Source organism: Nocardia sp. N2S4-5, from assembly GCF_044628355.1.
GTDB lineage: Bacteria > Actinomycetota > Actinomycetes > Mycobacteriales > Mycobacteriaceae > Nocardia > Nocardia wallacei_B.
This window is the reverse complement of the sequence record NZ_JBIUPM010000001.1, coordinates 5,406,098-5,862,239: the sequence shown is the minus strand read 5'-3', so window position 1 is coordinate 5,862,239 and position 456,142 is coordinate 5,406,098. Positions and strand designations below refer to the sequence as shown.

At 68.8% G+C, this 456,142-nt stretch carries 430 protein-coding genes, 4 tRNA genes, 3 rRNA genes and 3 pseudogenes (2 of these 440 cut by a window edge); 183 read left to right on the top strand and 257 right to left on the bottom strand.

Annotated elements, in window-relative coordinates; all coding sequences use genetic code 11:
* The 5 genes in view from ACFMRZ_RS26945 to ACFMRZ_RS26925 are tightly spaced (at most 8 nt apart) and all read left to right on the top strand, a layout consistent with a single transcriptional unit that may run on beyond the window.
* A protein-coding gene (locus ACFMRZ_RS26945) for an ATP-binding protein (protein ID WP_400181232.1) crosses the window boundary here: on the top strand, window positions 1–230 show its 3' portion. 3,277 nt of this gene lie to the left of the window's left edge; 230 of the gene's 3,507 nt are visible here — the last part of the coding sequence; the start codon falls outside the window, past its left edge; its stop codon occupies window positions 228–230.
* Complete coding sequence (locus ACFMRZ_RS26940) at window positions 227–631, top strand: roadblock/LC7 domain-containing protein (protein WP_280270627.1); 405 nt, start codon at window positions 227–229, stop codon at window positions 629–631. Before ACFMRZ_RS26945 ends, ACFMRZ_RS26940 begins: the two co-directional genes overlap by 4 nt.
* A gap of 8 nt (window positions 632–639) precedes the next feature.
* On the top strand, window positions 640–1,014 hold the full coding sequence (locus ACFMRZ_RS26935; RefSeq protein ID WP_187685299.1) for a DUF742 domain-containing protein: 375 nt from the start codon (window positions 640–642) through the stop codon (window positions 1,012–1,014).
* On the top strand, window positions 995–1,603 hold the full coding sequence (locus ACFMRZ_RS26930) for a GTP-binding protein (protein WP_400181231.1): 609 nt from the start codon (window positions 995–997) through the stop codon (window positions 1,601–1,603). The genes ACFMRZ_RS26935 and ACFMRZ_RS26930 overlap by 20 nt, the downstream gene beginning before the upstream one ends.
* Before the next feature lie 7 nt (window positions 1,604–1,610).
* Window positions 1,611–2,414, top strand: coding sequence for an MHYT domain-containing protein (locus tag ACFMRZ_RS26925; protein ID WP_400181230.1), 804 nt, complete (start codon window positions 1,611–1,613; stop codon window positions 2,412–2,414).
* Window positions 2,415–2,494: 80 nt separating this feature from the next.
* Here the strand turns inward: ACFMRZ_RS26925 and ACFMRZ_RS26920 are convergent, their stop codons facing one another.
* Entirely contained in the window at window positions 2,495–3,148 is a 654-nt protein-coding gene (locus tag ACFMRZ_RS26920; protein ID WP_400181229.1) for a hypothetical protein, read from the bottom strand.
* A gap of 342 nt (window positions 3,149–3,490) precedes the next feature.
* On the opposite strand from ACFMRZ_RS26920, the gene ACFMRZ_RS26915 reads away from it, so the two are divergent.
* Together ACFMRZ_RS26915 and ACFMRZ_RS26910 are read left to right on the top strand one after the other, a co-directional pair.
* Window positions 3,491–4,480 (top strand): DUF1906 domain-containing protein, encoded by a 990-nt coding sequence (locus ACFMRZ_RS26915; protein WP_400181228.1) that lies wholly within the window; start codon window positions 3,491–3,493, stop codon window positions 4,478–4,480.
* Window positions 4,481–4,866: 386 nt separating this feature from the next.
* Window positions 4,867–5,091: a hypothetical protein gene (locus ACFMRZ_RS26910; protein ID WP_400181227.1), complete on the top strand. Its 225-nt coding sequence runs from the start codon at window positions 4,867–4,869 to the stop codon at window positions 5,089–5,091.
* A gap of 12 nt (window positions 5,092–5,103) precedes the next feature.
* On the opposite strand, the gene rpmF is transcribed toward ACFMRZ_RS26910, so the two are convergent.
* The 3 genes from rpmF to mrf are packed head-to-tail and all read right to left on the bottom strand — an operon-like array spanning window position 5,104 to window position 6,913.
* Window positions 5,104–5,277, bottom strand: a complete 174-nt coding sequence (gene rpmF, locus ACFMRZ_RS26905; protein ID WP_280270632.1) for a 50S ribosomal protein L32 — start codon at window positions 5,275–5,277, stop codon at window positions 5,104–5,106.
* Window positions 5,278–5,280: 3 nt separating this feature from the next.
* Window positions 5,281–5,571: a type B 50S ribosomal protein L31 gene (locus ACFMRZ_RS26900; RefSeq protein WP_400181226.1), complete on the bottom strand. Its 291-nt coding sequence runs from the start codon at window positions 5,569–5,571 to the stop codon at window positions 5,281–5,283.
* A gap of 4 nt (window positions 5,572–5,575) precedes the next feature.
* On the bottom strand, window positions 5,576–6,913 hold the full coding sequence (gene mrf / locus ACFMRZ_RS26895; RefSeq protein WP_400181225.1) for a ribosome hibernation factor-recruiting GTPase MRF: 1,338 nt from the start codon (window positions 6,911–6,913) through the stop codon (window positions 5,576–5,578).
* 145 nt (window positions 6,914–7,058) lie between these two features.
* Here mrf and rpmB point away from each other — a divergent pair, with 145 nt between their 5' ends.
* From rpmB to ACFMRZ_RS26870, 5 genes are all read left to right on the top strand, one after another.
* Window positions 7,059–7,295 (top strand): 50S ribosomal protein L28, encoded by a 237-nt coding sequence (gene rpmB / locus ACFMRZ_RS26890; protein WP_280270635.1) that lies wholly within the window; start codon window positions 7,059–7,061, stop codon window positions 7,293–7,295.
* On the top strand, window positions 7,295–7,459 hold the full coding sequence (rpmG, locus tag ACFMRZ_RS26885) for a 50S ribosomal protein L33 (protein ID WP_195100367.1): 165 nt from the start codon (window positions 7,295–7,297) through the stop codon (window positions 7,457–7,459). The genes rpmB and rpmG (ACFMRZ_RS26885) overlap by 1 nt, the downstream gene beginning before the upstream one ends.
* Window positions 7,460–7,623: 164 nt before the next feature.
* Window positions 7,624–7,929 carry a 30S ribosomal protein S14 gene (gene rpsN / locus ACFMRZ_RS26880; RefSeq protein WP_280270636.1) on the top strand — a complete coding sequence of 102 codons (306 nt, stop codon included), beginning with the start codon at window positions 7,624–7,626 and terminating at the stop codon, window positions 7,927–7,929.
* Between the two features lie 71 nt (window positions 7,930–8,000).
* A complete protein-coding gene (gene rpsR, locus ACFMRZ_RS26875; protein WP_187685309.1) occupies window positions 8,001–8,255 on the top strand; it encodes a 30S ribosomal protein S18 in 255 nt (84 codons plus the stop codon).
* Window positions 8,256–8,339: 84 nt separating this feature from the next.
* Entirely contained in the window at window positions 8,340–8,801 is a 462-nt protein-coding gene (locus tag ACFMRZ_RS26870) for a hypothetical protein (protein ID WP_400181224.1), read from the top strand.
* 295 nt (window positions 8,802–9,096) lie between these two features.
* Here ACFMRZ_RS26870 and purH read toward each other — a convergent pair whose 3' ends face one another.
* The 6 genes from purH to sucC form a co-directional block, all read right to left on the bottom strand.
* Window positions 9,097–10,659 (bottom strand): bifunctional phosphoribosylaminoimidazolecarboxamide formyltransferase/IMP cyclohydrolase, encoded by a 1,563-nt coding sequence (purH, locus tag ACFMRZ_RS26865; RefSeq protein WP_400181223.1) that lies wholly within the window; start codon window positions 10,657–10,659, stop codon window positions 9,097–9,099.
* Window positions 10,656–11,288, bottom strand: a complete 633-nt coding sequence (gene purN / locus ACFMRZ_RS26860) for a phosphoribosylglycinamide formyltransferase (protein ID WP_280270639.1) — start codon at window positions 11,286–11,288, stop codon at window positions 10,656–10,658. The genes purH and purN overlap by 4 nt, the downstream gene beginning before the upstream one ends.
* Before the next feature lie 91 nt (window positions 11,289–11,379).
* Window positions 11,380–12,900: a DUF6350 family protein gene (locus tag ACFMRZ_RS26855; RefSeq protein ID WP_400181222.1), complete on the bottom strand. Its 1,521-nt coding sequence runs from the start codon at window positions 12,898–12,900 to the stop codon at window positions 11,380–11,382.
* Between the two features lie 158 nt (window positions 12,901–13,058).
* Window positions 13,059–14,150, bottom strand: a complete 1,092-nt coding sequence (locus ACFMRZ_RS26850) for a DUF5336 domain-containing protein (protein WP_280275267.1) — start codon at window positions 14,148–14,150, stop codon at window positions 13,059–13,061.
* A gap of 353 nt (window positions 14,151–14,503) precedes the next feature.
* Window positions 14,504–15,418 carry a succinate--CoA ligase subunit alpha gene (gene sucD, locus ACFMRZ_RS26845; protein ID WP_400181221.1) on the bottom strand — a complete coding sequence of 305 codons (915 nt, stop codon included), beginning with the start codon at window positions 15,416–15,418 and terminating at the stop codon, window positions 14,504–14,506.
* A gap of 13 nt (window positions 15,419–15,431) precedes the next feature.
* Entirely contained in the window at window positions 15,432–16,598 is a 1,167-nt protein-coding gene (gene sucC / locus ACFMRZ_RS26840; RefSeq protein ID WP_195100379.1) for an ADP-forming succinate--CoA ligase subunit beta, read from the bottom strand.
* A gap of 581 nt (window positions 16,599–17,179) precedes the next feature.
* On the opposite strand from sucC, the gene ACFMRZ_RS26835 reads away from it, so the two are divergent.
* Window positions 17,180–18,316 (top strand): M23 family metallopeptidase, encoded by a 1,137-nt coding sequence (locus ACFMRZ_RS26835; RefSeq protein ID WP_400181220.1) that lies wholly within the window; start codon window positions 17,180–17,182, stop codon window positions 18,314–18,316.
* 25 nt (window positions 18,317–18,341) lie between these two features.
* On the opposite strand, the gene pcrA is transcribed toward ACFMRZ_RS26835, so the two are convergent.
* Window positions 18,342–20,927: a DNA helicase PcrA gene (pcrA, locus tag ACFMRZ_RS26830; RefSeq protein WP_400181219.1), complete on the bottom strand. Its 2,586-nt coding sequence runs from the start codon at window positions 20,925–20,927 to the stop codon at window positions 18,342–18,344.
* Window positions 20,928–21,232: 305 nt separating this feature from the next.
* Between pcrA and ACFMRZ_RS26825 the strand changes: the two genes are divergently transcribed.
* Window positions 21,233–21,526, top strand: a complete 294-nt coding sequence (locus tag ACFMRZ_RS26825; RefSeq protein ID WP_187685319.1) for a chorismate mutase — start codon at window positions 21,233–21,235, stop codon at window positions 21,524–21,526.
* Between the two features lie 87 nt (window positions 21,527–21,613).
* On the opposite strand, the gene ACFMRZ_RS26820 is transcribed toward ACFMRZ_RS26825, so the two are convergent.
* A complete protein-coding gene (locus tag ACFMRZ_RS26820; RefSeq protein WP_280371672.1) occupies window positions 21,614–23,065 on the bottom strand; it encodes an NAD-dependent succinate-semialdehyde dehydrogenase in 1,452 nt (483 codons plus the stop codon).
* Window positions 23,066–23,141: 76 nt separating this feature from the next.
* Between ACFMRZ_RS26820 and pgi the strand changes: the two genes are divergently transcribed.
* The 3 genes from pgi to ACFMRZ_RS26805 all read left to right on the top strand — a co-directional run bounded on the left by pgi (window position 23,142) and on the right by ACFMRZ_RS26805 (window position 26,211).
* On the top strand, window positions 23,142–24,779 hold the full coding sequence (gene pgi / locus ACFMRZ_RS26815) for a glucose-6-phosphate isomerase (protein ID WP_400182980.1): 1,638 nt from the start codon (window positions 23,142–23,144) through the stop codon (window positions 24,777–24,779).
* Between the two features lie 19 nt (window positions 24,780–24,798).
* Window positions 24,799–25,224, top strand: a complete 426-nt coding sequence (locus ACFMRZ_RS26810) for a hypothetical protein (RefSeq protein ID WP_400181218.1) — start codon at window positions 24,799–24,801, stop codon at window positions 25,222–25,224.
* 141 nt (window positions 25,225–25,365) lie between these two features.
* The gene (locus ACFMRZ_RS26805; protein ID WP_400181217.1) at window positions 25,366–26,211 is read left to right on the top strand and encodes a heme-binding protein; all 846 of its coding nucleotides are present in this window, start codon (window positions 25,366–25,368) and stop codon (window positions 26,209–26,211) included.
* 9 nt (window positions 26,212–26,220) lie between these two features.
* Here ACFMRZ_RS26805 and ACFMRZ_RS26800 read toward each other — a convergent pair whose 3' ends face one another.
* The gene (locus ACFMRZ_RS26800) at window positions 26,221–27,840 is read right to left on the bottom strand and encodes an acyl-CoA dehydrogenase family protein (RefSeq protein ID WP_400181216.1); all 1,620 of its coding nucleotides are present in this window, start codon (window positions 27,838–27,840) and stop codon (window positions 26,221–26,223) included.
* A 9-nt stretch (window positions 27,841–27,849) separates the two neighbouring features.
* Window positions 27,850–28,446: a TetR/AcrR family transcriptional regulator gene (locus ACFMRZ_RS26795; protein ID WP_400181215.1), complete on the bottom strand. Its 597-nt coding sequence runs from the start codon at window positions 28,444–28,446 to the stop codon at window positions 27,850–27,852.
* A gap of 161 nt (window positions 28,447–28,607) precedes the next feature.
* Here ACFMRZ_RS26795 and ACFMRZ_RS26790 point away from each other — a divergent pair, with 161 nt between their 5' ends.
* Together ACFMRZ_RS26790 and ACFMRZ_RS26785 are read left to right on the top strand one after the other, a co-directional pair.
* On the top strand, window positions 28,608–29,375 hold the full coding sequence (locus ACFMRZ_RS26790; RefSeq protein WP_400181214.1) for a crotonase/enoyl-CoA hydratase family protein: 768 nt from the start codon (window positions 28,608–28,610) through the stop codon (window positions 29,373–29,375).
* Between the two features lie 19 nt (window positions 29,376–29,394).
* On the top strand, window positions 29,395–30,639 hold the full coding sequence (locus tag ACFMRZ_RS26785) for a hypothetical protein (protein WP_400181213.1): 1,245 nt from the start codon (window positions 29,395–29,397) through the stop codon (window positions 30,637–30,639).
* A 42-nt stretch (window positions 30,640–30,681) separates the two neighbouring features.
* Here ACFMRZ_RS26785 and ACFMRZ_RS26780 read toward each other — a convergent pair whose 3' ends face one another.
* Entirely contained in the window at window positions 30,682–31,380 is a 699-nt protein-coding gene (locus ACFMRZ_RS26780; RefSeq protein WP_400181212.1) for a pyridoxamine 5'-phosphate oxidase family protein, read from the bottom strand.
* 69 nt (window positions 31,381–31,449) lie between these two features.
* Here ACFMRZ_RS26780 and ACFMRZ_RS26775 point away from each other — a divergent pair, with 69 nt between their 5' ends.
* Window positions 31,450–32,823: a PLP-dependent aminotransferase family protein gene (locus ACFMRZ_RS26775; protein WP_400181211.1), complete on the top strand. Its 1,374-nt coding sequence runs from the start codon at window positions 31,450–31,452 to the stop codon at window positions 32,821–32,823.
* A gap of 9 nt (window positions 32,824–32,832) precedes the next feature.
* Here ACFMRZ_RS26775 and ACFMRZ_RS26770 read toward each other — a convergent pair whose 3' ends face one another.
* Window positions 32,833–33,405 carry a TetR/AcrR family transcriptional regulator gene (locus ACFMRZ_RS26770; protein ID WP_400181210.1) on the bottom strand — a complete coding sequence of 191 codons (573 nt, stop codon included), beginning with the start codon at window positions 33,403–33,405 and terminating at the stop codon, window positions 32,833–32,835.
* A gap of 76 nt (window positions 33,406–33,481) precedes the next feature.
* Between ACFMRZ_RS26770 and ACFMRZ_RS26765 the strand changes: the two genes are divergently transcribed.
* From ACFMRZ_RS26765 to ACFMRZ_RS26755, 3 genes are read left to right on the top strand one after another with little or no spacing between them, the layout of a single operon-like run.
* Window positions 33,482–33,865, top strand: a complete 384-nt coding sequence (locus ACFMRZ_RS26765; RefSeq protein WP_280363841.1) for a nuclear transport factor 2 family protein — start codon at window positions 33,482–33,484, stop codon at window positions 33,863–33,865.
* A gap of 9 nt (window positions 33,866–33,874) precedes the next feature.
* Entirely contained in the window at window positions 33,875–34,120 is a 246-nt protein-coding gene (locus ACFMRZ_RS26760; RefSeq protein WP_280275776.1) for a DUF2630 family protein, read from the top strand.
* Between the two features lie 16 nt (window positions 34,121–34,136).
* A complete protein-coding gene (locus ACFMRZ_RS26755; protein WP_400181209.1) occupies window positions 34,137–35,651 on the top strand; it encodes a carboxylesterase/lipase family protein in 1,515 nt (504 codons plus the stop codon).
* Window positions 35,652–35,654: 3 nt separating this feature from the next.
* On the opposite strand, the gene ACFMRZ_RS26750 is transcribed toward ACFMRZ_RS26755, so the two are convergent.
* Window positions 35,655–36,521, bottom strand: a complete 867-nt coding sequence (locus tag ACFMRZ_RS26750) for an Fpg/Nei family DNA glycosylase (protein WP_280275778.1) — start codon at window positions 36,519–36,521, stop codon at window positions 35,655–35,657.
* A 35-nt stretch (window positions 36,522–36,556) separates the two neighbouring features.
* A complete protein-coding gene (locus ACFMRZ_RS26745; RefSeq protein WP_280275779.1) occupies window positions 36,557–36,925 on the bottom strand; it encodes a VOC family protein in 369 nt (122 codons plus the stop codon).
* 72 nt (window positions 36,926–36,997) lie between these two features.
* Between ACFMRZ_RS26745 and ACFMRZ_RS26740 the strand changes: the two genes are divergently transcribed.
* Complete coding sequence (locus ACFMRZ_RS26740; protein WP_400181208.1) at window positions 36,998–37,450, top strand: MarR family winged helix-turn-helix transcriptional regulator; 453 nt, start codon at window positions 36,998–37,000, stop codon at window positions 37,448–37,450.
* A 6-nt stretch (window positions 37,451–37,456) separates the two neighbouring features.
* Here ACFMRZ_RS26740 and cobF read toward each other — a convergent pair whose 3' ends face one another.
* Entirely contained in the window at window positions 37,457–38,206 is a 750-nt protein-coding gene (gene cobF / locus ACFMRZ_RS26735) for a precorrin-6A synthase (deacetylating) (RefSeq protein WP_400181207.1), read from the bottom strand.
* An 80-nt stretch (window positions 38,207–38,286) separates the two neighbouring features.
* Between cobF and ACFMRZ_RS26730 the strand changes: the two genes are divergently transcribed.
* The 7 genes from ACFMRZ_RS26730 (at window position 38,287) to ACFMRZ_RS26700 (ending at window position 43,181) form a co-directional block, all read left to right on the top strand.
* Window positions 38,287–39,111, top strand: coding sequence for a thymidylate synthase (locus ACFMRZ_RS26730; RefSeq protein ID WP_400181206.1), 825 nt, complete (start codon window positions 38,287–38,289; stop codon window positions 39,109–39,111).
* Window positions 39,108–39,605 carry a dihydrofolate reductase gene (locus tag ACFMRZ_RS26725; RefSeq protein ID WP_400181205.1) on the top strand — a complete coding sequence of 166 codons (498 nt, stop codon included), beginning with the start codon at window positions 39,108–39,110 and terminating at the stop codon, window positions 39,603–39,605. The genes ACFMRZ_RS26730 and ACFMRZ_RS26725 overlap by 4 nt, the downstream gene beginning before the upstream one ends.
* A 277-nt stretch (window positions 39,606–39,882) precedes the next feature.
* Window positions 39,883–40,209 carry a cupin domain-containing protein gene (locus ACFMRZ_RS26720; RefSeq protein WP_280274625.1) on the top strand — a complete coding sequence of 109 codons (327 nt, stop codon included), beginning with the start codon at window positions 39,883–39,885 and terminating at the stop codon, window positions 40,207–40,209.
* 65 nt (window positions 40,210–40,274) lie between these two features.
* Window positions 40,275–41,306, top strand: a complete 1,032-nt coding sequence (locus ACFMRZ_RS26715) for a Dyp-type peroxidase (RefSeq protein WP_400181204.1) — start codon at window positions 40,275–40,277, stop codon at window positions 41,304–41,306.
* A complete protein-coding gene (locus tag ACFMRZ_RS26710) occupies window positions 41,303–42,103 on the top strand; it encodes a family 1 encapsulin nanocompartment shell protein (protein ID WP_400181203.1) in 801 nt (266 codons plus the stop codon). Before ACFMRZ_RS26715 ends, ACFMRZ_RS26710 begins: the two co-directional genes overlap by 4 nt.
* Window positions 42,104–42,160: 57 nt before the next feature.
* On the top strand, window positions 42,161–42,691 hold the full coding sequence (locus ACFMRZ_RS26705; protein ID WP_400181202.1) for a hypothetical protein: 531 nt from the start codon (window positions 42,161–42,163) through the stop codon (window positions 42,689–42,691).
* Between the two features lie 91 nt (window positions 42,692–42,782).
* Window positions 42,783–43,181, top strand: a complete 399-nt coding sequence (locus tag ACFMRZ_RS26700; protein ID WP_280274629.1) for an NUDIX domain-containing protein — start codon at window positions 42,783–42,785, stop codon at window positions 43,179–43,181.
* On the opposite strand, the gene ACFMRZ_RS26695 is transcribed toward ACFMRZ_RS26700, so the two are convergent.
* Window positions 43,168–44,808, bottom strand: a complete 1,641-nt coding sequence (locus ACFMRZ_RS26695) for an MFS transporter (RefSeq protein ID WP_400181201.1) — start codon at window positions 44,806–44,808, stop codon at window positions 43,168–43,170. The genes ACFMRZ_RS26700 and ACFMRZ_RS26695 overlap by 14 nt on opposite strands.
* Window positions 44,809–44,899: 91 nt before the next feature.
* On the bottom strand, window positions 44,900–45,568 hold the full coding sequence (locus ACFMRZ_RS26690; protein ID WP_400181200.1) for a TetR/AcrR family transcriptional regulator: 669 nt from the start codon (window positions 45,566–45,568) through the stop codon (window positions 44,900–44,902).
* A 201-nt stretch (window positions 45,569–45,769) separates the two neighbouring features.
* On the opposite strand from ACFMRZ_RS26690, the gene ACFMRZ_RS26685 reads away from it, so the two are divergent.
* The 5 genes from ACFMRZ_RS26685 (at window position 45,770) to atzF (ending at window position 52,390) form a co-directional block, all read left to right on the top strand.
* Entirely contained in the window at window positions 45,770–47,290 is a 1,521-nt protein-coding gene (locus tag ACFMRZ_RS26685; protein ID WP_400181199.1) for an amino acid permease, read from the top strand.
* Window positions 47,291–47,332: 42 nt separating this feature from the next.
* Window positions 47,333–48,082: a DUF1989 domain-containing protein gene (locus tag ACFMRZ_RS26680; protein WP_400181198.1), complete on the top strand. Its 750-nt coding sequence runs from the start codon at window positions 47,333–47,335 to the stop codon at window positions 48,080–48,082.
* On the top strand, window positions 48,079–48,696 hold the full coding sequence (locus ACFMRZ_RS26675) for an urea amidolyase associated protein UAAP2 (protein ID WP_400181197.1): 618 nt from the start codon (window positions 48,079–48,081) through the stop codon (window positions 48,694–48,696). Before ACFMRZ_RS26680 ends, ACFMRZ_RS26675 begins: the two co-directional genes overlap by 4 nt.
* A 104-nt stretch (window positions 48,697–48,800) precedes the next feature.
* Window positions 48,801–50,768, top strand: a complete 1,968-nt coding sequence (locus tag ACFMRZ_RS26670) for a 5-oxoprolinase/urea amidolyase family protein (protein WP_400182979.1) — start codon at window positions 48,801–48,803, stop codon at window positions 50,766–50,768.
* Entirely contained in the window at window positions 50,765–52,390 is a 1,626-nt protein-coding gene (gene atzF, locus ACFMRZ_RS26665; protein ID WP_400181196.1) for an allophanate hydrolase, read from the top strand. The genes ACFMRZ_RS26670 and atzF overlap by 4 nt, the downstream gene beginning before the upstream one ends.
* Window positions 52,391–52,398: 8 nt before the next feature.
* Here atzF and ACFMRZ_RS26660 read toward each other — a convergent pair whose 3' ends face one another.
* From ACFMRZ_RS26660 to ACFMRZ_RS26590, 15 genes are all read right to left on the bottom strand, one after another.
* Entirely contained in the window at window positions 52,399–53,820 is a 1,422-nt protein-coding gene (locus ACFMRZ_RS26660; RefSeq protein ID WP_400181195.1) for a hypothetical protein, read from the bottom strand.
* A gap of 240 nt (window positions 53,821–54,060) precedes the next feature.
* Entirely contained in the window at window positions 54,061–55,638 is a 1,578-nt protein-coding gene (locus ACFMRZ_RS26655) for a hypothetical protein (protein WP_400181194.1), read from the bottom strand.
* On the bottom strand, window positions 55,623–56,387 hold the full coding sequence (locus tag ACFMRZ_RS26650; protein ID WP_400181193.1) for an ABC transporter ATP-binding protein: 765 nt from the start codon (window positions 56,385–56,387) through the stop codon (window positions 55,623–55,625). The genes ACFMRZ_RS26655 and ACFMRZ_RS26650 overlap by 16 nt, the downstream gene beginning before the upstream one ends.
* Before the next feature lie 390 nt (window positions 56,388–56,777).
* Window positions 56,778–57,371 (bottom strand): Uma2 family endonuclease, encoded by a 594-nt coding sequence (locus tag ACFMRZ_RS26645; protein WP_280274665.1) that lies wholly within the window; start codon window positions 57,369–57,371, stop codon window positions 56,778–56,780.
* 134 nt (window positions 57,372–57,505) lie between these two features.
* Window positions 57,506–109,201, bottom strand: coding sequence for a non-ribosomal peptide synthase/polyketide synthase (locus tag ACFMRZ_RS26640; RefSeq protein ID WP_400181192.1), 51,696 nt, complete (start codon window positions 109,199–109,201; stop codon window positions 57,506–57,508).
* A 361-nt stretch (window positions 109,202–109,562) separates the two neighbouring features.
* A complete protein-coding gene (gene cobM / locus ACFMRZ_RS26635) occupies window positions 109,563–110,348 on the bottom strand; it encodes a precorrin-4 C(11)-methyltransferase (RefSeq protein WP_280274642.1) in 786 nt (261 codons plus the stop codon).
* A 42-nt stretch (window positions 110,349–110,390) separates the two neighbouring features.
* Complete coding sequence (locus tag ACFMRZ_RS26630) at window positions 110,391–110,816, bottom strand: PPOX class F420-dependent oxidoreductase (RefSeq protein ID WP_400181191.1); 426 nt, start codon at window positions 110,814–110,816, stop codon at window positions 110,391–110,393.
* A 49-nt stretch (window positions 110,817–110,865) separates the two neighbouring features.
* Complete coding sequence (locus ACFMRZ_RS26625) at window positions 110,866–111,483, bottom strand: response regulator (RefSeq protein ID WP_400181190.1); 618 nt, start codon at window positions 111,481–111,483, stop codon at window positions 110,866–110,868.
* Window positions 111,480–112,631: a sensor histidine kinase gene (locus ACFMRZ_RS26620; RefSeq protein ID WP_400181189.1), complete on the bottom strand. Its 1,152-nt coding sequence runs from the start codon at window positions 112,629–112,631 to the stop codon at window positions 111,480–111,482. Before ACFMRZ_RS26620 ends, ACFMRZ_RS26625 begins: the two co-directional genes overlap by 4 nt.
* 20 nt (window positions 112,632–112,651) lie before the next feature.
* Window positions 112,652–114,592, bottom strand: a complete 1,941-nt coding sequence (locus ACFMRZ_RS26615; protein ID WP_400181188.1) for an acetoacetate--CoA ligase — start codon at window positions 114,590–114,592, stop codon at window positions 112,652–112,654.
* A gap of 40 nt (window positions 114,593–114,632) precedes the next feature.
* Window positions 114,633–115,457: an HpcH/HpaI aldolase/citrate lyase family protein gene (locus ACFMRZ_RS26610; RefSeq protein WP_400181187.1), complete on the bottom strand. Its 825-nt coding sequence runs from the start codon at window positions 115,455–115,457 to the stop codon at window positions 114,633–114,635.
* Between the two features lie 18 nt (window positions 115,458–115,475).
* Window positions 115,476–115,958 (bottom strand): MaoC family dehydratase, encoded by a 483-nt coding sequence (locus tag ACFMRZ_RS26605; protein WP_400181186.1) that lies wholly within the window; start codon window positions 115,956–115,958, stop codon window positions 115,476–115,478.
* A complete protein-coding gene (locus ACFMRZ_RS26600) occupies window positions 115,955–117,115 on the bottom strand; it encodes an acyl-CoA dehydrogenase family protein (protein ID WP_280364207.1) in 1,161 nt (386 codons plus the stop codon). Before ACFMRZ_RS26600 ends, ACFMRZ_RS26605 begins: the two co-directional genes overlap by 4 nt.
* Window positions 117,112–119,157 (bottom strand): biotin carboxylase N-terminal domain-containing protein, encoded by a 2,046-nt coding sequence (locus ACFMRZ_RS26595; protein WP_400182978.1) that lies wholly within the window; start codon window positions 119,155–119,157, stop codon window positions 117,112–117,114. The genes ACFMRZ_RS26600 and ACFMRZ_RS26595 overlap by 4 nt, the downstream gene beginning before the upstream one ends.
* A gap of 2 nt (window positions 119,158–119,159) precedes the next feature.
* Entirely contained in the window at window positions 119,160–120,749 is a 1,590-nt protein-coding gene (locus ACFMRZ_RS26590; protein WP_400181185.1) for a carboxyl transferase domain-containing protein, read from the bottom strand.
* Between the two features lie 94 nt (window positions 120,750–120,843).
* Here ACFMRZ_RS26590 and ACFMRZ_RS26585 point away from each other — a divergent pair, with 94 nt between their 5' ends.
* Window positions 120,844–121,437: a TetR/AcrR family transcriptional regulator gene (locus ACFMRZ_RS26585; protein ID WP_400181184.1), complete on the top strand. Its 594-nt coding sequence runs from the start codon at window positions 120,844–120,846 to the stop codon at window positions 121,435–121,437.
* A 19-nt stretch (window positions 121,438–121,456) separates the two neighbouring features.
* Here ACFMRZ_RS26585 and ACFMRZ_RS26580 read toward each other — a convergent pair whose 3' ends face one another.
* Both ACFMRZ_RS26580 and ACFMRZ_RS26575 read right to left on the bottom strand, forming a co-directional pair.
* Window positions 121,457–121,897, bottom strand: coding sequence for an SRPBCC family protein (locus tag ACFMRZ_RS26580; RefSeq protein WP_280274652.1), 441 nt, complete (start codon window positions 121,895–121,897; stop codon window positions 121,457–121,459).
* Between the two features lie 257 nt (window positions 121,898–122,154).
* Window positions 122,155–123,048: an oxygenase MpaB family protein gene (locus tag ACFMRZ_RS26575; protein WP_400181183.1), complete on the bottom strand. Its 894-nt coding sequence runs from the start codon at window positions 123,046–123,048 to the stop codon at window positions 122,155–122,157.
* Window positions 123,049–123,316: 268 nt separating this feature from the next.
* Between ACFMRZ_RS26575 and ACFMRZ_RS26570 the strand changes: the two genes are divergently transcribed.
* The 10 genes from ACFMRZ_RS26570 (at window position 123,317) to ACFMRZ_RS26525 (ending at window position 132,528) form a co-directional block, all read left to right on the top strand.
* Entirely contained in the window at window positions 123,317–123,541 is a 225-nt protein-coding gene (locus ACFMRZ_RS26570; RefSeq protein ID WP_280274654.1) for a hypothetical protein, read from the top strand.
* Entirely contained in the window at window positions 123,541–123,729 is a 189-nt protein-coding gene (locus ACFMRZ_RS26565; protein WP_400181182.1) for a hypothetical protein, read from the top strand. Before ACFMRZ_RS26570 ends, ACFMRZ_RS26565 begins: the two co-directional genes overlap by 1 nt.
* 64 nt (window positions 123,730–123,793) lie before the next feature.
* Window positions 123,794–124,645 (top strand): MlaE family ABC transporter permease, encoded by an 852-nt coding sequence (locus tag ACFMRZ_RS26560; protein ID WP_400182977.1) that lies wholly within the window; start codon window positions 123,794–123,796, stop codon window positions 124,643–124,645.
* 1 nt (window position 124,646) lies between these two features.
* Window positions 124,647–125,510 carry an ABC transporter permease gene (locus ACFMRZ_RS26555; protein ID WP_280364200.1) on the top strand — a complete coding sequence of 288 codons (864 nt, stop codon included), beginning with the start codon at window positions 124,647–124,649 and terminating at the stop codon, window positions 125,508–125,510.
* A gap of 9 nt (window positions 125,511–125,519) precedes the next feature.
* Window positions 125,520–126,956, top strand: coding sequence for an MCE family protein (locus ACFMRZ_RS26550; protein WP_400181181.1), 1,437 nt, complete (start codon window positions 125,520–125,522; stop codon window positions 126,954–126,956).
* The gene (locus ACFMRZ_RS26545; protein ID WP_400181180.1) at window positions 126,953–127,975 is read left to right on the top strand and encodes an MlaD family protein; all 1,023 of its coding nucleotides are present in this window, start codon (window positions 126,953–126,955) and stop codon (window positions 127,973–127,975) included. Before ACFMRZ_RS26550 ends, ACFMRZ_RS26545 begins: the two co-directional genes overlap by 4 nt.
* Window positions 127,975–128,994: an MlaD family protein gene (locus ACFMRZ_RS26540; protein ID WP_400181179.1), complete on the top strand. Its 1,020-nt coding sequence runs from the start codon at window positions 127,975–127,977 to the stop codon at window positions 128,992–128,994. The genes ACFMRZ_RS26545 and ACFMRZ_RS26540 overlap by 1 nt, the downstream gene beginning before the upstream one ends.
* Window positions 128,991–130,097, top strand: a complete 1,107-nt coding sequence (locus ACFMRZ_RS26535) for an MCE family protein (RefSeq protein ID WP_400181178.1) — start codon at window positions 128,991–128,993, stop codon at window positions 130,095–130,097. The genes ACFMRZ_RS26540 and ACFMRZ_RS26535 overlap by 4 nt, the downstream gene beginning before the upstream one ends.
* Window positions 130,094–131,338 carry an MCE family protein gene (locus ACFMRZ_RS26530; RefSeq protein ID WP_400181177.1) on the top strand — a complete coding sequence of 415 codons (1,245 nt, stop codon included), beginning with the start codon at window positions 130,094–130,096 and terminating at the stop codon, window positions 131,336–131,338. Before ACFMRZ_RS26535 ends, ACFMRZ_RS26530 begins: the two co-directional genes overlap by 4 nt.
* Window positions 131,335–132,528 carry an MCE family protein gene (locus ACFMRZ_RS26525; RefSeq protein ID WP_280274661.1) on the top strand — a complete coding sequence of 398 codons (1,194 nt, stop codon included), beginning with the start codon at window positions 131,335–131,337 and terminating at the stop codon, window positions 132,526–132,528. The genes ACFMRZ_RS26530 and ACFMRZ_RS26525 overlap by 4 nt, the downstream gene beginning before the upstream one ends.
* Window positions 132,529–132,586: 58 nt before the next feature.
* On the opposite strand, the gene ACFMRZ_RS26520 is transcribed toward ACFMRZ_RS26525, so the two are convergent.
* Window positions 132,587–133,789: an IS110 family transposase gene (locus tag ACFMRZ_RS26520; RefSeq protein WP_400177378.1), complete on the bottom strand. Its 1,203-nt coding sequence runs from the start codon at window positions 133,787–133,789 to the stop codon at window positions 132,587–132,589.
* A 241-nt stretch (window positions 133,790–134,030) separates the two neighbouring features.
* Here ACFMRZ_RS26520 and ACFMRZ_RS26515 point away from each other — a divergent pair, with 241 nt between their 5' ends.
* Complete coding sequence (locus tag ACFMRZ_RS26515; RefSeq protein WP_400181176.1) at window positions 134,031–134,789, top strand: hypothetical protein; 759 nt, start codon at window positions 134,031–134,033, stop codon at window positions 134,787–134,789.
* Window positions 134,790–134,897: 108 nt separating this feature from the next.
* The gene (locus ACFMRZ_RS26510) at window positions 134,898–136,154 is read left to right on the top strand and encodes a TetR/AcrR family transcriptional regulator (protein WP_400182976.1); all 1,257 of its coding nucleotides are present in this window, start codon (window positions 134,898–134,900) and stop codon (window positions 136,152–136,154) included.
* A 6-nt stretch (window positions 136,155–136,160) separates the two neighbouring features.
* Here the strand turns inward: ACFMRZ_RS26510 and ACFMRZ_RS26505 are convergent, their stop codons facing one another.
* The 3 genes from ACFMRZ_RS26505 to mftF form a co-directional block, all read right to left on the bottom strand.
* Entirely contained in the window at window positions 136,161–136,868 is a 708-nt protein-coding gene (locus ACFMRZ_RS26505) for an NUDIX domain-containing protein (protein ID WP_280364195.1), read from the bottom strand.
* 312 nt (window positions 136,869–137,180) lie between these two features.
* Window positions 137,181–138,410 (bottom strand): GAF domain-containing protein, encoded by a 1,230-nt coding sequence (locus tag ACFMRZ_RS26500; protein WP_400181175.1) that lies wholly within the window; start codon window positions 138,408–138,410, stop codon window positions 137,181–137,183.
* Window positions 138,411–138,524: 114 nt separating this feature from the next.
* Window positions 138,525–139,922 (bottom strand): mycofactocin biosynthesis glycosyltransferase MftF, encoded by a 1,398-nt coding sequence (mftF, locus tag ACFMRZ_RS26495; protein WP_280272000.1) that lies wholly within the window; start codon window positions 139,920–139,922, stop codon window positions 138,525–138,527.
* Between the two features lie 397 nt (window positions 139,923–140,319).
* Here mftF and mftR2 point away from each other — a divergent pair, with 397 nt between their 5' ends.
* Both mftR2 and ACFMRZ_RS26485 read left to right on the top strand, forming a co-directional pair.
* Window positions 140,320–140,958, top strand: a complete 639-nt coding sequence (mftR2, locus tag ACFMRZ_RS26490) for a mycofactocin system transcriptional regulator MftR2 (protein ID WP_400181174.1) — start codon at window positions 140,320–140,322, stop codon at window positions 140,956–140,958.
* A gap of 55 nt (window positions 140,959–141,013) precedes the next feature.
* Window positions 141,014–142,069: a ferredoxin--NADP reductase gene (locus ACFMRZ_RS26485; RefSeq protein WP_280272002.1), complete on the top strand. Its 1,056-nt coding sequence runs from the start codon at window positions 141,014–141,016 to the stop codon at window positions 142,067–142,069.
* A 13-nt stretch (window positions 142,070–142,082) separates the two neighbouring features.
* Here ACFMRZ_RS26485 and ACFMRZ_RS26480 read toward each other — a convergent pair whose 3' ends face one another.
* From ACFMRZ_RS26480 to ACFMRZ_RS26470, 3 genes are all read right to left on the bottom strand, one after another.
* A complete protein-coding gene (locus ACFMRZ_RS26480; RefSeq protein ID WP_400181173.1) occupies window positions 142,083–142,826 on the bottom strand; it encodes a DNA alkylation repair protein in 744 nt (247 codons plus the stop codon).
* On the bottom strand, window positions 142,823–143,605 hold the full coding sequence (locus tag ACFMRZ_RS26475; RefSeq protein WP_400181172.1) for a glutamate racemase: 783 nt from the start codon (window positions 143,603–143,605) through the stop codon (window positions 142,823–142,825). Before ACFMRZ_RS26475 ends, ACFMRZ_RS26480 begins: the two co-directional genes overlap by 4 nt.
* Window positions 143,606–143,809: 204 nt before the next feature.
* Entirely contained in the window at window positions 143,810–144,991 is a 1,182-nt protein-coding gene (locus tag ACFMRZ_RS26470; RefSeq protein ID WP_400181171.1) for an NAD(P)/FAD-dependent oxidoreductase, read from the bottom strand.
* 207 nt (window positions 144,992–145,198) lie between these two features.
* On the opposite strand from ACFMRZ_RS26470, the gene ACFMRZ_RS26465 reads away from it, so the two are divergent.
* From ACFMRZ_RS26465 to ACFMRZ_RS26455, 3 genes are all read left to right on the top strand, one after another.
* Window positions 145,199–145,546: an SPW repeat protein gene (locus ACFMRZ_RS26465; protein WP_400181170.1), complete on the top strand. Its 348-nt coding sequence runs from the start codon at window positions 145,199–145,201 to the stop codon at window positions 145,544–145,546.
* Window positions 145,546–146,175, top strand: a complete 630-nt coding sequence (locus ACFMRZ_RS26460) for a TetR/AcrR family transcriptional regulator (RefSeq protein ID WP_280272007.1) — start codon at window positions 145,546–145,548, stop codon at window positions 146,173–146,175. The genes ACFMRZ_RS26465 and ACFMRZ_RS26460 overlap by 1 nt, the downstream gene beginning before the upstream one ends.
* A 198-nt stretch (window positions 146,176–146,373) precedes the next feature.
* The gene (locus ACFMRZ_RS26455) at window positions 146,374–146,742 is read left to right on the top strand and encodes a BlaI/MecI/CopY family transcriptional regulator (protein WP_400181169.1); all 369 of its coding nucleotides are present in this window, start codon (window positions 146,374–146,376) and stop codon (window positions 146,740–146,742) included.
* A gap of 2 nt (window positions 146,743–146,744) precedes the next feature.
* Here the strand turns inward: ACFMRZ_RS26455 and ACFMRZ_RS26450 are convergent, their stop codons facing one another.
* Window positions 146,745–147,743 (bottom strand): M56 family metallopeptidase, encoded by a 999-nt coding sequence (locus ACFMRZ_RS26450; protein ID WP_400181168.1) that lies wholly within the window; start codon window positions 147,741–147,743, stop codon window positions 146,745–146,747.
* 532 nt (window positions 147,744–148,275) lie between these two features.
* Between ACFMRZ_RS26450 and ACFMRZ_RS26445 the strand changes: the two genes are divergently transcribed.
* The 3 genes from ACFMRZ_RS26445 (at window position 148,276) to ACFMRZ_RS26435 (ending at window position 153,414) form a co-directional block, all read left to right on the top strand.
* Window positions 148,276–150,507, top strand: a complete 2,232-nt coding sequence (locus tag ACFMRZ_RS26445; protein WP_400181167.1) for a SulP family inorganic anion transporter — start codon at window positions 148,276–148,278, stop codon at window positions 150,505–150,507.
* Between the two features lie 122 nt (window positions 150,508–150,629).
* Window positions 150,630–151,871, top strand: a complete 1,242-nt coding sequence (locus ACFMRZ_RS26440) for a lipase family protein (protein WP_400181166.1) — start codon at window positions 150,630–150,632, stop codon at window positions 151,869–151,871.
* Between the two features lie 58 nt (window positions 151,872–151,929).
* Window positions 151,930–153,414, top strand: a complete 1,485-nt coding sequence (locus ACFMRZ_RS26435; RefSeq protein WP_400181165.1) for a hypothetical protein — start codon at window positions 151,930–151,932, stop codon at window positions 153,412–153,414.
* A gap of 79 nt (window positions 153,415–153,493) precedes the next feature.
* On the opposite strand, the gene tuf is transcribed toward ACFMRZ_RS26435, so the two are convergent.
* From tuf to hppD, 7 genes are all read right to left on the bottom strand, one after another.
* Complete coding sequence (gene tuf / locus ACFMRZ_RS26430; RefSeq protein ID WP_280270303.1) at window positions 153,494–154,684, bottom strand: elongation factor Tu; 1,191 nt, start codon at window positions 154,682–154,684, stop codon at window positions 153,494–153,496.
* Between the two features lie 96 nt (window positions 154,685–154,780).
* Entirely contained in the window at window positions 154,781–156,883 is a 2,103-nt protein-coding gene (gene fusA, locus ACFMRZ_RS26425; protein WP_400181164.1) for an elongation factor G, read from the bottom strand.
* A gap of 219 nt (window positions 156,884–157,102) precedes the next feature.
* Window positions 157,103–157,573 (bottom strand): 30S ribosomal protein S7, encoded by a 471-nt coding sequence (rpsG, locus tag ACFMRZ_RS26420; protein ID WP_280270305.1) that lies wholly within the window; start codon window positions 157,571–157,573, stop codon window positions 157,103–157,105.
* Between the two features lies 1 nt (window position 157,574).
* On the bottom strand, window positions 157,575–157,949 hold the full coding sequence (gene rpsL, locus ACFMRZ_RS26415) for a 30S ribosomal protein S12 (RefSeq protein WP_014353064.1): 375 nt from the start codon (window positions 157,947–157,949) through the stop codon (window positions 157,575–157,577).
* A gap of 318 nt (window positions 157,950–158,267) precedes the next feature.
* Complete coding sequence (locus ACFMRZ_RS26410) at window positions 158,268–158,819, bottom strand: DUF3558 domain-containing protein (RefSeq protein WP_400181163.1); 552 nt, start codon at window positions 158,817–158,819, stop codon at window positions 158,268–158,270.
* A gap of 8 nt (window positions 158,820–158,827) precedes the next feature.
* On the bottom strand, window positions 158,828–159,355 hold the full coding sequence (locus tag ACFMRZ_RS26405; RefSeq protein ID WP_280270307.1) for a DUF3558 domain-containing protein: 528 nt from the start codon (window positions 159,353–159,355) through the stop codon (window positions 158,828–158,830).
* A 30-nt stretch (window positions 159,356–159,385) separates the two neighbouring features.
* Window positions 159,386–160,573, bottom strand: coding sequence for a 4-hydroxyphenylpyruvate dioxygenase (gene hppD / locus ACFMRZ_RS26400; RefSeq protein WP_400181162.1), 1,188 nt, complete (start codon window positions 160,571–160,573; stop codon window positions 159,386–159,388).
* A gap of 134 nt (window positions 160,574–160,707) precedes the next feature.
* Here hppD and ACFMRZ_RS26395 point away from each other — a divergent pair, with 134 nt between their 5' ends.
* Complete coding sequence (locus ACFMRZ_RS26395; RefSeq protein WP_280270308.1) at window positions 160,708–161,226, top strand: Lrp/AsnC family transcriptional regulator; 519 nt, start codon at window positions 160,708–160,710, stop codon at window positions 161,224–161,226.
* A 12-nt stretch (window positions 161,227–161,238) separates the two neighbouring features.
* On the opposite strand, the gene ACFMRZ_RS26390 is transcribed toward ACFMRZ_RS26395, so the two are convergent.
* The 3 genes from ACFMRZ_RS26390 to ACFMRZ_RS26380 all read right to left on the bottom strand — a co-directional run bounded on the left by ACFMRZ_RS26390 (window position 161,239) and on the right by ACFMRZ_RS26380 (window position 164,519).
* Complete coding sequence (locus tag ACFMRZ_RS26390; RefSeq protein ID WP_400181161.1) at window positions 161,239–162,360, bottom strand: winged helix DNA-binding domain-containing protein; 1,122 nt, start codon at window positions 162,358–162,360, stop codon at window positions 161,239–161,241.
* A 9-nt stretch (window positions 162,361–162,369) separates the two neighbouring features.
* On the bottom strand, window positions 162,370–163,365 hold the full coding sequence (locus ACFMRZ_RS26385; protein WP_400181160.1) for a phosphotransferase enzyme family protein: 996 nt from the start codon (window positions 163,363–163,365) through the stop codon (window positions 162,370–162,372).
* A gap of 179 nt (window positions 163,366–163,544) precedes the next feature.
* The gene (locus ACFMRZ_RS26380; protein ID WP_400181159.1) at window positions 163,545–164,519 is read right to left on the bottom strand and encodes an NADPH:quinone oxidoreductase family protein; all 975 of its coding nucleotides are present in this window, start codon (window positions 164,517–164,519) and stop codon (window positions 163,545–163,547) included.
* 119 nt (window positions 164,520–164,638) lie between these two features.
* Between ACFMRZ_RS26380 and ACFMRZ_RS26375 the strand changes: the two genes are divergently transcribed.
* The 3 genes from ACFMRZ_RS26375 (at window position 164,639) to ACFMRZ_RS26365 (ending at window position 167,065) form a co-directional block, all read left to right on the top strand.
* A complete protein-coding gene (locus ACFMRZ_RS26375; RefSeq protein WP_400181158.1) occupies window positions 164,639–164,959 on the top strand; it encodes a WXG100 family type VII secretion target in 321 nt (106 codons plus the stop codon).
* The gene (locus ACFMRZ_RS26370; protein ID WP_400181157.1) at window positions 164,956–166,140 is read left to right on the top strand and encodes a transglycosylase SLT domain-containing protein; all 1,185 of its coding nucleotides are present in this window, start codon (window positions 164,956–164,958) and stop codon (window positions 166,138–166,140) included. Before ACFMRZ_RS26375 ends, ACFMRZ_RS26370 begins: the two co-directional genes overlap by 4 nt.
* Before the next feature lie 151 nt (window positions 166,141–166,291).
* The gene (locus tag ACFMRZ_RS26365; protein WP_400181156.1) at window positions 166,292–167,065 is read left to right on the top strand and encodes an acyl-[acyl-carrier-protein] thioesterase; all 774 of its coding nucleotides are present in this window, start codon (window positions 166,292–166,294) and stop codon (window positions 167,063–167,065) included.
* A 57-nt stretch (window positions 167,066–167,122) separates the two neighbouring features.
* Here the strand turns inward: ACFMRZ_RS26365 and ACFMRZ_RS26360 are convergent, their stop codons facing one another.
* Window positions 167,123–168,790, bottom strand: a complete 1,668-nt coding sequence (locus ACFMRZ_RS26360; protein ID WP_400181155.1) for an FAD-dependent oxidoreductase — start codon at window positions 168,788–168,790, stop codon at window positions 167,123–167,125.
* Between the two features lie 191 nt (window positions 168,791–168,981).
* On the opposite strand from ACFMRZ_RS26360, the gene ACFMRZ_RS26355 reads away from it, so the two are divergent.
* Window positions 168,982–169,473, top strand: a complete 492-nt coding sequence (locus tag ACFMRZ_RS26355) for a SixA phosphatase family protein (protein WP_400181154.1) — start codon at window positions 168,982–168,984, stop codon at window positions 169,471–169,473.
* A gap of 13 nt (window positions 169,474–169,486) precedes the next feature.
* Here the strand turns inward: ACFMRZ_RS26355 and ACFMRZ_RS26350 are convergent, their stop codons facing one another.
* Window positions 169,487–169,687 carry a hypothetical protein gene (locus ACFMRZ_RS26350; RefSeq protein WP_280275345.1) on the bottom strand — a complete coding sequence of 67 codons (201 nt, stop codon included), beginning with the start codon at window positions 169,685–169,687 and terminating at the stop codon, window positions 169,487–169,489.
* Between the two features lie 59 nt (window positions 169,688–169,746).
* Here ACFMRZ_RS26350 and ACFMRZ_RS26345 point away from each other — a divergent pair, with 59 nt between their 5' ends.
* Together ACFMRZ_RS26345 and ACFMRZ_RS26340 are read left to right on the top strand one after the other, a co-directional pair.
* Window positions 169,747–170,115, top strand: coding sequence for a VOC family protein (locus ACFMRZ_RS26345; protein WP_280362635.1), 369 nt, complete (start codon window positions 169,747–169,749; stop codon window positions 170,113–170,115).
* A gap of 63 nt (window positions 170,116–170,178) precedes the next feature.
* Complete coding sequence (locus ACFMRZ_RS26340) at window positions 170,179–170,604, top strand: MerR family transcriptional regulator (RefSeq protein ID WP_280275347.1); 426 nt, start codon at window positions 170,179–170,181, stop codon at window positions 170,602–170,604.
* A gap of 14 nt (window positions 170,605–170,618) precedes the next feature.
* Here the strand turns inward: ACFMRZ_RS26340 and ribA are convergent, their stop codons facing one another.
* On the bottom strand, window positions 170,619–171,242 hold the full coding sequence (gene ribA / locus ACFMRZ_RS26335; protein ID WP_280275348.1) for a GTP cyclohydrolase II: 624 nt from the start codon (window positions 171,240–171,242) through the stop codon (window positions 170,619–170,621).
* 94 nt (window positions 171,243–171,336) lie between these two features.
* Here ribA and ACFMRZ_RS26330 point away from each other — a divergent pair, with 94 nt between their 5' ends.
* The 3 genes from ACFMRZ_RS26330 to ACFMRZ_RS26320 all read left to right on the top strand — a co-directional run bounded on the left by ACFMRZ_RS26330 (window position 171,337) and on the right by ACFMRZ_RS26320 (window position 173,191).
* Window positions 171,337–171,798, top strand: a complete 462-nt coding sequence (locus tag ACFMRZ_RS26330; RefSeq protein ID WP_400181153.1) for a MarR family winged helix-turn-helix transcriptional regulator — start codon at window positions 171,337–171,339, stop codon at window positions 171,796–171,798.
* Window positions 171,799–171,863: 65 nt separating this feature from the next.
* Window positions 171,864–172,175: a GNAT family N-acetyltransferase gene (locus tag ACFMRZ_RS26325; RefSeq protein ID WP_400181152.1), complete on the top strand. Its 312-nt coding sequence runs from the start codon at window positions 171,864–171,866 to the stop codon at window positions 172,173–172,175.
* Window positions 172,172–173,191, top strand: a complete 1,020-nt coding sequence (locus ACFMRZ_RS26320; RefSeq protein ID WP_400181151.1) for a pirin family protein — start codon at window positions 172,172–172,174, stop codon at window positions 173,189–173,191. Before ACFMRZ_RS26325 ends, ACFMRZ_RS26320 begins: the two co-directional genes overlap by 4 nt.
* A gap of 15 nt (window positions 173,192–173,206) precedes the next feature.
* Here the strand turns inward: ACFMRZ_RS26320 and ACFMRZ_RS26315 are convergent, their stop codons facing one another.
* Entirely contained in the window at window positions 173,207–174,100 is an 894-nt protein-coding gene (locus ACFMRZ_RS26315) for a helix-turn-helix transcriptional regulator (protein WP_400181150.1), read from the bottom strand.
* A gap of 100 nt (window positions 174,101–174,200) precedes the next feature.
* Between ACFMRZ_RS26315 and ACFMRZ_RS26310 the strand changes: the two genes are divergently transcribed.
* Complete coding sequence (locus ACFMRZ_RS26310) at window positions 174,201–175,214, top strand: aldo/keto reductase (RefSeq protein WP_400181149.1); 1,014 nt, start codon at window positions 174,201–174,203, stop codon at window positions 175,212–175,214.
* 98 nt (window positions 175,215–175,312) lie between these two features.
* On the top strand, window positions 175,313–175,957 hold the full coding sequence (locus ACFMRZ_RS26305) for a hypothetical protein (RefSeq protein ID WP_400181148.1): 645 nt from the start codon (window positions 175,313–175,315) through the stop codon (window positions 175,955–175,957).
* Here ACFMRZ_RS26305 and ACFMRZ_RS26300 read toward each other — a convergent pair.
* Window positions 175,929–176,396, bottom strand: a complete 468-nt coding sequence (locus tag ACFMRZ_RS26300; RefSeq protein ID WP_400181147.1) for a PaaI family thioesterase — start codon at window positions 176,394–176,396, stop codon at window positions 175,929–175,931. The genes ACFMRZ_RS26305 and ACFMRZ_RS26300 overlap by 29 nt on opposite strands.
* A gap of 88 nt (window positions 176,397–176,484) precedes the next feature.
* Window positions 176,485–177,192, bottom strand: coding sequence for a TetR/AcrR family transcriptional regulator (locus ACFMRZ_RS26295; RefSeq protein WP_400181146.1), 708 nt, complete (start codon window positions 177,190–177,192; stop codon window positions 176,485–176,487).
* Window positions 177,193–177,259: 67 nt separating this feature from the next.
* On the opposite strand from ACFMRZ_RS26295, the gene ACFMRZ_RS26290 reads away from it, so the two are divergent.
* Complete coding sequence (locus ACFMRZ_RS26290) at window positions 177,260–178,786, top strand: FAD-dependent monooxygenase (protein ID WP_400181145.1); 1,527 nt, start codon at window positions 177,260–177,262, stop codon at window positions 178,784–178,786.
* Between the two features lie 29 nt (window positions 178,787–178,815).
* On the opposite strand, the gene ACFMRZ_RS26285 is transcribed toward ACFMRZ_RS26290, so the two are convergent.
* Complete coding sequence (locus ACFMRZ_RS26285) at window positions 178,816–179,874, bottom strand: glycerophosphodiester phosphodiesterase family protein (protein ID WP_400181144.1); 1,059 nt, start codon at window positions 179,872–179,874, stop codon at window positions 178,816–178,818.
* A gap of 289 nt (window positions 179,875–180,163) precedes the next feature.
* Between ACFMRZ_RS26285 and ACFMRZ_RS26280 the strand changes: the two genes are divergently transcribed.
* Window positions 180,164–181,234: a Fic family protein gene (locus tag ACFMRZ_RS26280; protein ID WP_400181143.1), complete on the top strand. Its 1,071-nt coding sequence runs from the start codon at window positions 180,164–180,166 to the stop codon at window positions 181,232–181,234.
* A gap of 84 nt (window positions 181,235–181,318) precedes the next feature.
* Here ACFMRZ_RS26280 and ACFMRZ_RS26275 read toward each other — a convergent pair whose 3' ends face one another.
* From ACFMRZ_RS26275 to ACFMRZ_RS26155, 25 genes are all read right to left on the bottom strand, one after another.
* On the bottom strand, window positions 181,319–185,272 hold the full coding sequence (locus ACFMRZ_RS26275) for a DNA-directed RNA polymerase subunit beta' (protein ID WP_400181142.1): 3,954 nt from the start codon (window positions 185,270–185,272) through the stop codon (window positions 181,319–181,321).
* A 111-nt stretch (window positions 185,273–185,383) separates the two neighbouring features.
* Entirely contained in the window at window positions 185,384–188,869 is a 3,486-nt protein-coding gene (locus ACFMRZ_RS26270) for a DNA-directed RNA polymerase subunit beta (protein ID WP_400181141.1), read from the bottom strand.
* Between the two features lie 467 nt (window positions 188,870–189,336).
* Entirely contained in the window at window positions 189,337–189,864 is a 528-nt protein-coding gene (locus ACFMRZ_RS26265) for a hypothetical protein (protein WP_280362623.1), read from the bottom strand.
* A gap of 270 nt (window positions 189,865–190,134) precedes the next feature.
* Window positions 190,135–190,842 (bottom strand): hypothetical protein, encoded by a 708-nt coding sequence (locus ACFMRZ_RS26260; protein ID WP_400181140.1) that lies wholly within the window; start codon window positions 190,840–190,842, stop codon window positions 190,135–190,137.
* A gap of 27 nt (window positions 190,843–190,869) precedes the next feature.
* On the bottom strand, window positions 190,870–192,111 hold the full coding sequence (locus ACFMRZ_RS26255; RefSeq protein WP_280362621.1) for an MlaD family protein: 1,242 nt from the start codon (window positions 192,109–192,111) through the stop codon (window positions 190,870–190,872).
* Window positions 192,108–193,331 carry an MCE family protein gene (locus ACFMRZ_RS26250; RefSeq protein ID WP_400181139.1) on the bottom strand — a complete coding sequence of 408 codons (1,224 nt, stop codon included), beginning with the start codon at window positions 193,329–193,331 and terminating at the stop codon, window positions 192,108–192,110. Before ACFMRZ_RS26250 ends, ACFMRZ_RS26255 begins: the two co-directional genes overlap by 4 nt.
* Window positions 193,328–194,539, bottom strand: a complete 1,212-nt coding sequence (locus ACFMRZ_RS26245; protein WP_400182975.1) for an MCE family protein — start codon at window positions 194,537–194,539, stop codon at window positions 193,328–193,330. Before ACFMRZ_RS26245 ends, ACFMRZ_RS26250 begins: the two co-directional genes overlap by 4 nt.
* Window positions 194,540–194,613: 74 nt before the next feature.
* A complete protein-coding gene (locus tag ACFMRZ_RS26240; RefSeq protein WP_280272746.1) occupies window positions 194,614–195,624 on the bottom strand; it encodes an MCE family protein in 1,011 nt (336 codons plus the stop codon).
* On the bottom strand, window positions 195,624–196,712 hold the full coding sequence (locus ACFMRZ_RS26235; protein ID WP_280272745.1) for an MlaD family protein: 1,089 nt from the start codon (window positions 196,710–196,712) through the stop codon (window positions 195,624–195,626). Before ACFMRZ_RS26235 ends, ACFMRZ_RS26240 begins: the two co-directional genes overlap by 1 nt.
* Window positions 196,709–198,058: an MCE family protein gene (locus ACFMRZ_RS26230; RefSeq protein ID WP_400181138.1), complete on the bottom strand. Its 1,350-nt coding sequence runs from the start codon at window positions 198,056–198,058 to the stop codon at window positions 196,709–196,711. The genes ACFMRZ_RS26235 and ACFMRZ_RS26230 overlap by 4 nt, the downstream gene beginning before the upstream one ends.
* On the bottom strand, window positions 198,055–198,882 hold the full coding sequence (locus ACFMRZ_RS26225) for an MlaE family ABC transporter permease (protein WP_400182974.1): 828 nt from the start codon (window positions 198,880–198,882) through the stop codon (window positions 198,055–198,057). The genes ACFMRZ_RS26230 and ACFMRZ_RS26225 overlap by 4 nt, the downstream gene beginning before the upstream one ends.
* A 42-nt stretch (window positions 198,883–198,924) precedes the next feature.
* Window positions 198,925–199,719, bottom strand: coding sequence for an ABC transporter permease (locus ACFMRZ_RS26220; RefSeq protein ID WP_280272742.1), 795 nt, complete (start codon window positions 199,717–199,719; stop codon window positions 198,925–198,927).
* Window positions 199,720–199,730: 11 nt separating this feature from the next.
* On the bottom strand, window positions 199,731–200,807 hold the full coding sequence (locus ACFMRZ_RS26215; protein ID WP_280272741.1) for an ABC transporter ATP-binding protein: 1,077 nt from the start codon (window positions 200,805–200,807) through the stop codon (window positions 199,731–199,733).
* 259 nt (window positions 200,808–201,066) lie between these two features.
* Window positions 201,067–201,453 carry a 50S ribosomal protein L7/L12 gene (rplL, locus tag ACFMRZ_RS26210; RefSeq protein ID WP_280276225.1) on the bottom strand — a complete coding sequence of 129 codons (387 nt, stop codon included), beginning with the start codon at window positions 201,451–201,453 and terminating at the stop codon, window positions 201,067–201,069.
* Window positions 201,454–201,494: 41 nt separating this feature from the next.
* Window positions 201,495–202,046 (bottom strand): 50S ribosomal protein L10, encoded by a 552-nt coding sequence (gene rplJ / locus ACFMRZ_RS26205; RefSeq protein WP_400181137.1) that lies wholly within the window; start codon window positions 202,044–202,046, stop codon window positions 201,495–201,497.
* A gap of 383 nt (window positions 202,047–202,429) precedes the next feature.
* Window positions 202,430–203,143: a 50S ribosomal protein L1 gene (gene rplA / locus ACFMRZ_RS26200; RefSeq protein ID WP_280276223.1), complete on the bottom strand. Its 714-nt coding sequence runs from the start codon at window positions 203,141–203,143 to the stop codon at window positions 202,430–202,432.
* A 66-nt stretch (window positions 203,144–203,209) separates the two neighbouring features.
* The gene (gene rplK, locus ACFMRZ_RS26195) at window positions 203,210–203,644 is read right to left on the bottom strand and encodes a 50S ribosomal protein L11 (protein ID WP_280276222.1); all 435 of its coding nucleotides are present in this window, start codon (window positions 203,642–203,644) and stop codon (window positions 203,210–203,212) included.
* A 70-nt stretch (window positions 203,645–203,714) separates the two neighbouring features.
* Window positions 203,715–204,536 carry a transcription termination/antitermination protein NusG gene (gene nusG, locus ACFMRZ_RS26190; protein ID WP_400181136.1) on the bottom strand — a complete coding sequence of 274 codons (822 nt, stop codon included), beginning with the start codon at window positions 204,534–204,536 and terminating at the stop codon, window positions 203,715–203,717.
* 128 nt (window positions 204,537–204,664) lie between these two features.
* Window positions 204,665–205,069 (bottom strand): preprotein translocase subunit SecE, encoded by a 405-nt coding sequence (gene secE / locus ACFMRZ_RS26185; protein ID WP_280276220.1) that lies wholly within the window; start codon window positions 205,067–205,069, stop codon window positions 204,665–204,667.
* 34 nt (window positions 205,070–205,103) lie between these two features.
* Window positions 205,104–205,176, bottom strand: a tRNA-Trp gene (locus tag ACFMRZ_RS26180).
* A gap of 213 nt (window positions 205,177–205,389) precedes the next feature.
* The gene (locus ACFMRZ_RS26175) at window positions 205,390–206,475 is read right to left on the bottom strand and encodes a fused (3R)-hydroxyacyl-ACP dehydratase subunits HadA/HadB (RefSeq protein WP_400182973.1); all 1,086 of its coding nucleotides are present in this window, start codon (window positions 206,473–206,475) and stop codon (window positions 205,390–205,392) included.
* Between the two features lie 142 nt (window positions 206,476–206,617).
* Entirely contained in the window at window positions 206,618–206,788 is a 171-nt protein-coding gene (gene rpmG, locus ACFMRZ_RS26170; protein ID WP_019049401.1) for a 50S ribosomal protein L33, read from the bottom strand.
* A 45-nt stretch (window positions 206,789–206,833) separates the two neighbouring features.
* Window positions 206,834–206,906, bottom strand: a tRNA-Met gene (locus ACFMRZ_RS26165).
* A gap of 84 nt (window positions 206,907–206,990) precedes the next feature.
* Window positions 206,991–207,063: transfer RNA gene (locus ACFMRZ_RS26160), tRNA-Thr, on the bottom strand.
* A gap of 164 nt (window positions 207,064–207,227) precedes the next feature.
* A tRNA-Tyr gene (locus ACFMRZ_RS26155) sits at window positions 207,228–207,308 on the bottom strand.
* A gap of 163 nt (window positions 207,309–207,471) precedes the next feature.
* Here ACFMRZ_RS26155 and ACFMRZ_RS26150 point away from each other — a divergent pair.
* Window positions 207,472–207,963, top strand: coding sequence for a YajQ family cyclic di-GMP-binding protein (locus ACFMRZ_RS26150; RefSeq protein ID WP_400181135.1), 492 nt, complete (start codon window positions 207,472–207,474; stop codon window positions 207,961–207,963).
* A gap of 3 nt (window positions 207,964–207,966) precedes the next feature.
* Here ACFMRZ_RS26150 and htpX read toward each other — a convergent pair whose 3' ends face one another.
* Window positions 207,967–208,854, bottom strand: coding sequence for a zinc metalloprotease HtpX (gene htpX / locus ACFMRZ_RS26145; protein ID WP_280276218.1), 888 nt, complete (start codon window positions 208,852–208,854; stop codon window positions 207,967–207,969).
* Window positions 208,855–208,940: 86 nt separating this feature from the next.
* A complete protein-coding gene (locus ACFMRZ_RS26140; protein ID WP_280276217.1) occupies window positions 208,941–209,963 on the bottom strand; it encodes a polyprenyl synthetase family protein in 1,023 nt (340 codons plus the stop codon).
* A 162-nt stretch (window positions 209,964–210,125) separates the two neighbouring features.
* Here ACFMRZ_RS26140 and ACFMRZ_RS26135 point away from each other — a divergent pair, with 162 nt between their 5' ends.
* From ACFMRZ_RS26135 to ACFMRZ_RS26125, 3 genes are all read left to right on the top strand, one after another.
* Window positions 210,126–211,391: a geranylgeranyl reductase family protein gene (locus ACFMRZ_RS26135; protein ID WP_400181134.1), complete on the top strand. Its 1,266-nt coding sequence runs from the start codon at window positions 210,126–210,128 to the stop codon at window positions 211,389–211,391.
* A gap of 60 nt (window positions 211,392–211,451) precedes the next feature.
* Window positions 211,452–211,880: a helix-turn-helix transcriptional regulator gene (locus ACFMRZ_RS26130; protein WP_400181133.1), complete on the top strand. Its 429-nt coding sequence runs from the start codon at window positions 211,452–211,454 to the stop codon at window positions 211,878–211,880.
* 185 nt (window positions 211,881–212,065) lie between these two features.
* A complete protein-coding gene (locus ACFMRZ_RS26125; RefSeq protein ID WP_400181132.1) occupies window positions 212,066–212,527 on the top strand; it encodes a VOC family protein in 462 nt (153 codons plus the stop codon).
* 44 nt (window positions 212,528–212,571) lie between these two features.
* Here the strand turns inward: ACFMRZ_RS26125 and ACFMRZ_RS26120 are convergent, their stop codons facing one another.
* Window positions 212,572–213,078 (bottom strand): DUF2505 domain-containing protein, encoded by a 507-nt coding sequence (locus ACFMRZ_RS26120; RefSeq protein WP_400181131.1) that lies wholly within the window; start codon window positions 213,076–213,078, stop codon window positions 212,572–212,574.
* Between the two features lie 94 nt (window positions 213,079–213,172).
* Between ACFMRZ_RS26120 and ACFMRZ_RS26115 the strand changes: the two genes are divergently transcribed.
* The 13 genes from ACFMRZ_RS26115 (at window position 213,173) to ACFMRZ_RS26055 (ending at window position 222,866) form a co-directional block, all read left to right on the top strand.
* Entirely contained in the window at window positions 213,173–213,610 is a 438-nt protein-coding gene (locus ACFMRZ_RS26115) for a DUF3592 domain-containing protein (RefSeq protein WP_400182972.1), read from the top strand.
* Window positions 213,611–213,702: 92 nt separating this feature from the next.
* Window positions 213,703–214,845 carry a glycosyltransferase family 4 protein gene (locus ACFMRZ_RS26110; RefSeq protein ID WP_400181130.1) on the top strand — a complete coding sequence of 381 codons (1,143 nt, stop codon included), beginning with the start codon at window positions 213,703–213,705 and terminating at the stop codon, window positions 214,843–214,845.
* Between the two features lie 278 nt (window positions 214,846–215,123).
* The gene (locus ACFMRZ_RS26105; protein ID WP_400181129.1) at window positions 215,124–215,480 is read left to right on the top strand and encodes an rRNA adenine N-6-methyltransferase family protein; all 357 of its coding nucleotides are present in this window, start codon (window positions 215,124–215,126) and stop codon (window positions 215,478–215,480) included.
* A gap of 105 nt (window positions 215,481–215,585) precedes the next feature.
* On the top strand, window positions 215,586–215,972 hold the full coding sequence (locus tag ACFMRZ_RS26100) for a hypothetical protein (RefSeq protein ID WP_400181128.1): 387 nt from the start codon (window positions 215,586–215,588) through the stop codon (window positions 215,970–215,972).
* A 36-nt stretch (window positions 215,973–216,008) separates the two neighbouring features.
* The gene (locus ACFMRZ_RS26095) at window positions 216,009–216,974 is read left to right on the top strand and encodes a hypothetical protein (RefSeq protein WP_400181127.1); all 966 of its coding nucleotides are present in this window, start codon (window positions 216,009–216,011) and stop codon (window positions 216,972–216,974) included.
* A complete protein-coding gene (locus ACFMRZ_RS26090; RefSeq protein WP_400181126.1) occupies window positions 216,971–218,056 on the top strand; it encodes an alpha/beta hydrolase family protein in 1,086 nt (361 codons plus the stop codon). Before ACFMRZ_RS26095 ends, ACFMRZ_RS26090 begins: the two co-directional genes overlap by 4 nt.
* 64 nt (window positions 218,057–218,120) lie before the next feature.
* Complete coding sequence (locus ACFMRZ_RS26085; protein WP_400181125.1) at window positions 218,121–218,375, top strand: hypothetical protein; 255 nt, start codon at window positions 218,121–218,123, stop codon at window positions 218,373–218,375.
* A complete protein-coding gene (locus tag ACFMRZ_RS26080) occupies window positions 218,372–218,875 on the top strand; it encodes a hypothetical protein (protein WP_400181124.1) in 504 nt (167 codons plus the stop codon). The genes ACFMRZ_RS26085 and ACFMRZ_RS26080 overlap by 4 nt, the downstream gene beginning before the upstream one ends.
* A gap of 55 nt (window positions 218,876–218,930) precedes the next feature.
* Window positions 218,931–219,653, top strand: coding sequence for a site-specific DNA-methyltransferase (locus ACFMRZ_RS26075; protein ID WP_280366137.1), 723 nt, complete (start codon window positions 218,931–218,933; stop codon window positions 219,651–219,653).
* A 112-nt stretch (window positions 219,654–219,765) separates the two neighbouring features.
* A complete protein-coding gene (locus tag ACFMRZ_RS26070; RefSeq protein ID WP_400181123.1) occupies window positions 219,766–220,230 on the top strand; it encodes a hypothetical protein in 465 nt (154 codons plus the stop codon).
* Window positions 220,227–220,751 carry a hypothetical protein gene (locus tag ACFMRZ_RS26065; protein ID WP_280392875.1) on the top strand — a complete coding sequence of 175 codons (525 nt, stop codon included), beginning with the start codon at window positions 220,227–220,229 and terminating at the stop codon, window positions 220,749–220,751. The genes ACFMRZ_RS26070 and ACFMRZ_RS26065 overlap by 4 nt, the downstream gene beginning before the upstream one ends.
* Window positions 220,752–220,762: 11 nt before the next feature.
* Complete coding sequence (locus ACFMRZ_RS26060; RefSeq protein ID WP_400181122.1) at window positions 220,763–222,301, top strand: hypothetical protein; 1,539 nt, start codon at window positions 220,763–220,765, stop codon at window positions 222,299–222,301.
* Window positions 222,302–222,332: 31 nt separating this feature from the next.
* Window positions 222,333–222,866 (top strand): NUMOD4 domain-containing protein, encoded by a 534-nt coding sequence (locus ACFMRZ_RS26055; RefSeq protein ID WP_400181121.1) that lies wholly within the window; start codon window positions 222,333–222,335, stop codon window positions 222,864–222,866.
* 207 nt (window positions 222,867–223,073) lie between these two features.
* Here the strand turns inward: ACFMRZ_RS26055 and ACFMRZ_RS26050 are convergent, their stop codons facing one another.
* The 3 genes from ACFMRZ_RS26050 to ACFMRZ_RS26040 form a co-directional block, all read right to left on the bottom strand.
* Complete coding sequence (locus ACFMRZ_RS26050) at window positions 223,074–223,265, bottom strand: hypothetical protein (protein ID WP_280366147.1); 192 nt, start codon at window positions 223,263–223,265, stop codon at window positions 223,074–223,076.
* 11 nt (window positions 223,266–223,276) lie between these two features.
* Complete coding sequence (locus ACFMRZ_RS26045) at window positions 223,277–223,498, bottom strand: hypothetical protein (protein ID WP_400181120.1); 222 nt, start codon at window positions 223,496–223,498, stop codon at window positions 223,277–223,279.
* Window positions 223,499–223,752: 254 nt separating this feature from the next.
* Entirely contained in the window at window positions 223,753–224,085 is a 333-nt protein-coding gene (locus ACFMRZ_RS26040) for a hypothetical protein (RefSeq protein WP_400181119.1), read from the bottom strand.
* A 324-nt stretch (window positions 224,086–224,409) separates the two neighbouring features.
* Between ACFMRZ_RS26040 and ACFMRZ_RS26035 the strand changes: the two genes are divergently transcribed.
* The 16 genes from ACFMRZ_RS26035 (at window position 224,410) to ACFMRZ_RS25960 (ending at window position 239,336) form a co-directional block, all read left to right on the top strand.
* On the top strand, window positions 224,410–224,706 hold the full coding sequence (locus ACFMRZ_RS26035; protein WP_400181118.1) for a hypothetical protein: 297 nt from the start codon (window positions 224,410–224,412) through the stop codon (window positions 224,704–224,706).
* A 48-nt stretch (window positions 224,707–224,754) separates the two neighbouring features.
* Window positions 224,755–226,587 (top strand): hypothetical protein, encoded by a 1,833-nt coding sequence (locus ACFMRZ_RS26030; protein ID WP_400181117.1) that lies wholly within the window; start codon window positions 224,755–224,757, stop codon window positions 226,585–226,587.
* Entirely contained in the window at window positions 226,584–228,926 is a 2,343-nt protein-coding gene (locus ACFMRZ_RS26025; RefSeq protein ID WP_400181116.1) for a phage minor head protein, read from the top strand. The genes ACFMRZ_RS26030 and ACFMRZ_RS26025 overlap by 4 nt, the downstream gene beginning before the upstream one ends.
* Before the next feature lie 40 nt (window positions 228,927–228,966).
* The gene (locus tag ACFMRZ_RS26020; RefSeq protein ID WP_280366164.1) at window positions 228,967–229,098 is read left to right on the top strand and encodes a hypothetical protein; all 132 of its coding nucleotides are present in this window, start codon (window positions 228,967–228,969) and stop codon (window positions 229,096–229,098) included.
* A complete protein-coding gene (locus ACFMRZ_RS26015) occupies window positions 229,095–229,331 on the top strand; it encodes a hypothetical protein (RefSeq protein ID WP_400181115.1) in 237 nt (78 codons plus the stop codon). The genes ACFMRZ_RS26020 and ACFMRZ_RS26015 overlap by 4 nt, the downstream gene beginning before the upstream one ends.
* A gap of 250 nt (window positions 229,332–229,581) precedes the next feature.
* The gene (locus tag ACFMRZ_RS26010) at window positions 229,582–231,297 is read left to right on the top strand and encodes a major capsid protein (protein ID WP_400181114.1); all 1,716 of its coding nucleotides are present in this window, start codon (window positions 229,582–229,584) and stop codon (window positions 231,295–231,297) included.
* A 76-nt stretch (window positions 231,298–231,373) separates the two neighbouring features.
* Entirely contained in the window at window positions 231,374–232,144 is a 771-nt protein-coding gene (locus ACFMRZ_RS26005; RefSeq protein WP_400181113.1) for a hypothetical protein, read from the top strand.
* Window positions 232,144–232,614 (top strand): hypothetical protein, encoded by a 471-nt coding sequence (locus ACFMRZ_RS26000; protein WP_400181112.1) that lies wholly within the window; start codon window positions 232,144–232,146, stop codon window positions 232,612–232,614. Before ACFMRZ_RS26005 ends, ACFMRZ_RS26000 begins: the two co-directional genes overlap by 1 nt.
* A complete protein-coding gene (locus ACFMRZ_RS25995) occupies window positions 232,611–232,835 on the top strand; it encodes a holin (protein WP_400181111.1) in 225 nt (74 codons plus the stop codon). Before ACFMRZ_RS26000 ends, ACFMRZ_RS25995 begins: the two co-directional genes overlap by 4 nt.
* Before the next feature lie 36 nt (window positions 232,836–232,871).
* Window positions 232,872–233,231 (top strand): hypothetical protein, encoded by a 360-nt coding sequence (locus ACFMRZ_RS25990; protein WP_400181110.1) that lies wholly within the window; start codon window positions 232,872–232,874, stop codon window positions 233,229–233,231.
* 158 nt (window positions 233,232–233,389) lie between these two features.
* Window positions 233,390–234,235: a hypothetical protein gene (locus tag ACFMRZ_RS25985; protein ID WP_400181109.1), complete on the top strand. Its 846-nt coding sequence runs from the start codon at window positions 233,390–233,392 to the stop codon at window positions 234,233–234,235.
* Window positions 234,236–234,371: 136 nt separating this feature from the next.
* On the top strand, window positions 234,372–235,307 hold the full coding sequence (locus ACFMRZ_RS25980) for a glycosyltransferase (RefSeq protein ID WP_400181108.1): 936 nt from the start codon (window positions 234,372–234,374) through the stop codon (window positions 235,305–235,307).
* Window positions 235,308–235,312: 5 nt separating this feature from the next.
* The gene (locus tag ACFMRZ_RS25975) at window positions 235,313–236,050 is read left to right on the top strand and encodes an FkbM family methyltransferase (protein ID WP_400182971.1); all 738 of its coding nucleotides are present in this window, start codon (window positions 235,313–235,315) and stop codon (window positions 236,048–236,050) included.
* Window positions 236,047–237,648: a hypothetical protein gene (locus tag ACFMRZ_RS25970; protein ID WP_400181107.1), complete on the top strand. Its 1,602-nt coding sequence runs from the start codon at window positions 236,047–236,049 to the stop codon at window positions 237,646–237,648. Before ACFMRZ_RS25975 ends, ACFMRZ_RS25970 begins: the two co-directional genes overlap by 4 nt.
* Window positions 237,641–238,693 carry a glycosyltransferase gene (locus ACFMRZ_RS25965; RefSeq protein ID WP_400181106.1) on the top strand — a complete coding sequence of 351 codons (1,053 nt, stop codon included), beginning with the start codon at window positions 237,641–237,643 and terminating at the stop codon, window positions 238,691–238,693. The genes ACFMRZ_RS25970 and ACFMRZ_RS25965 overlap by 8 nt, the downstream gene beginning before the upstream one ends.
* Entirely contained in the window at window positions 238,686–239,336 is a 651-nt protein-coding gene (locus ACFMRZ_RS25960; protein WP_400181105.1) for a hypothetical protein, read from the top strand. The genes ACFMRZ_RS25965 and ACFMRZ_RS25960 overlap by 8 nt, the downstream gene beginning before the upstream one ends.
* Here ACFMRZ_RS25960 and ACFMRZ_RS25955 read toward each other — a convergent pair whose 3' ends face one another.
* From ACFMRZ_RS25955 to ACFMRZ_RS25890, 14 genes and pseudogenes are all read right to left on the bottom strand, one after another.
* Window positions 239,337–239,747, bottom strand: a complete 411-nt coding sequence (locus tag ACFMRZ_RS25955; RefSeq protein ID WP_400181104.1) for a hypothetical protein — start codon at window positions 239,745–239,747, stop codon at window positions 239,337–239,339.
* Window positions 239,740–239,931: a hypothetical protein gene (locus ACFMRZ_RS25950; RefSeq protein WP_400181103.1), complete on the bottom strand. Its 192-nt coding sequence runs from the start codon at window positions 239,929–239,931 to the stop codon at window positions 239,740–239,742. The genes ACFMRZ_RS25955 and ACFMRZ_RS25950 overlap by 8 nt, the downstream gene beginning before the upstream one ends.
* Window positions 239,932–239,935: 4 nt before the next feature.
* Window positions 239,936–240,466, bottom strand: coding sequence for a hypothetical protein (locus ACFMRZ_RS25945; protein WP_400181102.1), 531 nt, complete (start codon window positions 240,464–240,466; stop codon window positions 239,936–239,938).
* Between the two features lie 4 nt (window positions 240,467–240,470).
* The gene (locus tag ACFMRZ_RS25940) at window positions 240,471–241,223 is read right to left on the bottom strand and encodes a hypothetical protein (RefSeq protein WP_400181101.1); all 753 of its coding nucleotides are present in this window, start codon (window positions 241,221–241,223) and stop codon (window positions 240,471–240,473) included.
* 329 nt (window positions 241,224–241,552) lie between these two features.
* Window positions 241,553–242,035, bottom strand: a pseudogene (locus tag ACFMRZ_RS25935) (M15 family metallopeptidase); the annotation flags it as partial.
* A gap of 355 nt (window positions 242,036–242,390) precedes the next feature.
* On the bottom strand, window positions 242,391–243,542 hold the full coding sequence (locus ACFMRZ_RS25930; protein WP_400181100.1) for a hypothetical protein: 1,152 nt from the start codon (window positions 243,540–243,542) through the stop codon (window positions 242,391–242,393).
* Between the two features lie 23 nt (window positions 243,543–243,565).
* Window positions 243,566–243,982 carry a hypothetical protein gene (locus ACFMRZ_RS25925; RefSeq protein ID WP_400181099.1) on the bottom strand — a complete coding sequence of 139 codons (417 nt, stop codon included), beginning with the start codon at window positions 243,980–243,982 and terminating at the stop codon, window positions 243,566–243,568.
* A complete protein-coding gene (locus tag ACFMRZ_RS25920) occupies window positions 243,979–244,758 on the bottom strand; it encodes a hypothetical protein (RefSeq protein ID WP_400181098.1) in 780 nt (259 codons plus the stop codon). The genes ACFMRZ_RS25925 and ACFMRZ_RS25920 overlap by 4 nt, the downstream gene beginning before the upstream one ends.
* A gap of 25 nt (window positions 244,759–244,783) precedes the next feature.
* A complete protein-coding gene (locus ACFMRZ_RS25915) occupies window positions 244,784–244,960 on the bottom strand; it encodes a hypothetical protein (protein WP_400181097.1) in 177 nt (58 codons plus the stop codon).
* Window positions 244,961–245,043: 83 nt separating this feature from the next.
* Window positions 245,044–245,379 carry a hypothetical protein gene (locus tag ACFMRZ_RS25910; RefSeq protein ID WP_400181096.1) on the bottom strand — a complete coding sequence of 112 codons (336 nt, stop codon included), beginning with the start codon at window positions 245,377–245,379 and terminating at the stop codon, window positions 245,044–245,046.
* 242 nt (window positions 245,380–245,621) lie between these two features.
* Complete coding sequence (locus ACFMRZ_RS25905; RefSeq protein ID WP_400181095.1) at window positions 245,622–245,873, bottom strand: hypothetical protein; 252 nt, start codon at window positions 245,871–245,873, stop codon at window positions 245,622–245,624.
* Window positions 245,874–245,910: 37 nt separating this feature from the next.
* Entirely contained in the window at window positions 245,911–246,315 is a 405-nt protein-coding gene (locus tag ACFMRZ_RS25900) for a hypothetical protein (RefSeq protein ID WP_400181094.1), read from the bottom strand.
* Window positions 246,316–246,441: 126 nt separating this feature from the next.
* Window positions 246,442–246,600, bottom strand: a complete 159-nt coding sequence (locus ACFMRZ_RS25895; protein ID WP_280365894.1) for a hypothetical protein — start codon at window positions 246,598–246,600, stop codon at window positions 246,442–246,444.
* 98 nt (window positions 246,601–246,698) lie between these two features.
* Complete coding sequence (locus tag ACFMRZ_RS25890) at window positions 246,699–247,307, bottom strand: hypothetical protein (RefSeq protein WP_400181093.1); 609 nt, start codon at window positions 247,305–247,307, stop codon at window positions 246,699–246,701.
* A gap of 148 nt (window positions 247,308–247,455) precedes the next feature.
* On the opposite strand from ACFMRZ_RS25890, the gene ACFMRZ_RS25885 reads away from it, so the two are divergent.
* Window positions 247,456–247,776 (top strand): hypothetical protein, encoded by a 321-nt coding sequence (locus ACFMRZ_RS25885; RefSeq protein ID WP_400181092.1) that lies wholly within the window; start codon window positions 247,456–247,458, stop codon window positions 247,774–247,776.
* On the opposite strand, the gene ACFMRZ_RS25880 is transcribed toward ACFMRZ_RS25885, so the two are convergent.
* The 15 genes from ACFMRZ_RS25880 to ACFMRZ_RS25810 form a co-directional block, all read right to left on the bottom strand.
* Window positions 247,766–248,365, bottom strand: a complete 600-nt coding sequence (locus ACFMRZ_RS25880; RefSeq protein WP_400181091.1) for a hypothetical protein — start codon at window positions 248,363–248,365, stop codon at window positions 247,766–247,768. The two genes, ACFMRZ_RS25885 and ACFMRZ_RS25880, sit on opposite strands and share 11 nt — an antisense overlap.
* Entirely contained in the window at window positions 248,366–248,956 is a 591-nt protein-coding gene (locus ACFMRZ_RS25875) for a hypothetical protein (protein WP_400181090.1), read from the bottom strand.
* Window positions 248,953–249,564, bottom strand: coding sequence for a hypothetical protein (locus tag ACFMRZ_RS25870; protein WP_280360643.1), 612 nt, complete (start codon window positions 249,562–249,564; stop codon window positions 248,953–248,955). The genes ACFMRZ_RS25875 and ACFMRZ_RS25870 overlap by 4 nt, the downstream gene beginning before the upstream one ends.
* A 3-nt stretch (window positions 249,565–249,567) precedes the next feature.
* Entirely contained in the window at window positions 249,568–250,227 is a 660-nt protein-coding gene (locus ACFMRZ_RS25865) for a hypothetical protein (RefSeq protein ID WP_280392897.1), read from the bottom strand.
* Entirely contained in the window at window positions 250,224–251,267 is a 1,044-nt protein-coding gene (locus ACFMRZ_RS25860; protein WP_400181089.1) for a hypothetical protein, read from the bottom strand. Before ACFMRZ_RS25860 ends, ACFMRZ_RS25865 begins: the two co-directional genes overlap by 4 nt.
* Window positions 251,264–252,505, bottom strand: coding sequence for a sugar transferase (locus ACFMRZ_RS25855; protein ID WP_400181088.1), 1,242 nt, complete (start codon window positions 252,503–252,505; stop codon window positions 251,264–251,266). The genes ACFMRZ_RS25860 and ACFMRZ_RS25855 overlap by 4 nt, the downstream gene beginning before the upstream one ends.
* A gap of 13 nt (window positions 252,506–252,518) precedes the next feature.
* Window positions 252,519–258,722: a hypothetical protein gene (locus ACFMRZ_RS25850; protein WP_400181087.1), complete on the bottom strand. Its 6,204-nt coding sequence runs from the start codon at window positions 258,720–258,722 to the stop codon at window positions 252,519–252,521.
* Window positions 258,719–259,255: an NUMOD4 domain-containing protein gene (locus tag ACFMRZ_RS25845; protein ID WP_400181086.1), complete on the bottom strand. Its 537-nt coding sequence runs from the start codon at window positions 259,253–259,255 to the stop codon at window positions 258,719–258,721. The genes ACFMRZ_RS25850 and ACFMRZ_RS25845 overlap by 4 nt, the downstream gene beginning before the upstream one ends.
* Before the next feature lie 136 nt (window positions 259,256–259,391).
* On the bottom strand, window positions 259,392–259,580 hold the full coding sequence (locus ACFMRZ_RS25840; RefSeq protein WP_400181085.1) for a hypothetical protein: 189 nt from the start codon (window positions 259,578–259,580) through the stop codon (window positions 259,392–259,394).
* 555 nt (window positions 259,581–260,135) lie between these two features.
* Window positions 260,136–260,576, bottom strand: coding sequence for a hypothetical protein (locus ACFMRZ_RS25835; protein ID WP_400181084.1), 441 nt, complete (start codon window positions 260,574–260,576; stop codon window positions 260,136–260,138).
* Window positions 260,573–261,031: a hypothetical protein gene (locus ACFMRZ_RS25830; RefSeq protein WP_400181083.1), complete on the bottom strand. Its 459-nt coding sequence runs from the start codon at window positions 261,029–261,031 to the stop codon at window positions 260,573–260,575. Before ACFMRZ_RS25830 ends, ACFMRZ_RS25835 begins: the two co-directional genes overlap by 4 nt.
* A gap of 31 nt (window positions 261,032–261,062) precedes the next feature.
* On the bottom strand, window positions 261,063–261,368 hold the full coding sequence (locus ACFMRZ_RS25825; RefSeq protein WP_280392910.1) for a hypothetical protein: 306 nt from the start codon (window positions 261,366–261,368) through the stop codon (window positions 261,063–261,065).
* Window positions 261,365–261,634, bottom strand: a complete 270-nt coding sequence (locus tag ACFMRZ_RS25820; RefSeq protein WP_400181082.1) for a hypothetical protein — start codon at window positions 261,632–261,634, stop codon at window positions 261,365–261,367. Before ACFMRZ_RS25820 ends, ACFMRZ_RS25825 begins: the two co-directional genes overlap by 4 nt.
* Before the next feature lie 3 nt (window positions 261,635–261,637).
* Window positions 261,638–261,991, bottom strand: coding sequence for a hypothetical protein (locus tag ACFMRZ_RS25815; RefSeq protein ID WP_400181081.1), 354 nt, complete (start codon window positions 261,989–261,991; stop codon window positions 261,638–261,640).
* Window positions 261,988–262,362, bottom strand: a complete 375-nt coding sequence (locus ACFMRZ_RS25810; protein WP_400181080.1) for a hypothetical protein — start codon at window positions 262,360–262,362, stop codon at window positions 261,988–261,990. The genes ACFMRZ_RS25815 and ACFMRZ_RS25810 overlap by 4 nt, the downstream gene beginning before the upstream one ends.
* Before the next feature lie 236 nt (window positions 262,363–262,598).
* Here ACFMRZ_RS25810 and ACFMRZ_RS25805 point away from each other — a divergent pair, with 236 nt between their 5' ends.
* Both ACFMRZ_RS25805 and ACFMRZ_RS25800 read left to right on the top strand, forming a co-directional pair.
* Entirely contained in the window at window positions 262,599–264,044 is a 1,446-nt protein-coding gene (locus ACFMRZ_RS25805) for a helix-turn-helix domain-containing protein (protein ID WP_400181079.1), read from the top strand.
* 13 nt (window positions 264,045–264,057) lie between these two features.
* Window positions 264,058–264,537 carry a hypothetical protein gene (locus ACFMRZ_RS25800; protein ID WP_400181078.1) on the top strand — a complete coding sequence of 160 codons (480 nt, stop codon included), beginning with the start codon at window positions 264,058–264,060 and terminating at the stop codon, window positions 264,535–264,537.
* A gap of 118 nt (window positions 264,538–264,655) precedes the next feature.
* Here the strand turns inward: ACFMRZ_RS25800 and ACFMRZ_RS25795 are convergent, their stop codons facing one another.
* The 23 genes from ACFMRZ_RS25795 to ACFMRZ_RS25685 form a co-directional block, all read right to left on the bottom strand.
* Window positions 264,656–264,838, bottom strand: a complete 183-nt coding sequence (locus ACFMRZ_RS25795) for a hypothetical protein (RefSeq protein WP_400181077.1) — start codon at window positions 264,836–264,838, stop codon at window positions 264,656–264,658.
* On the bottom strand, window positions 264,835–265,065 hold the full coding sequence (locus ACFMRZ_RS25790; protein WP_400181076.1) for a hypothetical protein: 231 nt from the start codon (window positions 265,063–265,065) through the stop codon (window positions 264,835–264,837). Before ACFMRZ_RS25790 ends, ACFMRZ_RS25795 begins: the two co-directional genes overlap by 4 nt.
* Complete coding sequence (locus ACFMRZ_RS25785; RefSeq protein ID WP_400181075.1) at window positions 265,062–265,601, bottom strand: hypothetical protein; 540 nt, start codon at window positions 265,599–265,601, stop codon at window positions 265,062–265,064. Before ACFMRZ_RS25785 ends, ACFMRZ_RS25790 begins: the two co-directional genes overlap by 4 nt.
* Window positions 265,583–265,714: a hypothetical protein gene (locus ACFMRZ_RS25780; protein WP_400181074.1), complete on the bottom strand. Its 132-nt coding sequence runs from the start codon at window positions 265,712–265,714 to the stop codon at window positions 265,583–265,585. The genes ACFMRZ_RS25785 and ACFMRZ_RS25780 overlap by 19 nt, the downstream gene beginning before the upstream one ends.
* 235 nt (window positions 265,715–265,949) lie before the next feature.
* Complete coding sequence (locus tag ACFMRZ_RS25775) at window positions 265,950–266,681, bottom strand: hypothetical protein (protein ID WP_400181073.1); 732 nt, start codon at window positions 266,679–266,681, stop codon at window positions 265,950–265,952.
* Window positions 266,674–266,862 carry a hypothetical protein gene (locus ACFMRZ_RS25770; RefSeq protein WP_400181072.1) on the bottom strand — a complete coding sequence of 63 codons (189 nt, stop codon included), beginning with the start codon at window positions 266,860–266,862 and terminating at the stop codon, window positions 266,674–266,676. The genes ACFMRZ_RS25775 and ACFMRZ_RS25770 overlap by 8 nt, the downstream gene beginning before the upstream one ends.
* A gap of 300 nt (window positions 266,863–267,162) precedes the next feature.
* A complete protein-coding gene (locus ACFMRZ_RS25765; protein ID WP_400181071.1) occupies window positions 267,163–267,528 on the bottom strand; it encodes a hypothetical protein in 366 nt (121 codons plus the stop codon).
* Window positions 267,529–267,570: 42 nt separating this feature from the next.
* Window positions 267,571–267,756: a DUF6011 domain-containing protein gene (locus tag ACFMRZ_RS25760; RefSeq protein WP_400181070.1), complete on the bottom strand. Its 186-nt coding sequence runs from the start codon at window positions 267,754–267,756 to the stop codon at window positions 267,571–267,573.
* On the bottom strand, window positions 267,753–268,010 hold the full coding sequence (locus ACFMRZ_RS25755; protein WP_400181069.1) for a hypothetical protein: 258 nt from the start codon (window positions 268,008–268,010) through the stop codon (window positions 267,753–267,755). The genes ACFMRZ_RS25760 and ACFMRZ_RS25755 overlap by 4 nt, the downstream gene beginning before the upstream one ends.
* The gene (locus ACFMRZ_RS25750; protein WP_400181068.1) at window positions 268,007–268,372 is read right to left on the bottom strand and encodes a hypothetical protein; all 366 of its coding nucleotides are present in this window, start codon (window positions 268,370–268,372) and stop codon (window positions 268,007–268,009) included. The genes ACFMRZ_RS25755 and ACFMRZ_RS25750 overlap by 4 nt, the downstream gene beginning before the upstream one ends.
* Window positions 268,369–268,584 (bottom strand): hypothetical protein, encoded by a 216-nt coding sequence (locus ACFMRZ_RS25745; RefSeq protein ID WP_280392934.1) that lies wholly within the window; start codon window positions 268,582–268,584, stop codon window positions 268,369–268,371. The genes ACFMRZ_RS25750 and ACFMRZ_RS25745 overlap by 4 nt, the downstream gene beginning before the upstream one ends.
* Complete coding sequence (locus ACFMRZ_RS25740) at window positions 268,581–269,375, bottom strand: recombinase RecT (RefSeq protein WP_400181067.1); 795 nt, start codon at window positions 269,373–269,375, stop codon at window positions 268,581–268,583. The genes ACFMRZ_RS25745 and ACFMRZ_RS25740 overlap by 4 nt, the downstream gene beginning before the upstream one ends.
* Entirely contained in the window at window positions 269,372–270,262 is an 891-nt protein-coding gene (locus ACFMRZ_RS25735; RefSeq protein WP_400181066.1) for a YqaJ viral recombinase family protein, read from the bottom strand. Before ACFMRZ_RS25735 ends, ACFMRZ_RS25740 begins: the two co-directional genes overlap by 4 nt.
* Window positions 270,259–270,828 (bottom strand): WhiB family transcriptional regulator, encoded by a 570-nt coding sequence (locus ACFMRZ_RS25730; RefSeq protein ID WP_400181065.1) that lies wholly within the window; start codon window positions 270,826–270,828, stop codon window positions 270,259–270,261. The genes ACFMRZ_RS25735 and ACFMRZ_RS25730 overlap by 4 nt, the downstream gene beginning before the upstream one ends.
* Complete coding sequence (locus ACFMRZ_RS25725; protein ID WP_400181064.1) at window positions 270,825–271,151, bottom strand: hypothetical protein; 327 nt, start codon at window positions 271,149–271,151, stop codon at window positions 270,825–270,827. Before ACFMRZ_RS25725 ends, ACFMRZ_RS25730 begins: the two co-directional genes overlap by 4 nt.
* Window positions 271,148–271,519: a hypothetical protein gene (locus ACFMRZ_RS25720; protein ID WP_400181063.1), complete on the bottom strand. Its 372-nt coding sequence runs from the start codon at window positions 271,517–271,519 to the stop codon at window positions 271,148–271,150. The genes ACFMRZ_RS25725 and ACFMRZ_RS25720 overlap by 4 nt, the downstream gene beginning before the upstream one ends.
* Complete coding sequence (locus ACFMRZ_RS25715; RefSeq protein WP_400181062.1) at window positions 271,516–271,923, bottom strand: hypothetical protein; 408 nt, start codon at window positions 271,921–271,923, stop codon at window positions 271,516–271,518. The genes ACFMRZ_RS25720 and ACFMRZ_RS25715 overlap by 4 nt, the downstream gene beginning before the upstream one ends.
* Entirely contained in the window at window positions 271,920–272,324 is a 405-nt protein-coding gene (locus tag ACFMRZ_RS25710; RefSeq protein ID WP_400181061.1) for a hypothetical protein, read from the bottom strand. The genes ACFMRZ_RS25715 and ACFMRZ_RS25710 overlap by 4 nt, the downstream gene beginning before the upstream one ends.
* Window positions 272,321–272,794, bottom strand: a complete 474-nt coding sequence (locus ACFMRZ_RS25705) for a hypothetical protein (RefSeq protein ID WP_400181060.1) — start codon at window positions 272,792–272,794, stop codon at window positions 272,321–272,323. Before ACFMRZ_RS25705 ends, ACFMRZ_RS25710 begins: the two co-directional genes overlap by 4 nt.
* Before the next feature lie 280 nt (window positions 272,795–273,074).
* Window positions 273,075–273,284, bottom strand: a complete 210-nt coding sequence (locus tag ACFMRZ_RS25700; protein ID WP_400181059.1) for a hypothetical protein — start codon at window positions 273,282–273,284, stop codon at window positions 273,075–273,077.
* Window positions 273,281–273,751 carry a hypothetical protein gene (locus tag ACFMRZ_RS25695; RefSeq protein ID WP_400181058.1) on the bottom strand — a complete coding sequence of 157 codons (471 nt, stop codon included), beginning with the start codon at window positions 273,749–273,751 and terminating at the stop codon, window positions 273,281–273,283. The genes ACFMRZ_RS25700 and ACFMRZ_RS25695 overlap by 4 nt, the downstream gene beginning before the upstream one ends.
* On the bottom strand, window positions 273,745–274,257 hold the full coding sequence (locus tag ACFMRZ_RS25690) for a hypothetical protein (protein WP_400181057.1): 513 nt from the start codon (window positions 274,255–274,257) through the stop codon (window positions 273,745–273,747). The genes ACFMRZ_RS25695 and ACFMRZ_RS25690 overlap by 7 nt, the downstream gene beginning before the upstream one ends.
* Before the next feature lie 360 nt (window positions 274,258–274,617).
* Window positions 274,618–274,857 (bottom strand): helix-turn-helix transcriptional regulator, encoded by a 240-nt coding sequence (locus tag ACFMRZ_RS25685; RefSeq protein WP_280392955.1) that lies wholly within the window; start codon window positions 274,855–274,857, stop codon window positions 274,618–274,620.
* A 90-nt stretch (window positions 274,858–274,947) separates the two neighbouring features.
* Here ACFMRZ_RS25685 and ACFMRZ_RS25680 point away from each other — a divergent pair, with 90 nt between their 5' ends.
* Window positions 274,948–275,367, top strand: coding sequence for a helix-turn-helix domain-containing protein (locus ACFMRZ_RS25680; protein WP_400181056.1), 420 nt, complete (start codon window positions 274,948–274,950; stop codon window positions 275,365–275,367).
* Window positions 275,368–275,932: 565 nt separating this feature from the next.
* Here the strand turns inward: ACFMRZ_RS25680 and ACFMRZ_RS25675 are convergent.
* Complete coding sequence (locus ACFMRZ_RS25675; protein WP_400181055.1) at window positions 275,933–277,408, bottom strand: recombinase family protein; 1,476 nt, start codon at window positions 277,406–277,408, stop codon at window positions 275,933–275,935.
* Window positions 277,409–277,434: 26 nt separating this feature from the next.
* Here ACFMRZ_RS25675 and ACFMRZ_RS25670 point away from each other — a divergent pair, with 26 nt between their 5' ends.
* From ACFMRZ_RS25670 to ACFMRZ_RS25660, 3 genes are all read left to right on the top strand, one after another.
* Window positions 277,435–277,884 (top strand): rRNA adenine N-6-methyltransferase family protein, encoded by a 450-nt coding sequence (locus ACFMRZ_RS25670; RefSeq protein WP_400182970.1) that lies wholly within the window; start codon window positions 277,435–277,437, stop codon window positions 277,882–277,884.
* A 33-nt stretch (window positions 277,885–277,917) separates the two neighbouring features.
* Complete coding sequence (locus ACFMRZ_RS25665) at window positions 277,918–278,622, top strand: demethylmenaquinone methyltransferase (RefSeq protein ID WP_400181054.1); 705 nt, start codon at window positions 277,918–277,920, stop codon at window positions 278,620–278,622.
* Window positions 278,623–278,800: 178 nt separating this feature from the next.
* Window positions 278,801–282,925, top strand: a complete 4,125-nt coding sequence (locus ACFMRZ_RS25660) for a molybdopterin-dependent oxidoreductase (RefSeq protein ID WP_400181053.1) — start codon at window positions 278,801–278,803, stop codon at window positions 282,923–282,925.
* A gap of 99 nt (window positions 282,926–283,024) precedes the next feature.
* Here ACFMRZ_RS25660 and ACFMRZ_RS25655 read toward each other — a convergent pair whose 3' ends face one another.
* Window positions 283,025–284,059, bottom strand: a complete 1,035-nt coding sequence (locus tag ACFMRZ_RS25655; protein WP_400181052.1) for an aldo/keto reductase — start codon at window positions 284,057–284,059, stop codon at window positions 283,025–283,027.
* Between the two features lie 83 nt (window positions 284,060–284,142).
* Between ACFMRZ_RS25655 and ACFMRZ_RS25650 the strand changes: the two genes are divergently transcribed.
* Window positions 284,143–284,760 carry a TetR/AcrR family transcriptional regulator gene (locus ACFMRZ_RS25650; protein ID WP_280273942.1) on the top strand — a complete coding sequence of 206 codons (618 nt, stop codon included), beginning with the start codon at window positions 284,143–284,145 and terminating at the stop codon, window positions 284,758–284,760.
* Between the two features lie 78 nt (window positions 284,761–284,838).
* Here the strand turns inward: ACFMRZ_RS25650 and ACFMRZ_RS25645 are convergent, their stop codons facing one another.
* The gene (locus tag ACFMRZ_RS25645) at window positions 284,839–285,423 is read right to left on the bottom strand and encodes a TIGR03086 family metal-binding protein (protein WP_400181051.1); all 585 of its coding nucleotides are present in this window, start codon (window positions 285,421–285,423) and stop codon (window positions 284,839–284,841) included.
* A 227-nt stretch (window positions 285,424–285,650) separates the two neighbouring features.
* Here ACFMRZ_RS25645 and ACFMRZ_RS25640 point away from each other — a divergent pair, with 227 nt between their 5' ends.
* Window positions 285,651–285,875, top strand: coding sequence for a hypothetical protein (locus tag ACFMRZ_RS25640; protein WP_280273940.1), 225 nt, complete (start codon window positions 285,651–285,653; stop codon window positions 285,873–285,875).
* A gap of 3 nt (window positions 285,876–285,878) precedes the next feature.
* Here ACFMRZ_RS25640 and menD read toward each other — a convergent pair whose 3' ends face one another.
* Entirely contained in the window at window positions 285,879–287,501 is a 1,623-nt protein-coding gene (menD, locus tag ACFMRZ_RS25635) for a 2-succinyl-5-enolpyruvyl-6-hydroxy-3-cyclohexene-1-carboxylic-acid synthase (RefSeq protein ID WP_400181050.1), read from the bottom strand.
* Between the two features lie 89 nt (window positions 287,502–287,590).
* On the opposite strand from menD, the gene ACFMRZ_RS25630 reads away from it, so the two are divergent.
* Window positions 287,591–288,418, top strand: coding sequence for a siderophore-interacting protein (locus ACFMRZ_RS25630; protein ID WP_400181049.1), 828 nt, complete (start codon window positions 287,591–287,593; stop codon window positions 288,416–288,418).
* A gap of 218 nt (window positions 288,419–288,636) precedes the next feature.
* On the opposite strand, the pseudogene ACFMRZ_RS25625 reads toward ACFMRZ_RS25630, so the two are convergent.
* Together ACFMRZ_RS25625 and ACFMRZ_RS25620 are read right to left on the bottom strand one after the other, a co-directional pair.
* Window positions 288,637–289,084 (bottom strand): annotated as a pseudogene (locus ACFMRZ_RS25625) (DUF6918 family protein).
* Window positions 289,085–289,170: 86 nt separating this feature from the next.
* Window positions 289,171–289,827 (bottom strand): PaaI family thioesterase, encoded by a 657-nt coding sequence (locus ACFMRZ_RS25620; RefSeq protein WP_400181048.1) that lies wholly within the window; start codon window positions 289,825–289,827, stop codon window positions 289,171–289,173.
* 450 nt (window positions 289,828–290,277) lie between these two features.
* Between ACFMRZ_RS25620 and ACFMRZ_RS25615 the strand changes: the two genes are divergently transcribed.
* From ACFMRZ_RS25615 to ACFMRZ_RS25580, 8 genes are all read left to right on the top strand, one after another.
* Entirely contained in the window at window positions 290,278–291,171 is an 894-nt protein-coding gene (locus tag ACFMRZ_RS25615) for a 1,4-dihydroxy-2-naphthoyl-CoA synthase (RefSeq protein ID WP_280273199.1), read from the top strand.
* A gap of 47 nt (window positions 291,172–291,218) precedes the next feature.
* Window positions 291,219–291,620, top strand: coding sequence for a VOC family protein (locus ACFMRZ_RS25610; protein ID WP_400181047.1), 402 nt, complete (start codon window positions 291,219–291,221; stop codon window positions 291,618–291,620).
* A 25-nt stretch (window positions 291,621–291,645) separates the two neighbouring features.
* Window positions 291,646–292,929, top strand: a complete 1,284-nt coding sequence (locus tag ACFMRZ_RS25605) for an anion permease (protein WP_400181046.1) — start codon at window positions 291,646–291,648, stop codon at window positions 292,927–292,929.
* Window positions 292,929–293,219: a hypothetical protein gene (locus ACFMRZ_RS25600; RefSeq protein ID WP_400181045.1), complete on the top strand. Its 291-nt coding sequence runs from the start codon at window positions 292,929–292,931 to the stop codon at window positions 293,217–293,219. The genes ACFMRZ_RS25605 and ACFMRZ_RS25600 overlap by 1 nt, the downstream gene beginning before the upstream one ends.
* Before the next feature lie 18 nt (window positions 293,220–293,237).
* Window positions 293,238–293,594 (top strand): DUF3349 domain-containing protein, encoded by a 357-nt coding sequence (locus ACFMRZ_RS25595; protein WP_280273203.1) that lies wholly within the window; start codon window positions 293,238–293,240, stop codon window positions 293,592–293,594.
* Between the two features lie 75 nt (window positions 293,595–293,669).
* The gene (gene menE / locus ACFMRZ_RS25590; protein ID WP_400181044.1) at window positions 293,670–294,827 is read left to right on the top strand and encodes an o-succinylbenzoate--CoA ligase; all 1,158 of its coding nucleotides are present in this window, start codon (window positions 293,670–293,672) and stop codon (window positions 294,825–294,827) included.
* A gap of 84 nt (window positions 294,828–294,911) precedes the next feature.
* Window positions 294,912–295,916 carry an ATP-binding cassette domain-containing protein gene (locus ACFMRZ_RS25585; protein WP_400181043.1) on the top strand — a complete coding sequence of 335 codons (1,005 nt, stop codon included), beginning with the start codon at window positions 294,912–294,914 and terminating at the stop codon, window positions 295,914–295,916.
* A complete protein-coding gene (locus ACFMRZ_RS25580; RefSeq protein ID WP_400181042.1) occupies window positions 295,913–296,755 on the top strand; it encodes an ABC transporter permease in 843 nt (280 codons plus the stop codon). The genes ACFMRZ_RS25585 and ACFMRZ_RS25580 overlap by 4 nt, the downstream gene beginning before the upstream one ends.
* A gap of 53 nt (window positions 296,756–296,808) precedes the next feature.
* On the opposite strand, the gene ACFMRZ_RS25575 is transcribed toward ACFMRZ_RS25580, so the two are convergent.
* Window positions 296,809–300,252 (bottom strand): AfsR/SARP family transcriptional regulator, encoded by a 3,444-nt coding sequence (locus ACFMRZ_RS25575; protein ID WP_400181041.1) that lies wholly within the window; start codon window positions 300,250–300,252, stop codon window positions 296,809–296,811.
* Between the two features lie 208 nt (window positions 300,253–300,460).
* On the opposite strand from ACFMRZ_RS25575, the gene ACFMRZ_RS25570 reads away from it, so the two are divergent.
* Entirely contained in the window at window positions 300,461–301,330 is an 870-nt protein-coding gene (locus ACFMRZ_RS25570; protein ID WP_400181040.1) for a 1,4-dihydroxy-2-naphthoate polyprenyltransferase, read from the top strand.
* A 14-nt stretch (window positions 301,331–301,344) separates the two neighbouring features.
* Here the strand turns inward: ACFMRZ_RS25570 and ACFMRZ_RS25565 are convergent, their stop codons facing one another.
* The 4 genes from ACFMRZ_RS25565 to ACFMRZ_RS25550 form a co-directional block, all read right to left on the bottom strand.
* Window positions 301,345–301,728, bottom strand: coding sequence for a phage holin family protein (locus ACFMRZ_RS25565; protein ID WP_280276177.1), 384 nt, complete (start codon window positions 301,726–301,728; stop codon window positions 301,345–301,347).
* Window positions 301,729–301,796: 68 nt separating this feature from the next.
* Window positions 301,797–302,408 (bottom strand): Clp protease N-terminal domain-containing protein, encoded by a 612-nt coding sequence (locus ACFMRZ_RS25560; RefSeq protein ID WP_400181039.1) that lies wholly within the window; start codon window positions 302,406–302,408, stop codon window positions 301,797–301,799.
* Window positions 302,408–302,629, bottom strand: coding sequence for a helix-turn-helix domain-containing protein (locus ACFMRZ_RS25555; protein ID WP_280276179.1), 222 nt, complete (start codon window positions 302,627–302,629; stop codon window positions 302,408–302,410). The genes ACFMRZ_RS25560 and ACFMRZ_RS25555 overlap by 1 nt, the downstream gene beginning before the upstream one ends.
* 103 nt (window positions 302,630–302,732) lie before the next feature.
* A complete protein-coding gene (locus ACFMRZ_RS25550) occupies window positions 302,733–303,068 on the bottom strand; it encodes a DUF4229 domain-containing protein (protein WP_400181038.1) in 336 nt (111 codons plus the stop codon).
* Window positions 303,069–303,301: 233 nt separating this feature from the next.
* Between ACFMRZ_RS25550 and ACFMRZ_RS25545 the strand changes: the two genes are divergently transcribed.
* Window positions 303,302–303,535 (top strand): BldC family transcriptional regulator, encoded by a 234-nt coding sequence (locus tag ACFMRZ_RS25545; protein ID WP_280276181.1) that lies wholly within the window; start codon window positions 303,302–303,304, stop codon window positions 303,533–303,535.
* Window positions 303,536–303,605: 70 nt separating this feature from the next.
* Window positions 303,606–303,803: a hypothetical protein gene (locus ACFMRZ_RS25540; protein WP_400181037.1), complete on the top strand. Its 198-nt coding sequence runs from the start codon at window positions 303,606–303,608 to the stop codon at window positions 303,801–303,803.
* Window positions 303,804–303,824: 21 nt separating this feature from the next.
* Here ACFMRZ_RS25540 and dapA read toward each other — a convergent pair whose 3' ends face one another.
* Complete coding sequence (gene dapA, locus ACFMRZ_RS25535; RefSeq protein WP_400181036.1) at window positions 303,825–304,715, bottom strand: 4-hydroxy-tetrahydrodipicolinate synthase; 891 nt, start codon at window positions 304,713–304,715, stop codon at window positions 303,825–303,827.
* A gap of 70 nt (window positions 304,716–304,785) precedes the next feature.
* On the opposite strand from dapA, the gene ACFMRZ_RS25530 reads away from it, so the two are divergent.
* Entirely contained in the window at window positions 304,786–305,676 is an 891-nt protein-coding gene (locus tag ACFMRZ_RS25530) for a LysR substrate-binding domain-containing protein (RefSeq protein ID WP_400181035.1), read from the top strand.
* Window positions 305,677–305,701: 25 nt separating this feature from the next.
* On the opposite strand, the gene ACFMRZ_RS25525 is transcribed toward ACFMRZ_RS25530, so the two are convergent.
* The gene (locus ACFMRZ_RS25525) at window positions 305,702–306,583 is read right to left on the bottom strand and encodes a class I SAM-dependent methyltransferase (protein WP_400181034.1); all 882 of its coding nucleotides are present in this window, start codon (window positions 306,581–306,583) and stop codon (window positions 305,702–305,704) included.
* 136 nt (window positions 306,584–306,719) lie between these two features.
* On the opposite strand from ACFMRZ_RS25525, the gene ACFMRZ_RS25520 reads away from it, so the two are divergent.
* Window positions 306,720–307,646 carry an NADP-dependent oxidoreductase gene (locus tag ACFMRZ_RS25520; protein ID WP_400181033.1) on the top strand — a complete coding sequence of 309 codons (927 nt, stop codon included), beginning with the start codon at window positions 306,720–306,722 and terminating at the stop codon, window positions 307,644–307,646.
* Here ACFMRZ_RS25520 and ACFMRZ_RS25515 read toward each other — a convergent pair.
* A complete protein-coding gene (locus ACFMRZ_RS25515; protein WP_400181032.1) occupies window positions 307,640–308,284 on the bottom strand; it encodes a histone deacetylase in 645 nt (214 codons plus the stop codon). The genes ACFMRZ_RS25520 and ACFMRZ_RS25515 overlap by 7 nt on opposite strands.
* 91 nt (window positions 308,285–308,375) lie before the next feature.
* Between ACFMRZ_RS25515 and ACFMRZ_RS25510 the strand changes: the two genes are divergently transcribed.
* Both ACFMRZ_RS25510 and ACFMRZ_RS25505 read left to right on the top strand, forming a co-directional pair.
* Window positions 308,376–308,990 (top strand): PadR family transcriptional regulator, encoded by a 615-nt coding sequence (locus ACFMRZ_RS25510; protein WP_400181031.1) that lies wholly within the window; start codon window positions 308,376–308,378, stop codon window positions 308,988–308,990.
* Window positions 308,987–309,439, top strand: a complete 453-nt coding sequence (locus tag ACFMRZ_RS25505; protein WP_400181030.1) for a nitroreductase family deazaflavin-dependent oxidoreductase — start codon at window positions 308,987–308,989, stop codon at window positions 309,437–309,439. The genes ACFMRZ_RS25510 and ACFMRZ_RS25505 overlap by 4 nt, the downstream gene beginning before the upstream one ends.
* Window positions 309,440–309,443: 4 nt before the next feature.
* Here ACFMRZ_RS25505 and ACFMRZ_RS25500 read toward each other — a convergent pair whose 3' ends face one another.
* The 9 genes from ACFMRZ_RS25500 to hemL form a co-directional block, all read right to left on the bottom strand.
* A complete protein-coding gene (locus ACFMRZ_RS25500) occupies window positions 309,444–309,866 on the bottom strand; it encodes an HIT family protein (RefSeq protein WP_400181029.1) in 423 nt (140 codons plus the stop codon).
* Between the two features lie 125 nt (window positions 309,867–309,991).
* Window positions 309,992–310,399 (bottom strand): type II toxin-antitoxin system VapC family toxin, encoded by a 408-nt coding sequence (locus ACFMRZ_RS25495; protein WP_400181028.1) that lies wholly within the window; start codon window positions 310,397–310,399, stop codon window positions 309,992–309,994.
* Window positions 310,396–310,605 (bottom strand): hypothetical protein, encoded by a 210-nt coding sequence (locus tag ACFMRZ_RS25490; RefSeq protein ID WP_280276190.1) that lies wholly within the window; start codon window positions 310,603–310,605, stop codon window positions 310,396–310,398. Before ACFMRZ_RS25490 ends, ACFMRZ_RS25495 begins: the two co-directional genes overlap by 4 nt.
* 106 nt (window positions 310,606–310,711) lie before the next feature.
* Window positions 310,712–311,695, bottom strand: coding sequence for a c-type cytochrome biogenesis protein CcsB (gene ccsB / locus ACFMRZ_RS25485; RefSeq protein WP_400181027.1), 984 nt, complete (start codon window positions 311,693–311,695; stop codon window positions 310,712–310,714).
* A gap of 2 nt (window positions 311,696–311,697) precedes the next feature.
* The gene (locus ACFMRZ_RS25480) at window positions 311,698–313,485 is read right to left on the bottom strand and encodes a cytochrome c biogenesis protein ResB (RefSeq protein ID WP_400181026.1); all 1,788 of its coding nucleotides are present in this window, start codon (window positions 313,483–313,485) and stop codon (window positions 311,698–311,700) included.
* Window position 313,486: 1 nt separating this feature from the next.
* Window positions 313,487–314,308 (bottom strand): cytochrome c biogenesis CcdA family protein, encoded by an 822-nt coding sequence (locus ACFMRZ_RS25475; RefSeq protein ID WP_400181025.1) that lies wholly within the window; start codon window positions 314,306–314,308, stop codon window positions 313,487–313,489.
* A 34-nt stretch (window positions 314,309–314,342) separates the two neighbouring features.
* Entirely contained in the window at window positions 314,343–314,954 is a 612-nt protein-coding gene (locus ACFMRZ_RS25470) for a TlpA disulfide reductase family protein (RefSeq protein WP_400181024.1), read from the bottom strand.
* Window positions 314,951–315,556 (bottom strand): histidine phosphatase family protein, encoded by a 606-nt coding sequence (locus tag ACFMRZ_RS25465; protein WP_187689550.1) that lies wholly within the window; start codon window positions 315,554–315,556, stop codon window positions 314,951–314,953. Before ACFMRZ_RS25465 ends, ACFMRZ_RS25470 begins: the two co-directional genes overlap by 4 nt.
* A gap of 125 nt (window positions 315,557–315,681) precedes the next feature.
* Complete coding sequence (gene hemL / locus ACFMRZ_RS25460) at window positions 315,682–317,019, bottom strand: glutamate-1-semialdehyde 2,1-aminomutase (RefSeq protein ID WP_400181023.1); 1,338 nt, start codon at window positions 317,017–317,019, stop codon at window positions 315,682–315,684.
* Between the two features lie 250 nt (window positions 317,020–317,269).
* On the opposite strand from hemL, the gene ACFMRZ_RS25455 reads away from it, so the two are divergent.
* A complete protein-coding gene (locus tag ACFMRZ_RS25455) occupies window positions 317,270–317,653 on the top strand; it encodes a hypothetical protein (protein ID WP_400181022.1) in 384 nt (127 codons plus the stop codon).
* 14 nt (window positions 317,654–317,667) lie between these two features.
* Here ACFMRZ_RS25455 and ACFMRZ_RS25450 read toward each other — a convergent pair whose 3' ends face one another.
* From ACFMRZ_RS25450 to hemB, 5 genes are all read right to left on the bottom strand, one after another.
* Window positions 317,668–317,883, bottom strand: a complete 216-nt coding sequence (locus ACFMRZ_RS25450; RefSeq protein ID WP_280370573.1) for a hypothetical protein — start codon at window positions 317,881–317,883, stop codon at window positions 317,668–317,670.
* Window positions 317,884–317,964: 81 nt separating this feature from the next.
* Window positions 317,965–318,201, bottom strand: a complete 237-nt coding sequence (locus ACFMRZ_RS25445; RefSeq protein WP_280274332.1) for a hypothetical protein — start codon at window positions 318,199–318,201, stop codon at window positions 317,965–317,967.
* A 55-nt stretch (window positions 318,202–318,256) separates the two neighbouring features.
* Window positions 318,257–318,808 carry a hypothetical protein gene (locus ACFMRZ_RS25440; RefSeq protein ID WP_400181021.1) on the bottom strand — a complete coding sequence of 184 codons (552 nt, stop codon included), beginning with the start codon at window positions 318,806–318,808 and terminating at the stop codon, window positions 318,257–318,259.
* A 270-nt stretch (window positions 318,809–319,078) separates the two neighbouring features.
* A complete protein-coding gene (locus ACFMRZ_RS25435; protein WP_400181020.1) occupies window positions 319,079–319,597 on the bottom strand; it encodes a hypothetical protein in 519 nt (172 codons plus the stop codon).
* Window positions 319,594–320,571, bottom strand: a complete 978-nt coding sequence (gene hemB / locus ACFMRZ_RS25430; protein WP_280274335.1) for a porphobilinogen synthase — start codon at window positions 320,569–320,571, stop codon at window positions 319,594–319,596. The genes ACFMRZ_RS25435 and hemB overlap by 4 nt, the downstream gene beginning before the upstream one ends.
* Window positions 320,572–320,762: 191 nt before the next feature.
* Between hemB and ACFMRZ_RS25425 the strand changes: the two genes are divergently transcribed.
* On the top strand, window positions 320,763–321,035 hold the full coding sequence (locus ACFMRZ_RS25425) for a hypothetical protein (protein WP_280274336.1): 273 nt from the start codon (window positions 320,763–320,765) through the stop codon (window positions 321,033–321,035).
* A 152-nt stretch (window positions 321,036–321,187) separates the two neighbouring features.
* Here the strand turns inward: ACFMRZ_RS25425 and ACFMRZ_RS25420 are convergent, their stop codons facing one another.
* From ACFMRZ_RS25420 to ACFMRZ_RS25400, 5 genes are all read right to left on the bottom strand, one after another.
* Window positions 321,188–322,750, bottom strand: a complete 1,563-nt coding sequence (locus ACFMRZ_RS25420; protein ID WP_280274337.1) for a bifunctional uroporphyrinogen-III C-methyltransferase/uroporphyrinogen-III synthase — start codon at window positions 322,748–322,750, stop codon at window positions 321,188–321,190.
* A 73-nt stretch (window positions 322,751–322,823) separates the two neighbouring features.
* The gene (gene hemC, locus ACFMRZ_RS25415; protein ID WP_400181019.1) at window positions 322,824–323,825 is read right to left on the bottom strand and encodes a hydroxymethylbilane synthase; all 1,002 of its coding nucleotides are present in this window, start codon (window positions 323,823–323,825) and stop codon (window positions 322,824–322,826) included.
* A 59-nt stretch (window positions 323,826–323,884) separates the two neighbouring features.
* Entirely contained in the window at window positions 323,885–325,270 is a 1,386-nt protein-coding gene (locus ACFMRZ_RS25410; protein WP_280274338.1) for a glutamyl-tRNA reductase, read from the bottom strand.
* On the bottom strand, window positions 325,267–326,094 hold the full coding sequence (locus tag ACFMRZ_RS25405; RefSeq protein ID WP_280274339.1) for a redox-sensing transcriptional repressor Rex: 828 nt from the start codon (window positions 326,092–326,094) through the stop codon (window positions 325,267–325,269). Before ACFMRZ_RS25405 ends, ACFMRZ_RS25410 begins: the two co-directional genes overlap by 4 nt.
* Window positions 326,095–326,350: 256 nt before the next feature.
* Entirely contained in the window at window positions 326,351–326,611 is a 261-nt protein-coding gene (locus tag ACFMRZ_RS25400; RefSeq protein ID WP_280274340.1) for a glutaredoxin family protein, read from the bottom strand.
* Between the two features lie 202 nt (window positions 326,612–326,813).
* Between ACFMRZ_RS25400 and ACFMRZ_RS25395 the strand changes: the two genes are divergently transcribed.
* Entirely contained in the window at window positions 326,814–327,830 is a 1,017-nt protein-coding gene (locus tag ACFMRZ_RS25395) for an HAD family hydrolase (RefSeq protein ID WP_400181018.1), read from the top strand.
* A 46-nt stretch (window positions 327,831–327,876) separates the two neighbouring features.
* Here the strand turns inward: ACFMRZ_RS25395 and ACFMRZ_RS25390 are convergent, their stop codons facing one another.
* The 9 genes from ACFMRZ_RS25390 to ACFMRZ_RS25350 form a co-directional block, all read right to left on the bottom strand.
* The gene (locus ACFMRZ_RS25390; RefSeq protein WP_280270714.1) at window positions 327,877–328,893 is read right to left on the bottom strand and encodes a lysophospholipid acyltransferase family protein; all 1,017 of its coding nucleotides are present in this window, start codon (window positions 328,891–328,893) and stop codon (window positions 327,877–327,879) included.
* A complete protein-coding gene (locus tag ACFMRZ_RS25385) occupies window positions 328,890–329,990 on the bottom strand; it encodes an NAD-dependent epimerase/dehydratase family protein (protein WP_400181017.1) in 1,101 nt (366 codons plus the stop codon). The genes ACFMRZ_RS25390 and ACFMRZ_RS25385 overlap by 4 nt, the downstream gene beginning before the upstream one ends.
* 126 nt (window positions 329,991–330,116) lie before the next feature.
* On the bottom strand, window positions 330,117–330,218 hold the full coding sequence (locus tag ACFMRZ_RS25380; RefSeq protein ID WP_003402602.1) for a 30S ribosomal protein bS22: 102 nt from the start codon (window positions 330,216–330,218) through the stop codon (window positions 330,117–330,119).
* Between the two features lie 230 nt (window positions 330,219–330,448).
* Entirely contained in the window at window positions 330,449–330,673 is a 225-nt protein-coding gene (locus ACFMRZ_RS25375) for a helix-turn-helix domain-containing protein (protein WP_024801963.1), read from the bottom strand.
* A gap of 136 nt (window positions 330,674–330,809) precedes the next feature.
* Window positions 330,810–331,628: a pyrroline-5-carboxylate reductase gene (gene proC, locus ACFMRZ_RS25370; RefSeq protein WP_280270712.1), complete on the bottom strand. Its 819-nt coding sequence runs from the start codon at window positions 331,626–331,628 to the stop codon at window positions 330,810–330,812.
* 22 nt (window positions 331,629–331,650) lie between these two features.
* Window positions 331,651–332,532, bottom strand: coding sequence for a thioesterase family protein (locus ACFMRZ_RS25365; RefSeq protein WP_280270720.1), 882 nt, complete (start codon window positions 332,530–332,532; stop codon window positions 331,651–331,653).
* Window positions 332,533–332,719: 187 nt separating this feature from the next.
* Window positions 332,720–333,622 carry a sugar phosphate isomerase/epimerase family protein gene (locus tag ACFMRZ_RS25360; protein WP_400181016.1) on the bottom strand — a complete coding sequence of 301 codons (903 nt, stop codon included), beginning with the start codon at window positions 333,620–333,622 and terminating at the stop codon, window positions 332,720–332,722.
* Window positions 333,623–333,635: 13 nt separating this feature from the next.
* The gene (locus ACFMRZ_RS25355; protein WP_400181015.1) at window positions 333,636–335,912 is read right to left on the bottom strand and encodes a hypothetical protein; all 2,277 of its coding nucleotides are present in this window, start codon (window positions 335,910–335,912) and stop codon (window positions 333,636–333,638) included.
* Window positions 335,909–336,904: a hypothetical protein gene (locus ACFMRZ_RS25350; protein WP_400181014.1), complete on the bottom strand. Its 996-nt coding sequence runs from the start codon at window positions 336,902–336,904 to the stop codon at window positions 335,909–335,911. Before ACFMRZ_RS25350 ends, ACFMRZ_RS25355 begins: the two co-directional genes overlap by 4 nt.
* Before the next feature lie 96 nt (window positions 336,905–337,000).
* Between ACFMRZ_RS25350 and ACFMRZ_RS25345 the strand changes: the two genes are divergently transcribed.
* The 3 genes from ACFMRZ_RS25345 to ACFMRZ_RS25335 are packed head-to-tail and all read left to right on the top strand — an operon-like array spanning window position 337,001 to window position 338,867.
* Window positions 337,001–337,858 carry a hypothetical protein gene (locus ACFMRZ_RS25345; protein WP_400181013.1) on the top strand — a complete coding sequence of 286 codons (858 nt, stop codon included), beginning with the start codon at window positions 337,001–337,003 and terminating at the stop codon, window positions 337,856–337,858.
* A gap of 52 nt (window positions 337,859–337,910) precedes the next feature.
* Entirely contained in the window at window positions 337,911–338,495 is a 585-nt protein-coding gene (locus tag ACFMRZ_RS25340) for an NADPH-dependent FMN reductase (protein WP_400181012.1), read from the top strand.
* Window positions 338,496–338,543: 48 nt separating this feature from the next.
* Window positions 338,544–338,867: a hypothetical protein gene (locus ACFMRZ_RS25335; protein ID WP_280362357.1), complete on the top strand. Its 324-nt coding sequence runs from the start codon at window positions 338,544–338,546 to the stop codon at window positions 338,865–338,867.
* Window positions 338,868–338,915: 48 nt separating this feature from the next.
* On the opposite strand, the gene ACFMRZ_RS25330 is transcribed toward ACFMRZ_RS25335, so the two are convergent.
* Together ACFMRZ_RS25330 and ACFMRZ_RS25325 are read right to left on the bottom strand one after the other, a co-directional pair.
* Window positions 338,916–339,605: a response regulator transcription factor gene (locus ACFMRZ_RS25330; protein WP_280270705.1), complete on the bottom strand. Its 690-nt coding sequence runs from the start codon at window positions 339,603–339,605 to the stop codon at window positions 338,916–338,918.
* The gene (locus tag ACFMRZ_RS25325; RefSeq protein WP_400181011.1) at window positions 339,602–340,858 is read right to left on the bottom strand and encodes a sensor histidine kinase; all 1,257 of its coding nucleotides are present in this window, start codon (window positions 340,856–340,858) and stop codon (window positions 339,602–339,604) included. Before ACFMRZ_RS25325 ends, ACFMRZ_RS25330 begins: the two co-directional genes overlap by 4 nt.
* A 357-nt stretch (window positions 340,859–341,215) precedes the next feature.
* Here ACFMRZ_RS25325 and ACFMRZ_RS25320 point away from each other — a divergent pair, with 357 nt between their 5' ends.
* Window positions 341,216–342,031, top strand: a complete 816-nt coding sequence (locus ACFMRZ_RS25320) for a class I SAM-dependent methyltransferase (protein WP_400181010.1) — start codon at window positions 341,216–341,218, stop codon at window positions 342,029–342,031.
* A gap of 27 nt (window positions 342,032–342,058) precedes the next feature.
* Here ACFMRZ_RS25320 and ACFMRZ_RS25315 read toward each other — a convergent pair whose 3' ends face one another.
* The 6 genes from ACFMRZ_RS25315 to ACFMRZ_RS25290 all read right to left on the bottom strand — a co-directional run bounded on the left by ACFMRZ_RS25315 (window position 342,059) and on the right by ACFMRZ_RS25290 (window position 347,581).
* Window positions 342,059–344,101, bottom strand: coding sequence for a CocE/NonD family hydrolase (locus ACFMRZ_RS25315; RefSeq protein WP_400181009.1), 2,043 nt, complete (start codon window positions 344,099–344,101; stop codon window positions 342,059–342,061).
* Between the two features lie 222 nt (window positions 344,102–344,323).
* Window positions 344,324–344,779, bottom strand: coding sequence for a hypothetical protein (locus ACFMRZ_RS25310; RefSeq protein ID WP_400181008.1), 456 nt, complete (start codon window positions 344,777–344,779; stop codon window positions 344,324–344,326).
* A gap of 3 nt (window positions 344,780–344,782) precedes the next feature.
* The gene (locus ACFMRZ_RS25305; protein WP_400181007.1) at window positions 344,783–346,072 is read right to left on the bottom strand and encodes a hypothetical protein; all 1,290 of its coding nucleotides are present in this window, start codon (window positions 346,070–346,072) and stop codon (window positions 344,783–344,785) included.
* A 3-nt stretch (window positions 346,073–346,075) separates the two neighbouring features.
* Window positions 346,076–346,372 (bottom strand): WXG100 family type VII secretion target, encoded by a 297-nt coding sequence (locus tag ACFMRZ_RS25300; RefSeq protein ID WP_280362351.1) that lies wholly within the window; start codon window positions 346,370–346,372, stop codon window positions 346,076–346,078.
* Window positions 346,369–346,704, bottom strand: coding sequence for a WXG100 family type VII secretion target (locus ACFMRZ_RS25295; RefSeq protein ID WP_400181006.1), 336 nt, complete (start codon window positions 346,702–346,704; stop codon window positions 346,369–346,371). The genes ACFMRZ_RS25300 and ACFMRZ_RS25295 overlap by 4 nt, the downstream gene beginning before the upstream one ends.
* A 22-nt stretch (window positions 346,705–346,726) precedes the next feature.
* Entirely contained in the window at window positions 346,727–347,581 is an 855-nt protein-coding gene (locus ACFMRZ_RS25290; protein ID WP_400181005.1) for a TIGR03564 family F420-dependent LLM class oxidoreductase, read from the bottom strand.
* Between the two features lie 71 nt (window positions 347,582–347,652).
* Here ACFMRZ_RS25290 and ACFMRZ_RS25285 point away from each other — a divergent pair, with 71 nt between their 5' ends.
* Complete coding sequence (locus ACFMRZ_RS25285; RefSeq protein WP_400181004.1) at window positions 347,653–348,195, top strand: TetR/AcrR family transcriptional regulator; 543 nt, start codon at window positions 347,653–347,655, stop codon at window positions 348,193–348,195.
* A gap of 104 nt (window positions 348,196–348,299) precedes the next feature.
* Here ACFMRZ_RS25285 and ACFMRZ_RS25280 read toward each other — a convergent pair whose 3' ends face one another.
* The 3 genes from ACFMRZ_RS25280 to ACFMRZ_RS25270 form a co-directional block, all read right to left on the bottom strand.
* Complete coding sequence (locus tag ACFMRZ_RS25280; protein ID WP_400181003.1) at window positions 348,300–350,351, bottom strand: CocE/NonD family hydrolase; 2,052 nt, start codon at window positions 350,349–350,351, stop codon at window positions 348,300–348,302.
* 363 nt (window positions 350,352–350,714) lie between these two features.
* Window positions 350,715–351,452 carry a phosphoglyceromutase gene (locus tag ACFMRZ_RS25275; RefSeq protein WP_280270693.1) on the bottom strand — a complete coding sequence of 246 codons (738 nt, stop codon included), beginning with the start codon at window positions 351,450–351,452 and terminating at the stop codon, window positions 350,715–350,717.
* Between the two features lie 68 nt (window positions 351,453–351,520).
* A complete protein-coding gene (locus ACFMRZ_RS25270; RefSeq protein WP_280270692.1) occupies window positions 351,521–351,697 on the bottom strand; it encodes a hypothetical protein in 177 nt (58 codons plus the stop codon).
* 120 nt (window positions 351,698–351,817) lie between these two features.
* Between ACFMRZ_RS25270 and ACFMRZ_RS25265 the strand changes: the two genes are divergently transcribed.
* The gene (locus ACFMRZ_RS25265) at window positions 351,818–352,033 is read left to right on the top strand and encodes a DUF4287 domain-containing protein (protein ID WP_280270691.1); all 216 of its coding nucleotides are present in this window, start codon (window positions 351,818–351,820) and stop codon (window positions 352,031–352,033) included.
* Window positions 352,034–352,105: 72 nt separating this feature from the next.
* Here the strand turns inward: ACFMRZ_RS25265 and ACFMRZ_RS25260 are convergent, their stop codons facing one another.
* The 4 genes from ACFMRZ_RS25260 to ACFMRZ_RS25245 all read right to left on the bottom strand — a co-directional run bounded on the left by ACFMRZ_RS25260 (window position 352,106) and on the right by ACFMRZ_RS25245 (window position 356,654).
* Window positions 352,106–353,011: an ROK family protein gene (locus ACFMRZ_RS25260; protein ID WP_400181002.1), complete on the bottom strand. Its 906-nt coding sequence runs from the start codon at window positions 353,009–353,011 to the stop codon at window positions 352,106–352,108.
* A gap of 224 nt (window positions 353,012–353,235) precedes the next feature.
* Window positions 353,236–353,742 carry a YbjN domain-containing protein gene (locus tag ACFMRZ_RS25255; protein WP_400181001.1) on the bottom strand — a complete coding sequence of 169 codons (507 nt, stop codon included), beginning with the start codon at window positions 353,740–353,742 and terminating at the stop codon, window positions 353,236–353,238.
* Entirely contained in the window at window positions 353,739–355,106 is a 1,368-nt protein-coding gene (mshA, locus tag ACFMRZ_RS25250) for a D-inositol-3-phosphate glycosyltransferase (RefSeq protein WP_400181000.1), read from the bottom strand. Before mshA ends, ACFMRZ_RS25255 begins: the two co-directional genes overlap by 4 nt.
* Window positions 355,107–355,829: 723 nt before the next feature.
* Entirely contained in the window at window positions 355,830–356,654 is an 825-nt protein-coding gene (locus ACFMRZ_RS25245; protein ID WP_400180999.1) for an alpha/beta fold hydrolase, read from the bottom strand.
* A gap of 83 nt (window positions 356,655–356,737) precedes the next feature.
* Between ACFMRZ_RS25245 and ACFMRZ_RS25240 the strand changes: the two genes are divergently transcribed.
* A complete protein-coding gene (locus ACFMRZ_RS25240; protein WP_400180998.1) occupies window positions 356,738–357,472 on the top strand; it encodes an SDR family NAD(P)-dependent oxidoreductase in 735 nt (244 codons plus the stop codon).
* Window positions 357,473–357,482: 10 nt separating this feature from the next.
* Here ACFMRZ_RS25240 and ACFMRZ_RS25235 read toward each other — a convergent pair whose 3' ends face one another.
* Together ACFMRZ_RS25235 and ACFMRZ_RS25230 are read right to left on the bottom strand one after the other, a co-directional pair.
* Entirely contained in the window at window positions 357,483–358,682 is a 1,200-nt protein-coding gene (locus ACFMRZ_RS25235; RefSeq protein WP_400182969.1) for an Ig-like domain-containing protein, read from the bottom strand.
* A 101-nt stretch (window positions 358,683–358,783) separates the two neighbouring features.
* Window positions 358,784–359,848, bottom strand: coding sequence for a UDP-N-acetylmuramate dehydrogenase (locus ACFMRZ_RS25230; RefSeq protein WP_400182968.1), 1,065 nt, complete (start codon window positions 359,846–359,848; stop codon window positions 358,784–358,786).
* Between the two features lie 68 nt (window positions 359,849–359,916).
* Between ACFMRZ_RS25230 and ACFMRZ_RS25225 the strand changes: the two genes are divergently transcribed.
* The 3 genes from ACFMRZ_RS25225 (at window position 359,917) to ACFMRZ_RS25215 (ending at window position 361,800) form a co-directional block, all read left to right on the top strand.
* Window positions 359,917–360,408, top strand: a complete 492-nt coding sequence (locus ACFMRZ_RS25225; protein WP_280270686.1) for a DUF2505 domain-containing protein — start codon at window positions 359,917–359,919, stop codon at window positions 360,406–360,408.
* A 25-nt stretch (window positions 360,409–360,433) separates the two neighbouring features.
* On the top strand, window positions 360,434–360,952 hold the full coding sequence (locus ACFMRZ_RS25220) for a DUF2505 domain-containing protein (protein ID WP_187685516.1): 519 nt from the start codon (window positions 360,434–360,436) through the stop codon (window positions 360,950–360,952).
* 113 nt (window positions 360,953–361,065) lie between these two features.
* Window positions 361,066–361,800 (top strand): class I SAM-dependent methyltransferase, encoded by a 735-nt coding sequence (locus tag ACFMRZ_RS25215; RefSeq protein WP_400182967.1) that lies wholly within the window; start codon window positions 361,066–361,068, stop codon window positions 361,798–361,800.
* An 8-nt stretch (window positions 361,801–361,808) separates the two neighbouring features.
* On the opposite strand, the gene ACFMRZ_RS25210 is transcribed toward ACFMRZ_RS25215, so the two are convergent.
* Window positions 361,809–362,417 carry a hypothetical protein gene (locus tag ACFMRZ_RS25210; RefSeq protein WP_280362331.1) on the bottom strand — a complete coding sequence of 203 codons (609 nt, stop codon included), beginning with the start codon at window positions 362,415–362,417 and terminating at the stop codon, window positions 361,809–361,811.
* Between the two features lie 116 nt (window positions 362,418–362,533).
* On the opposite strand from ACFMRZ_RS25210, the gene ACFMRZ_RS25205 reads away from it, so the two are divergent.
* Window positions 362,534–363,304: a DUF2993 domain-containing protein gene (locus ACFMRZ_RS25205; RefSeq protein ID WP_400180997.1), complete on the top strand. Its 771-nt coding sequence runs from the start codon at window positions 362,534–362,536 to the stop codon at window positions 363,302–363,304.
* A gap of 1 nt (window position 363,305) precedes the next feature.
* Here ACFMRZ_RS25205 and deoC read toward each other — a convergent pair whose 3' ends face one another.
* Window positions 363,306–363,992 (bottom strand): deoxyribose-phosphate aldolase, encoded by a 687-nt coding sequence (gene deoC, locus ACFMRZ_RS25200; RefSeq protein ID WP_400180996.1) that lies wholly within the window; start codon window positions 363,990–363,992, stop codon window positions 363,306–363,308.
* 90 nt (window positions 363,993–364,082) lie between these two features.
* On the opposite strand from deoC, the gene ACFMRZ_RS25195 reads away from it, so the two are divergent.
* On the top strand, window positions 364,083–364,628 hold the full coding sequence (locus tag ACFMRZ_RS25195; RefSeq protein ID WP_400180995.1) for a GNAT family N-acetyltransferase: 546 nt from the start codon (window positions 364,083–364,085) through the stop codon (window positions 364,626–364,628).
* A 58-nt stretch (window positions 364,629–364,686) separates the two neighbouring features.
* Window positions 364,687–365,574, top strand: a complete 888-nt coding sequence (purU, locus tag ACFMRZ_RS25190; RefSeq protein WP_400180994.1) for a formyltetrahydrofolate deformylase — start codon at window positions 364,687–364,689, stop codon at window positions 365,572–365,574.
* A 9-nt stretch (window positions 365,575–365,583) separates the two neighbouring features.
* Here the strand turns inward: purU and ACFMRZ_RS25185 are convergent, their stop codons facing one another.
* From ACFMRZ_RS25185 to ACFMRZ_RS25160, 6 genes are all read right to left on the bottom strand, one after another.
* On the bottom strand, window positions 365,584–366,600 hold the full coding sequence (locus ACFMRZ_RS25185) for an alpha/beta hydrolase (protein WP_280270680.1): 1,017 nt from the start codon (window positions 366,598–366,600) through the stop codon (window positions 365,584–365,586).
* A 280-nt stretch (window positions 366,601–366,880) separates the two neighbouring features.
* On the bottom strand, window positions 366,881–367,900 hold the full coding sequence (locus ACFMRZ_RS25180; RefSeq protein ID WP_400180993.1) for an alpha/beta fold hydrolase: 1,020 nt from the start codon (window positions 367,898–367,900) through the stop codon (window positions 366,881–366,883).
* A gap of 83 nt (window positions 367,901–367,983) precedes the next feature.
* Complete coding sequence (locus tag ACFMRZ_RS25175) at window positions 367,984–368,280, bottom strand: DUF2516 family protein (protein ID WP_280362364.1); 297 nt, start codon at window positions 368,278–368,280, stop codon at window positions 367,984–367,986.
* A 64-nt stretch (window positions 368,281–368,344) separates the two neighbouring features.
* Window positions 368,345–369,010, bottom strand: coding sequence for a heparin-binding hemagglutinin (locus tag ACFMRZ_RS25170; protein ID WP_400180992.1), 666 nt, complete (start codon window positions 369,008–369,010; stop codon window positions 368,345–368,347).
* Window positions 369,007–369,516, bottom strand: a complete 510-nt coding sequence (locus ACFMRZ_RS25165) for a helix-turn-helix transcriptional regulator (protein ID WP_280270793.1) — start codon at window positions 369,514–369,516, stop codon at window positions 369,007–369,009. The genes ACFMRZ_RS25170 and ACFMRZ_RS25165 overlap by 4 nt, the downstream gene beginning before the upstream one ends.
* An 84-nt stretch (window positions 369,517–369,600) precedes the next feature.
* Window positions 369,601–370,986, bottom strand: a complete 1,386-nt coding sequence (locus tag ACFMRZ_RS25160; protein ID WP_400180990.1) for a DUF445 domain-containing protein — start codon at window positions 370,984–370,986, stop codon at window positions 369,601–369,603.
* Between the two features lie 248 nt (window positions 370,987–371,234).
* Here ACFMRZ_RS25160 and ACFMRZ_RS25155 point away from each other — a divergent pair, with 248 nt between their 5' ends.
* From ACFMRZ_RS25155 to ACFMRZ_RS25115, 9 genes are all read left to right on the top strand, one after another.
* Window positions 371,235–371,903, top strand: coding sequence for a TetR/AcrR family transcriptional regulator (locus ACFMRZ_RS25155; RefSeq protein ID WP_280270794.1), 669 nt, complete (start codon window positions 371,235–371,237; stop codon window positions 371,901–371,903).
* A gap of 127 nt (window positions 371,904–372,030) precedes the next feature.
* Window positions 372,031–373,470 carry an AarF/ABC1/UbiB kinase family protein gene (locus ACFMRZ_RS25150; protein ID WP_280270795.1) on the top strand — a complete coding sequence of 480 codons (1,440 nt, stop codon included), beginning with the start codon at window positions 372,031–372,033 and terminating at the stop codon, window positions 373,468–373,470.
* 16 nt (window positions 373,471–373,486) lie between these two features.
* On the top strand, window positions 373,487–374,728 hold the full coding sequence (locus tag ACFMRZ_RS25145; protein WP_280270796.1) for a trans-acting enoyl reductase family protein: 1,242 nt from the start codon (window positions 373,487–373,489) through the stop codon (window positions 374,726–374,728).
* Window positions 374,729–374,931: 203 nt separating this feature from the next.
* Window positions 374,932–375,321 (top strand): hypothetical protein, encoded by a 390-nt coding sequence (locus tag ACFMRZ_RS25140; protein ID WP_400180989.1) that lies wholly within the window; start codon window positions 374,932–374,934, stop codon window positions 375,319–375,321.
* Window positions 375,318–375,896, top strand: coding sequence for a hypothetical protein (locus ACFMRZ_RS25135; protein WP_400180988.1), 579 nt, complete (start codon window positions 375,318–375,320; stop codon window positions 375,894–375,896). Before ACFMRZ_RS25140 ends, ACFMRZ_RS25135 begins: the two co-directional genes overlap by 4 nt.
* The gene (locus tag ACFMRZ_RS25130; protein WP_400180987.1) at window positions 375,893–376,612 is read left to right on the top strand and encodes an ESX secretion-associated protein EspG; all 720 of its coding nucleotides are present in this window, start codon (window positions 375,893–375,895) and stop codon (window positions 376,610–376,612) included. Before ACFMRZ_RS25135 ends, ACFMRZ_RS25130 begins: the two co-directional genes overlap by 4 nt.
* Before the next feature lie 57 nt (window positions 376,613–376,669).
* Window positions 376,670–377,518, top strand: coding sequence for a PPK2 family polyphosphate kinase (locus tag ACFMRZ_RS25125; RefSeq protein ID WP_400180986.1), 849 nt, complete (start codon window positions 376,670–376,672; stop codon window positions 377,516–377,518).
* A gap of 132 nt (window positions 377,519–377,650) precedes the next feature.
* Window positions 377,651–378,424 carry a thioredoxin domain-containing protein gene (locus ACFMRZ_RS25120; RefSeq protein WP_280270801.1) on the top strand — a complete coding sequence of 258 codons (774 nt, stop codon included), beginning with the start codon at window positions 377,651–377,653 and terminating at the stop codon, window positions 378,422–378,424.
* Window positions 378,421–378,981: a vitamin K epoxide reductase family protein gene (locus tag ACFMRZ_RS25115; protein ID WP_280364290.1), complete on the top strand. Its 561-nt coding sequence runs from the start codon at window positions 378,421–378,423 to the stop codon at window positions 378,979–378,981. Before ACFMRZ_RS25120 ends, ACFMRZ_RS25115 begins: the two co-directional genes overlap by 4 nt.
* Before the next feature lie 25 nt (window positions 378,982–379,006).
* Here ACFMRZ_RS25115 and ACFMRZ_RS25110 read toward each other — a convergent pair whose 3' ends face one another.
* Window positions 379,007–380,158 (bottom strand): S1C family serine protease, encoded by a 1,152-nt coding sequence (locus tag ACFMRZ_RS25110; protein WP_400180985.1) that lies wholly within the window; start codon window positions 380,156–380,158, stop codon window positions 379,007–379,009.
* 155 nt (window positions 380,159–380,313) lie between these two features.
* Window positions 380,314–381,045 (bottom strand): ZIP family metal transporter, encoded by a 732-nt coding sequence (locus ACFMRZ_RS25105; RefSeq protein WP_280270804.1) that lies wholly within the window; start codon window positions 381,043–381,045, stop codon window positions 380,314–380,316.
* A 115-nt stretch (window positions 381,046–381,160) separates the two neighbouring features.
* On the opposite strand from ACFMRZ_RS25105, the gene ACFMRZ_RS25100 reads away from it, so the two are divergent.
* The 4 genes and pseudogenes from ACFMRZ_RS25100 to ACFMRZ_RS25085 all read left to right on the top strand — a co-directional run bounded on the left by ACFMRZ_RS25100 (window position 381,161) and on the right by ACFMRZ_RS25085 (window position 384,213).
* Window positions 381,161–382,216 (top strand): NAD(P)-dependent alcohol dehydrogenase, encoded by a 1,056-nt coding sequence (locus ACFMRZ_RS25100; RefSeq protein ID WP_400180984.1) that lies wholly within the window; start codon window positions 381,161–381,163, stop codon window positions 382,214–382,216.
* 277 nt (window positions 382,217–382,493) lie between these two features.
* Window positions 382,494–383,016 (top strand): annotated as a pseudogene (locus tag ACFMRZ_RS25095) (DUF5753 domain-containing protein).
* Window positions 383,013–383,210 (top strand): DUF397 domain-containing protein, encoded by a 198-nt coding sequence (locus ACFMRZ_RS25090; protein ID WP_400180983.1) that lies wholly within the window; start codon window positions 383,013–383,015, stop codon window positions 383,208–383,210. The pseudogene ACFMRZ_RS25095 and the gene ACFMRZ_RS25090 overlap by 4 nt, the downstream one beginning before the upstream one ends.
* Before the next feature lie 322 nt (window positions 383,211–383,532).
* Entirely contained in the window at window positions 383,533–384,213 is a 681-nt protein-coding gene (locus ACFMRZ_RS25085) for a hypothetical protein (RefSeq protein ID WP_400180982.1), read from the top strand.
* 61 nt (window positions 384,214–384,274) lie between these two features.
* On the opposite strand, the gene ACFMRZ_RS25080 is transcribed toward ACFMRZ_RS25085, so the two are convergent.
* From ACFMRZ_RS25080 to aceA, 5 genes are all read right to left on the bottom strand, one after another.
* On the bottom strand, window positions 384,275–385,189 hold the full coding sequence (locus ACFMRZ_RS25080) for an esterase/lipase family protein (protein WP_400180981.1): 915 nt from the start codon (window positions 385,187–385,189) through the stop codon (window positions 384,275–384,277).
* Window positions 385,190–385,342: 153 nt separating this feature from the next.
* On the bottom strand, window positions 385,343–385,528 hold the full coding sequence (locus tag ACFMRZ_RS25075; RefSeq protein WP_280275381.1) for an antitoxin: 186 nt from the start codon (window positions 385,526–385,528) through the stop codon (window positions 385,343–385,345).
* A gap of 36 nt (window positions 385,529–385,564) precedes the next feature.
* The gene (gene metE, locus ACFMRZ_RS25070) at window positions 385,565–387,862 is read right to left on the bottom strand and encodes a 5-methyltetrahydropteroyltriglutamate--homocysteine S-methyltransferase (RefSeq protein WP_400180980.1); all 2,298 of its coding nucleotides are present in this window, start codon (window positions 387,860–387,862) and stop codon (window positions 385,565–385,567) included.
* Window positions 387,863–388,084: 222 nt separating this feature from the next.
* Entirely contained in the window at window positions 388,085–388,960 is an 876-nt protein-coding gene (locus ACFMRZ_RS25065; RefSeq protein WP_400180979.1) for a 3-hydroxybutyryl-CoA dehydrogenase, read from the bottom strand.
* A 367-nt stretch (window positions 388,961–389,327) separates the two neighbouring features.
* On the bottom strand, window positions 389,328–390,611 hold the full coding sequence (gene aceA / locus ACFMRZ_RS25060) for an isocitrate lyase (RefSeq protein WP_280270790.1): 1,284 nt from the start codon (window positions 390,609–390,611) through the stop codon (window positions 389,328–389,330).
* A 483-nt stretch (window positions 390,612–391,094) separates the two neighbouring features.
* Between aceA and ACFMRZ_RS25055 the strand changes: the two genes are divergently transcribed.
* A complete protein-coding gene (locus ACFMRZ_RS25055) occupies window positions 391,095–392,237 on the top strand; it encodes a lipase family protein (RefSeq protein WP_400180978.1) in 1,143 nt (380 codons plus the stop codon).
* Here the strand turns inward: ACFMRZ_RS25055 and ACFMRZ_RS25050 are convergent.
* From ACFMRZ_RS25050 to ACFMRZ_RS25035, 4 genes are all read right to left on the bottom strand, one after another.
* Window positions 392,193–395,033, bottom strand: coding sequence for a molybdopterin-dependent oxidoreductase (locus ACFMRZ_RS25050; protein WP_400180977.1), 2,841 nt, complete (start codon window positions 395,031–395,033; stop codon window positions 392,193–392,195). The two genes, ACFMRZ_RS25055 and ACFMRZ_RS25050, sit on opposite strands and share 45 nt — an antisense overlap.
* Window positions 395,030–395,851: an FAD binding domain-containing protein gene (locus tag ACFMRZ_RS25045; RefSeq protein ID WP_400180976.1), complete on the bottom strand. Its 822-nt coding sequence runs from the start codon at window positions 395,849–395,851 to the stop codon at window positions 395,030–395,032. Before ACFMRZ_RS25045 ends, ACFMRZ_RS25050 begins: the two co-directional genes overlap by 4 nt.
* A 76-nt stretch (window positions 395,852–395,927) precedes the next feature.
* A complete protein-coding gene (locus tag ACFMRZ_RS25040) occupies window positions 395,928–396,146 on the bottom strand; it encodes a hypothetical protein (RefSeq protein WP_280270786.1) in 219 nt (72 codons plus the stop codon).
* Window positions 396,143–396,526, bottom strand: coding sequence for a hypothetical protein (locus ACFMRZ_RS25035; RefSeq protein ID WP_400180975.1), 384 nt, complete (start codon window positions 396,524–396,526; stop codon window positions 396,143–396,145). Before ACFMRZ_RS25035 ends, ACFMRZ_RS25040 begins: the two co-directional genes overlap by 4 nt.
* 270 nt (window positions 396,527–396,796) lie before the next feature.
* On the opposite strand from ACFMRZ_RS25035, the gene ACFMRZ_RS25030 reads away from it, so the two are divergent.
* The 3 genes from ACFMRZ_RS25030 (at window position 396,797) to ACFMRZ_RS25020 (ending at window position 401,323) form a co-directional block, all read left to right on the top strand.
* A complete protein-coding gene (locus tag ACFMRZ_RS25030) occupies window positions 396,797–399,595 on the top strand; it encodes a tetratricopeptide repeat protein (protein WP_400180974.1) in 2,799 nt (932 codons plus the stop codon).
* A gap of 95 nt (window positions 399,596–399,690) precedes the next feature.
* Window positions 399,691–400,305: an NTP transferase domain-containing protein gene (locus ACFMRZ_RS25025; protein ID WP_400180973.1), complete on the top strand. Its 615-nt coding sequence runs from the start codon at window positions 399,691–399,693 to the stop codon at window positions 400,303–400,305.
* Between the two features lie 13 nt (window positions 400,306–400,318).
* A complete protein-coding gene (locus tag ACFMRZ_RS25020; protein ID WP_280270782.1) occupies window positions 400,319–401,323 on the top strand; it encodes an XdhC family protein in 1,005 nt (334 codons plus the stop codon).
* A 10-nt stretch (window positions 401,324–401,333) separates the two neighbouring features.
* Here the strand turns inward: ACFMRZ_RS25020 and ACFMRZ_RS25015 are convergent, their stop codons facing one another.
* The 10 genes from ACFMRZ_RS25015 to ACFMRZ_RS24970 form a co-directional block, all read right to left on the bottom strand.
* Window positions 401,334–402,419: an ABC transporter substrate-binding protein gene (locus tag ACFMRZ_RS25015; RefSeq protein WP_400180972.1), complete on the bottom strand. Its 1,086-nt coding sequence runs from the start codon at window positions 402,417–402,419 to the stop codon at window positions 401,334–401,336.
* On the bottom strand, window positions 402,420–403,217 hold the full coding sequence (locus ACFMRZ_RS25010) for an ABC transporter permease (protein WP_400180971.1): 798 nt from the start codon (window positions 403,215–403,217) through the stop codon (window positions 402,420–402,422).
* Entirely contained in the window at window positions 403,214–403,969 is a 756-nt protein-coding gene (locus ACFMRZ_RS25005) for an ABC transporter permease (RefSeq protein WP_400180970.1), read from the bottom strand. Before ACFMRZ_RS25005 ends, ACFMRZ_RS25010 begins: the two co-directional genes overlap by 4 nt.
* Entirely contained in the window at window positions 403,966–404,805 is an 840-nt protein-coding gene (locus ACFMRZ_RS25000; RefSeq protein ID WP_400180969.1) for an ABC transporter ATP-binding protein, read from the bottom strand. Before ACFMRZ_RS25000 ends, ACFMRZ_RS25005 begins: the two co-directional genes overlap by 4 nt.
* Before the next feature lie 86 nt (window positions 404,806–404,891).
* Window positions 404,892–405,245, bottom strand: coding sequence for a hypothetical protein (locus tag ACFMRZ_RS24995; protein WP_280273494.1), 354 nt, complete (start codon window positions 405,243–405,245; stop codon window positions 404,892–404,894).
* An 805-nt stretch (window positions 405,246–406,050) separates the two neighbouring features.
* Entirely contained in the window at window positions 406,051–406,875 is an 825-nt protein-coding gene (locus ACFMRZ_RS24990) for a class II fructose-bisphosphate aldolase (RefSeq protein ID WP_400180968.1), read from the bottom strand.
* Window positions 406,872–407,831, bottom strand: coding sequence for a hexose kinase (locus ACFMRZ_RS24985; protein ID WP_400180967.1), 960 nt, complete (start codon window positions 407,829–407,831; stop codon window positions 406,872–406,874). The genes ACFMRZ_RS24990 and ACFMRZ_RS24985 overlap by 4 nt, the downstream gene beginning before the upstream one ends.
* The gene (locus tag ACFMRZ_RS24980) at window positions 407,819–408,979 is read right to left on the bottom strand and encodes an N-acetylglucosamine-6-phosphate deacetylase (RefSeq protein WP_400182966.1); all 1,161 of its coding nucleotides are present in this window, start codon (window positions 408,977–408,979) and stop codon (window positions 407,819–407,821) included. Before ACFMRZ_RS24980 ends, ACFMRZ_RS24985 begins: the two co-directional genes overlap by 13 nt.
* 36 nt (window positions 408,980–409,015) lie before the next feature.
* On the bottom strand, window positions 409,016–409,942 hold the full coding sequence (locus tag ACFMRZ_RS24975; RefSeq protein ID WP_400180966.1) for an ROK family protein: 927 nt from the start codon (window positions 409,940–409,942) through the stop codon (window positions 409,016–409,018).
* A gap of 5 nt (window positions 409,943–409,947) precedes the next feature.
* A complete protein-coding gene (locus ACFMRZ_RS24970; RefSeq protein WP_400180965.1) occupies window positions 409,948–410,859 on the bottom strand; it encodes an SIS domain-containing protein in 912 nt (303 codons plus the stop codon).
* Window positions 410,860–410,979: 120 nt separating this feature from the next.
* Here ACFMRZ_RS24970 and ACFMRZ_RS24965 point away from each other — a divergent pair, with 120 nt between their 5' ends.
* From ACFMRZ_RS24965 to ACFMRZ_RS24945, 5 genes are all read left to right on the top strand, one after another.
* Entirely contained in the window at window positions 410,980–412,224 is a 1,245-nt protein-coding gene (locus ACFMRZ_RS24965; RefSeq protein WP_400180964.1) for an extracellular solute-binding protein, read from the top strand.
* Between the two features lie 11 nt (window positions 412,225–412,235).
* Entirely contained in the window at window positions 412,236–413,132 is an 897-nt protein-coding gene (locus tag ACFMRZ_RS24960; RefSeq protein ID WP_280271858.1) for a sugar ABC transporter permease, read from the top strand.
* Entirely contained in the window at window positions 413,129–413,968 is an 840-nt protein-coding gene (locus ACFMRZ_RS24955) for a carbohydrate ABC transporter permease (RefSeq protein ID WP_400180963.1), read from the top strand. The genes ACFMRZ_RS24960 and ACFMRZ_RS24955 overlap by 4 nt, the downstream gene beginning before the upstream one ends.
* Window positions 413,965–414,753: a DeoR/GlpR family DNA-binding transcription regulator gene (locus ACFMRZ_RS24950; RefSeq protein ID WP_280271856.1), complete on the top strand. Its 789-nt coding sequence runs from the start codon at window positions 413,965–413,967 to the stop codon at window positions 414,751–414,753. The genes ACFMRZ_RS24955 and ACFMRZ_RS24950 overlap by 4 nt, the downstream gene beginning before the upstream one ends.
* A 348-nt stretch (window positions 414,754–415,101) precedes the next feature.
* Window positions 415,102–415,545: a DUF4254 domain-containing protein gene (locus ACFMRZ_RS24945; RefSeq protein ID WP_400180962.1), complete on the top strand. Its 444-nt coding sequence runs from the start codon at window positions 415,102–415,104 to the stop codon at window positions 415,543–415,545.
* 169 nt (window positions 415,546–415,714) lie between these two features.
* Here the strand turns inward: ACFMRZ_RS24945 and ACFMRZ_RS24940 are convergent, their stop codons facing one another.
* Together ACFMRZ_RS24940 and ACFMRZ_RS24935 are read right to left on the bottom strand one after the other, a co-directional pair.
* Window positions 415,715–416,974 (bottom strand): lipase family protein, encoded by a 1,260-nt coding sequence (locus tag ACFMRZ_RS24940; protein WP_400180961.1) that lies wholly within the window; start codon window positions 416,972–416,974, stop codon window positions 415,715–415,717.
* A 284-nt stretch (window positions 416,975–417,258) separates the two neighbouring features.
* Complete coding sequence (locus ACFMRZ_RS24935; protein ID WP_400180960.1) at window positions 417,259–418,854, bottom strand: ATP-dependent DNA ligase; 1,596 nt, start codon at window positions 418,852–418,854, stop codon at window positions 417,259–417,261.
* 94 nt (window positions 418,855–418,948) lie between these two features.
* On the opposite strand from ACFMRZ_RS24935, the gene ramB reads away from it, so the two are divergent.
* From ramB to ACFMRZ_RS24890, 9 genes are all read left to right on the top strand, one after another.
* On the top strand, window positions 418,949–420,358 hold the full coding sequence (gene ramB, locus ACFMRZ_RS24930) for an acetate metabolism transcriptional regulator RamB (protein ID WP_400180959.1): 1,410 nt from the start codon (window positions 418,949–418,951) through the stop codon (window positions 420,356–420,358).
* 216 nt (window positions 420,359–420,574) lie between these two features.
* The gene (urtA, locus tag ACFMRZ_RS24925; RefSeq protein ID WP_400180958.1) at window positions 420,575–421,852 is read left to right on the top strand and encodes an urea ABC transporter substrate-binding protein; all 1,278 of its coding nucleotides are present in this window, start codon (window positions 420,575–420,577) and stop codon (window positions 421,850–421,852) included.
* Between the two features lie 90 nt (window positions 421,853–421,942).
* Window positions 421,943–422,827 (top strand): urea ABC transporter permease subunit UrtB, encoded by an 885-nt coding sequence (gene urtB, locus ACFMRZ_RS24920; RefSeq protein ID WP_400180957.1) that lies wholly within the window; start codon window positions 421,943–421,945, stop codon window positions 422,825–422,827.
* Window positions 422,824–423,945, top strand: coding sequence for an urea ABC transporter permease subunit UrtC (gene urtC, locus ACFMRZ_RS24915; protein ID WP_400180956.1), 1,122 nt, complete (start codon window positions 422,824–422,826; stop codon window positions 423,943–423,945). The genes urtB and urtC overlap by 4 nt, the downstream gene beginning before the upstream one ends.
* Window positions 423,942–424,766, top strand: coding sequence for an urea ABC transporter ATP-binding protein UrtD (gene urtD / locus ACFMRZ_RS24910; RefSeq protein ID WP_400180955.1), 825 nt, complete (start codon window positions 423,942–423,944; stop codon window positions 424,764–424,766). The genes urtC and urtD overlap by 4 nt, the downstream gene beginning before the upstream one ends.
* Window positions 424,750–425,442: an urea ABC transporter ATP-binding subunit UrtE gene (gene urtE, locus ACFMRZ_RS24905; protein WP_280271844.1), complete on the top strand. Its 693-nt coding sequence runs from the start codon at window positions 424,750–424,752 to the stop codon at window positions 425,440–425,442. Before urtD ends, urtE begins: the two co-directional genes overlap by 17 nt.
* Window positions 425,443–425,455: 13 nt before the next feature.
* Window positions 425,456–426,241 (top strand): GntR family transcriptional regulator, encoded by a 786-nt coding sequence (locus tag ACFMRZ_RS24900; RefSeq protein WP_400180954.1) that lies wholly within the window; start codon window positions 425,456–425,458, stop codon window positions 426,239–426,241.
* Window positions 426,242–426,316: 75 nt separating this feature from the next.
* Window positions 426,317–426,856, top strand: coding sequence for a carboxymuconolactone decarboxylase family protein (locus tag ACFMRZ_RS24895; RefSeq protein WP_400180953.1), 540 nt, complete (start codon window positions 426,317–426,319; stop codon window positions 426,854–426,856).
* A 60-nt stretch (window positions 426,857–426,916) separates the two neighbouring features.
* Window positions 426,917–427,807, top strand: coding sequence for an LLM class flavin-dependent oxidoreductase (locus tag ACFMRZ_RS24890; RefSeq protein WP_400180952.1), 891 nt, complete (start codon window positions 426,917–426,919; stop codon window positions 427,805–427,807).
* 100 nt (window positions 427,808–427,907) lie between these two features.
* Here ACFMRZ_RS24890 and ACFMRZ_RS24885 read toward each other — a convergent pair whose 3' ends face one another.
* Window positions 427,908–428,684 (bottom strand): TetR/AcrR family transcriptional regulator, encoded by a 777-nt coding sequence (locus tag ACFMRZ_RS24885; RefSeq protein ID WP_400180951.1) that lies wholly within the window; start codon window positions 428,682–428,684, stop codon window positions 427,908–427,910.
* A gap of 123 nt (window positions 428,685–428,807) precedes the next feature.
* On the opposite strand from ACFMRZ_RS24885, the gene ACFMRZ_RS24880 reads away from it, so the two are divergent.
* Window positions 428,808–429,206 (top strand): VOC family protein, encoded by a 399-nt coding sequence (locus ACFMRZ_RS24880; protein WP_280271839.1) that lies wholly within the window; start codon window positions 428,808–428,810, stop codon window positions 429,204–429,206.
* An 84-nt stretch (window positions 429,207–429,290) separates the two neighbouring features.
* On the opposite strand, the gene ACFMRZ_RS24875 is transcribed toward ACFMRZ_RS24880, so the two are convergent.
* Window positions 429,291–430,145, bottom strand: coding sequence for an SDR family oxidoreductase (locus tag ACFMRZ_RS24875; RefSeq protein WP_400180950.1), 855 nt, complete (start codon window positions 430,143–430,145; stop codon window positions 429,291–429,293).
* 93 nt (window positions 430,146–430,238) lie between these two features.
* Between ACFMRZ_RS24875 and ACFMRZ_RS24870 the strand changes: the two genes are divergently transcribed.
* Entirely contained in the window at window positions 430,239–430,637 is a 399-nt protein-coding gene (locus ACFMRZ_RS24870; RefSeq protein WP_400180949.1) for a winged helix-turn-helix transcriptional regulator, read from the top strand.
* 3 nt (window positions 430,638–430,640) lie between these two features.
* Here the strand turns inward: ACFMRZ_RS24870 and ACFMRZ_RS24865 are convergent, their stop codons facing one another.
* From ACFMRZ_RS24865 to ACFMRZ_RS24855, 3 genes are all read right to left on the bottom strand, one after another.
* A complete protein-coding gene (locus ACFMRZ_RS24865) occupies window positions 430,641–431,165 on the bottom strand; it encodes a Uma2 family endonuclease (RefSeq protein WP_400182965.1) in 525 nt (174 codons plus the stop codon).
* Window positions 431,166–431,465: 300 nt separating this feature from the next.
* Window positions 431,466–432,869, bottom strand: coding sequence for a dihydrolipoyl dehydrogenase (gene lpdA / locus ACFMRZ_RS24860; protein WP_280272100.1), 1,404 nt, complete (start codon window positions 432,867–432,869; stop codon window positions 431,466–431,468).
* Window positions 432,870–433,080: 211 nt separating this feature from the next.
* On the bottom strand, window positions 433,081–434,058 hold the full coding sequence (locus ACFMRZ_RS24855; protein ID WP_400180948.1) for a dipeptidase: 978 nt from the start codon (window positions 434,056–434,058) through the stop codon (window positions 433,081–433,083).
* Between the two features lie 119 nt (window positions 434,059–434,177).
* On the opposite strand from ACFMRZ_RS24855, the gene ACFMRZ_RS24850 reads away from it, so the two are divergent.
* Window positions 434,178–436,238, top strand: a complete 2,061-nt coding sequence (locus ACFMRZ_RS24850) for a prolyl oligopeptidase family protein (RefSeq protein WP_400180947.1) — start codon at window positions 434,178–434,180, stop codon at window positions 436,236–436,238.
* A 15-nt stretch (window positions 436,239–436,253) separates the two neighbouring features.
* Here the strand turns inward: ACFMRZ_RS24850 and ACFMRZ_RS24845 are convergent, their stop codons facing one another.
* From ACFMRZ_RS24845 to ACFMRZ_RS24835, 3 genes are all read right to left on the bottom strand, one after another.
* On the bottom strand, window positions 436,254–437,114 hold the full coding sequence (locus ACFMRZ_RS24845) for an alpha/beta fold hydrolase (protein ID WP_400180946.1): 861 nt from the start codon (window positions 437,112–437,114) through the stop codon (window positions 436,254–436,256).
* A 126-nt stretch (window positions 437,115–437,240) separates the two neighbouring features.
* Window positions 437,241–439,121: an NAD-binding protein gene (locus ACFMRZ_RS24840; RefSeq protein ID WP_400180945.1), complete on the bottom strand. Its 1,881-nt coding sequence runs from the start codon at window positions 439,119–439,121 to the stop codon at window positions 437,241–437,243.
* 74 nt (window positions 439,122–439,195) lie between these two features.
* Window positions 439,196–439,801, bottom strand: coding sequence for a TetR/AcrR family transcriptional regulator (locus ACFMRZ_RS24835; protein ID WP_400180944.1), 606 nt, complete (start codon window positions 439,799–439,801; stop codon window positions 439,196–439,198).
* Between the two features lie 395 nt (window positions 439,802–440,196).
* On the opposite strand from ACFMRZ_RS24835, the gene ACFMRZ_RS24830 reads away from it, so the two are divergent.
* The 3 genes from ACFMRZ_RS24830 (at window position 440,197) to ACFMRZ_RS24820 (ending at window position 441,375) form a co-directional block, all read left to right on the top strand.
* Window positions 440,197–440,535, top strand: coding sequence for a metalloregulator ArsR/SmtB family transcription factor (locus ACFMRZ_RS24830; RefSeq protein ID WP_280272094.1), 339 nt, complete (start codon window positions 440,197–440,199; stop codon window positions 440,533–440,535).
* Window positions 440,536–440,538: 3 nt separating this feature from the next.
* On the top strand, window positions 440,539–440,988 hold the full coding sequence (locus ACFMRZ_RS24825) for an SRPBCC family protein (RefSeq protein ID WP_400180943.1): 450 nt from the start codon (window positions 440,539–440,541) through the stop codon (window positions 440,986–440,988).
* A 93-nt stretch (window positions 440,989–441,081) separates the two neighbouring features.
* Entirely contained in the window at window positions 441,082–441,375 is a 294-nt protein-coding gene (locus ACFMRZ_RS24820; protein ID WP_400180942.1) for a hypothetical protein, read from the top strand.
* A 22-nt stretch (window positions 441,376–441,397) separates the two neighbouring features.
* Here ACFMRZ_RS24820 and ACFMRZ_RS24815 read toward each other — a convergent pair whose 3' ends face one another.
* From ACFMRZ_RS24815 to ACFMRZ_RS24790, 6 genes are all read right to left on the bottom strand, one after another.
* Entirely contained in the window at window positions 441,398–442,372 is a 975-nt protein-coding gene (locus ACFMRZ_RS24815; RefSeq protein WP_400180941.1) for an NAD(P)H-dependent flavin oxidoreductase, read from the bottom strand.
* A gap of 72 nt (window positions 442,373–442,444) precedes the next feature.
* Window positions 442,445–442,561: ribosomal RNA gene (rrf, locus tag ACFMRZ_RS24810) — 5S ribosomal RNA — on the bottom strand.
* A gap of 68 nt (window positions 442,562–442,629) precedes the next feature.
* Window positions 442,630–445,743: ribosomal RNA gene (locus tag ACFMRZ_RS24805) — 23S ribosomal RNA — on the bottom strand.
* A gap of 307 nt (window positions 445,744–446,050) precedes the next feature.
* Window positions 446,051–447,569, bottom strand: a 16S ribosomal RNA gene (locus tag ACFMRZ_RS24800).
* Together the 16S, 23S and 5S rRNA genes form the textbook arrangement of a ribosomal RNA operon.
* Window positions 447,570–448,120: 551 nt before the next feature.
* Window positions 448,121–449,746 (bottom strand): chaperonin GroEL, encoded by a 1,626-nt coding sequence (gene groL / locus ACFMRZ_RS24795; RefSeq protein WP_280271066.1) that lies wholly within the window; start codon window positions 449,744–449,746, stop codon window positions 448,121–448,123.
* Between the two features lie 190 nt (window positions 449,747–449,936).
* A complete protein-coding gene (locus ACFMRZ_RS24790) occupies window positions 449,937–450,230 on the bottom strand; it encodes a hypothetical protein (RefSeq protein ID WP_040751275.1) in 294 nt (97 codons plus the stop codon).
* 94 nt (window positions 450,231–450,324) lie between these two features.
* Between ACFMRZ_RS24790 and ACFMRZ_RS24785 the strand changes: the two genes are divergently transcribed.
* Window positions 450,325–451,089 (top strand): trans-aconitate 2-methyltransferase, encoded by a 765-nt coding sequence (locus ACFMRZ_RS24785; protein WP_400180940.1) that lies wholly within the window; start codon window positions 450,325–450,327, stop codon window positions 451,087–451,089.
* A 31-nt stretch (window positions 451,090–451,120) separates the two neighbouring features.
* Here the strand turns inward: ACFMRZ_RS24785 and ACFMRZ_RS24780 are convergent, their stop codons facing one another.
* From ACFMRZ_RS24780 to ACFMRZ_RS24750, 7 genes are all read right to left on the bottom strand, one after another.
* Window positions 451,121–451,948, bottom strand: coding sequence for a Clp protease N-terminal domain-containing protein (locus ACFMRZ_RS24780; protein WP_400180939.1), 828 nt, complete (start codon window positions 451,946–451,948; stop codon window positions 451,121–451,123).
* 117 nt (window positions 451,949–452,065) lie between these two features.
* Entirely contained in the window at window positions 452,066–453,151 is a 1,086-nt protein-coding gene (locus ACFMRZ_RS24775) for an NAD(P)/FAD-dependent oxidoreductase (protein ID WP_400180938.1), read from the bottom strand.
* A 105-nt stretch (window positions 453,152–453,256) separates the two neighbouring features.
* Window positions 453,257–454,135 (bottom strand): RNA polymerase sigma-70 factor, encoded by an 879-nt coding sequence (locus ACFMRZ_RS24770; RefSeq protein ID WP_400180937.1) that lies wholly within the window; start codon window positions 454,133–454,135, stop codon window positions 453,257–453,259.
* A gap of 90 nt (window positions 454,136–454,225) precedes the next feature.
* Entirely contained in the window at window positions 454,226–454,462 is a 237-nt protein-coding gene (locus tag ACFMRZ_RS24765) for a hypothetical protein (protein WP_280271070.1), read from the bottom strand.
* 99 nt (window positions 454,463–454,561) lie between these two features.
* The gene (locus ACFMRZ_RS24760) at window positions 454,562–454,987 is read right to left on the bottom strand and encodes a hypothetical protein (RefSeq protein ID WP_400180936.1); all 426 of its coding nucleotides are present in this window, start codon (window positions 454,985–454,987) and stop codon (window positions 454,562–454,564) included.
* A gap of 102 nt (window positions 454,988–455,089) precedes the next feature.
* The gene (locus ACFMRZ_RS24755; RefSeq protein ID WP_280271072.1) at window positions 455,090–455,443 is read right to left on the bottom strand and encodes a UBP-type zinc finger domain-containing protein; all 354 of its coding nucleotides are present in this window, start codon (window positions 455,441–455,443) and stop codon (window positions 455,090–455,092) included.
* Window positions 455,443–456,142, bottom strand: the final stretch of a protein-coding gene (locus ACFMRZ_RS24750) for an ATP-binding protein (RefSeq protein WP_280271073.1). The gene runs 782 nt beyond the window's last position; only the last 700 of its 1,482 coding nucleotides appear in the window; its start codon lies off the right edge, out of view; its stop codon occupies window positions 455,443–455,445. Before ACFMRZ_RS24750 ends, ACFMRZ_RS24755 begins: the two co-directional genes overlap by 1 nt.

Below are 456,142 nucleotides of genomic sequence, written 5' to 3'. Positions count from 1 at the left end.
GCTGGGCCGCCGCCGCGGATGCCAGCCAACCGGCCACCATCGACCGGACCAGCGGTGGCCTGCCGATTCGGCGTCCGGGTGCGCAGTTGGTGCCGGGCGGATTGGCACCGGCCGAGGAACCGGGCGCTCCCGATCCCGAGGAGATCCGCAACAACTTGTCGAGGCATCTGAGTGGTGTCCGCAGCGGACGAGCAGATGCCCAGTACAACGATGACGGAGGCCTATCATGACCGACACCGAGCAGACCACCGACGAAAATCTGAACTGGCTGGTCGCCCGCTTCACCCGGGAGGTCCCCGGCGTCTCCCATGCGGTGCTGGTGTCGGCCGACGGGCTGCTGCAGGCCACCAGCCCGAACCTGCCGTCGGACCGGGCCGAGCAGCTGTCGGCGGTCACGGCCGGGCTGGCCAGCCTGTCGTCGGGCGCGGCGCAGTTGTTCAACGGCGGCAAGGTGATGCAGTCCGTGGTCGACATGCAGCGCGGCTACCTGCTGGTGATGAGCGTCGGCAACGGCTCGCATCTCGCCGTGCTGGCCAACAAGCAGCACGATATCGGCCGGATCGGCTACGAGATGGCGCTACTGGTCGATCGGGTCGGATCCGTGGTGCAGGCCAAGGCGAGAGCGGTCTAGCGAGCGCGATGTCCGATCTTTCCGGAGCCGGCCCCGGCCGGCCGACAACTCGCGTCCGCCCTTACGCACTGACCGCCGGGCGCACCCAGCCGGCGGTCGATCTGCCGATGGAGGCGGTCGTCGAAACCCTGCCGTACGCTAACCAATTCGATTGGCCCGTCGGTGATGTGCGCACCGACATCCTGCGGCTCGGCGCCGCCCGCTTGTCCGTCGCCGAGATCGCCGCACACCTGAACAGACCGCTCGGCATGGTCCGGGTGGTTATCGGCGATCTGGTTGTCGCCGGCATGCTGCGGGTGTATACCACGCTGAGCGACAATGCGAGCTTCGACGAGCGCCGATCCCTGATGGAGAGGACCCTGCGTGGACTTCGTGCCCTCTGACGCACTACCCGACCCCCGTACCGCATCCACCAAGATCGTGGTGGCCGGTGGCTTCGGCGCGGGGAAAACCACTTTTGTCGGCGCGGTCTCCGAGATCGTGCCGCTGCGCACCGAGGCGATGGTGACCGGCGTTTCCGACGGCATCGACGACCTGTCGGCCACCCCCGGCAAGGAAACCACCACGGTCGCCATGGATTTCGGCCGCATCAAGCTGCCGGGCGACCTCACCCTGTACCTGTTCGGCACGCCCGGGCAGCGCCGATTCTGGTTCATGTGGGACGACCTGATCCGCGGCGCCATCGGCTCGGTGGTGCTGGTGGATACCCGCCGCCTCGAGGACAGCTTCGCCGTGGTCGATTTCTTCGAGGCGCGCGAACTGCCATTCCTGGTGGCGGTCAACCGATTCCCCGGCGCGCCACAGTTTCCCGCGAGCGAGTTGCGCGAGGCGCTGACCATCCGCGAGGAGGTGCCGGTGGTCGATGTGGACGCCCGCAACGCCAACGAGGTGCGGCACGCCCTCGCGGCGGTGACCGAATACGCCATCAAGCGCCTCACCACGGCACAGCAGCAGACCGTCGGACAGGGCTGAGGGACCGGTGCACTACTTCTCGCTGGGGTACTGGGTGCTGGGCCTGTCGGTGGCCCTGTCGTTCGCGGGGGCCGTGGTGGGCCTGGCGTGCGTGCGGCAGTCGACGCTGTCGGTGACGGCACGCTTCCGCCTGGTGTGGCTGGCCGCGGCGGCCGCCTCGCTCGGCGGCGTGGGCACCTGGCTGGCGGTCTTCGTCACCATGCTCGGCGTCGAGGTACCGGTGGGCGCGATTCGCTACGACGTGGCCCGCATGGTGCTCGCGGCGATCCTCGCCGTCGCGGCGGTGCTGGCCGGGCTGCTCGTGATGGGCCGGGCGGCCGATCCGCTCCGGCTGGCGGGCGGCGGCGTGGCCATGGGACTCGGACTGGGGCTCATGCACTACCTCGGCATGGACGCCATCCGGGTGCAGGGATCGGTGCGGGTGAACATGGCGTCGACCGCCGGTTCGATCGTGCTGGCGGTGGTGATCTCGCTCGGCGTGCTGTGGACCATCTCGCGCTTCCGGTCGATGCCCGTGCTGACCGGGGTGGCGCTGCTGTTCGCGGTGGCGGTCAGCGCGGTGCACTATGTCGGACTGGCCGGGGTGCAGGTCCGGGTGGACTCGGCCGTGCTGCAACCGGTGGGCGAGGATCTTTTCAGCCTGTTCGTCCCGATCTTCGCGGTCGGGACGCTGTCGCTGGCGATCCCGATCACCGCGATCCTGGTCGCACCCGACCGCAGCCGCTCCCCCCGGCCGACGGTGCCGCCCCAGCAGGACAACGCGCCTGTCCGGGCGGTACCGCGCCGCCGCAGCCCGGACCCGGTGGGCTGACACGCGGCACGACGGATACGGCATCGGGCCGGATCGCCACGACGGCGGTCCGGCCCGATTGCGTTGCGGCACAGCCGCGATCAGCCCGCGGGGGGCGTGTTGATCCGGCTGAAGTACTCGACGGCCACGGCGATCCCGGCGACGCCGCCGACGGTTACCAGGCCCGCCGCGGCGCCCAGCGGCGCACCGAGTGCGGCGCCCGTGAGGCAGCCGCCGATCCAGCCCGGGATCACCAGGAACGGCGTCCCGACGAGCGCGCCGAGCAGGCAACCGCCCGCCAGGCCGATGACGGTGCCGACGAGGGTGCCGACGCCGGTGGCGAGGGCGAACTCGGTGCCGGCATTGGACATCGCGTCGTCCATCTCCTCCCGGGAGGCGACGTCGTGCAGCATGGGCGCCGGGTGCGCCGCCGCGGGGTCGACGCTCGGCGTCAGGGTGACCTCGTTGGCGCCGTCGGCCGCCGCCGCGATCGGATATTCCAAGCCGTCCCGCAAATAGGTCAGCGGAAATCCAGCAACCACGTTTCCGCGGTTGTCCCGGACCTGGAGCTGTTTGTTATCGGTGGTCAGCGAACCGGCATCGGTCCGCACCACCACGGACTTGTCCACCACATCGGCGGTGTAGTGGATGTCGGGGTTGTCGACGGCGGCGGGCTGGGCGTAAGACGTCCCGGCACCGACTCCCAGAGCCGCGATGACCAGTGCGGACGTTGCGGCGAACTTCCTGAACTTCATACCCTCGAATACTTTCTGCAGCAGGTGCGCCACCAACCTCCGGCGCGCAGGCTCACTGAGAACCCGTCAGTAGGTTCACTCCACACTATTACGGATTCGTAACAGAATGTATCAACGGATCGATAGGCCGAGCCGCACGTGTTAAGAGACCGCAAATGCCGCCAGCAAACTCCCCGCTAGGGACCCTCAGCGAATGCTCAGCTCTTTCTGCTGTGAGTTGTGTTACTGCGACATCTCCCCGCACCCGCGCCGCGAGGACGACGTTGCCGGCCTTTCCTCCGGACACACCCTGGTTCACCAATGTGTCAGCGGTGATAACCTGCGCGAATTACAGTGGGAGCCATGCGTTTCGGCTTGGACTACGCCGCCGGCAGGCCCGGGGGCCAGGCCATCCGCGCCGCGGGTTTCGACTTCGTGGTCCGCTACCTCTCGCCCGGCGGCCCGACGCTGCCCGGCAAACTCCTGACCCCCGAGGAGGCGGAGGACCTGCGCGCCCACGAGATATCGATCGTCTCGAACTGGGAGACCACCGCCACCCGCATGCTCGACGGTTTCGCGGCGGGGGTCACCGACGCCCGCGCAGCCGTGGCGCAGATACTGCGCTGCGACGGCCGTACCGACCGGCCGGTCTATTTTTCCGTCGACTTCGACGCCACGCCCGCCCAGCAGCTTCCGATCAACGCCTATCTCGACGGCGCGGCCACCGTGCTGGGCCGCGAATGGATCGGGATCTACGGCGGGTACTGGCCGGTGAGCCGGGCTCTGGACGCCGGCGTCGCGCGCTGGGCCTGGCAGACCGATGCCTGGTCGGGCGGCAATGTCGACACCCGCCGGCAGCTGCATCAGACGCGTCGGCAGGTGGTCGTCAACGGGGTGGTCTGCGATGTGAACGAGGCCGAGGCCGTGGACTTCGGGCAATGGGATTTCGATCAGGAGGTAGGAGAGTTGACGCCGGAACAGGACGCGATTCTGCGCGATATCCAGATCCAGCAGCGCGGTCCTGGACTGGCGGGCTGGCCGCAACTGGGCACCGACGCGAACGGCCGTAACCGCACGCTGGTGGACGGTGTGGCAGCGGCCTTGGCGCAGATCGCCGAATTGCGCACCGAGATCGGTGACTTGGAGGCGACGGTCGCGGAGTTGGAGAAGGAGGTCGAGCGGCTGTCCGGGCACCACTGGCCGTGGCCGCTGTCGTTGCTACAGGGCCCGGCCGAACTCGTGGGCGATCAGCTGGCCAGGCTCGAGGCGCTGCTGGCCGATCTCCCGCTACCCGGCCGCGGCGAGGAGGGCCCGCAGAACGGAACCCAACGAGCAACGGGCACAAAGCAATAAAGCGAGAGAAGACGGGAAGCGCGCCGGAGTGGCGATGAGCGGGTTCTCGCGATTTCTCGGGAGAACCCGCCCTCCCGGACGAGCGTACCGGGGCAACGCCACGAAAGCATCACTTCGGCGCGACTTTTTCGTCGCTCAAAAACGAACTACCAGTAGGTAATTCGACGATCAGTTACCGCAAAGCAATCGCAATGTGTACGAGCTTGCAGCTAGTCGCAACGTCGTGATTCCCACCGCGGTTGCGGGATTCGGGCAAATCATTCATGTCGGACAGCACTGTACAGACTGGACGGTCCCGACTCGAATCCACCAATACTCCCCAAAACGAGCACACTTCGAGTTATCGTCTGCTTGCCCGAACCCGACTCGTTCTCAAGGAGATTCCGATGGCCGTCACCGTGTCCCTCGACAAGGTCCTCGACAAGGCATACGAGAACAAGGAACTGAAGGACGTCCTCTCCGCACCACCGTCGGCACTGGCCGGACTCACCGAGAGCCACGACGCCAAACTGCTCGACGCGCTGGGCATCAAGACGGTCGCGGACCTGGCCGGCAACAAGTACTTCCGGCTCGCGGCCGCCCTGGCCGACCTCGCCGCGAAGGAAGGCTGACCGCCCCGGCCGCTACAGCCGCTCCGGGTCGATCACGCCCCGGCGCACGGCGGCCACCAGGCGCCGCGGTACCCGATAGGTGACGCCCCCGACACTGACCGGCACCAGGTCGGGCGGCGTCGCCTTCCAGTTCGCTCGCCGGCTGCGGGTGTTCGCCCGCGACATCCGCCGCTTGGGAACCGCCATCGCCTAGCCCTCCCCTCGTTCGGTCGGAGTGGACGACGATCCGCCGCGTGGCCGCCTGCCGTACTTGCGTTCGAACTTCTCCACCCGGCCCTGGGTGTCCAGTACGCGATTCGCGCCGGTCCAGAACGGGTGCGAGTCGGCGGTGACATCGACGGTGATCAGCGGATAGCTGTTGCCGTCGGTCCACTCCGCGGTCCGGGTTCCGGTCGCGGTCGAGCGGGTGAGGAAGCGCTTGCCGGTGCTCACGTCCTCGAAGATCACCGGATGGTAATCCGGATGGATTCCTGCCTTCATGGCCCTACCTTTCTGTCGTGCGCTGCTCGCCGGTCGGCGAGGCGCTGGATGCCGGGTCGGATTCGGACCCGTCCGCGCACGGGTCCGCATGCCACTCGCCGAACGGGTCCTCCCACTGCGCCACCAGTTCCGGGGCGCTGTGCACCAGCAGCAGTTCGGCGTCGTCGACCAGCGCCCAGTGCAGCGCGCGGCGGATCTCGTCGGCATCGCCGTCACAGGCGAGGATCACCAGCGAGATGTCGCGGTCGCCGAACTGCTCATCCCAGCGCAGCGCCGCCAGCGCCCGCCGATCCGGGTCGGCGGCGGCCAGCTCCCGCGGTGACATCGACGCCAGCCACGGCCCGGCCGAACCGACGCGCAGCCCGCCGCCGGCCGACTCCAGCCACACCACCTCGTCGGGCTGGGTGGCCAGCCAGATCCGGCCGCGGGCGGTGACCACGCCGTCGAACAGCACGTCCAGCGCCTCGTGCAGGCGGACGGGATGGAACGGGCGGTCGGTGGCGAACTCGATCAGCGTCACGCCGTGGTCGGTGTCCAGCGGCGGCTGCCCGCGCAGCAGCGGGGCGTGCGCGTCGAAGAGGCGGCCGCGCCGCGAGTCCGCCGGGATTTCCGCGAGCAACGCCTCGATCCGCTCGGCGCCCAACGCCTCCGGATCGTTCGCCCATACCCGCGGCGCCTGCGGCAGCAGCCGGTCCAGCACCGCGCTCAGCCGGGCCCGGTCCGATTCGAGCGTGCCGTCCGCGCCGAGAACCACTGCGACATCGGCGAATTCGACCTGGCCCACGGCGAGCTGCGCCACCGTCCGATCGTCGTCGGCGTCGGCCTGCCCGCGGTCGGCCAGGGTCTCCTCGCTCAGCGCGTCCGCCAGCCAGCTCCGCGCGTCCAGGCAGGTGACCACGGCCTCGACCCGCACGTCCCGCCCGGCCGGGCCGTCGATCCGGCCCACCACCCCGGCGACGGGAACATTCGCGATCGCATGGCACACCGCCTCCGCTTCGAACGCCGGATCCAGCGCGATCACGATGCGCCGCACCGAATCCCGCGCCGTCAGCCGACACAGCAGCGGCAGCAGATCCGCCCGCAGCGTGCAGGAGACGCACCCGTGCGCCAGCTCGTGCACGGTGCGGTGGCGGATGACCTCGCCCGACGCCTCCCCCAGCGGGAGGTAGGAGACGGTGCGGCGAACGATGCCCTGGTGCAGTTCGGTCAGGTCGTGGCGGATCACGACGGTGCCGGGCGTGTCCCGCAGCATCCGCGCCAGGTGATCCACGCCGGTCGTCGTGAGACCGTCGAAGCCGGCCAGCATCACGACGGGCGTGCGGCGGTCGGGATGAGACAGCACCGGAACCTCTTTCGACAATGATTTTCATTTAACGCAGGCCCACGGTACAGTCTCGAACGACCATTGTCGAAAATGATTGTCATTGCGGTGTGAGCGGCGGGTCCTCGCGGCCCGGGAGCACCGCCATCGGAAACAGGAGGCTCCTATGTCGGCTCACTGCCAGGTGACCGGTCGCAAGCCGGGATTCGGCAAGTCCGTCTCGCACTCGCATCGGCGGACCAATCGCCGCTGGGATCCCAACATCCAGCGCAAGACCTACTTCCTGCCCAGCGAGGGCCGCCGGATCACGCTGACCGTGTCGGCCAAGGGCATCAAGACCATCGACCGCGACGGCATCGAGGCGGTCGTCGCCCGGCTGCGCGCGCGAGGAGAGAAGATCTGATGGCACGCAACGAGATCCGGCCGATCATCAAGCTCCGTTCCACCGCCGGAACCGGTTTCACCTACGTCACCCGCAAGAACCGCCGCAACGACCCCGACCGCATGGTGCTGCGCAAATACGACCCGGTCATCCGCAAGCACGTCGACTTCCGAGAGGAGCGCTGACATGGCCCATACGCCAACCATCGAGTTCGCGGACCCGGGTCGGGTCTGGACTGACGGAGCGGGGGAGCGAAGCGGAGGAGCGGAGGAGGGAAGACCCGGCCCGCAGGGGGCCGCGAACCGCGACGCCGGAGGCGGCGCAATTCAACACAGCGAGGAGCGCTGACATGGCCAAGAAGTCCAAAATCGCGCGCAACGAACAGCGCGCCGTCATCGTGGCCCGGTACGCGGAGCGGCGCGCCGAACTCAAGGAACTGATCCGCAAGCCCACGACTCCCGAGGAACAGCGCGCCGCCGCGCGGGCCGCCCTGCAGCGGCTGCCGCGCGATGCCAGTCCGGTACGATTGCGCAATCGGGACGCCACGGACGGACGCCCACGTGGTCATCTCCGGAAGTTCGGTCTCTCTCGCGTACGCGTGCGCGAGCTGGCCCACCGGGGGGAGCTGCCCGGTGTGCACAAATCGAGCTGGTAGACCACCGCAGATCTCGTGCAGCTTGCGTACCCAGGCCGGGCCCGGAACGCATGCCGAGGAAGGATACTGACATGGCCGTGAAGCGAGCACCGTCGAAGAAGGTCCGTGCCGAGCAGGCGCGCCGCCCGAAGAAGAATCCGCTCATCGCCGCCGGGGTCGAGATCGTCGACTACAAGGACGTGAACCTGCTGCGCACGTTCATCTCCGACCGCGGCAAGATCCGCAGCCGACGCGTCACCGGGCTGACCCCGCAGCAGCAGCGGCAGGTCGCCATCGCGGTGAAGAACGCCCGCGAAATGGCGCTGCTGCCCTTCACCAGCCGCTGATCCCGGCCGAGAAGCAGAGTTCCGCCCGAACCCCCCGGTGTCGACGCGTCGGGGGGTTCGCGCTGCCCACTAGGGTGAACAGCCATGAAACCGATCTCGGGACCGCGTCGCCTCGCCGCTGCGGCCGCGGTGCTGTCGACCCTGGCGGCCGCGGCTTGCGGCGGCTCGGACAACGATGGCGCGCAAGCGAATACGAGCACCACCACCTCCTCGGGCCCGAGCACTCCCACCGAGCAGAACCCGCCCCAGCCCGGCCGGATGTTCACCGCGAACCCGGCGATCACGGGCGCCCGGCCGATCCCGTTCGACTCCTGGAGCCGGGTCGCTCCCGACCGGATCGCGGTCGACTTCCAGATCGGTTCGCCCGAATGCTACGGCGTGGACGCGACTACCACCGAGACCGACAGCACGGTCACCGTCGAACTGCGCGCGGGAACGCTACCGGAGGCCGCCGGTCGAATGTGCACGATGATCGCGGTCTTCGGAACGCTCGAGGTGCCGCTGAAGCAACCGCTCGGTGAGCGAAAGGTGCTCAGCGCCAGGTAAAAACGGCGAAAGCACAAATGCAAGAACAAATGAAGGTTTCGCGGGGAAGTTTCTTTGTGATGTACATCACTTCGCCGAATCATGCTGCATTTATAGCGAAATGATCTGACACAATGGCGGTGTGCCCGGTGATACGTTCCCTGGCACAAGCCACTCGACTCGCTCCCCGCCCCGGCTGGGATAGCGAAACCCGGGTGCCGGGATGAGGAAGGCCCGGTGGCTGGATGAGACGAAGCCCTGCGCGGAACGCTGATTCCGTGCAGGGCTTCGTCTTTCGAGGAGGGTGCCGAACTAGTCAGTGGGCGAAGTGCCGCGCGCCCGTCAGGTACATCGTCACACCGGCCTCGCGGCAGGCGTCGATGGTCAACTGGTCGCGCACCGAACCACCCGGCTGCACAATGGCTTTCACGCCCGCGGCGATGAGCTGCTGCGGTCCGTCCGGGAACGGGAAGTAGGCGTCCGACGCCGCGACCGAACCCTTGGCACGCTCGCCGGCGCGCAGCACGGCCAGATGCACCGCGTCCACCCGGTTCACCTGCCCCATCCCCACACCCACCGAGGCGCCGTCGTGCGCCAGCAGGATCGCGTTGGACTTCACGGCTCGGCATGCGCGCCAAGCGAATTCGAGGTCGGTGCGGGTTGCCGCGTCGGCGGCCTCGCCCGCGACCAGGGTCCAGTTGGCCGGATCGTCGCCTTCGGCGTCGATGATGTCGGATTGCTGCAGCAGCGCACCGCCGCTGATCGGGCGCAGCTCGACGCCGCCGCGCCGCGGTTCGCTCGCGACCAGGATGCGCACATTCTTCTTGCGCTGCAACACTTCTACCGCGCCGTCGGCGTAGGCCGGGGCCACGATCACCTCGGTGAAGATCTCCGCGACCTGCTCGGCCATCGCCACGGTCACCTCGCGGTTGGCCGCGATGACGCCGCCGAACGCGCTCACCGGATCGCAGGCGTGCGCCTTGCGGTGCGCCTCGGCGATGTCGGCGCCGACCGCGATGCCACAGGGGTTGGCGTGCTTGACGATCGCGACCGCGGCGGCGCTGTGGTCCCACGCGGCGCGCCAGGCGGCGTCGGCGTCGGTGTAGTTGTTGTACGACATCTCCTTGCCGTGCAACTGCGTCGCCTGGGCCAGCCCGGTGCGCCCGTCGTTGTTCGCGTACAGCGCGGCGGACTGGTGCGGGTTCTCGCCGTAGCGCAGCACCGCCTCGCGGGTCCAGGTGCCGCCCACCCAGCCCGGAAACTGCTGCGCGGCAGCGGGATCGGCCGTCAGCACGCTCGTCATCCAGCTCGCCACGGCCACGTCGTAGCTCGCGGTGTGCTGGAATGCCTTGGCCGCCAACGTGGTTCGCTCGGCGAGGTCGAAGCCGCCGGACTTCACCGCGGCCAGCACGTCGTCGTAGTCACCGGTGTCGACGACCACGGCCACCGAAGGATGGTTCTTGGCCGCCGCGCGCACCATGGACGGGCCGCCGATATCGATCTGCTCGACGCATTCGTCGGGAGTGGCGCCACTGGCCACCGTCTCGGTGAACGGGTAGAGGTTCACCACCACCAGTTCGAACGCCTCGACGCCGAGTTCGGCCAGCTGGTCGGCGTGCTCCTGCTTGCGCAGGTCGGCCAGGATGCCGGCGTGCACCCGCGGATGCAGCGTCTTCACCCGGCCGTCCAGGGTTTCCGGAAAACCGGTCAGGTCCTCCACCTTGGTCACCGGGATACCGGCGCCGGCGATGCGCGCCGCGGTCGACCCCGTCGACACCAGTTCCACGCCGGCGGCGTGCAACCCGGTGGCGAGTTCGACCAGTCCCGTCTTGTCGTAGACGCTGACCAGCGCCCTGTTGATCGGCTTGCGCTCACTCACCGGAGAACTCGCTCATCTGGGATAACTGCCTTTCGTCCATCGGAGACAATGCCTCGGGTCGCGACGGCGGCCACCACCTCGGCCAGCAACCGTCGCTCCACCACCTTGATCCGCTCGTGCAGGGTCGCCTCGTCGTCGTCCGGTAGCACCGGCACCGCCTCCTGCGCCAGGATCGGTCCCGTGTCGACACCGGCATCGACGAGATGCACGGTGGATCCGGTCACCCGCACCCCGTAGGCGAGCGCGTCACGCACCCCGTGCGCGCCGGGGAAGGACGGCAGCAGCGCGGGATGGGTGTTGAGGGTCCGGCCGCCGAATCGCTCCAGGAACGCCGGGCCGAAGATCTTCATGAAACCGGCCGATACCACCAGGTCGGGTTCGTGCTCCGCGACCGCCGCGGTCAGCGCGACGTCCCAGGCCGCGCGATCGGGATGGTCGGCCACGGCGACCCGGAAATGCGGGATGCCGGCGGCTTCGGCGTGTTCTGTTGCGGCACAGGCACGGTCGACGCCGACGGCGGCCACACGCGCGGGGTAGTCCGGCTGTCCGGTGGCCTCGACGAGCGACCGCAGCAGCGATCCGGTGCCCGAGGCGAGCACGACGACGGTCGCGGGCGCCGTCGGAGGCACCAGGCGGGCGGGCGGGGTCGTCAGCGCTCTACTCCCAGCGTGTCGGGGTCTACCGGAGGGGGCGGCCACGAAAGAACCACCGCGGTAGAGCCTAACGACCGTCGGTTCGGCGACTTTCGGGCAGGTCCGCCTCTACCACCTCGGCGTCCAGAATGTCGGCCGTTTCGTCGGCGAAGCCGGCGCCGGGACCGATCCGGCCGCCGAGCGCGCGCTGCTCCTCGACCAGTTCGCCCTCGACCACCTCGGTATCGCGGCGGTAGTCGGCGTAGTCGGCGTACCGGTCGTCGGCGTAGTCGGCCTCGCGCTCGTCGTAGTCGTAGCTCTCGGCGTAGTTGTCCTCGTCGTCATCCGCGTATTCGTCGTATCCGAACGCCGACGACGGTGCGAGATTCGGCAGGAACCGCCGCGCGTAGACCAGGGCGGCATACCCGGGAATCGCCAGCCACGCGAAAATCAGCACGGTCGCGAGCGGCAGGGCGGGGCCGAGATAACCGAACGACCCCACCGCGCCACCGGCCAGTCCGCCGAAGACGACGGTCAGCAGGGCCGCGAAACCGGCCGACGCCAGCGTCGCCCACGGCGCGCGCACCTCGTCGTACGAGGTTCGGGCACAGTCGATTCCATTCAGTACGCCGATCGCCGCCGGGACGAGCAGCAGCACCGGCCACCATCCGGCGGCGGGCCCGGCCGGGACCGCGGACAGGATCGGCAGGCCCGGCACCGGCGCACCGGAGACCTCGAACACACTCAGCCCGCCGGTACCGATGTGCACCTCGGCGCCGAGCAGCACGGCCGCCGAGCCGAGCACCACATTCGGCAGATACGCCAGGGACAGCACCGTCAGGCCCAGCACACCGACCACGTTGCCCGCGGCGTCATAGGTGTCGCCGATGCGCGACCAGTGCGCGAGGAACGAGATCAGGGTGAGGGCGGTCGCCACCACCAGCAGCCGCCCGGCTGCCCGCAGCGCCGCCCGCGCGCCCGGCGCGACCCACTCGGGCAGGTAGGCAACGGCCAACTCGCGCAAGGGGTTCGGTCGGCTCGCGATACCGGCCACCGCGGCGACCAGATGCAGCCCGAGCACCCAGCCGAACGCCGCGAGGGTCGCCGGCGGCTGCAGCGCCACGACGGCCGACGCGTCCTCGGCGACCGCGAGGCAGACCGCCGTGATCAGCAGCGGCCCGGCCAGTGCCGCGCCGACGATCCAGCCGAGATCGGCGCGCGAGGCGTCGGGCTCCACCGCCCGCGCGCAGTCGCGCGCGACCGACCACAGCATCAGCGCGGTCGGCAGCAACGGCAGCAGTCCCAGCGAGGTCTTGCCGATCACCAGCGGAACCTGGTGCACGCCGAGCCAGCCCGCGGCGATCGCGCCGGACGCACCGGTCATGCCGCTACCGGCCGCCCACAGCGTGATCAATACCAGCGCCACCACGGTGACCATCGTGAAGCTGGCCGTGCGGGCGGCGATGAACAGCAGGATCTTGGCCCGCTCCGGGCTCAGCGAGAGAAAGACGTTGTCCCCCGGTGGCGTCCGGCCGGATCCGCCGCGCCGACCGGTCGGCGCACCCGCCGGCTCCCGGTGACCGTCCCACCGGGCCGGAGACGATCTCATGACACCACCTTGCCGGACACTCGACCTCGGGCGACCGGCCTCGACCGCGCACGACGGTCACCGGACAACTCGCTCACAAGGATTCAGCGTGACAGCTCGATACGCGTCGGCGAGTCAGGCGCGCCGGATAGCGCGGCCTGACTCGCCGATGCGCGTTGTTACTTCTGGTCGTCCTCGGGGCGGAAGGCCTTGGTGGCGTCCGCGGCCGGGTTCGAGGCCTGGCTCTCGCCGAACGGCTGGGCCTGCCCGCTCTGCCCGGCCTGCCCGCTCTGGCCGAAGTTCAGCGAACCGTACTGCTGACCGGGCTGCGCCGAGATGTGCTGGGTGGCGTTCTCGTCACCGGTCGGCTGCTGCGGGCGCTGCGGCTGCGCACCGTAGGGCGACTGCGCCCCCGGCTGCGCGCCGTACTGCTGGCCGCCGCCGTACTGGCCGGGCTGACTCGGCTGACCCTGACCGTAGGAGGGCTGCTGTCCGTACTGCGACTGACCCTGCTGGCCGTAGGACTGCTGCCCGTACTGCCCGTAGGACTGCTGCTGCGCGGGCTGGCCCTGCTGGCCGTAGCTCTGCTGACCGAACTGCCCGTAGGACTGCTGGCCCGGCTGGCCCGGCTGGCCGTAGGCGGCCTGCCCCGACTGGCCCTGACCGTAGGACTGCTGGCCCGGCTGACCGTAGCCGTACCCGCCCGCGGCCGCCGCCGACTTGGGCGCCGGCGCCGACAGGATGCCGGATTCGAACAGCACCGCGACCACCGCGGCCGCCGTCTGCACCAGGCCCAGGAACAGCACCACCCAGGCGCCCCACGCCAGGCTGATCTCGTCGGGCAGGCTGAACGACTGGAACAGCAGGCCCAGGAAACCGGCGGCGCTGGCCGCCGCGGCGGCGCCGACCCAGTTCTGCTTGGGCAGCAGCGACAGGGCCGCCAGCAGACCGCCGAGCAGCAGGAACACCAGCAGCGGCGAGATGCCGACGGCCTTGAAGAAGGTCTCCGACTGGGCCTCGGTCTTCACGCCCATGCCCAGATCCTGGGCCTTCGACGAGGCGAAGGCGGTGAAGCCCAGCAGGAAGTTGATGACGCCCAGCGCCGCGACGCCCACGGTCAAGAAGAACGGCAGCCCCTTGGCGCTCGAGCCGCTCGACTCCGTCGCGCCGGATCCAGCACCGGCACTACTTCCCGTCTGGCCGAAGCTGGGCGCGGAGGAGGGCGTCGGTGCGGGCGCGTTGTACCCGGAGCCCCCGGTCGGGTATGACATGTGGTCGTCTCCTATCGAGTCCTTCATGGTCTACACGGCTGGATGCCCTCACTGACGCTACTGCAATCGCGCCGCCTGGTCACGGGCACCGCATCCAGGCCGATCCTCGCAGATTCCGCCGTGAACCCGCAGCCCGCTCGAATCGTGATGCAAGCGAAGCGAACGGAGGTATCCGGATGGATCTGAACGAGATGTTCTGCATGGTCGTGCGCACGCTCGGCCTGTGCCACTTGCTGCCCGCACCCTGAGCCCCTCCCGTCGTTCCGGCCACGAGCATGCCGGGACGAGGGGCCGAATATCGAAGGCCGCCTTCCCAAGACGGGGGAGGCGGCCTTCGCGCGTAGTGCCGTGGGTCAGGCGGTGACGCTGGCATTCTCCAGGATGGCGCGGGCCAGGGCGGCGGTCTCGGACGGCGTCTTGCCGACCTTCACGCCCGCGGCCTCCAGCGCGTCCTTCTTCGCCGCGGCGGTGCCCGACGAACCGGAGACGATGGCGCCGGCGTGGCCCATGGTCTTGCCCTCGGGGGCGGTGAAACCCGCGACGTAGCCGACGACCGGCTTGGTCACGTTGGCCTTGATGTAGGCCGCGGCCCGCTCCTCGGCGTCGCCGCCGATCTCGCCGATCATGACGATGAGCTTGGTCTCCGGGTCCTTCTCGAACGCCTCGATGGCATCGATGTGGGTGGTGCCGATGACCGGGTCACCGCCGATGCCGATGGAGGTGGAGAAGCCGAAGTCGCGCAGCTCGTACATCATCTGGTAGGTCAGGGTGCCGGACTTGGAGACCAGGCCGATCGGGCCCTTGCCGGTGATGTTGGCCGGGGTGATGCCGACCAGCGCCTCGCCCGGGGTGATGATGCCGGGGCAGTTGGGGCCGATGATGCGGGTCTTGTTGCCCTTCTCCACGTTGTAGGCCCACGCGTAGGCGGTGTCCTGCACCGGGATGCCCTCGGTGATGACCACGAGCAGCGGGATCTCCGCGTCGATGGCCTCGACGATGGCGTCCTTGGCGAACTTCGGCGGCACGAAGGCGATCGAGACGTCGGCCCCGGTCTCCTTGATGGCCTCCGCGACACCGGCGAACACCGGCAGCTCGACGGCGTTGCCGTCCTTGTCGGTGTGCGAGACGGTGGTGCCGGCCTTGCGGGCGTTGACGCCGCCGACGACCTGGGTGCCGGCCTTGAGCATCAGCGCGGTGTGCTTGGTGCCCTCACCGCCGGTGATGCCCTGGACGATGACCTTGGAGTCCTTGTTCAGGAAGATAGACATTTGACCTGTTTCCTTACTTGGCCGCAGCCAGCTCGGCGGCCTTGTCGGCGCCTTCGTCCATTGTCTGCGCCAGCGTCACCAGCGGGTGGTTCGCGTCGGCCAGAATCTTGCGGCCCTCTTCGACGCGGTTGCCGTCGAGCCGGACGACCAGCGGCTTGTTGGCCTCGCCGCCCAGGATCTCCAGGGCCTTCACGATGCCGTTCGCCACGGCGTCACACGCGGTGATGCCGCCGAACACGTTCACGAACACGCTCTTGACCTGCGCGTCGTTCAGGATGACGTCGAGACCGTTGGCCATCACCTCGGCCGAGGCGCCACCACCGATGTCGAGGAAGTTGGCCGGCTTCACGCCGTTGTGGTTCTCGCCGGCGTAGGCGACCACGTCCAGGGTGGACATGACCAGGCCCGCGCCGTTGCCGATGATGCCGACCTCGCCGTCGAGCTTGACGTAGTTGAGGTCGTTCTCCTTGGCCTTCAGCTCCAGCGGATCGGTGGCGTCGCGGTCCGCGAACTCGGCGTGGTCGGCGTGCCGGAAGTCGGCGTTCTCGTCCAGGGTGACCTTGCCGTCCAGCGCCAGGATCTCGTTCTCCGGCGTGCGGACCAGCGGGTTGACCTCGACCAGGGTGGCGTCCTCGTTGACGAACACCTCCCACAGCTTCTGGATGGTGACCGCGGCCGCGTCCAGCACGTCGGCGGGCAGATGGCCCTGCTCGGCGATGGAACGGGCGAACGCCAGGTCCACACCCTTGACCGCGTCGACCGGCACCTTGGCCAGACGGTCGGGCTTGGTGGCGGCGACCTCTTCGATCTCCATACCGCCCTCGACCGAGCACATGGCCAGGTAGGTGCGGTTGGCGCGATCGAGCAGGAAGGAGATGTAGTACTCCTCGGCGATGTCCTTCGCCTCGGCGACCAGGATCTTCTTGGTGACGTGGCCCTTGATGTCCAGGCCCAGGATGTTGGAGGCGTGGGTGAAGGCGTCCTCGGGGGTGGCCGCGTACTTCACGCCGCCGGCCTTGCCACGGCCACCGACCTTGACCTGCGACTTGATCATCACAGGCTTGCCGATTTCGGTCGCGATCGCACGGGCGTCCTCGGCCGAGTCCGTGACCCGGCCTTCCGACGAAGGCACTCCGTGCTTCACGAAGAGCTCCTTCGCCTGATATTCGAAGAGATCCATGTACTCACCGTCTCGTCTGCGTTGTTGTACAACGACTTTGTTGGCGGCCCGTCGTCGGAGGCGGGTCGAATCGGACTCTAATCAGTCACATGGAGGGGAAATCAGCCGCATACAGCCTAAGTGGCGCAGGTCACGGGCCCGCATACCGGGGCGGTAAAAGCGCTGGCCAAGGCTACCGGCGAGTAGGTTGCGGATACCACGGCAGGTCGAGCCGGAGAAGTCCGACCCGGGAGACCGATTACTACGAATCGTCGTCGAGTACGCTCACCTCAATGCCCACTCGATAGTGAGATATTCCCTGGTGTTATCGTGATCAATCTCACATGTCAGGACAGATGGACCGCAGCGCTTGCCGAGCTGCAATCGTTTCGTTACCGTCGATGCGGTCGATGTCACAGCACGGTCACGACGTCGGCGGGAACAATACGTCCCGCGGACGACAACTCGCGTCACCACGGTGAGACTCGGAGACGACACAGGAGGACGGCAGGCTTGTTGCAGCACAGCGCTCCGCAGGTAGAGAGCCGCTCCGCAGGCGACCTGTCCGCCGCATCGCGTCATCCCGAGTCGGGCCCGCGCCGATGACCGCCGATCCGTATCAGCACGGACATCGCGCCCAGTCCGCCCGGCGTTACCGGCAGGACGGCGACCATCCGTTCGGCGGTGTGGAGTTCGGCTCCTACACCGGCGCCGCGGCCGTCCCCGCCCAGCACGGCTGGAGCGCCCCGGCCGCGGCCGAGTGGAACAACGCGCCCGCGGAGAACCCGTGGGGCACACCGCCACCCGATGCCCCCGCCTGGGATTCCTGGGGCACGCCGGAAGACGCCGCCGCCGATCAGGGCGATTACGACTACGACTACCGCGCCGCCGACGACGGGTCCAGCACGCACAGCGGCTGGTCGCACACCGATCCCGGGCTCGCGGCCATCGCCGACGACGCACCCGCCCGCCCGCACCGCATCGCTCCCCGCCGATCCGGCGCGCATCGCATGCCCGTACCGCCCGCCGCGCTCAAGGGCCGCGCGGCCGTCGTCGCGGTGGCCGCGGGCGCGGTCGTGGCCGCCGGGCAGGCGACCATGCAGTCGACGGGCCAGAGCCCCTCCTCGACCACCGACTACCAGGCCGACGGGCAGGTGCACGAGATCGCGGCGCAGGCCGTGAGCGTCGCCGACCCGGCCGCCGCCGGGTCGCAGCAGCAGTCCTCGCAGCTGGTCAGCGTGGCCCCGGTGACCGACCTCAGCCAATTCAGCGACATCTTGCAGCACGGTGAGCAGTTCGCGGCCGACCTGGCCGCCCAGGAAGCCGCCAAGCTCAAGCCGCTGTACACGAAGTTCGCCTACGGCAACTTCACCTCCAGCTTCGGATTCCGCTGGGGCGCACCGCACGAGGGCGTGGACATCGCCGCCCCCATCGGCACCCCCATCTACGCCGTCGAGGACGGCACCGTCATCGACGCCGGGCCGGCCTCCGGTTTCGGCATGTGGGTACGGCTGCGGCACGACGACGGCACGGTCACCGTGTACGGCCACGTCGACACCACCACGGTCAGCGTCGGCCAGCGCGTGATGGCGGGCGATCAGATCGCCACCGTCGGCAACCGCGGCTTCTCCACCGGCCCGCACTGCCACTTCGAGGTCCACCCCCACGGCGGCTCCGCGATCGACCCGCTCCCCTGGCTCGCGTCCCGCGGCATCTCGCTCGGACCCGAGCGAGACTGAGCCGCAGGCAGTTTCCTTTCGTCTACTACAGCTTGACCAGGGTGCGGCTGTACTGGGGGATGAGGCGGATCTTGCCCGCGGTGCCGAAATCTATGGTGACCGTGGCGAGGGCGCCGAAGCCCTCGGCGGCGACCACTCGGCCCAGGCCGTACTTGTCGTCGCTGACGCGGTCGCCGACGGCGAGCACCAGGTCGGTGTTGTTGCGCTTGCCGGAGCCGCCGGGGGCCGGGCGGCGGGGGCCGCGATCGCGCAGGCCGGGGCGCTGATCCCAGCCGTCGCCGCGGGTCCAATCCCGTTCCAGTCCATCATCGTCGCCGCGGCGGCGGAATCCGCGAGTGACCGTGGCGGCGGGCTCGAGGCGCTGCCAGTCGACCAGGTGGCCCGGAATCTCCTGCAGGAAGCGGGATTCCGGGTTCGACACCGGCTGACCCCAGCCCGATCGCACCACCGCGCGGGTGAGATACAGCCGGCGGCGGGCGCGGGTGATGCCGACATAGGCGAGGCGGCGCTCCTCGGCCAATTCGGTCGGGTCGCCCAGGGCCCGCATGTGCGGGAACTGCCCGTCCTCCCAGCCCGTCACGAACACCACCGGGAACTCCAGGCCCTTGGCGGTGTGCAGGGTCATCATCGTCACCACGCCCGAACCCTCGTCGGGAATCTGGTCGGTGTCGGCGACCAGCGACACGCGCTCCAGGAAGGCCGCCAGTGAGCCCGGCTCCGGCTCGCCCTCCGCGGCCTCGGGCACCAGGCCCTCCTCCTGGGCCGCGGCCACGTTGTTGCGTGCCTCGGAGCTGAATTCCCGGGCGACGCTGACCAATTCGTTGAGGTTGTCCAGACGGGCGCCGTCCTGCGGATCGTCGGAGGCCTCCAGTTCGGCGCGGTAGCCGGTGCGTTCCAGGACGGCCTCGACCACATTGCCGACATCGGGGAAGTCCAGATCCTCCTGCGCGCCGGCCGCTCGGATCCCGTCCAGCAGATCCATGAATCCCGCGATGGCGCGCTGCGCCCGCGTGTTCAGCAGCGCGACCTTGCCGTCGGCGGCGTCGCGCAGGGCGGCGGCGAAACCGATGCCGCGCTGCTCGGCGTGCACGACCACGCACGCCTCGGCGCGGTCGCCGATGCCGCGGCGCGGGGTGTTGAGGATGCGGCGCAGGCTCACCGCGTCGTCCGGATTCTCCAGGACGCGCAGGTAGGCGACGATGTCGCGGACCTCTTTGCGCTCGTAGAACCGGACGCCGCCGACCACCTTGTAGGGCAGGCCCATCCGGATGAAGATCTCCTCCAGCGCGCGGGAGTTGTTGTTGGTGCGGTAGAAGACCGCCACGTCGCTGTAGTTGTAGTCACCCTGGTCGACCAGGCGGTCGATCTCGCGGGCCACGAACGAGGCCTCGTCGTGCTCGTTGTCGGCGACGTAGCCGACGATCAGGTCGCCGTCGCCGGAATCGGTCCACAGCTTCTTCTCGCGGCGGCCCTCGTTCTTGGAGATCAGCGAGTTGGCGGCGGACAGGATGTGCTGGGTGGAGCGGTAGTTCTGTTCCAGCAGAATCGTTTCGGCGTCCGGGAAATCGCGCTCGAATTCCTCGATGTTGCGGATGGTGGCGCCGCGGAACGCGTAGATCGACTGGTCGGCGTCACCGACGACGCACAGTTCGCTGGGCGGTACCGCGTCCTCGCGGCGCACCGGGGTGAACTCCGGATCGGCGGCCGACGCCCCGGCATCGGCGTCGTCGACCTCGGCCTCGGCGTGGTGGCCGACCAGTTCCCGGATCAGTACGTACTGCGCGTGATTGGTGTCCTGGTACTCGTCGACCAGCACGTGCCGGAATCGGCGCCGGTAGTACTCGGCCACCTGCGGGTGGTGCTGCAGCAGCGCGACCGTCTCGCCGATCAGGTCGTCGAAGTCCAGCGCGTTCGCCGCGCGCAGCCGCCGCTGGTACTCGGTGTAGACCTGAGCGACGATGCCGGGCAGCTCGCTCTCGTCGGATTCCGCGTCGGCCGAGGCGGTTTCGGGATCGATCAGTTCGTTCTTGAGATTCGAGATGGCGGTGGCCAGCAGGCGCGGCGAGTACTTCTTCGGGTCCAGGTCCTGGTCGCGGATGATCATGGCCAGCAGGCGGCGCGAATCGTCGGCGTCGTAGATGGAGAAGTTGGAGTTGCGGCCCGGCAGCAGCCCGGCCTGGGTGCGCAGGATCCGCACGCAACTGGAATGGAACGTGGACACCCACATGTTGGTGGCGCGCGGGCCGACCAGTCCGCTCACCCGCTCGCGCATCTCCGCGGCGGCCTTGTTGGTGAAGGTGATGGCCAGGATCTGGCCCGGTGTCACGCCGCGGGCCGCCAGCAGGTAGGCGATGCGGCGGGTGAGCACCGCCGTCTTGCCCGACCCCGCGCCCGCGACGATCAGCAGCGGCGAACCCGAATGCACCACCGCCGCCCGCTGCTGCGGATTCAGGCCCTCGAGCAGCCCCTCGGCCCGTTCTCGCGCGCGGTCGGCGGGCTCCGCACCCCCCGCCGGCCGTCGGTTCAGCTCGTCCCCCTCGGTCCGCTCCGGGCGTTCGGAATCTGCCGGTTCCGAAGCAGAGCGCGTCTTGTCAGCCACCGTCGTCTCCATCGTCCATCCACGCTACCGGCGGGCACCGACATCCTGTAGTCCGGTGACGCACTCCGCAGCCGCGAGAACGAAGAACTGTTTGGCTCGCCTCGGGGCCCGTGGCAGACTGGCGGCATGACCAGCGCTCTCGCGTCCACTTCCGCTCGGCTGAGCACAGCCTGTCGTGGTCACCGACCTTGCACCTGAGCGCATGTTTCGACGGGGGACAATGAAAGACCCACCGGGTCTGTTTCACGGTGAAAGAACCGATCGGTAACGGGGTGGGGCCGCGCACCGATCGAAGTTCTGACACGAGGAGAGAAAGTATGAGTACCTCTACGACCGAGACCGGGTCCGATTCCGCGCTGCCCAGCAGCGAGGCGGAGATCGATAAACTCCGCAAGGAGATCGACCGGCTCGACGCCGAGATTCTCGCCGCGGTCAAGCGGCGCACCGAGATCTCGCGGATCATCGGCCGCACCCGGATGGCCAACGGCGGACCGCGCCTGGTCCACTCGCGGGAGATGAAGGTGCTGGAGCGGTTCAGCGAACTCGGCCAGGAGGGCCACACCCTCGCCATGCTGCTGCTGCGCCTCGGCCGCGGCCGGCTCGGCCACTGACCACACGCGGCGCTCCCGAGCGCCGCTGCCCCAGAGACCGCCCCGGTGTTTTCGCCCGGGGCGGTTTTCTTCTGCCCGGATGCCGCGCTACGGCAGCGCGATGTACTTGGTGGACAGATATTCGTCGATGCCCTCGAAACCGCCCTCACGGCCGAAACCGGACGCCTTCACGCCGCCGAAGGGCGCGGCGGGGTCGGAGATGACGCCGCGGTTGATCCCGACCATGCCGGATTCCAGGCCCTCGGCAATGCGCAGGGCGCGGTCCAGATTCCGGGTGTAGGCGTAGGCGACCAGACCGAATTCGGTGTCGTTGGCGGCGGCCAGACCCTGCTCCTCGGTATCGAAGCCGACGATCGGCGCAACTGGGCCGAAGACCTCTTCGCGCAATATGCGGGCCGACTCGGGCACATCGGACAGGATCGTCGCCGGGAAGTAGTAGCCCGGCCCGCCGGGGGCCTTGCCGCCGATGGCGACCTGCGCGCCCTTGGCGACCGCGTCGTCCACCAGTTCGGTGACGGTATCGAGCTGGTTCTGGTTGATCAGGGGACCCAGCGTGGTGGACGGGTCGCTGCCGGGGCCGAGCTTCACCTCGCCCATCGCGGCGACGAACTTCTCGGTGAATTCGGCGCGCACCGAGTTGTGCACGTGGAAGCGGTTGGCCGCGGTGCACGCCTCGCCGCCGTTGCGCAGCTTGGCGAGCATGGCGCCCTGGACGGCGGCGTCCACGTCGGCATCCTCGAACACCACGAACGGGGCGTTGCCGCCCAGCTCCATCGAGGTGCGCAGCAGGCCGTGCGCGGACTTCTCGACCAGCGTCCGGCCGACCTCCGTGGAGCCGGTGAACGTCAGCTTGCGCAGGCGGGAATCGGTGAGCAGCGGTTCGGTGACGGCGCTGGAACGGCTGCTGGTGATCACCGACAGCACGCCCGCGGGCAGACCCGCGTCGGCGCACAGCCGCGCCAGCAGCAGCATGGTGAGCGGGGTGGCGGAGGCCGGTTTGACGATCATCGTGCAGCCCGCCGCGAGGGCCGGGCCGATCTTGCGGGTCCCCATGGCGAGCGGGAAGTTCCACGGCGTGATCGCCAGGCAGGGCCCGACCGGCTGCTTGTGCACCACGATGCGGCCGGTGCCGGTCGGCGCGGTCTGGTAGCGGCCGTGCACGCGGACCGCCTCTTCGCTGAACCAACGGAAGAACTCGGCGCCGTAGCGCACCTCGTTGCGGCTCTCCGGCAGTGCCTTGCCCATCTCCAGGGTCATCAGCAGCGCCAGGTCCTCGGTGCGCTCGACGATTCGGTCGTAGACCGCGCGCAGGATCTCCGCGCGATCGCGGGACGTGGTGGCGGCCCATTCGCCCTGCGCCGCGACCGCGGCGTCCAGGGCGCGGACCGCGTCCGCCGGGGCGGCGTCGGCCACGTGGGTCAGCGGTTCGCCCGTCGCCGGATTCTCGACCGGGAACGTCGCGCCACCGGTGGCATCCACCGGCCCGCCGATCCACAGCTGCGTAGGGACTGAATCGAGGAGTTCGCGTTCGGACACCATGCCCCAAGCCTACGAGCCGACGCGGGCGCCCGCCGGAACCAGCGCGGTACGTATCGGGTGGGTAATGTCGAAGTTTGTGAGCAGCGACATCACCGCGACGGCGGCCTGGCGGAAACTGCGCGATCATCATTCGGCCATTGCCGACCGGCACCTGCGCGAGTTCTTCGCCGAAGATCCGGAACGCGGGCGGGACCTGACCATCGAGGTCGCCGACCTGCACATCGACTACAGCAAGCACCGTGTCACCCGCGAAACCCTCGATCTGCTGGTCGAATTGGCCGAGGCGGCGGGGGTGCCGCGGCGCCGCGACGCGATGTTCGGCGGCGAGCACATCAACACCTCGGAGGATCGCGCGGTCGGGCACGTCGCGCTGCGGCTGCCGCCCGGCGCGTCGATGACCATCGATGGCGCCGACGCCGGCGCCGAGGTGCACGAGGTGCTGCGCCGGATGGGCGAGTTCACCGACGCGCTGCGCTCGGGGCAGTGGCGCGGCGCGAGCGGCGAACGCATCCGCACGGTGGTGAACATCGGCATCGGCGGTTCGGACCTGGGTCCGGTGATGGTGCATCAGGCGCTGCGGCACTATGCCGACGCGGGCATCTCGGCGCGGTTCGTCTCCAACATCGATCCGGCGGACCTGACCGCGAAGCTCGACGGCTTGGACCCCGCGACGACGCTGTTCATCGTTGCGTCCAAGACGTTTTCGACGCTGGAGACGCTGACCAACGCGACCGCCGCGCGCCGCTGGCTGGTCGCCGCGCTGGGCGAGGACGCGGTCGCCAAGCATTTCGTGGCGGTGTCCACCAACGCGGAACGGGTGTCGGCGTTCGGGATCGACACCGCCAACATGTTCGGCTTCTGGGATTGGGTCGGCGGGCGCTATTCGGTGGATTCGGCGATCGGGCTGTCGGTGATGGCGACCGTCGGCAAGGAGCGGTTCGCCGAATTCCTGGCCGGGATGCACAGCGTCGACGAGCACTTCCGCACCGCTCCCCCGGCCGCCAACGCGCCGCTGCTGCTGGGTCTGCTGGGGGTGTGGTACTCGAACTTCTTCGGCGCGGAATCCCGTGCGGTACTGCCGTATTCGAACGATCTGGCCCGCTTCCCGGCCTATCTGCAGCAGCTGACGATGGAGTCCAACGGCAAATCGGTGCGCGCCGACGGGACCCCGGTCACCACATCGACCGGGGAGATCTTCTGGGGCGAGCCCGGCACCAACGGGCAGCACGCCTTCTACCAGTTGCTGCACCAGGGCACGCGGCTGATCCCGGCGGATTTCATCGGCTTCGCCCGGCCCACCGACGACCTGCCGACCCGCGACGGCACCGGCAGCATGCACGACATCCTGATGAGCAACCTGTTCGCCCAGACCAAGGTGCTCGCGTTCGGCAAGACCGCCGCCGAGATCGCCGCCGCGGGCACCGACCCGAAGCTGGTGCCGCACAAGGTGATGCCGGGTAACCGGCCCACCACCGCGATCCTCGCCGAACGGCTCACCCCGGGGGTGGTCGGGCAGCTGATCGCGCTGTACGAGCACCAGGTGTTCGTGGAGGGCGCGATCTGGGGGATCGACAGTTTCGATCAGTGGGGCGTGGAACTGGGCAAGCAGCAGGCCCTCGAACTGGAACCGCTGCTGACCGCCGCCGAGGATCCCGCGCCACAGCCGGATTCGTCGACGGATGCCTTGATCCGGTGGTACCGCGCGCGGCGGTGAGGCAGGTACCGTCACGACCATGACGTCGGTTGCGCGACATGTGCTGTGGTTCCTGCCGATGCTGTGGCTGGGTATGGTGCTGGCGATCTCGTTCCTCGAGGCGCCGCTGAAGTTTCGGGCGCCGGGCATCACGCTCGCCCTGGGCCTCGGTATCGGCCGACTGGTGTTCCGAGCGCTGAATATCGCCGAGGCGGTGCTCGCGGCGCTGCTGGTGGTGGCCGCTCTCGTGGTCGGGCCATCGGGCGCGACGTGGGCGTGGCTGATCGCGGCCGCAGTCGTACTGGCCGTGCAGGTGGTCGTCGTCCGCCCGCCGCTGACCCGCCGCTCCGACCGCGTGCTGGCGGGCGAGGACGGGCCGCGGTCCACCGCGCACTACTGGTACATCGGTTTCGAGGTGCTGAAGGTGATCGCCCTCATCGGGCTGGCGGTCGCGGCGGCGCCCTGATCCCTTCGCGGCCACAACATCCCGCGCCGGAAGCGTGTGCTTTCTCATAGGACCCGAACCCGCACGACCGAATTGGGGGCATGCGCGGAAAGCGGCGCGGCGGTACACCGGTACGCGGGGGAACTCGTCTCGGGAGGGTCCATGTCCACCGTCTTTCGCGCCGCCGCACCGCAGCCCGGCGACGCCGCCGACCTCGGTCCGCTCCAGAACCTGCCCGGAACCTGGATGGGCACCGGATTCAGCCTCGCCGAACTGCCGGACCACGAGGGCGGCGCGCCGTTTCGGTTGCGCCTCAACGCCACTCACGAGACGCTGACCTTCACCGAGATCGGCGCGCCCATCCTGAACCGCGGTAACCTCCAGGACGACATCGTCTTTCGCGGACTGCACTACCTACAGCAGATCTCCGACGCGCAGACCAGCGAATCGCTCCACGTGGAGAACGGCATGTGGCTGTTCGTGCCACCGACCTCCGCGCCGCCGTCGGGGCCGACCGTGGTGCGGATGGGCAACATTCCGCACGGCGACTCCTTCCTGGCCCAGGGCGCACCGATGGCGGATGTCCCCGGGGCGCCGGACATTCCGCCGCTGGACTCCACGCCGCGCGGCTTCATGTTCGGCCAGGGCTACTTCCCGCCGACCGGAACCGAACTGCCGCCGGGCATTCCGGACGAGACCCTGCGCAACCCCGCGGTGCTGCTGCGCCGGGTGCTGAAGGAACAGACGGTGCTGCACACGACCACCCTCGACGTCCGGACGGGCCCGGCCGATATCCGCAATATCGGCTTCGTCACCTCGAACGCGGAGGCCGTCGCGCTGCGGTCCGTGCTGTGGATCGAAACGGTGCAGCGTCCCGACGGCACCGAAACCCTGCAACTCCAGTACAGCCAGCATGCGACCCTACGGTTTCCGGCGGGACCGCAGCCCGACCCCGCCGTGCCGGTCGACTGGCCCCACCTGCAGGTCGCCACGCTGGTGAAGCAGTAGGGCGCGCCGTCAGACGAAGGCGCGCTCGAGGATGGCCCCGGTGTCGACGCCGACCGGCAGCGTCCCGAACGCGATGCCCCAGTCACCGCCGAACCTGGTGGCGCAGAAGGCGTCCGCGACGGCGGCGTGCCCGTGGCGGACCAGCTGCGCGCCCTGCAGCACCAGCGCCATCAACTCGACCACGCGACGGGCGCGGTATTCGATGTCGGTCAGATCGGTGAGTTCCTTGCCGATGCGGTCGATCGCGTCGTCGAGATGGTGGTTGCCGCCGCGCGCCAGGGCGACCTCGTTGAAATAGGCCTCCACCGTTTCGGGCTGGCGGCCCATCGCGCGCAGCGCGTCCAGCGCCGCGACGTTCCCGGAGCCTTCCCAGATCGACATCAGCGGCGCCTCGCGATACAACCGCGGCATCCCGGACTCCTCGACATATCCGTTGCCGCCCAGGCATTCCAGCGCCTCGGCGGCATGCGCAGGGGCACGCTTGCAGACCCAGTACTTCGTGACCGCCAGCGCGATGCGGCGCAGCGCCGCCTCGGCCGGATCGGCGCCGGCGCGGTCGGTGGCCCCGGCCAGGCGCATCATCACCGTGGTCGCCGCGTCGGACTCGATGACCAGATCGGCGAGGACGTTGCGCATCGCGGGCTGGTCGATGAGCTTGGCGCCGAAGGTTTCCCGATGCCGTGCGTGATGCACCGCGTGCACCACGCCGGCCCGCATCCCGGTGGCCGAGCCGATCACACAGTCCAGCCGGGTCATGTTCACCATCTCGATGATGGTCTTGACCCCGGCGCCCTCCGCGCCGACCAGCCAGCCCACCGCGTTCTCGTACTCGATCTCCGAGGAGGCGTTGGACTTGTTGCCGAGTTTGTCCTTGAGCCGTTGCAGCCGAAGCGGATTGCGGCTGCCGTCGGGCAGCACCCGGGGCAGCAGGAAACACGACAACCCGCCGGGGGCCTGGGCGAGGGTGAGGAACATGTCCGACATCGGCGCGGAGGTGAACCACTTGTGCCCGACGATGCGGTACGTGCCGTCGGACTGCGGCGTGGCCGTCGTGGTGTTGGCCCGCACGTCGGAGCCGCCCTGCTTCTCGGTCATCGACATGCCCGCGATCAGGCCGGACTTGGACGAGGGCTCCCGCAACCCGAAATCGTATGTGCGCGAACCCAGCAGCGGCTCGAACCGGGCCGAGAGTTCCGGGTTGTGCCGCAGCGCGGGGACGACCGCGTACGTCATCGAGATCGGGCACATGTGACCGGCGTCGGCCATGCCCCAGGTGTAGAACTTGGCGGCGCGGGCGGTATGCGCGCCGGGACGCTCGTCGAGCCAGGGACTGCCGTGCAGGCCGTGGGCCACGGCCACCCGCATCAGCTCGTGCCAGTACGGGTGGAACTCGACCTCGTCGACGCGGTGGCCGTAGCGGTCGTGGGTGTGGAGCACCGGCGGGTTGTCGTTGGCCAGGCGTCCCCACTCCTGGGCCACGGAACCGCCTGCGAGCGCGCCCAATTCGCGCACCTCGGCCTCGGCCCAGCCCGCGCCCTCCCGGTGCAGCCCCTCGAGTAGCGCGGGATTGCGGGAGAAGTCGAACGGGACGAGGTGGGGAACCTGGTTGAACACTTCGTGGGTGAGCATGCTGGACTCCTATTCGTGCAGGCCCAAGGCCCGCAAGGCGAAAGTGACGAGTTCGGGCACCACCGCTTCGCCGTGTAGCCCGTCGGCCAGCGGACCGACCAGCACCTCGCCGATGGCGCCGACCAGGGCGGCCGCGCTGACCCGCGGATCCTGCGGCGGCAGTTGGCCGTTCGCGACGCCCTCGGCGACCGCCGACTGGAAGGTCTCGGCGAAGGCGCGGCGGAACCGCAGCCGCTCGGTATCGACCGCCGCGTCGACCGGCTCGGCCAGCAGTACGTAGGCCAGTTTCGGGTTCTTCAGCGCGCGGCCCGCGAAGGTCTCCACCGCGGCGGTGACCCGCTCTACGGAGGTGCCCTCGGCGCCGGCCGCCGCCACCGCCGCGACCTCGCGGGTGACCACATCGCGGAAGACCGCCGTCACCAGCTCGGTCTTGCCGCTGAAGTTCTTGTAGACGGTGCCGGTGGCCACGCCCGCCTCGGCCGCGACGGCCGCCATGGACAGACCCGAGAACCCGCGCTCGGACAGCACCCGGGCGGCGGCGTGCACGATCGCGCCCGCCTGCGCGTCGAGGCGGGCCTGCACGGCAGGGGTTCTGCGGTAGGCCATACAAGAAGTGAATCACGGATTCATTTCTTGCCGCAAGGGGGTATGGTCGGGTCGGGAACGGCACGCCGCGCGGGTCGCGGCGGTCGACGACAGCGAGGAGCGGACGTGGCCGCAGACACCTTCGACACAGCGATGCCGCCCGGTGGAACGGCGGTTCGGTCATGAGCGTCCGGATCGAACGCAACAGCCCGGTGTGCACGGTGGTATTGGATCGCCCGGAGGCCCGCAACGCCGTCGACGGACCCACCGCACAGGCGTTGGCCGACGCCTTCCGTGAGTTCGATGCCGACCCGAAGGCCTCGGTGGCGGTGCTCTGGGGCGCGGGTGGCACGTTCTGCGCGGGCGCGGACCTGAAATCCCTTGGTACCGAACGCTCCAACCGAGCGGCCGCCGACGGCGACGGGCCGATGGGTCCGACCCGGATGCGACTGTCCAAGCCGGTGATCGCGGCGGTCTCGGGCTACGCGGTGGCCGGCGGACTGGAGCTGGCGCTGTGGGCGGACCTGCGAGTTGCCGAGCAGGACAGCACCTTCGGGGTGTTCTGCCGGCGCTGGGGCGTGCCGCTCATCGACGGCGGCACGGTGCGGCTCCCCCGCCTGATCGGCGCGGGGCGGGCCATGGACATGATTCTCACCGGCCGCGCCGTCGGCGCCGCCGAGGCGTTGCAGATCGGGCTGGTGAACCATGTCGTGCCGCCGGGCGAATCCCGCACGGCCGCAGAACAACTCGCCGCCGAACTGGCCGCGCTGCCGCAGACCTGTCTGCGCTCGGACCGGACCTCCGCGCTGGAGCAGTGGGGGCTGGACGAGGAGGCCGCGATCGGCAACGAGTTCCGCCACGGCCTGACCGCGCTGTCGGACGCGGAGGGTGCGCTGGCCGGTGCCCAGCGCTTCGCGTCCGGCGCGGGTCGGCACGGGGCTTCGGCGTAGTCGAGCGGAGCGGCCACCGGTGACGAATCGACTCGGTGTCGTCGACGAGATCTTCCTGCGCACGCATCGCGGCCTCGGTACGCCGATCGTCCTGCAAGGGTTGTGGCGCACCGCCGATCGGGTGACACCGGCCGTGCTGGAGCAGGTGCACGCGGCGTTGCGCGTCGGTTCGCTGGGGCGGCGGGTGGTGCGTCCGCGGGTGCCGGGCGCGCGCCCGTCCTGGCGGGCCAACGACTCGGCGCATCCGCTGCGTATCGCCGCCCGACCGCTCCCGGCCGCGGAGCTGCTGGACTGGGCGGATCTGCAGGGGTCGGATCTCGATCCGGAGTTCGGGCCGGGTTGGCGGTTGTCGGCGACACGGCTGGACGACGGCGGGTCGGTGGTGTCGTTGACGTGTTCGCACGCGCTCGCCGACGGGCGTGGCCTGACGATCGCGGTCGACCGGGCGCTGGCCGGGGCGGCCGGGGTGCACGGCGCGGAAATCGCGGCGGCGGAATCGGATTGGGCCGATGCGCGGCGGCAGTGGTCGATCGTGCTGGGCGGTACGGTGCGCGCGCTGCGACGCGGCGTGCCGAGTCGGCCGACCGCACCTGCCGCGCGGGTCACCAGCGCCGGACGGGACGCGACATGCGGTGCCGTGCTGCAAGTTCCGGCGGCGGACTGGGAGCTGGTGAGTGCCGCGCACGGCGGCACCGCGAACAGTCTGTTCGTGTATCTGGTCGCGAAGATGCTGTGGGACAGCGGGTTTCCCGAACCTACCATCGACGCCAGCGTTCCGGTCGACACGCGGGCGGAGCCACGGGTGGACAACGACATGGCGATGACCGAGGTCACGGTCACGCGCGCCGATACGCCCGCGACGTTGCGCGAGAAGTGCCGCGCCGCATACGAACACCGCATGTCCGCTCCGAGCGGGCTGCCCGAGGAACTGCTCCAGGTGCTGCCCGAGCGGCTGGCCTACCGTCTGTCGCGGGGCGCGGGTGAGCGAGATGTGCTGTGCTCCAATATCGGCGCGCTACCGGCGTCGCTCACCCACCTCGGCCCGCACCGCTGCACCGGCGTCGCGGCGCGCGCCATCCATCCCGGACTGTTGCGGTCCCAGCTGCCGCGAACCCGCCTGTCGGCGTACCTCTCCCGCGCCGCACACACCTACACACTCGCGCTTGTTTCGCTGGATCCAAACCACATCGAGAGTGCCGAATCCCTCCGAGCGTTCGCGACAGCCACTCTCGACTCGCTCGACCTGCTGAACACCAGCTGGTGACTCGGCGGTGGCGCACCGCACTGTGCGCCTTGCCCGGATAACTTACGATCGTGCGCGCACCGGTGCCGATGCGGACGAGACCCGGGCACGCACATGCTCCGGGAGGTCGATATCCGACGCGAGATCCGCTGCGGGAACCGGCTTTTCGAAGACCTGGCGGACCGGTAGTACACCTGCCCAGACGTCGGAACCGAGATCTGCGGGGTCATCGCTCGGCCCGGCGGCCCGGGTCTTCACCGATGCCTCGGTGAGGTCGAGCGCGAGAACCATGGTGGCGGCCAGTTCCTTGTTGGTCGGCGGGCGGACGTAATCCCAGGAGCCGGGTGCGGCGTGCTCGACCACGGCGCGCAGGCCGTGCAGGCGCTCCTCCCGATCGGTGAGTTCGACGGCCCGCCCGTGGATCACCGCCGAGCGGTAGTTCATCGAGAAATGCATGGCCGAGCGGGCGTAGACGATGCCGTCGAGGTGTGTGACGGCCACCGACACGGGTTCGGCGAGGGCGGCGCGCAGATTCCCGGCGCCGGTGGAACCATGCAGGTAGAGCGTGTCGCCGTCGCGACCGTAGGTGGTCGGCAGCACCACCGGCGCGCCGTGCAGCAGCACGCCGAGGTGGCAGATCAGACCGTCGTCGAGAACCGCGTCCAGCGCCCCGCGATCGGCGGCGGCGCGGTCCCGATAGCGCGTGAGGGTGCTGCGCGACGTCGGGGAAAGCGGGGTCCGGGCGGCATGTGACTCGGTCATGTCACCAGCATGTTCCCTACAATGGCATCATTGAACGGCCAATTCGACAGAAGAATGAAAGACCACTTCATGAGCGCTGCGGAGGATTTGATCCTCACCGTCGACCGCGGTTCCGCCCGGCCGATGGCCGTTCAGGTCGCCGACGGCCTGCGCGCGGCGGCGGCCGACGGCCGGCTCCGCGGCGGCGACCGGTTGCCGTCCTCGCGCGCGCTCGCCGGCCGGCTGGGAGTCAGCCGCACCGTCGTCACCGCGGCCTACGACCAACTGCACGCCGAGGGCTGGCTGACCGGGCGGCACGGATCCGGCACATTCCTCACGGCCGCTCCCGTTCCGGCGCCGGAGCCTGCCGATCCGGCCTTCGAGGACGAAACCGCCTCGCCGCGATACGATCTGGCGCCCGGCGCACCCTGTGTGGCGGCGATCGACCGGGCCGCCTGGCGCCGCGCGTGGCGTTCGGCCTCCGACCGTATTCCCGTGGCGCGCAAGGACAGACGGGGTGATCCCGACTATCGGACCATGGTGTCGGAGCATCTGCTGCGGCACCGCGGCTTGGCGGCCGGTAGCGACACCGTGGTGCTGGCGACGGCCGGAACCAGCGCCGCCGTCGCCGAACTCGCCGCCACGCTGCTGCGCCCTGAGGCCGTGGTGGCGATGGAGGATCCCGGCTACCAGCGGGCGGTGGGCGCCTTCCGCGCGGCGGGCGTGCGGGTGGCGCCGGTGCCGGTGGATGCCGAGGGGCTGCGGGTCGACCTGATCCCGCCCGGCGTAGCGGCGGTGTATTGCACTCCCGCCCATCAATTTCCGCTCGGCGCCCGCATGCCCGCGGGACGGCGCGTGGAGTTGATCGAATTCGCCCGCCGCACGGAAGCTTTCGTGATCGAGGACGACTACGACGGCGAATTGCGCTACGACACGGCCCCGCTGCCGCTGCTCGCCACGCTGGCCCCGGACGTGGTGGTGCATCTGGGGACCACGTCCAAGATTCTCAGTCCGACATTGGGCGTCGGCTGGCTCGTGGCGGCGCCCGCTGTCGCGAAAGCGGTGACAGCACACCGGAATACCACCGGCACGGGCCCCGCACCGATCGGCCAGCAGGTGCTGGTCGAATTGGCACGGCACGGCGATCTGGCCCGCCACCTGCGGCGGTTACGCCGCAAGATGCCGCCGCGGCGGGCGGCGGTGGTCGACGAGCTGCGCGGTCGCGGCCTGGAGGTCCTCGGTGACGATGCGGGTTCCCATGTGCTGGTGGCGCTTCCGTCGGCCGCGGCGGAACAACGAGCCGTAGCGGCCGCAGGGCGACGCGGCGTCCTCCTCGACCGCCTGGCCCGGCACCACCTCGGCGAGCAGCGGAATTTCGGAGTGCCACTGGGCTATTCGGCGCTGCCGGAGACGGACCTGCACGCCGCCCTGGCGATCGCGGCGGAGTGTCTGGCGACCGCATAGGTCCGCTCGTCAGTCCGGCCCGACCAGCCGCAGCACGCTCACGCGCAGCCGCTCCTCGGCCTCCTCGACGCTCATGCGCCCGGCCTTGACCTCTTCCCCGGCGGCGTGCCCCAGCGCGATGACGGCGGCGGCCAGCCAGCTCGGCGGTTGCGTCCGGTCGAACTCTCCGGCACGTTGACCTCGGCGTATGAGTCGTCGCAGATAATCGTCGACGGGGACATGGCGGTCCCGGTCGCCCTGGGGCGTCGCCTCCACCCGGTGCAGCACCGGATGGCTCTCGAAGGCGCGCCAGCTGATTTCGAGCATGCGCACGAGGGCGTCGGCCGCGGGGCCGCTGTCGGGGTCGGCGGCGTTCATCGCCGCGATCGTCCGCTCGGTCACGATATCCATCACCGCCGCGAGCAGTTCGTCGCGAGAGGCGAAGTGCGCGTAGACGGTTTGGCGTGTCACTCCCGCCTCCGCGGCGATGGCGGCCAGCCCCGCGCCGGGCCGATCGGCGAGGAGCCGAGTCGCGGCCTCCAATATGGCCGCGCGGCTGCGCTCGGCGTCGGCGCGGCGACGCGGTGCACTCGAACTGACCAACTCTTACACCCTTGTCAAATTTACGGCCGAAGCCTAACGTTTACAGCGTTGTCAGAATTCTACGGCTGGAGCGCCCATGGACCACGCAGCACACCTCCCCCCGGAGCAGTTCATCGCCGACTTCTTCACCGGCTTCACCGACGCGGCCCTGAGTGAGGGCGATCCGGGACAGATCGTCGACCGCTTCCACACCCCGGATGTGGTGGAGATCAGTGACGGCATTCGCATCGATCGGGAGCGCCTGGTTGCCCATCTGCGGCCGATCCGCAAGAACCTGCGGGACTACCGGATCGAGGTGCACGAGGCGCTGGCCGAGGGCGGCCGGGTCGCCGCCCGGCTGACCATCCATGCCCACATGCGCAACGAACGCCAGATCACGACCGAGGTGTACCTGTTCGGCGAGTTCACCCCCGACGGGCGAATGCGCCGCTCCCACGGGCTCACCCGCACCGTTCCGTAGCATGGTCCCATGACCGAACAGGACATTCTCTCGCGCATCAAAGACCTGGTGGATCGGGAGCATCAGCTGCGGTCCAAGGCTGAGGGCGGGTCGCTCGATCCGGAGCAGGAGCGCGCCCAGCTGGCCGATCTCGAGGTGATGCTGGACCAGTGCTGGGACTTGCTGCGACAGCGGCGCGCCCGCACCGACCGGGGCGAGAACCCGGACGAGGCCCAGTCCAACTCCGCCAAGCAGGTCGAGGGGTACCTCCAGTAACGGATACCATCGCTGGATGGTGGCAACGACAGATATCACGACCGCCGACGGCATCGTGCGGGGTCGTCGGGGCCGCCGCGTGCTGCGCTGGCGGTCCATCCCCTACGCCGCTCCCCCGGTCGGTGACCTGCGCTTCCGGGCGCCGCAACCGGTCCAGCCCTGGACCGGCGTACGGGACGCGACCGACTTCGGATTCGCGGCCATGCAGCACCGGCGCGGGGCCCTCATCGGCCCGCGCCGCTCCCAGCCGACCGCCGAGGACTGCCTGACCCTGAATGTCACGGCGCCGATCACACCGTCGTCCGCGCCGCGGCCGGTGCTGGTGTTCATCCACGGCGGCGGCTACGTGCTCGGCACGTCGGCGCTGGGCCTCTACTCCGGAGCGCGGCTGGCGTTGCGGGGCGACGTGATCGTGGTGTCGCTCAACTACCGGCTCGGCGCCTTCGGCTACGTCGATTTCAGCGAGTTCTCCACCGCGGAAAGGCCTTTCGAATCGAATCTGGGCCTGCGTGACCAGGTGGCGGCGCTGGGCTGGGTGCAGCGCAATATCGCGGCATTCGGCGGGGACCCCGGCAATGTCACCATCTTCGGGGAGTCGGCGGGCGCGCACGCCGTGGTGAGTCTGCTGGCCACACCCGCGGCGGCGGGCCTGTTCCATCGGGGCATCGCCCAGAGCGCTCCGGCGGACTGGGCGATGACTGCCGAGGAGGCGCGCGACTTCGCCCGCCGCTGTCTGGACAACCTCGGCGTCGCGAGGGAGGACGCCGCCACCGCGCTCACTACCTTGGGCGCCAACGACATTCGCAAGGCGGTCGACCGCGCTGTCGGGCAGGTGCTGTGGGAACAGCCGGGCAGCTTTCCCGCCGCGCCGGTGGTCGACGGCGACTATCTGCCACAGGCGCCCGTCGACGCCTGCGCCGACGGCAGCGCGCACCCGGTTCCGCTGATCATCGGCACCAATCGCGACGAGGGCACGCTGTTCCAGCGTTTCGACCGGACCCTGCCCACCACCGCGGCACAGTTGCACACCGCGCTGTCCCGGTGCGGTGGCGAAGACCTCGAAAAGCGTGTCGTCGCCGCCTATCCCGGGTTTCCGGGCCGTCGCGCGGCGGTGCGGATGGGCGGTGACTTCGTCTTCTGGCGGCCCACGATCGCCCTGCTGGAAGGGCACAGCAAGCATGCGAGCTGTTACGCGTACCGCTACGACTTCGCCCCGCGCGCGGTGCAGTTGGCCGGATTCGGGGCGACGCACGCGCTCGATCTGATCCCGGTGTTCGGCGGCGTCGACACCGCGGTCGGGCGGGCCATGACGGCGGCCGGCGGACAGCGCGGATTCCGCGCCGTGCAGAACGAGTTCCAGGAGAACTGGCTGGCCTTCGCGCGCACCGGGAAACCGCTCGACTCCTGGCCGGAGTACTCCGTGGAGCGGCGCAGCACCCGGATCATCGACCATCCGGCGCGGGTGGAGGTGGACCCGGAGCGCGCGAAACGTCTTGCGTGGGAAGGCGTCCGCGTCCCGGCGCTGGGGTAGGAACTACTTCAGCAGGCGCGACATCCTGCGGTCGGCGAGAATCTTGCCGCCGGTCTGACAGGTCGGGCAGTACTGGAACGACTTGTCGACGTAGGCGACCTCGCGGACCGTGTCGCCGCACACCGGGCACGGCAGGCCGGTGCGGGCGTGCACCTGCATGCCGGAACGCTTCTCGCCCTTCAACCGGGCGGCGTCCTGGCCGACGGAACGGTTCACCGCGTCGGTGAGGATGGCGCGCATGGCCTCGTAGAGCAGCACCGTCTTCTCCGGGGCGAGCGAGCCCGCCGTGGCGAAGGGGGACAGCTTGGCCGCGTGCAGGATCTCGTCGGAGTAGGCGTTGCCGATGCCCGCCAGCAGCGTCTGGTCGGTGAGCGCGGTCTTCAGTCGCTGCGAGGTGCCGCGCAGGATCTCGGCGAACTGCGCCTCGGTGACCGCCAGCGCGTCGGGCCCCAGCCGCGCGATGCCCGGGACCGCCTGCGGATCCTCGACCACCCAGACCGCGAGGCGCTTCTTGGTGCCCGCCTCGGTGAGGTCGAAGGCCGGGGTCGCGCCCTCGGGAGTGAAGAAGTGCACGCGCAGGGCGAGCGGGCCCTTGCCCGGCTTGGGCGGGTTCGGACTCGGCTCGTCGATCCAGCGCAGCCACCCGCCTCGGGACAGATGCGTGATCAGCCACAGGCCCCCGCAGTTCAATCCCAGATGCTTTCCCCAATGCCCCGCCGCGAGGACGTCACGACCGGACAGCGCGGTGATCGGCGGGTCGAATGTCTTCAGCACGCTCAGTGCCGCGACATCCACCCGCCCGACGACCGCGCCCACCGCGTGCTCGGCGAGGAACCGCTCGAGCGCCGCGATTTCGGGTAACTCGGGCACTCTCGCAGACTACCGGCCACCACCGACATCGGCGATCACTCGCCGTCGTGCACGGTGATGACGTAGCCCTCCGGGTCGGCGAAGGCGAAATGCTTACCGAACGGACCGTCGGCGATCGGCCGCACGATCGGGACCCCGGCCGCGGCCAGCTCGTCGTGCAGCGCGGGGGCGTCGTCGGCGTGCAACCACAGCGCCACACCCAGCCCGGGCCGCGGCACGGCGCTCAGGTCGACACCCGGCAGCGGCTCGCGCACCGCGAACGGGACGGGCCGGGTGTCGAAGACGACGGCGCCGGGCGGGGCGGCCGCGGCTCGGCGCAGACCCAGCCGCTCCTCGTAGAACGCGGCGGCGCCTGCCAGATCGCGCACCTGCAAGCCGATGAAATCGAATCCGGTGACCTTCACGATGACCTCCTATGTCAGAACTTTGACATAGGGAACGGTACGTGCGGCCATTCGGTATGTCAAACTTTTGACATGAATCGCACGGAACTCGGCAACCTGGTCGGTTACGAACTCAAACGGGCGCAGGCGGCGCTGCGGGCAACCATGGACGCCCGGCTGCGGCGGCACGACCTCACCGTCCCGCAATACGTCTGCCTGGAACTGCTCGACGGCGACACCGCCCGCTCCAACGCTGACCTCGCCCGCGACGCGTTCGTCACCCGGCAATCCATGAACGTGGTGCTACGCAACCTGGAAGCCGCCGGCCTGGTCACCCGCCCCGACCAAGCCCCGCACGGCCGGGCGCTCCCCGCTCAGCTCACCCTGGCCGGAACCGAGCGCCTCCGCGCCGCGCGAGCCGACATCCTGACGATCGAGCAACGCATGACCGCCGACCTCACCGCCGAGCGCCTGCGGCACCTGCTGTCCGACCTGAAAACCATGGCGAGCGCCCTGGGCGAGCCCGCGCAGGACCACACGACCTGACGCGGGTCAGCGGCGTCGCAGCAGGTAGATGTCCATGATCCAGCCCTTGGCCGCGCGGAGTTCCTCCCGCCGGCGCACGATCGTATCCGCCACCTCGTGCAGGGGGCCTTCGATCAATGTTTCGTCCGGCATGCCCAAGTAGGCGGCCCACCAGATATGTAGATCAGCGCCGGGGACGGTGGTGAAGGAGGTTTCGCCGTCGAGCATGACGAGGGTGGATTCGCCCGGGGCGACGCCTTCTTCGCGTAGCCGGCGACCGGTGGTGATGTGGACAGGCTCGCCGATCTCGTGCAGGACGATGCGATGTCGCGCGGCGAGCGCCTGGGCGCTGGTGATGCCGGGAATCACGGTGTGCTCGAAGCGCAGCACACCGCGGTCGAGCACCCGGCCGATCATGCGCAGGGTGCTGTCGTACAGGGACGGGTCGCCCCACACCAGGATGCCGCCGACACCCTCGGTACCCGCGAACGCGGCCTCCAGCAGGGCGGCCCGGCGCTCGTGCCAATCCTCGACCACGCCACGGTAATTCGCGTCCCCGACGCTGCGCTCGCGGGGCGGGTCGGGAATCTCGACGGTCCGGTAGGGGCGGTCGGTGTGCGCGGTGAGGATGGCGGTGCGCACCGCCACCAGCTCCTGTTTCGCGTCGCCCTTGCCGATGACGAAAAACGTGTCCACCTGGCGCATGGCCTCGATGGCCTGCACCGTTACCTGGGTGGGATCCCCCGCGCCGATCCCGATCACATAGAGCTGCCGCACGCCGCTCAGCTTGCCAGGCGCGCCACGACGCCCGTCACCCCTGCCCGCACCACGCTCGGCCGTGCGTAGACTCGGCCCACATGGACGGCGTCCGAACCCCTCCCGCTCACCGCGACACGCAGTACGAGGACCTGCTGCGGCACGTGCTGGACACCGGAACGCCGAAGGCGGACCGCACGGGCACCGGCACCCGCAGCGTCTTCGGCCACCAATTGCGCTACGACCTCTCGGCGGGCTTCCCCTTGATCACCACGAAGCGGGTGCATCTGAAGTCGATCGTGTACGAGTTGCTGTGGTTCCTGCGCGGCGATTCGAACGTCGGCTGGCTGCGCGAGCACGGCGTCACCATCTGGGACGAATGGGCCGACGCCGCAGGCGAACTGGGCCCCGTCTACGGCGTGCAGTGGCGTTCCTGGCCGACACCCGACGGCGCGCACATCGACCAGATCTCCCAAGTCCTGCACACTCTGCGCACGAATCCGGATTCGCGCCGAATGCTGGTGTCGGCGTGGAATGTCGCCGAGCTGGACAAGATGGCGCTGGCGCCGTGCCACGCGCTGTTCCAGTTCCATGTCGCGGGCGGCCGACTGTCCTGCCAGCTGTATCAGCGCAGCGCGGACCTGTTCCTCGGCGTCCCGTTCAATATCGCCAGCTACGCCCTGCTCACCCACATGGTCGCCCAGCAGGCCGGTCTGGAGCCCGGCGATTTCATCTGGACCGGCGGCGACTGCCACATCTACGACAACCACGTAGAGCAGGTCCGCGAGCAACTGCGCCGCGAGCCGTACCCCTTCCCGCGCCTGCGCCTGCGCCCCGCACCCTCGCTGTTCGACTACACCTTCGAGGACGTGGAGGTCGTCGACTACCAGCATCACCCCGCCATCAAGGCGCCGGTCGCGGTATGAAACCCGGAACGGCACGAGTAGGCCTGATCTGGGCCCAGACCCCCGACGGCGTCATCGGCGCCGACAACACCATCCCGTGGCGAGTCCCCGAGGATATGGCGCACTTCAAAAAAGTGACCTCGGGCCACCCCGTACTCATGGGCCGCCGCACCTGGGATTCCCTCCCCGAACGCGCCCGCCCCCTCCCCGAACGCCGCAATATCGTGATCACCCGCCAGCCCACCTGGTCCGCCGCGGGCGCCGAACGCGCCACCTCCCTGGAAGAGGCCCTGAAACTAGCCGACGCCGACCTCACCTGGGTCATGGGCGGCGGCGAAATCTACCGAGCCGCAATGGCTTACGCCACCGAACTGATAATCACGGAGGTGAACACCAAGGTGAAAGGCGACGCCCACGCCCCCACCATAGGCCCCGACTGGCACATCGACTCCACCACCGACTGGCAACAATCCACCACCGGCCTACAGTTCCGCTGGCGCCGCTACCTGCGATAACAGAGCAAGCAAACTGAGACGTCCGAACACAGTTACCCCGATAACCACCTCCAACCACCCCCCACTCCCGCACAATACGAAAACCGAACCAGTACACCAACCACCCTGGTTTTCGGCGCGTCTCGGTTTTCGGGTGCCGCTGCAAAGCGACGAAGGAGCCAGCAACGGCACCCGAAAACCGAGACCAAGGGCGCCGAAAACCCGCCGCGGCGAAGCCGCGGCCAACAAACACGAAACCCGCCGCGGCGAAGCCGCGGCCAAAAATCCAGAGGGGCAAATGGACAAGAAATCGCTGACGGCGGTGGCCCGGCAGCAACTGAAGCTGGCCGCGACCGCCTCGAGTGGACGCAGTTCGCAGACGCTGTACGGCGGCCACGCCCACAGCCTCCGGCAGACCGTGATCGCCTTGACCGCCGGGCACAGCCTGGCCGAGCACGACACGCCCGGGGAGGCGACGATCCAGGTGCTCACCGGCACGCTGACCGTGCTCAGCGGCGCCAACGAGTGGAAGGGTTCGCCGGGCGATCTGCTGGTGCTCCCGGGCGCCCGGCACAGTGTGAAGGCCATCGACGACGTGGTGTTCCTGCTGACCGTCGCCATGTGACGCGCCGGCGGTAGCCGCGGATCCCACCCGGCCGCCGTTCGGCGGAACCCCGTAATCTGTCGATCATGGGTGAGCCGCAGCCGATTCTCGATCCGCTCACACGGGCCGCGATCTTCCTCGTCGCCACCATCGACGAGGGAGGCGAGCCGGCGGTTCGCGATCTGCTCGCCGACCTGGCCGGGCTGCGGCGGTCGGTCGGTTTCCGGGTTCCCGGGGGCGAGCTGAGCTGCTGCGCCGGCATCGGTTCCGCGGCCTGGGATCGCCTCTATTCCGGCCCGAGACCGGCTGAGCTGCACGAGTTTCCAGGCTACCGCGGCACGTACCACGCGGCTCCGGCCACGCCGGGCGATCTACTCTTCCACCTCCGCGCCGAATCCATGGACGCCTGTTTCGAGCTGGCGATGGTGATCGGCGACCGGCTGCGCGGCGTGGCGACCATCGTCGACGAGACGGTCGGCTTCCGCTATTTCGAGCAGCGCGATCTGCTCGGTTTCGTCGACGGCACCGAGAATCCGGAGGGCCGCGCGGCGGAGGCGACGGCGCTGGTAGGCGCGGAGGATCCGGATTTCGCCGGTGGCAGCTATGTGATCGTGCAGAAGTACACCCACGATCTGGAGGCGTGGAACGCGCTGTCGGTGGAGGAGCAGGAACTCGTCGTCGGCCGCACCAAGCAGCGCGATATCGAGCTGCCGGACGCGGAGAAACCGCTGAATTCGCACGTGGCGGTCAATACCGTGTACGACGAGGACGGCACGCAGCGCCAGATTCTGCGTGCCAATATGCCGTTCGGCAGTGTCCGGGCGGGCGAGTTCGGCACCTACTACATCGCCTACGCCGCCACGCCGAGCGTCACCGAGCGCATGCTGGAGCGCATGTTCCTCGGGAGCGACGAGGCGGCCTACGACCGCATTCTCGATTTCTCCACAGCGGTCACCGGCACCCTGTTCTTCACCCCGACGACCGAATTCTTGGAGGATCCGCCGGACCCGCCGCAGGCGCGGGTCGCGGTGGCCGACGACGACCTCGAGCTGTCCGGCGCCGCGCCCCCCGGGGCCGGCTCTCTCGGTATCGGCACGTTGAAAAGGAGTAAGGCATGAACAACCTGCACCGCGAACTCGCGCCGATCACCGCCGCGGCCTGGTCGGCGATCGAGGAGGAAGCGACGCGCACGTTCAAGCGCCATATCGCCGGCCGGCGGGTGGTGGATCTGTCGGGACCGCACGGCACCGACTACTCCGCGGTCGGGCTGGGCCGCACGACCGCCATCACCGCCCCGGACGAGGGCGTGCTGGCCCGGCAGCGGCTGGTGGCTCCGCTGGTCGAGTTGCGGGTGCCGTTCACGCTGCTGCGCGAGGAACTCGACAATGTCGAGCGCGGCGCCCAGGACATCGATCTGGACGCGGTCAAGGACGCGGCCCGCAAGATCGCCTTCGCCGAGGACCGGGCCATTTTCGAGGGCTACCCGGCGGCGAACATCACCGGCATCCGGGCCGCGGCGTCCAACGAGCCGGTCGCGCTGCCCGCGGATCCGCGGCTGGTACCGGAGGCCATCGCGCAAGCGCTGAGCGAGCTGCGGCTGGCCGGTGTCGACGGCCCGTACTCGGTGCTGCTGTGCGCCGACCTGTACACCCAGGTCAGTGAGACTTCCGACCACGGCCACCCGATCCGCACGCACATCGAGCGTCTCATCCCGGAGGGTGAGATCATCTGGGCCCCGGCCATCGACGGCGCGTTCGTGCTCACCACCCGAGGCGGCGATTTCGACCTGCAACTGGGCCAGGACGTCTCGATCGGCTACCAGTCCCACGACGCCGACGCGGTGGAGCTTTATTTCCAGCAGAGCATGACGTTCCTGGTGTACACGGCCGAAGCCGCGGTCGCCCTGCGGTCCTGATCGCTACCCCGGCCCAGCACCCGACCGGTACGGTGGCTCGCGTAGCTAGGAGGGTCGATGACAGCGGTGCGGGCCGGGGTGGTGCCGGGGCGGCGGGCGCTCGTGTACAGCGTGCTGGGCGTGCTGACCACGGTGTTGATCTGCGCGGGAGTGGTCGGTGTGTTCGGGGTGAATCGGGTTTTCACCGGGCTGGCGGCCGGGGCGGTGGTGGCGATCGCGCTGCTGGTGCGGCTGTTCGGGCGCGATGCCGTGGTGCTGGCCGACCAGGCCATCTATCTGCGGACGCCGCTGCACGAAGCCAGCATCGACTGGGAGCGGGTGGTCGCGGGGCGGTTCACGCTCGACGAGCGGGCCCGCTGGTCGCTGGCGCTGGATCTGACCGGTGGCGACGAACCGCACAGCGAACTGGTGCTGCTGAGCATTCCGCCGGTGGTGCGCCCGGTGTCCAACGCCTATGAGCACCGCAAGCGGGAGCAGGTGGCCGAGATTCGGAAGGTGTTGCGGCACAAGCGAATTCCGGTGACCTTGCTGCCGCAGATCGCGGAGTCGCTGCACGAGCACTGGAAGCTCGCGCCGCCGGCCCGGTGATCCCGGCAACGCATTCCGGACGACGAGGAGAACAGTTCGTAGTGAGGCGGGAATTCGTGGTGAGGCGGAGATTCGTGGTGAGGCGGAGCGCATGATCCGGACGGCGGCGGTGGCGCACGTCCGGGAGCGGCGGCTGCTGCAGGCGCGGTCAACCGGTAAGGACGTCTTCTATATGGCGGGCGGGAAGATCGATCCCGGCGAGACGCCGGTGCAAGCGCTGCATCGCGAGGTGCGCGAGGAACTCGGCGTCGCGGTGGCGGCCTACCGCGAACTGGGCGTGTTCGAATGCGAGGCGTACGGGCACGCGCCCGGCACCGCACTGCACATGACGTGCTTCACCGCCGATTTGACCGGCGAGCCGCAGCCGACCAGCGAGGTCGCCGAGATCCGCTATTTCACCGGCGGCGAATACGCCGCCATGCCGCACGTCGCGCCGGGGTCGATGCTGGTGTTCCGGCGTTTGCACGAGCTGGGCCTCATCGACTGGTGAACGGGCCGAAATCGGTTGACCCAGTGCGCCCGTCGCGCAACGGGATTCGGCTGGAGGCAAGGAGGCCGAGCAACAGCACCAGCGCGGCGACGAGCAGGGTGACACGGGTGGCGTCGGCGAATCCGCGAGCGAGGGCGTCCACGACCACCTGGGTGCCGTCGCGCTCCCGCAGCACCGTGACGGCCCCACCGGCCGATTCCCGCGTCGCCACGGCCACCTCGTCGACGGCCCGGTCCGGCAGTCCCGGCACGTCCGAGAGGCGATCGGGCACTATGCGCGACAACGACACCGCCAGCACCCCGCCGAGCACCGCGGCACCGAGCGCGAAACCGACCTGCCGCACCGTCAGCCAGGCGGCCCACGGCCCGGTGTCCACGGACCGCCCGTCGCCGAGCAGGGCCCCGGTGAGCTGCGCGGCGACCGCTCCCAAGCCGATTCCGTAGCAGGCCAGCAGCACCCCGAGCAGCCATGGCGACACGTCCGGCGACACGCACAGCGCGGTCACCGCCACGGCCACCGTTTGGACGGCCAGTCCGGCCCGCACCATCCACACCGGCGCGAACAGCCGCGCCCGCGACGCGACGACGCCACCGGTCAGCAGTGCGCCCAGCGCCATCGCGGCGAGCACACAACCGCTGCCGAGCGTGGTCAGGTCGAGCACGTTCACCAGATACAGCGGCAGCACGAACAGCAGACCGAATTCGCTCAGGGTCACGGCCAGCACGACCAGGCTCCCCCATCGGAAATCCCGCGCGGTGAACCACGAAAGATCGCACAGCCCAGCACGTTCCCCCTGCGCCCGATGCCGCTCCCACAGCACGAACAGCGCCAATAGCACCACCCCGAGCACCAGCAGAAGCGGAATCGGTGAACTCGCCGCGCGAGTCGACCAGGTCAGTCCGAAGAAGCCGAACTCCCGCAGCGGTTTCCACCAGCCGTAGGTCTGCCCCTCGATCAGCGCGAACACCACGAGCGCGAAACCGGCCGCGCTGAGCAGCAGGCCGTCGATATCCGGTCCGGGCACCGGGCCGCGCGCCTTGCTCTCCGGCACGAACAGCGCAAGCCCCGCGAGCACCACCACGCCGAGGGGCACGTTCACCAGAAATATCCACGGCCAGGTGAAGCTGGTGCTGAGCCAGCCGCCGAGCACGGGACCGACGACGGCCACCGCGGACACGACCACGCCCCACGCGGCGAACGCCAGGACCCGATCACGCTCGCGAATCACCGCCCGCGCCGTCGCCAGCGCGCCCGCCAGCACCGCCGCCCCGCCGATGCCCTGCACGAGACGGCCCCAGATCAGCGTCGACGCGTCGTCCGCCGCGGCGGCGAGCAGGCTACCGGCGACGAACACCACCACACCCGCGGCGAAGACGCGGCGGCGACCGAACCGATCACCCACGCGCCAGGCGGTGATCAGCAGCGCGGCGAACACCAGCGCGTAGACGGCGGTCACCCACTGGGCCTGGGTGAAGCTCAGGCCCAGATCCCGGATGATCGCCGGTAGCGAGACGCCGACCGCGGTGCCGTCGAGGCTCACCATGGCCAGGCCCAGCGCCACCACCGCGAGCGCACGGCCGCGCCGAGGGTCCTGGTGCAGGGGCGAAGCTAGCTCCACGTCCGTCATGCGCAACTCCCGCCGTCGAGTGGGAACGCCGTGAAAGAACCTCGGGTCCCACACAGTCTACGAGCGGTTTGCCCAAAATTCGCCTGCCTGCTCAGGCGGCCGCGACACGCTCCAGCAGCCGCTCGGCGGCGGACCGCACGGCCTCCTGATCCCCCGACCAGCCGAGCAGGTGCAGCGCGGCCTCGGGAATCAGGCGCTCCGCGTACCCGGGCGCGGACCCTTCGTCGGAGCGAATATTGATCGCGCTCTCCACCAGCCGGAAGGGCAGCACCCGCACCCCCGCTACGGGCGACGCGCCGGTCTCGTCCTGCACCTCGCCCGCCAGCTGTTCGTAGTGGCCGCGCAACTCCTCGCGCCGCAGCCGGAACGCCTCGAACCGCTCGGATCGCAGCTCCGGCAGTAGATACAATGCGCCGAGATTCCAACGCGCGGAGCACAATTGACGCACGTCGAACCAGGCCAGCGCATACAGCCGCACCGGCGCCGGGTCGGGCTCTCCGCGCAGCCGAGTCGCCAAAGCCAATGGGCCGGTGACGGTTTCGTCGAGGAGGGCGTCGAGGATGTCGTCCTTGGCGGAGAAGTGGTGATAAAGGGAGGCCTGCCGGATCCCCACCGCATCGGCGATGCCGCGGGTCGAGGTGCTGGCATATCCCTTGGTAGTGAACAGCTCCGCGGCCGCGTCGAGGATCTCGGCGCGCGGCGTGTGCCCTTGGCGCCGCCGCGGTTCGAGACGCGGGCGGCCGGGTCCGAGTTGCGTCACCTCTTCATTCTGGCCTATCGACGCCGCCCGACCTTGCGCACGTCGGCACTCGTGAGATTTCTGTCATCCGACAGAAACGCGGGCAACGCAGAAGTTACCCGAAGGGGCGGGACCGATACATCGGCGTCACCACCGCGGCGGCACGGATTGGAAAACTTTCACTCGATAGATATTGGCCACGACGCCTAAGGACTCCCGCCCATGGCCACCACGCTCGCCCCCGTCGTCCAGTCCGACAGTGCCGACCTCGAAAGGTTCGGCTACCAGCCCGTTCTGCACCGCAAGCTCGGCCGCTACGCCTCGTTCGCGGCCGGGTTCTCCTTCGTCTCCATCCTCACCACCATCTTCCAGTTCTTCGGCTTCGGCTACGGGTTCGGTGGCGGGGCGTTCTTCTGGACCTGGCCGATCGTCTTCGCCGGGCAATTCCTGGTCGCGCTGAACTTCGCCGAGCTGGCGGCCCGCTACCCCATCTCCGGCTGCATCTATCAGTGGTCGCGGCGGCTCGCCGGTGAGGTGGTGGGCTGGTTCGCCGGCTGGATGATGATCATCGCGCAGATCGTCACCGCCGCCGCGGCCGCGATCGCCCTGCAGGTGGTGCTGCCCTCGATCTGGAGCGGCTTCCAGATCATCGGCACCGATACCGCGCTGACCTCCCGATCCGGAGCGATGAACGCGGTGCTGCTGGGCAGCGTGCTGCTGGTGCTGACCACCGTGGTGAACGTGGTCGGCATCGAGCTGATGGCGCGATTGAACACCATCGGCGTCACCGTCGAGATCGTCGGCGTGCTGGCGACGATCGCGCTGTTCTTCTCGCACGCCGAGCGCGGTCCGAACGTCGTGTTCGACAACGCGACCGCGGCGCCGGGCCCGTACTGGGCGGCGTTCCTGGTGTCGGGGTTGATGGCCGCGTACGTGATGGTCGGATTCGATTCCGCCGGTGAGCTTTCCGAGGAGACCAAGAACCCGCGCCGGGTCGCGCCGCGCACCATCCTCACCGCGCTGGCCGTGTCCGCGCTCGGCGGCGGGCTGATGCTGCTCGGCGCGCTGATGGCCGCGCCGAGCCTGACCGACGGGGCCTTGGCGAGCGACGGGCTGGCCTACGTGATCTCGGCGAAGCTGGCCACCCCGGCGGGCAAGGTGCTGCTGGCCTGCGTGGCGGTGGCGATCACGGTGTGCACGCTGGCGATTCAGACCGCGGGCTCGCGGTTGATGTTCTCCATGGCACGGGACGGGAAGCTGCCGTTCGCGCGGCGACTGGCCGCGGTGCATCCCCGGTTCGGCACCCCGGTGCTGCCGTCGGTCCTGATCGGCGCGCTCGGAATCGCGCTGCTGGTGGTCAATCTCGGCAATCCGGCGATCTTCGCGACGCTGGCCAGCGTCTGCATCGTCACGCTCTACCTGGCCTATCTCCTGGTGACGGTGCCGCTGCTGGTGCGCCGGGTGACGGGGTGGACCGACAGCGCCTCGGCGCCGGAGGGCCTGTTCACCCTGGGCCGCTTCGGAATTCCGGTGAACGTGGTCGCGGTCGTCTGGGGCGTCGCCATGGTGGTGAACCTGGCCTGGCCGCGCGCCGAGGTCTACACGCCGGAGGGCGGCGGGTGGTGGATGCTCTGGGCCGCACCGCTTTTCGTCGCCGCCGCGATCGCGGTGGGTGCGATCGTGCACCAGGTGGTCGTCGCGGCTCCGGCCCGCCGCGCCGTTCCGGCCGTCCAGCCCGCCTGAGCCCTGGAACGACTGACACATTCTCCGAGAAAGGAGCCGAGCATGACCACTACGGCATCGACGACCGGGGCGCGGGAGCATGCCCGCGCGCAAGCGGCGGCCGCCGCGGTCGATGGACCCGCACTGCCGCAGGATGTTTCGGCAGACCGCATCATCTTCGCGCAGCGGGTACCGGCCGGTGGATACGCGAATGTGGCGCTGGGGCGTGGGACGCGGGTCCGGCTCGGCGACCCGGGTGGGGCGGCGTGTGCGCACCTGCTGCTGTTGCGCGCCGAATCGCCATGGGAGCGGCTCAATGTCGCAGATACCGTGAAGGTCCCGTGGCAGGCCTATCTGGGCGCGGGTCATCCGCTGCTGTCGGATCAGGGGCGAGTGCTGGCCACCGTCGTCGCCGACTCCTCCGGACATCACGACACACTGTGCGGCCCGAGCGACGCGGCACGGCAGGCACTGCGGCTGGCCGGCGCCAAACACGGCCTGACGCCACGGGATATCGGCCCGACCGTCTCGTTCTTCCGGGGTGTCCGGGTCGACTCCGCGGGTGGCCTGGTGGCCTCGGGTGGGTCGGGCGCGGGGGCCGCCGTGGACCTGCTGGTTCACCTTCCGGTCACGCTGCTGGTCGCCGATGCCGCGCACCCGTTGGACAGCACACCGCCGACCGATCTCGACATCGTCGCCTGGTATGCCCCCGAAGACCTTGCCCAGCAGCACAATTCGGAGCCGGAATACCTGCGCGCCGTCGAGAACACCGAACAGGCCTGGCACGCCGCACGCACCCTGGAGGCACTGTGACCACGCTCGCCCGCACCGTCGTGCTGGATCAAACCGTTCCCGCCCGCGCACCCTGGTCGGCGGTGGTGCGGGCCGGTGACCAACTGGAGATCATCGACCTGCACGGCAATCAGGCCGTGGACTGCCTGCTGTACTCGGCCGCCGACCACGCCGACCGCTACAGCGCGCAGGCCACCGTCGCCGCCCAGCGCAATATCTTCCTGACCACCGGCAGCGTGCTGCGCACCGACGCGGGCACGGCGTTGATGACGGTGGTCGCCGACGAGGTCGGCAACCACGACACCGTCGCGGGCGCGTGCTCGCAGGAGTCGAACACGCTGCGCTACGGCCACCACACCCGCCACCAGCACGCCTGTGTGGAGAATTTCCTCACCGAGGCGCTGAAATGGGGTCTGGGTAAGCGCGATCTGGTGTCGAACATCAACTGGTTCATGAACGTCCCGGTGGAGGCCGACGGCACCCTGGGCATCGTGGACGGGCTGTCGGCGCCGGGAAAGAAGGTCACGCTCCGGGCCGAGATCGACACGCTGGTATTGGTGTCGAACTGTCCGCAGATCAACAACCCGTGCAATGGTTTCGACCCGACGCCGGTGCGCATGGCGGTGACGCGATGAACAGCGCGATCACCGATCGTCCGGAAGCCGAAAGCCGTTCGGCGCCTTCGGTCGACGAGACATCCGGGCACGACGGTCCGTCCCTGGAGGTGATCCGGCCCGGAATGCTGACGACGGTCCAGGACTGGCCGGGCCGGATCGGATACTGGCACGTCGGCGTGCCGCCGTCGGGACCGATGGACGATCTGTCGTTCCGGCTCGGCAACCGCGCCGTCGGCAATCCCGAAGGCGCGCCCGGACTCGAGTGCACACTGGCCGGTCCGGCGCTGCGATTCGCCGAGCCGACGCGGCTGTGCGTGACGGGCGCGCCGGTGACCGTGACCGTCGACGGGGTGCGCGTACCGCAATGGCGGACCGTCGAGGTCCCGGCCGGCGGCGTGCTGGACGTGGGCGCGATGCCGGGCCCCGGCATGCGGTGCTACGTCCTGATCGCGGGCGGGCTGGCGGTGCCCGAATACCTGGGCAGCGCAGCAACTTTCACACTCGGCCACTTCGGTGGCGACACCGGCAATGCCCTGCGGCCCGGTGACATCCTCGCGCTCGGCCGTGCGCACGGCCCGGTCGCCACCGCGATACCCGCCGACGAGCAGCCGGTGTTCGCCCACCGCTGGGATCTCGCCGTCACCGAGGGACCGCACGGCGCGCCGGAGTTCTTCACGCGCAACGACTTCGACACCATCCTCGCCACCGACTACGAGGTGCATTTCAACTCCGACCGCACCGGGGTGCGGCTGATCGGCCCGAAACCGCAGTGGGCGCGCACCGACGGCGGCGAGGCCGGACTGCACCCCTCGAACATCCACGACAACGCGTATTCCGTAGGCGCACTGGACTTCACCGGCGACACCCCGATCCTGCTCGGGCCGGACGGGCCGAGCCTGGGCGGCTTCGTCTGTCCCGTCACGGTCACGGCCGCCGACCGCTGGAAGCTCGGACAGCTCACGCCGGGCGATACGGTGCGCTTCGTCCCGGTGCGCGCCGACCGGGCCGCCGCGCCGAGTGCGCTGGGCCCCGCCCGCCGCGCGGGCTGGCCGTTCGTCCTGTCCACCGGCGGTGACGGCGACGACGGCGTGCTGGCCCGCGGCGAATCCGACGACACCTCGGTCACCTACCGGCGTGCCGGTGACGACGGCGTCCTGGTCGAATACGGTGACATGACACTGGATCTGGGGCTGCGCGCCCGCGTGCACGCCCTGCACCAGCACCTGCTGGAGCGACGCGAGCCGGGCATCACGGAGCTCACCCCGGGCGTGCGGTCGCTGCAGGTGCGCATCGATCCGGACCGGCTGCCGACCGCGACGCTGCTGGCGCTGCTGGCCGAGGCGGAAGCGGCGCTGCCACCGGCCGAGGACCTGGTGGTGCCCAGCCGCACCGTGCACCTGCCGCTGTCGTGGGACGATCCGGCCACCCGGGAGGCCATCACCCGGTACATGCACGGCGTGCGCGCCGACGCGCCGTGGTGCCCGTGGAATATCGAGTTCATCCGCCGGATGAACGGCCTCGCCGACGTGCGGGACGTCTACGACACCGTGTTCGCGGCCGAATATCTCGTGCTGGGACTGGGTGACGTGTACCTCGGCGCGCCCGTCGCCACGCCCACCGACCCGCGGCATCGCCTGGTCACCACCAAATACAATCCGGCCCGCACCTGGACCCCGGAGAACGCGGTCGGCATCGGCGGCGCGTACCTGTGTATCTACGGCATGGAGGGTCCGGGCGGATATCAGTTCGTCGGACGGACCACACAGGTGTGGAACCACCGGTCCTTCGCCGCCGCCCGGTCCGGTCCAGCCCGCGACGAGGATCCGTGGTTGCTCCGGTACTTCGACCGGATCCGCTGGTATCCCGTCTCGGCGGACGAATTGCTGGAGCGCCGTGCCGATTTCGCCGCCGGGCACTGTGAGTTGCAGGTCGAGGAGGGCGAATTCCGGCTGGCCGAGCACCGGCGTTTTCTCGACGACAACGCCGACGCGATCGCCGAGTTCCGCGGCCGCCAAGCCGAGGCATTCGGGGCCGAACGCGACTCCTGGCGGACCGCGGGCGAATTGACCGACGCGAAAGTTGGCCCATGACTGTGTGGATTCATCGGCGGCCGGAAGCCGAAGTCGCGGCCGAGACTGCGGCGGCGCAAGGTCCGCTGGGCGGATTGCGGCTGGCCGTGAAGGACAACGTGGACGTGGCCGGGATGCCGACCACCGCGGGCTGCCCCGAATTCGCGTACCGGCCCGAGCAGGACGCGGCGGCCGTGGCCGCACTGCGGGCGGCCGGTGCGGTCGTGGTCGGGAAGACGAACCTCGATCAGTTCGCCACCGGGCTCGTCGGCACGCGCTCGCCGTACGGGGCGGTGCGCAACGCGCTGCGGCCGGAGTATGTCTCCGGCGGTTCGAGTTCGGGATCGGCGGCGGCCGTGGCGCTCGGCGAGGCGGATATCGCCATCGGCACCGACACCGCCGGTTCCGGCCGGGTGCCCGCCGCGTTCCACGGCATCGTGGGGATCAAACCGACGGTCGGCGTGGTCGATACCGCGGGCGTGGTGCCCGCCTGCCGTTCCTACGACTGCGTGACGATCTTCGCGGCCGATCCGGCGACGGCGAACCGGGCCATGGGAGTCATGTCCGCCGGGGCGCCCGACCGGGCCTGGCCGGCGGATGTCCGACTCGCCGCGCCGCCGAAACCGGTTGTCGCGGTGTTCGATTCGCTCGACGCGCTGGATCCCGTGTGGCAGGCGGCATTCGACCGCACCGTCGCGGGCCTCCGGGAGCGTGGCGTGCGGATCGTGACCGTCGATCCGGAGCCGTTCCTCGCCGCGGCGCGGCTGCTCTACGACGGTGCGCTGGTCGCCGAGAGATACTCGGCCGTAGGGGAATTCGTCGATGCGCACCCCGACGCGGTGGACCCGACCGTGGGCGCGATCATCGGTAACGCCCGGGATATCCCCGCCCACCGGCTGGTCTCCGATCTCGCCGAGTTGCAGCGGCTGCGGGCGCGCGCACTGGACAGCCTGCGCGGCGCCGACGCCCTACTGGCCCCCACGACACCGATCCACCCGACGATCGCCGAGGTCGAGGCCGACCCGATCGGGGTGAACTCGCGGGTCGGCACCTACACGAACTTCTGCAACCTGTTCGACCTGTGCGCGGTCGCGGTGCCGGCCGGAATGGCGGGCGAGGCACAGTTCGGCGTCACCGTCTTCGGCCGCGCCTTCGAGGACGCCGTGGCGCTGGATATCGCGGCGCTGATCGGCAACGGCGACAAGGACTCTCCGCTGCCCGATCCGGCATGGCCGCTGCGGGTGGCGCCGGTGCACGAACTCGTCGTGTTCGGCGCCCACCTGCGCGGGCAACCACTCGAGCACCAGCTCACCGAACTGGGCGCGCGCTGGGACGGAGCCGTCCGCACCGCACCCGCCTACCGGCTGGGCGCCCTGGACACCACGCCACCGAAACCGGCCGTAACCAGGTGCGCCGACGGTGAGACGGGCGTGTCCGTGGCCGGTGAACGCTGGCTGCTCTCCCCCGCCGCACTGGGTCGTTTCCTGACCGGGCTACCGGCTCCCATGCAGCTCGGCGCGGTCGAACTCGACGACGGCAGATGGACCACCGCGTTCGGCTGCGACGCCGCCGCGGCGGCCGCCGCCAAGGACATCAGCGAATACGGCGGCTGGCGCGCGGCCCTCGCCGCCGGGGCGGTCTGATCCCGCCCTCACGGCAGCCGCGGACCCGCCGCCGCGGCCGCCCGCAGTCCGTTCGCCCACAGGTCACCGGCGATGTCCAAGCCCAGCCGCACGCCGCCGATGTTCTGCGACAGGTCCATCCGGCCGTCCGCGTCGACGGCGAAGGCATCGAAACTCCAATGGACGCCGAGGAATACGCGGCTGCGGGCATTCTCCTCGATCATCTGCCACAGCCCGCCCGGGAAGGTGCGTGTGTGCCGAGGGCGGCGGATCCCGTACCGGTCGATGCCGGCGCCGTCGAGTTCGTCGGATACGAAAGCCAGTCCGTCGGTGAGGGAATCGGGGCCATCCGTGCCGATGCCGCAGTGGCGGCGGGTGATCTGCAAGGCGGCCGCACCGAGCGCGGCGTGGCCGGACGGATACGCCGGGAACGGCGGTGTGGCGGAGGGGATGCCGGGCTCGTTGGTGTGAGCCGCGCCCAGGGGCAGCCAGAACGGGTCGCACAACGCGTCCCACCCTTGTGCGGCAAGGCCTTTCGGGCCCATGGACGGATCGTGCTCACGGATTCCCAGCACCGGGCGCCACAGGTTGTGCCGGTACTTGTCGTCCCAGGCCAGGATGGCCGCGTCGGCCATGGCGGCATTGACCAGCGCGAACAACCGCGCGTTCGACGCGATTCCGGACCGCCGGGCGGCGGCGACCGCGCGCACGATCAGGTTGTACAGCCGGGGCGGCGTGCCGATCTTCTTCGCGCCGTCGTAACCCCAGAACGTGCCGATCAGGGTCTCCTCCGGCGTGCGGGGCGACAGGCCCGGCGGCAGCGCGCCGGACAGCTCGGTGGCGATGCCCTTGCCGCGCACCTCCCGCAGCGCCCGCTCGTAGGCGGGGTCGGTCTGCTTGGGCGGGGCGTCGAGGGTGTGCCGGGTGGTCGCCGCGAAGCAGCGCGAGTGGGCGCCGTAGTGCGGCGCGTAGTAGCCCTGGTCCGGATTCGCCGGATCCGCACGGTGTTTCAGCGGTTCGAGGCTCGGGCGGTAACCGACACCATCGAGTCCGGGATCGGCGGCGCGGGCCGACAGCACGGCGTGGCCGACGGCCAGGCCGTGCGCGCTGCCGGTGCCCGTGCCCGGACCGCGCAGCCCGGCCTGCTGCAATGCCGCGTCCAGCCGGGCGGTCTGAGCCGGATACAGCGCGGTGAGGGTGGTGTGGGCGGCGACCGCGACGGCCGCCTCGGCGGAGGCGCCCGGTGGCGCGGTCGGCGGCGTGGTCAGATAGGTGCCGTGCGCCGCGGGCACGATGCCGAAATAGGCGTCGTGCATGGCGAGGTGGGTGATGGACAGCGCACGGGAGCTGCCGACCGTTCCGCGCACACCACGTTCGGCATGATGAACGACGGTGTGCGCCATCCGATCCGACTCCAGCGCCACGTTGTTCCAGTACAGGATCTGATCCACTTGTCTTCCTACTCGGAATATCGTCACGGCGCCGGCCCGCGGGAGCATTGCGACTGGACGAAATTGCCCTCAGGGTCCGAGCATGCCCGCGCGGAACCGGGATCGCCGTAGTAGTCGACTACCCGATTCGGGAACGGCGCGAACGGGACGGCCGAGTAGCGCTGTTGCGCGCATGCGCCGTTCGCGCCCGTGGTACCGCTGGTGGCGCGAAAAACGTAGGCGCACAACGGCTCCGAAATCTCAGCGGGGTTTCACTTCCGCAAGCAACTCCGGCCCATGGGAATCGAGTCGTCGCTCGGTGACGCGGGCCGCCAGCACTGTCGTGCCGACGCCCGACGCCAGCCCCACGGGCAGTGCGCACCACTGGACCACCGGACTGTGCAGGTAGACACCGAATCCCAGGATCGCGAGCACCGGCAGATTCACCAGCAACTGGCCGAAACCGACCGCGAGCTGCACCAATGCCCTTGCGCAGCCGGGATTTCCGCCGCCGCCCGCGAAGGGGTTGCCGCGCTGCGGCGGCAGCGGATACGCCGCGTACACCGACAGGAAGATCGCGGCGCTCACCCCGACGCCCACGAACACCGGCAGTGTCGACACCGCCCATGGATAGAACTCGGCCTGCCCGAGCGCTCCGGGTAGGATCAGGGTGAGCAGCAGCGCGAGCGGACCGACCAGCACCACCCAGGCGATCATCCGACCGCGCACGTCGGCCCGGCTCGCACCGGGGACGACCAGGGTGTGCCACAGCGCGGTGCCGTCGAAGGCGTACATGTTCGCGCTGGCCATCGCCGCCATCCACACCACGAAGGTCCCCGTGAACGGCACCGGGACACCCGTGCCCTGCAGCGACAGCATCACCGGCAGCACGATGCCGAGCAGCAGCAACGGCAGCAGCGCGGCGCGACGGCGGCTGTCGCGCCACCAGGTGCGCAGTTCCTTGGTCACCACTGCGCCCACCGGCGTTGCGGGCGCCAGCCGTGTCAGGATGCCGCGGCCCGTCTGCACCCGAACGGGACCCGCGGGCGCGGCCGTGGTGATGAGCCTGCGACGCAGTAGCACCGCCCAGGCCTGCCACAACAAGGCCGACAGCAGTGCCAGACCCAGCAGGCACAGCGCGGACAGCCACCACTGTCCCCGCCCGGCCGCCTCGACGGCGTAGGGTGCCCAGCCCGAGGGCGGTATCCGCAATGCCAGCGCGACCGGTTGTGCCGCGTGCTCCAATTTCGGTGCGACAGTGGTGATCAGCAGTTGCATCGGGTAGTAGGCCAGGCCCGCCAGCGCGGCGAGCAGCACACCGAGGTCACGGCCGCGCCGGGAGCGCATGGCCGCACCGATCCAGGCCAGCAGCACCCGTGACAGCACCACCACGAAGACCAGTTGCAGCACCGCGCCGAGCACCGCGACCACCGTTGCCGCGACCCCGACCTGGGCGGCCAGCAGGACCAGACCACCGAACGCGATCAGGTTCACCACGGCCGCCGGGCCCGCGAACGCGGCGGCCAGCAATCCCGTCGCCAGCTGCCGGTAACTCAGCGGCAGTAGCCGGAAATGCTCCGGTTGCAAGGTCTCGTCGCTGCTCCCGGCGAGGATCGGGCCGCACAGCCAGCCCAGTGTCCATACCGCGTAGAGCGCGGCGGCGACGTTGATCGCCGAGGGCAGGTCCCACTCGTGCCCGGCCAATGCCGTGAACAAAGCGGTGAATCCGGCGGCGAGCAGACCGAACACCAACCCGATCCAGAAAGCGACCGCGGCCTTGCCGCTGCTGAGCGAACGAACGGTCAGCCGCCATCGCATCCTGATCAGGACGCCAACCACGACAGCCCCTCCTCGCCGCCGACGCGACCGCCGACCAGCCGCACGAACGCCTCCTCCAGCGTGCCCTCGCCGCGCACCTCGGCGACCGTGCCCGTGCTCACGACCCGTCCCCGGTTGATCACCGCGAGACGGTCACACAGGTTCTCCACCAGCGCCATCACGTGACTCGACAGCACCACCGAACCGCCCGCGGTGACGAAGCGCTGCAGGATCGTGCGGATGGTGCCGGCCGACACCGGGTCGACGGCCTCGAAGGGCTCGTCGAGCACCAGCAGTTTCGGCGCGTGCAGCAGCGCCGTCGCCAGCCCGATCTTCTTGCGCATACCCGCGGAATAGTCGACGACCAAGGTGTTCTCGGCGTCGGTGAGTTCCAGGACGGCGAGCAGTTCCGCCGCCCGTTCGGCCACGGTGTGCGCGGGCATCCCCCGCAAAAGTCCTGTGTACGTGAGCAATTCACGTCCGGTGAGCCGCTCGGGCAACGCCAGCCCGTCCGGCAATACCCCCACAATCGTCTTGGCCCGCACCGGATCCGCCCACACATCCGCCCCGAAAATATGCGACTCCCCCGCATCCGGCCGCAACAACCCCACCGCCATCGACAACGTAGTCGTCTTCCCCGCCCCATTAGGCCCGACCAACCCGAAGAACGACCCCGGCGGCACAGTCAACCCCACCCCCTCCACCACCCAAGGCCCCCCAAACCCCTTGTACAAGCCCCTCAACCGCAATGCTGGACTATCCGGCCGCATGACTCCCCTTCCACCGAACGCGCCTCACATCCCTCAATCAGGGATCGTCCCACGCCCAACCCGCGCAACACCGCCCGTCACCCAACACCGTGCCGCCCGCCCGAGATCCCCGACGCGTTCACCAATATGGATCCCTGCATCGACGAGGACGCGACGGTCGTCGGAAACCGACACCGAAAGTCGTGACCCGGCCTGAGCGGACGCAAATCGGCGCGAAGTGGCAAGGATTGCCGTGTGTGCGCGGATTGTGTCCGCACAGGCCGGGCGGTCCGCCTCCGTGGAGCTGGCGGCGGGTGTGTTCGTACCGGGCGCGGACCCGGGTCGAGTAGGTCTGGTAGGTGTCGCCGAGAACGCGGATCGGCGTACGAGTTCCTCGCGGTATCCGTCCGGCTAGCGCAGTAGGGTGGCTGGATCGATGGTGAACTCGAAGGGCGAGTGCAGGGTTGCGGGCTCGCCCGCGGCGATCCGATGGGTCAATTCGTATTCGCCGTTCTCGGCGAGAACATGTGCGAACAGCACCGGAATTGCTTCGCCGGGAAGACGGCCTTTGAACGAGTTGGCCTCGATGCGCCAGTAGTTCGGAATGCCCGCCTCCGCGTAGACGGCGGGCTTCACCAGTCTGTCCTGCAATGTTGTCGAGGCAGAGACGATCTCGACCGCGAGGAGGACGTGCTCGGCTGGAACACCTCGGCTGTCCTTCTCCACGCTGCCTTTACCGGCAACGAGATCCGGAATGGGCTCGTCGTCACCGATCACGACGCCGAGACCTGGCCAGACCCAGTAATCGCTGGGTTTCGCGGCGATCAAGTCGATCAGCAACCAGGTCAGAACTTCTTGGTGACGCGGCTTCGGCGCGGCGTTCACGATGAGCTGGCCATTCAGGACCTCGTACCGGATTCCGTGATCGGGCAGGTTATCGAGGTCGGCCGCGGTCCAACGATCCCCCGCAGGTAGCAAGGCGGACGATCGCTCGGGTACCGGCATCGCCACGTAAGCCACCTCCTACTCGCTGACCTGGGGCGTCGCTTGTCACCGCCCGCCAGTGCAGTCTACCCAGTCGGGACGACATCGGGCCGGTGAAAGATGCTGCGCACATCCTTCACCGGCCCGATCGCGATCTACTCCGCGGTGATGATTCGGATTTCCTCGTCGGCCGAGTCGGTCGGTTCCCCTGGGTTGGTGAACCAGTGGGTGACCTCGCCGTTGGCGAGGTCGGCCTCGACGTCGCCGGTGGGGAGGACCGAGAGGGCGCCTGTGGTGGACCAGGTGAGGAATTCGGCTACTGCGGCGGGGCCGGTGGTGGCGGTGGTGAATGTGGTGGACTCGTAGTCGATTTCGTTCTCCTCGCGGAGGGTGTCGGCGCGGTCGAGGGACTGGTCCTGGGTGAGGGTGGTCCAGGCGCCGTCGGATCGGCGGTAGACGAAGGCCGGGTGGTCCTCGGTGAGGGGGCGGACGCGGTCGGCGTAGGAGACCGGGTGGGTCGGGGCCGCCGACAGTTCCGCCTGCACCTTCGGGTCCGAGGGCACCAGCCAGCGCACCGAGCTGGCCGCCGGTTCCTGGGTGATGCCGAAACCGGCTCCGGCGGAGACGATCTCGCCGAAGGAGAAGCCCTCGGCGAACAGCGCCGCCGCGCCGGCCTTCTGCACCGCCCACACGGCGACCACGGCGTCGACCGAGCGCGGCAGCGTAACCGCGACGATGTCGCCGGGGCCCACACCGCGATTGATCAGCACCCGCGCCAGCTGCGAGGACCGCGTGTCCACCACGTGGTACGGGGTTTCCGTCCCACCGGACAGCAGCGCCGGAGCCTGCGGATCCTCCTCCACGACCTCGCCCAGGATCTTGGCGACCGTGCGCGCGCCGACCCGGGCCGGTTGCGCGGATTCGGTTGCGGTGACGCCGGATTCGGCGAGGAGGCGGGCCCGCTCGGCGGGATCGACGATGTCGATGTCGCCGACCGGCGCCTGCGGATCGCGGGCCAGCGCCGCCAGCACCCAGCGCAGACGGTTCGCCAGGGTCCGCACCTCGTCGGCGGTGAACCGGTTGGTGAGGTACTCCAGGCTGAGGCCGATCGTGGCCTCCTCGGTCACCATGAGGGTCAGCGGGTAGTGCGTGCCGCCCTCGAAACCGACCCCGGTCACCGACACGCCGTCGATGGAGCTGGCGGCCGCGATCGCTTCCTTGTCCACCGGGTACGACTCGAACACGATCAGCGAGTCGAATCCGGCGGCCGCACCGGCCACCCGCTGGATGTCGGTGAGCCCGACGTAGTGGTGGTCGAGCAGCGCGGCCTGATCCCGTTGCAGCCCGGTCAGCAACTCGGCGACGGATCGCCGGCCGTCGGCGCGCACCCGCACCGGCAGCGTGTTGATGAACAGGCCCACCATCGACTCGATACCGGGCAGTTCCGGCGGACGACCCGAGACCGTCGCGCCGAACACCACATCGTCGCGCCCGGTGAGGCGGCCGACGAGCACGCCCCACGCGGCCTGGACCAGCGTGTTCACCGTGATGCCGAGGTCCGCGCAGAACTTGGTGAGCTGCTGGGTCTGCTCGGCGTCGATCGTGGTCGCCAGCTTGGCGATCTCGTAGTTCTCCACCGACCGCGGCTGCGGCGCGAGCTGGGTCGGCTCGTCCACGCCGGACAGCGCGTCCGCCCAGGCCCGCAGTGACGCCTCGCGATCCCGCGTGGACAACCACGCCAGGAAGTCGCGGTAGGAGCCGGGCTCCGGCAGCACCGTGGTGTCGCCGCGCACCGCGTACAGCACCAGCAGATCCCGCATGAGCAGCGGCATCGACCAGCCGTCGAACAGGATGTGGTGCGCGGTGATGGCCAGTCGCCAGTGGTCCTCGGCCGTGCGGAACAGCGCGAATCGCAGCAGCGGCGCGGAGGCCATGTCGAAGCGGGCGGCCCGCTCCGACATCAGCTGCCGCTCCAGCTCGGCCTCGTCGCCGTCCACGAGATCGATAGTGCGCCAAGGCACTTCGACCCCGTCGAGCACGATCTGCACCGGCTGACCGTCCCGGTCGGTGGTGAACGCCACCCGCAGGTTCGCGTACCGGTCCACCATGCCCTGCGCCGCGGTCCGCAGCCGCTCGACGTCCAGGTCACCGGTGAAGTCGATGGCTGCCTGCTGGCTGTACACGTCGACGGTGGACTGCGTCATCAGCGCGTGGAACAGCAGACCCGACTGCAGCGGCGACAGCGGCCACACCTCGGTCATGCCGGGGTAGGTCCGCTCCCACGTCTCGGCGTCGGCCGGATCGACCTGCACCAGCGGGCCGGTCGGCAGTTCCACGTCGTCCGCGTCACCCAGCCGCGCGATCGCCGCCAGTCCGGCGATGGTGCGCTGCTCGAACACCTCGCGGGCGCCGAACCGCACGCCGCGCGCCTTGGCCCGCGACACTAGCTGGATGGACAGGATGCTGTTGCCGCCGACGGCGAAGAAGTCGTCGTCGACACCGATCTCGGTGCGGCCCAGCACATCCGCGAACACCTCGGCCAGCGTCTGCTCCGTCGGGGTGGACGGGGCCCGGTAGGCCGTGGTCTCGAACTCCGGCTCCGGCAGCGCCTTGCGATCCAGCTTGCCGTTGGCGTTCAACGGCAGCGCGTCCAGCACCACGAACGCCGACGGCACCATGTAGGACGGCAGTGCCGAGTTCAGCTCGGACTTGACGCGGTCGATGTCGACGACACCGTCCGGCACCAGGTACGCCAACAGCCGATCGCCCAGCCGCTCATCCGATTTCGCCAGCACCGCGGTCTGCGCGACCTCGGGCAGCGCCAGCAGCGCGGCCTCGATCTCACCCAGCTCGATACGGAAGCCGCGGATCTTCACCTGGAAGTCGGTGCGGCCCAGGTAGTCCAGCTCGCCGGAGGCGTTCCAGGCCACCAGGTCACCCGTGCGGTACATGCGCTCGCCGGCGGCTGCCCCGAACGGGTTGGCCACGAAGCGATCCGCCGTCAGATCCGGTCGGCCGAAGTAGCCGTGTGCCAGCTGCGCACCGGCGAGGTACAGCTCGCCCGGCACGCCGACCGGCACCGGCCGCAACCGGGCGTCGAGCACGTAGACCCGGCTGTTCCACTCCGGCGCACCGATCGACACCGACACCTGATCGGCCTCGCCGACCTCGTGACTGGTGATCGAGACCGCGGCCTCGGTGGGCCCGTACAGGTTGAACAGAGCCGCTGTGTTGTCGCGCCGGAACCGCTGCGCGGTCGCACCCGGCAGCGCCTCACCGATGGCCAGCACCCGCCGCAGCGAATCCGTCAGCGCCCCACCGGATTCGGTCAGCAGCGCATCCAGCATCGACGGCACCACGTGCAGCGTGGTGACCGACTCGCGGCGCATCAGGTCGTTCAGGTATTCCGGATCCTGGTGTCCATCGGCGGTGGCGATGACCAGGCGGCCACCGCACACGGCCGCGGTCCAGAACTCCCAGACCGACAGGTCGAATGTCGCGGCCGTCTTGAGCAGCACCGCGTCGTCCGCGCCCAGGCCGAATTCGGCGGTCTCCCAGAGCAACTGGTTGACGATCGCCGCGTGCGGCACCGCCACGCCCTTCGGACGGCCCGTCGAACCCGACGTGAAGATCACGTACGCGGTATTCGACGGACGCAGCGGCGCAACACGATCCGCGTCGGCGACCGGCTCGCCGGAGATTTTCGACAGTTCGAGTTCATCGATACGGACGACATCCAGTGCGGCAACCTCAGCGGAACCTTCCCGCGCCGCCTCGACATCGAACCCGCTGTCCGCATCGGTCAGCACACACACCGGAGCCGCGGTCTCGAGGATGTAACCCACCCGCTCGCCAGGCTGGTCCGGATCCACCGGCACATACGCACCACCGGCCGCCGACACCGCGTACATCGCCACGACCAAGTCCACCGACCGGCGGAAGGCCAAGGCAACCCGCGACTCCGCCCCGACACCCAGCGAAACCAGATGCCGCGCAAGACGGTTCACCCGCTCGCCGAGTTCGACATAGGTGACGGCGGTCCCGTCCGGACCCACCAGCGCCACGGCGTCCGGCGTCGCGGCGACGGTGCGGTCCAGCAGCGCCGCCAGCGTGAGCGACCGATCCACCTCGTGCTCGGTCGAGTTCCACTCGGTGACCAGCGTCGCCCGCTCGCTGCCACGCAGCAGCTCGAGATCGCCGACCGGCGTCGCCGGGACCGCCACGATCTGGCGCAGCATCCGCACGAAGCGCGCGGCGAAGTCCTCGACGGTGGCCGCGTCGAACAGATCCGTGGCGTAGGTCAGCACGCCGCCGATCCCGGCCGGCGCGCCCGCCTCGTCGTAGCTGTCCGACACGATCAGGTGCAGGTCGAACTGCGAGAGCTGGGTGTCGAAGTCGACGCCCGACAGGCTCAGGCCCGGCAGCTCGAGACTGGTCCGGCCCAGGTTCTGGAACGACAGACCCACCTGGAACAGCGGGTGGTGCGCCGTCGACCGGACCGGGTTGAGCACCTCGACCAACCGCTCGAACGGCACGTCGGCGTGCGCGAACGCCTGCAGATCCGACTCGCGTTGGCGGGCAAGGAGTTCCGCGAACGGCGCGCCCGCGTCCACCCGGGTGCGGAACACCAGGGTGTTGACGAACATGCCGATCAGGTCGTCGAGTTCGCGTTCGCCGCGACCCGCCATCGGCGTACCGATCGCGATGTCGTCGGCGCCCGACAGCCTGGCCAGCAGCACCGCGAAGGCGGTGTGCACGACCATGAACAGCGTCGCGCTCTCGCCGCGCGCCAGCTCCGCCAGCGCCCGGTGCAGCTCGGCGTCGATATCGACCGAGACCTTCGCGCCGGTGTAGGACTGCACCGCGGGACGCGGGCGGTCGGTCGGCAGGTCCAGCCGGTCCGGCAGGTCGGCCAGCGCCGCCTTCCAGTAACCGAGCTGCTTGGCCGCCAACGACTCCGGATCGTCCTCGCTGCCCAGCAGGGCACGCTGCCAGAGCGCGTAATCGGCGTACTGCACGGCCAGCGGGGCCCAGCTCGGGGCCTCACCGGCGGCCCGCGCCGCGTAGGCGGTCATGATGTCGCGGGTCAGCGGCGCCATCGAGGAACCGTCACCGGAGATGTGGTGCACGGTCATCGCCAGCACGTACTCCCGTGCGGTCCCGGCGTTTCCGGTCTCGACCTCGAACACGGCCACCCGCAGCGGCACCTCGGTGGTGACGTCGAAGGAACTCGACACCACCGCGAGCACCGCGGCCTCGACGTCGGCCGGGGTAACGGTACGGAACTCGACCTCCGGAACCGCCTGCGCCACAGGCAGAATCACCTGCACGGGCATGCTGTCCGACTCCGGGTAGACCGTGCGCAGCACCTCGTGCCGCGCCACCACGTCGCCGACCGCGGCCCGCAGGGCTGGCAGATCGAGATCGCCGGTGAGCCGCACCGCCATCGGCACGTTGTAGGCCGCCGACTGCTGATCGAACCGGTTCAGGAACCACATCCGCTGCTGCGCCAGCGACAGCGGAATCCGTTCCGGCCGTTCGATACTGCCGAGCGCCGGGGCGCCCGAATCGCGCGTCTGCGATTCGATCGCCGCCGCGAACCCGGTCACCGTCGACCGCTCGAACAGCGCCCGCACCGGCACCCGGCTGCCCACCGCCGCGCCCACGCGGGCGATGACCTGGGTGGCGATCAGCGAGTTGCCGCCGAGGGCGAAGAAGTCGTCGTCCGCGCCGATCCGCTCGACCCCGAGCACCTCGGCGAACACGCCCGCCACGATCTCCTCGATCGGCGTCGAGGGCGCACGGAACTCCCGCTGCGTGAAGGTCGGCTTGGGCAGGGCCTTGCGGTCCAGCTTGCCGCTCGGGTTGAGCGGGAACTCGGCCAGTTCGATGATCTGCGACGGCACCATGTACGCCGGCAGCTGCCGCATGGCCGCTTCCAGCAGGCGGCCCTGATCGAGCTGCGCGCCGGGCGCGGGCACCGCGTAGACCACCAGCTGGTCACCGAGTTCGGACGACACCACCAGCGCCGCGGCCTGGCTGACCGACGGCTGCGCCAGCAGCACCGATTCGATCTCGCCCAGCTCGATGCGCTGACCGCGGAACTTCACCTGGAAGTCGGCGCGGCCGATGTACTCGAGCACGCCCCTGCCGTCGACCTCGCGCCACACCACCAAGTCGCCGGTGCGGTACATGCGCTCTCTGTCCCCGAAGGGGTTGGCCACGAAGCGATCCGAGGTGAGATCCGGCCGCCGCAGGTAGCCCCGCGCCAGCTGATCACCGGCCAGATACAACTCGCCCACCACACCCGCGGGCACCGGCCGCAGCCGCGAATCCAGCACGTACAGCTGCGAATTCGCCTCCGGGTAACCGATCGGCACGCTCGGGGACTCGGTACCCGTCGCGGTCCAGTGCGCCACGGTGATCGCGGCCTCGGTCGGCCCGTACAGGTTGTGCACGGCCGCGTCGGAGATGGCGTGCACCGCGGTGACGGTCTCCGGCGGCAGCGCCTCACCGGCCGCGAACACGGTCCGCAGCGTGGGCAGGGCGCCCGCCGCGGTGTGCGTGGCGAGCACGGTCAGCATGGACGGCACGAAGTCGGTGAACGTGACGCCCTGCGCGGCAATGGTTTCCGCCAGGTACAGCGGATCCCGGTGCCCGTCCGGCGTCGCCACGACCAGCTTCGCCCCGGCCCGCAGGGTCATGAAGTAACCCCACAGCGAGACGTCGAAGGTAGTCGGCGTCTTCTGCAGATACACGTCCTCGGGGGTCATCGGGTAGGCCGACAGCATGACGGTGATCTGGTTGTTGATCGCCGCGTGCGAGACCGCCACACCCTTCGGGCGGCCGGTCGAACCCGAAGTGAACAGCACGTAGGCCGGGTTCTCCGGGAGCACCGGGCGCATCAGCTCGTCGGGCTCCAGCGGCGTGCCGTCGAAACCGTCCACGTCCACGGTGTCGAGGTTCAGCACCTCGACGCCCTCGGGCACCGGCACCTGGTCCGCGGTCCGGGTGAGCACGCACACCGGCTGCGCGGTCTCCAGCACGTGCGCGATGCGCTCGGCCGGATGATCCGGATCCAGCGGCACGTACGCGCCGCCCGCGGTCACGATCGCGTACATGCCGACCACCAGGTCCAGCGAACGTCGGATCGCCAGGCCGACCAGCGATTCTGCCTCGACGCCCTGGTAGATGAGCCGCCGCGCCAGGATGTTGACGCGCTCGTCGAACTCCCGGTAGGTCAGCTCCTCGCCCTCGTAGGACACCGCGACCCGATCCGGGTGCGCGGCCACCGCGCGACGGTAGCCGTCGAGCAGCAGCTCGGGCGCCACCGCTTCGCGAACGTCGTTCCACTCCAGCAGGATTCGGTCCCGCTCGGCGGCGTCGAGGACCTCGATGTCGCGGACCCGGCGACTGGTGCCGGCGAGCAGTTCGTCCACGATCCGCAGCAGCCGCGTGGACAGCGTCTCCGCCTCGGCGGTGCTGAACCGGCTCAGCAGGTGCTCGAGCACGATCTCGATCGTCTGCTCGGCCTTGACCAGCAGCGTCAGCGGATAGTGGGTGCCACCGCTGATGCCCGCGCCGGCCACCGACACGCCGTCGATCGCGGAGGCCGCGGTGATGGCGTCCTTGTCGACGGGGTAGGACTCGAACACCAGCAGCGAATCGAACTGCGCGCCGATTCCGGCGACCCGCATGATGTCGGTCAGGCCGACGTAGTGGTGCTCCAGCAGATCCGCCTGCTCGCCCTGCAACCGCACCAGCAGCTCGCCGACGGTCGCGCGGTCGTCGACCCGCACCCGCACCGGCAGCGTGTTGATGAACAGACCCACCATCGACTCGATGCCGGGCAGCTCCGCCGGACGCCCGGACACCGTCGCGCCGAACACCACGTCCTCGCGGCCGGTGATGCGGCCGACCAGCACACCCCAGGCCGCCTGGATCAGCGTGTTCACGGTGATGCCGAGGTCGGCGCAGAACTGCGCGACGCGGCGGGTGTAGTCGGCGTCGAGGTGCACGACCTGCTTGCCGAGCGCGTAGGTCTCGTCCGGCTTCGGTTGCGGCGCAAGCTGAGTCGGCTCGTCGACCCCGGCCAGCGCATGCTGCCAGGCCCGCAGCGAGGCGTCCCGGTCGCGCCCGGCCAGCCAGGCCAGGAAGTTCCGGTACGACGGCACCCGCGGCAGCGAGGCGGCGTCGCCGCGCAATGCGTACAGCACCAGCAGATCCCGCATGAGCAGCGGCATCGACCAGCCGTCGAACAGCACGTGGTGCGCCGTGATCGACAGGTGCCAGGCCGTCTCGCCGGTGCGATACACCGCGAAGCGCAGCAGCGGCGGGGTGGTCATGTCGAAGTGGGTCAGGCGGTCGGTCTCGAGCCGCTGCGCCAGTTGCTCGGCCCGGTGCTCCGGCGGCAGTTCGGTGAGATCCACGACCTCCCAAGGCACTTCGACACGGTCGAGCACGAGCTGCACCGGCTCGCCGTTCGAGTCGGCGACGAAGATCGCCCGCAGGTTCGGGTACCGCTCCAGCATGGCCTGCGCCGCGACGCGCAGCCGCTCGACGTCGAGGGTGCCCTCGAAGTCGACGACCGCCTGCTGGGTGTACACGTCCACCGTGGACGCGCTCATCATGGCGTGGAACAGCAGGCCAGACTGCAGCGCGGACAGCGGCCACACGTCGGTGAGCGCCGGGTACCTGCGCTCCCACACCTCGATGTCGGACTGCGTGGTACGGACCAGCGGCAGGTCCGACGGGGTGCGGCCGCCGGACTCCGGGCGGGTGGCGTGCTCGGCGAGCGCGGTGAGCGCCGCGACCCACAGGTCGGCGAACTCCTGTACCTGCTCGCGGGTCAGCAGCCCGGCCGGGAAGGCGAACGACGCGCCCAGCTGCGGGCCCTCGTCGCCGTCGGTGACGATCGCGTTGATGTCGAGCACGGCGTTGGCGGGCATGTCGGCGTCCATCACCGCGGACAGCTCGCCCAGGTCGTCCACCGGCACCCAGCCCAGTTCGGCGAACTGCGCGGGCACGTCGGCGACGGAGACGCGGCCCAGGTAGTTGAAGCTGATCTGCCCGGTGTCGCCCAGCAGGGCGGCCGTCTCCGGGTTCAGGTGCCGCAGCAGACCGTAGCCGAGCCCCTTGCCGGGCACCGACAGCACCTGCTCCTTGACCGATTTCACGATGCGCGCCAACGCTTCTCCGCCCGCGAAGGCGTCGGTCAGGTTGGCCTTGCCCAGGTCCAGGCGGACCGGGTAGACGCTGGTGAACCAGCCGACCGTGCGCGACAGGTCCGCGCCCGGCACCGCCTCTTCCTCGCGGCCGTGACCCTCCAGCCGGACCAGCACCGCGGACTGCTCACCGCGCCAACGGGTGACGGCCATCGCCAGCGCCGACAGCAGGCCGTCGTTCACGCCGCCGTGGTACAGGCCCGGGATCGCGGTGAGCACCGCGTCGGTGACCGACGCGGGCACGCTGACCCGCACCGACTCGACCGTCGCGTTGGTGTCCACGGCGGGATCGAAGGCGCGCGAGCCGAGCAGCGGATCCGGTGTCGCCGAAACCTGCTGCCAGAACGGCAGTTCCGTGGTCCGCTCGGCGGCCTGCTCCACCAGCGCGTGGGCCCAGCGGCGCATCGAGGTGCCGTTGGCGGGCAGCGAAACCTGCTGCCCCGCAGCGAGTTGCGACCAGGCGACCGCGAAGTCCGGGATCAGGATGCGCCAGGAGACACCGTCGACTACGAAGTGGTGCGCGGCGATCAGCAGCACGCCCGGCCGGTCCGCCGATCCGGTGGCGGCGGAATCCTCTGCGGCGCTTGCCGATTCCGCGCCAGCCGCACCGAAATCGAACCACACGAACTGCACCATGGCCGCGTTCGCCGGATCCAGACGACCAAGCGCCGCATCGTATTCCGCGTTGGCGACCCGGGACAGCTCCGCATCGGAGACGTCACCCGGCAGGTCGACCCGCCGAATCAGCGCGTCGACATCCACCGCGCCCCGGTCCAAAGCCTCGAAGGCCCAACCGTTCTCGGCGTCCCCGCGCAACCGCGTGCGCAGCACGTCGTGGTGCTCGAACACCGCGCCGATCGTCGCGACCAGCGTCGCACGGTCGATGCCCACGGGCAGCCGCAGCGTCATCGACTGCGAGAACCGCTGGTAGGAGGACACATCCGACTTCGCCAGCACCGCGGCCATGAACGGCAGTACCGGAATGTCGCCGACTCCGCCGCCGGGCAGTTCGGCCAGCCGCTCCCGCTCGGCGTCCGCGCCGGTGGTGGCCACCTCGGCCAGACCGGCGACGGTGCGCCGCTCGAACACGTCGCGCGGCGAGAACACCACGCCCCGCGCCTTGGCCCGCGACACCAGCTGGATCGACAGGATGCTGTCGCCGCCGAGGGCGAAGAACGAATCGTCCACGCCGACCCGCTCCAGGCTCAGCACCTCGGCCACCACCTCGGCGATGGTCGCCTCGATCTCGCTGGTGGGCGCGCGGAATTCCTGCGACGCCAGCTGCGGATCGGGCAGTGCCGCCCGGTCCAGCTTGCCGACCGCGGTCACCGGGATCTTGTCCAGCACCATGATCGCCGTCGGCACCATGTACTCCGGCAGGCGGCCGGACAGATACGTGGTCACCTCGGGCACGTCGACGGCGCGGTCCGCCGCCGCGTGCACGTAGGACACCAGGATGTCGGTGCCCGCCTCGGTCTTGCGGCCGAGGGTGACGGCGAAGTCGATGTCCGGGTGCGAGGTGAGGGCGTTGTCGATCTCGCCCAGTTCGATGCGGTAGCCGCGGACCTTCACCTGGAAGTCGGTGCGGCCCACGTACTCCAGCGCACCCTGGCCGTCGATCTCGCGCCACACCACCAGGTCGCCGGTGCGGTACATGCGCTCGCCCGTGCCGAACGGGTTGGCCACGAAGCGATCCGCGGTCAGGTCCGGCCGCGCCGCGTAGCCGCGCGCCAGCTGCACACCGGCCAGATACAGCTCACCGGCCACGCCCTCCGGCACCGGACGCAGCAGCGAATCCAGCACGTAGAGGCGAGTGTTCCACTGCGGCAGGCCGATCGGGACGGTACGGCGCTCGCCGCCGCTCACCGGCCAGTGCGTGACGGTGACCGCGGCCTCGGTCGGGCCGTAGACGTTGTGCACCGCGGCGTCCGAGGAGGCGTGCAGCGCGGCGACAGTCTCCGGCGGCAGCGCCTCACCGGCCGCGAACACCGTCCGCAGCGTCGGCACACTGCCGGGGGTCAGCTCCGCGGCGAACACGGCGAGCAGCGACGGCACGAAGTCGGTGAACGTGACGCCCTGCGCGGCAATGGTTTCCGCCAGGTACGCCGGATCGCGATGCCCGTCCGGAGTCGCCACCACCAGCTTGGCGCCGACGCGCAGCGGCATGAAGTAGCCCCACAGCGACACGTCGAACACCGTGGCGGTCTTCTCCAGGTACACATCGTCGATGCCGAGCCCGTACTCGCCCAGCATCCAGGAGATCTGGTTCTGGATCGCGGCGTGCGAGACCGTCACGCCCTTGGGGCGGCCCGTGGAACCGGAGGTGAAGATGACGTACGCCGGGTTGTCCGCGAGGACCGGCCGCAGCAGTTCCTCCGGTCGCACCGGGGTCGCGTCGACCTCGCTCAGGTCCAAGGCGTCGACGTCGAGCACCGAAATGCCCTCGGGCACCGGCACTTCGTCCACCGTCCGCGACAGCACGCAGACCGGCTGCGCCGTCTCCAGCACATACGCGATGCGCTCGGCCGGATGGTCGGGGTCCAGCGGCACGTACGCGCCACCGGCGGTCAGCACGGCGTACATGCCGACCACCAGATCCAACGACCTACGGATGCCCAGGGCGACAAGCGATTCCGCGCCGACGCCCCGCGAGATCAGGTGCCGCGCCAGGCGATTCACGCGCTCGTCGAACTCGCGATAGGTCAGCTCGGCGCCCTCGTACACCACCGCCACGCGGTCCGGGTGCGCGGCGGCCGTGCGCCGGTAGCCGTCCAGCAGCAGTTCCGGTGCGACCTCGTGGCGAGTGTCGTTCCACTCCACCAGGATTCGATCGCGCTCGGCATTGCCGAAGACGTCGATGTCGGCGACCCGGCCCTTCGGATCGGCGACGAACTCGTCCACGATCCGCAGCAGCCGGGCGGAGATCGCCGCGACCTCGTCGGGGGTGATCCGGCTCAGCAGATGCTTGAGGGTCAGCACGATGGTCGACTCGGCGGTCACCATCACCGTGATCGGGTAGTGCGTGTCGTCGTTGATGCCCGCGTCGGTGACCGACATGCCGTCGATGGAGCTGGTCGCGGCGATCGCGTCCTTGTCCACCGGGTACGACTCGAACACCACCAGCGAATCGAATTGGGCGCCGATGCCCGCGACCCGCTGGATATCGGTCAGGCCCACGTAGTGGTGGTCCAGCAGATCCGCCTGCTCGCCCTGCAAGCGGGTCAGCAGTTCGGCGACGGTGGCGCGCGCGTCCACGAACACCCGCACCGGCAGCGTGTTGATGAACAGGCCCACCATCGACTCGATGCCCGGCAACTCGGGCGGGCGGCCGGAGACGGTGGCGCCGAACACCACGTCGTCGCGACCGGTCATCCGGCCCACGAGCACCCCCCACGCGGCCTGCACCAGCGTGTTCACGGTGATGCCCAGCTCGGCGCACAGGCGCTTGACCCGCTCGGTGCGGTCGGCGTCGATCTCGACGACCCGCTTGCCGATCTCGTAGGTCTCGTCCAGCGTGGTCTGCGGCGCGAGCTGAGTGGGCTCGTCCACTCCGGCGAGCGCGCGCCGCCAGGTGTCCAGGGACTCCTGCTTGTCGCGCGCGGCCAGCCAGCCGAGGTAGTTGCGGTAGGAGGCCGGGCGCGGCAGCGCGGAGGTGTCGCCGCGGACCGCGTACAGCACCAGCAGATCCCGCATGAGCAGCGGCATCGACCAGCCGTCGAGCAGGATGTGGTGGGTCGTGATGACCAGCTGCCACGCGGTGCCCGCGGTGCGGTACACCGTGAACCGCAGCAGCGGCGGCGCGGACAGGTCGAAGTGCCTCGCACGGTCCTGTGCCACCAGGCGTTTCAGTTCCGCGTCGCGCTCGTCGGCGGGCAGGCCGGTGAGGTCGACCTCGTGCCACGGCACGTCGACGTGGTCGAGCACCACCTGCACGGAGTTGCCCTCGACATCGGCGACGAACGCCGTCCGCAGGTTCGGGTACCGCTCCAGCACGGCCTGCGCGGCCACCCGCAGCCGGCCGGTGTCGAGCGTGCCGCCCAGGTTGACCACGGCCTGGATGGTGTACACGTCGAACGTCGCCTGAGTCAGCAGCGCGTGGAACAGCAGACCGGATTGCAGCGTCGACAGCGGCCAGACCTCGACCAGCTGCGGGTACTGCCGCTCCCAGCCCTCGACATCGGACTGCGTGGCGCGTACCAGCGGCAGGTCCGACGGGGTGTGTCCACCGGCGTCGGGGCGGCGGGCGTGCGTGGCGAGCGCGGTGAGGGCCGCGATCCACAGGTCCGCGAACTCCCGCACCGTCGCGTCGTCCAGCAGCCCGGTCGGGTAGGCGAAGGTCGCGCCCAGCTGCGGGCCGTTGTCGCCGTCGGTGACGATCGCGTTGATGTCGATCGTCGCGTTGGCGGGCATGTCGGCGTCCATCAGCGCGTCCAGCTCGCCGAGATCGGCGACCGGCACCCAGCCCAGTTCGGCCATGCCCTCGGGGACGTCTCCGGCGGAAACGCGTCCGAGGTAGTTGAAGCTGACCTGGCCGACGGTGTTCAGGTCCGCACCGGTCGCCGGGTTCAGATAGCGCAGCAGACCGTAGCCGAGACCCTTGTCCGGCACCCCGAGCAACTGCTCCTTGACCGATTTGACGATGCGGCCCACCGACTTTCCGCCTTCGAAGGCGTCGGTCAGGTCCGTGCCCGCCAGGTCCAGGCGGACCGGGTAGACGCTGGTGAACCAGCCCACCGTGCGGGACAGGTCGGCGCCCGGGACCACGGTCTCCTCGCGGCCGTGGCCCTCGAGGCGGATCAGCGCGGCCGACCCGGTCTGCTCACCGCGCAGCTTGGCGATGGCCATGGCCAGCGCGGACAGCAGGCCGTCGTTGACGCCGCCGTGGTAGAGGCTCGGGATGGCGGTCAGCACGGCGTCGGTGACGTCGGCCGGGAGGGTGACCTGCACCCGTTCCACGGTCGCGTTGGTGTCGATCGCCGGATCGAAGGCGCGCGAGCCGAGCAGCGGATCCGGCGTGGCCGAAACCTCCTGCCAGAACGGCAGTTCCGCGACGCGGCCGGACGCCGTGGACTCCTCGACCAGGGCGTGAGCCCAGCGGCGCATGGAGGTGCCGTTGGCGGGCAACGTCACCGGCTGGTTCGCCACCAGCTGCGACCATGCCATGGCGAAGTCCGGGATCAGGATGCGCCACGACACGCCGTCGACCACGAAGTGGTGTCCGGCGATCAACAGCACATCGCGGCGATCGTCGAAGGCGAACCACACGAACTGCACCATGGCCGCGTTCGTCGGATCGAGACGGCCCAGTGCCGCATCGTATTCCGCGCTCGCGAGCCGGGTCAGCTCCTCGTCGGAGAGACCGGCGGGCACGTCCACCCGGCGCACCAGGGCGTCGACGTCCACCGCGCCCTGGTCGAGAGCCTCGAATTCCCAACCGGTTTCGAGGTCGCCGAGCAGTCGGGTGCGCAGGACGTCGTGGTGGTCGAAGACCGCGCCGATCGTCGCGACCAGCGTCGCGCGGTCGATGCCGTCGGGCAGCCGCAGCGTCATCGACTGCGAGAACCGCTGGTACGTCGAGCCACTGGCGAGGAACTGCGACATGACCGGCAGCAGCGGGATATCGCCCACGCCGCCGCCGGGCAGCTCGGCCAGACGCTGCCGTTCGGCGGTCGCCCCCGAGGCCGCGACCTCGGCCAGACCGGCCACCGACCGCTGCTCGAACACATCGCGCGGGCTGAACACCACGCCGCGTTCCTTGGCCCGCGAGACCAGCTGGATCGACAGGATGCTGTCGCCGCCGAGGGCGAAGAACGAATCGTCCAGGCCGACCTGCTCCAGGCCGAGCACATCGGCGAACACCGCGGCGATGATCGCCTCGGTTTCGCTTGCGGGAGCGCGGTATTCGCGCGCGGTGAAGACCGGCTCCGGCAGGGCGCGGCGATCCAGCTTGCCGACCGGGGTCAGCGGGATCTCGTCGAGCACCATGATCGACGTCGGCACCATGTACTCCGGCAGCGTGCCGCCGACGTAGTCGCGCAGTTCCGCCACGTCGACCGAGCGGCCCGCGACCGGGCGCACGTAGGAGACCAGGATGGTCGAGCCCACCTCGGTCTTGTGGCCCAGGGTGACCGCGAAGTCGACGGTCTCGTGGGAGGTGAGCGCGGTGTCGATCTCGCCCAGTTCGATGCGGAAACCGCGCACCTTGACCTGGAAGTCGGAGCGGCCGACGTACTCGACCTCGCCGGACTCGGTCCAGCGCACCACGTCGCCGGTGCGGTACATCCGCTCGCCCACCATGTACGGGTTGGCCACGAACCGTTCCGCAGTGAGGCCCGCGCGGGCGTGGTAGCCGCGGGTCAGCTGGATACCCGACAGGTACAGCTCACCCGCCACGCCGACCGGCACCGGCCGCAGCCGCGAGTCCAGGATCAGCGACCGCATACCGCGGATCGGGCCGCCGATGGTGACGGTGTCGCCCGGCGCCAGCGCGTCGCTGATGTTGGTCATGATGGTGGTCTCGGTCGGCCCGTACCCGTTGTGCACCGACCGCAGCGGGGCACCCTCGCCGAGCGGGACCGCCCACTTCGTGATCAGATCCGCCGGGACGGCCTCGCCACCGGCGACCAGCACGCGCAGGCTGTCGAGACCGGTCGGGTCGATGGTCGCGAGCGCGGACGGCGTGATGAAGGCGTGCGTGACACCCTCGCCGCGGATCAGCTCGGACAGCTCCTCGCCGCCGTACACGCCGGTCGGCACGACCACCAGCGCGCCGCCCGATCCGACCGCGAGCAAGAACTCGAGGATCGAGGCGTCGAAGCTCGGCGACGCGAAATGCAGTGCGCGCGAATCGGAGTCGAGCGCGTATCGCTCGGCCTGCTCGGCGCTGAAGTTGGCCAGCCCGGCGTGGGTGACCACGACGCCCTTGGGCAGACCGGTCGAGCCCGAGGTGTAGATGACGTACGCCGGATGCGCCGGACGCAGCGGCCGCACCCGATCGTCCGCGGTCACGGCCGCGGCGTCGTAGGCCTCCAGGTCCAGTTCGTCCAGGACCAGCCACTCCACCGATTCCGGCAGTTCGTCGCGCACGGCGGCGGTGGTGAGACCGATCGGCGAACCGGAGTCGGTGACCATGTGCGCGATGCGGTCGGACGGGTAGGCCGGGTCGATCGGCACGAACGCCGCACCCGACTTGGTCACCGCCCACTCGGCGAAGTAGGAGTCCGCCGATCGCGGCACCGCGATCGCCACCAGATCCTCGGCGCCGATGCCGCGCTCGATCAGCAAGCGCGCCAAGCGGTTCGACCGCTCGTCCAGCTCGCCATAGGACAGCCGGGTGTCCTGGAACACGACCGCGAGCGCCCGCGGATCCCGCGCGACGGCCTCGGCCAGCAGGTCCGGCAGGCTGCGCGGCGGCACCGCCGGGGCACCCGTGCGCGCCACCAGTTCGGCCCGCTCGGCCGCCTCGAGGATCTCCAGATCGCCGACCGGGGTCTCCGGCCGCGTCGCGATCTCGGCGAGCAGCCGCAGGAACCGCTGGGTGAACCGCTCCACCGTGGCCTCGTCGAAAAGGTCACGGGCGAAGGAGAATTCGGCGAGCATCTCGGACCGGTCGGCCGCCTCGCGGACGGTCAGCGACAGGTCGAACTTCTCGATTCCGGCCTCGAAATCGACCGCGCCGACGCTGAGTTCGGGCAGTTCGAAGGCCGTCTCGGGCAGATTCTCGAACGACAGCGCCACCTGGAACAGCGGGTGCCGCGCGGTGGACCGCTCCGGCTGCAGCAGTTCCACCAGTCGCTCGAACGGGATGTCGGCGTGCGCGAAGGCCTGCAGATCGGTGTCGCGGGCCTGGGCCAGCAGTTCGAGGAACGACCGCTGGCCGCGCACCTCGGTGCGCAGCACCACGGTGTTGACGAACATGCCGATCATGTCGTCGAGTTCGGCCTCGCCGCGGCCCGCGATCGGGCTGCCGACGGCGATGTCCTCGGTGCCCGACAGGCGCGCCAGGAAGATCGCGAGCGCGGTGTGGACCACCATGAACAGCGTCGTGTTCTGCTCGGCGGCGATCATCCGCAGCGCGGTGCGCAGCTCCACGTCGATCGGGAAGACCACGCGCCCACCGCGATACGACGGCACGTTCGGGCGCGGCCGGTCGGCGGGCAGGTTCAGCTCGTCGGGCAGGTCGGCCAGCGCGGTGCGCCAGTAGTCGGCCTGCGCGGCGACGAGGCTCTGCGGGTCGTCCTCCGCGCCCAGCACCCGGCGCTGCCAGACGCTGAAGTCCGCGTACTGCACCGGCAGCGGCGCCCAGTCGGGAGCCTCGCCGGCGGAGCGGGCGGTGTAGGCGATCATCACGTCGCGGGTCAGCGGGCCCATCGACCAGCCGTCGGCGGCGATGTGGTGGGCCACGAAAACCAGGACGTGCTCGGCGGTTTCGACAGTCGCGGCGGCGCCCGCCGAATCCGAGCCCGTGGTCATGTCGACCACACGCAGGAGCCGCGCCCGCAAGGGAACCTCGGCGGTGACGTCGAAGCCAGCGGAGACCAGCTCGGTGATGGTGTCGCGCAACGCTTCCGGCGACACCGCGACCGGTGTGAGATCCGGGACGGCCCGGTCGGCGGGCAACACGATCTGGTGCGGTACGCCGTCGGCCTCGGGGTAGACGGTGCGCAGGATCTCGTGGCGTTCCACCAGATCGCGCACCGCGGCCTGCAGCGCGTCGACGTCCAGCGCACCGGACAGGCGCACCGCGACCGGCACGTGGTACGCGGCGGACTGCTGGTCGAAGCGGTTGAGGAACCACATCCGCTGCTGTGCCAGCGACAGCGGCACCCGTTCCGGGCGCTCCCCCGCCACCAGCGCGGGCCGCCCACCCGAGCCCGCGTGCTGCGCGACCCGGGCGGCCAGACCGGCCACCGTGGAGTACTCGAACAGGTCACGCACCGGAACCCGCGCATCCAGCGCCGCGCTCAACCGCGCGACCACCTGGGTGGCGATCAGCGAGTTGCCGCCGAGCGCGAAGAAGTCGTCGTCGGCGCCGACCCGCTCGACACCGAGCACGTCGGCGAACACACCGGCCACGATCTCCTCGACCGGAGTCGACGGCGCACGGAACTCGCGCTGCGCGAAGGTCGGGTGCGGCAACGCCTTCCGGTCCAGCTTGCCGCTGGTGTTCAGCGGCAGCTCGGCCAGCTCGACGATCGCGCCGGGCAGCATGTAGGCGGGCAGCGTCCGAGCCGCCGCCGCCAGCAACTCGGCCTGATCGACGGTGGCGCCCGGCGCGGGCACCACATACGCCACCAACTGGTCCCCCAGATCGGACGGCAGCACCAGCGCCACAGCCTGGCTCACCGCCGACTCCGCCAGCAACGCCGACTCGATCTCACCGAGCTCGATCCGCTGCCCCCGGAACTTCACCTGGAAATCGGTACGCCCGATGTACTCCAGCACCCCCTGCGCATTCCACCGCACCAGGTCACCCGTGCGGTACATGCGCTCGCCGTCCCCGAACGGGTTGGCCACGAAGCGATCCGAGGTCAGGTCCGGCCGCGCCACATACCCGCGCGCCAGCTGATCGCCCGCGAGGTACAGCTCACCCGCGACACCCGCGGGCACCGGGCGCAGGCGGGAGTCCAGGACGTAGACGCGGGAGTTCCACTGCGGCAAGCCGATCGGCACACCCGACCGCTCGGCGCCCGTGGCGGGCCAGTAGGTGATCGAGACCGCGGCCTCGGTCGGCCCGTACAGGTTGTGCACGGCCGCGTCGGAGACCGACCGCAGCGCGGCAACGGTTTCCGGCGGCAGCGCCTCACCGATGACGAACACGTCGCGCAGCGTCGGCACCGACCCGGCCGGGGTCTGGGTGGCGAACACGGTGAGCATCGACGGCACGAAGTCGGTGACCGTGACCCGCTGCGCGGCAATGGTTTCCGCGATGTACCGCGGGTCGCGATGGCCGTCGTGGGTGGCGACGACCAGCTTCGCCCCGGCGCGCAGCGGCATGAAGTAGCCCCACAGCGACACGTCGAAGGTGGTGGCCGTCTTCTGGAAGTAGACGTCGTCGGCACCCATCGGGTACTCGGCGAGCATCCAGCCGGTCTGGTTGTGGATCGCCGCGTGCGAGACCGCCACACCCTTCGGGCGGCCGGTCGAACCGGACGTGAAGATCACGTACGCCGGATGCTCCGGCAGCACCGGGGCCAGCAGTTCGTCCGGCTCCACCGGGGTGCCCTCGAAGCCGTCGAGGTCCACGGTGTCCATGTGCAGCACCGGGATGTCGTCCGGCACGGGCACGGCGTCGGCGGTCGTGCTGAGCACGCACACCGGCTGCGCGGTCGCCAGCACGTGCGCGATGCGCTCGGCCGGATGATCCGGGTCCAGCGGCACGTAGGCGCCGCCCGCGGTGATGATCGCGTACATGCCGACCACCAGATCCAGCGAGCGCCGGATGGCGAGGCCGACCAGCGCTTCCGGCCCGACATCCTGATAGATCAGGCGCCGCGCGAGCACGTTGACCCGCTCGTCGAATTCGCGGTAGGTCAGCTCCGCGCCCTCGAAGGACACCGCGATCCGATCCGGATGCGCGGCGACCGCGCGACGGTAGCCGTCCAGCAGCAGTTCCGGCGCGACCTCGTGACGAGTGTCGTTCCACGCCACCAGGATTCGCTCGCGCTCACCGCCGTCCAGCAGCTCGAGATCGCCCACGGGCGCCTGCGGCGCGGCGACGATCTCGCCGAGCAGGCGCAGGAAACGGTCCACGAAGCCCTGCACGGTGGCCGCGTCGAACAGATCGCCGGCATAAGTCAGGAAGCCGCCGATCCCGGCCGGCACACCCGACTCGTCGTAGCGATCCGACACGATCAGATGCAGGTCGAACTGCGACTGCTGGGTGTCCAGTTCGAGCGCGGCGACGGTCAGGCCCGGTAGCTCGAGCGTCGACAGCGCCAGGTTCTGGAACGACAGACCCACCTGGAACAGCGGGTGCCGCGCGGTCGAGCGTGCCGGATTCAGCACCTCGACCAGCCGCTCGAACGGCACGTCGGCGTTCGCGAACGCCTGGAGGTCGGTCTCGCGCTGACGGGCCAGCAGGTCCGTGAACGCCTCGCCCGCGTCCACCCGGGTACGGAAGACCAGGGTGTTCATGAACATGCCGATGAGGTCGTCGAGCGCGGCCTCGCCGCGGCCCGCCATCGGGGTGCCGATCGCGATGTCGTCGGTGCCCGACAACCGTGCCAGCAGCAGCGCCAGCGCGCTGTGCACGACCATGAACAGCGTCGCGCCCTCGGCGCGGGCCAGTTCGGCCAGCGCGCGGTGCGTGTCGGGATCGATCGCGACCTCGACCCGGCCACCGGCGAACGACTGCACCGCGGGGCGCGGCCGGTCCGACGGCAGGTCGAGCTGTTCGGGCAGGTCCGCCAGCTGCGACCGCCAGTACGAAAGCTGTTCGGCCGCCAGCGATTCCGGATCGCGCTCGCTGCCCAGCAGTTCGCGCTGCCAGATGCTGTAGTCCGCGTACTGCACGGCCAGCGGGGCCCAGCTCGGGGCCTCGCCCGCGGCGCGCGCCGCATAGGCGGTCATCAGGTCGCGGGTCAGCGGGCCCATCGAGGATCCGTCGCCGGAGATGTGGTGGACCACCACGGCCAGCACGTAGTCGCCCGTGTCGGCGACCCGGTACGCCCGCACGCGCAGCGGCACCTCGGCCGTCACGTCGAACGGCGTCGAGAAGAACTCGATCACGGCGGATTCGATTGCCGCCGAGTCGATCTCGTACACGGTGAGGTCCGGCGTCGCCTGTGCCGGGGACAGGATCACCTGCACCGGCTGCGGCGTGTCGGGAGCGTCGGGCGCGGTGGTCTCGGGGTAGACCGTCCGCAGCACCTCGTGGCGGGTGACCAGGTCACCGATCGCCGCTCGCAGCGCGTCGACATCCAGCTCACCGGACAGGCGCACCGCCACCGGCACGTTGTAGGCCGCCGACTGCTGATCGAACCGGTTCAGGAACCACATCCGCTGCTGCGCCAGCGACAGCGGAATCCGTTCCGGCCGTTCGACCGCCACCAGGGCCGGCCGTCCGCCCGCACCGGCGTGCTGCTCCACCTTCGCGGCCAGACCCGCGACGGTCGACGCCTCGAACACCGTGCGCACCGGCACCTGCGCGTCGAGCGCCGCGCCGATCCGGGCCGCCACCTGAGTGGCGATCAGCGAGTTGCCGCCGAGGGCGAAGAAGTCGTCGTCCAGGCCGACCAGGTCCTGACCCAGCACCTCGGCGAAGACGCCGGCCACGATCTGCTCGATCGGGGTCGAGGGCGCGCGGAAGGCCGCGGCCTCGAACTCGGGATCCGGCAGGGCCTTGCGGTCCAGCTTGCCGTTCACGTTGAGCGGCAGGGCCTCCAGCACCACGAATGCCGAGGGCACCATGTAGGACGGCAGCGCCGCGCCGAGCGCGGACTGCACCCGCGCCACATCGATTCCGGCGTCCGCGGAGACCGGCACCAGGTACGCCACCAGCCGATCACCCAGGCGCGCATCCGACTTCGCCAGCACCGCGGTCTGCGCGACCTCGGGCAGCGCCAGCAGCGCGGCCTCGATCTCACCCAGCTCGATACGGAAGCCGCGGATCTTCACCTGGAAGTCCGTGCGGCCCCGGTAATCCAGTTCGCCGTCGGCGTTCCAGGCCACCAGGTCACCGGTGCGGTACATCCGGCCGCCCGCGCGGAACGGGTCGGCCACGAAGCGGTCCGCGGTCAGGTCGGGGCGGCCGAAGTAGCCGCGCGCCAGTTGCGCGCCCGCCAGATACAGCTCACCCGCGACACCGTCCGGCACCGGATGCAGGCGCGCGTCGAGGACGTACACCTGGCTGTTCCACTCCGGCGCACCGATCGACACCGACACCTGATCGGCATCGGTCACGCGGTGGTTGGTGATCGACACCGCGGCCTCGGTCGGGCCGTACAGGTTGAACAGCTCGGCGTCGTTGGCGCGGCGGAACCGCTGGGCCACCGAGGCGGGCAGCGCCTCGCCGATGGCCAGCACCCGGCGCAGCGAATCCGTCAGCGCGCCACCGGATTCGGTCAACAACGCGTCCAGCATCGACGGCACCACGTGCAGCGTGGTCACCCGCTCACGAGCCATCAGCTCGTTGAGGTAGGCGGGATCACGATGCCCGTCCGGCGTCGCGATCACCAGGCGACCGCCGCACACCGCGGCCGACCAGAATTCCCACACCGACAGGTCGAAGGTCGACGCGGTCTTCAGCAGCACCGCGTCGTCGCCGGTCAGGCCGAATTCGGCCGTCTTCCACTGCAACTGGTTCGCGATCGCCGCGTGCGGCACGGCCACGCCCTTCGGGCGGCCGGTCGAGCCGGAGGTGAAGATCACGTACGCGGTATTCGTCGGACGCAGCGGAGCGACACGATCGGTGTCGGCGATCGGCTCGCCGGACACCTCGGTCAGCTCCAGCTCGTCGATCCGCACCACATTCGGCACGGTCGCGGCGGCCACGGCGCGCGCGTCGAAACCGCTGTCGGCGTTGGTCAGCACGCACACCGGGTCGGCGGTCTCGAGGATGTAACCCACGCGTTCGGCGGGCTGGTCCGGGTCGACCGGCACATACGCGCCACCGGCCACCGACACCGCGTACATCGCCACGACCAGGTCCACCGACCGGCGGAACGCCAGCGCCACACGGGATTCCGCGCCCACACCCAGTGCGATCAGGTGCCGCGCGAGGCGGTTCACCCGCTCGCTGAGCTCGGCGTAGGTGACGGTGGTCCCCTCCGGACCGACCAGCGCCACCGCGTCGGCACGGGCGGCGACCGTCGCGTCCAGCAGCGACGACAGCGTCGCGGAGCGGTCGGTCGCGAACCCGGTCGCGTTGCGGCCCAGCACGATTCCGGCGCGCTCGGCGTCACCGAGCAGGCCCAGCTCGCCCACCGCCGTGCGCGGCCCGGCGACGATGCCGCCCAGCAGGCGCACGAACCGGCCCACGAAGCCCTCGACCGTCTCGGCGTCGAACAGATCGCTCGCGTAGGTGAGGACGCCCTCGATGCCCGTCGGCGCACCCGACTCGTCGTAGCGATCCGACACGATCAGATGCAGGTCGAACTGCGACAGCTGGGTGTCGAAGTCCACGCCCGACACCGTCAGTCCGGGCAGGTCCAGGGTCGACAACGCCAGGTTCTGGAACGACAGACCCACCTGGAACAGCGGGTGCCGCGCGGTCGAACGCACCGGGTTCAGCACCTCGACCAGACGCTCGAACGGCACATCGGCGTTCGCGAACGCCTGGATGTCGGTCTCCCGCTGGCGTGCGAGGAGTTCGGTGAACGCCTCGCCGCCGTCGACCCGGCTGCGGAACACCAGGGTGTTGACGAACATGCCGATCATGTCGTCGAGCACGGCCTCGCCGCGCCCGGCGACCGGGGTACCGATCGCGATGTCCTCGGTGCCCGACAGCCGCGCCAGCAGCACCGCCAGCGCCGTGTGCACGACCATGAACAGCGTCGCGCCCTCGGAGCGCGCCAGACCCACCAGCGCGCGGTGGGTTTCGGCGTCGATCCGCACCGGCACCTTGCCACCGGCGAAGGACTGCACCGCGGGCCGCGGGCGGTCCGACGGCAGATCCAGCTGGTCCGGCAGCTCCGCCAGCGCGGTCTGCCAGTAGCTGATCTGCTTGGTAGCCAGCGACTCCGGGTCTTCCTCGCTGCCCAGCAGTTCGCGCTGCCACAGGCTGTAGTCCGCGTACTGCACCGGCAGCGGGGGCCAGTTCGGGGCCTCGCCCGCGGCGCGGGTCGCGTACGCGGTCATCAGGTCGCGGGTCAGCGGGGCCACCGACGAGCCGTCACCGGAGATGTGGTGCACCACCATCGCCACCACGTATTCCCGTGGGGCGGAATCGTTTCCGGTCTCGACCTCGAACAGCGCCACGCGCAGCGGCACCTCGCTGGTGACGTCGAAGATGGTCGAGGTCAGCTCGACTACGGCCGCTTCGATCTCCGCCGGGGTGACCGTGCGGACCTCCAACTCCGGAATCGCCCGCGCGACCGGCAGAATCACCTGTACCGGCGCAGACAGCGCATTGGGGGAATCGGACTCCGGCATCTCCGGGTAGACCGTGCGCAGCACCTCGTGCCGCGCCACCACGTCACCGATCGCGGCGCGCAGCGCGGCCACATCCAGCTCACCGGTCAGCCGCACCGCCATCGGCACGTTGTAGGCCGCCGACTGCTGATCGAACCGGTTCAGGAACCACATCCGCTGCTGCGCCAGCGACAGCGGGATGCGCTCGGGCCGCGGTCCGGCCACCAGTTCGCGGCGGCCGGAGCCGACCTGGCTCTCCACCCGCGTGGCCAGCGCGCCCACGGTGGACGCCTCGAACAGCAGCCGCACCGGAATCCGGGTGTCGAGCGCGCTGCCGAGCCGGGCCACCACCTGGGTGGCGATCAGCGAGTTGCCGCCCAGCTCGAAGAAGTCGTCGTCCACGCCGATCGGGGTGTCGAGGCCGAGCACGGTCGCGAAGGTGTTCGCGACGATCTCCTCGATCGGGGTCGAGGCCGCCCGGAACTCCCGGACGCCGAACACCGGCTCCGGCAGTGCCCGCCGGTCGAGCTTGCCGTTCGCGCCCAGTGGCAGGGCGTCCAGCACCACGAACGCCGCCGGGATCATGTACGACGGCAGCACCGTGGCCAGGTGCGCGCGCAGGTCGGCGTCGAAGTCGGCGCCGTCGGCCACCGCTCCGGCGACCGGCACCACATAGCCCACCAGCCGCTCACCGGTGTGGCCGTCGGCGCGCACCATGGCCACCGACTGCGCCACCGCCGGGTGCGACCGCAGCGCGTGCTCGATCTCGCCCAGTTCGATGCGCAGGCCGCGCAGCTTGACCTGGAAGTCGGTGCGGCCCCGGTAGATCAGCGCGCCGTCGGCGTCGCGGACCACCAGGTCGCCCGTGCGGTACATGCGAGAACCGTGGGGCCCGAAGGGATTCGCGACGAACCGGTCGGCGGTCATGTCGGCGCGGCCGAAGTAGCCGCGGGCCAGCTGCTCGCCGGACAGATACAGCTCACCCGCGACACCGGTCGGCACCGGGTGCAGTCGCCCGTCGAGCACGTAGGCGTCGGTGTTCCACACGGGCCGCCCGATCGGCACCGCCGTCGCGACGCCGTCCGGGACCACCGCGTGGGTGGCGTTGACCGTGAATTCCGTCGGGCCGTACAGGTTGATCAGCTCGACACCGGACAGGCCCAGCCGCCGGAACGCCTCCACCGCTTCGCCGGTGAACGCCTCGCCGCCGACCAGCAGCGCGCGCAGCGAGGTCAGCGAGCCGGGGTCGGCGGTGGTGGCGAACACCGTCAGCAGCGACGGCACGAACGACGCCAGCGTGATCCGCTCCGCGGGGATCACCTCGGACAGGTACGCGGTGTCGCGATGCCCGTCGGGCACGGCGATCACGGTCCGCGCGCCGATCAGCAACGGCGCCAACGGTTCCCAGACCGAGGCGTCGAAGGTGGCCGGAGTCTTGTACAGCGCCACATCGTCGGCGGTGATGCCGAATTCGGTGATGAGCCAGCGCATCTGGTGGTACAGCGCGGCGTGCGAGATGCCGACGCCCTTCGGGCGGCCGGTGGATCCCGAGGTGAACAGCACGTAGGCCAGGTGCTGCGGGCGCAGCGGGGCCGTCCGCTCGGCATCGGTGAGCGGGGCGTCCGAGTATTCGGACAGGTCCAGCTCGTCGACGACCAGGGCGGGCAGGTCACCGCTGTCGAACCCGTCGCGCGAGGTGGTGAGCACGCATGCCGGAGTGGCGGTTTCGAGCACGTACGCGACGCGCTCGGCGGGCTGGTCCAGATCCAGCGGGACATAGGCGCCACCGGCCTGCAGCACCGCGTGGATCGCGACGACCAGGTCCAGCGACCGCCGCAGGCCCAGCGCCACCCGCACGTCGGGGCCGACTCCGGCCTCGAGCAGCTTGCGGGCCAAGCGGTTCACGCGAGCGCCGAACTCGGCGTAGGTCAGCGACACCGGCTCGACGGCCAGGCCGGATTCGGCGGTTCCGGCCGACCGGTCCACGATCGCGATCGCGTCCGGGGTCGCCCGCACCTGGGCGACGAACGATTCGACCACCGAGGCAACCGGGTCGAGCCGGCGCTCCACGCCGTTCCAGCCGCGCAGCTGCCGCGCCGCCTCCGGCGCGTCGAGCAGCGGCAGATCGCCCACCGGCCGGTCCGGCATGGTGGTGACGGCCTTCAGCAGCCGCACGAACCAGTGGCCGAACCGCGCGACGGTCTCGGCGTCGAAAAGGTCGGTGGCGTAGACGAACTTGGCCGTGATGCCCGCCGGCACGGCGGTCCCGTTGCCGTCCGGCTCCGGGGCCCGCATCCGCTCGGTGAGTTCCACCGCGAGATCGAATTTCGCCGTCTCGATGGGCAATTCGAGCCCGCCGACGGTCAGGCCCGGCAGCTCGAGGGTGATCTGGCGGGTGTTCTGCAGCGACAGCATCACCTGGAACAGCGGGTTGCGCGCCTGCGACCGCCGCGGATTCAGGATCTCGACCAGCCGCTCGAACGGCAGATCGGCGTTGCCGAAGGCCGCGATGTCCTCGGCGCGCACGGTCTGCAGCAGATCGGTGAACGTGGTGGCGCCGTCGATCTCGGTGCGCAGCACCAGCGTGTTGACGAACATGCCGATCATGTCGTCGAGCGCTCGCTCGCCACGGCCCGCGACCGGGGTGCCGATCGCGATGTCGGACTCGCCGCTCAACCGCGACAGCAGCACCGCCAGCGCGGCGTGCACGACCATGAACAGCGTGCCGCCCCGGCTGCGCGCGAATTCGGCCAGATTTGCCTGGATCTCGGCGTCGATGTCGAAGGTGTGCACCGCGCCCCGCCCGGAGGCGACCGCCGGACGCGGCCGGTCCGAAGGCAGGTCCAACTGCTCCGGCACACCGCGCAGCGCGCGGGTCCAGAACGAGATCTGCTGCGAGATCAGCGATTCCGGGTCGTCCTCGGAACCCAGCACATCGCGCTGCCACAGCGCGAAGTCGGCGTACTGCACCTCGAGCGGCTGCCACGCGGGCTCGCCGCCGTCGACGCGGGCGCTGTAGGCGGTCATCACGTCGCGGGCGAACGGGCCCATGGAGAAGCCGTCCGCGGAGATGTGGTGCACCACGATCGCCAGCACGTGCTCGGTCGGGCTCACCTCGAACAGCCCCGCCCGGAACGGCACCTCGACGGTGACATCGAAGCCGGTCAGCAGCAGCTCCGAAAGCCGCAGCGGCAGTTCGTTCTCCGTGACATCGATCGGCGTCAGGTCCGGGATCACCCGGCCGGTCGCCACGACCTCCTGGAACGCCTCGCCGTCGATCTCGGGGTACATGGTCCGCAGCGATTCGTGCCGCGCCAGCACATCGGCGACCGCGATCTGCAGCGCCTGCCGGTCGAGCAGTCCGGACAGCCGCACCACCACGGGAATGTTGTCGACGGCCGAGCCGGGATCGAAGCGGTTGAGGAACCACATGCGCTGCTGCGCCAGCGACAGCGGCAGCCGCTCGGGGCGCGGCTGCGCGGTCAACGGCTTGCGCATGCCGGCGCCCGAGGGCGACTCGGCACGGGCCGCCAGCGCGGCGACCGTGGACGCCTCGAAGATCTCGCGCACCCCGAGCTGGGTGTTCAGCGCCGAGGACAACCGCGCCGCCACCTGGGTGGCGATCAGCGAGTTGCCGCCGAGGGCGAAGAAGTCGTCGTCCAGACCGACCCGCTCCAGGCCCAGCACCTCGGCGAAGGTGCCGGCCACGATCTCCTCCACCGGCGTGGTGGGCACCCGGAAGGTGGCCGCCTCGAACACCGGCGCGGGCAGCGCGCGGCGGTCGAGCTTGCCGGAGGCGTTGAGCGGCAGGGCGTCGAGCACGAGCACCACCGAGGGCACCATGTAGGCGGGCAGCCGCTGCCCGAGGTCCTCGCGCACGGTCTCGACATCGATCGAAAAGCCGGATGCCGCAACGACATAGCCGACCAGCTGATCGCCGGTGTGCTGATCGCTGCGCACCACCACGACCGCCTGCGCGACCTCGTCCAGCGCGGTCAGCGCGGCCTCGATCTCGCCCAGTTCGAGGCGCTGGCCGCGCAGCTTCACCTGGAAGTCGGTGCGGCCCAGGTACTGCAGCTCGCCGTCGGCGTTCCACATCACCAGGTCACCGGTGCGGTACATGCGGGAACCGGTGGGGCCGAACGGGTTCGCGACGAAACGGTCGGCCGTCAGGTCCGTGCGGGCCACGTAGCCGCGGGCCAGCTGATCGCCCGCGAGGTACAGCTCACCCGCGATACCCACCGGAACCGGGCGCAGCCGCGCGTCGAGCGCGTAGACCCGGGTGTTGAACACGGGTCGCCCGATCGGCACGGACTCGATATCGGCGTCGACGACCTCGTGATAGGTGACGTCGACGGCCGCCTCGGTCGGGCCGTACAGGTTGTGCACCTCGGCGCCGGTCAGCTCGCGCAGACGATGCGCCGACCGCGGCGTGAGCGCCTCACCCGAGGCGAACACCAGGCGCAGGCTCTCGCCACCTGGGTTGTCCAGCCCACCACTTTCCCGGCGTGCTTCTTGCCGGGATTCCAATTCCGTGACGAACACGGTCAGCATGGACGGGACGAAGTGGGTCACCGTCACGCCCTCGGCGGCGATCAGCTCCGCCAGGTAGGCCGGGTCGCGGTGGCCGTCCGGCCGGGCGACCGCCAGCCGAGCGCCGATCTGCAAGGGCCAGAAGAACTCCCACACCGACACGTCGAAGGTGGCGGGCGTCTTCTGGAGGACGACATCGTCCGCGGTGAGCCCGTACTCCGACTGCATCCACACCAGGCGGTTCACGATCGCCGCGTGCGAGACGGCCACGCCCTTGGGCCGTCCGGTGGAGCCGGAGGTGAAGATCACGTAGGCCGTGTTCTCCGGCCGCAGCGCCGCGCGGCGGTCGGCATCGCTGATCGGCGCCGCCGAATACCCGGACAGGTCCAGCAGGTCGATGCGGACCTGGGCGGTGTCGGTGGCCAGGTCCTCGTCGGAGGTGAGCACGCACACCGGGTCGGCGGTGGCCAGGATGTACTGCGTGCGCTCGGCCGGATGGTCCGGATCCAGCGGCACGTAGGCGCCACCGGCCAGCGTCACCGCGTACATGCCGACGACCAGATCGGCGGAGCGCCGCATGCCCAGGGCCACCAGGGTCTCCGGGCCCACGCCGCGCTCGATCAGCCAGCGTGCCAGTTTGTGTGCGCGCGTGGCGAATTCGGCGTAGGACAGAGTTGTCCCCTCGAACGTCACCGCGGGCGCGTCCGGCGTACGTTCGGCCTGCTCGGCGAACATGGCGGGCAGGGTCGCGTTCGGCACCGAGGCGTCCGCGAGCACGGCCGCGAGATCGAAATCGGTGGCGTTCCAGCGCGCCACGATCCGCTCCCGCTCGGCGGTCTCGAGCAGTTCGATGCCGCCCACCGGGGCGTCGGGATCGGCGGTGATCGCGGTGAGCACGCGCACCAGCCGGTCGGCGACGCGGCGCACCGTGTCCTCGTCGAACAGGTCGCGCAGGTAACCGGCGCGGATCCGCAGCTGCGCGTCGAGCTGCACGATCAGCGTCAGCGGGTAGTGCGTGGCGTCGGTGGCGTCCAGGCCGGTGACCGCCATGCCGTCGATGTCGGCGGCCTGCCGCTGGATGCCCTCGGCGTCGACGGGGTAGGACTCGAACACCACCAGGGTGTCGAACAGTCCGCCGACACCCGCGGCGGCCTGGATCTCCGCCAGCCCCACGTAGTGGTGGTCCAGCAGGTCCGCCTGCTGGCCCTGGGTGCGCACCAGCAGCTCCCGCGCAGACTCCGATTCGTCGAAGCGCACGCGCACCGGCACCGTGTTGATGAACAGGCCGACCATGGACTCCACGCCGGACAGCTGCGGCGGTCGGCCGGACACGGTGGTGCCGAACAGCACGTCGTAGCGACCGGTCCAGCGGCCCAGCAGGATTCCCCACGCCGCCTGCAGCACGGTGTTCGCGGTGACGCCCAGGTCGGCGGCCAGCGCCGTGAGCCGGGCGGTGGTCGCCTCGTCGAGTTCGAAGAGGTATTCACCCGACAGCGCGGTGATCTCGCGCCCGGCGTCCGGCCGGGTCAGCAGCGTCGGCTCGGACACGCCGGACAGGGCATGCGCCCACGCCGCGACCGAGGCCGAATGATCCTGCTGCGCAATCCATTCCAGGAAGTGCCGGTAGGAGCGCACGGCCGGCAGCGCGCCGGTGTCGCCGCGAGTGGCGTACAGCACCAGCAGATCCCGCATCAGCAGCGGCATCGACCAGCCGTCGAGCAGGATGTGATGGTTCGAGACGGCCAGCTGCCAGCGGTCCGTCGCCACCTGGATCAGGGTGAACCGGATCAGCGGCGGTTCGGTGAGGTCGAACCGGTTCATCCGGTCGGCCTCGACCAGATCGCTCGCGTCGCCGGTGGCCCGGCGGTCGAATTCCGCCCACGCCACCTCGACGTTGTTCAGCACCAGCTGGACCGGGTTGCCGTCGGAGTCGGTGACGAAGGCCGTGCGCAGATTCTCGTAGCGGTCGACGAGAGCCTGTGCGGCCGAACGCAACCGGGCCGCGTCGAGGCGTCCGGTCAGCGTGAGTACCGCCTGCGCGGTGTACACGTCGACCGACGCCGCGGCCAGCTGCGCGTGGAACTGCAGGCCCGCCTGCAGCGGCGACAGCGGCCACACCTCGCGCAGGGCCGGGAAGCGCTGCTCCCAGCCGTCGATGTCGCGCTGCCCGACCCGCACCAGCGAGAAGTCCGACGGGGTGTGCCCACCGGCCTCGGCCGAATCGGCATGGCGCGCCACGGCTTCCAGCGCCGTGACCCACAACCGGCCGAACTCGGCGACCTCGGCCTCGCTCAGCAGCGTTGTCGGGTAACCGATATTGGCCGACAGCTGGTCGCCGACCACGATGGCGTTGATGTCCAGCGGCGCCATCACGGGCATGTCGGCGTCGTAGCCGCCGCCGAGCGCGCCGAGTTCGGCCGCGGGAATCCAGCCGAAGCCGCGCATCGCCTCGGGCACCGCGCCCTCGGCGACCCGGCCCAGGTAGTTGAAGCTCACCTGGCCGGGCAGCTGCTCGGGAAGCCGGGCCGCGGTCTCGGGGTTCAGGTAGCGCAGCAGGCCGTAGCCCAGGCCCTTGTCCGGGACCGCGAGCAACTGCTCCTTGATGGCCTTGACCGCCGGGCCCATGGCCGGGCCGCCGGTCAGCGCCGCGTCGATGTCGATGTCGGACAGGTCGAATCGCACCGGGAAAATCGCGGTGAACCAGCCGACCGTGCGGGACAGGTCCGCGCCGGGCACCACGTCCTCTTCACGGCCGTGGCCCTCCATCCGGACCAGTACCGAATCACCGGCGCCCGAGGCGACACGGCTCGCCCGCCACTTCGCCACCGCCAGCGCCAGCGCGGTCACCAGACCGTCGTTGACACCGCCGTGGAACAGCTCGGGCACGGTGTTCAGCAGGGCGCGGGTGGTCTCGGCCGACACCTCGACCCGATGCCGCTCGAGCACGCCGGACACGTCGACGGCCGGATCGAGCGGCCGCTCGGTGAGCAGCGGGTCGGGTCCTTCGACCACCGCGCGCCAGCGGTCCAGCTCGGCGCCACGCTCGGCCGCCTGCCGCTCCAGCGCGTGCGCCCAGGTGCGCATGCTGGTGGCGGGCGCGGCGAGTTCCGGTGTCTGCCCGGACGACAGCTGTCCCCAGGCCGCCACGAAGTCCGGCACCAGGATGCGCCACGACACACCGTCGATGACGAGGTGGTGGGCGATCACGACGAGACGACCGGAACGATCGGCCGTGCTCGGCTCCAGCCACACGAACCGGATCACCACGCCCGCTTCGGGATCCAGCCGGTCCAGCGCGGAATCCAGTGCGGCGGAGGCGATCTCGAACAGCTCGGCGTCGTCGGCGGCGGCGTCGAACTCGACCCGCTCGAGCAGCGCGTCGATGTCGACGGTGCCCGGCGCGGCGGTCTCCACGATCCATTCCGCGCCCGCGTGCCGGCGCAGCCGCGCCCGCAGCATGTCGTGGCGATCCACGACCGCGCCGATCGTCGAGGCGATCCCGGCGCGGTCGATGCCGACCGGAAGCTCCAGTGCCAGCGTCTGATTGAAGCGACCGAACGAGCCCGGCCGCTCCACCATGAACCGCACCACCGGGGTGAGCGGCATGGTGCCGACGCCGCCGCCGGGCAGCTCGGCCAGCACCGGCTTGGCATCGCCGGTCGCGCTGCCGGTTTCGGCGACGCTCGCCAGCCCGGCGACGGTGCGCTGCTCGAAAACGTCACGCGGCGTGAAGATGACGCCGCGCGCCTTGGCCCGCGACACCAGCTGGATCGAGACGATGCTGTCGCCGCCGAGGGCGAAGAACGAGTCGTCGACGCCGACCCGCTGCGTACCGAGCACCTCGGCGAAGACCTCGGCGATGGTCCGTTCCAGCGGCGTGCGCGGCGCGCGGAACTCCGCCTCGGTCTCGAAGACCGGTTCCGGCAGCGCCCGGCGGTCCAGCTTGCCGACCGGGGTCAGCGGGATGCTGTCCAGCACCATGATCGAGGAGGGCACCATGTAGGTCGGCACCCGCTCCTCGAGGTGCGCCTTCAGGTCCGCGGTGTCGATCGAACGGCCCGGCGCCGCAACCACATACGACACCAGCACGACCGCGCCCGCGACGTTCTTGTGCCCGATGGTGGTGGCGAAGTCGACGGCCTCGTGCGCGGTCAGCGCGGTGTCGATCTCGCCCAGTTCGATGCGGAAACCGCGCACCTTCACCTGGAAGTCGGAGCGGCCGACGTATTCCAGGCGGTATTCGGTGTGACCGGCGGGACGCGGCCGCGAGGTCCAGCGCACCACGTCACCGGTGCGGTACATCCGCTCACCCGGCACGAACGGGTTCGCGACGAAGCGATCGGCGGTCAGCGCGGCGCGCGCGTGGTAACCGCGCGTGACCTGGATGCCGGCGACGTACAGCTCACCGGCTACCCCGTCGGGCACCGGCTGCAACCGGTTGTCCAGCACCAGCGACCGCATGCCGCGGTTCGGTCCGCCCATGGTGAGCGCGTCGCCGGGCAGCAGCGACTCGCCGATATTGACCACGATGGTGGTCTCGGTCGGGCCGTAGATGTTGTGGAACGCGCGGACCACGCCGCTGTCACCGAGCGGCACGGCCCACTTCGCCAGCAGCTCGGGCGAATACGCCTCGCCGCCGACCGCCAGCACCCGCAGGCTGTCCAGGTTGTGCGGCTCCAGCGTCGCCAGCGCCGCGGGGGTGATGAACAGGTGGGTGACCTGCTCGCGCCGGATCAGCTCGTACAGCTCCTCGCCGCCGAACACGCCGGTCGGGACGATCACCAGGGCGCCCCCGGGCCCCACGGCGAGCAGCAGCTCCATGATCGACGCGTCGAAGCTCGGCGACGCGAAATGCAGTGCGCGCGAATCGGAGTCGAGCTCGTACCGTGCCACCTGCTCGGCGCTGAAGTTGGCCAGACCGGCGTGCGGCACCACGACGCCCTTGGGCACACCGGTGGAACCGGAGGTGTAGATGACGTACGCGAGGTTGTGCGGACGCAGCGGCCGCACTCGATCCTCGTCGGTCACGGCCGCGGCGGCGTGGGCGTCCAGATCCAGGTCCTCGAGCACCAGCCACTCGACCGAATCCGGCAGCTGATCGCGCACGGAGGCCACGGTCAGACCGACCGGCGAACCCGAGTCGGTGAGCATGTGCTCGATGCGGTCGGACGGGTAGGTCGGGTCGATCGGCAGGAACGCCGCACCCGACTTGGTCACCGCCCACTCGGCGAAGTAGGAGTCCGCCGACCGCGGCACCGCGATCGCCACCAGATCCTCGGCGCCGATGCCGCGCTCGATCAGCAAGCGCGCCAAGCGGTTCGACCGCTGATCCAGCTCGCCGTAGGACAGCCGGGCGCCCTGGAACACCACGGCCGTCGCCGCCGGATCGCGGGAGACCGCGGCGGCCAGCAGCTCGGGCAGCGTGCGCGCCGGGACCGCCGGGCCGCCGGTGCGTGCCACCACGTCCGCGCGCTCGGTGGCGTCCAGGATGTCGATGGCGCCGACCGCGATCTCCGGATCGGCCGCGACCGACTCCAGCACCCGCTGCCAGCGCGTCACGATGGCGTCGGCCGTCGACTCGTCGAACAGCTCCGTCGCGTAGGTCAGCGCCAGCGCCATGCCGTTCGCCGCGGTCTGGTCCGAGAGCGTGAACTGCAGGTCGAAGCGGGCGATGTTCTCCTCGAGATCCAGCGCCGACACGGTCAGGCCGGGCAGGTCCAGCGTCGGCCGTTCCATATTCTGGAACGACAGCGCCACCTGGAACAGCGGGTTGCGAGCCTGCGAGCGCTCCGGCGCCAGCAGGTCCACCAGTCGCTCGAAGGGCACGTCGGCGTTGCCGAAGGCCTCCAGGTCGGTGTGGCGCACCCGGTCCAGCAGCGCGGTGAACGGCTCGGCCGCCTCGATCCCCGTGCGCAGCACCAGGGTGTTGACGAACATACCGACCAGATCGTCGAGCGCGGCCTCGCCGCGGCCCGCGATCGGCGTGCCGACGGCGATGTCGTCACCACCGGACAGCCGCGCCAGCAGCACCGCCAGCGCGCTGTGCATCACCATGAACAGTGACGAACCCCGTTGCCGGGCAACATCTTCCAGCTTGGATACCAGCTCCGGCGACAGGCTGCGGTGCAGCGTCGCGCCGCGGTGGGACGCGACGGCGGGCCGCGGCCGGTCGGCCGGCAGGGTCAGCTCGTCCGGGATCCCGTCCAGCGCGCGCTGCCAGTAGCCGACCTGCGCGGCCAGCAGCGACTGCGGATCGTCCTCGGATCCCAGCACCTCGCGCTGCCACATCGCGAAGTCGGCGTACTGCACCGGCAGCGGCGCCCAGCCCGGGGCCGTGCCCTGGGTGCGCGCGGTGTAGGCGGTCAGGACGTCGCGGGCCAGCGGGCCCATCGAGAAGCCGTCTGCCGCGATGTGGTGCACGACGACCACGAGTACGTGTTCGTCCTGCACCTGCCCGGTGGCGCCGTCGGTCTCGACCCGGAACAGCCGGGCCCGCAGCGGCACCTCCTCGGCGACGTCGAAGCCGTCCGAGGCGAATTCGCCTGCCGCGCGGGCGAGTTCGCTCTCCGCGATCGGGTACGCCAGCAGATCCAGCGCGATCTGCTCGGCGGGGACGGTCACCTGGGTGGCGGCGCCGTCCTGCTCCGGGTAGCGGGTACGCAGCGACTCGTGCCGCCGCACCACGTCGAAGATGGCCAACTTCAGTGCGGCGCTGTCCAATTCGCCGGACAGCCGGATCGCCAGCGGCAGGTTGTAGGCCGAGGACGAGGTGTCGTACTGGTTGAGGAACCACATGCGCTGCTGTGCGAACGACAGCGGCACCGGCTGCGTCGCCGAGCGCTCCCGCGCCACCAGGCGCGGGCGGGACTCGCCGCCGGTGTGCGACTCCAGCCGCGCCGCCAGCGCCTCCACGGTCGGGGCCTCGAACAGCGCGCGCACCGCGACGGAGATGCCCAGTTCGGTGCCGATTCGCGCGACCACACGGGTGGCGCTCAGCGAGTTGCCGCCGAGCGCGAAGAAGTCGTCGTCCAGGCCGACCCGGGCGAGTTCCAGCACGTGCGCGAAGACCGCGGCCACCGTCTCCTGCACCGGGGTCTCCGGCGCCCGGAAGGCGCGGGTCTGCACGGCCGGGGCGGGCAGCGCGCGACGATCCAGTTTTCCGTTGACGGTCAACGGGATCCGGTCCAGCACCACGAACGCCGAGGGCACCATGTAGGACGGCAGATCCGCGGCGGCGCCGTCGCGGACGGCCTCGAGTTCCAGCGCGGTGTCGCGATCGGGCACCAGGTAGGCGACGATGCGCTGGTCGCCGGGCTGGTCCTCGCGGACGATCACGGCGGCCTGCGCCACGCCCGGCTGGGCCAGCACCGCGGCCTCGATCTCGCCGAGTTCGATGCGGAAGCCGCGGACCTTCACCTGATCGTCGGCGCGGCCGAGGTATTCCAACTCGCCGCGGCGGTTCCAGCGCGCCACGTCGCCAGTGCGGTACAGCACCGACCCGGAGTCGTCCGCGTCGCCCGCGAAGGGGTTCGCCACGAAGCGGGCGGAGGTCAGATCCGCGCGGCCCAGGTAACCGCGGGACAGCTGCGGTCCGGCGACGTACATCTCCCCGGCCACGCCCACCGGCACCGGGCGCAATCGGTTGTCCAGCACGTAGACCCGCAGCCCGGCGATCGCCCGGCCGACCACGCTGCCGGTGGCGGCGGCGATGGTGGCGGCGTCCAGCGCGCGGTAGGACACATGCACCGTGGTCTCGGTGATGCCGTACATGTTGACCAGCCGCGGCACCGAATCACCGTGGCGGGCAACCCAATCGGCGAGACGGCGCAGCTCCAGCGCCTCACCGCCGAAGACGACGTAGCGCAGCGACAGCGGCCGCAACTCGGAGTCCGGGTGGTAGGACTGCTCCTCGGCGAGTTCGGCGGCGGCCAGCTGGTAGAACGCCGACGGGGTCTGATTGAGCACCGTGACCCGTTCGCGGCGCAGCAGTTCCAGGAACTGCTCCGGCGAGCGGGAGGTGTAGTAGTCGACCACCACGAGGGTGCCGCCGAACAGCAGCGGGCCCCACAGCTCCCACACCGAGAAGTCGAAGGCGTAGGAGTGGAACATCGTCCACACGTCGCCGGGGCCGAATCCGAATTCGCGATCGGTATTGGCGAACAGCCGCACCACGTTCCGATGCTCGACCGCGACGCCCTTGGGGCGGCCGGTCGATCCGGAGGTGTAGATGACGTAGGCGATGTTCTTCGCGGTCAGCGGCGCGATCCGGTCGGCGTCGGTGATCGGGCCCTCGCCCGCGTCGACGACATCCGGGACGTCCATGCCGAAGTCGTCCATCAGCACGCGCGGCAGCCCCGGCGGCAACTCGACATCCACACTGCTGTCGATGATCACGCTCGCGGGCGCGGAGTCCGCGAGCACGTAGGCGATGCGTTCGGCCGGGTTGTTCGGGTCGACGGGCACGTAGCCCGCACCGGTCTTGATCACCGCGAGCAGCGCGACCACCAGATCGGCCGAGCGCGGCAGCAGCACCGCGACCAGCGTCTCCGGGCCCGCGCCGTCCTCGATCAGCCTGCGCGCCAGCTGATTCGCGCGCTGATCCAGCGACGCGTAGGTGACCCGGTCGTCGCCGAAGGTGACGGCGACCCGGTCGGAGTGCGCGGCCACGGCGGCGTCGAACAGGTCCGACAGCGTCGCGGTGCGATCGTCGAAACGCCCGCTCTGTCCGTCTTTTCCGGAGGAGACCCAGCGCTGCGAGACGTCCAGCCGCTCGGCCTCGCCGAGCAGGTCGATATCGCCGACGACCGCGGCCGGATCCTCGGCGATGCTGCGCAGGATACGCACGAAGCGGTCGGTGAACGCGGTGATCGTCTCGGGGTCGAACAGATCGGTGGCGTAGTTCCACGACAGCGCCAGATCGCTGCCGGTAGCCGCCGAGCCGACCGTCAGCTGCACATCGAATTTCGCTGTGCCCGCGTCGAATTCGACCACCTCGAGGTCGAGTCCGGGCAGCGCGACGCGGGCGGCGTCCTGCTGCCCGGCCGCCTCGAAGGTCAGCGCGACCTGGAACAGCGGGTGGTGCGCCTGCGAGCGCACCGGGCTCAACACGTCGACCAGCTGCTCGAACGGCACGTCGGCGTGCGCGAACGCGGCCAGGTCGGTGCGGCGGACCTCGTCGAGCAGTTCGGTGAAGCTCGCGCCGGGGCGCACCTCGGTACGCAGCACCAGCGTGTTGACGAACATGCCGATCAGGTCGTCGAGGGCGCGCTCGCCGCGGCCCGCGATCGGGGTGCCGATGGCGACGTCGGTGCTGCCGGCCTGACGCGCGGCCCAGGTCGCCAGGGCCGCGTGCATCAGCATGAACAGCGTCACGCCGCGCGAACGGGCCAGTTCCACCAGCGCCGTGTGCAGTTCGCCGTCGATCGAGAACTCGTGCGTGGCACCGGCATTGGAGGCGACCTCGGGCCGCGGCCGGTCGGTGGGCAGCTCCAGCTGATCGGGCAGATCGCGCAATTGCTCGGTCCAGTAGGCGATCTGGCGGGCCGCCTGGGACTGCGGGTCGCGCTCGTCGCCGAGCACCTCGCGCTGCCACAGCGCGTAGTCGGCGTACTGCACCTCGAGCGGCGCCCACTGCGGGACCTCGCCCTGCGCGCGGGCGGTGTAGGCGGCGACGATGTCGCGCAGCAGCGGCCGCAGCGAGAAGCCGTCGGCGCTGATGTGGTGGGCCACCAGCACCATCACGTGCTCGCCCGGGGCCGTCGTGAGCAGCGTGGCCCGGAACGGCAGATCGCGGGTGACATCGAAGAACACCCCGGCAAGCGCGGCCACCCGGGTGGGCAGCTCGTCCGCCGCGACGGTCTCGGTGGCGAGGTCGAACGCCGCCTCGCCGACGGACAGCACGCGCTGGTAGCCGACGCCCTCCACCTCGGGGTAGACGGTGCGCAGCGACTCGTGCCGGGCGAGCACGTCCCGCACGGCGGCGGCGAACGCCGCCACGTCGAGCTCGCCGCTCATCCGGACCGCGATCGGGATGTTGTTGACCGCGGTGCGGCTGTCGAACCGGTTCAGGAACCACATCCGCTGCTGTGCGGGCGACAGCGGCACCAGCCGCGCCTGCTCACCACCGGGCAGCAGCACCGGCTCGGGGCGCTGCCGCGCGGTGAGCGGAGTCCGGCCGCCCTGTCCCGCATGCGATTCCACGCGCGCGGCGAGCGTGACCACGGTCGAGGCCTCGAACAGCAGGCGCACCGGCACCTCGGTGTCGAGGGCCGCGCCGAGGCGGGCGGCGACCTGGGTGGCGATCAGCGAGTTGCCGCCCAGTTCGAAGAAGTCGTCGTCGAGACCGACCCGCTCCAGCCCGAGCAGTTCGCCTATGGTGTCGGCCACGGCCTGCTCGGCCGGGGTGACCGGCGCGCGGAACACCTTGGCGGCGAAGGTCGGCGCGGGCAGCGCCCGGCGATCCAGCTTGCCGGAGGCGTTCAGCGGGAACTCGTCCAGCACCACGAACGCCGTCGGCACCATGTACACCGGAAGTCGCTGCGACAGTTCGGTTTTCACCGATTCCGTGGCGATCGACGTGCCCGCGGCGGGCACCAGGTAGGCCACCAGCTGGTCACCGGCGCGCTCGTCGGCGCGCACCACGACCACCGCCTGGGCGACCGATTCGAGAGCGGTCAGCGCCGACTCGATCTCGCCCAGTTCGATGCGCTGGCCGCGCAGCTTCACCTGGAAGTCGGTGCGGCCCAGGTATTCCAGCTCACCGGCGGGGGTCCACACCACCAGGTCGCCGGTGCGGTACAGGCGTTCACCGTCGCCGAACGGACTGGCGACGAATCGGTCGGCGGTCAGGTCCGGACGTGCCACGTAACCGCGCGCCAGCTGCGCGCCCGCCAGATACAGCTCACCCGCGACACCCACCGGGACCGGCTGCAACCGGTCGTCGAGCACGTAGACCTTGGTGTTGAACACCGGCGCGCCGATCGGCACCGAGCCGGTGTCGGCGTCGGTGACCTCGTGATACGTCACGTCGACGGCGGCCTCGGTCGGGCCGTACAGGTTGTGCAGGCGCGCGCCGGTCAGCTCGCGCAGTCGTTGCGCGGTGGCGGCGGGCAGCGCCTCACCGGAGGCGAAGACGTTGCGGAGCTTCAGCTCCTCGTCCTCCCGGCGTGCCTCCTGCCGCGAACCCTCGGTGCTCACGAAGATCGCCAGCATCGACGGCACGAAGTGGGTGACCGTGACGCCCTCGGCCGCGATGAGGTCGGCCAGGTAGACCGGGTCGCGGTGGCCGTCGGGCTTGGCCACCACCAGCCGGGCGCCGACCTGCAAGGGCCAGAAGAACTCCCACACCGACACGTCGAAGGTCGCCGGGGTCTTCTGCACCACCACGTCGTCGGCGGCCAAGCCGTACTGGGCGTGCATCCACACCAGGCGGTTGACGATGGCCGCGTGGCTCACCGCCACGCCCTTCGGGCGGCCGGTCGAACCGGAGGTGAAGATCACGTACGCGGTGTTCGACGGGTACAGCGGCGTCACGCGATCGGCGTCGGTGAGCGGCCCGTCCGCGAATTCGTCCAGCTCCAGCCGGTCGATCTCCACCGCGCGGTCGTCGCTCGGCAGGTCGGCCGCGTCGCGCGAGGTGGTCAGCACCCGCACCGGCCGGGCCGTGTCGAGGATGTAGCGGGTCCGGTCGGCGGGGTGGTCCGGGTCCAGCGGCACGTACGCGCCACCGGCCGCGGTCACCGCGTACATGCCGACGACCAGCTCGATGGAGCGCCGCATGCCAAGGGCGACAAGCGATTCCGGACCGACACCGGCGTCGATCAGCCAGCGCGCCAGCCGGTGCACCCGGGCGGCGAACTCGGCGTAGGACAGACTTGTCCCCTCGAACGTCACCGCGGTCGCCTCGGGACCGCGCGCCACCTGGGCCTCGAACAGCGACACCAGGGTCGCGGCGGCGTCGTCGGAGACCCGCGGCAGCGCCGCGTCCAGCGGGAACTCGGTGTCGTTCCAGTACCGCAGCACCAGGGTGTGCTCGGTGGCGTCGAGCAGTTCCAGATCGCCGACGCGCAGGGTCGGGTCGGCGGCGACGCTGTTCAGCACGCGCAGGAACCGCTGCACGAAGGTCTCGGCGAACTCCGCGTCGAAAAGGTCTGCGGCATAGACGAGTTCGGCGTCCATCGCGGCGGCGTCGCCGGCCTGCTCGGACAGCGTCAGCTGCAGATCGAACTTCGCGGTAGGCGTGTCGACGCCGAGTTCGGACACCGTCAGGCCGGGCAGTTCCAGCGCGGTGTGGCCGAGGTTCTGGAACGTCAGCATCACCTGGAACAGCGGGTGGCGGCCCGGCGCGCGGGCGGGCTCGAGCACCTCCACCAGCCGCTCGAACGGCACGCCGGCGTGCGCGAACGCGGCCAGGTCGCGCTCGCGCGCCTGGGCCAGCAACTCGGTGAACGGGGCGCCGGTGTCGACCTCGTTCCGCAGCACGAGGGTGTTGACCACCATGCCGACCAGGTCGTCGAGCGCCTGCTCGCCACGACCGGCGACCGGCGTGCCGATCGCGATGTCGGAGGTACCGCTCAACCGGGCCAGCAGGGCCGCGAAGGCGCTGTGCACCACCATGAACAGCGTGGCGCCGTGCCGGCGGGCGACCGCGCCGAGACCGTCGACCAGCGCGCCGGGCACCTGGAACCGGTGGGTCCCGGCCTGATACGCGGCGACCGCCGGGCGGGGCCGGGTGGCCAGGCGCAGTTCGTCCGGCAGACCGGCCAGCGCGCCGCGCCAGTAGTCGAGCTGCTCGGAGATCAGCGACCGCGGATCGTCCTCGGAGCCGAGCGTATCCCGTTGCCACAGCGCGTAATCCACGTACTGGACGGGCAGCGGCGACCAGTCCGGTACCTGGCCCGCGGTGCGTGCCAGGTACGCGGTCATCAGGTCGCGCACCAGCGGGCGCATCGAGAAACCGTCGGCCGCGATGTGGTGGGCGACCACGACCAGGACACGGTCGTCGGCGCCGAGTTCGTAGACGCGCAGCCGCACCGGCGGTTCCGCCGTGACGTCGAATCCGCGGGCGATGAATTCGCCGACCACCGACAGCAATTCGTCGGCGTGCACCGCGACCACGTCGATGTCCGGGGTCGCCTGGGCGGACGGCAGCACCTGCTGGTAGCCGATGCCGTCGGCGGAGGGGTAGATGGTGCGCAGCGACTCGTGCCGCGCCACCACGTCCGCGACCGCGCCGCGCAGCGCGTCCAGATCGAGATCGCCGGTGAAGCGGACGGCGACGGGGATGTTGTTGGCGGCGGAATCGGTGTCGAACCGGTTCAGGAACCACATGCGCTGCTGTGCCAGCGACAGCGGCGGGCGTTCGGGCCGGGTACGGGCCGTCAGTGGCTTGCGCACACCGGTTCCCGCGCGGGCCCCGACCCGGGCGGCCAGTCCGGCCACCGTCGGCGCCTCGAACAGCACCCGCACCCCGACCTCCGCGTCGAGCGCGGTGGCCAGCCGGGCGGTGACCTGCGTGGCGATCAGCGAGTTGCCGCCGAGGGCGAAGAAGTCGTCATCGGCGCCGACGCGCTCGACGCCGAGCAGATCGGCGAAGATGCCCGCCACGATCTCCTCGAGCGGCGTGGCCGGGGCCCGGAAGTCGCGCGGCGCCAGTTCGGGTTCCGGCAGCGCCTTGCGGTCCAGCTTGCCGACCGGGGTCAGCGGGATCTCGTCGAGCACCATGATGGCCGTCGGCACCATGTAGGCGGGCAGCCGGTCGGCGACGTGCGCCGACAGCGCGGTGACATCCACGGCGTGCCCGGCGACCGGGCGAACGTAGGACACCAGGAACGTCGAGCCCGCGTCGTTGTTGCGGCCGATCGTCACCGCGAAGTCCACGTCCGGGTGGGTGGTCAGCGCGGCGTCGATCTCGCCCAGTTCGATGCGGAAACCGCGGATCTTCACCTGGAAGTCGTTGCGGCCCACGTATTCCACGACCGGGTCGCCCGCGCCGTCGCGCCGCCAGCGCACCACGTCGCCGGTGCGGTACAACCGCTCGCCCGGGGCGCCGTAAGGATCGGCCACGAAGCGGTCAGCGGTCAGCGCCGGGCGCGCGAGATAGCCGCGCGCCAGCTGGATGCCGCCGACGTACAGCTCACCGACGACGCCCTCGGGCACTGGCCGCAGCCGCGCGTCGAGCACCAGCGCGCGCATGCCGCGCACCGGGCCGCCGATGGTCACCAGTTCACCGGGCAGCAGGCGGCCGCTGATGTTGGTGGCGATCGTCGCCTCGGTCGGGCCGTAGGCGTTGTGCAGTCGGCGCTCACCCGAATTACCGGGCACCACAGACCATTTCGCGACCAGATCGGCCGACAGCGCCTCGCCGCCGGCGATGATGGCGCGCATGCCGGTCAGCGCCGCCGGATCCAGCGAGGCCAGCACCGACGGCGTGATCAGGCCGACCGTGACGCCCTCGCGGGAGATCAGCTCGCCGAGTTCGTCGCCGCCGTAGGTGCCCGGGGGCACCACGACCAGCGCGCCGGCCGAGCCGACGGCCAGCAGCAGTTCCAGCACCGAGGCGTCGAACGACGGCGACGCGAAGGCCAGGGCGCGCGAATCGCCGTCCAGGCCATAGCGTTCCACCTGCTCGGCGCCGAAGTTCGCCAGACCGGCGTGGCTGACCACCACGCCCTTGGGCACACCGGTGGAGCCGGAGGTGTAGATCACGTAGGCGATGTGCTCGGGGTGCAGCACACCCGTGCGATCGGCGTCGGTGACCGGGTCGGCGGACTGCGCCGCGACCTCGGCCGCGAACTCCGGCGCGTCGACCACCAGCCACTCGCCGTCCGCGATCGGCGGCAGCCCGTCGACCTCGGCGGCGAGCGTGATGCCCAGGCGCGCACCGGAATCCGACATCATGTGGGTGATGCGGTCGGCGGGGTACGCCGGATCGACCGGCAGGAACGCCGCACCGGCGCGGGCCACCGCCCACACCGCCCGGACCTGCTCGATCGACCGCGGAATCGCCACGGCCACCAGCACGTCCGGCCCGGCGCCGCGGGCGATCAGCGCCCGCGCGAGCCGTGCGGACGACTCGTCCAGCTCGGCGTAGGTCAGCGCGCGGCCCTCGAACACCACGGCGTGGCGCCGCGGGTCGGCCTCCGCGGCCGCCGCCATCAGCTCCGGCATCGTGCGCGGTGCGACGGCCGGGCCACCGGTCCGGTTCAGCAGTTCGGCGCGCTCGGCCGCCGCGAGGATCTCCAGTTCGCCGACCGGCAGTTCCGGCCGCTCGGTGATCTCCTCCAGCAGCCGCATGAAGCGGCCCGCGAACTCCTGCACCGTGTCGTCGTCGAAAAGGTCGCGGGCGAAGGAGATCTCGCCCAGCATGCCGCCGTCGGAGCCCTGCCCGGCCTCCCGAAGGGTCACGGCCAGATCGAATTTCGCGGTGTCGACCTCGAAATCGACCGTGGAGACCCGCAATCCGGGCAGCTCGAAGGTGTTCTCCGGCAGGTTCTCGAACGACAGCGCCACCTGGAACAGCGGGTGCCGCGCCTGCGACCGCGCCGGGTTGAGCACCTCGACCAACCGCTCGAACGGCACGTCGGCGTGCGCGAACGCCTGCAGGTCGGTGTTGCGGGCCTGCGCCAGCAGTTGCGCGAAGGTCTTGGCGCCGTCGACGTCGGTGCGCAGCACCAGCGTGTTGACGAACATGCCGATCAGGTCGTCGAGCGCGGCCTCACCGCGACCGGCGACCGGTGTGCCGATGGCGATGTCGGAGCTGCCCGACAGCCGGGCCAGCAGCACCGCCAGCGCGCTGTGCATGACCATGAACAGCGACGCGTTGTGCCTGCGACCGAGTTCCAGCAGGCGGACCTGCGTCTCGGGCGCGATCACGAACGAGTGCACGCCGCCGCGGTAGGACGCCACCGCGGGCCGCGGGCGATCCGCGGGGAGCACCAATTCGTCGGGGAGATCGGCGAGTTCGCGCTGCCAGTACCGGATCTGGTCGGAGATCAGCGAACTCGGGTCGTCCTCCGAGCCCAGCATCTCGCGCTGCCACAGCGCGTAGTCGGCGTACTGCACCGGCAACTGCACCCACGCGGGCTGTTCCCACATGGTGCGCGCGGCGTAGGCGATCATCACGTCGCGGGCCAGCGGGCCCATCGACCAGCCGTCGGCGGAGATGTGGTGCACCACCATGCCGAGCACGTACTCGGACTCGCTGACCTCGAACAGCCGGGCGTGCAGCGGCACCTCGTTGGTGACGTCGAATGCCATCGAGGCCAGCTCGATCAGGTGCGCGATCAGGTTGCCCTCGTTGACCGGGACCGGCGTCAGGTCCGGAACGATCTGCGCGGCGTCGAGCACCACCTGCACCGGCGCACTGCCGGTCTCGGGGAACACGGTGCGCAGCGACTCGTGCCGGTCGATCACGTCGATGACCGCGACCTGCAGCGCCGCCACATCCAGATCGCCGGAGAGCCGGATCGCGACCGGGATGTTGTTGACCGCCGAGGAGGTGTCGTAGCGGTTGAGGAACCACATGCGCTGCTGTGCCAGCGACAGCGGCACCTGCTCGGGACGCTCGCGGGCAACCAGCGCCTTGCGCGCGCCGTCTCCGGCGTGCGACTCCACCCGCGCCGCGAGCGCGGCAACGGTGCTGGCCTCGAACAGCATTCGGACCGGCACCCGGGTGTCCAGCGCGATGCCCAGGCGGGAGGCGACCTGGGTCGCGATCAGCGAGTTGCCGCCCAGATCGAAGAAGTCGTCGTCCACGCCGACGCGCGCGACGCCGAGCACCTCGCCGAAGATCTGCGCGACGATTTCCTCGATCGGCGTTGTCGGAGCACGGAATTCGGAGACCGCGAACAGCGGTGCGGGCAGTGCCCGGCGGTCCAGCTTGCCGGAGGCGTTGAGCGGGAACTCCGCCAGCGCCACGATCGCCGACGGCACCATGTAGATCGGAAGCCGTTGCACCAGTGCGGCGCGCACCGATTCGGTGTCGACCTCGGCGCCCGGCGCGGGCACCACATAGGCCACCAGCTGATCGCCGGTGACGGTGTCGATGATGAGCACCACGGCCTGGTTCACGTCGGGGTGATCCAGCAGCGCGGCCTCGATCTCGCCGAGTTCGATGCGCTGGCCGCGGAACTTCACCTGGAAGTCGGTGCGGCCGATGTACTCCAGGACGCCCTGCGTCGTCCAGCGCACCAGATCACCGGTGCGGTACAGGCGGCTGCCGGGCGCGCCGAAGGGGTTGGCGACGAAGCGTTCCGCGGTCAGGTCCGCGCGGTCCTGGTAGCCGCGGGCGATCTGGGCGCCCGCCAGGTAGAGCTCGCCGGGCACCCCGACCGGCGCCGGGCGCAGGCTCTCGTCGAGCACGTAGGCCTGCGCGTTCCACACCGGGCGGCCGATCGGCACCGCGGTGTAGCCGTTCTCGGCGGGCAGCGTCCACGAGGTGGCGTTGACCGTGAATTCGGTGGGGCCGTAGAGGTTGTGAATGGTGGCGGTGCTGAACCGCCGGAAGGCGCTCACGGTCGACGGCGGCAACGCCTCGCCACCGACGAAGACCGCGCGCAGCGACAGGCACTCCTCGGTGGAGGCGCTGGAGGCGAAGACCGGCAGCAGCGACGGCACGAACGAGGTGTGCGTGACCCGGTGCCGCGCGATGACCTCGGAGAGGTACATCGGGTCGCGGTGACCGTCCGGCACGGCGACGATCACCTTGGCGCCGACGGCCAGGGTGGCGAACAGTTCCCACAGCGAGGCGTCGAAGGTGAACGGCGTCTTGTGCAGCGCGACGTTGGTCTCGTCGAGGCCGAATTCGGCGATCTTCCAAGAGATCTGGTTCGCCATCGCGGCATGCGACACCGCCACGCCCTTCGGGCGGCCGGTCGATCCGGAGGTGTACAGCACGTACGCGATGTGGTCCGGGCGCAGCGGCCGCAGCCGCTCCGCGGCGGTGATCGGCGCGGCGTCGAACTCGCTCGGATCCATCGTGTCGACGTGGATGATCCGGCAGTCGTCGGCGGTGACGTCGTCCCGGGTCGTGGTGAGCAGCACCACCGGCTTCGAACTGCCGAGCACGTACTCGGTGCGTTCGGCGGGATGATCCGGGTCGATCGGCACGTAGCCGCCGCCGGCGGCCAGGGTGGCGTAGACGGCGACATACATGTCGACCGAGCGCCGCATCCCGACGGCGACCAGCGAGTCGGGGCCGACGCCCGCGTCGATCAGCTTGCGCGCCAAGCGATTCACGCGCTCGGCGAACTCCGCGTAGGTCAGCTCGCGGACCGGGCCGAACTCGTCGTCACGGTCGCTCGGATCGAAGATCAGGGCGGTGGCGTGCGGACGCAGCTCCACCTGCCGCGCGAACAGGTCCAGCACGGTGACCGGCGATTCGCCTGCGACAGCGGGCAATTCGTGGGCCGTGCGGTTCCATTCGGTGAGCACGGTGCGCCGCTCGGCGGGGTCGAGGATCTCGATGTCGCGCACCCGGGTCTCGGGCGCGGCGACGGCCGCGGTGAGCACGCGCAGGTAGCGGTGGACGAATTCGGCGACGGTGGACTCGTCGAACAGATCGGTGGCATAGGACACCACCGCCGACACCCCGGCGGGCACGCCGTCGCTGCCGCGCTGTTCGGTCAGCGTCCAGACCAGGTCGAACTTGGCGATATCGACGTCGAGTTCCTCCGCCGAGACCGTCAGGCCCGCCATCTCCATGGTGGCGTGCGACAGCTCCTGGAACGACAGCATCACCTGGAACAGCGGGTGCCGCGCCTGGGAGCGGGTCGGGTTGAGGACCTCGACCAGGCGCTCGAACGGCACGTTCGCGTTGGCAAAGGCCGCCAGGTCGGTGTCGCGGGTGCGGCCGAGCAACTCGGTGAAGCGTTCGGCGCCGTCCACCTCGGTGCGCAGCACGAGGGTGTTGACGAACATGCCGATCAGGTCGTCGAGGGCCTGTTCGCCGCGGCCGGCGACCGGGCTGCCGATCGCGATGTCCCCGGTGCCCGACAGCCGCGCCAGCAGCACCGCCAGTGCCGAGTGCAGCACCATGAACAGCGAAACGCCCTGCGCCCGAGCCAGACTCGTCAGCTGCGCGTGCAGTTCCGGGTCGATATCGAAGGTGACCCGGCTACCGCGGAAGCTCTGCAGCGGCGGCCGCGGGCGATCGGTGGGCAGATCCAGCTGGTCCGGCAGACCGGCCAGCGCCCGGTGCCAATGCGAGATCTCCCGCGAGGCGATGGAATCCGGGTCGGTCTCGGCGCCGAGCAGTTCGCGCTGCCACAGGCTGAAGTCGGCGTACTGCACCGGCAGCGGGGCCCAGGCGGGCTCCTGTCCGTTGGCGCGCGCCAGATAGGCGGCGGCGACATCGCGGGCCAGCGGACCGAACGAGAAGCCGTCGGCGGCAATGTGATGCACGACGATGGCGACCGCGTAGTCGTCCCCGTGCTCGGCCCCCGGCACCCGGTGCACCCGGACCCGGATCGGCAGTTCACGGGAGACGTCGAAGCCGGTGGAGGCGAATTCGGCGAGCACGCCGGGCAATTCGGCCGCGGCCGTCTCGCGCACCTCGATGCCGAGGTCGACCCGCTCGATCGGCACCACCTGCTGGTAGCCGCCGTCCTCGGATTCGGGGAAGACCGTGCGCAGCGACTCCTGGCGGGCGATCACGTCCAGCAGCGCGGCCTGCAGCGCGTCCAGGTCGACCTCGCCGCGCAGCCGCACCACGAAGGGCAGGTTGTAGGTCGGCACGGTCGGGTCGAACTGGTTGATGAACCACATCCGCTGCTGCGCGAGCGACAGCGGCACCCGGTCCGGACGCGGCTGCGCCACCAGCGGCGGGCGGGAAACACTTGCGGGCGTGGCGGATTCGACGCGCACCGCGAGCGCGGCCACGGTCGGCGTCTCGAACAGCGCGCGCACACCCAGCTGGATGCCGAACGCCGCGGAGATCCGCGCCACCACCTGCGTCGCGACCAGCGAGTTGCCGCCCAGGTCGAAGAAGTTGTCGTCGATGCCGACGCGGTCGTGCCCCAGCACATCGCCGAAGACGCCCGCGACGATCTCCTCGACCTGGTTGCGCGGCGCGCGGTACCCGGCGGCGTCGGCGCTGAACACCGGTTCCGGCAGGGCCTTGCGGTCCAGCTTGCCGGAAGTGTTGAGCGGCAGCGCGTCCAGCACCATGATCGACGCGGGCACCATGTAGGCGGGCAGCTTCTCCGCGACGAACCGGGTCAACTCGGCCGGATCGACCGAAACCCCCGGCACGGCAACGACATACGCGACGAGCTGCTGTCCGGTGGCGGTGTCGGTAACCAGCACCACGGCCTGACCGACAGCCGGATGGGCCAGCAGGTCGGTCTCGATCTCACCCAGCTCGATCCGCTGTCCACGGAACTTGACCTGGAAGTCGGTGCGCCCGATGTACTCCAGTACGCCCCGCGTCGTCCACCGCACCAGGTCACCCGTGCGGTACAGCCGTTCGCCGTCCCCGAACGGATTGGCGACGAACCGATCCGAGGTCAGGTCGGGACGCCCGAGATAACCACGGGCCAGCTGACGCCCCGCCAGATACAACTCGCCCGGGGCGCCGATCGCGGCCGGCCGCAGTCGCGAATCCAGCACGAAGGCTTCGACATTCCATTCGGGAACACCGATCGGCACCGTCGTGGTGTCGGATTCGGTTGCCTCCCAATAGGTCACCGAGACCGCGGCCTCGGTCGGCCCGTACAAGTTGTGCAGACCGGCCGAACTGATCGCCCGCAGGCCCGCGGCGGTCTCCGGCGGCAGCGCCTCACCGATGACGAAAACGGCGCGCAGCGAGGCGATCTGGTCGGGCGTGGCGTGCGAGACGAACACCGTCAGCATGGACGGCACGAAGTCGGTCACGGTCACGCCGTGGCGGGCGATGGTCTCGGCGACGTAGACCGGGTCGCGGTGCCCGTCCGGCGTCGCGATCACCAGTTTCGCGCCGACCAGCAGCGGCAGGAAGTAGCCCCACAGCGATACGTCGAAGGTGGTCGCGGTCTTCTGCAGGTAGACGTCGTCGCCGGTCAGCCGGTACGCGTCGAGCATCCACAGCTGCTGGTTGACGATGGCGCGGTGGGTGACCGCCACGCCCTTCGGCCGTCCGGTGGAGCCGGAGGTGTAGATGACGTAGGCGGTGTTGCCGGGTAGCAGCGGCGCGACACGGTCGGCGTCGGTGATCGGGGCGTCGGACAAGCCCGCGGTATCCAGGGTGTCGATCTCCACCCGCCGCACCGACTCCGGCAGCTCCACCTCGTCGCCCGACACGGTAAGAACGCAGACGGGAGTGGCCGATTCGAGAATGTAGGCGGTGCGTTCGGCCGGATGGTCCGGGTCGATCGGCACGTACGCGCCACCGGCCTGCAGCACCGCGTGCATGCCGATCACGAGGTCCAGGGAGCGCCGCATACCCAGTGCGACAAGAGATTCCGGTCCGACACCGGCGGCGATCAAGGCTCGGGCCAGCCGGTTGACCCGCGCCCCGAATTCGGCGTAGGTCAGCTCGTCACCCTCGTAGTCGAGCGCGACGGCGTCCGGGCGCACGGCGACGCCGTCGGCCACCAGGGCGGCCAGGGTCGTGTCGGGCACCTCGTGATCGGAGTCGTTCCACGCCGCGAGGGTGCGGTCCAGCTCGGACTCGGTGGTGATCGGGAGTTCCCACAGCACCTGGTCGGCGTCGGCCGCCAGGAATCGGTCGAAGAACTCGAGGAAGCGCGAATGATGCCGGTGCGCTTCGTCTTCGGTGTAGAGGTTCGGGTTGGTCTCGAAGTCGATGTGCGAGACGGTGCCGCCCATCGACTGATAGAAATTGACGCCCAGGTCTTCGATGGAACCGGTCGACAGCACGTGCATGTGACCGACCACGGGGCCCAGCGCCACCTCGTCCTGGAACAACATGATGTTGACCCAGGGACCGAAGAACTCCTTGGTGACCGCCTCGCCGCCCGCGCTGTCGCGCCGGATGTCCTCGTGGCGGTAGCGCTGGTGCCGCAGGGCGCCGGACACCTCGACAATCACCGACTTCAGCAGATCGGCGAGGGTCGTCCGGTAACCGACCGGCAGCCGCAGCGGGACGATGTTGGAGGAGACGCCGCCCGAGCGCCGCATGATCGCGGTGGTGCGCGCGGTCACGGGCAGGCTCAGGATCACCTCTTCGCTGCTCGTCCACTGCGCCAGGTAGGCCGCGAAGCCCGCGATCAGCAGTGCCGCCGGGGACGAGTCGTGCCGCTGCACGGCCGCGTCCAGCAGCTCGGTCTGCTCCGGCGTCAGCGCCGCGCTGGCCACCCCGTTGACCGGGGCGGGGGCCGCCGAACGGCCGACCAGGCTGGAACCCTCCTCGAGCCCCTCGACCCGCTGGGCCCAGTGCTCGCGGTCGGCCTGGAAGCGAGTGCTCTCGCGGTACTCGAATTCCGATTCGACCAGCTTGCGCAGCTTGGTCGGCCGGTACGGCTTGGGCTCGACGTCGTTCAGATACGCCGTGTACAGCTCGCACGCGCGGTTCAGGTAGTTCATGGCGCTGAAGCCGTCGAGCACGATGTGGTGCGCCCGGAGGTACCAGAACCAGTGGTCGTCGCCCAGTTGCAGGACGGCGAGCCGGATCAGGCGGTCGGTCAGCAGGTTCAGCGGACGGCTGTACTCGGCGCGCATCCACTCGTGCGCGACCGCCTCGGGGTCGTCCTCGCCGCGCAGGTCGACATAGACGATCTCGTCCCGGTCCGGGATGGTCGGGTCGATGTACTGCATCGGCTCGCCGTCGCGCTCGGCGAGGCACATGAAGCCCGAATCGAGTTCGTTCGAGGAGTCGATGCACGCTCGCCGCAGGATCTCACGATCGAGATCGCCCCGCAGGTCGACGTACTGGGCGATGTTGATCGGCACCTGCGGATCCAGATGCTGGGCATACCAGATACCGAGCTGCGCCGGCGAGAGGGGAAAGAGCTCGTCCCCCGAAACCGGCGTGGGCGTCACCTCGCTGCCAGCTTCGCCGTTGCCGCCGAAATCCAGCCGGTCCAACCCTAAACCTCACTTCCGGAACACCGTGCAGCGCTCCTCGATGGCACACCGACGCCGACGTTCACCTTTTTCAGCGTGACGTCCGACGGTCGGGGCTCGATTCGAAATCTCAATCAGACAAAAATGTTCATTGGACGTATCCGTTGGCCGGCCCGATCTTGTTACATGGGCCTGACCACACCCACCGGACTCGGATCGTCCCCGCGCTGAACCTCACTGCTGACCACCGAACCAATCTACCGCCCACTCCGGCTACCTGACCAAAAAGGTTCATAGCCGTTGGGCATCACGGGAGTTGGGCAAGGGAAGCAATCTACCGCACCCGCCCCTCCCCCGCCGAATGCCCGGTTGACGGGGGTTCTCAGGGCTGGGAGACCCCTCCGGCGGCGGTCCGCGGTAGGTGCCGCCGATCCCGCGCCGGGTCGTAGAGATGGGACTGGGCGCACCGCTCCGGCTCGGCCAGCGCACGACCCACCAGGATGATCGCGGCCTGCCGCAGACCGGCCGCCTCCACCTGATCGGCGATGTCGGTGAGGGTCCCGCGCAGCACGAGCTGATCGGGCTGGGCGGCGCGATAGACCACCGCGACCGGACAGTCCGCGCCGTAGTCGGCGGTCAGTTCGGCGGCGAGCGGGCGGATCCGCGTCACGGCCAGGTGCAGGGCCAAGGTGGCCCGGGTGCGGGCGAAATTCGCCAGCGACTCCGAGGCGGGCATGGCCGTCGATCGGGCCTGGGTACGGGTGAGCACCACCGACTGCACCAGCTCCGGCACCGTCAATTCGGTACCGAGCAACGCGGCGGCGGCAGCGTAAGCGGGCACGCCCGGCGTGACATCCCACGGAACGCCGTGCGCGTCCAGCCGCCGAGTCTGCTCGGCCAGCGCCGAATATATCGACGGGTCACCGGAGCACAACCGCGCCACATCCTTGCCCTCGCCGTGTGCTCGCACACAATGCCCCACGATCTGGTCGAGATCGAGGCCCTGTGTGTCGATCATCTCGGCCCCCGGCGCACAGTGCCCCAGCACCTCGGGATCCAGATAGGTCCCCGCGTACAGACACACCGCGGCCTTCCCCAACAGCCGCACCGCCCGCACGGTCAACAGATCCGCCGCCCCCGGCCCGGCCCCGATGAAGTGCACGGTCATGCGGCGAGTCTAGGTCGGGGCGAGCGGGACCGCGGAGGCCACCTAGCCGGTCATGTCGAATCCGCCGAGGATCTTGGCGGGACGCAGGCGCACGACCAGTTCACCGGGCACGCCGTTGCGCTGGCCGAATTCCTCGGCCCGGTCGGGGCCCATGTACCGGGCGGCGATGGCGGTGGCCGTGCGGACCAGCTCGCCGGGATCTTCGGAGACCTCGGCGATGCCCTGCACCTGCAGGTAGCCGAACGGCGGCTCCTCCAGATCGACGCACAGGGCCAGGCGCGGGTCCCGCAGGATCGCCCGGCCCTTGGCGGTGCCCTTACCGGTGTTGAACACGAGTTCGTCGCCTTCGAGGATGAACCAGACGGGATTGATGACCGGCCGGCCGTCGGTGGCCACGAACGCGAGCTTGCCGGTGCGCGTACCGTGCGACAGGAACTCACGCACGCGAGGATCGGTGATAGAGGCCATGCCGCCAGCGTACGACCGCCACCCGGCGGATTCGTGGAACCGGCACTCCTCAGATCGCCCCGCGTTCTCGCGCCCGCGCCACGGCCGAGGTCCGCGATTTCACCCCCAGCTTCGAATAGATATGCACCAGATGGGATTTCACGGTCGTCTCACTGAGGAACAGCCGCTTGCCGATCTCGCGATTGGAGTGGCCGTCGGCGACCAGCCGCAGCACCTCGATCTCCCGGGGACTCAGCGTGGTATCCGGTGTGCGGACCCGGGTCATCAGGCGCGACGCCACCGACGGGGACAGCACGCTCTCCCCCGCGGCGGCCCCGCGCACGGCGGCCAGCAGTTCGGCGGGCGGCGTGTCCTTGAGGATGTAGCCGCAGGCGCCGGCCTCGATGGCGCCGAGGATGTCGGCGTCGGTGTCGTAGTTGGTGACCACCAGAACATTCGGCGGCGCGGGCGCGGCCCGCAGCGCACGGGTGGCGTCCACACCCGACTTACCCCGGCCGAAGCGAAGATCCATCAGCACCAGGTCGACTTCCGTTGCGGCACAGCAGGCTACGGTCTCCTCCGCGGTGGCGGCCTCGGCCACCACAGTGATGTCCGCAGCCGAGTCCAGCAGCGCGCGTAACCCGGCGCGGACGATCGCGTGATCGTCGGCGAGCAGCAGGCGGATCACGACGCATCCTCGAGCGGGAACGAGACCGTGACGGCGGTGTGGCCGGGTTCGGACTCCACGTTCATGCTCCCGCCCTGCTGTTCGACACGGCTGCGCATGGCATCCATACCGAACGTACCGCGCGCGAAAACCGTTGGGTCGATACCTGTTCCGTCGTCGACCACGTCGAGATGCACGGCGTCGTCGGCGTAGGTCAGCGTGATCCGCATCCGGCTCGCCGCCGCGTGCCGGATCACATTGGACACCGCCCCCTGCGCCACCCGGACCAGCGCCGCCTCGATCGGCATCGGCAATCGCTCGGGAGCGCCCTCCACCAGCAGCTGCGTCGCCAATCCCGGTGTGCTCGCGCGCTGCGCGATCCGGTCCAGCGCTTCGGTCAGCGATTGCCCCTCCAGCGCGGCGGGGGTGAGTTCGGCGATGAGCTGCCGGGTCTCGGCGAGGTTGTCGGCCGCCGTCTCGCGGGCCATCCGGATCTGTTGCAGGCCAGGGTGTTCCGGTCCGGAACGCTCGGCGGCGTGCAGCAGCAGCTGAATGCTGGACAGCCCCTGCGCCACGGTGTCGTGGATCTCCTGCGCCAGCCGCTGCCGCTCGGCCAGCTTGCCGGCCGTGCGTTCCTGTTCGGCCAGTGTGGCTCGGGCGGCGAGCAATTCGTCGATGAGCCGCTGCCGGTCGGCCGCCTCCCGGAACAGCGCCTGATAACCCAGCCCGATCGCGACGGCGACCAGCGCACCGAGCAGCGGACCCACCACACCGCCGATCGTCCAGCCCTTGTGCAGCGCGAACCCGACCACGGCCGCCGCGGTGGCCGCCGCGACCGCCGCCGCACCCCATACTCGCGGCAGCAGATGCAGATACAGGAAGAACATCCCGAACACGAGATACACCGCGTCCGGTGCGACGGCCACCAGCCCCAGCCACAGCACGGTGAGCAGACCCAGCCACACCCGCGCCGCCACGGGCCTGCCCCGCAATGCCGCCCCGGCGAAGTACACCACCAGAAACAGCACCGTCAGGGCGACCACACCCCACCGATGCCCCACCCCCGGCACCAGCGCCCGTCCGACCACGACCGCGCACAGCGCCACCATCAGCGCGTGCAGCCCGAGTTGCAGCGCGGCGAAGACGGGGGTCAGCGGCGAGCGGTGCACACCCGTCAGCTTATGCGCGGTTACCGCTGCGACGGCCGCAGCGCGGCGTACCAGTCCAGCAGGTCCGGATTGTCGACGGCGGTCCGTTCCACCACGCGCGCCGGGTCGGCGCCCTGGAACAGGCGTTTGATGGGCACCTCGAGCTTCTTGCCGGTGCGGGTGTGCGGGATGCCGGGGGCGAGGATGATCTCGTCCGGCACGTGGCGGCGTGAGACCTCGGTGCGGATCACCTCGGCGATGCGCTGTTTCAGGTCGTCGGTCAGCTCGGCGCCCGCGGCGAGCACCACGAACAGCGGCATCCAGTAGCCGCCGTCCGGCTGTTCCGCGCCGATCACCAGGGCCTCGGCGATCTCCGGAAGACGCTCCACGGCCTGGTAGATGTCGGCCGAGCCCATCCGGATGCCGTGCCGGTTCAACGTCGAATCCGAACGTCCGTGCACGACGATGCTGTCGCGCTCGGTCACGGTGATCCAGTCGCCGTGTCGCCACACACCCGGAAACATCTCGAAATACGCACCGCGATAACGGGATCCGTCCGGGTCCTGCCAGAACTTCACGGGCATCGACGGCATGGGCTCGGTGATGACCAGTTCACCGACCTCCCCGCGGATCGGGTGCCCCGTCGGGTCCCAGGCGTCGACGGCGGCGCCCAGGAACGGGACCGACAGTTCCCCCGGCCACACCGGAACCGTCCGCACGCCGCCGAGGAACGCCGACACCACATCGGTCCCACCGCTGATCGAGGCGACCTGCACCCGCTCACCGACATTGTCCCGCAACCACAGTGACGACGACGGCGGCAGCGAGGCCCCCGTGATGCCCACGGTCCGCAGCGGCGACAGGTCGTGGTCCGCCTTCGGCGACACACCGGCCTTGATACAGGACAGTACGTACCCCGGACTGCTGCCCAGCACGGTGGTCCGGGTGCGAGCGGCGATGTCCCACAGCGCATCCGGAGTGGGATGGCCGGGGCTGCCGTCGTAACAGACGATGGTGGCGCCGACCAGCAGCCCCGCGACCTGGAAGTTCCACATCATCCAGCTCGGGCTGGTGTACCAGAAGAAGGTGTCGTCGCGGCCGATATCGGACTGCAGCGCAACGGCTTTCAGGTGTTCGAGCAGCACGCCGCCGTGGCCGTGCACGATGCCCTTCGGCAGCCCGGTGGTCCCGGAGGAGTACAGAATCCACAGCGGATGATCGAAATCGACCTGGCCCGTGTCGATCTCGGTCGCCACCGGCTCGGTGATCCGCGCCCAGTCCGACGAGTTCGGCACCTCGCGACCGAGTCGTGACACCACCACCGTCTCCCGCAGTGTCGGCAGTCCGGCGCGCAGGTCGGCGATCTCGTCGGTCTTGTCGAAGACCTTCCCGCCGTAGTGATATCCGTCGGCGGTCACCAGCACGACGGGCTCGAGCTGGCCGAGCCGGTCCAGCGCCGCCTTCGCGGAATAGTCCTGCCCGCAGGCGCTCCAGACGGCCCCGAGCGCCGCCGTGGCCAGGAACGCGATCACGGCCTCGGGGATGTTGGGCAGGTAGCCGACGACCCGATCACCGGGCGCCACGCCCTGCGCACGGAGCACACCGGCGAAAGCCGCCGTGCGGCCGAGCAATTCGGCCCAGGAGACCTCGGTCAGCGACCCGTCCTCCCCGGCGTACACGATCGCGGGCCGATCCGTGCGCGCCTGCCGCACCACCTGGTCGACATAGTTCAGCCGGGTGCCCGGGAACCACCGCGCCCCCGGCATCTCCGCATCGGCGAGCACCTGCTCGGGCGGCTCACCGAGATCGAAGTACGCCCACAGCGCCGACCAGAATCCGGGCAGATCGGCCACCGACCACTGCCACAGCGTGCGGTAGTCGGGGAACTCCCGGCCCGTTCGCTCGCCTGCGAACCGAGCGAAGTCCGTCACCCGCGCGCCCGCGACGTCCTGCTCGCTCGGTACCCACTGCGGTTCCACCACGATCCGATCCTCCTACGACCCTGTCGGCCCGTCCAGCACGTCAGTCCCCGGACCCGGTGCGCTCGGCGCGATACACGATGCGTTCGGCGTGCAGGACGACCGGACCGTCCACCATGCGTCCCTCGAACGCGAACACGCCCCGGTTCTTCGGAACCTCCGCGAGTACTCTTCGCGCCCAAGCCAATTCGTCCGGCGCGGGCGCGTAGGCCGCACGAATGACGGGCAGCTGCCCGGGGTGGATGGCCACCTTGGCGTCGAAACCCACGGCCACCGCATCGTCGGATTCCGCGCGCAGTCCGTCCAGATCGCGGATGTCGAGATACACCGAGTCCAGGGCGAACTTGCCGTACGCCTTCGCGGCGAGCAGGCTCGTGGAGCGCACGTGTCGCGCCACGTCCCGGTAGCTGTTGTCGGCATGGCGGCTGGCATTGCCGCCCAGCGCCGCCACCAGATCCTCGGCGCCCCACATCACCCCGATCGCGTTGTCGACGTGCATGGCGTCGCCGATCCGCAGCGCCCCCATCGGCGACTCCACGAGCGCGATCACCTCACACTCGGTCAGGCTCGCGATCTGTTCCACCGCTTCGCATTTGGGCAGCATGAGGCGTCGATAGCGGGTGCCCGCCAGGGCCTTCAGATCGCGGGTGTGCTCCTCGGTGCCGTACGCGTTCACCCGCACCACCGTGCGCTCGGGGTCCAGCGGCGTATCGACGAGCGCCTGCCGGGCCGCCGCCTTGTCGCCCGGCGCCACACCGTCTTCCAGGTCCAGAATGACCACATCGGCTGCCGCGGCGGCCTTTTCGTAGCGTTCCGGACGATCCGCCGGGCAGAACAGCCATGCCGGGCCGGGCATCTCCCACGTCATCTGCGTGCCTTCCGCTCGTCAGTCCGGCTTCTTGCGGACCAGGGTCTTCCGGAACGCCGTCGCCACCACGTCGCCGTGCTGGTTGCGGCCGGTGTGCGCGAAGGTCACGATGCCCTCCCCCGGCCGGCTCTTGGATTCCCGCTTCTCGGTGACCACGGTCTCCGCGTACAGGGTGTCGCCGTGGAACAGCGGCTTGGGGAACGCGATATCGGAGAAACCGAGATTCGCGACGATGGTGCCCTGGGTCAGTTGCGTGATCGACAACCCGACCAGGGTGGACAGCGTGAACATGGAATTCACCAGCCGCTGATGGAAGGGCGGCTGCGCCTCGGCGAAGGCCGCGTCGAGATGCAGCGCTTGAGTATTCATGGTGACGGCCGTGAACAGCACGTTGTCGGCCTCGGTGATGGTGCGGCCGGGCCGGTGCTCGTACAGCACATCGGTGTCGAATTCCTCGAACCACAGCCCGCGCTGCACCACCCGGCGCAATTGCTCGCTCACAATCCCAGCTCCCGTCCGATCAGCATGAGCTGCACCTCCGTGGTGCCCTCGCCGATTTCCAGAATCTTGCTGTCGCGGTAGTGCCGGGCCACAGCATATTCGTTCATGAAGCCGTAGCCGCCGAATACCTGAGTGGCGTCGCGGGCATTGTCCATCGCGGCCTCGCTGGCGACGAGTTTCGCGATCGCGGCCTGCTTCTTGAACGGTTTGCCCGCCAGCATCAGCGCGGCCGCGTCGTAGTAGGCGGCACGGGCGGCGTGCGCCCGCGCCTCCATGCGCGCGATCTTGAAGGCGATGGCCTGGTTGCGCCCGATCGCCTGCCCGAACGCGTCGCGCTCGTGCGCGTAGCGGACGCTCTCGTCCACGCAGCCCTGCGCCGCGCCGACCGCGAGCGCGGCGATGGCGATGCGGCCCTCGTCGAGGATGCGCAAGAAGTTGGCGTACCCGCGGCCGCGCTCGCCGAGCAGATTCTCCTGCGGCACACGGACATCGGAGAAGCTGAGCGGATGGGTGTCCGAGGCGTTCCAGCCGACCTTGTTGTAGGCGGGTTCGGCGACGAAGCCCGGCGTACCGGCCGGCACCAGGATGGTGGAGATCTCCTTCCGGCCGCCCGCCTCCCCGGTCACCGCGGTCACGGTCACCAGGCGGGTGATGTCGGTACCGGAGTTGGTGATGAACTGCTTGCTGCCGTTGATGATCCAGTCGTCACCGTCGAGCACGGCGGTGGTCCGGGTGCCGCCCGCGTCACTGCCCGCGCCCGGCTCGGTGAGCCCGAAGCCCGCCAGCGCACGGCCGGAGGTCAACTGCGGCAACCACTCCTGCTTCTGCTTGTCGTTGCCGAAGCGGTAGATCGGCATGGCGCCCAGCGAGACGCCGGCCTCCAGGGTGATCGCCACGCTCTGGTCGACCTTGCCGAGCTCCTCCAGCGCCAGGCACAGCGCGAAGTAGTCGCCGCCCATGCCGCCGTACTCCTCCGGGAACGGCAGGCCGAACAGGCCCATCTCCGCCATGCCGGCCACCACCTCGTACGGAAAGCTGTGCTCCGCATCGTGTTTCGCGGCGACCGGGGCGACCACCTGGCGCGCGAACTCCCGGACGGTCAGCGCGAGGTCCCGGTATTCGTCGGGCAGGGTGCCGGTGGACAGGAAGTCGGTCATGCGCGGTGTTCCTCTGGTTCAGCGGTCGGCGATTCGTTGTGTTCGGGGTCGGCGGCGGGGACGATGCGGGCCAGCACCTGGTCCACCTGGACCTGACGGCCCGAATCCACCAGCAGCTCAACGGTTCCCGCGATCGGGGCGGTGAGGGTGTGCTCCATCTTCATGGCCTCGACGACCACGACCGGCGCGCCCGCCGGTACCACCGCACCGGCCGTGGCCGGAACCGCGATCACCGTGCCCGGCATCGGACTGCGTATCTCGGCGTCGCCCACCTGCGCGGCGTCGGCCCGCGGATCGGCCTCGGCCAGTTCGCGCAGCGTCGCGGTGCCGCCGGAGTCGGCCACCCACAGCTGACCGTCGTGTTCGGCCACCCGGACGCGGCGGCGCACGCCGTCGAGGGTCAGGGTGAGCACGTCGCCGTCGAGAACGGCGGCGAGAGAACGAGTTTCGCCGTCTTCCACCCGGACCTCGGCCGCGGCCGGGACGCCGGTCAGGTACACGTGCGCGGTGCGGTCGCCGCCGGTCAACCGGATGGCGGTCGGCGCGGGCACACCCATTCGCCAGCCGCTCGGGAGTTCCCACGGGTCGCCGGGGGCGCCGGGCCAGGTCCGCAGCCAGCGCAGCGCGGCCGCGGCGACGAACTGTTCGTCGGAGACCGGGGCGGGCCGGAAGTCCGCCGCCCGCCGGTCCAGCAGGCCGGTGTCCAGCCGTCCCGCGAGCACATCGGCGTCGGCGAGCAGGAAGCGCAGGAAGTCGGTGTTCGTCCGTACGCCCAGCACGAGCGTGTCGGCCAGGGCGCGGTCGAGCCCGGCCAACGCCTCGGCGCGGTTCGGCGCGTAGGCGATCACCTTCGACAGCATGGGGTCGTAATCGCTGCCGACCGAGGTGCCCACCCGCAGGCCCGAATCCACCCGCACGCCGGTGCCTTCCGGCTCCGCCAGGGCCAGCACCGTGCCGCCGGTGGGCAGGAAGTCGCGGCCCGGGTCCTCGGCGTAGACGCGCGCCTCGACGGCGTGACCCGACATCCGGACGTCCTCCTGCGCGACCGCGAGCTTCTGCCCAGCCGCCACGCGCACCTGGCATTCGACCAGATCGACACCGGTGATCATCTCGGTGACCGGGTGCTCGACCTGCAGCCGGGTGTTCATCTCCATGAAGAAGAACTCGTCGGGGCGGTCGGCGGACACGATGAACTCGACCGTGCCCGCGCCCACGTAGTCGACACTGCGCGCGGTATTGCACGCGGCCGCGCCGATGCGCGCCCTGGTCTCGGCGTCCAGCAGCGGCGACGGCGCCTCCTCGATCACCTTCTGGTGCCGGCGCTGCAGGCTGCATTCCCGTTCGCCGAGGTGCAGCACCTGGCCGTACCGGTCGGCCAGAATCTGTACCTCGATGTGGCGGGGACGCGTGACGAACCGCTCCAGGAACAGGGTGTCGTCGCCGAAGGACGCCGCTGCCTCGCGGCGGGCGCTGCGTAGCGCCTCGGGCAGCTGCCCCGGCTCGTGCACCAGGCGCATGCCCTTACCGCCACCGCCCGCGGACGGCTTCACCAGTACCGGATATCCGATATCGGTTGCCGCGTCGATCAATTCGGCGTCGGTGAGGCCCGGCCGGGCGATGCCGGGCACCACCGGCACGCCGAAGTCGGCGACCGCGTTCTTGGCCGCGATCTTGTCGCCCATGATCTCGATGGCGCGGGTGGGCGGGCCCAGGAACACCAGGCCCGCTCGTGCCAGCGCCGCCGCGAACCGCGAATTCTCCGACAGGAAGCCGTATCCGGGATGAACCGCCTGTGCCCCCGTGCGCACGGCGGCGTCGACCACGCGATCGATATCCAGGTAGCTCTCCCGCGCCGGCGCCGGGCCCAGCCGCACCGCGGTATCGGCCTCGTGCACGTGGCGGGCGTCGGCGTCGGCGTCGCTGTAGACCGCGACCGACCGAATTCCCATGGCGCGCAGGGTCCGGATCACCCGGACCGCGATCTCGCCGCGGTTGGCGACCAGCACCGTGTCGAACGGCACCGGAACGTTGTTCAGCATCATCATCACATCCGGAAGACGCCGTAGGAAACGGGCTCGAGCGGCGCCTGTGCGCACACCGAGAGGGCAAGTCCCAGTACGGTTCTGGTGTCGGCCGGGTCGATCACGCCGTCGTCCCACAACCGTGCGGTGGAGTAGTACGGATTGCCCTGCAACTCGTACTGCTCGCGGATGGGCGCCTTGAACGCCTCCTGATCCGCGGCGCTCCAGGCCTCGCCGAGCTGATCGCCGCGGACGGTGGCCAGCACCGAGGCGGCCTGCTCGCCGCCCATGACCGAGATCCGCGCATTCGGCCACATCCACAGGAAGCGCGGCGAATACGCGCGCCCGCACATCGAGTAGTTGCCCGCGCCGTAGGAGCCGCCGATCACCACCGTCAGCTTCGGCACGCGGGCGCAGGCGACCGCGGTCACCATCTTCGCGCCGTGTTTGGCGATGCCGCCCGCCTCGTAGTCGCGACCGACCATGAAGCCCGTGATGTTCTGCAGGAACAGCAGCGGAACCGACCGCTTGTCGCACAGCTCGATGAAATGCGCTCCCTTGACCGCGGATTCGCCGAACAGCACGCCGTTGTTGGCCACGATGCCCACCGGATGACCGTGGATGCGCGCGAACCCGGTGACCAGCGTGCGCCCGTACTCGGCCTTGAACTCGGCGAACTCGCCGCCGTCGACCACCCGGGCGATCACCTCGCGCACGTCGTAGGGCGTGCGCAGGTCGACCGGCACCACATCGTAGAGATCCGTCTGCGGCGCAACGGGTTCCACCGGCGGCGCCACGTCCCACGGCCGCGGCGCCTTGGGTCCGAGGGTGCTCACGATCCGGCGCACGATGCGCAGCGCGTCCTGGTCGTTGTCGGCGAGATGGTCGGTGACACCCGAGATCCGGGAATGCAATTCGCCGCCGCCGAGTTCCTCGGCGGTGACCACCTCACCGGTCGCGGCCTTCACCAGCGGCGGGCCGCCGAGGAAGATCGTGCCCTGGTTGCGCACGATCACCGCCTCGTCGCTCATCGCCGGGACGTACGCGCCGCCCGCGGTGCAGGAGCCGAGCACGGCCGCGATCTGCGGGATGCCGGCGGCGCTCATGGTCGCCTGGTTGTAGAAGATGCGGCCGAAGTGCTCGCGGTCCGGGAACACCTCGTCCTGGCGGGGCAGGAACGCGCCGCCGGAATCGACCAGATAGAGGCACGGCAGGTGGTTCTGCAGCGCCACCTCCTGGGCACGCAGGTGCTTCTTCACCGTCATCGGGTAGTAGGTGCCGCCCTTGACGGTGGCGTCGTTGGCGACGATCACGCATTCGCGTCCCGAGACCCGCCCGATGCCGGTGATGATGCCCGCGCCCGGACAGTCGTCGTCGTACATGCCCGTGGCGGCCAGCGGCGACAGCTCCAGAAACGGGCTGCCCTGGTCGAGCAGCTGACCGACCCGCTCGCGCGGCAGCAGCTTGCCGCGGGCCACGTGCCGCTCGCGGGCCTTGGCCGGGCCGCCGAACGCGTTCGCCGCCAGGCGCGCACGCAGATCGTCCACCAGCGCCAGATGCGCGGCGCGGTTGCCGGTCTCGGCCGAGCGCACCCCGTCCTGCGTAACCGTCATCACGCCATCCTGCCCGATTGGTTAATCGCCAATAACTGGAATTTAAGATAACCTTCATTAACCGAGCTGTCCATACCGGCCAAATGGAGGCGCGATGACCAGCAGTGATGCCAGCGCGCCCACGCGTCGCGAGCAGTTGAAGGCGCAGCGGAGACAGCAGTTGCTGGAAGCGGGAGCGCGGCTGATCGCGGACCGCGGCTTCCCCGGCGTCCGGCTCGACGACCTGGGCGCGGCGGCCGGCATCAGCGGCCCGGCGGTGTATCGCCACTTCCCCAGCAAGGAGGCCCTGCTGGTGGAGTTGCTGGTCGGGGTCAGCCAGCGATTGCTGGCGGGCGGCGAAGCCGTTGTCGCACAGTTCGATTCACCGCGCGAGGCACTGTCGCGCCTGATCGACTTCCATCTCGATTTCGCCCTGGGCGAGCCGGATCTGATCCGCATCCAGGACCGCGATCTGGAGAATCTGCCCGAGGCGGCCCGCCGCCAGGTGCGCCGCACCCAGCGTCAGTACGTCGAACTCTGGGTTTCCGTCCTGTGCCGGTTGCATCCGGAGTTGCCCGAGCCGACCGCCCGCGTCCAGGCGCACGCCGTATTCGGGCTGATCAACTCGACGCCGCACAGCGCCTCCGCGGCCCTGGCCACGCGGGCCCGTCCCATCCTGCGCCGGATGGCCACGGCCGCGCTGGCGTGAGTTCCGGCGCGGGCCGAGGTCAGCGACGCAGTTCGCGTTCGGCCGTGGACAGCACCGAGTGGATGCCGAGCACCACCAGCGGCGCCAGGCCGACGGTGTACATATCAGCGAAAAACGGTGCGGCGACCTCGAATTGGGCATGCCACCGCACCCTGGTCCCGCCCTCGACCGGATCGAACCGCAGTACACCGTCCTGAGATCGCAACGGCGGGAACGAATTCAGTATCCGGTACCGCATCAGCCGGGGCGGATCGTATTCGACGATCTCCTCCGAGAGCCGCAGCAGCGGCGTCACCACCAGCCGGACCGCGCCGACGCCGTGTTCGGCGACATTTCCGGGTCGCACCAGGGTGACCCGTCGCACCAGGGGTACGCGCTGGAAGTTCGTCGCATCGGTGAGCCAGTCGAACACGTCGGCAACCGGCGCCTGGATGGTGCGTTCCAGGTCCACCTTGCGCATCCGTACTCCGTTCGGGCTGTGAGGGTGTGGGACTCGCAGAGCCTACGGCTCGAATCCGGCGCGCAACCAGGTTCTCGGTCCGAACCGATGCGATTTCGATACTCCCCGTGACCAGTAGGAGTACCGAACGGTGACCAACGCCCGTTCAATACGGACATTACGGACACCTCGGTCCGGGATGCCAACTCGCACAGCACTTCTCGCGTGACGCAACCGTAACTGACCCAGACGGCGATCACGCCACCGCCGGGACTCGGTCAGATCAGCTCCCGCCGCTTGCGCAGTCGCCGCCGCACGTCTCGCATCATCGTCTTGGTGCCGAAGAAGCGAATGAACTTGGGAATGAAGCGATTGACGAAGCCGACGAACAGGAACAGATGCTCGAACCGGCGCTGATCGGCCGCCGACCACTCGATGCCCATCTGCTCGCGGAAATACGGCGGCAGGTAGCCCGCGGTGAGGAACCGCAGCAGCCCGCCGAAGAAGATCCGCATGTACCAGTGGATCATCCGCAGATGCAGCAGGTCGTCGAGGTAGGCGTGCACCTTCTCATCGATGACGATCTGCTCGCACGCCGCGTTCCAGTAGTCGTCGAACGCCGCGCGGGTGGGCGGCCACATCTCCTCGCGCACCTGCAGCGTGGTGCCGAGCGTGGCGGAGGTCTGATAGAAGTCCTCGGCCTGCGACGGACTCATCTTCCCGTGCAACAGCTGGTAGGAGTCCTCGAAGCCGATGTAGAGGCAGGCCGCCACCCACATCTGCAGATCGCGATCGAAGGCGTTGTACCGCACCGCGGCGCCCGGCTCGGAGTGCACCTGCCGGTGCGCGACGTTGACCGCCTCGCGGAACGCCGTCTTCTCCGCATCGCTGCCCAGGATCGCCACGGCCAGATACGACGCCGTGGTTCGCAGCCGTTTCCACGGATGCACCAGCAGCGCACCGGATTCGACCTTGGAATCGGCGACCCCGTGTCCCACTCCCGGCCGCGCCATCTGCATGGCCACATTCGCCGCGGCGCCCGAGAACTGCCAGAAGTCGAGCGCATCCTGTAGCCGCGGGGGCCGCTTGGTCTCCGGCCGGTGGACGGCCGGGATAGGGATGCGGGTCCGCTCGGTGGTCAGCGGGACCGAGAGCTGCGTTGCCGCGGTCATACCAGTTCTTCCCTCCCGCCGGGCTGTCCGGCACACTCGTATGTTACTGGCGATTCTGTTCTAAGTGAACCTGTTCGATAAGAACTCTCGATAACTTCCCCCTCTCCATGCCGTACCGGACGGTTAAGTTGTTGGCTGACCAGCTGATGTTTCCGGGTTTCCGGAAAAACGTATCCATATTTGAGAATCATCAGTAACATACTCAGCCGCGGCCACTGCTGTCCCGCACGGGGGCGGTGGCGCTGGTACGCGAAAGGACCAAGCCACCATGCTCAAACGCCTGGATCGGCTGCTCAGCTACGAGATGAAGGTCTCGGAGTTCCTCGGCACGCTGATCATCCTCGGCATCCCGTACGGGATCGTCGGAGTCGTCTGGACCCTCACGCACACCTCGCACCTGAAACAACTGCACGGCATCGACGTCGTGATCTCGTTCCTCGGGTCCATCGTGTGCTGGCCGGTGCTCACCTTCTCGAATGTGTGCATGACCTGATGATGGCGCTGGTGTGGCTCATCGACATCCTGGTGCTCGGCGTCAAGATCCTCGGTGGCCGGACGGAAGTGAATCCTGTTCTGCGCGTGGGCCTCTGGGTCGCCGTGCTGTCCGTGCTCGTGGCCGGCGCCGCGGTCCTGGGCGGACTGCTGGTGCTGCTACAGCACTGGCTGACCGAGCCGGCCTGACCGGCATGCGAAGAAAGGATCGGTGCCGGTGACGACGACTCGGCCCACGGAACAACGGCGACCGGTGGAACCCTGGCAGGAATACGACGAGGGTGAGCTGCGGCGGATCACCGGAATCGCCGCCGGCCTGTGGCAGCGCCATCCGCAGCGGTCCCTGGAAACCCTCGGACGGCAGGTGCTGCTCGGGCGCGCTGCCTTCGTGCAACTCTTGGTCTCGCTGGTGCGGCGCAGGTTTCCGTACCAGGAGTTCATCAAGCAGTGCGCGTTCATGGCGAACGTGTCCGCGGCGCCGACGGTATTCGTCGCGATCCCCATCGCGGTCGTGGTGTCCATCCAGGTCGGCGCGCTCGTCGATCAGGTCGGCGCGACCACGTTCATCGGCGCGGTGGCCGGGCTCGGCATCATCCGCCAGGGTGCGCCGCTGGTGTCCGCCTTGATGATCGCGGGCGCGGTCGGCTCGGCGATCACCGCCGACCTCGGATCCCGCACCATCCGCGAGGAGATCGACGCGATGATGGTGATGGGCGTCGACCCGGTGCGGCGGCTGGTGGCGCCGCGCCTGGCCGCGGCGGTGCTGGTGAGCATGCTGCTGTGCGGGTTCGTGGTCTTCGTCGGCTTCGCGACCGCCTACATGTTCAATGTGTACGCGCAGTCGGGGACGCCGGGCTCGTTCATCGGCTCGTTCGCCTCCTTCGCCGTCGCCACCGATCTGCTGATAGCACTGGCCAAGGCCGCGATCTTCGGGGTGCTGACCGCGGTCATCGCCTGCGATGTGGGCCTGCACACCCGCGGCGGGCCCGCCGGGGTGGCCAATTCGGTCAACTCCGCCGTGGTCACCTCGGCGCTGATGTTGTTCGCCACCAACATCATTCTCACCCAGCTGGCCAATACGCTCTTTCCGGCGAAGGTGGTCTGAGATGGCCAGTTCCTACATTCCGCCCGCGGCGCGGCCGCTGCGCGTCGTCGGCCAGGCGGCGCTGGTTCCGGTGCAGGCCAACCAGCGGCTCGGTCACCAGGCGCTCACCTTCTTCCAGGCGCTCGGCGCGATTCCGTTCGTGCTGAAGCACTATCGCAAAGAGGTGGCCCGGCTGATCGCCGACGTCAGCTGGGGGAACGGGTCGCTGATCGTCGGCGGCGGCACCGTCGGCGTGGTGCTCGTGCTGTGCAGTTTCGGCGGGATCATCGTCGGGATGGAGTCGTTCACGGCGCTGAACCTGCTCACCATGAGCCCGCTCACCGGCGCCATCTCCGGCTTCGCCACCACCCGCGAGCTGGGCCCGATTCTCGCGACACTGGCCTTCGCCATTCAGGCGGGGTGCCGGTTCACCGCGCAGCTGGGCTCGATGCGCATCTCGGAGGAGATCGACGCGCTGGAGTCGTGCGCGATCCGGCCGCTGCCCTACCTGGTCAGCACCCGGATGTTCGCCGCCACGGTGACGATCGTGCCGCTGTACACCGTCGGCCTGGCCACGGCCTACCTGATGACCAAGGTGACCGTGCTGTTCCTCGGCGGCACCACCGCGGGCACCTACGACCACTACTTCTTCCAGTTCCTGCTGGGTCCGGACGTGTTCTTTTCGCTGCTGAAGGTCGTGGTGTTCACGCTGCTGGCCACGTTCATCCAGTGCTACTACGGCTACGTCGCCACCGGGGGCCCGGAGGGCGTGGGTACGGCCGCCGGGCGGGCCATCAAGATGGTGATCGTCGTGATGGTGTTCGCCAATCTTTTTCTCACACTTGCTATTTGGGGCATCGACCCCGGTTTCCGGATTTCCGGTTAGGAGGCGCTCGTGATACTCGATCCCAGTGGCCGCGGCGCCACCGCCCGCCAGCTCACCGTGGCGGGGCTCGCCGTGCTGCTCGTCTTCGCCGCGCTGCTGTACCTGCTGGCGCTGCGCTATACCGGCCGATTCACCGACAAGGTTCCGGTCGGCGCCGTGCTGACCAGTACCGGCGACGGCCTGCCCACGCGGGCCGACGTCAAGTTCCGCGGCATGGTCGTGGGCACCGTCGACGGCGTCGAGATGGTCGCGAAGGGGGAACGGCAGCGCGCCGATATCGCGCTGAAACCCGGTGTCGCGGAGACTATTCCGGCGAACGTCACGGCGCGGGTGATCCCCAACAACCTGTTCGGCGTCACCGCGATCGAACTGGTCGACAACGGCGCGGCGAGCGCCACGCTGCGCGCGGGGGCGGTCATCCCCGAGGACACCGGCGCCGCGACGATCCAGCTCCAGACCACACTCAACGTGCTGCGCAACGTGCTGAACAACATTCAGCCCGAGAAGCTCGGCCGCGTGCTCGCCACGCTGTCGGCGGCGCTGGAACCCGGCGCCCGGGTGCCCGGCTCGACCATCGAGCGGCTGGACGCCTGGCTCACCCAGGTGCACGAGATTCCGCAGATCGGCGGGCTGCTGGGCGATCTGGGCCAGGCCGCGACGGCGCTGAGCCAATCTGCCCCCGAACTGGTCGGCGTGCTGTCGGATTCGGTGACCACCGCCCGCACGCTCGCCGAGCGCCGCTCCGAACTCGTCGCGCTGCTGACGAACGCCGGTACCACCGTGGACTCGGTCAACACACTGTTCGCGCGCAACCCGGACGCCGGCAAGTTCCTCGTCGGCGGGCTCGACGACCTGTTCGGCGGGCTGGCCCGCGATCCGGACGCCATCCCGTTCACGGCCGCCAACCTGAACATCGCCCTGCAACGGTTGAAAACCGTATTCCGCTGGGGCCCCAGGCGGCAGATGGTGTGGGCGATGGACGCCACCTTCACACCGTTCCAGCAGTACACGGCCGAGGACTGCCCGCACTACGGCGAGCTGTACGGCCCGCGCTGCGGCGGTCCGAGCGTGCCCGTGGTCGCTCCCACGCCACAGTTGCCGCCGCTGATGCAGCCCCGGTGGCTCGACGCGGCGGGACCGCGGCCGACGCCCGCGGTGCCGGCGCCCGGGACGCCACCGCTGCCCGGTATCGCCGGACTGCCGGCCATTCCGGGCCTGCCCGCGCTGCCGGGCCTGCCCTCGATCCCGGGCCTCACCGCTCCGGCCGCGAATCCCGTTCCGGCGCCGGGCATCCGGCCCGCCGCGGCGGGGCTGCGCGGCGCGGACGCCGTGGCGGCCGTGGTCGGCGGACGGCCCAACCTGGCCCAGCTGCTGCTGCTCGGCCCGGTGCTCGCGGGCGGTTCGGTAACCGTCACGACCGTCCCGGAAGGCGGTGCGACACAGTGAAATCCAAGCGAGCACTGGCCGGTTTCAGCCTCTTCGCGGTGATCGCGATCGGGCTGACCTACACCATCTACTCCACCCTGCAACGCTCGGTGACCGGGGACACGCGGCGCTATTCGGCGGTGTTCTCGGATGTACTCGGGCTGCGCGTCGGCGACGACGTGCGGGCCGCGGGCGTGCGGGTCGGCCGGGTCGACAAGATCGACTTCGCCGACGGCTACCGGGCGCGGGTGGATTTCCGCATCGAGGCCCGCCAGCACCTGACCACCACCACGAAGGCCATGGTCCGCTACCAGAACCTGATCGGGCAGCGCTACATCGCGCTCGGCCCGGGCACGGACCAGGGCGAGCCGCTGCGTCCGGACGGGGAGATCCCGATCGAGCACACCGAACCGTCGTTCGACGTCTCGGCGCTGCTGTCGGGCTTCGAGCCGCTGTTCGACGTGCTCCAGCCGGATCAGGTGAACTCGCTGTCGGAGACGCTGGTCCAGGCGTTGCAGGGCAACCAGGTGTCGCTGGCGCAGCTGATCACCCAGGCCGCCCAGCTGGCCACCACCTTCGGTCAGCGCGACCGGATCCTCGGTGACGTGGTGGGCAATCTCAGCAGCGTGATCTCGGGCCTGGCCAATCGCAGCGGCGAGCTGGAAACCCTGATCACCCAGACCCATTCGCTGATGGACGGGTTGTACTCCCAGGGCGAGGCGCTGAAGTCGTCGGTCGATCAGGTGGCCACTTCCACCGATTCGCTGGTGCGGCTGATCGCACAGGTGCAGCCCGGTGTCACCCTGGCACAGGACCGGGCCACCACCGGTATTCAGCTGCTGCTGCTCAACGGGGCGTCGCTGGACCAGTCGGCGGTCGAGCTGCCCGATCTGCTCAATCGGGTCGCGCAGTTCTCCAGCTACGGCACCTACGGCAACGCCTACTTCTGCAGCCTGGACGTGTCGCTCTGGGGAATCCTGCTGCCTCCGGGCCTGTTCTCGCAGGTCGGCGGCAATTCGCATTCGGAGGTGTGCCGCTGATGGCGCTATCGTCTCGCCGACTCCCGGGTTTTCTGCGCAACCGCTACCTGCGGCTGGGCCTGCTCGCGTCGGGAACGGTGCTGGTACTGCTCGTCGGCTCCAGCCTGCTCACCCAGGCCCGTGTGGGCGACACCACCATCCGGGCCGAATTCGCGCAGGCGGCCGGGCTGCGGGCCGGGGCGACCGTGGACGTGTCCGGTATCGAGGTCGGCGCGGTCCGCGCGGTGCGGCTCGACGGCGCCAAGGTCGTCGCGGACCTGAAGGTGCGCCGGGATCTGCGGCTGGGTCCGGACGCGCGCGCGGCGATCAAGATCTCCACGATCCTCGGGCGGGTGCACGTCGATCTGGTGCCGGGCAACGGAAAGGGCCTGCCCGACAACCGGATCCGACTCGACCACACCGACGTCCCGTACAACCTGGGCAAGGTCGTCCAGGACCGGGAGTACAAGCAGTCGTTCGACCGCGTGGCCCGGATCGATCCGCAACAGTTGCGCCGGGCTCTGGACACGATGAACGCGCAGATGGGCGACTCTCCGCAGTTGGCGGTGCAGGCGCTCGACAGCATCGGCGCGCTCGCGAAGGTCGTCAACGAGCGGCGCGACGAGGTGGACACGCTCCTGAAGGGCATGGACCAGGTCTCGCAGCTGGTGGCGGACAACCAGAACAGCGTGCTCATGCTGCTGACCCGCGGCGAGGCCATCGGCACCGCGGTACAGAAGCGCCAGGAGCTGCTGCGGCAACTGCTCGACAATGTCGCGGGACTGTCGAAGCTGTTGCAGGACATGGGTTTGCAGAACAACGGTCAGCTCGGCCCGATGATCGCCGACCTGAACACCATGTCGGAGGGGCTGACGAAGAACAAGGAGAACCTCGATCGGCTCTACGAGATCATGCCGGTGACGCTGCGGCAGTTCAACAATGTCCTGGGCAACGGTCCGTACGGCGAGGTCTACGTGCCGTGGGGCCTGTTCCCGGACAACTGGATCTGCTTCGCGCAGGTCGTACAGGGGTGCAAATGAGGAAGTTTCGCGCGATCGCACAACTCGGCGCGCTCTGCCTGGTCGCGACGGTCGGGTCGGGATGCTCGCTGCTGCCGGGGTCGCTCGGCTCGATGTCGAACCAGTATCTCGGCGAACATCTGCGCATCAGCGCCGATTTCGAGAACGTCGCGGGCCTCTACACCGGCAACGAGGTGGACGTGCTGGGTGTCCCGGTCGGCCAGGTCGAGTCGATCACGGCCAAGGGCAGCTACGTCCAGGTGACGATGCTGCTCGACAAGGGTGTCCGGGTGCCCGCCGATGCCGTGGCGGCGCTGGTGAATCCGCAGCTGATCACCAACCGGCACATCGAACTGGCGCCGGCCTACGACGGCGCCGGGCCCGTCATGACCGACAACACCCATATTCCGTTGCCGCGCACCAGGACTCCGGTCGAACTCGATCGGATCCTGGAGACCTTCGATCAGCTCGGCGCGACGCTGAAGGGCGACAACCAGACCGGGCCGATGGCCAGCCGGGTACTGTTCCCGCTGCTCGACGGCAACGGTGACAGACTGCGGGACACCCTCGACGCGCTGTCGGCCGCGTTCGAGACGACCTTCGCCAACAAGGACCAGATCTCCAACACCATCGTCAAACTCAACGACATCACCCAGGTCATCGCGGGTAACGACCAGACCGTCCGGGACTTCAGCGGACGGCTCACCGAACTGGTGACCCTGATGGGTGAGCAGGCGCCGGGGCTCCAGGCGGTGCTGACGCAGCTCAACGACTTCGTCACCAACACCGCCACGGTGGTCGGCCAGAACAAGGACCAGCTGGCCGGGGCGCTGACCAGGTTCGTCGAGATCAGCAACCAGATGCGCGCCAACGCCCGCAATCTCACCGAGATCGTCGACGTCGGTCCGTTGATGTTCCAGAACCTGGCCAATGCCACCAGCTACGAACACCAGGCGCTGCGGCTGCACGGCCTGCTCGACAAGTCGGTGTTGGACGGCGAGGCCCTGTCGACGTTCTGTGAACGCGTCATGATGCGCCTCGACGGCTGCCGCACCGGGCGGATCGCCGATCTGGGACCGGATTTCGGCCTCACCGCCGCCCTGCTGGGAGTGAGCGGGAAATGATGAATGCCTCTCGCAGAACGGCTTTCACGGCGCTGTGCGCGGTGGTGACGCTCGGTACCGCCGGCTGCGCGGTGACGGTGGAGAACCTGCCGATGCCCAAGCCGGGCATCGGCGCCCCCGGTTACACCGTGCACGCCGCCTTCCGCGACGCGCTCAATCTGCCCGACCACGCGCACGTCCGGATCGGCGGCACCGACGTCGGCACCGTCACCAAGATCGAGACGACGAACTTCATCGCCGACGTGGAAATGCTTATCCGACAGGATATCTCGCTGCCCGAGGGGACGACCGCCGAGCTGCGCCAGGGGACGCCGCTCGGTGACATGTTCGTGGCGATGACGCTGCCCGCCGTGCAGGAGGCCGGCCCGCCCATGCGCGACGGCGACACCATCGGCACCGACCGCACCGGCACCGCCGCCTCGGTGGAACAGCTGATGATGTCGGTGTCGATGCTGATCAACGGCGGCGGCATCAACCAGGCCGCGCAGATCACCTCGCAGATGGACTCCATGTTCACCGGGCGCGGACCGCAGCTGTCGCATCTGCTGACCGAGATGACCTCGGTCATCGACGCGCTCAATCAGCGGACCGGTGACATCGACGCGACCCTGCAGGGGTTGAACACGCTGGCGGGCGAATTGGCCGGGCGCAAGGCCGAATTGGGCGCCGCGGCCGACACCTTCCCGCAGCTGCTCGGCCTGGTGAACGAGAACAACCAGCGCATCGTGGATCTGACCACCAAGGTGTCGACGACCATGGCGGCGCTGGGCGACTTCACCGACACCACCGGACCGCAGTTCCTCAGCCTGTTCGACAGCATCCAGAAACTGATGTCGGGGTTCACCGATATGGGCGACAACCTGACCCAGGCGTTGAGCAACCTGCACGAGATGTATCCCGGGGTGATGACCAGCCTGCGCGGTCCCGGCCTGGCGATCATGGCCACCGTGTCGTACCTGAGCGTCGGCGCGCTCACCGACCCGAAGGGCAGCCGGTGGCCGGAGATCGGCGATGTGCCCGCCTTCGTCGGCAGCCTGGCCCAGGTGTTCGAGAAGGTGTTCGGTCGCGTCATCAGCCCGCCGCGCCCGCTGCCCGCGGCCCCGGCGCCACCCGCCGTGCCGGGGGCAAGCGGCGAATTGCCGCCGGGCAGCGCGCAACCCGGCGGACCGGAGGCGAGCGGTGGCTCCCCGCCGGACGGTGCACAACCGGAACCGGACGGCGCGGCGGGTGGTGAGCGGTGAACATCCCTCTCTGGCACTGGATCGTCGGGCGGCGCGTCGCCCTGGCCAATCTCGGACTGGTGGTCGTGCTGATCCTCGGCTGCGGCTACCTGGCGCGGTATGTGCTGCGCTTCGACCCGGTACCGCACACCTTCCGGGTGACCGTGGAACTGCCGACGTCCGGCGGCCTGCTGCCGGGCAACGACGTGACCTTCCGCGGCACCCGGGTCGGCTCGGTGGCCGACCTGCGGGTCTCCGGTGACGGCATCGCCGCCGTCGCCGAAATCGAGGACAGCGCAAGGATTCCCGTCGGCGGCGCGGTCCATGTCGGGCGGCTGTCCGCCGCGGGCGAGCAGTACCTGGACTTCCGTCCCGACTCCGATACCGGGCCCTTCCTGTCCGAGGGCGCGATCGTGGACCGGTCCCGCACCAGCGTGCCGATCCCGGTGCAGAACGTCCTCGCCGACCTCAGCGGCTTCATCGGCGGTATGAACCCGGACCGGCTCACCGTCATCGTCGACGAACTCGACAAGGCACTGGCGGGCGGGCCGGATCGGTTGCGCAACATGATCTCCGGCATCAGCCGGGCCATGGCGGGGCTCACCGACCTGCTGCCGCAGACCCGGCAGCTGATCGAGAATCTCGAGGTGATCGCCGAGACCACCTCGCACGCCCAGCCCGATCTGAGCACCGTCACCGCCGCGGGGAGCACGCTGTTCCAGCAGGCCACCGCGGCCGACGCGGAGGTGCGCCGCTTCCTCGATCAGGGGCCGGGCCAGCTGACCACGCTCGGCGAGGTGGTCGCGGCGAACCAGGACCCGATGACCGATCTGGTCACCAACTTCGTCGCCATCACCAAGGCCGCGAAGTTGCGCCAGCCCGCGATCGAGGCGCTGTTCCCCTCGCTGCGCCAAGGCATTCAGGCCCTCGGCGTGCCCGCGCACGACGGCGCGTACCACACCCTGGCCGACTTCTACCCGCGGCCGACCTGCGAGTACGACACCATCCCGGTGGCGGCCTCCGAGGCGGTCACCGACACCCGGGTCCGGCTGTACAACTACTGCGTCACCAAGGACCCGGCACTGCAGGTCCGCGGCTCGGCCAACGCGCCACGACCCGCCGTGCCCGACAACGGATCCGGGCCACCCCCGGGAGTCACCGGCGACGAACTGTCCCGCCCGGTGCCCGACATGCCGCCCTCTGGCAACTAGGAGGATTCTCAATGAAGTTGTCAAGTGACTCGAAGTGGTGTGGGGACCGCTGATGTGGTCAGGCGGTGGCTGTCGCCGGTGCGGGGGCTTGGTAGAGGGTTCCGGTTCGCAGCATTGCCCACAGCACGTTGAGGCGTCGGCGGGCCAGTGCGAGCACGGCTTGGACGTGGCGTTTGCCTTCGGTCTTCTTCCGGTTGTAGTAGGCGCGCGAGGCTGGGTCGTGCCGGGTGGCGACCATGGCGGCCAGGAAGCATGCGCGCAGCAGGCGGCGGTCGTAGCGGCGGGGGCGTTTGAGGTTGCCGCTGACCTGCCCGGAATCGCGGGGCACTGGTGCCAGGCCGGCGACGCCGGCGAGCCGGTCGGCGCTGGCGAACACGGCCATGTCGCCGCCGGTGGCGGCGAGGAACTCCGCGCCGAGCAGGATCCCGAAGCCGGGCATGCTCAGGATGATCCGGGCGTGGCGGTGGCGGCGAAATCGCTGCTCGATCACGGTTTCGGTGTCACCGATCTCGTCATCGAGCCGCATCACCTCCTTCGCCAGCCGCGCCACCATGGCCGCGGCGACCTGCTGTCCGGGCACTCGCGTGTGCTGGGCATCGGCAGCGGCGACAGCGGTGGCCGCGACCGTGGCTGCGTTGCGGGCCTTGTGGTCTCGCAGCCACTGCGTCAGTGCGTCACGGCCGAGCCCACGCAGTCCGTCGGGGGTGTTGTAGCCGGTGAGCAGGATGAGCGCGGCGCGGGACTTGCTGTAGTCGAAAGCGCGTTCCAGCGCGGGGAAATACTCGCCCAGAGCAGCGCGCAGCCGGTTGATCGCCCGGGTTCGGTCGCACGACAGGTCGGTGCGGTGCGCGGTGAGGATGCGCAGCTCGACCGCGATCTCGTCACCGGCACGCAACGGTTGCAGGTCACGGCGCATGCGGGCTTGGTCGGCGATGATCGCGGCGTCCTTGGCGTCGGTCTTGCCGTTGCCCCGGTAGCTGCCGGCGGCGTGGTGCACGACCCGGCCGGGGATGTAGAGCAGCCGCTGGTCCCGAGTCAGCAGCAACGTGATCAACAGGGCCGCGCCGCCGTGGTTGAGGTCGATCGCCCACGTCGGGTCCGCGCCGTCGGCCAGTGTCGTGACCTGGTCGATCAACCCGGTCAGCTCGGTCTCGTCGTTGCCGACCCGCCGCGAGAACCGTCGTGTGCCGTCGGTGTCGATCACCACGCAGTGATGCGCCGTCTTTCCCGCGTCGATTCCCACCCACAGTTGTTGCGGCACAACCACCTCCATCAGGTTCGCACTGGTTGTTCGGATGGCCGACGACCACGCTGTCGTGTCCTTACACAGCGATCGGTTCGCGTTTCTCAATCAGCAGTCGGGTCGTCGTGGAGCGGCGGGCGGCCAATCCTCCTCGGCCATGAACCTCAGCAAAAACATGAAAGCCATACCCGCCACTCCCAGGTGATTCGACACCCACTGGATGCGGGCTCGGCCACCTACGAAGAAAGGTAAGGAACCCATGAGCGACAACCCCGACAACCGAACACCTTCCCCCGCAGCGGAATCCGACACGGGCACCGCGGACTCCACCGCCGCGAACCCGAGCCCCGAGACCGACTCCACCACTGCGGAATCGAACGCCGACACGGACGCGGCCACCGTGAGTGCGGGGACCGACTCCCCTACCGCCGCATCGGAATCCGGGGCAGGCACTGGACCGCCCGCGACCGCGAGCATGTCCTATCGACTGCGCAGGCTCCGCCCGCCCGTTCCGGGCCGCGCCGGGCGGGCCGCCATCCGATCCGCCGTCGCCGTGGTGCTCGGTGCCGCAGTGGCCGGGAGCATCTACTTCTATGTACAGAACGAGCACAAGCAGGACCTGCTGAGCGCGCAGGAGCAGGCCCGGCAGGCCGCCTGCGGGTACGGGCCGGTGCTGTCGACCTACGACGCGAAGAATCTGGACCACTATGTGCAGGCGGTGCTCGACGGCGCCACCGGAGATTGGCGCAAGCAGTTCGAGACCACCAGCCGCGACCTCGGTGACGTCCTGGTGAAGGGCGAGGTGGTGGCCAAGACCGACGACGTCCAGTGCGCCATCCGCAGCGCGGACGAGACCTCCGCCGAGGCGCTGGTCGTGATGGGACAGACGATCACCAGTCTCGGCACCAAGGGACAGCCGGAGAAGGGCCAGCTGTCGGTCGTCATGCGACTGGAGAAAAGCGGTGACCGCTGGCTGGTGAACAAGATCGACACTCCGTTGGCGCCGCCGCGGCCGTGAATGATAAATCGCCTGGTAGCTACCATGGCGTCCATGAACGTCGAGGGATGCCGCGGCATGCCGACCGCGCCGATATCCCGCGCCGCACCAGAGAGACAGGCCAGAACCGTGAGCCGAGGACAGCGCGGCACCGCGCACCACGCAGAACAGGCGACAACAAAACCGGAGGAGCGCGTGATCCGGCGGCGGCCGAAGAACCGCCGGGCGCAGATCGCGGCGACCTCGGCCGCCGCCTTCGGTTCGCTGGGCTACCACGGCGTCAGCATGGAGGACATCGCCACCAAGCTCGGCATCTCCTCCGCCGCGCTCTATCGGCACTACCCGAGCAAGTACGCGCTGTTCCGCGAGGAACTCCTGCGGCTGGGCGCGGCCACCGTCGCGGCGGTCACGCTGCCCGAGGAGACCGCGGGCCGGCCGGCCGAGCAGCGGCTCGACCAGGTGGTCGACGCGATCATCGCCGACACCATCGCCAACCGGCCGACGGTCGCGCTGGTCCGCTGGGAGCGGCGCTACCTCGAGGACGACGATCGCCGGACACTCGACGACCAGTTCGCCGCCGCCCTCACCACCCTGCGCGATCTGATCGGCGAACTGCGGCCCGAACTGTCCCGGCGCGATCGCCTGGTGCGCGCGGTGGCGGTGTTCAGCGTGATCAGCAGCATCGGCGACCATCACGCCACGCTCCCGGTGAAAGCCATGACGGCCGTGCTGAATTCGGCGGCGTGGTCGCTGATCCGCGCCGACCTCCCGACCGCGGAAGCGCCGCCGCGGCCGCCGCGCGCGGTGGAGATTCCGCAGTCGTTCAAGCACGAACTGCTGTTGAAGAAGGCCGTCGAACTGTTCCACGAGCGCGGCTACCCGAATGTCAGCGTCGAGGACATCGCGATGGCGGCCGATCTGTCGGCGGCCTCGGCGGTCTATCGCTACTACCGCAGCAAGAGCGATCTGCTGGCCGCGGCCTTCCGGCGTGCCGCCGATCGGATGTCGGGGGCGATCGGCCCGGCGGTGGCGGCCTCGCCGACGCCCGCCGAGGCGCTGTCCAAGCTGATCGACCTGTACGTCGCCGGTTCATTCGCCGAGCGCGAGCTGACCTTCGTGTACTACGCGGAGTTCGGTCACGTGGCGGTCGAGGAGCGGACGATGCTGCGTAACATCCAGCGGCTCATCGTCGCCGAGTGGGTGAAGCTGCTGGTCGAGGTGCGTCCCGAGCTGTCCGAGGCGCAGGCGCGCATCCTGGTGCAGGCGGCCTTCGGTCTCGTGGTCGACCTGGGCCGGGTCTTCGGCAACGACGCGCACATCTGCCCGCCCGACCGGGTGAGCAGCCTGATGGAAGTGATCGTGTTCGGGCGGCCGCTGTCGCAGTAGGCGAGATCAGCTGGGCCGCAACATCGGCGGGTGCAGCACTCGGGCGGGCCCGGCCCGGAACAGCTGGGCCGGGCGGCCGCCGCCCACGGTGGTGCGTCCGGTCGGCTCCACGAAACCCGGTGTGCTGGTGACCTTCCGGTGGAAATTGCGGGGATCGATGCTGGTCCCCCACACCACCTCGTATACCCGGCGCAGCTCGGCGACCGTGAATTCGCGCGCGCAGAACGCCGTCGCCAGTGGCGTGTACTCGAGTTTGGCGCGCGCCCGCTCCACGCCGTCGGTCAGGATCCGGCGATGGTCGAAGGCCACCCGCCCCCGCTCCACCAGCAGTTCCTCCACCGACCAGATGGCCGCCGCCGACGCGTCCGGACCGGCCTGCGGCGCGGGCAGATTCGGCACCAGCGCGAGATAGGCGGTGCTGATCACCCGACCGCGCGGGTCGCGCCCGGGTTCGCCGTAGGTCGCCAGTTGCTCGAGATGCAGGCGGTCGGCCCGGATTCCCGTCTCCTCCCGCAACACTCGCACCGCCGCCGCCGACAGGCTCTCGTCCTGCTGCACGAATCCGCCGGGCAGCGCCCACCTTCCGCGATAGGGCGCGAACAGCCGCTGGATCAGCAGTGCGCACAGCGTGTCGTTGGTCGACCGCCGGGCGCCGAGGGTCAGCACGACCAGATCCACCCCCACCGCGGCATTGAGGCGAAAAGCATTGCCCATGGCCGCGATTGTATTCGTCAGAATGACGATAAGCAGTGCGATCGAATGGCGGCAAGGAGTGCGCGAGGGAATGGGGGATCCCGGGAGTGGTGGCCCGTCGGTGCCGGACCTTCCCCGGGACCGGCACCGACGAAGCCTCGGAGGGCCTACTTGAAGGTCGAACTGGGCCACTCCGGTGTTCAGGGTACCTGCCCGGGACGACAAATCCGGCGCAGTGGCTAGTCGCCCGCGTCGCGCGCCAGTATCGGGTCGGTGGCCGTCCGTCGTTCCAGCAGCCGGATTTTGGCCTCCACCTGCGTGTACAGCTCGCAATCACGCTCCACCACAGCGCGATAGGCGCACCACGCCGCGACATCGTCGCGCCCGTCGGCGCGCGCGGTCCAGTGCCCGAGCACGTCCGGATCGCCGGAATCGAGTACCGCGGCGCGCAATCGACGCCGCACCTCGTCGCGGAGATCGAGGATGCCCGGCGCGGTGGAGCGCGGCAGCACCGGCCCGGCGTAGCCGCACGGCGGCGGATACGTCGGCGGCGTCCAGGGCGCTCTGCAAGGCCGCCACATCCGTTGCGACGCAGCCCCGCAGCCGGTACGGACGCGAGTCGAGGATGTCCGGTCCGGTCACCGCGCGCAACCGCGACATCGCCGCCCGGATGGTGGTGTTGTCGAGGTCGGTCTCGTCGAGCAGCAGGGCCAGGTGGTCGGCGGACAACCCTTCGGGCCGTTCGGCCAGCAGCAGCAGGATTTCCGCGTGCCGTTGCGACACGGCGATCCGCTCGCCGGACACGGTCAGCAGCGGCTGTCCGCGTCCGAGCACCTCGAGCCGCAACCGGGCATCGGTCGAATCCGCCGCCGCACCACACGAATCCGGTGCGGGCCGATGCCGCCGGTATGCCGCCAGCTCCAGTTCCAGTTCCGCGGCGGTCGCGGCGGCGCGCACCAGCGCCGAGAGTTCCGGCCGCGCCACCCGGGGGCCGCCGGCGAGCATCAGCACGCCGATCAGCCGCCCGCCCGGAGCGCGCACGGGTGCGGCCGCTCCGGTCACCGCACCCATCCTGCGCAGGAAGTGCTCGGGACCGTGCACCCACGCCGCCCGTCCGGTGCGTACCGCCAGCGCCACGGCATTGGCGCCCGCGCGGCGCTCGCCGAGATCGTCACCTTCGCGCAGCCCCGATTCGGCCAGGGCGGCAACGCGATTCGGCGCGCCCAGCGTCCACAGCACCCGGCCGTGCCGATCCGCGACGACGACCACCAGCCCGGCGCCGGCGCCATCCCGCAGCAGCAGCTTGTCGACCAGGGGCAGCACCGTGGCGAGGGGATGGCCGTCGCGGCACCGGAACAACTCGGCGCCGCGCAGACCGCGCCGGTCCGGACCGCTCGCCGGGTCGAGTCCGGCGCGCAGCGAGCGCAGCCAGGAGTCCAGCAACACCGGCCGCAGCAGTCCGGGCAACCGGCCCCACTCGGCGCGTCCCGCCGCGAGGTGACGATGCGCCTGCGTCGCATGGCTTTCCAGCTCGTCGAGTCGCGGCCCCGTCTCGCGCGTCACCACACCGCCTCCGAGATCGCCGACCATTGGGCTCATCATTCCGGTATCGGGCGGCGTCGGCAGCCCGAACGGGCCGGTCGGATTTCCGGCGAGCACCGGCGGTCGGTGCGGTCGTCAGTGCGGCGGGACGGCCGGGCGCAGGGCGGTGACGTTACGCACTCGGGCCGCGCCCCACCACAATCCGGTGCCGTAGGCGAGATCGTCGAGCCGCTTGCAGACCAGGTAGCGCACCGGGTCCAGGCCGCCGGTATCCCGATGGGTGAACCAGTCGGCCAGCCCGTCGGCCACCGCCAGCGTGACGGCGATGCGCCGGATGCGCCGGGAGACGACCATCGCCAGCACGGTGACGGGCCAGTAGTGCCGGCACAGCGCGGACACGATCCGCCACACGCCGCCGGAGAAGCCGCGCGCCAACTGGATCGCCGCCACCCGGGTCGGGTTGTCCAGCTCGGCGAAGACCCGCCGCAGCCGCACCAGCGCCGCCACCAGCGTCGCCAGCCCGCCCAGCACACCCCACCGCGAGGCCGTCGCCAGCAGGGCCGTCGCCACCACCGACCAGAACGGCACCGACAGCGGCGCCACCACCCCGGTGTGCCGGCGCGCCAGCGGCGCCGCGCTCGCCCCGTGGGACACCTTGCCCCCGAACCACTTTCCGAACGACGCCGGATGGTCGCAGGCCACGTGCGCCGCCGGTTCGTACCGCAGCCGCCAGCCCGCCTGCTCCAGCCGCCAGCACAGGTCGATGTCGGCCGCCGAGCGCATCTCCTCGTCGAAGCCGCCCTCGTGCAGCAGCGCTCGCCGCCGCACCAGCAGCGCCGCGCCCGGCACGTACGACACCGCGCCGCGCGAGGTGACCGCCGCCTCCCGCCGTCCGTGGTCCAGTGTCGAACGGGTCTGCTCGTAGCGGCCCAGCACGGTGGTGTCCGGCTCGCGCGCCACGATGCGGGGCGCCACCAGCGCCACCTCCGGGTCGCTGAAGTGACCCAGCATCACCTCGAGCCACCCGGCCTTGGGGACCACGTCGGAGTCCAGGAACGCCACGAATTCGGTTGTGGCGGCTTGCAGCCCGGCATTGCGCGCCGCGGCGGGACCGTGCCGGCGATCGTGCCGCAGCACCGTCACGCGGCAGCGGCCGCGGGTCGGCGGAATGCGTACCGGACGGTCGGAGCCATCGTCGACCACCACCACGCTGTGCCCACGCAACGCTCCCAGCAGCCGTTCCAGCCCGGCGGCGTCGTTGCAGTGCGGGATCACGACGGTGACGTCCTCGGGCGAGGGCAGCAGCCGCGGACGCGGATTGGCCACACCGGAATCGAGCAGCCGTCTGGCAACCACCGCCGACTTCGGGTCTGTCACCTCCAGATACCCGTCACCGATCAGGGCGGCCGCCTCCGGCGCAAGTCGCAGCAACCTCGTCGGCGAACCACCGACCAGGAACCGCCCACCGGAGTAGGTGCGCACCCGAGGATCGATTCGAACCCCGAACCCGTCGGGCAGTCGATCATGGCGCATTCCAGGAATGCTATGCGCTGAGGGCCATCCGGGCAGCCCGTGTCGAAAAAAACGGATCGAATTCGATAGGAATACCGCCACACCGCGCGCCGCGTCGGGCGGATACCCGGGTGGCTATTCGAGTTGGTTGCTGGCAATCAGTTGGCAATCGAACAGTCGCGGTGACGCAGAACACCTTCGGCCACTATGTAGTTCACCTTTGGCTAACGCAGTGTTGCGACCGCCGCGGTGCGCCACGCCCGCGGGCCGCGCACACACGAACCCGTCGCCGCGCACGCGCTCTACACTGCGGAGGGAAACAGCAGGTGGAACGAATGGCAGCTGGGAGTCGGACGGATGCAGACGAGCCGGGGCGGCACGGTGATGCGCCGCGAGTGTCAGGCCCGGAGGCGGCGGCTTGCGTAATCACGGAGGAACCGGGGGCGGCCCGAACCAAACGCTGTCGGAATCGGAGATCGTCGAGGCGGCGCTGCGCGTGGTGCGCGAGGACGGCGTGGAGAAGCTGTCCATGCGCCGGCTCTCGCGCGAACTCGGCGTCTCCCCGATGGCTCCCTATTACTACGTCGCCGACAAACGCGAGCTACTCGATCTCGTCGCCACCGCCGCACTGACCGGAGTCCGGAAACCACCGCCCGAGGCCGGGCCGTGGCAGCACCGGCTGCGCGACCTCATCGATCAGATCGATGAGAAATTGCGCAAGCATCCGGGTCTGGGCGACGTCCTCATCGAGCAGATGCTCGGCAAACAGCTCGATCTCATCGCCTCGATAATGGAGATCCTGTTCGACGCGGGGTTCGACGATCGCAATGTGCTGGCCGCGTACGCCACCATTCACACCTACCTGTTCGGGCGCGCCCGGGTAAACCCCCGCGATCGCTCCGCCCTGACCGACAACCACCTGCCCGACGCCGTCTCGCGCGTCCTGCAATACATGGGTGACCTGCGCGGGAAGTACACCTACGACTTCGGCATGGAGGTGTTGATCGCGGGTCTGGAGGCCCAGCTTGTCCGGCAGCGGGATGGCCACGTACGATGAAATTAGAACACGTTCTAGTTTCGGCGGCTCGGACTGCCCGGCTCGAGAGGACATCATGACCACTGTCGACGTACCGCACAGCTCGCGTTCGGCCGTGCTGCGGGTCTCCGCGGTGATCGCCGAGACGGGCGATGCCTGTTCGCTGGTGTTCGACGTGCCCGAGGAACTGCGCGAACGGTTCGCCTACCAGCCCGGCCAGTTCCTCACCCTGCGCATCCCGAGCGACCGCACCGGCTCGGTGGCGCGCTGCTACTCGCTGGCCAGTTCGCCCTACACCGACGATCGGCCGAAGGTCACGGTGAAGCGCACCGTCGACGGCTACGCCTCGAACTGGGTGTGCGACAACGTGCGCGCCGGTGACGAACTCGAAGTGCTGCCGCCGTCGGGCGTCTTCACGCCCAAGGACCTCGACGAGGATCTGCTGCTGTTCGCCGCCGGTAGCGGCATCACACCGGTGATGTCCATCCTGAAGTCGGCGCTGGCGCGCGGCAACGGGCGCCTCGTCCTCGTCTACGCCAATCGCGACGCCGGATCGGTGATCTTCGCCGACGAACTGCGCGAACTCGCGGACAAGAATCCGCAGCGGCTGGTCGTCGTGCACTGGCTGGAGACGCTGCAGGGGCTGCCGAGCGTGGACGCGCTGGCCGCCGTGGCCGCGCCCTACACCGAGCGGCGCGCGTTCATGTGCGGGCCGAAGGCGTTCATGGACCGGGTGCACGACGCGCTGGCCCAGCTCGAGGTGCCACGCAACCGCACACACGCCGAGATCTTCAATTCACTGGCGGGCGATCCGTTCGCCGACACCGCACCGGCCGAATTGAGCGACGAGGAACAGGCCGACGCCGCTACCGTCGAGGTGGAATTGGACGGGGAGGTGCACAATCTGTCGTGGCCGCGGCGGCAGACGCTGGTGGACATCATGTTGTCCAAGGGAATTGATGTTCCGTACTCGTGCCAGGAGGGTGAGTGCGGGTCTTGTGCCTGCACCGTGCTCGAGGGGAAGGTCGAGATGGACAACTCCGAGATTCTCGATCCGGAGGATATCGAGGCCGGGTATATCCTTGGCTGCCAGGCGCATCCGGTGACCGACCACCTGAAGATTCAGTTCTGAATTCCGATCGGGGTCAGCGCATCGACCGATATGCCTGTCGCGCTTCGGCGTCGAGATGTTCCGTGGCGTAACCCAATGCGGTGCGGCCCATTTCGGCGGCGTGGCGATCCAGGAAATCGGTCAGCAGTTTGCGATCGATGCGCTTACCGATCTCGCGCAGCATCCAGCCGACGGCTTTCTGGATCAGGTCGCGGCGGTCCGGGAGCAGGATTTCGCACAGCTCGAAAGTCGTTGTGGCGTCTCCGGCCCTGATGAATGTGAAGGTGGTCAGGAGGGCTACTCGCGGTTCCCACAGCGAATTCCGCTGTGCCAGTTCGAATAGCAGGTCGCGGGGGCGATCGAGCAGCCACGGGCCGAGGATGTTCTCGGCGGAGATGTCGACCAGATCCCAGTTGTTCACGCGTCCGCGGCGCACGGCCGAGAGGTAGCGGTCGACGATCCGCTCCTGTGCGGCGAGATCGTAGGTGCGCGGCTTCATCGCCTTGGCCATGGCGTTGTTGAGCAGGACCAGCCCGGCCAGTCGGTGCTCGTGTACGGGGCTGTTCAGCAGCTCGTCTATTTCCGAGAGCGGCAGCAGCGCGAAGCGTTTCGCCACGGCGCGGGTCCGGGGGACGCGCACCCCGAGAAATACGTCGCCCTCGCCGTACTCGCCGGGCCCGGTCTTGAAGAACCGCTGCAGATGGATCGCGTCCGCGGGATCGGCGATTTCCGCCAACGCCTCCCGCACCGCCGCGGCGGTGGGCGCGGGTTCGCTCACGGGACCGCTCGCTGTACCGGCTCGCGGGCCCCCAGCAGCCGCCCGGACTCGTAGGCGGCCGCGGCGGCGGGCAACGTGCCGGGGCGGCCGCTGTTCAGCACCGTGACGGCGCCGGTGCCGGCGGTCGGGCGGCCGAGTGCGTCCATGCGCCGAAGGGTTTGGGCGGCAACGGCTTCCGCGCTGTCGAACAGTCGCACACCGGCGGGCAGGGCGGCCACGATCGCGTCCAGCACGAGCGGGTAGTGGGTGCAGCCGAGCACCACGCCCTCGGTCTCGGGCGGGGTGCGGTCGGCGGCCTGCGCGATGGCCTGTTCGATGCCCGTCAGGTCGCCGCGGTCGATGGCGTCGGCGAGGCCGTGGCAGGCGACTCCCGTCACCTCGGCGTCACCACCGAAGCGCGCGATCAGGTCGGCCTGATACCGACTGGCGGTGGTCGCGGCCGTGGCCCACACCGCCACCCGGCGACAGGCCGCGGCGGCGGGCTTGATCGCGGGCACGGTCCCGACCACCGGAACCTCCGGCCCCACCTCCGCCCGCACGTGCTCGAGCGCCGTCACGCTGGCCGTATTGCACGGCAGCACGATTACCTCGGCCCCCAGCCCCAGCGCCCGCCGCGCCGCCTGCAGCACCCGGTCCACCACCCACGGTTCCGGCTTCGGCCCCCACGGCGCACCGTCGGGATCGGTCTGCAGCAGCAGATCCAGATCGGGCCGCAATTTCCGCAGCCACGCCCCCGTGGGCAACATCCCCAGTCCGGAATCGATGAGCGCGACGATCACACCGCAACCTTATTAGCGCCCACCCACCCCGCCACACGCACCCATCCCCGCCCAGGCGCGGTGGCCGGTCAGGACACCGGGCCACCGGCACGACCGCACGAGCGGAGCGCAGCGGGCCACCACACCATCAGACCGGCCGCCGCCACGAATCGGGCGCACGCTCTGATCAGCGAGCCCACGGGGACGGGCGGGCGCGGCGGGCGGTCAGGAGACGGGGCTGGTTGCGGCAGCCAGTTGGGCGCGCATTTTCATTACCGCGCCCGTCTTGCCTGCGCCGACGACTGCGGTGAGGGTGCCGGCGGCGAAGTAGTGGGCGACGAATTTGCGGCCGTCGTCTTCGATGATTCGGACCTCGTCGGCGGTCGCGGGGGTGCCCAGGACCTGGATCTTCAGGTCGTACTGGTCGCTCCAGACGTAGGGGACCCGGGCGGTGGAGGGCGGCTCGGCGCCCAGGAGCGCGGAGGTCAGCAGCTGGGCCTGTTCACCGGCGTTGGTCCAGTGTTCGACCCGCTTGTGCCCGCCGGCCTCGTGCCGCCACGCGGCCACGTCGCCGATCGCCCACACGCCGTCGATCGTGGTGCGGCCCACCTCGTCGGCGAGCACGCCGCCACCGGCCGCGGGCTCGGCGAGGGGGATACCGGAATCGGCCAGCCAGTCGGTCACCGGCACCGAGCCGACGCCGATCACCACCAGTTCGGCCGCCACCTCGGTCCCGTCCGACAGCCGCACTCCCGCAACCGAATCACCCTCGACCACAAGCGAATCCATCCCCGTACCGCAGCGCAGATCGACGCCCTCGGCCCGGTGCAACCGGCCGACCAGCCCGCCGACCTCCGCCCCCAGCGACGCGGCCAGCGGCTGCGGCTGCGGCTCCACCAGCACCACGTCCACCCCGCGGGCGCGCAGGCTGGCCGTCACCTCGCAGCCGATGAAACCGGCGCCCACCACCACGGCGCGGGACGCGCGGGCCAGCTCGTCGCGCAGCGCGACGGCATCGTCGTGGCGGCGCAGCACATGGACGCCGGACACCTCGGGCAGCCCGGGAATGCGCTTGGGGCGCAAGCCCGTCGCGATGATCAGCTGGTCGTACTCGATCACATCGCCGTCGGCGAGCCGGACCTGCCGCGCGGCGGTGTCCACTCCCGTCGCCGCGGCGTCCAGACGCAATTCGATGTCCTTCTCCGCGAAGAACTCGGCGGGCCGCAGCGTGGTGTCGTCGGTCTCCCCGCGCACGAACTGCTTGGACAGCGGCGGCCGGTCGTACGGCAACCGCGCCTCGTCACCGATCAGGATCAGCCTGCCGGAGTAGCCGCCGCGGCGCAGTTCCTCCGCGGCGCGCAGTCCGGCCAGACCCGCTCCGACAACAACAATGGGCCGGTCGCTCATCGCATCTCCCCCGGGTCGGAAGTCATGGTCACTGAAACGGAGAACACGATAACCGACCATATTCTAGAACGTGTTCTAATTTCCATCGGGGTGACGACCGCCACACCGAAAACCGCTGCACAATCTTGCCCCGCCGGCTATTGATCGGGCGGTCAATCAGGTCTATACCGAGAGGTGAACATATTTCCAGTCCTCGAGGAGGCAACCATGTTCAGCGAAAGTCGCGCGCAGGATTTCGTAGCCGTCGTGCTCGGCGCCTTCACCGCGCTGTCACCCATGTGGGTGGACACCAGCGATCGGGCGATGTGGACGCTGATCGTCCTCGGCGTGCTGATCGCCCTCACCGGTCTGGCACAGCTGGCCCGCCCGGCGATGTCCGAACTGGACTACGCGATGGGCGCGCTCGGCGTCCTGCTGTTCCTCTCCCCGTGGGTGATGAACTACGACGCATTCAGTGGCGCCTCATGGACCGCGTGGATCGTCGGTGTGCTGACCGTCGTCGTCGCGGTGGCGGCGCTTCCGCGAGTGACGGCGCGCCTGCATACTGCTCACTGATGCACATGCCCAAACCCCATCGAGCGGGGCGTCGCCGGCGCGGCAAGGTCGACGGCGACGCCCGGCAGCTCATCCTGGACGCCGCCGAAAACCTTTTCGCGGCACAGGGATTCGACGCGACCGCGACGGCGGCCATCGCCACGTCGGCGGGCGTCCCGAAGGGCTTGGTCTTCTACTACTTCCCCACCAAGAATTCGATCCTGTCGGCGCTGATGGCCGAACGAGTGCCCGCGCATCCGCTCACCGACATCGAAACCGTCGTCACCCCGGGCGATCCCGCGACGAGCCTGGTGAACCTCGACGCCGCGCTGAACCTGCGCGACCATCACTCCTCCGTCCTCCGCGTAATCATGTGGCGCGAGGCCGACACCCACCCCGATGTCCGAAAACAGTTGCGGCGCATTCGAGATCAGCTGCTCGAGGTCACCGCCCGTGTGCTCCAGGCCAGCGCACCCGCCCCGGTACGGCCCGGCACGCTGCGCGCCTGCGCCGCCGCCTGGGTCTCGGGGGTGCTGGCCATCACCACCACCGACCGCCTGCATGCCCTCGACGGCCTCACCCTGCCGACCACCGACGAGATCCTCGATCTCTCCCAGGTCGTCGCGGCGGGCATGACCCAGCTCGGCTGATCCCGGCGACCGGTGGCCGCCGGACCGGATTCGGGTATTGCCCACGCCGCCGATGAATTACGCTCACCCCTACGTAGACACGTGCCGTGGCGATCCGCCGGCACGCGCTACGGATGCGGACCGTCGTGCCGGCGACACCGCATCCGGCATCGGCACGCGACAGCTGCGACCGAGCCGTGACGATGAGGGAGAACGGCCGTGGACGCACGGGGTTTCGGAGACCTGGAGGCCGTGGTGATGGACCGCGTCTGGCGGCGCGCGGCGCCGACAACGGTGCGTGAGGTGTTCGAGGAATTGTCCGGAGAACGCAGCATCGCCTACACCACGGTCATGTCCACCATGGACAATCTGCACCGCAAAGGCTGGTTGGAACGCGAGCGCGCGGGGCGGGCCTATCGCTACCGCGCGGTGCTGACACGCGAGCAGTACAGCGCCCGGTTGATGCGCGAGGCGCTCGGTCGCGGCGGCCGGGCCGAGCTGGTGCTCGCGCATTTCGTCGACGACATCAGTGCCGAAGAAACCGACAGCCTGCATGCGGCGCTGTGTAAGCGCCGCACGTGCGAGTGACCTCAGCGCGAGAGCGTCGGTACCGCCGGGATGTGCGCGCCCCGGGCCGACAACGGGCGCGGCGCGTGTGCCGGCGACACCTGCTCGGGCGCGCACACCGCGATACTCGCCGCGGCGAGCACGGTCGCGACCGCCGAACCGATCGTGGCGGCCGAGAGCGCCGGCCGCCGCAGCGGATCGCGGGCGAGCGGGACGGCGCAGGCCGCGAGCACCAAGTGGTCCACCCGGTCCGGTAGCCACGAGCCGGTCGCCTCGATCGGGCCCGCCGCGTCGGCCGCCACGCCGGACAGGGCGAGCAGCGCGCGAATCACGGTGCGCGGTCCGTGAATCCGGGCCGCCGCGTCGTCGGCGCACATCTCCACCAGGCGGGCCACCTCGACCGCGCCGCGGGTGAACAGCCGGATGCGCGGGAACACGGTAGCCAGCCCGCGGGTCGTGCCCAGCAGCAGATGGTGCCGCCCGGCGAGGTGTGCGCGCTCGTGCGCGAGCACGGCCGCGAGATGGTCCTCGTCCAGGGCCGCGACGGTGCCGCGGGTGACGACGACCGTGCCCTCCCGGCCTGCCACGCAGTACGCGGCGGGCTCGGCGACGTCCAGCACCACCGCGTCGAGGAAAGCGTTGTACCGTCCGGCGATTCGCACCATCCGGGCGTGTTCGTGAGTAATCCGGCGCGCCCGCACCAGCATTCGCACCAGGCGGCCCGCCGTGACCATCGCGGTGATCGTCGCGACCACACCGACGAGCAGCAGCGCGCCCTCGACCGCGGCGCCGTAGCCGCCCACCACGGTGTCGTGCAGCCGGGTGACGCAGGTGTCGCCGAGGCTCGGGCAGCCCGGCCGGGTCAGATCGCGCAGCGCGTCGACGATCACCAGGACGAGCGCGGCCGCCCACGCCGCCGTCACCGCGCCGATGACGCCCATCCACGCGAACAGCCCGAGGCGCGGGCCGCGTTCGGCACCGACGGTGCGCGCGAGCAGCGCCGGAGCGAGAAGTGCTGTCACGGAACCGCAGAGCACCAAGCACACCGCGAGACTCATGGGGTGGACTTCCTGTCGAGGGCGGAGCCGGAGCGCAATCTCGTGTCAACCCGATCGCAATGCGCCATGTACGTACCTGTATCGTAGTCGCACCCATTGTTGGGGAGCCTTACCTCAGGCGATCCACATACGCTTGATCTGTCACCGATCGGCTACCGCGCACTCCGCGGGCGATCGGCCTCGCCGCCTCCCGGAAACCCTTCCCACCCATGGAAATCGCTGTGGGTCAAACGGATTGCACGAACCCGGACAAGCATGCTACTACTGTCTACGTACGTAGGCAGTAGGTTTCGCGTCGTGCCGGCACACGGCGTGGAAACGCCGCCCTTTGTCGGCGGCGTTGTGGTCGGTCGGGTGGGTCTGGCCCCTCATCGGACTCACCCGAGCGATCCGAAATGCCGGAGCCCACAGGCTATCCGCCGGAGCGCGCGGTGGCGGTGGTCGCGCCACGTGCTGCGAGAACGCGCGGTCGTGGCCGCCCCGGTGAAGGAGAAACATGTCCACCGACACCGATACGACCTCCAGATCGGACGCCGCGCCGGAGAGATCGTGGTCCGATCGTTTGTCTTCTGTTTCTCGCCATGATCTGCCTGCGTCGATCGTGGTGTTTTTGGTGGCCCTGCCGTTGTCGCTGGGTATCGCTATCGCGTCGGATGCGCCGATCGCGGCGGGGTTGATCGCGGCCGCGGTGGGTGGGATCGTGGTCGGGTTCGTGGGTGGGTCGCCGTTGCAGGTGTCCGGTCCGGCCGCGGGGTTGACGGTGGTGGTCGCGGAGACCATTCATCAGTTCGGGTGGAAGACAACGTGTTTCATCACGGTGGCGGCGGGGTTGCTGCAGGTGGTGTTCGGGTTGTCGCGGATCGCGCGGGCGGCGTTGGCGATCGCGCCGGTGGTGGTGCACGCGATGCTGGCCGGGATCGGGGTGACGATCGCGTTGCAGCAGGTGCATGTGCTGCTGGGCGGGGCGTCACGTAGTTCGGCGTGGGAGAACCTGACCGAGTTGCCGTCGCAGTTGCTGCATTTGCATGGTGCGGATGTGGTGGTCGGGTTGATCGTGATCGGGATCATCGTGGCGTGGCGGTGGGTGCCGGCGCGGGTGCGGATCGTTCCCGGCCCGTTGGTGGCGGTGCTGATCGGTACGGTGTTGTCGCTGGTGTTGCCGGGGGAGCCGGTGCGGATCGTGATCGACGGGTCGTTGTTCGACGCGATCGGGCTACCCGGCCTGCCGTCCGGGGAGTGGGGTGCGATCGTGCTGGCGGTGCTGACGATCGCGTTGATCGCCAGCGTCGAGTCGTTGTTGTCGGCGGTGGCGGTGGACAAGCTGCATACCGGTGAACGCACCAACTTCGATCGGGAGTTGATGGCGCAGGGCGCGGCGAACGTGACCTCGGGGCTGCTGGGTGGGTTGCCGGTGACCGGGGTGATCGTGCGTAGTTCCACCAACGTCGCGGCGGGAGCGCGGTCGCGGGCGTCGGCGTGGTTGCACGGGGTGTGGATTCTGGTGTTCTCCATCGCGCTGGTCGGGGTGGTGCAGCAGATCCCGAAATCGGCGTTGGCGGGGTTGTTGATCGTGGTCGGGATCCAGTTGGTGAAGCTGGCCCATATCCGGCTCGCGCGGCGTACCGGGGATCTGGCGGTGTATGCGGTCACCATGGCCGCGGTGGTGTTGTTGAACCTGCTCGAGGGGGTGTTGATCGGGCTGGCGCTGGCGTTCGTGCTGTTGCTGTGGCGGGTGGTGAAGGTATCGGTGCACGCCGCGCCGGTCACCGGGACCGACCGGTGGATCGTCAGTGTCGACGGCACCTGCACCTTCCTCGCGCTGCCGAAACTGACCAAGGAACTCGCCAAGGTCCCCACCGGCACCGACGTGCTGGTCGAACTCACCGTCGACTTCCTCGACCACGCCTCCTACGAAGCCATCCACGACTGGGCCCGCCAACACGAAAACACCGGCGGCACGGTCCAATTCGCCGAGATCGGCACCGCCCGGATGGCGCACGTACTGAACGGCCCGCCGCAGCGCGGGCGCGCTCGCGGCCTGCTCGACGGCGCCCTCGGACCCTGGCGCGAACGCACCGGCAATGTCATCAACACCGGCGTCGCCGCTTATCACCGGGGCAATGCGCATGTGGTGCGGCCGCACCTGGACGGGATGCGCGACCGGCAGGACAATCCGCACTCGCTGTTCCTGACCTGCGCCGATTCCCGGATCGTGCCCAATGTGATCACCAACAGCGGACCCGGCGACCTGTTCACCGTGCGCAATGTCGGGGCGCTCATCCCCGCCGACGGTTCCGATACCTCGTTCGAGGCCGCGCTCGCCTTCGCCGTCGAGAATCTGCACGTCCGCAATATCGTCGTGTGCGGGCATTCCTCGTGCGGGGCCATGCGGGCCGTGCTGGACGGCACCCCGACCGCCCCCGGGCTCGAGGAGTGGCTCGCGCACGCCCTGCCGAGCCTGGCCCGGTTCCGCGCCGCGCCGCCGGTGGCCGTCGCCGCCGCGGCCGCCGGCTACGACGAGGTCGCGCAGCTGAGCATGGTGAACGTCGCGGTGCAGTTGCAGACCCTGCGGGCCCATCCGATCGTCAGCCGGGCCATGGCCGAGCACGGTCTCACGGTGTCGGGGTTGTTCTTCGACATCGGCACCGCGCGGGTCATCGAGATCACCACCGACACCATCGGTGAGATCGTCGATACCGATCACCGATCGGATCAATCGACCAGCTGAAACACTTCTCCGCCACCGAAAATCCGGGCCTCGGCCGTCGGCGTGTCCGCGCTTGCTTCCGCACGATTCGCACTTGAATACCAACTGCTGGTCTTCCTGAGCTGCGAATATCCGTGGAGGTCATGGATTTGACTCGTCCGACGATCGTGTCCCTCGCCGCACGCCGCGGACCCCGCCGACTACTGACCGCGCTACTGGGCGCGGCACTGGGGGTCGCGCTCGCCGCACCCGCCGTCGCCCAGCCGATCTACCCGCAACCCGATCCGGACCCGTTCTACGCGGCGCCCGCGGATCTGGCGGACCATCAGCCCGGCGCCGTCCTGGCGGTGCGGCCGATGCCGCCGCTGCTGATCTTCCCGGGCACCTCGGTCACGCTGGTCAAATTCCGCTCGACCGATTCGCAGGGTCGCCCGATCGCGGCCACCACCACCGTGCTGACCCCGGCCGGCCATCGGCCCGGTGATCCGCTGCTGTCGTATCAGCACATCATCAACGGGCTCGGCTCGGAGTGCGCGGTGTCGCGCGTGCTCTACACCGCCGACCCGAACCTGCAGGTGCGTGAGGCGGCCGCGCTGAACGTGCTGCTCGCCCGCGGGTGGAGCATCGCGCTGCCGGACCACCTCGGCCCGCGATTCGCCTACGGCGCGGCGCGACTGGGCGGACAGATCACGCTGGACGGCATTCGCGCGGTCAGGCAGGTGCCCGAACTGGGCACCGGTGGCAGCCGAGTCGCCATGGCCGGGTACTCCGGCGGCGGCATGGCGACGGCGTGGGCGGCGGCGCTGCAGCCGCGGTACGCGCCCGAACTCGATATCGCCGGTGCGGCCGCGGGCGGCGTGCCGATGAATCTCATGACCATGGTTCAGGCGCTGGGCACCAACTCGCACCCGGCCTTCGGGCTGGCGATGGCCGCCGCGATCGGGCTCGAGCGGGAGTATCCGGACCGGCTGCCCATCAGTGACTACATGAATCCGCGCGGCCTCGCCGCGCGCGATGCGATGGCCGACGGCTGCACCAACGAGATTCTCGCCGCGGGCGCCGGGCGCAATGCCCTCGAATTCGCCCAGAACACCGAGCTGATCAACAGTCCCGAGGCGCGGGCGGTGGTGGAGGAGAACAGCCTGGAATTGTTCGACGGAATTCCGGAAATGCCTGTGTTCGAGTGGCATTCACCGACGGATCCGCTGATTCCGGTGGACGCGATCGTCAATACCAATCGACGATACTGCGCGGCGGGCGTGCGTTTGCAGGCCGAGGTGAACCCGTCGCCGGAACACCTGTCGGCGGCCGTATTGGGCGTGCCGTCGATGGTCAATTGGCTCGACGGCCGGATGCGCGGCGAACCGGCGCCGTCGAACTGCTGAGCCCGGGCCCCGCGGCCGCGCCCTGAACTCGTCATGACACGGGGATAGCATGGCGGCTATGACGGATGCCGATTTCGCCAGCTTCGGGGAGCCCAATCGCAGACGGCCGGAGGGGTCTCGCCTCACCCACCCGGCCAACGATTCGGCCCCGGCGCCGGTGAACGGCCTGACCGGTATCGACACCGCCGGCCGCAGTCCGTTCGGGCCGGAGATGCAGTGGAATCCGCCGGATTTCGCGACACAGTGGGCCAATGCCGCGACCCAGTCCAGCGCTCCGGCGCCCGAGGCGGGGCCGCCGGAGTCGCTCATGTCGGCGCCCGACGCGGTCGCCATCCGGCCGGAATCGTCCAGCACGCCGACCGATCCGGGCCTGCGACGCCCCGAGGCTCCGCGGACAGCGGAGTCGCCCGCGCTCGGCACCGGCAACCACCGGACGGGTTCGATCTCCCCGCGCACCGAAAGCATCACGCCCCGGACGGAATCGAGCATCCCGCGCACGGAATCCCAGGCGAACCGCACCGAATCCGCGATGCCCCGGCAGAACTCCTTCACCACCACGAACGGCTCCCCCACACCCCCGCAGAACTCCTACCCGTTATCCAGCGATCCCGCTGCGCCCCAGCAGAACTCCTACACACTTTCCGGCGAAACCCCAGCACCCCAGCAAAACTCATACACACGCCCCGCCGAACCCCCCGCGCCCCAGCAGAACTCCTACACCCTTTCCGGCGAGCCCCCAGCATCTCAGCAAAACTCGTACCCGCGCTCCGCCGAACCTACTGCGAACCAGCAGAACTCTTATACGCTTTCCGGCGAGCCCGCAGCACAGCAGAACTCGTACACGCGCCCGGCCGAGCACACCGCGAACCAGCAGAACTCTCGCACGCTTTCCGGCGAACCCGTGGCCCCGCAACAGAACTCGCATTCGGTGGGCGAATCTGCCGGTTCGCAGCAGAACTCCTTCACTTCCCGGACCGAGTCGGCCGGGCGGCGGGCTGATTCCCTTTCGCCGCGGAGCGAATCCGGCGCGTCCCGTACAGATTTTCCGCCTCCGCACACCGAGTCCGCCGCGCCGCGCCGGGAATCCCGGCAGAACTCGTTGCCTTCCCGAGCCGAATCCGCCGCGAATCGGCAGGACACATCCGCACCGCGCACAGGCCCGATCCCCTCGCGGGGTTCCGACGCAAGCCTGCGTCAGGCGGCCGGCCGACCCGACGCCGCCCACCGCAATGACGCCGAACCCGCCCGCCGCGCCCCGGAACCACCCCCGACCCGCCGCGGCACCCACCGCCATACCGCACCCCTGGAGGACTCCCCCACCTCCATCGACATCCACCTCGTCATGCGCCTGCTGCTGACCAGCAGCAACCTCGAAACCATCGCCAAGAAGGCCGAATCCGGCGACTTCTCCCTCACCGAGTTCATCCAGGCCGCCCACCGCACCCGCACCGTAGCCGTAGACCTCGTCTCCGCCTGGTTCGGCGGCGCCGACCAAATGCGCCAGTTCGCCGAAGCCCTATTAGCCGCAACCGAACCCACCTGAGCGCGATACCCCGGGGGATCTACAAACGCGAAAAGGGCCGTTCCCCTTGGGGAACGGCCCTTTTCAGGGAGCAATCGCCTTACTTGACGATCTTGGTGACGCGGCCGGCACCGACGGTGCGGCCACCCTCACGGATCGCGAAGCGCAGGCCCTCTTCCATGGCGACCGGCTGGATCAGCTTGACGCTCATCTCGGTGTTGTCGCCCGGCATGACCATCTCGGTGCCCTCGGGGAGGGTCACGACGCCGGTCACGTCGGTGGTGCGGAAGTAGAACTGCGGGCGGTAGTTGTTGAAGAACGGGGTGTGGCGGCCGCCCTCGTCCTTCGACAGGATGTACGCCTGGCCCTCGAACTCGGTGTGCGGAGTCGTGGTGCCCGGCTTGATGACGACCTGGCCGCGCTCCACGTCCTCACGCTTGAGGCCGCGCAGCAGCAGACCGACGTTGTCGCCGGCCTGGCCCTGGTCGAGCAGCTTGCGGAACATCTCGACGCCGGTGACCGTGGTCTTCTGCGTCTTCTCGCGGATGCCGGTGATCTCGACTTCCTCGTTCACGTTGATGATGCCACGCTCGATACGACCGGTGACGACGGTGCCACGGCCGGTGATCGTGAAGACGTCCTCGATCGGCATCAGGAACGGCTTGTCGGTCTCACGAACCGGGTCCGGGATCGACTCGTCGACGGCGTTCATCAGCTCGACGATCGACTCGGCCCACTTCTCGTCGCCCTCCAGCGCCTTCAGGCCGGAAACGCGGACGACCGGAGCGTCCTCGTCGAACTCCTGCGAGGCCAGCAGCTCGCGGACCTCCATCTCGACGAGCTCGAGGATCTCCTCGTCGTCGACCATGTCCGACTTGTTCAGCGCGACCAGGATGTAGGGCACGCCGACCTGACGGGCGAGCAGCACGTGCTCGCGGGTCTGCGGCATCGGGCCGTCGGTGGCGGCGACCACGAGGATGGCGCCGTCCATCTGGGCCGCACCGGTGATCATGTTCTTGATGTAGTCGGCGTGGCCCGGCGCGTCGACGTGGGCGTAGTGCCGCTTCTCCGTCTGGTACTCGACGTGAGAGATGTTGATCGTGATACCGCGAGCCTTCTCCTCCGGAGCCTTGTCGATCTGGTCGAACGCAAAGCTCTGGTTCAGGTCCGGGTACTTGTCGTGCAGAACCTTGGTGATAGCCGCCGTCAGCGTGGTCTTGCCGTGGTCGACGTGACCGATGGTGCCGATGTTGACGTGGGGCTTCGTCCGCTCGAACTTCGCCTTCGCCACTTGATGTCCTCCTGGACTTGTTGGTGCTTGCTATGCAGCAGTGCGGTTTGTAAGGGTCACCCCCGCATACACGGGGATTGGGTCGTGCGTGACCGACTATTCGCCGGTCGCCTTGGCGATGATCTCCTTCGACACGTTGGCCGGAACCTCCGCGTACGAGTCGAACACCATGGAGAAGTTCGCCCGGCCCTGGGTCTTCGACCGCAGATCACCGATGTAGCCGAACATCTCCGAGAGCGGAACCAGCGCCTTGACGACACGGGCACCACTGCGTTCCTCCATGGCCTGGATCTGGCCACGCCGGGAGTTCAGGTCGCCGATCACGTCGCCCATGTATTCCTCGGGCGTGGTGACCTCGACAGCCATCAACGGCTCGAGGATCACCGGACCGGCCTTGCGGGCCGCTTCCTTCAGGGCCTGCGCACCCGCGATCTTGAACGCCATTTCCGAGGAGTCGACCTCGTGGTAGGCGCCGTCGAGAAGCTTGGCCTTCAGGTTGACCAGCGGGTAACCGGCGAGGACACCGTACTGCATGGCGTCCTGGATACCGGCGTCCACCGACGGGATGTACTCGCGGGGCACGCGGCCACCGGTGACCTTGTTCTCGAACTCGTAGGTCGCGCCGTCCTCGCCCTTGAACGGCTCGAGGGCGATGATCACGCGCGCGAACTGGCCGGAGCCACCCGTCTGCTTCTTGTGGGTGTACTCGTGCTTCTCCACCGGCTTGGTGATGGTCTCGCGGTAGGCCACCTGCGGCTTGCCGATGTTGGCCTCGACCTTGAATTCGCGCTTCATCCGGTCGACGTAGATGTCGAGCTGCAGCTCGCCCATGCCGCCGATGACGGTCTGGCCGGTCTCCTGATCCAGCTTCACGTTGAAGGTGGGGTCCTCCTCCGCGAACTTCTGGATGGCGGTGCCCAGTTTCTCCTGGTCGGCCTTCGTCTTCGGCTCGATGGCCACCTCGATGACCGGGTCCGGGAAGGTCATCGACTCCAGCACGATCTGGTTCTGCGGATCGCACAGGGTGTCGCCGGTGGTGGTGTCCTTCAGGCCGATGACCGCGTAGATGTGCCCGGCCTGGGCCTCGTCGACGGGCTGCTCCTTGTTGGAGTGCATCTGGAACAGCTTGCCCAGCCGCTCCTTCTTGCCCTTGGTCGAGTTGATGACCTGGGCGCCCGAGGCAACCTTGCCGGAGTACACGCGGACGTAGGTCAGCTTGCCGAAGAACGGGTGGCTCGCGACCTTGAACGCCAGCGCCGCGAACGGCTCGGTGGTGTCGGCGTTGCGGTGCAGGATCTCTTCCTCGTTGCCCGGGACGTGGCCGTCGGTGCCGCCGTCGTCCAGCGGGTTGGGCAGGTAGTCGATCACCGCGTCGAGCATGGGCTGCACGCCCTTGTTCTTGAACGCCGAGCCGCAGAGCACGGGGTAGAGCTCCGAGTTCACGGTCAGCTTGCGGATGGCGCCCTTGATCTCCTCGATCGTGAGCTCCTCGCCGCCGAGGAACTTCTCGAGCAGCTCCTCGTCCGACTCGGCGACGGCCTCGAGCAGTTCCTGGCGGTACTGCTCGGCGCGGTCGGCCAGGTCGGCGGGGATCTCGGTGGTCTCGTAGGACTCGCCGAGCTTGGTCTCGCCCTTCCAGACCTTCGCGTTCATCTCGACCAGGTCGATGATGCCCTCGAAGTCGTTCTCCGCGCCGATCGGCAGCTGAATGACCAGCGGCTTGGCACCGAGGCGGTCCTTGATGGTCTGGACGGTGAAGTAGAAGTCGGCGCCCAGCTTGTCCATCTTGTTGACGAAGCAGATGCGCGGGACGTCGTACTTGTCGGCCTGCCGCCAGACCTGCTCGGACTGCGGCTCAACGCCCTCTTTGCCGTCGAAGACCGCAACCGCGCCATCGAGAACGCGCAGCGATCGCTCCACCTCGACGGTGAAGTCGACGTGGCCCGGCGTGTCGATGATGTTGATCTGGTTGTCTTTCCAGAAGCAGGTCGTCGCGGCCGACGTGATCGTGATGCCGCGCTCCTGCTCCTGAGCCATCCAGTCCATCGTGGCCGCGCCGTCGTGGACCTCACCGATCTTGTAGGTGATGCCGGTGTAGAAGAGAATGCGTTCGGTTGTCGTGGTCTTGCCGGCATCGATGTGGGCCATGATGCCGATGTTGCGGACCTTGTTGAGGTCGGTGAGCACGTCCTGTGCCACGGAAATCTTCCCCGCTCTGTCTTGTGAGACTCTCAGCTCAGTTGGGATTTTCGGGAACGACCCTGGCTCCGTTTCGGAGGCCCAGAGGCCATCACTTTTTCAACGTCGGGCGTGGCCTGAGAGTGCCTGCAGTGCCACGCCCGACTGTGACTCGCCTCCCGGCGCCGTTCCTTGACAGTGCCCCATACCGAGCACCGCTCCGGAGACCCGGGAATCGACTCACCAGCGGTAGTGCGCGAAGGCCCGGTTCGACTCGGCCATCTTGTGGGTGTCCTCGCGGCGCTTCACCGAGGCGCCGAGGCCGTTGCTGGCGTCCAGCAGCTCGTTGGCCAGGCGCTCGACCATGGTCTTCTCGCGACGCTGCCGGGAGAAGTTGACCAGCCAGCGCAGCGCCAGGGTGTTGGCGCGCCCCGGGCGCACCTCGACCGGCACCTGGTAGGTGGCGCCACCGACGCGGCGGGGCTTCACCTCGAGGGAGGGCTTCACGTTGTCGAGCGCGCGCTTGAGGGTGACGACCGGGTCGGTGCCGGTCTTCTCGCGCGCCTGCTCCAGCGCGGCGTACACGATCCGTTCGGCGGTCGACTTCTTGCCGTCCATCAGGATCTTGTTGACCAGCTGGCTCACCAGCGGCGACCCGTAGACCGGGTCGTTGATCAGCGGACGCTTGGGTGCGGGGCCCTTGCGCGGCATATCAGCTCTTCTCCTTCTTGGCGCCGTAGCGGCTGCGGGCCTGCTTGCGGTTCTTCACACCCTGGGTGTCGAGCGAGCCGCGGATGATCTTGTAGCGCACACCGGGGAGGTCCTTCACACGACCACCGCGCACGAGCACCATCGAGTGCTCCTGCAGGTTGTGGCCCTCACCGGGGATGTAGGCCGTGACCTCGACCGCGCTGGTCAGGCGAACACGCGCGACCTTGCGCAGCGCGGAGTTCGGCTTCTTCGGGGTCGTGGTGTACACGCGGGTGCACACGCCACGACGCTGCGGGCTCCCCTTCAGGGCCGCGGTCTTCGTCTTCGCGACCTTGTCGCGGCGACCCTTGCGGACCAGCTGGTTGATGGTTGGCATATACCGGCTTTCTTTATTCAGTAACCAGGTGTCTGGAGTTCTTCACGTGTGCGTCATCGAGCTTTCACCCACCCGCCCGGATCCGCGTTCCTCGCGTCCCGAGGTCGGGCGTGTCGCGCGCATCGCATGCCTACATTTCCGGGCACGCTGAAACGGTCGGCCGCTCTCGCTGGCTTACGTCCTGCACACGAACCTGCCCGCAAGCTTCCGGGCACAGCGATCCACGATACCCGTCGGCGCGGCGGGGGGCAAAAGCGGGTACCCCGTGGTAGGCGAGGCACGGCGCCGGGTCGCGATATCGGGTTGTCGAGCTGGGGATCAGCGGGCCAGATTCAACGTCAACTCTGCCAGAGTCTTGGCTCCCTCGCACGGATCCGGGTGACCCGATCCCGCACGATAGTTCACCCACCAGCCGATGACTCCCGTATCGGCGGCCGGAGCCATCACACCGCAGGAGTCCGCGTCGTTGGGCCGATGGACCTGCAGCGCCCGCCGGCCCTGCACGTTGATGTCCGTGGTGGTGTAACCGAGCCGGTCGTTGTTCTGTTTCTCGTTCGGCAGCGAGCCCATCTCGTACCAGTTCAGCGTGGCCATGCCATCGCCGCCGGGCGTGCCCACCAGATCCCACATGCACACCGCGCCGTTGAACGAGCCCTGCGCGTCCTGCGCCCCCGTCGACTTCGCGATGTCCGTCGGCTTGACGACATCGCATTCGCGCAGCAGCTTGTCGAAGTTCATGTTGACCGAACTGCCGCTGCCCGCCGGTTCCGCGGACCCCGGCACAGTGCGGCCGCACCCGCCCAGTGTCAGCGCCGCGGCCGCCGCCACCGCGCACACCGCCACCGCCCGCGCTCCCGTTCGCACGCTCATGCCGCCCCTCACTTCATTCGCTGCACGGTCAGCTCGGCCATCTTCCGGTTCTTCACGCACGGGTCGGCGCCGATTTGGCCGAACAGGCCCGAGGAGGTCGACCATTCGAAGAAGTCGTCGCCGATCTGCACCGCCAGGTCGCAGATGCCGCCGTCGGGCGTGGCGTCCTGGAAGCCCTTGTGCCCGGCGACCTCGATGCTCTCCGGATTGCGATTCTGCGCGGTCACCCACGCGCGCTCGCGCTCGATCGGGCTGCCCCGATACGAGGCGAAGGTGACGCTCGGCGAGGCCGTCCCGGCCGACTGCCAGTTGCAGCCGACGGAATTCTTGAACGATCGGGAAATCTGCGGCAGCTGGCCCAGATCGCGCACCTCGTCATCGGTGAGGTTGCCGCACTCCCCCGTGAACGGGCCCAGCGCCGCCACCCGCGTCGGCGGCCGCACGGCCGGAGTCTCGCTGTCCGAACCGTCCGAACCGCATGCCGTGAGCAACGCTGCGATGGCCATCCCCGTGACGATCGCCGACGTGATCCGCATGCAGGCGACTGTACTGGGCGGAACGCCTCTTCACAGATTGCCCCGGGCCTGCTGTTCGCGTTCGATGGCTTGGAACAGGGCCTTGAAGTTGCCCTTGCCGAAGCCGAGGGAGCCGTGGCGTTCGATGAGTTCGAAGAACACCGTGGGGCGGTCGGTGAGGGGCTTGCAGAAGATCTGGAGCAGATAGCCGTCCTCGTCGCGATCGACCAGGATGCCGCGGGACCGCAACTGCTCCACCGGGACTCGTACGTGTCCGATCCGGCCACGCAGTTCGGGGTCCTCGTAGTAGGCGGCGGGGGTGTCCAGGAATTCGACGCCCTCGTGGCGCAGCGCGTCGACGGTGGCGAGGATGTCGCCGGTGGCCAGGGCGATGTGCTGCACCCCTGGGCCGCGGTAGAACTCCAGGTACTCGTCGATCTGGGATTTCCGGCGGCTCACCGCCGGCTCGTTGAGCGGGAACTTCACCCGGCGGTTGCCGCTGGCCACCACCTTGCTCATCAGCGCCGAGTACTCGGTGGCGATGTCGTCGCCGACGAACTCGGCCATGTTCTCGAAACCCATGACGCGGCGGTAGAACTCGACCCACCGATCCATCTGCCCGAGTTCGACATTGCCGACGACGTGATCGATCGCCTGGAACAACCGCGGCGGCCCGCCGTCCCGCGGCGCGAAGCCCGACCGCCTCGCGACATAGCCCGGCAGGTAGGGACCGCCGTAGCGGGAGCGGTCGACGAGCGTGTGCCGGGTCTCGCCGTAGGTGGCCAGCGCGGCGGACCGGACGGTGCCGAATTCGTCTGTGTCGTCGTGTGGTTCGGCGAGCACGGTCGCGCCGTGGGTGCGCGCCCAGGCCACGCACCGGTCGACGTCGGGCACCTCCAGCGCGATGTCCACCACGCCGTCGCCATGCCGATCGTGGTGTGCGACAAGCGGACTCGCCGGATCGACGGCCCCCCGCACCACGAATCTCGCGCTGCCGCTGCGCAAGACGAACGATTTGTGATCGCGGTTGCCGGTCTCGGGCCCCGAATACGCCTCCAGCCGCATCCCGAAGGCGGACTCCAGGTAGTGCGCGAACTGGGTGGCATTACCGACCACCCACACAACCGCGTCCCACCCGAGGACAGGAAAGGGATCTGTGTTCGATTGCTCCGCTTCGCTCCCCCGCTCCGTCGGTCCGGACTCGGGGCGGGCCGCGACCTTCGCGTACTCGGTGGTCATGAATCAAGGTAATAGCCTCGACGCGACGCTGAGCAATATCGCCTGGATTCGATGCTCATCATGGTGAATTTCGATACCAAAATAGGTTCCATGCTGGACAATTTGAATAGCTCACGAGACGGACGGAGACGACGATGGCACGCACCGCCGCACGGTTGGACGAGCTCGATCTGGCGATCCTCACCGCCATGCACGACTACCAGAAGGCGGGCATCCTCGAGCTGTCGCGGCGCACCCGCGTCGCCCGCGCGACGGTCCAGTCACGCATCGCCCGGATGGAGGAGTCCGGCGTGATCTCGTCCTATGATCCGCAGATCGACGTCACCGCCGCCGGTTTCGACGTGCAGGCGTTCGTCACCCTGGAGATCGCGCAGGGTGCGCTCGACGCCGTGGCCGCCGATCTGGAGGCCATCCCCGGCGTGCTGGAGGCCTACGCCACCACGGGCTCGGGGGACGTGCTGTGCCGCCTCGGCGCGGATTCGCACACCGGGTTGCAGTCGGTGCTGCTGAGTATCGATCGCAGCGCCGCGGTGGTCCGGTCGCACAGCGTGGTGGTGCTGTCGACGGTGGTGCCGCATCGCACCCTGCCGCTCCTACGCACCCTCACGCCCGCCGGGACCAGCAAGGCTCCGGCCTACCGGAATCACCCCTGATGACCCGCCGCGTCAGGGTTTGAGATTCGCACCGGGCGCGAGTATTTCCACGCTCGGCTTCCGATCCGGCTCCAGGAAGTCCAGTAGCGCGGCGCCCTCGGCCTCGACCTCGCCGCGCTCGGCGGCGGTCCAGGCGCGTTCGGGCGCGATGCGCAGCCGGGCCCGCTCGCGGTCGGTGAAGACCTTGTAGATACCGGCCAGGTAGCCGTCGACCAGCACCGGTGCGACCTGGGTCGCCGAGCGTTGCAGCGGCGGTGCGGCGCCGTCGGTCACGACCCGGCTGCGGTCCTGATGGGAAAGGTAGAGGTTGTCGTACCAGCCGAGGAAGCGGACCGGCGCGGGCAGGTCCGGGTCGGCGAGTTGGGCGTCGGCGACGTCGTAGAGGGTGCGGCCGCGCTCGTCGCGGTAGGTGCGGACGCGCTCGCCGAGCCGCTCGACGACCTCCTTGATGCCCAGCAGCCGCGACCAGGTCTGCACATCCATGGTGGACGCCGGACCGAACGCCCGCAGGTAGCGGAAGACCAACTCGCCCAGCGGGTAATCCGGTTCCAGTTCGGCGCCCAGCCAGGGCTGGATGCGCGACCAGACGGGACGGCTGTTGTTCTTCCACAGGCCGCGCGGCGGCGTCTGCAGCACCGGCAGCTGATACAGCCAGGTCTGCACCACGGCGCCGGGGTCGCGGTCGGGAAACACTTCGGCCGCACGCACTCTCAGGTCGGCCGCCGACATCGGCTCGTCGCCGAGTACCTGTTCGCCCCTGCGGCGCACGGTCTCGGGATCCAGGCCGACCATCGCGCCGTAGTTGAAACCCTTTCGGAAGGGCGCCTTTTCGAGTTCGGGCTGGATGTGCGGGGCGATGCGGACCGCGTCGGCGGCGGTGACCAGGTGAATCGTGCCGCGCATCAGGGTGATTCGCACCAGCGACCGATCCAGCAACCCGGCGGACACCGCGTCGGGAACGAAATCGCGTGCGCGACTCCACAATCCGATGAACGGCGGCGGCACGTCCTGGGCCTGCAGACCGATCAGGTGATCGCACAGCTGCGGCACCGTCAGCGTCGTGCGTTCCAGCAGGTGCTGCCGGGCCAGCAGGGTGCGGTTCAGCACCCGATTCGAGACGACATCAGCGGTCACGGCGGCCTCTCACGATGTGGTGCCGCCCGCGGGCGCACCGTCGGCCAGGCGGGAGATGTTCTCGCACAGGCCTTTCCAGGATTCGATGGCGTCCGCCGAGTCGGTGTGCGGGCGGCGGAAGCGGTGGATGTACTCGGCCGCGTCGGTGAGATCCCAGCGCAGGCGGTACAGCTCGAGCAGGTCGGGGCGCGGTGTCACTCCGGTCGCGGCGGCGTAGTCGCGCAGCAGCGAGCCGTCGCCCGGGTCGAGGTCCCAGAGATCGCGTTCGGGCGGGGCGAGAAGCGCTGTGTCCCAATCGATCAGGCGCCAGCCTTCCGAGGTGTGCATGGTGTTGCCCGCATGCGGCTCGCCGTGCGTCGGTACCGGATTCGCCGTCCGGGCCGTGGCGGCGAGATCGTCGTAGCGTCGCCACGCCGCCCGGATCTCGGCGGCGGCGGACCCGATCAGCTCCGCCATCGGCTCGGCGTACGGGCCGCGGTCGACGCGCTGCCCCGCCAGCGCCCGATCGAATTCGTCCCGGTGCGCGACGGTGAAATCGTCGGTCCGCGCCACGGCCGCGACGGGTGCGGAATGCACCGCGGCGACCATGTCGAACGCGGCACGGCGGTGCGCGTCGTCCCGGAACTCGCCCCACGCGAACTGCCGCCCCTCGAGCATCGGATAGCAGGCGACGGCGTAGCGCTCACCGATCCGTGCGACCACCTCGCCGGCGCGGTCCGGAACCGGTGCGACCACGAAATCCAGTCCGCCGTCGCACAATTCCCGCGCGGTCGCCAGCGCCGCCCGCAACCGCTCGAACGCCGCTTCCGGCGCCTCGTCGAGCGACCGCCGCCGCAACTCGTCCACCGTGACGAACCAGCGCCGGCCGTCCACCCCCTCGACCCGCCAGTGATGACTGCCGAAACCGAGCGGCGCGTACTCGATCGAGCGCCCCGCGATCCCCCACCGCTCGTCCACCACGGCGAGCAGCATCTCGTCCGGCAGCCCGGACGGCGGAGTCAACATGCCCGGCAGCATAAAGCGACACTCCGACATGTCACGACCCATTTCACCCGCCCGCACCTTCACCCGCCCGCACCGGTCGCCTCCCGCAACACACCAGGAGACCTTCTCGCCACACGACACGCCTCGCTCAGCACAGCACGACCACCGTCCTGCGAACGACGCTTCCCGCTCAGCGGCGCTCAGCGCAGGGTGACCACTACCTTGCCGGTCGCGCTGCGGTTGTCGAGCGCGGCGACGGCGTCGGCGGCGCGGTCGAGGGGGTAGAGAGTGGGCTGGGGCGGAGGGATCTTGCCCGCGGCCAGCAGGGGTTCGACCTCGGCCCACTGTTCCTGGAGGTAGCCGGGGTGGGTGCGGACCCATTCGCCCCAGCCCGCGCCGACCACCTCGGCGTTCTTCAGCAGCAGGCGGTTCACCTTCACGGTCGGGATGTCGCCTCCGGTGAAGCCGACCACCAGCACGCGCCCGGCCGGGGCCAGGGACCGGATGCTGTCGGTGAAACGGTCGCCGCCCACCGGATCCAGGACGATGTCGACGCCGCGACCATCGGTCAGTTCCTTGACCGCGGCGAGCCAGCCGTCGGCGAGCACCACGTCCGTGGCGCCGTTGGCGCGCGCCACCTCGGCCTTGGCCTCGGTGCTCACCACCGCGATCACCCGGCCCGCGCCCAGCGCCGCGGCCAGCCGCAGCGTCGAGGTGCCGATGCCGCCGGCCGCGCCGTGCACCAGCACCGTCTCGCCCGCGGCCAGCCGCCCGCGGTTGCGCAGGCAGAAGTGCACGGTCAGGTCGTTGAACAGGATGCCCGCGCCGGCCTCCAGCGAGATGTTGTCGGGGAGCTTGAACACCATCTCCGCGGGAGACACCGCCACCTCGGCCATCGCGTTGCCGAGCATGGTCAGCGCCAGCACGCGATCGCCCGCCCGCACGTGCGCGCCCTCGGGCGCGGACCGCACGACTCCGGCGATCTCGCCGCCGACGACGAACGGCAGTTCGGGCTTCATCTGGTAGAGGCCGCGGGTCATCAGCACGTCCGGGAACGCCACCCCGGCGGCGTGCACGTCGATCACGACTCCGCCCGGATACGCCGCCGGTTCCGGGATGTCGACGACCTCGATGGATTCCGGTCCGTCGAGTTTGCTCACCTGCGCTGCACGCATGTATCGACCTCTCTGTCGCGGCTGTCGCCATTAAGTTAACCGGTCTTCGCATGTGGCTGTCCACGGGACCGGCATTTGTTAAGCTCTAGGCCGCTGAGCTGAGCTGATGAGGGGGACTCATGGCAGGGCCGAACGATCCGCCGGTAGCCGCGCTGCGCGTGGATATCGGTGCGCTGCAAACGTTTGCGAGCGACCTGCGCGGCGAAGCCGAGACCATCGGCAATCTGCAATCCGGCCTGGCCGACGCCGCCGGCGCGCTACCGGGCACCCAGTGGAGCACGGCGTGCGGGCAGGCCGAGGACACGGTCGACAAGGCGCTGCACCGCATCGGCGACCGGTTCACCAAGGTCGCCGACGGCGTGCAGAACGCGGGCAAGGCGCTGGAACTCACCGACCAGGAGTTCCGCGACAAGCTGAGCACGATCGGACTGCACCCATGACGCTGTCGATCCCGGATGTCCAGAACTGGCAGCCCGATCAGCTGACCACCGCGTCCACCGCGGTAGGCAAGCTGAGCACCGACCTGGACCAGGCGCTCCTCGGCGGCATCGGCAAGACCCAGCAGCTGGGCACCGACAAGAAGTGGGACGGCGCGGCCGCGCAGGCCGCCGCCGCGCGGATGGACACCGAGAAGCTGCGCGCGTCCGCGGTCAGCCAGGCGCTGCTGGGCCTGCAGACGGCCCTGGGCCAGCAGGTGGAGAACCTGAACAACGCCAAGAAGGCCGTCCTGGACGCCCGCGACCGCGCGCTGCACCCGACCGACGAGACCCCGCCGCCGGACGGCTTCGAGGTCGCCGACAACGGCGTGGTCACCGCGAACGCACGAAAGACCTACTGGGACAACCAATCCGGCCTGAAACCCGACGAGATCCAGCGCAACAAACTGGAAGAGGACCATAAGGCCGCGACCCACCAGAGCGAGATCACCAACGCGCTGAAGCAGGCGGAACTGGTGGCGGAGGCCGCGGTCACGGCGCTCAACGGCGCGAAGACGACGGTCGACCAGGCCCACACCGGACTCGGCGACCCGGTGACGGGCGCCGGCGGCGTGACCCCGGCCGCCGCGCCGACGGCCCCGGCCGCGACGGTCCCGGTGGCCGGCGCCCCGGTCTCGCATGCGGGTAATCCGTCCTCGCAGTCGCTGGGCAACACCTCGCACGGCGGCGGCACCGCCTACCACGGCGGCGGCTCGCACAGCGGCACGTCCTACACCGGCGGGCTCGCCTCCGGCTCGTCGAGCGGACCGGTCGGCCCCATGCCCACCGGCACCCAGGCGGAGTGGATCAAGGAAGCCATCCGGGTGCTGCGCGAGCAGGGCTACGACGTCAGCGACTCCGACGCGGCGATCATCGCCGCCATCATCGAGCACGAGTCCGGTGGCAACCCGCACGCGATCAACAACTGGGACAGCAACGCCGCCGCCGGTCACCCGTCGAAGGGCCTCATGCAGACCATCGACAGCACCTTCAACAGTTACAAGGTGGCTGGCCACGAGGACATCTGGAACCCGGTCGACAACATCGTCGCCGCGTCCAGATACTCGATAGACCGCTACGGTTCGCTGGGCAACGTGCCCGGTATCGCGGCCATGCGCGGGGGCGGCGGCTATGTCGGCTATTGATCAGCATCCACGGCGGACGCCCGTCGGAGCGCGCGTCCGCTACGTGTGAGTAGAACCATCTCGACGTAACGGTGTGACGTGCGACCCGTAAAGTCGTGCACAGACAGCATCGCAAGAAAACGCCGCACACCGTGCAGCGCGAGGAGCACCAGTGTCATTCGATCAGCCACTCGCCCCGCTTCCCCAGGAGGGCTTGGGCTTCGCCTCGGCGTGGCCCGTCCGGGCTGGCGATGTAGATCCGTACAGCCGGTTGCGGCTGGATGCAGTGGCCCGCTATCTGCAGGACATCGCCTGGGAGGACTTGCAGTCCACCTTCTTCCACCGCACCGATCCGAGTTGGATCGTGCGCCGCACCGTGATCGATGTCGTGCGGCCGATTCTCTGGCCGGACCGGGTGCGGTTGCTGCGCTGGTGCTCGGCGCTGTCGACCCGCTGGACGAATATGCGGGTGCGGATCACCAGCGACGCGGGCGGCCTGATCGAGACCGAGGGCTTCTGGATCAATATCAACGAGTCGACCAACATGCCCACCCGGATCAGCGACGAGGGCCTGGCCCACCTGGGCCGCACCACCGACGAGCACCGGCTGCGCTGGCGCCCCTGGCTGACCGACGCCACCCCGCCGGAATCCGACACGGATCTGCCGTTTCCGGTGCGTACCACCGACATCGACCAGTTCAACCACGTCAACAACGCGGTGTACTGGCAGGCGGTGGAGCACTTCCTGGTCGATTTCCCGAAGCTGGTGGCCGGGCCGCACCGCGCGGTCATCGAATACATGGCGCCGGTGCTCTCGCGCGAGCACATCAGCGTGCGCAGCCGCTACGAGCCCGGTGACCGCACCGGCGACCCGGTGCTGCGGCTGTGGTTCGTGGTCGGCGGCACCACGACGACAACTGTCCGGATCGGCCCGCTCGCGGGCTGACAGGTCGAGGCGTCCCGGCCTCGGCCGCCCCGAAGGGTGGCCGAGGCCGTTCACGTACTAACCGCGCGCGGCCTTGAGCAGGTCCTCGCGGGTGGTGAACTTGACCCGCGGGCGGCCGCCGGACTTGCCGGCCGACTTCTCGGCGGTGTCGATGGCCTTCCAGCCCTCGCGGTCCACCAGATCGGGCTGCCGCTGGGCCAGCAGCGCCTTCAACGCTCCCCGGTCCGCCTGCGGCGCGGCCAGCTTGCCCGAGGTGAAGTCGTCGAGCAGCTGCTCGACCGTCTCCTGGGAGTCGACCCGGTTGGAGCCGATGACACCGCGCGGGCCGCGCTTGATCCAGCCCGAGACGTACACGCCGGGCAGGTGCGCACTGTCGACGACGACACGGCCGTGCTCGTTCGGGACGACCCCGGAGGCCTCGTCGAACGGCAGATCCGCCACGGGTTCACCGCGGTACCCGATGGACCGCAGCACCAGCGAGGCCGGCAGCGACTCGGTGCGATCGGTGGCGCGGGCGGTGACCCGGCCGTCCTCGGAGACCAGTTCGTTGTGCACGAACTCCACGCCCTCGACCCGATCGGTACCGGTGACGGCCGACGGCGAGGTCAGGTAGCGGAACACGATGCGCTTGTGCGCCGGATCCGGCGTCTTGGCCGCGTACTCCTGGGCCAGTGCGTATTTCAGCTGTAGCGACGGCTCGACGTCCGGGTCGTCCAGCAGTGCCCGGCTGCCCGGGTCCAGCTCCAGCTCGGCCGGATCGATGATCACATCGATCCCCTTCAGATAGCCGAGGGCCAGGAACTCCGACGAGGTGTAGGCCGCCTGCACCGGCCCGCGCCGACCCAGCACCACGACCTCGCGAATATTGCTGTTGCGCAGCGCGTCCAGGGCATGGTCGGCGATGTCGGTCTTGGCCAGCTCGTCCGGGTCCAGGGTCAGCACCCGCGCCACGTCCAGGGCGACGTTGCCGTTGCCGACGATGACCGCGCGCTCACCCGACAGGTCGAAGGTGCGGTCCGCGTAGTCGGGGTGCCCGTTGTACCAGGCCACGAACTCGGTGGCGGAGTGGCTACCGGGCAGGTCCTCGCCGGGCACGTTCAATTTCCGGTCGGTGGACGCGCCGACGGCGTAGATCACCGCGTGGTGGTGGGCCAGCAGCTCGTCGTGCGAAATATGGCTTCCCACCTCGACATTCAGGTGGTACTGCAGGGCGTCGCGACGGAAGGCGCTCTCGAACATGCCCGACACCGTCTTGGTGCCAGGATGGTCCGGCGCCACGCCGGCCCGCACCAACCCCCAGGGGGTGGGCAGCCGGTCGAACATCTCCACCTCGACATCGGCGCGCCGCAGCAGCTCCTCCGCGGCGTAGCAGGCCGCCGGGCCCGCCCCGACGATCGCGACGCGCAACGTGCCCAGTTCCTTGGGCGGGCGCGCCGGGGTCACCAGCGGATCGAAATTCGACTCCAGCGGATGCCGCTGGAAGTAGTCGGCGTTGATATCGCGGAAACGCGCCAGGGAAGCCGTGAGATCGTCCTCGGAGAAGATGGCCTCCACCGGGCAGGCATCCACGCACGCGCCGCAATCGATGCAGGTGTCGGGGTCGATGTAGAGCTGCTCGGTCGTCGCGAACTCGGGTTGCTCCGGAGTGGGACGAATGCAATCGACCGGGCACTCGGGTACGCAGCTGGCGTCGTTGCAACAACGCTGCGTGATCACATAGGCCATATCTCGCAGATCCTCGAAACATCCATGGTCTGTACTCCGCCCGGGGATTGGACGGGGCATGCGTCACACCCATTGGCCGCGAGCCAACGGTGTGACACCACCATCAGTGTGCCTCGAGCGTGAGCTGTATCTCCGCTCAGGAGGGTGTCGTGCAACACACCGGTATACGGGTTGCGGCTTACGGTAGGCCTATGGCGCGGACTCTGATCCTCATGCGGCACGGCAAATCCACCTATCCGCCGGGCGTCGCCGACCACGAGCGGCCGCTGGCGCCGCGGGGTCGGCGCGAGGCGGGGCTGGCCGGTGACTGGCTGCGCGATACCCAGCCCCCGATCGACGCCGTGCGCTGCTCGGATTCGGTGCGCACTCGCGAAACCCTGGCGGCCACCGGGCTCACCGCACCGGTGGAGTACGAGCCGTCGATCTACGACGCCTCGCCGCGGACGCTGATCGACCTGATCCAGCTCTGCGACGACGACGTGCGGACGCTGCTGCTGATCGGACACTCCCCTGGAATCCCGTGGACCGCATGGGAATTGGCCGCCAACCGCGATTCCACCGCGGCCACCGAACTCAGCCGGAAGTTTCCCACCTCGGCACTGGCCGTGCTGGAGTTCGACCGGCCGTGGGCGCAGGCCGATCCGGGCACCGGAGAGCTGTCGCGCTTCCACGTCCCCCGCTGACCTTCCGGCCGGGTCAGCGCAGCAGCTTGCCGCGGACCACCACGACGGCGCCCAGCAGCACGAGCACCACCAGCGCGACGAACCAGTTGGTGAGCGCCCAGACGACACCCAGGACGATGAGCACCGGCACCGCCGCGATAGCGGCGATCACCGGATTCTCCTTGACCGTCTCGAGGGCCGAACGCGCCCTGATCCGATCAATTTCTTTGGCCATGCGTCCAGGGTAGGCCGGTTCGACCGTTTCTGTCGGTGCTCGGTGGGACCCTCATCTCCATGGACTGGAAAATCGAACTCGTCGCCCTCCCCGTCACGGATGTCGATCGGGCCAAGGAGTTCTACACGCGCATCGGTTTCCACGCCGATCATGACCACAGCCCCACCGAGGACATCCGTTTCGTGCAGCTCACGCCGCCGGGCTCCGGATGTTCGGTCTGTATCGGGCGCGGCATCACCCAGGCCGCGCCGGGCAGTGTCGAGGGGATGCAGATGGTCGTCGCCAGTGCCCAGGAGGCGTACGAGCATCTGGTCGCGGCCGGCGTACCGGCCACTCCCGTGAAGGACGAGGGCTGGGGCCTGTTCACCTACTTCGCCGACCCCGACGGCAACAAGTGGGCGGTGCAGGAGCTGCCGAAGTACAACTGAGCCCTTGCTTGGAGTGCACTCCAGGTCGGTACCGTCTGAAGGAGACAAGCAGGAGGCGAACCGATGGGTGCTCCCGTACAGCAGGACATCGACCAGACCGAGTTCGAACGGCCGCGCTATTCGATCGGCGAGGCGGCCGAACGATCGGGGCTGAGCCGGGACACGTTGCGCTGGTACGAGCGGATCGGACTAATGGATTACGTCGGGCGCGATTCCGGCGGCAAGCGCCGCTTCAGCGATCGCGATCTGAACTGGCTGCATCTGATCAGCTGTCTACGGCTGACGGGCATGTCGGTGGCCGACATGCTGCACTACGCCGAGTTGGTCCGGGCCGGCGACGTGACGACGCCCCAGCGGTTGCAGATGTTCCGCGACACCCGCGACGGCGTACTGGCCCGCATCGACGAGCTGAACCAGACCTTGGCCGTGCTGGACCGCAAGATCACCATGTACGAGGGTCGGGTCGAGGCGATGAGCCCGGCGAGCTAGCCCGGGATCGTCCCTCAGCCGATCAGTCGGATGGTGTGGCCGGTGTGGTCCACCTTGGCGCGCAGGTATCGGACGTTGTCGGGGGTGGCATGCACGGCGGTCGGCACCGTCTCGCGGACCCGAATGCCCAGGGCCCGTAGCTGTCTCGCCTTCTCCGGATTGTTGGTGAGCAGATCGATCTCACCGATGCCGAGGGCGGTCAGCATCTGCGCGGCGGCGGTGTAGTCGCGACCGTCCTCGGGCAGGCCCAGCGCGGCGTTGGCCTGGTAGGTGTCGAGTCCCGCGTCCTGCAGGGCATAGGCATCGAGCTTGTTGTAGAGACCGATGTCGCGGCCCTCCTGGCGCAGGTACAGCAGCACGCCGCCGACCGCGGTGATCCGTTCCACCGCCTCGCGCAGTTGCGGCCCGCAGTCGCAGCGCGCCGAGCCGAACACGTCCCCGGTCAAGCATTCGGAGTGCAGCCGGACCAGCGGCGGCCGGGCGGCCGGCGGTTCGCCCAGCACGAGGGCGAGGTGCTCGCGGCCGTCACCGAGACCGTCGAAGGTGACCGCCTCGGCATGGGTCGAGTATCCGTCGCCGAACGTCAGCGGAATGCGGACGCGGGTGCGGACACTGCCGCCGATGTCTGTGCCGTTCATGGCTGCTCCGAGATCCCGGGGACGTTTCGTTCAAATTTGAACCGACGATGCGCGGGAGTTATTCCACCGCGAACGACGGCAGTAACCTCGGATCATGAGCGAACCGCGCCGGCTCGACGAGCTGGAGCACCGGGCCTGGCTGGCCTTCCTGACCGCCGCCGGCGCCCTGGATCGGCGGCTGGACCAGCAGCTCGAGCGCGACGCCGGGTTGTCGCACGTGCAGTACGAGATCCTGGTCCGGCTCGCCGAGGCGCCCGGCCACGAACTGCGGATGAGCGAACTCGCGACCGCCCTGCTCGACTCCAAGAGCAAACTCACCTACCAGATAGACCGCCTGGAGCGGGCCGGGCTGGTCCGGCGGCGCCACTGCCCGACCGATATGCGCGCGGTCTACGCCGGACTCACCGCGGCCGGACGGCACCGGCTGGAGCGAGCCGCGCCGGGGCACGTCGCGGCCGTGCGCGAGCTGTTCCTCGCCGCGCTCACGCGCGATCAGCTCGCCGCGATCGCGGCCGGGTTGGGCGAGGTCAACCGGCGGCTGGCGGCCGAACAGTGACCGCGCGGGCCGTGCGGGGCCCGGCTACGATGCCTGCGATATGCAGCGGAAGGAGAGATGAGGCAATGACCGAGCAGGCTGTGACCACGACCGTCGTCCGCAACGAGGCACAGCATCGCTACGAGGTGTGGTACGGCGACAAGCTGGCCGGGTTCACCGAATACCGGGAGCGCGACGAGGACACCGTCTTCATCCACACCGAGGTCGACAGCGAGTTCGGCGGCAAGGGGCTGGGCAGCACGCTGGCTCGCAGGGCGATCGAGGACGTGATCGACCGCGGCCGCGCCGTCGTGCCGCGCTGCCCGTTCATCAAGAGCTGGCTGGACAAGCATCCGGAGTTCGACGAGCACGTGGTCGGCAAGGGCATCCAGCGATGAGCGACCTGGAGGCCCGCCCCGACGAGGCGCTGTGCGAGGCTTCGCCCGCGCCCGGGCCGCGTGCCGACTTCCATCCGGCGCGAGTGGTGCCGCTGGGTGGCGTGCGGGGTGTCACCGTGGAGCGCGTACTGCCCCAGCGCGATCTGCCGACGGTCGGAGCCTGGTGCTTCCTGGACCATTTCGGTTCGCCCGCCGCGAGCGCGGAACTGCCGCCGGACATCGATCCGCATCCGCACATCGGGTTGCAGACGGTCACCTGGCCGTTCGAGGGCCGCATCCGGCATCGCGACAGCGTGGGCTCCGACGTGCGGATCGAACCGGGCCAGCTGAACCTGATGACCTCGGGTCGCGGGATCGCGCACTCCGAGTACACCGTGCCGGGCGCGCCCGCCGGACACGGTCTGCAATTCTGGATCGCGTTGCCCGGCAACCGAACCGGGATCGACCCGCATTTCGAGCAGCACCGCGACCTGCCGGTGCTGGACGCGCCCGGCCTGCGCGCCACGGTGCTGATCGGTTCGCTGGGCGCGACGGCCGGATCCGGCCCCGCGCGACGAGTGACCTCGCCCGCCGTCGCCTACAGCCCGCTCGTCGGCGCGGACCTGCGGATCGAGCCGGGCGCCGAGGTGGATCTCACGCTGGAACCGGGGTTCGAGCACGCCCTGCTCGTCATCGACGGCGAACTCACCGCGGCCGATATCCCCGCCGCGCCCGGCCCGCTGCTGTATCTCGGCAGCGACCGCACGACCTTGCCACTCACCAGCGCGCGCGGCGCGCATGCCGTGCTGATCGGCGGCGAGCCGTTCGGCGAGGACCTCGTGATGTGGTGGAACTTCGTGGGCCGCAGTCACGATGAGATCGAGGCGGCCCGAAACGATTGGGAGAACCGCGATCTCGGCCGGTTCCCCGGTATCGCGGGCCATCCGCCGGATCAGCGGATCCCCGCACCGCCGCTGCCGAACCTGCGCCTGACGCCGCGCACGCGGCGCTTCACGCGGACCCCGACGGACACCTGACGGTCGACCGGACGCTCAGGCCCGACCGAAACCCACACTGCCCGAACCGATTTCCGCACCCGACGACTCGGCCTCCACACCCATCGACTGGATGCCGATGACCCGCAGCAGATCCAGCTTCTCCTGCGCGTCGGTGCCGGGGCGCGGGTAGAAGACATGCAATGACAGCGAGGCGTTCACCGTGACGAGCGTTTCGCACACCAGATCCAGCAGCCCCACCCGGGGGTGGTTGATGCGCTTGTCGTCGCCGACCCGCACGGCGACCTCGTGCTGCGTCCACAACCGCTCGAATTCGGGGCTGGCGGCACGCAATCGCGTCACCAGTTCGACGACGTCGGTGTCGCCGGAGCGGCGCGCCGCCGTGGCCCGCAGGTCCGCGACGTGGTTGCGCACCAGGCGATCCCAGTCCTCGGCGGGGAATTTGGTGCGCTCCTCGGGCCGGGCGAACCACCGCCACAGCAGGTAGCGGTCCAAGCCGGTGAAACTCGTGCAGTCCCCGGCCAGATTGATGTGCATCCGGTTCTGCACCAGGACCTCGCCGAGATCGGTGACCACGCAGGCCGGGGTGTCCTCGAGCTTGTCCAGCACGTAGAGCAGTCCCGGACGGACGTGCCCGTCGCTGCCACGTGTCGGCGACGGATGGTCGCACAGGTGGAACAGGTGGTCGCGCTCGTCGTCGGTCAGGCGCAGGGCGCGGGCGAGCGCGCTCAGCACCTGCACCGACGGACGCGGGCCACGGGATTGCTCGAGCCGGGTGTAGTAATCGGTCGACATGCCCGCGAGCAGGGCCACCTCGTCGCGTCGCAGGCCCGGCGTGCGTCGGCGCAGGCCGGGCAGCAGGCCCACGTCCGCCGGTTGCAGCCGTTCGCGGCGGCGGCGCAGGAAATCGGCGAGATCGTCGCGGTCCATGTCTCCACTGTCCTCTCCGGCCGCGCCGGCAACCAGGGATCGCCGATCCCCCGATAACTGATCTCTGCCGACGGCCGCCGCCGGGCCGCAGGATTTCGGTATGACCAACATCGACACAGTGCGACTCGGGGCCACGGGCCCCGTCACCGGCCGCATCGGCCTCGGCGCGATGGGCATGTCGGGCGCGTACGGCGCCTCCGAGGAGGCCGACTCCCTCGCGACCATCCACGCCGCCCTGGACTCCGGCGCCACCCTGATCGACACCGGCGACTTCTACGGTGCGGGTCACAACGAGGCGCTGATCCGCCGCGCGCTCGCCGACCGCCCGCGCGAGGACTATCTGCTCAGTGTGAAGTTCGGCGCCATGCGCGGGCCGGACGGCAGTTTCGTCGGGGTCGACACCCGGCCCGCGGCGATCCGCAACTTCCTCGGCTACTCCCTGCAGCGGCTCGGCGTCGATCACATCGACATCTACCGTCCCGCGCGGCTGGACCCCGGCGTCCCGATCGAAGACACCGTCGGCACGATCGCGGAGCTGATCGAGGAGGGGTACGTGCGGCACATCGGACTGTCCGAGGTCGGCGCCGACACCCTGCGCCGCGCGGCCGCCGTCCACCCGATCTCGGATCTGCAGATCGAATACGCGCTGATCTCCCGCGGCATCGAAGGCGAGATCCTGCCCACCGCACGCGAACTCGGCATCGGCATCACCGCGTACGGCGTGCTGTCGCGCGGCCTGCTGAGCGACTCGATGCGCGGTGCGAAGTCCTTCGCGCCGGACGATTTTCGCGCTCACAGCCCGCGATTCCAGGGCGAGAACCTCACGGCCAACCTGGAGTTGGTGGAGGCGCTGGCGAAGATCGCCGACCAGCGTGGGGTGAAGGTGGCGCAGCTGGCCATCGCCTGGGTGTTGTCCCGCGGTACCGACATCGTCCCGGTCATCGGGGCGCGTCGTGCCGACCGGTGGGCGGAAGCCGTTGGGGCGCTGGACATCCGGTTGTCCGAGGCGGAGCTGGCCGAGCTGGAGGCGGCGGCGCCCGCGGACCGGGTGGCCGGGGAACGGTACGCGCCCGCGCAGATGGCGATGCTGGACAGCGAACGCCGAGCCGGATAACGCATTTGCGCCGCCCGGCAACTCTTCAGATCGCGCGCGCGGACCGGTAGTTTCATCCGGGATCCGGGCCACCGGCCCGCTGCGCGAGAAAGTTGCCGATGAGGATTACGAAATTCGTTGCGACAGCCCTGCTCTGCCTGACCACGGTGGCGTCGACCGCGGGGTACGCCGCCGCCGAGCCGGAACGGCCACCGTTCGAGGCCCTCGGCACCGACCACGGCGTGGGCTACCGGGTCGGGCTGAGCGAGGACAAGCGCGCGGCCGTGAGCACGCTGCAGGCCGGGCGCTTTCTGGCCACCTGGGACGCGGAATCGATTGCGGTCACCGATGATTCGGGCCGGTTCGTGACCAGCGTGCCGCTGCGCTACGACATCGCCGGGCACCCGCTGGAACTCGCGCCGATGATCGACGAGGGCGGACGGCGGCTCACCCTGACACCGTCGGGTCAGACCCCGAACCCGGTGCGCGACATCGACGCCCAGCAGCGGCTGTTCGATGTCGTGCAGACGCACCTGCCCGCCGTGGCCTCCGGCGCCGCGATCGGCGCGGTCATCGGCTTCTTCGTCGGCTTCCCGGCCGGGCTGTTCATCTTCGACATCGTCACGGTGCCGATCTTCACGGTGCTGGGTGCGCTGGTCGGCGGCGCGGTCGGGTTGCACGCGGCCGGCGGTGAACCGGCGATCGCCGAGGCCCGCCAGGCCGTCGACCGCATATTCACCGGCGGGGCCGGATCACCGCGGTAAAGGTCGCCGCGGCAACGGATTTGCCGGAGTTGTCGGTGATGTCCACCGGCACCGCGAGTTCGATCGGGTTGCTCGCCTCGATGTCGGCGCGCGTCCGGGCGACGGTCTCGGCCGGCAGTTCCGATGTCGCGCGGATGGGCCCGGCGGACCCCTTCGCGCGGGCCAGGTATTCGATCCGGCCGTCGCGGGCGACGATGAACGCCGCGCCCATCAGGTCCACGATCCCGGAGATGGCGGCGCCCATCGCCGCCGTCTCGGCCAGGCCGAACAGGATCGCCGCGTGCACGTCACCGTTGTGGTTCAGGTGCTCGGGCCGCGGCGCCATCTCCACGACGTTGCGGCCGACCTGGTAGTCCACACCGTCGATGCCGGCGAATTGCAGGAACCCCAGCTTCTTGAACCCGGCCATCACCAGTTCGCCCATTGCCGCGCTGTCCATCGCCACTCCATCCGGGTTGAAACACGTTCTAGTTTTCATACCGGACGACCCCCGCGCTGTCCAACCACCGATGCCGCCGCGCTGCCGCCTACCGGTCGTCGAGTGTCGCGGCGAGGCCCGCGAGCAGGCCGGTGAGACCGAACTCGAAGCGGGTCTCGGCGTCGGACTCCTCGGCGTCGACGACGCGGCGGTTGAAATGCGGATAGCGGCCCGATTCGACCACCTGCCGGATATACGCGCCCACCGCTCGCTGCCACTGCTCCACGGTCATGCCGGTGCTGCGCTGCGCCTCCAGTTCGGCCAGTTCCGTGCCGACCGCGCCGAGCACATAGGTGCTGACGGCGTGGACGACCAGGTTGACCAGCGTGGCGTCGGGCGTGGCGGCGGCCACCACCCCGAGCACGTGATCGGCCTGACGAATCACGTTCGGGCCGAGTGCCGGACGCCGGGACGCCTGCTGGGCCAGCCACGGATGCCGCAGCAGCAGCGCGCGGAACTCGCGGGCGTGGGCGGCCATCGCGAGGCGCCAGTCGGGAGTGGGCTCGGGGAGCGGCAGTTCGGCGTAGACGGCGTCGACCATCAACTCGATCAACTCGTCCTTGTTGGCCACATGGCGATAGAGCGAGGTCGTCCCCGACCCCATCGCCGCCGCGATCCGCCGCATCGACAGCGCGTCGAGGCCCTCGGCGTCGGCGAGTCGGACGGCCGCGGCGACGATCTTCTCCTCGGTGATGACCGGGCGGCCGCCGCGCGGGCGATCACGCATCCACACCAGGGTCGGGGGGTCTGCGGGCATGGGCACAGTGTATGCGTCGGGTACAGTGTTCCCATATCGGGAACACTGTTACCAAAAGGGAGTCGTCATGTCTCGCATTCCGGTCGTCATCGCCGGTGGTGGCTCGGTCGGCCTGGCCACCGCCGTCTTTCTCGGGCACCACGGGGTGCGGTCGCTGGTGATCGAACGCCGCGAGGCGCCGTCGATCCATCCGCGGGCGCTCGGAGTGAGCCCGCGGACCCTGGAGTACTTTCGCGAAGTAGGGCTGCGGGAAGCGCTCGACCGCGTGGCCGTGCGGTCGGCGCAACCGTGGCGGGCGGAGGCGCGCACCGTCGCGGAGATCGATCGCGAGATGGCGAGCCGCCCGAATCTTCCCGCGGGACTGGATTTCTCGCCCGAATCGCCCGCGGGCCACTATCCGCAGGACCGGATCGACTCGGCCCTGTTGCCCGCCGCGCGGGAGCGGGGCGCGACGGTCGAATTCGGCGTCGGGGTGACCGGCGTGGAGCAGGATCGCGACTCGGTCGCCGTCACGCTGTCCGACGGTCGAGTGGTCCACGCCGAGTATCTGATCGGTGCGGACGGGGTGAACAGCACGGTGCGCCGGGAGCTGGGGATCACCACGACCGGGCCGGGCGAGATCGGCGGGCGGAACATGAACATTCTGCTCGAGGCGGATCTGGTGGGCCGGTTCGGCGCGATGCCGGTGATGACCCAGCTCAGCCATCCGGACGCGATGGGCGTGCTGCTCGCCGTGGGGGAACGCCGCTGGGCGCTGCACGTCGGCATGCCGCCGGCGGGCGCCATGTCGGAGCAGGAGTGTGCCGCGGTGGCGCGCATCGCGATCGGCGCCGACGTGCCCGTGCGGATCCTCAGCGCCATCCCGTGGCGGGCGACGGCCCGGATGGCCGACGAGTTCCGGCGCGGGCGCGCGTTTCTGGTCGGTGACGCGGCGCGGGCGGTGACCGCCCTCGGCGCGTTCGGCCTGAACACCGGCATTGCCGACGGGCACAACCTGGCCTGGAAGCTGGCCGCGGTACTCGGCGGCACGGCGGGCGACGGTCTGCTGGACACCTATCACGCCGAGCGGCACGCGATCGCCGAGTTGGTGACCCATCAGGCGCTGCTGCGCTGGGAAAACCCACGGCTGCACTGGGATCCGGCGGCGGTGGCCGAGCGGGCGGCGGCGGGAGCGTGGAACGCGCCACTGGTCACCATGGCCTACCGCTACGATTCCGCGGCGGTGATCGATGCGGTCGTGGACCTGCCGTCCACCGAGGACGTCGCCGCCGCCCTCGACGGCGCGCCGGGGTCGCGGGTTCCGCATCGCTGGGTGGCGTCGGGGGTGTCGACCATCGATCTCAACGAATCCCGGTTCGCGATATTGGCCGGGCTCGAGGGCGACGCGTGGCACTCCGCGGCCCGGAAGGTCTCCGCCGCAAGCGGTCTCGATCTTCGCGCGGTGGTGCTGGACGAGGAGGCGGCGGGCGCGGTCGGCATCGACCGGTCCGGGGCGATCCTCGTACGGCCCGACGGTTTCATCGCCTGGCGCACTACCGGCAACGCCGACTCGGCAGTGCTGGAGAAGGTCGTCTCGACGGTCACGAGCCGCTGAGTACGCGAAAGTCCATGTTAAGCAACAGTTTACGGCCTCGGATAGGCGCTCGGCAGAGGGTATCCGCGTTCGGAGAGCACCGTGCGCAGCAGGTCCGGGCGGTTGGTGATGATGCCGTCGACGCCGAGATCGAGCAGGGCGCCCATGGTCGCCGGATCGTCGACCGTCCACGGGATCACGCGCATGCCGTGCCGATGCGCCGCCCGCACCAGCTCGGCGGTGGTGAACGGCCGATAGCCGGGGTCGGTGACCGTGCCGCTCTGCGGATCGCCATGCACCGGCGACACTGCGGACGCGCCGAAAGACGCTGCCGCGGAGACTACTTGCTCCTGCGGGCTGCCCGGATAGTCATCGATGTCGATCCCGCCCAGCCAGGGTGACGCGCCGGGCTCTCCCGCCCGCAACTCCTGCCCGCTGGTGAGCGCGACGAGGGGCAGTTCGGGCGCCACCTCACGCATACGCATCAGCGTGCCCCAGTCGAAACTCTGTATGGTGACCTGCTTTTCGATCCCGGCCCGCCGAATCTCCCCCGCCACCACCTGCACGAACTGCTCGCGCGGCGCGGTCTGCTCCGGGGCGGCGGCCTCCACCTTGGTCTCGATGTTCAGCATCACCCCGTCCGCCCGATACCGGCGCACCAGCTCGAAAACCTCGGAGAGCAAAGGCATTCGGGCCCCCGGCGCGGTGCGCTGATCGGGATGATCCGGCAATTGCCTGGACCCACAGTCGATCGTACGCACCTGAGCCAGCGTCAAATCCCGAATGTACGTGGCCCCGGGAACATACGGAAACTTCGGATCCCCCCAGAACGCCGGACCCGTATCCACACACTTCGCCGGATTCGGATCCCGATCATGCGACACCACAGCAAACCCGTCCGCAGTAATCTGCACATCCAACTCCAACGTGCTCACCCCGAGTTCCAGCGCATTACCGAACGCAGGCAACGTATTCTCCGAAACCAGCCCCAACCCACCCCGATGAGCCTGCACATCGACCCCCACCCCATCCGCCCCGGCAAGCCCGGCCCCCACCACAATCCCCGCCGCCAACACCGCCGCGGCCCACGAACCCCAATTTCCTCGCATACCCCAATCGTGCTCGACCTCGGTAGCAGTCGCGGTAAAACGCCGCTGAACACCCCGCGAACTCGACGCCCACAGGCTCGAGCCACACCTCCGTGCTCCGAGTTATGACCGTAGCCGCCACACTTACACTCAGTTTAATGAAAAACGAGTGTAAGATTGCATGATGAACTCGGTTCCGCTGTGGCCTCCGGTTGCTTGGGAAGAGCATTCCTGGATACCAACAGTCCCGGACGAGCTGGTATCACGGCGAGTCCGGGAGCGGCATCGAGGCCGCTACCGGTCGGCGCTCGTGCCACGGATCGCGGAGTACGCCGTCGACCTACCGAGCGCGACGCTCGCGCTCGCCGACGAGGCATCGATCGAGATCGCGCGGTTCGACGCCGAGACCGGAGCACGGCTGGCCCCGTTCGGTGCGATCCTTCTTCGGTCCGAATCGACCTCGTCCTCACGGATCGAGAACCTCACCTCCGGAGCGAAGGCAATCGCCCTTGCCGAACTCGGAGCTACCGACCAGCGCAACGCGGTCGAGATAGTCGGCAACGTCCATGCCATGCAAACAGCCGTAAATCTCGGTGGCGAACTCGATGAGACGCTCGTTCTGGCGATGCACTCCGCGCTCATGCTGGACCACGAGCCGGACTTCGCCGGTCGGTGGCGGACGCAACAGGTCTGGATCGGTGGAGACAACTACGGGCCGCACGGCGCCTCTTTCATCCCGCCGCACCGCGATCACGTCCCTGCCGCCATGGCCGATTTGATGGCTTTCACACGACGCGACGACATCCCGATCCTCGCCCACGCCGCTCTCGCGCATGCGCAATTCGAGACCATTCACCCCTTCACCGATGGCAACGGGCGTACCGGTCGGGCGTTGATCCACGCCATGCTGCGTGCGAAGGAACTCACCAGGAACGTCACCGTCCCCATCGCGGCCGGTTTGCTCACCGACGTCGAGGCCTACTTCTCCGCACTCGATGCCTACCGAGCCGGGGATCCAGCTCGGATAGTCGAGCGAATGGCGGAGGCATCGTTCGCGGCGCTGACCAATGCGCGCGAGCTGGTAGCGGAAATCACCGAAATCCGGCAACGGTGGGACACCGCGATCGAAGTCCGCCCCCAAGCCACCGCCTGGCGTATCGCCGACCTGGCACTACGCCTACCCGTCTTCGACACCGAGACCGTCGCCCGAGAACTCGGCATCACCGCATCGAATGCCCTCCGCTCCTTGACACCATTGGTCGACGCCGGTGTCCTCACCGAATTCACCGGCATGCGCCGCAACCGAATGTGGCAGTCCCGCGAAATCCTCGCCGCACTGGACTCTTTCGCCGCCCGCGCCGGCCGCCGCCGCCTGGGCTAGCAGCGAACACATCTTATTGCCCGGAACGCAATTCGCCCCGCCTCCTGGGTGGAGGCGGGGCGAATTGGGTTGGGGGTCAGGCGGTCAGCGGTAGTCGCTGAAGCCGTAGTCGTCCAGCGGGACTGCTGCACCTGTGGACTGGCCGAAGCCGTCCGGGGTGTAGTAGGTGTCGTCGTAGGACGGGACGGCGTAGGCGGCCGCGCGGGCCTCCTCGGTCGGCTGGACCTGGATGTTGCGGTAGCGGTTGATGCCGGTACCGGCCGGGATCAGCTTGCCGATGATCACGTTCTCCTTCAGGCCGATCAGCTTGTCGGAGCGGCAGTTGATCGCCGCGTCCGTCAAGACTCGAGTCGTCTCCTGGAAGGAGGCCGCCGACAGCCACGAATCGGTGGCCAGCGACGCCTTGGTGATACCCATCAGCACCGGGCGACCCGAGGCGGGCTCGCCGCCCTCGGCCACCACGCGACGGTTCGACGCCTCGAAGTCGGCGCGCTCGACCAGCGAACCGGGCAGGAACTCCGTCGCGCCCGAGTCGATGATCGTGACGCGGCGCAGCATCTGCCGCACGATGACCTCGATGTGCTTGTCGTGGATGGACACACCCTGCGACCGGTACACCTCCTGGACCTCCTGGACCAGGTGGATCTGCACCTGCCGCGGACCCATCACGCGCAGCACCTCGTGCGGATCGGCCGAACCCTCCAGCAGCTGCTGACCGACCTCGACGTGGTCGTTGTCGGCGAGCAGACGCTCGGAGCCGTCGTCGTGCTTGAACACCCGCAGCCGCTGCCGCTTCGACAGCTTGTCGTAGAGCACCTCGTCCGAACCGTCGTCCGGAATGATGGTGATCTTGTAGAAGCGGTCGTCGTCCTCCAGCCGCACCCGGCCGGAGACCTCCGCGATCGGCGCCTTGCCCTTCGGCACGCGCGCCTCGAACAGCTCCTGCACGCGCGGCAGACCGCCGGTGATGTCGTCACCCGCGACACCACCCTGGTGGAAGGTGCGCATGGTCAGCTGGGTACCGGGCTCACCGATGGACTGGGCGGCCACAATACCCACCGCTTCGCCGACGTCGACGAGTTTTCCGGTCGCCATCGAACGGCCGTAGCACATCGCGCAGACACCGGTGCCCGAGGTGCAGGTCAGCACGGACCGCACCTTGACCTCGGTGACGCCCGCCTCGAGCAGCGCGTCGATCGCCGGATCGCCGATGTCGTGGCCCTTCTCGACCACCACGTTGCCCTTGGCATCGACGATGTCGATGGCCGCGGTGCGGGCGTAGGTGCTGGTCTCCACGTGCGGGTCGCGGATCAGGGTGCCGTCCGGCATCTTCTCCGCGATACGCACGTTGATGCCACGCTCGGTGCCGCAGTCCTCCTCGCGGACGATGACGTCCTGCGACACGTCCACCAGACGACGGGTCAGGTAACCCGAGTCGGCGGTGCGAAGCGCGGTGTCGGCCAGACCCTTTCGCGCACCGTGGGTGTTGATGAAGTACTCCAGCACCGTCAGGCCCTCACGGAAGGAGGACTTGATCGGCCGCGGGATGAACTCACCCTTCGGGTTGGTCACCAGACCCTTCATGCCCGCGAGGGTACGAGTCTGGGTGAAGTTACCCGTGGCGCCCGAATCGACGATCGTGATGATCGGGTTGTCGGCCGGGTAGTGCGCGCGCAGCGCCTTACCGACCTCTTCGGTGGCCTCCTGCCAGATCTTCACCAGCGCGTTGTTGCGCTCCTGGTGGTCGAGAGCACCGCGCTGGTACTTCTTCTCGATCTGGTCGGACTGCTGCTCGTACCGCTCCATGATGTCGGCCTTCTCCGGCGGAACGAGCACGTCCGACATGGAGACGGTGACACCCGAACGGGTGGCCCAGTAGAACCCGGCGTCCTTGAGCTTGTCGACGGTCTGCGCGACCACGATCATCGGGTAGCGCTCGGCGAGATCGTTGATGATCGCCGCCTGCCGCTTCTTCGGCATGATCTCGTCGATGAACGCGTAGTCCGCCGGCAGCAGATCGTTGAACAGCACCCGGCCGAGCGTGGTCTTGGTGGTCCACGCGTCGCCGCGCTGCCAGCCCTCCGGGAACAGCTCCGCCTCGACGTCCTTCGGCGGACGCTGGTCGGTCAGCCGGACCTTGATCAGCGACTGCACGGTCAGTTCGCCGCGGTCCACCGCCATCTGCGCCTCGGCCGGCGAGGAGTACACGCCGAACTCGACCTGGTCCTTGGCCGCCGGACGGTACTCGCCGGCCGCGCCCTCCACCTGACGGGTCAGGTAGTACAGGCCGGTCACCATGTCCAGACGCGGCATGGCCAGCGGGCGGCCGGACGCCGGGGACAGGATGTTGTTCGACGACAGCATCAGGATGCGTGCCTCGGCCTGCGCCTCCGCCGACAGCGGGAGGTGCACGGCCATCTGGTCACCGTCGAAGTCGGCGTTGAACGCCTCACAGACCAGCGGGTGCAGCTGGATGGCCTTGCCTTCCACCAGCAGCGGCTCGAAGGCCTGAATACCCAGGCGGTGCAGGGTCGGCGCGCGGTTCAGCAGCACGGGGTGCTCGGCGATGACCTCTTCGAGGACGTCCCACACCTGGGCACGCTGCCGCTCGACCATCCGCTTGGCGGACTTGATGTTCTGCGCGTGGTTCAGGTCGACCAGGCGCTTCATCACGAACGGCTTGAACAGCTCGAGGGCCATCAGCTTCGGCAGACCGCACTGGTGCAGCTTCAGCTGGGGACCGACGACGATCACCGAACGGCCGGAGTAGTCGACGCGCTTACCGAGCAGGTTCTGGCGGAACCGGCCCTGCTTACCCTTGAGCAGATCCGACAGCGACTTCAGCGGACGGTTGCCCGGTCCGGTGACCGGGCGGCCGCGGCGGCCGTTGTCGAACAGGGCGTCCACCGACTCCTGCAGCATCCGCTTCTCGTTGTTGACGATGATCTCGGGCGCACCCAGATCGATCAGTCGCTTGAGGCGGTTGTTGCGGTTGATGACGCGGCGGTACAGGTCGTTCAGGTCGGAGGTCGCGAAGCGGCCACCGTCCAGCTGCACCATCGGCCGCAGCTCCGGCGGGATCACCGGAACGGCGTCGAGCACCATGCCCATCGGCGAGTTGCCGTTGGTCTGGAACGCGGCGACGACCTTCAGGCGCTTGAGGGCGCGAAGCTTCTTCTGCCCCTTGCCCGTCCGGATGGTCTCGCGCAGGTTCTCGGCCTCGGCCGCGATGTCGAAGTTCTCCATCAGCTTCTGGATGGCCTCGGCACCCATCGCACCGGTGAAGTACTCGCCGTAGCGGTCCTGCAGCTCGCGGTAGAGCACCTCGTCCACGATCAGCTGCTTGGGAGCCAGCTTGGTGAAGGTGCTCCAGATCTCGTCGAGCCGGTCCAGCTCACGCTGGGCCCGGTCGCGGAGCTGCCGCATCTCGCGCTCGCCGCCGTCCTTGACCTTGCGGCGGACGTCGGATTTGGCGCCCTCGGCCTCGAGCTCGGCGATGTCGGCCTCGAGCTTCTGGGCGCGGGCCTCCAGGTCGGCGTCGCGCTGGTCGGCGACGGCCTTCTTCTCGACCTCCATCTCCGCCTCGAGCGTGGACAGCTCGTTGTGGCGCAGATCGTCATCGACGGCGGTGATCACGTAGGCGGCGAAGTAGATGATCTTCTCGAGATCCTTCGGCGCCAGGTCCAGCAGGTAGCCCAGGCGCGAGGGGACGCCCTTGAAGTACCAGATGTGGGTGACCGGAGCGGCCAGCTCGATGTGGCCCATCCGCTCACGGCGCACCTTGGCGCGAGTCACCTCGACGCCACAGCGCTCACAGATGATGCCCTTGAAGCGCACGCGCTTGTACTTGCCGCAGTAGCACTCCCAGTCCCGGGTGGGACCGAAGATCTTCTCGCAGAACAAGCCGTCCTTCTCCGGCTTGAGCGTGCGATAGTTGATGGTCTCCGGCTTCTTCACCTCGCCATAAGACCACTGGCGGATGTCTTCGGCGGTAGCCAAGCCGATCCGGAGTTCATCGAAGAAGTTGACGTCTAGCACGTAACTTCCTTTCCCCTGTTCGGGTTGAGTATCGAGCAAAATTCGCTATTTCTTCCGCGTTCCGGAGAACACTGCCCCCGAGGGCAATGCGCCCTCGGGGACCGAATCGGCTCACTGCGCGAGGTCATCGACCGTTGCAGCCTCGTTGCGGGACAGGTTGATTCCCAGGTTCGCCGCGGCGCGCTCCAGGTCCTCGTCCTCGCCTTCACGTAGTTCGATCGCCGCACCGTCGGAGGACAGCACCTCGACATTGAGGCAGAGCGACTGGAGTTCCTTGAGAAGCACCTTGAAGGATTCGGGAATGCCCGGCTCCGGGATGTTCTCGCCCTTGACGATGGCCTCGTACACCTTCACGCGGCCCACCACGTCGTCGGACTTGATGGTGAGCAGTTCCTGCAGGGTGTAGGCGGCGCCGTAGGCCTGCATGGCCCAGCACTCCATCTCACCGAAACGCTGACCACCGAACTGCGCCTTACCACCCAGCGGCTGCTGCGTGATCATCGAGTACGGACCCGTCGACCGCGCGTGAATCTTGTCGTCCACCAAGTGATGCAGCTTCAAGATGTACATGTAGCCCACCGCCACCGGATACGGGAACGGCTCACCCGAACGACCGTCGAACAGCGTCGCCTTGCCGTCCGCGTTCACCATCGCCTCACCGTCACGGTTGGGCAGGGTGGACTCGAGCAGACCGGTCAGCTCGTCCTCCTGGGCGCCGTCGAACACCGGGGTGGCGATGTTGGTGTCGGGCTCCTGGCCCCACATCTCCTCCGGCAGGTTCTTCGCCCACTCCGGATTGCCGTCGACCTTCCAGCCCGCCTTGGCGACCCAGCCGAGGTGGGTTTCCAGGATCTGGCCGATGTTCATACGACGCGGCACACCGTGGGTGTTCAGGATGATGTCGACCGGGGTGCCATCGGGCATGAACGGCATGTCCTCCTTGGGGAGGATCTTGCCGATGACGCCCTTGTTGCCGTGACGACCGGCGAGCTTGTCGCCGTCCTGGATCTTGCGCTTCTGGGCGACATACACGCGGACCAACTCGTTGACGCCCGGGGGCAGATCGTCGTCGTCCTCACGCGAGAACACCCGAATACCGATCACCTTGCCGGACTCGCCGTGCGGCACCTTCAGCGAGGTATCGCGCACCTCGCGCGCCTTCTCACCGAAGATCGCGCGCAACAAGCGCTCCTCGGGGGTCAGCTCGGTCTCACCCTTCGGCGTGACCTTACCGACCAGGATGTCACCGTCACGGACCTCCGCACCGATACGAACGATGCCCCGCTCGTCGAGGTCGGCGAGGACCTCGTCGGAGACATTGGGGATGTCGCGGGTGATCTCCTCGGCGCCCAGCTTGGTGTCGCGGGCGTCGATCTCGTGCTCCTCGATGTGAATCGAGGTGAGGACGTCCTCTTCCACCAGACGCTGGGACAGGATGATCGCGTCTTCGTAGTTGTGGCCCTCCCACGGCATGATCGCCACCAGAAGGTTCTTGCCCAGCGCCATCTCACCGTTCTCGGTGGACGGACCATCGGCCAGAACCTGACCCTGCTCCACCCGCTGACCCTCGTCCACGATCGGACGCTGGTTGGCGCAGGTGCCCTGGTTGGAGCGCGAGAACTTCCGCATGCGGTAGCTGCGGCGAGTGCCGTCGTCGTGCATGACGGTGATGTAGTCAGCCGAAACCTCTTCGACCACACCGGCTTTCTCGTTCACGACCATGTCGCCCGCATCGACCGCGGCGCGCAGCTCCATACCGGTGCCGACCAGCGGCGACTCGGCACGGATCAGCGGCACGGCCTGCTTCTGCATGTTCGCGCCCATCAGGGCACGGTTGGCGTCGTCGTGCTCGAGGAACGGGATCATGGCCGTCGCGGCCGACACCATCTGGCGCGGCGAGACGTCCATGTAGTCGACCTCGTTCGGGAAGACGTACTCCATCTCCTCGTTGCCGCGGCGAGCCAGCACGCGCTCGTCGAGGAAGTTGCCCTCGGCGTCGACGGCGGAGTTCGCCTGGGCGCGGACGTGGCGGTCTTCCTCGTCGGCGGTCAGATAGACGACGTCGTCGGTCACCTTGCCGTCGGCCACCTTGCGGTACGGCGTCTCGATGAAGCCGAACGGGTTGACCCGCGCGTACACCGACAGGGTGCCGATCAGGCCGATGTTCGGGCCTTCCGGCGTCTCGATCGGGCACATGCGGCCGTAGTGCGACGGGTGCACGTCGCGCACCTCGAGGCCGGCGCGCTCACGGGACAGACCACCCGGGCCCAGCGCCGACAGGCGGCGCTTGTGGGTCAGGCCCGACAGCGGGTTGTTCTGGTCCAGGAACTGCGACAGCTGCGAGGTGCCGAAGAACTCCTTGATCGCGGCCACGACGGGACGGATGTTGATCAGGGTCTGCGGCGTGATGGCCTCGACGTCCTGCGTGGTCATGCGCTCACGCACGACGCGCTCCATGCGGGACAGGCCGACCCGGATCTGGTTCTGGATCAGCTCGCCGACGGTACGCAGGCGGCGGTTGCCGAAGTGGTCGATGTCGTCCACCTCGACCCCGACCTCGACGCCGCCCGGAGCGGTCATCTCGCGGTCGCCCTGGTGCAGGCGCACCAGGTACTCGATGGTCGCGACGATGTCCTCGCGGGTGAGCACCGAGCCGGTGATCGGCTCGCCGGCGTTCAGGCCCAGCTTCTTGTTGACCTTGTAGCGGCCGACGCGAGCCAGGTCGTAGCGCTTCTCCTTGAAGAACAGGTTCTCCAGCAGGGTCTGCGCGGACTCCTTGGTCGGCGGCTCGCCCGGACGCAGCTTGCGGTAGATGTCGAGCAGCGCCTCGTCCTGGCCGGCGGTGTTGTCCTTCTCCAGGGTGGACATCATGATCTCGGAGAAGCCGAAGCGCTCGGCGATCTCCTCGGTCGTCATGCCCAGCGCCTTCAGCAGCACGGTGACCGGCTGGCGGCGCTTGCGGTCGATGCGCACGCCGACGGTGTCGCGCTTGTCGACGTCGAACTCCAGCCACGCGCCCCGGCTCGGGATTACGCGGACGCTGTGCAGCAGCTTCTCCGTGGCCTTGTCGATGGACTCGTCGAAGTACACACCGGGCGAGCGAACCAGCTGCGAGACCACGACACGCTCGGTGCCGTTGATGATGAACGTGCCCTTGTCGGTCATCATCGGGAAATCGCCCATGAAGACCGTCTGAGACTTGATCTCACCGGTGTTGTTGTTGATGAACTCCGCGGTCACGAACAACGGCGCCGCGTAGGTCATGTCCTTGTCCTTGCACTCCTCGATGGAGGCCTTGACCTCTTCGAAGCGTGGATCGGAGAAGGACAGGGACATCGATCCCGAGAAGTCCTCGATCGGCGAGAGTTCCTCGAGCACTTCCTCGAGCCCGCCGAACGGATTGACGTCGCCACGGGCGATCGCCTTCTCCCGCCAATCCGGCGAACCGATCAGCCAGGCGAACGAATCGGTCTGTAGATCGAGAAGACCCGGAACCTCGAGAGGCTCACGGATCTTCGCGAAAGACACCCGCTTCGGGGCTCCGGGGATACCGGCCTTGGTCTGGGTGGAGACTGCCAAGATGCGTCCTTCCAGCACCTCACGCGCGTCCGTGTGGTGTCAGTACGTACGTGACACCACACGACCGTCGCTTGTCTGCTACGAATTCCGCTGGTTACGACCCGAACGAAACCCGAACAGCAAAGAACGGAAGTAACACCTCGACGGTGGAACTTTCGTGATGCGATCAAGGTAAGGACAGGAGGCAGCCAGCGCAAACTCCAAACCTACACCCATACAGAGAGGGTGTCAAAGTACCATCCGAACCGTGTTCCGGACGGCTGGCGCGCCGAGGGCCCCTTCACGCTGGCTGCGTTCGAGCCTTCGGCGGCGAATCCACCCGGGCCCCAGGCCCTGTGGCAGCTGCCGCTGTTGTGAATAGCGTGACGGGTCGGACGAAACTCGTCAAGTGTAGGAGGGGGCAAATCCCCTGTTGATTCCGTTGTACCCGCAACCGTGATTTCGACGAAGTACGTGCTGAGCTGGGAAGTTTGCCGACAGCTTGCTCAGCGGTCCGCTATTTCACTCGCCAGCCAGTGGCCGTCGATCTTCTCCATGCGCAGCACGATCGGACCCGACGCGCTCTCCTGCGGAACGTTGTTCTTCGTCGCGCTCACCGTGAGGTTCACCAGCAACTCCGCGCGATCATCGGTGAGCAAAGTCACACCGATGGGGTCCGCGGTGGCTTGCGCGGTCGACTGCGCTTGCTGGACGGCCGAGATCGTGGTGTCGGCGAACTTGTCGAAATCGGCCAGCATCTTGCCGGTGACGACGGCGTGCACGGCGTCCTTGTATCCGCCGATGGTCTTGACGTCGTAGGAGTAGACCGTCTTCAGTGCGTGGTCGGCCGCGGCGGTGACCTCCTGCGTCGCCCGCGTGTCGACGTAGGCGTCGTTGCCGTCGGCCACGCCGGGCCGGAAGGCCGCTACCGCGGCGAACGCGCTGAGCAGAACGGCCGCTACCAGCAGGGCGGCCGCCAAGCCCCAGGAGGAGCGCAGCGCCTTCGAGAACACGGCCCGAGCACCCCTCGTCATCCCGGCATGCTTTTGGCCGGGATCTACCGATGGATTCCGGCCAAAAACACGCCGGAATGACGAGGGGACGTTGGCAGACGGGCGGCGGTCACCGCCCGCAGACCGAACCGAGGGCACCTTGCGATCCGCGTGACCCTCACCCTGTGACCGCGTGGATCGACCGATCGGTCGGCGGGCCGGGCGTTGCGCGGACTCCGAAGTCCGGTCGGACGGGCGCAGGCGGTTCGAGACCTTGTTGACGGGTCGGCGCGAGTTCATGACGTCTACCTCCTACGATCCCGGCTGACCCGGCTGGGCGGGCGGCGCGGGCGCCACACTCGGCGCGGGGGCGCCGCCGGGAACGGGCGCGGGAGCGGCACCGCCGGGCTGCCCGGGAGCGCCAGCCAGGTCGGGGGCGTTCAGCGGGACCATCTGCCCCAGCGAGTTCGCCTGCTCGGTCTTCCACAGGTCGCCGGCCTTGGCCATGTCCAGCGTCCAGGTCGCGCGGAACGACTGCACCGGCACGTTGGGCGCGGTCTGGGTCAGCTGCAGCACCACGAGGGCGGAGGCCTTGTCGCGCTCGCTGTCCAGGGAATTCAGCGACGCGCCCAGCACCTTGGCGTCGATCTTGGTCTTGGAGTTCTCCGCGGCCTGCTTGATGCGGTCGCGGTTCTGATCGAGCTGCGCGAGCATGTCACCGGTCATCGAGGACTTCATCAGGTCGATCGAACCGTCGATGTTGTCGGGGTTCATCGAGGACAGGTTGATCGCCGCCTGCCGCGCCGCGTCCAGCGCGGTGTCGCGGGCGTCAGCACGCGGGCCGTCGGTGAACCAGGCCGCGCGCACCCAGCCGACACCGAACCAGGCGGCCGCGACCACCGCCACGACCAGCCACACCGCAGCTATCGCGGTGATCACCGTGCGCAGCGTGGTGGACGACGCCGAATCGGCCGTTCGTTCCGCGGGCGGCGACGGTTGGTCGGTCGAATCAGAACTCACAGCGACACCCTAGCGTCGTAATCGTGATCACCTCTTCGGGGTCACCCCGATGAGTGGAGCCAGCTGAGCGGCGACCGGATTCAGGTTCAGCTTGTCCGGGTCGGTCTTCGGCGTCGAATCCCACGGCTGCGGGACGCTCGGATCGGCCAGGTCCGCCCGCTCGCCGCCGCGCACCGCGCTCGGATTACCGAAGGGCACAGTGCATTTCGCGTCGGTGTTGAACGGGAAATCGTCGCGTGTGTCGTCGAAGTTCGGATTCTCCGCCTTCATCTGCTCGAGGATTCGCTTGGTGCCCTCGTAGCCGACGGTGCAGGCCGGCGGGTTGTTGGTCTCGAGCACCAGGCCGAAGTGGCTGGTGTTGTCGCCGGGCGCGGTCGCCGAGCCACCGATCGACAGCAGCGGCAGCATCTGCACCAGCGGCTTCAGCGCGTAGTACTTCGGCGAGATGGCCAGCAGCAGCGACCGCAGGTTGGTCAGGTCGGTGGTCAGCGCGCCGCCGCTCTCGTCCAGCAGACCCCCGATCGCGTTGCCCGCGTCGGCGCCCGTGCCGATCAGCCTGCGGATGTCGGGATCGTTGGCGCGCAGCTGCACGGCCAGCTTGTCCAGGCCGTCGCTGAAGCGGCGGATCGACGGCGACTGCTCGGCCTGGGTGCCGAGCACGATCTGCGCGTCCCGGATCAGATCGACCGTCTGCGGCAGCGCCTCGACACCGGTCTGGCTGAACTTGTTCAGCGAGTCGACCAGCACGCGCAGGTTGTCGCCCTGCCCGTCGAGGGCCTTGCCCAGCTCGGTGATCGTGGTGGACACGGCCTGCAGATCGGTGGTGCTCGCGAAACCGTTGACGCTGCCCAGCAACTCCTCGACCCGGATCGGGACCTCGGCCCCGTCGATCACCGAGCCGTCCTTCAGATACGGACCGCCGGAGCTGCTCGGCACCAGATCCAGGTACTGCTCGCCGATCGCGGAACGGTTCGCCACGACGGCCTTCGCCGTCTGCGGCACCTTCGGCTTGCCCGAATCCATCTCCAGGGAGATGACCACGCCGTCGGGCGTGATGTCGAGGGAGTCGACCCGGCCGACCGGCACGCCGCGGTAGGTGACCTCGGCCCCCTTGGACAGGTTGCCGGTCTCCTTCGCCGTCACCCGCACCTGGTACTGGCCGAAGCCCAGCATGTGATCGAACTTGATGTACTTGCCGCCGACGAACACGACGCCGATCACCGCGATCACGACGAAGGCGATCAGCTGGTAACGCACCAACTTACTCATCGCGGCTGCACTCCCAACTGCTCCAGGATCGAGCCGATCGGATCACCCGGCCCGGTGGCCGGGGCGACTACGGTCGGCGGCAGCGGCAGCAGCGACACTGTCGGCCAGCCCGGACGCGGGCCGTTGCCGTTGTAGTACGGATTGCTCGGATTCACCGGCACCGGCGGCCCGTACCGCGGCGGAACGTATACCGGATCCGGTTTGCCCACACCGAGATTCGACAGCGTGGTGCCGATCTGCAGATCCACCGACAGCCAGGTGTTGACCGAGCCGCCGATCGCGGACTTGATCGCCTCGTCCGGGAAGGGGTAGGTCGGGATGAGCGGGAACGCGGTCACCAGGTCGGGCGCCGAGCGGCCCAGCTCCTGCAGCGTCGGTCGCAGCGCCTGCAGGTCGCGGATCAGGTTCTCCTTGGACCGGTCGAGCACATCGAACCCGGCCTGGCCCACGCGATCCAACTGCTGCAGCAACCCGATCAGCTGCGGTCGCTGCTCGTCGAGCACCTTGATGCCGGCGGGCAGCTCGTCGAGGATCTTGCCGATCTGCTCGGTCTGCTGGCCGACCCGCGAGGAGAGCGTGCCGAGGCCGTCGAGCGCGTGCTGGATGTCGCCGACCTGGTCGTTCAGCCCGTCGATCAGGATGTTGGCCTGGTCCAGCAGCGAGCGCACCTTGTCCTCGCGCCCGGCGAACGTCTTGTTCAGCTCCGACACGATCGGCTGCAGCTGCGCCACCCCGCCGCCGTTGAGCAGCAGCGACAGCGCGCCCAGCACCTGCTCCACCTCGGTGGCGTGCCGGGTGCGGTCGGTGGGGATGACGGCGCCGTCGGCCAGGGCGCCGGTGGCCGGTTCCTGTTTCGGCACAGACAGTTCCACGAATTTCTCGCCCAGCAGGTTCGACTGCTTCACCTCGGCGTACGCGTTGGCGGGCAGCTTCACCGACGAGTTGACCAGCGTGCGGACGTTCGCGGTCCAGCCGTCGGGGGCCATGTCGATCTTCTCGACCCGGCCCACGGCCACACCGTCCACCTTCACCGCCGACTGCGGCACCAGATCGAGCACGTCGTCGAATCGGACGTCGATGTGCATCGGGTGCTCACCGACGTCGGCGCCGCCGGGCAGGGGCACGCTGTAGATGCCGTCGGAGGCGCAGGAAGTGACCAGCGCCGCGGAAACCCCCAGCACGGTGGCGGCCGCGAACCCTCGAACGAACCGGATCGTCATCGCGTCCCACCTTCCTGCTGAGACGGCGGCAGCTGATCCGACGGCGTACCCGGCACCGTGCCGGGGACCGGGGCGCGCTGCTGGTTCTCGCCGCTGAGGATGCCGAACGGCAGGATCAGCGACGGGGTGGACACACCCGCCTTCACCTGGTCGGTGATCGTCTTGCACTGGTCCAGGATCGGGCGCAGCTGCCGGCTGATCGCGTCGAATTTCGGGTCGCCGGGCCGCAATTGGCCGAGATCGAGCATCTTGCACACCGCGCCGAACGGGTTCTCCAGATCGGTGAAGTTGGCGCGCATGTCCAGCGTGCCGGACTCGCCGTTGTGCACGTTGATCAGGTTGCTCAGCGCCAGCGGCAGCACCGGCAGCAGGGCGGCAACGTCCTGGCGCTGATCGGACAGGGTCTGCGTCAGCTTCGTCAGCGCCTCGGCGTTCTCCGCGATCAGGCCTCGGTTGTCATCGATGAACCGGGCCACGTCGCCGAGACCCACCGACAGCAGGTGCAGGGCTTGGCCGAGGTTCTGCCGCTCGTCGGCGAGGAAACCGGCCAGATCCGCCAGCTGCGTATTGAACTGCCGCACCTGCTGGTCGTTCTCGGCGAGTGTGCGCACGAAGATCTGCAGATTCTTGACGGTGTCGAAGATGTCGCCCCGCGCGTCGGACAGGTAGCGCGCCGCGTGCGAGAGCTGCGCCAGGCTGTTGCCCAGCGCCTCACCGTTACCGGCGAGGTTCGCCGCCGAGGTGCGCGCCAGCTCGTTGAGCGCGCCGTCCTTGTTGGCGCCGTTGGGCCCCAGCGCGTCGGACAGTTGCGCGATCGACTTGTACAGCCGGTCGACCTCCACCGGAGTCGCGGTGCGCTCCTTCGGAATCGTCGCGGTGCGCGGCATCTTCGGCCCGCCCTTGTAGACGGGGGTGAGCTGGATGTAGCGGTCCGACACCACCGACGGCGTGATCTGAGCGGCCTTGGCGTCGGCCGGGATGTCGTAGTCCCGGTCGACCTGCATGGTGACCTTCACCTGCTCGCCCGCGGGCTCGACCGAATCCACCTTGCCCACCGGCACGCCGAGGATGCGGACGTCCGAGCCCTCGTAGATGCCGATCGACTTGTCGAAGTACGCGGTGATCTTGGTGGTGTTGTAGTTGTCGAACACCCACCACAGCACACCGGCGAGCACGACCACGACGACCAATCCCCCGGCGACCAGCATCTTGGTGCCGCGGCCGGCCTCCCGGAACGCGGTCAGCGGATCCCGGCGGGTGCCCGCCGAACGAGACGCCGTCATCAGTAGCCTCCCAGATTCCGGATCGGCGGACGATCGCCCGGGATCTCCGGCAGCGCCGGCGGGGTCAGGTTGACGATCACGGCGTCGAACCAGCGACCGGTGCCGAGCACGTTGGCGTACAACCCGTAGAACGGCGCGGCCAGCGTCAGCGTCTTGGAGATGTTCTGCTGGTTGTCGTTGAGCATGTCGATGGCCGACTTCAGGTTGGTCAGCGCCGGGCCGATCTGCTCCTCGTTGTCGTGCACCAGGGCCGTCAGCTCGGCGGCCACCGTCCTGGCGCCGGTCAGCAACTGCGAGATGGCCTGCTGGCGCACGTTCAGCTCTGCCAGCAGTTCACCGCCGTTGGCGAGCAGCCGCTCGAATTCGGCGTTGCGGTCCGCGAGCACCTTGGTCGTCTTGTTGGTCGCCGCGAACAACTGCTTGAGCTGCTCGTCGCGCTTGGCCAGCGTCTCCGACAACCGGCCGATGCCGTCGATGGTGCCGCGGATCTCCGGGGCGGTGCCCGAGAACGCGTCCGACAGCACCCGCATGCTGGCGGCCAACTGGCCCGTGTCGGTCTGCTCGAGATCCTTCGCGACCTCCTGGAACGCCTCGGTGACGTCGTACGGAGAGACCGTGCGCGACAACGGAATCGGCTCGCCCGGATCGGCGACGTGCGATCCCTTCGGGTCCAGCGCCAGGTACTTCTGGCCGAGCACCGTCTTGATCTGGATCGACGCCGTGGTGTCGTCGCCGACCCAGGCGTCCTTGGTGCGGAAGTCCACCAGCACCTTGTCGCCGTCCAGGCGCACGTCCGCGACCGAGCCGACCTTCACGCCGGCGATGCGGACCTCGTTGCCCTTCTTGAGCCCGGCCGCCTCGGAGAACTCCGCGGTGTACTTGGTACCCGCGCCGAGGATCGGCAGCCGGTCCAGGAAGAACACCGACACCGTGATCAGCAGTACCAGGAACAGGCCCAGCCCGCCCATGAAGGCGGGGCTGCGCTTACCGGTCAGTTGCCGGTCGTCCATCAGCGGCCACCCTTCCCATGACAACGCGGGGCCGGGTTGGTGTAGAGCGGCTGGTTCACCGTCGGCAGATCGGTGATCGCGGCCGGCAGGTTCAGCTGCGGCGCGTCCCTGGTCCCCGGCCCGGCGACGATATCGATGCCGCACAGATAGAACTGGAACCAGGAGCCGTAACTCGCGGCGCGGCCCAGCCTCTCCATCTTGATCGGCAGATTCGTCAGGCCCTCGTTCACCTCGTCGGACCGATCGTTCAGGGTGCCGGTGAGCTGGTTCAGCCCGGCGATCGAACCCTGCAGGGTCGGGCGGGTGGGCACCAGCAGATCGGCCGTGGCCGAGGCCAGGTTGCCCAGCGACTGCACCGCCGACCCGATCGTGCCCCGCTCGGCGTTCAGCCCGCTGACCAGCGCCTCGGTATTGACGATCAGATCGTTGAGCTGGCCGTCCCGCGAATTGATCGAATCCAGCACGGCATTGAGGTTCTTCACGATCTCACCGATCACCGCGTCCTTGTCGGCGATCTTGTTGGTCAGGCTCGCCGTATTCGACACCAGCTCGGTGATGGTGCCCGACTCGCCCTGGAACACCTGGATGATCTCGTAGGACAGCTTGTTCACGTCATCGGCCGACAGCGTCTGGAACAGCGGGCGGAAACCGTTGAACAAGGTGGTCAGATTCAGCGCCGGCCTGGTGCGATCCAGCGGAATCGTGCCGCCCTCGTTGAGTTTTCGGCCCTGCTGACCGGTGCCCTGCTCCAGCGCGATGTAGCGCTGGCCGACCAGGTTGCGGTAGCGGATGGTGGCCGTGGTGGAGGCGGGCAGCCAATCCCGGTCGGTCAGTTGGAATTTCACTTCCGCCTGGTTGTGGCCGACCACCGACACCTTGGTCACCTTGCCGACCCGCACGCCCGCGATGCGCACCTCGTCGCCCGAATTCAGCGACGTCACATCGGTGAACCGCGCCTTGAATTCCGGACCGCCGCCGGAATAGTTGGCGATGGTGACACCCAGCAGCGCGGTGGCGAGCAGCGTCACCACGATGAAGAGGGCGAGTTTCGTCAGCGGCCCGCCGAGGCCACGTAAATTGCCGCTCACTTCACACTCACCTCGCTTCCGCGCAGGGCCGGCGCGCCGATCCTGGTCACCCAGCTCGGCACCTGATCCGGCGAAACGCCGTTGGCCGCACCATAGATCGCGCCCAGCGTGTGCTGCTCGGCCGGGGAGCCCGCCAGCGTCGGGGCGGCTTGCCCGCCGAACACCGAGAACTGGGCCGGCGGCACCTGTCCGATGTTCGGGTCACCCGGGTTACGACTGGGCGGCTGGTAGGAACCGTCGTTGGCCGAGCCGGTCGGGTACTGGCCGGAGTCCACTCCGCCGGGGTACTCCGGGAAGCACACCGGCGGGCGCTCGTCGAGCCAGCGCGGCTCGTCCTGGTTGGGCAGGTAGCGGCCGCGGGTGTTGGTCAGCATGATCGACACTCGCGAACCCGGCAGGTCCGTGCCCTTGCCGAAGATGTTGTCGATGCGCGGCTTGAGCTGTGCGAAGTTCTTGAACGTGCACGCGAAGGTGGGCGAGTACGTGCCCAGCAGTTCCAGCGCGGTGCGCGAGTCGGCCGCGATATTGATGATGTTGTCGTGGTTGGCCAGAATGAAATCGGCCGTCTGCGCCGAGGTCGGCGTCAGCACCGAATACAGCGTGTCGAGCTGGGACCGCTTCTGCACGATGGTGGCGTTGAGGGTGCGCAGATTGTCGAAGGCGTCGACCAACTGCGGCAGCGCGTCGGAGTAGGTGTCGGCCACGGTGGCGAACTGGCGGATGTCGTCCTGCAGGGCGGGCATCACGCTGTTCAGGTCGCGGAAGATGGTGTCCAGCCGATCGATCGTGTGGCCCAGCTCCTCGCCCTGCCCGCCGAGCGCCTGCGACAGCGCGCCCAGTGTGGAGGAGAGGTACTGCGGCGGAATGGATTGCAGCAGTGGCAGTACCGAGTCGAGCAGCTGGCTGACCTCGACGGCGTTGCCGCTGGAATCCTGCTGCAGCGTCATGCCCGCGCGCAGCGGTTCTCCGCTGGGCTGCTCGGGCCAGACCAGCTCCACGTAGCGCTCGCCGAACAGCGTCTTGGGTAGCAGCCGCGCGGTCACGTTGGACGGGATCTTCTTCGCCTTGTCCGGACTCAGCGACAGGTGCAGCGTGACCTTGCCGCCGGCGGACTGGCTGGATCGGACCTCGCCCACATTGACGCCGCGCACCTTCACATCGGCGTTGCGCGTCAACGCGTTCCCCACGGTGTCGGTGACCAGGTCGACCTTCACCGTCTTGACCCACACCTTGTTGTAGGCCGCGATCGTGGTCGCCAGGAACAGCGCCATCACCACGAAGAACAGCAGACCGAGCGTGCGCACCCGGATCTTCTCCGTGGAGCGCCAGAACTGCACCCCGTTCATCCGGCCACCCGCACCGTCGTAGTCGTCCCCCAGATAGCCAGGCTGAGGAAGAAATCGAGAATGTTGATCAGCACGATCGACGCCCGCACCGCGCGCCCCACCGCCACGCCGACACCGGCCGGACCGCCGGTCGCGGTGAAACCGTAGTAGCAGTGGATCAGGATGATGACGAAGGCGAAGACCAGCACCTTGAGGAACGAATACAACACGTCCTCGGGTGGCAGGAACAAACTGAAGTAGTGGTCATACGACCCGGTCGATTGCCCGTTGAACCACACGCTGATCTGCCGCGAGGCCAGGAACGTGCCCAGCAGGCCGACGATGTAGAGCGGGATCACCGCCGTGAAACCCGCGATCACGCGGGTCGTCACCAGGAACGGCACGCCCGGCACCGCCATCACCTCGAGCGCGTCGATCTCCTCGGAGATCCGCATGGCGCCGAGCTGCGCGGTGAAACCACAGCCGACCGTCGCCGACAACGCCAGCGCCGCGACGAGCGGAGCCAGCTCACGGGTGTTGATGTAGCCGGTGAGGAAGCCGGTCAGCACGCCGCTGCCCAGCGCGTCGAGGGCCTTGAAACCCTGCAGGCCCACGACCACGCCGACCGAGGCCGACATCATCACGACCACGCCGATGGTGCCGCCGATCACCGCCAGCGCGCCGGAACCGAAGGTCACCTCGGCCAGCAGCCGCATGACCTCCTTGCGGTAGTGCACGACCGTGCGCGGAATCCACGCAATGGCCTTGGAGTAGAACGACATCTGATCGCCGGCGCGATCGATCACGTCGACCGGTCCGCGCAGGACCCGTCCGATCCGGCGCATCTGCTTGGCGAAGATCGGGGAACGCTGTGCCACCACCATGGGTCAGGAGCCCTTGGCCGGGACGACCTGCAGGTACACCAACGTCAGAATCAGATTGACGAAGAAGAGCACCAGGAAGGTGATCACCACGGATTGGTTCACCGCGTCACCCACTCCTTTCGGTCCCCCCTTGGGATGCAGCCCCTTGTACGCGGCGATGACGCCCGCGATCAGTCCGAAGATGATCGCCTTGATCTCGCCGATCCACAGATCGGGCAGCTGGGCCAGCGCGGAGAACGAGGCCAGATACGCGCCCGGCGTGCCGCCCTGCAGCAGCACGTTGAATCCGTAGCCGCCGCAGATGCCGACCACCGACACCAGGCCGTTGAGCAGAACCGCGACCAACATCATGCCGAGCACGCGCGGCACGACCAGCCGCTGCACCGGGTCGATGCCGAGCACCTCCATCGCGTCGATCTCCTCGCGAATGGTCCGCGAGCCCAGATCGGCGGCGACGGCCGAACCCGCGGCACCGGCGATGATCAGCGCGGTGACGACGGGAGCGGCCTGTTGAACGGTCGCCAGCACACTGGTAGCACCGGTGAATGCCTCGGCTCCCAGCTGCTTGATCAGTGAACCGGTCTGCAAAGCCACAACGGCGCCGAACGGGATTGCCACCAAGGCCGCAGGGAGGATCGAGACGCTCGCGATGAACCACGACTGCTCGACGAACTCACGCCATTGGAAGGGTCTGGCGAACGTTTTGCGCGCGACATTGATGAGCAGCGCAAAGATGTTGCCAGCCTGGGCAAAACCCGACTCGACCGGAGTGCGCAGCCGCGTCAGGGTTTGATTCACGGCTGCGTATGTTACCCGTTGGTTGGGTTGTGACGCACGGTGGTGTCGTACGCGCCGCCCTGATATTCCGGAGCGTTACCGGTATAGGCGGGCAACACTTGTGTATCGCCGTTCTCCGACAGCGATTCCTGGATCGCCACCTGGGCCGTGTGTGGCAGGGTGTGCATGATCTCCATGACCCGGTGCCGGCGGCGCTCCACGGCCTGTCGGAACGGCATTCCGGGGGTGGCCTTCATCTGCGGGATGATGCCCTCGATCTCGTCGGTGCCGTTGTCGTAGTGGCCGGCGTCGGCGAGCGCCTGCTCGCGCGCCATCTGTGCCTCGTCCTTCTCCTCCGACATGCCGATCGGACCGACCATGCGGCCGTTGAGGAACTGCTTGACCACCGGCTCCTCCGACGTCAGCAACACCTCGCGGGGGCCGAACATGACCAGCTGGCGACGGAACAGCATGCCGATGTTGTCGGGCACGGTGCGGGCCAGGTTGATGTTGTGCGTCACGATCAGGATCGTCGCGTCGATCTGCGCGTTGATGTCGATCAACAGCTGCGAAAGATAGGTCGTGCGAACCGGATCCAGACCCGAGTCCGGCTCGTCGACGAGGATGATCTGCGGGTCCAGCACCAGCGCGCGGGCCAGGCCGGCACGCTTGCGCATACCACCGGAGATCTCACCGGGCAGCTTACCCTCGGCGCCCAGCAGACCCGTCAGCTCGAGCTTCTCCATGACGATCTTCTTGATCTCGGATTCACTCTTCTTGGTGTGCTCGCGCAGCGGGAAGGCCACGTTGTCGAACAGATTCATCGAGCCGAACAGCGCGCCGTCCTGGAACAGAACGCCGAACAACTTGCGGATCTCGTAGAGCTCCTTGTTCGAGCAGGTGGTGATGTCGGTGCCGTCGATGAAAATCGAGCCGCGCTCCGGGCGCAGCAGCCCGATCAACGACTTCAGGAACACGGACTTACCGGTACCGGACGGGCCGAGCAGCGCACTGACTTCCCCCGGGGGCAGCGTCAGCGTGACGTCCTGCCAAATACGCTGTGAACCGAATGATTTGGTAACAGCTTCGGTCCTGACCTCGACGCCCACGCCAACCTCCACGAATTCTTCGGACGAGCGCCCGAGCGGCTACGTCACGACACGGCATTACCAGCGGTATGTGACGCGGCACACTGGGGTGCGGTCACTGTATCGCATGCCGCCAGTCCGGGACAGACTACCTGACTCGTCGGTAGAAACTTTGTCACATCGAACCATGGCTCCATATAGAAGGGAGCTATTCCTTTAAATGGCGGAAGCGGGCGGTTCCACGAGGGAACCGCCCGCTCCGAAAACGGTGCGACCGTTATTACTTGACGGACACCTTGGCGCCGGCCTCTTCCAGCTTGGCCTTGGCGGCGTCGGCGGCCTCCTTGGCGACCTTCTCCAGGATGGGCTTCGGAGCGCCCTCGACCAGGTCCTTGGCCTCCTTCAGGCCCAGGCCGGACACGATCTCGCGGACGACCTTGATGACCTGGATCTTCTTGTCGCCGGCACCCTCGAGGATGACGTCGAACTCGTCCTGCTCCTCGGCGGCCTCGGCCGGGGCGCCACCGGCGGCGCCACCGACGGCGGCGACGGCGACCGGAGCGGCCGCGGTAACCTCGAACTTCTCCTCGAACTTCTTGACGAAGTCCGACAGCTCGAGCAGGGTCATGCCGCCGATGGTCTCGAGCAGCTCGTCAACGTTGGCCATGATGGCTTCCTTTCGGTGATGTCTTGGGTTGGGGGAACGACTTATTCGGCATCGGCGGCCGTTGCGGCTTCGCCGCCCTCGGCGCGCTTCTTGTCCTCGAGCGCGGCGAACAGGCGAGCCACCTGACCGGCGGGCGCGGCGAACAGGCCGGCCGCCTTGGTGAGGTTGCCCTTCATGGCGCCTGCCAACTTGGACAGCAGCACCTCGCGGGACTCCAGGTCGGCGATCCGCTCGACCTCGGACACGGACAGCGGCGCGCCGTCCATGTAGCCGCCCTTGATGACCAGCGCCTTGTTGTCCTTGGCGAAGGTCTTCAGCGCCTTGGCGGCCTCGACCGGCTCACCGCTGATGAAGGTGATGGCGGTCGGACCGACGAACAAGTCATCCAGGCCTTCCACGCCCGCCTCGGCGGCGGCACGCTTGACCAGGGTGTTCTTGGCGACGGAGTAGGTGGCGTTCTCGCCCAGGGCCCGGCGCAGCTCGGTGAGCTTGCCGACCGACAGACCACGGTATTCCGTGATCACGGTGGCGGTGGAGCCCTTGAACTGCTCGGTGATCTCCTCGACCGCGTCGACCTTCCAGGTCTTTGCCATACTTCGCCTCCTCTCTGGATGGTCGGTTCGTTGCGAACTACCGACTCCGTTGGAGGCGCCCCGGCGACAAAGCTGACGCCCCGGACGCAGAGGGTTCCGGGGCGCACAAGAATCAGCGCAGACTACCGATGTACGGCACCAGCCTGCAGTTGTTCCGTCCTCGGTTCTCCCTGCGTGGGCCGCCGGCAATATCGCCGGACCTTCGACTGCCCGAGGGCAGCGACCAACGGTCTTCGGTAGAACTATGGGGGTTGATCGCCGAACAGGCCGACGACCGTTGTCCAGGATAACCGAACCCCCATCCATCTGCCAAAACGGGGTCCGGCGAAAGCCGAAGGGCCGGCACCGCGGAGGTACCGGCCCTTCGAAACCTGTTGCGCTACTTACGCGTCCTCGTCGGTGAGGTTGCGGGTGCGGTTCGGGTCCACCGGGATGCCCGGGCCGGTGTTCGTCGAAATCGTCACCTTCTTGACGTAGCGGCCCTTCGCTGTGGAGGGCTTGAGGCGCAGGATCTCCTCGAGGGCGGCGCCGTAGTTCTCGACCAGGTTCTTCTCTTCGAAGGAGGCCTTGCCGATCACGAAGTGCAGGTTGGCCTGCTTGTCGACGCGGAAGTTGATCTTGCCGCCCTTGATCTCGTTGACGGCCTTGGTCACGTCGGTGGTGACGGTGCCCGTCTTCGGGTTCGGCATCAGGCCGCGGGGGCCCAGCACGCGCGCGATGCGGCCGACCTTGGCCATCTGGTCCGGGGTGGCGATGGCGGCGTCGAAGTCCAGCCAGCCGCCCTGGATCCGCTCGATCAGGTCCTCGGCGCCCACGGCGTCGGCACCGGCGGCCTCGGCCTCGGCGGCCTTCTCGCCGGCGGCGAACACGATGACGCGCGCGGTCTTACCGGTGCCGTGCGGCAGGTTGACGGTGCCGCGCACCATCTGGTCGGCCTTGCGGGGATCGACACCGAGACGGACGGCGACCTCGACGGTCGCGTCGGTCTTCGTGGTGGCGGTCTCCTTCGCCAGCCGGGTAGCGGCCAGCGGCGAGTAGAGCTGAGCGCGGTCGACCTTGGCGGCCGCCTCGAGATAAGCCTTGCTTCGTTTTGCCATGATTCTCTGTCCTGTTCGTGGTTCAGACGTGGTTTCCGGGACTGGCCGTCCCTCCCACCTGGAGCCTCACTCGGAGATGGTGATACCCATCGAGCGAGCGGTGCCCGCGATGATCTTCGCCGCCTGATCGAGGTTGTTGGCGTTCAGGTCTTCCTGCTTGGTCTTGGCGATCTCGCGGATCTGATCCATGGTGACCGTGGCGACCTTGTTGCGGTGCGGCTCGGGCGAACCCTTCTGCACACCGGCGGCCTTCAGCAGCAGCTTGGCGGCGGGCGGAGTCTTCAGCTTGAAGTCGAACGAGCGGTCTTCGTAGACCGTGATCTCGACCGGGATGACGTTGCCACGCTGCGACTCGGTCGCGGCGTTGTACGCCTTGCAGAACTCCATGATGTTGACGCCGTGCTGACCGAGCGCGGGACCCACCGGCGGCGCGGGGTTCGCCTGGCCGGCCTGGATCTGGAGCTTGATGAGCCCAGAGACCTTCTTCTTCTTGGGGGGCATCTTTCTTTCCTTGGTATAGGTTCCTTACGGATTTCCGCAAGCCTGCTCCGGGGGCGCGCCCCGGAAGTCCTTAGATCTTCGCGACCTGGGTGAACGCGAGTTCGACCGGGGTCTCGCGACCGAAGATCGACACCAGCACCTTGAGCTTCTGCTGCTCGGCGTTGACCTCGGAGATGCTGGCCGGCAGCGTCGCGAACGGGCCGTCCATGACGGTCACCGACTCGCCGACCTCGAAGTCGACCTCGATGGCCGGCTTGGGCGCGGTCTCGGTGGCGGACTCGCCGCCGGCGGCGGCGCTCGACGCGGCGGCCGGCTTCTTCTGCTGCTGGTCGGCCGGGATCAGGAACTTCACCACGTCGTCGATGGACAGCGGCGAGGGGCGCGAGGTGGCGCCGACGAATCCGGTGACGCCCGGGGTGTTGCGCACCGCGCCCCACGACTCGTCGTTGAGGTCCATCCGCACCAGGATGTAGCCGGGCAGCACCTTGCGCTGCACGTTCTTGCGCTGGCCGTTCTTGATCTCGGTGACCTGCTCGGTCGGCACCTCGACCTGGAAGATGTAGTCCTCGAGGCCCAGGTTCTGCACGCGGGTCTCGAGGTTGGCCTTCACCTTGTTCTCGTAGCCGGCGTAGGAGTGAACGACGTACCAGTCGCCGGGGGCGCGCCGCAGCGCGGCCTTCATCTCCGCGACCGGGTCGGCGGGTGCGTCGGCCTCCTCGGGCTCCGCCGCGGTGGGTTCCGCAGCGGACTCCTCGGCAGTCGACTCCTCGGGAGTGGGCTCCGCGGCCGGCGCGGAGTCCGCGGAGTCCGCGACGGTCTCGTCGGCGATGGACTGCTCCACCGCGTCGTCGACCGGGAACTCTTCGGTTGTGCCGTTCTCCGGGGTGCTCACTGGGGCACTCGCTTCCTGTGTCGTCACTAACTTCCTCTGCGTGCCGGATGTCTCTCCAGCGGATGGTTCCGCCCCGGGCCGACCGAAGTCCGACCTGTCCGGGGACGGTTACCGGCGCCGACGGTCAGCTAGCCGAACAGCCAGTTGACACCCTTGATGAACGCCACATCCAACCCGGCGATGAACGCGACCATGAAGACCACGAACACCAAGACCACGCTCGTATAGGTGACCATCTGCTTGCGGTTGGGCCAGATCACCTTACGGAGTTCCGAGACCACCTCACGCAGGAACTTCACCAGGCGCTTGAGCGGATTCGAAGAACCGCGCGCCTTCTTGTCCGCCGACTTGGACGCCTTGCGCGCCGCCGGGTCGGCACCGGTGCGATCGATGGTGGCGACCGCGCCCGTCTCCGTCCGCGAGGACGAGCCGCGAGCCCGACGAGCCGACCGCTTACCGCTCGGCCGACTCACCGCGGTGTCATCGTCATCGGACGCATGCGCGCCGTGGCGAATGTCCCGCTCGTCGCTCACGCCCACTCCTCGCTGTCGTCGCTGGCATCCAGTGCAGGGGCGACAGGACTTGAACCTGCAACCTGCGGTTTTGGAGACCGCTGCTCTGCCAATTGAGCTACGCCCCTTCGGCTGGACGTCTGTCGTTATCCAGCACCGTTTTCTTCAGTTGTGCCCGGGTATCACACAACACGCGCGCCGCTCCGGCGATGCCGGCCCCGACGGTTTCCCGTCCGGAACCAGCCCCTTCAGAGCAGCGCGCAGCGGCTGGTGACCCCAGAAACCCGAGTGTACGTTACCGATCCTCGGGACCGCCAATCGGGTCCGGCCGCGCGGCTCGATCACACCAGCTGCACCGTCGCGGTCGCACGACCGAAGATCTTACGCCCCTCCGATTTCGCGACGATGGCCACGACGGCCGTGCGCGTCTCGGGGTCCACCGACTTCACCTTGCCGGTGTACTCGATCTCGGCCGGGCGGTCGGCGGGCACGTAGACCGGGCTGGTGAACCGGACGTTGTACTCCTTGACCGCACCCGGATCGCGCAGCCAGGAGGTGATGAAGCCGCCGCCCAGGCCCATGGTCAGCATGCCGTGCGCCACCACGCCGTCCAGGCCGACGAGCCGCACCACGTCGTCGCTCCAGTGAATGGGGTTGGCGTCGCCGGAGACACCGGCGTAGTTGACCAGATCGCCGCGGGTGAGCCGGACGATGCGCGGCGGCAGCTCGGCGCCGACGGTCACGTCCTCGAACTTCAGCCCGCGCTTGCTCGACGCGGCGGCGGGCGCGACGGTGGGCGTCGCCGGCGGCGTGGCGGACGTGGCGCCGGTACGCGGATGGTGGCTGGGCGCCTCGCCGATGCCGTGCATCAGCACGTTGCGGACGGCTTCGCCCATGCTCGGGTCGATCTCGGCGCCGCTGCGGCCGACCAGCGTGGTGTAGGTGGTGAGCACCAGCTCGTCGTTCTGCGCGGTCACGATGTTCTTGGTGACGATCATGTCGGCGCCGCCGGGGGCCTGCCGGAACGAGTGCAGGTACACGTCGCAGACGAGCTGGTCGCCGACCCGGATCGGGCGGTGGAATTCCAGGATCTGGTCGGTTTGCATGATCTGGCTCAGGTCGTAGCCGGTGACGACCTGCTCGAACAGCTTGCGCTGGGCCAGAATTCCGACCAGGGAGATGAAGGTCAGCGGCGCGACCAGGCTGTCGTGGCCGTACTCCTCGGCGACGTCCTCGTCCCAGTGCACCGGGTGGTAGTCCTGCACGGCGCGGGCGTACTCGCGCACCTTCTCGCGGCCGACCTCGTAGTAGTCGTCGACGCGGTAATGGTGGCCGACCATGGCCGCCGCCTGGGCCGCGGGATCCAGTGGCGTGCCGTTCGCCTCGGCGGTTCGCTCGGCCGTTTCGACGTCGGTGCCGGTGTTGATTGTCACGGAAGGCTGTCCCTATCTGACCCCACTACCGGGAGTCGGCTGAGCGCTCGCCACCGCACTTACACCAAGTGCCGGAGCGGTGAGGACCTGCTCCGGCACTTCAGACCAACGCGGCAGCGTGCACGCGTGGAGAGATTTAGCGAGACTCGCGGTGGGCCCGGTGGGTGCCGCAGTTCGGGCAGAACTTCTTCAGCTCGAGGCGGTCCGGGTCGTTACGCCGATTCTTCTTGGTGATGTAGTTGCGATGCTTGCACTCTTCGCAGGCCAAGGTGATCTTTGGCCGGACATCGGTGGACTTCGCGGCCACGATATGCCTTCTTTCCGGTCAACCTAGAGGGTCAATCAGTATGGGTAGCGATGGCCGGACTCGAACCGGCGACACAACGATTATGAGTCGTTTGCTCTACCGCCTGAGCTACACCGCCATATGCGCGGTACTGCGGCGGTGCGGCCCGGCCCTCGATTCTAGTGCTCAGAGTGCCGAGTCGGTCACCACCGGCAATCCGGCGAGCCCCCTAACGGAATCGAACCGTTGACCTTTTCCTTACCATGGAAACGCTCTGCCGACTGAGCTAAGGGGGCACAGCTACTCGCGCTCCGTGTGACGATCGCTCGCACCCGGGGCGCCGAAGCCTTGAACGAGGTTACACACCCGACCGCATGGTTACCAAATTGGCTGGTCAAGCCCCACAAACCGCTCGGGAACGACACAGGCCCGCCCCGAAACCGGGGCGGGCCTGAGAAGGTGGCGGATGAAGGATTCGAACCTCCGAAGCTTTCGCGGCTGATTTACAGTCAGCTCCCTTTGGCCACTCGGGCAATCCGCCTGGTCGCGCTCGAATCAGCGCGCTGAGCAGAATACAACGACCCTGGCCCCTGGACGCAAACCGGCTGGCCAAGCCGATGCCCGCGAGACTAACTTCGATGGTTCGGGGTAGAAGTCTTCTGCTACCGGAACGTCCGGATCGCAATCTCAGACAGGAGCGCAGGGTGGCCGATTCGTCTTTCGATGTGGTGAGCAAGGTCGATCGGCAGGAGGTCGACAACGCACTCAATCAGGCGGCGAAAGAGCTGAACACCCGCTACGACTTCCGCGGTACCGGCGCGAGCATCGAGTGGTCCGGCGAGGAGAAGATCGTGGTGTCCGCCGAGTCCGAGGACCGGGTGAAGGCCGCGCTCGATGTCTTCAAGGAGAAGCTGATTCGCCGGGACATCTCGCTGAAGGCCTTCGACGCCGGCGAGCCGCAGTCCTCCGGAAAGGTGTACAAGATCACGGGCACGCTCGTGCAGGGCATCTCCACCGAGAACGCGAAGAAGATCGCGAAGAAGATTCGCGACGAGGGCCCCAAGGGCGTCAAGGCTCAGATCCAGGGTGACGAGCTACGCGTCAGCGGCAAGAAGCGCGACGACCTGCAGGCGGTCATCTCCCTGCTCAAGGGCGCCGACTTCGACGTGGCACTGCAATTCGTGAACTACCGATAGGGCTCAACGGGCGCGCGGCCCTCCGGCCATCTGCTCCAAGCGGGCGATGCGTTCGTCCATCGGCGGGTGGGTGGAGAACCAGCGGGCCATGCGGTCGCCGGCGCGGAAGGGGTTGGCGATCATCAGGTGCGACTGGGAGGTCAGCTGCGGTTCGGGCGGCAGCGGGGCCGCCTGGGTACCGCGTTCGAGTTTGCGCAGCGCCGCGGCCAGGGCCAGCGGGTCGCCGGTCAGGGCGGCGCCGTCCTGGTCGGCCTGATATTCGCGGGACCGGGAGACGGCCAGCTTGACCAGCGTGGCGGCAATCGGACCCAGCAGGGAGACCAGTAGGACACCCAGCATGTTCGGGCCCTCGCCCTCGCGGTTGCCGCCGCCGAACATGCTGGCGAAGAAGGCCAGGTTGGCCAGGCCGGAGATGACGGCCGCCATCGCCCCGGCCACCGAGGAGATCAGGATGTCGCGGTTGTAGACGTGCGACAGCTCGTGCCCGAGCACCGCCCGCAACTCACGTTCGTCGAGAATCTGCAGGATGCCGCTGGTGCAGCAGACGGCGGCGTGCCGGGGATTGCGGCCGGTGGCAAAGGCGTTGGGGGCGTTGGTCGGGCTGATGTACAGCCGCGGCATGGGCTGGCGCGCCGCCGTCGCCAGCTCGCGCACGATCTTGTAGATGACCGGCGCCTCCAGCTCGGAGACGGGCTGCGCGTGCATCGCCTTCAGCGCCAGCTTGTCGCTGTTGAAGTAGGCGTACGCGTTCATCCCGACGGCGAGCAGGATCGCGATCACCAGGATGGTCGGATTGCGGAACAGCGCTCCGGCGAACACGATCAGCGCCGAGAGCCCGACCATCAACCCGAACGTCTTCAGTCCGTTACCGAACCCACCGTGCCCGTGCATCGCACTCCTTCACGCCCCCGTTCTCGATTGCGTTACAGCTGGTCAACGACGGAGGGCCGGGCGAAGGTTCCGGGCCGGGCTGTGAACTATCCGACCCGCTCGATGGTGTAGCGGACCAGGCGTTCCAGCGCCTCGTTGGCCGGGCCGCCCGGCAGCGCGGACAGCTCGGCGTGCGCGATGTCGGCGTAGCCCTGCAGCTTCTCCTTGGCCAGCACCATGCCGCGGGAGCGGGACAGCAGCTCCAGCGCCTCGGTGACCTCCGCGTCGGTCTCCAGCGGGCGGGCCAGCAGCTTGCGTAGCCGGTCCCCCTCGGCGCCCTCGTCGCGCAGCGCGTACAGCACCGGCAGGGTGTGCACCCCCTCGCGCAGATCGGTGCCGGGGGTCTTGCCGGACTGCTCGGACACCGAGGCGATGTCGATGATGTCGTCGGAGATCTGGAACGCCGTGCCGACCGCGTCGCCGAGGCGGGCCAGCCGCTCGACGTGTTCCAGGCCGGCGCCGGAGAAGGTGCCGCCGAATCGGCCCGCGGCGGCGATCAGCGAACCCGTCTTCTCCCACACCACCCGCAGATAGTGTTCGACCGGGTCCTGAGATTGCTTGGCCCCCATGGTTTCTCGCATCTGACCGGTGACGAGTTCGGCGAACGTCTCGGCGATGACGCGGACCGCGTCGGGGCCCAGCGTGGACACCAGCCGCGAGGCGTGGGCGAACAGGTAGTCGCCGGCGAGGATCGCAATGCTGTTGCCCCAGCGGGAATTCACGCTCGGCGCGCCGCGGCGCATGGACGCCTCGTCCATCACATCGTCGTGGTACAGGGTGGCCAAATGCACCAGTTCGACGACGGTGCCGGCGGTGATCAGCTCCGGATCGGTCGGGCGCGGACCCAGCTGTCCGGTGAGGATGGTGAACAGCGGGCGGAAGCGCTTGCCACCGGCCTTGGCCAGGTGCAGCGCGGCCTCCTGCAGGAATTCCTCCCCGTCCGACAGCTCGGCGATCAGTAGCTTCTCGACCTCCTCCAGACCGTTGCGCACGGTCGAAGCGAGTTCTGCATCGCCGAGATCGACCCCGGCGACCACGGTGGTCTCATCGGTCACAGACGATGCACTCATGCCATCTCCCACTGCCGGTTCCGTCCCCACACCCAAGAACCTAGCGTGTCGGGGATGACGTGCCCATGAACGGAGTCACTCTGGGACGAATCAGACAGCCGGCGCGGCCCGGAACGTGCGGCGCCTTCGACACCCCGAACCGGTACTGCAAGTATTGAGCCCATGGGTGCAGGGGATGCCAGTACCGCGAGCGGCGACGCGACGCCCCGCCACGCCGACGTGGTGGTGGTCGGCGCGGGTCCGGCGGGCTCGGCCGCGGCCGCCTGGGCCGCCCGCGACGGACGCGACGTGCTGCTGACCGATGCCGCGGTGTTCCCGCGCGACAAGACCTGCGGCGACGGGCTGACACCCCGCGCGACGGCCGAACTCGAGCATCTCGGGCTGGGCGACTGGCTGCGCGCACATACCGTCAACCGCGGCCTGCGCATGACCGGATTCGGCCGCGAGGCCCTGCTGACCTGGCCGGGTGGTTCCTTCCCGCGCTACGGAAGTGCCGTCGCCCGCACCGAACTCGACGACAAGCTGCGCGCGACGGCGGTGGAGTGGGGCGCCCGGATGGCCGAGGGGGTGCGAGTGGTCGACGTGCTGCGCGCGGGCGATCGGGTCACCGGGGTCACCGTGCGCACCGGTTCCGGCACGCAGGACATCACCTGCCGAACCTTGATCGTGGCGGACGGGGTGCGCTCACCGGTCGGGAAGCTGCTCGGGCGGACCTGGCATCGCCGCTTCGCCTACGGCGTGGCCGCCCGCGCCTACATCAAGTCGGGGCGCAGCGACGATCCGTGGATCACCTCGCACCTGGAGTTGCGCGACGCCGACGACACCCTGGTACCCGGTTACGGCTGGGTGTTCCCGCTCGGCAACGGCGAGGTGAACATCGGCGTGGGTTCGCTGGCAACCGAGCGGCGGCCTTCCCATATAGCCCTGAAACCCCTACTGCAGCATTATGTTTCGCTGCGCCGCCGCGAATGGGAGTTCGAGGGCGAGACGCGTGCGGTCGCCTCGGCGCTGCTGCCGATGGGCGGCGCGGTATCCGGGGTGGCCGGGCGGAACTGGGCGCTGGTCGGCGACGCCGCCGGTTGCGTGAATCCGCTCAACGGCGAGGGCATCGACTACGGGCTGGAGGGCGGCCACCTGCTGGCCGGTCTGCTCGACGAGCCGGACCTGACCACCCTGTGGCCGGACCTGCTGCGCGCCCGCTACGGCCGCACGTTCTCGGTGGCACGCCGAATCGCCGCGCTGGCCACCCATCCGCGCATGGTGCCCACGGGCGGTCCGCCGGTGATGCGGTCGAAGTATCTGCAGCGCACCGCGGTCCGGGTCATGGGGAATCTGGTCACCGAGGAGGACGCCGACCTGACCGCCCGGGCCTGGCGCCTCGCGGCCCACGGTTCGATGCGCTTCGACGATCTACCCCCCTTCACCTGAGTCGGTCCCCGTCACCAGCTCGAACTGGTTCCTGTCACACCCTCGAGCGAAGATCGGAGGGTGAGCGACCGCCGCCGCACCGACCCCCCGCTGGAACTGCTCCCACATCTCCGGCGAGCACGCGACCATGCCGACCGCCACTACGCCACCCCCTTGGACCTGGACGCCCTAGCCGCGGCCGCAGGCGTATCCAAGTACTACTTCCTACGCTGCTTCGCCGCCACCTACGGCAAAACCCCCGCCCTCTACCTGGCCGAACGCCGCATAGAACGCGCCCAGGACCTACTCCGAGCCACGAACATCACCGTAACCGAGGCATGCACCCTGGTCGGCTACACCAGCCTCGGCTCGTTCAGCCGAAAATTCACCGAACTGGTAGGCATGCCCCCCTCCGCCTACCAAGCCAAATTCGCCACCCAAGGCGCCCCCCTGATCCCCGGCTGCTACATCTTCATGCACGGCCTCTCCGACAGAAAACCCCACAGCTGAACAACCCACAAGGTTTTCGGCGCGTCTCGGTTTTCGGGTGCCGTTGCAATGCGACGAAGGAGCCAGCAACGGCACCCGAAAACCGAGACCAAGGGCGCCGAAAACCCGCCGGAGCGAAGCGGAGGCCAAAAATACAGCAATTTTAGAGAAGCCGCAGACCACCAGCACTCCATACGCTTGCCCCCATGCCAACCATCACGAACGTCTCACTGGTCACCGTCTACGTCACCGACCAGACCGAAGCCAAGCAGTGGTACATCGACAAGCTGGGCTTCGTCGAGAGCGCCGATATCACCATGGGAGACAACGGTTTTCGCTGGGTGACCGTCGCACAGCCGGATCACCCGGAACTCGAGGTGGCCCTCATGGTCCCCGGCCCGCCCCTGGACGACACCCTCGCCGACGCGATCCGCCGCGCCCTGGCCAACGGAACCCACGGAGCACTGGGCCTGCACACCGACAACTGCCAGAAGACCTACGAGGAACTCACCGCCAAGGCCGTCGAATTCGTCCAGCCGCCGTCGCAACGCCCCTACGGCGTGGAAGCCGTCATGCGAGACAACTCCGGAAACTGGCTGGTGCTGGTCGAGAAGCGCGAGTTCGACCCGGCCACCGCGGAGTGGGGCGAGGACTCGAACCGCGAGTGAGGCCGCGGCACGGGCGCAGGAACGTGCCTGCGCCCGCCTCCGGATCAGGCGTCGGCCGTGGTGGCCAGCCAGTTCTCGATGAACTTGCGCTCGCTGTTGACCACCCGCTGCTGCAGATTCTCGGCCAGCGGCTCGATGGCGCCGCCCACCAGCGGCACCTTCACCGAGACGGTCCCGGCGACCTCGATCTCCGAGCCCTCCGCGGTGGGCCGCAGCACATAGGCCCCCGACATTTCGGTGGTGATCCCCGTGGAGGCGCCGACGAAGGTGCCCTTCGCGGTATCGCCCTCGAGCGCTCCCCAGCTGTCGGTGCGCTCGAGCACCAACTCGCTCTTGAGCACCTTGCGCACGAGGGCCGGAACCTTGTCCTCCCGGGCGCGTTCGGTCATGTGCACACGGATGGTGCCCGGCCCGTCGGGGCGGGACAGCTCGAGGGTGGCGGTCTCGGCTCCGTCGAACCTGGCCTGCCACATCTCGTCGCTGGTGATCGCCCGGTGAAGCTCTTCTACCGGGACGGTGTATGACACGGTGAAGCTGAATTTTCGGGACATGGGCGCACACGCTATCCGAGCGATGCAATAGCCTTGTGCGGTGTCGGAAACCACCCAGTCTGATCAGCTGCGGGGACGCCGGATCGAGCCCGGGATCGGGGTGCCCGACGAGCCCCGGCCGCGGCATCGGCGGGCCCGGATCGCTGTCGTGGTGGCCGCGACGGCCGTGAGCGTGCTGGCGGCGCTGCTGGTGCTGGCGGCCTGGCGCGACGATATGTTGATCAATTCCAACAAGGGCGTGACGAGCGCCGAGGTGCTGTCGGCGGGGCGGCTGCGGTCGGCGATCACCTACGTCACGCCCGACGGCGTGACGCGCAATCCCAAAGTGGGCGTGCTGTATCCGACGAAACTGACCGCCGGCGAGCGCATCAACGTCGAATACAGCAAAGAAGACCCGGAACTCGTGCGCGTGGCCGGGCGCGACGCCCGGGTGGCCATCATTCCCGCGTTGTCGGTGATCGTGGTGGCGTGGGCGCTGGCACTGCCGGTGCTGTGGCTGCTGCGCAGGTCGGAGCGCCGCTCCTCGGACTGAGTGCCGCGGCGTCGTGCAGTGTTCGCCCGATCTTCGTACGGGTGTCACGTCGGTGTGGCGGGTTCGCGTCGTCCCGGATTCACACTCGAATCGTGCGTGTAGCGATTGTCGCGGAGTCGTTTCTGCCGAACATGAACGGCGTGGTCAATTCCGTGCTGCAGGTGCTCGATCATCTGGACCGCAATGGTCATCAAGCGCTGGTGATCGCGCCGGACACGCCGCGGGGACTGCCGCCCGCACCGCACGCGCACGGCCGTTTTCCGGTGCTGCGGGTGCCGGCGGTGATGGTGCCGAAGATCAGTTCGCTGCCCGTGGGGTTGCCGCAGCCGGGGATCACCGCCGCGATCGACGAATTCGGTGCGGACGTCGTGCATCTGGCGTCGCCGTTCCTGCTGGGCGCGGGCGGTGCGGCCGCCGCGGTGCGACTCGATCTGCCCGCCGTGGCGGTGTATCAGACCGATGTGGCCGGATTCGCCTCCAGCTACGGGCTCGGTCCGGCGCGGCGTGCGGCCTGGGCCTGGACGCGACGCATCCACGAGCGCGCGGCACGTACCCTGGCGCCGTCCACGGCGGCCGCCGAAGACCTTGCGCGGCATGGCATTCCGCGGGTGCACCGCTGGGCTCGCGGCGTCGACGTCGCCCGCTTCACGCCGTCGGCGCGGTCGGCGGAGTTGCGGGAGCGGTGGTCCCCCGACGGCCGGCTGATCGTGGGATTCGTCGGGCGGCTGGCGCCGGAGAAGCATGTGGATCGACTGGTGGCGCTCGCCGACGACCCGGATGTCCGGCTGGTGATCGTCGGTGACGGTCCGGAACGGGCGCGGCTGGCGCGGCTGCTGCCCACGGCGACCTTCACCGGGGAACTCGGCGGGTCCGAACTCGCCCGCGCCTACGCGAGTCTGGACGTGATGGTGCATCCCGGCGAACACGAGACGTTCTGCCAGGGCGTCCAGGAGGCGCTGGCCTCGGGCCTGCCGGTGGTCGGGCCGGACGCCGGTGGCCCGCGCGACCTGATCTCGCACTGCCGCAACGGTTATCTGCTGCCGGTCGACCGCTTCGCCGAACTGCTGCCCAGTGCCGTCGGGGCGCTGCGGGATCCCGAGGTGCGTGCCCGTTTCGCCGCCTCCGCCCGCAGATCCGTCCTGCACCGCACCTGGCCCGCGATCTGCGCCGAACTGCTGGGGCACTACGCGGATGTGCAGGGCATCGACCGGTCGGGCCTGTCCCGCACGGCGTAGTTTCCGCAGGCGGCGTGCCGAAGAAATCGGTGGCGGCCGGGTGGGGCGCCTGTTTACCCTGTGCCGCATGGGAGGTTCAGGCGTGAACGGCGCGTGCGCGATCGGCGCGTACTTCGTACGGCTGCGCGCAGCAGCCTGGACCCTGCCCGCGCAGCGCCTCGTGCTCCGCTGATCCGGAGTTTCCCCTGACGGCCGAACGGCCGCGGCCTCGCGTGTCCCGGCATGGGTCCGGGCGAATCACACCTTTCTGATTCGACCGCTCCGTTCGGAGGACACCCATGTCCCGTTCACTGTCGCGCGCGCGTCGGGCGCGCACCACGCTGTCCCAGAATTTCCTCGTTGACGCCCGTGCGGCGGCGATGATCGTGCGCGCCGCCGGAATCGAGCCGGGCGGCCTGATCCTCGAGGTAGGTCCGGGTGACGGCATGCTGACCAGGCATATTCTCGCCGCCGGCGGCCGGGTGCTGGCCTACGAGAAGGACCCGCACTACGTCGCCCGCCTGCGCCGCCGCTACGGCGGCAACGACCGAATCCGGCTGTACCACGCCGATTTCCGCGATGTCCGGGCCCCGCGCGACCCCTTCGCGGTGGTCGCGAACGTGCCGTTCGGGATCACCACAGTCATTGGACGATAGGGGGTGTTATCAGGCTGACCTGGGCAGATGGGGTGCAATGAGCACCTATTGAACCGCATTCGCGCCCCGGTTGCACCTCCTCCGACCCGACGGAGCGCACCCCCGATGTCGAACCCACCGACACCCCTCAGCCACCGCGTGACTCCCTACGCCGGACCGGCGGCTACCGCGCCTGCGGGCGCCATTCTCGAAGCCGCCGAACGCCGGATCCGCGACGCCTACGCGGTCATCGTGCAGACGACCCGCCCGGGACCCGTCAGCATCCGCGAGCTTCGCTACCGCGCCACAGTGAGCTGGGAAGACTTCAACCGGGCGATCAAGCGGATGGACCGCCAGGGCGACATCGACGTGTCGGCCGTGGCGAACCATCGGTCGATCACCTTCGATCCGGACGCGACCGTTCTCCTTCGCGGGAACTACTGGCAGGCCCTCGTCATCCCCGGCCGCGTGCTGCCCATTTCCTCGGATTCCATTTCCTCGGTCCCGAGGTAATCCGAGCAAATTCATTGATCCTGAACGGATTTCATCATGCTCCAGGCAGTCCCTTCCCCCGGGCACGAGCGCCCGCTGTGCGCGTTCCCCGGGTGCAAGCACCTCGTCGTCGAGCGCTCCGGGCGCCCCGGCCGGCCGCCGGTGTTCTGCGCCAATCCCGAGCACAACTACTCCCGCGCCTACGACGAGCGCCGCAAGCTCACCCGTGCGGCGGCCAAGGCCGAGGCGAAAGCCGCTGCGGAACAACCCACTTCGACCGCGATGCCAGTGACATCCGGGATCCAGGCTCTCAGCGAACTGGTCTCGCAGCTGCCGGAGATGGAGCAGCGGTTCGCCGCGGTGGTCGCCGACGCACACAACCTGGTCGCCGACATCGCCGATCCGCAGGCCCTCCAGGCCGAGGCTGCGCACATCCGCGCGGAGGCGGATCTGGAGATCGCCAAGGCGAAGGCCGCGCAAGCTCGCGCCGAACGCGCTGCCGCGCGGCTACAGACGGAGCGCAACGACGCCGTCCAGGCCCAACGCATGGCCGAAGGCGCCGCGGACGAGGCGATCACCGCCCGTGACGCCGCGATCCTCCGCGCCGACCGGATCGCCGCGGAGACCGAACGCGAGATCGCCGAGTCCATCGGGCTGCGTGACGCGCAATTGGTGGAACTCATGCACCAGCTCGACGCCGCCACTGAACGAGCGGCCCGGGCGGAAGCCGACCGCGACAACGCCCTCCGCGCCGCCCAGACCGCCGAGTCCAAGACCGAGCAACTGCAGACCTCGCTCGACGACGAACGCCGGTCGCACGCCAAACGGGTCGAGAACATCTTCATTCGCCAGAACGACGTGCTCGCAAACGCCTACCAGTCCGCAATGGGCACCGCCCACCAGATGCGAGACCAGATCGTCAAAGCGAAGGCGGCCGAGCCCGATCCGCCGTCGGATCCACCGGCACCGCGAAGAACAGTCGTCCGCCCCAATTCCCAAGCGCAGGAGAAGAAATCACAGTGACCCTCGCCCGTCTCATGTGGATCGTCCTTGCGCTCACGGTGGCCGCCGCCGGACCGGCCCGCGCCGATGTCACCGGCGTGCTGTGCACCAGCTCGGCGGGTGCCTGCCAACCGGCCGCCCGGATCGGCACTCCGATCGCCGCCCCTGCGGGCCCGCATCCGGTCGGACGCACCGACATCGCGGTCACCGCCGGCGCCCGCACAGTGATGGTGTCGGCCTGGTACCCCGCCGCCGGCGGCGGCCGGGCGGCTCTCTACGTGCCGGCGTCGACCGCACCGGCCGCGCTGCACGTCGCGACCGACGGCGCGATGTGGATGCACGCCCCGGCCGCCCAGGACGCGCCGTTCGCCGAAGGCCTCGACCGGGTGCCCGTCGCCGTGCTGTCGCCGGGAATGGGCACACCGCGCTGGATCCTGTCCGGCGCGGCCGCCGACCTCGCCAGCCGCGGCTACATCGCCCTGGTCGTCGACCACACCGGCGAATCCCCCGCGGTCGAACTCGCGGACGGCACGATCGTGACCGGCACGCCGCCGCGCAGCGACGACCCCGGTTACATGCGTGCCGCGCTGGCCACGCGCGTCGACGACGTCCGCCTGGTCCTAGACCACCTCGGCGAGCTACCCGTGGTCGGCGCCCACACCGACGCGTCCCGGATCGTCGCGGTCGGCCACTCCTACGGCGGCTACACCGCGGTCGCCACCATGCAGGCCGACCCGCGCGTCCGCGCCGGCGTCGTGCTCGACGGCTCTGCGGGCTGGCCCGGCACCACCGGCGTCGAGAACCAGGGACTCGACCGGCCTGTGCTCGTCCTCGCATTCGGCAGCATGGTCCACGCCAGCTGGATCAAGTTCGGGCACAACACGACCGGCCCATTCCGGCTCGCCACGACCGCAGGCGGCGGCCACTACTCCCCGACCGACCTGTGCACGTTCGCGCCCGAGGCGGGCGAGCTGTGCGGCACACTGCCCGCCCGACGCGCCACCACCATCACCCGCGAACTCACCGCCACATTCCTCGACCAAGCCCTCACCGGCCAGCCCGACGCCCTCGGCGACTGGCCCGAAGTCGACTGGCGCCGATAGCCCACCATCGAGTCAACGCCCCGGCTGCTCCCAGCCGGGGCCTTGACCTAGGAGGATCACCACCATGAGCGACGAGACCACACCCGGCCAGCGGCTCGACGCCGCGCTGCAACGCTTCCAGGAGCAGGCAGCCACCGCCACGAGCATCCTCACCGCGCAGGGCGCGTTCGGCTGGATGCTGCGCGCTGACCTCCCGAAAGCGCGCAAGGCGCTGGCCAAGCTGCCCGCCGAACAGCTCGCCGAGATCTCCGCGGCCGCAGCCGCGCTGTCGGCGCTGGCCGACGAAATCGCCGCCGCGCCCGGAACACCGGACCGGTGACCAACCCGGAGCAGCACGTCCTCGACGAGATCGACTGCCTCGCCGCCACCGACGACATCGCCGAACTGGTCGACTGGCAAATCGAGCAAGGCATACGCCGCGGGGATGCCCCCGCCTGGATGCTCGCTGACCGGACCCCGGTCCGGATAGAAGCAGCCGCCCTTGAAATCACTCCGGAGACCAGCCAGCAGCCGCACGCCGCATTCGTCCAGCTCGGCGAGCAGCTGCGCCCGATCGTGCAGGCCTTCACGGAGGCATTCCGGCAGCTGGCCGAGGCGCTCGCTCCATTGGCCCAGCAATTCGCGACGATCAAGGCGAGGCAACCCACCCAGAGACAACACGGTCCCGCCGCGCCCGGCCGCCGCCATACGCCGCCCTATCCGGTGTTGCCATACCGCGATCCGCGCCCCCAGCACCAGCGAGTCACGCTCGCACCACTCAGGCGCCAACCGCCACCCAGCGCGCGACAGGCGGGACGGCACAACCACGGCCGCCGCTGACGGGCGGACGTTTCCGCCGGTCGTTCGAACGAATTTTCGAGATATGGTCGGAATCATGTCGGAGCACATCATCTGCGGTGAGGCGCTCACCGTCATGCGGGACCTGCCCTCGGCGTCGTTCGACGCGCTCATCACCGATCCGCCCTACTGCTCGGGCGGCACCTCCACCATCGACCGCACCACCCGCACCGCCCAGCAGAAATACACCGACTCCACCTCGGTCGCCGGCCACGGCATGCCGGACTTCCCCGATCAGCGAGACCAGCGGTCGTTCACCGTATGGTCGTCGATCTGGCTCACCGAAACGCTGCGGCTCGTCCGGCCCGGCGGCCAGGCCCTCGTGTTCACCGATTGGCGCCAGCTCCCTGCGCTCAGCGACGCTCTGCAGGTCGCGGGCTGGCGGTGGCGCGGAATCGTGGTGTGGCGCAAAACCAACGCCAGACCCAACCCCGGATTCCGCAACGAATCCGAGTACATCCTGTGGGCGTCGCACGGCCAGCTCGACGCCGACCACAAACCGCCATGCCTGCCCGGCGTCTACACCTACGGCAGCCCGAAAGGCCGCCACCGCCAGCACATCACCGCCAAGCCCGTCGAGCTGATGTGCGACCTCGTGCGCACCGTCCCCGCCGACGGCCGCATCCTCGACCCCTTCGCCGGCAGCGGCACCACCGGCGTCGCCGCGGTCCTCGAAGGCCGGCGCTTCCTCGGCATCGAAGGCGTCCCCGCTTACGCCGACACCGCCACCGAGCGCCTCGCCTCCGTCCACGCCTGCTGATCCCGCTACACGCCGCCGGAATTGCGGCACTGGACAACTCTGCGCAAACCCCGTTCGCCGTACTATGTACGACGTACAGAGATGAGTGATCGCGGATGGAGGTGACCGCCACATGGCGAACTACCACCGCAAAGACCAGCGCACCCGCGCCCTCGAGGCCCTCCAGATGCGCATCGAGGGCCACACCTGGCAATCCATCTGCGAACAAACCCAGTACTGGAAGACCGAATCCGGCGTACGAAAAGCCGTCAGCGGCATCCTCGACCGCTGGGAATCGGCCAGCGCCGACGAATACCGAATCATCCAGGACGGCCGCTACCTCGCCCTCCTCCGCGCCTGGTGGCCGCACGCCGTCGGCACCGCACTCGACGAGAACGACGACCCGCGGTCCCCCGACGACAAGGCCGCCGCGATCGTGCTGCGCGTCATGGAGGCCATCAACAAGCTGCACGGCCTCAACCGCGAACTCACCGCCGAACACGGCGACCGAATGACCCCGGACGAATTCCGGGCCGCCCTCGCCGAATACGTCGCCCTGCAACAACCAACCGCCGCACTTCCCGGCGGCACCCGGTGACCGCCGTTCTCGAGCGGCGGCCTACCGCACATGACAGCCAGCCGTGGGAGCCGGACCCGCTCCTCGTCGACGCCGCGCTGGCCGGCGGTGTCCGCATCCTCAAACTGCCGCACGCCGACCAGTGCTGGCTCGTCGCCCACCTCACCGCGCACGGCCTCACCGCCCAGGAGATCGGCAACCGCTGCGGATGCGGCATCCGCAAAATCCGGTACCTGCGCGCCGACCCACTGACCGTCATGACGAGCCGGTGGCTCGTCGCCGAGGCACGCGCCCAGGCCCACGCCGACCGCGTCGAGTCCCTCGACCGCTGGTGCCAGACCGCCCTCGGCAAGTGCGAGCAGTCCGCCACCCGCTCCCGCGCGCAGCTGGCCACCGCGGTCGACCAGATCCGCGATCTCCGCGGCCGATGTCGCGAAGATCAGCACCGCGCCACGACCTACCGGCGATACCTCGGCTCCACCCGGGCCCGGCCGCGCCTACGCCGCCGACCCGCCGATCCCGACCAGCTCACCTTGTTCTGATGGCGCCGCTCATGCAGACCGCAGCGAACGAAGCGTTCCTGCGCCGCGAGATCACCCGGCTGCGCTGCGTCCGGGACTACCCCACCGCCGGAAAACTCATCCACTATCTCAACCCCGGGATCTACCAGACCCCCGCGCTGCAGAAGATCGACGAGAACCTGGAATGGGCCTACAGCACGCCCGCGGCGCGGCTCATGATCTCCATGCCGTCCCAGACCGGCAAAACCCAGCGCGCCGCCGTCGCCGGCACCGTGCGCGCCTTCCTGCGTAGCCCGGACTGGCGCATCGTCATCGCGACCCACGCCGAGCACCTGGCCCTCAAGCACTCGGCCGAGATCCGCACCATCATCCAGACCTACGGCTCCAACGCTCACGCCGAGACCGGCGAGAAACTCCCCGACCGCCTCGGCCTGGCCGTACCCAGACGTGCCTCGGCGGCCAAGTTCTGGAAGCTCCAGGGCCACAACGGATCACTGACCGCCGTGGGCGTCGGCACGAAGATCGCCGGTATCCCCGCCGACTTCCTACTCCTCGACGACCTCTACGGGTCGATGGAGGAAGCCGACAGCGAGGCGATCCAGCGGCGCGTGAACTCCTGGTTGGACTCGGTCGCCCTGCAGCGCCTCAGCGGCACGGCGCCGATCGTCGCCATCAGCACCCGGTGGAACGACAAGGACGCGTTGGCTTACCTCCAGGACAAGATGCCCGGCGAATGGCGAGTGCTGAACTTCCCCGCGATCGCCGAGGACGGCGTCATGGATTCGCTCGGCCGCGCACCGGGCGAACTTCTCGATTCACCCCGCGGGCAGGACTGGGTGAAGCTGCGCCAGCAGAGCCCGGCCCGCGTCTGGAACGCCATGTACCAGGGCAACCCACGACCATTGACCGGCGGCCTGTTCGAGGCGAAGTGGTTCGACGATCACCGGATCGCCGTCCGGCCGGAGTTCGTGCTGCGCATTGTTGCGGTCGACCCGGCGGACACCGGCGAAGGCGACGAGGCCGGCATCCTCGCAGCCGGCATCACCGCCGATGGCGCCATCATGCTCACCCACGACTGGTCCGCCAAGCTCACCTCGAACGAATGGGCCACCCGCGCGGTCCAGCTCGCGCTGGAAACGGGAGCGCACGAGATCGCCTGCGAGGGGTACGCCGTGCCGACCACCTACCGCGACACCGTGATCCGAGCCTGGGAACGGATCCGTGACGCGGGCCCGGACCCTGGGGCGGAACAACCTTTTCGGGTGCACATGTGGCGCGGCACCGGCGACGCCGTCGTGCGCAGCATCGGCTTGCGGTTCGACCTCGAGACCGGCCGCTGCATCGTCCACGGCCACCAGCTGACCACCTTCGAGACCAATGCCGTGGGCTGGCAAGCCCACAAGCACCAGCCCGACCGTGTCGCCGCCGGCATCATCGCCCGCGACCGCCTCACCGAGATATTCGGCGGCACAACCCAGCTCGCCTCCCCCGCACGACTGGGTCGCGACCCACGAGACGCGGTCCGCAACCCGGTCCGCGCTCGGAACACCTGGTACTCCCGCAAGATCTGACGCTGCACCCCGACCCGGTACCTATCGCCGCATGAATGATCCCACCGACGAGCAGATTTCGACGACTGACGCGGAACTGTGGCGCCCGATTCCGGGCTACGAGGGGTACTACGAGGCATCGAACCTCGGACGGATCCGTTCGGTCGACCTCTGGATGTCGAACTCTCATAGGACGCGATCGCTGCGCGGCAGGGTCCTGACGCCGACCCTGGACCGGAACCGCTTGAAGGTGTCGATCTCGGTAGCAGGAAAGCGGCGGTACGTCCTCGCGTCACGGCTGATCGGCATGGCATGGCTCGGCGTCCCGCCTGACGGCCACCGCATTGCTCACATCTCCGAGGACCAGACGGACAACCGCATCGAGAACCTGACGATCATGTCCGTGCGGGAGATCGGGATCCGCAACGGCCGGCGCAACCTCGGCAAGACCCGCGACGTGTGCCAGCGCGGCCTCCACCCCTTGAGTGGTCCCAATCTGCAGATCAACGCCTGCGGTAGCCGGCAGTGCCGCGCCTGTCGGCAGGCCGCTGCCCGTGTGTGGCGCGAGGCACGGAAAGCACGCTGAACCCGGGCCGTTTCTGGCCGCCGGTAAGCGGCGATTAACGGAGGCCAGATCTCCGCGCCCCGCTTTGCCCGCACACGCCCCAGGTCGTTCCGCACTGGCATTGGCCGGCGTCCCGGTTGCAGCCGCTGCACTGGAATTCGGGCATCCGGACGGGTCGGCCGCACCTGCAGGTGACCGGGCCCAGGTGTATCCGGATCGTGTCGGCGGTCATGGCTGGTCGCCGTCGATCGGGCGCGTGTACGCCTCGTGCGCTGCTTGTGCCGCCGCATTGGCTTCCTCGAGGGCGGCCTCTGCGGCGGCCACGCGGGCGCGGGCAGCCTCCAACGGGTTGTTGGCCGGTGGTGCGGGCTCGGTCGCGTGGTGGGGGCATCCGCACCATTCGTGTTTGCAGTCCCACATGCACCCGCACCTCATCGGCCGACCGCCTCAGCCAGGCCGCGCCGGATCAGGAGCCAGCCGAGTCGGATGGCGTTGGTCGGCGTGAACAAGATGCTGTCGAACCGGGTGAGCAGGACGATATGGCCCGTATCGACGCCCTTGGCCTTGATGATTCCGACCTCGGTCGGAAGCTTCGCGCCCTCGCTCAGACCGACGACGCCGGCGCCTGCGGTGGTGTCTTCATGCTTGATCACGGGTGCTCCTCAGTTTCCGCCGCAGCCACCAGGCGGAGATCGGATCGAGTTCGTGCCATTCCAGGGCGTTGGGATTCCAGACGCGTCCGCGCTCCCTGGGACGCTTCGCCTTCCGCACGATCCACACGGCGCGGCAGCTTTCGCATAGCCAGACTGCCCCCTCGCGGCCATCGGGTACGTGCTCCATATGCCCGGCGAGGCCACCGGGTGTATAGACGCGCCACTCTCGCATCGGGAGAACGCACCTGTGCCGGTCAGCCATTCGAGCCGTCCGACACCGGCTCGTAGTCGCTGGCGAAGGCATCAGGTTTCGAGATGAAGAAACTGCCGGTGGTGCCGCGGATGATCCAATCGCCGTGCAAGATCCGCACCCGTCGCCCTCTAGGCGTAGTGATCACCGTATACGCGTCACCGCTGTCGATCACGACCTCGGTGTCGCCGCCGTGGTCGTTGACCCAACGGTGGATCTCTGCGACCCGGTGGCTGTATGCGTGGCTGTCGCTGGTGTGTTCGGGCCACTGGATGGCTTCGACGGTGGCGCGCGGCCGGAACCGTTGGACGGTGGGGTGATGCGATGTGCTGCCCATAGCTGGACGGTAGGAACGTGGGCTGCACGACCGGCCATATCACCCAGGCTCGGCTCGGCTTCAGAAATTGGTGTGGCAGTTGCACGCACAAGTGTTTCGGGACTCCTCGCACAAACGGTGTTTCCGGATGTCGCAAAGAGTTGTCATCATCGAGGCCGACACGTTCGGCGCTGGCGACGGAATGAGCACATACCGACCGCACCCACACTGACGATTGGACCGGTCCAGCCAACCATGCGATCCGTCCCGGCAGGCCGGTTCTACGTCGCCTTGCTGGTCGCTCATGCACCTATCCAAGCACCCCTGCTCCGTACCGTGCGGGCCATGACCGCGCTCATCCTCGCCATCTGGGTTGTCGCCGTTGTGCGCCTCACCCGGTTGGTCACCCACGACTCGCTCACCCAACCAATCCGCAGCGCGCTGGCCGGACGATTTCCCCAGTCGAAACTGACGTACCTGGTGCACTGCGTCTGGTGCTCCAGCATTTGGACCGGCGCCGCGTCCGCGCCGGTACCGATCTACGTCCTCGGCCTGTCGTGGTGGCTGCTGCCGATCCTGGCGCTGGCCGCATCTCAGCTGACAGCCGCCGCGGAGAAGGCGGGCCTGTTCAACTCCGACTAGGCTCCGCACACCGTGGCCGTGCACGCCTGCTGCATACCGTCCGGCGGCATGGCCCGGATCTTCGCACGTCGCAAACCCCAGGTGACGACTGCTGCCGTGCAACCGGTGAAGGACCCGCTCAGGACGTTCAGGGCGACACTGGGTGTCGAGAGCAGCAGCCAGGACTGGGCGGCTCGGGCCTGGGAGATGTACGAGCGATGCGGCGAGCTGCACTACGTGTGTACCTGGCTGTACGGGTCGCTTACCCAGTGCCGGCTCGTCGCGTCCGAGATCGATCCGGACACCGGCCGACCGACCGGCGAGACAGACAACGCACTGGCACGCGAGATCGTCCGTGACATCGCTGGCGGCCCGACCGGGCAAGCCCAATTGCTCGGTCGCACAGCCGTTTTCCTCACCATCCCGGGGCAGGGTTTTGTCGCGGTGATCGTCCGGTCGAATGGCGACGAGGAGATGGAGGAGTGGCACCTGCTCGACCGCTCCGAGATCAACAACCGCGGGACCGGCGAGATCACGCTCACGCTCGACGACGGCACGAAGCACGAGTTCCGGCCGAAGATCGACGTGCTGTTCCGCATCTGGCGACCCCATCCCCGCCGGGCGGTCGACGCGGACTCTCCCGTCCGATCAGCGCTCGACGTCCTGGCCGAAATCGTGCAGACCACCGCCACAATCCGCCATGCCGGAAAGTCGCGGCTGATCGGCAACAAGATCCTGATGCTCCCTGCGGAGATGTCGCTGCCGAAGACGATCTCTGCACCGACCGCGGCACCGGTCGATCCCGACGCGCCGACGCTGCCGCCGCCGGCCCCCGTGCACGTCCGCGCGACCGCCCAGGACTTACAGGAGCTGCTGTTCGAGGTTGCCGAGACCGCCACCGAAGACCCGGACTCGGCAGCCGCGCATCTGCCGATCGTGGCCACTGTCGCCGGCGAGTACACCGACAAGGCGACGATCCTCGATCTCCATTCCGACGTGAACGAGCAGCAGCTCAAGATCCGGGAGGCCGCGATCCGGCGGCTCGCGCTGAGCCTCGACATTCCCGCGGAGGTGCTGCTGGGCCTGTCCGACATGAACCACTGGAACGCGTGGGCCATGCAGGAAGACACGGTCCGCACCCACATCGTGCCGCTGCTCGAGATCATCGCCGACGCCGTCACCACCGCTCTGTTCCGGCCAGTCCTCGAGAAGAAGGGCCTCGACCCGGAGAAATACGTGGTGTGGTTCGACACCACCCAGCTCACCCAGGATCCCGATCGCAAGGGTGAGGCTCTCGACGCCAACGAGCGCGGCGCCCTGTCCAATGCCGCACTGCGCAAGTACCTCGGGTTCACCGACGACGACGGCTACGACCTCAACACCGAGGAGGGCTGGAAGCAGTTCGCGCGCGACACGGTCGCCCGTAAGCCGGAGCTGATCACGACGCTCGGGCCGCTGCTCGGTGTGCCGATGCCCGCGCTGCCCACCGCGCCACCGGCGGCCGGCCCGCAGCGGGAGATCGAGGCGCCGCGCGAGCAGGAGCCTGAGGAACCCGACAATGTCGAGGCCTCCGCGGAGCCGGCTCGGGCGATGGCGAGCCTGCTGCTGGTGCGCGCCCTCGAGCTGGCCGGCAAGCGGCGGTGTACCCGCGCCGACCAAGCGAAGTACCCGGACACGCCGCCCTGGCAGCTCCACATGCATCTACCGCCGGTCGCCACCGCCGCGGAAACGCTGCGGCTCATCGCCGGATGGGACGCGGGATTCACTGACGACCTCGCGCGAGCCGTCCGCGCCGACCCGGACCGGATCCGCGACCTGGTCGTCCTGCGCGCCTCGCAGGCGCTGCAAGGCCCCGGGCACGCCACGATCGGTACCCGTGACGCGCTGGCGGTGATGCGGTGATTCCCCGCACGCGCCACCACGCCCTGCTGACCGTGCTGCAGGCCGAGCGGCGCGTGAAGGCTCTGGCGTTGGAGTGCTACCGGCAGTGGCTTCCTCTCGCCCGGGCGGCGGTGCTGTCCACCACGTTGTCTGCGGCGGCCGAGGACGGGCCGGAGCCGCCGCCCCCGCAGCCGGAGGCGATCGCGCTGACGCAGGCCGACTGGGAGGCGATCCTGGCCGCGGTGTTCCTGCCTGGCCTGGGCGACTTGATGTGGGAGCAGATGACCGCGGAACTCGCCGGGCTCGGTGTGACCGCCGGTGATCTCGTCACTCTGCTGCATGAGCTGGATATCCCGGTGATCCCGGACGGGGTCGACCGCCCGACTCGGGTTCCCGGGCCCGGTGAGGAAGGTCTCACGCCGGAGTTGGTGGCCGCGGTGCCGTCGGTGCAGGCCTGGACCAGCAACTACCTCGGCGCGGTCAACAACCGCATGGTGAGGACGCCCGACACGGCGTTCGCGATCATTGCCGACGAGCTCGTCGACGCCACCCGTGAGGGCGAGTCGATCCGGCAGATGTCCGACCGGATCGCCCACGTCTTGGACGTGGAAAACCTCGAGACGTTCGGCGGCCGCCGGCCCGCGCTGGTCGCCCGCACCGAGACCGCCGGCGCCCTGAATGCCGCCCGTCTCGAGTCTGCGCGCGTCATGGGCGAGATCACCGGCGAGATCCTCCAGAAAGCATGGCTCGCCACCATCGACAACCGCACGCGCACAACACATTTCGCGGTGGACGGGCAACGTGTCGACCTCGACGGGGATTTCCAGCTGGCCAACGGCGTGAAACTGCGCTGGCCCGGCGACCCCGAAGCACCAGCCAGCGAGGTCTGTAACTGCCGCTGCTCGATCATGATCCTCGCCGACGACGAGGAGCTGCCCGACGAGGAAGACCGGCAGACCGAACGCAGTCCCGGTGACGCGACGGTCCGTAACCGGGTCGGCACCCGCGAGGACGAGATCGAGCGCCGCCGCGAAGACGAGGGCGTCATCCGCGCCCGGGACGACCCGGGAGGGGTCGGACAGATCAACGCTGCTGCACCCCCAACCGAGAGGATCCCCGCCATGCGCACGTTCACCGCAGTCCTCGCCCACCTCGGCGTCCCGACCGACGACCGCCGCATGTTGGCCGCCGACATGGACCTGCGATTCCGAGACACCCCGATGCCGCTGATGTGGCAGGAGCGCATGACGCCCGGCCATGACGGCTCGATCGCCGTCGGCGTAATCGACAGCATCGAACTTGTCGACGGTTCGGTAATGGCTACCGGTCACTTCCTCGACACCGACGATGCCGCAAGGGCTTTGCTGCAAATCGAAGAAGGCATCACCAATCCCAGCATCGACCCGGCCGACGTCGCATGGGAACTGCGCACCGAAGCAGGCGAGCTGGTAACCGAGGACACCGACTACGACGAGCTGGAACGCGCAGTGCAGGTGTACACATCGGCGATTATCACCGCGGCCACGCTCGTCAACATCCCTGCGTTCGGCACCACCACGATCACCCTCAAGGACGAAGAGGGCGACGGGCAGCCGGTGGCCGCCGCCGTGCTCATGGCTGCCGCCACGCCGCCGTTCCGGCCCGACCCGGCCTTGTTCGCCGACCCGGGATTCACGGAGCCGACTGCCCTGCACATCACCGCCGACGGCCGCGTGCAAGGACACCTCGCGGCGTTCGGCACCTGCCATGTCGGCCGCTCGGATCGATGCGTCACCCCACCGCACTCGGCCACCGGGTACGCACATTTCCATGTGTCCTCCGTGCAGACCAGCGACCAGAGTTGGCTCCCAGTCGGCCGACTCACCGTAGGCGGCGGCCACGCCGACGACAGCCTCAATGCGCGCGCCGCGGCCGAGCACTACGACAACACCGGCACCTGCTGGGCGTACGTGCGCGCTGGGGAAGACGCCCATGGCATCTGGATATCCGGCGTGCTCCACCCCGACGCCACCGACGCCCAGGTACGCGACGGCCTATCGGCTCCGCTGTCAGGGGACTGGCGGTACATCGGCGGCAGCTTGGAGCTGGTCGCCGCCTTGTCGGTAAATACGCCGGGCTTCCCGGTGCTGCGCGGCCGCGACGACGAAAACGGGCACACCACCGCACTCGTCGCGGCCCTCGGCCCGCGCCCGGTCCACCGCCGCCTGGACACCACGATCCTGCGCACCGTCGCGATCGAGGCCGTGCGCGAGTTCCGCACCAGCGAGGCCCGCCTGCAACGGGCCCGCTCCGTCATCGCCGACCGCCGCCGGGCCGACGCCCGGGCGCTGGTCGCTGCTGTGAACAACCGGAAGGGATGACCCCATGGGATGCGGGTGTGGCGGCAGCAGCCGCAAACCGATGACCACCACCTACGAACTCACCACCCCCGACAAGGAGAAACACGAATACCTGACCAGGATCGAGGCACAAATCGAGCGGTCGAAAGCCGGGGGCGGCACCATCCGCACGATCCGCAAACCCGCGACATGATCTCGCTCTGGTGGTCCTTCGCGCTCACCACGATCGGCGTGACTGGTCTGGTCCTGGTCTACCGGTCGCAGTCGCTCGTCGGGCCCGGCATCGGCCTCGGCGTCCAGCTGCTGTGGATCGCGTACGCGGTGACCACACAGCAGTGGTGGTTCCTGCTCTCCGCCTTCACCTATAGCGGCGCGAACATATACGGGATCCGGCAGCGCACGATCCACAACGCGGCCGACACATGAGGCCCTGAACGACGAAGGAGCCCCCTTGGCCGGGCCATCCCACCCGACAGAGGCTCCTCGTCGCATCCGAACACCGTCACGCACCTCAGACCATAGCCGAACATCGCGTGCACGCCCGGAATCTACGGTGCACACAACCGAGGTGATCTTGCTGGCTACGGGCCGGAGACACCCTCGACCAATCGAACACCCTTGCTGGCTGCGGGCCGGAGGGACCCATCAAACATGTTGAGTTGAAGGGACTTTCCCCATGCCGTTCCAGCTGCCCCAGGACCTACCGGCCAGCCGCGACGAACTCACCGAGCTGCGCAACGCCGCCGACGCCGAGTTCCAGCGGCTCGCCCAGTCCGTCGAAGCCGACAACGCCGAGCTGTCCGACGAAGACCTGCAGTACCTGCGGGACCTGGCCGACGCACTCGGCACTCTCGACGAGGCGATCAGCGCGGTCGATACCACCGCCCAGGAGCGCCGCGACGAGGCCGCCCGCATCCTCGACAGCGTCCGCGGCCGCGCTGCTGACGCCCAGGACGCCGACGCGGAGGCCGACCAGGACGAGGACACCGGCGACGCCGATGACTCCGACGCTGACGCAGACGCCGCCGCGGATGCCGATGCCGACAGCGGCGAGGTGGTGGCCGAGGCCGAGCGCGCTACCCGCGACGCGGCGACCGATCAGGTCAGCGCCTCCAGCCGCGGCCGCACCCGGTTCGCCGGCGCCAACCGCGGTCGCACCCCGAAGATTCCGGCCGGGCCGAAGGCCGAGCCCACCGCCGGCTGGCGGATGCGCCCGGACGCACCCGGCTACAAGCCCGGCATGCAGGAACTCTCCGCGATCACTGCAGGCCTGGCCGCGGCTGCGAAGGGTTCCGGCTCGGCGATGGCCCGACCGAACGGCGCCACCGAGCCCTCCGGGTTCACCCCGCAATACCTCGGCCAGTACGTGCGCGACGTGCCGGACGTCGCGGATTACCAGAGCCTCGACGCGGTACTGGCCGCGGCGGTCAAGGCGGCCGAGCACCCGGACGGGTCGCTCACTGCCGCGTGCTGCCCGCCGCCTCAGGTCACTTACGATTTCTGCCCGGTCGAGCCGGCCCACGATCTGTTCGTGCTGCCGGAGGTGACCGCGGAGCGGTGCGCGATCTCGTGGCCGGCCGAGTTCGACATCACGCCGAACTTCCAGGTCCTGTGCGAGGCGGAGCTGAACGCGAATCCGCCGACACAGAAGGTGTGCCATCAGGTGCCGTGCCCGGAGGACTTCGAGGAGCTGCGGCTGTGCTACCTGCCGCTGTGCGTCGAGTCCGACATCATCGGCGACCAGGCGTGGCCGGAGGTGGCCGACACCTTCACCCAGAAGCTCGTCGCGGCGCAGCGGCGGCACCGGTCGATGTGGCAGCTGCAGAAGATCCTGTCGCACCCGACCACTCGGCACCTCACCATTCCCGCGATCTCCCAGATCGGTGCCGCGTCGTCGATTCTGAACTCGGTGAACATCGCGGCGATGGGCGTGCGGGCTGCCCGCAAGCTGGCCCGCGACGCGGTCGTCGCCGGCGCCGCGCCGATCCTGCTGTTCGAGCTGATCCGCAACGACCTGGCCAATCAGGAAGGCGTCCAGACCTTCGAGATCTCGGACGCTCAGGTCGTCCAGTGGTTGAACCTGCGGCGGATCCAGCTGCAGTTCGTCGGCGAGTGGCAGGCATGGGACCCGGACTGGGTGGAGTTCCCGGACACCGTCGACATCGCGCTGTGGGAGCAGGGCGCGTTCTTCTCGCTGGTCAAGCCCGTCATCGACCTCGGTGTCATGTACCCGCGCGAGCTGCTGCAGATCAACCGCTACACGCGCATGTTCACCGAGGACGGCCTGAACACCGGCAAGCGGTGCGGTGACTCGGTGGTCGTCACGATCCCGGTCTGCCCGAACGGCGCCATAGGCAACCGCATGGACGCCGTCTGCGCGGCCGGCTCCTGATCCGGCACCGGCGGGGAGCGAACCGGCCCGGTTCCTCCCCGCCGGCCTGGCCCGTCCCATCGACGAGGAGACAACGGTGACCACCCCAACCCTGCCCGCCGTCGCGCATTTCGCCGACCTGCAGAACCCGCAACCGTTCGGCCTGTACTCCGCAGCGACCGTGGTCCCCCGCGACGCCCCGGGACGCCTCGCGCTGGGCGGCGTGGACTGGGTGCCCAGCAACTGCGGCCCGTCCGGCGTCTGGAACCACCCCATCTGCCCACCGCTGGATCCCGACGACCCCGACGACACCAAGTCCGGTGACCGCCCGGACGACGGACACTTCCCGCCGGTGACGATCTGGGCGACCGACGAGTGCAGCTTGTACGCGACCGACACCAGCGCCAGCGTGGCCCGTGCCGAGCAGCTCTTGCGGCTGCACGAACCGCTCTGGGTCGAACGGTATGTCGCCGCTCTGCTCGCGGACCGGGCGACGGCGCTGCCCACGCAGACGACCGTCACCGGTGCGGTCGGCGCCCTCGAGCAGGCGCTGGGCGAGGTCGGGTTCTCCGGCGTGATTCACGCTCGCCGAGGCCTCGCCGCGACGGCGACCGAGCACCGCCTGGTCGAGCACCAGGGCGCGATGCTGACCACCACGCTCGGCAACCGGTGGGCGTTCGGCGGCGGCTACACCGCGCTCGCGGACACCCTCTATGCGACGGGCCCGGTCACGGTCTGGCTCGACCCGAGCATCAGCCGCGAGTCGATCGAGCACAAGATCAACATGCGGCAGATCGTGGCCGAACGCAGCGCGGTGGTGGGCTGGGAGTGCCCGGACACCGTCTACTCGGTGCAGGTGACGGGCTGATGCCGACCGGAGTGTTCGTCACCATCGACGGCGCGACCGCAGAAGTCCACGTCCCGGATCCGGTGCTGCGCGGCAAGGTCGCCCGCCAGCTCGTCGACGCAGCGCAGCCGGAGGCCTGGCGGGTAGAGCTGCGCACCACCCGTCGCCCCGGACCGGTGTACGTCGCGCCCGTCGAGATCGTCGACCGCGCCGGCCTCCTCGACCACGAGGACCAGGACCCGTTCGACGCCGGAGGCCTCCACGTCGAGCCGGTGCTCCGGGAGAACACCACCGACACACCGATTCCCGTGCTGTCGAGCCCGGCATCCGTAGAGGAGGCAGTCGAGCCGCCGCCGCGGACCGGCCGCGGGGCGTCTGTTCCGGCCTGGCGCGCGTTCCTCACTGACCGCGCTCTCGAGTGGGGCGTCGAGGACAGCCGCGCTGACCTGATCGCCCGATGGGACCGCCACAACGATCGGAGCACCCCATGAGGACCCTCGCGTTCTGGAAGGCGACTGCCGAGCGCGCGGTCAAGACCTTCGCCCAGGCCCTGCTCGCGCTGATTACGATCGGCGCCACCCTCACCGAAATCGATTGGGCTGCGGCGCTGAGTGTTTCGGCCACCGCGGCGCTGGTGTCGGTGCTGTCGTCCGTCGTGTCCGCCGGTATCGGCGACCCCGAGTCACCGAGCCTGCTCCGTGGCCGGGGGTAGACCATGCTCCCCATCGCAGCGTCCCGGGAGAACGAGATGATCGGCGAAGTCGCCGGCGCGATCGGGGCACTCGGCCTCGGCGGCGCTGTCGTCACCGGCATATTCGGGCGCCGCAAACAGCAGGCCGACGCGCGCAAGGCCGAAGCCGATCAGGAGAAGGCCCGCGCCGAAGCGGTGCAGGTGCTGACCATGGCCGCGGCCGAGATGGTGCAACCGCTGCGCACCGAGCTCGCGCTGGTCCGCGCCGAGCTCGCCGAGGTGCGGGCGAACAGCGCCGAGCGCGACGCCCACCGGGCCGCCGCCGCGGTCCGGCACATGGCCTGGGACAACCAGGTCGCGTCGACCCTCCGAGACCTCGGGTGTGAGGACGTGCTCCCGCCTCCTCCGCTCGAGTAGGTGCTGGCCGGTGACGCGGTGCCGACCCCTGCTGGTGGCCGTTTCCCCCGCACCAAGTCACCGGCCAGTCCCGTGCACGCCCGCCGCCTACCGTCTGCGGCCAGGGAAACGGCCTGCCAGCACTCGCGCGCGAGTGAGCAGGAAGGCAACACACGACCATGGCTGGAGCAGAATTCGGCGTCGTCCGGGGCAAGGCGGCGCGGTTCACGAAGGCAAACCGCTGCGGGCGGCCCATCGAGGGAGAAGGGAACTACGCGGTCACCAAGGGCTTCGTCACGTCGACGCTGACCCCGGTGCTGAAGGACGCCGAGGAACTCGAGCAGCAGAACGCCGACGGCGACATCTGCGCGTCGGACCGCACCGCACCGGAGATCAAGTGGTTCGAGGTGCAGATGGAGTTCTGTGGGGTCTCCACCTGCATCTGGACGATGCTCGGCGGCTGGGCGCCGGTCATCGACTACAAGGGTGATCCGGTGGGTTTCGAGACCACCCGCAAGGTGGTCACCGACTCCGGTGTCGTGATGGAGCTGTGGACCGGCACCAGCTCCGACGACGCCTGCGCCACCCCGACCACCGACGATGTGTTCGGGCAGTCCGACGAGGCGACCGGCGACCTCTACGGGTACTTCCTGGTCGGCGTGAAGGAGTGGCAGCTGTCCGGCGGCCTCGAAATCGGCCGCCAGGTGTCGACCTTCACGCTGTCCGGCATCACCTACGACATCCGCGGCTGGGGACGCGGCCCGTACAACGTGGTGCCGATCGACGCCAGCCTCACCCCCGGGCGCCTGCTCGCCCCGGTCGGATCGCTCGTCGACGGGATCAGCGACCTGCATGTGGAGTCCACGCCGATCGCTCCCCCGGCACCGACCGACGGCTGCTGCACCCTGGCCGTGCAGTCGATCTTCACCGCGCCGAACTACTACTACGGCGGCCCCGCCGCCGCGCCGGCCGCCGACATCGCACCGGACCAGCCGGCCTGCGATTTCGTGCTGCCCGGCAGCTGATCCACCCCCGCGCAGCGCCGCGCCCAGCCTCGACCGGGCGCGGCGCTGCGCGTTCTCCACGACCTGGCCCGTGCACGCGCTCTCCGTACGGTCCGCGCTCAAGGAAGCGGCAGACCAGCGAAGGGATCAGCAGCACATGCGCATTGCGTTCCTGGGGAACTTCACCGTCCCCTACTCCAGCGAGACCCACCACGCACTCACCCTGGAACAACTCGGCCACACCGTCGTCCGGCTCCAGGAGACCCGCGCAACCGCACTCCAAATCGAGACCGAAGCGCTGCACACGGACCTGTTCGTGTGGGTGCACACGCACGGGTGGCGCACACCCGGCGATATCGCCACGACGCTGCAACGCCTGCGGGCCGCGGGCGTGGTGTCGCTGTCCTACCACCTCGACCGCTGGATGGGCCTAGCCCGTCAGCAGGAGATGCAGCCCGACCAACCGTATTGGCAACTCGACCACTTCTTCACCGTCGACCAGGTGCAAGCGGACTGGCTCACGGAGAACACGTCGATGCAGGGCCACTACCTACCGCCCGGGGTCTACGGGACCGAGTGCTACATGGCCATGCCACGCACCCGATTCGACGTCGCGTTCGTCGGCAGCAAGGGATACCACCCCGAATACCCGTACCGACCCAAGCTGATCGAATGGCTGACCGACACCTACGGCGATAGATTCCGGCACTACGGCGGCGGCGGGAACTGGCCGACCGTCCGCGGCGCCGACCTCAACGGCGTGTACGCCGACGCCAAGGTCGTGGTCGGCGACAGCCTGATCCTCGACCCGCAGTACGAAGGCAAGTACTGGTCCGACCGCGTACCGGAAACGCTCGGCCGCGGCGGGTTCCTGATCCACCCCTGGGTCCACGGAATCGACGAAAGCTTCCACGACATGCGCCACCTGGCGCTGTACCGCCATGGCGACCTCGAGCAGCTGAAAACACTGATCGACTACTTCCTGCGCAACGAGGCCCAGCGCGAAGAAATCCGGCGGGCCGGCTACCAGCACGCCTTGTCCAACCACACCTACAAGAACCGGTGGAACCACATCCTCGAGGCGATCGCGTGACCGCCATGGTGCCCGCCGTGCTGAATGGCCGATACGAGATCACCCTGCCCGCGCACCGCGCCGCCCGCCCGGACTGGTACACCCTCGCAGGCTGGGAACTCGAGCGGCTGGAATACCTGCGCGAGACGATCCGCCCGCTATCCAGCCCGGTCGTCTACTACATCGGCGCCGAAGAGGGCGAGATGGCTGCGCTGTGCCAGATGTGGGGAGCCCGGGTGGCGTTGTTCGAACCGAATCCGTTGGTGTGGCCGAACATTCGCGCGATCTGGGAAGCGAATGAATTGGACACACCGCTGTTCTCCTTCGTTGGATTCGCTTCCAACACGACCGACCTGGCGCCCCCGAATCCCGACACCACCGGACAACTCGGGCTGTGCCACGGCTGGCCGTCCTCCGCATACGGCCCAGTGATCGGCGATCACGGTTTCCGGGAGCTGTACCAGCAGGCCGACGCCTACCCGCAGATCACGATCGACCGGCTGCTCGAGCTGGGACGCCCGGCGCCCGACATCATCAGCCTGGACGTCGAGGGCAGCGAATGGCAGGTGCTGCGCGGCGCGGAGAAGACACTGCGAGAGCACCGGCCCACGGTGTTCGCGTCGATCCACCCCGAGTTCATGTTCCATCAGTGGAACCAGTACAGCCGCGGCCTGCGGGATTGGGTGATCGATCTCGGCTACGACGAGACGATCCTGGCCTACGAGCACGAACTCCACTGCATGTACGTGCCGGTGTCGGCATGATCGCCGCGGTGCGCTTGGATCCCGGCGACCAATGGGACCAGAACATGCTCGACCGGCTGCTCTCGGGACGGCTGTACCCACACGGCATGACCATCGAATACCGCGAGCCCTGGCCGGACACCGACGGCATCATCCTCGTCGTGCCGGGACGCTACTGGCACGACCGCACCGCGGAGATCAGCGCCGCGATCAACCGCTACGACTGGGTCCTGGCGGTGCGCACCGGCGACGAAGAGGCGCTGCTGGACATCAGCACGGTGGAGCACCCGAACATCAGGTGGTGGGTCCAGACTCCGCGCGGCGCGGAGGATTTCGGGGCAACCCGGTACCTGCCGCTCGGCTATCCGCCGCACTTCAACGAGCTGCCCGCCACCAAGAAGCGCCTGAATGTCTTCTTGTCCGCGCAGGACACGCACCATCGGCGGCACGAGGCGTTCGCGGCGCTGGACCGCGTGGACCGCGGCAAGGTCATCGTGCGGACCGAGGGTTTCACCAAGGGATGGGCCCCCGAGCAGTACGCGCACCTGATGAGCATCGCGAAGGTGGCACCGGCACCGGCCGGAGCGGTGTGCCCGGAGTCGTTCCGGGTGTACGAAGCACTCGAGGCGCACGCGGTACCGATCGCTGACGACGTCTCACCGGTCTACGACAGCCGGGGCTACTGGTCGACCCTGTTCCCGGACGCGCCGTTCCCGACACTCACCCGCTACAGCGACCTGCCCGGGTACATCGACGACGTCCTGGCCGACTACCCGCGTTCGGCGAATCGGGTTGCCGCATGGTGGATCCGGCAGAAACGGCGGATGGCCCAATGGCTCGACGCGGACCTGGCCGCGCTCGGCGCCGACCAGGCCGGCGAGCAGGACTGGCACCCGCCGATCACCGTGCTGATGTCGGTCAGCCCTATCCCGTCCCACCCGGACACCCGGATCATCGACGAGACGATCGCGTCGGTCCGCGCGCAACTGCCCGACGCCGAGATCGTCATCGCCTGCGACGGTGTGCGCCCCGAGCAGGAGCACCGCCGCGCCGCCTACGAAGAATTCCTGCAGCGCCTGCTGTGGTCGGCAGATCACGTGTGGCACAACGTGTTACCGCTGATCTACGACGAGCATCTCCATCAGGCCGCCTGCGCGCGCCGGGCCCTGGACCACATCGGCACGCCGCTGATCTTGTTCGTCGAGCACGACACCCCGCTGCTCGGCGATATCCCGTGGCGCGAGCTCGTCGACGCCATCCGCGCCGGCCACGCGAACACGATTCGGCTGCACCATGAGGCGAGCATCCTCGAGCCGCACCGGCACCTGATGCTCGACGACAGCCCGCAGGAAGTCGGCGGGGTGCCGATGATGCGCACGATCCAGTGGAGCCAGCGCCCGCACCTGGCGAACGCGTTCTGGTACCGGAACATGCTCGACCACATGCTGCCGGCCAAGACGTTCATCGAGGACCAGGCGCACGGCCAGCTGATCGACGCCTACCAGACCAGCGGCGTCATGGGGTGGTTCTGGTGGCGCACCCTGATCTACACCCCGCCCGGCAGTACCCAGCGCAGTTACCACCTCGACGGCCGCGGCGAGGAGCACAAATATGACTAGGGTCGGGCTGATCGCGCGCGCCGAGAACACCGGGCTCGGCATCCAGACCTGGGAGGCCTACCGGCACCTGCAGCCGGCCAAGACCATGGTCGTGCAGCCGGACCGGGGGCGCCGGTTCTTCCCGGAGCGATTCCCGGACGCAAAATTTATTCAGGGTTTTCCGCAGCGCCGGCACTTAGAAGAGTTCGTCGACGGCCTGGACGTCGTGTTCACGGCGGAAACGCCATACAACTACGACCTGTTCACGGTCGCCCGCGCCGCCGGCGTCGCGACGGTGCTGCAGTACAACTTCGAGTTCCTCGACTACCTGCAGCGCCGAGACCTGCCGCGGCCGGACGTGCTGGCCGCGCCCAGCATCTGGCACTACAGCGACGCCGACGCTGTCGGCCTGATCCCGCGCAAGGTGTTCCTGCCGGTGCCGATCGCGCTCGACCGGTTCCCGCCGCGGAAGACGTCCACCGCGGCGGCGGCCCGGTTCCTGCACATCGTCGGCCGTCCCGCGATCCATGACCGCAACGGCACCGGCGATCTGCTGGCCGCCCTGGCGCATGTCCGATCCCATATCACCGTCACCATTCGCAGCCAGGACCCCGAGTACGTCTCAGAGTTGTTGCGCACCAGGCGCGTTCCGCCGAACGTGCGGGTCGAAGTGGGGCGCGAGGTGGAGAACTACTGGGATGCCTACCGCGGACACGACGTGCTGGTGATGCCGCGCCGCTTCGGCGGCCTCTGCCTCCCCGCGCAGGAGAGCCTCGGTGCGGGGATGCCGGTCATCATGCCCGACATCTCGCCGAACGAAACGATGTGCGCGCAGGAGTGGCTGGTGCCGGCCCGCCGGACCGGTGAGTTCCGGGCCCGCTCGATGATCGACCTGTATACCGTGGACCACCGGGCTCTCGCCGCCAAGATCGACCAGTTCGCAACGGATCTCGCGTTCTTCCGCACATCGCAGGACGCGGCCCGGGCGCTCGCCGACGATCTTTCCTGGCAGCGTCGCAGGCCCGACTACGTCGAGTTGTTCGAAAGGCTCCTCGCTCATGCCTGATGTCGCGTTCGGGGTCGTCGCGCATACCGCGCGGCGACCGGCCGCCGAGCTCCTCGCCGCGCAGCTCGGCGCCTACCTCTCGGTCGACGACGGCACGCTCGGCGCGGTGGGCAACCACAGACATGTGTGGGAAGTTCTCGTCGACGCCCCCGCCCGCTGGGTGTGCGTGGTCGAGGACGACGCGGTGCCCGTCACCGACTTCGGCGACCAGCTCGCCGCGGCGCTGGCCGCGGCACCGTCGCCGGTCGTGAGCCTCTACCTGGGGAGTTCCCGGCCACCTGGATGGATGCAGGCCCGGATGCAGCTCGCGGTCGACGCCGCGGAGTCGGCCGACGCGTGCTGGGTGATGACCGACCGCATGCTGCACGCGGTCGGGATCTGCCTCCGCGCGGACCTCGTGCAGGACATGCTCGTTCACACCAAGCACGTCCGGAAGCTGGTGCCAGCAGATCAGCGGTTCGATCGGTGGCTGCGGCTGCGCAGGCTGCGCGTGGCGTACACGCTGCCGTCGCTCGTCGACCACCGCGACGGGCTCACGCTGATCGATCACCCGGACGGACAGCCACGCGACGAGCCGCGCACCGCCTGGCGCATCGGCGGCCGCGACTCGTGGACGACGCGGACCGCGGTGCTCGGACTCTGATCAGCTCCCGTTCAGGCGCGAGAGTTCCACGCGGGCGGCGTTGACCAAAAACGGCCTTGCGCGGGTACCCGGATGGTTGACGTACCGGGCGAACACGGTGCGGCCATCGACGGTGAAGCGGAGCGCCTTGGTGTTGCGGGGCCGGATGATGTGCGGCGCGGTGCCGTCGTGGACCCATCGGGAGTAGTTCGCGCGGGAGGTCACGCCGCCGTGTACATGTCCTGGCGTGAAGGTGATCGGATCGGTGACGATCTGGCGCCGCATGTTGCCGGTGTCGACCGGCGCATTCTGGCTCCCTCGATTGGTGATGCGGCGCGCCAGCCGTGCGACCTGGCGGGTCATGATGCCGCCGACACCGGTCACCTGACGTGCGAGCTGGTCGCGGTCGATCCGAAAGATGTACTCAACCATGGTCTTTCGCTCCTTCGAGGAACGAGGACTTGGCGAACTCGATCATGCCGAGGGCGGTGATCATGTCGAGTGATTGCCCGTCGTTGTCCTCGGCAGTCGCGGTGATCCGGTCACCGTCCTCGTCCAGGTAGCGCTCGACGACCACTCGTGCGAGGAGCACACCCTGTTCCGGCTCGTCGGCCATAAGCTCACCCTTTCAGCTGGGCGTGTGCCCATTGCGTCCATGCGATGACGCCGCCCTCCGGCCCGTACGGCTCGCCGGCGGCCAGCGCGGTCGACAGCGCCTTGTTCTCGTCCTCGGCACACTTCATCGCCCGGCACAGCGCGGCGTCGACCCGGTAGGAATCGTCGAGCTGGACAAGAGCTTCCTGTTCGAGGTCTTCCCACCGCGGTTCGGCATCGGTGTTCGCGCACCGCATGACACCGGCCTCGATGGTGATCGCGCGCGGGGCCGAGCAGCCGCTACCGAGGACCGCGGCTTCCTCGTTGGGAAGCTCGCGACTGCGGTAACGCCGCACGACCCGCACCCACAGCATCGGATCCGCGCAGTCGCAGCCGCTGCGGTGCCCGTTCCAAGCCGCCAGCGGCAACCCGTCGCCAGCGAAGAAGCGCACGTGCGGGCTTCCGCCACCGAGCGACGGTGTCACTGCGTTCTCGCTGTAGGCCACGCGCAGGTGCTCGATCACGAGCCCGACGATATTGATTGCGCGGTCAGACATCGGGTCACCTCACCGTCGGCCCGGCCGACAACCGGGCAGGATTGACCGCGCGGATCCACAGGTCGATGGTGTCGATGCCGGTCAGCCCAGCGCCGAACAGATCGTTGGCGTCGATCATCTGGAACGACACGCCTTGCCGGGTAACCGTCTGCACGCGCTTCGGTAGTCGGCACTTCCCGCCTGCACAGGCGTTGAAGAACTCGAGCGCGAGTTGCCCGACGTGCGTCCCGGTGCCTGCGGGCGGCGGGATACCGCGCTGGTATTCGACGCTCCAGGTGTCGGCCTCACCCAGCGGGGCGCCCAGGTTCTGGCGCGGCCACTGCGCGCCGCCGGTGCGGTACAGGTAGTCCCCTTCGAGCGCCCAGGCGCTGGCGTCCAGCGGCGTGCCCGCGATGGTGACCGCGTCGACGGAATCGACCGGGCCCGGGAGATGTACGACAGTCGGGCCGCTGCGGCTGCACCGGCCTGCGCAACCGCACGAGATGTTGCGCCACACGCCACCGTCCCAGACCGGGAACCACTCGGGCGCGCCGTAGTAGCCGGAGTAGCCGGGCCCGATCGCGACGTAGTCCACCAGCGGGTTCGCGCACCGTGCCGGGCACGGCCGAGCGACGACCGGGCAGACGCCGAACTGGCGGCCGGTGAGCGCCCACAGCACGAACACCGCGCTGTCGGCGGCATACTGCATGCGCTGCATGTCGATGGCGCTGCACAGCTCGGGCCAGCAGCTGCGATCGATCGGCCACTGGCAACTCACTCCTCCAGCACCTTGCTGGTTGTGTCCTCGTCGGCCAAGGGATCCGAGAATCCCGGAATGGCCAGCGCCGCCCCGATCAGCCCGAGTGCCTCCGGTACGGATCGGTCCCCGAGAAACTTCCAGCGCGTGGGGTCGAGGGCCGGACCGCGCTGATCCTTACTCCTCGGGCCTGCCAGCTGGTCGAGCGCGAACCCGGCGTGCATGTCGGTGAAGGCGAGCATCTCGCCCGCCGTCGCGTCGGTCGTACCGTGTGGTTTGGGCGGCCGGTGCGCCCACACTGCCTTGGCGATATCTTCGGCACTCGGCATATCGTCCTCCTCGTCGTTCCCCGGGCCGAGCAGCCCGAGATGTCCCGCCCTCAGCTTCTTGGCGAACGCCGCTACCCGGATGTCGCCCTCGGGCCAGCCCAGCTGGAAATGCATTTCATCGGCCCTTGACCAATCGGCACCCCAGAACACCGATCCCTCGAACAGATCCAGGCCGTGCCGCACAAGCCGGATCCGGGCCGCAGGCATGGTGCGAGCACCCCACGGGTACTTGGGGGCATTGATGTCGACCGCGACGCCGGCGAGGTGGTTGGAGTCCGGGACATCGTTCTCGGCCGACCAGCCCCAGACCGGGTTCGTGATCTCGTCGATGTGGCGGTCGTAGTACAGCAGCCACGCCGAGAGGATCGTGAGCGCGTCGCCCTTACGGATGGGCGCGGTGTCGACGAAGTCGAGCGGGACGGGCGGCAGTGCGCATTCATCGCGGTTGCACATGCGCCAACCGGCCTCGCTCCACTGGTTGCCGTAGACGGTGCGAAAGCTCACGATGCCCTCCTCGACTCGTGCCCGAGACGGTACGAGCGAGGCGTGCACCGACCTGTCGATGTGCCGCGGTGCTACCACCAGCAGCAGCCGATAGCTCATTTACCAGCGCGGTTGAAACGGTCGCGGGGGCTCGCGCGGGCCGTTAGACTTCTGGGTAGGCGAAAAGCCTTGGGCCACCGAGCACAGTCGTAGGACTGGGGTTCATGATTCAAATCAGGTAGCCCGCAAAGCGGTAGGTCAGGGGTTCGAGTCCCCTACGCTCCATCACATGGGGCGTTAGCTCAGTGGTAGAGCAGCCGCCTCCCGTGAGCGTTGGGGGACGACCACTGTGGTTGTCCCCCAACTGCATTTTCGGCTACGCCACCAGCAATTGGTAGTTGTCCCCGTTGGCGGGCGGCTCGCCGCCGCCGGATACCGCCGAGTCGTCCTGGATCTGGACGCCACCTTGGAGGTACAGCAGCGGGGCCTGAGCTTCGGTGTACGTTCCCCACATCACTGGGTTGTGGTCGACAGCTGAGGAGAAATGCGTTCCCTCCTTGCGGATTTCCAACATCCCCCCGTCCGCCCACTTCGTGATGGCCAGCCCGGCTGGTGTGCCGGTGGCCGGTAGGAAGCCGTCGGTGTAAGCGGGGTCGTAGATGCAGATCCCGCATTGGTTCGCCACGGTCCAGAAATGGACACCTGTGTGCCCGGCCGCGAGGTTCGCGCCGACACACACGCTGGTGGCCGAGTGGAGCGGGTTGCGGCCATTCCACCGGATCTGCAGACGGGCCACCATGATCCGCGGGTACCCGGACAGCGGGGCGCGGTGTGCGAAGCTGATCGGCTCGCTGGGCGTGCCGACTCCGGAGATCTCGCCGCCCTGGACGTAGAGCGTGCCGCCGCCGGAAGTGGTCCAGCCAGTAAGAACCGGCAGGTCGAAGTTGTCGCCATCGACCAGCGTCAGCGGCGGGGTGTCGCCGCTGACGAAGTCGTCCAGCGCCGCGCCCGCGGTGCCGCTCGTGTACTGGATCCACGCGCCGCGGTACCGATGGCTGATGTCCGCCCAGGTCGTATCACGAAACGCGGGTCCGGACCGTTGACCGTTGATGTAGACCCGGTAGACGGAGTACTCATCGACAGTGATGCGCACCAGGTCATTGAGCGCGATCGTAGTGGAGTAGCTGCCGATCGACGTGTACGTGCCGTTTATGCCGGTAATGCGGCCTACCGACCACGATCCCGCCGCGACGGTGAGTAGCACCATCTGGGTCATGGCCGAGTTACAGCGCAGCACCGCGCCGGAGCCGGCCGTGTTGTTCGGCGTGGTACCGACAACGAGTTCCACGAACTGCGCGGCCGTCGCGGTGGGCTCGTTGTAGATAACCGCCCGTCGGCCGACCGTGGTGCCGAGGGCCGTGAGCATCCCGGTCGCCGAGATGCCGATATCGGAAACGCCGGTCTTGGTCCAGTACGGGCCAACTGCGGAACCCGCCGGAAGGTCGAACCCGTGCTGCGCGATCGGCATTGCGGGCTCGACGAGCACCGCCGTCATGTGCGATGCCCGATGATGTCGGCGGCCAGGCCGGTACCGAGCGTGGTGGTATTCACCGCCGTCTGCACCACGTAGATCCGGTCACCTGCGGCGAGCGTCGCACCAGGAGTCAGGTAGGTCGGCGCGGTGGACGGGGTGCCCGAGGTCCCGGCGAGCAGGTTACCCACCGCCGTGCCGTTTTTCCTCAGCTCCGCCGCCACCGAGCCGCCAGTGCCTGCGGTGGCCAGCCAGTACCGCACCTGATCGAGCACCATGTTGAACGGCACGACCCAGCCGAGCGGCAGGTGCCCGGTCCCCGCGACGTGGAGTCCCTGGGTCTGGTACAGCATTACCCCGACCGACGTGTAAGCCTGGAGGTCGGCGAGCCGGACGGCGTCGTTGCTGCCCGACGGGCCTGCACCGAGCAACCTCACCCGTGGACCACCACCCGGTAGGCGGCAGCAGCCGGTGCCACCGCGAACGTCAAGGTGACGGTGTTGGCGTCGGTGTGCACGATGTCCGGCCACACCTCGGCGAAAGTGGCTGTGTCGTAGACGGACACGGTGATGTCGCGGGTGCCGAGATTGTGAGTCACCGCGATCGCCGTGCTGCTGCCGTTGCCGATGTTCTGCGCGAACTTCCGCACCGCCACCGCAGGATCGAGCTTCAGACCCGAGCCCGACACCAGGAGCCCGGAGTTGGTGTCCAACTGGATCGACACCACGTTGCCGGTGATGTCGATCCCGTTTCCCTCGGTGTAGGAGGTGCCGCCACCGCCGAACTGCGCCCAGGTGGTCGCTGTCGTGCCGATGGTGACCGGGTTGTTGGTGGTCTGCACCCACGCCGTGTTCGCGTTCGTGGTGCCTTCCCCGACGAACACCGCGGAGCCGTCGGCGAGTTCGGTCCCTGAATCGGCATCGGTGGCGCGGGTCAGCGGCGATGCTGCGCCGTTGAACACGTAGATGCCGTTCTCCGCGCCGGTGCTCTGGTTCTTCAGGAGTACCCGGTCACCACTGGTCAGGGTCACACCGTCGATCGACGCGCCTGGAGAGGCGACCGTGACGTTGCCGGTCGACGCTGCGCGCGCGGCGTCCTTCCACCGCAGGCCGGCCTGTCGGGCCTCCAGGGTCTGGAGATTGACCGCGTCGGTGGGAGCAGACGGGTCGCCGACGGACTGGATTCGCTGCCCTTGGGCGTCGATCCCGTTCATGAATTTCGTTGCCACAGTCGCCCTTTCAGGAGAGTTCAGCGCGGCCGGCGGTCGGGGCCGCGAAGGTCAGCACCACCGTGTTCGTGTCGGGAAATGCCGCGTCGGGGATCACCTGCTCGCCGTCGACGAGCACCAGCAGGGAGAGCGGAAACCGGCCGAAGTTGTGCGGGATAGTCCACGTCGCGCCCGGTGTCGTCTGCACGTGTTCCAAGCCGGCATCGCCGGGCGGGCCCGGTGGCCCCGGCGGGCCCGGTACCGGCACATAGCCGTTCCCACAGCACGACATCAGCAGCCGCCTCGGTGGTAGACGCGGCCGGCCAGCCACGTGTACGGCTCGACACCGGGCGATTCCAGATGAATCGACGCGAGAGCCTCGCGCGGGATTTGCCGGGCGTCGACGGGTGCGATGTGGAATTGGAGCCACTCGCCGTTGACCGTGCCGGTGACGATCAGCGACCAGCCCCACGGATGCGATAGGTGCAGCGTCGCGGCGGTGTCAGTGGGCCAGCCGTCACAGCGGCGGTAGGACAGGTTGACCGGGTCGCCGCACACCACGTTGACGCGCAGCTCGCCGGGCGAGTTGCCGGACCCGGTGACCAGCGGTGTGCAGCAGTCGACCATGTGGGGGACCGTACGGGCCGAGCGTGCACGGACGCGGTCAGAGCCGAGGCCGCCACCGGCTGATCACTTCTCCGGATGTCTGGTGATTGGTGCACAGGTCCAGGTAGCCAAGGGAGAGAACGCCGTTCGGGAGCACGGCGTTCATCGGAAACCGGACCAGGCTGGGCAGCTGGCAGTGGTCACACCAGAGCCCGGTATCCGGCGTGCCGGGCTCTGGGGCGACCACGACCACGCGGGAGCGGTCAACCATCGACGCGGGGTGGCCAGCTCCAGTGGCCTGGCTTCGGTTCTTCGGAGAAGCGGACGTTTGTCTTGTTGGAGAACCCGTTGTCGTAAAAGACGACCAGGCTGACGCGGGATTCGGGGGCGTCGTCGGTGCCGAAGTCGTCGCGAACGCCGGTGATCAATGCGGCCAAAGGCTGCGGTCGAAACTCGCCGCCCGGAGTGCCGTAGGTCTGGTAGTGGACGATGCGACCAATGCTGGGAGTTGGCATGCCCGGCAAGTTACGAACCGGGCGTGCACGGTGACCGTTAGCGGTCGAGCATCCACACCAAGTCCCCGCGGAGGCGGCCGTTCTGGGTCTTCTCGCAGACGATCCGCTGGCCGTCTGGGTTGAACCAGCGGGCCCCCTCGTCGAGACAGGAGTCTCCCGCGCGCACCGGCGTGTTGGGATCGGCGGGGATCGTGCCAGGTGCCGGCCACCAGACGTGGGCGTCGGTGTGGGCCACCTGCACGCAGTAGGCGTCATGGCCGTCGGTAGTGCGGGCCGCGGGCGTACTGGTGGTGGATTCGCAGTAGGCGCCGAGCGTGACCGTAGGCCGCGGCGCGGGCTGGCCGGCGGAACCGGAGTCGAACGGGCCGGCGGCGGCGATCGGGCTGGCGCCGAGCAGGACGGCGCCGCAGAGCATGGCGGCGCGAATGGTGCGCGTGAGCATGAGATCCCCCAGATGAGGTCGGGTGAGTGAGCCATCCCCCGACCGCGATCATCCTGCCATGTGCCGCCAGTGCCCGCGTTGAATCGGCGAACTTGGCCCCGCCCACCAGGTTTGGGCGGGGCCGCGCTACCGGCGTAGTCCGGCGAGCCGCGCCTGGAACGCCTGGAAGGTCTTCATCTCCTCGGCCGGAGTGAAGCCTGCGACCTGCCGCTGTCCAGGCTCGGGCCGATAGAGGTCGCGGCGCAGCGCCTCGAGCTGCTTTTTGTCCATGCCCTCTTCGAGCATGGACTCGACGATGTCGAGTAGGGCGTGTAGTTCCAGCTGCTGGAGCGGCTGGGCGATACCGGCCAGTATCAGGCGGGCGCGGATCCGTCGCCAGTTCCTTACCGCGATCGCGGCGAGGGTGACGACGGCCCGGTAGGGCGTCCGGATCCCATGGTGACCAGTTCTTTGATGAGGTCGTTGTAGAACGCTTCGCTGAGTTCACCGTCCCAGGTCCACCCGCGGATGTCTGCGATGGATTTCGCGGACACGTGCCGGTTCATGAAGTCCTGGAAGTCGCCGCGCGCCGCGCCGGCTTCGCCGAATCCGAAGATCGACAGGTATTTGATCGCGGCTGCTGAGGGCTGTACGACCTGGATTTCCTTGTCGTGCACCGTGATCACCTTGCCCGACCATGCTGGCGCCGCAGGTGGCGCAGGCGTGTCGACGGCACTGCCGGTGCTGTCGATCACCTGGGGCGTGGCCTGGCGGCGCTCGAGCGCTGTGCGTTTCGCCTTCAGCCTCATCTCCTCGAGCCGCAGTTCCTGCATCTCGAGGCTCTCGATGTTCTCCTCGACAGGGTCAGGTCCCCAATCGACGTCGGCGTCGGAGGTGGGAGTCACGGCCGAGGCCGCCGCTGCGGCGGATTCGGAGGCTCGGTATTCCATGGCGTGCTCGGCCGCGGCCGCGTCGGTGTCGAAATCGGTGGTGCCTTCCGGTGGCTCGAACATCCCGTTTCCCCAATCTGCCTGCTGGTGGTAGTTGCCCGCGGACGGTAGGCGGCGGGCGTGCACGCACGACACAGGAGTGTCTACCAGTAGACAGGTGGGAGTCCTCCCGCTAAAGTGTCTACCAGTAGACACACTGATAGGAGTGGTTGTGAGTAATCCAATCGTCATTACCAACGCCAATGAGCTTTACGCCGATGGCACTGACTCGATCGACTGGACCGCCGAGCCGATTTTCCAGTTCGCGACTGAGGTCGATGCGCTGGTCGTGTTGCAGAATCTTGGCGACGATCTGCGCAGAGCTCGCGAGGAGGAGCGCCACGTTCTGCGGTACATGGAGGCCGCAGCCAAAGCCGCCCGGGCCGGCACCACCGAAGACGGTCCGGTCAAGCCGCAAGCGATCATCGGCCATTCCGGTGTCTCGCGGCGCACCGTCTACAACTGGCTCGGGTCCGACGACGCTACGGAATGACCGGGTAAGCGAAGATGTCCAACCGGGTGTCGCCGGTCTCGATGTGGTTTTCCACCTCGTTGGCGTACGCGGCGTTCGGGCTTGGCGACCACGAGTCACGCACCACGTATACGGCGACACGCACTTTCAGCATCTGCCCGGGCGCCAGCACGACGTCCGGCCCGATGGGCGTCGTTGCCTCGCCTTGGCGGTGTTCCCAGACGCCGAACACCGCGACGCCCGCCGAGACCAGACCGAGGTCGATGCCTCCCCCGTGGCGGCCGGTCTGCATGGTGACCGGCGGATCGGCCGGCGCGGTGCCGGACGCCCAGCCGCGGCGCTGTTCGACTACGAATCGCTTGTTCGCGGTGGTGATCACCTGCGATGCGCCCCGCGTGCACAGGCCGTAGGCGTGCTGGCTGATCGTGGTGTCGTTAGTCCACGCGACCTGCAGCGTATGGGACAGGACTTCGGCGGTGTCGGTGAGCGGGTCGACGACGGTGCCGGTGGCGCTGCCGGTTTCGACGTGCCGCCACTGCATCCAGGGATGCGGGGACACGACACCGTCGGTGGTGTCGAAGGCGGCCGGATTAATGCACGGCTCGGTCATTCAGACCACCTCCAGCAGTGGAGCGCAGAACAGGCGCAACCGCACCCAGCGGGCGAGCGCCTGGTAGAGAGGGCTGGTGCCGCCGCGCCATTCACCGGGCGTGGTGAGCAGGCACTGGTAGCGCACGTGCACGGTCTCGCCGTCGGCGACGGCGCCGAGCTGGTGCATGCTGGTCCAGTCGTCCCAGTCGTTGAACAGGCGGGAGTAGATCGTCTGATTCAGCTGGGACGGTGTGGTTTTGATGCGGGCTCCGATGCCGGATCCGACCGCCGAGGGCAGCGCGGCCTGGGGTGAGATGCCGATGTCGAACGACCAGGCGTCGTCGAGGACCACGGTATTCGGATTGCTGGTGATGATGCTGCGTGGGGCGCGGTGGATGCCGAGGTGGCAGTTCTGCCAGGCGCCGGTGGAGTTGGTCCAGATGAGGTCGGTGTCGATGAGCGGCACGGGGTCGGGGCTGTTCTGGATCTGCCCGTCCTTGCTGCTGGTGGCGAAGCGGACCTCGGCGACGCGCGGCAGCCACGCTTCGGCGAAATCGACGCCGTTCAGATCCGAGATCATCCACTCGCTGGTGCAGATGCGCAGACTCATCGCAGTGCCTCGTCCTGTAGCGGGGCCGCGAACAGCTGCAGCCGGGTCGACCGCGCATATGCCTCGTGCAGCGGGTTGTTGGCCGCGGCGTTGGTGCTCCAGGGCGGCGGGGTCCAGACGTAGCAGCGGTAGGCGACGGTGATGGTGGACCCGGCCGGGAGCGGGTCCTCGAGCCAGGTGTCGGAGCTGGTCATGTCCGAGTGCAGGTGGACTCGGCCGTAGTAGGGCTGGCTGGTGTTGTCGACGCCGATGTCCAGCGACGTGCCGGATTGGCTGAGCAGCACCCGCGACGGGTCCGGGGTGCGAGGGGCCTCGTCGATCCCGACCTCGACGGCGTCGCGGAACTGGATCGCGTTCGGGTTGCTGCAGATGATGGTGCGGTAGGCGCGGGTGAGGCGCAGCAGCATCTGCGAGGGCAGCGGCGAATTCGACACCCAGGACACCGACGTGTTGATGAGCAGCTTGCCGGGCAGCCGTGTGTTGCGAGCGAGGGTGCCGTCGCCGGTGCTGGTGCCGGTCTGGTCGCCGACGAGCCGGAACACGCTCCATGGCTCGATGCCCAGCGCACCGGCGGTGATGTCGAGGTTGCGGGAGACACACACGGCCATTGCTCATCCTCCGATCGGGAGGCGGGTCAGGGACAGGGATGTCAGCACGGTGGGGTCGGCGGCCGATGATCCGATGTCGCGAGCGACTTGCGAGGCCGCGTGGCTGGTGATCACCTGGCCGGCCGATAGCGCGAAGGTGTCGACCAGGTAGAAGGCGACGAATTTCGAGGGGTCCGGGACTTCCTCTTGGGCCATGCGTGTCTCGCCGTCGATGCGTAGGAGTGCCTTGGATATCGCCGCGATCGAGGTCCGGAACACCAGGTGGTAGATGATCAGGTAGGTGCCGGCGGATGGGATGATCACCTCTGGGGCGGGGGTGGAGAAATTCCAGGTCGGCGACCGGTTGATCATGGTGTCCCAGCCGACCGTGATCGTGCTGTTCGCGGGCACCGTCTGAGCGGCCGAACGGGCAAGGTTCAAGTGCAGGAACGGATCCGCGACCGCGTCGGCGTCTTCTCCGGCCGCGGGCGGCTGTGCGACCACGACGCTGCCGCCGTTGACGTAGGACACGATGAGGTTGTCGGTATCCGGGTCGGTTGAGAACACCCACTTGCCGCACCGCACCGAGGTCGGATGCTCGACGGCGCCGACCCGCTGGTCCATGTCGCGGGCCCACTCCTGGTCCGATCGCGGTGGCGTCTTCTTCTCGGTCGTGCCGGTCACAGGATGCCTCCTGTCCCTGGGTCGAGCTCGACCGGCTGGGTCACCGCGTCGAAGGTGACACGCACATCGCGGGCGCCGGCGGTCCAAGCCACTTCAGCGGTTTTCAACCGCATGAGCGTGGACAACTCCTCCCCCGCGTGCACGGCGAACACCGTGCCGGGCACGAGGTCGGCGGTGGCGACCGGGGCGTCGGGGTGCAGGCTGGCGCCGGGCGGTACCTCGAGGATGTCGCGCAGGGCGCCGACTTCGGAGAGGTATTGGCGGGCAGCGGCGGTGATGTTGGAGACGCCGCCCAGATCGTCGAGGCTGAGCAGCGCCTGCAGGTGCAGGCCGGCCATCTCGATGGTTTCGGTATGCGCCCAGTTCTTCCCCTGCACGCGGACGTCGTTGGCGCTGCGTTTGCCGGACCGGACGCGGCGCAGGCCCACCATGAAGTCACATTCCTGCAGGGCGGTGACCGGTGTGGTGCTGGGGGTGCCGAGGATGGCGCGGCCGGCGACCACGGTCCAGTCCAGGCCGAGCCGCACCAGGCGCTCCATGACCGTGTTCAGCATTTCGAGGTCGGCGGTGGCTGCGAAGTCGAAGCGCTCAGTCACTGTGGGCGGGAGCACGGTGGGATCAGCGTCGATGCCGTGTAGGTCCAGCATTGCCCGCCACAGCTCCGCGGCGATCGGTGCGAGGTCGAGCCGCTGCCATTGCCGCGAGGTCGGTGCGCGGGTGTACCACTGGAAGATCGCGGTGTCGTGGACCTGGATCTGGGTCGCGCCGGTGATGAGCTCGGTGCCCGCCTCCTGCACGGGCCCGGACCAGACCGGGACGTCGTCTTCCCACACGTCGATCCAGTGCAGCCACGGCACGAGGTCTCCCGCGTCGACGTAGGAGGTGGAGATCTCGCAGCGGGACAATTCGTTGCGTTCCCGCGACCACAGGACATCGGTGGTTTCGTCGCACGGGATCTGGCCGACCGGGCGCCCGTCGACGGTGCGCACACCGATGGCAAGACGGGTGGCGTCCATCGGGTCCGCGAGGCTGCTGGTCATGCGGGCCTTCCTGTGGTTTCGACGGTCACGGTGTATTCGGTGCCGGGCGCGGACTGGGCGACGAGTTCCCAGCAGCCCGGCTCCAGCAGCGTGGACCGCCACGGTGCACCGGACGGGGTGGCGATGATGCCGCCCTGCTTGGTGCGCTGGCCGGCGATGATGGCGTAGCCGCGGCCCTCGACCGAGTCGGCCACCACGGTGGCGCCGGCGGGCAGGCCGGTGATCGACAGTTGGCCGGTCTCGTCGCAGGGGTCGGTGGATCCGCATGGCCGCCACCAGAACTGGACCGTGATGTCGGCCTCGGCGCCGGCGGTGATGCGGATCGTGGCGGCGGTCAAGTCGCATGCCGAGTCGCCGACTTCGAACTCCCATGTGCGGGTTTCGATTTCGCATACCGGCAGGCAGCCGCCGCACACTGGGATCGGGGCGGGGCGGGTGTCGATGGTTTGTGGCGGGCACACGGTGGACAGCAGCACCGGCAGTTCGCAGGTGGCGCCGCCGCAGTCGGGGGTGTGGGCCCATTCGATGTTGGCAACGATCTCGCTGTCCCAGGTGACCGGGTGGGCGGTGGTCTCGGTCCACGGGTACGGGTCCAGGGCCGAGAGTTCGAACTCGACGCGGGCCATGCTGGCCTGCTGGTGCTCGGCGACGGGGCGGCCGGCGACCTCGCGCACGACCGCGGGCTGGGTGAGCACCACGCGCCGCATCGTGCGGGCGAGGCCGACCGGCGTGAACTGTTCGGGGTGGGCGTCGAGGTAGTGCAGGACCTGCGGTTTCTTCGCGGCGCGCAGCTGGCAGTTCAGCCACCGCAACCCGAATCTCTCGCCGCGGTGGGTGCAGGCCCACAGCAGCGCCGAGAACGACAAGGTCCGGAAGGTGTCGCGGTGGACACCGGCGACGCCGCCGGCGCAGATCGCTTCGGAGATGTCGCGGTCGACCGGGATCGCGTCGAAGCCTTCCGCCGACATCACCCACACCCCCAGGAACTCCCGGCTGGTGTCGGTGCCGTCGTACCAGGGGGCGGTGGTGATGTCGGTGTAGGGCGGGTCGGCAAGATATGCGCCGAGCCCCGGCCAGGAGTCGTCGTAGCGCACTTGCAGGTTGCGGCACGGCGCGCACGCGGTGTCGGCGAAGGCCTCGGCGTCGGTGGCCGGTATGCCGGGCGGCCCGACGAGCGCGACCACGCGGGAGCTGTTGGCGATCTCGAGATCGCCCAACGCCAGCCAGCCTCGGAACACGGGTCACCTCTTCCTATTTCGGCATCAGCGACAGCAGGCGGTCCTGCACGCGGTCGGCGTCGCGTTCCCCGCCGCGGAAGTACATCGGCGCGTGCACGGTGGTCCGGTGCTCGCGGGGCGCCTCCAGCATGTCGGCGATGCGTGCAAGCCGGTCGTAGGAGCTGGTCTCCGCGGGATCCAGCACCCGCTCGCGCAGCGCGGTGTCCTTCACCATCAGGCCCTTGCCGATCGCCGCACCGCCGGAATCGAACGAGTCGATCGCGGCGCCGGCACCTACGGCGAGGGTGCCGACGAGTACCGCGGCCACGCCCGCCAGGGCGGCGCCGACGACGGCGCCGATGGCCGCGCCGACCGCGGTGCCGATGACGGGGATGACGCTGCCGATCGCGGCGCCGATCGCGGTAGCCGCGAGCTGGATCATCGCGGCGAGGATCGCGGTCATGATCGGAATCACCACCGACACAATCAGATACCGCAGCACCGCCTTGATGAGCTCGCGGTTGATCCTGTTCTGTTCCGACATCGCCAGCTCGATGGACGACTGGTTGCGCTGCATCAGCGCGGCCGTGTCGGAGACGAGCCGGCCGCTCTCGTCGAAGGTGCCGAACAGGTCCCCGCGGAACTCGGTGATCTCCTCGAGGGTGTCGATCAGCACGTCACGGACTTGGATCTCGACGCCGGTGAGCCGCACCAGCATATCGATCATCGGTCCGCCGGAGATGTCCTTGCCGAGCACACCGCGCGACTCGTCGACCTTCGAGGGTTGTTGCGCGAGAGCGGCTTTCGCCACGTCGTTGGCGACGGACATGAAGGCTTGCTGCGCGGTGTTCGCCACCGACACCACCGCGTCGCTGATGGCCTTGGTGGCATCGAACGCACTGCCGGGCGCGCCGAACGGCGGCGGTGCGGTGCCGGCACTGGTGCCGACGTCGAGGTTCTGCACGGCCGTGGTGGTGCGGTCGGTGCCGTCGGTGATCTGATCCCCTACCCCGCCGAGCCATTGCTGGACCACTTGGATCCCGGCGTTCACGGCCGATTCCATGATCGGCGCGAGCACGCCGCCGGTGACCCGGTTGGCGATGTCGGTCAGCTGCTCGCGCAGTTGCTCGGTCTGCTCGCTGATGACCAGCTCGGTGGTCGAGGCGTTGCGTTCCAGCAGCGCGTTGGTGTCGGAGATCAGCCGGCCCTGCTCGTCGACGCGGGCCTGGCCGTCCGCGAACGCGGCCGCGTCCTGGGCGCGCTGCTCCTGGGTCTGCTCGGCTGCCTGCTTCGTGGCGGTGTCGACCAGCGCTTTCAGCGAGTCGGAGACGACGCGGGCGATGCTGTCGCCGAAGGCACCGGCGACCGCCGATGCCGCAGCCGCAGCATCGGCGGGGCTGGGCTGTGCCAGTTGCGCCGTCGCTACCGCCGGGGCCGTCGCGCCGGTCGTCGCGGCCGGCACCTGCGGAGCCGGTGCTGGGGGCGCGGCGCTGCCGAGGAGTGCGCGGGCGCCTTCCCAGTTCACGATCTGCACGGGGATGGCGAATGCGCCTGCGCCACCGACGAGGCCGTCCACCGCGCCGCCGGTCTGGAATCGCGGCACGGCCTTGTTCATCGACAGCAGCAACGGCCCGAACACTTGGGACGCGCGCCGGTTCATGACGATCTCCTGCGGCTCCAGCAGGGCCGGCACGATGTCGCCGTATCCGGCACCGGGAACCGGGCCGCCGCGCTGGTAGCCACCGGCCTGGTCATAGGCCGCCGACAGCGACCCGTAGCGCGACAGCGCATACCGCATCGAACTGGAGATGTTGGCGGTCGGGTCGATACTCACGCCATATAGGTAGGGGCCCTTGTCGAACGCCGGGTCCTTGTACGCCTCGTAGGTGGGACGGATCACCTGCATCAGCCCGACGCTCGGGGTTCCCTTCTGGGCGTTGATATCCCACAGGTTCACGGCGTCGGTGCGGCCGGCGGACTCCTGCTGCATGCGGCGCAGCGTGGAGTTGGTCAGAGCCAGCGGCAACTGGTAGTGGCCGAGCAGGTCACGCACCAGGTCGCGGAACATTTCGACGTCGCCGCCCGGTGGCACGTCCTCGCGTTTCTGGTCCTCGGTGTCGGCCTGGCCGGTGATGTGCTCGCGCACCTTGGCGCGGAAGTGGTCGAAGAACGCGCGCGGCAGCCGGCCGAATTCGCCACCGAATTCCGGGATCGACTCGGCGACACCGGCCAGCGCCGCATCGAACGCATCGGCCACCCGATCCTGGATCGACCCGAACAGCCTGCTCGCGCCATTCCGCAGGGCGCCGACGATGCCGCCGGGTTTGTCGCCCGGATTGCCGGGCGGGTGGTCCATGGCCCAGTGGACATGTGAGCGGTGCTGGTCGTTGGTCGGCTGCCCGAAGTTGAACGGTTTGCCCTCGTCGATGTTCTGCCAGCCGTCGAGCGGCCAGTGGATCAGCTCACGGGAGTCGGGCCCGTAGGTCTCGTAGATCCAGCGCGCGGTGTCCTTCATCGCCTGTGACGGCACCTCGCCGGTGGCGAAGTCCCCGGCCATGTTGCGGCCGTGGAAGTCGTTGGCACCCGGCCGGTATCCGGACGTCCACTGCATGCTCGGGAAACGCTCGCGGATCAGGTTCCACATGGTGGTCGGGATGATGCCGCCGGAGGCGAACCCGAAGAATCGCCGGACGCCGTCCACGCCGCCCGCGCGGGCCGCGGCGTTCATCGCACCCCACCGGCCGGGCCCGAGGGCGCGCACCACTTCCGGGCGGGCGATGCCCTCACCGCCCGACAGATCCAGGCCCACACCGGGGTTGGCGACCGACACGAACCGGTGCACGTCGCGGCCGGGGGTGTAGCCGGGCAGGATGCCGCCGCGGGCGAACGGCAGGGTGACCGGGTCCATCGGCTCGACCCCGGGCAGGAACCTCGCCACCGCGTTCCACGCTTTCAGCAGCCCGTTGTTCCACACGGTGTCGATCACGAACTTTATCGGGGCTTTCGCGGCTTCCTGCAGGCCCGCCCACTTCTCACTGATGCCGCGCACGCCGGACTCGAACCAGCCCTGCACGGTGAGCAGGCCGTCGCCGAGGGCCTTGAACACGGTGTCGACGATCCAGTCCTTGGCCTCGGTGAACTTCGTCGAGACCCACTCCCAGGCACCGACCACGGCACCGGTGACGGTGGTGACGACGTCGTTCCACCAATTGAAAATGTCCGACATCGTGGTCAGTCCGAGGACGATCTGGTCCTTCAGCTCGTTGAACACGGGGATGACCAGCGGAATGATCACGTTCGAGACGAGCCAGGTGAAGGCATCGATCGCCCGAATGATGAACGGGGTCAACGAGATCAGCACGTCGATCAGCGGCGGAATGATCTCCGCGGCGAGCCGCGCGAGTTCGGGCAGCAGCGGCACCACCGCGAGCAGCAGATTCGAGAACGACCCCACCAGCTCCGGCAGCATCGGCGCGATCGCGATGAGCGCGCCGGCGAGGGCTTGCCCAATCGTCATCGCGACCTCGGCGAGCACCGGCGCAATCTCGGCAATCACCGGACCCATCTGCTCGGCGAACGCCGCGATCACCGGTGCCAGCGCAGTCGCGACCTCCGTCAGCGCCGGCGCCAGCGCCAAGATCACCGCGGTCAGACTCTCCGCGAGCAACGGCAACAGCGGAGCTACCGCGTTCAGGATCGCGGCGAAGGCCTCGGCCAGCGGTCCCATCGCGGGGGCCAGGGCGTCGATCGCGCCGACGAGGGCCTGGCCGATCGTGACCACGATCTGCGACAGCGGCCCGATCAGCGGGGTCAGTGCCGCGCCAAGGGATTTCAGCAGCTCGACCAGCACCGGCAGGATCGGCTCCATGCCCGTGGCCAGCGCGGCGATGAACTCCGCGAGCGAGGGCATCACCTCGGCGAGCGAGCGGGCGAAGACATCGCCGAGGCTGCCCAGCGCCGGGGCCAGGATGAGCAGCGACTCGCCGATCGACTCGAACAGCGGCCGCAGGGCCGGCAACACCTGCGCGGCCAGCTCGGCGAACGAGAGGACGAGGTCGTGCAGCAACGGGCCGACACCCTGGAGTGCCTCGGTGAATCCGGTGAGGACCTCGCCGAGCAGCCCGGAGTCGGCGAGCTCGGTGAACGCGGACCCGAGTTCGGTGGCGATACCGCCGAAGGCCTGCCCCATCGCCAGCGCGAAGGGCTGAGCGGCCTGCACCATCGCCGAGAGCCCGGACAGGAATCCCTCGCTGCCCTCCCGCATCCCCCGCAGCAAGTCCGTCGTCGAGGCGAACACCGCGTCCAGCCCGGCGATCCCCTCGCCGGAGGTGAGGAAGTCAGCGAAACCCTTGGCGCCCAGGTTCAGCTCGGTCGCGACCGCGCCCATGCCGTCGCGCACGCTCGGCAGCACCTTGTCCGCGAGGTCGCGCAGCGTACCGTCGAGGCCTTCGAACAGGTTGTCCTGGATGGCTTTTCGGGCGGCCTCCCAGGTGGGTGCCAGCTCCTGCGCGGTGGTGACGAACGCCGCCGCCTCGGGTGAGAGTTTCGCCAAGGCCTGGGCGAGCTTCTCGGCGCTGGGCGTCGCGGCGTTCTGGGCGTCGGTGACCGCCTGCTGGGCGCGCGCGACCTGAGCATTCGCCTGATTGACCGAGGCCTGAGCGTCGGCGACCCGATCGCTGGCGGCGGCCGCGCGTTCTTTCGCGGCGACGACCCGGTCGCTGCCGTCGATACCCTTGGCTTCGGCCTCGGCCGCTTCGGCGGCCACGTCTCGGCCGTTCTCGACGGCCTGGTCGAGACGCAGCTGGGCGCGCTCGACCCGCAACAGCGCCTCTTCGCGGTCCTCCTGGCTGGTCGCCTTGGCGACGTCGCGCTGCGCCTTCCGCAGCGCGGCCGCGGCCTCCTTCTGGTCCAGCACCGAGCCGCGGAGTTTGAACTGGTACTCGGCCAGGTCCTCGGCCGCCTGCTCGTAGGCGTCGCCGATGTCGCGGGTCGCAGACTCGGCGTCGCGCTGCGCAGAGGTCAGGGACCGCTGCGCCGATTCCGCGGAGCCGGTCGCCGATGCCAGCTGCTCGGTCGCCGCAGCGACCGCCTGGGCCTTCGCTTCCGCTTCGGCGGGGCCTGCCTCGCTGGCCGCCGAGACGGCGTCGAACGCGTCTTTCATGCCCTGCAGGCCGACCACGACAGTGCCGATGCCGGCGCCGAGGGCCGGGCCCAGCGCGGCGCCGGCGATCGCGAGGCCGCCGATCGCGCCAGCCGCGATGCCCGCGGCGCCGCCGATCGCGGCGACCGCGGCGGTGACCGCGCCGAGTTTCCCGGCGGTGGCGGCGACCGAACCGATCTCACCGCCCAGCCGCGAGAACGCCGACCGCGACGCATCCGCTTGCAGGCGCTGCCGCTCGGTGTCGCCACCACCGCCGGTCTGGAGCGGCACCACCCGGGTCTGCTGCTGGGCGGCGCGTTCCGCGAGCTCGGCGCTGCGCTGACGGGCCGCGGCCACCCTCTCCTCGGCCTGCGCGACCCGCACGGTGGCCTGCTCGACGCGCTCGGTCGCGGCTTGGCCGCGCTCGATCAGCTTCTCCCCGGCACGCCGGACTTCGGCCAGTCGTTGCTCAGCTGCCTCGACGCGCTCAGTGGCGGCCTTGCGGAGTGCGCCGTCCGGGTCGTCGTCGCTGCCGATGCCGGCGAGTTCCGTGCGCGCGGCCGCCGCCGCGGCCGCCGCTTCCCGCTCCGCGATCGCGTTGCGTTTGAGCGCCAGCTCGACGTCTTTGAGATCGGACGCGCTGCGCTTGCGGGCACCCGACAGGGCGTCCGCGGCGGCGAGCTGTTCTTTCTGCGCTCGTGCCAGATCTCGCTGGCCGGCCGCGGCGTCTTTGATCGCGGCCTGTGCCGCGGCCGAGGTCGCGCGATCGACGTCGATGCGGATCTGCTGGGTGATCGGCGGTGTCTCGGCCTGGACCCGGCGGCGCATCGACTGCACGTCGCCGAGGACGTCGGAGGTGTCGAGGTCGACGGGGATCGTAACCGGCTGGGTGTCGGCAGTGCGCTGCGCCTCCTGGGTGGCGCGCGCGGTCTCTCGCCGCAGATCGTCGGGCAGCTCGAAGTGGATCTGCAGCCCGTCGCGGGTGAGGTCCCGCTGGACGTCACGCATCGCGTCCGCGACAGCCCGCTGCAGCTGGCGCTCCAGATCCGACGCGTCACCGTCGATCGTGACGCGGATGCTGCCGACCGGGGCTGTCAAGCCGCTGCCCTCCGGGCGCGATACCGGCGCGACGCCTCGTTGCGGCAGGTGCGGCATTCACGACGGCCGCGCTGCCGGTAGACGTTGTCCGCGGTGAGCGCATGCCCTGCGACACAACGGATCTTGTTCGCGTTGGGGTTGCGGCCGTGCGCGACGGTGTCGCGGTTGTTCGCGGCCGGTGTGTCGTAGCGCAGGTTCGCCACCCGGTTGTCGGCCGGGTCGCCGTTGTTGTGGCAGACCGCCGAGCCGGCTGGGCGAGGACCGGCGAAGGCTTCCATGACGAGCGTGTGGACCTTGACCGTCCGCCGTTCGTTCGGCCGACGAAGAGTGACGAGGAGATATCCGTCGTCGACGGTGGTCGGCTTCAGGATTCGTTCGCGGACACGGATCTGCTTGGCCGTGCGGTGAGGAATGGTGCGCGCGACGGACTTCACACGTCCGTGGCTGGACACCTCGTAGTAGCCGTGCCAGCCCGGCACCGGCACCCAGATTTCTCCAGCGCTCGCGGCAAGGCGGTCGCAGGCGGCTGTCATGGCGCCGGACCGTACGGAGCAGGCGTGCACGCCCCGGTCGACACGACCAGGCCGGGAACGCAGTGAGCCCCACCTGCAACGGGTGCAGGTGGGGCTCGGGAACCGGGGTCAGCCGGTCAAGTGGTGGTGGCCGGGATCAGTCCTCGGTGGGCCGGTCCGCGTAGCGGCCGGGCTCGCCGGACAGGGCGGTGGTGGTCAGCTGGTCGGCGGCCTTCATCAAGGTCGACACCGCCGGATGGTCGGCTCCCACCAGGGCTGCGGCCTTTTCGGTCAGGGCTTGGATGTCGTCGCGTAGCTGTCGTGACGTAGCCAGATCGGATGCCAACAGTGACTCCTATCCTCGGGGTGCACAGGCACTGGCCGGAACGTCGACCGATCCGGACCGGTCGCTGAACGTGAACGGGTGTCCTTGGATACTGCCCCAGATCTCCACTGCCGCGCGCCATGATCCAGCGAAGCAGGTAGACGACACCTCGTAGCGGGCGTCCTTCGCCGGGATCGTGTGGTCCGGCGCCGTTGCCGAAGCCACCTCCCACCGGGAGCTGCCGGCGGGCCGGAACTCCAGTTTCAACACGGCGATGTGTTCTTCCGGCGGCACGGTGCACTGGGCCACGCCGCGCGCCAGAACCTGCGGCGGCAGCACAGTGGGACGGGTCCAGGTGAATTCGAACCCGCACGACTGCGCCGCTGCGTGCGCAGGCGCCGACCCTCCTGTCGCGGCGCCTGCAGCGACGAGTGCGGCAGCGATGACACCGAACGCGACTTCTCGTAACAATCTCACGATTCCTCCATGAAAATGGTTGCAGGGCAATGGTTTCCCCGCATCTACACCGCGGCACCCGGTTCGGGCGCCGCCGTAGTCTTCGTTGCCGCACGTCCCCTACCGCGCGCGGCGCGAGCCTCGAGCGAGCTGATCGGGGGCGAGCGCCCGGTACGCGGCGTTCAGCCGCGGGCATGTGTCGAGTTCGCAGCCGCGGTGTTTCCGCATCTCTGCGCGTGCTTGTGTCTCGGTGAGAGGCTTGGTCGGTGCCTCGTGCGAACGCGCGGCGATGGCGTCGAGAATCTCCTCGGCGGCACGCCGACGCGGGCAGAGGTCGATGCTGCAGCCGCGGTGGATCCGCATCGCCTCGCGGGCCAGCGCTGCGGTGAGCGGCTTGGCCGGCGCAGAATGCGAGAGGGCCTCTCGCTCGGCGGCGAGGCGGTGCTGGATGTCGGTCACCGACAGGCCGGCCGGGACACGGTCGCGCCAGGCCCACAGCGCGCCCCACCCGCAAGCCACCGCAGCGCACAGCAGCGTTGCCGAGATCCACAGCTGGCTCATGGTCTCGGCGCTTCCGCGGCAGGCACGACGTCCCGGTCATCAGAGACGACGGCGATCTTGGCGGTCAGCGTGGGCCGCCACACCCGCACCAACTGGATGTAGCCCTGCTCATTCAGCCACTTACCGGTCGTCCGGGCCGAGGCCTTCGTGCGGTCCGGGCAGACATCGGACAAGGCGCGGGCGAACTCCGCGCGGTGTAGCGCCTGCAAGATGATCTGCTGCGGCCGGTTCAGTCGGTGCAGTTCCGTCGCCAGGGTTCGGCGTCCGCGGTCGGTGACCGCCCACCCGGCGTCCTCCTCCGCGAACTGCCGGCGAACCAGCACATCGAGGATCCGTGTCACGTATCCGAGATGTTTGCCGGTGCTGGTGGCGATTTCGTACGCGGTCCGCGCGTGTGGTTTGGCGACGAGCGCCCGCACGATGACCAGCTGTGACGGCGTGAGTTCGCTTCGCATCGAAATCCTTTCCGCCCGTAGAGTTATCGGGCTAATGGATTCGGCCGGAGTCCGGCATGAGCCGTCCGGCCTCGACAAGGGTTTGATAGGCGGCACGCTTGCGCGGGCAGTCCTCGCGCTGGCATATCCGGTGACGCTGCATCTCCAGGTGCGCGCCCCGGACCGTGAGCGGATCGCGAGGCGCCTCGTGGTTCCAGCCGGTGACGACATGGAAAACCCGGGTCGGCGCCTCGCTGGCCTCGCGGGCGTACGCGCGGTCGGAGCGCAACGCCAGCCACATCACCCCGCCCATGATCACGAAGACGGCCATGATCGCTGACCAGCCGGCCGCGTTCATGAGCGCTCATCGCCTTTCGGCGGCCCTTCGGCCTCCAACTGCTCGAGGATCTCGGCGGACTCAGGATCGCCGGCCTCGGCGCGGTGACGGTGGTAAGCGACCTTGCCCCAGTAGCCGTCGGCCGCCTCCGGAGGCGGCGGCCCCTGCGCGCGCAGCGCCGCGGCGCGTTCGGGGAAGTGCCGGTCATAGAAGTGGAGGTCGGCGTAGTACGCCTTCTGATAGGTCGCCGGGTCGTACTGCTCGTCGTCGTCCGAATCGTCCCGCACGGGTCACCTCGCCGGGAGAAAGCCGGGCCGGACGCCGGGCGTTCCATAGCCGACGTACTCGCGGGTCTCGGTGCGCGTGATCAGGTCGGCCGCGCCGACCACCGCGACCGAACACGCACCGATATGGTCCATGTCGAGCGCCAGCACGGCTACAGCACGTTTCGCGTTCACCGTCTCGAGCAGACGGAACAGCCAGCCGGGCTCTTTCGGCCACACCCGCAGCGTTTCGACGAGCTGCTTACCGTGCTCGACCGCGAGGCGCTCCAGCTCGGCCTCGGCCACGTCCGGGTCCTGCACCAACGGCAGGCAGATCACACCGACAGCGACCGCAGATTGCTCGGTTTCGGTTCCGGTCATCGCTGTTGTCCCTCAACAGCTTCGGTGAAAAACACTCCTCGCATCAGCACCCGTGGCGGGTTGGTCCCGAGGACGGTGCCCATGATCTGCAGCACGCCGGCCTGGCCGCCGACGTGATCCGCGTTCGGAATGAACACCGCCGTAGCGTCGACGCGCACGATCCGCATCAAGAAATCCCCCAGCACCGGCGGCACCCTACCGTCGTCGATACGGACGATCTCCGGATCGGAGGGAAATCCGTATCGCTTTGCCATGGCACGGATCTCGTCCTCACACGCCGTCACCTGATCGGCGGGCACGAACGCCATGTTCACCAATCCGAGCGGCACCGGCTCGGTCGGCAGAGTGGATGGTTGGTCCGGGTTCATCACCTGCTACTTCCCTTCGATTTGGGGCGTGGTGTGGGAGCGCCCGCCGCCGAGCTGACATCGACAGCACGTCACTTGTTGGCAGTCGGTGCGCCGAAAAGCGCTGGGCCATCACGGCAGCGGGGCTGGATCAACCCTTGCGCTGCGAGATCTTCAATAGAAGGTCGACGCGGGCCACGCTGGGATACGCTCGGTTCACGCTGGTACACGCACCTCTAGCAGGGGACGAGGTATTGGGTATGCAGGTCATGTGGACCGGTGCCGACGCAACAGCGCTCCGCGATGCTCTCGGGGTTTCTCAACCTCAGTTCGCGAAGCGTGCGGGTATATCCCTCTCGGTTGTGAAGAAGTGGGCACGGCGGAAGGAAACAGTCCAGCTACCGGCGTTCTACGCCGAGCTCATGGGCACGATGCTGGATCAGGCCACACCTGAACAGCGTTTGCGTTTCTTCGCACACCAGCAGACACCAAGGGTTGCGCCGGCAAGCTCTTCGCTAGAGCCTGTTCAGGTCGAGATCATCCTTCCCGTCTCGGGAGTGGAAATGTGGTCCGACGACTGCACGACGGTCGCCCATGACCTGACGAGGAGGGATCTCATGTTGGACCGGCGCGAGATTTCCAAAGCGCTAGCCGGCGTTGTCGTCGGCGTGCCGCTACTTGAGCCGCTAGAACGTTGGCTCGTGCGCTATGCGGACGAGGCACCGATAGGAACGCCCGCATTAGCGACCGGCATGCAGGAGCTCGCCGAGCTGGAGAACACCGCGCAGGCCTTTCGCGAGTGGGATGACCGTTTCGGGGGCGGCTTGCGACGCAAGGCAGTGGTGGGTCAGCTCGACGAGGTGAACGAGCTGTTGCGGGACACGCGTGAACCCCATGTCAGACCTCGCCTTCTACGCATCCTCGCAATGCTTGCCGAGACTGCGGCCACGATGTCGTGGGATTCCGATGAACAACAGACGGCGCAGGAGTACTACATGCTCGCGGTGCGCGCCGCCCAGGAAGCCGACGATCCGGCGCTCTGCGCCAACGCCATCGCTGGAATGGCTCGACAACTGCTCTCCCTGGATCACTACGGCACCGCTGTACAGCGCGCGGAGCACCAGCGCGAACGGGCCATCGATGCGCTCGAACTGATCCGGCTGGCTCAGGACCGCTTCGCGGACCGGACAACACCCACCGTGCGGGCGATGCTTTACACACGAGAGGCATGGGCCTACAGCAAACTCGAACGTCCGTCAGCATTCCGGCGCGCCTACGATAAAGCCTTCGCCGCATTCTCCGACTCGGATCCGAGCGCTGATCCGTACTGGATCAACTACTTCGACGCCGCGGAGCTGACCGGGACGATCGGCGGTCGGTTGCTCGATATGGCCCGCCGAGATCCCACGTTCGCTAGCGAGGCGGCCGATTCGATCGATCGCGCTATTGCCCTCCGTAAGCCGAATCGACTGCGAAGCTCGGCTCTCGACCAGCTGGGCATCGTCGAGGCTCGCATGATCGAAGGCGAATTCGATGAGGCGCGTCGCCTTGGGCTCGAGGCGTTGGATACGGTCGAGCAGACCAGATCGGATCGGGTACGCAAGAAGTTGCTGAAGGTGTACAACCGCACCGAGCAGCTAGTGAAAGTGGGCCCCGTAGCAGAACTGCGAGACCGCATCCGGCCGATGGTCGGTGCGACCGCGTAGAGGGAGATTGGCAGTGCGTATCGGTGTCACGGGACACATGAACATCACGGCGAACACCGTGCCGCTTGTATACGACGAGATCGCCCGCCATCTGGCGAAGGCCGGAGAGCCGGAGAGCCTGGTAGGCGTGAGTTGCATTGCCCGCGGCGCTGATTCGGTATTTGCGCAGGCCGTTCTTGACGCGGGTGGACGCCTCGAGGTTGTGCTGCCGTCTCGGAACTATCGCGAGCGCAAGGTCAAGCCCGGTCACGTCGCGCTTTTCGACAATCTGCTCCGCCGCGCCGAAACTGTACGCGTCATGGATTTCGATGATGCCGGCGCCGATGCGTACGAAGCCGCAAACGCGGCCGTTCTTGACACCACCGATCGACTGATCGCCGTGTGGGACGGCCGCGACGGCGAACGCAGCGGGACCGGCAGTGTGGTCGCATTGGCCCGCCAGAAGGGGCTGCCTGTTGACGTCGTCTGGCCCGAAGGTTCCGCGCGGGAATAAGTCCGTTACCCCCGAGCCTGTCGGCCCCTGGGTGCCCTGTAGCCCCGGCCTCGATGGCCGGGGCTACAGGTTTTCCGGAGCGCCAGTCCCGGTACGGCGCTGCATCAAAAGGGGTAGCTCAGTGGGTCGCGGTCCGGCGGCGGGGTGTCTGGCGGCGGCGTTCGTTCTGGGTCCGGAACCAGCCGAGCACCGCGCCGCGGACCAGGGCGCCGAGCGTGGCGGCGACCAGTACCTGCCAGAGCGTCGGCCGCAATTCGCTGGCAGCGGTTCGGTGTGCGCGGGGCTGTCGGTCGGTGGTCATATCTGCCCTTCCTGTTCGGTGGTGGAAAACTTCTGCTGTCGCCGAGCCCGCCAGCGACGGCCGCGTTCGCGGGATTCCTCGGGGTGGTCGCGGGCGTAGCGGCGGTCGCGTTTGTTCTTCTCGGCCCGACGTTGCGGGTCGGTCATCAGCTGCTGGTAGTAGTGGTTCTGGCACAGTCCTTTCGCCTTGTGCTTGCGGGTGCAGCCGGCCTTCGTGCACTGCCTCATCGGTGCTGCGCTTCCTCCTGGTCGATGAGTTCGATCGCGGCGGTGTAGAGCTTCCGCATGCGTTCGGAGAGTCCGTCGTGTTTGCCGTCGTAGCGGACGGCGCGGTTGCGTTCGATGGTTTCGCGGCTGAGGTCACCGCCGGCCACGAACATCCCGTCGTTGCGGCGGCGGATGTGGCCGTCGCTGTCGCGGTACACCGCCCACGCCGTGTCGGGACAGGTGCACGGATTGTCTTGACATTCCGGACATTCGCCGCAGTGGTCGGTGCACGGCGGCCGCCCACCGCTGTGGTCGTTGTGCAGCCAATCCAGTTGGGCCACACCGAATGTGGTTGCTCCATCGCGTCGGATGACCACGCTGACGGCGTGTTCGGCGTCGATGTAGACGTAGGTGGCGTGCGTGTGTCCGGCGCTGCTGCACTGAAGCCCGAAGTCGTCCGGGCCGATCCGGTCGTCGACGCCGTGCCGTATGGCGAACGCACACGCGCGGGCGAGTACGACCTGCAGCGGTGTCGGGGTCATCGAAGGAACAGCCATGCGATGAAGCCGACCAGGATCAGGATGGCGATGAAGCCGAGGACGTCGGGCCAGGGATTGTCGGGCGCGGACTCGGCGAGGATGGTGCTGGCGCTGAGGACGAGGTCAGGCATGGGGTGGCCTCCGGTCGGGGAACGGCATGCCACTCGTCGAGCGGCATGTCTTCGTCGTTGAGGTGGCGCGCGACCAGGTGCGCGTCGGGGGTGCGGCCTTGGCGCTGCTGGATCGCGCGGAGGTGGCCGACGAACTGGACGGCGGTCTCAACATCGGTGGTGGGGTTACGGCGCGCGACGCTGATCTCGCCGTCGGTGTTCATCCACCGAATCCCGTACTCGAGGTGGCCGGCGGTCATGATGCCCGCGTGAGATCGAGGGCGTCCCACCAGCGTTCGGCCCAGGCGGCGTCGCCCATCGCGGTGTGGCGTTCCTCCGGTCCGGGCGGCTGGACGCCACACAGGACCGACACGACGTCGGAATGCCGGGGCGGCCGGAGGGCGGCGAGGATCTCATCCACCGATCGCTGCGGCTCGTCGGGCCCAGCGCCCTCGGCCACCGGCAGGTCGCCGGCGGCCAGGCGGCCTTTCAGCCAGCCCGCGGCTTCGGTCTCGACGTCGATGGCCTGGTAATGCCAGCCCGGCATGAGGCGGTTGCGGCGCAGCATCGGGCCGAGGGTGTAGGTGTCGAAATCCGGTACGACACCGATGATCACGGCGCCGCGCGTCCATTCCTCGACGGTGGCGGCGGCCTCGCGCTCGTCCATCAGCACCGCGCTGCCCGGCCCGGTGTCGACGAGCGCGACGCCGCGCAGCAGCGGCGATCCGCTCCACGGGTCGTCGTAGTTGCCGTGCGTGTAGCGGGGATGGCGCTCGAAGAAGCGGCCGATATCGAGCGATTCCCGGCTGGCGTGGGACAGGTCGACGTCGTCGATCAGGATCGTCAGCCGGTCGATGTCCAGGCCGGGCAGGGCGGGGCGGCGGATGAGCGCGATTTCCCAGGCGTGGCGCAGGTTTGGATGCAGATGTGTCGTCTCGCAGTCGAGGAACACGAGTGGCTTGACGCTGGCGTCGGTGGTCTCAGTCATGATTCTTCCGGTCGTAGTAATTGAGTTTCACGATTCCGTCTCGCAAATGCTTTCGGCAGATGAGGCATGGGATAAGTCGGCCGTCGTCGTCGTATCCGAGCCAGCCGGTGCAGTACGGGCTGTGCCAGGGTTCGGGTTCGAGTTCGTCGTCGTCGATCGGTTCGCCGGTTCGGTCGTGCATTTCCCACCACCCTCTCGGAATGAAATCGAATTCCGGGATTCGCCGGGTTCGATGCCGCTGCCAACGGCCACGCGTCGTGCGCGGTCGTGAGTTACGTGTGCGAGCCGGGTACGTGTTGGGTTGGTTGTGGTTGGTTCTATGGTGGGGGATCACCCGTGATCCCCAGACTCCTTCCCATTGATCCCCAGACTTGCTCTCGATGATCCCCAGACTTCTTGCGCGACAGCGGGTCTAGGTGTCTCGGGCGATCCCCGGACTCGGTGCTGTGGATAAGTCCGGGTATCACCAGCGATCCCCGGACTAGGCGCCCTTGGCGTGATCGTCGGGGCCGAGGATCGGCAGTCCGGTCAAATTCTTCGGTGCGGTAAGGCGATACGTATCCGCCTCTTTGGCGTGCCGATTTCCCTGTTTCGTCTTTTGGATAAGTCCGAGTTCTCGCAGCACTGAATATCCCCTTTTCACGGTCGGCTCGGAAATGCACAGAACCAGTGCGAGTTCGTCCACTCCCGGCCGCACCCGAGAACCGTCCGCGTCGGCATATGTCGCCATTCCCAAGGCCACATATTTCGTGGTCTTGTGCATGCGCACGCGCCGGATCAGCCGCTCCCAATCGAAACGGCTGACCGGCTGTAGCCCCGAGGGGCCAGCAGGGTCCATAAGCACCACCTCTCCACACCCGCGCCATCACCAGACCCCCGTGCTCACCCATCAGCCCGCCTCCAGCTCGAACAGCGGAATCTCGTTGGTGGGACGCCGAATTCGCGCGCGCTCGTGTTGCGCGCACACCGGGCCCAGCCGCGCCTCCACCGACGACTTCGAGACAAGCCAGTTGCCGCACCGGCGGCACGGCACCGCCAGCCGGGTCGGTGTCCCGTCCTCCAGCCGCTCGCTCACCCGCTGACCTCCCCGACGTCGAACAAGGCCGGTGCGAGATCAGCGCGGTCCTTGCGGCAGTCCGCGCACAGCCGATCCCGGGGCACGTCGATATCGGGGTGGAACGGCACGCGGCATTCCCGGCAGTCCATCAACTGCCGCCGACCCCACCGATCCCGATACCGGTGCGGAATCCCGCGGCCCGGCCTCGGCCGCCACCGCGACATCGCCGAGCTGGCGCTGCTGCCGGGCCATGGCCCGACGACGACCGTCATGTCCGACCCCCTTCGGCAGCCGGGTTGGTGTCGCGGGGGCCGCACCGGCACAGGTCCGGAGGCGCGCCCTGGCCGATCCCGCAGGCACAGGCCAGCGCGAAGGGCCCGGAGGTGTTGACTTCGCCCGGCGCCATGCCGCAGTTGTCACACTCGCCGCGGTCGGGCTGCCATTCGTCGTCGTCCGGGTCGTCGAAGTCCATCTCGCAAACGCAGTTGCCGCAGCGTAGGCAGTTGCCGCAGTCGTCGCACCTGCCGTGCTCGGCGCACTCGTCGACGAGGTCCGGCTCGAGATCCATCACTTCGCAGATGCAGCCCTGGCCGGTCCAGTTGCGACACAGCTCGGCGCCGCAGGCCGCGCTCATCGGCCGGCAGGGCTAGCGGCGCCCTCGTCGATGTAGTGGCGGGCGAGGACGCCGACGCGCTCGATGACCATCGTGGGCGTCCGCTCCCGCGCAGCGCTGTTGAGCGCCTTGGCAACCCGGTCGGCGACCTCGGATTCCTGGTCGTCGAGCGCCAGGTAGGCGGTGGTGTTGCCGTCGGCCGACAGGGCCGTGATCGCGTAGACGTGCGTCACTGCTTCCCCCGGCGGCGCGCGGTGGCCTTCTTCGGCGGCTGCTTGTCGGTGCTGTCGGACGGCTCGGGGAGCCCGATAGCGGCGCGCAGAGCAGCGGTCCCGGTGGGTGGTGTCGCCTTGTCGCCAGTCGCCGCGGCGACGTCAGCGTCGCTGATGCTGCCCGCGCCTTCGAGTCCGATGCCGGAGAAGTCGCGCGGGTACGCCTTGCGCCAGGCCAGCGCCTCGGCGCATTTGGCCAGTTGTCCGGCGGGCATGCGCTTCCAGAACGGATCGGGCTTGTTGTTGCGCGTGGTCCGGACGTACTCGTTGTACATCACCACGCCGCAGTAGGGACGGCCGTTCTTGCGGATGATGTACTTCGCGGCGGCCGGCGGCGTGGCCTTGTCGGACCAGAACTCGCGCCAGGTCCCGTCCGGTCCGGCCCACAGCGGTTCGCCGTCCTCGAGTTCGTCACCGCGCTGTTCGGCCAGGCGGTGCCCGGTCAGGCGGAAGCCGTCGATGTGGAGCTGGGTCGACCATTTGGTGCCCCACTCCTCCACCTGCCTGCCCTGGTCCCAGGTGGTGATCAGGGCACGGTCGGCGATCATGTAGATCTGCTTGGCGAAGGGGTCCAGGTCGAGGCGGCGGGCCTGGTGGAAGAACAGCTGCAGCTCGACATCGGAGGGGTTGGTGACGCCGAGGGTGCGCAGGGCCTCGCGCTGGACCGGGGTGAATTCGGTCTGGTCCGGTGTGATCGTCAGCGGGGACACGGCAGGGGCCGTGTCCGGCCGGGGGGCGGTGAGTGTGGTCATGCGGGTATCGGCTCCTTCAGGTTGTCGGGGTGGGTTTTCGTGTCGGCGTACAGCGACACCGACCCGTGCGAATTGCGGCGGCGGGTGGCGATCGGCTGGCCTGCGCTGGTGGCGGCGGCCGCGGTGCCCATGGCGTCCAAGACGCGGGTCTTGTTGCCGCGCAGAATGGTTTCGGCGGCCTTCACGGCGCGGTCGGCGTCGAGGTAGCTGGCGGCCAGCTCCGGGTCCAGCACCGCAGTCGCGGCCGGGTCGATGTCCGGGTGGAGTTCGCGCACGCACTCGTAGGTCGCCACCGAATCGTCCAGCGGCGGCGGCACGTCCGATCGCAGCGACTGGTGGAAGTCGCTGCAGATGTCCTCGATCGCGGCCGCCAGCTCCGCGTCGTAGGCGACCTCGTAGGTGTGATGCTCGAAGTAGGGGCCCATCACCATCAGGTGTGCCGGGTCGTCGATGTAACCGGTGACGTGCATCTGCCACGTCAGTTGGGCGGTGTAGTCCGCGGGCGCCTCGTCGGTGCCGAACCGGGTCCAGTCCTCCAGTCGGCGTGCGACTTTGAACTCGACGCAGCGGCGGCGGGTGCCGCGCCGGGCCCGCCGGTCGAGCGTCGCCAGCGATGTGAAGCCGGGAAACTCCCGCGTGATCTGCAGTTGCGGGCGCGACAGCTGCCAGCCCGGGTTCCTGATCCGCCACAGCTCAGCCAGCGCCGCCTCCATCGCGTGCCCGACGTCGAACCGGTCCGCCGGAGGCTCGGGCGGCACGATCCCTTTCATCCTGTGCCACAACCGATACGGGCTCTCCCATCGGCTCATGCCGAGGATCGCGGCCACCTTGCTCGGTGTGATCAGCGCCAGCCACTCCGCGCTGCCGGGTTCCACGATCGCGGTCACTGCGCCATCACCTCCCGGTACGCGGTCAGCTCGAGGGCCATGATCTTCTCGGCGTTGTCACGACGAATCCGATCCGGCCCGGTGCGGCACAGGTCGACCAGCGTCCCGTGCGGGACGCCGCTGACCGCGCTGATGCGCGCGAAGGGCCACCCCAAGTTCCGGAGCTGCTCGACGCGAACGCGGGACGGTCCGGCGTCGACGAACTTGCGGCAGTCCGGGCAGATGCGCTCGGATCGCTCGACGGTCTCGAAGATCTCGCTACACCGCGGGCATGTGCGCCGCACCGTCCCGACCGGCAAAGGGACAGGTTCGCCCAGCCACGCCGCCAGGGCCCGCCGCTCGGTGATGCGATCCATCCGGAACCCGGCCCACACGCCGTGCGCTTCCTCCCGCCGGTGCGCGTACCAACCACATTCGACGCGAACCTTGCACTCTTCCTTGCAGACTCGCCGCGCCTCCTTGGGCTGGATACTCCGATCCGGGAACCAGTCCTCAGGGTCGCCGCCCCGGCACGCTGCCCGGTGAACCCAGGACGGCTCCTGAGTATCGGCCAACGCTGCGGTCACAGCGCACCCTGCGCGCTGGCAATGGCCTGCTCCCGCAACAGGTCCGGATCCGGATAGACAACCTCGGTCTCCTGCTCGCTGGTGTCGTGGCGGTCCTCCCCCGCCAGGTCGCTCTCCCATTCGACGCCCCGGTCGAACAGGGCGCGGCCGATCCGCTTCGCATCCTCGGGCGTGGGAAACAGCGCGAAGACGACACCACCGGACAGCTCCAGCGAGACACCACCCAGGTGCTGGTCGTGGCCCGGGCGAGGCCGGTCGTACCGCACGCCGAGCTGCCCATCGGTGCGCACGCCCAGGTGCACGTCGGTCATGATCTTGCTCATATCGGTTGCCTCGCAATCTGATTCGAATGGGCATCGGTCTCGACGAAACCGGCGCCGTCTGTCAGCCACGTCTGGTCGACCAGGCCGACCGGGTACACGCGGTCCGAGGCCGGCGGCAGCGCCCGGCAGCCGCCGACCTCGCGCCGCCAGACGACCTCGCACAGCGGGCTCGTCGCTTGGAAGATCACGCCGAACGGGACCGCGGCCGCGGTCGGCCACCACCGCCGCCCCTGCCCGTCGTGCGTGCCAGCCGCCGCCGCGACCGTGGTCCGGTCGCGTGCTTCCTCGGCCAGCAGCTCGGCTACCCGCGTGTCCCCGCGCTGCCCGGCCTCGTCGGCCATGTCGTGCAGTTCGCCGATGGTGATCACCTCCGCTCGTCCCGCTCTCCTACATGCGGGCCGCCGTCCGGCCACGGGTAGATGTCCGGGTGGGCCAGGTGTGCGAACGCCTGCCCGATCCGGGCCTGGTCGATGGCGGGCGTGGCCGGGCTGGTGAGCCACACCCCGTAGCTCGCGGCACTGGCCAGCCGGGCGTCGTATTCGTCGGCGATGTCGAGCAGCTGCTGCGTCACCGCGATCAACCCCGACGGCACCTGGTGACGGTCGGCGATGCCCGACACCCACTCGCGCAACTCGAGCCGGTCGTTCGGATGCGCGACATCCCACGCCACCGCGCCGATCGGCACGGCGCGACGGCCCGGCGGCGGCACGCGCCGCCGGGCCAGCACGGTCACCAGGAGCCGGACTACGCCCGGCGGTTGGCGACGGATCATCGCACCTCCAGATAGCCGCGGGAGAACGCCGCGTCCATGGCACCGAGGAGATAGCGGATACCGTCGTCGGCCGGCGGCTGCGCGCGGGCACCATCGCCGAGCCGGCGGAATACCCGCACATCGCCGACGGCCCGGAATCGCGTACCCTCGGGGATCTCGACCGCCGACTCCCACCTGCGCGGGGGGTGCCAACCCTCCTGCTGTTCGAGGTGCCGCCGTGCCGCGGCGGCGATCCCGGCGAAGATCCGCTGCTGCTCGATCGGCAGGTCGGCCCAGGCCCCTCCGGGTTCCGGGTCGTCGGGGTCGGCGTAGATCTCGATCCAGATCGCGCGCGCGAGCTGATCGCGGATCTCGTCGTTCGGGGATCCTGAGGGCGGCAGGTCGCCGGTGATCGTGGTCATGCGAGAACCTCGATGTAGCCGTCGGCGCCGTGGAGGTCGTCCAGCGAGGCGAACGACCAGTGGAAGACGTCGGAATCCGCGGAGGGATAGACCTCGACAGCGAGGGCGTCCTCGCGGATGAGAACCAGATCTCCGCGCAGGGGACGGAAGCGGGTGCCTTCCGGCACCTGATTCGCGTATTTCCACCGGCGCCCGGGCTCATCCGGCCGCCGCCATCCATGAGACTCCAGCAACTCCCTTAGCGCGGTCGCCGCTTCGACCAGACCCGACTGCTCATCCAGAGGCAGTTCGTTGAACGGGCAGCCGCCGGTCAGCACCGGCAACTCTCCGTACAGCAGCGGCGCCAGCTGCCGCTCGTCGTAGTCGCGTTCGCGGCGCTGCGCCAGGCTGTCGACGAACGCGGCGAACTCCTCGTCGCCGCGGTGGCGGGCGTCGGCAGCCTGCGCCCGCAATTCCTTCGTGCCGATCATGATGTGGGTAAACTCCTCGTTTGCTAGTCGGGTTTGGTATGTCCGGCCGTCGCGTGTCCGCGGCGGCCGGACGCATGTACAGGGGTTGGAAAGCGCGGCCCGCAACCTGTGGTGCACCGCTGGGGTTGGTTGCGGGCCGCGCGCACCTCGGGCCCGTGCGGGCGCGAGGGGGTTCGGAGGGGCTACAGCGGCCACTGCAGGAGCGGGGCGTAGAACGCACCCAGTCCCAGCGGCGCGGGCCGCAGCAGGTCGCGCAGCCACATCTCGATTTCGCGCAAGGTCAGTCACCTCCCTCGTCGAAGTCGAAGTCGATGGAGGTGTTCGCGGGCAGCACGTCGACCTCGATCCGGTCCACGCCCTGCCGGAACGGTGTCGCGCTGATCCAGACGTGCTGGCCGTCACCGCGCAGTCCGTCATAGGCGAGTTCGAGCGGGATCACCTTGTCGCCGCGCACGATTCGCACGCCCTTCGGCGGCATCGGAACCTTCATCGCGGGCTCCGGCGGTGCCGGGGAGCGAGTGCAGGGTTTCGCTCCCCGGCACGGTCCTCGCCGGGTGTGATGCGCCGGGGTGTGTGTTGGAGCGGCGCGCCGCGCCTGGCGAGGGTTCCGCCCGCGTGAGCGGGGGTCGGGGGGTGGCCGACCGCCGAGGCGAGCGGGTTTGCGTCGGCGGCCGGCCGATCCTTCCGCGCAGGGGCGGAAGGAGATTCGGAGATGGGAACGAAGTACGGGCCGAGCTGCTCGCGGCGCACCGTGTGGCGGCGTGTACGCAGCCATTGCAGGAACGGCACGACGACCCAGATCAGCAGGGACCATTCGGTGCCGAGGCCGCCGAGCGCCAGGCCGATCACGATGGCGCTGAGGAACACGTCGGCGGTGACGATGCCCGGCAGGTACAGCAGCAGCCCGAGGGCCAGGACCACGAGGCTGGCGCTGCACAGCCGCTGCGGGGTCAGCATCCGTCGCCCCCGCCGACTGCCGCAGGGCCGCAGTCGTTTCCGCTGTTGAGGTCGGTCGCCGCGGCCACGGTGTCACCGATGCTGGTGAGTGCCGGGAACTCGGCGGTCGGCAGCGAAGACGATGCCCGCTGGGGCCGGAACGACAGTGTCGGTTGATCGTGGCGCCGGTGCCTGCCCGGCCGTGCAGCCGACTGTCCGGCTGACGCTTGCGGAGCGATCTCGGCGAACGGTCGCGTCCGGCGTGTGGAATGGGTGGCTCGCAGGCGAGCGACCGCCTCCTCCATGTCGACCACTGCGGCGGCGTCCGGTGCGGATTCGCCAGTGGTAGCGATGACTTCGTGCCGGAGCCGACGCATCTCGGCGGCGAGCTTCCGCGCCTCGTCTCTGCTGCGGGCCGCGCTGGCCGCGGCGGCTTTCGCCTCGCCGCGGTAGACGTGGGCGAGGCTCGCGCCGTAGATCGCGGTAGCGCCGGAGGCGAGCCAGGACAGCGTCAGGAACCAGTTCATCGTTTGGCCTCGATTCGAGCGACGCTCGACTCCTCACGGTGTCGGGCGCGGTTGGTGATTCGATGGGTTTCGTCACGCAGATCGCGTGCGGCAGTGGCGAATAACGCGGCAAGGAGAGCGGCAAGGACGCTGATGGCGACCGATAGGAGCGCGAACGAGGCGGGCATCCAACGAAAGGTCACGACGCCACACGCCTGCGCGGAGCGGCCTGTTCTGGGGTGGCCGCACGGCGTGCCTGGCGCCGGTACGCCCGGAATTGCGCGACGGCCGCATCCATGTCGCTGGGCACGAACCGCTCCAGTTGCCGCGCAACCCAGGTCTCGTCGATGACCGGGCCGTCGTTCCGTGTCTCGGGCGCCGTCACGACGCGACCGGTTCTTCGCAGGGCACAGCGAAGCTATCCGGTGTCGTCCCGATGGCTTCGGCGATGCGCTGCAGTTCCAAAGTGGTGAATGCCCTGTGGCCGTTGAGGCTTCTACTCAGGGTTGCGTTCGCGATCCCGGCGTCTTTCCCGACCTGCTCCTCGGTCATGCCCGAACGTGCGATCGCCGCGCGAACCCTGATAGCTACGGACTGCCACCACGAGCTGTCAGTCTCCATATGAAGACTGTAACTCCATATGGAGACTGCATCAAGCACCCTGACACGCGAGGTATTGGCGAGTCTTCATATGGAAACTAGACTTCCGGCATGCCAACCAACACGCGGGGAATCGGCTGGCTCACCGAAGCAGTAGCGACGGAAATCCGATCGCTGATGGGACGGCAGGGCATGCTGCAAGTGGAGCTCGCCGAGCTCAGCGGCATCCCCAAAGCCACAGTGTCGTCGCTCGTCAAGGCCGGTTCAGCGATCGACTTGGAACAGCTCGCCCGAATGTCGAAGGCACTCAAGATCGAGCCGGACGAGTTGCTGAGGACGGCGATTCAGGAAGCCCGCAAAGCCGGCACCGCACCGGCCCCCGCCCACAGCATCAGCGCGGACGGCGAGACCAACCCGGAGCTGGTCGAAGGCCGGGACTACGAGATTGGAACCCCGTCCCCGCAACAGCTGGCAGCGTTAACGCCCGAGAAGATTGCCGAGTTGTTGCGGCGAGCTGAAAGCCCAGACTGAATAGCTCAGTCTTGACCGGCCGCGATCGACGGCTCGGCGACGCAAGTCTCGGCATTCGTATGCGTACACAGCCCGTCAGGCCGGCCGCGCATGGCGCCCAGCCTGAATGCGGGCCCTTGAACCAAGCGTTCTCCGCAGCCCGCACCAACTGACGCATCATCCGCGCGGTCAAACCGCGCCGAGGAATTGCGACCACCTCATGGGGCGTCCAGACGAGCGTCCCGATCTCGATCTTCCCGCCCACCACGGTGACGTCGCCGTCTGCTGCAGTCACCCTGATCCCGAGTGTTGCCAGGGTGTCACGCCCCTGGCGGATCACGCCGATTCCGCCGGATGTCTTCCGGGCGACTCCATTGTCAAACCTCCCGCTACCTGAGCCAGTCCCCCTAATTGACGGCTCAACCAAACCCGCTGGGCTCGATCGTAGCTGGATTCCGCCAGTACACAAGGCTTTTCGATAGAAACCTTCCGGTATTTCACCCTTGTAACACACACCGCGAGCAAGCGGATAGGAATCGAAGGGCTACTTCCGCGCGAGAACGACAAACCGGAGGAAAGCCAAACCTCAGCTCGGCTCGAGCTGCACCGCCGCCAGCCCTCGCAGTGGGAAGATCTCCACTCCGAGTTCGCTGTAGCGCCCCCGATGTTCGACCGGCCGGATCTCGATCCGCAACGCCCGCCGCACGATGTCGCGTTTCTGGACCATGGTGAAACCTGCCCACAGCTGGCGCGCAGTCGGGCCCGCAGCCGCGAACAGCACGGGATCGGCGACGGCCGCTTTCATCCGGTCCTCAGCCTGGCGGATCTGGTCATTCAACTCGCTGATGTACTCGTCGAGGTCCTCTGCGGACAACCGGGTCCGGGCCGCATCCTTGATGAACGCCTTCTTGTCCGCGCGCAGCCGCTGGATCAACGCCAGTTCCATGTCGACGGACGCCTGGTCCTCCGCGTCCTCGGCCATCAGCTTCGCCGCGGTCTCGGGGTGCTCCAGCAGCCGCAGCAGCACCTCTTCCACATGGCTGTCGACCTTCACCACGTTGCGTCCCACGCACCCGTCCGGGCACGTATAGAACGGCTTCGTCTTCCGGCTCGGCACCGACCGTTTCACCCACACGGTGTTCCCGCACGGCGCGGTCGCGATGTAGGACAGGAAGTGCACCGGCTCGGTGCTGCGATGCATTACTCGTGACGAGTCGGTGAGTAGTGCCCGGAGCTGTTTGTGTTCTTTGACCGTGAAGATCCCGTCCCAGGTCCCCTGCCTGACCACCCTGCCATTGTTCGTCCGCAGGCCGGCGTAGCTGGGGTTGATCAAGATCGACCGGAGCGCCCGGTTGTCGAAAGCGCCGCGACCGCCGGCCTTCACCCACGCGGGCGCGAGATCCCGGCTCACTCGCCGCAGCGGCTCGAGGTTCGGCGGCAGGACTCGCCGTGCCGCTTCACGGATGATCGCGGCCTGCTCGGGTACCGCCTCCCGGCGAATTGCCTCCCCGGAGTACGGATCCCGCACAACCCGGTATCCCTTCAGCACCTTCCCGTGAGGCTTACCATCGCTCAGCGCTTCTTGGATTCCGCGGTTCACCGCCTCGCTGATGTCGTCGGACTGTGCCTCCGCGCGTAGCGCATCCGAGTTCGCGTCGCGGCGGTCGGTCGATTTCCACAGCTCGTAGGTGCGGCCCCCATAGCGCCACAGCGTGTGGCCGTCGATGCACATGCGGCGCAACGGCACATAGTCGTCGAGGTCGCGGTGGCCGCGGTTGTGCGCGAAGGTCCATAGTCCGTCCGCCCGGCCGTCCTCCAGGAACTTCTTGGTCCGGACGAACCCGGGCCGGTCCTGGACTCGTCGGTACCGCGAGGCGCTCAGGTTGTCCTTGAACACTGCGACGACCACGCCGCCGATGCTCTCGATATCGCGGCGACCGACAGTCTCCTGGTCCCGCGGCGACTTGTCGCCGGGCCCGGACTTCCTCGCGTAGATCACCCACCGCAGCTGACCTGCGATTTTCAAACGCTCACGCTGGCCGGCGCGTACTTTCTCGGTCACCTCGCCAACATACCCTCTATTGACAAATAACTACGGATATCGTCCGCTGGTGCCTGGCGGCCCGGCCGCTGACCACCGCCACGCTGCTGACCCAGCGCGAGTTCGCCCGCAAACACTCCGGTGACTACGGGCGCTGGTCGAAGCTCACCGTCACCCACTGGCCGTGGGTTTCGATGACCCTGGGTGATGTGGTCGCGCGCAGCAGTTTTCATCCGGTCCCGCGGGTCGACGCCGCGGTGCTGCGGTTGCACCGCCGCCCGCGGCCGCTGCTGCCCGACGCCGCGGCCCCGGAGTATCACCGCCTGGTCGAACTCGGCTTCTCGGGGGTGGGCGGGTCGGTCGCCGCCTCGCTGCGCCGCGAATTCCCCGCCCGTGCGGTCCGGCGTGCCTGTGCCGCAGCGGGAATCGCGGCCGACGCACCGGTCGGTCACGTACCGCCCGATGCGTGGACGAGGGTGTTCCGCGTGCTGCTGTGATCGGCGCGGCAACGGCACGTTAGTGTCTGGATCGTGGCGAAGACAGAGTCGTTCCGGGCCTCGCTGGACAAGCAGCCGCACGAGGTCGCGTCGATGTTCGACGGGGTCGCGAAGCGGTACGACCTCACGAACACGGTGATCTCCGGTGGCCAGGACCGGTATTGGCGGTGGGCGACGCGCCGGGCGCTGCAATTGCGGCCCGGCGAGCGGGTCCTGGACCTGGCCGCCGGGACCGGTGTGTCCACTCTGGAATTCGCCAAGTCCGGGGCCTGGTGCGTCGCCACCGACTTCTCCCAGGGCATGCTCGCGGCGGGCCGGTTCCGGAAGGTGCCCATGGTCGCCGGCGACGCCACCGCGCTGCCGTTCGCCGACGCGGTGTTCGACGCGGTCACCATCTCCTACGGGTTGCGCAATGTGTCCGATCCGGACGCGGCCCTGCGGGAGATGCTGCGCGTCACCAAGCCGGGCGGGCGGCTGGTGATCGCGGAGTTCTCGACGCCGGTTTTCGCACCCTTCCGCACGCTGTACATGGAGTACCTGATGAAGGCGTTGCCGCGGGTGGCACGGGCCGTCAGCAGTAATCCGGACGCCTACGTCTACCTCGCCGAGTCCATCCGGGCGTGGCCGAATCAGCCGCAGCTGGCGCTGCGCATCGCCGATGCCGGGTGGTCGGCGGTGAAGTGGCGCAACCTCACGGGCGGGATCGTCGCGCTGCACCGGGCGTACAAGCTCGGATAGCACGCGATCGTGATACTGCTCACGTCGCTGCGGGGTTACCTTCGATCACCACGGAAAGCCGCCTTGACCAGGTGCTGATCCGATCTCACAGGGACTGTCGGGGCAAGTGAGAACTTTCGCAACGTCCCGATAACGTCCGGTAAATCCGGCGCAATCCCGGCTGCGCATCATCGGACTCATGTCGGACGCAGCCGCGGGCAACCCGAGCACGACCAGAACGGCGTGCTCGTATTGCGGCGTGGGCTGTGGCATCGTCGTCGAGACCCGCACCGACGAGCAGGGCGCGCAGGTGATCGCGAAGGTGCAGGGCGACAAACTGCATCCCGTCAACGCCGGTCGCCTGTGTACGAAGGGCGCCACCCACGCCGAGCTGATGCGGGCGCCGGGTCGCATGACCACCGCCCATCGCCGGCCCGAGCGCGGGCAGTCGCCCACGCCGGTCCCGGTGGACGACGCGGTGCGCGAGGCCGCCGCCCGCCTGCGGACGATCCTGGACGAGCACGGGCCGGACGCGATCGCGCTGTACGTCTCGGGGCAGCTGTCCATGGAGGCGCAGTACCTCGCGAACAAGCTGGCCAAGGGTTATCTCCGTACCCTGCACATCGAGGCCAACTCGCGGCTGTGCATGGCCAGCGCGGGCACCGGCTACAAACAGTCGCTCGGCGCGGACGGGCCGCCCGGGTCCTACGACGATATCGACCACGCCGACCTGTTCTTCGTGATCGGCGCGAATATGGCCGACTGCCACCCGATCCTGTACCTGCGCATGGCCGAACGCCGCAAGGCGGGCGCGAAGCTGATCGTCGTCGATCCGCGGCGCACCGAAACCGCCGCGCACGCAGACCTTTTCCTGCAGATCGCGCCCGGCACCGATCTCGCGCTGCTGAACGGGCTGCTGCACCTGCTGGTCGAGAACGGCGATATCGACAAGGATTTCATCGCCGAGCACACCGAGGGCTGGGAGTCGATGCCGGAGTTCCTGGCCGACTATCCCCCGGCCCGGGTCGCGGAGATCACCGGCCTCGCCGAGGACGACATCCGTACGGCCGCGCGGTGGATCGGCGCGGCGGGCGAATGGATGTCGCTGTGGACGATGGGCCTGAACCAGTCCACCCACGGCACCTGGAACACCAACGCGGTGTGCAATCTGCACCTTGCCACCGGCGCCATCTGCCGCCCGGGTAGTGGGCCGTTCTCGCTGACCGGGCAGCCGAATGCCATGGGCGGCAGGGAAATGGGCTATATGGGACCCGGGCTGCCCGGCCAGCGCAGCGTGCTGTCGGCGGGCGACCGGAGCTTCGTCGAGACGGCGTGGGGGCTCGCGCCGGGCACCCTGCGCGACGAGTCCGGGCCCGGGACCATCGAGATGTTCCGCGGCCTGGCGCAGGGGCGGATCAAGGCGTGCTGGATCCTGTGCAGCAATCCCGTGGCGTCGGTGGCGAATCGCAAGACCGTCATCGCCGGGCTGGAGGCGGCGGAGCTGGTGATCGCGCAGGACGTCTACACCGAGACCGCCACCAACGCCTACGCCGACCTGCTGCTGCCGGCGACGCTGTGGGCGGAATCCGAAGCGACCATGGTGAATTCGGAGCGCACCGTCACGCTGCTGCAGCGCTCGATCGACCCGCCCGGCGACGCGCGACCGGACTGGCTGCTGATCGCCCAGGTGGCGACCGCGATGGGTTTCCCGGGCTTCGAGTACGGTTCGAGCGCCGAGGTCTTCGAGGAGATCCGCGGATTCGCCAATCCCGCAACGGGTTACGACCTGTCGGGAATCGACTACGACCTGTTGCGCGACGGCCCGGCGCAGTGGCCGTGCCCCGATCCGGCCCGTCGCCGCAACCCGATTCGCTACCTCAACGACGGTGTCGCCCAGGAGCTGTACACCGACGAGTCGGGGCGCCGGCCGCGGCTGGTCTTCGCGACACCGAGCCGCCGGGCGGTGTTCTGGGCGCGCCCGCACCTGCCGCCGGACGAGATGCCCGACGACGACTACCCCTTCGTGCTCAACACCGGCCGGCTGCCGCATCAGTGGCACACCATGACCAAGACCGGGCGGGTCGAGAAGCTGAACCGGCTCAACGGAAAACCGTTCGTCGAGGTGCACCCCGGCGATGCCGAGCGGCTCGGCATCGTGGCAGGCGACCAGGTCGAGATCGCCTCGCGCCGCGGGCGGGCCGTGCTGCCGGTGCGGATCAGCGATCGGGTGCGGCCCGGCGACTGCTTCGCGCCCTTCCACTGGAACGACGAGCAGGGCGAGTACCTGACCGTCAACGCGGTCACCAACGACGCGGTCGACGCCGACTCGCTCCAGCCGGAGTTCAAGGCCTGCGCGGTCGCGCTGCGCAAGGTGGCCGCCATGTCCGAACCCGCCACCGAACAGCCCGCGCTGCCCGCCGCGAACGACGCCGCGCATCCGCTGGCCGCGATGCTCGGCCTGGAGACCGCGACGCCGCCCACGCTCACCGAGACCGAGCGCATCTACCTCGGCGGCTATCTGGCGGCGCTGCAATCGCTTCCGGTGCGGGGCCAGCCGATGCTGCCCGAGTCGGCGCCGCTGTCGCCGCACAGCCGCCTGTGGCTCAACGGGCTGCTCGCCGGAATGTACTCGCGCGCGGGCGAATCCGACGGGGCCGATGAGGCGCCCGCCGGCCGTGCGGTGACGGTGCTCTGGGCCTCGCAGACAGGGACGGCGGAGGAACTGGCCGCGGCGGCGGCCGCCCGGCTCGCCGACTCGGGGTACCGCCCGCGACTGCTCGACATGGATTCCTGTGAACTAGCCGACCTGACCGGCGACGCGCTCGTGATCACCAGCACCTTCGGCGACGGCGGGCCGCCGGACAACGGCGCGGACTTCTGGGAACGATTGCACGACAGCGCCGTCCGATGCACCGGCCTGCGCTTCGCGGTCTTCGCCCTGGGCGACTCCTCCTACGACGAGTTCTGCGGGCACGGCCGCACACTGGACCGGATACTGGGTGAGCGCGGCGGCACCCGGCTGCTCCCGCGGGTCGACAGCGAGCCCGACCACGAGGAGCTGTCGGCGCGCTGGCTCGACGACGTGCTCACCGCGCTGGACGGCTCCGGTCCCGCGGCGCCCGAACCGGATTCGCCGCCCGGCCCGCCACCGGGTCGCGGTGCGACCATGGTGTTGTCGCGTCCGGCTCCGCCCGCCACCCGCACCACCCGGACCGCGCCGCTGTTCACCCGCAACGCCCCGCTGCACGCGCCGCTGGTGCGCAACACGCTGCTGTCCCGTCCGGGCGCCGGAAAAGAGGTGCGGCAGTTCGGTTTCGACCTGCGCGGGTTCGAGGCGACCTACGAGGTCGGTGATTCGCTGGGCGTGTGGCCCGCCAACGACGAGGAGCTGGTGGCCGATTGGCTCGCGGCGACCGGACTGGACGGACAGCGCGGCGTCGAACTCGATGCCCGGGAAGTGCCGCTGGCACAGGCGTTGCACACGCATTACGACATCACGAAGGTCAGCCGCGATCTGCTGACCTTCATCGGCGAGCACAACCCGAGCCCGCGGCTGGCCAAACTGCTGCGCCGCGACAACCGCAACGAGCTGGAGCGCTATCTGTGGGATCGGCAGGCGGTCGACGTGCTGCGCGACTTCCCGGTCCGGGCCGACCTGGTCGAGTGGCTCGGCGCGCTGAAAAAGTTGCAACCGCGCCAGTATTCGATCTCCTCCAGTCCGCTGGTCGATCCGCAGGAGGTGCAGCTGACCGTCGGCGTGGTGCGCTACGGCGAGCGCGGCGGAGTCTGCTCGACCTTCCTCGCCGATCGCTGCGAGGATGCCACCGTGCCGGTATTCCTGCAGCGCGCACCGCATTTCCGGCCGCCGCTGGACCCGAACGCGCCGATGATCATGGTCGGGCCCGGGACCGGGATCGCGCCGTTCCGGGGCTTCCTGCACGAACGCCGCGCGCTCGGGTGCCGCGGCCGCAACTGGCTGTTCTTCGGCGATCAGCACGCCGCGGACAACTTCTACTACCGCGACGAGCTGGAGGATATGTTCCGCTCCGGCTTCCTCACTCGGCTTGACCTGGCCTTCTCCCGAGACCAGCGGGAGCGGGTCTACGTGCAGCACAGGATGATCGAGCACGGCGCGGAACTGTGGGGGTGGCTGGTCGACAACGGTCATCTCTACGTGTGCGGCGACGCCGGGCGGATGGCTCGCGACGTCGACGACGCGCTGCTGACCCTCGCGCAGGTGCACGGCAAGCTCGACGCCGACGGCGCGCTGGCCTTCAAGAAGCAGCTCATCGCCGAGAAAAGATATGTGCGCGACGTGTATTGAGCCGTCGCGACGAGGCACCGGCCGGGGTATCGGGCCGGCCCGTGCGGGCGGACGCCGCGATCACAGACTGTGGTCGCGGCGCCCGTCTGCGTGTGCGCGCTAGACGGCCGGCGGGTTGAGGCGGGCGAAATCGGGCAGGCGATAGTACGGGTAGTAGGGGTAGGGCGGCGTGACGGCGCTCGCCTTGTCCAGGCGGGCGATCTGGTCCGCGGTCAGCTGCCAGCCGACCGCGCCGAGGTTCTGGCGCAGCTGGTCCTCGTTGCGGGCGCCGACGATGACCGTGGCGACGGTGGGGCGCGTCAGCAACCAGTTCAGGGCGATCTGCGGGATCGTCCGGCCGGTCTCCGCGGCGATGTCGTCGAGGGCGTCCACCACGTCGTAGAGCAGGTCGTCGGACACGGGCGGGCCCGCCTCGGCCGTCTTGTGCAGGCGGCTGCCCTCCGGCAACGGTTGCCCACGCCGGATCTTGCCGGTGAGCCGACCCCAGCCGAGCGGGCTCCACACCACCGCGCCGACGCCCTGATCGCGGCCCAGCGGTAGCAGCTCCCACTCGTAGTCGCGGCCGACCAGCGAGTAGTACACCTGGTGGGCGATATAGCGCGGCAGGCCGTATCGGTCCGCTGCCGCAAGGGATTTCATCAGTTGCCAGCCCGCGAAGTTCGATGCCCCGACATAGCGGATCTTGCCCGACCGGACCAGGTCGTCCAGCGCGGCGAGCACCTCCTCGACCGGTGTACCGGCATCGAAGGCGTGCAGCTGGAACAGGTCGATGTAGTCGGTGCCCAGCCGCCGCAGCGCCGCCTCGACCGCGCCGATCAGCCGGGAGCGGCCCGAACCCGCCTCGGCCGGGCTCGGACCGGTGGGCAGAGAGGCCTTGGTGGACAACAGGATCCGGTCGCGGCGGCCCGCGATGGCCGCGCCGAGTACCTCTTCCGAGGCGCCGTCGGAGTACACGTCCGCCGTGTCGAACATGGTCACACCCGCCTCGACAGCGATGTCGACGAGCCGGCGGGCCTGTCGGGCGTCGGTGTCGCCCCACGCGCCGAACAGTTCGCCGCGCCCGCCGAACGTGCCCGCGCCGAAGCTCAGCGCGGGTACCAGCAGGCCCGAATTTCCCAGCCGCCGATACTCCATGACCACTCCTAAAAGGAACTGTAGTTTCATTAACATTGCCGACAGTACACTGCATGCAGACCTAATGGAACTGGAGAACCGTTATGACTCAGGACACGCCGAGCCCCGGGTCCGTGCGTCCGGGCGGTCGCACGGCCCGCGTCCGTGCGGCCGTCCTGCGCGCGGCCGGTGACCTGCTGACCGAACGCGGCTTCGCGGGACTGGACCTGACCGAGGTGGCCGTCCGCGCCGACGTCGGCAAGACCACCGTCTACCGCCGCTGGCGCACCCCGGCCGGCCTGGTCGCCGACCTGCTGTCGGAGATGGCGGAAAGCTCACTGCCTCATGCCGATACCGGGTCGCTGCGCGGCGATCTGCTCGCGAACGCTCGCCTGGTGGCACGGACCCTCGCGGACCCGCGTCAGGGCCCGCTGTTCAAAGCCCTTGCGGCCGCGGCGAGTTGCGACAGCGCCACCGCCGTGGCCCTGCACGCCTTCTACGACGCCCGCCTCGCCGAATGGTCGCCGTGTATCGCGGCCGCCGTCGCCCGCGGCGAACTTCCCGACGGAACCGACTCCCGCGCAGTCCTTTCCGCCGTCTCCGCCCCGCTCTACTACCGGCTACTCGCGAGCGGCGACCCCATCGACGACCAGGTCGCCACGACCGCGGCCGACGCCGCGGCTCTCGCCGCCCGCGCCGGATTGTTCACCACGACAGCCTGATCCGCGGCCGAGGCGCACCCGCACCCCGCACAACAGGATGCGAGGCACAGGGCCGCATGCCGGCGCGGAAGTCGGTGCTCAGGCCGCCGACCACGCCGGGTCGCGGCCGGTGCGCCCCAGGACGCGATCCCACAGCGGCGCCTCGTCGGGCACCGCCACCGTCGGGCCGAACAGGCCGGGGACGCCCTCCGGCGGGGTCTGTTCCAGCATGTCCATCAGCACCGCCAGGTCCTGCTCGGCGGGGTGGTACGGCTGACCGGTGGCGCAGGCGAGATCCCACCCGTGGATGACCAGTTCGTCGAGCGCGACCACGGCTATCTCGGTGGCGGGCGCGACCACCCCGCCCGCTTCGGTCTCGCCGTCCCAGGCCGCCGGTTCCCGCCAGGCCGCCACCAGCGCCTTCAGCTGGGCCGGGATCCGCGTGCGCCAATCGCCTACCAGCGGCGCGTCGGGACCCGTCTCCGGCGGGATCGAGCGACCGACCGCCTCCTTCGTCGCGGCCTGCCGGAACGCCTCGGTGAGACCCACCACATGCACGAGGAGATCGCGCACGGTCACATCGGTGCACGGCGTGTGAACGGGCAGGTGATCGTCGGTGATCCCGGCGATCACCGCCGCCAAACCCGTCGCGGCCGATTCCAGATCGAACGCCGGTTCCGTCATGGTTGCTCCTTCCAGGGCATGACGCGCCGCATCTCGGGCATCCGTGGATTGAGACGGGACCGGCCCGCAGAACTCATCGCCGATATCGCACCGACGAGGCGGCCGGCCCGGAGGAGTGAGTGAAACGTAGTGGCGGAGAGGTTGCCAGGCGGGCTCGGGCGGCGCATTCTCGATGGTGCCCGGTCACCCGGCCGGCGAATCGGCCCACTCGCGGGAAGGAGCAACCGATGACCGATCGAACCCTCGATACCGGCGCCATCGACGCAGTTCCGGAAGCCGATTTCATGGAGCAGGCCGTACCGGCGTTCCCGGAGGACGACGACGCGGAGACCGACGTTCCCGTCGGCGCCACCGAGCGGGAGGCCGCCGAGGCCGATGTGCTCGAGCAGTCCATCCCGGTGCCCCTCGACGACGACTACGAGGACGCGGGCGACGCCGAGAGCGAGTACTGACCCCTACCCGATGCCGGCGCGCACGGTGGCGTGCAGCTCGCGCAGGCTGGAGCGCTCCGTCGCCACCTCCAGCACCCGGATGCCGTGCGCGTGCCCGGCGAGTTCGACGGCCAGTTCGCCCGGATCGACCTGCCTGTGCGGGACGCGGTAGGCAGCGCACAGCGCGGCCAGATCCATGCCGTGCGGCGTGCCGAATACGCGCTCGAACACGCCCGCGTACTGCGGGTCGCCCTGTTCCAGGGTTTCGAAGATGCCGCCGCCGTCGTCGTTGGCGACGACGATGGTCAGGTCGGCCGGGCGCGGCTCACCGGGCCCGAGCAGCAGCCCGGACGCGTCGTGCAAGAAGGTCAGGTCGCCGATCAGCGCGACCGTGCGGCCCGGATGGCTCAGCGCGGCGCCGACTGCGGTAGACACGGTGCCGTCGATCCCGGCCACGCCGCGATTGGACAACACCTTGACGCCCGGTCGCGGATACGACACCAGCGCCGCGTCGCGCACCGGATTCGAGGCGCCCAGCAGTAGCTGGTCGCCGTCGCGCAGCGCGTCCATCACCACGGCCGCCACGTGCAGCCCGGTCGGCTTGGGATGCCTGGCCAGTTCGTCCCGGACCACTCCGCAGGCCTTGGCGTTCAGCTCGGCGCAGTGCTCGAGCCACTCGCGCCGCGGCGCGCCCCCGGTGATCGCACGGGTACCGGTGCCGACCACATTGCCGGACACATCGGGCCAGCGCGGCCCGGTGGTGAGCGCGTACACGGTGATGTCCGGGTCGGCGAGCACCTTCGACACCTGGCGGTGCAGCGTGGGGCGGCCGGTGATGATCGCCTGCCGCGGCCGCAGCAGCGACAGCGCCAGCGGGTGCAGCGCGGGGCCGTGCATGGGGGCGGTGGGTTCGGCCACCGTCGGCAGTTCGGCCAGCTCCGGGCGATGCCCCGCGCCATGACCCGAGATGACCACCGTGTCGGGGGTCAGATCGATATCCAGGGCCACGTCGAGGGTCGCGTACTGCGTTGCGGTCCAAGGCTTTCCCCCGACCCGCCCGGCCGGGAACGACTCCCCGAGCAGCGCGTCGGGGACCAGCGGTTCCCGGAGCGGGATGTCGAAATGCACGGGCCCGGCATTGCCGGAGCGGGTACCGCGGGCCGCGGCCAGCACCCGGCACACCGCCGCGCGCCACACGCTGTTCTGCCGCCGGTAGCCCTCCTCCGCCTCGGCCAGCCCGAGGCTCATGGCGGCGCGCACCTGGCTGCCGAACAGGCCGAACTGTTCGATGGTCTGGTTGGCCCCGCTGCCCAGCATCTCGTAGGGCCGGTTGGCGCTCAGCACGATCAGCGGCTGGCGCGCGTAGTTGGCCTCCAGCACGGCCGGACCGAGGTTGGCCACGGCGGTTCCCGAGGTCATCACGACCGGGACCGGGCGACCGCTGGACACGGCCAGGCCGATCGCGAGGAATCCGGCGGTGCGCTCGTCGATGCGCATGTGCAGCCGCAGCCGCCCCTCGGCATCGGCGGCCTGCAAGGCGAAGGCCAGCGGCGCATTTCGCGATCCGGGACACAACACGACATCCTGCACGCCTCCGCGTGCCAGCTCGTCGACGACGACCTGGGCCTGTGCTGTCGAAGGGTTCACAGGCCCAGCCTCCCAGAGAGCGTCGGCCCGTGGGGAGTCGGCCCGCTCACACCTATCGCCCGAAGTTAGGGTTTGCTAACCTAACTCGCATGGCCAAGCGCACCAAGTACCTCAAGCCCGAGGAGCGGCGGATCCTCACCGTCGGGGTCCTCGCGAGCAAGCGGATCAGTCCGAGTTTCGTCCGGGTCACGCTGGGCGGCGACGGACTGGGTGAGTTCGTCCCGATGGGCTACGACCAGTGGTTTCGGCTGTTCCTGCCCGGCCGCAACGGGCTGCGCCTGCCGACCGCGGCCAGCAATCTCTGGTACGCGCAATATCTGATGATGAGCAAGGACCAGCGGCCGGTGGTGCGCAATTACACGGTGCGCGAATACTTTCCGGCCGGGCGGGGCCGCTTCGGCGACACCGCCGAACTGGACGTCGATTTCGCCATGCACGGCGAGCACACCCCCGCGTGCGCCTGGGCGAGCGGCGCCGCCATCGGAAGTGAGGTGGGCCTGCTGGACGAGGGCATCATGTACCAAGCGCCGCAGCACACTTCGTGGGCGCTGCTGGTCGGTGACGAAAGCGCGCTGCCCGCGCTCGCGGGCGTGCTGCGGTCGGCCCCCAGAGACCTGCGCGGCGCGGCCTTCCTGGAGGTCCCCCACCCCGACGACACCCAGGACCTCGGCGAACCCGAAGGCGTACAGGTGCATTGGCTCCCACGCCCCGACCCCACCACCCAGATAGGCGGCCCCGCACTGGATGCGGTACGCGCCGCGGAACTCCCCGAACAGGGCGTCTACGCCTTCGTCGCAGGCGAGCAGAAATTAGCCTCCGGCCTGCGCCGGCACCTGGCGACCGAACGCGGAATCCCGAAGGCCGACATCACCTTCACCGGCTACTGGCGCATCGGAAAGTCGGCAGGGGAAATGTAAGGCGAGAACATTCGACGTGCGCCGACACAACTTTCACGAACCGGCGCACCTCGACGAAGCCGCGGGGCACTCACGCAACCCCGCACGGTAACGCAACCCGCACGGTTTGTGGCCGCCCCGCCGTTCGGTGCCCGGTGCGCATGCGACGAAGTCGCGAGCACCGGGTACCGAACGGCGGGGTCACGAGGCCACAAACCCCCGCGCCGAAGGCGCGGCAACTATTCAGCGTGCCGCTGGACCAGGTCGCCCACGCGCGGGAGGGCCTCGGTCACATGCTTTTTCGCCGAGGAGCGCACCGCGGAGTACGCCTTCTTCAGAGCCGGGCGCGAGGAGCTGCTCGGCCCGCGCGTCGGTCACCGCGAGCAGTGCCTCGGCGACCTCGTCCTGCTTGGACACCAGCAGGTCGGCGAACGAGCCGTTACCCGAGGCCTGGTATTCCGCCCAGTACGGCTCGAGCCGCTCGACGAACTTCGGCACGAACGACTCCAGCCCGTCCGTGACGATGGTCGGACTGACCTTCTTCGCCGCCGCGTACGCACCCTTCACAGCCAGGCCGGACGCGCCCCCCTTGTCCGACACCTCCGCTTCCAGCACCTGCTGGGCATCGGCGATGAAGGCCGGTCGCTTGGCGTCGTCGAGCAGGGATTCAGACAGTGCTGCAACCACTTTCAGGTTCCTCCGGATAGTTTTTCGATGAGCGAGCGCACGCAACTATACGCACCGGACGACCTTGGCACACACGGTCCGACCCGTCACGGTTGCCAGGGCAGCAACTGCACCATGAGCCCTTCACAATCGGCCAGCAATGTTTCAGATTCGTCGGTCAGCCGTGCGGTGACGAAGGTCTTACGGCCCTCGATGCGATCGACGGTGCCCTCCACCAGCAACGGCGTCTCCAACGGAGTGACTTTCCGGTAGTTCACATGCAGGTACGCGGTACGGCTGATAGGTCGTCCCGCGTAGTGCACAAGCGATCCGAACAGGTCGTCGAAAAGCAGCGGCAACACGCCGCCGTGCACCGCACTGTTGCCCCCCAGGTGGTATCGCCGGAACTCCCCCCGCATCCGCACCCCGCCCGGCCCCGCCTCGACAACATTCCACGGCGGCATGAGCAAACTCCCGCGCCCCGGCAACGCGGTCACCCGCCCCGCCGGACTCTGCGATTCCGGCGCCCGATAAGGCTCGAGCAGCTCGATCAGCTCCCGAGCCTTCCCCCACGCCTCCCCATACACCTCCTCGCTGCAATCCGCCGAAACCGCCAAATCCTGCAACGTCCGCATAGCCTCGACAAACCCCCCGAAGTTCGGCCCCGGCTGAGCCTCCGCAACCTTCGGAAACCCCCCATGATCCTCATACCGATCAGCCCCGATCGCACTCCGATCGATAACCGGCTCCACGCGCTCACTCATAACTGCACCGTAACCGCCATTCTTACGCCGTCAAACCCAACCCACGAGTAACCACCCCCCCCCCACACCCCCCACCCAGCACACGAAATGCCGCACCTCCCCACCCCACACACCACGCGCAACGCCGCACCAATCCACCCACACACACCACGCGCAAAGGCCGCACCAATCCACCCCACACACACCACGCGCAAAGGCCGCACCTATCCACCCCACGCACCCCCCTCCGCCAAAAACCTCCCCTGTAGCACGCCAACCCCGTAGGTTTTCGGCGCGTCTCGGTTTTCGGGTGCCGCTGCAAAGCGACGAAGGAGCCAGCAGCGGCACCCGAAAACCGAGACCAAGGGCGCCGAAAACCCGCCGGAGCGAAGCGGAGGCCAAAAACACAGCAGCGATCCCCACCCCACCCAACCACCACGCCCACCCCCAACCCCAAGGCAAGATAACCCCGTGACCTTCAACCCCACCCTCTGGACCCCCGTCCCCGGATTCGAAACCCTCACCGACATCACCTACCACCGCCACCTCACCCAAGGCACAGTCCGAGTAGCCTTCAACCGCCCCGAAGTCCGCAACGCCTTCCGCCCCCACACCGTCGACGAGCTCTACCACGCCCTAGACCACGCCCGAATGACCCCGGACGTCGGCGCGGTCCTCCTGACCGGCAACGGCCCAAGCCCGAAGGACGGCGGCTGGGCCTTCTGCTCCGGCGGCGACCAACGCATCCGCGGCCGCAGCGGCTACCAATACGCCTCGGGCGAAACAGCCGAGACGGTAGACAAAGCCCGCGCAGGCCGGCTGCACATTCTCGAGGTGCAACGCCTGATCCGCTTCATGCCGAAGGTGGTCATCGCCCTCGTGAACGGCTGGGCCGCCGGCGGCGGGCACAGCCTGCACGTGGTGTGCGACCTCACCCTGGCCAGCCGCGAGCACGCCCGCTTCAAGCAGACCGACGCCGACGTGGGCAGCTTCGACGCCGGTTACGGCAGTGCGTATCTGGCGAAGATGGTGGGCCAGAAGTTCGCCCGCGAGATCTTCTTCCTGGGCCGCCCCTACACCGCCGAGCAGATGCATCACATGGGCGCGGTGAACGCCGTCGTCGACCACGACCGGCTCGAGGACGAGGCCCTGGAGTGGACCGCCGACATCCTCGGCAAGTCGCCGCAGGCCCAGCGGATGCTCAAGTACGCGTTCAACCTGACCGACGACGGCCTGGTCGGCCAGCAACTGTTCGCGGGCGAGGCAACCCGGCTGGGCTACATGACCGACGAGGCAGTCGAGGGCCGCGACGCGTTCCTGGAGAAGCGCAAGCCGGACTGGTCGCCCTATCCCTGGTACTTCTGAGGCGAAGTGCCCGGTTCGGGAAGATCACAAGACCTACGCTCGGTGCTGTGGACATTCTCGGCAGCCGCGTCATTCTGCGACCGGCGAACTACGAGCGAACACTGGCGTTCTATCGGGACGGGCTGGGACTGGCGATCGCGCGGGAGTATCCGGGCGGCACCGTGTTCTACGCGGGGCAGTCGCTGGTCGAGGTGGCCGCGCACGGCCGCCGCGACGACGCGCCCACCGGATTCGCGGGCGCCCTGTGGTTGCAGGTGCGCGACGCGGACGAGGCCGCGGCCACTCTCGCGGAGCACGGGGTCGCCATCGATCGCGATCCCGTGCGGGAGCCGTGGGGACTGATCGAGATGTGGCTCCGCGACCCGGACGACGTGCCGATCGTGGTGGTGGAGGTGCCGCCGGAGCACCCGCTGCGCCGCGATTCCCGCCCACCCTGGCCATCGCGTTAACGGGTCGATAACGCACACTGGAGCGGTGACCGCCGAACTATTGGTTCTGCTCATCGTCGTCGTCACTGCACTGGTCTTCGACTTCACCAACGGATTCCACGACACCGCCAACGCGATGGCCACCTCCATCGCCACCGGTGCGCTGGGTCCGCGGACCGCGGTCCTGCTCTCGGGCGGGCTCAATCTGATCGGTGCGTTCCTCAGTGTGGAGGTGGCGGCCACGGTGGCGGAGGGCATCGTCCGGCTCAACGATGTCGGCGGTCCCGATCTGTTGGAGATCGTGTTCGCGGGCTTGGTCGGCGGCATTCTGTGGAACCTGCTGACCTGGCTGTTCGGTTTGCCGTCGAGTTCCTCGCACGCGCTGTTCGGCGGTCTGATCGGCGCGACGATCGCGGCGCTCGGCTGGAACGGCGTCATCTGGTCGGCGGGCGCGCAGGGCGTGCTCGGCAAGATCGTGCTCCCCGCGGTGCTGGCTCCGGTGGTGGCGGCGCTGGTCGCCTCGATCGGCACCTGGCTGGTATACCGGATCACCCGCGGCAGCGACGAGCGGTCGGTGACGCGCGGATTTCGGTGGGGCCAGATCGGTTCGGCCTCGCTGGTCTCGCTGGCGCACGGCACCAACGACGCGCAGAAGACGATGGGCATCATCTTCCTGGCGCTGATCGCCTACGGTTCGCGGTCGCCGTCGGATTCGCTGCCGCTGTGGGTCATCGTGGCCTGCGCGGTCGCGATCGCCGCGGGGACCTCGCTGGGCGGCTGGCGCATCATCCGCACGCTGGGCAAGGGCCTGGTCGACATCACCTCGCCGCAGGGGCTGGCCGCCGAATCCACCAGCGCCGCGATCATTCTCACCTCGGCGCACTTCGGCCTGCCACTGTCGACGACGCAGACCGTCACCGGCGCGATCCTCGGCACCGGCCTGGGACGGCCGGGCGCGGAGGTGCGCTGGCCGGTGCTGGGCCGCATGGTGGTGGCGTGGGTACTGACGCTGCCGCTGGCCGGTGTGGCGGGCGCGATCTGCTGGGCGCTGGCGCACGGCGTGGGCGGACTCGCCGGGGTGCTGGTGGTGTTCGCGGTGCTGATCATGCTGGCGATGTTCATGTGGCTGCGGGCGCGGCGAGCGCCGGTGGACGCGGCCAACGTCAACGACGAGTGGCGCGGGCAGGCGCCGCCCGCCGCGCCCGGGTCGCCGGGGCCGGAGCTTCCCACGCCCGCACCGAATGCCGGGCCGCCGTCCGTTCCGGACAGTCAGCGCGACCCGGCGGCGAACGACGGCACACCGGCACACCGATCGGCGGGGCGGGCCTGATGGACACGGTCGTCTTGATCTCGAAGGAACTGTGGCGAGTGACGCTGGCCGCCCTCGTCTTCGGCGCCGGGCTGCCCGCGATCTTCGCCTTGGGCGTCCGATTCCAGTCGCGCGCCGCGGCAAGCGCCGACGGCACGGTGACGCTCTCCCCCACCCGCCGCCGGGCCGCGCTGACCGCGGCCGCGGTGTGCTTCGCGGTGGTGCTGGCGGCGGTCGTGACGGGAGTCCTGTACGTCGCCAAGGGATTTCTCGCAGCACGTCTCGGCATCCATCTGTTCGGGCAGGGATGACCGCGGAAAGGACCCGTCGTGACCAGTGATCCACATGCCACACCGCCGCGCGGCCCCGAGGAGTCGGAGGCCGAGAAGTCGATCCTGCGCAAGGTGCTCGGCTGGCTGAAAGCCGGTTATCCGCAAGGTATTCCGCAGTCGGACTACGTGGCGCTACTCGCTGTGCTGCACCGCCGCCTCACCGACTACGAGGTGCAGATGATCGTCGAGGAGTTGGTCAGCGAGCGCGCCGGCGACGACGAGATCGCCCGGCACGAGATCGAGGAGGCGATCGCTCGAGTTGCCAAGGAACAGCCGGGCGAGGACGATATCGCTAGAGTGGCCTCCCGGCTGGCAGCCGGTGGATGGCCGCTGGCGACACCGACGTCGGACTGATCCCCTCCCTACCCGAGTGAAGGAAGCGCGGACCCGTTGCCGGGTCGTCGGGCCAGACATGACACGATCGCGAACGTGAGCACCCTGCGGACCCTCCCCATGCCCACCGGAGCCGCGGTGGGTGACGTCCTGCCGCACCTGCGGGAAGCCCTGGCGGGCAACGGTGCGGCCTGGCTGCCGGTGCCGACCGGGGATCGGCGGGAGTCGCACCGGCTGTCGAACGCGCTGCGTCCCGGCGAGCCGATCGACGACGACGTGGCGCTGGTGGTGACCACCTCCGGGACCACGGGCGTGCCGAAGGGCGCGATGCTCACCGCCGCCGCCCTGCTCGCGAGCGGCGAGGCCACCCACGAGCGGCTCGGCGGCCCCGGCCAGTGGTTGCTGGCGTTGCCGACCCATCACATCGCGGGCTTGCAGGTGTTGCTGCGCAGTATCCAGGCCGGTACCGAGCCGGTGGCCCTGGACGTCTCGGACGGCTTTCTGCCGGGCGGGCTGGCCAGCGCGGTCGCGGGCATGACCGGCCCGCGCCGCTACACCTCGCTGGTGCCGACGCAGTTGATCAAGGCCCTCGACGACCCCGCCGGGATCGAGGCGCTCACCTCGCTGGACGCGGTGCTGATCGGCGGCGCCCCCACCCCGCGGCCCGTGCTGGACCGCGCTCGCGCGGCGGGCATCAACATCGTCCGCACCTATGGCATGAGCGAGACCTGCGGCGGCTGCGTGTACGAGGGCGTGCCGCTGACGGGCACGCGAGTCCGCATCGAGGACGGCCGGGTGCTGCTCGGCGGCGACATGCTCGCCAAGGGCTACCGCGGGCTGCCCGATCATCCGGCCTTCGCCGAACCCGGCTGGTTCCGCACCGAGGACGCCGGGGTCTACGAGAACGGTGTGCTGACGATTCAGGGCCGCCTGGACGAGGCCATCCTGACCGGCGGCCTGCTGGTCATCCCGCAGGTCGTGGAGGCCGTGCTGGCCACGCATCCGGCGGTGAGCGAGGCCGTGGTGCTGGGCCTGCCCGACGAACGGCTGGGCCAGCGCGTCGCGGTCGCGGTGGTGCCGGTCGCCGGAGCCGTCCCCACCCTCGACGAACTGCGCGAGCACGTCGTCGCGGAGCTCGACACGATCGCCGCGCCCCGCGAACTCGCTCTGCTGGAAGAGATTCCGATGCGCGGCCCCGGCAAGCCCGACCGCAACAAGCTCCGCGACGATCTGCTCGCCGCCTCCCCGCACTGATCTCTCGCGACGCAAGCCGGTCTTGCGCGGGCACGCAACAGCGGTGCAAGGGGCATGCAAGTCCCGGGTTCCACAGTGTGTGTCATGACTTCATACGCACCTGCTGATGCTCTCGCCATCGAGGCGGACGGGCTGGTCAAGGTCTTCGGGGAGCAGCGAGCCGTCGACGGCGTGAGCCTGGCGGTACCGCAGGGCGCCGTGTACGGCGTGCTGGGCCCCAACGGAGCCGGCAAGACCACCACCATCCGCATGCTCGCCACGCTGCTGCGCCCGGACGGGGGCAGCGCCCGGATCTTCGGCCGCGACGTGGTGGCCGAACCGACCGCGGTCCGCTCGCTGATCGGCGTCACCGGGCAGTACGCCTCGGTGGACGAAAAGCTCAGCGCCACCGAGAATTTGATCATCTTCTCCCGTCTACTCGGCCTGAGCCGGGCGGACGCCAAGCGCAAGTCGGCCGAACTGCTCGAAGAGTTCGGGCTCACCGAGGCCGCGAGCAAGCCCCTGGAGAACTTCTCCGGCGGCATGCGGCGCCGCCTCGACCTGGCCGCCAGCCTGATCGCGACGCCGCCGCTGCTGTTCCTCGACGAGCCGACCACCGGCCTGGATCCGCGCACCCGCGCGCAGATGTGGGAGACCATCCGGCGGCTGGTCCGCGAGGGCGCGACCGTGCTGCTGACCACCCAGTACCTCGACGAGGCCGACCAGCTGGCCGACCGTATCGCGGTCATCGACCACGGCAAGGTCATCGCCGACGGCACCTCCGACGAGCTGAAGGCCTCGGTGGGCACATCCGCGCTGCAGGTCACGCTGGCCGAGCCGGAGCTGATCGAACAGGCCCGCACGCTCATCGGCGACTTCCTGTCGCACGCGGCCGGAAGGCTCGTCGAGGCCAGCATCACCCCCGAGGCGCGGCGCATCACCGCCCCGCTGACCGACCCCGGCATCACCGCCGACCTCCTGATCCGGTTGCGCGACAACGACATCCGGGTCGACGAGATCACCGTCAGCAAGCCGAGCCTGGACGAGGTGTTCTTCGCGATCACCGGGCACGGCGCCGAGGACACCGACACCGAAAGGAGCGCGGCATGACTACCACTCTGACCGCACCCACCACAGGCGGGCGCCACGCGGCCCGTGCCGCGATTCCCGAAGTAAGCAACCACATTCCGTTCCGGCAGGCCCTGTCGCACTCCCTCACCATGGCCTACCGCGGCATCCTGAAGATCAAGCACAATCCCGAGCAGCTGTTCGATGTCACGATTCAGCCGATCCTGTTCACGGCGCTGTTCGCGTACATCTTCGGCGGCGCCATCGGCGGCAGCGTGAGCGCCTATCTGCCGGTGCTGATTCCGGGCATTCTGGTGCAGACCGTCGTGCTGACCTCGGTCGTCACCGGAACGCAGCTGCGCGAGGATATGGACAAGGGCGTCTTCGACCGGTTCAAATCCCTTCCGATCGCCCGGGTTTCGGCTCTGGCGGGCGCACTGATCGCCGACATGGTGCGCTACGGCATCGCCACGGTGCTCACCATCGTGGTCGGCCTGGTCCTGGGTTACCGGCCCGCGGGCGGGGTCGTCGGCGTGGTGGTCGCGGGTCTCATCGTCGTGGTCTGCTCGTTCGCCGTCAGCTGGATCTGGGCGCTGGTCGGCGTCACCGGCAAGAGCGCGGCGTCCGTACAGGGCATCTCGATGATGATCATGTTCCCGCTGACGTTCATGTCCGGCGCCTTCGCCCTGGTCAGCACCATGCCGGGCTGGATGCAGGGACTGAACAAGGCGAACCCGATCTACTACATGGTCAACGCCTGCCGCGAGTTGATGAACGGCAACGTCTACTCGAGCAACATCCTCTGGTGCCTGGTCGGGTCCGCGGTCGTGATCGCGATCTTCGCCCCGCTCGCCATCCGGGCCTACATGCGCCGGGCGTGAGCCGACTCCTCACCACAATGTCCGCCGGTCGCGAAAGCGACCGGCGGACATACCTATTCGCCCAGCCGGCCCGATACCTCGTGCAGCAGGCCCATGACCCGCTCCGCGGCCTTCCGGCGGTTCATGCTCGCCACCGCCTGCTGCGCCGACTCCAGCGCGGCCGCGCCGACCACGGGTTCGTGCAGGCTGTAGTGGCGGTTCCAGCGCATGGACGGCAGGTCCTGCCGCCCGCCGACCTTGGATCCCAGGGCCAGCAGCCGCAGGCCGTTCTCGCGATCGCTGTCCGTGGCGAGCAGATACGAACCCACGGCGCAGGCGACGGCGCCGAGCTGCGGCAGGTCGTAGAACTGCGCCAGCCGGACCGTGGCGGTCTCGTAGATCTGCCGGGCCAGCGTGGGCACCTCGTCCAACCGGTCGTGCAGCACGTGCGCGTCGAGCACCGCCGACGCGACCATGATGTCGCCAGGTCCGGGCGACGTCTCCATGATCGGCCACGAGAACAGCTCCAGCGCCCGCCGGAACATCCGCAGGCCGCGGTCCGTATCCCCTTCGGCCAGTGCGAGTTCCGCGAGTCCGGCGATTACCGTGCCGCGGCGATGATTGGGGCGTTCCACCGGCGCTTCGGGATCGAGGCCGTCCCCGACGACGCCGAGCGCGAACGTCAGCTCCGAGCGAGCCTGGGCCGGCTGCCCGGCGCCGATCAGCGAGACCGCCAGATAGCTGCGGATCTCCACGGCCTCCTCGTAGCAGCGCAGCAGCTGGAGCAGGTCCGCGCCGCGCCGGTAGTAGTCCGCCGCGCGCTGGTAGTGCGCCGCCTGGGCCGCCATCTGCCCCAGATGCTGGCAGGCCATCGCGGTTCCCCAGACGTCCTGGGATTCGGTGAGTTCCAGGACTCGCTGCGCGTCCTGGATCGAGCCGTGCATGTCGCTGCCGTTCTCGCGCAGGTTCGCGCGCAGCATCAGGGCCAGCGTCCGCACGCCCGAGTCGGCGTCCCGGCCGCCCTCGGCCAGCTTGCGGGCCAGCACGCGCGCGTCGGGCGCCAGGCAGATCAGTTCGCCGAAGTACCGCAGCATGGGGCTCGGCCCGGTGCCCGCGCGCAGCAGCCGCCGGACCCGCACCCGCACGATCGCCAGCTCGCGCAGGCCCGCCTCGGCGAACAGCAGATGCGTCCCCGCCAGGGCGTAGGTCATCATCTCGAGATCGATCTCGGCGAGGCCGCGCGGTCCGGCCGGGGGCGGCACCGGCAGGGTCCGCGGCGCCCAGGTCATCAGTTCCAGATGGGCGCCGCGCATCACCCACAGCGTGCCCGCGAGCGGGAAGACCATGTAGGCCGTGGCCGCGTCCCGCCGATCCAGCGCGAATCGCAGAATCGAGACCAGGTTGTCCAGCTCCGCGGCGACCGACAGCACCACGCGGACCTGCTCGTCGGTCGGATACCGCCGGGCGGCGTCGAGCGCGAATTCCCTTGCCCACCCGCACATCCGGTCCATCACGAGGTCGGCCTCGCCGGTCGCGGCCAGCTGCTCCTCGCCGAATTCCCGGACCGTCTCCAGCATGCGGTAGCGCGTGGGGATCTCGTCGTCGTCGGCCAGCACGGCGAGCAGCGATTGACTGACCAGACCCTCGACCGCTCCCACGGGATCGGCGACATCGGGCCCGGCGACGACGGCCTCGGCCGCGGTGAGGGTGAAGCCGGCCGGGAACCGGCACAGCCGCCGCAACGCCACCTGCTGTTCGGGTTCGAGCAGATTCCAGCTCCACTCGATCACGGCGTGCAGGGTCCGGTGCCGCTCCGGCGAGGTGCGATCGCCGCTGCGCAGCAACGCGAACCGATGCTCGAGCTTCGCCTCGATCTCCTCGACGCTCATGGTGCGCACGCGCGCCGCGGCCAATTCGATGGCCAGCGGCAGACCGTCGAGGGTGCGGCACAGCCGCGCGACGGTCTCGGGTTCGAGCCGCACGGACGGCCGCACCGCGCGGGCGCGGGCGATGAACAGGTCGGTGGCCGGCGAGCCGTGGGAGTCGATGGCCAAGGGAGGCAGGGGATATACGGTCTCGGCGGTGATCTCCAGGGGCGCGCGGCTGGTGGTCAGCACGGTCAGCCGATCGCAGGCGCCGACCAGATCCGCGACGACCTCCGCGACCGCGTCGATCAGGTGCTCACAGTTGTCGAGTATGAGCAGCGTCGGCCGCAGCGACAGCGCCTCCCGCAGCCGGCGGTGGCCGTCGATCGTCTGGTTCGGCCGCAAAACCTTTGTCTCGCGGGAGTATTCGCTCATGCCCAGGGTCGCGCCGATGGCGGCCTCGATCTCGGTACAGGTCGCGGCGAGCCCGTCCGGATCGGCGCGCAGCGAGGCCAGTTCGACCAGCGTGACGGCCTGCTCCGCGGCCACCCGGCCGCCCAATTCGTTGGCCACACGGGTCTTTCCGGTGCCGCCGGGGCCGAGCACGGTGACCGCCCGGGACTCGGCCAGCAGCCGCTCCAATGTGTCCAGATCGGCGGCGCGGCCGAGCAGCGGGTTGGGGGCCGCCCGCAGGCCGATCGCCGACAACGTCGTTCGCGGCGCGGTGTCGTCACCGGGCACCGGATTCAGCGCGTGCTGTGCGGACGAAACCCGTTGCACGCCGGTAAGCTCCGCGCCCGGACGGGGCGCCCGCGGTGTCGGTGCGCCCGGTAAGGGCTCGCCGCGCAGGATCGCCATGTTCAGCGCGATCAGGGCGGGCCCGGGGTCGGCGCCGAGTTCTTCACCGAGCCGCTTGCGTAGTGCGGCAAAGACTTCCAGCGCCTCGTTGGCTCGGCCGTCGGTGGCGAGCAGACGCATCAGGGTGGCGTGCGCCGGCTCGTCGAGCGGCTCGGCGGCGGCGTTGCGCCGCGCGATCGCGAGGGCGCCGGGTACATCGCCGAGTTCCTCCCGCGCGTTCAGTTCCAGCGAGTCCAGCGCGGCCCAGCGCGCCGCCGCGACCTCGCGCACCTCGTCGGCCACGACTCCCTGGGGCAGGTCCGAACCCGGCTCGCCGCGCCACAGCGCGCGGGCGCGCGCCACGGCGGCCAGGCAGCCGGGTGCGTCGCCGGTGTCCAGCAGGTCGCGCGCGTGGCGTTCCAGCTGCCCGGCGCGGCCGAGGTCCACCTCATCCTCCGTCAGGCTCAGCCGGTATCCGGCCGGACCGATCTCCAGCGCCCCGTCCGGTAGCGCCGAACGCAGCCGGGAGACCTGTGTGTGCAGCGCGTTCATCGGCGCTCGGGGTGGCTGATCGCCCCAGACGTCGTCGATCAGGGCCTGTGCGCTGCGGCTGCGGCCGGGGTGTACGGCCAGCGCGGCGATCAGCAGCCGCGCTCGCGCTCCGGGTATCGCGGTGAGCTCGCCGGTCCGCCGCACGGCCGTCTCTCCGAGCAGTGTCACCCGGACCGGCGGTGCGGGCACACCGGCGTCCCGGTCCGGGTCGGACCGGGTGTGCGTCGTCCCGGCGCCCGCGGAGCCGTTGTGATCAGGAAGCATGCCGTCGCAATCGTATGTGAGCGGTCGAACGAATTTCGGGTACGCGGCGCTGCGGTCGATGCTCACCATTGTCCGCCACCCCGGTCCCGCAATCCGATATATCGGCATAATGCTACCGATATATGCGGCGAGTATCCACCGCCCCGGACGGAACGCCGCCCCGGCCGCGCGCGGTTGCCGAGTCCGTACCGCACATTAGGCTTCGCTCATGGCAAGTGCTGCACAATGGCTCGAAGGCGCCCGTCCGCGCACCCTCCCCAACGCGATCGCCCCGGTCCTGGTCGGCACCGGCGCGGCCGCCTCGCTGGACGGCGCGGTCTGGTGGAAGGCGCTGCTGAGCCTGCTGGTGTCGCTGGCCCTGATCATCGGCGTGAACTACGCCAACGACTACTCCGACGGCATCCGCGGCACCGACGACGAGCGGGTCGGACCGCTGCGCCTGGTCGGTTCCGGCGTGGCGAGCCCCGCCGCCGTGCGCGGCGCGGCGATCGCGAGCCTGTCGGTCGCCGCCGTCGTCGGCCTGGTGCTGGTGGCCACGACCGCCTGGTGGCTGCTGCTGGTGGGCGCGGCCTGCCTGGCCGGGGCGTGGTTCTACACCGGCGGCGCGAAACCCTACGGCTACAGCGGTTTCGGCGAGATCGCGGTTTTCGTGTTCTTCGGCCTGATCGCGGTGCTGGGCACCGAGTTCGTGCAGGCCGAGCAGGTCGACTGGGCGGGGCTGGTCGGCGCGGTGGCGGTCGGCGCGTTCTCCAGCGCGGTGCTGGTCACCAACAACCTGCGCGACATCCCGACCGATTCGCAGACCGGCAAGACCACGCTGGCCGTGCGCCTCGGCGACACCCGGACACGCACCCTGCACCAGGTATTGCTGGTGCTGCCGTTCGTGGCGTCGCTGCTGCTGGTCGCCCGCACCCCGTGGGCGCTGGCCGGGCTGCTCGCGGCGCCACTCGCCGTGCGCTCCAACACACCGGTGCGCGGCGGGGCGAACGGCCCGGGCCTGATCCCGTCGCTGCGGGACACCGGGCTGGCGATGCTGGCCTGGTCGGTGCTGACCGCGCTCGCGCTCGGGATCGGCTGATCCCGGCCGGGCCGCTAGTCCTTGTCCGGCACCAGGATCCCGAGGATCCAGTTGACCAGGGTGATGACGACCGCGCCGATCACCGCCGCCCAGAAACCGTGCACGCGCAGGCCGTAGTCGGTGGTCTCGGTGATCTTCGCGGTCAACCACAGCATCAGGGCGTTGATCACCAGCAGGAACAGGCCCAGCGAGACGATCACCAGCGGCAGCGACAGCAGCTTCACAATCGGCTTGACCAGGGCGTTCACCAGACCGAAGACGATCGCGACGGCGAGCACCACCACAATCTTCGCGCCGGTGCCCTGGTCGGCCGGGCTGACCAGGTCGATATCGCCGACCCAGGCGGCGGCGAGCCAGATCGCGACCGCGTTGATGATCAGGCGTAGCAAGAGGACCATGGCGACATGCTAATGGTCGCCACGCCCGAGCACCGGGCGTAGCGACCACGTCGCGACCGGGCATGTCGTCAGGCCGCCCGCTCCAGCAATTCGTGGACCGCCTGCCGCAGCGCGCGGATGCCGTCCTCCCCGCCGAGCAGTTCGCGGGTCCGGTCGTTGGGCGTGCGCAGCAGGCCGAGCAGGACGTGGCCCGCCTCGATCCGGTCGGCGCCGCCCGAAATCGTCTCGCGCAACGAGAGTTCCAGCACCTTCTTGGCGTCTCGGGTGAACGGGATGTGGCCGAAGGTCATGCTGCCGCCGAGCCGGAACCGGCTGCGGCGCGGTTGTTCCTCGGCGGGTATCGCCCGCTCCAGCGCGTCCTCGCCGAAGGTGGCCTCCAGGCTCTCCCGGACGGCCTCGAGATCGATGCCGATGGAGCGCAGCGCGGCGGCGTCCTCCTCGCCGAGCGGCTCGCCCGCGGGGCCGGACTCGTCCTCCCCGTGGTCGCGCCGCAACGCCTCTCGCAGACCGTCGGCGGTGATGCCGTTGTCGGACAGCACCTTTCGCAGCCCCGGATCGGGCGCCGCGGCGAGCCCCAGCAGCACATGCTCCACATCGATACTCGGAGAGCGCAATTCACGCGCCTCCTCCTGTGCCACCACGACCGCGTGCCGGGCCGGCTTGGCGAACTTCTCGAACATCAGCGGATACCGCCTCTCCGGTTGTACTTCTGATGGACCGCCTGGCGGCTGACCTCGAGCGCGTCGGCGATCGTCTGCCAGGACCAGCCCTGTTCGCGGGCATTGGCCACCTGGATCGCCTCCAGCCGTTCGAGCAGCCGACGCAGCGCGAGCACCGCGCGCAGCCCGACCCTGGGGTCCGGACTGCCGGCGGCGGCCGCCAGCGTTGTTGCTTCACTCATGAACGTCAATTTACGTTGACACTCGCGGCGCGTCAACAAAAATTGACACTTCGGGGAAGGCGTTCGCCGACAGCGGAACCCGGTGCCGGAGAGAGAGTGCGGCCTACTGCTGCTCGCCGCGCATGCGCGCGCGCAGCTGGGCCTTGTCGGTGCGCCGCTTCTCGTCGACGGCCGCGATGTCCTCGTTCACCCGCGCCCGCAACCGCTTGAAAAGCACCAGCGACAACGGCATGGCGACGATCAGCGCGAACAACAGCGCCACGATCAAGGGGATGTCCACGTTCAGAACCCGGGCCAGCACCACGATGACGGCGGCGATGGCCGCGACCAGCACCAGCCGGGCCAGGGTGTAGAGCGCCAGATCGCGCGCCAGCCGCCGGCCCGCCGGGGCCGGAGCGGGATCGGCCGGGGCGCCGTCCGGTCGAGATGCGTCACTCACGCGACCAGCCTAGGCGACGAGTTCCCGCGACCGAGTCGCCCGGTGTCCGGTTCGCACGTAATCGCTGCGAATTCGCTGGACGGCGCCGAACGATCCGCAACCAAGCCGTACGCATATCCGATTTGTCTATTACTTCCCCTTTACCAAAGTTAGATCATTCGAGTACGTGGGGGGTCTGGTGCAACGATGTCGCTATCTGATGAGGGATCTGTCGATTACGGAAAGGTTTGCGAATGACTGCGATCACCGCGGCGAGCCGCACGTTGGGTTCCGTCAACGGCCAGGAGGCCCTCCTGACCCCCGGCCAGGTAGCGGCACTGTTCCACGTCGACCCGAAGACCGTCACCCGGTGGGCGCACGCCGGGCGGCTCGGCTCGTTGCGCACTCCCGGCGGACACCGCCGTTTCCGCGAGTCCGAGGTGATGCAGCTGCTCAGGTCGCTGACCACGGAGGCGACCCGAGTCTGACCCAGTTTCCGGTGTCTGCGGTGCCGCAGGTACGGACACGGATTACCCTCGATGACAGGAGGTGAGTGACGTGGCGTACCTGTTGGCACTCATCGCGGTCGTAGCTGTCGCGGTGCTGTGCTGGAAGGCGTTCGGGCCGGAGCGTTCGCGGCGACTCGGTGCCGGCCCGGCGCAACGGAATCGAATCATCGGACCGGACGACGACCCCGATTTTCTCTGGCGTATCTCTCGACCACATCACGACGGCGATCCTGGAAACGATCGCTGATTCTCATTCGTCGCGCGTAATTCACACCCTCGGCGTGTAACTGAGTTCCAGCGCGCCGAGGGCCGCGGCGACCGCCGCGTCGGACGCCGGCAGCAGCGGCAGCCGCACGGCCGGACTCGGAATGCGGCCCTGCGCGGTCAGCACACCCTTCATCACCACCGGATTGGGTTCGGCGAAAAGGGCTTCCACCAGCGGCGCCAGCAGATTGCCGAGGTGCCGGGCGCGTTCGATCGGGCCGTCCCGCCATGCGGCGGTCATATCCACATACGCTCTCGTCGCGACGTTGGCGCTGGCCAGGATGGCTCCGGCCGCGCCCAGCGCGAGCATCGGAGCGGCGTAGAGATCGTCCCCGATCAGCACGGCCACATCGGCGGGGCAGCGGCTCATGAATGCGATCGTGGTGGCATCGATCGCGCCGACCGCGTGCTTGAATCCGGCGACGCCGGGGAGTTCGGCCAGGCGGCACAGCGTTTCGACGCCGAGTTGGCAGCCGGTGCGGTACGGGATGTTGTAGATCAGCACCGGCACCGGGCTCGCGGCGGCCAACCGCCGGAAGTGTTCCACCACACCGGCTTCCGAGGGCCGGGTGTAGTACGGGACGACGGCCAGCACGGCGGAGACGCCCGGCGCCAGGTCGGCCAGCGCGTGTGTCGAGTCGGCGGTCGAATTCGATCCGGTGCCCACCACCAGGGGCGCCTGTCGTTGCCTGCACACAGCGGCACAGATGTCGACGACGCGGCGGCGCTCGTCGGCGGTCAGGGTCGCGGGTTCACCCGTGGTGCCCAGCGCGACGATTCCGGATGCGCCCGCGTCCAGCGCGTCGTGAGCCAGTCCCTCCAGTGCCTCGGCCGCCAGCTCGCCGGTGGCGGTGAACGGCGTGATCAACGGGACGAACAGGCCGGTGAATGTCATGCCCCCAGCCTCGTCGCCACCACGCTTCACGTCCATTACACGTTTCTGCAAGCAAGGTTAAGCTGAAGTTATGCTCGATGTCCGACGCCTGCGACTGCTGCGTGAGCTGGCCCAACGCGGCACCATCGCCGCCGTCGCGCAGGCGCTCGCCTACACGCCGTCGGCGATATCGCAACAGCTGGCGGCGCTCGAGAAGGAGGCCGGGGTGCCGCTGCTCGAGCGGACCGGGCGCAGCGTCCGGCTCACCCCCGCCGCGGTCCGGTTGGCCGACCACGCCGAGACCATCCTCGCGGTGCTGGAGCAGGCGTCCGCCGAACTCGCCACCGGCCGCACGGAACTCACGGGCACGCTGCGCATCGGGGCCTTCCCGACGGCCGTGCGGACGATCCTGTCACCGGCGCTCGTCGCGCTGAGCCGCGACCATCCCGGCCTGGAACTGCTCGTGTCCGAACTGGATCCGGTGAACGCGCCCGCGGCGCTGCGGGCGGAGTCACTCGATATCGCGCTGGTCCAGGAGTACGACTACGTGCCCACCACTCCCGAAACCGGTTTGGACACCGAGCCTTTCCTGGAGGAGACGATCTACCTGGCCGCCCCGGCGCCCGAACCCCTTGCCGAGCACCGCGATTCCCTCTGGATCGCCGGGATGCCCGGCACGCTGTGCCACCTGATGACCGTACGTGCCTGCGAGGCAGCGGGTTTCACGCCGCACATCCGTCATCATGCCGATGATTTCGGCACGGTCCTCGCGCTGGTCGCCGCCGGGCAGGGGGTAGCGCTGGTGCCGGAGCTGGGTGCGCTGAACATCCCCAGCGGTGTCGCGCTCGTCCCCCTGTCGACCCGTCGCCGCACCCGCCTCGCCTACCGCCGCGGCACCGGTTCCCACCCCGTCGTCGCGGCCGCCCGCGCCGCCCTGCACGCCTCCTGCGCGACCCTCCCGTCCCGGCAGGCGGTCGAATGACGCGTCCCGCGTATTGACCCCGTGCTCAGGGCTCGTTTTTGCGGAGCTGCCAGAGGATCACCGCGGGGACTCCGGCCGCGGCGGCGCGTGCCGCTTCGGGGACCAGGCCGGCGAGTGACCAGGGCCAGACTTCCCAGGGGCCCGGGTCGGTACTGGGCTCGGAAGTGGTTGGGGGCGGCGGCATTACGGGCTCCTCGCAGCGTTGGACGGTGAAGCCCGCGGCGAGGGCGGCGCGCAGTTGGTCGCCGACGCGGTGCGGGTAGGAGCGCAGGCGGGCGGCCGTACCGTCGGGGCGGCGCACGGTGGGCAGGTGGGTGCGGGCCACCTGTTCGGGGTGCACGTCGGCGATCAGCGCGTGCCCGCCCGGCCGGAGAACTCGGGCGAATTCGCGCATGACCGGGAGTGGATCCGGCACGTGCGACAGCGCGAGCGAACAGGTCAGCACGTCGACGGAGGCGTCCGCGACCGGCAATCGTTCCAGGTCGCCGAGACGGAAATCGCTGTCCGGCAGTCGCTTTCGGGCATAGTCGAGCATTTCCGGCGAGCTGTCCACGCCGAGTACCCGGTGCCCGCATTCGGCCAGCACGGCCGCGACCCGGCCCGTACCGCACGCCGCGTCGACGGCGGCGCCCGGTGGGAGGCCTGCCGCGAGATCGCGGACCATCGGCTCGTCGAACCCGAACGCGGGGTTCGGTCCGTCGTAGCTCTCGGCCCAAATCCCGTAGCCCTCCACGGTATTCACGTATTCCACCGCAACACCGTCACCGAGCCCGCCCTCGGCGAGCAACCGCCGAACCTCCGCGACCCGAGCCTCGGTGAACTCCCGCCCGTACTCCCCCGCGAACGCCCGCAACAACGCGAGCCCTTCCAACCCCAGTGCGTAGGCCAGCGGATTCTCATACGCCATGTCCCGGGACGCTATCGACCACCCGCACTCACGATCCACCGAATTTCACCCCGCTCACCGCCGGCTGCCCACCGATCCATTACCTGGCGCAGCTGCGCGACCTGGGAGTAGCTACCTTGCGGCGTAGGCTGCGGATATGGAAGCGATCTTTGCGAACAGCTACGGTGATCCCGATGTTCTGACGCTCGGCGAACTTCCAGCTCCCAAGGTGGGGCCGGATCAAGTACTGATTCGGGTCAAGGCGGCCGGGGTCAATCCGGTCGACTGGAAGGTCCTCGCCGGATATCTGGATCCGATGATGTATGCCCATTTCCCGCTGATCCCGGGATGGGACGTCGCCGGTGTGGTCGAGCAGCTCGGCGCGGACGTGCCGGAGTATCAGGTCGGCGACGAGGTGATGGGTTATGTCCGCCGCGACGAGGTCCAGCACGGCACCTATGCCGAACTGGTGGCCGCGCCGGTCCGGACACTGGCGCGCAGACCGGCCGCGCTGACCTGGCAGGAGGCCGCGGGACTCCCGCTCGCGGGGCTCACCGCGTATCGGTCGCTCGAACGCGTGGGACTGTCGCCGGGCGAGACCGTCCTGGTGCACGCGGCGTCCGGCGGCGTCGGCTCGCTGGCCGTGCAGATAGCCGTCGCGCGCGGCGCCCGGGTGTTCGGCACCGCCAGCGAGCGCAACCACGATTTCCTGCGGTCCCTCGGCGCGGAACCGGTCACCTACGGCGACGGCCTGGCCGACCGGGTCCGCGAACTGTCCTCCGAAGGCATCGACGCGGCCGTCGATTTCGCCGGGAGCGGCGTGATCGACGTGTCCCAGGACCTGCTGCACGACCGCTCCCGCATCGCTTCGGTCGCCGATGGCACCGTGGGCGAGAAGGGTGGGCACGTGGTCTGGGTACGCCCCTCCGCCACCGAACTGACCACCCTCGCCGACCTCGCCGAGGCGGGCAAACTCACCGTCCCGGTCGACACCGTCCTGCCGCTGGCCGAGGCAGCCCGAGCCCTCGAGCACAGCAAGAAGGGCCGTTCCCGGGGCAAGATCGTCCTCGAGGTGAGTCAGTAGTTGTGGATGGCTGTGTATAGATCGTCGCGAGGCCAGAAGCCTTGGACGCCAGGGAGTTCGGCGAGGTAGGTGAGTATCTCGGCCGAGGTCCAGCCGTGGGACTCCCGGAGGCCAGCGGCCAGCATGGCGAGGTAGCGCGGAGACGGTTTGTTCAACCGGACCGTCTCCGGCTGCCAGGGCGAGGTGAAGGTCAGCACCGGAAATCCGTCCAAATCTGTTACGTGCAGCAAGGTTTCGTAGCGGCCGTCACCCAGCCGGGTGATGCCGTCGCGGGTCAACTCGGCGAGATCGAGGCCGGGGCCGGTTCCCGGTGTCCGGTACATCTCTTGTGCCAGTAGGTCTTCGAACTGTTGGAAGGTCAGCAGATACCCGCGTGCGGCCGCACCCGCTGGCCAGTCCGCCTCGGGCCGGGCGGCGTAGAAGGCGACGCCGCCGGTCCAGACCGGGCTCTCCCACGCGAAGTAGATCGTGCCCGGCAGCGTCAGTGGGCGGCTCGCTCGCGGCGGCGTCGGATCGCGGAATCCGGGATAGGTGCGCGGGGTGCCCGGCGGATTCCCGCCTCGGCGGTAGTAGTCCAGCCGCCGCGCGAACAGGTTCGACCCGTACGCGGCGTACCACACGTATCCCGCCGACCCCATGACACCGAATTCTACGGACGTGCCTGGTCCTGCTGACCTCTGTGACGTATAGTCGAACTCGACTAAACGAGTTCGACTATACGGAGGCCGCATGGAGCGACCACTGCGTGCCGTGAGTTCCCCACTGACCGTGGCGGTGCTGACGCTGCTCGCGGAAAAGGCCCGCCACCCGTACGACATGAAGGTGACGCTGCGCGAGCGGCACATCGCGGAGACGGTGAAGATGCGCGGCGGCTCGCTCTACGACACCATCGCCCGGCTGGAGCGAGCCGGACTGCTGACTCCGACGGAGACGTCGCGGGCCGGGTCCCGCCCCGAGCGGACGGTCTACGCCATCACCGAGGCGGGCCGAAAAACACTGCGCGAGTTGATCTCCGAGTTCGTCGGCGAGCCGATCAACGAATTCCCCCGCTTCGTCGCCGGACTGGCACATCTCGCGGTGCTGACCCCGGCCGAGGCGGCGGCATTGCTGCGCCGCCGAGCCGATCACCTGGCCGCCGAGTCGGAGCGGGCGGCGCGTGAACTCGCTACCGCCGCACCGGATCTGCCACGCGTGGTGCTGCTGGAGACCGAATATCTCCAACGCATGCGCGACTGCGAAATCGGCTGGCTGCGGCAGACCGTCGCCGACATCGAACACGGCCACGTCGCGTGGCCGGAACCCGAAAGCCCTTCCAGCCCAGCACAAGAGGAGAAAAGATCATGAGCAAGACCGACATCGACCGGATACGCCGCCGCCTCAAGCCGTTCAACAAGGTGATCGTCGCGCTACAGCGAGCAGGCCTGGCCCTCGGCACCATGCACGTCCTCTCGGTCCCGGGCCGCAAGTCCGGCGAACTGCGCACCACCCCGGTCTCTCCCTTGACCGTGGACGGGAACACCTACGTCGTCGGAGGTTTCGAACACGCGGACTGGGTGAAGAACGCCCGCGCCGCAGGCTGGGGCGAACTGGCCAAAGGCCGCCGCCGCCAACGAGTCACCCTCACCGAACTCCCCGTAGAAGAACGCGCCCCGATCCTGCGAGCCTTCCCCCGCGAGGTCCCCCACGGCGTCCAATTCTTCGTCAAAACCGGCGTAGTACCCTCCCCCGACCCCGATTCCTTCGCCGCAGCCGCCCCCCGCTGCCCCGTCTTCCGCATAGACCCCCAGGAATAACGAGCTAGAACCCGAGTTCCCGGCGAAGCGCCTCGGCATCGGCCCGCAGCCTGTCCTCGGGGATTCCCGATTCGCCCACTTCCTGGGGCAACAGCGGAAACGGCAGCCCCGGCCTCGGATCATTGTCCCGATAGCGTGGCAGAAGATGGGTATGGAGATGCGGAAGAGTGTTCCCCAACGTCTCATAGTTCATCTTCAACGGACGATAATGCCTAGCCAGAGCACCGGCGACAACCATGACTCCCCGCCAGTACTCCCCCGATTCCGAGTCCGACAACTCATACGGCTCGTTCACATGCCGCCCCCGCCAGATCACCACGGTGTACCCCCGCTGAATATCAGCCCGCTGCAAGGCCGCATCAACATTCGGACTCCGAAAAATAGTGATCCCATACTCATCCGAATCCCCCCGCTCGGAATCGCACATCCCACACCCGATCCCCCGCGCCAGATCATCCCAATCAGCGGGCCACACACCACCCATCCCATCCCCCATCCAAATGGCTCTAGTTCAACCCCGCGTAGCTGTGCAACCCACTCACCACGGTTGGGCTACGGCACCAGCAACAGCTGACCAGCCTTGGACCGCACGATCGAGAAGTGTTTGCGGTCCAGCGTCGCCACGGCGGTCACCGGAAAACGTTCGGCCACGGCGACCACGGACGCATCCACCGTACCGAGCGGCAGATCGGAGTACTTGTCGACCAGCTGGCAAACACGCTCGAGGTCTTCGGTGGTCGTGTCGACCACTGTGTACGCACCTTCTGCCACATCCTCCAGAAACGCCAGTTCGGCAGCCGGGCCGCAGCGCCGCTCGAGCAGAATAGCCGCTTCAGTGAAAACCGGCGCCGGGACGAGAAGCGGCCCGGGGGCGTTCATCAGCAGTTCCCGGCAGGCTACGTGGTGGTTGTCTCGGTTATTGACCAGAGCGACGATCGGCCCCGTATCGACAACGATCACTCGGACGTATCCCGGTCGAGTTCCTCTCGGACGATCTCCTTGGCTCGCTCCCCCAGATCGGGTTCGGCCGACGCGAGGCCCTCACTACGGAACGTGCGCCTCCCGGACTTCCGCACCAACTGACGCAACAGCGCCGCCGCGGCCGGCACCTGATCATCGGGCACAGCCTCAGCCAGCCGGACCAGTTCCTCGTGAGTGGTACTCATGACCACAGTGTATGCCGCCCGGTGGCACGCCGGACGTGCCCGCATCACCCTGGACTATTCCGGAACTGCCTTCTCAGGCGCCGTCAGAATCCCTAGGTAAATAACTTCAGTTCAACCCCGCGTAGCTGTGCAGCCCGCTCACCACGATATTGATGATGAACAGGTTGAAGAGCATGGCTACGAAGCCGGCTACGTTGATCCAGGCGGCTTTGGTGTCTCGCCAGCCTGAGGTGGCTCGGGCGTGGAGGTAGGCGGCGTAGACGACCCAGGCTATGAAGGAGACTGTTTCCTTGGGGTCCCAGCCCCAGAAGCGGCCCCAGGCGGATTCGGCCCAGATGGCGCCGAGGATGACGCCGGCGCCGAACAGGGGGAAGCCGACGATGGTGGTTTTGTAGGCCAGGCGGTCGAGGGCGCGGGCGTCGGGGAGGCGGCGGGACAGGGCGCCGATGATGTTGTTCGACTCCTGGCCTTCGGGCTGGCGCAGCCGCAGGAGGAACAGCAGGCTCGCCACGCCCGACAGCATGAAGATGCCGCTGCCGATGCTGACGATCGTCACGTGGATGGGCAGCCAGTACGACTTCAGCGCCGGAACCACCGGGGCCGCTTCGGCATACAGCACCTGCCCGGCCAGGAACATCAGGATCAGTACCGGCGCCAGCAGGAAGACCCACATCGAGCGGTAGCGCCGCTCGTGCATGAACACCACGCCCGTTACCGCGGCCGCGGCGGTGGCCATCGTGATGAATTCGTACATGTTCCCCAGGGGGAAGCGGTGAGTCGCGAAGCCGCGCAGCACGATCGACACGAGATGCAGGCCGATCGCCACGAACAGCACCGCGAACGCCATATTGCCGAGCCGCTCCGGCAGGGGACGACCGGACGACGCCTCGACTCGGCCGGGCACCGGGCCGTCCCCGGCGGGGATGTCGGCCGCGCCCGCGCCGCCGACGCTCACGAGTTCCCGCTCGGTGACGCGACTGCGCGCCGAGGCGTACTGCACGATCAGCATCGCGAGCACCAGGACGTAGATGACCCACGCCGTCTTGAAGGCGAGATTGCTGTATCCGGCGAGAGTTTCGTCGATCGTCATGGTCACTCTCTCGTGCTCTCGGTCCGCGCGGTGGGAGTCTCCGGGGTGCTGTCCAGCAGCCGTGCTCGCAGACGGTCGAATTCGCCGCCCCAACCCGCCTGGTCGGTGCGGGCCAGACCGCCCATTTCTACTACGGTACGTCGTTCACCATCGGGACGGTCGTCGGGGTAGGCGCGCAACCAGATCCGGCGGCGCTTCACCAGCAGCGACACCAGCAGTCCGGCCATCATGGTCAGCGCGCAAGCCAGCACCCAGCCCTGCGCGGGATCGTGCGAGACCTGGAGATTCGCGTACTGCTTCGCGCCGTCGAAGGTCACCTTGGTGCCGTCGGGGAGGGTGGCCGATTCGCCGGGCCGCAGATTGACCCGCTGCTCCTTGGTCAATCGGCCCTGCTTGATCATCTCCGAATCCAGCGCGAACAGCGACTGCGCGCGGCCGGTGTCGAGGCCGGTCTCGCCGCGGTAGATGTCGATGGCGACCGCGGGGTCGGTCAGCGCGGGATACGACGAGGTCAGCAGGTTGCCGTGGAGCAGGGCGGTCGGCGCGAACAGGCCCTCGATCGCGATCTGGTGCTTGCGGCGCTCCTGCTCGCTGCCGAACATGCCGCCGGGCGGATCGAACCGCATGACGCCGCTGGAAAGGAAGGTCGTGCCGTCGTCGGGGCGCCACTGCGTGGTCTCGGTGCGCGTCCGACCGTCGGGATAGGTGACGGTGAAGGTGGGCGCGTACCCGTGGCCCTGCAGGTACACCCGGTCGCCGGAGACGCGCAGCGGGTGGTTCACCTGGATCGTGGTGTCGCGCCAGGTGTCGCTCGCGAGGTCGGCCCCGGCCTGGTAGGAGATGTCGGCGGTGAACATCTCGGCCTGGCCGTTGGGCAGGTAGTCGGCCCGGAAGTCCTTGACCCGCACACACATCGGCGCCAGCCCCGTGCCGTCGTTGACCCGCCCGGCGCGGAAGGAGTCGAACGCCGCGGTCGAGGTGGTGCAGAAACCCGGACCGTTGTCGGCGACCACGATGACGCTGCCCTCGTACCCGAACAACCGCCCGGCCGCGATCGCCACCAACAACCCGACCAATGCCAGGTGGAAGACGATATTGCCGAGTTCGCGGAAGTAGCCCTTCTCCGCGGAAAGGGTTACTTCGTCGGTGGAGCGCCGGGCAATGTCAGGAGAGAAGGGCACTTCCTCGCCGGGCGTGCGGGCAATGTCAGGAGAGAAGGGCACTTCCTCGCCGGGCGTGCGGGCAACGTCAGGAGCGAGAGTTGCTTCGTCGCGCCCCTCCCGCTGCACACGACGCTCGACGACCCGCCAGCCGCGAAGTTCCGCGCGGGCCTTGGTGATCACGTCGTCGGCGGAGTCCGTCGTGGTGGTCGAGTAGTGGTGGGGCAGGCGGGTGAGGTTGCGCGGGGCGCGCACCGGCGGGGTGCGCCAGGCCTTGTAGTGGTCGAACACTCGCGGCACGATGCAGCCGACCAGCGAGACGAACAGCAGCACGTAGACCGCGGTGAACCAGAAGCTGGAGAACACGTCGAACAGCTGCAACCGGTCCATCCACGGACCGAGGGTGGACCGGTCCGCGATGTACTTGTCGACCTTCTGCGTGTTCAGGTTGCGTTGCGGCAGTAGGGCGCCGGGGATGGCCGCCAGCGCCAGCAGGAACAGCAGCATCAGCGCGGTGCGCATGCTGGTGAGTCCGCGCCAGGTGTTGCGCAACAGCGCGAAGGCGCGGCGCGGCAGGGACTGGCGGGGCGGGCGGGCCGAGGCGGGGGCGGGGGAGATCGTTGCAGTCATGTCAGATCGGCAGAGTCACCTGGGAGACGAATACATTGCGAACCCACCCGACGAACTGGTCCCACAAACCGGTGACCAGCGCGATACCGACGGCGACGAGCAGGATCCCCCCGATCACCTGAATGGTGCGCGAATTACGGCGCAACCACCCGACCCCGCGCAGCGCACTGGCCGACCCGAACGCCAAGATCACGAACGGCAACCCGAGACCCAGGCAGTACGCGACGATCAGCACCACGCCCCGCGCGGCGGTGGCGCCCTCGGTCCCCGCGGACACGGCCATCACGCCGGACAGCGTCGGTCCCAGGCACGGCGTCCAGCCCAGCGCGAACACCGCACCCAGCAGCGGCGCGCCCACGACGCCGGTCAATCGCCGCGGATGCATGCGGGTGTCGCGCTGTAGCGCCGGGATCAGACCGAGGAACACCAGGCCCATCACGATCGTCACGACGCCGCCGAGACGTTGCAGCAGTTCACGATTGACGTTCAAGGTCTGAATCAGCCCGAACACGGTCGCCGACGCCAGGACGAACACGACCGTGAACCCGGCCACGAACAGTCCCGCCGCGCCCGCGACCCGCATCCGTCCGGACTTCGTGACCAGCGCGGCCCGGTTACCGCTCGCCTCGGCCACCGTCACCGGCGGCGCCTCGGCCCCCACCAGCCCGGCGAGGTAGGACAGATACCCGGGTACCAGCGGCACCACGCACGGCGACGCGAACGACACCAGCCCGGCCAGCACGCAGGCCCCGAGCGCGAGTAGCAGCGGCCCGGTCGCCGCGGTCTGCTGGAACGAATCCCCCACCGCCGCATACACACTCATCGCGCCCACCCCTGCGTCGAACTGGCGCCCGATCTCACTGTGCGCCCTCCGCGGCGATGCGGTCGACGACCGGTTGCAGGTCCTCGGCGAGCAGCGAACGCAGGAAGACCGCGGCTACCCGGTGCTGCCGGTCGAGGACCAGCGTGGTGGGGATGACGCTGGTGGGGAACTTGCCCCCGAGGGCGAGCAGGGTGCGCATCTCGGGGTCGTAGACCGAGGGATAGCCGACGTGGAAATCGGTGACGAAATCCTGCGCCTTGTCGCGCTGCGGATCACGCACGTTGATGCCGAGAAACGCCACGCCCTTCGCCTTCGACTGCTCGTAGACCTGCTCCAACGCCGGCGCCTCCGCACGGCACGGACCGCACCACTGTCCCCAGAGGTTCAGTACCACAACCTGATTCGGGAAGTCGGCCACCGAGATGGTCTTGCCGGGGTGCAGCAGATCCGGCCCGGACAGCTTGCCGATGGTGCCGCGGGCCGCGGGCGGGTCGTAGAAGATGTCGGTCTTGCCGCCCGGCGAGACGAAGTCGAAGGTGCCGCCGCTGGCGACCGCGTCGGTGCCGGTCGAGCAGCCGGACAGCGCGGCCACCAGCGCCACGCCCGCGACCAGCACGGCTCCCACCGACCGCCACCGACCGCTCACGCCCCGGTCACCCGCGGATCCGACTCCCCGGCGGGCTCGGAGTAGACGATGTCGATGAGCGTATCGCCCTGGTACACAAGCGAAGTCACGGAGGCCAGCGAGCACTGCCGCTGCCGCGGATCGTGCCACAGCCGCTTGCCCTCGAGGAATCGCCGCAGTGTCCACACCGGCAGCTGATGCGACACCAGCACCGCCTCGTGGCCCGCCGCCTCCACCCGCGCCTTGTTCACCGCGGCCAGCATGCGATGCGCGATCTGCAGATACGGCTCGCCCCACGACGGGGTGAACGGGTCGCGCAGCTTCCACCAGTGCCGCGGCTTGCGCAGCGCGCCGTCACCGACCGAGACGCGCAGGCCCTCGAAGGTGTTGCCCGCCTCGATCAGGTTGTCGTCGGTGCGCACGACGACGCCGTGCTGGACCGCGATCGGCTCGGCGGTCTCCTGGGCGCGTTGCAGCGGCGAGGCCACCACCAGGGAGATGTCGTGATCGGCCAGCGATCGCGCCACGGCGGTGGCCTGCGAACGGCCCGCGACCGACAGGCTGAACCCGGGCAGCCGTCCGTACAGGATGCCCTTCGGGTTGTGCACCTCGCCGTGCCGCATGACGTGCACGATGGTCTCGGTGTCGGACGCGATGTGGGCGGGCAGCACCGGCGTCGCGCCGGAATCGGCGTCGGAAATCGCGGAGGGGGCGGGGGCCGAGCCGGTTTCGAGCTGTTCGGATTCGCTCACGCGTTGGATCCTTCGGGTGTGGCGGCCGCCGCGGCCGCCGCGGCGGCGGGCAGGGCGGCGGCGATACGGTCGAATGCGTCCTCGTCGAGCGCGGCGGAGACGAACCACGTTTCGAACGCGCTCGGCGGCGCGTACACCCCGCGATCGAGCAGCGCGTGGAAGAAAGCCGGAAAGCGCCAGGTCGCACTGGCTTTGGCGGCGGCGTAATCGGTCACCGGTTCGTCGGCGAAGAACACGCTCACCATATTGCCCGCGAACTGCACCACGTGGGCGACGCCCGCGGCGGTAAGGGCCTCGGTGAGCAGCGCGCCGAGCCGCTGCGCGTTGCGGTCCAGCGCGGCGTACACCGCGTCGTCGGCCGCGCGCAGGGAAGCCAGGCCGGCCGCCACCGCGACCGGATTCCCCGAGAGGGTGCCCGCCTGATACACCGGTCCGTCGGGGGCCAGCCGGTTCATGATGTCGGCGCTGCCGCCGAACGCCGCGGCCGGTAGCCCGCCGCTCATCACCTTGCCGAAGGTGTAGAGGTCGCCCGCGACGCCCTCCACGCCGTACCAACCGGCCGGGCTCACCCGGAATCCGGTCATCACCTCGTCCATGATCAGCAGCGCGCCGTGCTCGGTGGTGAGCCGGCGCAGGCCCGCGTTGAAACCGGGCAGCGGCGCGACCGTACCCATGTTCCCGGCCGCCGCCTCGGTGATCACACCGGCGATCCGGTCCGGGAATTCGGCGAAGGCGGCGGCAACCGCGTCGAGGTCGTTGTACGGCAGCACGATGGTGTCGGCGGCCTGCGCGCCGGTGACGCCCGGGGAGGTCGGCAGACCCAGCGTCGCGACGCCCGAACCGGCGTCGGCCAGCAGCGCGTCCACGTGACCGTGGTAGCAGCCGGAGAATTTGATGATCTTGCTGCGGCCGGTGTAACCGCGCGCCAGCCGGACCGCGCTCATGGTGGCCTCGGTGCCGGAGTTGACCAGCCGCACCCGCTGCACCGGATCGACCCGGGCGGCGATGGTCTCGGCCAGTTCGATCTCCGCCTCGGTCGGCGCGCCGAACGACAGGCCGTCGGTCGCCGCCCGCCGGACCGCGTCGACCACCGCCGGGTGCGCGTGGCCGAGAATCATCGGGCCCCAGGAACACACCAGGTCGACGTAATCGTTGCCGTCGGCGTCGGTGAGTGTGCTGCCGCGCGCGGAGGCGATGAATCGCGGTGTGCCGCCGACGGATTTGAAGGCCCGCACGGGCGAATTCACGCCGCCGGGAATGATCGCGGCGGCGCGTTCGAAGAGGCTGGCGGAGACCGGCACGGGCGTCTGGGTCGCGCGCGGAGATGAACTCACGGCCTCCAGTGTCGCAGCCTCGCCCCGGACCGTCGACGACAGGGTGTAGTGGGGTGAGTCACGGCACACCACCGACCTGTCGCTACCACGGCCGAGTACATTCCTCAAGATTTGCCCGAAACCGGACTTTCGCACTTGTCGGCGAGTGAAAACGCAACACGCCGGAAGAACTTTCAGCGCATATCGATCGCTGCGCGATTGCCGCTCCGTACGCTCAGGGCACGACTCAGCCACGGCCGGGAGGGATTTCATGCGCACCATCCTGCTCAGCACAGCCCTGTTGTTGACCGGTCTCGCCGCGCTCGGCGGTGCGGGCCAGGCCGCGGCGGGCGTCCCGGTCGCCCAGCCGGACCAGGGGCGGCTCGGGTGGGCCCTGTCCCACGACGAGACCGCCGCGCTGTCCGACGGTCCGGTCCCGGCACTGGTCACCAAGGTCGTGCCGCAGAGCCGGATGGGCGCGGGCCTGCATCCGGAGACGGATCTCTACCGCGACGACAACGGCAACATTCACGCCTCGCTGCGGCAGGTGATCATGGAGGCCGCCGAGCATCCCGACGGCACCGTGACCTTCTTCGTCAATGCCCCCGGCAGCCGCGGTCCCCGCGTACTCGACATCTATCAGCGCTGGAACTGAACCCGCGGCACCGCCTAGGACAACGGCACGCCGAGGCAGAAGACGGCGAAGCCGGTGGACAGCAAACAGTTCAGCGGATTCGGCAGAACGTCGAGCAGGGATGCCGGGGCCGGGGCTGCCGTAGCGGATTCGACGGGAGCGGCCGCGGCGGGCACGACGGTGGCAGCGCCGACGGCTCCCGTGGCCGCCGCTGTGAGGGCAATGCGTTTCACGAGGTCTGTGCGCTTCATGCCGACCATTGTCCGCCTGCCGTGGCGACACACGAAGGGACTCGGCCCGCCACACCGATATCGGTCAGCGGTTCGGCGATCTCATCGCGAGCGCGCGCACCGGGCGACGAGATCGATGACAGCCAGCCCCGCGATCGCCACCAGTAGCGCGGCCAGCCCCAGCCAGGGACCGGAATAGCGAGTGGCCTCGAAGGCGGGCTGCTCCCCCGCGGCCGCGAACACGGTCCGGTCGATTCCGTTGCGCCAGCTCGGCACCGCGGCCCCGGCACAGACCACCAGCAACACCAAATCGACGACGATCCACACCCGCCGCATCACCAGCGTCCTCCTCGGTTTCGTGTTCGAACTCGATTCAGGGCGTGTCACCAGGTTTTCACCCGGCTTCGGGCTGCTCGGTATCCCCCGGTTCGGAACCTGCGCCGGGCTTCGCGCCCTGGTCCGGCTCGGGATCGGCCGGTTGCAGCGCGGTGGTGAGTTCCGCGCGGAGTCGGCGGTGGTCGCGGGCCCAGGCTTGGACGAGGGAGCCGTCGTCCAGTTTCAGGCCGATGGCTTTGCGGCGGCGAGGCACGCCGTTGAGTTCGCCGAGGGCGCGGGCCGACTGCCAGTCCTCCTCGTCCCAGGACTCGTCGTCGGGTTCGGGCAGCACCGCGGCGATGCGGCGCAGCGGGAGCGTCTCGGTGCCGTCGCGCAGGGTGTCGCCGGTGAGTTCGACGCTGACGTGCCGACGGCCCGCCACCACCTGCAACCACACGAACCCGGCCAGCAGCGCGGCGCAGAACGCCAGCCCGAACCAGTGCACCTGCGAACCCAGCCCGACCTCCAGCAACAGGATGATCAGGCATAGCACCGGCCCGTAGGCGATCGTGCGCCAGCGGGCGCCGGGCTCCGCGAACAGCACCGTGGGCGCGGTTTGGGCGTCGTTCATGCGGGGAGAATCAGCCGACTGCTCCCGGGAGCAGCAATACGGCGAGGGTGAGCAGACCGAACAGGATCAACAGGCTCAGTACCAGTACATCTCGCCGAAGGCTCTGCGGCTGCTGAATCACCACTCGCATCAATGCCTCCGCTCCACCGGAGCGCATCGCATAACGCGATCCCGAGAACAACGCCCGAGCAACGACATCCGGTTCCCAAATCCTCTGTGACTGCCCTCACGATACATCCTGGTCCGTCCGTAACAAATTCCGCGTATCTTCTAGCGGCCGCCGAGGCGGAAGAAGGCATCGGATTCGGTTCTGCGGCAAAGGAACAGCGCACCACCCGCGAGCACCGCCTGCAGGATCGCCGCGGCCCCCGTGAGCAGCGGGCCCACCCCGCCGACCGCACCGAGCCCGATCATCGCCCCAACCGCGCCGAAGACCAGCACGACGGCCGCGATATCCAGCAGCGTCCGCGCCCACAGCTTGCCGCGGCCCAGCTGGTGCACGATCGCCAGCGCGCCGATCGCGAAGGCCAGGCCGAACACCACGATCAGTACCTGCATGACCGACACGATCAGCTCGACCTGCGCGAACGTCGCCTGCGGCTGCTGCTCGCGCACCTGGTCGAACAGCTCCCGCGCCAGCTTTTCCCGGCCGGTGAACCGGTCCAGCGCACTCGCGATCAATCGCACGATGCCGAGCGCGACGACGGCCCACCACAGCTGACAGGCGGTACGGACATCCGTCGGCGCCGGTACGGGCCCCGGGCGCCCCGGCGGACTCCACTGATTCACGACAGCCAGTGCGCGGCCTCGGTCGCCCAGTAGGTGAGCACGAAGTCCGCGCCGGCCCGGCGGATACCCAGCAACGACTCCAGCACGGCGGCGCGGCGGTCGATCCAGCCGCGCTCGGCGGCGGCGGTGATCATCGCGTACTCGCCGGAGATCTGGTAGGCGGCCACCGGCACGGTCGAGTGATCGGCGACCTCGCGCAGGATGTCCAGGTACGACATGGCGGGCTTGACCATCACGATGTCGGCGCCCTCGGCGAGGTCCAGCTCCAGTTCGCGGATCGATTCGCGGCGGTTGGCCGGGTCCTGCTGATAGGTGCGGCGGTCGCCCTGCAGCGAGGAGGCGACGGCCTCGCGGAACGGGCCGTAGAACGCCGAGGAGTACTTCGCGGCGTAGGCCAGGATGCCGGTGTCGGTGCGGCCCGCGGCATCCAATCCCGCACGGATGGCGCCGACCTGGCCGTCCATCATGCCGCTGGTGCCGAGCAGGTCGGCGCCCGCCTCGGCCTGTGCCAGCGCCATTTCCACGTAGCGGGTGAGGGTGGCGTCGTTGTCGACGGCGCCGTCGGCGGACAGCACGCCGCAGTGGCCGTGGTCGGTGAATTCGTCCAGGCAGGTGTCGGCCATGACGACCGTCGAATCGCCGACCTCTTCGGCGAGGGCGCGCAGGCCGCGGTTGAGAATGCCCTCCGGGGCGCTGGCCTGGCTGCCGGACGGGTCCTTGTCCTCCGGGCGTGGCACCCCGAACAGCATCAGCCCGCCGACACCGGCGGTGACGGCCTCGACCGCCGCCTTGCGCAGCGAATCCATCGAATGCTGGTACACGCCGGGCATCGAGCCGATCTCGCGCGGCTCCGACAGGCCGTCGGCGACGAACATCGGCAGCACCAGATGCCTTGGCGCCAAGGTGGTTTCGGCGACGAGACGGCGCAGGGCAGGAGTCCGCCGCAACCGCCGCGGGCGGTCCATTCCGGTCATGAATCGCACGATACGCCCCGCTCCGGAGCCTGTCGCGAGCGCCTCCGGCACTTCCCGGCGACCGATGCCGCGGCCGGGAAACGATCGTGAAAACCCTTGCGGCCACGCGTTTTTGTCGGTGGGGCACGGTAGAATCGAAGATGTGTTCGAAGAGATCCGATCAGGGTCTCCGATAGCGAGGGGAGGATCTCGTGCCCGCTACCGCACCGACGATCATCGATAGGCCCTATGTCCCGCTGGTGAAGCGGCGGCTGCCGCCCGGCCGCCCGCGGTCGTGGTACGTCACCCACAATCGCCGGCTGAAGGCGATGCGCCTGTCCATCGCCCTGCTCGACTCCGGCATCTACCGAGCGAGCCTGGCCGACAACGAAACCATCCGCCGCACAGCCCAACTCGTCGGCCTCCACCCACCCTCGGACAAAACCTGCCGCCTCGTCCGCGACCTCATGCGCGCCCGCCGCTGACCCGGCCAAAGCACGCCGGGTAGAAGGTGCACCACATCCCTGTGTCGCGCCGGGATGTAGAAGGTGCGCCGCGCGATGTGGTGTGCGCGCATGACGGGGGTATGCCGTAGGCGGCTGGGGTGCCGGTGCCCGGCTTGGGCACCGGCATGCTGCTAGCGGCTGCGGCGGCTCTTTTTGCGGGGTGGGGGGAGGAGGCCCTCGGCGCGGAGGTGGGCGGCGTGTTCGGCGAGGGCGTCCACCAGGGGGCCGACCTGGGCTATCTCCGGCTGGACGTCTACGCGGAGGCCGAATTCGATGGCCGTTTCGGCGGTCTTCGGGCCGATGCAGGCGACGATGGTCCGCGCGTGGGGCTTGCCGGCGATACCGACCAGGTTCCGCACCGTCGAGGAGGAGGTGAACAGCACGGCGTCGAAACCACCGGTCTTGATCATCTCGCGGGTCTCGGCCGGCGGCGGCGAGGCACGCACCGTCCGGTACGCGGTCACGTCATCGATCTCCCAGCCGCGGTCGCGCAGACCCTCGGCCAGGGTTTCGGTGGCGATGTCGGCGCGCGGCAGCAGCACGCGGTTGACCGGGTCGAATACGTCGTCGTAGGGCGGGAAGTCGGCGAGCAGGCCCTCGGAGGACTGTTCGCCGCTCGGCACCAACTCCGGGTTGATGCCGAAGGAGCGCACCTTGTCCGCGGTGGCCTCGCCGACACAGGCGATTTTCACACCGGAGAAGGCGCGGGCGTCCAGGCCGAATTCGCCGAACTTCTCCCACACCGCGCGCACCGCGTTGGTGGAGGTGAAGACCACCCACTGGTAGCGGCCGTCGACCAAGCCCTTGACCGCGCGCTCCATCTGCGCGGGGCTGCGCGGCGGCTCCACGGCGATGGTCGGCACCTCCATGGGGATGGCTCCGTGCATGACGAGCTTCTCGCTCATCTCACCGGCCTGTTCCTTGGTGCGCGGCACGAGCACCGTCCAGCCGTACAGCGCCCGCGACTCCCACCACGACATCTTGGCGCGCTTCTCGACCTCCTTGCCGACCGTGACCACCAGCGGCCCGACCAGCTCCGAGGCGGCGGAGTTCAGCGTGGCCAGCGTCGCCTCGATGGTGCGCTGCTGCCGGGTGGTGCCGCGCACGGTGACCGCGACCGGGGTCTGCGGGGCCATGCCGTGCTCGACCAGCGCGCTCGCCGTCTCGGCCAGGTGGCCGGAGGTGGCGTGCAGCACCAGCGGCCCGGGCGCGCCCGCGACCGCGGCCCAATCCACCTCACCGCGTACGTCCACCTCGGTGTGCGTGGAACCCAGCGCGATACCGGCGTAGGCCGGGACGGTGGTGCCCGACGGCAGACCGGGCAGCACCTCGAACATCACGTGCGAGCGGGTGACGGCATTGACCTCGGCGATCACCGAATCGGTGGTCAGCGGGTCGCCGGAGACCAGCCGCACCACGTCGTGGCCGTTGCGCGCCTCGGCGATCAGGGTCTTGGCGACCTCCGCCGGCTCGCCGAGCGCCGGGCGCACGTCGACCGTGGGCTCGCCGTCGGGGCCCGGCTCCACCACGGCGCCGACCAGGGCGGACACGCCCTTGTCGACGTCGGGGTCGGTGAAGGCCAGCGTCGCACGCCCGAGCACCTCGCGGGCCCGCACGGTGAGCAGCGCCGGGTCGCCGGGGCCCGAACCCACGAACAGGATCCGGCCCGGGTGCTTCTTCGTGGCTCGACTCATGCCCGCACCTCGCTGGCGCTCGGTGCCGGCATGCCCGAAGGCGCCGCGCTGATCATTCGCTCGCTGCGCTCGCTCATTGGTTGTTCTCCATTGGGCTGGGATTACTGAGGTCTGAAGAGGCGCTGTCATCGGCGCTGAGCAAGTCGCGTGCCCCCAGCTCCAAAAGTTCACGCGCCAACGAACGGCCCAGCTGCTCGGCCTGTGCGAGCGAGCCGACCGCGGAGGCCCGGATGACATCCGAGCCATCGATGGCCGCCGCGCAACCGCGCAGCGACAGTTCCTCGAACACCCGGCCGTCGTCGTCGATCGACTCCACCACCTCGGCCAGCGCGCCGACCGGCGCGGTACAGCCGGCCTCGAGCTCGGCGAGCAGCGACCGCTCGGCGAGCACCGCGGCCCGGGCGGCGGAATCGTCCAGATCCGACAGGATGGTCACGAGTTCGGAGTCTTCGATGCGGCATTCCACCGCGAGCGCGCCCTGGGCGGGAGCGGGCAGCATCTGCACCGGCTCCAGCGCCTCGGTGACCTCGCCGAGACGGCCGACGCGGGCCAGTCCGGCGCGGGCGAGGATCACGGCGTCGAGTTCGCCATCTGCCACCTTGCGCATTCTGGTGTCGATATTGCCGCGCAGCGGCAGTACCTCCAGTCCCAGGCCGAGCGCGCGCAGCTGCGCGATCCGGCGCGGCGCCGAGGTGCCGACCTTCGCGCCCGGCGGCAGCGCGCCGAGCACCAGGCCGTCGCGCGCGACCACCGCGTCGCGCGGATCCTCACGCGCCGGGATCGCGGCGATGACGAACCGAGGGTCCGGCGCCGTGGGCAGATCCTTGTACGAGTGCACCGCGATATCGACATTGCCGATGGCCAGTTCGTCGCGCAACGCGGTGGTGAACACGCCGACACCGATCTTCTCCACCGGATCGGAGGACTTGTCGCCGGCGGTCTTCACGACGACGAGTTCCGCGTACTGCCCGGCGGCGATCAGCGCGTCACGGACCGTACCGGCCTGGGTGAGTGCCAGGTGGCTGCCGCGAGTACCGATGCGCCACGGCGCCGCGGCCGTGCCCCGTGTGGTCATATCGTGCTCCTGCAACGCTGCGTCGGTCACGATTTCCCCGGTCATAGTGGTGGTTTCGGTCATGCCGCCGGCCCCTGTCCGTCGCCGGCCTGGCCGGTGGTGAAATCGTCGGCCAATTCGCCCAGCGCCCCGATCTCCATCGGCGCCGCGACGGCCTGCGCCGCACCGGGCTTGAGTTCGAACAGTTCGCGCAGGGCCTCGGCGTAGGAATCGCCGCCCGGTGTGGAAGCCAGCTGTTTGACACGCACCGTCGGCGCGTGCAGCAGCTTGTCGACCACCCGGCGCACGGTCCGGGCCACCTCTTCGCGGTCCGGGTCGGCCAGGCCGGGCAGCTTCGACTCCAGCCGCAGCAGTTCGGCCTCGACCACGTCGGCGGCCCGCTGCCGCAGCGCCGCCACGGTCGGCGTCACCTCGGCCATCCGCTGACCGGCCAGGTATTTGGAGAGTTCCTCGGCGACGATCGCGCGGGCCGCGCTGGTGTCGTCGGCGGCCGCGCCCGCGGCCGGGTCGCGCTGCAATGTCTCCATGTCGATCACGGTCACGTCGGGCAGGCCCGCGACCGCCGGGTCCACATCGCGCGGCAGGCCCAGGTCGCAGATCACCATCTGGTGGTCGACCCGGGCGGAGTTCAGGGCCCGGTGCGCGTCGGCCAGCGTCACCACCGATCCGACCGCGCCCGTGCTCGTGATCACGATGTCGGCATCGGCCAGCGCGGGGACGAGCCCGGACAGATCCGACGCCGACGCGGAGGCCTCGTGCATGGTCGCGGCGGTGTGCGCCAGCCGCTGCGCGCGTTCCAGCGTCCGGTTGACCACGGTGATGTGCCCGACCCCGGCACGCGCGAGATGCGCCACCGCGAGACCGCCCATCGCGCCCGCGCCGATCACCACGGCCGCCCGATCATCGAGCGTGCCGAGCACCGCCCGGGCCCGGTCCAGCGCGACCGACACCACCGAGGCGCCCGCCCGGTCGATTCCCGTCTCGGAGTGCACCCGCTTGCCGACCCGCAGCGCGTGCTGGGCCAGTTCGTGCAGGGTGCGACCGGCCGCCTGCTGCGCGTCGGCGGCGGCGTAGGCGGCGCGGATCTGGCTGAGCACCTGTTGCTCGCCGACCACCATCGAATCCAGGCCGCTGGCGACCGCGAACAGATGCTCGGCGGCGGCCTCGCTGTAGCGCACGTAGGCGTGCCGGGTCAGTTCCGGCAGCGGTAGACCGGAGTGCTTGGCCAGCAGATCACCGACCTCGGCCAGACCGCCGTGGAAGGCGTCGACCACGGCGTAGACCTCGACGCGGTTGCAGGTGGAGACGATCATCGCCTCGGACACGTGCTGTGAGGCGAGCATGCGATCGGTCAGCTTGGGCCGGTCGTCCTCGGTGACAGCAACCTTCTCCAGCACCGCGACGGGCGCGCTGCGATGCGAAATACCGACCAGAAGCACGCTCATGGTGCCACCACCGATCCCTTGCTGTTTGGCTCCGTTGCCGAATGCTTGATGCCCGCGTGCGACCGGTCCGCCACCCGGCGGCCGATCGGAGTGGACACCGCGGTCACGGTTTCGCCCGCGGCCACGCTGTGCGCCTCGTCCGGTGTGTCCGCCTCCGCACTGCGCGCCCGTTCGAACGACAGCATCTGCATCTCGACGGCGAGATCGACCCGGCGGACCTCGACCGACGACGGTGCGTCCAGCGCCGTCGGCGAGAAGCTGAGGATGCATTGCACACCCGCGGCGACCAGATCGTCGCAGACCGCCTGCGCGGCCGCGTCCGGCACCGTGATGACCGCGATGGTCGGCGCGAGTTCGGCGACGGCGCTGTGCAGTTCCGCGACATCGCGCACGATCAGCCCGCTGACCTGCTCGCCGATGATCGCCGGAGCGGAATCGAAGATGCCGACCATGCTGAATCCACGCCGCCGGAACCCGCCGTAGCCGACCAGTGCGCGGCCCAGATTCCCCGCGCCGACCAGGATCACGCGGTGCCCCTCGGACAGCCCGAGTACATCCTCGACGCGGGCGCGCAGCTTGGCCACGTCGTAGCCGACGCCGCGAACACCGTTGGGGCCGAGGAACGACAGATCCTTGCGTAACTTCGCGGAACCGACACCCGCCGCGACAGCCAGTTCTTCACTCGATACGATGAGCACACCCTCGTCGGCGAGCAGGGCGAGCACCCGGAGATAGGTTGCCAGCCGAGCCACGGTCGCCTGCGGGATGTCCTTCTGCAGAGCCCTGCCGGAGACGCCGCCTGGCGCCTCATGCTGCTCTGTCACGTCGTTCGGCTCCTCGTCCGGCCGGGGATAGGTGTCCGGTTCGCTGTGCACCGCCGACGCCGGAGGGTGCCGGTATCGGTATGTCGGGGTTCGGGTGCTTCCGCTGCCTGTCGCAGTCGGTTCGCGTGTCACCACCGTAACTGCTTGTGAAGCCCTGCACAAAGTCGGTGAATTCGGTCACTCGAGGTCGGGCCGTGCCGCCCCATTCAACCCGCAGTCGGCGGTGAGTTTCCACACAACGCGCCGGGCGGCGTGCTCAGCGGCGCAGATCCGCCCGCAGGCGCGTCTCGTCGACGTCGAAATAACTGTGTTCGCGCCCGTCGAGCAACACTACCGGCAGCCGATCGCCGTATTCGGCCCGCAGCCCCGGATCGCTCGCCGCGGCCTCGTCCACGTCCACCGTCCCCGGCTCGATCCCGAAATCGCCGCAGATCACCCGCAACTGCTCCAGCGCGACGGTGCACATCCCACACCCCGCCCGAGTCAACAACGTCACCGAATGCGTGGAGTCGCCCATGCCCCCATTCAATCCCGCAACCACGCCAACTCCCAAGGTTTGCGGCGCGGCTCGGTTTTCAGTGGCCGCCGCGCCGCGACGAAGGAGCAAGCGGTGGTCGCTGAAAACCGAGCCACAGGGCGCCGCAAACCCGCGACGCCGAAGGCGGCGCCATTAAAACCAGTTAGGGTTGGGGTGTTCGCGTTGACGGGCGGAGGTACTGGTGCCGGAACGATCGAAGGATGCGAGGACGGGCTTCATCGCGGGTAGATTCGGCGAATTCCCGGCACGCTGGAGCCAGGGCCTGTCCGATCAGCTCACTCGCATCGCGCGCAGCCCGTTCGGGCCGAGCGAGGAGGAGGTGCGCGCCAACCTGGCCGGTGAGGCCAGTGCCGACGCCGCCCTCGCGCTGCACGACGCCGAGCTGGAAGCCGGTGTGGCGGAACCGGATTCGGAGGTACCGCGGGATCTGACCGCGGCGGCGTTCTTCGACGTCGACAACACCATGGTGCAGGGCGCGTCGATCGTGCACTTCGCCCGCGGCCTGGCCGCCCGCAAGTACTTCAAGAGTTCGGACCTGGTCGACATCGCCTGGAAGCAGGTGAAGTTCCGGGTCACCGGCAAGGAGAACGCGGGCGACATGGTCAGCGGCAAGGAGAAGGCGCTGTCGTTCATCGCGGGCCGCTCCACTGCCGAACTCGCCGCGCTCGGCGAGGAGATCTACGACGAGATCATCGCCGACAAGATCTGGCCGGGCACCCGCGCGCTGGCACAGATGCACCTGGACGCCGGGCAGCAGGTGTGGCTGGTAACGGCCACCCCCGTGGAGCTGGCCCAGGTGATCGCGAAGCGCCTCGGCCTCACCGGCGCGCTGGGCACCGTCGCCGAGAGCGTGGACGGCGTCTTCACCGGCCGCCTGGTCGGCGACATCCTGCACGGCCTAGGCAAGGCCCACGCGGTCCGCACGCTGGCCATCCGCGAGGGCCTGAACCTCAAGCGCTGCACCGCCTACTCCGACAGCCACAACGACGTCCCCATGCTCTCCCTGGTAGGCACCTCGGTCGCCATCAACCCCGATTCGGACCTCCGCGAGGTAGCCAAGAACCGCGGCTGGGAAATCCGCGACTTCCGCACCGGCCGCAAGGCCGCCAAGATCGGCGTACCGACAGCCCTCGCCCTGGGCGCGGCGGGCGGTGCGGCCGCGGCAGTACTCACCCGCAAGCGCGACGCCACCACTTGAGCTCATGACCACCTGCTAAGAGTTTTCGGCGCGAAGGCCAAAATACTTATCCCGTAAAGGGATTGCGGCGCTTCATGAGCAGTTTGTAGAGCGTCTGCTGGATGGTTTCGCGGACCTGGTCGGTGACCTCGAACATGGTCATCGGGTCGTCGGCGGCCTCGGGTTCGTAGGCGGTGGTGGTGATCGGCGTGCCGAACTCGATGTACCACTTCGACGGCAGCGGGAGGGCGCCGAGCACGCCGAGGTGCGGGAACAGCGGGGTCACCGGGAAGTACGGCAGGCCGAGCAGGCGGGCGAGCGGCTTGAGGTCGGCGAGCTTCGGGTAGATCTCCTCCGAGCCGACGATCGAGCACGGAATGATCGGCACGCCCGTCTTGACCGCCGCCGACACGAAACCCCCGCGCCCGAACCGCTGTAGCTTGTAGCGCTCGGAGTACGGCTTGCCGATGCCCTTGAAACCCTCGGGGAACACACCCGCCAGCTCGCCCGCGCGCAGCAGCCGCTCCGCGTCGGAGGGGCAGGCCAGGGTGTGACCGGCCTTGCGGGCCAGGCCGCCCAGCACCGGCAGCTCGAAGATCAGGTCGGCGGCCAGCAGCCGCAGCGCCCGCTGTTTCGGATGCCGGTCGTGCACCGCCAGCTGCAGCATCAGGCCGTCGATCGGCACCACGCCGGCGTGATTGGACACGATGAGCGCCCCGCCCGACTCGGGCAGATTCTCGATGCCGGAGACCTGCACCCGGAACCACAGCTCCGACAGTGGCCGCAGCGCGGGCAGCACCACCGACTCCAGCAGGTGCTCGTCGAGCCCGAACTCGTCGACCTGATAGTCGCCGGTGAGGCGGCGGCGGGCGAAATCGGCGGTACCGCGAATGCCGTCGGTGACGGCGCCGCGCACCATGTCGCCCAGCGTGCGCGGGGGCCGCGGACCCGCCTCGGCGAGCCGTTCGGTCAGCGACGTGACCGGACTCGGCGCCGATTCACCCGGCCAGCGGCGCGCGGGCGCGCGATGGCGCGCCTCGAAGTCCACATCGTGCAGCTGAATTACCTTGGCCACGTCATTCATTGGTGTGCTCCCGCTCCGGCCCCGACCAGGCCGAGAAGTTTCGTCTCTGCAGCGTCGATCCAGCGTGGATCTATGACGGGCCGCAACGCTGCGCCCCCGACGAAATCGTCGAATGCCTGCACTGTCGTCCAGCGCGGCTGGTATCCGAGTTCGGTGCGCATCCGGGTGGTGTCCAGTCCGCAGCCGAAATGGAAGTAGTCGATCTGTTCACTCGTGAATTCCCGCATCACCGGGCCCATGAACGAGCGGCCCACGCTGCGGAACAGCGCGAACGGGACCGGCAGCTCGATGCGACCGGCCCGGCGGACGGCCTGCGACAGCACCAGCGCCCCGTCGCCCGCCACGTTGAAGGTGCCGCCCGGCGCGGCCAGCGCCGCATGGGTCAGCGCGGCTATCGCGTCCTCCTCGTGCAGCAGTTGGATGCGCGGGTCGCGGCCGAGGATCGTCGGCGTGACCGGGGAACGGAAATACTGCACGCCCCGGTGCGCCAGCCGCGGGCCGACAATCGGCGGAAAACGCAGAATGGACGCGGCGATATCCGGCCGGCGGCGCGCCAGGCCGCGCACGAAACCTTCCACTTCGATCATGTCGCGGGCGAACCACCCGCGCGGCGGCGTGCGCGCGCTCATTTCCTCGGTGAATTTCGCCGGGTCTTTCGCGCTACAGCCGTATACCGCCGACGACGAGCGCACCACCACCCGCCGCACACTCGGCGACTTCTGGCAGACCGCGAACAGCTGCATGGTGCCGAGCACGTTGAAATCCTTCATGACCGCGCGCCCACCGCCGGACGGCGGCCGCGACAGCACCGCCGGATGCACCACCGTGTCGACCTCGTTGCGGTCGAACACCTTGCGGATCAACGGATTTCGAATATCGGCGCGGACGAATTCGGCCCGGCCCATCCGGCGCAGCAACTCCCGGCCGGGCGTGCGGGCGTCGACGGCGATGATGCGTTCGACCGTGGGGTCGGCAGCCAGGCGCGCGACGACATTGCCGCCGAAGAACCGGCTCGCGCCGGTCACCAGCACCACCTTGGGCGTATGCCCGTCTCGCACGTTCGTAGCCACGCCGGATCCCACCTGTGCAGCCCCCATACCGCCGATTCCGCGTTCCAGAGTAGCCGCTGCCGAGAGCAGCTCAGCCGGGTTTAACTTCCTTCTTACGATGAAATACGAAAACCCGCCACCACGGCGGGTGACGGGCTTTCGGCTACCGCAGCGTTACTTGCCGAGTTTGCGACGCTGCACCCGAGTGCGGCGGAGCAGCTTGCGGTGCTTCTTCTTCGACATGCGCTTGCGGCGCTTCTTGATCACAGAACCCATAGGGCTGTTCCTCGCGTTCTTTCTCTCCTCGGCGCGCACGCCGGTTCACGTACGCCCGTGTCCGCCCGGCCGGGACCAGCACTTCGGCTGGCGAACACGACGATGGTCCATGTTACCGGGCCAACCCTCGGCGAACGAAACGGGGATCACCGGGCGGTCGGCCCGTCTACAGGGTCGCCGAGCCCGCCATTCCGGCTGTCGCCGGAACGGTTGGGGCCCGAGCGGCCGCCCTACCCCGCGTCGAAGTAGGACGTCTGCAGATAATCGTGCACGGCTTTGGCATGCACCCGGAACGATCGACCCACCCGCACAGCGGGCAGTTCACCGGAATGCACCAACCGGTACACCGTCATCTTGGAGACCCGCATCAGATTCGCCACTTCGGCGACGGTGAGGAACTGAGTCCCTCCACCGATAGCGGGACCGGTACTCGCAGAGCTGTTTCCAGACATCATTGCGCCACTGACACCTCCGGCACGTCCGCGCCGCCGGCTTCCCCACCGGCGGAACAGACACGCACGTGCTCCTTGAAGCTTAGCGGGACCAGTGGGATTACTGCGACGGGTGGGAGATAACAGTGTCGTTTGCGCGCTACTCCCCGGTCGATCCCTGTTCTACGGAGCGTCGCTTGGCGGCATGCAGCGCCTCCCAGAACGCCGAGCGCACGCCGCCGCGCTCGAGTTCGCGCACCGCGGCCGCGGTGGTGCCGGCCGGCGAGGTGACTGCCGCGCGCAACTCCGCGGCGTCCTGTCCCGACTCTTCCAGCAGGGCGGCCGAGCCCAGCATGGTCTGGCCGACGAGCTGGCTCGCCACGTCACGGCTCAGGCCGAGACCGACTCCCGCCTCCACCATGGCCTCGACGACCAGGAAGAAGTACGCCGGGCCCGAGCCGGACACCGCGGTCACCGCGTCCATCTGCGACTCCGGCACGGTCACTACCTTGCCGACCGCCTCCAGCACCTCACTGACCTGCTGCAACTGCTCGGGCTTGGCGTACCGGCCCGAGGCCAGCACGCTCATCCCCTGACCGACCAGCATCGGCGTGTTGGACATGACGCGCACGACCGGGAAGCCCGCGGGCATCTTGGACTCGAGCCGGGCGGTCGGCACGCCGGCGGCCAGCGACACCAGGACCTGATCGCGGTCGTTGTCCAGTTCGGCCTTGCCCAGCTGGGTCAGCACCGCGTCGACATCGTGCGGTTTCACCGCGATCACCAGCAGATCCGCGGACGTCGCCGCGTCGGAGATGCTGTCGGTGACCCGGATGCCGAACCGTTCGACGAGAAACTCGGCCCGCGCCGGAGCCGTTTCGACGACGACCAGATCCTTGCTCGCCCGCCCCGATTCGAGCAGCCCGGCAATCAACGCCTCGCCGATCCGTCCGCCACCGATCACCGCAATTCTCGTCATGACGGTCAAGGCTAGTTGCGTGCTAGCGCGGCTGCGGGATCAGGGCGAGCTGCCGGGTCTGGGCGACGACCGCGCCGGTGGCATCGAGCACCAGCTGATCCTCGTCGAACATGCCCGCGCCGATCTCCTGCGCGGTCGCGATGACCCGCAGCCAGCCCGGGGCCGGGCGGCGACGCAGGTACGTGGTCAGCTGCACCGTCGGCGCCCAGCCGAAGCGGCCCAGGTTCGCGGGCACCGGCGGACTCATGTCTCCGGCCATCATGGCGAAGTAGGCGGCGACGTCCGGGTCCTGCTCGTCGCCCGGACGGGGACGGATCCACAGCCGCAGCCGGGGTTCGCCCTGCTCCCCCTTCAGGAAGACGGCCCATTCCGGATCGATGGCGACCGAAGCGGCCTGGGCGACATTGACGATGCGGCCCATCGGCGAATCGGGCTCGTAGCCGAGGGCGCCGGCGGGCGGCTCCGCGGGCATGTCGATGTCGATGTCGCGGGTGTAGGCGGGGGCGGCATCGTCGAGGTGCGCGAAGGTGAAGGCGGTGTGCACCAGGGCGCGCCCGTTCTGCACGAGGTCGGTGTCCACCAAGCTGATTCGTTTACCGGTCTTGCGGATGCGGACGTGGTACTCGACCTCGCCGGGATCCGGGGCGCCGAGGAAATCGCTCGAACCCGCGATCGGGAACATCTCGGACAGGGCGGGCGCGACGGTCCGCAACCGGCGAGTCGCGGCCGCGGCGCTGCCCGCGACCATGGTGCCGCCGTGCAGCTTGTTGCCGATGGTCCAGGTCGGGTCGATCTCGCCGCCGTAGCGACCGACATCCGGCAGGTCCGACGGCAGTTCGGTCACCGCGCACACCCGGCTGAACGGGGCATCGCCGAGCCCCGCACCGGTCCGTCCCACATCCATGGCCAGCTCCGTCACCGCCGCTCCTTTCTCCGAGCACATCCCACCCGACCCATGCTCGTACAGCGTATAAGCCTCGAGGTCCGCCCGCGATTCCCACCCACTGTGACGAACGCGGCACACCTGCTCACCAGCCACACCGGCCGGACCACGTCGTTCGGTGCGAAGCGCTCGGGTCTGCGGATCGCCGTCAGACGCGCTGGGCTCCGGTGGGTTCCGGGGTGGGCGCGGTCTGGAGGTCGTTGAGGTGGGCGCGGGCGAAGGTGAGGGCGCGGTGGAGGGCGGCGGCGCGGGCGGCCTTGGTGCGGGCGTTCTGGGTGTTGACCTCGATCACCGCGTGGCCGTGGAAGCCGTTGTGTACCAACGCTTCACAGACTTCGGCGCACGGCTGGTTGCCCTCGCCGGGAACCAGGTGCTCGTCGTGGGCGGCGCCGGTGCCGTCGGCGAGGTGCAGGTGGGCCAGGTTGTCGCCCATCCGGGCGGCGAGCGCGAGCGGGTCCACCCCTGCGGTCGCGGTGTGTGACAGGTCGAGGGTGTAGTTGCCGAAGCCGGTGTCGGTCGGGTCGTAGGACGGACTGAACGCGGTCAGCGAAAGTCCCGGTCCACCACGGCGTTCCAGCCGTCGCGCCGACCCCGTCCGCCGCCCGAACAGGGTGTCGGCCCGCATCGGGAACATGTTCTCCACGGCCACCGCCACCGAGCTGTGCTCCTCCAGCTGCGCGACCTGTGCGGCGAACCCGTCGGCGTAGCGCCGCTGCCAGCGGAACGGCGGATGCACCACGACCGTGCTCGCCTCGAGCGCCTCCGCCGTGCGCACGCTGCGCTCCAGTTTCGCGATCGGGTCGGCGCCCCAGACCCGCTGTGAGATGAGCAGACACGGCGCGTGCACCGCCAGCACCGGCATCGAATACCGGCGCGCGTAGTTCTCCACGGTGGTGATGCTCTGGCTGGCCGGTTCGGCCCAGACCATCAATTCGATTCCGTCGTAACCGAGTTCGGCCGCGTAGCGAAATGCCGCCTCGGTGTTCTCCGGATAGACCGAAGCCGTGGACAATCCCACCCGGATGTCGTTCCCCGCCTGCCTGTTCCCCACTGCCGCTCCCTGCTCAGTTGGTGCTGAGTAGAAAGGCTAGCGGGCCGAGCGTCACGAAGATGCCCACGATCACGGCGATCACGGTGCTCATGATGTCGTCGGTGCGGCGCAGGACGCGGACCAGGGCCACCAGGCCGAGGATCACGACCATGGCGAGCGTCAGGGCGACGAACGGCAGGACATCCCACATCTTCTCGAAGCCCTTGAACAGCAGCATGCCCGCGACCGCGGCCCCGGCGACCTGACCGCCGAGCACCATCCACTGCTGCCGCGCCAGTTCGTCCGGGCTCTTGGCGGCGGCTCGGGCGCCACCGGACCGGGTGCCGGTAGCGCGGGAGGGGACCAGCGCGCGCGAGCGGGCGGCGAGGCGACTGGCGCGTTCGGCCCACGGGCGAGCCGGCTTGTCGAGGTCGTCGTCTTCGTCGTCGGCGAGGTCGGAGTCGAAATCCGGGTCGAACTCGTCGTCCGGGTCGAACTCGTCGGGCTCGATCGGCATGTAGACGTCGGTGCGATCGTCGGGGACCTCGAGCAGTCCGGCGGCACCGGCTCGTCCGGCACGCCGGTTGCCGCGAGGCGGACGCTCGCCGCGCTCGGCTCGATCACGCAGCAGATCCCCGGCGACGGTGGATCCCGAGACCAGCTGTTGATCGGGGTTGGCCGCGGACCAGAGCGCCGTGGGGTCGCCGTCCGGGGGCGGGGGCGGTGATGCGCCGTTGCGGGCGGGATGGTCCGGGGGCGCGTCCGGTGGAGTTCGTCTTCGCGCCGACCACGCGGGCAGGGCGGCAGGGGCGCCGCCGTCCCGGTTGCGGCGCGGCAATTGCGGTCGCGGCGGCGGTTCGGCGCGATCGGACTGATCGGGACCGCGGAAAGGCGTTGCGAACGGCTCGGACTCGGGGGTTCGCTGCGGGGCCCAGGCCGTGGGAGCGGCGTTTTCGACGGGCCTGAAGGGCCCGCCGCCGAACGGCCGGACCTCGGTCGCCTCGATGTCCGGTTCGCGACGGCGGCGTCGGCCGCCCTCCGATCCGGGGAGGCCGGGGTCGGGCAGTTCCGGCGCGGCCTGCTGCTCCGACAGCGCCTCGAGCGCCTCCATCCGTTCGCGCCGCGCGCGCCTGCCGCCCCGGGCGTTGGGTGCGAACGGGTCGGCTTCCGGTGCGGAAGCCGAAGCGTCGGAACCGGATCCGGGCCAGCCGAAGCCCGTCGGGTCACGCAACGCGGCGTCGGACATGGCGGGCGACTGGTAGGAGTGCGCCTCGAAGGCGGGCGGCTCGTATGCCGCGGGCTCGAATCCGGGAGGTGCAACCGCGTTCGGCCCGGCCCCGTTCGGCTGGTAACCGTTACCCCCCGCACCGTTCGCGCCGAAGCCGTTCGCGTCGTAACCATTGCCCCCGGCACCGTTCGCACCGAAGCCGTTCGAGCCGTAACCGCTACTCCCCGCACCGTTCGCGTCGTAACCGTTGCTCCCAGCACCGTTCGCACCGAAGCCGTTCGAGCCGTAACCGCTACTCCCCGCACCGTTCGCGTCGTAACCGTTGCTCCCAGCACCATTGGCGCCGAAGCCATTCCGGTCGTAACCGTTGCTGCCGATGCCGTTGGCACCGTAACCGTTGCTGCCGTTCGCGCCGGGGTCGTACCCGTTACCGTTCGCGCCGGGCGCATACCCGTTGCCGTTCGCACCAGGGGCGTACCCGTTGCTGCCGTTCGGCTGGTAACCGTTGCCGTTCGCCCCGAAACCGCTGGGCTCGTATCCGCTCCCACCGAAACCGCCGGGCGCATAACCATTGCCCTCGGCACCGTTCGCGCCGTACCCATCGGGCGCGTAACCATTGCCACCGGACCCATCGGGCTCGTATCCGCTGCTCCCAGCGCCGTTGCCCGCGTACCCGTCGGCACCGTTACCGCTGTAACCGTTCGGCGCGTACCCGTTACCCCCCGAACCGTTCGCGCCGAGGCCGTTCAGGTCGTAGCCGCTCCCCCCGGCTCCGTAACCGTTCGACTCCGAGCCGCTCGAACCGAGCGGGTCGTAGTACGAAATCGGCCCGGACAGCGGCGAATCGGACGGCCCGGTGTCGGGTAACGCGGCGGAGTAGTCCGGCGTCGGCTCGGCGGTCTCCGGCTCGGGCGCGGCGTGCGCGGACGAGCCCTCGCGGACGGCCGGCATGTCACCGGTCAGGTCGGTGACGGAGATGCCGCGGCCGCTGCGGCGACGCCGGCCGCCGCCCGACGCGGGAACGCCCTGGCCGTTGCGGGCCAGCAGCTCGGCGACCGACAGCTGGGTGGATTCGTCACTCATCTCGACACCGTTTCGGTCGGTCCCGGTATTCCGCTCGGACGGCCGTTGCCGGCACCGGGTTCGCTGTCCAGGTCGGTATCCAGTTTGCGCAGGATCAATCCCTCCCGCAGCGCCCAAGGGCAAATCTCGAGAGTATCCAGCGATAACGCTCGCATACTCGCCTCCGCGACCAATGCTCCAGCCACCAGTTGCTGTGACCGATCGGAACTAACGCCCTCCAATTCTGCCCGGTCCGCCGCGGTCATCCGGGAAATGAACGCGATCAGCTGGCGCAGACCGGAACTGGAGAGGATACGCCGTTCCCGGGGACCCGCGCCGGAGGGGGCGGCGCCGGTGAGCCGGGCCAGCGTGCGGAACGTCTTGGAGGTACCGACGGCCAGATCGGGGCGGCCGGAATCCAGCAGCTGTTTGGCCGGGATGACCATCTCGGCGTCGAGCCAGTCGCGCAGGACCGCCACCCGGTGCTTGCCCGGCGGGTCCTCGCGCAGCCAGTCGCGGGTCAACCGCCCGGCGCCCAGCGGCAACGACAACGCCACGTCCGGCGCCTCGTCGCAGCCGCTGCTCAGCTCGAGCGAGCCGCCGCCGATGTCGAGATTGAGGATGCGTCCCGCACTCCAGCCGTACCAGCGCCGCACCGCCAGGAACGTCAGCCGAGCCTCGTCGACCCCCGCCAGCACCCGCAGGTCCACCCCCGTCTCGAGCCGGACCTGGGCCAGCACCTCCTCGGAGTTGGTGGCCTCGCGCACCGCCGAGGTGGCGAACGACATCAGCTGCACGCAGCCGGAAGACTTTGCGATACTGGCGAATTCGGCGACCGTCCGGGTGAGGCGGGCGGCGCCCTCGGAGATGATGCGGCCCTGGTCGTCGATGTTCTCCGACAGCCGCAGCGTCGCCTTCCTGGAACTCATCGGCATCGGGTGGCCACCACGATGCGCGTCCACCACGAGTAGGTGGACGGTATTGCTTCCCACATCGAGCACACCGAGCCGCACAAGAACACGGTACTGGGTTGTGGTGCCGCGCAGGGGCAACGTCCCGTAAAGCCCGGAAATGCACGGTGCGGGCCGAAGCTGTTAGCGTCTGGCGATGTGACGGCAGGAGCTTCCGCGAGCGCCCCGACCGGGTTGCGACCAGCGGCGAAGATCGAACCCAGCCCAGAGGTCGATCTCGACTTCCCGCGGGAATGGATCGAATTCGTCGATCCAGCAAACGACGAGCACACCATTGCGGCCGACCTGACCTGGTTGCTGTCGAGATGGACGTGCGTCTTCGGCACCCCCGCGTGCCAGGGCATCATCGAGGGCCGCCCCGACGACGGCTGCTGTTCGCACGGCGCGTTCCTGTGCGACGACGACGATCGCAAGAAGCTGCACCGGGCTGTGAAGATGCTCACACCCGAGGACTGGCAGCTGATGGACCAGGCACTCGACGCGAACGGCAAGGTCCGCAAGAAGCTGTATCTGGAAGAGGACGACCTCGACGACGAGCCCGCCCTGCGCACCCGCCGCCACGACGGCGCGTGCATCTTCCTCAATCGCCCCGGTTTCGCCGGCGGCATCGGATGCGCGCTGCACAGCATGGCGCTGCGCAAGGGTCTGGAGCCGCTCACGGTGAAGCCCGAGGTGTGCTGGCAGCTGCCGATCCGGCGCACCCAGGACTGGGTGGACCGGCCCGACGGCGTGCAGATCCTGCGCACCACCCTCACCGAGTACGACCGGCGCGGCTGGGGCCCCGGCGGCCTCGACCTGCACTGGTACTGCTCGGGCTCCCCCGACGCCCACGTCGGCTCGCGCCCGGTGTGGCAGTCCTACGCCCCGGAGCTGATCGAACTGATCGGGCAGCCCGCCTACGACGAACTGGCCCGGCACTGCAAGCGCCGCGAGGGCCTGGGGATCGTCGCGGTGCATCCGGCGACCGTCGAAGCGGAACGCCGCGCCGCACCGTAGAGACGCGGACCGGACGGAATAAGACCGCGCCGCGCGGCCCTTGACCGTGGTTGTGAGCGTACGAATCCTGCTGGTCTCCGGCAGCACCCGGCCCGGTTCCACCAATACCGCCGCGCTGCGGACCTTTGAAGCCGTTGCACCGCAGGATGTCTCGACCGAGATGTATACGGGGCTGGCCGACCTTCCGGCATTCGTGCCGGGCGACGGGCCCGCGCCCGCCGCAGTCGCCGAATTGCGCGAGCGCTTGGCGGCCACGGATACCGTGCTGTTCTGCTCACCGGAGTACGCGGGCCTCATGCCCGGCAGCCTGAAGAACCTGCTGGAGTGGACCGTCGGCACCGCGGACCTCTACGAGAAGCCGGTGGCCTGGATCAACGTGGCCGCCGAGGGCCGCGGCGACGGGGCGGTGGCATCGCTGCGCACCGTGCTGGGATACGTCGGCGCGGAGATCATCGAGCCCGCATGCCGCCGGATCACCGTGCTGAGCGCGATGGTCGGCGCCGACGGCACGGTCGCGGATCCGGCGGTGCGGACGACGTTGCGCGAGGTCGCAGCAACTCTTCACGACCAGTACCGACACACCGCCGAACGCGCGCGACTCGCGGCGAAAAAGCTGGATGACACCGCCTCGACATGAAGGATTCACCCGATCCTGGTAGGCATCAGTTCCATGATGAGGAAAATCATGGCAACCGCAGTCCTGACCGTCGGCGCCGCGCTCGCGCTGGCTCCCGTCGCGCACGGCGAGGACGCCGCCTTCGACCCGACCGACTACAACGTGCAGACCGACAAGTTCGTGACCTTCACGGATCCGGCCGCCCTGACCGCGCAGCAGAACGGCAAGCAGGTCGTCGTCACTCCGTACGGCACCTCGCGCACCATCGCCTGCCGCGGCAACGGCGCCGACATCCCGCTCTACGACTGCCTGCAACACGACGACTTCGGCTGGCAGCCGCTGTCGAAGATGGATCTCCCGCAGATCGGCACCGCCTGGGTGCACATCGTCTAGTCCCCGACGCGGCTCCGGCCGGGGACTCGCACCCCGGCCGAACCGCTCTCAGGCCTCGAGCTTGTAGCCCAAGCCGCGCACGGTGACGAGGTGCTCGGGCTTGGCCGGGTCGGCCTCGATCTTCGAGCGCAACCGTTTGACGTGCACATCGAGGGTCTTGGTGTCGCCGACGTAGTCCGCGCCCCACACCCGATCGATGAGCTGGCCGCGGGTCAGCACCCGGCCGGAGTTGCGCAGCAGGTACTCCAGCAGGTCGAACTCCTTGAGCGGCAACGTCACCGGCTTGCCGTTGACCTGCACGGTGTGGCGGTCGACGTCCATCCGCACCGGCCCCGCTTCCAGGACGCCGGTCTCGTTGCCGCCGTCCACCTCCTCGCCCGCGCCGCGTCGCAGCACCGCACGGATGCGGGCGATCAGCTCGCGCGAGGAGTACGGCTTGGTCACATAGTCGTCGGCGCCGAGTTCCAGCCCGACCACCTTGTCGATCTCGCTGTCCCGCGCCGTCACCATGATCACGGGCACGCTGCTGCGGGTACGCAGCTGCTTACAGACGTCGGTGCCACTCATGCCGGGCAGCATGAGATCGAGCAGCACGATGTCAGCGCCGGAGCGGTCGAACTCGGCCAGGGCGGACGGACCGTCGCCGACCAGGGTGACCTCGAACCCCTCCTTGCGCAGCAGGAACGCGAGCGGATCGGCCAGCGACTCCTCGTCCTCGACGATCAGCACACTCGTCATCGGGTTGCCTCCACACCGTTTGGTCTGGCCCGCCCGTTGGGGCGCGGACCGATTTCCTTCTTACCCACCGCGATTCCGGTGGGAGTCCTTCGCTCGCCCGTCACGCCCTCGACGCCTTCCTCGGCGTCGGTGGCGGGGATGCGCAGGGTGAACGTCGAGCCCGTGCCCAGCTTGCTCCACAGCGTGATCTCGCCGTTGTGATTGGCGGCCACGTGTTTGACGATAGCCAGGCCGAGTCCGGTCCCGCCGGTGGCGCGCGAGCGGGCCTTGTCGGCGCGGAAGAAGCGCTCGAACACCCGCTCCTGGTCCTCCTTGGCGATGCCGATGCCGCGATCGGTGACGGCGATATTCACGTAACCACCGCGCAGCGAGCGGCTCACCGACACGTGCGAGCCCTTCGGGGAGTAGTTGATGGCGTTCTCGACGAGGTTCGACAGCGCGGTGACCAGCAGCGTCTCGTCGCCGAGCACCTCGAGCCCGCTGTTGGCGTCGGTGCTGACGGTGATGCCGGCGGCCTCGGCGGCGGTGCGCGAGCGCTCGATGGCGGCGTTGACGACGGTATCCACGTCGACGGCCTCGAGCTGCGGCAGCTTCTCCGCGCCCTGCAGCCGCGAGAGCGCGATCAGCTCGGTCACCATCTTGCCCATGCGGCCGGACTCGGCGTGCAGACGCTCGCCGAAGTGCCGCACCGAATCCGGGTCGTCGGCCGATTCCAGCAACGCCTCCGCCAGCAGACTCATCGCGCCGACCGGAGTCTTGAGTTCGTGGCTGACGTTGGCGACGAAGTCCCGGCGGGTCGCCTCCATCCGGGCCTGCTCGGAATCGTCGTCGGCGAACAGCACGACGAAGTTGGAGTTGTCCCGCGACAGCGGCCGCGCCACCCCGCGCACCGCGATGCTGGCGCGGCCGGGCGTCGGATTCTTCAGTGTGAGATCGAAATCCACGCTGTCCGCGGTGAACAGCACCTTCTCCACGGCGGCCCAGGCCCGCTCGTCGAGCAGCCGGTTGCGGACCAGGCCCAGTTCCTCCGCACGCGGATTCACCAGCACCACATCGCGGTATTCGTCGACGACCGCGATGCCACTCTCCGAGGCGAGCACGATCAGGTCGAGCACCTGCGACATGGTCAGGCCCGATTCGGCCTCGCGGCGCTCCGCCTGCCGGGCGTTCACATAGGGAATGAGCAGTCCGCCGACAGCCAGGCCTACTACGGCCGCCAGAAGTGCCAGCAGCACGGCCTGAGGAACGCTCACACTTGAATCGTACGGTCGCGGACACGCCGACAAAGGCCGGGTCGGCGAAGTTTCGCGCAGGTCACAGGCGATTCCGCCGGTGTTAGCCCGGCGTTTACGCGGAGTTCCACCGGCGCGTCGGCATCTTGGTCCCGCAACTCTCCAGCACTCACCACGATGACGCGCGCACATTGCGTTGCGGCGCCGCGCATCTGGAGATCGCGCGACACCGGCGTGAACTGTCTCCCATTGTGCCCGTCGCGGGAGCGCACGCCCACCCGGAGATCGAGTGTGACGCTCAACTCAGCAGGTTCCCTCGGCCCATTGACCCGGCTCGACAATGAGGTTAGCGTTACCTAACTTCACTGGGAGGTCCGGGTGAGCAAGGAAGCCGTTCGACTGGGTGCCGTGCAGGAAACTCTGCTCATTCCGCTGTACGGGCGGGCGCTCGACGCCCGCGCGCGACGGCCCGTACTGGGTGATGAGAAGGCGGTCGAACTCGTCGAGCGCATCGAGTACGACTTCACGGGATTCCGCGGCCCCTCGTTGTCCGGGTCCGTGCTGCGCACCTCGATCTTCGATGCCTGGGTCCAGCGATTCCTCGCGGAGCACCCGGACGGCACGGTGATCGAGCTGGGCGCGGGCTTGAACACCCGCTCGGACCGGCTGGACAACGGCCGGGCCCGCTGGTTCGACCTGGACCTGCCGGACACCATGGCGCTGCGGCGCACGTTCTTCGACGACACCGACCGCGTCAGCACGATCGCGGGCTCGATCCTCGACACCGACTGGTTCGATCGGATCGCCGCGACCGGCGGTCCCTACTTCTTCGTCAGCGAGGCGGTCCTGCTGTACTTCGAAGAGGAGCAGGTGCGCGCGGTCGTTCGGCAACTCGCCGACCGATTCTCCGGCAGCATGTTCGCCATCGATACCGGCGGGCGCGCGATGATGGACAACCAGGAACGCAATCCCGTCTTCCGGGCGGTCTCGGCGCGTATGCGGTGGACTTGCGAAGACCCGGCGTCCCTGGCGAGCTGGGGTTTGACACTGCTGGACAGCCGCACCTTCGCTACCCCGCAGCCCGAGTTGGCCCGTACTTGGCCGTGGCGCTACCGGTTCGGCATGCCCTTGCTGTCGCGCCTCCTTCCTCGGACGGTCGGCGCGTACAAGCTCAACCTCTTCGCACTCGACTGACGCGTGCGCCTCGTCGCACGGGCACGATCACCAACCGGGAGCGCCCGAGAGCGGGAGGTTCACGTAGCTCGGGTCCGCGGGATCCAGGAGCAGGTGTTGGGGGCGCAGGCCGGATTCGAGGAGTAAGGGGGTCGGCGGCAGGCCCTTCGGGAAGTTGCCCGCGTAGACGTTGACGCGCAGCCGGTGTCCCGGTTGCAGGACGGCGTCGACCGCCGGGACCGGGATATCGAGCGCGGTGGGCTGTCCGGGGACGGTCGGCTGCCGGGTGTCGAGGGAGAGATCGGGTACCGGCTGGGTGTAATCGCCGCCGGCATCTCGTCTGCTGCGTGATTCGTCGATGGCGCGCAACGACGCCATCAACTGCCCGGTCGACAGAACGGTCGACATGCCGTCCGGCGCAACGTCGTTCACCTCGACCACCCAGAACCCGTCCGTCGCGTCCTGAATTGTGTTGAGGTGCACCGATATCGGGCCGGACACGGTGGTCGACTCCGCGACGGGTGCGCTGGTGAAGGTCAGTCCGTTCAGCTCGTGGACGCGATTGTCGTCCCCGCAGGCGATGACGATGGCCGCGACCCCGATCGTCTGCTGCGCGGCGTCGCGGGAACACAGCCCCGTCAAACCCGGTGCGACGGTGAGGGTGTCGGCATTCGCGCTCGGCCCGGTGAACAAAGATCCGTCGTGCACGCTGCCCGCGGTGGTTCCGCTGGGCGCGGCGGCGAGGTACATCCGCCGATAGTCCGACTGCGACTCCGGCTTGTGCAATGCCGCGAGCGTCTTCCAGGCACCGCCCTGCTCCCGCACGGTGACCGGGCCGTACTCGTCGATGCCGTTGTCGATTCCCTTGAGCCACTTGTCGAACCAGGCCCGCTGCAACACGTCCATTCGTGGCGGCAGGCCGGGTTTACCGGATTCGGCGCCGTTGGTGATGTGGTACGTGTCGCCCATCAGCAGTTGTTTCCGGCCGGGCGGCAAAGGGATTCGGTCGTAGAAGTCGGCCTGCGAGGTGACGAACAGGTCGTGCCAGCCGCCGGAAATGAAGACGGGAGTGCTGATTCCACTCGGGTCGGTCTCCCATGCCTGCCGAGTCGGGCTGTCGGCCTGCAACAAATCCTGGACCTTGGAACCCAGCTTGTCGATGCTCGGCGTGACGAAGGCGTCGATCAGCGCGTCCACGAAGGTGAACGGGTCGGCGAGGCGGTCGGCCAGCCACTTGCCGTCGAATCGGCCCTGCGCCAGCGACAACAGATCGGGCATCAGCTTGGCCATGTTGACGCCGAGCAGCCACGCGGGCATGAAGGTCGTGCCGATCGCGCCGCCGGGCGCCACCACGTCGCGAAATGGGTTGCCGCTGGGGACAACCGGGAAAAGCGCCTTCAACGCGGGCGGATTCTTCGCTCCTACCTGCAACTGATTGATCCCGGAGTAGGAGACTCCGCTCATGCCGATGTCGCCGGTCGACCACGGCTGCCGGGAGGTCCAGTCGACCACCTCGACGGTGTCCTGCTGTTCCCGCGCCCGCAGCAGATCCCAATCTCCTTGGGAGAAGCCGGTTCCCCGGACGTCGACGATCACCTGGGTGTAGCCGCTCTTGACCAGTTGCCGGTCCACCGAGAAGTTGCGCACCAGCCCGCCGCCGAGCGACTTCGTCAGATCGGTGATCCCGGCGAAAGGCGTACCCGATAGATCGAACTCGTGCGTCAGCCGCATGAGTTCGTCCGAGAACCCCGGTATGGACATGGCGGAATCGATGACCATCGACCCCAATTTCGTATAGGGCGTGAGGTTCAAGACGGTCGGCGTCGGCTCGGCGATCGGCCGCCCCGCCGCATCCGCCGGGTGGTACACATTGCCCTTCAACACCGTGCCGTCACTCATGGTGATCGGCACATCCCATTCGATGAAGACATTCGGATACCGCTGCGGCCCATCCTCGGTCGCCGTCCACGCCGCCCCCGCAGCCCCACCGTCCGGCCCGCCCGGCTCGGGCGCCGCCCCCGCCGACAGCGCCACAAACGCCACCAACGCCACAGCCGCCCCCACCACCCCAGCACGCAGCAGATACCTCATCGACGACCGCCCACTCCCTCGGAAACAGTTGCCCCTCAAGGTAGGACGGCCCCACCCCCACGAGAGGCGAATTCCCCCACTTTCAGTCAATTGCACAAACCCCCACCCCCGAACCCCTCGTCAAACCACCGAAACCCTCCCCCACGACGTGCAGTTCGGCGATGCCACCCCCGACCCCGTTATCCGAAGAGAACCTCCAGCCGGCAGACCCACCCACACGACTCAGCGGTCCACAGACCCGAGCAACTCTTCCAGAAGCGGACCCGAATCCGGAATCCTGTGCCACCACCACGGAGCGGCCGACAAATCCGAGTCCACATACCTTCCGAGAACCCGCTTGTCATCGCGGACGGTAACGGAACGCAGACGCGTGTCATACACATCCACCACGCCGAGAACCTTGTCCTTCAACGGCTCCCCGAGACGTTCGATACACCCCGCCAAAAAATCGCGTATCGAATAAGCGGCAACCAAGTCGTAGCCACCCCAAACCCCCCGATCTCCGGCCGATCCGAACCGATCCGAATCAATCTTCTCGACATGCAGAGCCCAACTGACAAGCAGGTCCAGAACACCAAAGGAACGCCATTCGTTCACTTGATGGCGACAGGATTCCAGCTCCGCAATTTCGCTGTCTTCAAACCCTGACCTGATTTCATCGGTCAATTCTTCACTCATATATCACCGACTCGGGTAGTAGGTTGTCGATCGCCACGGCAAGTCCCGGTTGACAATCACCCTAACGCCCTTGTAGTCATATCGCACAGAGTTGCCCTCACCTGGTGACGTCTTACCGTTCTTCAAAGTTTCCTCGATTTCTTGCAAAGATGGTCGGCCCATCGCCGGGTTGTCGTCGCCCGCGTGCCCTCGAGCGAACTCTGCGATTTCATCGAGAGAGTAGCCGGTACCGTCGAAATCGTCCGCAGAGCCGGGATGCTGCTCCCCATCGTGGCCATCGTCGTCATCCAGGAGGACTCGCATGATGATGATGGACTCGAGGGATTTGAGGGTGCTGTCCAGGGTGGGGATGGCGTCGAAGGCTTTGATTGTGCCTATGGCGCCTGCGGTTGCGGCGGTTAGGCCTATGGCTTTTATGAGGTTGCTGGATTGGTAGACGGTGCGGATGGTGTTGATGGTGTTGGTGACTATGGCGCTGACGCCGCCTGCGCCGGCGGCGGCGCTGCCGCCGAAGGTGAACCAGGCTGCGGCTGCGGCGGCTACGACGGTGAGGCCTATTGCCCATTCTGCTTGGGTGACGGCGGATTCGATTTGGTGGCGGACGTTTACCGTGCTGGTGTGGTATTCGGCTACGGGGCCCGCGAGGTTGGTTGTCGCTGTGACCAATTGGGTGGCGCTGCCGTGGAGGGTGTTGAGGTGGTCGAGGACCAGGGGGAGGGTGTTCTTGTCTTCGATGCGGTCGAAGAGGCCGATGATTTCCGTTATGCGGCCGGCGGCACCGGTGACGGTCGCGTGGTCGGCGAACGTTCGCCATACCGATGAGGCCTTCTCGAGCTTCTTGACGTCGCCGTTGGGGAGCTTGCCGAACTGCTGGATGATCTGTGCGATCAGCATGTCGAACAGTTCCTTGACGCCGCCGCCGTGTTCTATGCCGATTCCGTTGTCGTGCACGGAGGTCGGGATGGTGACCTGGTAGACCGACATATCGCGGACGTTCGGCCGCTCCGGCGGAGGTTTGCTGCGGTTGGCGATGCCGTAGTTGTAGCCGTTGGCGTACAGGACATTGCCGAAGTTGGTCAGGGCGTCGGCGAGGTTCGTGCAGGCCTGCATCGTGTCTCGGGCGGTGCGGTCGTAGGACTCGCCCCACTGGCGGCAACCGGGTGCGTCACCGGCCATGCCACCGCATTCGTTCTTGATCGCATCGTGGACCGGCTTGTCCGCGCGACGGAGATCTGCGGCGAGGGCGTGGCATTTCTTCGCGGCCTCGTAGTAGATCTGCCAGTCGATGTTCACGGCTCAGTCCCCTCGCAGCATCCTTTGGTTGAGGTCGATGGCTCGGGTGTAGCGGCCGTGTGCCTTGCGGGCCGCGTCGGTCATTTCGGCGACTCCGTCGACGAATTCCTGAGCGCTGGTGGCCCAGTCGCGGTGGGCGTCGTTGTATGCCTGGGCTGCGACGCTTTCCCAGGCGCCGTGCAGCGATCCGACTTTCTGGTCGAGTCCGTCGAGATGATCGCGAAGGAAGCCGACCAAGCCGTTGAGCCGGGCTACGACGTCATCGAGATGGTCGAGGTTCACCGAGAATTCGGAACTCATGACATGTTCAGCTGGGTGAGGGCGGCGGTGGAGCCACCGTCGGTATTGCGATAGTTCTCGGCGGTCACGCCCAGCTTTTCGGCCAGTGCGGTCAGGGCCGTCATGAGTTTCGTTCCGCCGTCGCGAGTGTCGGTCCAGCCCGCCGAGAACTCGTCGGCGGCATCGCCCGTCCAGCCCTCCGCGAGCAAGGTGTCGACCTCGCGGCTCGCGGCGTCCAAGGCCTGGCGCATGGTGTCGGCGATGTTGTAGACGTACTGACCGATCGCCTGAACATCATCCGGTACGACCGTTATGCCGGAATTCGGATTCGGTTGTCCCCCATCACCGTTCATGGACTCGATGGTAGTCCGGCGACTACTGCGAGCGGACCAGTTCTCCGGCCAGTCGCAGTGTTCTCGCCTTCTCGGTGGCGTCGCCGACCAGACTGACCAGCAGGTCGGTCGCACCCGCGTCGGCATACGCGCGGACGGCGGCGGCAACGGCTTCCTCGTCTCCGGCGACGACGGTTTCCGCGACGTTGCGCTGGCCCTGGCGGTCGAGAAGCGTTCGGTAACTGGCGAAATCGGAGGCGAAGCCGAACGTTTCGGCGATCTCCCGGCGGACGTCGTCCGGCCTGTTCGTCACGCTCAGCATCACCGATGCGACGACGCGCGGGTCCTTCGCCACGGCGTCGATGTGCGGGCGGATGTGGTCGGAGATCGTTGCGGGGGTCGCCCATACGGTGACGGTGCCGTCGGCCAGCTCGCCCGCGATGCGGAGCATCACCGGGCCGAGCGCGGAGAGCAGCACCGGCGGTGGTTGCACGCCCGGGAGCTGCACGTGACCGGCGCCGGAGAATTCGGTGCGCAGCGCGGTCAAGTACTCGCGAGTGTGCTGGGCGGGCCGGTCGAAGGACATGCCGTAGACGCCCTCGACGAACGGCTTGTGACTCGGACCGACGCCGAGGGTGAACCGATTTCCGATTGCGGCGGAGACCGTGAGCGCCTGCGCGGCAAGCGAAATCGGGTGGCGTGGGTAAGTCTGCACGACGGCCGTGCCCAGCTCGATCTCCGGCACGGCCGCCCCGACGAGCGCCGCGACGACGAGCGGGTCCCACGCGAAGACTTGATTGAAGAACACGCTGGCCAGCCCGTGTTCGGCTACCGCGCGCACCTGCTCGATCCGGGTCTCGATATCGCTCTGATCTCCGGCATACAGGCCGATCCGCATTGCCCCTCCAAGGTGAATTCTAGATTCCGCTTAACCGACGGTAGCATAAGATGAATCAAGGATTCCGGTTGATGGGAGCGTGGACAGTGCGGGCGGACGCGCGGCGCAACCGTTCGGCGATCACCACCGCCGCCCTGCGGCTGGCCGGCGAGCGGGGTGAGGCCGTGTCGATGGAGGACATCGCGCGGGCGGCGGGGGTCGGCGTCGGCACGCTGTACCGGCACTTCCCGGACCGGCGCGCCCTGCTCGAGGACATCGCGGTCGACACGCTGCGAGAACTGATCGAGGCCACGCGCGCGGAGGTCGGTCGGGCCCCGGCCTGGGAAGCGCTGCTGCGGGTGGTGGAGCACTGCGTGAGTTTGCCGCTGGCACTGATCAAGTCGCTGCTCACCGACGAACCGGAACGCCCCGAACTACCCGAGCTGGAGGCGGAGGCGAACGCGCTGATCGCCGAACTCGCGGCCGCCGCACAGCGCGAGGGCGACCTGCGGCCCGACGTGCCGCCGGCGGAAGTGGTGCGAGTGCTCAACGTGGCGGTGTGCCGCTGCGGTGCGCGCGTCGATGATCACCTGACCCGCGTGCTGCTCGACGGTCTGCGTGCGCGGAAGAGGTAGCGTCTCGTCCGAACAGTTTGCAGCGGTGCGGGTTTCGACACATGAAAAGCCCCGGGGCGCACGCCGTTGTGCGCACCCGGGACGACCGGGGTGGTCGGGCAGACTTACCAGCCGGGCTTACCGCGGACCGGGATGTTCACGAAGCTGGGCGCGTTCGGGTCGAGTTGGAGGTGCTGCGGCTTCAGGCCGGTGTCGATCAGCATGGGCAGGATCGGCAGGCCCTTGGGGAAATTGCCCGCGAACACGTCCACGCGCAGCCGATGGCCGGGTTGCAGCACCGCCTCGGTGGCGGTCAGCGCGAGGTCGAGCGTCGTCGCCTCGCCCGGCACCGTGGGCTCACGCTTGTCCAGCGAGGTGTACGCCCGCGGGTCGGTGTAGTCGCCGTTGGCCGAGCGCGCGCTGCGGGACTCGTCGACCTGACGCAGCGAGGCCATCAGCTGGCCGGACGACAGCACCGTCGATTGTCCGTCAGGCGCGACGTCGTTGACTGTCGCCACCCAGTAGCCGTCGGCCGCGTCCTGAATCGTGTTGAGCCGCACCGCGATCGGGCCGGAGATGGTGGTCTGTTCCGCCACCGGGTCGCTGGTGAAGGTCAGGCCGTTGAGTTCGGCGACCCGCGAATCCTTGGCGCAGCCGTCGATGATCGACAAGATGCCGGCGGTCGCCTGGGCGGCATCGTTCGAACAGAGGGTGGTCATTCCGGGTGAGACCGTCAACCGCTCGGTATCGCCGTTGGCGGAACCGGTCAGCGAGCCGTCGTAGACGCTGTTCGCGGTCCCACTCCGGTTGGCGGACAGGTACATCCGCCGATATTGCGACGCCTCTTCCGCCGGGGCGGACGGGCCGAAACCGTTCTGCGTGATCCAGCCGCCGCCCTGCTGACGCAGCGTGACCGGACCGTAGGTGTCGATGCCGTTGTCGATTCCCTTGAGCCACTTGTCGAACCACGCCCGCTGCAGCACGTCCAGGCGCGGCGGCAGGCCCGGCCGACCCGACTCGTTGCCGGAGTTGAGGTGGTAGGTGTTGCCCATGAACAGCTGCTTCTGGCCGGGCGGCAGCGAAATCTCGTTGTAGATCTTGGATTCCGAGTAGGTGAACAGGTCGTGCCAGCCGCCGGTGACGAAGGTCGGGATGTCGATCGTGCTCGGATCACCAAGCCACGCTTGCCGTTCCGAGCTGTAGTCCGACAGCATCTGTTTCACCCGCGGATCCAGATCCTCCATCCGGGTGCTGGTGTATGCGGACAGCAGCACGTCCAGGTAGGTGTACGGATCGGCGGCGCGGTCGCGCAGCCAGGTGGTGTCGAACTTGCCGGTGACGATCGACTGCACGTCCGGCACCCACTTGAGGGTGTTGATCGCGGTGAGCCACAACGGAATGAAGTTGAAGCCGAAGCCGCCGCCCGGCGCCAGCACGTCGTCGACCAGATCGCTGCCGGGGACCACGGGGAAGATCGCTTTCAACGCCTCCGGGTGCTTCTCGGCGGCCTGTACCTGGTTGATGCCGGAGTAGGAGATGCCATTCATGCCGACCTTGCCGGTGGACCACGATTGCCGCGCGGCCCAGTCGATCACCTCGACGGTGTCCTGCTGTTCGCGCTGGCGCAGCATGTCCCATTCACCCTGGGAGAAGCCGGTGCCGCGGACGTCGACCACGACCTGGCTGTAACCGCTGCGGATCAGTTGCCGGTCGACGGTGAAGTTGCGTAGTTCGCCGCCGCCGAAAGCCTTTGTGAGGTCGGTGATTCCGGACAGCGGAGTGCCCGACATGTCGATCTGGCGGAACAGGTTCAGGAGCGCATCGGACAGGCCCGGAATCGCCTGCGCGTGGTCGGCGAGGTTGGAGACCAGCTTCGTGTACGGGGTGAGGTTGACGATGGTGGGCGTCTGCACGTCGGCCGCGCGGCCGGTGGCGTCGGCGGGGCGGTACACGTTGCCCTTCAGGACCGTACCGTCAGTCATCGTGATGGGGACGTCCCAGTCGATGTGGATGTTCGGATACTGCTGCGGCCCATCCTGAGTGGCCGTCCAGGCGGCGCCTGCCGCACCGCCGTCCGGGCCGATCGCGGCGGGTCCGGCGATGGCCGTGGCAGTGAGGAATGGGAACACCACGGTCGCGGCGACCGCCGCTACTGTGGCGCGCAGCGCGTACTTCATCGGACGTGATCCGCCTCTCCGAAATGGTCGAACGACCGGAAGTGTATCTACCGACGAGTAAGTTACAAACCATCGAGTTCGTATGTTGGAACGAAATTCTCTCGATGCCTCACCATCTCAGCCGAGGCGACGACCAGGCCGAAGAGTCGCGGACCTACCTGCCGATCGCTGCCCACACCCGGCGCGACCGGCCCGAACCCGACTGCCACCACCCGCGCCGCCGACCGGAAACCGATCGGCGGCAACCTGATAGCCGCTCTGCCACAGAGGAGACGTAGCTCACAAACCGAGCCGTCCGAACCCTAGCCGCACGCAGCACGAGATGACAGCGGACGCTCCGTACGAGTCCGGTCTCGAGGGTGGCTACTTCCCGCCCTGGTTCGCTACTGCGGCGGCGCCCGCGGCGGCGGCCTCGGGGTCGAGGTACTCGCTGGGGCCGACGGGGCGGAGGTTCTCGTCGAGTTCGTAGCGCAGAGGGATGCCGGTGGGGATGTTGAGGCCCGCGATGTCGTCGTCGGAGATGCCGTCCAGGTGCTTGACCAGGGCGCGCAGCGAATTGCCGTGCGCGGCAACGAGAACGGTGCGGCCGGCCACCAGTTCCTTGGAGATGGTCGACTCCCAGTACGGGACCATGCGGGCGACGACGTCCTGCAGGCACTCGGTCTCCGGCACGGCCGTACCGGCGTAGCGGGCGTCGCCGTCCTGGCTGTATTCGGTGCCCGGCTCGATCGGCGGCGGCGGGGTGTCGTAGCTGCGGCGCCACAGCATGAACTGCTCGTCGCCGTACTGGTCGCGGATCTGCGCCTTGTTCTTGCCCTGCAGCGCGCCGTAGTGGCGCTCGTTGAGTCGCCAGTCGCGGACCACCGGGATCCAGTGCCGGTCGGCGGCGTCCAGGGCGAGGTTGGCGGTGCTGATCGCGCGGCGGAGCAGGGAGGTGTAGACGATGTCGGGCAGGATCCCGTGCTCGGCCAGTAGTTCGCCCGCGCGCTTGCCCTCGGCCATGCCCTTGTCGGTCAGGCGAACGTCCACCCAGCCGGTGAACAGGTTCAGGGCGTTCCATTCGCTTTCGCCGTGGCGCAGCAGCACGAGGGTGTACGTCATGCGGGCTATGCTAACCCGCCCCCGCGGGCGTCCGGTGGGGTGCGGGCCTGGTCACGGGTCTCGCGCGGCTAGATCCATTCGACCTCGTCGAAACGAACCAGGGCGCCGTGGCGGCCGCCGCGGACGGGAATGTCGAGGTGTAGCTCCTCACGTCCGGGGTCGACCTCCCGGACCACACCGCAGACGCCCTGGAAAGGGCCGCTGGGCACGAAAACCACATCGCCAGGCGTGAATTCGGCTGCCACTCGTCGACGGTAGCGCTTCTACCAGGTCAAACCGGTCAGGCGCGCGGTAGTCGGCGGAGACTCGCCGTATGTGTGCGGGACCACAGATGAGTTCTTCGCATCGGCGTCGTCCTATCGGGCATGAGCGCAACACCGCAGTCGGCCACCGTCAAAGGCCCGGCCTCCTACTTCCCTTCCATCGAGAAGAAGTACGGCCGTCCCGTCGAGGAGTGGCTGGAGCTGATTCGAGGCTCGGAGCTGACCAAGCACATGGAGCTGGTGGCCTGGTTGAAGAGTGCGTACGGGCTCGGGCACGGGCATGCGAACGCGCTGGTGGCGCACGTTCGTTCGGCCTGAATTTCGGTCCTGGTTCGCGCCACGGAGGGGATCGCGCGAGCTGGGGACGGTCTCGGTACCGGGCGACAGCGCTCAGTCGTATTCGTCGGCGGTGGCGTGGCCCGCGGCCAATACGCCCGCGCCTGCCAGGGTTGCTCCGTTGGTGATGCGAGAGGGCACGACGCGCAGGGCGCGGGTGAAATCCAGCCGGGCGTGGGTGGTGATCGCGGCGCGCATCGGTTCCCAGAGGGGCGCGCCCGCTTCGGCGAAGCCGCCGCCGATAACCGCGCGGTCGATGTCGAGCAGTGCGGCGGCCGATGAGATCGCTTGGCCCAGAGCGGTTCCGGCGCGTTCGAGAGCGGCCAGGGCGATCGGGTGACCGGCCCGGGCATCCCGCGCCAGTTCGGCGCCGGTGTTACCGGTCCAGCCTTGCTCGCGGGCCCACCGGGCCGAGGACATGCCGCTCGCCACCGCCTCCACGCACCCGACCCCGCCGCAGCCGCACGGCGCGGTCGAACCCGGCACCACGATGTGGCCGACGTGTCCGGCATTTCCGGTGCGGCCCACCGCGACTCGGCCGTCCATGATGATTCCGCCGCCGATCCCGGACGACACCGTCATCGCCAGGCCGTCTCGGACGCCGCGCAGACCGCCGATGTGGTGTTCGGCCAGCGCCAGGCACGCGCCGTCGACGGCGAGCCGAATCACTGCCGCGGGGAACAACTCCTGCACTTGGGCGACCAAGGGGAACCCCGCTCGCCATTCCGGAATGTTCAGCGGCGCAATGGTTCCCGCGCGTATGTTCACCGGACCCGCCGACCCGATGCCGATCGCGGTCACCCGCGCATCCCCGGCGACCTGCCGCAACAGGGTCCGGCACGCTTCCCACACGGATTCCGGCGGCACTTCGGTCCGGCGCACGTCCCGCACCTGCCGCCCGGCGTGCACCACCCCGGCCGCGAATTTCGTCGCCCCGATATCGAGAGCCAGCACAGTCATGCCGAGCCACCTCCTGCCGAACCACCGGGCCCCCGAATTCTCACCCGCCGGCCGCTCGAAGGCCACCTCGCCGCACTGGTTTCCCCACGCGGATCTGTGCACCCGGCCTGAACGGACACAATCCACGGTGACGCGGCGAGATTTGCCGTCTCGAGCCGGATTGTGACCGGTCAGGCCGGACGGCGACGCACACGGCCTCCCATGACCCGCGGCTCGGGCCGCGATCAGGAGTCTTCGTCTACCAGGTGCTCGAAGGCGCGGAGGTTCTTGAGGGATTCGCCGCGGGAGACTCGCCATTTCCATTCGCGGCGAATGGATTCCGCGAAGCCCAGCTCCAGCAGGACGTTGAAGTCGGCGTCGACCGCCTCGAGAATCTGGCCGAAGATGCGGTCCAGTTCGTCGGCGGTGACGGTGTGGGTGGCGAAGCGGCCGACCAGGTAGATATCGCCGACGCGGTCGAGGGTGTAGGCGACGCCGTAGAGGCGGCGGTTGCGGCGGAGCAGGAATTTGTAGACGCCCTCGAAGTTCTCGTCGGGCTTGCGGCAGACGAAGCACTCCACCCGCACGCCGTGCTTGCCGACGGTCAGCATCACGGAGGTCTTCAACTTGCGCTCGCCGGGCAGGACGACGATGAACACGTCCTCGCCCTCACGGGTGTAGTCCACCTCGCGTTCGCGCAGGGTGTCTTCGATCAGCTGGGCGGTGTCTCGGATCGAGTCGTGCTCGGTCACCGGCGAACCACTCCCATCCGGCGCCGCCACAGCGCCCGCGACCTGGCCTGACTGCTCTCTGCCTGCAACGTACCCGCCAATCGCGAACGCATTCCCCGATATCCGGAGAGCGTTTGCGTGTAGCTGTCGAGCAGGCCCTCGGCCGTGTGCTCCCAGGAGAAGTTGGCGGAGTGCCCGACCGCGGCGGCGCCCATCCGGCGCAGGCCGGCGGGGTCGTCGAGCAGCGAGCGCAGCGCGGCGGCCCAGTCGTCGGTGCGGTGGCTCGGGACCAGCAGGCCCGAAACGCCGTCGCGCACGGCGGTGCCCAGGCCGCCCACGTGCGCGGCCAATACCGGTGTGCCGCTGGCCTGGGCCTCGATGGCGACCAGGCCGAACGATTCGTTGTAGCTGGGCACGGCCACCAGATCCGCGGCGCGATACACCTGCACGAGACGGTCCGGCGGCTGTGGCGGCAGGAAGGTGATGCGATCGGCGATGCCGAGTTCGGCGGCCAGTTCGATCAGGGCGTCGGGGCGATCCAGTCCGGTGCCGGACGGGCCGCCGACGATCAGCACCCGCAATGCGCGGTCCGGCTGGCCGCGCAAGACCTGCGCGGCGGCATGCACGAGCACGTCGGGGGCCTTCAACGGCTGGATCCGGCCGACGAAGGCCACGATCTGCTCGTGCGGGTCCAGGCCGAGTTCGGCGCGGGCGGCCGCCTGATCACCGGGGTGGTAGCGGGTGAGGTCGGCGCCCGGGAGCACCACATCGATCCGCTCCGGCTCGGCGCCGTACAGCTCGACCAGCTGGCGCGCCTCCTCGCCGGTGTTGGCCACCAGGCGGTCGGCCTCGGCGACGATCTGCTTCTCGCCGATCTCACGCGCGGGCGGCTCCGGGATGTCACCGGCGGCGAGGTGGGCGTTCTTGACGGCGGCCAGCGTGTGCGCGGTGTGGACCAGCGGCACCCGCCAGCGGTCCCGGGCCAGCCAGCCGACCTGGCCGGACAGCCAATAGTGCGAGTGGATCAGGTCGTAGTGGCCGGGCAGATGGCGAGCCTCCTGCCGCAGCACCTCGGCGGCGAACGGGCACAGCTGGGTGGGCAGGTCGTGCTTGTCCAGACCTTCGAAGGGGCCCGCCACCACATTGCGCACCAGCACGCCGGGCGCGGCCTCGACCACCGGTTCGTCGTTGGAGGAGGTGGCGCGGGTGAAGATCTCCACCTCGACGCCGCGGCGGGCGAGCTGAATCGCGGTCTGCAGCACGTAGACGTTCATGCCTCCCGCGTCTCCCGTGCCCGGCTGCGCCAGCGGGGAGGTGTGCACCGACAGCACGGCTATCCGATGCGGCCGTAGGTCCGTGCGTTGACTCACGCCTCCAGTGTGCACGCCCGGTACCGACGGCCGTCGCGACCTCCGCCACCAAGTGATTGCCGTCACAAGGCAATTCGCCACCTGGACGAGCCGTTGCCCAGCCGCTGCCCGGCGATTTCCGGGCAAAGCGGTCACGCCCCACCGACCTATGCGTTCGATCACACTCGACCACACGCAGCGGTGCGCACCCCGGTTCGATCCCAGCGGTTCCCCGCCACTCCCCCCGGCCGTCGCGAAAGGAAATGGTGGTCCGCCACAAGGGCCGGGCGGATATGGAAGGCCACACGCCTTGTCCGATACCTGTTGTGGCGACCTCGCCCAACACCCGTTGCGGCAACCTTCCCCGACACCTGCCGCGGCAGCCCTTCCCCGAACTTGCTGTGGCAACCTTGCCCGACACCTGCCGCGGCAGGTGTCCCCGAACTTGCTGTGGCAGCCTTGCCCGACACCTACTGCCGCAGCCTTCCCCGAGCTTGCTGTGGCAACCTTGCCCGACACCTACTGCGGCAACCTCCCAAGAGCCACTGCGGCAACCTTCTCCGATACCTGTTGCGGCAGAACATAATCGGCAAAGCACGGAACCGGAGGACAGCAGAGCGGGACAGCGCCGGATGGGGATTGTGCCGAGCCCCAGTTGGGATGGCCGCGGGCCACCACACGGCAAGCGCTCGGCCCAAGCCCCGGGATGAATTCCGCTACCTGCCTGGCGAAGGTGACTCGATGGCCGGACGCCCCGGCTCAGCCCAAGCCGTCGATGAACTCGGTGACCTCGGTGGCGAAGCGGGCGGGGTTCTCGATGAACAGGCCGTGTTGGGCGTCTTCCCAGAACGAGGTGCGGGTGTCGGGGGCGGTGGTGGCGATGTAGCGGCCGTTGTCGAGGGGGACGACGGGGTCGGCGGTGCCGTGCAGGACCAGGACGGGGACGTCGAGGGTGCGGAGGGCTTCGGTGTTGTCGGTGGTGCGGTAGAAGAGGGCCTTGCGGACTCGGGGCGGGGTGGCCAGGCTGCCGCCGTAGAGGAGTTGGGCCTGTTCGCCCTTGTCGCGGCCCGGGCCGGTGTTGGCGTTGCCGAACGCCGCGAAGCCGCGCATGGATTTGCCGGGGCTCTCCTCGAAAACGTCGGGAATGGCCTGCTGCATGGCCGGGCCGGGGGTCGCGCCGGGCACGTCGCGTCCGATGCCGGCCTGCGAGCCGGTGTAGACAACACCCGCGATCGCGCCCGTGCCGTAGGCGGTCAGGTAATCGCTGAGCACGATGCCGCCGTAGGACCAGCCGAGCAGCACCGCGCCGGACTCGACGGACTCCCCCGCCAGCACGGCCGCGACGTCGGCCGCCCAGTTCTTCGGGTTGTCGTAGCCCGCCTCGGGCGCGTCGGAGTAGCCGTGCCCGCGCAGGTCGACGGCGATCACGCGGAACCGCTCGGCCAGCAACTCGGCGGCATGTCCCCAGCACCGCAGGTTCCCGGCCCAGCCGTGCAGCAACACCAGCGGCCTGCCGTCGGCCGGACCGGTCACCCGATACACGATGGTGGTGCCGTCCGCGCTGACTACGTCCCGAATCGCCATGCCGCCAGGCTAGCGCCGCCGCATTATGGACCGGCGTCCACCACGAATCGTCGAGTGAATCGGCGGCACATATGCTCGGGGCCATGAGCAACCGCACCGCTGTCGTCACCGGAGCCAGTTCCGGAATCGGGGAGGCCACCGCGCGTGAGCTGGCCGGACAGGGCTACCACGTGTACGTCGGCGCCCGCCGGGTGGACCGGTTGCAGCGACTGGCCGAGGAGATCGGCGGCACGGCGCTGCCGCTGGACGTGACCGACGATGCGTCGGTGCGGGCGTTCACCGAAGCGGTCGAGCGGGTGGACGTCCTGGTCAACAATGCCGGTGGCGCCAAGGGCCTGGCGCCGGTCGCCGAGGCCGACCTGGACGACTGGCGCTGGATGTGGGAGACCAACGTGCTCGGCACGCTGCGGATCACCAAGGCACTGCTGCCCAAGCTGATCGCCTCCGGCGACGGACTGATCGTCACCGTCACCTCGGTGGCCGCGTTCACCGCCTACGACAACGGATCCGGCTACACCTCCGCCAAGCACGCGCAGGCCGTGCTGCACCGGACGCTGCGCGGCGAGTTGCTGGGGCAGCCGGTGCGATTGACCGAAATCGCCCCGGGCGCAGTCGAAACCGAGTTCTCGCTGGTCCGCTTCGGCGGTGACGGCGAGCGGGCCGCCAAGGTCTACGAGGGCATCGATCCGCTGGTCGCCCAGGACATCGCCGAGATCATCGCCTTCGTCGCCGGCCGCCCGCCGCACGTCAACCTGGACACGATCGTCGTCAAGCCGCGCGACCAGGCCGACGCCGGCCGGTTCGCCCGCCGCGGCTGACGCTCCCGCGTCAGTTCCCGCTGCGCACCGGACCCGGGGGCACCGGCGTCGCGGAGACGACCGCGGACGGCTCACCGTGCAAGGCGGACATGGTCTTCCAGGTATCCCAGTCGATGGTCCAGTCGTAGAGATCGCCGTCGGCGGCGGACAGGGCGATCGAGGTGCCGGTGACCTCTACCGGGTCGCCGTACATCGCGGTCGGGAAGAAGGCCTGCGCGTCGGAGGTGCTCAGGTTGATGCAGCCGTTGGTGACGTTCGTATTGCCCTGCGCGCCAGCCGATTCCGGATTGGCGTGGATGAATTCGCCGTTGTTGGAGATGCGTACGGCCCAGCGCTCGCGAACGTTGGTGTAGAACGGCGGATTCGACATCATGAAGTCCTCGTACTTCTCGGTCACCACGTGGACGCCCGAGCGGGTCACGTTGCGCGCCTCGTTGCCCTCGCCGTAACTGCACGGGAAGTCGAAGACCGTCTGCCCGTCGCGGATCACCTGCACGCGGTGGCTGGGGGCGTAGCCCTTCACGATCTGACTGCGGCCGATCTTGAACTCCGAGCTGAGGTCGCCGTAACCATAAGCGCCCTCGCCGAGTTCGAGTCCGTAGAGCTTGCCGGTGAACTTCACGTCCGTGCCGGGCGCCCAGTACTCGCGCGGACGCCAGTGCGCGCGGGAGCCGCCGTTGTCGTCCGGCAGCCAGGCCCAGCCGCCCTCGGTCTCCGGGGTGGTGGTGACGGTGAGCGCCTTCTCCACCGCGGCCTTGTTCGTGACGTGGCTCTTGAACTGGAGAATGATCGGCGCCGCGATGCCGACCTCCTGGCCGTCACCGATGTTGATGGTGGCGGGCACGGTCTGGTTGGGGGCGACGGTGGTGAATTTGCCGTCGATCCGGACGGGCTTGCCATCGGTGCCGATCGCCGTGCCGGACCAGGTGTAGGTCACGTCGTAGCCGAGCGGCTCGGTGATCTTGAAGCTGCTGCCGTCCGGGGCCAGGGTGCCCGCGACCTGTTTGCCCGCGGCGTTGCTCAGGGCGACCTGATCGATGCGGCCGGACGACACCGACACCGAGACCGGCGACACCGGATTGACGTCGGTGCTGTCCGCGCCGGGCTGGAAGGTGACCTTCGCGACCGGCGCCTTCTCCTTCGGCGCCGCATTGTCGCCGCCGCCGTTCGAACACCCGGCGACCAGCGCGGCGCCCGCCAGCTGAGCCATTCCGATCAGCACGGCGCGACGGCTGGAAACTCCTCGACTGCTCACTTCCTCGAATCTACCGCGAAGACCGAACAGCTCCGCGCGTGTCGCCCCGACAACCCCTAGAGGCCGATCCCCACGGTCACCGGTTCGGGCTCGAGCCGGATGCCGAACCGATCCTCGACGCCGTCGCGGACCGTGCGGGCCAGCGCGACCAGGTCGGCGGCCGTCGCGGCACCGCGGTTGGTCAGTGCCAGTGTGTGTTTGGTGGACAGCCGCGCCGGTGACTCGGGGCCCGGGTACCCCTTCGCGAAACCGGCCCGCTCGATCAGCCAGCCCGCCGAGAACTTGACTCCGTCGACGGCCGGATAGGTGGGGATTGTCACATCGCCGAGCAGACTCGTGATCGCGGCGCGCACCTGTTCCACCAAGTCGTGCGGGACCACCGGATTGGTGAAGAACGAACCGGCACTCCAGGTGTCGTGGTCGGCGGCGTCGAGCACCATGCCCTTGCCGCCGCGCAGCCGCAGCACCGCCGCGCGCACCTGCGCCGCCGGGCGGGTCTGTCCCTCCTCGGCGTCGAGGGCCCGGGCCAGCTCCCCGTAGCGCAGCGGCGCGCTGGCTCCGGTGGGGTCGAGGGCGTACTCCACCTCGAGTACCACGGCCCGGTCGCTGTGCTTGAGGACCGAGGTGCGGTAGCCGAAGCCGAGTTCGTCCGGCGTGGCCCAGCGGATCGCGCCGGTCTCGCGGTCCAGCAGCCGCACCCGGCGCAGCAGATGCTCGACCTCGACGCCGTAGGCGCCCACGTTCTGCACCGGCGTCGCGCCCGCCGAACCCGGAATGCCCGACAGGCACTCCAGGCCGCCGAACCCGGCGGTGACCGTCGCCGCCACCACGGCGTCCCAGTTCGCACCCGCCGCCGCGACGACCCGGTCCGCGCCGATCTCGACGCGCTCGGTCGCGACCCGCACGACGACGCCGGGGAAGCCGTCGTCGGAGATCAGCAGGTTCGAGCCGCCGGCCAGCAGCAACAGTGGAATTCCGGCGTCGTCCAGGGTGCGTACGGTCGCGACGAGCGCCTCGGTGTCAGCGCAGTCGGCCACCGTCGCCGCGCCGCCGACGCGCAGTGTGGTCAGCTCCGCCAGCGGAACCGAATCACGCACCCGCGCACCGGTCGCGGCCAGCAGCTCCCGCGCTTTGTGGATCGGCACCACTCTCGATGTACGCACAGCGAAAGACGGTAGCGTGTTCGACCATGGCGACACCCCTGGCGTATACGGCTCAGTACGCGCATCCGGCCGAGGCGATCCGTGCCGCGTTCGCAGACGAACAGTATTGGAAGGACCGGATCGAGGAGGTCGGCGGACCCAACGCGCGCCTGGACTCGTTCCAGGCCTCGATCGACCAGGAACAGCTGCACGTCGAGATGGTGCAGTCCATTCCGGCCGCCGAGTTGCCCAGCGCCATCACCTCGGTCCGCCCCGGCGATCTGATCATTCCGCGCACCGAGAGCTATTCCGGTTTCGCGGGTACCTTCACCGCGCAGGTGCAGGACGCGCCCGCGCAGGTGCGCGGCACCGTGACCCTCAGCGCGGTCGGTGAGGCGTCGCAGGCGGTCATCCAGGGTTCGGTCGAGGTCGGTATCCCGTTGTTCGGCAAGAAGATCGAGGCCGTGGTCGCCGAGAAGTTGCTAGAGCTGCTCGCCGCGGAGACCGACTTCACCAATACCTGGATCGCGAATCGCTGAATCGCGCACAGTACCCTGGCATCCCATGGCCCGCCGACTGGACTATTCCGCCCGCTACCCGCTGCACACCACCAAAGAGGTGTACGCGGCGCTGTCCGACCGCGCCTACTGGGACGCGCGGATGGAGGAGATGCGCAAGTACTCCCCCAACGACGTGACCGAGCTGTCCGCCGGGGACAGCGGCATCGAGGTCGAGATCCAGCACATCCTGCCGCGTGACATGCTGCCCGAGATCGCGCAGACGGTGATGCGCAAGGACATGACGATCACCCGCCGGGAGACCTACGGCCCGTTCGGACCCGAGGTCACCGGCGAATACGTGGCCTCGATCCCGGCCGGGCCCGGCAGCCTGAACGGGACGATGCACCTGTTCCCGACCGAGACCGGGTGCACGCTGCGCACCTCGTCCACCGCCAAGGTGTTCATCCCGATGCTCGGCCCCAAGCTCGAACAGATGATGCTGATCAACCTCGTGGATCTGCTGCGCGCCGAGGCCGAGTTCACGGCGCAGTGGCTGGACGAGCAGCACCCCACCGCGGGGTGAGTCCTGGCCCGGCGGCCGGCTCGAGCGCCGAGGGCTCGCGGCCGCCGCCGGCTCGGCGCGGCTCGAAAGCACCGCACCCACCGATCGGCGAGATCACCCGCGGCACGACGGGCATCAATCGATTGCGGCGCAGCGATCGCTGGCTGATGCACGACGACCTGATTGCGAACCGGTTGCTGGCAGCCGACGACCCACTGGTGGTCGATCTGGGTTACGGAGCCAGCCCGGTGACCACGATCGAGCTGGCGGCGCGGTTGCGGCGGGTGCGCGCCGACGTGCGGGTGGTCGGGCTGGAGATCGATCCGGCGCGGGTGGCGCCCGGCCGCGACGGTGTGGTCTTCGCGCGCGGCGGCTTCGAGCTGGCGGGCCTGCGTCCGGTGCTGGTGCGCGCGTTCAACGTGCTGCGGCAGTACCCGGAGGAGGCGGTCGCCGAGGCATGGCGGACGGTGCTGAGCGGACTGACGCCGGGCGGGCTGTTGATCGACGGGACCTGTGACGAGTTGGGTCGGCGCTGCGCGTGGGTGCTGCTGGATCGCACCGGGCCGATGTCGCTGACGCTGGCATGGGACCCGTTCACCGTCGAACGTCCCTCCGATATCGCCGAACGACTGCCGAAGGCGTTGATACACCGCAACATTCCCGGCGAGCGAGTGCACACCCTGCTCACCGCCGCCGACCGGGCCTGGGCCCGCGCCGCTCCCCTGGCCCCGTACGGCCCGCGCGTGCGCTGGCGCGAGGCCGCGAAAACCCTACGCGCCGAAGGCTTCCCGATCCGCCGCTACCGCCGCCGCATGCGCGACTGCGTACTCTCGGTCCCCTGGGAGACGGTGGCGCCCCAGGCCGGATGAGGAACTGGTCAAGCCCGCGTCAGCGCGTGATGGATACGGGCGGCCGTGTGGGGTGGCAATTGCTCTGCGGCGGAACGGATTTCCGCGCTCGCGCAGCGGAAGATGGCGACCGCGTCGGCCACTACCTCGTCCAGGGCGCTCTGACCGATACCCGTCTCGGCGAGATCCAGGACTGTTCGCACCGGGGTGGTGACCAGGAAGGTGCCCGCCGACTCGACATCGCGGCCGCACAGTGCGCGACGCAGCACCACCAGGCGGGGTGCGTTCGGGGCTCGCCCGGCACCGGCCGACAGGTGCAGGAAGCGCGGGCGCAGCCGGCCGAGGCCGTGCAGTTCGGCCGCGCTGTGGTGGGAGACCGCGGCCGTGCCCTCGAACCACGCGGACCACATCGCGTACTCGTCGAGCGGGCCGTCGGGCCACTCCGCCAGGCGCAGCAGGCCGACGCCCGCCCGGGTCACCGAGCCGTCGTGCAGAGCGGAACGGACCCGCTCCTGACACCGCGTGTGCGCGACGAGCCGGGTGGTGAAGTAACCGGCGTGCCGGGCGGCCGACTCCCGCAGCGCCTGCCACTCCCGATCCGAATCGGGGGCGGGACGGGCGGCAGCTGCACCGGACATGTGACCCAGATTACGCGCGGAGGTTATGCATCATGTCACAATCGCGGGCAGCCCTTGTGCCAAGCCTTCAACCGCCCCACAGAGCAGGCTCAGAAAGCTCGGGAAGAATCGTGGCCATGAGTTCGAACCCTCCACAGACCGCGACCGCTCCCGGCCCGCCGTCCGGCGGCCGGACCGGCACCCGGAACCTGCGGCGGATCATCCTGATCGTCGGACTCGTCGTCGTGCTCGCCGTGGTCGGGACCGCGGCCGCGGCCGAGACCTACTACCGCCACCGGACCGAGAAGTGCATCGCCACCCAGGTGGAGCGGGATCTCGGCTCCAAGGTGTCGGTGGGCTTCGGCCCGAAACCGTTGCTGCTCACCGCCTTCGATCATCGGATCCAGTACGTCGACATCAAGAGCGACGACGCGAAGTTCGGCCCCGCCTCGGATATGAAGGTGCACGCCCGGCTCAACGACATCACGCTGATCGACAACGGCCGCGGCGGCGCCGATATCGGCAGCAGCAGCGCCGATGCCACCTGGAGCAATGCGGGTATCGCGCAGACGCTGCAGGGTCTGGTCTCCGGCGTCCAGTCGGACCCGGCGAGCGGCACGCTGGATGTCAAGGTGCTCGGCGGCATCGCCGACATGCGCCTGAAGCCGCAGATCGTCGGCGACCGGATCGAGGTGACCACGCAGTCCGCGCAACTGTTCGGTTTCGGGCTGCCCACCGATCTGGTCGACAGCATCGTCGACATGATGACCGAGAGCCTGCAGAGCTATCCCCTGGACATGCAGCCGACCGCCGTCCGGGTGACCGACGACGGCATCTCGGTCTCGCTGACCGGCGGCACCACCAAGCTGCAACCGGCGCCGGACAACAACCAGAACGTCAGCTGCTGACCTACTCCGGGAAGCCCGCGAGCACCTCGCGCGAGCGCGACAAACCGAGCCGGGTGGCACCGGCCTCGATCAACTCGGCGGCCGCCGCCGCGGTGCGAATGCCACCGCTGGCCTTGATGCCCAACCGGCCGCCGACGGCATCGGCCATCAGCCGGACGGCGTGCGCGCTCGCCCCGCCCTTCGGATGGAAACCGGTGGAGGTCTTCACGAAATCCGCCCCGGCGCGCTCGGCGGTCCGGCACACCTCGACGATCGCCTCGTCGGGCAGTGCGGCCGACTCGATGATCACCTTCAGCACCGCCCGGTCGCCCAGGCCCTCGCGCACGGTGACGATGTCGGCCAGCACCGCGTTGTAGTCGCCGGAGACCGCGGCGCCGACATCGATGACCATGTCGACCTCGGCCGCGCCCTGGTCCGCCGCCAGCCGCGCCTCGGTCCCCTTGATCAACGAATGATGCTTGCCCGACGGGAATCCCGCGACGGTCGCGACCACCAGGCCGGGCGCGCGGACCGGCAGCATCGCCGGGGACAGGCACACCGCGTACACCCCCAGCTCCCGCGCCTCGGCCACCGCGGCGGCGACCTCGGCCGCGGTCGCCTCCGGCGCGAGCAGGGTGTGGTCGATCATCGCGGCCACCTCGCCACGAGTGAGCGCACGGGTACCTGATTCCGGAGCGGTATCGGCCATGAGGACAGAGTCTGGCACACGCCCGTGGCACACTCGTAAGGGTCGGGCCACGGGGCCCGGAACCATCTCGCTGGGGAGGGAGAAGCCACCGTGCTGATCCGTCGGGAACGGGCCGGCGACATCCCTGCGATCGACGCGGTGCATCGCCGCGCCTTCGCCCGCGACTACCCGGAAGGCCTACCCGGCGAGGCGCCCCGCGCGGCCGCCGATCCGGCCGAGGTAGCCCTCGTGCACCGGCTGCGCAGCGATTCCGGCTGGATGCCGACGCTGTCGCTGGTGGCGCAGGTGCGCGACCGGGTGGTCGGGCACGTCTGCCTCACGCGCGCCGGTGTAGGCCTGTACCCCGTGCTGGCGCTCGGCCCGATCGGCGTGCTCCCCGACCACCAGGGCGACGGCGTCGGCTCCGCCCTCATGCACGCCGCGCTCGGCGCCGCCGACGCCCTCGACGAGCCGCTGATCGGCCTGCTCGGCAGCCTCGACTACTACCCCCGCTTCGGCTTCCTTCCCGGCTCTCGCGTCGGCATCGTCCCCGACGAATCCACGTGGAACTCCCACTTCCAGGTCCGCCCCCTCACCGCCTACGAACCGGCCATGACCGGCGAATTCCATTACGCCGAACCGTTCTACACGTTGTAGACGACGCGATCGGCGGTCGGTTGCGGGTCGCGGCGGGTTTGCTGGGAGGATCGGGGGTATGAGTTCGTCGTCCGTTGCCGATGACCGGCGCTATGTGCTGATGCTGGGCTGTCCGGATCGGCCGGGCATCATTGCCCGGATCACCTCGTTCATCGCCGAGTTCGGTGGGTCGATCATGGAGGCCGGTTATCACTCGGACACCGCGGCGGGGTGGTTCTTCACGCGGCAGGCCGTGCAGGCCTCGACGGTGCCGTTCGGACTGGCGGAATTGCGTGACCGGTTCGCGGCGGTCGCGGCGGAGCTGGGGCCCGAAACCGATTGGCAGCTCTTGGATTCCGGGGTGCGGCGGCGCGCGGTGCTACTGGTCAGCCGGGACGGGCACTGCCTGCACGATCTGCTGGGACGCGCCACCAGCGGCGAGCTGCCCGCCACCATCGAGGCGGTGATCGGCAATCATCCGGATCTGGCGGAGATGACCCGGGCGCACGGTGTGCCGTTCCATCACGTGCCCTTCCCGAAGGATCCGGGCGCGCGGGGTCCGGCCTTCGAGCAGGTCCGCGCGCTGGTGGACGAGCACGCTCCGGATGCCGTGGTGCTGGCGCGATTCATGCAGGTGCTCCCGGCGGAGCTGTGTGAGCACTGGGCGGGCCGGGCCATCAACATCCATCACAGCTTCCTGCCGTCGTTCGTCGGCGCCCGCCCGTACCACCAGGCGTACGCGCGCGGCGTGAAACTGATCGGCGCCACCTGCCATTACGTGACCGCCGAGCTGGACGCGGGCCCGATCATCGAGCAGGACGTGATTCGCATCGACCACGCCGACACGGCCCACGACATGGTCCGCCAAGGCCGCGACATCGAACGGGTGGTGCTGGCGCGGGGACTGCGCTGGCACCTGGAGGGCCGCGTTCTCGTGCACGGCCGCCGCACCGTCGTGTTCGACTGACGACGATCCTCAGCTGGCGACCGCGCCCCGTCCGCGCTGCCCGATCCGCACCATGCGGTGCAGTTCGGCGTTGAACTCTTGCGGCGCTTCGATATTCGGCAGGTGCCCGGTCGGCAGCACCGTGTAGCGGTCCAGGCTGCCGGTCTCGGCGAGCACGTCGGCGATCCGCTGGGACATGCGCTTGGGCAGCAACCGGTCGTACTCACCGGCGATCACGCTGGTGGGCACGGTGATGTTGGCGGCGGCATCGGGCAGGTCCAGATCCGCCAGCGCCAGCGCGAACCGGCCGCGGACCTGCGGTCGGCAGGAACGCACGATCGAGAGCCCGAATTCGGCCTGCTCGGCCGTGGCGGCGCGATTCATGATGCGCGCCTTGAAGATCGACCGCACGGCGAAGCCGCTCGGCAACGGCACCGGGGTACCGAACAATGCCCGGCCCAGCCAGATCGGCGCCGGGACAAGGTCATTGAAGAACGGCAGCACCTGGGTCTCCGAGGCGATGGAGCCGAACGTCGTGGTGGCCAGCAGCACCGCGGACGCGCGCTCGGCGACCTGCTCCGGATAGTGCTGCGCCCACGCCTGAATCGTGATGCCGCCCATGCTGTGGCCCACCAGCACCGCCCGCTGCCCCGGCCGCAGCACCGCGTCGAGCACGTCGGACAGGTCGTCGGCCAGTTGCTCGGCGCAGAATTCGCGCTTGCCGACCTCGCTGGCGCCGTGGCCGCGCAGGTCGAACGCCACGACGCGATGCTGTTCGGAGAAGGCGTTGATCTGCGGGTTCCAGTACTCGATGCAGCACGACCAGCCGTGGATCAGCACGATCACGTCGCCGTCGGCGGGGCCGTATGCCTGTACCCGCAAGTCGATGCCATCGCGCGTGGTGACGGGGATGATCTCGGGTGACGGCGCGGCGTTGAGGGCCGCGGTGGCGTAGGTGCGGCCGCGCAATCGGGCGCGGTAGGCGGCGGTCAGCGCGTCGGGCCCGCTTCGCAGGCCGGTCACCGTTTCGGGCAGCTTCACCAGCATGAGCACTCCTTTGTGTCCCAGCGCACACTACCGCGCTAGCAGCAGTGCTTGCCAGTGCAAGCGGTCGGATCGCATTCGTTCCGCTTGCGTCCCGCCCTCATCGAATACCCATCGACCGCAATGCCATTCGTGAATCGGCCCCGTCGATGAAGCGTTGTTATCTACAACACATATCGCCCCGGAACCATGCCGCGATAGCACGGTGGCGAATAACGAATTGCGCACGATCGGCTCACCGCGGGCGGCCGTCGGCTGTGCGCCGCAACGACTCCGGGCGGCCCTACGCGCTGATCTCACGCGCGGCGTACGTCGCGGCGAGCACCCGCCCGAGTTCCTCGTTGAACTCCCGATAGGCCTCGACATTGCCCAGATGTCCCGTCGGCAGCACCGCCAGACGCTCGAAACTGCCTGCGCCGCGGAGCATTTCGACAATCCGCTGGGAGTGCACGAGGGGCGTCATATCGTCGAATTTGCCCGCGACGACGGTGGTGGGCACGGTGAGGTTCGCGGCGCAGGCGCCGAGCGCCAGATCGGCCAGCAACCGCCCGAACCGCGCCCGCACGCTCGCCGGGCACGAACGCACGATCGACAACCCGAACTCGGCGATGTCTCCGGTGGACCCGAGGCTCATGACCTGCCGCCGGAATATCCATTTCACCGGCGCGATCGGGGGAAACACGATCGGGCTGCCCAGCCCGTGGCGGCCGAGGGCGACCGGCAGGGCCATCAGCCCGCGGTTGTACAGCGGCACCACAGTGGTCTCGGCGATCAGGTCACCGGAGGCGGTGTTGGTCAGCAGTACCGCCGCCGCGTGCCGGGCCACCTGCTCGGGATAGCGGCCGGCCCAGGCCTGGATGGTCATGCCGCCGAGGCTGTGGCCGACCAGCACCGCGCGGCGGCCGGGCCGCAGCGTGGCGGCCAGCACCGTGGCGAGGTCCTCGGCCAGCAGATCGGTGGTCAGCGGGCTGTCGCCCAGCTCGCTCTCACCGTGGCCGCGCTGGTCGTAGGCGATCACGCGGTAGTCGCCGGCGAAGGCGTTGATCTGCGGGTTCCAGTATTCGATGCAGCAGGTCCAGCCGTGCACCAGCACGATCACCTCGCCGTCGGCGGGACCGTAGGCGTGCACGCGCAGCCGGGTGCCGTCGGCGGCGGTCACCGGCACGACCTCGACCGGCGCGGCCGGCGGGTTCAGCGCGGCGGTCCCGTAGACCCGGGTGCGCAGGTTGGCGCGATGCGACCGCAACAGAGCCCGGACCCGGTCCGCGATCTGCGCCATCGGCGTAGGCAGCGTTGCCCGCATTGGAACACTCCTTTGTGTGTTACTGATAGCCACAGTAACCCGAAGGAGTGGGTGCTTGCTAGTGCAAGCGGGGAAGGCGCCCGCTACCAGCGCGGTCCGCGCTGCACCTCGTCGACCTTCGGCCGCACGTCGGCCAGATACACGCCGGTGGCGACCACGGCGATGATGCCGAGCAGGCCGACCGGGGTGCGGGCCAGCAGCAGGAACGCCAACGCGGCGACCAGGATGCCGACCCAGATCGGCTTGGTCAGCTTGTCGACGGCGGTGAACGCGTCCGGACGCTGACGGACCGCGTGGACCAGCGCAAAGATGGTCGCGCCCAGCGCAGCGAGCCACAACACCAACAGGATCGCACCAGTCACGGAATACACAACTCCCATGATAGGGCCAACGCCCCCGCGGACCAGGGGTCCGCGGGGGCGTCTCGAGCGGCCGAACGCCGCCTTACTTCTTGGCGGTGGTGGCCTTCTTCGCCGGCGCCTTCTTGGCCGGAGCCTTCTTGGCGGGCGCCTTCTTCGCGGTGCCGGTGGCCGGCGTGGGCTCGGTGGTCACCTGCACGACCTCGGCGTCGACGACGGGCTCGTCGTCCGCGGGCTCGTCGGCGATCTTCTGACCCAGCAGGCCGCGGGCCTGCTCGCTCACCTTGCCGAGGACGTCCTCGGCGCGGGTGGCGAGGTCGGTGTAGAGGCCCTCGACGCGGCCGAACTGCTCGTCGAAACCGGTGCTCTCCGAACGCAGGCGGACCACCGTCTCCTCACCGCGCTCGGCGAGATCGGAGTACAGGTCCAGCAGCTGGTGGTAGTACTGGTCGGCCAGGCGGCGCAGTTCCTCGGGGGTGAAGCGCTCGCGCAGCTCGGCGATGTCGTCGGGCAGCTCCGAAGGCAGGGCGGCGACCCGCTGACGCAGCGTGCCGAACTGCTCCTGGGCATCGGCCGGCAATGTCGACAGGCGCTCGCGGGCCTCCTCGACCCGGCCGCTGACATCGGCGGTGGCGGCGCGCTCACGGACCTTCTCGACCAGGTCGTTCACGGCGGCGTACAACGCGTCGCCGGCACCGACCGTCGCGTAGAGCGGTCGCACGGTGGCTGTGGTGGCGTGGGATTCGGTCATGGTGTTTCGTTCTCCTGGCGTGGCGGAACTTCGATAGTGCTGCCATCGGTGGCGTGATGCGGAACGTCGTTGTCCCCTCCGACGTCGTTCCCCGCGTTTTCCCGGCGGAACGATTCGTAGATGTCCAGCAGCACCTGCTTCTGCCGCTCGGTGATCACCGTGTCGGCCAGCAGGGCGTCCCGGACCGGGCTCGACGGCCTCTGTTCGAGGTAGCCGGCCCGCACGTACAAGACCTCCGAGGAGACCCGCAGACCCTTCGCGATCTGCGCGAGCACCTCGGCGGACGGGTTACGCAACCCGCGCTCGATCTGACTGAGATACGGATTGCTCACCCCCGCCAGTTGTGCGAGCTGTCGCAGCGAGACCTGCGCGGCCTCTCGTTGCGACCGGATGAAGCCTCCGATGTCGTGTGCCGCATTGACGACGCGGCCCACCCGTTCTCCGGCCGCAGACGTCTCTGCGGATTCCCCGGTGTTCTGGTCGGAAACCTCGGGCTCCTGTGCCATCACTCACCTTCCGGCGGTTGTACGGTCGATTCTAAAACAGGGTGCTAACTCTTGCAAGCACTCTAGCTAGCACCGGCACGGCGGCTACGCCGACCACCCCGGGAACAACGCGTGTGAAATGGCGTAGATCGCCAGGCCCGCCAGCGATCCGACGACCGTTCCGTTGATCCGGATGAATTGCAGATCGCGCCCGGCCTGCAATTCGATCTTGCGACTCGCCTCATCGGCGTCCCACCGGGCAACCGTATCGCTGATCAGCGTCGCGATCTCGGCGCCGTAGTTGGAAACCAGGTACCGCACACCACGTTCCACCCACGAGTCCACCTTTTCCCGCAGCGGCGGCTCGTCCACCAGACGCTGCCCCAATTGCTGCACGTTCTCGGTGATCTTGCGGCGCAACGTGCTGTGCGGGTCGTCGGCGGATTCCAAGATCATCCGTTTGGCCGCCCGCCAGGTGGCGCGGGCCATTCCGGTGATCTCCTCGCGACCCATGATCTCCGCCTTGACCCGCTCCGCTTTCGTGATCATGGCCTCGTCGTACTGCAGATCGTGCGCGAAATCCTCGAGGAATCGGTTCGCCGCCAACCGGACCTCGTGCTCCGGGTCGGAACGAATCTTCCAGGTGAATTCCACCAATTCCCGATAAATTCTCTCCGACAGCAGCACATTGACGAATTTGGGCGCCCACGACGGCGCGTCGCGCATCACGATCCGGTCCAGCGTCTCCTGGCTGCCCAGCGCCCACTGGTGCGCGCGCTCGGCGAGCAGATCCAACAGCGGCGCCTGCCGGTTCTCGGCCAGCAATTCCGAGAGCACCCGCCCGATCGGCGGGCCCCACTGCGGTTCGGCGATGCGTTTGACGATGGTGTTGTCGATGATCTGCTCGACGTCCTCGTCGCGCAGCGCGCCGATGATCGCGCGCAGGATCGTCGAGGACTCCTCCGAGACCCGGGCGGCGTGGTCGGTGTCGGCCATCCACCGTCCCAGCCGCAGCGAGAACCGGGCCGAATTCACCTTCTCCGCCACCGTGTCCGGCGACAGGAAATTCGTCCGCACGAAATCGCCCAGGCTGGTCCCGAGCTGATCCTTCTTCTTGCGGATGATCGCGGTGTGCGGGATCGGCAGCCCGAGCGGATGCCGGAACAGCGCCGTCACCGCGAACCAGTCGGCCAGCGCGCCGACCATGCCGGCCTCCGACGCCGCGCGCACGTACCCGACCCAGGACCCGCCGACGCCGCGCGAACCCAGCCAGCAACAGAACAGATAAACCACCGTGGCCGCGACCAGGAAGCCGGTCGCCACGATCTTCATCCTGCGCAGATCGCGCTTCTTGCCGGACTCGTCCATCAGATCGGCGAACGACGACGGACCCGGCGCTCCGGCTGTGTTGTTTCCCACTCCGGCAGCGGGTTCGACGGCCGTGTCCGACTCCGCGCCGACGACGGACGCACTGCTGGCAGATCGCTCCATATTTCCCATTCTGGTCGCAGCACCGGACCTGCCCGGCGTGACCCGCCCACCCCTACTCGCCGCGCCTCCGTGACCGGGCTCCCCACCGAAGACCGAACACGGGCGTTCGCGAGGACCTAAGCTGGAGGCGCCCACTACCTCCCACCAAGGAGCCCATCCTGTCCACCGAAGAACTCGTCGAGGTCGGCAAGCGCGCCGCCGGAGCGACTGCGGCACGTAAAGGGGCGGCCCCCGCACGCGCGGGCCGGGTGGACGGCCGGAAGAAGCGCTGGCATCAGCACAAGATCGATCGCCGCGAGGAACTGGTCGACGGCACGCTGGCCGCGATCCGCAAACGCGGCGGCGAGGTCGGCATGGACGAGATCGCCGCCGAGATCGGCGTCTCGAAAACGGTCCTCTACCGATACTTCTCGGACAAGAGCGACCTGACCCGCGCGACGATGGAGCGGTTCATCGAGACCACCCTGATGCCGCGCATCTACGAGGCCATCAGCGACGATCTCGACGAGTACGAATTGGTGCGCAACACCCTCGCCGCCTACGTGCACACCGTCGACGCCGATACCCACGTGTACCGGTTCATCATGGGCAACGGCTCCACCACCGACAAGTCCACGCTCGCCGACTTCGAGAAGCTGTTCGCCGACGTGGTGGCGGCGGTGCTGCTGGACAAGGCGTTCGACCGCGGCATCGAGACCGAGGGCGTCCAGCTGTACGCCTATGTGCTGGTCGGCGGCGTCCAACTGGCCACGGACTGGTGGATCACGAACCGCACCATGAGCGCCGAGATGATGCTCGACCACATGACGATGATGGCCTGGAGCGCCATCGAGGGCATGGTGCGCGCGAGCGGCTCCCCGGAGAAGTTCAACGCCGACCCGCACCGCCTCCCGGCGCCCGCCGAAGCCGCGGAATAGGCCCGTCGAATACATCCCGGCCCCCGTCGCCAACGTCTAGGCCGGACCGCGCCGCGTTGGCTAGTCTGAAGATCGGCAGGGGACGGGACGGTCGCGTCCGCCGTGCGCCGGCACCAACGGAGGTTCAATGGCGAAAGAGCTGCCGACGTCCAGATTCGCTCGGGGGACGAAATTGGGCGTGGCCGTGGCAGGCAACGTCATTCGCGCGCAACGCACCCGCCGATCCATGCGCGGCCGCTCGGAGGCGGTGCGCGCGCGGATGGCCGAGGAATCGATGCTCCGCGCCACCGAGCAGATGGTGATGGTGCTCGGCACCATGAAGGGCGTCGCCATGAAGCTCGGGCAGATGCTGTCGGTACTGGATCTGGACTTGGTGCCGCCCGAGCATCGCGAACGCTTCCAGAAGCGGCTGGCCGTGCTGCGCGACAGCGCGCCCAATGTCTCCTTCGACACCATGCGCGCGGTGATCGAGGAGGACTTCGGCCGCCCGCTGGAGGAGACCTTCGCCGAATTCGAACCCGAGCCGATCGCGGCGGCCTCCATCGGCCAGGTGTACCGGGCTCGGCTGCACGACGGCCGCCGGGTCGCGGTGAAGGTGCAGTACCCCGGCATCGACGTGGCCGTGCGCGCGGACCTGAAGAACCTGGCCATGTTCCGCCGCGTGCTGCAATCGGCGATGCCGTGGGTGACGCCCGCGGTGCTCGACGAGTTGCGGCTGAATCTGGAGAGCGAACTGGACTACGTCGCCGAGGCGAATACGCAGCGCCAGATCGCCGACCTGTACGCCGACCATCCGTTCATCGTCGTCCCGGCCACCATGCCGGAGTTGTCGAGCACCCGCGTGCTGGTGAGCGAGTACTTCCCCGGGCGCGGCTTCGAGGAGATCCGCGGGCTGCCCGCGGCCGAGCGCAACCGGGTGGGCGAGATCATCTATCGCTTCTACGTCGGCTCACTGTTCTCCTTCAACGAGTTCTGCGGCGATCCGCACCCGGGCAATCTGCTGCTGGGCGAGGACGGCCGGGTGGCGTTCCTGGACTTCGGCCTGTTCAACCGGATGGATCCCAAGCATGTGCAGGCGGAGATCGCCGGGATCCGGGCCGCCGCCGAGGATCGCGCGGAAGACCTGTGGCAGATCATGATCGACCGCGGCGTCATCGACGCGCCCGACGAGGTGAGTCCCGAGGAATGCCTGGAGTATGTGCTGGCCGCGTGCGAGTGGGCGGTGCTGGACGAGGAACTGACGATCACTCCCGAGCTGGCCAGCGGCGCGTTCGTGCTCGCCGTGGACCCGCGGGCCGGTGAGTACGCCGGGATGAAGCAGCAGAACCTGCCGCCGGAGCATCTGTTCTCCCGCCGCGCCGACTTCCTCACCTTCGGCGTGCTGGGCCAGCTGGAGGCGACCGCCAACTGGCACCGCATCGCCCGCGAATGGCTCTACGGCGATCCGCCGGTCACCGAGCTGGGCAAGGCGCACCACGCCTGGCTCGCGCAGCGACCCGACCTCGTCACTCGAACCACCGGACCGGCGCGCAAGCAGACCACCGGGAAACGACGCAAAAAAGCTTGAACAGATGGGAAACTCCATGGCAGACAGGGAATTCGATCTCGTGCTGTTCGGCGCGACCGGTTTCGTCGGCAGGCTCACCGCGGAATATCTGGCGGGCGCGGCGCCGGCCGGGGCACGGATCGCCCTGGCGGGCCGCTCACCGGAGAAGCTGACCAAGATCCGCGACGGGCTGGGCCCGGCCGCGGCGGAATGGCCACTGCTGGTAGCGGATTCGACCGATCAGTGCGCACTGGACGGGCTCGTCGCGCGGACCAGGGTCGTGGTCACCACCGTCGGCCCGTACCTGCGCTACGGCCTGCCGCTGGCGCAGGCGTGCGCGCAGGCCGGCACCCACTACGCCGACCTCACCGGCGAGCCGCTGTTCATCCGCGAATGCATCGACCGGTTCCACGACCAGGCGGTGGCGAGCGGCGCGAAGATCGTGAATTCCTGTGGCTACGACTCGATTCCGTCGGATCTGAGTGTGTATCGGCTGTACCGGCGCTCGGTCGAGGACAACACCGGCGAACTCACCGACACCACCCTGGTCGCCTGGCTCAAGGGCGGCGCCAGCGGCGGCACGATCGACTCCGGGCGCGCCATGATGGAGGCGATCGCCGCCGATCCGGCCAAGGGATCGGTGCTGTCGCATCCGTATTCGCTGAGCCCGGACAAGGCGATGGAGCCCGACGTCGGACGGCAGTCCGATCAGGCGCTGACCCGCGCCGCGAGCATCGACCCCAGTCTCGACGGCTGGGTCGCCACGTTCGTGATGGCCGCGCACAACACCAAGATCGTGCGGCGCAGCAACGGCCTGCTGGGTTGGGTGTACGGCAAGAACTTCCACTATCGCGAGGTGATGAGCGCCGGTAAGTCGGCCGCCGCGCCGCTGGTCGCGGCCGGTATCGCCGGCGGCGTCGCGGCGGGCATGGCGACCGGGGCGCTGCTGTCGAAGGTGTCGGCGGGCCGTCGACTACTCGACCGGGTGCTGCCGAAACCGGGCACCGGCCCGAGCGCGGAGGCCCGTCGCAAGGGCTGGTTCACCATGAAGACCTTCGCGCACACCACCTCCGGCGCGAAGTACGTCTGCACCTTTGCCGGACAGGGAGATCCGGGTTACCAGGCCACCGCGGTGCTGCTCGGCGAGTCCGGCCTCAGCCTCGCCTACGACGACCTGCCCGAACTGGCAGGCATTCTCACCCCTGCCGCGGCGATGGGCGACCCCCTCACCGACCGCCTGCGCCGGGCCGGGATGACCATCGAGGTCGAGCGGGCCTGAAAACCGCTGCCGGGCAACGACGTCCCAGGTGCGCCACGCCCGCGCCGAATCCGAGTCCGGAAACTCGTATCGCGCAACGTCTTTCACAAGCCGCCCTGAGGGAGGGTGTGCCGGGTCACAACCTCGACCCGCGCCGCCGGAGGTTACGCTCCGGTAATGTCCCGATCGGGACAGGTGGGTGGTGAGTGGAAGGGGGCAGTCGGGTGGGTGTACCGGATACCGGACAGCAGGCCGCTCGCGAACTCTATGCCGCGGCAACGGGTTCCGGCGGCGGGGCCTTCGAGATCGCCGAGGATGTCGCGCGCAACCTGGCCGCGGCGTGTGACCGGCTGGTCGAGGATCTCCAGAAGGCCCGGGCCACCGAACATCAGCTGACCACCGTCACCGGTTTCGCCGACCTGCCCTCGGGCCATCAGCTCACCCGCGGCTTCGCGGGCAAGGGCCGCGAATACCTCGATACCGTGCTCTCGTTTCAGGAGACGGCGCTGCTGTTCAAGGCCGCGTACCTGGCCGCGGGCAAGCATTTCGCCGAGGCCGAGGCCGCCAACCGGGCCGCCGTGGAACTGGCCGCCACCCGCTGGGAGGACCGGTGACCCCGGACGAGGCCGACCCGCCCTACGTTCCGGATCGGGAACTGTTCGGCGCGCATACGCACCAGGAGCTGTGGGACCGCGTGCACGAGGCGCTGGATCCGGGCGCGCTGGGGCAGGCGGCCGACGCCTGGCACCGCAATGCCGAACTGGTCGGCGAGGCGTTCCGCACGTTCTCCGACAGCACCAATGCCGAGTTCGCCCGCTGGACCGGCCAGGCCCGGGACGCGGCGCTGCGGGCCACCCGGGATCTGGTCGCCCGCGGGACCGCGATGTCCGAGGTCTGCGCCGCGGTACAGCGGCTGCTGGAATCCGATGCCGAAGCCGCCCAAGCCATTCGGGACGCGATCCCGCCGCCGCCACCGCCGTACCGGCCACTGGACGATCCGGCCGCCGAGGCGGTGCACGGCGGCCACCGCCGGATGGAATACGACCTGCACGCCGCGGCCGCCCTCGCCGACGCCCGCGACGTGATGGCCTACGTCTACAACCCGACCCTGCCCGCGTCCGGGGACCGCGTTCCCCGGTTCGCGCCGGCGCCATCCGGGCCCGGCTCGAGCGGGGGTCACCAGCAGTGAAATGGGTTCTCACCCCGGACGAGTTCACACACGTCTGGGCTACCGAGACCGGTCTGGACCGCCGTCCTTACCCCGTAAATTTGCTGCCCGCGGCCACCGCACGCACCGAATCCGAGTACGCCGCACTGGGTTTGCGCAGCCGCTACGCCCGCAACACCGACCCGGATCTGACCGCGGCGCTGATGCTGTGCGCCCGGACCGACGCCACCACCATCACGATCACCGGACAGCGTTCGGGCGCCGCCGACCCGGCCGCACCGGAACGCATCCTCGCCTTCGCCGCCGTCGTGCACCATCACGCCGGGCTCCTCGTCGCGGGCCCCGACACCGTGACCGTCACGGTCTGCCACGCCCGCGCGCTGGGCACCAAGCTGGTGGAGGTGGTGGGCTCGGCGCCGCCCGGCCGGCAGGCGGCGATGCGCGAACCGCAGGACGAGGTGCTGAAGCCGGATCCGCCGCCCCCGCTGGCCACCAACGGCCGCGGTGGCGCCGCCCGCTTCCGTCGCAAATTGCGCGAACCGGTCGACGCGCGCGGATTCATCACGGTGAGCGTGTCCCCCGACAACCCGATGTCGCCGCCGACCCGCCACCGCACCTGGCTGGACTTCAGTGGCGACGGCCGCTACCTGCTGACCACCGCCGCCGACCTCGTCCTGACGCCGGTGTCCGACACCGACTTCGCGGGCCAGCTGATGAAGCTGGCGGGTATCCCCTGAGCGAGTCCGGGTGGCGTAGCGCCGGTAACCGGCGGCGGCCGCGCATACTGCACAGTTATGGCGAAATCCCCGTGGTCCGAACCGGTCACCCAGGCCCTGCGCGCCGACGGCATCGAGCTGGCCGCGCTGCACCCTTCCGCCACACCGGGTTTCGAGGGCGGCAAGGCAGCCGGTGCGCGGTTGCTGGCCGAGCGCAGCCGGGTGCTGTCGGACCTGCAGGAGAAGCTGTTCGCCAACGGCCGCTCGGGCGATTCTCGCAGCGTGCTGCCGGTGCTGCAGGGCATGGACACCGCCGGTAAGGGCGGGATCGTGCGGCACGTCATCGGCTCGGTGGATCCGCAGGGTGTCGACCATGCCGCCTTCGGCGTGCCCACTCCCGCGGAGAAGCGCCACCACTACCTGTGGCGGATCCGCAAGCAGTTGCCGCGCGGCGGGCAGATCGGGGTGTTCGATCGCTCCCACTACGAGGACGTCCTGGTGGTCCGGGTGCACAACCTGGTGCCGCCGGAGGTCTGGAGCACCCGCTACGACGAGATCAACGAGTTCGAGCGCGAACTGGTCGATGCCGGCACCACGCTGGTGAAGGTGGCCATGTTCGTCTCGCTGGACGAGCAGAAGAAGCGGCTGGCGCGGCGACTGGACCGGCGCGACAAGTACTGGAAGTTCAACCCCGCCGACATCGATGAGCGCGGCTTCTGGCCGGCGTACCGGGAGGCCTACCAGGCGATGCTGGACCGCACCTCGACCGCGCACGCCCCCTGGTACGTGCTGCCCGCCGATCGGAAATGGTTCTCCCGGCTGGCCGTCACCGAGCTGCTGATCGATGCGCTGAGCGGCCTCGACCTGGATTGGCCGCCCGCGCGATTCGACGTCGAGGAACAGAAACGCCGCCTCGCCGCCTCCTGACGCGGCGGCCGATCCGCCCGAATCTCGAGGCTTTCTCAGGATCACCGGTGCGCTCGCGTCAGGCTCGACCCGTACCATCGCAGACGGCACCGGATGGCTGTCCGCACGAAGACACAGGAAGGCGACTCGAAGGTGAGCAAGAATCCGCGTGGTAAGAACCCACTGGCGTCGGTGCAGGGTACGGATCGCACCCGCACCATCTTGATCCAGGTGGGTGTCGGGGCCGTGCTGGTCGCGCTCATCGCCGCCATCGGCATCAGTGTCGCGGTGAAGCAGTCGAAGAAGAACGATCCCGGCCCCACCCCGTCGGTCGCCGCCCAGCCGGCCGGTCCGGACGCCGTTTCCGGTTCGATCACCGACAACGGCGCCATTCGCGTCGGCAAGCCCGGCGCCAAGGTCACCGTGCGCGTCGTCGCCGACCTGCAGTGCCCGGCCTGCCAGGCGTTCGAACAGGCCAACGGCAAGGTGCTCGAGGACGAGGTGCAGGCCGGTACGGCCGCGGTCGAGTACAACGTGATCGCCTTCCTGGACAAGATGTCGTCGGGGACGCGGTACTCCTCGCGCGGCGCGAATGCCGCCTACTGCGTGGCCGAGGCCGACCCCACCAAGTTCCTGCCCTGGCTGACCACCATGTACCAGCAGCAGCCGCCGGAGAACGGCACCGGCCTGACCGACGAGCAGATCGTGCAGATCACGCAGGCCGCCGGCTATACCGACCCGGCCACCGCGGAGTGCATCACCGGCGCCAAGTACGACAAGTACGTGCAGAAGATCACCAAGGACGTGCTGGGCGAGGGCATCCAGTCCACGCCGTCGGTGTTCGTGAACGGCAACGCGGTCAAGAGTTCGCAGGAACTCATGCAGCCGGACGGCCTGCGCCAGACCATCGAGGCCGCCGCGAAGTGACCCCTTCACGTTCCGCGTGGATCCTGCTGATCGGCGGGCTCGCGGGCTGGATCGCCTCGGTCACACTGACCGTGGAGCGGTTCAAGCTGTTCATGGATCCCGACTACAAGCCCTCGTGCAGCATCAACCCGATCCTGTCGTGCGGGTCGGTGATGGATACCGATCAGGCCGCGGTGTTCGGATTCCCCAACCCGCTGATCGGCGTGGTCGGCTTCTCGGTGCTGGTGACGCTGGCCGTGCTCGCCGTCGCCGGAGTCGGCTTCCCGCGCTGGATCTGGGGCGGGCTGTGGCTGGGCCTGGCGCTCGGGATCGTCTTCATCGGCTGGCTGATCTTCCAGAGCCTGTACCGGATCAACGCGCTGTGCCCGTACTGCATGGTGGTGTGGGCCGCCACGCCGATCCTGCTGGCGGTGGTCACCGATCAGCTGTGGCGCGACGCGCGCGGGCCGCTGCGCATCGTCGCGGAGTGGCGCTGGACCGTCGTGGTGGTGTTCTACGCGGTGGTGCTGCTGCTGGTGTTCCTGCGGTTCCAGGACTACTGGATGTCGCTGGTCTGAGGCGGCACACGTCCCCTCGGGATGGTTAGTTGGGTGGACCCGCCGCGAGCACCACGACGGCGGTGCGCTGGGAACCATCGGGCGCGGTGAGGTCCAGATGCACGGCATCGTTCGGTTTGCGCTGATTGAGAACGGCTTTCAGCGTTTGCACGGAGGTGACCGCGCGCCCATCGATGGCCGTGATCACCTCCCCTTCGGAGAGTCCGGCGGTGTAGGCGGGCATGCCGTAGACCGCGGATTCGATGCGCGCCCCCGCGGGCTTGGCGTTCGAGGTGATCACCCCCAGCGTGGCGGTGGGGCCCACGTGCACGGTGTCGGTCGGCATGCCCGAGCGGATCTGACGGACCACGCGCATGGCCGTATCGATCGGCACCGCGTAACCGCTCGCCCGGCCCGCCGCCTTCGCCAGATCACCGGTCGCGGCGGTGACGACGCCGACCACTGCGCCGTAGCGGTCGGCGAGCGCGCCGCCGGACTGCCCGGAGACCACCGGCGCGGCCACCTCGACCATTCCGGTCAATACCTTGCTCGAGTAGTCGGCGGAATCGCGCGCGGTAATCGAGGATCCGAGCGCCGTCACCGTGCCGGGTGTCGCGGTCGGGGTGCCGGTACCGCCCGCATTGCCGACGGCCAGCACCTCGTCACCGATGCGCAGCGCGGCCGAGCTACCGATGCGGGCCACCGGCAGATTCCCGGCGTTCGACAGCGACAGCAGCGCGATATCGGCGTCGGAGTCGTAGCCGAGCACCGTCGCGGCGTACCGGCCGCCGGTCCCGATGTCTCCGACGCTGATCGACTGCGCGCCCTTGACCACGTGGTGGCTGGTGAGCACCTGCCCGTCGGCGGTGAGCACGATGCCCGAGCCCGCCGCGCTCGTCCCGGCCGGCCGGATGGAAACGTTGATATTGGCCAGCTCGGGCTCCACCGCCGCGGCGACCGCGGCCGGGTCCATCGGCGGCAGCGGCGGGCCGAGCAGCGTCGCGGTGGGGTTGCCGACGTCGAAGGCCCAGCGCGGCAGATCGCCCGCGTAGCCGAGGAAAGCGGCCCCGGCCAGCACCACCACGCACAGCGTGCCCATGGCGCGGCCCACCCGTACCGGTCGTCCGGCCCTACCCGCGCCTCGGTCGTCGGATCGCCGATCGTCGTACATGGCCACTCCCGCCTCGTGCGCACCCATCGGGCTCCGGCGATTGTGTTTCTATATGTAGCAGCACCGCGAGCCGGGCGCGCCCGTTCTCGTGATACCTGTTTACCGCTCGACTGTTTCGGCCCGGTTGTCGGCCCGATACCGGCAATGATCCTGGGCGAGCCGAGGTTTCGCGACCCGGCCCGTCAGTGATTCAGGGCCGCGACCGCGAACATGACGGCCGCTCCGGCGATCGTGCACAGCAGCACCAGCCGCGACGGCCGCCCGGCATGCGCCTCGGGCAGGATGTCGCCGGTCGCGAGATACAGCAGGAAGCCCGCGAAGTAGCCCAGGTATAGCCCGGCCAGATCGGCGGGAATGTGGACGAGCGTGCCGATCACCGCGCCCACCACCGGAGCCAGCGCGTCGAGCCACAACAGCAGCAGCGCCCGCCGATGGGCATTGCCGTACAGGGTCGGAATCGTGAAGGCGTTGAAGCCGTCGGCGAAGTCGTGGCAGATCACCGCGATCGCCACGGAGACGCCGAGCGCGGTCCCGGCCTGGAAGCCGACGCCGATGCTGAGGCCGTCGAGCATGCTGTGGAAGATCAGGCCGCAGGCGGCGACGATGCCGACCGATCGGAAATCGTGGGTGTGCCTGCCGAATTCGCTCTCGTGCCCGACGTGGATGGCCGTCGCCTGCTCGATGATGTGCACGGTGAAGAAGCCCACGACCGCCGCGACGACCGCGCCGGGCACCCCCGCCACCGTGTAGGACGACTCCGCCAGCGCGTCCGGGATCAGGTCGAAGGCGACCACGCCGAGCATGACGCCCGCCGCCAAGCCGAGCACGACGCGCTTGCGCTCGCCGATGCGGGCCGCGACCAGTCCGCCCGCCAGCGTCGAGATCAGGGAGATCAGCGAAAGCAGAATCGCCACGACGATCAGCATGTGGCACGGGCGAGCGCATACCGGGCAAATCCGGCCCGCGAGTTTTCCACGCCCCGGCCGGGCCGTTTGCCAAAGTAAACAATGCGGGAGTAGGCATGAACGCATGACCACGACCGCCGCCGCCTACGCCGTCTCGGGTCCCGAGGGGCCCTTCGCCAAGACCACGATCGAGCGCCGCGACCTCGGGCCGCACGATGTGCTGATCGACATCAAGTACGCGGGCATCTGTCATTCCGACATCCACACCGCCCGCGACGAGTGGCACGGCACCAGCTATCCCTGCGTCCCCGGACACGAGATCGCGGGCATCGTCGCCGCGGTCGGCTCGGCGGTGACCAAGTACCGGGCCGGCGATCGCGTCGGCGTCGGCTGCATGGTCGACTCGTGCGGCGAATGCGGACCCTGCGTCGCGGGCGAGGAGCAGTACTGCACCCGCGGCGCCGTGATGACCTACAACACCGCGGTGCCCGAGGAGGTCCAGCCGGGCGGCCACACCTACGGCGGTTACTCGACGCAGGTGGTCGTGACCGAGCATTTCGTGCTGTCGATCCCGGAGGGCATCGGGCTCGACGTGGCCGCGCCGCTGCTGTGCGCCGGAGTGACACTGTTCTCGCCGCTGCGGCACTGGAACGCCGGGCCGGGCAAGAAGGTCGCGATCATCGGCATGGGCGGTCTCGGGCATATCGGAGTGAAGATCGCCGCGGCAATGGGCGCGGAGGTGACGGTGCTCAGCCACTCGCTGAGCAAGCAGGACGACGGCCGACGCTTCGGCGCCCACCACTATTACGCCACCAGCGACAAGGAAACCTTCCGGACACTGCGCGGCGAATTCGACCTGATCCTCAACACCGTCTCCGCCGATCTGCCCATGGACCGGTACATGAAACTCCTGAACCTGGACGGCACCCTGGTCATCCTCGGCCTGCCCGACAATCCACTCGAGGTGAAACCCTTCACCCTGGCCGGTTTCCGCCGCTCCCTCGCCGGCTCGATGATCGGCGGCATCCCGCAAACCCAGGAGATGCTGAACTTCTGCGCCGCCCACGGCATCGGCGCGGAAATCGAGGTGATCTCTGCCGACCGCATCGATGAGGCGTACGACCGAGTAGTCGCCAGCGATGTGCGCTACCGCTTCGTCATCGACGCCGCGACCATGTGAGACCGGGCTAGCCGTCGCCGTACGGCTCAGGTGTCCAGCCATTGCATCCACCTGTGTGCCTCGGCGATCGTGAACGGCTCCTCCGGCGGGCCACACACCCACACCTGAGCCCACTCCCCCGCACATCGCCGAGTCGTGCAAGCTCAAGCACATCTACATCGATAAACTGTGCGAGATCTACCGCGCCTCGCCGGAAATCAAAGAGAATCTGAAAACCCTTGCTACAGAGGCGGAGTCAGCAAAGGGCTGGTGGCACAGTCTCGGTAATACCGAATCCATGAGTCAGCTGAGCACATACATCGCTCTCGAAGGCGCCGCCACGGCTCTCTCGATTTATCAGAACGCACGCATCCCTGGCCTGCTGCAGACAGCGGACTACGCCCGAGCCCTGCTCAGCACCAGTCCCGACCTGACAGCCGAGGAAGTCGAGCGCCACGTCGAGGTTCGATTGAGCAGGCAAGCCGCCTCGAGCGCTGCCGGGCCGAGGCTGGATGTGATTCTCGACGAGAGTGTCGTCCGCCGACCGATCAGCGATTCGACTGGCGCCTTTCGACAACGGCCTCCACCCTGGAATCGAGGCAGGCCCCTTCATCATCCTGGAGTTCGACGCCCCTCGCGACATAGGGCCGGAGCCGCCGGTCGTCTACGTCGAATCCGGTGTGGGCAGCGCCCTGTACTTCGAGAAGGAGGATCAAGTGGCCCGGTATCGTCGCTATTGGGCCGGCATCGAGCGGGCTGCGTTGAGCGCGACGAAGACTCGCGCTTATCTGTCCAAGGTCGTGAAGGAGTTACCTCGGTGAACGCCGAGTGGTTCAAGAGCAGCTACAGCAGCCAGGGCGGCGAGTGCGTCGAAGTCGCTTTCCTCGATGACGGCGGGGTCGGAGTTCGTGACTCGAAAGATCCCGGTGGAGCGGTTTTGAGGTTCATGCCCGGAGAATGGGATGCCTTCGCCGGAGGAGTGAAAGAGGGCAGGTTCGGCGGCTCACAAGGCTGATGTTCGTGTGGCGGTGACCGATGGAATAGGTTGCCGCCACAACCTTCTCGAAGTACCGGGGCGTGGCCTACGACACAGCCACACCGCACCCCGACAGGGCAAGAACACTCCCGACGTTCCGATCCGACGCGCCGAGATCGGAAATAATTTCGCTCAACAGCCTTGTGCGGCAGCAAAGTCGAGGCACTATCTGCGAGTTGCGCATCGCACATGTTCAACAGTGCGGAATCCCTTGCGCGACAGATCTTCAGATAATACCCAGCAATCGCTATTAGTCCCCCTCCTGGGAACTTCCTGCGCGACAAAGCAAACCGCGTGCCCTATGGTCGATCCCGGTCGCCCATCCGGGGCAGACAAGCGGGAGGAATTAACAAGAATGAAGTTCGGAAAGATCACTGCTACCGTTTTCATGGCGATTGCCGCGACGGGGATCACGGCGGCAACCGCACATGGCGAGTCGGCGACGGTTAACGAGCAGCCGGCGGCAGTGACGGCGGGGGATGCAACTTCCGGCGTCGATCACGGAGTCAACTACCACACCACCGTTTCGCCGGTGGATCGCGCGGTCACCACCACTGTCGAGAACGGCCGGTTCGAGGTCGCGCAGAACGGCGCCGTGGTGCTCCGTGCCGCGGACGGCTCGACACTCACCGAGCTGCCGCAGACCTACGAGCTCGGTGGACGCTCGATTCCCGTCGCGCAGCTGGTCGCCGCGGACGGTCACGAGGTGACCCTGACCCCGCAGCCCAGCGCCGAGGACATCGCCGAGCTGAAGAACATCGGCGCGATCGACAATCTTCGCGATCAGGTCATCAAGAACGGCGTCGGCGTGGTCATCGGCGTCATTGTGGGCGGTTTCATCGGCGCCCTGCTGGGCTTCGGAATTCTGTCGCTGATCACCGCGCCCATCGGCTGGGTCGTGGGCGGTATCGCCGGCGGATACATCCAGGGTGGCCAGGAATTCCTGGACGCCGTGCAGGCTGCCGCCACCGGCCAGCCGTGATCGCACGGAGCTGACGGCAATTGCGCCCGGGCGGGTTTGGTCCGCCCGGGCGCTTTCGTGTTCAGCCGCCGCAGCGGGATCCTGTGAACGACGGATCCAACGCCTGCTGCACGATCTGGATAACCGCCGGTGAACGCAGCAATCGACCGTGGTCGAAAGTATCACCGGCACAGACGCTCTGAACCCATACATTCTCCACGAACGCGCCCGGTCCGGCCGTCAGGAAAGTGGCCTCCGGCGGCGTGGACATCTCGTCGAAACGACTGGCGACGACCGTATAGCGCACACCCGGCTCGGTATCGCCGTCGGCATTGAGAGCCCGCAGGAATTCGCTGCCCACCACCTGCTGTGCGGCGGCCCGGCCGAGTACCGCGGCCACGATCTCCTTACCCGGATCCGAAGCGCTTCCGGAAGGAAGCAGATATCCGAGATTACTGGCGGTCGTGCCGTGATTGGTGGCGCCCACGGTGATCAATTGGTCCACCGAATTCCGCTGTGGATCAGCGCGATTCACACCGCCGCCGAAGCGCATGTACTGACGCGCCACCAGCCCGCCCTGTGAATGCGCGACGATGTCCACGTGCGCCGCCCCGGTCGAGGAGCGCACCCGGTCGACGAATTGCGCCAACTCCGCGGCCGAGTCCCGGATATCGGCGGTCCCGTAAATACCCGGCTGCGCGCCGTACGCGCTGGAAGTGTCGCGCCCGTAGTTGAGGGTGAAGACGCAATAGCCCGCGGCCGACAGCTTGGGCGCCAGCACATCCCAGCTGTTCTGGTTCCCCCAGGTGCCGTGGACCAGGACCACCGGCGCCGGATGCGCCGCCGTCGGTGTGCATTGCCAATCATTCGCTCCGGACGGTGAAGAACTTCCGTCTCGCACCTGCTCGACGTTCGGCGGTGGCTCCGCGAATGCCGCGCTCACCCCCAACACCGTGCACAAACCTATTGCGGAAAGCAGCACGGCCAGCGAACGCATCACCCATCCCTTCCACTGCGAAGAGGAGTAGCAGATCGTTAGCCGATGCTATGCCGAGGTGCTCGAAAATCCGCGCAGGCGGGGCCGGAAGGGTCCGAATACGACGAACGGCGGCCCGGATATGTCATCCGGACCGCCGTGTCGGGTCTGCTGTTACTTGTGGCCCTGCTCGCGCAGCGTCTTCTTGGCCGTCGTCTGCGCCTTGTCGACATGCTCGGCGTACTTGCCGCCGGTCTGCTTGTCGATGGCGTCACCGACCTTGTCGATCACCGGATCGAGCTTGTCGGCATGCTTGCCGGCCAGGTCGGCCGCCTTCTTCAGCTGGTCGAACATTCCCATGACCACATCTCCCGTCGCGAAACTGGTGTTTCCAGGCTAACCTGCCGCACGCCGCCGCACCCGGCGCGCGGCCGCGACCAGGTTGCGCAGCGACGGCTCCAGCTGCCAATAGTGCCGAGTCTTCAAGCCGCCGTCCGGATTCGCCCACAGTCGCTCGGGGGTAACCGCCGCGGCCGCGGCGGTGAGCAGTTCATCGATCTCGTCGATGTCCGGGATGCGCGCCGAACGGCTCTCGTACACACCGGGACCCACGCCGTGGGACAGGCCGTGGCCCTCCTCGACGTCCTCCCGCAGCGCCCGCACGACCCATTCGATGGAACGGGTGGCGACGATCGCGGTGACGTCGGCATCCAATTCCTCGATGGCCCGGACGATTTCGGCCCGGCCCGAATAGGCGATGTGCGTGTGGATCTGCGTTTCCGGCCGCACCCCCGAGGTCGCCAGGCGGAACGCGTTCACCGCCCAGCGCAGGTATTCGATCCGGCCGTCGGGGCGCAGCGGCAGCAGTTCACGCACGGCCGGTTCGTCGACCTGGATGATCGATACCCCGGCCTTCTCCAGGTCGGCCAGCTCGTCGCGGATCGCCAGCGCGACCTGGTCCGCGGTCTCGTACAGCGGTTGGTCCTGGCGCACGAACGAGCGCGCCACCATCGTGACCGGGCCGGTCACAATGCCTTTCACCGGTTTGTCGGTGAGCGACTGGGCGTAGGTGATCCAGTCCACCGACATCGGCTTCGGCCGCGCCACGTCGCCGTAGAGGATCGGCGGCCGCACACAGCGCGACCCGTAAACCTGCACCCAGCCGAAATGCGTGGTGGCGAAACCGTCGAGCAGTTCGGCGAAGTACTGGATCATGTCGTTGCGCTCGTGCTCGCCGTGCACCAGCACGTCCAGGCCGATGTCCTCCTGCAGCCGGATGGTGGACTCGATCTCGGCCTCGATGCGCTTGCGGTACTCGTCGTAGGACAGCCGTCCCTCGCCGAGTTCGTAACGGGCCTGGCGGATGGCGGCGGTCTGCGGGAAGGAGCCCAGCGTCGTCGCGGGCACCACGGGCAGATTCAGCTTGTCGCGCTGGGCTTCTCGGCGCACGGCGTAGGGTTCGCGCTCGCGCATCTCCGGTGTCACGGCGTAAACACGTTGCCGCACAGCGTGTTTCTGCTTGAAGTGCACCTCGGTGGGGCGACGCCGCCAGTGCTCCGACGGCCCCTCGGTCAGTGCCTTCGCCAGCGAAACCACCTCGAGCACTTTCTGTTTCGCGAAGGCGAGGCGGTCGGCGACATTGCCGTCGATGTCGTATTCGACGAGGACGTCGTAGGGCACGTGCAGCAGCGTGGTGCCGGTGGACACCACCAGATCGGGGCAGACCTGCGCCAGCTCGTTGAGGTACTGGAGGGTGACGTAGCGGTCCGCGCGCCACACGTTGGTTCCGCTGATCACGCCCGCGTACAGGCGCTTACGCCGGATGCCGGGGATCTTCGCCAGCTCCTCCGGCCGCATCCGGTAGCTGGCCAGATCCAGGCCGATCGCCTCCACGGCCGTGCCCGCCAGGATCCGCACGGCCTCGCCGAAGTCGCCGTACTGTCCCGTGACCAGGATGCGCGGGCGCAGCGGCGCAGTCGAAAGTCGTTGGTACGCCTGCTCGAACGCCGCCAGTTCCGCCGGCGTGCGCTCGCTGGTGAAGCACGGTTCGTCCAGCTGCACGCAGGTCGCCCCGCGCTTGGCGAGGATCTCGAACAGCTCCTCGTACACCGGGAGCAGCCGGTCCAGCAGGGTCAGCTGATCGAATTCGGCCTCGCCCGGGACCTGCCCGGCCTTCGACAGCAGCAACAGCGACAGCGGACCCAGCACCACCGGGCGCTGTTCGATACCGGCCGCCTTGGCCCGGTCCCACTCGTCGAGCAGGGCCTCGGGATGCAGCGAGAATTCGGTGTCGGCGTTCAGCTCCGGCTGGCGGTAGTGGTAGTTGGTGCCGAACAGGCGCACCAGCTCCAGGGGCGGTAGATCCGGGCGACCGCGCGCCATCAGGAAGTAGAAGTCCAGCGGGTGCAGCTCGGCACGGTACGGCTGGAATCGCTTGGGCACCGCGCCGAACAGCAGCGCGTTGTCGAGGATGTGGTCGTAGAAGGAGAAGGTGTTGCCGGGCACCTGGGTCAGCCCGGCCGCGTGCAACTCGGCGAACTGAGTGTCCTGAATTTCACGGCCGACCGCGAGCAGTTCCTCCCGCTCCAGCGATCCGCGCCAGTACGCCTCCAGCGCACGCTTGAGTTCCCGATGCGGTCCGATCCTCGGATACCCGAGGATGCTCGATCCGAAGCCGTCGGCAATGTTGGCCATGAGCGGGATGCTCCTTCCGCGCCGCAGGGGTTCAGCCCGACCCTCTGTGCAGCTTATGCCCGGTGCCGCAGGCAACCATTCGTCTACGGCGCGCAGTTTTCTCTTGTCCCCTGTCGTTTCGGCCCTAGGGGGCCGAAACGACAGGGATTGAAGTTCGATCGGCATTTCCCATGCTGGACCACACCACTTCCCGCGCCCACGGCCCCCTGGGCACGGGGAATGTCAGCGCTTGGGGTCGTACTGGTAGAAGCCCGCGCCTACCTTCTTGCCGAGGAGGCCCGCCTCCACCATTCGCATGAGGAGTGGGGGCGCGGAGTAGAGGGGCTCCTTGAATTCCGCGTACATGGAGTCGGCGATGGACTTCACCGTGTCGAGGCCGACGAGGTCGGTGAGGGCGAGCGGGCCCATGGGGTGGGCGCAGCCGAGCACCATCGCCTTGTCGACGTCGTCCTTGGTCGCGAAGCCGGACTCGACCATGCGGATCGCCGAGAGCAGGTACGGCACCAGCAGCGCGTTCACGACGAAGCCCGAGCGGTCGGCCGAGCGCACGACCTGCTTGCCGAGCACCTCGCCCGCGAAGTTCTCCGCGCGCTTGGACACCGCCTCGCTGGTCTTGAGCGTGGTCACCAGCTCGACCAGGGGCAGCACCGGCACCGGGTTGAAGAAGTGCATGCCGACCACGCGATCGGGATTGGCGGTGGCCATGGCGATCTTCATGATCGGGATGGAGGAGGTGTTGGAGGCCAGCACCGCGTTCGGATCGGTGACGACCTTGTCCAGGTCGGCGAAGATCGAGGTCTTCACCTCCTCGTTCTCCACGACCGCCTCGACCACCAGCTGACGGTCGGCGAAGTCGCCGAGATCGGAGGTGAAGCGTAGCCGCCAAGCGGCCTGCTCACGCTCCCGCTCGGTGATCTTGCCACTGGAGACGCCCCGGTCGAGCGAGCGCAGGATGCGGGCGCGGCCGGCGGCGGCCAGTTCCCGGGTCTGTTCGAACACGAGGACATCGACGTGCGCCCGGGCGCACACCTCCGCGATTCCGGCACCCATCTGTCCGGCGCCGATAATCCCGACGCGCTGAATCTTCTCGCTGCTCACGTCCCGCTCCTGCTGGTTGTGTTGGCTTGGGGAAACGTTATAAGGATGCCCTCCCCGCTGGGGCTGTTCAGCGGGAAGGGCGAACAAGCGCCCTACGAACAGAGCACCTGTGGCGGAGGCCGGGACCCGGGTGATGCGGACCGGATCCCGGCTTCCCGCCGCGCCCAGAGCGACGCCGGGCCGCGGGCGGATGGGACAAGCCTGCCGGTGGCAACGAAAACGCGCGGAGCATTCGCAACCACCACGGTTTGCGGCCGCCCCGCCGTTCGGTGCCCGGCGCGCATGCGACGAAGTCGCGAGCGCCGGGTGCCGAACGGCGGGGTCACGAGGCCGCAAACCCGCCGTGCCGAAGGCGCGGCAATTCGGCTCAGAACTGGCCCTCTTCGGTCGAACCCTTCAGCGCGGTGGTCGAGCTGTCGGGGTCGACGGTGGTGGCGATCGCGTCGAAGTAGCCGGCGCCGACCTCACGCTGGTGCTTGGTGGCGGTGTAGCCGCGCTCCTCGGCCGCGAACTCGCGCTCCTGCAGGTCGACGTAGGCGGTCATGCCCTCGCGGGCGTAGCCGTAGGCCAGGTCGAACATCGAGTAGTTGAGCGCGTGGAAGCCGGCCAGGGTGATGAACTGGAACTTGAAGCCCATCGCGCCCAGCTCCTTCTGGAACTTGGCGATGGTGGCGTCGTCCAGGTGCTTGCGCCAGTTGAACGACGGCGAGCAGTTGTAGGCCAGCAGCTGGTCGGGGAACTCGCTCTTGACCGCTTCGGCGAACTTGCGGGCCAGCTCCAGGTCCGGGGTGCCGGTCTCCATCCAGATCAGGTCGGAGAACGGCGCGTAGGCCTTGGCACGCGCGATGCAGGGCTCGATGCCGTTCTTGACGTGGTAGAAGCCCTCGGCGGTGCGCTCACCGGTGATGAACGGCTGGTCGCGCTCGTCCACATCGGAGGTGATGAGGGTCGCGGCCTCGGCGTCGGTGCGGGCGATGACCACGGTCGGGGTGCCGGCCACGTCGGCGGCCAGGCGGGCCGACGTCAGGGTGCGGATGTGCTGCGAGGTCGGGATGAGGACCTTGCCGCCCAGGTGACCACACTTCTTCTCCGAGGCGAGCTGGTCTTCCCAGTGGGTGCCGGCGGCGCCCGCGGCGATCATGGCCTTCTGCAGTTCGTAGACGTTCAGCGCGCCACCGAAGCCGGCCTCACCGTCGGCGACGATCGGCACCAGCCAGTTGTCGACAGAGGTGTCGCCCTCGGCACGGGAGATCTCGTCGGCGCGCAGCAGCGCGTTGTTGATGCGGCGCACCACGGACGGGACCGAGTTGGCCGGGTAGAGGCTCTGGTCGGGGTAGGTGTGGCCGGACAGGTTCGCGTCACCGGCGACCTGCCAACCCGACAGGTAGATGGCCTTCAGGCCCGCGCGAACCTGCTGCACGGCCATGTTGCCGGTCAGCGCGCCCAGGGCGTTGATGTACTCACCGCTGTTGACCTGCTCCCACAGGATCTCGGCACCGCGGCGCGCGAGGGTGTGCTCCTCGACGACGGTGCCCTGCAGCTTGGCGACCTGCTCAGCGGTGTAGTTACGGGTGATGCCCTTCCAGCGCGGGTTGGTGTCCCAATCCTGCTGGATTTCCGCAGCGGTCTTCGGGGTGCCGGCAGTCGACATCTCTGACTCCACTTCTTCGTTCGGTGCGTGCTCCCCGGTCCGGAAATCCGTCGCGATGTCCGAACTCTGCTGGAGCAGCGATTTGCAGGCTTGCTATGCCCATCGGGTGTACATCCACACGATGGCACACGGAAAAATCGCCGTCTACCTGTTGCTACTGTGAATCTCTGCTAGCTGGACCAGGGCTTTTGCTAATTTTGCAAAATTTGCCCAGCGATTGCATGCCTCGAGTCTACTCCCGAGTAGGTCTGACATGGGCTTTTACGTAACGCTCGTACTGTTTCAGTGACGTCGCCCACGGCTCGACATCGCGAGCCGACATTCCCAGCTGTGAGGACCTTCACAGAGCGGGATGTGCGCCGGGCCACTCCGGCGATTCGCACACCGGCGCGCCGAGGCAGATGGTCAATTGACCGACTGCAAGACTGTTCCTCGCACCGCCAGGGGAAAGGGACCGGTGCCAGATCCGGCGAAAGGAACACCATGCGAAAACTCTGCGTAGCCGCGGTCACGGCCCTCCTCTCCGCGGCCGGGATCTCGGCATTGCCGACCGTCGCGGCCGCGGATCCGGCGGTCACCGGAACCGTCGAAGCCGTACAGCCGCTGTCGGCTCCGGCCACACTGCCGGGTTCGGTGAATTCCGAGCGGATGCTCTATACGACGACCACCGTCGGGGACGCCCCGACCGTGGCCAGTGCGGCGGTGTACTTCCCGCCCGGCGAGCCACCGGCGGGCGGCTGGCCGGTGGTGGCGTGGGCGCACGGCACGGTCGGACTCGGCGATTCGTGCGCCTACAGCGTCGGCGGTCCCGGCGACGTCGAGCGCGACTGGGCCTACCTCGGGACCTGGCTGCAGCAGGGCTACGCGATCGTCGCCGCCGACTACGCCGGGCTGGGCACTCCGGGTGAGCATCCGTATCTCAACGGTGTGGTCGAGGCGCACAACGTGGTCGACGCCGTGCGTGCCGCGACCCGGCACTACTCGTCGATGTCGAACAAGTGGGTCGTGGTCGGGCAGTCCCAGGGCGGGGGCGCGGCGGTGAATACCGCGCGCTACGCCACCGAATTCGGCGGGCCGGAGTTGGACTATCGCGGCGCGGTCGGCACCGGCGTTCCGGCCTACATCGAGGACATCTTCACCCCGATCGGGCCGGGCGTGCCGCCGGTGCAACTGAGCCCGCACAGCACGGGTTACGCGCTGTACGTGCTCAACGGCCTGCGCACCACCTATCCCGAACTGAACATCGAGTCCTTCCTCACCGACGCGGGCCGCATGTGGCTGGAACGCGCCCGCACCGAATGCCTGCTGCCGCTCGGCGACGAGCTGGCGGCGGCGCGGGTGGTGCTCGGCGACCTGTTCACCCGGCCGCTGTCGGACATCCCCGACGTGCACGGCCTGCTCGCCCGCTATCTGGGCCTGCCCGAATCCGGTTACGACAAGCCGCTTTTCCTCGGTCAGGGCATCCGCGACACCGATGTCATCACGCCCGAGACGCTGCGGTTCGCGGCGGTGCTGACGGCGAACGGGCAGCCGGTGACGCTGAAGGTCTACCCCACCGACCACAGCGGCACGGTGAACGCGTCATTGGCCGATTCGGTCCCGTTCGTGCGAAACCTCTTCAGCTGAATCGGAAATCAGTTTCCAGATGCGGTCGGCGGCCATCGGAAGGCTGTGAGGGCGTACGCCGAGAGCGTCGCGGATGGCGTTGGCGAGGGCGGGCGCGACCGGGTTGTACGGGGATTCGCTCATCGACTTGGCGCCCAGGGGGCCGAGATCGTCTGTGGTGTCGGCGAAGTGGACCTCGGTGTGCGGGACGTCGGCTAGCTGCGGAATGTGGTAGTGGCGCTGGGTTTTCGTGGTGACGATCCCCTCGTCCACCCGCATGTCCTCGTAGAGGGCGGTGCCGATGGCCTGGGCTACACCGCCTTCCACCTGCCCGCGGCACTGGGCGGCGTTCAGCACGGTGCCCGCGTCGGCGGCGTGGACCGAGCGGAGGATCCGGACGCGGCCGGTGTCGGTGTCGACGGCCACGCGAAACGCCTGCACGTTGAACGCGACCGAGCGCGGCGTGCCGTCGTGGGCGGCGGTGGCGCGTAAAGGGCCTTCGGACAGCAGTTCTCGCGCGGTGACCAGGCGCGGATCACCCGGCAGTTCCTTCAGCTCGGCCGTCCGTGCCAGTACCAGGTCGCGCAGCCGCAAGCAGGCAGCGTGTACGGCCTTGCCCGCCACCACGATTCCCGTCGACCCGAACGCGCCGGTGTCGTAGTCCGTGACGTCGGTGTCGGACTGCCGGATTCGGACGAACTCCGGTTCGGTGCCGAGCGCTGCGGCCGCCAGCTGGGCGTGCACGGTGGTGGTGCCGTTGCCGAATTCCGCTGTACCCACGGAGATCTCGTAGGCGCCGTCCGCGAGCAACTCCGCGGACGCGGTGGCGTGATGGCCGCGCGGTGGAATGGTCGCGATCATGGCGACGGCCATCCCCTCGCCGATCCGCCAAGTCGTTTCGTTCGCCCGGTCCGCCGCAGCGGACCTGCGTAGCGCCCGTTCGGCGAGGTCCAGGCACTGGTCGAGGCCATAGCTGCCGATGGACAGATCGTCGTCCTCGGCGCAGCGCCCGCCGATCAGCGCGTCGCCGGGGACCACGACGTTGCGGCGGCGGAATTCGAAGGGGTCCAGGCCGAGTCGGCGGGACAGTTCGTCGAGCGCGGATTCGATACCGAAACTCACCTGGCCGAGTCCGTAGCCGCGGAACGCGCCCGAAGGCACATTGTCGGTATAGACGGCCCGCCCGTCGATGCGCTTGTTCGGGCAGCGATACAGCGCGACCGACTCGCTCACACTGTGGAAAAGCACTCCCCCACTGTGGTTTCCGTAGGCCCCCGTGTCGGCCACCACATCGACGGCCAGCGCGGTCAGGCGACCGTCGGCGCTCGCGCCCGCCGTGACCTCGACCCGCATCGGGTGCCTGCAGGTGGCGGAGGTGAATTCGTCGGACCGGGTGAACTCGTAACGCACGGGACGACCGGTACGCAGCACCGCCAGCGCCACCAGATCCTCCGACAGCATCTCCTGTTTGCCGCCGAAGCCGCCGCCCACCCGCTTGGCGAAGACCCGCACCCGCTCCCTGCGCAGCGCGAAGATCCGGCACAGCTCGTCCCGCACCAGAAACGGCACCTGCGTGCTGGTGCGGATCACCAGGCGGCCGTGTTCGTCGAGCCATCCGATACTGCCGTGCGTCTCCAGGTGCGCGTGCTGCACACGGTGGGTGTGCCACACGCCGTGCACCACCTCGTGCGCCGCCGCCAGTCCCGCCTCGACATCACCGCTGCGGCCGTGCACCTCCGCGGCGAGATTGCGCTGCCGGTCCGCGATCCGGGCCGAATCCGGCTTGTCCCCATGAAGTTTCGGGGCCTCGGGTCGCATCGCGGCTATCGGATCGAAGACCGCGGGCAGGGCCTCGTAGGTCACCCGCAACGCCCGACACCCGGCGCGCGCGTCCGCGAGCGTCTCCGCGACGACCGCGGCCACCCGCTGTCCGGCGAACCGCACGACGCGATCCAGCACGACCGTGTCGTCCGGATCGTCCTCGCGGATCTCGTGCCGGGCCGTGGAAAAGGGCGTAGCGGGACTGTCGGCGTAGGTCAGCACCGCGCGCACACCCGGAATGGCCTGGGCCGCCGTGGCGTCGATCGAAACGATCCGGGCGTGCGGATGCGGGCTCGTCAATACCGCCAGGTGTAGTGGCGGCGACGGCGGCGCATCCGCGGAAGTCTCCGTCGCCGTGCGGGTTCCGGAAGGCCGTTCGGTTCCCGCGCGTATCGATTCGCCCGCGCACGCCGTGGCGGCGCTACCCTCGGACACTCCGACGGAGAGCGATTGCTCGGGCGGATCGACATCCATCGTGAACGGTTCGATGCCGGTGACAATGCGCAAGCTTCCGGGGGCAGGGACCGAGCGCACGACTTCCGCTCCCCGCACCACTTCAGTACCCCGCACCGCCTCGGCGATGGCGCGGTACCCGGTGCAGCGGCATAGATTTCCCTTCAACAGTTCTGAAATATCTTCGGGCGCTGGACCTCCGGGACCGGCGGATTCCAGATCGCAGGTGGTGACCACCATTCCCGCAGTGCAGAAGCCGCATTGGAACGCGGCCGCCTCGACGAATCGACGCTGCACCGGGTGGGGAGCATCCGGGCTCCCGAGCCCGGCGGCCGTGGTGATGGTACGGCCGGCGGCGCGGTGAGCCGGGAAGACGCACGAATGCACCGCCGCGCCATCGACCAAGACCGTGCACGCGCCACAGTCTCCGGCATCGCAGCCCTTCTTCACCGCCAGCCGCCCGGCATCCCGCAACAGCGTGCGCAGGCACTGACCCGGGCGGTACGGCAGTTCGACGGCGACGCCGTCCACCTCGAACTTCATGGCCGCGCCTCGTTCAACTCCGCCGCGACCTCGCGGGCGAGCACCGCCGACAGCTGCCGACGCCAGGCCGGATCCCCGTGCGGATCGTCGTACCACAGACCACGATCCATACCGAGAATGGTTGCGGTGAGTTCGCCGTGGGACGGCGGCGCGGCGAATTCGAGCACGATCGGGCGCACCGTCGCGGCACTGAGCGTGATCGCGCAACGGCCGTCGAGATCCGCCCGGCCCATCACCACAGCGCCCGAGCGGCCCAGCGGAGCCAGCGCGATCTTCCGAAAAGCGGTGCGGGAGCGCAGTTTCGAGTCATCGATCGACACCGATCGCAACACCTCGCCCGGTGCCAACGCGGTCGCACCCGGACCGAGCACGAAACGGGCCATGGGAATACGCCGCTCGGTGCCGTCCGTGGCCCACACCGATGCCGTGCCGTCCAAGGCGACCAGCGCGGCCAGCACCGCCCCCGCCGGGAGCGCGAGACATGCGTTGCCGCCCACCGTCGCCATTCGCCTGATCTTGTACGAGGCCACCAGTGCCCGGCAGGCCTGCGGAAACAGCGCGGTCGCCGACCACCGCGCGGGCCACGTCCCGTTCTCCAGTTCTGCCAGGGTGCAGGTCGCAGCGATCTCCAGCCCGGCCGGTGTCACCGTCAGTGCCGGCCACCCCAGCGCGGTGATGTCCACCAGCCGTTCCAGGTGGTCCTGCGGTTCGGAGTACAACCAGGTCCCACCGGCCAGAACCGCCGAATTGCCGGTCAGCGCAGCGAGATCCGTGCGATCCCGCGCGACCACCAGCTCACGGATCGTGTCCACATCCACGAAGACCACCTCTTCCGAGCCCGGCTCCCGGGGCAACCCCGTGCACCCACCCTAGAAGCCGCTGGTTGCGGACGTGTTACTCGTCCTCGCCGGGTTGTCGCCGACGCTGCCGGATCTCCCGTGCGCCCAGCAGTCCGGCGCTGGTCACGAACACCGTCACGGCCGAGGGCCAGTCGCCGGACACGATGCCGACGGCGGCCGCCAGCGCGGCGCTGAGGACCACCGCGAGCACCGGGTGCAGCGGCGAGCGCGGCGGCGGCAAGTTCTCCTCGTACGGAGTTTTCGGCGCGCTCATAATTTCCACACCGCCGCCGAACACGCTGCGTCGGAACCTGGCTCGGGCGAATCGTCACCGTCTCCGGCGTCCTCGTCCGCCTCGGAATCGAGGGCCCGCAATGCGAGCAGGCACAACGCGTCGTTCAGGCTCAGTCCCACTTCGGCCGCGTAGATCGAGGCCAGGTCGCCGTCCCATTCGCCCTCGGCGCCGTCGAATTCGAACATGACCATTTCGGCCAGCACCACACCGGCCAGCGCTTGGTCACGGGTGAATCGTCGATCGGCCGGCAGGTACGACAGCACCCACCGCCCTCGATCCGGGCCCGGGAGATCGATTCGAAATGCAACCTCCAGAGCGACATCGCTCGTGATCAACCAGTCCGTGGCGGCAATTCCCATCAATGCGATCCTTTCTACCGTCGGCCGGAACCCGGCCGGGCCGATCACCTCCATGCTGACGAGCCGGGACCACACCGTCGATCACACTGCCCGGACATTTTCTTCACATCGGCACAGCCCATTGACCAGGACGAATACGTCCTGATACCAAGGACGTATCACATTCGGCTCGTCCGGCCGGGACAGCCGGACAGCTCGGGGGAGGTATCGGTGGCACGAGCCCGTTCCGATCAACCGCGTAAACCGCGCCGCCCACGGGCGGTAGAGACCGTGTACACCCGATTCCGGGAACTCGGCCTGGGCGATCAGGAAATGCGCCGCCCGTTCGTCGACGAATTGCGGCAACAGGGATATCGCGCCCGCGCGGCCTGGCGCTACGCCTGCAATTTGTCCCAGGAAAACGTGTGCGACCAGTTCAACGCGCTATCCAACAGCGACACCATGAAACCGAGCCGCATTTCCGAATACGAGACCTGGCCGGGCACGGGCCCACGCCCGAAAGGCGTGCGCCCGACCGCCGAGGTACTCAAGAAACTGGCGACCATTTACGGCACCACCTGGGACCGGCTGGTCGATCTCGCCGACCTCGCCCACATGACCGCCGCCGAACACGACGAGTACCGCGAGGCGGTGACGCGGCACGACGCCGACCCCTCCGCCGTGCTGGTCGGCGACCTGCCACCCGAGGTCACCGCCTTCACCGGCCGCGACGAGGCGAAAGCCGAACTGCACCAACGGGTCTCAGCGCACATCGAGCGCGGCGGGGTGGCGGTGCACGTGATCGACGGACCGCCCGGCGTGGGCAAGACCGCATTGGCCCGGTACGCGGTCAGCGCGTTCGCCAAGCACTACCCGGACGGCACGATCTGGGTCGACCTGCTCGGCTACACCCCGGGCCGCGACCCCGCCGACCCCACCGACCTGCTGGAATGGCTGCTGTTACAGATCAACCTGCCGCCCACCGCGATCACGGCGGACGCCGGGCACCGGGCGCAACAGTGGCGGCAGGCGATGGCGTCGCGCCGGATGCTCCTCGTCTTCGACAATGCCGCCGACAGCGCGCAGGTCAAGGAGCTGCTGCCGCAGGCCCGCGACTGTTTCGTGCTGGTCACCAGCCGCAAGCGGCTCACCGGGCTGTCCGGCAGCGGCCCGGTCCACCCCTACCACCTCGACGGCATGCCGCTCGGCGAGGCCGAGCAGTTGCTGGTCAAGCTGGCCAATCTGCACGACGGCTACGACCGCGCCGCGGTGCGCCAGATCTCGGAGACCTCCGGCGGACTTCCGTTGGCGCTCAAGCTGATCGCCGGTCAGATCGCCCATCACGGCATCAATATGCTCGCCGACAGCGCCGCCGATTTCGCCGATCTGGCCGCCGAGATCCGTCGCACGCCGGTGGGTTCGGAACGCCACGAGTCGGCCGCGGAGCACATCCTGGAGCGGTTCGCCGCCGAGGAGGAATCGGTCGGCGCGGCCTTCGAACTGTCGTACCAGCGGCTGCGCGAGCCCGCGCTGCAGCATGCCGTCCGCCTGATCGGCTGGTTCCCGGGCACCGAGATCACCGCGCAGACCCTGGCGTGGCTGGTCGACGTGTCCGAGCCGTCGGCGAAGCTGTTGATACTCAAGCTCTGCGAGGCCGGTTTCCTCGACCCGCTGCCCGTACCGGCCGACGACCTGCCGCCGGATCCCAGCGGCCCGCGCTACCGGATGCACGACATGCTGCGGCTCGGCGCGCAGTTGCACGCCGAACGCGAGGGCTCTGTCGAGGTGCGCGCGGCCCTCATCGACCGCCTGATCGGGCACGGTCTCGCCATCGCCCGCGGCGTCAACGCGATCAAGCCCTTCCACGCGGTCGGGGTGCGGCCGACACCCAATCCGCCGGAGGAGTCGGCGCGGGCGCGCTCCTGGCTCAGCAAGGAACAGGAACTGCTGCTCGGCTGCCTCGAAATCGCCCGTCCCACAGCCGAAGCCACCGAACTGGCCCGGCTGATGGCCGCGCATCTGTGCGGGCTGGGCTACTGGGAGAGCGCCGAGCGGCTGTACGGGCGCGCGCTCTGGATCGCGCGCACCATCGATGACCGGCAGGGCCAGGCGTGGGCGCTGCTCGGACAGGGCCGGATGGCGCGGATGCGGGGCGCGCACGTGCAGGCCGAGCAGGCGTTCCTGGAGGTCTGCGAGATCGCCGACGACCTGGGTGACCTGCGCTGCCTCGCGGAGGTGCAGTGCGAACGCGGCTACTCCGCCTGGATCACCGGTGAGCACGCCGACGCCCGGCACCACTTCAACGAGGCCCTGCGCATCGCCGTCGAGATCGGTTACCGGCCGACGCAGTGCGACGCCCTGGACGGGCTCGGCCGGGCCGGGCGGATGGCCTGCGAGTACCGGGCCGCCGAACGCTGGTCGCAGGAGGCCCTGTCCATCGCCATCGAACTGGCCGATCCCGAACGGGTCGGCATCGTGCAGTGGGGCTACGCCGAGGCCATCCGATTGCACGGCGACCTCGACGGCGCCCGGCAGCACTACGTGTACGCGCTGCACATCGCGCGCAGCATCAACCACGTGAAGCTGGAGGGCGATGCCCTGCGCGGCCTGGGGTACGTCGAATGCGATGCGGGGAATACCGTTGCCGCGCAACAGCATCTGTCGAGCGCGCTGGACAAGTCGCGCCGCATCCAGGATCAGTACGCGGAGGGCTGGGCGCTGTCGGGCCTGGCCGAGCTGGCCCTGCGGGCGGGCAATCCCGACCTGGCCCGCAACAACTTCGAATACGCCCTGCAACTGGCCCGGGAGGTCAAGGATCCACTGGGCAAGGTCGACGCGCTGCGCGGACTCGGGTGCATCGAGCGAGAGCTGGCGCTGCGCGACCCGGCGCGATACGAGCTGGCCGCGGGCTATTTCCGCGAGTCGGTGGAGGTCGCCCAGCAGATCGGGCACCGGCGCAGCCGCGCCAACGCCCTGCGCGAACTGGGCCGCCTCGCCGCCGAACACGGCCGCACCGAGGAGGCGAGCGCGTACCTGACCACCGCCCGCGAACTCTTCGAACGCATCGATATCCGAGAGAAGGAGCAGTGACCTGCGGTCAGCTCGGGCGGCGCGGACCACCGCCCGCGGTTACGCTCGGCCAGAGCGGTCCGGATCGCACGACCGCCCGCCGGAAAGGACACGGCATGAACGACGCGGACTGCGCCGGCATCGTGCTGGCGGCCGGCGCCGGAACCCGGTACGGGCGTCCGAAGGCGCTGGCCGAGGGGGGCGCGTGGCTGCGCGGCGCGGTCACCGCGTTGCGCGACGGCGGCTGCGGGCGGGTGTTCGTGGTGCTCGGCGCCACCGGCCCGGCCCGCCGCTCGCCGCGCGGGCACTGGCTGGTGTGCGACGTCCCGGAGATCGCGATTCCCGAAGGGGCACAGCCGGTCTGGGCCGCGGACTGGGCTGTCGGCCTCGCGGCCTCGCTGCGCACCGGCCTGGCCGCGGCCGCGACCACCCCGGCCGAGTTCGCCGTCCTCATGCCGGTCGACACCCCGGACGTCGGCGCCGACGTGGTCCGCCGGGTGCTGACGGAGGCGCGCGCCGCGCCCAGCGGCCTGGCCCGCGCGGTGTTCCACGGCCGGCCCGGTCACCCCGTTGTGCTCGGTCACAAGCACTGGCGGGAGGTCGCCCACACCGCGCAAGGAAATTCCGGAGCTCGGGCATTTCTGGACGCTAGACCGGATATTGTGGCCGTCACGTGCGACGATCTGGCTACGGGGCGTGACCACGACTATCCGGCCACTCGCGCACCCTGATCGGGAGTTTGTGATGCGCGACATCGTCGATGACCTCATGCGGGTGTGGCACAGCGGCCGGACGGGCGGTCTCGCGACATTGGTCCGGACGTTCGGGCATTCGGCGCTTCCGGTCGGGTCGACAATGCTGCTGGACCCCGACGGCGGCGTGTACGGGTCGGTCTCCGACGGTTGCTACGAGTCGGTGGTGTACGAGGCCGCCGCGCATGCCGCGCGCAGCGGCCGCCGGGAACTGCAACGGTTCGACGGCAAGACCGGTGTGGAGGTGAGTGCCGACTGCGGCACCATCGACGTCTTCGTAGAACCGTTCTCGCGCATACATTTTCCCGAGTTCGCCGCGGTGGCCAAGGAGATCGCGGCCAACCGGCCGGTCACCGTGTTCACGGTGGTGTGGCATTCGGATCCGGAGGTGATCGGGCAGCATCTGGTCACCGATCGTCGGCACAACACCGAGCTGGTGTCGCTGCCGGAGTCGGATGTGTTCGTGTCGTCGTACGCGGCGCTACCGCGGCTGATCATCTTCGGCGCCAACCCTTTCGCGGCGGCGCTCACCGTGCAGGGCAGGCTGCTCGGCTACCGCGTCACCGTGTGCGACGCCCGCGAGACCTTCGCCTCGCCGAACTCCTTCCCCGGCGCCGACGTGGTCGCGGACTGGCCGCACCGCTACCTCAACGCCCAGGCCGCGGCGGGTGAAATCGACTCCACCACAGCGATTGTCGCGGCATCGCAGGATCCGAAGTTCGAGATCCCGCTGCTGACCGTGGCGCTGCGGCTGCCCGAGCTGGGCTACCTGGGCGCGCTGGGTTCCCCGGCCGCGCACCGCCGCCGGGTGGAGGACCTGGAGGCGGGCGGCTTCGACGCCGAGACCCTGTCCCGGCTGCACGCCCCCGCCGGTTTCGACATCGGCGCCCAGACCCCGATGGAGACCGCCGTCGCCATCGCCGCCGAACTGGTGGCCGCCCGCTCCGCCGCCGCGCTGCGGACCCAGGACTTCCACTCCGCGGTTTCGGTCTCCTGAGCGACCCGGGCTACCTCAGCTCGGGACGTTCGGCGTACAGCTCCCGCAGCACCGACAGGTCGAACAGCCGATCGGCCGTGATGTCGATCTTCGCCTTGGTCAGCGCCTCGATATTGCGGTCGATCAGCTCGTCGGTCATGGTCAGCAGGCCGTGGGCGTGGGTGTCGGCGGAGACGACCAGGTCGTTCTGCGCCGTCGCCTCCTTGGTCTGCTCGGCGAGATCGAGGCGCTGGTCCTTGCCGTAGACCTCGACCGCGAGCCGCGCGCCCTCCGCCGGATCGGCGACAGCGTCCTTCCAGCCCTTGATCTCGGCGGCGAGGAACGCCTTGAGCTTGTCGCGTTCGGAGTCGATGGTCTGCTGCCGCACCGTCAGCGTCTCCGCGGTGAGCGGCAGGCCGAAGTCGGCGAACAGGAAGTGCGCGGTCGGGAAACCCTTGGCGGCCAGCGTGATCGGCTCGTTGGTCACGTAGCTCACCCAGCCGTCGACCTCGCCGTTGGCGAGCGGGGTCGGGTCGTACTGGGCGGGCACGAGCTGCACGTCGTTCGGCGTCAGGCCGTTGGCGGTCAGCAACGCCGCGAAGATCAGCTGATTGGTGTCCTGCACACCGATCTTGCGGCCCTTCATCTCCTGCGGCGACCTGATCGGCTTCGCCGCCGAACTCACGATGCAGAACGGATTCTTCTGATACGTGGTGCCGACGATCTTGGCGGGCAGTCCCTCCAGGATCGCGGGCGCGGTGGTCTGCGGCGCGGACAGGCCGAGCCAGATCTTGCCGGTGTCGAGCCCGGCCTCCACCGAGGTGCTGGCGGCCCCGCCCGCGACCAGGTCGACGCCGCCGAACCCGGCCTCGCGGAAGTAGCCGCGGCTGTCGGCGAAGTACTCGCCCGCGAATTCGATGTTCTTCAGCCACGACAGCTGAACGGCGACCCTGCCGAAGGTCGAGCCGTCGGCGGTGGTGCCGTTGCTGTTGCCCGCCCCGGCGTCGTCACCGCAGGCCGCGAGCATCGCGGCGCCGCCGAGCGCGAACCCGGCCAGCGCCGAGGTGCGCAAGAAGGACCGGCGGTCGATGTGGGTGCGGTACGCGAAGTTGCCCATTCAGCTTTTCCCTGCCTCCGGCCCGAAGCGGGCCAACACGACGTTTTCGATCACTCCGACGATCGCGTAGAGCAGCACCGAGACCACTGTCACCAGCACGATCGAAGCCCACAGTTTGCTGTACTGGAAGGTGGGGATCGCGCGGATCAGCGCGGCCCCCAGACCCGTTCCGCTGCCCAGCCATTCACCCAGCAGCGCGCCGATGAGCGCGCCCGGCACCGAGACTCGCGCGGCCGCGAACACCGACGGCAGCGCGGCCGGCACGGCCACCAACCGCAGCTTGGTCCAGCGTGAACCGCCATACGCGGCAACGAGTTCCATCGCCTGCCGGGACGCCGACCGCAGCCCGGTCATGATCATCACCAGCGCCGGGAAGAACACCACGATCGCCGCCAGCACCGTCACGCCCACGACACCGCGGCCGAATACCAGCACGACGATCGGCGTCAGCGCGACCAGCGGCACCGACCGCAGCAGCATCGCCACCGGCAGAAAGGACTGCTCCACCGCGGGCAGGGTGACGAACAGCGCGGCCACCACCAGCGCACCGGCCATGCCCACACCGAATCCGACGGCGGCGTCGCGCAGGGTGATCTCCAGGTCGGCCAGGATCGCGTGGCGGGCGGTGGCGGCGGAGTCGCCGGTCACCAGGTAGGTCCACACGTCCGCGGGCGTCTTGCCCACGCGCGGGCCGACCTGGGGGAACGCCTCGAGGAAGGCGTACCAGATCACGAGCATCAGAAGTAGCGAAATCAGCAGGGGGAAAAGGAATTTCCCGATTCTGCGCAGTGCGATCACGACACCGCCTCCGTCGCCGCACCGGTCCACGGCGCCAGCAGCCGGGCCACCAGCGCCACCGCCGCGTACCCGAGCCCCGCGAGCGCGGCCGCGGCCAGCGCCATCCCCCAGGTCCGGGGCACGTTGTAGGAGGTCTGTGCCGCCGTGAGCGCGACCCCGATGCCGCTGTCGACCCCACCGAGATACTCGCCGATGATGGCCCCGAGCACCGCCGACGGCGCGGCGATCTTCAACGCCGCCAGCGTATTCGGCAATGCGGCGATCACCTGAACCCGGCGCAATTGCTGCCAGCGACCGCCGCCGTAGGCGCGGATCAGATCGAGGCTGGTGCGATCGGCGGACCGCAAGCCAGCCACGGTGCCGACCATGGTGGTGAAGAAGCAGTACATGGCGGCCAGGAACACCGTCGGGGTGCGCCCGCCGAACACCACCAGGATGATCGGGCCGAGCGCCAGCAACGGTGTGCAGTAACTGAGGATGGCCAGCTGGGTGGCCAGCGACTCGATCGGCGGCGCCAGCAGGACCAGCACGGCCAGCGCGACGGCCAGCCCGTTGCCCCACAGAAAGCCTTGCAGCGCACCGGATGCGGTGACGCGGAAGTTCGGCCCGTACAGCGCCCAACCGTCCGTGTACATGGTGTGCACGACGGTCCACGGGCTCGGGATGGTGCCGCCCGCGACGCCGAGCGCCGCCAGCACCCACCACAGCGCGATCAGCGCCGCCACACCCAGCACGCCGCCCGCGCGACTCACTCGCCACCGCCCGGAACCACCAGTGCCGCTTCGGCTTCCGCCTCGATGCCGCCGCGGCCACCGCTGCCGAACAGCAGCTCCGACAGATAGTCGTGCAAGCGGTGGAATTCCGGTGAGCGCAGCATCTCCGGCGTGCGCGGCCGCGGCAGGTCGATCGGCACCATCTCCACCACCCGTCCCGGTCGCGGGCTCATGACCGCGACCACGTCGGAGAGGAACACCGCCTCGCCGATGCCGTGCGTGACCATCAGTGTGGTGGCGGGCTTCTCGGTCCAGATGCGCAGCAGCTCGAGGTTCAGGCGCTGGCGGGTCATGTCGTCGAGCGCGCCGAACGGTTCGTCCAGCAGCAGCACGGACGGCTGCACGACCAGCGCCCGCGCGATCGAAACCCGTTGTCGCATACCACCGGACAGCTGCGCGGGCTTCGCCTTCTCGAACCCTTCCAGGCCGACGAGCGCGATCAGGTCGGCGATCGACTCCCGGTCCACCGGCAACCCGGCCACCTGCAACGGCAGCTTGATATTGGATTCCACACTGCGCCAAGGCAGTAGCGCCGAATCCTGGAAGGCGATGCCGAACCCGTGACGGCGGCGCAGCTCGGCCGGGGTGGCGCCGTCGATCCGGGCGGTGCCGGCCGAGGGCGTCTCCAGACCGGCCAGGATGCGCAGCACCGTCGATTTCCCACATCCGGACGGGCCCAGCAGCGACAGGAACGTGCCCTGCTCGGTGTGCAGATCCACCGCGTCCAGCGCCTGCACCGACCGGCGGCCGACCCGGAACGACTTACCGAGGCCGCTGACATGAATGCCCGTGCCCGCGGCCGGTGTACTACTCATGTCGTCACACTAGGAGCAACCGGTTGCACGGATATTGCGAATCGGCGCTTCAGGTTAGGGATTGGTAACAGCCGCGTTCCGGTCGATCACCACCCATCGGGTTCGAACCAATCCCGCGCCGCGCGGCGGAACAGCAGCACGATCACCACCACCGAACTGAGCGGGCCGAGCCAGCCCGGCGGGTGGCCCCCGCTGATCGACGGGACGGTCCACAGCATGTTCAATCCCGCGAGGAAAATCGCGCCGATCCGGATGCCGCCGCCCACCGCCGCGCCGAAGGCCAGCGCCGTCAGTCCCAGCAACCAGGTGGGCACGAACGACAGCGACGTGATCAGCGCCGAGCGTCCGCCCAACAGCCAGCCCGCGGCGCCCGTGCACACCAGGCCGATCGCCGCCATCCCCACCGCCACCACCTGCGCCACCCGCACCGACACAGGCATCCGGTAAGTCTCACCCGCCGGCTCGCCCCCGGCCTCGGACATCGGTCCTCCCTCTCGCTCACGACGCCGACTCGCCGCTGCCGCGCACGCCCCAGCATGGTTCGCCAGATAATCGCTCACGGACTGATCGAACGGCAGCACTGTACCCCGCAACCACATCCCGCCTGCGATAACTCGCTGAAAACCCACCCCCATCACCTCACACGGCAACTCCCCTGCAATGACACCCACCCCCTGCCATTCACGGCACGCTTCCCCCTTCGCCATCCCGGCACGCCTCCCACTACGTGATCCCGGCACGCCTCCCTCCGCACCACACCGGATGCCTCCCACCGCGCCATACCGCCACGCCTCCCTCCACGTCACCCCGGGCGCGCTCCCACGTCACCCTGGGCGCGCTCGCCCCGCGTCACCCCGAACGCGCTCCCTCTGCGCCACACCGGCACCCCTTCCCTCCGCGTCATCCCGGGCGTGCTTCCCCGCGTCATGCCTGACACCCTCCCCCGCGTTATCCCCCACACGCTTCCCTCCGAGTCATCCCCGTACACGCTCCCTCCGCGTCATCCCGGCATGCTTCTGGCCGGGTCCACACCCCTCGCAGCCGTGGATTCCGGCCAAAACGCGCCGGAATGACGGGGTGCCGTTGCAGTACTGACGGGAGTGTTGCTGTCGCAGTAGCGAGTACAAGATCGGCGCACATAGCCGAGCGCGGCATCCGTCCCCTCGAGCGAAGGGGCCGGCCGACCGAGAGGTGTGCCGTATGCGCACACGTACGGCAGCCGTTCCGCTCGAGCGCGATGCCGCCCTACGCGAGCACGTACAGCAACCGTTCCACTTCCTGCCGCACGGCCTCGCGGCCCGCGCCCAGATAGCGGCGCGGGTCCGACAGCTCCGGGTCGGCGGCGAGTGCCTCGCGTACGGCGCGAGCCAGCAGGATGTTCAGGCGGGTCGCGATGTTGATCTTGGTCATGCCGTGGCGGACGGCCGAGCGCAGGCCCGCGTCCGGCACCCCGGAAGATCCGTGCAGCACCAAGGGGACGGGCACCTTCGCCGCGAGCCGGGCGATCAACTCGTCGTCGAGCCGCGCATCGCGGGTGTGCATGGCGTGCGAGGAGCCCACGGCCACGGCGAGCGCGTCCACGCCGGTGGCGGCGACGAAGGCCACGGCCTCGTCGGGGTCGGTGCGTACGCCGGGGGCGTGCGCGCCGTCCTTGCCGCCGATCGCACCGAGTTCGGCTTCGATGAAGACGCCGCGCGCCCGGCACCAGTGTGCGATGGCCGCGGTGCTGTCCACATTGTCGGCGTAGGGCAGGGCCGAGCCGTCGTACATGACCGACCGGATGCCGAGATCCGCTGCGGCCCTGATCAATTCGTGCGAGGTCGCATGGTCGAGATGGACGGTCAGGTCGGCCGGACTGTCGGCGGCGATCGCCAGGCACGCGCGCGCCAGTGGGCCCAGCCGGCCGTGGTAGCGCACGGTGTTCTCCGAAATTTGCAGTACCGCAGGGCGTTTCGCGGCAGCGGCCGCGGCGGCGATGGCCTCGGCGTGCTCCAGGGTGATGACATTGAAGGCCGCCAGCGCACCGGGGCGGGCCGCGGCGATGAGATCGGGGACGGGCAGCAGAGTCACGGTGCGGATTCCTGTGCGGTGCTGGGTAGGCCGGTGACGACGACCTTCGGCGCCAGCCGGTCGCGCTGGGTGCGATCGATCTCCCCCGCCACCGGAATGACCACGGCCGCAGCCGAAGTCGCCACAGCGTCGGCGAGCAGGGCGGGCCAGTCCGGTTCCGGTGTGGCGGCCAGGGCGGCGATCACCGCGGCGGTCGCGGCATCGCCCGCGCCCGTCGGATTTCCCGCGACCGGTGCGGACAGCGCCGCGGACCACGCGCCGGCGGCCGTGACCGCGACCATGCCGTCGGCGCCGCGGGTCGCGATCACCGCGCGCACGCCGCGATCCACCAGCGGGCGCACCGCCGCGACCACCTCACCGGTGGTGTCGGCGTGGACCCCGGTGAGCCGGTGCAGTTCGTCGCGGTTGGGCATCAGCACCACGCCGGGCACCTCGGCCGCCATCTGCAGCGCCCGCCCGTCGACGTCGCAGATGGTCGGGATGCCGACCTCGAGCGCGACACGAGCGAGGCGGGCCGGAACGGAGTCGCCGACCCCGCCGGGCTGCGAACCGGCGATCACCATGCCGTCGGTGTTGGGCAGCAGGCCGGTGACGCGGACCAGCAGCTGCTCGACCGCGTACGGATCACCTACCCGGGCACCGGGTTCCCAGAGCGCGGTCGCGGTGCCGTCCCCGGATTCACTGATCACCACCGTGCGCCGCACCCACGGCAGCGCGTGCACAAAATCCACCGGCAGCTCCAGTTCGGCGGCGGCCGCGAAGACGTGGTCGGAGAAGCCCGTCGCGCGGGAGTACTTCCCGAGTTGATTGAGTACGCGGGTCACGTTGATGCCCTTGCCGCCGATGCGCTGCTCGACCGACAGCACCCGATGCGCCCGGCCCCGTTCGAACCGCTCCACGCGGTAGGTCATGTCGTAGGCGGGGTTCATCGTCACGGTGAGGATCACGTCAACCACTGTCCATGGCGTAGGACGCGACGCAACCCCTGTTTCTCGTCGAGCACCACCGCATCGGCGGCCAGGCCCGGTCGCAGATCGCCGACATCGTCCAGTCCGGCCGCCGCGGCCGGTGTCGACGTGGCGGCGACGACCGCGTCGAGCAGCGGCAGACCACAGTCGCGGACCGCCCAGCGCAGGCATTGCAGCAGCGTGGCGGTACCGCCGGCGATGGCGCCGGTGGCGACGCGGGCGACGCCGCCGGTCACCCGGACCGGTTGCGGGCCGAGCCGGTAGTCACCGTCCGGCAGTCCGGCGGCCTGCATGGCGTCGGTGATCAAGGCCACACGGCCCGGGGCGGTGGCGAAAGCCAGTGCGGCGAAGCCGGATTCGACGTGGACGCCGTCGCCGATGAGTTCCACGATCGCCCGGCGCTCGGCGGCGGCGACCAGTCCGGCGGCGGCCGGGCCGGGCGCGCGGTGATGCAGCGGCGGCATGCCGTTGGCGAGGTGGGTGACCAGGGTGCCGGGTCCGCCGGGCGCCAACGCGCTGCGGAACGCGGCGTAATCGGCGTCGCTGTGGCCGAGCGCCACCACCACGCCGTGGGCGGCGAGCAGGCGGGCCGCGACGTCGAACCCGCGGAGCTCCGGGGCGAGCGTCATGACGCGTAGATGGCCTCCCGCCGCCGCGAGAAGCCGCTCGATCAACACCGGATCGGGATCGGACAGAAACCGCGGATCCTGTGCGCCACAGCGCACTTCGGAGAGAAACGGTCCTTCGACATGGATGCCCGCGAGCACGCCTTCGTCGGCCACCGCGCGCAGGGTGGCCGTCTGCGCCACCATGTCGTCGGGCGCGCCGGTGACCACGCTCGCCACCACACTGGTCGACCCCTGCCGCTGATGGAACTCCCCCGCCGCCCTGGCCTCGGCCGCGTCCACGGTATCGAACCGATGCCCGAACCCGCCGTGATTGTGAATGTCCACCAGCCCCGGCACGATGGTCCCCAGAAATTCCGGCGTCTCGGAGTTAGCCTGCGCAGCAACCCATTCCGTGAACGGCCGCACACCCACGATGCGATCCCCACGCACCGACACCACACCGTCATCCAGCACACACGACGCCGAAACGATCCGCCCCCGCAGGTGCATCACCCCGTCACCAACCATCACGCGCCTCAACCATCTCCGCCACCCCAGCCACCGTCATTCCAAAACCCCCGTGCGGGCGTAGTGGGCCGCGCCGACCAACCCGGCGCGGGCGCCGAACTCGCCGAGCACCACGCGGGGGGCGGGGGCGACTCGGAGCAGTCGGGTGAGGCGGTCTTGTAGGGCCGTGGTCAGGCGGGTGCCCGCACCGGCGAGGCCGCCGCCCAGCACGATCAGTTCGGGGCAGGTGGCGTGGACGACGCCGAACAGGCCCTCGGCGAGGGCGTCCACGGCGTCGTCGACCACGGCGCGGGCGTCGGGGTCGCTGTCCAGGACGGCGAAAACCGTCTCCGCGCCAGATATTTCGCGTCCGGTGCGGTCGCGATACGCCCGGGCGATGGCGGTGCCGGAGGCCACGGTTTCCACACAGCCGATACTGCCGCACGGACAGGGCAGACCATCGCGGTGACGCACCGGAATATGGCCGTATTCGCCCGCCTGCCCGGCGGCGCCGCGGACCAGACGCCCGCCCACCGAGAGTGTGCCGCTGATCCCGGTCCCGAGAATCAGCACGCAGACGTCGGCACGACCGCGGCCTGCGCCGTGGCGCCACTCGGCCCAGCCCGCGACCGCCACGTCGTGCTCGATCAGCACGGGCATGTCCCAGCGCGCGCTGAAACGGTCACCCACCCGCACGTCCCGCCAGCCGATATTGCTGCTGAACACCGCCAGCGAACGGGCGGGATCGACGATACCGGGCAGCACCACGGCCGCCCGCGCCACCGACTCACGCTGCGCCGCAGGCAATTCCGCGAGCACACCGGCGCCCAGCTCACCCATCGCATCGAACGCGGCCGCCCCGCGCGGCGTCGGCACCGCGCCCGCGCTCAGCACCACCCCGGCGGCATCGGTGATCTCCGCCTTGGTCGTGGTACCGCCGACATCCACGGCCAGCACCAGATCCGACGGCTCGACGCTGGTCACGACGGTCAGTCGAGGACGACCGAGCGGTTCAGGCCGCGCGGGTGATCGGGATCCAAGCCCAGGTCGGCGGCGCGCAGCGAACACAGCCGGTGCACTCGCACCAGGTCGGCCATCGCGTCGATGTCACGGTGCTCGAAATGCGCTCCGGTAGCGCGGATTTCGTCCGCCAAACCGGGAATCACCGGCCCCAGCGCCCACACCGCACGACCCGGCGCGGCGATGCTGATCGGACCGTGCCGGTACTCGGTCGCCAGGTAGCCCTCGGCCCAGGCCTGGCAGGATTCCCGCAGCTTCAGCGCCGCCTCCTCGGCCAGCGCACCCGCGAAACCCATTCCGACAAAGGTGATCTGCTCGGCACCGCGGACGGCGGCGGGCAGGCTCGCCGGGTCCTCCGCCAGCACCTCGCGCGCCTGCGCGATCACCGGGTCCAGATCCTCGCCCAGATGGCGGCGCAGAATCGCGAGTGCCGTGGTCGCGAAGCGCGTCTGCACCACGGACCGCTCGTCCACCTCCTGGATCAAGATCGCGTCGCCCAGCTCGAGCACCGGGGTTCCCGGGCTCGAGCAGAGGACGGTGCGCGGCACACCCGAGGGGATGGCGCGCATCGCCTCGATCACCTCGGTGGTGGTGCCGGAACGGCAGATCACCAGGTAGCGGTCGTAGTCGCGGCCGGTGCGCACCTGAGCGGCGGGCCAGGCATCGGTCAGCCCCTGCCCGGCCGCCTCCCGCAGCGCCGCGAACGCACGGGACATGAACAGCGAAGTGCCGCAACCGATGACGGCCACCCGCTCGCCCGGTGCGGGCAGCAGCGCGGCGTGCTCGGCGGCGATCGACGCGGCGCGCGTCCAATCGTCCGGCTGGGTTGCCACCTCGGCGGCGAGGTGGGTCCTGGCGATTCGATCGGCGGAGGTCGGCACCACACCAGAATCAACCCGGTGATCGTTCATGTCAAATTTACACTCAAACCGGTCACGTTCGATCAGTGTTAGCGCTAACCTCTGCCCAACCGAATCGTTTCGCCTCGAAAGGTTCTACTCGTGAAACGTCCACTCCGCGGCGTGTTCTCGTCGATAGCACTGTGCACCGGCCTCACCCTGGCGATCTCCGCCTGCGGTTTCGGTGGCGGCAATGCCGACGACTCGGACCCGAACACCCTGTCCTTCCTGGCACCGAGCTACAGCGACGGTACCAAGTCGGAGTGGGACCGGATCATCGCCGACTTCCAGCAGCAGAACCCCGGTATCAAGGTGAACCTGCAGATCGAGTCGTGGGATTCGATCAACGACGTGGTGCGGACCAAGTTGCAGTCCAAATCGACCACCCCCGACCTGCTCAATATCGACGCCTACTCCACCTTCGCCACCGATGGCCAGCTCTACCCGGCCACCGAGGTGACCTCACCCGCCGTCCTCGGCGATATCCAGCCCGATTTCGCCCGGAACGCCTCGATCAACGGAACCCAGTGGGCGCTACCGCTGTTCGCGTCCACCCGCACCCTGTTCTACAACACCGACCTGTTCACGCAGGTCGGCATCACCGCGCCGCCGAAGACCTGGGCCGAGCTGACCGACGCCGCCCGCCGCATTCAGGCGCTCGGCGGCGGCGTGTCCGGCTACGGACTGCCGCTGGGCAGCGAGGAGGCCCAGGGCGAAACCTCGATCTGGACCTTCGGCGCGGGCGGAAACTGGTCGGACGGCGACGCGATCACCGTCGACACCCCCGCCAACACCACGGGCGTGCGGGCGATGAAGTCGCTCGCCGATGCCGGTGTCACACAGCCGAATCCGGGGGCCACCGACCGCAAGGATGTCATCAACGCCTTCATCCAGGGCAAGATCGGCATGATCGAGGGCCTGCCTCCGGTGATCGGGATGATCGCGCAGAAGAATCCCGCCCTGAAGTACGCCACCGCGCCGAGCCCCACCGAGACCGGCGCCCCGGTGACCCTCGGCGTCGCCGACCATCTGATGGCGTTCAAGAAGGACGGCGCCAAGACCGAGGCGATCAGGAAGTTCCTCGACTACTTCTATTCCGCCGGTGTCTATTCGAAGTTCGTGCGGAGCGAGCACTTCATCCCGATCACCACCAGCGGCACCGCGGCGATGGCCGACGACCCCGTCGTGCAGGCCTTCTCGACCACGTTGCCCGTGGCCCGCTTCTACCCCAGCAACAACCCGAAATGGGGTGCGGCACAGGGTGCTATCCGGCAGCAGATTGGCACCGTCGCGCAGGGCGCCGATCCGGCCGCGGTACTGCGGAAGATCCAGCAGGCGGCGAATTGAGCGGCGCCACAATGACATCTGGTCGCCGATCCGCCGCGACGCTGCGGGCGCTGCCGTGGATCGGCCCGGTGCTGATACTCGTCGCGGGTGTGGTGGCCTTTCCGGTCGGCTACATGCTGTGGACCTCCACGCGTGCGCTGAACGCCTACGGCCAAGACCGCGGTCCCGCCGGGCTGGACAACTTCCGCGCGCTGTTCGCCATCGACGAACTGGGCGGCGTGCTCCTGCACACCGTGGTCTGGGTGGTGGCGGTCGTGGTGCTCACGCTGGCGCTGTCGGCGGCGCTGGCCCAGTTCCTGAACAAGGATTTCCCCGGCCGCACCGCGGTGCGCATGGCGATCCTGGTGCCCTGGGCGGCGTCGGTGGTAATGACCACGACGATCTTCGCCTACCTGCTGGACCCCGACGTGGGCCTCGCCAATCGCTTCCTGGTCGACATCGGCGTGCTGGACCGGGGTTTCGGCTTCACCAAGGAGGCGGGACCGGCGTTCCTGGTGGCGATCGGGGTCGCGGTGTTCGTATCCGTCCCGTTCACCACCTACGCGATTCTCGCCGGGCTGCAAGCGATTCCGGCCGAACTGGACGAGGCCGGGCGGGTGGACGGAGCCGGGGCCTGGCAGCGCTACCGCTATCTCACGCTGCCGCAACTGCGCCCGGCCATCGCGGTCGCGACGGTCATCAACATCATCAACGTGTTCAACTCGCTGCCCATCCTGCAGGTGCTCACCGGCAGCATCGCGGGCTTCTCCGCCGACACCACGACGACGTTGACGTTCAAGCTGATTCGGCAGAACCAGCAGGTCGCCACGGCCGCCGCGATGAGCGTGCTGAACTTCGCGCTGATCGCGGTGATCATCGCGGTCTACGTCAAACTGATCCGTCCGGCCGGGGAGGAGAGCGCACGGTGACGACCTCGAGGACGGGCCGCCGACGCTGGGACCTGACGGTGGTCGGTGTCGTGATCGCGGCGATCTTTCTGGTCCCGTACGTGGTGATGGTGCTGGGCTCGCTGAAACCACGTTCGGAGATCCTGCGCATCCCGCCGACGTACCTGCCGCGGGAGTGGCTCCCAGGCAACTACTCCACCGTGTGGAACACCCCGGAGACACCGCTGCCGTTCAATCTGGTGAGCACGGTGGTGATCGCGGTGTGCGCGACCCTGGTGGTGCTGGCGGTGGCGATCCCGGCCGCGTATTACACGGCGCGACGGCGCTTTCCGGGCAAGGCGGCGTTTCTGGGACTGGTGCTGGTGACCCAGATGTTGCAGCCGACCGTGCTGGTGACCGGTCTGCTCCGGGAGTTCTTCGCCCTCGGCATCAATGACACGTGGCTCGCGATGATCCTGGTGAACTCGGCGTTCAACCTGTCGTTCGCGGTGTGGATCCTGCACAGCTTCTTCGCCTCGGTGCCGGTGGAGATCGAGGAGGCCGCCCAGTTGGACGGGCTGAGCCGGTGGCAGACCCTGGCGCGGGTGAGCCTGCCGCTGGTGTGGCCGGGCCTGGTCACCGCCACCATCTTCGCGTTCGTGTCGTGCTGGAACGAGTTCGCGGCCAGCCTGGTGATCCTGACCACGCCGGAGAACCAGCCGCTGTCGGTGGCCTTGACGAAGTTCATCGGGCAGTACGACACGGCTTGGCAATATGTCTTCGCGATCTCTACGGTCGGCATCGTGCCCGTTGTCATCCTGTTCGCGCTCATCGAGAAGCGCCTGGTCGCCGGCCTGACCGCCGGTAGCGTGAAATGACCGCCGCGACCGATCGATCCCAGCGCTGGAACCGGTTGCTGGAGCTGCTGGCCGATACCGGACGGCTGTCGGTGGAGCAGGCCGCCGAGCGGCTCGGGGTCTCCCCCGCCACCATCCGCCGCGACTTCACGGCGCTGGCCGACCAGCAGTTGGCCACCCGCACGCACGGCGGCATCGTCGCCAGCCAGGTCGCCTACGAGCTACCCGCCCGGTACCGCAGCGGCGACGCGGCCAAGCAGCGAGTCGCGGAATACGCTGCGGGACTGCTGGATCCGGCGGAGGTGGTGGGACTCAACGGCGGCACCACCACCACAGCGGTGGCACGCGCCCTCGCCGGACGCCCGGACCTGCCGAACTCCGCCGACCACCAGATGACCATCGTCACCAACGCCCTCAACATCGCCGGTGAGATGGTGCTGCGCCCGCAACTGCGCACCATCTGCCTCGGCGGCATGGCCCGCCGCGAGTCCTACGAACTGCACGGCCCCCTGGCCGAACGCACCCTCGCCGAATTACGTTTGGACACGGTAGTTCTCGGCGTCGACGCCCTCTCCGCCGAGGGCGGCGCCCAGTGCCGCCACCTCGACGAGGCAGGCATCAACGCCGAAATGGCAAGGCGCGCCCACCGAGTAATCGTCGTAGCCACAGCCGAAAAACTGGAACGCACCGCCCTAGCCCGCATCTGCCCCATCGAGGACATCGACATCCTGGTAATCGACACGGCCGCCAACCCCGCCCACATCGCTCATATCCGGGAGACGGGGGTGCGCGTGGAACTGGTGTGAGACAGCCGGTTCGGGGACTGCTATTTCGAGCTGTCCGACTACTACGACAACTTCGCTGCTGAAATCCGATTGTCGCGAGAAAGCGACGGACATAACGGCATGGCAGTTCTGCTGCTGAACAAACTCGCCGCCGTCTCCCTACCACCTTCCGTCCCTGACCACGCGAGCACTACCTCGAGACCGAACCGACTATCGAATTTCGCGCGCCGCGAGTGCGGAAACCGGTGTGGCGAAAATGGTCTGACGTGCGAGGCGGCGTTACGGGTAAGCCTCCGTGCCTGCCTAGATCACGGTCCGGCATCGAATCCCGTTGCCGATCGGAAACATTCGGCGTGCAGGATGACCGCCGTGGAATCGCTCCCACTCAAACACAGCCTCCTGGAGGCATGCCGCGGGACGGCGCAGGACGATAACTTCGTGCTGCGCTGTGCCTGTCGGCTGGCCGAGCTGCACGAACAGCGGCTCGGCGGGACAGCGAGTGCCGTGCGCGGCATCGATCGCGATCGTGCCCGGCTGGTGCACGAGATAGACCAGTGGGTCGCAACGCAATTACCGCGTGCGCACGGTGGTGCGCGATTACATACCGAGACCGTGGGGACCGTGGTGGATCGGCTGGCGCAGTTCTCCGCGCTGGCCTACCTGACGCTGACCGACGCCCCCGAATCGACGGTCCGCGAGGCCTGGCGGCGGTTGTCGGAACTGGCGACCGCCTACGACGATCTCGCCGCCGACGTCTCCGCCGGACTGTGCCGGTTACCCGACCTCAGCGGCGACCACTCCTACGAACACTGAAAAGTCTTGACCGCCCGGTGGATCCGAACGGCGGCGCCATCGAGGGGAGCGGCGCCGCCGTCTGCGGGGAAGGCTGGATCAGGGCAGCTGATCCGTGCCGGTCGGTCCGGCGAATTCATCGTGTCGCGGCAGTCTCGAGGTCCGCCGCGATCGGGCTGTGAATCCGCTGTCAGCCGGCCACCGAGCAGCCCGGCGGCACCGCCCGGCCGGCGAACAGTTCCGCCACCCACGCGCCGGTCGCGGGGATCGCGAGCGCGCCGACGACGAAATGTTCACCCGGCAGCGGATCCAGCCGGACCCGGGCGCCGCGACCACACCAGTCGTCGTACAGATTCCGGGCCTGCTCGAACGGTATCCAGAACTCGTTGACGCCGTGGTAGATCAGGACGGGCGACTGCGGTGCGAAAGCGCCTAGCCGATTGTCCGCCAATATCTTTCGCACCATGGGTAATGTCGTCGGGTCGGGCACGTCGGTAAGGTCTTCGACCTTCAAGGCGGCCAGCAACCCCAGCACGGACTCGCCGCCGACGCAGAGATCCTTGAACGCGTGCGCCAGCCGCCAGCCGTTGTCGTTGAGCAGCGTCAGCAGTTCGGGATACTCGCGGGCCAGCCCGAGCGCCGCGGCGAGGAAGATTCCGGCGGCACCGGTGCCCCCGTCCATGGAGCGCCGCAACCTGTCGTAATCGGCGGGCACGCCGCCGATCAGAGAACCGACCAGCGGCAGTTCCGGCGCGTACGTTCCGGCCAGTTGCGCCGCCCATCCCGTCGCGATGGCCCCGCCGGAGTAGCCGCTCATCACGATCGGCGAATCCGGCCGCACCTCCGCGACGCCGAGGCGCCCGACCGCCCGCAGCGCGTCCAGCACGGCGTGGCCGCCCATCCGCCCGGCCGCGTACGCCTGGCGCGGGCCTTGGTGATCGGGCACGACCACGGCGTAGTCGCGGGCCAGCAGCAGCCCGATCGACAGCTGATCGGCCTGCACCCCCTCCTGCAACTGCCGCGACGGCGCACAGCTGTTCCCGAGCGAGGAGATCGGGATGTTGTAGGACACCAGCGGCCGCGAACCCGTTCCGCTCCAAGGCTTTTGCGGCGTCAGCAGGGTGGCGACCACGGGCACCGGTTCACCCTTGGCATTCGTGGACCGGACCAGCAACTCGATCGAGCGCACCGGCGCCGGAAACCAGTTGCGTACGGCCCGGGATGCGAGAACGGTTCCCGCAGAGCGCTTTTCGAATCCAGGTGGCGGAATGTAGAACGGATCGTCCAGCGGAGTCGGCAGCACCGAGTCGAGGACGTGCGGCGGGTTCACGAAGTCGTCGAGCAGATCCGCCCGAACCACCGACCGCTCCGCGCCGACCATGGTCAGAGCCGTCACCACCGCCATGGCCACCGTCCACACCCGGGCAACCATCCGCCGCGCACTCGCCACGTCCACTCCCCGATGTGCTCGCCCGCCCACAGCCGGGCCTCCGCCGATTCGCACCGATCGCCGAACACCCGCCGTCGAGGACGGCGGGACATCCAACCCTACATACCCTGTGGTTGGTTTTGTGTACGCCAATCGGCGCGCCGCACACCGCCTGTAGCCGACGCCGGACTGCGAGGCCAGTGCCGACTACCAGGAGCACCCACGCGAAATCGTTGCCGTCATCCCGGAGGGCACGCCAGAACAGCGGGAGGATTGGTGCTCCAACTTACGTTCTGGATTGCGCTTCACTCCGCCGCGGCCGCACCGCCCGGTAGCAGCGCGCGCACCGCATCGATGGTGTCGGCGTCGGCGGGCTCCTTGTCGGGGCGGTAGCGCAGCACGCGGGCGAAGCGTAGGGCCACGCCGCCGGGGTAGCGGGGGCTGACCTGTACGCCGTCGAGGGCGATCTCGACCACCAGTTCGGGGTGCAGGTACACCGTGTGGTCGTCGCGGGCGCGTTCGTGGCGTGGGAATTCCTCGGTCTGCCAGCGCAGTAGCGCGTCGGTCAGGCCCTTGAACGTCTTGCCGACCATGATCGGGAGGCCGCCGTCGGGGTCGCGCGCGCCGAGATGCAGATTCGACAGGTAGCCGGTGCGGCGGCCGTAGCCCCATTCGGCCCCGAGCACGATCAGGTCGAGGGTGTGCGTGGGCTTGATCTTCTGCCAGGCGCGGCCGCGGCGGCCGGCGGCGTAGGGCGAGACCAGCGATTTGACCACGACGCCCTCGTGTCCCGCCGCGAGCGCGCCCTCGGCGAATTCGGCCGCCGCCGCGGCATCCGGCGCGACCAGCGCCGGAATCGTGTGCGCACCGGCCACCGCCGCGAGCGCCGAACGCCGCTCGGACAGCGGGGCGTCGAGCAGATCGGTGCCGTCGAGGTGCAGGCAGTCGAAGAAGTACGGATGCAGCAGCAGATCGCGCGTGGAGGTCGCGGCGGGCACCGACTGACCCAGTGCCGCGGCCGCGGTGTCGGCCTCCTCGGCCTCGGCGGGCGTCAGCGCGAAGCGGCTCATCGTCTCCTGGAACGGGCGGGGGCGTCCGGCGTCGGTGAGCGCGAGCGTCTCGCCGTCCAGCACCACGCTCTCGCAGTCCAGTCCGGCGACGAGATCCACCAGTTCGGGCACGTTGCCGGTGATCTCGCGCAGCGTCCGGGTGAACACCCACACCCGGCTTCCCTTGCGATGCACCTGAATTCGTGCGCCGTCGAGTTTGTGCTCGACGCTCACCTCCCCGCCGAATTCGTCGAAGGCCTCCGCGAGCGAGGCGCCGGGCGAGGCGAGCATCGGCTGGATCGGGCGGCCGACCTCCAGCCGGAATTCCGCCAGGGCGGGCGCGCCGCCGGTCATCGCGGCCGCCGCGGTCACGGGTAATCGCCCCGACAGCATGTGCGCGCGGCGGACCAGGTCGACGGGTACGTCGGCGGCGACGGCGACCGCCTCGGCGACGATCGCGGTCAAGGCGCCCTGGCGCAGCTCACCGGTCAGCAGTCGCACGAGGAAATCCCGTTCGGCCGCCGTCGCCGCGGACAACAGGCCCGCCAGCAACTCCCGGCGGCGCTCCGCCGATCCGGAGCCGCCGATCCCGGCCAGTTCGTCGAAGGTGGTGTGCACGGCCGGGACGGTCAGGCTCGGTTCCGCGGCGGGCGTCACGGCCAAGGCGGTGAGCGTGCGCCAGCCGGTGCCGATCCGGCCCTGCGGCAGTTCCCCCGACACCCATGCCACCACCGGGGCGAGTTCGGCCGGCTCGGCCCGCTTCAGCAGTCCGGCCAGTGTGGCAATCTTGCTCTTGCGCGACGATGTCGCGCGCACGGCGCCCGACGCCTCGACTACTTGCGACAACAGCACGAGTCCGACCGTAACCCGCGGGTCCGACACGGCGGCGGACGGGCTTGTTAATCGAATGTTTGCAGAGCTGCGAAACCACCCATAAACTGGACGAATGGCCAAGACTTTCGTCGGTGCACGGCTGCGACAGCTGCGCACCGAGCGCGGGCTGAGCCAGATCTCGCTCGCCAAGAAGCTGGAGATCTCGGCGAGCTACCTCAATCAGATCGAGCACGACGTGCGCCCGCTCACGGTGCCGGTGCTGCTGCGCATCAGCGAGGTGTTCGGCGTCGACGCCGGGTTCTTCTCCTCCCAGGACGACACCCGTCTCATCGCCGAACTGCAGGAAGTGGTGATGGACCAGGAACTGGCCATCGAGGCCGACGCCCAGGAGATCGCGGAGATGGTCTCGGCGCATCCGAGCCTGGCCCGGGCGATGGTGAACATGCACCGCCGCTACCGCAACACCACCGCCCAGCTGGCCGCCGCCACCGAGGACCGATTCTCCGACGGCAGCGGCTCGGGGGCCATCTCCCGCCCGCACGAGGAGGTGCGCGACTTCTTCTATCAGCGGCAGAACTACATCCACGAATTGGACACCGCCGCAGAGGAACTCGCCACCCGGATGCGTTTCCACGGCGGTGATCTCAAACGCGAGATCGCCCGCCGCCTCACCACCGCGCACGGCGTGCAGATCGTCGAGCGCATCGATCTCGGGGAGGGCGTGCTGCACCGCTTCGACCCCGGGGCGCGGCGGCTGGAGATCGCCCCGCACCTATCCGGCGGGCAGCGCGTGTTCAAGCTCGCCGCCGAACTGGCCTATCTCGAATGCGGCGAGTTGATCGAAAAGCTCGTGGAGGAAGGCAATTTCGCCTCGGAGGATTCCCGCACGCTCGCGCAACTGGGACTGGCCAACTACTTCGCCGCCGCCGTGGTGCTGCCGTATTCGTATTTCCACGAGGTCGCCGAGGATTTCCGGTACGACATCGAGCGGTTGTCGGCGTTCTTCACCCAGAGCTACGAGACGATCTGCCACCGGCTCTCGACCCTGCAGCGACCGAAACTACGCGGCGTGCCGTTCTCGTTCGTGCGCGTGGACCGAGCCGGAAATATGTCGAAACGTCAGTCCGCCACCGGTTTCCACTTCTCTTCCTCGGGCGGCACCTGCCCGCTGTGGAACGTCTACGAGACATTCGCCTATCCGGGCCGGATCATGACCCAGATCGCCCAGATGCCCGACGGCCGCAAATACCTGTGGATCGCGCGCACCGTGGAACGGCGCGCCACCCGCTACGGCGAGCCGAGCAAGACCTTCGCCATCGGCCTCGGCTGCGAGCTGCGCCACGCGGGCCGCGTCGTGTACGCCGACGGACTGGACCTCAACGACCCCCAGGCCACCCCCATCGGCGCGGGCTGCCGGGTCTGCGAGCGCACCAACTGCCCCCAGCGCGCCTTTCCCCCACTGGGCAAATCCCTCGACATCAGCGAGCACCGCAGTTCCATCTCCCCGTACGTGCTGCGCTGAAGATCATATTCTCCAGATTTCACGTTACCGAAACGTTCGCAACAAGGCCGTCATCGACAAACATTCGGGCGCAACACTTTCCGCTTACTCTTCGCAACGGATACAAACGCTGTATACAACGCCCGTCTCCCGTCAGGGATTCGACCCGGGACAGCGCGCGGTCCGGCGCGGTGCGAGGACACCGCCGAAATTGATGAGTGAGAAGAGGGTTCGCCCATGTCAGATTCTCGTGACGTTCGTCGCGTACACACCCGCCGGATATCGAAGATCGTCGCCGCGCCGACCGCGCTGGCGTTGTCGGCACTACTGCTGTCCGGCTGCGGTTCTCGTGACGACGCCGAAACCGGTTCGGCCGCGGCGTCCTGCGTGGACACCTCCAAGGACACGATCAAGGTCGGATCGCTGCATTCGCTGACCGGCACCATGGCGATCAGCGAGGTTACCGTCGCCAACGCCACCAAGCTCGCGGTCGACCAGGTCAATGCCGCGGGTGGGGTATTGGGCAAGCAGATACAGATTGTGCCCGAGGACGGGGCGTCGGACCCGAAGACGTTCGCGGAGAAGGCGGAGAAGCTGATCAGCTCCGATTGCGTCGCAGCGGTTTTCGGGGGATGGACGTCCGCCAGCCGCAAGGCCATGAAGCCCAAGTTCGAATCGCTGAACTCGCTGCTGTTCTACCCCGTGCAGTACGAGGGTCTCGAGGACAGCAAGAACATCTTCTACACCGGGGCCACCACCAATCAGCAGATCCTTCCGGCGCTGGACTATCTGAAACAGAAGGGCATCACGTCGCTGTATCTCGTCGGCAGTGACTACGTGTTCCCGCAGACAGCGAATCGCGAGATCAAGGCGTACGCGGCGGCCAACGGCATGGAGATCAAGGGCGAGGATTACGCGCCACTGGGCTCCACCGATTTCTCCACAATCGTCAACAAGGTGCGAAACGCCAAGGCGGGCGCGGTGTTCAACACCCTCAACGGCGACTCCAATGTGGCCTTCTTCCGCGAGTACGCCAACGCCGGGCTGAAAGCCGCCGAGATGCCGGTGATTTCGGTATCGATCGCCGAAGAGGAGGTCACCGGTATCGGCCCGCAGCACATCGCCGGGCAGCTCACCGCGTGGAACTACTATCAGACCGTCGACAGCCCGCAGAACAAGGCTTTCGTCGACGCCTACAAGTCCGTCTACGGCGCCGACAAACCCACCTCCGATCCTATGGAAGCCGCCTACACCTCGGTGTTCCTGTGGAAGAACATGGTGGAGAAGGCCAAGTCGTTCACGGTCGGCGCGGTCCAGGACGCCGCCGACGGCGTCACCTTCGACGCGCCCGAGGGCACCGTGACGGTGGACGGTTCCAACCACCACATCTCCAAGACGGCGCGGATCGGTGAAATCCACGCTGACGGCCTGATCTACACGGTGTGGGACTCCGGGACGCCTATCCAGCCGGACCCGTACCTGAAGTCCTACGAGTGGGCCAAGGGACTCAAGTAGCAGGCCATCGATGAGGGGCGGTGCGGTTCCGTTCGATATCCCGTCGCCGGGACCGCACCGGTCGATCGACTCGAAATCGAGGTATTCCCTATGGAAGTGGTGATCGGGCAGCTGTTCACCGGGCTGAGCCTGGGTTCCATTCTGCTGCTGGCGGCGCTGGGCCTGTCGCTGACCTTCGGTCAGATGGGCGTGATCAATATGGCGCACGGCGAATTCATCATGGCGGGCTGCTACACGACATTCGTTGTGCAGCAGGTGATTCACGCGACCGGCGCGGCGCTGATCGTGTCGCTGTTCGCGGGCTTCCTGGTCGGTGGCCTGCTGGGCGCGGCCCTGGAGATGGGCCTGATCCGCTGGATGTACGACCGCCCGCTGGACACCCTGCTGGTGACCTTCGGGGTGGGGCTGATCCTCCAGCAGTTGGCGCGCAGCATCTTCGGGGCGCCCGCCAAGAACGTGGTGGCGCCGGACTGGCTGTCGGGCGGCCTCACCATCGCCGGCAGCGTGGTGCCCAAGACCCGCATCTTCATCCTCGTGCTCGCGGTCGTCGCGGTGGCCGCGCTGGCCGTGGCGCTGAAGGCGACTCCGCTCGGGCGGCGTATCCGGGCCGTCGTGCAGAACCGCGATCTCGCGGAGACCAGCGGCGTCTCCAGCCGGACGACCGACGTCAGCACGTTCTTCCTCGGGTCCGGGCTGGCGGCGGTCGCGGGTGTGGCGCTCACGCTGATCGGATCCACCAGCCCGACCATCGGACAGAGCTATCTCGTGGACGCCTTCCTGGTCGTGGTCATCGGCGGGCTCGGGCAGATCAAGGGCACGGTGCTCGCGGCCTTCGCACTGGGACTGCTGAATTCGTTCATCGAGTACTCCACGACCGCCTCGGTGGCGAAGGTGATCGTCTTCGCGCTGATCGTGGTGTTCCTGCAGGTGCGCCCGCAGGGGCTGTTCATCGTGCGGACGCGGAGCCTCGCATGAGCGGCCACATCCGGACCCTCGGCGGTTTCGCGCTCGCGGCGGTCGTGTTGTTCGCGGTGGCGCCGGCCGTGCTGAGCGATTTCCGACTCGGGCTGCTCGCCAAGTTCCTGTGTTTCGCCATCGTGGCGGTCGGCATCGGATTGGCCTGGGGCCGAGGCGGAATGCTGACGCTGGGGCAGGGCGTGTTCTTCGGTCTCGGCGCCTACATCATGGCGATGCACCTGCAACTCGCCGACGCCGCCCGGCTGCACCAGGACGTCCCGGAATTCATGCAGATCGCCGGTATCACCGAATTGCCCTCGTACTGGCGACCTTTCGCGTCCGCGCCGGTGGCGATCCTGGGGATCCTGGTGCTGCCCGCCCTGCTCGCCGCGCTGCTGGGTTTCGGCGTGTTCAAGCGCCGGGTCAAGGGCGCGTACTTCGCCATCCTGTCTCAGGCCCTGACGGCGGCGCTGGCCATCCTGCTCACCGGGCAGCAGGCCGTCGGCGGCTTCACCGGGCTCAGCGACTTCCGCGCCTTCTTCGGTTTCCGGCTCAGCGATCCGGTGAACCGGCGGATGCTGTTCTTCATCGCGGCGGCGGCGCTACTGCTGGTGGTCGCCGTGGCCCGGCAGCTGATGCGTAGCCGGTACGGCGAGTTGCTGGTGGCGGTGCGCGATCAGGAGGAGCGGGTGCGGTTCCTCGGTTACGACCCCGCCGATATCAAGATCGTGGCGTACGTGGTGGCGGCGTTCTTCGCCGGGATCGCGGGCGCGCTGTTCACGCCGATCGTGGGCATCATCTCCCCGGCCGACATCGGGGTGGTGCCGTCGATCGTATTCCTCATCGGCGTCGCGATCGGCGGCCGGACCACACTGCTGGGGCCGGTTCTGGGCGCGATCGGAGTGGCGTGGGCGCAGACCACGTTCTCCGAGCACTTTCCGTCCGGATGGACCTATCTGCAGGGCGTGCTGTTCATCGTGGTGGTCGGGTTCATTCCGGCCGGGCTCGCCGGTTTCTGGCCGCTGGCAAGGGATTCGGTGCGCCGGCTCCGGCGCTCGAGGGACACGGAGCCCGCGGACACGGAACCGGTCGCGACCGGGGACGCGCAGGTGGAGACGAAGGTGGAAGTCCGATGACCGACGACGACCTCGCACCGAAGTTCGGCGGCAATGCGGGAATGAACAGCGAGTACCTCGAAATCCGGGATCTGTCGGTGAGTTTCGACGGATTCCAGGCGCTGTCCGGAGTCGATCTCACTGTCCTGCAGGGCGATCTGCGATTCCTGATCGGCCCCAACGGCGCGGGCAAGACCACGCTGATCGACGCGATCACCGGCCTGGTGCCCGCCACCGGCTCGGCACGGAAATCGGGCACGGAACTGCTGGGCCGCAAAGTACACCGGATCGCTCGGCTGGGCGTCGGCCGTACCTTTCAGACGGCCAGTGTCTTCGAACAGCTGACCGTGCTCCAGAACCTCGACATCGCCGCCGGGGCGGGCCGTTCCGCGCGCACCCTGCTCAGGCGGCGGCGATCCGTGCTGCCCGCCATCGAGTCCGCCTTGGAGACAACCGGTTTGACCGCGCTGCGAGATCGGCCCGCGGGGGTGCTCGCCCACGGCCAGAAGCAGTGGCTGGAGATCGGCATGCTGCTGGTACAGAACGCCGCGGTGCTGCTGCTCGACGAGCCGGTGGCCGGGATGAGCGCCGAGGAACGCAAGGAGACCGGAAACCTGTTGCGGCGCATCGGCACCGACCGCGTCGTCATCGTCGTCGAGCACGATATGGACTTCATGCGCGCCTACGCGAGTTCGGTCACCGTGCTGGCCGGCGGCCGGGTGCTCAGTGCGGGCACGGTCGAGCAGGTGCAGGCCGACCCCAAGGTGCAGGAGGTCTACCTGGGCACCGCCGCGGCCGTGGCAACCTACGCCGAGGAGGCAGCCGATGCTGGAAATCATTGACATGCACGCCGGTTACGGCCGCACGGAGGTGATCCACGGAGTCTCGCTGACGGTTCCGGACGACGGTGTGGCGGCGGTGATGGGCCACAACGGCGCGGGCAAGACGACGCTGCTGCGGGCTGCCGTCGGGCTGCTGCCGGTGAAGTCGGGTCGGATCCGCTTCGACGGAGAGTCGATCACGAAGCTGTCCCCGTCGCGCCGGGTCCGCCGCGGAATCGCCTATGTGCCACAGGGCCAGCAGTGCTTTCCGCAGCTGACGACGGCGGAGAATCTGCAGGTGGTCGCCGACGGCCGCACACGCGGCAAGGCGCTGATCGGCGAGTCGCTGGACTTGTTCCCCGCTCTGCGCGAACTGCTGGACCGCAAGGCCGGGTTGCTCTCCGGCGGTCAGCGCCAACAACTTTCGATCGCGCGGGCGCTCATCACCGAACCGAAGCTGCTCATCCTGGACGAACCGACCGAGGGCATCCAGCCGTCGGTGGTCGCCGAGATCGAGCACACCATCCTGGAGCTGACCCGCCGCGGCGGGCTGAGCGTGCTGCTGGTGGAGCAGCACATCGGTTTCGCGCTCCAGGAGGCCGGGCGGTACTACGTCCTGCAATCCGGGCGCGTCGCCTCCTCCGGCGCGGGCGGGGCGGCGGCCGCGACCGCGGTGCGCGCGGCGATGGCGATCTGATCGGACGCACGGGATGGCGCGCAGGGGGCGTATCTCGTTGGGTGAGAGGGTCTATCGGGCCCTCCGCCGTGATCTCGCCGCGGGGCTGGTGGCTCCTACCGCGCGACTCGGCGAGGAACGGCTGGCCGAAAGTTACGGTGTCTCGAGGACGCCGGTGCGCGAGGCGCTGGCGCGACTGCTCGCGGACGGGCTGGTCGAACGCCACGACGACGGCCTGTACCCCTTCCGTCCGCGCCTGGACGACCTGGGCGATCTGTACGAGCTGCGAATAACGTTGGAGGCGAGAGGCGTTCGACGTATCCGGTTCGCTGCCAGGCAGGGCATTCCGTCCGATACACCGGTCTACGGCGACGTCGATCGGTTCGCGCCGATCGGTCCGATTGCCGCTGTCCCGCAACCGAATACGGCGTCGCACGACAAACAGGCGGTGCGCCGCGAGCTGGATACCTGGCTCGGCCTGCGCGACGACCCGCCCGATCCGGGCACCGCCCTGATCGCGGCCGACGAGCAATTCCACACCACGCTGCTCGCCGCGGCGGGCAACGCGGCCCTCGCCGACGCCCTGACCGCCGTGCACACCAAGGTCCGCCCGATTCGCTCGCTGGACATTCCCACTCCGGAGCGCATCGCGCGAATGACCGCCGGGCACATCGCGATTGCCGAACAGATCCTGGCGGACGAGCTGGACCTGGCCCTGCACACCCTGCTCAGCCACATTCTCAGCTCCCGCGCGCACGTGCTCGTCCGCGCCCGCCAAGCCCTCGAACTCACCCGGCTGGGCCAGGCGTTGCGAGATTAGGGGCCGCTCCCACTCCATGAACATTGCCGTACACCAAGTGTGGCACCCTGCCGAACTCGGCTGTTAGCGTGTGGCATGGTGTCGACGAAGCCACGCATCGAACCGGGCCGCCTGCGCGAGCTGGGCCCCGTCAACTGGACTATCTGGCAGGTGATCTCGCGTGCCGCCGGGACGGCCGACGCACACCTGTTCAGCACTCTCGGCCGCACGGGCGGCCTGTTCCGCGGCTGGCTGCACTACTCCGGCCGGCTGATGCCCGGCGGCCGGCTCCCCCGCTACGAGACCGAACTGGCGATCCTGCGCGTCGCCCACCTACGCCGGTGCGAATACGAAACCGACCACCACATCCGCCTGGGCAAGCGCGCCGGCGTCACCCCGGAAATCCTGGACCGCCTCCGCACCGGCCCCGAGGCCCCCGGCTGGTCACCGAAGGAGCGCGCCCTGCTCACCGCCGTAGACCAACTCGTCGAGACTCGCGACCTGGACGACGCCTCGTGGTCGGACCTGGCCACCCACTACGACGAACGCCGCCTGATCGAAATCGTCCTGTTGGTCAACCAGTACGAGGGCCTGGCCAGCACGATCGGCACCCTGCGCATCCAGACCGACCACTAGGACGCGCGATGGTGGTTCGGGCCTTGCCGCGTTGTCGGTGGAGTCTGTAACCATCGGGGTATGACAACTCTGGGCGCTGTCTTCCTGCCGCAGAATCCGCCGGAGCGCTTGCGCGAGGTGGCGCGGGTGGCCGAGGAGGTGGGGCTCGAGGAGTTGTGGCTGTGGGAGGACTGCTTTTTCGAGGGTGGGGTCTCGGCGGCCGCGGTCGCGCTCGCGAGCACGGAGCGGTTGCGGGTGGGCGTCGGCGTGCTGCCGGTTCCGCTGCGCAACGTCGCGGTCACGGCCATGGAGATCGCCACGCTGGAGCGGATCTTCCCCGGCCGCGGGATCTGGTGCGTGGGCCACGGCGTGCAGGAGTGGATGGGGCAGGTCGGCGCACGGGTCGAATCGCCGGTCACGCTGCTGCGCGAGTATGTCGACGCGTTGCGGCGGCTGCTCGCGGGCGAGCGGCTGACGGTCGAGGGCCGCTACGTCCGGCTCGAGAACGTCGCGCTCGACTGGCCACCGGCGCAACCGCCGGTCGTCGTCTCCGCGGCGACGGGCCCGCGCACGCTGCGCTTGGTCGGTGAGGTCGCCGACGGCGCGATCCTCACGGCGAGCACCTCGACCGCCGCACTGCGCCGCGCGGTCGCACTACTCCAGGAAGGTCGGGCCGCCTCCGGCCGCACCGAAACCCCGCGCGTCCTGGCCAACCTGCTGACCGTGCCCGGCCCCGACGCCGCGGCCCGGCTGCGAACGGAGATACTCCGCATGGGCGAACAGCCGTCGGCCGACAATGCCTCCCCCGACAACCGCATCGGCATCGCGGGCGATACACAGGCCATCGTCGCTGCCGTCGCCGACTTCGTCGAGGCCGGTGCCGACACGGTCGTCCTGCAACCCAGCGCCGACCAGGACCCGGTGGAATTCGTCCGCTTCGTCGCCGAACAGATCCGACCGCTGGTCCCGTGAGAGGGGCACGGTCAGCGGGCAGGCTGGTCGATCGCGGCAGCCAGGTCATCCGGTATCGGGGCCAAGCCGATCCACCCACTCGTCCCCTGACTCGACACTTTCAGCGCGCAGGCTTCTCGATGAGCGCGGCCAGGCCGTCCAATACTCGAGCCAATCCGAATTCCCACGCGTGGTCGGCCGAGTAGGCGCTGTCGTGGGCGGCGCCGGTGGCGGCGCCTATGCGGGCGGCGAGGGGATAGCGGTGCGGGTCGAAGACGCGGGCGAGTACGGGGGCCGTGCGGTCCCACCACTCGCGGTCGGACATGCCGCTGTCGGCGGCCGCCCGCCGGGTGTCGATATCGATGCGGGCGACCGAGGTGACGAAGCCGAGCAGGTGGGTGAGTGCGGCGTCCATCGTCACGTCGTCGAGGCCGAGATCGTCGAAGGCCCGCAGTTCGTGGTCGTACTTCGCGGCCACGCCGGGGCCCAGCGGCGGACGGGTGGTGGGCACATAGGCCACCCACGGGTGCCGCGCGAGCATGTCGCGGTTCTCCGTCGCGATGACGGAAACCCTTTCCCGCCAAGGTAATCCGGCGAGATCGGTGCGCGGCATCCGCGCGTATACCGCGTCGAGCATGAGGTCGAGCAACTCCGCTTTGCCCGGCACGTAGGTGTAGGTGGACATCGGCGTCAGCCCCAGCCGCGCCGCCACCGCGCGCATGGTCAGCGCTTCCAGCCCGTCCGCGTCGGCGATCTCGACCGCCGCCGCCACCACCGCGTCGACGCTGCTGCGCTGCTTCGGACCACGACCCGAGGTCCGCGCCGGTTGCCGCCACAGCAGCTCCAGCGTGCGCGCCGGATCACCGGCGCCGCTGCGTTCTCCGCCCTTTTCTCGCACCTCTTCGCCACCTCCGGCACGATCGTAGCCGGTGTGTTCCTGATCACAGTGCGCTCGTCCGGAAATTTCTCTACAAAGTACAACGTACTAAGTACGGTAATTACCGGCCGACGAGGAGGCACCTTGAATATCACCGCATCCGCCATCTCCCTGAACGTGCCCGATCCGGAAGCATCGGCGAAGTTCCTCGTCGAGCACTTCGGCTTCGAGGTGCAGATGTCCGCCGACGGATTCGTGTCACTAGGTCGCCCCGACGCCGGATTCAACCTCATCTACCTGCGCACGGGGTTGCCGACGTTCAAACCGGCCCGGATCGCCGGCGCCGCCGGGCAGGGCCTGCTGGTGGCGTTCGTCGTCGATGACATCGACGCCGAGTACGAGCGAGTCCGGCGCGAAGGCGTCCCGATCGTGACACCTATCGAGACGGAGCCCTGGGGCGAGCGCTACTTCCAGAGCATCGACCCGAACGGGATCGTCGTGCAGCTGGTGCAGTGGGTACGCGAACCCGGCGCCGAACAATGAGGAACGGGTGTTTCCGCCTGCGCGGGAACACCCGTCCATCCCATCCCACGGGCGCCGCACCGACACGGGCGGCGCATCGATCGCCTACCCGGCCAGGGCGGCCCGAAACACCTCGGCCACCGGAGTCGACGGGCGCCCGGTCAACTTCTGCAGGTCACCACTGGTCACATCCAGCAGGCCCGCCCGGATTCCGGTGTCCGCGTCGGACAGCGCCTGCGCGTATCCGGCGGGCAGGCCCGACTTCTCCAGCGCGGCGGCGTATTCGGCTTCGGGCAGATCCTGGTAGCGCACCGGCTTGCCGGACACCTCGGAGATCACCCGCGCGAGGTCGGCATAGGTGAGGCGTTCGTCGCCGCCGAGTTCGTAGACCGCCCCGGCGTGCTCGCCGCCGCTCAGCACCGCCGCGGCGGCCTCGGCGTAATCGGCCCGCGCGGCGGCGGCCACCCTGCCCTCGCCCGCCGCGCCGTAGAGCACGCCGCCGTCCACCGTCGGCGAAAGGCCGCCCAGATAGTTCTCCCAGTACCATCCGTTGCGCAGAATCGCGTGCGGCACAGCGGATTCCGCGAGTACCGCCTCGGTGCCGCGATGCTCCTGAGCCAGGATCATCGAGTTCTCGGTGGCGTACGGAATGCTGGTGTAGGCGAGCAGCCGCACCCCGGCCCGCTCCGCGGCACGCACGACATTGGTGTGCTGGTCCACGCGCGCGCCGAACTCGTTGCCCGACACCAGCAGAACCCGGTCCACACCGGCAAGCGCGCGATCGAGCGCCGCGGCATCGTCATAGGACGCCTCCCGCACCTCGACTCCCCGCTCGACCAGGTCGGCCACCTTGGCCCGATCCCGCGCGATCGCGACGATCGGCCCCGTGCCCCGGCGCAGCAGCGCTTCCACGACGAGACGACCCAATTGCCCACTGGCTCCGGTGACGGCGACGGTCATGACTACCTCCTGTTGTGTACGGAATATCCAGCACTAACTATTAGTTAGTACGAGATATTCCATCACTACCAAACGAATGCGTAGCATCGAGACATGACCACCCGGCAGACCACCGCGGCGGACGCCTCCGACCCGACGCTGGAGGCCGACGTCTTCGCCCGCAACTGCGTCTCCCGCCCCGTTCTCCAGAACGTGGCGAGCCGCTGGGGCGTACTAGCGCTGGTCGCCCTGCGCGAAGGCCCCTACCGATTCAGCGCGCTACGCCGCCGGGTCGAAGGTGTCAGCGAGCGCATGCTCTCGCAGACGCTGCAGACCCTCGAACGGGACGGCATGATCCACCGCGAGGTCCAGCAGTCCATCCCCCCGCGCGTCGAATACACCCTCACCGACCTCGGCGCTCAGGTCGCCGAGCACCTCGAGGCCCTGGTCGTCACCCTGGAAACGAATATCGGCACGATCCGAGACGCTCAAGCCGCGTACCACCGCGACTGACGGCTATCCCCAGGGTTCCCACTCGTTGGTCGGGATAGAGACACCGAACGGGTCGGGCAGCACGATAGTCTCGCCGAACTTCCAGGACACCGACTTCCGATAGCTGCCCGTCTCGCGATCCGGCGCACTGAACAGCGTCGCGACAGCGGTCTGCGGATCTCGATCGACCAGTAGATAATTGCCGATCCCCACCCGTGCGTAGCCGTTCCATTTGCTCGGGCGAGTCCGTCGAGCGCCGGGCTGCCTGTCCTCCGCGGCGTTCGACGGCGAGGTGACTTCCATTGCGAGTGCCAGCTGCCCGGGCAGGATCTTTTTCAGTGCCGCGGCACGAGCCTGCCGCAATATCTCCTGGTCCATCACGCACATGTCCGGGATATAGCCGTCGTGGATGTCGCTGAGATTCAGATCCTGCGTCTGAATGCACCGCCAGCAGAATGCCGAGTCGGCGCCCTTGGCCAACGCGAACGCATCTTGGATGTCACTCACAATCGCGTTGTGCGCGATGTCCGGTCCTGGTGCCACAACGATCTCCCCCCGATGATTTCGACCCGAGTCCCGTCGTGCGGAAGGTCCAGCACATCGGCCAACTCGTCACGCACCCACAGCTCGTACGGATCTCCGGGAAACTCACGATGACGATGTACGACAGCCATGACATTCATGTCTATGTCCCTCCCTCGCGTCGGCACCGCAATCGTAAGCGGGGCGGATCGCAAAAGACCAGCTAAAGGCGGTTCCCGCACCCTTTGCACGTTCCCGCACCCCGTGCGGCACGGAACAGCAAGGCGCCCTCCGGTTTCCGAACCGGAGGGCGCCCGAGATCGCGACTCAGAAGTTGATCATGTGCCCGGCCAGGCCGTGGATGGCCTCCTGCAGGGCCTCGCTCAGCGTGGGGTGGGTGTGCACGTTGCGAGCGAGTTCGTTGACCGTCAGATCCCACTTCTGGGCCAGGGTCAGCTCCGGCAGCAGCTCGGACACGTCGGGGCCGATCAAGTGGCCGCCGATCAGCTCGCCGTACTTGTTGTCGGCGATCAGCTTCACGAACCCCGTCGCGTCGCCCAGGCCGTGGGCCTTGCCGTTGGCGGTGAACGGGAAGGTGGCGACCTTCACGTCGTAACCCTCGGCGCGAGCCTGCTCCTCGGTCAGCCCGAAGCTGGCGACCTGCGGCTGGCAGAAGGTGGCGCGCGGCATCATCCGGTAGTCGCCCAGCGCCAGGGTCTCCGCGCCCGCGATGGTCTCGGCCGCCACCACGCCCTGCGCCTCGGCGACATGCGCGAGCTGCAGCTTGGCGGTGACATCGCCGATGGCGTAGATGTGCGGCACATTGGTGCGCATGTAGTCGTCGATGGCGATGGCGCCGCGCTCGGTCAGCTGCACACCGGTGGCCTCCAGGCCGAAGCCCTCCACCCGCGGCGCGAAACCGACGGCCTGCAGCACCTTGTCGACGGTGACGGTCTCGACCGCACCGGACTTGTTGTCCTTGATGGAGACGGTGACCTTGGCGCCGTTGTCCTCGATCGACTGCACCGACGCACCGGTGGTGATGGTGATGCCGAGCTTCTTGTACGCCTTGGTGATCTCCTTGGAGACATCGGCGTCCTCGTTCGGCAGGGCGCGGTCGAGGAACTCGACGATGCGCACGTCCACGCCGTAGTTCTTCAGCACATAGGCGAACTCCATGCCGATCGCGCCGGCGCCCACGACGAGGATGGACCCCGGCAGATCCCGCGTCAGGATCTGCTCCTCGTAGGTGACGACGTTCTGCGACAGCGAGGTGCCCGGCAGCAGCTTGGTGACGGTCCCGGTGGCGATGATGACGTTGTCGAAGGTGATCGACTCGTCGCCGCCCTTGCTGAGCGCGACCGACAGCGAGTTCGGACCGGTGAACGTCCCCTTGCCGTCGAACTCGTCGATCTTGTTCTTCTTCATCAGGAAGTGGACGCCCTTGACGCGGCCGTCGGCGACCTTCCGGCTGCGATCGAACGCCGCGCCGAAATCGAAGCTCGCCTCGCCGGAGATACCGAACGTCTTCGCTTCCTTGGTGAACAGGTGGGCCAGCTCCGCGTTGCGCAGCAGCGCCTTGGACGGGATGCAGCCCACGTTCAGGCACACACCGCCCCAATATTTCTGCTCGACGATCGCTGTTCGCAGGCCGAGTTGAGCGGCGCGGATCGCGGCGACGTAACCGCCGGGACCAGCGCCGAGAACGACGACATCGTAGTGGGAAGTCACGAGTCCGAGCCTAACAGTGTGTTTTGGCGCCGCCTTCGGCGTCGCGTGTTCGCGGCCTTTACGGCTCGCGTTTCGGCGGTCGAGACTCGCGCTTCGCGCATGCGCTTCGACCACCGAAACGCGAGCCGGCCGCGAACGGTCGCTCGTAAGACTCGCTCCGTGCGGGGGGACGGGGTGGGGAGGTCGGGTTCGTCGGAGTGTGAGGTATTTACTATTCCCAGACTTGGTGGGCGATCCTTCGGAAGTTCTTCGTGAATATCGCGGCGCGGTCTGAATCGGTGAAGCCTCGGTGAGCTAGGACCTCGTTCAGGCCTGGGACTTCGGTGTTGGTGCCCGTCAGGTCTTCGGGGGGCGTCCATTGCAAAGCGCCCCAGCGGGTGTAGTCCTCGGAGAAGTTTTCGGGGGTGGCGGCTATCTCGGCGTTGAACTGGTCGCCGTCGAAGGAGAAGTCCGAGCCCAGACCGATGTGTTCTATGCCTACCAGGTCTGCGCCGTAGGCCAGATGGTCTGCCATCGCCTCGATTCGGGCGGCGCGGTCGCCGGGGGCGTTGCGGCCCAGGAAGATTCCTACGCCATTGATGCCGATGACGCCGCCGGTCGCGGCGCAGGCGCGGGCCTGGTCGTCGATGATGTTGCGCGGATGTGCCCACAGGGCGGCGAAATTGGAGTGGCTGTAGATCATCGGCTTGGCGGTGGTGTCGGCGATGTCCAGGCCGGTGCGGGGCGAGCAGTGCGAGCCGTCGGCGAACATACCGACCTCGCCGAGTGTGCGGATCAGGTCGCGGCCGTATCGGGTGAGGCCGGTGTCGACGGTGTCCAGGCAACCGCAGCCCGCGGCGTTGGCGTGGTTGTAGCTGGGTAGCAGCGAACGGACCCCGAGGTCGTAGAAGACCTTCACATTATCGAGGTTGCCGCCGAGGGGGCCGGAGTCCTCCAGGTCGAAGGCCAGGGCGATGGTGCGGTCGTCGCCGTAGGTGTCTTCGACCGTTCGCACCAGGTGAAAGCGGCCGTCCGCCAAGGCATCCCGGCGGAACTGCCGGACCAGCCCCAAGGCCTCCGCGGTCGACTGCGGCGCGTAGCCGACGTTCACCGACAGATACGAACCGAGCGGGTAGCGGGCCAGCTCGCCGATATCGGCCGACGGCAGCAGCGGCAGGCAGCAGTGCTGTTCCCACAGGGCAGGCGGCACGACCGGACCTCCTCGACATCGGCAATCGTGCCGCAATCGTAGGCGCGCGGCGTTCGCCCGCGACGAACGCAACCGGTTCGGCGCAGCGCGGCCCTCCGGCGTCGGCGACAATGGCGAGCATGAGCGGCGTCGAAGAACAGCAGACCGACCCCTACCTGTGGCTGGAGGAGGTGACCTCCGACCGCGCGCTGGACTGGGCGCGCGCCCGCAACGAGGTGGTCGTCGACCGTTTCGCCACCGCGGACCGGTTCTCCGAGCTGGAACACCGCATCCTCGACATGCTCGACACCGACACCCGCATCGCCTACCCGACGCGGCGCGGCGCCTGGCTGTACAACTTCTGGCGCGACGCCGAGCACCCGAAGGGCCTGTGGCGGCGTACCACCTTCGCCGAGTACCGCACCGAGAACCCGCAGTGGGAGGTGCTGATCGACCTCGACACACTCGCCGCCGCGGAGGAGGAGAACTGGGTGTGGGGCGGCGCGGCGGTGCTGCGGCCCGAACAGTCGCTGGCCCTGATCAGCCTCTCGCGCGGCGGCGCGGACGCCAAGGTGGTTCGCGAATTCGACTTGCGGACAAAGCAATTCCGGCCGCCCACGGACGGTGGCTTCCACGTACCCGAGGCCAAGTCGCAGGTGCGCTGGATCGACGCCGATACCGTCTATGTCGGAACGGATTTCGGCCCGGGCTCACTCACCGAATCCGGCTATCCGCGCATCGCCAAGCGCTGGCGGCGCGGCACACCGCTGGCGGAGGCGGAAACCGTCTTCGAGGGCGAACCTAGCGACGTACTCGTCTCGGCCGGATACGACCGCACGCCGGGATACGAACGGCATTACGTCGCCCGTGCCACCGACTTCTTCAACGAATCGGTCTACCTGCTCGAGGACGACGGCGCCCTGCGCCATTTCGACGTGCCGACCGACGCCTCGGAATCCTGGTACAAGGACTGGCTGCTGGTCCGCTTGAAGTCCCGGTGGGAGGTGGGCGGCAACTCCTACCCCGCCGGCGCCCTGCTGGCCATGGATCTGAACGAATTCCTCGACGGCGTACGGGATTTCGAAGTCGTCTTCACACCCGACGCGCACACCTCGCTGCACGGCTACGGCTGGACCGAGCACCACCTGCTGCTGATCACGCTGGAGGACGTGCAGACCAAGCTCTACGTGCTCACCCCCGGCCCGGACGGCTGGACCCGGGCGCCGCTGGCCGACACCCCGCCGATGGCGACCACCAATGTCATGAACCTCGACCCGCTCGAGGGCGGCGACGAATTCATGCTCACCACAAGCGGTTTCACCACGCCCGCGACGCTGTTGGCGAGCGCCGTGGGCCGCACGGCCGAACCGCTGAAGCAGGAACCGGCGTTCTTCGACGCCGACGGCCTCGAGACGGAGCAGTTCTTCGCCCGCTCCGACGACGGAACCATGGTGCCCTACTTCGTGATTCGCCATCGCGACCGAGTAGGCGAGCCGGGGCCCACGGTGATGTCGGGCTACGGCGGCTTCGAGGTCTCCCGCACCCCCGCCTACAGCGGCGCCTCCGGCATGGGCTGGCTGGAGCGCGGCGGCACCTGGGTGATGACGAATATCCGCGGTGGCGGCGAGTACGGGCCCGAGTGGCACACCCAGGTACAGAAGGAGAACCGCCACAAGGTCTACGAGGACTTCGCCGCCATCGCGCGAGACGTCGTGGCCCGCGGCATCACCACCCCACAGCAGTTGGGCGCGGTGGGCGGCAGCAACGGCGGATTGCTGATGGGCGTCATGCTCACCCGCTACCCGGAGTTGTTCGGCGCCATCGTCTGCCAGGTTCCGCTGCTGGACATGAAGCGCTACCACCTGCTGCTCGCCGGCGCCTCCTGGGTGGCGGAGTACGGGGACCCGGACAAGCCCGAGGAGTGGGAGTACCTCGGTAAGTACTCCCCCTACCAGAACGCGCGCGCCGACCGGACCTACCCGCCGATCCTGCTGACCACCTCCACCCGCGACGACCGCGTGCACCCCGGTCATGCCCGGAAGATGGCCGCCCGCCTGGAAGAACAGGGCCACACGATCTGGTACCACGAGAACATCGAAGGCGGCCACGGCGGCGCGGCCGACAACAAACAGCTGGCCTTCCAGGCGGCGCTGATCTACGAGTTCTTCACCCAGATGCTGATCGAGGACCGAAAGAGCTGACTCGTCCCGGGGCGGTCAGCGGTCCCGGATCCACTTCTCGATGCGGTCGACAGTCGCGCCGGGCTCGGTGATCCAGCCGTTGTGCCCGCGCGGCTCCGGCTGATGCCAGGTGGTGACGCGGGCGTTGGGCAGCTTCTCCAGCAGGTGGCCGGCCGAGCCGCGCGGGGTGAGGTCGTCGCCTGCCAGCGTGATCGACAGGACCGGCAGCTTCAGGCGGGCGATGCGTTCCTCGTAGTCGATATCGGCATCGGCGGGCACGAAGCGGCCGGTGCGCGCCAGCCGCGCCCAGTCCGAGATCAGCACCTTGGATTGGCGGCCGAACCCGCCCGCGGTGATGCGGTCGCCGGGCCAGAAACCGGCCAGATTGGCGGTCAGCGACACGGCCGCCGGGCCCAACAGCATGGCCGACCGGGCGATACCGCCGTACCCGCGGTAGTAGGGGGTGCCGGAGGCGATGAGGATCAGCCCACCCAGCCGACCTCGGATCCGGGCCGCGTACATGGTGCCCAGCTGCCCACCCATGCTGTGCCCCAATAGGATCGGCGTGCTGTCCGGGAATCGCTCGCGGACCACCTCGAACATCGCGGGAAAGTCGACCGACACCAATTCCTGATAGCCGTACGCGCTGGACGCGGTCGGCTTCGGGCGGCTGTCGCCGTTGCCGCGCAGTTCGCCGATCGCGACATCGAACCCTCGCCCCGCCAGCTCATACGCGAAGTCCCCGTAATAGGCGCCCGGCACACCGAGCCCCGGAATCACGACGATCACCGCACGCGGCGCGTCCACCGTGATCGGCTGCCGATGCGGCCCCCGAGCCGGCACCAACCGCACCGGAACGACGCTGCCGTCGGGCACCTGGATCGGAATGGTCTCCATGCGCGCACGCTACCGCGCGCCGTTCCCTCCGCGCCCGATCGCCATACGCCCGATCTCCGTCACCTGACGGGACCGGGCCGACCGGTGTCCAGCGACAGGATCGAGCCGACGATCGCCGTCGCCGCTTCAGGCGACGACGGGATCCGGCTCGGTGGGATCATCATCCGGCTCGGCCCCGTCCTCGGGCGCCTCGGTCGCGCTGTCGCTCAGGGCGGTAGGACGGCGGCTCGGCATAGTGGCAGCATCATCCGGCGCTGTCGTGCCGTCGGTCGGCCGGGGCGCATTGCCGTTCGGCTCGGCGGAGCCGTCGTCAGGTATCGCGTTGGCGCTCACCGGGTTCGGCTCCGCAGGGTCGGCCGTCGATGAACTCTGTACCAGCAGATGGTCCAGGCCCGTGCGGTTGGATACCACGACCAATTGGTTGCCCGGGGCCAGGAGGGTTTCCTGATCGGGTTGCCATTCCAGCTCGGCGCCGACGGCCGACTGCAAGGCCAGCACCCGGGTGTGCACCGGCAGGCCCGCGGTCCGGATCGGCTTGCCGACCAGCGCGGAACCGGCCTCCACTGGGACCTCGGCGACCATGAGGGTGCCGCCGTTGATCGAGAGCGTCGCGATCACGCGGCGCTCGGCCATCGCCGCGGCGAAACCCTCCGCGGCCAGTTGGAAGACGCTGCGCACCACCACGGTGTCACCCAGGCTGCGCTGCACCCGCTCCGCGAGGTCGTCGTCCGAAAGCCGCAGTACCACTTGCAGATTGCGGTGGGACTGCTCGTGATAGGACTGGCCGAGCAGCGCCGCCTCGAGATTCACCGCGTCACTGCTGGTGAGCAGCACCAGCGCCCGCGCGCGCGACACCCCGGCCGCCTCCAGCGTGTCCTCCCAGGTGGCCTGACCGATCACCACCGGCACACCCAGCGTGCGCGCCAGCGCGATACCGCGTGCGTTCTCGTCGTAATCCAGTCCGACCACCTGCACACCGAGGTCGAACAGCTGCTCCAGCACGCGCATACCGACATTGCCCAACCCGGCCACCACCACGTGCCCGCTGAAACCCGAAGGCTCGGGCCCGATCTGCTCCGACAACTGTGCGCGCAGTACACCACCCACCACCATGGCCGTCACGACCGGCGTCAGGGCCAGGCCGATGAACACGACCGCGACCTGCAGCGCCTTGAAGATCGGTTCGCGCTGGTGTTCCGGCTGCGCGGCGCCGGCGGCGTCGAGCAGCGTCTCGTATACCGCGTCGCCCCAGGCATTCCCGACCGCGACCATCAGCACGCAACCCAGAATGATCAACGTCATCAGCGCCAGCATCAGGCGAACCAGGTTGTGCCGCACCAGGTACCGGAACCGCAGCAGCCACCGCCGGCGCCGGTTCAACACGTGCGGCGCCCGCGCGGCCAGCGCCAGCGCTCGCGAATCGCTGCGCGTCGACGCCAGCATGCGGACGTCTCCCGCCGCCGACTCCGCCAGCCCGCACACGACCGTGCTGTCCGGAATGCCGGAGGGCCCGGTGACATACAGCGTTCGTTCACCCAGTCGCAGATAGTCCAGAGTCTTCTCGCCCAGCGCGGCCGCGATGAACGAGGGCGCCGCCATTTCCGAGATCGACAGCACTACGCAGTCCGCGAACATGGTCCGGACCCGAAAACCCAAGCCGGTGTTGAACATCCGGATCACCAGGCGAATATCCGGGTTCAATTCGTGCGCGCGCAGCGCGGCGTGGAAATTCTCCACGTCCGCCTGATCGACCAGGGCCAGCGACCGCGCCTCCGCGACCCCTGCCGCGCGCAGCGTCTCCTCGTCCAACCGCTCCGCGTACAGAACCCGCACCCCGTCCAGCCGTTCCAGCAGCGGCACATAACCGCCGCGGCGGTTCGGCAGGACCACGGTCACGACCGCGTCCGCGAACCGCCGCACCAGCTGCGCCGCCAGCTGATAGACGAGCGGATTGTCCCCGCAGACAACGAAACTCGGGGATCGTTCCCCCAACTGATCCACACTCACAATTCGATGCTAGAGCGAATCACCAGCATACGACCAGGGGCTCGCCGGGCCCGCCGACGCCACGGACGCCGGTCTCACGCGCTCACGGCTCCGATGATCACCCGCCGCAGCACGCGGATCACGTCGTCGAGCGATTGGCGTGGCTCCGACCCGCTCCACGCGTCCACCACATAGTTCACCGCACCGATGATCGCCACGACGCGCATCTCGTAATCGCCCGGCGGGATTTCTCCCTGGAGCGCGGCATCCTCCGCCGCGCCGGCCAATAACGCACCCCAGGCACGGCGAAATTCCAATCGGAATTTTTCGACTTTGGGTCCGGCGCCGACCACTTCGACCAAAGCGACGCGGGCCTTGCGTGGATCGCGCCCGATGGATTCGACGTAGGCCCGCACGGCCGCATCGATGATCTCCACCGCGCTGCGGTCGGTTTGCGCGGCCAAGGCGTCGGCGACCGCTTCCCGGGATTGCCGGTCGATCTGTTCGTACAGCTCCAGCAGGAGCGATTCCCGCCCGGTGAACTCCTCGTAGAACTGTCGTGACGACAGTCCGGCGTCTTTACAGATGGCACCCACCGAACTGTTCGCATAACCGTCACGCGCGAACACAGTTAGTCCGGACTCCAGAAAACGCGCACGTCGCTGCCGCTGCCGGTCTTCTACGGGCTGCCCGGCGTACATCCTGCCCGCGTTCGTTTCCTGTGACATCGGGCCAGACAATACCCAAGAGCCCGATCCGTACGGCAGGGATCGAGCTGTTCGTTAACCGCAAGAATTCTCCGGGCGTTAGCTGAAAGTTGTCTATCCAGCTTCGAGTGATTCCATGGCACGTCCGGCGGCACATATTCAATTATCATTCGGGCGAGGATGCCGCTCCGAGCTGGAGTTACCAGCGGTTTGCCTGCCCACTCCGGACGATACGCATTTGTTCGGGATTTCGCGCCATTTTGAAGGAAGTTCATAGAAATATTTATGACGTAATTTCCCCGTTTCGCACGAAAGCTCATGATCGCCTTCGCTTCCCGTTGGTTAAGCAACCACTTGACTATTGGCTCGACCCGACTACACTCAAGCAAGTGCTTAACAAAACGGACCGACTCGACCGTGTCTTCCGCGCACTCGCCGACCCCACGCGCCGGTGGCTGCTGGAGCGCCTGACCGGTGGGCCGGCCGCGGTCAGCACACTGGCGGAGCCGCTGGAGATGTCGCTGGCGGCGGTCGTGCAGCACCTACAGGTCCTGCAGGAGGCGGGGCTGGTCCGGTCCGAGAAGGTCGGCCGGGTCCGCACCTGCCAGCTGGCGCCCGACGCGCTGCGCCCGGCCGAACAATGGCTACACGCCCGGCGCACCCGTTGGGAGCGCCGACTCGACACCCTCGGCGCGACGCTCGCCGATACCACCGATCACGAGGAATAGATCATGACGAAGCATTCCGTAGTCCACGCCACTTTCACCATCGAACGCGACTACCCGGCCGCCCCGGACCGAGTATTCGCGGCCTGGTCGGACCCGGCGACCAAGGCGCGCTGGTTCGCCGGTCCCGATTCCCGGCACGAGCTCGACTTCCGCGTCGGCGGACGCGAACTCGCGGGTGGCACGCACGACGGCACCGAACTCACCTTCGAGACCACCTACCAGGAGATCGTGCCCGGCGAACGCATCGTGTACACCTCCGCCCTGCGCGCCGACGACACCGTCGCGACGATATCGCTCACCTCGGTGGAATTCGTTGCGGCAGAAGAAGGTACGCGACTCGTCCTCACCGAGCACGGCGCCTACCTGGACGGCCACGAACAGTCCGACTGGCGCGAGCAGGGCACCCGCGACCAACTCGACGCCCTCGCCAAGGAACTGGCGTCCGCGCCGTGAGCCCGTACCAGGTCGCGGTCTGCGGGCCACGGGACTGCACCGACCTCGACGCCGCGAACGCCGCCGAGGTCGGCCGGCTGCTGGCGGAGGCAGGTGCGACCGGACACCGACCGCGCCGCCGCCTGCGCCGGGCTGTCCGCGGTGCTCTACACCGGCATGGGCGAGGCGCGCAACGCGATCCTGGTGTCCTCCGCCGACGCCGTCATCGTTGTCGGCGGCTCCTGGGGGACACTCTCGGAACTCGCCCTGGCGCATCGGCGCGGCGGGATTCCCGTTGTGTCCCTGGGTGGTTGGCGCATCCTCGATGCCGAGGGCGACCCGGTCGATGCCGCTGTCAGCGTCGCCGATCCCGCCGCCGCGGTCGAAGCGGCGCTACACGGCGTCTGACGGGGTTCTCCGCGGCTCGCGGTCAGCTGGAAGCGTGGGGGCCAGTGAGATTGTGCAGGGTGCGTTCGGCTTCGGCTGCGAGGGAGTGGACGAGGTCTGCGGCGGGCTCGACGGCTGTTACCAGGCCGACTCCCTGGCCCGCCCAGATCGGGGTGGCCGCCAGGTCGTTGCGGTCGGCGAGTGCGCGGTACTCGCGGAATGCGTCGGGGCTCTCGCGCAGCTCGTCGTCGCGGCCGCGCCACTTGTCCAGGAAGTCGTTGCGCAGGGTGCGGGCGGGGTAGCGGTCCGGCCAGGCGGAGCCGCGGGCGATGTCGAGCGTGCGGTTGGATTCGGTGTCCTGGCCGCGGGCCTCGAGCAATGCCTTGCTTTCCTCGGCCGACAGCAGTGCTTCCTGGGTGCCCTCGAATCTGGTCCCGATCAGTGCGCCCGCCGCGCCCAGCGCGAGCGCGGCGGCCAATCCGCGGCCGTCCGCGATGCCGCCGGCCGCCAGCACCGGAGTAGCACCGGCCAGGTCGACCACCACGGGAACGAAGGACATGGTGCCGATGGCATCCGACCCGGCGTGCCCGCCCGCGTCGCCGCCCTGCGCCACAATGAGATCCGCGCCGACGTCCAGCGCACGGCGCGCCTCGTCGAGGTCGGTCACCTGCGCGACCAGCTTCACGCCCGCGTCGTGGATCCGCTGGGCGTAGGGTGCCGGATCACCGAACGACAGCATCACCGCCGCGGGCTGATACTCCAGGGCCCAGGCGACCGTGTCGGTGTCTATGCCCCACGTCAGAAATCCGATGCCCCATGGCTTTTCGGTCCGCTCTCGGACCAGGGCCAGCTCCGGCGCCAGCCGTTCCCGGTCGCCGCTGCCGCCTCCGATCATGCCGAGACCGCCGCCCTCGGAAACCGCCGCCGCCAAGGCGCCACCGGCCACACCGCCCATCGGGGCGAGTGCGATCGGGTGCGGAATCGACATGTAATCGGTGAGTGCCGTATTCAATGCCATGGCTCCAGCTTGACATGTGCCGGAGAAACGACGAAGGCCCCCAACAGTGTTGGGGGCCTTCGGGAAGGTATGTTCCGGCGGTGTCCTACTCTCCCACACCCTGTCGAGTGCAGTACCATCGGCGCAGGTGAGCTTAGCTTCCGGGTTCGGAATGGGACCGGGCGTTTCCCCACCGCTATAACCGCCGTAACTCTATGAAACTATCCACACAATCGTGTGTTGTTTCAGATACCGCACAGTGGACGCGTAACATCTTCGTTGGTAAGCCCTCGGCCTATTAGTACCGGTCACCTCCACACATTACTGCGCTTCCAGTTCCGGCCTATCAACCCAATAATCTGTTGGGGGCCTTACCCACTCGAAGGTGGTGAGAAACCTCATCTAGGAACAGGCTTCCCGCTTAGATGCTTTCAGCGGTTATCCCTTCCGAACGTAGCCAACCAGCCATGCCCCTGGCGGAACAACTGGCACACCAGAGGTTCGTCCGTCCCGGTCCTCTCGTACTAGGGACAGCCTTCCTCAAGTTTCTAACGCGCGCGGCGGATAGAGACCGAACTGTCTCACGACGTTCTAAACCCAGCTCGCGTGCCGCTTTAATGGGCGAACAGCCCAACCCTTGGGACCTACTCCAGCCCCAGGATGCGACGAGCCGACATCGAGGTGCCAAACCATCCCGTCGATATGGACTCTTGGGGAAGATCAGCCTGTTATCCCCGGGGTACCTTTTATCCGTTGAGCGACACCGCTTCCACACGCCGGTGCCGGATCACTAGTCCCGACTTTCGTCCCTGCTCGACATGTCTGTCTCACAGTCAAGCTCCCTTGTGCACTTACACTCAACACCTGATTACCAACCAGGCTGAGGGAACCTTTGGGCGCCTCCGTTACCATTTAGGAGGCAACCGCCCCAGTTAAACTACCCACCAGGCACTGTCCCTGAACCGGATCACGGTCCGAGGTTAGAAGTCCAATACGACCAGAGTGGTATTTCAACGACGACTCCCACGACACTAGCGTGCCGCTTTCACAGTCTCCCACCTATCCTACACAAACCGTACCGAACACCAATACCAAGCTATAGTGAAGGTCCCGGGGTCTTTTCGTCCTGCCGCGCGTAACGAGCATCTTTACTCGTACTGCAATTTCGCCGAGTCTGTGGTGGAGACAGCAGAGAAGTCGTTACGCCATTCGTGCAGGTCGGAACTTACCCGACAAGGAATTTCGCTACCTTAGGATGGTTATAGTTACCACCGCCGTTTACCGGGGCTTAAATTCTCAGCTTCGCCCCCGAAAGGGCTAACCGGTCCTCTTAACCTTCCGGCACCGGGCAGGCGTCAGTCCGTATACCTCGTCTTACGACTTCGCACGGACCTGTGTTTTTAGTAAACAGTCGCTTCTCTCTGGTCTCTGCGACCCAACCCAGCTCGAGGAGTAAATCCTGTCACCGGACCGGGCCCTCCTTCTCCCGAAGTTACGGAGGTATTTTGCCGAGTTCCTTCACCACAGTTCTCTCGATCGCCTCGGTATTCTCTACCTGACCACCTGTGTCGGTTTGGGGTACGGGCCGTGTACCAACTCACTAGAGGCTTTTCTCGGCAGCATAGGATCACTGAATTCACCTCAACGGCTACGCATCACCTCTCAGGCACATGCTGTGCGGATTTGCCTACACAACGCCCTACAGGCTTACACCCGGTAATCCACCACCGGGCCCAGCTACCTTCCTGCGTCACCCCATCGCTTGACTACTACCACAGGGGTCCCATGCATCCCCCTCCAGCTTCCCGAAGGAAGTCCATTGGGTTCAGGATGGTTAGCACCATGGATTCGCCATTGGGCGCGGATACACGGGTACGGGAATATCAACCCGTTGTCCATCGACTACGCCTGTCGGCCTCGCCTTAGGTCCCGACTCACCCTGGGCGGATTAACCTGGCCCAGGAACCCTTGGTCATCCGGCGGACGAGTTTCTCACTCGTCTTTCGCTACTCATGCCTGCATTCTCACTCCCACAGCCTCCACACCTGGATCACTCCGGCGCTTCCCCGGCTGCAGGACGCTCCCCTACCCACCCCGACCACTACCCATCACTGGGGATGTACATGTCGGAGTGCCGCGGCTTCGGCGGTGTACTTGAGCCCCGCTACATTGTCGGCGCAAGACCACTTGACCAGTGAGCTATTACGCACTCTTTCAAGGGTGGCTGCTTCTAAGCCAACCTCCTGGTTGTCTCAGCGATCTCACATCCTTTTCCACTTAGTACACGCTTAGGGGCCTTAGCCGGCGATCTGGGCTGTTTCCCTCTCGACTACGAAGCTTATCCCCCGCAGTCTCACTGCCACGCTCTCACACACCGGCATTCGGAGTTTGGCTGACTTCGGTAAGCTTGTAGGCCCCCTAGGCCATCCAGTAGCTCTACCTCCAGTGTGAAACACGTGACGCTGCACCTAAATGCATTTCGGGGAGAACCAGCTATCACGGAGTTTGATTGGCCTTTCACCCCTACCCACAGCTCATCCCCTCAGTTTTCAACCTAAGTGGGTTCGGGCCTCCACGTCGTCTTACCGACGCTTCACCCTGGCCATGGGTAGATCACTCCGCTTCGGGTCCATGACATGCGACTCAGGACGCCCTATTCGGACTCGCTTTCGCTACGGCTCCCCCACACGGGTTAACCTCGCCACACACCGATGACTCGCAGGCTCATTCTTCAAAAGGCACGCCATCACCCCACAACAAAGGAGGCTCTGACGGATTGTAAGCGTCCGGTTTCAGGTACTATTTCACTCCCCTCCCGGGGTACTTTTCACCTTTCCCTCACGGTACTAGTCCGCTATCGGTCACCAGGGAGTATTCAGGCTTACCGGGTGGTCCCGGCAGATTCACAGCAGATTTCACGGGCCCGCTGCTACTCGGGTACTCACTACGAGAGAGCACGTGTTTTCGTCTACGGGATTCTCACCCTCTACGACGGACCGTCCCAGGCCACTTCGACTAACACGAACTTTTCTGACTCTCGCTCCCCACGGCAGTAGGAAGAAAATGAGCCCCACGACCCCACACGTGCAACCCCTGCCGGGTATCACACACGCATGGTTTAGCCTCATCCGCTTTCGCTCGCCACTACTCACGGAATCACAATTGTTTTCTCTTCCTGTGGGTACTGAGATGTTTCACTTCCCCACGTTCCCTCCACACCGTCTATATATTCAACGGCGGGTAACACGACATCACTCGTGCTGGGTTTCCCCATTCGGAAATCCTCGGATCTCAGCTCGGTTGACAGCTCCCCGAGGCATATCGCAGCCTCCCACGTCCTTCATCGGCTCCTGGTGCCAAGGCATCCACCGAACGCTCTTAAACACTTACAAACAAAGATGCTCGCGTCCACTGTGCAGTTCTCAAACAACACACCCGAATCAGACAAACCCACCACCACGACCACTCCGAAGAGCGCGGTCTGCGTAGCATCCAACCGGATCGTTATCTTTCGCCTAGAAAGAAACACTCGCGTGTTCTTTCAGGACCCAACAGTGTGCCGATATATCCCCACCGAAACAGGGAAGTAGCCAGTGTTCCACCCATGAGCTTCCGCAGTCCCACAGTCGGGGACATGAACGGTCTCTGACGCGGTCGAGGACGACTCTTCGAACCGACCAGCGTAGAAGTGCTCCTTAGAAAGGAGGTGATCCAGCCGCACCTTCCGGTACGGCTACCTTGTTACGACTTCGTCCCAATCGCCAATCCCACCTTCGACGGCTCCCTCCCACAAGGGGTTAGGCCACCGGCTTCGGGTGTTACCGACTTTCATGACGTGACGGGCGGTGTGTACAAGGCCCGGGAACGTATTCACCGCAGCGTTGCTGATCTGCGATTACTAGCGACTCCAACTTCACGGGGTCGAGTTGCAGACCCCGATCCGAACTGAGACCGGCTTTAAGGGATTCGCTCCACCTCACGGTATCGCAGCCCTCTGTACCGGCCATTGTAGCATGTGTGAAGCCCTGGACATAAGGGGCATGATGACTTGACGTCGTCCCCACCTTCCTCCGAGTTGACCCCGGCAGTCTCCTGCGAGTCCCCACCATGACGTGCTGGCAACACAGGACAAGGGTTGCGCTCGTTGCGGGACTTAACCCAACATCTCACGACACGAGCTGACGACAGCCATGCACCACCTGTACACCAGCCACAAGGGAACCGACATCTCTGCCGGCGTCTGGTGTATGTCAAACCCAGGTAAGGTTCTTCGCGTTGCATCGAATTAATCCACATGCTCCGCCGCTTGTGCGGGCCCCCGTCAATTCCTTTGAGTTTTAGCCTTGCGGCCGTACTCCCCAGGCGGGGTACTTAATGCGTTAGCTACGGCACGGATCCCGTGGAAGGAAACCCACACCTAGTACCCACCGTTTACGGCGTGGACTACCAGGGTATCTAATCCTGTTCGCTACCCACGCTTTCGCTTCTCAGCGTCAGTTACTGCCCAGAGACCCGCCTTCGCCACCGGTGTTCCTCCTGATATCTGCGCATTTCACCGCTACACCAGGAATTCCAGTCTCCCCTGCAGTACTCTAGTCTGCCCGTATCGCCCGCAAGCTTGGGGTTGAGCCCCAAGTTTTCACGAACGACGCGACAAACCGCCTACAAGCTCTTTACGCCCAGTAATTCCGGACAACGCTCGCACCCTACGTATTACCGCGGCTGCTGGCACGTAGTTGGCCGGTGCTTCTTCTACAGGTACCGTCACTTGCGCTTCGTCCCTGTCGAAAGCGGTTTACAACCCGAAGGCCGTCATCCCGCACGCGGCGTCGCTGCATCAGGCTTCCGCCCATTGTGCAATATTCCCCACTGCTGCCTCCCGTAGGAGTCTGGGCCGTGTCTCAGTCCCAGTGTGGCCGGTCGCCCTCTCAGGCCGGCTACCCGTCGTCGCCTTGGTAGGCCATTACCCCACCAACAAGCTGATAGGCCGCGGGCCCATCTCGCACCGATAAATCTTTCCACCACAAACCATGCGATTCGTGGTCATATCCGGTATTAGACCCAGTTTCCCAGGCTTATCCCAGAGTACGAGGCAGATCACCCACGTGTTACTCACCCGTTCGCCGCTCGTGTACCCCGAAGGGCCTTACCGCTCGACTTGCATGTGTTAAGCACGCCGCCAGCGTTCGTCCTGAGCCAGGATCAAACTCTCCGTTGAAGACTCACAAATCGAGAAGCCGATCTCTCGGCACTCTCAATCAGAAGTAATCTCGAACCAGAGTCCGAAAACCTAACTTAAACGCCAGCCGGAAAAATAGCTGACAAAAAATGCCCGACCCTCACACGGGGGTGTAGAGAGCCGGAACCAAAATAATTGGCACTGACATTCATCGACACACTATTGAGTTCTCAAAGAACACACGCACGCACCATCTTTCGGACTTCCGCCCGATCGATCGGTGAGGCAACTTTTCCAGCTTAGCTCAGCCAGCCACCCCGATCCAAATCGGGGTCTCGGTCGAGCCGTGTGATCTACCAGGCGCTCATCGTCCAACCTCGTGTCCCTGACCTTTCGGCCCGGGTCGGTGTCCGTGTCGCTCTGACCTGGAATAAATTACGTGCCGACCGCTTTCGATGTCAAATCGCCTGGTCATACGGCCGATCAGGCCCTATTCCCCGAACCGACCTATTGGTACCGAAATGCCGGAAGCCGGCCCACCCGAATAGGTGGACCGGCTTCCGAGAAAAGACAGCTCGGATGGCTCGGACTCAGAAGTCCATGCCGCCCATGCCGCCGGTCGGGTCGCCCGCGGGGGCGGCCTGCTTCTCCGGCTTGTCGGCGACGACGGCCTCGGTGGTGAGGAACAGCGCCGCGATCGAGCCCGCGTTCTGCAGGGCCGAACGGGTCACCTTCACCGGGTCGGCGACGCCGGCCTTCAGCAGGTCCTCGTACTCGCCCGAGTCGGCGTTGAGGCCGTGGCCGGCGGGCAGGCCCGCGACCTTCTCGGCCACCACGCCGGGCTCCAGGCCCGCGTTGAAGGCGATCTGCTTCAGCGGAGCGGCCAGCGCGACCTTCACGATGTTCGCGCCGGTGGCCTCGTCACCGGTCAGCTTCAGCTCGTCCAGAGCCGGGCCGGCCTGCAGCAGGGCCACGCCACCACCGGGGACGATGCCCTCCTCGACGGCGGCCTTGGCGTTGCGCACCGCGTCCTCGATGCGGTGCTTGCGCTCCTTCAGCTCCACCTCGGTGGCGGCGCCGGCCTTGATCACCGCAACACCGCCGGCCAGCTTGGCCAGGCGCTCCTGCAGCTTCTCGCGGTCGTAGTCGGAGTCGCTGTTCTCGATCTCGGTACGGATCTGCGCGACCCGGCCCTTGATGGCCTCGGCGTCGCCCGCGCCGTCGACGATGGTGGTCTCGTCCTTGGTGACGACCACCTTGCGGGCCTGGCCCAGCAGATCGACGGTGGCGTTCTCCAGGTTGAGGCCGACCTCTTCGCTGATGACCTCGCCACCGGTCAGGATGGCGATGTCGGCCAGCTGCGCCTTGCGGCGGTCACCGAAGCCCGGGGCCTTGACGGCGACGGACTTGAAGGTGCCGCGGATCTTGTTGACCACCAGGGTCGACAGGGCCTCGCCCTCGACGTCCTCGGCGATGATCAGCAGCGGCTTGCCGGCCTGGATGACCTTCTCCAGCAGCGGCAGCAGGTCCTTGACGGTCGACACCTTCGAACCGACCAGCAGGATGTACGGGTCCTCGAGGACCGCTTCCTGACGCTCGGGGTCGGTCACGAAGTAACCGGAGATGTAGCCCTTGTCGAAGCGCATGCCCTCGGTCAGCTCCAGCTGGAGACCGAAGGTGTTGCTCTCCTCGACGGTGATAACGCCTTCCTTGCCGACCTTGTCCATGGCCTCGGCGATCAGCTCACCGATGGACTGGTCGCCCGCCGAGATGGCGGCGGTGGCGGCGATCTGCTCCTTGGTCTCGACCTCCTTGGCCGACTCGAGCAGACGGTTGGTGACGGCCTCGACGGCCTTCTCGATGCCGCGCTTCAGGCCCAGTGGGTTGGCGCCGGCCGCGACGTTGCGCAGGCCCTCGCGCACCAGCGCCTGGGCGAGCACGGTGGCGGTGGTGGTGCCGTCACCCGCGACGTCGTCGGTCTTCTTGGCGACCTCCTTGACCAGCTCGGCGCCGATCTTCTCGTAGGGGTCCTCCAGCTCGATCTCCTTGGCGATGGACACGCCATCGTTGGTGATCGTGGGGGCGCCCCACTTCTTCTCCAGGACGACGTTGCGGCCCTTGGGGCCCAGCGTCACCTTGACAGCGTCGGCGAGGCTGTTCAGACCCCGCTCGAGGCCGCGGCGGGCCTCTTCGTCGTACGCAATCGTCTTGGCCATTGCGAAGTGATCCTCCAGGATTGGGGGTGACACGATGCTGGCCAGGCTCGGTGCCCGCGACGGACGAACGGGGGTGTCGTGGCTCCCGATCTCACCGTCCCGACCTGGCACTCACAGGTCGAGAGTGCCAGATCCCTTTCTAGCACTCAGCGATGGTGAGTGCAAGGTCATCGGCGGTGGTGGACGAGAACTACATGGTGTCGGTGACGCGCAGCGCCAGAGCGAGGAAGGCGTCGGTGCGCCGCTCCTCCGGCGAACGGGGCTCACCGCGCTCGACGGTGACCTGCTCGGCGTCGTGCAGCAGCAGCTCCGCCTCGATCCGCATGATGGCGCGGATGAACGGCGGGGCCACCTCCGGTGGGAGATCCCCGTTGACGATGTAGCTACCGTCCGGACCGTCCTCGGTTTGCACATAGGAAAGCGCGCGCAGCAGGTCAGCGCGCAGTTCCCCCGCGATCAGGTCGGAATCCACGTCATCCGCCATAGCGACATCGTATCTTGACAACCCTTGTGCAACCCGCAACCGGGTCTTACAGTACGTACGTACGGTTTGGTATGCGGAAGATCGGGAGCGGCCGATGTGGGATCCACAGCAGTATCTGGCCTTCGACAACCACCGCTCGCGGCCCTTTTTCGAGTTGCTCGGGCGGATCGGCGCGCAGCGTCCGCGGCGGGTCGTGGACCTGGGCTGCGGGCCCGGACATCTGACCACCACCCTGACCGAGCGGTGGCCCGGCGCCGTGGTCGAGGCGTCGGATTCCTCGCCGCAGATGGTCGCCGCCGCGCGGGCCCGGGGTGTCCACGCCACCCTGCTGGACGTGCGCGAGTGGGAGCCCGAACCGGATACCGACGTGGTGGTGTGCAACGCGGTACTGCAGTGGGTGCCCGGCCATCCCGCGTTGCTCACCGACTGGGCGGCGAAATTGCCCCCGGGCGCCTGGCTGGCGATCCAGGTGCCGGGCAACTTCGACGCGCCCTCGCATCGATCGATCCGGGAACTGGCCGCGCGGGACGACTGGCGGGATCGGCTCGAGCCGACCGGCGTCCGCTCGGCCCGCAACGTGCTCGACCCCACCGGTTACGCCACCGTGCTGACCGAGGCGGGCTGTGCCGTCGACGCCTGGGAGACCACCTACCTCCAGCGCCTGACCGGCGACGATCCGGTGCTGAAATGGGTTTCCGGGACTGCCCTGCGCCCGGTCCGCGATGTCCTGGACGACGCGAGCTGGGACCGCTTCGTCGCCGAACTGACGCCGCTGCTGCGGGCCGCCTACCCGCAGCAGCCCGACGGCACTACCTGGCTGCCGTTCCGCCGCGTCTTCGCCGTTGCCCAGAAACCGTGAGTGGCGCCGGTACGGCACGTAGCGACGGCGGTCAGTTCGGGCGGGGCGGTGTCGGCGGTTGCGGCGGTTCCGGGGAACCCGGCGGCGTCGGCGGGACCGGCGGCGTGGGAGGGACCGGCGGACGCGGCGGCACGGGCGGATTCGGGGACCCGGTGACGAACTGGGCGAGCTGGGCCGCGATGTCGCTTTCCAGTTCGTCCTTGCGCAGACCCAGGCCCGAGAGGACGCCGTTGCCGTCCTCGTGTTCCAGCAGGGCGAGCAGGATGTGTTCGGTGCCGATGTAGTTGTGGCCCAAGCGAAGTGCTTCGCGGAAGGTCAGTTCCAGGGCCTTGCGGGCGGCGGCGTTGTAGGGGATGAGTTCGGGGACGTCCTCGGTGGCCGGCGGCAGCGCGGCGGTGGCGACCCGGCGCACGGCCTCGAGGGTGACGCCCTTCGAGGTGATCGCGTGGGCCGCAAGGCTTTTGGGCTCGCTGAGCAGGGCCAGCACGAGGTGTTCGGGCTGGATCTCGGCATTGCCCGCACGGCGGGCCTCCTCCTGCGAGACCACCACGACCGAGCGCGCCCGTTCGGTGAAACGCGCGAATCCGGCGTTCGGGTCCATGGCCGGATCGGTGGTCGCCTTGGGGACGAACCGCTTCTGCGCGGCCTGCTTGCTGACGCCCATGCTGCCGCCGATGTCGGTCCACGAGGCGCCGGCGCGGCGGGCCTGGTCGACGAAGTGACCGATCAGGTGATCGGCCACCTCGCCCAGGTGGCCGCCGACGACGACCGCGTCGGACAGTTGCTCCAGGACATTGTCGGGGCGCGCTTTCTTTATGCCGTCGATCAGGTCGTCGAGGCGTACGTTGATTTCTGTCATGCGTCAACAATAGGTTGACTACATACGCAACGTCAACGATTAGTTGACGCGAGTTCGCGTCGAGCGAAATTTTCCGGCAGTGCGGCAGTCCAGCGCCTGGCCGCACGGCAAATTCGCTCACCCCTTCGCGGGCCGCGCCGCGCCGCGCACGATGAGTTCCTTGACCCAGGCCGCGGGACGGCCGGTGAGCGCGCGGCCGGTCGGGGTGTCGTCGGGGCGGACGAACTGGATGACGCCGTCGCGGCGGCCCAGGCTGAGGCACTGGATGTAGTACCGGAAGCGCAATGGGGCAGGCTCCTCGCCGCGCAGGCGGGCGAGCACCGCCGTGGCCGCGTGCGCGCCGGTGGGCAGCGCGGTGGCGCAGGCCATGCGGAGTTCGCGTCCGCCGGGGCCCGCGATGGCCGCGGCGTCACCGGCGGCGTAGACGGCCGAATCGGAGGTCCGCAGTGCCTCGTCGACCAGTAGGCGGCCGCGGCCGTCGACGGCGAGCCCGGCCTCGGCGGCGAGCGTGGGTACCTCGAAACCCGTTGTCCACAGCACGGTTTCGGCGTCGAACCGGGTGCCGTCGGCGAGGCGCAGGCCGTCCGGCAGCACCTCGACCACCTTCGCGCCGGACCGCACCTCGACACCGAGCCGGTCCAGCGTGGCGCGGATGTGGCGGCGGGCGCGGTCGGACAGCCAGGCACCCGGTTCCTCCGAACTCACCAGTGCCACTGCGAGATCCGGGCGTGATTCGGCGAGTTCCGCGGCGGTCTCGATGCCGGTCGACCCGGCGCCGACGACGGCCACGCGGCCCGATGCCGCCTCCCACCGCGCGACATCCTCGGGGGTGGCGACGGTTCGGGCGTATTGCCGCACGCCCTCGACGCTGTCCACGTCGGCGGCACTGCCGAGGGCATAGACGAGCAGGTCGTACTCGACGACGGCGCCGTCGGCCAGGGTGATTCGCTTCAACCCGGGATCGAGCGCCACGGCCCGGCCCTCGATGAAGCGAATCTTCTTGCGCTCCAGCAACTCTCGCAGGTCTCGGCGCGGAATCGGCTGTCCGGCGGCCAGCTGGTGCAGCCGCACGCGCTCGACGAACTGCGGCCGCGCGTCCACCACGGTGATCTGCGCGTCGCGCGCGCGGCGAGCCAGCTTGCCCGCCGCCGACAGGCCCGCGTACCCGGCGCCCAGCACGACGATCCGTTGCTCTCCGGTCATGAGTGACTCCTTTTCGAGAAGGCCGACACTTGTCAGACCGGGTAGCGCCGGAATGCCTGACAGGTTTTGTGAGTGGGGTGGGTCACAGGCCACCCGAGGACCGGGTCAGGCGGTGCGGGCGTAGTAGGCGAGTTTGGCGGGGTTCAAGATGAGGCGGACCGCGGAGATGTTGTCCGCGTTGAGGTCCGCGGAGCCGATGACGAGCACGGTGTCGGCGACTCGGGCTACCGCGGCGGGGGCACCGTTGATTTCCTCGATGGTGAGTTCGAGGCCGGGGACGGTGCGGGTGAACAGGCCGGTCAGGTAGCGGGCGACCCGGGCGGAACCGGTGACCGGGCGCCGGGCCGCGGTGACCTCGCCGCCGCCGTCGGCCAGCGCCACGATGTCGGCGGCGAACATCTGCTCGAGGGCCGTGAGGTCGCCGGCGCGGGCGGCCGCCACGAAACGTTCGAAGAGTGCGCGGGCCTGATCGGGGGTCGCGGTGAAGCGGTTGTTCCCGCTGCGGACGCGGCGGCGTACCCGGCTGTACAGCTGCTGAGAGTTGGCCTCGGACAGCTCCAGCATCTCGGCGACCTCGCCGTGCGTGTAGCCGAAGGCCTCGCGCAGGACGAATACCGCGCGCTCCACCGGGGACAATCGTTCCAGCAGTGTGAGCATCGCCATCGACACCAGTTCTCGCTGCTCGGCCGATTCCAGCGGTCCGAGTTCGCCGCGGCCGGTCGGCACCGGCTCCGGCAGCCACGGCCCGACATAGGTCTCCCGGCGCGCGCGGGCCGAATCCAGCCAGGTGCGGCACAGATTGACCACCACCGTGGTCAACCAGGCTTCGGCGGAACGGATCTCGGCACGGTCGGTGACGTCCCAGCGCAGGTAGGCCTCCTGCACGGCGTCTTCGGCCTCGCTCGCCGCGCCGAGCATGCGGTAGGCGAGGGCGAACAGGCGCGGCCGGTGCCGCTCGAATTCGGCCAGTCCCGTCTGGTCCACCGCTCACCCGCCTTCGTCCGCAATCGTCGGGCGACGATACCCGCTACGCGCCCGGTGCCGTGACGGCCCTCGAGGACACCGCCGTGGCGGTCAGTTCGGCGCGACGGTCGGCGGTTCGGCCGAGGTCGTGGGTTCGCGTTCCGGGCGCGGCAATCGGAGGTCCGGGAGGCGGAGCTTCGGACGTTCGCTGGTGGTCGGCGCGACGGTGGTGGTGGCCGGGGTGTTCCGGCGCAGTTCGCTGCCGCCCGAGCCACTGTCCGGATCACAGGCGGTGAGTGTGACCGCGACGGCACCGGCGGCCAGCACCGCAATCGCCAACTTCTGCACGGGATTTCCCCCCGATCGGGCGCCACACCTGCCGCGGCGCATGCGGAAACGGTGCGCCCCAGCCCTTATCGACCGCCTAACGATCGGTTAACGCGGAACCTACTTCTCGGTGATGCCGATGGCCTCGGCGACCGGGGTGTCGGCTTGGCTGCCGGCCAGGCAGACCAGTTTGGCGGTGCCCAGCGCGACATTGGGGCTGCCGTCGAACTTGGAGCCCGGGTTTTCGGCGAGTATCCGTTCCAGCAGCGACTTTTCGGCGTCGGTGTCCAGGGTCTTGAACTCGCCGCAGGTCGTTTGCGAGGCGGGACCGAGGGCGGCATTACCCGACCCGGCCGCGGTCGTCGGGAGCGGCGCCGGGGACTCCGGCGGGGCGGGAGACTCCGGCGGCGCGGGGGCCGCGGAGGTGGACGGCGCGTTTCTACGCAGTCCGGCGGCGTCGGTGCCGGACTCGTCGTTGCCGCCGCAGGCGGTCAGGCCCAGTGCCAGTGCGCTCAGCACGACGGCAGTCGCCGAAAGTCGTTTCATAAACGTCCGAATCCCGGTTGTCGCATGCACCGGGTCAGTCCGGCGCGCGTCGCACAGTACCGGGCTCGGCCGAGATTGAAAACCCGGTGCGGGCGCGTAGCCTCAGTGGATCTGTTGCTGCCAGTCGCGCGGCACCCGATCGCGCGGGCCCGGTGCGGTCTGGTCCTTCGGATGGTGGTGCGGCGGCGCCAGTTCGGGCCCCTCGCCGTACATCTCCTCGGTGCGGAAGTTCCAGAACCATTCCTCGCCGGGCTCGTAACTCTGTACGAACGGATGCCCGGTGGCGGCGAAGTGCTTGCTCGCGTGCTGTTCCGGCGAGGAGTCGCAGCAGCCGACGTGCCCGCACTGCGCGCAGCGCCGCAGATGCACCCACCACCCCTGGGCCGCTTCGCATTCCACGCAGCCGGGCCCGCTGGGCGCCACCGCGGGGTCGATGCCCTCGATCGTCTCGGCCATCACTCACCTCCGGTATCGGTTTGCACGACTTGGTTTTCCGATCCTTCGTCGGCGGCGGCCGGGTTCAGCGGCAGCCGCACGATGAAGCGGGTGTCGCCGGGAACCGACTCGACGCGGATGTCGCCGCCGTGCTTCTTCACCACGATCCGGAACGAGATGTCCAGTCCCAGACCGGTTCCCTCGCCGACCGGCTTGGTGGTGAAGAACGGCTCGAAGATCCGGTTGCGGATATCGTCCGGCACGCCGGGCCCGGTGTCGCCGATCGACACTGCGGCACAGTCGTTCTCGCGGTAGGTGCGCACGGTGAGCGTGCCCGCGCCGGCCATCGCGCCGACCGCGTTGTCGATCAGATTGGTCCACACCTGATTCAATTCCGCGGCGTAGCAGGGCACCTCGGGCAGGGTGCGGTCGTAGTCCTTGACGATCGCGATGCCGTCCCCGATCTTGCGAGCCAGCATGACCAGGGTGCTGTCGAGCAGTTCGTGGAGGTCGACCACCTGGAACGGCGCCCGGTCCATCTGCGAGTACTGCTTGGCCGCGTTCACCAGCGAGGAGATTCGCACGGTGGAGTCGGTGATCTCGTTCATCAGGAGCTCGGTCTCGACCGTGTAGTTGAGCCAGCGGATCGCGCCCTCGAAGACGCCGTTGTCGGCGCCCTCCAGCGTGCCCGCGACCTTCTCCAGCCAGTCGGTGTCGAAA

What these genes read in the sequence shown, in the direction of transcription:
- ACFMRZ_RS26940 (WP_280270627.1), top strand. Translation starts at nt 227, where the DNA reads ATGACCGACACCGAGCAGACCACCGACGAAAATCTGAACTGGCTGGTC.
- ACFMRZ_RS26935 (WP_187685299.1), top strand. Translation starts at nt 640, where the DNA reads ATGTCCGATCTTTCCGGAGCCGGCCCCGGCCGGCCGACAACTCGCGTC.
- ACFMRZ_RS26920 (WP_400181229.1), bottom strand. Translation starts at nt 3,148, where the DNA reads ATGAAGTTCAGGAAGTTCGCCGCAACGTCCGCACTGGTCATCGCGGCT.
- ACFMRZ_RS26915 (WP_400181228.1), top strand. Translation starts at nt 3,491, where the DNA reads ATGCGTTTCGGCTTGGACTACGCCGCCGGCAGGCCCGGGGGCCAGGCC.
- ACFMRZ_RS26910 (WP_400181227.1), top strand. Translation starts at nt 4,867, where the DNA reads ATGGCCGTCACCGTGTCCCTCGACAAGGTCCTCGACAAGGCATACGAG.
- rpmF (WP_280270632.1), bottom strand. Translation starts at nt 5,277, where the DNA reads ATGGCGGTTCCCAAGCGGCGGATGTCGCGGGCGAACACCCGCAGCCGG.
- ACFMRZ_RS26900 (WP_400181226.1), bottom strand. Translation starts at nt 5,571, where the DNA reads ATGAAGGCAGGAATCCATCCGGATTACCATCCGGTGATCTTCGAGGAC.
- rpmB (WP_280270635.1), top strand. Translation starts at nt 7,059, where the DNA reads ATGTCGGCTCACTGCCAGGTGACCGGTCGCAAGCCGGGATTCGGCAAG.
- rpmG (WP_195100367.1), top strand. Translation starts at nt 7,295, where the DNA reads ATGGCACGCAACGAGATCCGGCCGATCATCAAGCTCCGTTCCACCGCC.
- rpsN (WP_280270636.1), top strand. Translation starts at nt 7,624, where the DNA reads ATGGCCAAGAAGTCCAAAATCGCGCGCAACGAACAGCGCGCCGTCATC.
- rpsR (WP_187685309.1), top strand. Translation starts at nt 8,001, where the DNA reads ATGGCCGTGAAGCGAGCACCGTCGAAGAAGGTCCGTGCCGAGCAGGCG.
- ACFMRZ_RS26870 (WP_400181224.1), top strand. Translation starts at nt 8,340, where the DNA reads ATGAAACCGATCTCGGGACCGCGTCGCCTCGCCGCTGCGGCCGCGGTG.
- ACFMRZ_RS26855 (WP_400181222.1), bottom strand. Translation starts at nt 12,900, where the DNA reads ATGAGATCGTCTCCGGCCCGGTGGGACGGTCACCGGGAGCCGGCGGGT.
- ACFMRZ_RS26850 (WP_280275267.1), bottom strand. Translation starts at nt 14,150, where the DNA reads ATGTCATACCCGACCGGGGGCTCCGGGTACAACGCGCCCGCACCGACG.
- sucD (WP_400181221.1), bottom strand. Translation starts at nt 15,418, where the DNA reads ATGTCTATCTTCCTGAACAAGGACTCCAAGGTCATCGTCCAGGGCATC.
- sucC (WP_195100379.1), bottom strand. Translation starts at nt 16,598, where the DNA reads ATGGATCTCTTCGAATATCAGGCGAAGGAGCTCTTCGTGAAGCACGGA.
- ACFMRZ_RS26835 (WP_400181220.1), top strand. Translation starts at nt 17,180, where the DNA reads ATGACCGCCGATCCGTATCAGCACGGACATCGCGCCCAGTCCGCCCGG.
- pcrA (WP_400181219.1), bottom strand. Translation starts at nt 20,927, where the DNA reads ATGGAGACGACGGTGGCTGACAAGACGCGCTCTGCTTCGGAACCGGCA.
- ACFMRZ_RS26825 (WP_187685319.1), top strand. Translation starts at nt 21,233, where the DNA reads ATGAGTACCTCTACGACCGAGACCGGGTCCGATTCCGCGCTGCCCAGC.
- ACFMRZ_RS26820 (WP_280371672.1), bottom strand. Translation starts at nt 23,065, where the DNA reads ATGGTGTCCGAACGCGAACTCCTCGATTCAGTCCCTACGCAGCTGTGG.
- ACFMRZ_RS26810 (WP_400181218.1), top strand. Translation starts at nt 24,799, where the DNA reads ATGACGTCGGTTGCGCGACATGTGCTGTGGTTCCTGCCGATGCTGTGG.
- ACFMRZ_RS26805 (WP_400181217.1), top strand. Translation starts at nt 25,366, where the DNA reads ATGTCCACCGTCTTTCGCGCCGCCGCACCGCAGCCCGGCGACGCCGCC.
- ACFMRZ_RS26800 (WP_400181216.1), bottom strand. Translation starts at nt 27,840, where the DNA reads ATGCTCACCCACGAAGTGTTCAACCAGGTTCCCCACCTCGTCCCGTTC.
- ACFMRZ_RS26795 (WP_400181215.1), bottom strand. Translation starts at nt 28,446, where the DNA reads ATGGCCTACCGCAGAACCCCTGCCGTGCAGGCCCGCCTCGACGCGCAG.
- ACFMRZ_RS26790 (WP_400181214.1), top strand. Translation starts at nt 28,608, where the DNA reads ATGAGCGTCCGGATCGAACGCAACAGCCCGGTGTGCACGGTGGTATTG.
- ACFMRZ_RS26780 (WP_400181212.1), bottom strand. Translation starts at nt 31,380, where the DNA reads ATGACCGAGTCACATGCCGCCCGGACCCCGCTTTCCCCGACGTCGCGC.
- ACFMRZ_RS26775 (WP_400181211.1), top strand. Translation starts at nt 31,450, where the DNA reads ATGAGCGCTGCGGAGGATTTGATCCTCACCGTCGACCGCGGTTCCGCC.
- ACFMRZ_RS26765 (WP_280363841.1), top strand. Translation starts at nt 33,482, where the DNA reads ATGGACCACGCAGCACACCTCCCCCCGGAGCAGTTCATCGCCGACTTC.
- ACFMRZ_RS26760 (WP_280275776.1), top strand. Translation starts at nt 33,875, where the DNA reads ATGACCGAACAGGACATTCTCTCGCGCATCAAAGACCTGGTGGATCGG.
- ACFMRZ_RS26755 (WP_400181209.1), top strand. Translation starts at nt 34,137, where the DNA reads ATGGTGGCAACGACAGATATCACGACCGCCGACGGCATCGTGCGGGGT.
- ACFMRZ_RS26740 (WP_400181208.1), top strand. Translation starts at nt 36,998, where the DNA reads ATGAATCGCACGGAACTCGGCAACCTGGTCGGTTACGAACTCAAACGG.
- ACFMRZ_RS26730 (WP_400181206.1), top strand. Translation starts at nt 38,287, where the DNA reads ATGGACGGCGTCCGAACCCCTCCCGCTCACCGCGACACGCAGTACGAG.
- ACFMRZ_RS26725 (WP_400181205.1), top strand. Translation starts at nt 39,108, where the DNA reads ATGAAACCCGGAACGGCACGAGTAGGCCTGATCTGGGCCCAGACCCCC.
- ACFMRZ_RS26720 (WP_280274625.1), top strand. Translation starts at nt 39,883, where the DNA reads ATGGACAAGAAATCGCTGACGGCGGTGGCCCGGCAGCAACTGAAGCTG.
- ACFMRZ_RS26715 (WP_400181204.1), top strand. Translation starts at nt 40,275, where the DNA reads ATGGGTGAGCCGCAGCCGATTCTCGATCCGCTCACACGGGCCGCGATC.
- ACFMRZ_RS26710 (WP_400181203.1), top strand. Translation starts at nt 41,303, where the DNA reads ATGAACAACCTGCACCGCGAACTCGCGCCGATCACCGCCGCGGCCTGG.
- ACFMRZ_RS26705 (WP_400181202.1), top strand. Translation starts at nt 42,161, where the DNA reads ATGACAGCGGTGCGGGCCGGGGTGGTGCCGGGGCGGCGGGCGCTCGTG.
- ACFMRZ_RS26700 (WP_280274629.1), top strand. Translation starts at nt 42,783, where the DNA reads ATGATCCGGACGGCGGCGGTGGCGCACGTCCGGGAGCGGCGGCTGCTG.
- ACFMRZ_RS26695 (WP_400181201.1), bottom strand. Translation starts at nt 44,808, where the DNA reads ATGACGGACGTGGAGCTAGCTTCGCCCCTGCACCAGGACCCTCGGCGC.
- ACFMRZ_RS26685 (WP_400181199.1), top strand. Translation starts at nt 45,770, where the DNA reads ATGGCCACCACGCTCGCCCCCGTCGTCCAGTCCGACAGTGCCGACCTC.
- ACFMRZ_RS26680 (WP_400181198.1), top strand. Translation starts at nt 47,333, where the DNA reads ATGACCACTACGGCATCGACGACCGGGGCGCGGGAGCATGCCCGCGCG.
- ACFMRZ_RS26670 (WP_400182979.1), top strand. Translation starts at nt 48,801, where the DNA reads ATGCTGACGACGGTCCAGGACTGGCCGGGCCGGATCGGATACTGGCAC.
- atzF (WP_400181196.1), top strand. Translation starts at nt 50,765, where the DNA reads ATGACTGTGTGGATTCATCGGCGGCCGGAAGCCGAAGTCGCGGCCGAG.
- ACFMRZ_RS26650 (WP_400181193.1), bottom strand. Translation starts at nt 56,387, where the DNA reads ATGCGGCCGGATAGTCCAGCATTGCGGTTGAGGGGCTTGTACAAGGGG.
- ACFMRZ_RS26645 (WP_280274665.1), bottom strand. Translation starts at nt 57,371, where the DNA reads ATGCCGGTACCCGAGCGATCGTCCGCCTTGCTACCTGCGGGGGATCGT.
- cobM (WP_280274642.1), bottom strand. Translation starts at nt 110,348, where the DNA reads ATGACCGTGCACTTCATCGGGGCCGGGCCGGGGGCGGCGGATCTGTTG.
- ACFMRZ_RS26630 (WP_400181191.1), bottom strand. Translation starts at nt 110,816, where the DNA reads ATGGCCTCTATCACCGATCCTCGCGTGCGTGAGTTCCTGTCGCACGGT.
- ACFMRZ_RS26610 (WP_400181187.1), bottom strand. Translation starts at nt 115,457, where the DNA reads ATGACGTGGGAGATGCCCGGCCCGGCATGGCTGTTCTGCCCGGCGGAT.
- ACFMRZ_RS26600 (WP_280364207.1), bottom strand. Translation starts at nt 117,115, where the DNA reads ATGACCGACTTCCTGTCCACCGGCACCCTGCCCGACGAATACCGGGAC.
- ACFMRZ_RS26595 (WP_400182978.1), bottom strand. Translation starts at nt 119,157, where the DNA reads ATGATGCTGAACAACGTTCCGGTGCCGTTCGACACGGTGCTGGTCGCC.
- ACFMRZ_RS26590 (WP_400181185.1), bottom strand. Translation starts at nt 120,749, where the DNA reads ATGACGGTTACGCAGGACGGGGTGCGCTCGGCCGAGACCGGCAACCGC.
- ACFMRZ_RS26585 (WP_400181184.1), top strand. Translation starts at nt 120,844, where the DNA reads ATGACCAGCAGTGATGCCAGCGCGCCCACGCGTCGCGAGCAGTTGAAG.
- ACFMRZ_RS26580 (WP_280274652.1), bottom strand. Translation starts at nt 121,897, where the DNA reads ATGCGCAAGGTGGACCTGGAACGCACCATCCAGGCGCCGGTTGCCGAC.
- ACFMRZ_RS26575 (WP_400181183.1), bottom strand. Translation starts at nt 123,048, where the DNA reads ATGACCGCGGCAACGCAGCTCTCGGTCCCGCTGACCACCGAGCGGACC.
- ACFMRZ_RS26570 (WP_280274654.1), top strand. Translation starts at nt 123,317, where the DNA reads ATGCTCAAACGCCTGGATCGGCTGCTCAGCTACGAGATGAAGGTCTCG.
- ACFMRZ_RS26565 (WP_400181182.1), top strand. Translation starts at nt 123,541, where the DNA reads ATGATGGCGCTGGTGTGGCTCATCGACATCCTGGTGCTCGGCGTCAAG.
- ACFMRZ_RS26555 (WP_280364200.1), top strand. Translation starts at nt 124,647, where the DNA reads ATGGCCAGTTCCTACATTCCGCCCGCGGCGCGGCCGCTGCGCGTCGTC.
- ACFMRZ_RS26540 (WP_400181179.1), top strand. Translation starts at nt 127,975, where the DNA reads ATGGCGCTATCGTCTCGCCGACTCCCGGGTTTTCTGCGCAACCGCTAC.
- ACFMRZ_RS26535 (WP_400181178.1), top strand. Translation starts at nt 128,991, where the DNA reads ATGAGGAAGTTTCGCGCGATCGCACAACTCGGCGCGCTCTGCCTGGTC.
- ACFMRZ_RS26530 (WP_400181177.1), top strand. Translation starts at nt 130,094, where the DNA reads ATGATGAATGCCTCTCGCAGAACGGCTTTCACGGCGCTGTGCGCGGTG.
- ACFMRZ_RS26515 (WP_400181176.1), top strand. Translation starts at nt 134,031, where the DNA reads ATGAGCGACAACCCCGACAACCGAACACCTTCCCCCGCAGCGGAATCC.
- ACFMRZ_RS26505 (WP_280364195.1), bottom strand. Translation starts at nt 136,868, where the DNA reads ATGGGCAATGCTTTTCGCCTCAATGCCGCGGTGGGGGTGGATCTGGTC.
- mftF (WP_280272000.1), bottom strand. Translation starts at nt 139,922, where the DNA reads ATGCGCCATGATCGACTGCCCGACGGGTTCGGGGTTCGAATCGATCCT.
- ACFMRZ_RS26485 (WP_280272002.1), top strand. Translation starts at nt 141,014, where the DNA reads ATGACCACTGTCGACGTACCGCACAGCTCGCGTTCGGCCGTGCTGCGG.
- ACFMRZ_RS26470 (WP_400181171.1), bottom strand. Translation starts at nt 144,991, where the DNA reads ATGAGCGACCGGCCCATTGTTGTTGTCGGAGCGGGTCTGGCCGGACTG.
- ACFMRZ_RS26465 (WP_400181170.1), top strand. Translation starts at nt 145,199, where the DNA reads ATGTTCAGCGAAAGTCGCGCGCAGGATTTCGTAGCCGTCGTGCTCGGC.
- ACFMRZ_RS26460 (WP_280272007.1), top strand. Translation starts at nt 145,546, where the DNA reads ATGCACATGCCCAAACCCCATCGAGCGGGGCGTCGCCGGCGCGGCAAG.
- ACFMRZ_RS26445 (WP_400181167.1), top strand. Translation starts at nt 148,276, where the DNA reads ATGTCCACCGACACCGATACGACCTCCAGATCGGACGCCGCGCCGGAG.
- ACFMRZ_RS26440 (WP_400181166.1), top strand. Translation starts at nt 150,630, where the DNA reads ATGGATTTGACTCGTCCGACGATCGTGTCCCTCGCCGCACGCCGCGGA.
- ACFMRZ_RS26435 (WP_400181165.1), top strand. Translation starts at nt 151,930, where the DNA reads ATGACGGATGCCGATTTCGCCAGCTTCGGGGAGCCCAATCGCAGACGG.
- rpsG (WP_280270305.1), bottom strand. Translation starts at nt 157,573, where the DNA reads ATGCCGCGCAAGGGCCCCGCACCCAAGCGTCCGCTGATCAACGACCCG.
- rpsL (WP_014353064.1), bottom strand. Translation starts at nt 157,949, where the DNA reads ATGCCAACCATCAACCAGCTGGTCCGCAAGGGTCGCCGCGACAAGGTC.
- ACFMRZ_RS26410 (WP_400181163.1), bottom strand. Translation starts at nt 158,819, where the DNA reads ATGAGCGTGCGAACGGGAGCGCGGGCGGTGGCGGTGTGCGCGGTGGCG.
- ACFMRZ_RS26405 (WP_280270307.1), bottom strand. Translation starts at nt 159,355, where the DNA reads ATGCGGATCACGTCGGCGATCGTCACGGGGATGGCCATCGCAGCGTTG.
- hppD (WP_400181162.1), bottom strand. Translation starts at nt 160,573, where the DNA reads ATGACCACCGAGTACGCGAAGGTCGCGGCCCGCCCCGAGTCCGGACCG.
- ACFMRZ_RS26395 (WP_280270308.1), top strand. Translation starts at nt 160,708, where the DNA reads ATGGCACGCACCGCCGCACGGTTGGACGAGCTCGATCTGGCGATCCTC.
- ACFMRZ_RS26385 (WP_400181160.1), bottom strand. Translation starts at nt 163,365, where the DNA reads ATGTTGACTCCGCCGTCCGGGCTGCCGGACGAGATGCTGCTCGCCGTG.
- ACFMRZ_RS26380 (WP_400181159.1), bottom strand. Translation starts at nt 164,519, where the DNA reads ATGCGTGCAGCGCAGGTGAGCAAACTCGACGGACCGGAATCCATCGAG.
- ACFMRZ_RS26375 (WP_400181158.1), top strand. Translation starts at nt 164,639, where the DNA reads ATGGCAGGGCCGAACGATCCGCCGGTAGCCGCGCTGCGCGTGGATATC.
- ACFMRZ_RS26370 (WP_400181157.1), top strand. Translation starts at nt 164,956, where the DNA reads ATGACGCTGTCGATCCCGGATGTCCAGAACTGGCAGCCCGATCAGCTG.
- ACFMRZ_RS26360 (WP_400181155.1), bottom strand. Translation starts at nt 168,790, where the DNA reads ATGGCCTATGTGATCACGCAGCGTTGTTGCAACGACGCCAGCTGCGTA.
- ACFMRZ_RS26355 (WP_400181154.1), top strand. Translation starts at nt 168,982, where the DNA reads ATGGCGCGGACTCTGATCCTCATGCGGCACGGCAAATCCACCTATCCG.
- ACFMRZ_RS26350 (WP_280275345.1), bottom strand. Translation starts at nt 169,687, where the DNA reads ATGGCCAAAGAAATTGATCGGATCAGGGCGCGTTCGGCCCTCGAGACG.
- ACFMRZ_RS26345 (WP_280362635.1), top strand. Translation starts at nt 169,747, where the DNA reads ATGGACTGGAAAATCGAACTCGTCGCCCTCCCCGTCACGGATGTCGAT.
- ACFMRZ_RS26340 (WP_280275347.1), top strand. Translation starts at nt 170,179, where the DNA reads ATGGGTGCTCCCGTACAGCAGGACATCGACCAGACCGAGTTCGAACGG.
- ribA (WP_280275348.1), bottom strand. Translation starts at nt 171,242, where the DNA reads ATGAACGGCACAGACATCGGCGGCAGTGTCCGCACCCGCGTCCGCATT.
- ACFMRZ_RS26330 (WP_400181153.1), top strand. Translation starts at nt 171,337, where the DNA reads ATGAGCGAACCGCGCCGGCTCGACGAGCTGGAGCACCGGGCCTGGCTG.
- ACFMRZ_RS26325 (WP_400181152.1), top strand. Translation starts at nt 171,864, where the DNA reads ATGACCGAGCAGGCTGTGACCACGACCGTCGTCCGCAACGAGGCACAG.
- ACFMRZ_RS26320 (WP_400181151.1), top strand. Translation starts at nt 172,172, where the DNA reads ATGAGCGACCTGGAGGCCCGCCCCGACGAGGCGCTGTGCGAGGCTTCG.
- ACFMRZ_RS26315 (WP_400181150.1), bottom strand. Translation starts at nt 174,100, where the DNA reads ATGGACCGCGACGATCTCGCCGATTTCCTGCGCCGCCGCCGCGAACGG.
- ACFMRZ_RS26310 (WP_400181149.1), top strand. Translation starts at nt 174,201, where the DNA reads ATGACCAACATCGACACAGTGCGACTCGGGGCCACGGGCCCCGTCACC.
- ACFMRZ_RS26305 (WP_400181148.1), top strand. Translation starts at nt 175,313, where the DNA reads ATGAGGATTACGAAATTCGTTGCGACAGCCCTGCTCTGCCTGACCACG.
- ACFMRZ_RS26300 (WP_400181147.1), bottom strand. Translation starts at nt 176,396, where the DNA reads ATGGACAGCGCGGCAATGGGCGAACTGGTGATGGCCGGGTTCAAGAAG.
- ACFMRZ_RS26295 (WP_400181146.1), bottom strand. Translation starts at nt 177,192, where the DNA reads ATGCCCGCAGACCCCCCGACCCTGGTGTGGATGCGTGATCGCCCGCGC.
- ACFMRZ_RS26290 (WP_400181145.1), top strand. Translation starts at nt 177,260, where the DNA reads ATGTCTCGCATTCCGGTCGTCATCGCCGGTGGTGGCTCGGTCGGCCTG.
- ACFMRZ_RS26285 (WP_400181144.1), bottom strand. Translation starts at nt 179,874, where the DNA reads ATGCGAGGAAATTGGGGTTCGTGGGCCGCGGCGGTGTTGGCGGCGGGG.
- ACFMRZ_RS26265 (WP_280362623.1), bottom strand. Translation starts at nt 189,864, where the DNA reads ATGACGAGGGGTGCTCGGGCCGTGTTCTCGAAGGCGCTGCGCTCCTCC.
- ACFMRZ_RS26255 (WP_280362621.1), bottom strand. Translation starts at nt 192,111, where the DNA reads ATGAGTAAGTTGGTGCGTTACCAGCTGATCGCCTTCGTCGTGATCGCG.
- ACFMRZ_RS26250 (WP_400181139.1), bottom strand. Translation starts at nt 193,331, where the DNA reads ATGACGATCCGGTTCGTTCGAGGGTTCGCGGCCGCCACCGTGCTGGGG.
- ACFMRZ_RS26245 (WP_400182975.1), bottom strand. Translation starts at nt 194,539, where the DNA reads ATGCTGGTCGCCGGGGGATTGGTCGTCGTGGTCGTGCTCGCCGGTGTG.
- ACFMRZ_RS26240 (WP_280272746.1), bottom strand. Translation starts at nt 195,624, where the DNA reads ATGGACGACCGGCAACTGACCGGTAAGCGCAGCCCCGCCTTCATGGGC.
- ACFMRZ_RS26230 (WP_400181138.1), bottom strand. Translation starts at nt 198,058, where the DNA reads ATGAACGGGGTGCAGTTCTGGCGCTCCACGGAGAAGATCCGGGTGCGC.
- ACFMRZ_RS26225 (WP_400182974.1), bottom strand. Translation starts at nt 198,882, where the DNA reads ATGCGCCGGATCGGACGGGTCCTGCGCGGACCGGTCGACGTGATCGAT.
- rplL (WP_280276225.1), bottom strand. Translation starts at nt 201,453, where the DNA reads ATGGCCAACGTTGACGAGCTGCTCGAGACCATCGGCGGCATGACCCTG.
- rplJ (WP_400181137.1), bottom strand. Translation starts at nt 202,046, where the DNA reads ATGGCAAAGACCTGGAAGGTCGACGCGGTCGAGGAGATCACCGAGCAG.
- rplA (WP_280276223.1), bottom strand. Translation starts at nt 203,143, where the DNA reads ATGGCAAAACGAAGCAAGGCTTATCTCGAGGCGGCCGCCAAGGTCGAC.
- rplK (WP_280276222.1), bottom strand. Translation starts at nt 203,644, where the DNA reads ATGCCCCCCAAGAAGAAGAAGGTCTCTGGGCTCATCAAGCTCCAGATC.
- htpX (WP_280276218.1), bottom strand. Translation starts at nt 208,854, where the DNA reads ATGCACGGGCACGGTGGGTTCGGTAACGGACTGAAGACGTTCGGGTTG.
- ACFMRZ_RS26140 (WP_280276217.1), bottom strand. Translation starts at nt 209,963, where the DNA reads ATGAGTGCATCGTCTGTGACCGATGAGACCACCGTGGTCGCCGGGGTC.
- ACFMRZ_RS26135 (WP_400181134.1), top strand. Translation starts at nt 210,126, where the DNA reads ATGGGTGCAGGGGATGCCAGTACCGCGAGCGGCGACGCGACGCCCCGC.
- ACFMRZ_RS26125 (WP_400181132.1), top strand. Translation starts at nt 212,066, where the DNA reads ATGCCAACCATCACGAACGTCTCACTGGTCACCGTCTACGTCACCGAC.
- ACFMRZ_RS26120 (WP_400181131.1), bottom strand. Translation starts at nt 213,078, where the DNA reads ATGTCCCGAAAATTCAGCTTCACCGTGTCATACACCGTCCCGGTAGAA.
- ACFMRZ_RS26105 (WP_400181129.1), top strand. Translation starts at nt 215,124, where the DNA reads ATGTCCCGTTCACTGTCGCGCGCGCGTCGGGCGCGCACCACGCTGTCC.
- ACFMRZ_RS26100 (WP_400181128.1), top strand. Translation starts at nt 215,586, where the DNA reads ATGTCGAACCCACCGACACCCCTCAGCCACCGCGTGACTCCCTACGCC.
- ACFMRZ_RS26095 (WP_400181127.1), top strand. Translation starts at nt 216,009, where the DNA reads ATGCTCCAGGCAGTCCCTTCCCCCGGGCACGAGCGCCCGCTGTGCGCG.
- ACFMRZ_RS26085 (WP_400181125.1), top strand. Translation starts at nt 218,121, where the DNA reads ATGAGCGACGAGACCACACCCGGCCAGCGGCTCGACGCCGCGCTGCAA.
- ACFMRZ_RS26075 (WP_280366137.1), top strand. Translation starts at nt 218,931, where the DNA reads ATGTCGGAGCACATCATCTGCGGTGAGGCGCTCACCGTCATGCGGGAC.
- ACFMRZ_RS26070 (WP_400181123.1), top strand. Translation starts at nt 219,766, where the DNA reads ATGGCGAACTACCACCGCAAAGACCAGCGCACCCGCGCCCTCGAGGCC.
- ACFMRZ_RS26060 (WP_400181122.1), top strand. Translation starts at nt 220,763, where the DNA reads ATGCAGACCGCAGCGAACGAAGCGTTCCTGCGCCGCGAGATCACCCGG.
- ACFMRZ_RS26055 (WP_400181121.1), top strand. Translation starts at nt 222,333, where the DNA reads ATGAATGATCCCACCGACGAGCAGATTTCGACGACTGACGCGGAACTG.
- ACFMRZ_RS26050 (WP_280366147.1), bottom strand. Translation starts at nt 223,265, where the DNA reads ATGTGGGACTGCAAACACGAATGGTGCGGATGCCCCCACCACGCGACC.
- ACFMRZ_RS26040 (WP_400181119.1), bottom strand. Translation starts at nt 224,085, where the DNA reads ATGGGCAGCACATCGCATCACCCCACCGTCCAACGGTTCCGGCCGCGC.
- ACFMRZ_RS26035 (WP_400181118.1), top strand. Translation starts at nt 224,410, where the DNA reads ATGACCGCGCTCATCCTCGCCATCTGGGTTGTCGCCGTTGTGCGCCTC.
- ACFMRZ_RS26030 (WP_400181117.1), top strand. Translation starts at nt 224,755, where the DNA reads ATGGCCCGGATCTTCGCACGTCGCAAACCCCAGGTGACGACTGCTGCC.
- ACFMRZ_RS26020 (WP_280366164.1), top strand. Translation starts at nt 228,967, where the DNA reads ATGACCACCACCTACGAACTCACCACCCCCGACAAGGAGAAACACGAA.
- ACFMRZ_RS26015 (WP_400181115.1), top strand. Translation starts at nt 229,095, where the DNA reads ATGATCTCGCTCTGGTGGTCCTTCGCGCTCACCACGATCGGCGTGACT.
- ACFMRZ_RS26010 (WP_400181114.1), top strand. Translation starts at nt 229,582, where the DNA reads ATGCCGTTCCAGCTGCCCCAGGACCTACCGGCCAGCCGCGACGAACTC.
- ACFMRZ_RS26000 (WP_400181112.1), top strand. Translation starts at nt 232,144, where the DNA reads ATGCCGACCGGAGTGTTCGTCACCATCGACGGCGCGACCGCAGAAGTC.
- ACFMRZ_RS25995 (WP_400181111.1), top strand. Translation starts at nt 232,611, where the DNA reads ATGAGGACCCTCGCGTTCTGGAAGGCGACTGCCGAGCGCGCGGTCAAG.
- ACFMRZ_RS25990 (WP_400181110.1), top strand. Translation starts at nt 232,872, where the DNA reads ATGATCGGCGAAGTCGCCGGCGCGATCGGGGCACTCGGCCTCGGCGGC.
- ACFMRZ_RS25985 (WP_400181109.1), top strand. Translation starts at nt 233,390, where the DNA reads ATGGCTGGAGCAGAATTCGGCGTCGTCCGGGGCAAGGCGGCGCGGTTC.
- ACFMRZ_RS25980 (WP_400181108.1), top strand. Translation starts at nt 234,372, where the DNA reads ATGCGCATTGCGTTCCTGGGGAACTTCACCGTCCCCTACTCCAGCGAG.
- ACFMRZ_RS25975 (WP_400182971.1), top strand. Translation starts at nt 235,313, where the DNA reads ATGGTGCCCGCCGTGCTGAATGGCCGATACGAGATCACCCTGCCCGCG.
- ACFMRZ_RS25970 (WP_400181107.1), top strand. Translation starts at nt 236,047, where the DNA reads ATGATCGCCGCGGTGCGCTTGGATCCCGGCGACCAATGGGACCAGAAC.
- ACFMRZ_RS25965 (WP_400181106.1), top strand. Translation starts at nt 237,641, where the DNA reads ATGACTAGGGTCGGGCTGATCGCGCGCGCCGAGAACACCGGGCTCGGC.
- ACFMRZ_RS25960 (WP_400181105.1), top strand. Translation starts at nt 238,686, where the DNA reads ATGCCTGATGTCGCGTTCGGGGTCGTCGCGCATACCGCGCGGCGACCG.
- ACFMRZ_RS25955 (WP_400181104.1), bottom strand. Translation starts at nt 239,747, where the DNA reads ATGGTTGAGTACATCTTTCGGATCGACCGCGACCAGCTCGCACGTCAG.
- ACFMRZ_RS25950 (WP_400181103.1), bottom strand. Translation starts at nt 239,931, where the DNA reads ATGGCCGACGAGCCGGAACAGGGTGTGCTCCTCGCACGAGTGGTCGTC.
- ACFMRZ_RS25945 (WP_400181102.1), bottom strand. Translation starts at nt 240,466, where the DNA reads ATGTCTGACCGCGCAATCAATATCGTCGGGCTCGTGATCGAGCACCTG.
- ACFMRZ_RS25930 (WP_400181100.1), bottom strand. Translation starts at nt 243,542, where the DNA reads ATGCCGATCGCGCAGCACGGGTTCGACCTTCCGGCGGGTTCCGCAGTT.
- ACFMRZ_RS25920 (WP_400181098.1), bottom strand. Translation starts at nt 244,758, where the DNA reads ATGAACGGGATCGACGCCCAAGGGCAGCGAATCCAGTCCGTCGGCGAC.
- ACFMRZ_RS25910 (WP_400181096.1), bottom strand. Translation starts at nt 245,379, where the DNA reads ATGGTCGACTGCTGCACACCGCTGGTCACCGGGTCCGGCAACTCGCCC.
- ACFMRZ_RS25905 (WP_400181095.1), bottom strand. Translation starts at nt 245,873, where the DNA reads ATGCCAACTCCCAGCATTGGTCGCATCGTCCACTACCAGACCTACGGC.
- ACFMRZ_RS25900 (WP_400181094.1), bottom strand. Translation starts at nt 246,315, where the DNA reads ATGCTCACGCGCACCATTCGCGCCGCCATGCTCTGCGGCGCCGTCCTG.
- ACFMRZ_RS25895 (WP_280365894.1), bottom strand. Translation starts at nt 246,600, where the DNA reads ATGCTCGAAGAGGGCATGGACAAAAAGCAGCTCGAGGCGCTGCGCCGC.
- ACFMRZ_RS25890 (WP_400181093.1), bottom strand. Translation starts at nt 247,307, where the DNA reads ATGTTCGAGCCACCGGAAGGCACCACCGATTTCGACACCGACGCGGCC.
- ACFMRZ_RS25880 (WP_400181091.1), bottom strand. Translation starts at nt 248,365, where the DNA reads ATGACCGAGCCGTGCATTAATCCGGCCGCCTTCGACACCACCGACGGT.
- ACFMRZ_RS25875 (WP_400181090.1), bottom strand. Translation starts at nt 248,956, where the DNA reads ATGAGTCTGCGCATCTGCACCAGCGAGTGGATGATCTCGGATCTGAAC.
- ACFMRZ_RS25870 (WP_280360643.1), bottom strand. Translation starts at nt 249,564, where the DNA reads ATGGCCGTGTGTGTCTCCCGCAACCTCGACATCACCGCCGGTGCGCTG.
- ACFMRZ_RS25860 (WP_400181089.1), bottom strand. Translation starts at nt 251,267, where the DNA reads ATGACCAGCAGCCTCGCGGACCCGATGGACGCCACCCGTCTTGCCATC.
- ACFMRZ_RS25845 (WP_400181086.1), bottom strand. Translation starts at nt 259,255, where the DNA reads ATGACAGCCGCCTGCGACCGCCTTGCCGCGAGCGCTGGAGAAATCTGG.
- ACFMRZ_RS25835 (WP_400181084.1), bottom strand. Translation starts at nt 260,576, where the DNA reads ATGAGCCAGCTGTGGATCTCGGCAACGCTGCTGTGCGCTGCGGTGGCT.
- ACFMRZ_RS25830 (WP_400181083.1), bottom strand. Translation starts at nt 261,031, where the DNA reads ATGCGAAGCGAACTCACGCCGTCACAGCTGGTCATCGTGCGGGCGCTC.
- ACFMRZ_RS25825 (WP_280392910.1), bottom strand. Translation starts at nt 261,368, where the DNA reads ATGAACGCGGCCGGCTGGTCAGCGATCATGGCCGTCTTCGTGATCATG.
- ACFMRZ_RS25815 (WP_400181081.1), bottom strand. Translation starts at nt 261,991, where the DNA reads ATGACCGGAACCGAAACCGAGCAATCTGCGGTCGCTGTCGGTGTGATC.
- ACFMRZ_RS25805 (WP_400181079.1), top strand. Translation starts at nt 262,599, where the DNA reads ATGCAGGTCATGTGGACCGGTGCCGACGCAACAGCGCTCCGCGATGCT.
- ACFMRZ_RS25795 (WP_400181077.1), bottom strand. Translation starts at nt 264,838, where the DNA reads ATGACCACCGACCGACAGCCCCGCGCACACCGAACCGCTGCCAGCGAA.
- ACFMRZ_RS25790 (WP_400181076.1), bottom strand. Translation starts at nt 265,065, where the DNA reads ATGAGGCAGTGCACGAAGGCCGGCTGCACCCGCAAGCACAAGGCGAAA.
- ACFMRZ_RS25785 (WP_400181075.1), bottom strand. Translation starts at nt 265,601, where the DNA reads ATGGCTGTTCCTTCGATGACCCCGACACCGCTGCAGGTCGTACTCGCC.
- ACFMRZ_RS25780 (WP_400181074.1), bottom strand. Translation starts at nt 265,714, where the DNA reads ATGCCTGACCTCGTCCTCAGCGCCAGCACCATCCTCGCCGAGTCCGCG.
- ACFMRZ_RS25775 (WP_400181073.1), bottom strand. Translation starts at nt 266,681, where the DNA reads ATGACTGAGACCACCGACGCCAGCGTCAAGCCACTCGTGTTCCTCGAC.
- ACFMRZ_RS25770 (WP_400181072.1), bottom strand. Translation starts at nt 266,862, where the DNA reads ATGCACGACCGAACCGGCGAACCGATCGACGACGACGAACTCGAACCC.
- ACFMRZ_RS25755 (WP_400181069.1), bottom strand. Translation starts at nt 268,010, where the DNA reads ATGACGGTCGTCGTCGGGCCATGGCCCGGCAGCAGCGCCAGCTCGGCG.
- ACFMRZ_RS25750 (WP_400181068.1), bottom strand. Translation starts at nt 268,372, where the DNA reads ATGAGCGCGGCCTGCGGCGCCGAGCTGTGTCGCAACTGGACCGGCCAG.
- ACFMRZ_RS25740 (WP_400181067.1), bottom strand. Translation starts at nt 269,375, where the DNA reads ATGACCACACTCACCGCCCCCCGGCCGGACACGGCCCCTGCCGTGTCC.
- ACFMRZ_RS25725 (WP_400181064.1), bottom strand. Translation starts at nt 271,151, where the DNA reads ATGAGCAAGATCATGACCGACGTGCACCTGGGCGTGCGCACCGATGGG.
- ACFMRZ_RS25715 (WP_400181062.1), bottom strand. Translation starts at nt 271,923, where the DNA reads ATGATCCGTCGCCAACCGCCGGGCGTAGTCCGGCTCCTGGTGACCGTG.
- ACFMRZ_RS25710 (WP_400181061.1), bottom strand. Translation starts at nt 272,324, where the DNA reads ATGACCACGATCACCGGCGACCTGCCGCCCTCAGGATCCCCGAACGAC.
- ACFMRZ_RS25705 (WP_400181060.1), bottom strand. Translation starts at nt 272,794, where the DNA reads ATGATCGGCACGAAGGAATTGCGGGCGCAGGCTGCCGACGCCCGCCAC.
- ACFMRZ_RS25700 (WP_400181059.1), bottom strand. Translation starts at nt 273,284, where the DNA reads ATGAAGGTTCCGATGCCGCCGAAGGGCGTGCGAATCGTGCGCGGCGAC.
- ACFMRZ_RS25695 (WP_400181058.1), bottom strand. Translation starts at nt 273,751, where the DNA reads ATGCTGACCCCGCAGCGGCTGTGCAGCGCCAGCCTCGTGGTCCTGGCC.
- ACFMRZ_RS25690 (WP_400181057.1), bottom strand. Translation starts at nt 274,257, where the DNA reads ATGAACTGGTTCCTGACGCTGTCCTGGCTCGCCTCCGGCGCTACCGCG.
- ACFMRZ_RS25685 (WP_280392955.1), bottom strand. Translation starts at nt 274,857, where the DNA reads ATGGAGACTGACAGCTCGTGGTGGCAGTCCGTAGCTATCAGGGTTCGC.
- ACFMRZ_RS25680 (WP_400181056.1), top strand. Translation starts at nt 274,948, where the DNA reads ATGCCAACCAACACGCGGGGAATCGGCTGGCTCACCGAAGCAGTAGCG.
- ACFMRZ_RS25660 (WP_400181053.1), top strand. Translation starts at nt 278,801, where the DNA reads ATGTCGGACGCAGCCGCGGGCAACCCGAGCACGACCAGAACGGCGTGC.
- ACFMRZ_RS25655 (WP_400181052.1), bottom strand. Translation starts at nt 284,059, where the DNA reads ATGGAGTATCGGCGGCTGGGAAATTCGGGCCTGCTGGTACCCGCGCTG.
- ACFMRZ_RS25650 (WP_280273942.1), top strand. Translation starts at nt 284,143, where the DNA reads ATGACTCAGGACACGCCGAGCCCCGGGTCCGTGCGTCCGGGCGGTCGC.
- ACFMRZ_RS25645 (WP_400181051.1), bottom strand. Translation starts at nt 285,423, where the DNA reads ATGACGGAACCGGCGTTCGATCTGGAATCGGCCGCGACGGGTTTGGCG.
- ACFMRZ_RS25640 (WP_280273940.1), top strand. Translation starts at nt 285,651, where the DNA reads ATGACCGATCGAACCCTCGATACCGGCGCCATCGACGCAGTTCCGGAA.
- ACFMRZ_RS25630 (WP_400181049.1), top strand. Translation starts at nt 287,591, where the DNA reads ATGGCCAAGCGCACCAAGTACCTCAAGCCCGAGGAGCGGCGGATCCTC.
- ACFMRZ_RS25620 (WP_400181048.1), bottom strand. Translation starts at nt 289,827, where the DNA reads ATGAGTGAGCGCGTGGAGCCGGTTATCGATCGGAGTGCGATCGGGGCT.
- ACFMRZ_RS25600 (WP_400181045.1), top strand. Translation starts at nt 292,929, where the DNA reads ATGGACACGGTCGTCTTGATCTCGAAGGAACTGTGGCGAGTGACGCTG.
- ACFMRZ_RS25585 (WP_400181043.1), top strand. Translation starts at nt 294,912, where the DNA reads ATGACTTCATACGCACCTGCTGATGCTCTCGCCATCGAGGCGGACGGG.
- ACFMRZ_RS25580 (WP_400181042.1), top strand. Translation starts at nt 295,913, where the DNA reads ATGACTACCACTCTGACCGCACCCACCACAGGCGGGCGCCACGCGGCC.
- ACFMRZ_RS25575 (WP_400181041.1), bottom strand. Translation starts at nt 300,252, where the DNA reads ATGCTTCCTGATCACAACGGCTCCGCGGGCGCCGGGACGACGCACACC.
- ACFMRZ_RS25570 (WP_400181040.1), top strand. Translation starts at nt 300,461, where the DNA reads ATGGCAAGTGCTGCACAATGGCTCGAAGGCGCCCGTCCGCGCACCCTC.
- ACFMRZ_RS25565 (WP_280276177.1), bottom strand. Translation starts at nt 301,728, where the DNA reads ATGGTCCTCTTGCTACGCCTGATCATCAACGCGGTCGCGATCTGGCTC.
- ACFMRZ_RS25560 (WP_400181039.1), bottom strand. Translation starts at nt 302,408, where the DNA reads ATGTTCGAGAAGTTCGCCAAGCCGGCCCGGCACGCGGTCGTGGTGGCA.
- ACFMRZ_RS25555 (WP_280276179.1), bottom strand. Translation starts at nt 302,629, where the DNA reads ATGAGTGAAGCAACAACGCTGGCGGCCGCCGCCGGCAGTCCGGACCCC.
- ACFMRZ_RS25545 (WP_280276181.1), top strand. Translation starts at nt 303,302, where the DNA reads ATGACTGCGATCACCGCGGCGAGCCGCACGTTGGGTTCCGTCAACGGC.
- dapA (WP_400181036.1), bottom strand. Translation starts at nt 304,715, where the DNA reads ATGACATTCACCGGCCTGTTCGTCCCGTTGATCACGCCGTTCACCGCC.
- ACFMRZ_RS25530 (WP_400181035.1), top strand. Translation starts at nt 304,786, where the DNA reads ATGCTCGATGTCCGACGCCTGCGACTGCTGCGTGAGCTGGCCCAACGC.
- ACFMRZ_RS25525 (WP_400181034.1), bottom strand. Translation starts at nt 306,583, where the DNA reads ATGGCGTATGAGAATCCGCTGGCCTACGCACTGGGGTTGGAAGGGCTC.
- ACFMRZ_RS25520 (WP_400181033.1), top strand. Translation starts at nt 306,720, where the DNA reads ATGGAAGCGATCTTTGCGAACAGCTACGGTGATCCCGATGTTCTGACG.
- ACFMRZ_RS25515 (WP_400181032.1), bottom strand. Translation starts at nt 308,284, where the DNA reads ATGGGGTCGGCGGGATACGTGTGGTACGCCGCGTACGGGTCGAACCTG.
- ACFMRZ_RS25510 (WP_400181031.1), top strand. Translation starts at nt 308,376, where the DNA reads ATGGAGCGACCACTGCGTGCCGTGAGTTCCCCACTGACCGTGGCGGTG.
- ACFMRZ_RS25505 (WP_400181030.1), top strand. Translation starts at nt 308,987, where the DNA reads ATGAGCAAGACCGACATCGACCGGATACGCCGCCGCCTCAAGCCGTTC.
- ACFMRZ_RS25500 (WP_400181029.1), bottom strand. Translation starts at nt 309,866, where the DNA reads ATGTGCGATTCCGAGCGGGGGGATTCGGATGAGTATGGGATCACTATT.
- ACFMRZ_RS25490 (WP_280276190.1), bottom strand. Translation starts at nt 310,605, where the DNA reads ATGAGTACCACTCACGAGGAACTGGTCCGGCTGGCTGAGGCTGTGCCC.
- ccsB (WP_400181027.1), bottom strand. Translation starts at nt 311,695, where the DNA reads ATGACGATCGACGAAACTCTCGCCGGATACAGCAATCTCGCCTTCAAG.
- ACFMRZ_RS25480 (WP_400181026.1), bottom strand. Translation starts at nt 313,485, where the DNA reads ATGACTGCAACGATCTCCCCCGCCCCCGCCTCGGCCCGCCCGCCCCGC.
- ACFMRZ_RS25475 (WP_400181025.1), bottom strand. Translation starts at nt 314,308, where the DNA reads ATGAGTGTGTATGCGGCGGTGGGGGATTCGTTCCAGCAGACCGCGGCG.
- ACFMRZ_RS25465 (WP_187689550.1), bottom strand. Translation starts at nt 315,556, where the DNA reads ATGCGGCACGGCGAGGTGCACAACCCGAAGGGCATCCTGTACGGACGG.
- ACFMRZ_RS25455 (WP_400181022.1), top strand. Translation starts at nt 317,270, where the DNA reads ATGCGCACCATCCTGCTCAGCACAGCCCTGTTGTTGACCGGTCTCGCC.
- ACFMRZ_RS25450 (WP_280370573.1), bottom strand. Translation starts at nt 317,883, where the DNA reads ATGAAGCGCACAGACCTCGTGAAACGCATTGCCCTCACAGCGGCGGCC.
- ACFMRZ_RS25440 (WP_400181021.1), bottom strand. Translation starts at nt 318,808, where the DNA reads ATGAACGACGCCCAAACCGCGCCCACGGTGCTGTTCGCGGAGCCCGGC.
- hemB (WP_280274335.1), bottom strand. Translation starts at nt 320,571, where the DNA reads ATGACCGGAATGGACCGCCCGCGGCGGTTGCGGCGGACTCCTGCCCTG.
- ACFMRZ_RS25420 (WP_280274337.1), bottom strand. Translation starts at nt 322,750, where the DNA reads ATGAGTCGAGCCACGAAGAAGCACCCGGGCCGGATCCTGTTCGTGGGT.
- hemC (WP_400181019.1), bottom strand. Translation starts at nt 323,825, where the DNA reads ATGACCACACGGGGCACGGCCGCGGCGCCGTGGCGCATCGGTACTCGC.
- ACFMRZ_RS25410 (WP_280274338.1), bottom strand. Translation starts at nt 325,270, where the DNA reads ATGAGCGTGCTTCTGGTCGGTATTTCGCATCGCAGCGCGCCCGTCGCG.
- ACFMRZ_RS25400 (WP_280274340.1), bottom strand. Translation starts at nt 326,611, where the DNA reads ATGGGCGACTCCACGCATTCGGTGACGTTGTTGACTCGGGCGGGGTGT.
- ACFMRZ_RS25390 (WP_280270714.1), bottom strand. Translation starts at nt 328,893, where the DNA reads ATGAATGACGTGGCCAAGGTAATTCAGCTGCACGATGTGGACTTCGAG.
- ACFMRZ_RS25385 (WP_400181017.1), bottom strand. Translation starts at nt 329,990, where the DNA reads ATGGGGGCTGCACAGGTGGGATCCGGCGTGGCTACGAACGTGCGAGAC.
- ACFMRZ_RS25380 (WP_003402602.1), bottom strand. Translation starts at nt 330,218, where the DNA reads ATGGGTTCTGTGATCAAGAAGCGCCGCAAGCGCATGTCGAAGAAGAAG.
- ACFMRZ_RS25375 (WP_024801963.1), bottom strand. Translation starts at nt 330,673, where the DNA reads ATGATGTCTGGAAACAGCTCTGCGAGTACCGGTCCCGCTATCGGTGGA.
- proC (WP_280270712.1), bottom strand. Translation starts at nt 331,628, where the DNA reads ATGACGAGAATTGCGGTGATCGGTGGCGGACGGATCGGCGAGGCGTTG.
- ACFMRZ_RS25365 (WP_280270720.1), bottom strand. Translation starts at nt 332,532, where the DNA reads ATGGATGTGGGACGGACCGGTGCGGGGCTCGGCGATGCCCCGTTCAGC.
- ACFMRZ_RS25355 (WP_400181015.1), bottom strand. Translation starts at nt 335,912, where the DNA reads ATGAGTGACGAATCCACCCAGCTGTCGGTCGCCGAGCTGCTGGCCCGC.
- ACFMRZ_RS25335 (WP_280362357.1), top strand. Translation starts at nt 338,544, where the DNA reads ATGGCAACCGCAGTCCTGACCGTCGGCGCCGCGCTCGCGCTGGCTCCC.
- ACFMRZ_RS25330 (WP_280270705.1), bottom strand. Translation starts at nt 339,605, where the DNA reads ATGACGAGTGTGCTGATCGTCGAGGACGAGGAGTCGCTGGCCGATCCG.
- ACFMRZ_RS25315 (WP_400181009.1), bottom strand. Translation starts at nt 344,101, where the DNA reads ATGAGGTATCTGCTGCGTGCTGGGGTGGTGGGGGCGGCTGTGGCGTTG.
- ACFMRZ_RS25310 (WP_400181008.1), bottom strand. Translation starts at nt 344,779, where the DNA reads ATGAGTGAAGAATTGACCGATGAAATCAGGTCAGGGTTTGAAGACAGC.
- ACFMRZ_RS25300 (WP_280362351.1), bottom strand. Translation starts at nt 346,372, where the DNA reads ATGAGTTCCGAATTCTCGGTGAACCTCGACCATCTCGATGACGTCGTA.
- ACFMRZ_RS25295 (WP_400181006.1), bottom strand. Translation starts at nt 346,704, where the DNA reads ATGAACGGTGATGGGGGACAACCGAATCCGAATTCCGGCATAACGGTC.
- ACFMRZ_RS25290 (WP_400181005.1), bottom strand. Translation starts at nt 347,581, where the DNA reads ATGCGGATCGGCCTGTATGCCGGAGATCAGAGCGATATCGAGACCCGG.
- ACFMRZ_RS25285 (WP_400181004.1), top strand. Translation starts at nt 347,653, where the DNA reads ATGGGAGCGTGGACAGTGCGGGCGGACGCGCGGCGCAACCGTTCGGCG.
- ACFMRZ_RS25280 (WP_400181003.1), bottom strand. Translation starts at nt 350,351, where the DNA reads ATGAAGTACGCGCTGCGCGCCACAGTAGCGGCGGTCGCCGCGACCGTG.
- ACFMRZ_RS25275 (WP_280270693.1), bottom strand. Translation starts at nt 351,452, where the DNA reads ATGACGTACACCCTCGTGCTGCTGCGCCACGGCGAAAGCGAATGGAAC.
- ACFMRZ_RS25265 (WP_280270691.1), top strand. Translation starts at nt 351,818, where the DNA reads ATGAGCGCAACACCGCAGTCGGCCACCGTCAAAGGCCCGGCCTCCTAC.
- ACFMRZ_RS25260 (WP_400181002.1), bottom strand. Translation starts at nt 353,011, where the DNA reads ATGACTGTGCTGGCTCTCGATATCGGGGCGACGAAATTCGCGGCCGGG.
- ACFMRZ_RS25245 (WP_400180999.1), bottom strand. Translation starts at nt 356,654, where the DNA reads ATGGCGATTCGGGACGTAGTCAGCGCGGACGGCACCACCATCGTGTAT.
- ACFMRZ_RS25240 (WP_400180998.1), top strand. Translation starts at nt 356,738, where the DNA reads ATGAGCAACCGCACCGCTGTCGTCACCGGAGCCAGTTCCGGAATCGGG.
- ACFMRZ_RS25235 (WP_400182969.1), bottom strand. Translation starts at nt 358,682, where the DNA reads ATGGCTCAGCTGGCGGGCGCCGCGCTGGTCGCCGGGTGTTCGAACGGC.
- ACFMRZ_RS25225 (WP_280270686.1), top strand. Translation starts at nt 359,917, where the DNA reads ATGGCGACACCCCTGGCGTATACGGCTCAGTACGCGCATCCGGCCGAG.
- ACFMRZ_RS25220 (WP_187685516.1), top strand. Translation starts at nt 360,434, where the DNA reads ATGGCCCGCCGACTGGACTATTCCGCCCGCTACCCGCTGCACACCACC.
- ACFMRZ_RS25210 (WP_280362331.1), bottom strand. Translation starts at nt 362,417, where the DNA reads ATGTCCGGTGCAGCTGCCGCCCGTCCCGCCCCCGATTCGGATCGGGAG.
- ACFMRZ_RS25205 (WP_400180997.1), top strand. Translation starts at nt 362,534, where the DNA reads ATGAGTTCGAACCCTCCACAGACCGCGACCGCTCCCGGCCCGCCGTCC.
- deoC (WP_400180996.1), bottom strand. Translation starts at nt 363,992, where the DNA reads ATGGCCGATACCGCTCCGGAATCAGGTACCCGTGCGCTCACTCGTGGC.
- purU (WP_400180994.1), top strand. Translation starts at nt 364,687, where the DNA reads ATGAGTTCGTCGTCCGTTGCCGATGACCGGCGCTATGTGCTGATGCTG.
- ACFMRZ_RS25185 (WP_280270680.1), bottom strand. Translation starts at nt 366,600, where the DNA reads ATGCTGGTGAAGCTGCCCGAAACGGTGACCGGCCTGCGAAGCGGGCCC.
- ACFMRZ_RS25180 (WP_400180993.1), bottom strand. Translation starts at nt 367,900, where the DNA reads ATGCGGGCAACGCTGCCTACGCCGATGGCGCAGATCGCGGACCGGGTC.
- ACFMRZ_RS25175 (WP_280362364.1), bottom strand. Translation starts at nt 368,280, where the DNA reads ATGGGAGTTGTGTATTCCGTGACTGGTGCGATCCTGTTGGTGTTGTGG.
- ACFMRZ_RS25170 (WP_400180992.1), bottom strand. Translation starts at nt 369,010, where the DNA reads ATGACCGAATCCCACGCCACCACAGCCACCGTGCGACCGCTCTACGCG.
- ACFMRZ_RS25165 (WP_280270793.1), bottom strand. Translation starts at nt 369,516, where the DNA reads ATGGCACAGGAGCCCGAGGTTTCCGACCAGAACACCGGGGAATCCGCA.
- ACFMRZ_RS25160 (WP_400180990.1), bottom strand. Translation starts at nt 370,986, where the DNA reads ATGGAGCGATCTGCCAGCAGTGCGTCCGTCGTCGGCGCGGAGTCGGAC.
- ACFMRZ_RS25150 (WP_280270795.1), top strand. Translation starts at nt 372,031, where the DNA reads ATGGCGAAAGAGCTGCCGACGTCCAGATTCGCTCGGGGGACGAAATTG.
- ACFMRZ_RS25145 (WP_280270796.1), top strand. Translation starts at nt 373,487, where the DNA reads ATGGCAGACAGGGAATTCGATCTCGTGCTGTTCGGCGCGACCGGTTTC.
- ACFMRZ_RS25125 (WP_400180986.1), top strand. Translation starts at nt 376,670, where the DNA reads ATGGCGAAATCCCCGTGGTCCGAACCGGTCACCCAGGCCCTGCGCGCC.
- ACFMRZ_RS25110 (WP_400180985.1), bottom strand. Translation starts at nt 380,158, where the DNA reads ATGGGTGCGCACGAGGCGGGAGTGGCCATGTACGACGATCGGCGATCC.
- ACFMRZ_RS25100 (WP_400180984.1), top strand. Translation starts at nt 381,161, where the DNA reads ATGACCACGACCGCCGCCGCCTACGCCGTCTCGGGTCCCGAGGGGCCC.
- ACFMRZ_RS25085 (WP_400180982.1), top strand. Translation starts at nt 383,533, where the DNA reads ATGGTCGATCCCGGTCGCCCATCCGGGGCAGACAAGCGGGAGGAATTA.
- ACFMRZ_RS25080 (WP_400180981.1), bottom strand. Translation starts at nt 385,189, where the DNA reads ATGCGTTCGCTGGCCGTGCTGCTTTCCGCAATAGGTTTGTGCACGGTG.
- ACFMRZ_RS25075 (WP_280275381.1), bottom strand. Translation starts at nt 385,528, where the DNA reads ATGGGAATGTTCGACCAGCTGAAGAAGGCGGCCGACCTGGCCGGCAAG.
- metE (WP_400180980.1), bottom strand. Translation starts at nt 387,862, where the DNA reads ATGGCCAACATTGCCGACGGCTTCGGATCGAGCATCCTCGGGTATCCG.
- aceA (WP_280270790.1), bottom strand. Translation starts at nt 390,611, where the DNA reads ATGTCGACTGCCGGCACCCCGAAGACCGCTGCGGAAATCCAGCAGGAT.
- ACFMRZ_RS25055 (WP_400180978.1), top strand. Translation starts at nt 391,095, where the DNA reads ATGCGAAAACTCTGCGTAGCCGCGGTCACGGCCCTCCTCTCCGCGGCC.
- ACFMRZ_RS25050 (WP_400180977.1), bottom strand. Translation starts at nt 395,033, where the DNA reads ATGAAGTTCGAGGTGGACGGCGTCGCCGTCGAACTGCCGTACCGCCCG.
- ACFMRZ_RS25040 (WP_280270786.1), bottom strand. Translation starts at nt 396,146, where the DNA reads ATGAGCGCGCCGAAAACTCCGTACGAGGAGAACTTGCCGCCGCCGCGC.
- ACFMRZ_RS25035 (WP_400180975.1), bottom strand. Translation starts at nt 396,526, where the DNA reads ATGGGAATTGCCGCCACGGACTGGTTGATCACGAGCGATGTCGCTCTG.
- ACFMRZ_RS25025 (WP_400180973.1), top strand. Translation starts at nt 399,691, where the DNA reads ATGAACGACGCGGACTGCGCCGGCATCGTGCTGGCGGCCGGCGCCGGA.
- ACFMRZ_RS25020 (WP_280270782.1), top strand. Translation starts at nt 400,319, where the DNA reads ATGCGCGACATCGTCGATGACCTCATGCGGGTGTGGCACAGCGGCCGG.
- ACFMRZ_RS25015 (WP_400180972.1), bottom strand. Translation starts at nt 402,419, where the DNA reads ATGGGCAACTTCGCGTACCGCACCCACATCGACCGCCGGTCCTTCTTG.
- ACFMRZ_RS25000 (WP_400180969.1), bottom strand. Translation starts at nt 404,805, where the DNA reads ATGAGTAGTACACCGGCCGCGGGCACGGGCATTCATGTCAGCGGCCTC.
- ACFMRZ_RS24995 (WP_280273494.1), bottom strand. Translation starts at nt 405,245, where the DNA reads ATGCCTGTGTCGGTGCGGGTGGCGCAGGTGGTGGCGGTGGGGATGGCG.
- ACFMRZ_RS24980 (WP_400182966.1), bottom strand. Translation starts at nt 408,979, where the DNA reads ATGGTTGGTGACGGGGTGATGCACCTGCGGGGGCGGATCGTTTCGGCG.
- ACFMRZ_RS24960 (WP_280271858.1), top strand. Translation starts at nt 412,236, where the DNA reads ATGACATCTGGTCGCCGATCCGCCGCGACGCTGCGGGCGCTGCCGTGG.
- ACFMRZ_RS24950 (WP_280271856.1), top strand. Translation starts at nt 413,965, where the DNA reads ATGACCGCCGCGACCGATCGATCCCAGCGCTGGAACCGGTTGCTGGAG.
- ramB (WP_400180959.1), top strand. Translation starts at nt 418,949, where the DNA reads ATGGCCAAGACTTTCGTCGGTGCACGGCTGCGACAGCTGCGCACCGAG.
- urtA (WP_400180958.1), top strand. Translation starts at nt 420,575, where the DNA reads ATGTCAGATTCTCGTGACGTTCGTCGCGTACACACCCGCCGGATATCG.
- urtB (WP_400180957.1), top strand. Translation starts at nt 421,943, where the DNA reads ATGGAAGTGGTGATCGGGCAGCTGTTCACCGGGCTGAGCCTGGGTTCC.
- urtC (WP_400180956.1), top strand. Translation starts at nt 422,824, where the DNA reads ATGAGCGGCCACATCCGGACCCTCGGCGGTTTCGCGCTCGCGGCGGTC.
- urtD (WP_400180955.1), top strand. Translation starts at nt 423,942, where the DNA reads ATGACCGACGACGACCTCGCACCGAAGTTCGGCGGCAATGCGGGAATG.
- urtE (WP_280271844.1), top strand. Translation starts at nt 424,750, where the DNA reads ATGCTGGAAATCATTGACATGCACGCCGGTTACGGCCGCACGGAGGTG.
- ACFMRZ_RS24900 (WP_400180954.1), top strand. Translation starts at nt 425,456, where the DNA reads ATGGCGCGCAGGGGGCGTATCTCGTTGGGTGAGAGGGTCTATCGGGCC.
- ACFMRZ_RS24895 (WP_400180953.1), top strand. Translation starts at nt 426,317, where the DNA reads ATGGTGTCGACGAAGCCACGCATCGAACCGGGCCGCCTGCGCGAGCTG.
- ACFMRZ_RS24890 (WP_400180952.1), top strand. Translation starts at nt 426,917, where the DNA reads ATGACAACTCTGGGCGCTGTCTTCCTGCCGCAGAATCCGCCGGAGCGC.
- ACFMRZ_RS24875 (WP_400180950.1), bottom strand. Translation starts at nt 430,145, where the DNA reads ATGACCGTCGCCGTCACCGGAGCCAGTGGGCAATTGGGTCGTCTCGTC.
- ACFMRZ_RS24870 (WP_400180949.1), top strand. Translation starts at nt 430,239, where the DNA reads ATGACCACCCGGCAGACCACCGCGGCGGACGCCTCCGACCCGACGCTG.
- ACFMRZ_RS24850 (WP_400180947.1), top strand. Translation starts at nt 434,178, where the DNA reads ATGAGCGGCGTCGAAGAACAGCAGACCGACCCCTACCTGTGGCTGGAG.
- ACFMRZ_RS24845 (WP_400180946.1), bottom strand. Translation starts at nt 437,114, where the DNA reads ATGGAGACCATTCCGATCCAGGTGCCCGACGGCAGCGTCGTTCCGGTG.
- ACFMRZ_RS24835 (WP_400180944.1), bottom strand. Translation starts at nt 439,801, where the DNA reads ATGTACGCCGGGCAGCCCGTAGAAGACCGGCAGCGGCAGCGACGTGCG.
- ACFMRZ_RS24825 (WP_400180943.1), top strand. Translation starts at nt 440,539, where the DNA reads ATGACGAAGCATTCCGTAGTCCACGCCACTTTCACCATCGAACGCGAC.
- ACFMRZ_RS24815 (WP_400180941.1), bottom strand. Translation starts at nt 442,372, where the DNA reads ATGGCATTGAATACGGCACTCACCGATTACATGTCGATTCCGCACCCG.
- groL (WP_280271066.1), bottom strand. Translation starts at nt 449,746, where the DNA reads ATGGCCAAGACGATTGCGTACGACGAAGAGGCCCGCCGCGGCCTCGAG.
- ACFMRZ_RS24790 (WP_040751275.1), bottom strand. Translation starts at nt 450,230, where the DNA reads ATGGCGGATGACGTGGATTCCGACCTGATCGCGGGGGAACTGCGCGCT.
- ACFMRZ_RS24785 (WP_400180940.1), top strand. Translation starts at nt 450,325, where the DNA reads ATGTGGGATCCACAGCAGTATCTGGCCTTCGACAACCACCGCTCGCGG.
- ACFMRZ_RS24780 (WP_400180939.1), bottom strand. Translation starts at nt 451,948, where the DNA reads ATGACAGAAATCAACGTACGCCTCGACGACCTGATCGACGGCATAAAG.
- ACFMRZ_RS24775 (WP_400180938.1), bottom strand. Translation starts at nt 453,151, where the DNA reads ATGACCGGAGAGCAACGGATCGTCGTGCTGGGCGCCGGGTACGCGGGC.
- ACFMRZ_RS24760 (WP_400180936.1), bottom strand. Translation starts at nt 454,987, where the DNA reads ATGAAACGACTTTCGGCGACTGCCGTCGTGCTGAGCGCACTGGCACTG.
- ACFMRZ_RS24755 (WP_280271072.1), bottom strand. Translation starts at nt 455,443, where the DNA reads ATGGCCGAGACGATCGAGGGCATCGACCCCGCGGTGGCGCCCAGCGGG.